At 66.4% G+C, this 380,650-nt stretch carries 324 protein-coding genes and 9 pseudogenes; 162 read left to right on the top strand and 171 right to left on the bottom strand.

Annotation, left to right across the window (positions count from 1 at the left end):
- A partial coding sequence (locus C438_RS07095; RefSeq protein ID WP_004968660.1) for an enolase C-terminal domain-like protein occupies positions 1-288 on the top strand: 288 nt, incomplete at its 5' end.
- Positions 289-1,041: 753 nt separating this feature from the next.
- On the opposite strand, the gene C438_RS07090 is transcribed toward C438_RS07095, so the two are convergent.
- The 3 genes from C438_RS07090 to C438_RS19500 all read right to left on the bottom strand — a co-directional run bounded on the left by C438_RS07090 (position 1,042) and on the right by C438_RS19500 (position 4,198).
- Positions 1,042-1,503: a nucleoside deaminase gene (locus C438_RS07090; RefSeq protein WP_004968659.1), complete on the bottom strand. Its 462-nt coding sequence runs from the start codon at positions 1,501-1,503 to the stop codon at positions 1,042-1,044.
- A 784-nt stretch (positions 1,504-2,287) separates the two neighbouring features.
- Positions 2,288-3,853 carry a PAS domain-containing sensor histidine kinase gene (locus C438_RS07085; RefSeq protein WP_049917831.1) on the bottom strand — a complete coding sequence of 522 codons (1,566 nt, stop codon included), beginning with the start codon at positions 3,851-3,853 and terminating at the stop codon, positions 2,288-2,290.
- Between the two features lie 87 nt (positions 3,854-3,940).
- Positions 3,941-4,198, bottom strand: coding sequence for a hypothetical protein (locus C438_RS19500; RefSeq protein ID WP_160166863.1), 258 nt, complete (start codon positions 4,196-4,198; stop codon positions 3,941-3,943).
- A gap of 185 nt (positions 4,199-4,383) precedes the next feature.
- Between C438_RS19500 and C438_RS07080 the strand changes: the two genes are divergently transcribed.
- The 3 genes from C438_RS07080 to C438_RS07070 all read left to right on the top strand — a co-directional run bounded on the left by C438_RS07080 (position 4,384) and on the right by C438_RS07070 (position 6,593).
- Positions 4,384-5,568 (top strand): LolA family protein, encoded by a 1,185-nt coding sequence (locus C438_RS07080; RefSeq protein ID WP_049917829.1) that lies wholly within the window; start codon positions 4,384-4,386, stop codon positions 5,566-5,568.
- A gap of 340 nt (positions 5,569-5,908) precedes the next feature.
- Positions 5,909-6,280, top strand: coding sequence for an ArsR/SmtB family transcription factor (locus C438_RS07075; protein ID WP_004968656.1), 372 nt, complete (start codon positions 5,909-5,911; stop codon positions 6,278-6,280).
- Between the two features lies 1 nt (position 6,281).
- Positions 6,282-6,593 carry a DUF7521 family protein gene (locus C438_RS07070; protein WP_004968655.1) on the top strand — a complete coding sequence of 104 codons (312 nt, stop codon included), beginning with the start codon at positions 6,282-6,284 and terminating at the stop codon, positions 6,591-6,593.
- Between the two features lie 107 nt (positions 6,594-6,700).
- On the opposite strand, the gene C438_RS07065 is transcribed toward C438_RS07070, so the two are convergent.
- Together C438_RS07065 and C438_RS07060 are read right to left on the bottom strand one after the other, a co-directional pair.
- On the bottom strand, positions 6,701-8,128 hold the full coding sequence (locus C438_RS07065) for a DUF6498-containing protein (RefSeq protein WP_004968654.1): 1,428 nt from the start codon (positions 8,126-8,128) through the stop codon (positions 6,701-6,703).
- A gap of 73 nt (positions 8,129-8,201) precedes the next feature.
- Positions 8,202-8,549, bottom strand: a complete 348-nt coding sequence (locus C438_RS07060; RefSeq protein WP_004968653.1) for a hypothetical protein — start codon at positions 8,547-8,549, stop codon at positions 8,202-8,204.
- A 122-nt stretch (positions 8,550-8,671) separates the two neighbouring features.
- On the opposite strand from C438_RS07060, the gene C438_RS07055 reads away from it, so the two are divergent.
- Complete coding sequence (locus tag C438_RS07055; protein WP_239640663.1) at positions 8,672-9,922, top strand: DUF6498-containing protein; 1,251 nt, start codon at positions 8,672-8,674, stop codon at positions 9,920-9,922.
- A gap of 38 nt (positions 9,923-9,960) precedes the next feature.
- Here the strand turns inward: C438_RS07055 and C438_RS07050 are convergent, their stop codons facing one another.
- The 5 genes from C438_RS07050 to C438_RS07030 all read right to left on the bottom strand — a co-directional run bounded on the left by C438_RS07050 (position 9,961) and on the right by C438_RS07030 (position 14,272).
- Positions 9,961-10,701: an ABC transporter ATP-binding protein gene (locus C438_RS07050; protein ID WP_004968651.1), complete on the bottom strand. Its 741-nt coding sequence runs from the start codon at positions 10,699-10,701 to the stop codon at positions 9,961-9,963.
- Positions 10,701-11,582, bottom strand: a complete 882-nt coding sequence (locus C438_RS07045) for an ABC transporter permease (RefSeq protein WP_004968650.1) — start codon at positions 11,580-11,582, stop codon at positions 10,701-10,703. The genes C438_RS07050 and C438_RS07045 overlap by 1 nt, the downstream gene beginning before the upstream one ends.
- Entirely contained in the window at positions 11,579-12,517 is a 939-nt protein-coding gene (locus C438_RS07040) for an ABC transporter permease (RefSeq protein ID WP_004968649.1), read from the bottom strand. The genes C438_RS07045 and C438_RS07040 overlap by 4 nt, the downstream gene beginning before the upstream one ends.
- Before the next feature lie 2 nt (positions 12,518-12,519).
- The gene (locus tag C438_RS07035) at positions 12,520-13,623 is read right to left on the bottom strand and encodes an extracellular solute-binding protein (RefSeq protein ID WP_004968647.1); all 1,104 of its coding nucleotides are present in this window, start codon (positions 13,621-13,623) and stop codon (positions 12,520-12,522) included.
- Between the two features lie 208 nt (positions 13,624-13,831).
- Positions 13,832-14,272: a DoxX family protein gene (locus tag C438_RS07030; RefSeq protein WP_004968644.1), complete on the bottom strand. Its 441-nt coding sequence runs from the start codon at positions 14,270-14,272 to the stop codon at positions 13,832-13,834.
- A gap of 534 nt (positions 14,273-14,806) precedes the next feature.
- Here C438_RS07030 and C438_RS20170 point away from each other — a divergent pair.
- Positions 14,807-15,025: pseudogene (locus C438_RS20170) on the top strand (2-phosphosulfolactate phosphatase); the annotation flags it as partial.
- Between the two features lie 32 nt (positions 15,026-15,057).
- Here the strand turns inward: C438_RS20170 and C438_RS07025 are convergent.
- Positions 15,058-16,398 carry an AI-2E family transporter gene (locus tag C438_RS07025; protein WP_004968643.1) on the bottom strand — a complete coding sequence of 447 codons (1,341 nt, stop codon included), beginning with the start codon at positions 16,396-16,398 and terminating at the stop codon, positions 15,058-15,060.
- Between the two features lie 754 nt (positions 16,399-17,152).
- Between C438_RS07025 and C438_RS07020 the strand changes: the two genes are divergently transcribed.
- On the top strand, positions 17,153-17,398 hold the full coding sequence (locus tag C438_RS07020; protein ID WP_004968642.1) for a hypothetical protein: 246 nt from the start codon (positions 17,153-17,155) through the stop codon (positions 17,396-17,398).
- Positions 17,399-18,313: 915 nt separating this feature from the next.
- Positions 18,314-18,925 carry a molybdenum cofactor guanylyltransferase gene (locus tag C438_RS07015; RefSeq protein WP_004968641.1) on the top strand — a complete coding sequence of 204 codons (612 nt, stop codon included), beginning with the start codon at positions 18,314-18,316 and terminating at the stop codon, positions 18,923-18,925.
- Here C438_RS07015 and yqeC read toward each other — a convergent pair.
- Positions 18,922-19,653: a selenium cofactor biosynthesis protein YqeC gene (gene yqeC, locus C438_RS07010; protein ID WP_004968640.1), complete on the bottom strand. Its 732-nt coding sequence runs from the start codon at positions 19,651-19,653 to the stop codon at positions 18,922-18,924. The genes C438_RS07015 and yqeC overlap by 4 nt on opposite strands.
- 51 nt (positions 19,654-19,704) lie before the next feature.
- A complete protein-coding gene (locus C438_RS07005) occupies positions 19,705-21,459 on the bottom strand; it encodes an aldehyde ferredoxin oxidoreductase family protein (RefSeq protein ID WP_004968639.1) in 1,755 nt (584 codons plus the stop codon).
- A gap of 229 nt (positions 21,460-21,688) precedes the next feature.
- Here C438_RS07005 and C438_RS07000 point away from each other — a divergent pair, with 229 nt between their 5' ends.
- A complete protein-coding gene (locus C438_RS07000) occupies positions 21,689-22,822 on the top strand; it encodes a CobW family GTP-binding protein (RefSeq protein ID WP_049917826.1) in 1,134 nt (377 codons plus the stop codon).
- Here the strand turns inward: C438_RS07000 and C438_RS19655 are convergent, their stop codons facing one another.
- Together C438_RS19655 and C438_RS06995 are read right to left on the bottom strand one after the other, a co-directional pair.
- Entirely contained in the window at positions 22,823-22,984 is a 162-nt protein-coding gene (locus C438_RS19655; RefSeq protein ID WP_167321095.1) for a hypothetical protein, read from the bottom strand.
- Between the two features lie 69 nt (positions 22,985-23,053).
- Positions 23,054-24,211, bottom strand: coding sequence for a glutathione-independent formaldehyde dehydrogenase (locus C438_RS06995; protein WP_004968636.1), 1,158 nt, complete (start codon positions 24,209-24,211; stop codon positions 23,054-23,056).
- Between the two features lie 273 nt (positions 24,212-24,484).
- Between C438_RS06995 and C438_RS06990 the strand changes: the two genes are divergently transcribed.
- Positions 24,485-24,865 (top strand): Rid family detoxifying hydrolase, encoded by a 381-nt coding sequence (locus C438_RS06990; protein ID WP_004968635.1) that lies wholly within the window; start codon positions 24,485-24,487, stop codon positions 24,863-24,865.
- A gap of 107 nt (positions 24,866-24,972) precedes the next feature.
- On the opposite strand, the gene C438_RS06985 is transcribed toward C438_RS06990, so the two are convergent.
- Entirely contained in the window at positions 24,973-25,248 is a 276-nt protein-coding gene (locus tag C438_RS06985; RefSeq protein WP_004968634.1) for a hypothetical protein, read from the bottom strand.
- 136 nt (positions 25,249-25,384) lie between these two features.
- Here C438_RS06985 and C438_RS06980 point away from each other — a divergent pair, with 136 nt between their 5' ends.
- Positions 25,385-26,905 carry an NADH-ubiquinone oxidoreductase-F iron-sulfur binding region domain-containing protein gene (locus tag C438_RS06980; RefSeq protein ID WP_049917825.1) on the top strand — a complete coding sequence of 507 codons (1,521 nt, stop codon included), beginning with the start codon at positions 25,385-25,387 and terminating at the stop codon, positions 26,903-26,905.
- The gene (gene fdhF / locus C438_RS06975) at positions 26,902-30,228 is read left to right on the top strand and encodes a formate dehydrogenase subunit alpha (RefSeq protein ID WP_004968632.1); all 3,327 of its coding nucleotides are present in this window, start codon (positions 26,902-26,904) and stop codon (positions 30,226-30,228) included. The genes C438_RS06980 and fdhF overlap by 4 nt, the downstream gene beginning before the upstream one ends.
- Before the next feature lie 905 nt (positions 30,229-31,133).
- Here fdhF and C438_RS06970 read toward each other — a convergent pair.
- Positions 31,134-32,453: a hypothetical protein gene (locus C438_RS06970; protein WP_004968631.1), complete on the bottom strand. Its 1,320-nt coding sequence runs from the start codon at positions 32,451-32,453 to the stop codon at positions 31,134-31,136.
- Between the two features lie 19 nt (positions 32,454-32,472).
- A complete protein-coding gene (locus C438_RS06965) occupies positions 32,473-32,901 on the bottom strand; it encodes a universal stress protein (RefSeq protein WP_004968630.1) in 429 nt (142 codons plus the stop codon).
- A 92-nt stretch (positions 32,902-32,993) separates the two neighbouring features.
- On the opposite strand from C438_RS06965, the gene C438_RS06960 reads away from it, so the two are divergent.
- Complete coding sequence (locus C438_RS06960; protein ID WP_004968629.1) at positions 32,994-33,896, top strand: dihydrodipicolinate synthase family protein; 903 nt, start codon at positions 32,994-32,996, stop codon at positions 33,894-33,896.
- Between the two features lie 149 nt (positions 33,897-34,045).
- On the opposite strand, the gene C438_RS06955 is transcribed toward C438_RS06960, so the two are convergent.
- The 9 genes from C438_RS06955 to C438_RS06915 all read right to left on the bottom strand — a co-directional run bounded on the left by C438_RS06955 (position 34,046) and on the right by C438_RS06915 (position 43,248).
- A complete protein-coding gene (locus C438_RS06955; protein ID WP_004968628.1) occupies positions 34,046-34,822 on the bottom strand; it encodes an HpcH/HpaI aldolase family protein in 777 nt (258 codons plus the stop codon).
- A 64-nt stretch (positions 34,823-34,886) separates the two neighbouring features.
- Positions 34,887-35,960 (bottom strand): hypothetical protein, encoded by a 1,074-nt coding sequence (locus C438_RS06950; RefSeq protein ID WP_004968627.1) that lies wholly within the window; start codon positions 35,958-35,960, stop codon positions 34,887-34,889.
- Between the two features lie 4 nt (positions 35,961-35,964).
- Positions 35,965-36,249 (bottom strand): hypothetical protein, encoded by a 285-nt coding sequence (locus C438_RS06945; RefSeq protein WP_049917846.1) that lies wholly within the window; start codon positions 36,247-36,249, stop codon positions 35,965-35,967.
- A gap of 34 nt (positions 36,250-36,283) precedes the next feature.
- Positions 36,284-37,420 carry a hypothetical protein gene (locus tag C438_RS06940; protein ID WP_004968625.1) on the bottom strand — a complete coding sequence of 379 codons (1,137 nt, stop codon included), beginning with the start codon at positions 37,418-37,420 and terminating at the stop codon, positions 36,284-36,286.
- A 7-nt stretch (positions 37,421-37,427) separates the two neighbouring features.
- Complete coding sequence (locus tag C438_RS06935; RefSeq protein ID WP_004968624.1) at positions 37,428-38,483, bottom strand: isocitrate/isopropylmalate dehydrogenase family protein; 1,056 nt, start codon at positions 38,481-38,483, stop codon at positions 37,428-37,430.
- A gap of 92 nt (positions 38,484-38,575) precedes the next feature.
- Complete coding sequence (locus tag C438_RS06930; protein WP_004968623.1) at positions 38,576-39,730, bottom strand: ABC transporter ATP-binding protein; 1,155 nt, start codon at positions 39,728-39,730, stop codon at positions 38,576-38,578.
- 89 nt (positions 39,731-39,819) lie between these two features.
- On the bottom strand, positions 39,820-40,653 hold the full coding sequence (locus C438_RS06925) for a carbohydrate ABC transporter permease (RefSeq protein ID WP_004968622.1): 834 nt from the start codon (positions 40,651-40,653) through the stop codon (positions 39,820-39,822).
- A gap of 2 nt (positions 40,654-40,655) precedes the next feature.
- Positions 40,656-41,597 (bottom strand): carbohydrate ABC transporter permease, encoded by a 942-nt coding sequence (locus C438_RS06920; RefSeq protein WP_239640662.1) that lies wholly within the window; start codon positions 41,595-41,597, stop codon positions 40,656-40,658.
- Between the two features lie 67 nt (positions 41,598-41,664).
- Positions 41,665-43,248 (bottom strand): ABC transporter substrate-binding protein, encoded by a 1,584-nt coding sequence (locus C438_RS06915; RefSeq protein WP_229722648.1) that lies wholly within the window; start codon positions 43,246-43,248, stop codon positions 41,665-41,667.
- Positions 43,249-43,379: 131 nt separating this feature from the next.
- Here C438_RS06915 and C438_RS06910 point away from each other — a divergent pair, with 131 nt between their 5' ends.
- Positions 43,380-44,936, top strand: a complete 1,557-nt coding sequence (locus tag C438_RS06910) for a TCP-1/cpn60 chaperonin family protein (protein ID WP_004968619.1) — start codon at positions 43,380-43,382, stop codon at positions 44,934-44,936.
- A 57-nt stretch (positions 44,937-44,993) separates the two neighbouring features.
- On the opposite strand, the gene C438_RS06905 is transcribed toward C438_RS06910, so the two are convergent.
- Positions 44,994-46,676, bottom strand: coding sequence for a TCP-1/cpn60 chaperonin family protein (locus C438_RS06905; RefSeq protein ID WP_004968618.1), 1,683 nt, complete (start codon positions 46,674-46,676; stop codon positions 44,994-44,996).
- A 937-nt stretch (positions 46,677-47,613) separates the two neighbouring features.
- Between C438_RS06905 and C438_RS06900 the strand changes: the two genes are divergently transcribed.
- Together C438_RS06900 and C438_RS06895 are read left to right on the top strand one after the other, a co-directional pair.
- Positions 47,614-48,789, top strand: coding sequence for an enolase C-terminal domain-like protein (locus C438_RS06900; RefSeq protein WP_004968617.1), 1,176 nt, complete (start codon positions 47,614-47,616; stop codon positions 48,787-48,789).
- A 2-nt stretch (positions 48,790-48,791) separates the two neighbouring features.
- Complete coding sequence (locus C438_RS06895) at positions 48,792-49,889, top strand: Gfo/Idh/MocA family protein (protein ID WP_049917822.1); 1,098 nt, start codon at positions 48,792-48,794, stop codon at positions 49,887-49,889.
- Between the two features lie 53 nt (positions 49,890-49,942).
- Here the strand turns inward: C438_RS06895 and pdxA are convergent, their stop codons facing one another.
- The gene (gene pdxA / locus C438_RS06890) at positions 49,943-50,944 is read right to left on the bottom strand and encodes a 4-hydroxythreonine-4-phosphate dehydrogenase PdxA (protein ID WP_049917820.1); all 1,002 of its coding nucleotides are present in this window, start codon (positions 50,942-50,944) and stop codon (positions 49,943-49,945) included.
- Complete coding sequence (locus tag C438_RS06885; RefSeq protein ID WP_004968614.1) at positions 50,931-52,220, bottom strand: four-carbon acid sugar kinase family protein; 1,290 nt, start codon at positions 52,218-52,220, stop codon at positions 50,931-50,933. Before C438_RS06885 ends, pdxA begins: the two co-directional genes overlap by 14 nt.
- Positions 52,221-52,304: 84 nt before the next feature.
- On the opposite strand from C438_RS06885, the gene C438_RS06880 reads away from it, so the two are divergent.
- Genes C438_RS06880 through C438_RS19995 form a run of 4 tightly spaced genes read left to right on the top strand, consistent with a single transcriptional unit; the run spans position 52,305 to position 54,911 of the window.
- Positions 52,305-53,492, top strand: coding sequence for a UxaA family hydrolase (locus C438_RS06880; protein ID WP_004968613.1), 1,188 nt, complete (start codon positions 52,305-52,307; stop codon positions 53,490-53,492).
- Positions 53,489-53,803: a UxaA family hydrolase gene (locus tag C438_RS06875; RefSeq protein ID WP_004968612.1), complete on the top strand. Its 315-nt coding sequence runs from the start codon at positions 53,489-53,491 to the stop codon at positions 53,801-53,803. Before C438_RS06880 ends, C438_RS06875 begins: the two co-directional genes overlap by 4 nt.
- Positions 53,800-54,735, top strand: a complete 936-nt coding sequence (locus tag C438_RS06870; protein WP_239640661.1) for a UxaA family hydrolase — start codon at positions 53,800-53,802, stop codon at positions 54,733-54,735. Before C438_RS06875 ends, C438_RS06870 begins: the two co-directional genes overlap by 4 nt.
- Positions 54,675-54,911 carry a UxaA family hydrolase gene (locus tag C438_RS19995; RefSeq protein ID WP_239640660.1) on the top strand — a complete coding sequence of 79 codons (237 nt, stop codon included), beginning with the start codon at positions 54,675-54,677 and terminating at the stop codon, positions 54,909-54,911. Before C438_RS06870 ends, C438_RS19995 begins: the two co-directional genes overlap by 61 nt.
- 138 nt (positions 54,912-55,049) lie before the next feature.
- On the opposite strand, the gene C438_RS06865 is transcribed toward C438_RS19995, so the two are convergent.
- Complete coding sequence (locus C438_RS06865) at positions 55,050-55,814, bottom strand: IclR family transcriptional regulator (protein WP_049917819.1); 765 nt, start codon at positions 55,812-55,814, stop codon at positions 55,050-55,052.
- A 137-nt stretch (positions 55,815-55,951) separates the two neighbouring features.
- Here C438_RS06865 and C438_RS06860 point away from each other — a divergent pair, with 137 nt between their 5' ends.
- The 5 genes from C438_RS06860 to C438_RS06840 all read left to right on the top strand — a co-directional run bounded on the left by C438_RS06860 (position 55,952) and on the right by C438_RS06840 (position 61,859).
- On the top strand, positions 55,952-56,683 hold the full coding sequence (locus tag C438_RS06860) for a fumarylacetoacetate hydrolase family protein (protein ID WP_004968610.1): 732 nt from the start codon (positions 55,952-55,954) through the stop codon (positions 56,681-56,683).
- Between the two features lie 254 nt (positions 56,684-56,937).
- Positions 56,938-57,807, top strand: coding sequence for a fumarylacetoacetate hydrolase family protein (locus tag C438_RS06855; RefSeq protein WP_049917817.1), 870 nt, complete (start codon positions 56,938-56,940; stop codon positions 57,805-57,807).
- 467 nt (positions 57,808-58,274) lie between these two features.
- Entirely contained in the window at positions 58,275-59,273 is a 999-nt protein-coding gene (gene fba / locus C438_RS06850) for a class II fructose-bisphosphate aldolase (RefSeq protein ID WP_004968608.1), read from the top strand.
- A gap of 5 nt (positions 59,274-59,278) precedes the next feature.
- Positions 59,279-60,829, top strand: coding sequence for an FGGY-family carbohydrate kinase (locus C438_RS06845; RefSeq protein ID WP_004968607.1), 1,551 nt, complete (start codon positions 59,279-59,281; stop codon positions 60,827-60,829).
- Positions 60,819-61,859, top strand: a complete 1,041-nt coding sequence (locus tag C438_RS06840; RefSeq protein WP_049917815.1) for a 2-hydroxyacid dehydrogenase — start codon at positions 60,819-60,821, stop codon at positions 61,857-61,859. Before C438_RS06845 ends, C438_RS06840 begins: the two co-directional genes overlap by 11 nt.
- A gap of 114 nt (positions 61,860-61,973) precedes the next feature.
- Here C438_RS06840 and C438_RS06835 read toward each other — a convergent pair whose 3' ends face one another.
- The 7 genes from C438_RS06835 to C438_RS06805 all read right to left on the bottom strand — a co-directional run bounded on the left by C438_RS06835 (position 61,974) and on the right by C438_RS06805 (position 70,434).
- Positions 61,974-62,927, bottom strand: a complete 954-nt coding sequence (locus C438_RS06835; protein WP_004968605.1) for a mannonate dehydratase — start codon at positions 62,925-62,927, stop codon at positions 61,974-61,976.
- Between the two features lie 50 nt (positions 62,928-62,977).
- The gene (locus C438_RS06830) at positions 62,978-64,330 is read right to left on the bottom strand and encodes a DUF362 domain-containing protein (protein ID WP_004968604.1); all 1,353 of its coding nucleotides are present in this window, start codon (positions 64,328-64,330) and stop codon (positions 62,978-62,980) included.
- A 40-nt stretch (positions 64,331-64,370) separates the two neighbouring features.
- Positions 64,371-65,633, bottom strand: a complete 1,263-nt coding sequence (locus C438_RS06825) for a mandelate racemase/muconate lactonizing enzyme family protein (RefSeq protein ID WP_004968603.1) — start codon at positions 65,631-65,633, stop codon at positions 64,371-64,373.
- Positions 65,634-65,744: 111 nt separating this feature from the next.
- Positions 65,745-67,937, bottom strand: coding sequence for an LUD domain-containing protein (locus C438_RS06820; protein ID WP_004968602.1), 2,193 nt, complete (start codon positions 67,935-67,937; stop codon positions 65,745-65,747).
- Positions 67,934-68,440, bottom strand: coding sequence for an LUD domain-containing protein (locus tag C438_RS06815; protein WP_004968601.1), 507 nt, complete (start codon positions 68,438-68,440; stop codon positions 67,934-67,936). Before C438_RS06815 ends, C438_RS06820 begins: the two co-directional genes overlap by 4 nt.
- 332 nt (positions 68,441-68,772) lie before the next feature.
- Positions 68,773-68,958, bottom strand: coding sequence for a hypothetical protein (locus C438_RS19990; RefSeq protein ID WP_004968600.1), 186 nt, complete (start codon positions 68,956-68,958; stop codon positions 68,773-68,775).
- A 669-nt stretch (positions 68,959-69,627) separates the two neighbouring features.
- Positions 69,628-70,434, bottom strand: a complete 807-nt coding sequence (locus C438_RS06805; protein ID WP_004968599.1) for an aldo/keto reductase — start codon at positions 70,432-70,434, stop codon at positions 69,628-69,630.
- A 143-nt stretch (positions 70,435-70,577) separates the two neighbouring features.
- On the opposite strand from C438_RS06805, the gene C438_RS06800 reads away from it, so the two are divergent.
- Positions 70,578-71,417, top strand: a complete 840-nt coding sequence (locus C438_RS06800) for an aldo/keto reductase (protein ID WP_049917814.1) — start codon at positions 70,578-70,580, stop codon at positions 71,415-71,417.
- Between the two features lie 84 nt (positions 71,418-71,501).
- On the opposite strand, the gene C438_RS06795 is transcribed toward C438_RS06800, so the two are convergent.
- Positions 71,502-72,563 carry a zinc-binding dehydrogenase gene (locus tag C438_RS06795; RefSeq protein WP_049917812.1) on the bottom strand — a complete coding sequence of 354 codons (1,062 nt, stop codon included), beginning with the start codon at positions 72,561-72,563 and terminating at the stop codon, positions 71,502-71,504.
- A gap of 670 nt (positions 72,564-73,233) precedes the next feature.
- Here C438_RS06795 and C438_RS06790 point away from each other — a divergent pair.
- Both C438_RS06790 and C438_RS06785 read left to right on the top strand, forming a co-directional pair.
- Positions 73,234-73,431, top strand: a complete 198-nt coding sequence (locus C438_RS06790; RefSeq protein WP_004968596.1) for a hypothetical protein — start codon at positions 73,234-73,236, stop codon at positions 73,429-73,431.
- Positions 73,428-75,602, top strand: a complete 2,175-nt coding sequence (locus C438_RS06785; protein WP_004968595.1) for a hybrid sensor histidine kinase/response regulator — start codon at positions 73,428-73,430, stop codon at positions 75,600-75,602. Before C438_RS06790 ends, C438_RS06785 begins: the two co-directional genes overlap by 4 nt.
- Before the next feature lie 30 nt (positions 75,603-75,632).
- On the opposite strand, the gene C438_RS06780 is transcribed toward C438_RS06785, so the two are convergent.
- The 3 genes from C438_RS06780 to C438_RS06770 form a co-directional block, all read right to left on the bottom strand.
- Entirely contained in the window at positions 75,633-76,649 is a 1,017-nt protein-coding gene (locus tag C438_RS06780; RefSeq protein ID WP_004968594.1) for a HEAT repeat domain-containing protein, read from the bottom strand.
- A gap of 93 nt (positions 76,650-76,742) precedes the next feature.
- Entirely contained in the window at positions 76,743-77,999 is a 1,257-nt protein-coding gene (locus C438_RS06775) for an outer membrane protein assembly factor BamB family protein (protein ID WP_049917810.1), read from the bottom strand.
- A complete protein-coding gene (locus C438_RS06770; protein WP_004968592.1) occupies positions 77,989-79,179 on the bottom strand; it encodes a PQQ-binding-like beta-propeller repeat protein in 1,191 nt (396 codons plus the stop codon). The genes C438_RS06775 and C438_RS06770 overlap by 11 nt, the downstream gene beginning before the upstream one ends.
- Before the next feature lie 127 nt (positions 79,180-79,306).
- Between C438_RS06770 and C438_RS06765 the strand changes: the two genes are divergently transcribed.
- Together C438_RS06765 and C438_RS06760 are read left to right on the top strand one after the other, a co-directional pair.
- Positions 79,307-80,596 carry an outer membrane protein assembly factor BamB family protein gene (locus C438_RS06765; RefSeq protein WP_004968591.1) on the top strand — a complete coding sequence of 430 codons (1,290 nt, stop codon included), beginning with the start codon at positions 79,307-79,309 and terminating at the stop codon, positions 80,594-80,596.
- Positions 80,593-81,816, top strand: a complete 1,224-nt coding sequence (locus C438_RS06760) for an outer membrane protein assembly factor BamB family protein (protein WP_049917808.1) — start codon at positions 80,593-80,595, stop codon at positions 81,814-81,816. Before C438_RS06765 ends, C438_RS06760 begins: the two co-directional genes overlap by 4 nt.
- Positions 81,817-81,893: 77 nt before the next feature.
- On the opposite strand, the gene C438_RS06755 is transcribed toward C438_RS06760, so the two are convergent.
- Entirely contained in the window at positions 81,894-82,652 is a 759-nt protein-coding gene (locus C438_RS06755) for a helix-turn-helix domain-containing protein (protein WP_004968589.1), read from the bottom strand.
- Between the two features lie 60 nt (positions 82,653-82,712).
- Between C438_RS06755 and C438_RS06750 the strand changes: the two genes are divergently transcribed.
- The 4 genes from C438_RS06750 to C438_RS06735 all read left to right on the top strand — a co-directional run bounded on the left by C438_RS06750 (position 82,713) and on the right by C438_RS06735 (position 87,068).
- Complete coding sequence (locus tag C438_RS06750) at positions 82,713-83,531, top strand: alpha/beta fold hydrolase (RefSeq protein WP_004968588.1); 819 nt, start codon at positions 82,713-82,715, stop codon at positions 83,529-83,531.
- Between the two features lie 153 nt (positions 83,532-83,684).
- On the top strand, positions 83,685-84,551 hold the full coding sequence (locus tag C438_RS06745) for a DUF7847 domain-containing protein (RefSeq protein WP_049917807.1): 867 nt from the start codon (positions 83,685-83,687) through the stop codon (positions 84,549-84,551).
- A gap of 118 nt (positions 84,552-84,669) precedes the next feature.
- Positions 84,670-85,446: an ABC transporter ATP-binding protein gene (locus tag C438_RS06740; protein ID WP_004968586.1), complete on the top strand. Its 777-nt coding sequence runs from the start codon at positions 84,670-84,672 to the stop codon at positions 85,444-85,446.
- Positions 85,443-87,068 carry a hypothetical protein gene (locus C438_RS06735; RefSeq protein WP_004968585.1) on the top strand — a complete coding sequence of 542 codons (1,626 nt, stop codon included), beginning with the start codon at positions 85,443-85,445 and terminating at the stop codon, positions 87,066-87,068. Before C438_RS06740 ends, C438_RS06735 begins: the two co-directional genes overlap by 4 nt.
- Positions 87,069-87,129: 61 nt before the next feature.
- Here the strand turns inward: C438_RS06735 and C438_RS06730 are convergent, their stop codons facing one another.
- The 4 genes from C438_RS06730 to C438_RS06710 form a co-directional block, all read right to left on the bottom strand.
- Positions 87,130-88,359, bottom strand: a complete 1,230-nt coding sequence (locus C438_RS06730; RefSeq protein ID WP_049917805.1) for a PQQ-binding-like beta-propeller repeat protein — start codon at positions 88,357-88,359, stop codon at positions 87,130-87,132.
- 105 nt (positions 88,360-88,464) lie between these two features.
- Complete coding sequence (locus C438_RS06725) at positions 88,465-89,328, bottom strand: HFX_2341 family transcriptional regulator domain-containing protein (RefSeq protein WP_004968583.1); 864 nt, start codon at positions 89,326-89,328, stop codon at positions 88,465-88,467.
- Between the two features lie 597 nt (positions 89,329-89,925).
- Positions 89,926-90,333 (bottom strand): PPC domain-containing DNA-binding protein, encoded by a 408-nt coding sequence (locus tag C438_RS06720; RefSeq protein WP_004968582.1) that lies wholly within the window; start codon positions 90,331-90,333, stop codon positions 89,926-89,928.
- A 621-nt stretch (positions 90,334-90,954) separates the two neighbouring features.
- A complete protein-coding gene (locus C438_RS06710) occupies positions 90,955-91,680 on the bottom strand; it encodes an SDR family NAD(P)-dependent oxidoreductase (RefSeq protein WP_004968580.1) in 726 nt (241 codons plus the stop codon).
- 122 nt (positions 91,681-91,802) lie between these two features.
- Here C438_RS06710 and C438_RS06705 point away from each other — a divergent pair, with 122 nt between their 5' ends.
- Together C438_RS06705 and C438_RS06700 are read left to right on the top strand one after the other, a co-directional pair.
- Positions 91,803-92,756 (top strand): LLM class flavin-dependent oxidoreductase, encoded by a 954-nt coding sequence (locus C438_RS06705; protein WP_004968579.1) that lies wholly within the window; start codon positions 91,803-91,805, stop codon positions 92,754-92,756.
- A gap of 83 nt (positions 92,757-92,839) precedes the next feature.
- Complete coding sequence (locus C438_RS06700) at positions 92,840-93,664, top strand: polysaccharide deacetylase family protein (protein ID WP_004968578.1); 825 nt, start codon at positions 92,840-92,842, stop codon at positions 93,662-93,664.
- Between the two features lie 27 nt (positions 93,665-93,691).
- On the opposite strand, the gene C438_RS06695 is transcribed toward C438_RS06700, so the two are convergent.
- The 4 genes from C438_RS06695 to C438_RS06680 form a co-directional block, all read right to left on the bottom strand.
- Positions 93,692-96,172 (bottom strand): dipeptide ABC transporter ATP-binding protein, encoded by a 2,481-nt coding sequence (locus C438_RS06695; protein ID WP_004968577.1) that lies wholly within the window; start codon positions 96,170-96,172, stop codon positions 93,692-93,694.
- A 180-nt stretch (positions 96,173-96,352) separates the two neighbouring features.
- Positions 96,353-97,333, bottom strand: coding sequence for an ABC transporter permease (locus C438_RS06690; protein ID WP_004968576.1), 981 nt, complete (start codon positions 97,331-97,333; stop codon positions 96,353-96,355).
- Entirely contained in the window at positions 97,326-98,333 is a 1,008-nt protein-coding gene (locus tag C438_RS06685) for an ABC transporter permease (RefSeq protein ID WP_004968575.1), read from the bottom strand. Before C438_RS06685 ends, C438_RS06690 begins: the two co-directional genes overlap by 8 nt.
- Before the next feature lie 60 nt (positions 98,334-98,393).
- Positions 98,394-99,977 (bottom strand): ABC transporter substrate-binding protein, encoded by a 1,584-nt coding sequence (locus C438_RS06680; RefSeq protein ID WP_004968574.1) that lies wholly within the window; start codon positions 99,975-99,977, stop codon positions 98,394-98,396.
- 221 nt (positions 99,978-100,198) lie between these two features.
- Here C438_RS06680 and C438_RS06675 point away from each other — a divergent pair, with 221 nt between their 5' ends.
- Positions 100,199-100,903, top strand: a complete 705-nt coding sequence (locus C438_RS06675) for a creatininase family protein (RefSeq protein ID WP_004968573.1) — start codon at positions 100,199-100,201, stop codon at positions 100,901-100,903.
- A gap of 102 nt (positions 100,904-101,005) precedes the next feature.
- Here the strand turns inward: C438_RS06675 and C438_RS06670 are convergent, their stop codons facing one another.
- Positions 101,006-102,418, bottom strand: coding sequence for an amidohydrolase (locus C438_RS06670; protein ID WP_004968572.1), 1,413 nt, complete (start codon positions 102,416-102,418; stop codon positions 101,006-101,008).
- Between the two features lie 363 nt (positions 102,419-102,781).
- Here C438_RS06670 and C438_RS06665 point away from each other — a divergent pair, with 363 nt between their 5' ends.
- The gene (locus C438_RS06665) at positions 102,782-103,546 is read left to right on the top strand and encodes an IclR family transcriptional regulator (RefSeq protein ID WP_004968571.1); all 765 of its coding nucleotides are present in this window, start codon (positions 102,782-102,784) and stop codon (positions 103,544-103,546) included.
- Positions 103,547-103,686: 140 nt separating this feature from the next.
- Here C438_RS06665 and C438_RS06660 read toward each other — a convergent pair whose 3' ends face one another.
- The 13 genes from C438_RS06660 to rhcC form a co-directional block, all read right to left on the bottom strand.
- Entirely contained in the window at positions 103,687-105,636 is a 1,950-nt protein-coding gene (locus tag C438_RS06660; RefSeq protein ID WP_049917803.1) for an archaea-specific SMC-related protein, read from the bottom strand.
- Positions 105,637-105,715: 79 nt separating this feature from the next.
- Positions 105,716-106,339 (bottom strand): rod-determining factor RdfA, encoded by a 624-nt coding sequence (rdfA, locus tag C438_RS06655; protein WP_004968569.1) that lies wholly within the window; start codon positions 106,337-106,339, stop codon positions 105,716-105,718.
- 768 nt (positions 106,340-107,107) lie between these two features.
- Positions 107,108-107,905, bottom strand: coding sequence for an L-rhamnose 1-dehydrogenase (gene rhcB / locus C438_RS06650; protein WP_004968568.1), 798 nt, complete (start codon positions 107,903-107,905; stop codon positions 107,108-107,110).
- Positions 107,906-107,956: 51 nt separating this feature from the next.
- The gene (rhcF, locus tag C438_RS06645) at positions 107,957-108,808 is read right to left on the bottom strand and encodes a 2,4-diketo-3-deoxy-L-rhamnonate hydrolase (RefSeq protein WP_004968567.1); all 852 of its coding nucleotides are present in this window, start codon (positions 108,806-108,808) and stop codon (positions 107,957-107,959) included.
- Between the two features lie 84 nt (positions 108,809-108,892).
- The gene (locus C438_RS06640; protein ID WP_004968565.1) at positions 108,893-109,651 is read right to left on the bottom strand and encodes an IclR family transcriptional regulator; all 759 of its coding nucleotides are present in this window, start codon (positions 109,649-109,651) and stop codon (positions 108,893-108,895) included.
- Positions 109,652-109,880: 229 nt separating this feature from the next.
- Positions 109,881-110,909 (bottom strand): TIGR03560 family F420-dependent LLM class oxidoreductase, encoded by a 1,029-nt coding sequence (locus C438_RS06635; RefSeq protein ID WP_004968564.1) that lies wholly within the window; start codon positions 110,907-110,909, stop codon positions 109,881-109,883.
- A gap of 2 nt (positions 110,910-110,911) precedes the next feature.
- The gene (rhcD, locus tag C438_RS06630) at positions 110,912-112,117 is read right to left on the bottom strand and encodes an L-rhamnonate dehydratase (RefSeq protein ID WP_004968563.1); all 1,206 of its coding nucleotides are present in this window, start codon (positions 112,115-112,117) and stop codon (positions 110,912-110,914) included.
- Between the two features lie 87 nt (positions 112,118-112,204).
- Positions 112,205-113,239, bottom strand: a complete 1,035-nt coding sequence (rhcE, locus tag C438_RS06625) for a 2-keto-3-deoxy-L-rhamnonate dehydrogenase (protein ID WP_004968562.1) — start codon at positions 113,237-113,239, stop codon at positions 112,205-112,207.
- A 168-nt stretch (positions 113,240-113,407) separates the two neighbouring features.
- Positions 113,408-114,589: an ABC transporter ATP-binding protein gene (locus C438_RS06620; RefSeq protein WP_004968561.1), complete on the bottom strand. Its 1,182-nt coding sequence runs from the start codon at positions 114,587-114,589 to the stop codon at positions 113,408-113,410.
- A gap of 95 nt (positions 114,590-114,684) precedes the next feature.
- The gene (locus C438_RS06615; RefSeq protein ID WP_004968560.1) at positions 114,685-115,650 is read right to left on the bottom strand and encodes a carbohydrate ABC transporter permease; all 966 of its coding nucleotides are present in this window, start codon (positions 115,648-115,650) and stop codon (positions 114,685-114,687) included.
- Complete coding sequence (locus C438_RS06610; RefSeq protein ID WP_004968559.1) at positions 115,650-116,576, bottom strand: carbohydrate ABC transporter permease; 927 nt, start codon at positions 116,574-116,576, stop codon at positions 115,650-115,652. Before C438_RS06610 ends, C438_RS06615 begins: the two co-directional genes overlap by 1 nt.
- Before the next feature lie 58 nt (positions 116,577-116,634).
- Positions 116,635-118,011 (bottom strand): ABC transporter substrate-binding protein, encoded by a 1,377-nt coding sequence (locus C438_RS06605; RefSeq protein ID WP_004968558.1) that lies wholly within the window; start codon positions 118,009-118,011, stop codon positions 116,635-116,637.
- A gap of 214 nt (positions 118,012-118,225) precedes the next feature.
- Positions 118,226-119,095, bottom strand: coding sequence for an L-rhamnono-1,4-lactonase (gene rhcC, locus C438_RS06600; protein WP_004968557.1), 870 nt, complete (start codon positions 119,093-119,095; stop codon positions 118,226-118,228).
- A gap of 79 nt (positions 119,096-119,174) precedes the next feature.
- On the opposite strand from rhcC, the gene C438_RS06595 reads away from it, so the two are divergent.
- The gene (locus C438_RS06595; protein WP_004968556.1) at positions 119,175-119,477 is read left to right on the top strand and encodes an L-rhamnose mutarotase; all 303 of its coding nucleotides are present in this window, start codon (positions 119,175-119,177) and stop codon (positions 119,475-119,477) included.
- Positions 119,478-120,021: 544 nt separating this feature from the next.
- On the opposite strand, the gene C438_RS06590 is transcribed toward C438_RS06595, so the two are convergent.
- Positions 120,022-121,119, bottom strand: a complete 1,098-nt coding sequence (locus C438_RS06590) for a Gfo/Idh/MocA family protein (protein WP_049917801.1) — start codon at positions 121,117-121,119, stop codon at positions 120,022-120,024.
- A gap of 72 nt (positions 121,120-121,191) precedes the next feature.
- Positions 121,192-122,259 carry a glycoside hydrolase family 88/105 protein gene (locus tag C438_RS06585; RefSeq protein ID WP_004968553.1) on the bottom strand — a complete coding sequence of 356 codons (1,068 nt, stop codon included), beginning with the start codon at positions 122,257-122,259 and terminating at the stop codon, positions 121,192-121,194.
- Between the two features lie 185 nt (positions 122,260-122,444).
- On the opposite strand from C438_RS06585, the gene C438_RS06580 reads away from it, so the two are divergent.
- Positions 122,445-123,218: an IclR family transcriptional regulator gene (locus C438_RS06580; protein ID WP_004968552.1), complete on the top strand. Its 774-nt coding sequence runs from the start codon at positions 122,445-122,447 to the stop codon at positions 123,216-123,218.
- Between the two features lie 24 nt (positions 123,219-123,242).
- Here C438_RS06580 and xacF (C438_RS06575) read toward each other — a convergent pair whose 3' ends face one another.
- From xacF (C438_RS06575) to C438_RS06560, 4 genes are all read right to left on the bottom strand, one after another.
- Positions 123,243-124,694 carry a 2,5-dioxovalerate dehydrogenase gene (gene xacF / locus C438_RS06575; RefSeq protein ID WP_004968551.1) on the bottom strand — a complete coding sequence of 484 codons (1,452 nt, stop codon included), beginning with the start codon at positions 124,692-124,694 and terminating at the stop codon, positions 123,243-123,245.
- Between the two features lie 140 nt (positions 124,695-124,834).
- A complete protein-coding gene (locus tag C438_RS06570; RefSeq protein WP_004968550.1) occupies positions 124,835-125,743 on the bottom strand; it encodes an AEC family transporter in 909 nt (302 codons plus the stop codon).
- Positions 125,744-125,841: 98 nt separating this feature from the next.
- Complete coding sequence (locus C438_RS06565) at positions 125,842-126,876, bottom strand: SGNH/GDSL hydrolase family protein (RefSeq protein ID WP_004968549.1); 1,035 nt, start codon at positions 126,874-126,876, stop codon at positions 125,842-125,844.
- A gap of 680 nt (positions 126,877-127,556) precedes the next feature.
- The gene (locus tag C438_RS06560; RefSeq protein ID WP_083899972.1) at positions 127,557-128,495 is read right to left on the bottom strand and encodes a dihydrodipicolinate synthase family protein; all 939 of its coding nucleotides are present in this window, start codon (positions 128,493-128,495) and stop codon (positions 127,557-127,559) included.
- A gap of 217 nt (positions 128,496-128,712) precedes the next feature.
- Here C438_RS06560 and C438_RS06555 point away from each other — a divergent pair, with 217 nt between their 5' ends.
- Complete coding sequence (locus C438_RS06555; RefSeq protein WP_004968545.1) at positions 128,713-129,552, top strand: NAD-dependent epimerase/dehydratase family protein; 840 nt, start codon at positions 128,713-128,715, stop codon at positions 129,550-129,552.
- Positions 129,553-129,633: 81 nt separating this feature from the next.
- Here C438_RS06555 and C438_RS06550 read toward each other — a convergent pair whose 3' ends face one another.
- Positions 129,634-130,095, bottom strand: coding sequence for a universal stress protein (locus tag C438_RS06550; protein WP_004968544.1), 462 nt, complete (start codon positions 130,093-130,095; stop codon positions 129,634-129,636).
- A 107-nt stretch (positions 130,096-130,202) separates the two neighbouring features.
- Between C438_RS06550 and C438_RS06545 the strand changes: the two genes are divergently transcribed.
- The 7 genes from C438_RS06545 (at position 130,203) to C438_RS06515 (ending at position 137,022) form a co-directional block, all read left to right on the top strand.
- Positions 130,203-130,424, top strand: coding sequence for a hypothetical protein (locus C438_RS06545; RefSeq protein WP_004968543.1), 222 nt, complete (start codon positions 130,203-130,205; stop codon positions 130,422-130,424).
- A 172-nt stretch (positions 130,425-130,596) separates the two neighbouring features.
- The gene (locus C438_RS06540) at positions 130,597-132,396 is read left to right on the top strand and encodes an ABC transporter substrate-binding protein (RefSeq protein ID WP_004968542.1); all 1,800 of its coding nucleotides are present in this window, start codon (positions 130,597-130,599) and stop codon (positions 132,394-132,396) included.
- A 73-nt stretch (positions 132,397-132,469) separates the two neighbouring features.
- Positions 132,470-133,471: an ABC transporter permease gene (locus tag C438_RS06535; RefSeq protein WP_239640658.1), complete on the top strand. Its 1,002-nt coding sequence runs from the start codon at positions 132,470-132,472 to the stop codon at positions 133,469-133,471.
- A 2-nt stretch (positions 133,472-133,473) separates the two neighbouring features.
- Positions 133,474-134,496 (top strand): ABC transporter permease, encoded by a 1,023-nt coding sequence (locus C438_RS06530; RefSeq protein ID WP_004968538.1) that lies wholly within the window; start codon positions 133,474-133,476, stop codon positions 134,494-134,496.
- Positions 134,497-134,541: 45 nt separating this feature from the next.
- Positions 134,542-135,612 (top strand): ABC transporter ATP-binding protein, encoded by a 1,071-nt coding sequence (locus C438_RS06525; protein ID WP_004968537.1) that lies wholly within the window; start codon positions 134,542-134,544, stop codon positions 135,610-135,612.
- Complete coding sequence (locus C438_RS06520) at positions 135,609-136,670, top strand: ABC transporter ATP-binding protein (RefSeq protein WP_004968535.1); 1,062 nt, start codon at positions 135,609-135,611, stop codon at positions 136,668-136,670. Before C438_RS06525 ends, C438_RS06520 begins: the two co-directional genes overlap by 4 nt.
- 133 nt (positions 136,671-136,803) lie before the next feature.
- Positions 136,804-137,022 carry a hypothetical protein gene (locus C438_RS06515; protein ID WP_049917800.1) on the top strand — a complete coding sequence of 73 codons (219 nt, stop codon included), beginning with the start codon at positions 136,804-136,806 and terminating at the stop codon, positions 137,020-137,022.
- Between the two features lie 144 nt (positions 137,023-137,166).
- Here C438_RS06515 and C438_RS06510 read toward each other — a convergent pair whose 3' ends face one another.
- Both C438_RS06510 and C438_RS06505 read right to left on the bottom strand, forming a co-directional pair.
- Complete coding sequence (locus C438_RS06510) at positions 137,167-138,297, bottom strand: enolase C-terminal domain-like protein (RefSeq protein WP_004968533.1); 1,131 nt, start codon at positions 138,295-138,297, stop codon at positions 137,167-137,169.
- Between the two features lie 107 nt (positions 138,298-138,404).
- Positions 138,405-139,832 (bottom strand): sulfatase family protein, encoded by a 1,428-nt coding sequence (locus C438_RS06505; RefSeq protein WP_083899970.1) that lies wholly within the window; start codon positions 139,830-139,832, stop codon positions 138,405-138,407.
- 56 nt (positions 139,833-139,888) lie between these two features.
- Here C438_RS06505 and C438_RS06500 point away from each other — a divergent pair, with 56 nt between their 5' ends.
- Entirely contained in the window at positions 139,889-141,505 is a 1,617-nt protein-coding gene (locus C438_RS06500) for a glycosyl hydrolase family 28 protein (protein ID WP_004968529.1), read from the top strand.
- 175 nt (positions 141,506-141,680) lie between these two features.
- Positions 141,681-142,097: a GlcG/HbpS family heme-binding protein gene (locus C438_RS06495; RefSeq protein WP_004968528.1), complete on the top strand. Its 417-nt coding sequence runs from the start codon at positions 141,681-141,683 to the stop codon at positions 142,095-142,097.
- A gap of 84 nt (positions 142,098-142,181) precedes the next feature.
- Here C438_RS06495 and C438_RS06490 read toward each other — a convergent pair whose 3' ends face one another.
- Positions 142,182-143,057 (bottom strand): SMP-30/gluconolactonase/LRE family protein, encoded by an 876-nt coding sequence (locus tag C438_RS06490; RefSeq protein ID WP_004968527.1) that lies wholly within the window; start codon positions 143,055-143,057, stop codon positions 142,182-142,184.
- Positions 143,058-143,814: 757 nt separating this feature from the next.
- On the opposite strand from C438_RS06490, the gene C438_RS06485 reads away from it, so the two are divergent.
- The 13 genes from C438_RS06485 to C438_RS06425 all read left to right on the top strand — a co-directional run bounded on the left by C438_RS06485 (position 143,815) and on the right by C438_RS06425 (position 157,716).
- Positions 143,815-145,536: an ABC transporter substrate-binding protein gene (locus tag C438_RS06485; protein ID WP_049917840.1), complete on the top strand. Its 1,722-nt coding sequence runs from the start codon at positions 143,815-143,817 to the stop codon at positions 145,534-145,536.
- On the top strand, positions 145,533-146,564 hold the full coding sequence (locus C438_RS06480; protein ID WP_004968525.1) for an ABC transporter permease: 1,032 nt from the start codon (positions 145,533-145,535) through the stop codon (positions 146,562-146,564). Before C438_RS06485 ends, C438_RS06480 begins: the two co-directional genes overlap by 4 nt.
- Complete coding sequence (locus C438_RS06475; RefSeq protein ID WP_004968524.1) at positions 146,561-147,460, top strand: ABC transporter permease; 900 nt, start codon at positions 146,561-146,563, stop codon at positions 147,458-147,460. Before C438_RS06480 ends, C438_RS06475 begins: the two co-directional genes overlap by 4 nt.
- Positions 147,457-148,569, top strand: a complete 1,113-nt coding sequence (locus C438_RS06470; RefSeq protein WP_004968523.1) for an ABC transporter ATP-binding protein — start codon at positions 147,457-147,459, stop codon at positions 148,567-148,569. Before C438_RS06475 ends, C438_RS06470 begins: the two co-directional genes overlap by 4 nt.
- Positions 148,562-149,632, top strand: coding sequence for an ABC transporter ATP-binding protein (locus tag C438_RS06465; protein ID WP_004968522.1), 1,071 nt, complete (start codon positions 148,562-148,564; stop codon positions 149,630-149,632). Before C438_RS06470 ends, C438_RS06465 begins: the two co-directional genes overlap by 8 nt.
- Positions 149,629-150,720, top strand: coding sequence for a DUF917 domain-containing protein (locus C438_RS06460; RefSeq protein ID WP_004968521.1), 1,092 nt, complete (start codon positions 149,629-149,631; stop codon positions 150,718-150,720). The genes C438_RS06465 and C438_RS06460 overlap by 4 nt, the downstream gene beginning before the upstream one ends.
- The gene (locus C438_RS06455; RefSeq protein ID WP_004968520.1) at positions 150,713-152,257 is read left to right on the top strand and encodes a hydantoinase/oxoprolinase N-terminal domain-containing protein; all 1,545 of its coding nucleotides are present in this window, start codon (positions 150,713-150,715) and stop codon (positions 152,255-152,257) included. The genes C438_RS06460 and C438_RS06455 overlap by 8 nt, the downstream gene beginning before the upstream one ends.
- Positions 152,257-153,345: a DUF917 domain-containing protein gene (locus C438_RS06450; protein ID WP_004968519.1), complete on the top strand. Its 1,089-nt coding sequence runs from the start codon at positions 152,257-152,259 to the stop codon at positions 153,343-153,345. Before C438_RS06455 ends, C438_RS06450 begins: the two co-directional genes overlap by 1 nt.
- On the top strand, positions 153,342-154,463 hold the full coding sequence (locus tag C438_RS06445) for a DUF917 domain-containing protein (protein ID WP_004968518.1): 1,122 nt from the start codon (positions 153,342-153,344) through the stop codon (positions 154,461-154,463). Before C438_RS06450 ends, C438_RS06445 begins: the two co-directional genes overlap by 4 nt.
- 138 nt (positions 154,464-154,601) lie before the next feature.
- Positions 154,602-155,132 (top strand): Lrp/AsnC family transcriptional regulator, encoded by a 531-nt coding sequence (locus C438_RS06440; protein ID WP_004968517.1) that lies wholly within the window; start codon positions 154,602-154,604, stop codon positions 155,130-155,132.
- A gap of 119 nt (positions 155,133-155,251) precedes the next feature.
- The gene (locus C438_RS06435; protein WP_004968516.1) at positions 155,252-155,923 is read left to right on the top strand and encodes a helix-turn-helix domain-containing protein; all 672 of its coding nucleotides are present in this window, start codon (positions 155,252-155,254) and stop codon (positions 155,921-155,923) included.
- 136 nt (positions 155,924-156,059) lie between these two features.
- A complete protein-coding gene (locus tag C438_RS06430; RefSeq protein WP_004968515.1) occupies positions 156,060-157,109 on the top strand; it encodes a zinc-dependent alcohol dehydrogenase family protein in 1,050 nt (349 codons plus the stop codon).
- Between the two features lie 232 nt (positions 157,110-157,341).
- On the top strand, positions 157,342-157,716 hold the full coding sequence (locus C438_RS06425) for a cupin domain-containing protein (RefSeq protein WP_004968514.1): 375 nt from the start codon (positions 157,342-157,344) through the stop codon (positions 157,714-157,716).
- Positions 157,717-157,776: 60 nt separating this feature from the next.
- Here C438_RS06425 and C438_RS06420 read toward each other — a convergent pair whose 3' ends face one another.
- Positions 157,777-159,087 carry an aspartate aminotransferase family protein gene (locus tag C438_RS06420; protein ID WP_004968513.1) on the bottom strand — a complete coding sequence of 437 codons (1,311 nt, stop codon included), beginning with the start codon at positions 159,085-159,087 and terminating at the stop codon, positions 157,777-157,779.
- A 258-nt stretch (positions 159,088-159,345) separates the two neighbouring features.
- Between C438_RS06420 and C438_RS06415 the strand changes: the two genes are divergently transcribed.
- Both C438_RS06415 and C438_RS06410 read left to right on the top strand, forming a co-directional pair.
- Entirely contained in the window at positions 159,346-160,725 is a 1,380-nt protein-coding gene (locus C438_RS06415; RefSeq protein ID WP_004968512.1) for an NAD-dependent succinate-semialdehyde dehydrogenase, read from the top strand.
- 264 nt (positions 160,726-160,989) lie between these two features.
- The gene (locus tag C438_RS06410; protein ID WP_004968511.1) at positions 160,990-162,402 is read left to right on the top strand and encodes an APC family permease; all 1,413 of its coding nucleotides are present in this window, start codon (positions 160,990-160,992) and stop codon (positions 162,400-162,402) included.
- Positions 162,403-162,528: 126 nt separating this feature from the next.
- On the opposite strand, the gene C438_RS06405 is transcribed toward C438_RS06410, so the two are convergent.
- The 4 genes from C438_RS06405 to C438_RS06390 all read right to left on the bottom strand — a co-directional run bounded on the left by C438_RS06405 (position 162,529) and on the right by C438_RS06390 (position 164,538).
- Positions 162,529-163,023 carry an Lrp/AsnC family transcriptional regulator gene (locus C438_RS06405; RefSeq protein ID WP_004968510.1) on the bottom strand — a complete coding sequence of 165 codons (495 nt, stop codon included), beginning with the start codon at positions 163,021-163,023 and terminating at the stop codon, positions 162,529-162,531.
- A gap of 125 nt (positions 163,024-163,148) precedes the next feature.
- The gene (locus C438_RS06400; protein ID WP_004968509.1) at positions 163,149-163,490 is read right to left on the bottom strand and encodes a (2Fe-2S) ferredoxin domain-containing protein; all 342 of its coding nucleotides are present in this window, start codon (positions 163,488-163,490) and stop codon (positions 163,149-163,151) included.
- Positions 163,490-164,350, bottom strand: a complete 861-nt coding sequence (locus C438_RS06395; protein ID WP_004968508.1) for a CbtA family protein — start codon at positions 164,348-164,350, stop codon at positions 163,490-163,492. Before C438_RS06395 ends, C438_RS06400 begins: the two co-directional genes overlap by 1 nt.
- A gap of 2 nt (positions 164,351-164,352) precedes the next feature.
- Positions 164,353-164,538, bottom strand: coding sequence for a CbtB domain-containing protein (locus tag C438_RS06390; RefSeq protein ID WP_049917797.1), 186 nt, complete (start codon positions 164,536-164,538; stop codon positions 164,353-164,355).
- Between the two features lie 170 nt (positions 164,539-164,708).
- Between C438_RS06390 and cbiT the strand changes: the two genes are divergently transcribed.
- Genes cbiT through C438_RS06335 form a run of 11 tightly spaced genes read left to right on the top strand, consistent with a single transcriptional unit; the run spans position 164,709 to position 173,450 of the window.
- Entirely contained in the window at positions 164,709-165,263 is a 555-nt protein-coding gene (gene cbiT, locus C438_RS06385) for a precorrin-6Y C5,15-methyltransferase (decarboxylating) subunit CbiT (protein WP_004968506.1), read from the top strand.
- On the top strand, positions 165,260-165,967 hold the full coding sequence (locus tag C438_RS06380; RefSeq protein WP_004968505.1) for a cobalt-factor II C(20)-methyltransferase: 708 nt from the start codon (positions 165,260-165,262) through the stop codon (positions 165,965-165,967). The genes cbiT and C438_RS06380 overlap by 4 nt, the downstream gene beginning before the upstream one ends.
- Positions 165,964-166,809, top strand: a complete 846-nt coding sequence (gene cobM, locus C438_RS06375; RefSeq protein WP_004968504.1) for a precorrin-4 C(11)-methyltransferase — start codon at positions 165,964-165,966, stop codon at positions 166,807-166,809. The genes C438_RS06380 and cobM overlap by 4 nt, the downstream gene beginning before the upstream one ends.
- A complete protein-coding gene (gene cbiG / locus C438_RS06370) occupies positions 166,806-167,792 on the top strand; it encodes a cobalt-precorrin 5A hydrolase (RefSeq protein WP_004968503.1) in 987 nt (328 codons plus the stop codon). The genes cobM and cbiG overlap by 4 nt, the downstream gene beginning before the upstream one ends.
- Entirely contained in the window at positions 167,789-168,685 is an 897-nt protein-coding gene (locus C438_RS06365; RefSeq protein WP_004968502.1) for a precorrin-3B C(17)-methyltransferase, read from the top strand. The genes cbiG and C438_RS06365 overlap by 4 nt, the downstream gene beginning before the upstream one ends.
- 3 nt (positions 168,686-168,688) lie before the next feature.
- Positions 168,689-169,675, top strand: coding sequence for a precorrin-3B C(17)-methyltransferase (gene cobJ / locus C438_RS06360; protein WP_004968501.1), 987 nt, complete (start codon positions 168,689-168,691; stop codon positions 169,673-169,675).
- Position 169,676: 1 nt separating this feature from the next.
- Entirely contained in the window at positions 169,677-169,934 is a 258-nt protein-coding gene (locus C438_RS06355; protein ID WP_004968500.1) for a ferredoxin, read from the top strand.
- Positions 169,931-170,596, top strand: a complete 666-nt coding sequence (locus tag C438_RS06350; protein WP_004968499.1) for a hypothetical protein — start codon at positions 169,931-169,933, stop codon at positions 170,594-170,596. The genes C438_RS06355 and C438_RS06350 overlap by 4 nt, the downstream gene beginning before the upstream one ends.
- Positions 170,593-171,813, top strand: a complete 1,221-nt coding sequence (locus C438_RS06345) for a CbiX/SirB N-terminal domain-containing protein (RefSeq protein WP_004968498.1) — start codon at positions 170,593-170,595, stop codon at positions 171,811-171,813. Before C438_RS06350 ends, C438_RS06345 begins: the two co-directional genes overlap by 4 nt.
- A gap of 2 nt (positions 171,814-171,815) precedes the next feature.
- The gene (locus C438_RS06340; protein WP_004968497.1) at positions 171,816-172,199 is read left to right on the top strand and encodes a DUF3209 family protein; all 384 of its coding nucleotides are present in this window, start codon (positions 171,816-171,818) and stop codon (positions 172,197-172,199) included.
- A gap of 6 nt (positions 172,200-172,205) precedes the next feature.
- Positions 172,206-173,450: an outer membrane protein assembly factor BamB family protein gene (locus C438_RS06335; protein ID WP_004968496.1), complete on the top strand. Its 1,245-nt coding sequence runs from the start codon at positions 172,206-172,208 to the stop codon at positions 173,448-173,450.
- 42 nt (positions 173,451-173,492) lie between these two features.
- On the opposite strand, the gene C438_RS06330 is transcribed toward C438_RS06335, so the two are convergent.
- Positions 173,493-175,649 (bottom strand): VWA domain-containing protein, encoded by a 2,157-nt coding sequence (locus tag C438_RS06330; protein ID WP_004968494.1) that lies wholly within the window; start codon positions 175,647-175,649, stop codon positions 173,493-173,495.
- A gap of 44 nt (positions 175,650-175,693) precedes the next feature.
- Between C438_RS06330 and cobN the strand changes: the two are divergent.
- The 11 genes and pseudogenes from cobN to xacR all read left to right on the top strand — a co-directional run bounded on the left by cobN (position 175,694) and on the right by xacR (position 192,666).
- A pseudogene (cobN, locus tag C438_RS06325) lies at positions 175,694-179,553 on the top strand (cobaltochelatase subunit CobN).
- Positions 179,546-180,226 (top strand): precorrin-8X methylmutase, encoded by a 681-nt coding sequence (locus tag C438_RS06320; RefSeq protein ID WP_004968493.1) that lies wholly within the window; start codon positions 179,546-179,548, stop codon positions 180,224-180,226. The pseudogene cobN and the gene C438_RS06320 overlap by 8 nt, the downstream one beginning before the upstream one ends.
- Complete coding sequence (locus C438_RS06315; RefSeq protein ID WP_004968492.1) at positions 180,219-181,007, top strand: cobalt-precorrin-7 (C(5))-methyltransferase; 789 nt, start codon at positions 180,219-180,221, stop codon at positions 181,005-181,007. The genes C438_RS06320 and C438_RS06315 overlap by 8 nt, the downstream gene beginning before the upstream one ends.
- A gap of 87 nt (positions 181,008-181,094) precedes the next feature.
- Positions 181,095-182,297 carry an ABC transporter substrate-binding protein gene (locus C438_RS06310; protein WP_004968491.1) on the top strand — a complete coding sequence of 401 codons (1,203 nt, stop codon included), beginning with the start codon at positions 181,095-181,097 and terminating at the stop codon, positions 182,295-182,297.
- A 434-nt stretch (positions 182,298-182,731) separates the two neighbouring features.
- Positions 182,732-184,135 (top strand): annotated as a pseudogene (locus tag C438_RS06305) (diaminobutyrate--2-oxoglutarate transaminase); the annotation flags it as partial.
- Positions 184,132-185,715, top strand: coding sequence for a pyridoxal phosphate-dependent decarboxylase family protein (locus C438_RS06300; protein ID WP_004968487.1), 1,584 nt, complete (start codon positions 184,132-184,134; stop codon positions 185,713-185,715). The pseudogene C438_RS06305 and the gene C438_RS06300, both read left to right, overlap by 4 nt.
- Positions 185,712-187,493: an IucA/IucC family protein gene (locus C438_RS06295; protein ID WP_004968486.1), complete on the top strand. Its 1,782-nt coding sequence runs from the start codon at positions 185,712-185,714 to the stop codon at positions 187,491-187,493. The genes C438_RS06300 and C438_RS06295 overlap by 4 nt, the downstream gene beginning before the upstream one ends.
- The gene (locus C438_RS06290; RefSeq protein WP_004968485.1) at positions 187,490-188,131 is read left to right on the top strand and encodes a GNAT family N-acetyltransferase; all 642 of its coding nucleotides are present in this window, start codon (positions 187,490-187,492) and stop codon (positions 188,129-188,131) included. The genes C438_RS06295 and C438_RS06290 overlap by 4 nt, the downstream gene beginning before the upstream one ends.
- Entirely contained in the window at positions 188,128-189,501 is a 1,374-nt protein-coding gene (locus C438_RS06285) for a lysine N(6)-hydroxylase/L-ornithine N(5)-oxygenase family protein (RefSeq protein WP_004968484.1), read from the top strand. The genes C438_RS06290 and C438_RS06285 overlap by 4 nt, the downstream gene beginning before the upstream one ends.
- A gap of 8 nt (positions 189,502-189,509) precedes the next feature.
- Positions 189,510-191,348: an IucA/IucC family protein gene (locus tag C438_RS06280; RefSeq protein WP_004968483.1), complete on the top strand. Its 1,839-nt coding sequence runs from the start codon at positions 189,510-189,512 to the stop codon at positions 191,346-191,348.
- Positions 191,349-191,910: 562 nt separating this feature from the next.
- Positions 191,911-192,666, top strand: coding sequence for an HTH-type transcriptional regulator XacR (xacR, locus tag C438_RS06275; RefSeq protein WP_004968482.1), 756 nt, complete (start codon positions 191,911-191,913; stop codon positions 192,664-192,666).
- A 346-nt stretch (positions 192,667-193,012) separates the two neighbouring features.
- Here the strand turns inward: xacR and xacF (C438_RS06270) are convergent, their stop codons facing one another.
- Positions 193,013-194,461, bottom strand: coding sequence for a 2,5-dioxovalerate dehydrogenase (xacF, locus tag C438_RS06270; protein ID WP_004968481.1), 1,449 nt, complete (start codon positions 194,459-194,461; stop codon positions 193,013-193,015).
- A gap of 157 nt (positions 194,462-194,618) precedes the next feature.
- Between xacF (C438_RS06270) and C438_RS06265 the strand changes: the two genes are divergently transcribed.
- Entirely contained in the window at positions 194,619-195,857 is a 1,239-nt protein-coding gene (locus C438_RS06265) for a xylonate dehydratase (RefSeq protein WP_049917794.1), read from the top strand.
- A gap of 257 nt (positions 195,858-196,114) precedes the next feature.
- On the opposite strand, the gene xacK is transcribed toward C438_RS06265, so the two are convergent.
- The 6 genes from xacK to C438_RS06235 form a co-directional block, all read right to left on the bottom strand.
- Positions 196,115-197,266 carry a xylose/arabinose ABC transporter ATP-binding protein XacK gene (gene xacK, locus C438_RS06260; RefSeq protein WP_049917793.1) on the bottom strand — a complete coding sequence of 384 codons (1,152 nt, stop codon included), beginning with the start codon at positions 197,264-197,266 and terminating at the stop codon, positions 196,115-196,117.
- Between the two features lie 2 nt (positions 197,267-197,268).
- Positions 197,269-198,435 (bottom strand): xylose/arabinose ABC transporter ATP-binding protein XacJ, encoded by a 1,167-nt coding sequence (xacJ, locus tag C438_RS06255; RefSeq protein WP_004968478.1) that lies wholly within the window; start codon positions 198,433-198,435, stop codon positions 197,269-197,271.
- Between the two features lie 3 nt (positions 198,436-198,438).
- Complete coding sequence (gene xacI / locus C438_RS06250) at positions 198,439-199,368, bottom strand: xylose/arabinose ABC transporter permease XacI (protein ID WP_049917792.1); 930 nt, start codon at positions 199,366-199,368, stop codon at positions 198,439-198,441.
- 2 nt (positions 199,369-199,370) lie between these two features.
- Positions 199,371-200,324: a xylose/arabinose ABC transporter permease XacH gene (gene xacH, locus C438_RS06245; RefSeq protein WP_004968476.1), complete on the bottom strand. Its 954-nt coding sequence runs from the start codon at positions 200,322-200,324 to the stop codon at positions 199,371-199,373.
- Positions 200,325-200,378: 54 nt separating this feature from the next.
- Positions 200,379-201,695, bottom strand: a complete 1,317-nt coding sequence (locus tag C438_RS06240) for an ABC transporter substrate-binding protein (RefSeq protein ID WP_004968475.1) — start codon at positions 201,693-201,695, stop codon at positions 200,379-200,381.
- 341 nt (positions 201,696-202,036) lie between these two features.
- Entirely contained in the window at positions 202,037-202,801 is a 765-nt protein-coding gene (locus tag C438_RS06235) for an NAD-dependent epimerase/dehydratase family protein (RefSeq protein ID WP_004968474.1), read from the bottom strand.
- Between the two features lie 121 nt (positions 202,802-202,922).
- Between C438_RS06235 and C438_RS06230 the strand changes: the two genes are divergently transcribed.
- Positions 202,923-203,663 carry an SDR family oxidoreductase gene (locus C438_RS06230; RefSeq protein ID WP_004968473.1) on the top strand — a complete coding sequence of 247 codons (741 nt, stop codon included), beginning with the start codon at positions 202,923-202,925 and terminating at the stop codon, positions 203,661-203,663.
- Between the two features lie 73 nt (positions 203,664-203,736).
- Positions 203,737-204,597, top strand: coding sequence for a pentonolactonase XacC (gene xacC, locus C438_RS06225; protein WP_004968472.1), 861 nt, complete (start codon positions 203,737-203,739; stop codon positions 204,595-204,597).
- A 43-nt stretch (positions 204,598-204,640) separates the two neighbouring features.
- Here the strand turns inward: xacC and C438_RS06220 are convergent, their stop codons facing one another.
- From C438_RS06220 to C438_RS06205, 4 genes are all read right to left on the bottom strand, one after another.
- Positions 204,641-205,618 (bottom strand): D-xylose 1-dehydrogenase, encoded by a 978-nt coding sequence (locus C438_RS06220; protein ID WP_004968471.1) that lies wholly within the window; start codon positions 205,616-205,618, stop codon positions 204,641-204,643.
- 60 nt (positions 205,619-205,678) lie between these two features.
- The gene (locus C438_RS06215) at positions 205,679-206,803 is read right to left on the bottom strand and encodes a D-xylose 1-dehydrogenase (protein ID WP_004968470.1); all 1,125 of its coding nucleotides are present in this window, start codon (positions 206,801-206,803) and stop codon (positions 205,679-205,681) included.
- Entirely contained in the window at positions 206,800-207,669 is an 870-nt protein-coding gene (locus C438_RS06210; RefSeq protein ID WP_049917790.1) for a fumarylacetoacetate hydrolase family protein, read from the bottom strand. Before C438_RS06210 ends, C438_RS06215 begins: the two co-directional genes overlap by 4 nt.
- Before the next feature lie 697 nt (positions 207,670-208,366).
- Positions 208,367-209,140 carry an SDR family NAD(P)-dependent oxidoreductase gene (locus tag C438_RS06205; RefSeq protein WP_004968468.1) on the bottom strand — a complete coding sequence of 258 codons (774 nt, stop codon included), beginning with the start codon at positions 209,138-209,140 and terminating at the stop codon, positions 208,367-208,369.
- A 98-nt stretch (positions 209,141-209,238) separates the two neighbouring features.
- Between C438_RS06205 and C438_RS06200 the strand changes: the two genes are divergently transcribed.
- Positions 209,239-210,279, top strand: a complete 1,041-nt coding sequence (locus C438_RS06200; protein WP_004968467.1) for a zinc-dependent alcohol dehydrogenase — start codon at positions 209,239-209,241, stop codon at positions 210,277-210,279.
- Positions 210,280-210,662: 383 nt separating this feature from the next.
- On the opposite strand, the gene C438_RS06195 is transcribed toward C438_RS06200, so the two are convergent.
- From C438_RS06195 to C438_RS06170, 6 genes are all read right to left on the bottom strand, one after another.
- The gene (locus tag C438_RS06195; protein ID WP_004968466.1) at positions 210,663-212,780 is read right to left on the bottom strand and encodes a dipeptide ABC transporter ATP-binding protein; all 2,118 of its coding nucleotides are present in this window, start codon (positions 212,778-212,780) and stop codon (positions 210,663-210,665) included.
- Complete coding sequence (locus C438_RS06190; protein ID WP_004968465.1) at positions 212,777-213,697, bottom strand: ABC transporter permease; 921 nt, start codon at positions 213,695-213,697, stop codon at positions 212,777-212,779. Before C438_RS06190 ends, C438_RS06195 begins: the two co-directional genes overlap by 4 nt.
- Positions 213,694-214,689 (bottom strand): ABC transporter permease, encoded by a 996-nt coding sequence (locus C438_RS06185; RefSeq protein WP_004968464.1) that lies wholly within the window; start codon positions 214,687-214,689, stop codon positions 213,694-213,696. The genes C438_RS06190 and C438_RS06185 overlap by 4 nt, the downstream gene beginning before the upstream one ends.
- Before the next feature lie 51 nt (positions 214,690-214,740).
- On the bottom strand, positions 214,741-216,609 hold the full coding sequence (locus C438_RS06180) for an ABC transporter substrate-binding protein (protein ID WP_004968463.1): 1,869 nt from the start codon (positions 216,607-216,609) through the stop codon (positions 214,741-214,743).
- 183 nt (positions 216,610-216,792) lie between these two features.
- Positions 216,793-217,446, bottom strand: coding sequence for a helix-turn-helix domain-containing protein (locus C438_RS06175; protein ID WP_004968462.1), 654 nt, complete (start codon positions 217,444-217,446; stop codon positions 216,793-216,795).
- Between the two features lie 178 nt (positions 217,447-217,624).
- Complete coding sequence (locus C438_RS06170; RefSeq protein ID WP_004968461.1) at positions 217,625-219,001, bottom strand: SLC13 family permease; 1,377 nt, start codon at positions 218,999-219,001, stop codon at positions 217,625-217,627.
- Between the two features lie 270 nt (positions 219,002-219,271).
- On the opposite strand from C438_RS06170, the gene C438_RS06165 reads away from it, so the two are divergent.
- From C438_RS06165 to C438_RS06150, 4 genes are all read left to right on the top strand, one after another.
- The gene (locus tag C438_RS06165) at positions 219,272-220,135 is read left to right on the top strand and encodes a ParA family protein (RefSeq protein WP_004968460.1); all 864 of its coding nucleotides are present in this window, start codon (positions 219,272-219,274) and stop codon (positions 220,133-220,135) included.
- Complete coding sequence (locus C438_RS06160; protein WP_004968459.1) at positions 220,132-220,554, top strand: hypothetical protein; 423 nt, start codon at positions 220,132-220,134, stop codon at positions 220,552-220,554. Before C438_RS06165 ends, C438_RS06160 begins: the two co-directional genes overlap by 4 nt.
- 155 nt (positions 220,555-220,709) lie before the next feature.
- Positions 220,710-220,940 (top strand): AbrB/MazE/SpoVT family DNA-binding domain-containing protein, encoded by a 231-nt coding sequence (locus C438_RS06155; protein WP_004968458.1) that lies wholly within the window; start codon positions 220,710-220,712, stop codon positions 220,938-220,940.
- Positions 220,941-221,315: a type II toxin-antitoxin system VapC family toxin gene (locus tag C438_RS06150; protein WP_004968457.1), complete on the top strand. Its 375-nt coding sequence runs from the start codon at positions 220,941-220,943 to the stop codon at positions 221,313-221,315. It begins immediately after the preceding gene.
- Positions 221,316-221,478: 163 nt separating this feature from the next.
- Here C438_RS06150 and C438_RS06145 read toward each other — a convergent pair whose 3' ends face one another.
- From C438_RS06145 to solA, 4 genes are all read right to left on the bottom strand, one after another.
- Positions 221,479-223,992 (bottom strand): GcvT family protein, encoded by a 2,514-nt coding sequence (locus C438_RS06145; RefSeq protein ID WP_004968456.1) that lies wholly within the window; start codon positions 223,990-223,992, stop codon positions 221,479-221,481.
- Positions 223,993-224,200: 208 nt separating this feature from the next.
- Positions 224,201-224,398 (bottom strand): hypothetical protein, encoded by a 198-nt coding sequence (locus tag C438_RS19495; RefSeq protein ID WP_007274173.1) that lies wholly within the window; start codon positions 224,396-224,398, stop codon positions 224,201-224,203.
- Positions 224,395-226,149: a BCCT family transporter gene (locus tag C438_RS06140; RefSeq protein WP_004968454.1), complete on the bottom strand. Its 1,755-nt coding sequence runs from the start codon at positions 226,147-226,149 to the stop codon at positions 224,395-224,397. Before C438_RS06140 ends, C438_RS19495 begins: the two co-directional genes overlap by 4 nt.
- Positions 226,150-226,438: 289 nt before the next feature.
- On the bottom strand, positions 226,439-227,581 hold the full coding sequence (gene solA, locus C438_RS06135; protein WP_004968453.1) for an N-methyl-L-tryptophan oxidase: 1,143 nt from the start codon (positions 227,579-227,581) through the stop codon (positions 226,439-226,441).
- A 199-nt stretch (positions 227,582-227,780) separates the two neighbouring features.
- On the opposite strand from solA, the gene C438_RS06130 reads away from it, so the two are divergent.
- Positions 227,781-228,923, top strand: coding sequence for an aromatic ring-hydroxylating oxygenase subunit alpha (locus C438_RS06130; protein WP_004968452.1), 1,143 nt, complete (start codon positions 227,781-227,783; stop codon positions 228,921-228,923).
- Positions 228,916-229,290 carry a hypothetical protein gene (locus C438_RS06125; RefSeq protein ID WP_004968451.1) on the top strand — a complete coding sequence of 125 codons (375 nt, stop codon included), beginning with the start codon at positions 228,916-228,918 and terminating at the stop codon, positions 229,288-229,290. Before C438_RS06130 ends, C438_RS06125 begins: the two co-directional genes overlap by 8 nt.
- Positions 229,291-229,311: 21 nt before the next feature.
- On the opposite strand, the gene C438_RS06120 is transcribed toward C438_RS06125, so the two are convergent.
- A complete protein-coding gene (locus C438_RS06120; protein ID WP_004968450.1) occupies positions 229,312-229,962 on the bottom strand; it encodes a helix-turn-helix domain-containing protein in 651 nt (216 codons plus the stop codon).
- A 242-nt stretch (positions 229,963-230,204) separates the two neighbouring features.
- Here C438_RS06120 and C438_RS06115 point away from each other — a divergent pair, with 242 nt between their 5' ends.
- Positions 230,205-231,074, top strand: coding sequence for a hypothetical protein (locus C438_RS06115; RefSeq protein ID WP_004968449.1), 870 nt, complete (start codon positions 230,205-230,207; stop codon positions 231,072-231,074).
- A gap of 66 nt (positions 231,075-231,140) precedes the next feature.
- On the opposite strand, the gene ilvA (C438_RS06110) is transcribed toward C438_RS06115, so the two are convergent.
- Positions 231,141-232,382 carry a threonine ammonia-lyase gene (ilvA, locus tag C438_RS06110; protein WP_004968448.1) on the bottom strand — a complete coding sequence of 414 codons (1,242 nt, stop codon included), beginning with the start codon at positions 232,380-232,382 and terminating at the stop codon, positions 231,141-231,143.
- 378 nt (positions 232,383-232,760) lie between these two features.
- On the opposite strand from ilvA (C438_RS06110), the gene glyA reads away from it, so the two are divergent.
- The gene (gene glyA / locus C438_RS06105) at positions 232,761-234,008 is read left to right on the top strand and encodes a serine hydroxymethyltransferase (RefSeq protein WP_004968447.1); all 1,248 of its coding nucleotides are present in this window, start codon (positions 232,761-232,763) and stop codon (positions 234,006-234,008) included.
- Between the two features lie 223 nt (positions 234,009-234,231).
- Complete coding sequence (locus C438_RS06100) at positions 234,232-234,651, top strand: GlcG/HbpS family heme-binding protein (RefSeq protein ID WP_004968446.1); 420 nt, start codon at positions 234,232-234,234, stop codon at positions 234,649-234,651.
- Positions 234,652-234,701: 50 nt separating this feature from the next.
- Here the strand turns inward: C438_RS06100 and C438_RS06095 are convergent, their stop codons facing one another.
- The 3 genes from C438_RS06095 to C438_RS06085 all read right to left on the bottom strand — a co-directional run bounded on the left by C438_RS06095 (position 234,702) and on the right by C438_RS06085 (position 238,538).
- Positions 234,702-235,859 (bottom strand): M20 family metallopeptidase, encoded by a 1,158-nt coding sequence (locus C438_RS06095; RefSeq protein WP_004968445.1) that lies wholly within the window; start codon positions 235,857-235,859, stop codon positions 234,702-234,704.
- Between the two features lie 115 nt (positions 235,860-235,974).
- Complete coding sequence (locus tag C438_RS06090) at positions 235,975-237,207, bottom strand: Cdc6/Cdc18 family protein (protein ID WP_004041152.1); 1,233 nt, start codon at positions 237,205-237,207, stop codon at positions 235,975-235,977.
- A 764-nt stretch (positions 237,208-237,971) separates the two neighbouring features.
- Complete coding sequence (locus C438_RS06085) at positions 237,972-238,538, bottom strand: TATA-box-binding protein (RefSeq protein WP_004968444.1); 567 nt, start codon at positions 238,536-238,538, stop codon at positions 237,972-237,974.
- A 212-nt stretch (positions 238,539-238,750) separates the two neighbouring features.
- Between C438_RS06085 and tenA the strand changes: the two genes are divergently transcribed.
- Genes tenA through C438_RS06070 form a run of 3 tightly spaced genes read left to right on the top strand, consistent with a single transcriptional unit; the run spans position 238,751 to position 241,760 of the window.
- Positions 238,751-239,416: a thiaminase II gene (tenA, locus tag C438_RS06080; RefSeq protein WP_004968443.1), complete on the top strand. Its 666-nt coding sequence runs from the start codon at positions 238,751-238,753 to the stop codon at positions 239,414-239,416.
- The gene (locus C438_RS06075; RefSeq protein WP_239640656.1) at positions 239,413-240,237 is read left to right on the top strand and encodes a TenA family protein; all 825 of its coding nucleotides are present in this window, start codon (positions 239,413-239,415) and stop codon (positions 240,235-240,237) included. The genes tenA and C438_RS06075 overlap by 4 nt, the downstream gene beginning before the upstream one ends.
- Entirely contained in the window at positions 240,231-241,760 is a 1,530-nt protein-coding gene (locus tag C438_RS06070) for a sodium:solute symporter family transporter (protein WP_004968441.1), read from the top strand. Before C438_RS06075 ends, C438_RS06070 begins: the two co-directional genes overlap by 7 nt.
- Positions 241,761-241,812: 52 nt before the next feature.
- Here C438_RS06070 and C438_RS06065 read toward each other — a convergent pair whose 3' ends face one another.
- The gene (locus tag C438_RS06065; protein WP_004968440.1) at positions 241,813-242,205 is read right to left on the bottom strand and encodes a pyridoxamine 5'-phosphate oxidase family protein; all 393 of its coding nucleotides are present in this window, start codon (positions 242,203-242,205) and stop codon (positions 241,813-241,815) included.
- 258 nt (positions 242,206-242,463) lie between these two features.
- Between C438_RS06065 and C438_RS06060 the strand changes: the two genes are divergently transcribed.
- On the top strand, positions 242,464-243,483 hold the full coding sequence (locus tag C438_RS06060; RefSeq protein WP_004968439.1) for a lipid II:glycine glycyltransferase FemX: 1,020 nt from the start codon (positions 242,464-242,466) through the stop codon (positions 243,481-243,483).
- 19 nt (positions 243,484-243,502) lie between these two features.
- On the opposite strand, the gene C438_RS06055 is transcribed toward C438_RS06060, so the two are convergent.
- Complete coding sequence (locus tag C438_RS06055; protein ID WP_004968438.1) at positions 243,503-244,513, bottom strand: aldo/keto reductase; 1,011 nt, start codon at positions 244,511-244,513, stop codon at positions 243,503-243,505.
- Positions 244,514-244,881: 368 nt separating this feature from the next.
- The gene (locus tag C438_RS06050; RefSeq protein WP_049917787.1) at positions 244,882-245,097 is read right to left on the bottom strand and encodes a hypothetical protein; all 216 of its coding nucleotides are present in this window, start codon (positions 245,095-245,097) and stop codon (positions 244,882-244,884) included.
- 260 nt (positions 245,098-245,357) lie between these two features.
- Here C438_RS06050 and C438_RS06045 point away from each other — a divergent pair, with 260 nt between their 5' ends.
- The 3 genes from C438_RS06045 to C438_RS06035 all read left to right on the top strand — a co-directional run bounded on the left by C438_RS06045 (position 245,358) and on the right by C438_RS06035 (position 247,976).
- Complete coding sequence (locus C438_RS06045) at positions 245,358-246,848, top strand: aldehyde dehydrogenase family protein (protein WP_004968436.1); 1,491 nt, start codon at positions 245,358-245,360, stop codon at positions 246,846-246,848.
- Between the two features lie 190 nt (positions 246,849-247,038).
- The gene (locus C438_RS06040) at positions 247,039-247,404 is read left to right on the top strand and encodes a hypothetical protein (RefSeq protein WP_004968435.1); all 366 of its coding nucleotides are present in this window, start codon (positions 247,039-247,041) and stop codon (positions 247,402-247,404) included.
- The gene (locus C438_RS06035) at positions 247,404-247,976 is read left to right on the top strand and encodes a hypothetical protein (RefSeq protein ID WP_004968434.1); all 573 of its coding nucleotides are present in this window, start codon (positions 247,404-247,406) and stop codon (positions 247,974-247,976) included. The genes C438_RS06040 and C438_RS06035 overlap by 1 nt, the downstream gene beginning before the upstream one ends.
- On the opposite strand, the gene C438_RS06030 is transcribed toward C438_RS06035, so the two are convergent.
- The 11 genes from C438_RS06030 to C438_RS05980 form a co-directional block, all read right to left on the bottom strand.
- Complete coding sequence (locus tag C438_RS06030) at positions 247,977-248,402, bottom strand: MaoC/PaaZ C-terminal domain-containing protein (RefSeq protein WP_004968433.1); 426 nt, start codon at positions 248,400-248,402, stop codon at positions 247,977-247,979.
- A 75-nt stretch (positions 248,403-248,477) separates the two neighbouring features.
- A complete protein-coding gene (locus tag C438_RS06025) occupies positions 248,478-249,287 on the bottom strand; it encodes a molybdate ABC transporter permease subunit (protein ID WP_049917785.1) in 810 nt (269 codons plus the stop codon).
- Positions 249,268-250,185, bottom strand: a complete 918-nt coding sequence (locus C438_RS06020) for an extracellular solute-binding protein (protein ID WP_004968431.1) — start codon at positions 250,183-250,185, stop codon at positions 249,268-249,270. Before C438_RS06020 ends, C438_RS06025 begins: the two co-directional genes overlap by 20 nt.
- Positions 250,182-250,967, bottom strand: a complete 786-nt coding sequence (gene mobA, locus C438_RS06015; RefSeq protein ID WP_004968430.1) for a molybdenum cofactor guanylyltransferase — start codon at positions 250,965-250,967, stop codon at positions 250,182-250,184. Before mobA ends, C438_RS06020 begins: the two co-directional genes overlap by 4 nt.
- A 4-nt stretch (positions 250,968-250,971) precedes the next feature.
- Entirely contained in the window at positions 250,972-251,445 is a 474-nt protein-coding gene (locus C438_RS06010) for a molybdopterin-dependent oxidoreductase (protein ID WP_004968429.1), read from the bottom strand.
- A 152-nt stretch (positions 251,446-251,597) separates the two neighbouring features.
- The gene (locus tag C438_RS06005) at positions 251,598-252,173 is read right to left on the bottom strand and encodes a TorD/DmsD family molecular chaperone (RefSeq protein WP_004968428.1); all 576 of its coding nucleotides are present in this window, start codon (positions 252,171-252,173) and stop codon (positions 251,598-251,600) included.
- Positions 252,170-253,483: an NrfD/PsrC family molybdoenzyme membrane anchor subunit gene (gene nrfD / locus C438_RS06000; RefSeq protein ID WP_004968427.1), complete on the bottom strand. Its 1,314-nt coding sequence runs from the start codon at positions 253,481-253,483 to the stop codon at positions 252,170-252,172. Before nrfD ends, C438_RS06005 begins: the two co-directional genes overlap by 4 nt.
- Positions 253,483-254,304 carry a sulfate reduction electron transfer complex DsrMKJOP subunit DsrO gene (dsrO, locus tag C438_RS05995; RefSeq protein WP_004968426.1) on the bottom strand — a complete coding sequence of 274 codons (822 nt, stop codon included), beginning with the start codon at positions 254,302-254,304 and terminating at the stop codon, positions 253,483-253,485. The genes nrfD and dsrO overlap by 1 nt, the downstream gene beginning before the upstream one ends.
- A 2-nt stretch (positions 254,305-254,306) precedes the next feature.
- Positions 254,307-256,826 carry a molybdopterin-containing oxidoreductase family protein gene (locus tag C438_RS05990; RefSeq protein ID WP_004968425.1) on the bottom strand — a complete coding sequence of 840 codons (2,520 nt, stop codon included), beginning with the start codon at positions 256,824-256,826 and terminating at the stop codon, positions 254,307-254,309.
- The gene (locus tag C438_RS05985) at positions 256,819-257,058 is read right to left on the bottom strand and encodes a 4Fe-4S ferredoxin N-terminal domain-containing protein (RefSeq protein WP_004968424.1); all 240 of its coding nucleotides are present in this window, start codon (positions 257,056-257,058) and stop codon (positions 256,819-256,821) included. Before C438_RS05985 ends, C438_RS05990 begins: the two co-directional genes overlap by 8 nt.
- 133 nt (positions 257,059-257,191) lie before the next feature.
- On the bottom strand, positions 257,192-257,833 hold the full coding sequence (locus C438_RS05980) for a helix-turn-helix domain-containing protein (protein WP_004968423.1): 642 nt from the start codon (positions 257,831-257,833) through the stop codon (positions 257,192-257,194).
- Between the two features lie 58 nt (positions 257,834-257,891).
- Between C438_RS05980 and C438_RS19985 the strand changes: the two are divergent.
- The 8 genes and pseudogenes from C438_RS19985 to C438_RS05945 all read left to right on the top strand — a co-directional run.
- Positions 257,892-258,088: pseudogene (locus C438_RS19985) on the top strand (glycosyltransferase family 2 protein); the annotation flags it as partial.
- Positions 258,089-258,338: 250 nt separating this feature from the next.
- Positions 258,339-259,505: an aspartate-alanine antiporter-like transporter gene (locus tag C438_RS05975; protein WP_004968422.1), complete on the top strand. Its 1,167-nt coding sequence runs from the start codon at positions 258,339-258,341 to the stop codon at positions 259,503-259,505.
- 183 nt (positions 259,506-259,688) lie between these two features.
- Positions 259,689-260,279: a hypothetical protein gene (locus tag C438_RS05970; protein WP_239640655.1), complete on the top strand. Its 591-nt coding sequence runs from the start codon at positions 259,689-259,691 to the stop codon at positions 260,277-260,279.
- 94 nt (positions 260,280-260,373) lie between these two features.
- A complete protein-coding gene (locus C438_RS05965) occupies positions 260,374-261,099 on the top strand; it encodes a twin-arginine translocation signal domain-containing protein (RefSeq protein WP_004968420.1) in 726 nt (241 codons plus the stop codon).
- A gap of 55 nt (positions 261,100-261,154) precedes the next feature.
- Positions 261,155-262,981: a spermidine synthase gene (locus tag C438_RS05960; protein ID WP_004968419.1), complete on the top strand. Its 1,827-nt coding sequence runs from the start codon at positions 261,155-261,157 to the stop codon at positions 262,979-262,981.
- Between the two features lie 6 nt (positions 262,982-262,987).
- Positions 262,988-263,554: a hypothetical protein gene (locus C438_RS05955; protein ID WP_004968418.1), complete on the top strand. Its 567-nt coding sequence runs from the start codon at positions 262,988-262,990 to the stop codon at positions 263,552-263,554.
- Between the two features lie 48 nt (positions 263,555-263,602).
- Positions 263,603-264,559, top strand: coding sequence for a hypothetical protein (locus C438_RS05950; protein WP_004968416.1), 957 nt, complete (start codon positions 263,603-263,605; stop codon positions 264,557-264,559).
- A 216-nt stretch (positions 264,560-264,775) separates the two neighbouring features.
- A complete protein-coding gene (locus tag C438_RS05945; protein WP_004968414.1) occupies positions 264,776-267,079 on the top strand; it encodes a pentapeptide repeat-containing protein in 2,304 nt (767 codons plus the stop codon).
- A gap of 27 nt (positions 267,080-267,106) precedes the next feature.
- On the opposite strand, the gene C438_RS05940 is transcribed toward C438_RS05945, so the two are convergent.
- Together C438_RS05940 and C438_RS05935 are read right to left on the bottom strand one after the other, a co-directional pair.
- Positions 267,107-267,937, bottom strand: coding sequence for a carbon-nitrogen hydrolase family protein (locus C438_RS05940; RefSeq protein WP_004968413.1), 831 nt, complete (start codon positions 267,935-267,937; stop codon positions 267,107-267,109).
- 42 nt (positions 267,938-267,979) lie between these two features.
- The gene (locus tag C438_RS05935; protein ID WP_004968412.1) at positions 267,980-268,333 is read right to left on the bottom strand and encodes a hypothetical protein; all 354 of its coding nucleotides are present in this window, start codon (positions 268,331-268,333) and stop codon (positions 267,980-267,982) included.
- A 251-nt stretch (positions 268,334-268,584) separates the two neighbouring features.
- On the opposite strand from C438_RS05935, the gene C438_RS05930 reads away from it, so the two are divergent.
- Complete coding sequence (locus tag C438_RS05930) at positions 268,585-269,010, top strand: DUF5518 domain-containing protein (protein ID WP_049917780.1); 426 nt, start codon at positions 268,585-268,587, stop codon at positions 269,008-269,010.
- Positions 269,011-269,204: 194 nt separating this feature from the next.
- Here C438_RS05930 and C438_RS05925 read toward each other — a convergent pair whose 3' ends face one another.
- The 3 genes from C438_RS05925 to C438_RS05915 all read right to left on the bottom strand — a co-directional run bounded on the left by C438_RS05925 (position 269,205) and on the right by C438_RS05915 (position 273,530).
- Positions 269,205-269,927, bottom strand: a complete 723-nt coding sequence (locus C438_RS05925) for a ThuA domain-containing protein (protein WP_004968409.1) — start codon at positions 269,925-269,927, stop codon at positions 269,205-269,207.
- Between the two features lie 495 nt (positions 269,928-270,422).
- Positions 270,423-272,363: a hypothetical protein gene (locus C438_RS05920; protein WP_004968408.1), complete on the bottom strand. Its 1,941-nt coding sequence runs from the start codon at positions 272,361-272,363 to the stop codon at positions 270,423-270,425.
- A gap of 228 nt (positions 272,364-272,591) precedes the next feature.
- A complete protein-coding gene (locus C438_RS05915) occupies positions 272,592-273,530 on the bottom strand; it encodes a dihydrodipicolinate synthase family protein (protein ID WP_004968406.1) in 939 nt (312 codons plus the stop codon).
- A 113-nt stretch (positions 273,531-273,643) separates the two neighbouring features.
- On the opposite strand from C438_RS05915, the gene C438_RS05910 reads away from it, so the two are divergent.
- The 5 genes from C438_RS05910 to C438_RS05890 all read left to right on the top strand — a co-directional run bounded on the left by C438_RS05910 (position 273,644) and on the right by C438_RS05890 (position 279,343).
- On the top strand, positions 273,644-274,696 hold the full coding sequence (locus C438_RS05910) for a Gfo/Idh/MocA family protein (RefSeq protein WP_004968404.1): 1,053 nt from the start codon (positions 273,644-273,646) through the stop codon (positions 274,694-274,696).
- A gap of 99 nt (positions 274,697-274,795) precedes the next feature.
- The gene (locus C438_RS05905; protein ID WP_004968403.1) at positions 274,796-276,037 is read left to right on the top strand and encodes a mandelate racemase/muconate lactonizing enzyme family protein; all 1,242 of its coding nucleotides are present in this window, start codon (positions 274,796-274,798) and stop codon (positions 276,035-276,037) included.
- 102 nt (positions 276,038-276,139) lie between these two features.
- On the top strand, positions 276,140-277,276 hold the full coding sequence (locus tag C438_RS05900) for a mandelate racemase/muconate lactonizing enzyme family protein (protein WP_004968402.1): 1,137 nt from the start codon (positions 276,140-276,142) through the stop codon (positions 277,274-277,276).
- 105 nt (positions 277,277-277,381) lie between these two features.
- The gene (locus C438_RS05895) at positions 277,382-277,846 is read left to right on the top strand and encodes a universal stress protein (protein WP_004968400.1); all 465 of its coding nucleotides are present in this window, start codon (positions 277,382-277,384) and stop codon (positions 277,844-277,846) included.
- A 63-nt stretch (positions 277,847-277,909) separates the two neighbouring features.
- Entirely contained in the window at positions 277,910-279,343 is a 1,434-nt protein-coding gene (locus C438_RS05890) for a family 4 glycosyl hydrolase (RefSeq protein WP_004968398.1), read from the top strand.
- Positions 279,344-279,439: 96 nt separating this feature from the next.
- Here the strand turns inward: C438_RS05890 and C438_RS05885 are convergent, their stop codons facing one another.
- From C438_RS05885 to C438_RS05875, 3 genes are all read right to left on the bottom strand, one after another.
- A complete protein-coding gene (locus C438_RS05885; protein ID WP_004968396.1) occupies positions 279,440-279,682 on the bottom strand; it encodes a hypothetical protein in 243 nt (80 codons plus the stop codon).
- A gap of 82 nt (positions 279,683-279,764) precedes the next feature.
- On the bottom strand, positions 279,765-280,418 hold the full coding sequence (locus tag C438_RS05880; protein WP_004968395.1) for a ThuA domain-containing protein: 654 nt from the start codon (positions 280,416-280,418) through the stop codon (positions 279,765-279,767).
- A gap of 80 nt (positions 280,419-280,498) precedes the next feature.
- A complete protein-coding gene (locus C438_RS05875; RefSeq protein ID WP_004968394.1) occupies positions 280,499-281,182 on the bottom strand; it encodes a carbohydrate-binding family 9-like protein in 684 nt (227 codons plus the stop codon).
- 191 nt (positions 281,183-281,373) lie between these two features.
- Here C438_RS05875 and C438_RS05870 point away from each other — a divergent pair, with 191 nt between their 5' ends.
- The 3 genes from C438_RS05870 (at position 281,374) to C438_RS05860 (ending at position 284,911) form a co-directional block, all read left to right on the top strand.
- Positions 281,374-282,558: an MFS transporter gene (locus tag C438_RS05870; RefSeq protein WP_394295248.1), complete on the top strand. Its 1,185-nt coding sequence runs from the start codon at positions 281,374-281,376 to the stop codon at positions 282,556-282,558.
- 126 nt (positions 282,559-282,684) lie between these two features.
- Complete coding sequence (locus C438_RS05865) at positions 282,685-283,719, top strand: Gfo/Idh/MocA family protein (protein ID WP_004968392.1); 1,035 nt, start codon at positions 282,685-282,687, stop codon at positions 283,717-283,719.
- 70 nt (positions 283,720-283,789) lie between these two features.
- Positions 283,790-284,911, top strand: a complete 1,122-nt coding sequence (locus C438_RS05860) for a Gfo/Idh/MocA family protein (protein ID WP_004968391.1) — start codon at positions 283,790-283,792, stop codon at positions 284,909-284,911.
- A gap of 89 nt (positions 284,912-285,000) precedes the next feature.
- On the opposite strand, the gene C438_RS05855 is transcribed toward C438_RS05860, so the two are convergent.
- Together C438_RS05855 and C438_RS05850 are read right to left on the bottom strand one after the other, a co-directional pair.
- Positions 285,001-286,116: an ABC transporter ATP-binding protein gene (locus C438_RS05855; RefSeq protein ID WP_004968390.1), complete on the bottom strand. Its 1,116-nt coding sequence runs from the start codon at positions 286,114-286,116 to the stop codon at positions 285,001-285,003.
- A complete protein-coding gene (locus C438_RS05850; RefSeq protein WP_004968389.1) occupies positions 286,113-287,174 on the bottom strand; it encodes an ABC transporter ATP-binding protein in 1,062 nt (353 codons plus the stop codon). The genes C438_RS05855 and C438_RS05850 overlap by 4 nt, the downstream gene beginning before the upstream one ends.
- A 215-nt stretch (positions 287,175-287,389) precedes the next feature.
- On the opposite strand from C438_RS05850, the gene C438_RS05845 reads away from it, so the two are divergent.
- Positions 287,390-287,608, top strand: coding sequence for a hypothetical protein (locus C438_RS05845; RefSeq protein WP_004968388.1), 219 nt, complete (start codon positions 287,390-287,392; stop codon positions 287,606-287,608).
- 233 nt (positions 287,609-287,841) lie between these two features.
- On the opposite strand, the gene C438_RS05840 is transcribed toward C438_RS05845, so the two are convergent.
- Together C438_RS05840 and C438_RS05835 are read right to left on the bottom strand one after the other, a co-directional pair.
- Positions 287,842-289,965, bottom strand: a complete 2,124-nt coding sequence (locus tag C438_RS05840; RefSeq protein WP_004968387.1) for an ABC transporter permease subunit — start codon at positions 289,963-289,965, stop codon at positions 287,842-287,844.
- 205 nt (positions 289,966-290,170) lie between these two features.
- On the bottom strand, positions 290,171-292,261 hold the full coding sequence (locus C438_RS05835) for an ABC transporter substrate-binding protein (RefSeq protein WP_004968386.1): 2,091 nt from the start codon (positions 292,259-292,261) through the stop codon (positions 290,171-290,173).
- 186 nt (positions 292,262-292,447) lie between these two features.
- Between C438_RS05835 and C438_RS05830 the strand changes: the two genes are divergently transcribed.
- From C438_RS05830 to C438_RS05820, 3 genes are all read left to right on the top strand, one after another.
- Complete coding sequence (locus tag C438_RS05830) at positions 292,448-292,690, top strand: hypothetical protein (protein WP_229722663.1); 243 nt, start codon at positions 292,448-292,450, stop codon at positions 292,688-292,690.
- A gap of 495 nt (positions 292,691-293,185) precedes the next feature.
- The gene (locus tag C438_RS05825; RefSeq protein WP_004968385.1) at positions 293,186-294,250 is read left to right on the top strand and encodes an alpha/beta hydrolase family protein; all 1,065 of its coding nucleotides are present in this window, start codon (positions 293,186-293,188) and stop codon (positions 294,248-294,250) included.
- Positions 294,251-294,368: 118 nt separating this feature from the next.
- Positions 294,369-295,928 (top strand): glycoside hydrolase family 28 protein, encoded by a 1,560-nt coding sequence (locus C438_RS05820; protein ID WP_049917779.1) that lies wholly within the window; start codon positions 294,369-294,371, stop codon positions 295,926-295,928.
- Positions 295,929-295,976: 48 nt separating this feature from the next.
- Here C438_RS05820 and C438_RS05815 read toward each other — a convergent pair whose 3' ends face one another.
- Complete coding sequence (locus C438_RS05815; RefSeq protein ID WP_004968381.1) at positions 295,977-297,353, bottom strand: DUF362 domain-containing protein; 1,377 nt, start codon at positions 297,351-297,353, stop codon at positions 295,977-295,979.
- Positions 297,354-297,377: 24 nt separating this feature from the next.
- Entirely contained in the window at positions 297,378-298,526 is a 1,149-nt protein-coding gene (locus C438_RS05810) for a Gfo/Idh/MocA family protein (protein ID WP_004968380.1), read from the bottom strand.
- A 379-nt stretch (positions 298,527-298,905) separates the two neighbouring features.
- On the opposite strand from C438_RS05810, the gene C438_RS05805 reads away from it, so the two are divergent.
- The 3 genes from C438_RS05805 to C438_RS05795 all read left to right on the top strand — a co-directional run bounded on the left by C438_RS05805 (position 298,906) and on the right by C438_RS05795 (position 303,080).
- On the top strand, positions 298,906-301,011 hold the full coding sequence (locus tag C438_RS05805) for a pectate lyase (protein WP_193363626.1): 2,106 nt from the start codon (positions 298,906-298,908) through the stop codon (positions 301,009-301,011).
- 81 nt (positions 301,012-301,092) lie between these two features.
- Entirely contained in the window at positions 301,093-302,199 is a 1,107-nt protein-coding gene (locus C438_RS05800; protein WP_004968378.1) for a Gfo/Idh/MocA family protein, read from the top strand.
- Positions 302,200-302,312: 113 nt separating this feature from the next.
- Positions 302,313-303,080, top strand: coding sequence for an IclR family transcriptional regulator (locus C438_RS05795; protein ID WP_004968376.1), 768 nt, complete (start codon positions 302,313-302,315; stop codon positions 303,078-303,080).
- A gap of 403 nt (positions 303,081-303,483) precedes the next feature.
- On the opposite strand, the pseudogene C438_RS05790 reads toward C438_RS05795, so the two are convergent.
- Positions 303,484-303,816, bottom strand: a pseudogene (locus C438_RS05790) (IclR family transcriptional regulator); the annotation flags it as partial.
- Here C438_RS05790 and C438_RS05785 point away from each other — a divergent pair.
- The 3 genes and pseudogenes from C438_RS05785 to C438_RS05775 form a co-directional block, all read left to right on the top strand.
- Positions 303,806-303,997: pseudogene (locus tag C438_RS05785) on the top strand (hydroxyisourate hydrolase); the annotation flags it as partial. The pseudogenes C438_RS05790 and C438_RS05785 overlap by 11 nt on opposite strands.
- 484 nt (positions 303,998-304,481) lie before the next feature.
- Positions 304,482-304,793, top strand: coding sequence for a hypothetical protein (locus C438_RS19980; protein WP_239640654.1), 312 nt, complete (start codon positions 304,482-304,484; stop codon positions 304,791-304,793).
- A 123-nt stretch (positions 304,794-304,916) separates the two neighbouring features.
- A complete protein-coding gene (locus C438_RS05775; RefSeq protein ID WP_004968371.1) occupies positions 304,917-305,318 on the top strand; it encodes a hypothetical protein in 402 nt (133 codons plus the stop codon).
- A gap of 19 nt (positions 305,319-305,337) precedes the next feature.
- Here the strand turns inward: C438_RS05775 and C438_RS05770 are convergent, their stop codons facing one another.
- The 4 genes from C438_RS05770 to C438_RS05755 form a co-directional block, all read right to left on the bottom strand.
- Positions 305,338-306,510, bottom strand: a complete 1,173-nt coding sequence (locus C438_RS05770) for an ABC transporter ATP-binding protein (protein WP_004968370.1) — start codon at positions 306,508-306,510, stop codon at positions 305,338-305,340.
- A gap of 3 nt (positions 306,511-306,513) precedes the next feature.
- Complete coding sequence (locus C438_RS05765) at positions 306,514-307,398, bottom strand: carbohydrate ABC transporter permease (protein WP_004968369.1); 885 nt, start codon at positions 307,396-307,398, stop codon at positions 306,514-306,516.
- Between the two features lies 1 nt (position 307,399).
- The gene (locus C438_RS05760; protein ID WP_004968366.1) at positions 307,400-308,293 is read right to left on the bottom strand and encodes a carbohydrate ABC transporter permease; all 894 of its coding nucleotides are present in this window, start codon (positions 308,291-308,293) and stop codon (positions 307,400-307,402) included.
- Positions 308,294-308,369: 76 nt separating this feature from the next.
- Positions 308,370-309,785, bottom strand: a complete 1,416-nt coding sequence (locus tag C438_RS05755) for an ABC transporter substrate-binding protein (RefSeq protein ID WP_049917778.1) — start codon at positions 309,783-309,785, stop codon at positions 308,370-308,372.
- A 310-nt stretch (positions 309,786-310,095) separates the two neighbouring features.
- On the opposite strand from C438_RS05755, the gene C438_RS05750 reads away from it, so the two are divergent.
- The gene (locus C438_RS05750) at positions 310,096-312,240 is read left to right on the top strand and encodes a beta-glucosidase family protein (RefSeq protein WP_004968363.1); all 2,145 of its coding nucleotides are present in this window, start codon (positions 310,096-310,098) and stop codon (positions 312,238-312,240) included.
- Positions 312,241-312,252: 12 nt separating this feature from the next.
- On the opposite strand, the gene C438_RS05745 is transcribed toward C438_RS05750, so the two are convergent.
- The 3 genes from C438_RS05745 to C438_RS05735 all read right to left on the bottom strand — a co-directional run bounded on the left by C438_RS05745 (position 312,253) and on the right by C438_RS05735 (position 313,844).
- Complete coding sequence (locus tag C438_RS05745; protein ID WP_004968362.1) at positions 312,253-312,555, bottom strand: SHOCT domain-containing protein; 303 nt, start codon at positions 312,553-312,555, stop codon at positions 312,253-312,255.
- A gap of 106 nt (positions 312,556-312,661) precedes the next feature.
- Positions 312,662-313,018: a hypothetical protein gene (locus C438_RS05740; protein ID WP_004968361.1), complete on the bottom strand. Its 357-nt coding sequence runs from the start codon at positions 313,016-313,018 to the stop codon at positions 312,662-312,664.
- Between the two features lie 226 nt (positions 313,019-313,244).
- Positions 313,245-313,844: a helix-turn-helix transcriptional regulator gene (locus C438_RS05735; RefSeq protein ID WP_004968360.1), complete on the bottom strand. Its 600-nt coding sequence runs from the start codon at positions 313,842-313,844 to the stop codon at positions 313,245-313,247.
- Between the two features lie 339 nt (positions 313,845-314,183).
- On the opposite strand from C438_RS05735, the gene C438_RS05730 reads away from it, so the two are divergent.
- From C438_RS05730 to C438_RS05720, 3 genes are all read left to right on the top strand, one after another.
- The gene (locus C438_RS05730) at positions 314,184-316,289 is read left to right on the top strand and encodes a heavy metal translocating P-type ATPase (protein WP_004968359.1); all 2,106 of its coding nucleotides are present in this window, start codon (positions 314,184-314,186) and stop codon (positions 316,287-316,289) included.
- A gap of 159 nt (positions 316,290-316,448) precedes the next feature.
- Positions 316,449-317,081, top strand: coding sequence for a phage tail protein (locus C438_RS05725; protein ID WP_004968358.1), 633 nt, complete (start codon positions 316,449-316,451; stop codon positions 317,079-317,081).
- Positions 317,078-317,608 carry a phage tail protein gene (locus C438_RS05720; RefSeq protein WP_004968357.1) on the top strand — a complete coding sequence of 177 codons (531 nt, stop codon included), beginning with the start codon at positions 317,078-317,080 and terminating at the stop codon, positions 317,606-317,608. Before C438_RS05725 ends, C438_RS05720 begins: the two co-directional genes overlap by 4 nt.
- A gap of 24 nt (positions 317,609-317,632) precedes the next feature.
- On the opposite strand, the gene C438_RS05715 is transcribed toward C438_RS05720, so the two are convergent.
- Complete coding sequence (locus tag C438_RS05715) at positions 317,633-317,830, bottom strand: hypothetical protein (RefSeq protein ID WP_004968356.1); 198 nt, start codon at positions 317,828-317,830, stop codon at positions 317,633-317,635.
- A 150-nt stretch (positions 317,831-317,980) separates the two neighbouring features.
- On the opposite strand from C438_RS05715, the gene C438_RS05710 reads away from it, so the two are divergent.
- Positions 317,981-318,487 carry a TRAM domain-containing protein gene (locus tag C438_RS05710; protein ID WP_004968355.1) on the top strand — a complete coding sequence of 169 codons (507 nt, stop codon included), beginning with the start codon at positions 317,981-317,983 and terminating at the stop codon, positions 318,485-318,487.
- A 96-nt stretch (positions 318,488-318,583) separates the two neighbouring features.
- Entirely contained in the window at positions 318,584-319,132 is a 549-nt protein-coding gene (locus tag C438_RS19975) for a hypothetical protein (RefSeq protein ID WP_004968354.1), read from the top strand.
- 129 nt (positions 319,133-319,261) lie between these two features.
- Here C438_RS19975 and C438_RS05700 read toward each other — a convergent pair whose 3' ends face one another.
- The 4 genes and pseudogenes from C438_RS05700 to C438_RS20165 all read right to left on the bottom strand — a co-directional run bounded on the left by C438_RS05700 (position 319,262) and on the right by C438_RS20165 (position 323,322).
- Positions 319,262-320,296 (bottom strand): transcription initiation factor IIB, encoded by a 1,035-nt coding sequence (locus tag C438_RS05700; RefSeq protein WP_004968353.1) that lies wholly within the window; start codon positions 320,294-320,296, stop codon positions 319,262-319,264.
- A gap of 172 nt (positions 320,297-320,468) precedes the next feature.
- Positions 320,469-320,771, bottom strand: coding sequence for a stress response translation initiation inhibitor YciH (gene yciH / locus C438_RS05695; protein ID WP_004041255.1), 303 nt, complete (start codon positions 320,769-320,771; stop codon positions 320,469-320,471).
- A 98-nt stretch (positions 320,772-320,869) separates the two neighbouring features.
- Positions 320,870-321,643 (bottom strand): helix-turn-helix domain-containing protein, encoded by a 774-nt coding sequence (locus tag C438_RS05690; RefSeq protein ID WP_004968352.1) that lies wholly within the window; start codon positions 321,641-321,643, stop codon positions 320,870-320,872.
- 108 nt (positions 321,644-321,751) lie between these two features.
- Positions 321,752-323,322, bottom strand: a pseudogene (locus C438_RS20165) (DUF7343 domain-containing protein).
- 453 nt (positions 323,323-323,775) lie between these two features.
- On the opposite strand from C438_RS20165, the gene C438_RS05680 reads away from it, so the two are divergent.
- From C438_RS05680 to C438_RS19650, 3 genes are all read left to right on the top strand, one after another.
- The gene (locus tag C438_RS05680) at positions 323,776-324,171 is read left to right on the top strand and encodes a hypothetical protein (protein WP_004968351.1); all 396 of its coding nucleotides are present in this window, start codon (positions 323,776-323,778) and stop codon (positions 324,169-324,171) included.
- Between the two features lie 340 nt (positions 324,172-324,511).
- Positions 324,512-325,129 (top strand): class I SAM-dependent methyltransferase, encoded by a 618-nt coding sequence (locus C438_RS05675; RefSeq protein WP_004968350.1) that lies wholly within the window; start codon positions 324,512-324,514, stop codon positions 325,127-325,129.
- A gap of 67 nt (positions 325,130-325,196) precedes the next feature.
- On the top strand, positions 325,197-325,358 hold the full coding sequence (locus C438_RS19650) for a hypothetical protein (RefSeq protein ID WP_004968349.1): 162 nt from the start codon (positions 325,197-325,199) through the stop codon (positions 325,356-325,358).
- Between the two features lie 113 nt (positions 325,359-325,471).
- Here the strand turns inward: C438_RS19650 and C438_RS05670 are convergent, their stop codons facing one another.
- Positions 325,472-326,473, bottom strand: a complete 1,002-nt coding sequence (locus tag C438_RS05670) for an outer membrane protein assembly factor BamB family protein (RefSeq protein ID WP_049917834.1) — start codon at positions 326,471-326,473, stop codon at positions 325,472-325,474.
- A gap of 273 nt (positions 326,474-326,746) precedes the next feature.
- Positions 326,747-327,535 (bottom strand): helix-turn-helix transcriptional regulator, encoded by a 789-nt coding sequence (locus C438_RS05665; protein WP_004968347.1) that lies wholly within the window; start codon positions 327,533-327,535, stop codon positions 326,747-326,749.
- A gap of 196 nt (positions 327,536-327,731) precedes the next feature.
- Here C438_RS05665 and C438_RS05660 point away from each other — a divergent pair, with 196 nt between their 5' ends.
- Entirely contained in the window at positions 327,732-328,706 is a 975-nt protein-coding gene (locus C438_RS05660) for a DMT family transporter (RefSeq protein WP_004968346.1), read from the top strand.
- Between the two features lie 268 nt (positions 328,707-328,974).
- Here the strand turns inward: C438_RS05660 and C438_RS05655 are convergent, their stop codons facing one another.
- The 3 genes from C438_RS05655 to C438_RS05650 are packed head-to-tail and all read right to left on the bottom strand — an operon-like array spanning position 328,975 to position 331,281.
- Positions 328,975-329,373 (bottom strand): hypothetical protein, encoded by a 399-nt coding sequence (locus C438_RS05655; protein WP_004968345.1) that lies wholly within the window; start codon positions 329,371-329,373, stop codon positions 328,975-328,977.
- Complete coding sequence (locus C438_RS19645; RefSeq protein WP_004968344.1) at positions 329,370-329,519, bottom strand: hypothetical protein; 150 nt, start codon at positions 329,517-329,519, stop codon at positions 329,370-329,372. The genes C438_RS05655 and C438_RS19645 overlap by 4 nt, the downstream gene beginning before the upstream one ends.
- A 55-nt stretch (positions 329,520-329,574) precedes the next feature.
- Positions 329,575-331,281 (bottom strand): histidine kinase N-terminal 7TM domain-containing protein, encoded by a 1,707-nt coding sequence (locus C438_RS05650; protein ID WP_004968343.1) that lies wholly within the window; start codon positions 331,279-331,281, stop codon positions 329,575-329,577.
- A 199-nt stretch (positions 331,282-331,480) separates the two neighbouring features.
- On the opposite strand from C438_RS05650, the gene C438_RS05645 reads away from it, so the two are divergent.
- From C438_RS05645 to C438_RS20160, 5 genes and pseudogenes are all read left to right on the top strand, one after another.
- Positions 331,481-333,523, top strand: a complete 2,043-nt coding sequence (locus tag C438_RS05645) for a helix-turn-helix domain-containing protein (RefSeq protein ID WP_004968342.1) — start codon at positions 331,481-331,483, stop codon at positions 333,521-333,523.
- Between the two features lie 211 nt (positions 333,524-333,734).
- Positions 333,735-334,358 carry a TasA family protein gene (locus tag C438_RS05640; RefSeq protein ID WP_049917776.1) on the top strand — a complete coding sequence of 208 codons (624 nt, stop codon included), beginning with the start codon at positions 333,735-333,737 and terminating at the stop codon, positions 334,356-334,358.
- A 156-nt stretch (positions 334,359-334,514) separates the two neighbouring features.
- The gene (locus tag C438_RS05635; protein WP_004968340.1) at positions 334,515-336,188 is read left to right on the top strand and encodes a TasA family protein; all 1,674 of its coding nucleotides are present in this window, start codon (positions 334,515-334,517) and stop codon (positions 336,186-336,188) included.
- A 3-nt stretch (positions 336,189-336,191) separates the two neighbouring features.
- Positions 336,192-337,001: a signal peptidase I gene (locus C438_RS05630; RefSeq protein WP_004968339.1), complete on the top strand. Its 810-nt coding sequence runs from the start codon at positions 336,192-336,194 to the stop codon at positions 336,999-337,001.
- Between the two features lie 7 nt (positions 337,002-337,008).
- Positions 337,009-338,896 (top strand): annotated as a pseudogene (locus C438_RS20160) (hypothetical protein).
- A gap of 27 nt (positions 338,897-338,923) precedes the next feature.
- On the opposite strand, the gene C438_RS05620 reads toward C438_RS20160, so the two are convergent.
- On the bottom strand, positions 338,924-339,280 hold the full coding sequence (locus C438_RS05620; RefSeq protein WP_004968336.1) for a hypothetical protein: 357 nt from the start codon (positions 339,278-339,280) through the stop codon (positions 338,924-338,926).
- 66 nt (positions 339,281-339,346) lie between these two features.
- Positions 339,347-340,369, bottom strand: a complete 1,023-nt coding sequence (locus C438_RS05615) for an LLM class flavin-dependent oxidoreductase (protein ID WP_004968335.1) — start codon at positions 340,367-340,369, stop codon at positions 339,347-339,349.
- A 339-nt stretch (positions 340,370-340,708) separates the two neighbouring features.
- Between C438_RS05615 and C438_RS05610 the strand changes: the two genes are divergently transcribed.
- Both C438_RS05610 and gdhB read left to right on the top strand, forming a co-directional pair.
- Positions 340,709-341,887, top strand: a complete 1,179-nt coding sequence (locus tag C438_RS05610; RefSeq protein WP_004968334.1) for a M24 family metallopeptidase — start codon at positions 340,709-340,711, stop codon at positions 341,885-341,887.
- 29 nt (positions 341,888-341,916) lie between these two features.
- Entirely contained in the window at positions 341,917-343,221 is a 1,305-nt protein-coding gene (gene gdhB, locus C438_RS05605) for a glutamate dehydrogenase GdhB (protein WP_004968333.1), read from the top strand.
- 57 nt (positions 343,222-343,278) lie between these two features.
- Here gdhB and C438_RS05600 read toward each other — a convergent pair whose 3' ends face one another.
- Together C438_RS05600 and C438_RS05595 are read right to left on the bottom strand one after the other, a co-directional pair.
- Positions 343,279-346,437: an FAD-binding and (Fe-S)-binding domain-containing protein gene (locus tag C438_RS05600; protein ID WP_004968332.1), complete on the bottom strand. Its 3,159-nt coding sequence runs from the start codon at positions 346,435-346,437 to the stop codon at positions 343,279-343,281.
- Positions 346,438-346,443: 6 nt separating this feature from the next.
- On the bottom strand, positions 346,444-347,412 hold the full coding sequence (locus tag C438_RS05595) for a D-2-hydroxyacid dehydrogenase (RefSeq protein ID WP_004968331.1): 969 nt from the start codon (positions 347,410-347,412) through the stop codon (positions 346,444-346,446).
- A 129-nt stretch (positions 347,413-347,541) separates the two neighbouring features.
- Here C438_RS05595 and C438_RS05590 point away from each other — a divergent pair, with 129 nt between their 5' ends.
- Together C438_RS05590 and ilvA (C438_RS05585) are read left to right on the top strand one after the other, a co-directional pair.
- Positions 347,542-348,849: an amidohydrolase gene (locus tag C438_RS05590; protein WP_004968330.1), complete on the top strand. Its 1,308-nt coding sequence runs from the start codon at positions 347,542-347,544 to the stop codon at positions 348,847-348,849.
- A complete protein-coding gene (ilvA, locus tag C438_RS05585; protein WP_004968329.1) occupies positions 348,846-350,153 on the top strand; it encodes a threonine ammonia-lyase in 1,308 nt (435 codons plus the stop codon). Before C438_RS05590 ends, ilvA (C438_RS05585) begins: the two co-directional genes overlap by 4 nt.
- Before the next feature lie 75 nt (positions 350,154-350,228).
- Here ilvA (C438_RS05585) and C438_RS05580 read toward each other — a convergent pair whose 3' ends face one another.
- Positions 350,229-351,587, bottom strand: coding sequence for an aminotransferase class III-fold pyridoxal phosphate-dependent enzyme (locus C438_RS05580; RefSeq protein ID WP_004968328.1), 1,359 nt, complete (start codon positions 351,585-351,587; stop codon positions 350,229-350,231).
- Between the two features lie 207 nt (positions 351,588-351,794).
- Positions 351,795-353,429, bottom strand: a complete 1,635-nt coding sequence (locus tag C438_RS05575) for a BCCT family transporter (protein WP_004968327.1) — start codon at positions 353,427-353,429, stop codon at positions 351,795-351,797.
- 456 nt (positions 353,430-353,885) lie between these two features.
- On the opposite strand from C438_RS05575, the gene C438_RS05570 reads away from it, so the two are divergent.
- Positions 353,886-354,539: a hypothetical protein gene (locus tag C438_RS05570; RefSeq protein WP_004041279.1), complete on the top strand. Its 654-nt coding sequence runs from the start codon at positions 353,886-353,888 to the stop codon at positions 354,537-354,539.
- Positions 354,540-354,611: 72 nt separating this feature from the next.
- Here C438_RS05570 and C438_RS05565 read toward each other — a convergent pair whose 3' ends face one another.
- Positions 354,612-354,998 (bottom strand): Rid family detoxifying hydrolase, encoded by a 387-nt coding sequence (locus C438_RS05565; protein ID WP_004968326.1) that lies wholly within the window; start codon positions 354,996-354,998, stop codon positions 354,612-354,614.
- A 60-nt stretch (positions 354,999-355,058) separates the two neighbouring features.
- Complete coding sequence (locus tag C438_RS05560; protein ID WP_004968325.1) at positions 355,059-356,438, bottom strand: aspartate aminotransferase family protein; 1,380 nt, start codon at positions 356,436-356,438, stop codon at positions 355,059-355,061.
- A gap of 158 nt (positions 356,439-356,596) precedes the next feature.
- Here C438_RS05560 and C438_RS05555 point away from each other — a divergent pair, with 158 nt between their 5' ends.
- Entirely contained in the window at positions 356,597-358,264 is a 1,668-nt protein-coding gene (locus C438_RS05555) for an aldehyde ferredoxin oxidoreductase family protein (RefSeq protein WP_004968324.1), read from the top strand.
- A 53-nt stretch (positions 358,265-358,317) separates the two neighbouring features.
- On the opposite strand, the gene C438_RS05550 is transcribed toward C438_RS05555, so the two are convergent.
- From C438_RS05550 to C438_RS05520, 7 genes are all read right to left on the bottom strand, one after another.
- Positions 358,318-359,115, bottom strand: a complete 798-nt coding sequence (locus C438_RS05550; RefSeq protein ID WP_049917774.1) for an IclR family transcriptional regulator — start codon at positions 359,113-359,115, stop codon at positions 358,318-358,320.
- Between the two features lie 688 nt (positions 359,116-359,803).
- A complete protein-coding gene (locus tag C438_RS05545) occupies positions 359,804-360,607 on the bottom strand; it encodes an inositol monophosphatase family protein (protein ID WP_004968322.1) in 804 nt (267 codons plus the stop codon).
- Between the two features lie 422 nt (positions 360,608-361,029).
- Positions 361,030-362,382: a sulfatase gene (locus C438_RS05540; RefSeq protein WP_004968321.1), complete on the bottom strand. Its 1,353-nt coding sequence runs from the start codon at positions 362,380-362,382 to the stop codon at positions 361,030-361,032.
- Positions 362,379-365,129 carry a GtrA family protein gene (locus C438_RS05535; protein WP_004968320.1) on the bottom strand — a complete coding sequence of 917 codons (2,751 nt, stop codon included), beginning with the start codon at positions 365,127-365,129 and terminating at the stop codon, positions 362,379-362,381. Before C438_RS05535 ends, C438_RS05540 begins: the two co-directional genes overlap by 4 nt.
- Complete coding sequence (locus C438_RS05530) at positions 365,126-366,247, bottom strand: glycosyltransferase family 4 protein (RefSeq protein ID WP_004968319.1); 1,122 nt, start codon at positions 366,245-366,247, stop codon at positions 365,126-365,128. Before C438_RS05530 ends, C438_RS05535 begins: the two co-directional genes overlap by 4 nt.
- On the bottom strand, positions 366,244-366,945 hold the full coding sequence (locus C438_RS05525) for a polyprenol monophosphomannose synthase (protein WP_004968318.1): 702 nt from the start codon (positions 366,943-366,945) through the stop codon (positions 366,244-366,246). Before C438_RS05525 ends, C438_RS05530 begins: the two co-directional genes overlap by 4 nt.
- A 460-nt stretch (positions 366,946-367,405) precedes the next feature.
- The gene (locus C438_RS05520; protein ID WP_239640651.1) at positions 367,406-368,431 is read right to left on the bottom strand and encodes a sensor histidine kinase; all 1,026 of its coding nucleotides are present in this window, start codon (positions 368,429-368,431) and stop codon (positions 367,406-367,408) included.
- Positions 368,432-368,598: 167 nt separating this feature from the next.
- Between C438_RS05520 and C438_RS05515 the strand changes: the two genes are divergently transcribed.
- Positions 368,599-368,859 carry a ubiquitin-like small modifier protein 1 gene (locus tag C438_RS05515; RefSeq protein ID WP_004968316.1) on the top strand — a complete coding sequence of 87 codons (261 nt, stop codon included), beginning with the start codon at positions 368,599-368,601 and terminating at the stop codon, positions 368,857-368,859.
- Here C438_RS05515 and C438_RS05510 read toward each other — a convergent pair whose 3' ends face one another.
- The 3 genes from C438_RS05510 to C438_RS05500 all read right to left on the bottom strand — a co-directional run bounded on the left by C438_RS05510 (position 368,860) and on the right by C438_RS05500 (position 374,550).
- Positions 368,860-370,164 carry an acetamidase/formamidase family protein gene (locus C438_RS05510; protein ID WP_004968315.1) on the bottom strand — a complete coding sequence of 435 codons (1,305 nt, stop codon included), beginning with the start codon at positions 370,162-370,164 and terminating at the stop codon, positions 368,860-368,862.
- Between the two features lie 2,526 nt (positions 370,165-372,690).
- Positions 372,691-373,473 carry an IclR family transcriptional regulator gene (locus C438_RS05505; RefSeq protein ID WP_049917771.1) on the bottom strand — a complete coding sequence of 261 codons (783 nt, stop codon included), beginning with the start codon at positions 373,471-373,473 and terminating at the stop codon, positions 372,691-372,693.
- 114 nt (positions 373,474-373,587) lie between these two features.
- Positions 373,588-374,550, bottom strand: coding sequence for a D-2-hydroxyacid dehydrogenase (locus C438_RS05500; RefSeq protein WP_004968313.1), 963 nt, complete (start codon positions 374,548-374,550; stop codon positions 373,588-373,590).
- A gap of 191 nt (positions 374,551-374,741) precedes the next feature.
- Here C438_RS05500 and C438_RS05495 point away from each other — a divergent pair, with 191 nt between their 5' ends.
- From C438_RS05495 to C438_RS05470, 6 genes and pseudogenes are all read left to right on the top strand, one after another.
- Positions 374,742-376,145, top strand: coding sequence for an ABC transporter substrate-binding protein (locus C438_RS05495; protein WP_049917770.1), 1,404 nt, complete (start codon positions 374,742-374,744; stop codon positions 376,143-376,145).
- 5 nt (positions 376,146-376,150) lie between these two features.
- Positions 376,151-377,077, top strand: a complete 927-nt coding sequence (locus tag C438_RS05490; protein WP_004968311.1) for a carbohydrate ABC transporter permease — start codon at positions 376,151-376,153, stop codon at positions 377,075-377,077.
- Positions 377,074-377,907 (top strand): carbohydrate ABC transporter permease, encoded by an 834-nt coding sequence (locus C438_RS05485; RefSeq protein WP_004968310.1) that lies wholly within the window; start codon positions 377,074-377,076, stop codon positions 377,905-377,907. The genes C438_RS05490 and C438_RS05485 overlap by 4 nt, the downstream gene beginning before the upstream one ends.
- A gap of 10 nt (positions 377,908-377,917) precedes the next feature.
- Complete coding sequence (locus C438_RS05480; protein ID WP_004968309.1) at positions 377,918-379,099, top strand: ABC transporter ATP-binding protein; 1,182 nt, start codon at positions 377,918-377,920, stop codon at positions 379,097-379,099.
- Positions 379,100-379,210: 111 nt separating this feature from the next.
- On the top strand, positions 379,211-379,990 hold the full coding sequence (locus C438_RS05475) for an inositol monophosphatase family protein (RefSeq protein ID WP_049917832.1): 780 nt from the start codon (positions 379,211-379,213) through the stop codon (positions 379,988-379,990).
- Positions 379,991-380,095: 105 nt separating this feature from the next.
- A pseudogene (locus C438_RS05470) lies at positions 380,096-380,650 on the top strand (mandelate racemase/muconate lactonizing enzyme family protein); the annotation flags it as partial.

Here is a 380,650-nt window from a genome sequence, read left to right as displayed (position 1 = left end):
AAAATCGCGGACGTGGCGAACCAGTACTACGTGCCGGTCGCGATGCACAACGTGTCGTCGCCGGTGGCGACGATGGCGTCGGCGCACGTCGGCACGGCGATTCCGAACTCGCTGGCGGTCGAGTACCACTCCTACGAGCTGGGCTGGTGGGGCGACCTCGTCGAGGAGACGGTCATCGAGGACGGCTACATCGAGATTCCGGAGAAGCCGGGTCTCGGCGTGACGCTGGACATGGACACCGTCGAAGAACACATGGTCGACGGCGAGACGCTGTTCGACGAGGAGTGAACCGACTCGTCGAGCCGGCGAATCTCCGATTCGTCTCGTTCGACGAGGCGTAAACCGACTCGGCGAGCTATTCGTTATTGAGTGTGTTTCGTGGACTCAGGGTTTCTGCCGCGTCGAACGAGAGTTCATTATACAGATATATGGAATTGTACCGTTACAAGCATGTGTAATCTCTATCGTTACTATCCCCCGAGGAGGGCCAGCGTTCGAATTATGTAAATGAGTTCGCTACCTCTCGGTCTGAGTGAGACATCTCGATACTAGCCGACTACGGGTAGGTCCGTAATTCGACACCAACCCCACCGAGACAACCCCCATCATATCAATTTCAAATACTACTAAGAGACAAGTCAAATAGCGACCACAGACTTCCGAACGACTACTATTGTCGAACGTATCTCGTCCACCGTCGAACTGGCAAGACACCCCACAATAGCTCTCAAACGCCTGTTTAAGGCACAAGAAGAGCGATTCGGAGATAGATGTGAGAAAACGGCCCGTTCAGTTCAAACACGGTCTCGTCGGTCCTACGTGTGCCTTTAGGGATAAACAGGGCCGCTATCGGTGCTACTGACTCGGAAAGTGGACTCGAACGTCCGTCAATCTATAATCGCCTGTGAGTGAAGCAAAAACAGGTTATTGAACAATACATTCGAAAGTAATATCGAATTTTTTACTGTTCGAACATCCGGATTGTGGGCGTTCGCGCTCCGGTCGAGTCGGCTTCAGTCGCAGTGGAAGACAGGCAGATTCCTACCACTCGTACGCTTGGTGAACTCGCCGGGCTTCCTCGTTCAACACGGGACCGACGACCTCGGTGACGCCGTCGAGAACTGCGGCCGACCGAACGCCCGGAGTCGACCCGACGAACTCTCCGATTTCGTCGCCGCCGACGCCGTACACGACGCGAGCGAACCCGGCGGTCGCCATTCCGCCGGCACACATGGGACAGGGCTCCGTGCTGGTGTACATCACCATCGCCGCCCGCTCGTCGGCGTCGTACTCCCGGCACGCCCGATAGGCGAGGTGTAACTCGGGATGGCGTCGGATATCGGACTCCGTCACGATGCGGTTCGACTCGCGCATGATGACTTCGTCGTCGCGGACGAGTACGGACCCGAACGGCTCGTCGCCGCGTGCGGCGGACTCCCGGGCGAGTTCGAAACTCTCGCGCATGTGTGTCTCGTGGTCGAAGTCGTCGAACTGTGTCGTCATAGTCGTCTACGACTTCTCACGAGGCCGGGTTAAACCGGACGACATCCGGACAATGTACATAATTTGAATTATCTAGAAAGCGTGGATTTAGTGGATTTTCTCGATTGTTCGGAGTATTTGGCTTCTATGGGAATCGACAGTCGTTGGATTCCTCGACTATGAGCAGTCTTTGAGTTATCTACTCACTTGCGATAATCTGAATAATCTACGACATCCAGATGTGGCGCGTTATTCGAGTTCCGTGGCTCGCGTGATCTGTCATTGCTGTGTGGAGTATCCGCATTCGACGAATAATTTGAATTATGTGTGATGTCCAGACTCCGTTCATAATCTCTCGGGGAAATTTTTCGGCGATAGCGGACGAGTTGCGCAACGCCGATAAGCGATAGCATCTGGATAATTCGGATACTCTGAAGAATTGATCGACTCACCGGGGTTCGGCCTCGGACACCGTGATTCGACGCGGTTGAATCGGTGGCTATGAGGATAGCTCGGATTCTGTGAGTATTACAGATTATCTGACTTATCTAGATAATGGGTCCCGTCTGGGCTACGTACCCTCTCAACCATAGGAACCGTATCTACAGTACCGACGCTATCGAGATACTACGAGATATCCACATAACTCACATAATTAGAAAATTCAGAGAATTCAAATAATCTAAATAATTGGAGTATCTTGGGAAATGTCGTCTGCCTTATCACCCCACCAGAATTCAGAACGTCGTCGTTGCCGAACCGAGTTCTCGTCCCTGCAGAGAGACGCGCGGTCTGAATCGGTACGTCAGTTCTCCGGCGTGGGGAGTCGCACTTCGACCGTCGACCCCCCTTCCTCGCGGTCCGCGATGGAAACCTCGCCGTCGAACTGCGTGACGAACCAGTGGACGGTCCACAGCCCCATCCCGCTCCCGTGTGCCAGCGGGGTCTCTTTCCCGCGTTTCAGAATCTCGCGTTCGGTCCGCGGGATGCCGGGGCCGTTGTCCTCGACCGTGATGGCGACCCGCTCGCCGGAGAGGCGGCGCGACGAGACAGCGACGATAGGACAGTCCTCGTCGTTGTGGACGATGGCGTTCTGTACGAGTTCGTCGAGCGCGAGGAACAGCGAGTGTTCGCCCGCGAGTACGGTCTGTTCGCCCGGTTCGAGTCGAATCTCTACCTCGGGGTATTTCTGCTCGTAGGTCTGCTTGAGGTCGGTGAACACGTCGTCGACGCGAACCGGGCGTCTGTCGGCGCCCTCCTTGACGACGCTCTCGAACCGACGAGCCTTCTCGCCGGTCGACATGAGCCCGTCGGCGTTCTCGATGATTCGGTTCGTCTTCGACACCATCGCCTCCGCCGAGAACCGGCTCGCCGCGTCGACCAACTTGTCGAGCGTCCGCAGTTCCGTGTCGATGCCCCTTGTCGTCTCGCTGATGTTCTCCAGCGTCTCGTGTAACCGTTCGTGGTCGCCGTCGCCCAGCGCCGGGATATCGACCCCGTCGAGGTCCCGACGGAGCTCCCGCGCGTAGCCGCTGACGATGTTGAGGTTGTTCCGGAGATTGTGACGAAGCACGCGGTTCAGCACCATGAGCCGCTCTTCGCGCTCCTTCCTGTCCGAGATATCGCGCACCGCGCCGCGGACGTTCGTCCGGTCGCCCGTCGGCTCGCCGCGGACTTGGACCCACCGCGTTCGCCCCGTCGCCGTTATCACTCGCATCTCGATGTCGAACGGCTCGCCGTCGGTTCGCGCGCCCTCGATAGCCTCGTCGATAATCGCGCGGTCGTCCTCGTGAAAGTGGTCTCTGAGTTCGTCGAGCGTCAGGTTCGTGTCGGGCGGGATATCCGCCAGCCGTTTGGTTCCATCGGTCAACTGGAGGTCGCCGGTCTCGTAGTCGACTTCCCACCCGCCGATATCGGCCAGTTGCTCGGTGCGTTCGAGTCGGTCTCGGCTTCGTTCCAGCTCTTGTCGGTACTCGTAGGTCTCCGTGACGTCTCGGACGATTTTCGTGAAGCCCTTGAGTTCACCGGCGTCGTCGTTCAGCGCGCGGACGGTCACGTGCGCGAGGATGTGCGACCCGTCTTTCCGGACGCGCCACCCCTTCTCCTCGTAACTCCCCTCGGATTCGGCGATTGAGAGCACCGTCTCGGGGGACGTACCGTCGCCGTCGTCTGGGTAGAACACGGATAGATGGCGGCCGATAATCTCGTCGTGCTCGTAACCTTTGATGCGTCTCGCGCCCTCGTTCCACGTCGCTACGAACCCGTCCGCGTCGAGGAGAAATATCGCGTACTCGGTGACTTCCTGAAAGAATTCCCGAAGAATGAGGTCGGCTTCGACGTGTTCGAACAACTCCATCCGCTCGCTTGACATTATTGGTTGAATACCATCCCCACGCGCATAAACTCCCCGGCGGTTCGAGGCGTGTACGGGTGGAAGCGTCGTCGACCAGTCGTCGAGTCACCCGTCAGCGATTCGAGAAACGAGCGTCGTCTCGGCGACGAACGCCAGATACCCCGAAATCGCGAGCGACCCGACGATGGGAACGGCGGGCACGACGACCGACGAGCCGACGAACACCGAGACGCCGACGAGCGCGAGCGTCACAAGTCCAACCGCGAGCAACACGCCGGTACAGCCGCCCGCGGCCCCGCCGATGAGTCGGTCCGAAGGAACCGACCCAACGTGTCGAGGACGAACGCCTGAACGAGACCCCACTGGAGGGCGCAGACCCACGCTCGCGTTCGCGTCGAGGGAGTCGTGGAGCGCGACATATCCGACCGGTCTCGCGGTTGAGGGTGTAGCTGTCGGTCCGGGGGGCGCCCGGAACGACCGGCGTCCAGAAGTATTTAGCCGTCGGCTCCCAGACACGCAGTCGAACTCCCTGTCAGGGTGTACACAGCATGACTCGCCCTCCACTCCGACTCAACCGACGCACGCTCGCCGCGTTCGTGCTCGTCGCCGTCGCGCTCTCTACGGTCCTCTGGACGACGGGGGGCGCGATAGGCGACGCGAGCCCCGCGGTCGACGCGAACGTGACCGAGCGCTACCGCGGCATCGACGCGCTCACCGGGACGCAGACGGTCGAGATTCGAACCAACGACACCGTCAGCTCTCGGACAGTCGCCGACGTGGCGCTCGTCCCGGAAACGGAACGGAAGCGCGTGAACTTCCGGAACGCGGCGAATCGACAGTACGACCGGCAGGTCTCGAACGGGTCGACGCTCTGGCTTCACGACACAGACGCGGACGAGGTGACCGTCATCGAACTGACGGGGCCACCGACCGAGTCGCGGACGGCCGAACGGCTCCAACTGCTCGTCGCGGCCGCGGGGCTGACCGACGGCGACGGTCGCCCGCAGTCCATCGGCGTGTCGCCGCTTCCCGTCGTGCCGCGACACGCCGGTGTCGCGCCGGGTGCGGATGCGAACCGTAGCTACGCGGTCGAGTTCGTCGAGACCGACGCCGTCGGCGGGCGCGAGGCGTACGTCCTCGAAATAGCGCCCGAGACGAACCGGAGCGAGGCGGGCTACCACCAGCGGCTGTGGCTCGACGCAGAGCGGTTCTACCCGCTCCGCAAACAGACGGCGTGGACGACCGACGGGACCCGGCGGTCGGTGACGACGACGTACACGAACGTGACGTTCGACGCGGCCGTGTCGGCGGACGCGTTCCAGCCGGAGATAGACGCGAACACGACCGTCGAGCGACCGAACACGCCGAGCACCGAGTGGTTCCGGAGCAGGGCCGACTTGGAAGCGCGGAGCTCGATTTCGGTCCCCGAGCCGACGGTTCCGCCCGCGTACGAACTGGTCTACGCCACGCGGACCACCGGCCGCATCGACGGGGTCGGCCTCCGCTACGCCGCCGGCGGCCGCGAGCTCACGATGGCGAAGTTCAACTACACTCTCGACATCGACGCCGACGAGCGCGACGCGACGGTTGGCGACCGGCCGGCGACTATCGACTACGGGCCGACCACGTCGCTGTCGTGGAACTGCGACGGCTACGGCCACACCGTCCGCGGGACTGGCGTCGAGACGGACCGACTCATCGAAGTCGGCCGCTCGGTCGGCTGTCCCGCCTGAAAACGCGCGAGTTTCTGGGTCAGAAACTGGCCCCCGTTTTATATGCTATCCCGGCGCGTCGGTCGAACTGCGATGGGCCCCGCCGCACTGACATCGGACTGCCCTCCCGAGCAGTACCGTACTGTGCCCTCTGACAGCACTCCGGCACCCATCGCGGCCATCGCTGACGCGACAGCCCCTCCACAGCATCGCCGTACGTTCCCGCAGTATCGTCGCACTACCCCGAACCACCGTGCTATCCCGACACCCCCACCGAACCCCCGTCCCGAGTCGGTCGCCGCGACCAGCGGGGGTGGAAACCCGTGGGCCTATTAATCCGCCGAGCAGTCATCCGACCACCGTGAGTGAGGATCCGGCGCTGGGTGACGTTCTCGACCTCCTCAGCGACGAGTACGCCCGCGATATCCTCGAAGCGACGAGTACCAGACCAATGTCCGCACAAGAGCTTGCCGACGAGTGTGAGATGTCCAAACCGACGGTCTACCGCCGGGTGGAACGATTACAGGCGTACGGACTCCTCGACGAACAGACCGAGATTCGAACCAGTAACAACCACTACAGCGTCTACACCGCCGCGCTCGCCGAGTTCTCCGTAGCGCTGGACGACGGGTCGTTCGAGTCGTCCCTGACGCGCACCGACGACGAGTCGTTCCCCGGCGAGGGGGAGACAGACACCGCAGACCGCTTCAAACGGATGTGGGAGGACCTCTGAGATGGCGACCCTGTCGGCCGTCCTCGACTGGCTCATCGTCTCGCTCGCCCTCGGGTCGACGCTCGTCGGGAGCTACGTCGGCTATCAGGCCTATCGCGGCTACCGTCGTCACGACAGCCGGGCGATGCGGGCACTCTCCGCGGGCCTGTTCCTCCTCACGGCCGTCGCGTTCGGCGTCGCCTTCGTCGGCTCGGTACTCTTGCGACAGGGCTACATCGGCCTCCAGTACCAACAGCCGCTCACGTTCGTCACGCGGCTGTTCCAGTTCTGTGGCGTCGTGCTCATCGCCTACTCGTTACATTCGCGAGGGTAGTCCGTCCGCGGGCCGTCCCATCGGGCGCTCCCTCCTCACGTTTGCTCGCTCTCCTCGAATTCGCTCACACGAACTCACTCGCCAAATCGACAGTCCCGACTCTCGCCTCACGGGTGCGCGAGCGACCAGAACCCCTTGGGAACGATGGCGAACACCGGGAACAGGAACAACGCGAATAGCCAACTCGTGGACGGGCCGAGCGGGGTGACCAGCACGGTGACGACGCCGACCGCCGTGAGGACGACCGAGGCGACGGCGGCCCCGACGAAGCGCCGGTCGAGCGGCGAAAGGGCCACCGATTCGACCGGCAGGTCGAACGCCTCGACGAACGCCTCGGCGTCCGCGACCGGCCCGAGCGTGCGTTCCGCCTCCTCGTCGCCCCAGCCGACCGTCGCCGCGACGGTTCGCGTGCCGAGATAGCGGTCGGTGGGGCGGGTCGCCACGACCTCGGCGTCGCGGAGGTCGCCGACCGCCGCCACCCACTGTGGCTCGCCGGTCAGGCGGTCGTGAGCGACGAGTCGGTCGCCGAACCGGCGGTAGGTCAGCCACCCGCTCGCGAGGGTGTCCTCGACCACGTCGCCGACGAGCATGAACGCGAGGAGAGCGAGTCCGAACAGGCCGAACCCGACCCAGACAGCGAGCGAGGGAGTCCCCTCGACGACGAACGCGGTCCCCCCGAGCCAGACCATCGCGGCCATGGTGACGTAAAACGGCCCTGTCGTCGTGACCGCACGCCAGACCGCGGCCGCGACGACCGCGCGGCGGTCCACGTCGATTGCGTCCGCCGGTCGGCCATCGGGAACGTCGAGGGAGTCCCGGGCCGCGTCGCCGTCGGGGCCGGAGAGCCAGTCCGTCAGCCGGCCGCCGCCCTGCTCTGCGCGGAACCCGGACCACTCGAAGAGCAGTTTCACGAACACGAACCCCGTGAGCGCGACCGTCGCGCCGCCGAGGACGACGACGAACAGGAAGCACGCGAGGAACATCGCTTGCCGGGCGGGGATTTCGACGAGGGCGTAGGGCGAGCGCTCCGCGTATCGGTCGCCGCGGAGGAACGTGGCCGCCGTCTCACCGATTTGGCCGACGACGAGCGCGGCGACGCTGACGACCGCCTCCGGGCGGGCGAGCACGTCGAGCACCGAGACGACCTCCGAGAGCGGTGCGAGGAGGAAGACGCCGACCCACGCGCCGCCGCTGACGACGGCGGTCGCGAAGGGCACGTTCCGCGGATACACTGGCGGGAGTCGGTCGTGGAGGGTGACGCCCCCGCGCTTGTCCACGAGGTCGCTTTCGGACAGGCTGAGCACGCCGCCGTCGCGGGACGAGGTCGGCGGCCGGCCGGCGAACAGCGCTTTCACGCCCGAAAGCGGGAACAGCAACAGCAGTTCGAGGACGTAGACCGCGAGGAGGGTTTCCGGGTCCCAGTCGAACCACAGCACGCCGGCGAGGGGGAGGAGATTCGCGGAGAGCACCGGGAGGAACCCGAGTCCGGCGGGGAGAGACGAGGACGAGGCGTCGCCGTACCGTGGAGGGGCCATCGAATGCGTCGTTTCGCACATCCGGTGATATAGCTGATGAAACCCGCGCTCGAATCGCCCCGGCGGCGGGCGACTACTCGGGGAGCGACTCGTAGTCTGCGACCGTGAGCGCCTGGCCGAAAAGCATCAGCCCGATTCCGACGAGGCCGGCCGGAATCGAGACGTTGAGCAATAGCGAGAAACTGAGCGCGCCGATGCCGCCCCCGAGCGCTCCCCGCTTTCGGTCGCTCCAGCGTTGGTTTCCGAATCGGAAGAGTCGCTTCCACCCGTCGCGGTGGTGGAGGACGAGCGCGGTGGTCGCCGCGTACAACGGGGCGATTGCCACGGGAAGGAACCCCGGCGTGTTGGTGGCCGAGACGGCCACACCGGCGACGACGAGACCGACGACGAGCGAGACGAGATATCGGAGCGAGGGACGCACGTAAGATAGATAATAATCTGACAGTATCAACGCTTGGTTTTCGGTCGTGGAGGTGCGGTTCCGACCGCCCGCCGTGAGTCAGACCACCTAACTGTTCCGAGCGAAATGTCTCTGTAGCAACAATGCTCACACCCAGCGAGAGGCGGCGAGCGAAAGTGGCGGTGTTGATGGCGGTCAACGCCGTGCCGCTCGTCGGCGTGCTCGCGCTCGACTGGTCGCTCGTGGCGCTGTTGTCTGTCTACTGGGTCGAACTCGGCGCGTGCCTCGTCGGTGCCGCGGTGAAGGCGCTGTTCGCGGAGGGCAAACCGACCTACGACGCGAACGGCTTCTCGTGGCTCGTGTTCGGTGCCCTGTCGGAAAAGCGCGGGCGCATCAATCTGCCCGTCCTGCCGCTATCGATTCAGGTCGCGAACCTCCCAGTCATCTTGGTGACCCTCGCCGTCGGAAGCGTGGGGTGGCTCCTCTTCGGCGCAATCGGAGTCGGCGGCGTCGGAGAGACGACGGGCGCGACGATGACCGACGCGGAATCGCTCTCCGTCGGCTTGGGCGTGCTCGCCGTCGTCGTCGGCCGAGCCGTCGACGTGGGTCGGTACTTGCTCGGCGGAACCTACGCGTCGGTCCCGCCCCAACAGCCGCTTCGGTCGGCGCTCACGTCCATGGCGGGGACCGGTTCGGCGCTCCTCGTCGGCGGGGGGTTCGTCATCGCGGGTGCTCCCGCGCCGTTCGTGCTGGCGTTCGTCCTCGCGGTGAAACTGCTCGCCGACATCGTCGACGTCTACCGCGACCGACTGGAGGCGTTCGACGAGCGCACGTCGGTCGACCTCGGATTCGCTCCCGACACCCCCGAGTGGGAGCGAATCGAGAGCTCGCGGGAGGTGTCCGAAATCGTCCGCCCGAAGCCGTCGGCGGTCGTCGTGGGCGGAGTCGTCCGCGGGCTCCGGTCCCCGCTCGCAGTCGTCGTGGGCGCGGGGCTGACGCTGATTGGCCTGCTCAGCACCGCGACGACCCCTGGCGTCGCGGTCGAACTGCTCGGGGGAGCGGTGGTCGTCGCTGGAGGGTTCACCGCGCTGGGCGTCTTCGACTGGTCGTTCCGGTATCTGGCGATGGAGTTCCGCGTCTGCGACGGGGCCGACGGGGCGTCCGGAGACGGGCGACTCGTCGGCTACGACCGGCTGTTCGGGCCGCAGTGGCGACTCGCCTCTGAGTCGCGCGCCGAACTAGAGCGCGTCCGGAGCGTCACCGACCGACTGTTCGGAACCGAGACGCTCCGACTCGAACGCGATGGCCGCGTCTATCGCCTTCCGCATCTCCCGCCGGACGCGGTCGCCGCCGGCGGTCGGTCGGCGGTCGCGGGCGGTCCGGCAAGCGCGTGAGTCGATTCCAGTTGACTCATCAGCGAACCACCAGCGAATCACCAGCGGACGAACGGGAGGTCGGGCGCGTCGAGCGCGACGAACTCCGAGACGAACTCGCTCGCCGGCGATTCGTAGATTTCGCGGGGCGTGCCGACCTGTTCGACGCGACCCTCGTTCAACACGGCGACGCGGTCGCACATCACCATCGCCTCCTCCTGGTCGTGGGTGACGTAGAGGCCGGTGACGTCCAACTCGGCGAGAAGCGCGCCGATTTCGGTCCGCAGGCGCGCCTTCAGTTGGGCGTCGAGTCCCGTCATCGGCTCGTCCAAGAGGAGGATGTTCGGCTCGATGGCGAGCGCGCGCGCCAGCCCGACGCGCTGTTGTTGGCCGCCGGAGAGCGTCGTCGGGTCGCGGTCGCCCATCTCGCCGATGTCGAGCAGTTCGAGCAGTTCCTCGGCCCGAGTTCGTCGCTCGCGCTTTCCGACGCCCCGCATCCTCAGCCCGAACGCGACGTTCTCGGCGACGGTCATGTTGTCGAACAGGGCGTACTCTTGGAAGACCAACCCGACGTTGCGGTTCTCCGGGGGGACGTTCGTCACGTCCTCGCCGTCGAACCTGACCGTTCCGTCGGTCGGCGTCTCGAAGCCGGCGACGGTTCGTAACGTCGTCGTCTTCCCGCACCCCGAGGGGCCGAGCACGCCCAGAATCTCGCCGTCCGAGACGGTGATCGAAACGCCGTCGAGCGCCGTCGTGCCGCCGTACTCCTTCCGAACCGCGTCTAGTGTCACGTCTGCCATTAGCTACCTCTGGTGTCGAATCCGCGGCGACCGACCCGCTGTAAGAGGAGCGTGACCGCGACGATGATGAAAAAGAACATCGACACGGCGGCCGCCGCTTTGGTGAACGAGCTGTTCGAGATGTGTCGTTGCAAGAAGAGCGCGAGCGGCTGGGTTCCCTTCGCCCAGACGATGTACGAGAAGTTGAACTCCGCGGCCGCGAGCGCCCAACAGATGATGGCCCCCGAGACGATTCCCGAGCGGGCGTTCGGCACGATGACCGTCAGGAACGTCCGCGGCCACGACGCGCCCAGCGAGCGGGCGGACTCCTCCAGTTGTCGGAGCGGCATCGACTCGAACTCGCTTTGCACGGCCATCACCATGAACGGCGCTTTCAGGAGCGAGTAGCCGACGATAAGGCCGAAGCTCGTCGCCGAGAGGTCCGGGTAGGCCCGGAGGAACGCGACGCCCAAGATAACACCCGGAACGAGCGGGAGGACGGAAACGGCGTTGACCCACTCTCTGCCCGGGAACTCGTACCGAGCGACCGCGTACGCGATGGGCACGCCGACGACGAGGTTGATGAGAACGCCGCCGAGCGCCAGCCCGATACTGAACGCCAGTTCCGCGGGGACTAACACCGAAAGCGTCTCGCCGCCGAGCGGGAGACTGAACAGGGGGTCCCATCCCATACTGCGCTGTGAGCCAATCGTGTCAGCGAGCCCCAGCACCGCCCGCCAGTTCTCGAAGGTGACGAACCCCGAGGGGAGGACGCCGGTCCAACTCGCGGCGAACGACGCGACGACGGTGAGAACGATGGGCGCAATGAGGAACGCGACCGTCGAAAACAGGGTCAGCGTCACGGCCGACCGCCCGAACCGACGCGAGAGGGACGGCCTCATATGCCGACCTCCGCGCTCGTGTACCGAAGTCCGAGGACGGTGAACAGGAACGTGAACGCGAAGTAGACGGTCGCCATCGCGCCGGCGACCTGCACGTCGTAGCCGACGCCGAGTTCCCGCGAGAGTTGGAGCGTCCAGACGACGAGCGTCTGGATGACGACGAGCGTCCCGAATATCGCCAGCCCCGTCCGGAACGTGAGAATCAGCGCGCCGGTGATTCCCGGCCGAATCTGCGGGAGCGTGACGTACCGAAACGTCTCGAACGGCGTCGCGCCGAGGGCTTGCGCGGCCTCCTCGGCGGCCGAGTCGACCTCGGCGTACGTCCCGCGGAGGATGAGCGTCGCGCGCGGCACCATCGAGTAGACGAAGGCGACGAACAGCCCCGGGACGCTGACCGCAAAGGCGAGGTCGGTGGGGCGGCTCCCGGTGAGGGCGGCCGCGACCGCGGTGACGACGCCGTTGTTCCCGAACAGCACCAGAATCATGAACGCGGCGACGATACCGGGGAGACTGATGGGGAACGAGACGAGCGTGACGAGGAGGTCCTCGCCGGGCAGGTCGTACTTTTCGAGGGCGTGCGCGATGGGGACGGCGAGCCCGACCGAGACGAGCGTCGTTCCGGTGGTCAGCCACAGAGAGTCGAACGCCACTCGGCGGTAGTAGGGGTCGCCGAACAGCGTCGCGTAGGCGTCGAGGGAGAAGCCGACCGACCGGTACTGGGCCGTCGAGACGCTGATGCGAACGACTTCAGAAAGCGGATACAGCCCCGCGACGAGCAACAGCACCGAAAACGGCGCGCACAGCGCGACGATGCGGCGGTACTCGCGCTCTCGTTCGGTGACGGGGTTCGCGACGGTCTCGACCGCGCCGACGACTCGCGCCGCGAGCGCCCGGAGCGTCGAGAGCGGACTGTTCTCGGCGTGTCGGTCGGACATCCTCAGATGTTCGCGCCGCGCGTTATCTCTCGGATGATGTCCTCCTGCCGGTCGACCAACCGACCGTAGTCGACTTGGAACTCCGTTCGGTCGTACTCGGCCGGGTCGATGAACTCGTCGGGAAGCTCCAGCTCCGAGGAGCGAATCGGCCTGACGTAGGCGTCGAGGAACTGCTGTTGGCCCTCCAGCGAGAGGACGTAGTCCATGAACAGCTTCCCCGCCTCGGGGTTCGGCGCGCCCTCCAAGAGCGCGTAGCCGTACGGCATGTTGAGCGCGCCCTTGTTCCCGTTTTCGCCGCCCAAAAGCGCGACGCCGACGTTCTCCTCCGCGACCTCGTCGTTGTTGTACTTGAGGTCGAGCCCGGAGTAGTCGTACCGGATGAACGTCGCGTACTCGCCGCGGGAGAACTGCGCGAGGAAGTTGTCGGTGAACTCCGCGCCGCCCTCCTGAATCCGCTCGTAGTAGTCGATAACGGGCTGGAGGTCGTCCATACTGCCGCCGCGGGCGTTGTTGACCGACAGCGCCGCCGCGAGCCCGACCGCCGCCTGCGGGGTCTGGAGCGCGAGGTCCTGCATGATTTCGGGCTGGAGCAGGTCCTCCCACGTGGTCGGCTCGTCGAGGCCGCGTTCCTCGTAGATGTCCTTCCGGTAGGTCACGGCCGTCGTCACTCGGCGGGTCGCCGTGACGTGGCCGTCGCCGGTCTTGAGCGAGTCAGGCACCTTGTCCCATCCCTCCGGCTTGTACGCCTGCGTGAAGCCCTCGTTCCGGGCGACGATACCGTAGGTGTAGCCGCCGTTGTACCCGGAGTGGGTCATGTTGTTCGAGTGCGAGCGCATGTGCTGGAGCGCCTCGCCCGACGAGCGGTCGTCGTCGTGGACGGCCACACCGTAGGCGTCCTCGAACGACTGCATCAGTGACGGCCAGTTCATCCACCCGGACTGCACGCAGTAGAAGTACAGCATATCGGGGAACGCGGTGGCCTCGACGTTCGTCTGGAAGTCCTGATAGCCTACCTCGTACGTCTCCGCGTCGCCGCCACCGGAACCCGTCGAGGCGGCGTCACTCTCGGAACTGCTCGTGGTCAGACAGCCGGCGAGACCCGCCACCGCCGCGGCAGAACCCCCGATGAAACTCCGTCTGGTTGATACCATCACTCGGGAAACACGACCGGCCGCTAAAGGGGATTGCTATGAACCTAACGTAGCCGTTTCGACGGTTGGGCGGGCCATATAGCGCTATTTTGGGAACAATAGAGACGGGCGTTCGAGGGCGTAGCGGCGACTACCGGGTGACCACGCCAGTTCGTCCTGACCGTCACGCCGAAGACGTCTCATCGGCGTCGGCGGGCGCCGGTCGGGTGTACCACCACGCCCACGCGACGAGCACGCCCTGAAGCGGCAGGCGGAGCCACAGCGCGGCGTCCGAGGGCTCCCGAAGCGCCGCCGGGACGCCTTCGAGTACGATGTCGCTCGTCGCCATGTAGACGTTCGCGGGGAAGACCGCGACCAACAGCGCGACGAGTCCCCACGCGGCGGCGCGCTGAGTGCGGCGGAAGACGACGCCGACGCCGAGGGCGATTTCGGCGACGCCCGAGACGTAGACGAGCGCGAGCGCCGCCGGGAAGACGGGCGGGACGACCTGCGCGTACGCGTTCGGCACGACGAAGTGCATCACTCCAGCGAGGACGTAGAGTGCGCCCATCACGTACCGGAGCGGCGTCTTGAATCGGCGGAGTCGTTCGTCGGCGAGAGCCATCTCGAATCGACGTTGGCCCGGCGGTCAAAGACGCTGTCGGCGACAGCGACGCAGTAGTCGCGGGCGAGTTCGAAAGTCACTATCTAGACAGTAATGACGTTTGTAATCTGGTAGTTACTGTCTCGAACTGCAGGAGTCGGCAGAGAGGCCCGACCTCGGTGTAGACGGCCCCATTCGGGAGCGTCGAACTCAGAATTCCCACATAGAACGTTAATAACGGCGATACGAGCGTTCGCGAGTGGGTTCCGCTCGGAGACTGGCTCCCCCCGTTCAGCCACAGCACTCAGACACGTCGATATCAGTGCTACACGTGGTTTTGGTGGGGATTCAGAAAACACGGAGCGCCGTCGGGCGAGTCGCCGCCTTCACCCGCGTTCGAGACGGAATTCACGGGGTAAAATCATATCTTAGTTCAGAAACGAAACTCATTACGTTTCTGACTATTAGGTGGAGTCGATGCGACCGCGGACGGTGCGTCCCCGGCTATCAGAGTCTCGCTCGTGCGACCGACCGAAGTGAGAGAGTCGCGTCGCCGGCGCGGAGTACGTCCACGTGACCGACGAGCGCGGCGACGAACCGGCGTATCAGGAGGACCACCCCGAGTGTCTCATCGGCGGCGGCAAGACCGACGACTACGAGCCGAACCCCGGCTACGACTTCTTCGACTCGCCGAGCTACGTCCAGCGGCTGGGCCTCGACGGGCGGCCGACCGCGGTGACCTCCACGAACGGCGGTCGCGCCGTCTCGAACCTAACCGCGGTCGCGAGACACCACCGCCACGTCGTCTACTGGTCGCTGTTCGTCCCGCTACTCTCGGCGGGTCCGGGGAGACGTTGGTCGTCCCCGGCGTCTGTCAGACTATCGCCGACGGGGTCGTCCGAGAGGAGCGACTCGGTCGTCGCTTCCGTTTCCGGTCCCCCCTCGGGCGGCTCTTCGGAGAGCCCCGGTGTCGCGACGAGGGGCCGTTCCGGGTGGAGTAGCCACGGGAAGACCATCCGTCCGAACTCGAACGTCACGACGAACAGCAACGGGGCCAAGAAGATGCCGTACCAGCCGAAAAGCAGTGGACCGACGGTGTACGCGAGCATCACCGCGCCGACGTGGAGGGTCCGCCCGCTGACGTACGGACGGAGCACCTGGTCCGGGATGTAGTCCACGACGACGAACGAGACGAGGAGGAAGACGACGGGGAACCAGAGCGCCTCCGGGTCCAGCCAGAGCGCGCGCCCGAGGAGGTAGGCGGCGACCGGCCAAGTGACGAGTTTGATGCCGATGACCGGAACGAGGCTCGCGATACCGACGAGCAGACCGAGGAAGGCCGCCTGGGGAACCCCGACGCCGGGGGGTGCAAAGAGGTTGAGAAGCGTGTACACCACCGCCGCGAGGACCCCGGTCAACAGCGCGTTCAGGATGTTGCCGAAGTAGACGTTGTGGAGGTCGCTGTCGACCGCCGTGAAGTACGCGTCCAGCACCCCGCCGTCTTCGATGAAGTTGGCGCGCGCCCAGCGGGCGAGGCGATAGTCGTCCCGCAGGAGATAGAAGACGAAGATGAGGACGATGAAGCCGTGAATGCCGGCGTTGAACGCCACTCCAAGCCAAGAGAGCGCGGAGCCGACTACCTCACCGAGAGCCGGTCCGAGCTGGAGGTCCGCGAGTCGGCTCGGGTCCGCGAGAACCTCGTCGACGAACCGCCCCGCCTCGGCGACGAGCGCGGTGAAGTCGAAGTAGGGCTGGAGGAACACCTCGAGGTCGCCGAAGGCGTCCGATTCGAGCAGTTCGTTCAGCGACCCCACCAGAATCGCAAACGCCCAGCCGACCACGAACAGTAGTGGGAGCGCCACCGTCACCAACGTCACGGCGACGGCGACGGTCCGCGACTCGATGCGGCTGTTGATGCGTCTGAACATCGGACGCGTGACGTAGTACACGAACAGGCCGATGACGACGGTTCCGACGAACCGCCAGCCGAGATACAGGAGCTGTACGATGAGGGCGAAGGCGACGAGCCAGAGAGCCACGCGCGCCCGTTCGAGCGAGAGCGACCGGAGCGTCGCCGCGAGTCGCTCCAGCGGTGAGCCGTCCGTCGGTACCGACGCCGCCGAGTCGCTGGTGGGTTCGTCTGGCATGAGTGGGTGGTCGGGCGCGTACCCGCGGAGTACACGTCATACGACGCGAGTTCGACAGATAGCTCTTTCCGCGGCGATGAATCGAGTGTCGTTGGTTCGAGGCGGGGCGGTGTGGGTCGGGGCGGCGAGGACGCGCCGTATCAGCCCGCACGCGGCCGCTCACGGTTGTTCGGAACGTCACCCGTTACAGAAATAAGCATGTAATTGAAAGTGCGCTTTCGAGTACATTTATTCCGTGACACCGGACCGCACCGCTTCGGAAACGACCGGAGGGAGTCGCGGCGGACAGCGCCAACTGACGAGAGAGCGCGGAAGGTGGAGAGACAAACAAATCGAGCGCCGCGGGCGGGTTCAGACACCCGTATCGGGGCGCGTCACCGACGGCGACGACGCGACACCGGCCGTTTGGCACCGTTCCCGACGACGACCATAGACAGACCGGTCACGAGGAGGTTGACGCCGAACAGCAGTCCGAGCGCCCACGCGGCGGTCGCGGGGAACCCGACGAAGAGGAGTCCGGCGAGGACCAGCGAGACTGCACCGCTCGCCGCGGACCAGACCCACCCGCGCTCGCTCCGGAGCGACCACGCGAAGTACAGGAGGACGACGCCCTCGACCGCGAAGCGTGTGTGACGTGAGCGAACCCGGCGACATCGCCCGGGTGACCGTCGACGTCAGGGGGGACGCGTTCGTTCGCCCCGAGGCCGAGATGGACCGCATCATGGCACAGGAGTGACTCGGGGGACCACCGACGGTGACCGTCGTCCTCGAATCGCTCGCAACGCTGTCGGTGTTGGCGCTGGGGACGGCACAGCGGAACATCTCCGCCGCGTTAGTCGTCGTCGCGCAGAACTTCCAAGACCCCGACGTGCTGACCACCCTCCTCGTCGGGGCGCTCGTGATGCTCGCGGCGCTGATGGTCGCGGGCGGCGAACTCGGCAAGCGAACTGCGCGGGAACAGAGCCGACCGGTTCAGAGCGCGGAGTCCGCCAACGACTGAGACGACGACGCCCACCGAGACACACCTCAGTGCGGCGGCCCAGGAGCGTCCACTGCGTCGCGGTATCTCCCGCCGCCCTCGCGTCGCTCGTCCCCCGACGCCGAGCACACGTCCCGGGTGATTCCGATAACTGAAGTCCGTCTAACACGCCGGGACCGTCACCGACGGAGTCATCTCAAACCCGACCATAGACACTAAGTAATATTGAACATATAATACACGATTAACTGTGGCACTCGTGATTACCGATGTCGCGGTGTTCGCGCACTGCGGGCCCGAACCGGCGATTGTGTTACGCTTCTGAGTGAATGAAAAACAGGACTCTGCGGTGGAGACGTTCCGCACCTTTCAGTCTCGATTAGACTTCGGTTTCGCGATTCACTCTGCGCCGTTCCCGATTAACGCGACTGAACATCGCCGGCGTGCATTCGAACAGTCGTGTACTTCGAGTCGACCGGTTCGCGGATTCGCGGGTGGAATCTCGAGGGTACCCTGCCGAGAATAATACGTGATATGAACAATACTATTGCGTTCAACGTCCGATTGAATATCTTCTTAGTACGATTGGGTAGTGCTGAGATATCGAGACGTACCCAGGCACTCGTGGTCGGAGTACATCCCCCCGGGGGACGGCGATGTTCCCATCGTTCCCGTTACCCTGTAGTTCAATCCCTTCATATCCGATTACTGCGTTACCGCTACGGAGTGTCAGAATGTCATAACACGGCTAGCTGTGTCATAATTGCGACTCGCTTTCGCCCTCTCACGCCCTATACTCGGAGTATCAGAACCCCTCGCCGTTCTTGTGGAGACGCGCTCGCCCGGACGCGTCGGCACCGACGGCGTAGTCGCCCGTCGATTGGCGGGTGGTTCGGAGCACAACTGCTTTCCACGACGAAGGTGAACACGTCCAGTATGCGAACTGGTGTCATCATCGCCGGGGGATACTCGACGCGGTTCGGCGAGGAGGACAAGGCGGTCGCCTCGCTGGCGGGGACTCCTCTCGTTCGCCGCGTCGCCGATCGGATGTCCGGCGTCATCGACGCCCTCGTCGTCAACTGCCGACCGGAACAGACGGATGCACTCCGGGCCGCGCTCGACGGCTACGACCGCCCGATGACGATTGCGGAAGACACGGACCGCGACGAGGGGCCGATGGCTGGAATCATGACGGGCCTGCGGGCCGCGGAGACGGAGTACGCGTTCGTCGCCGCCTGCGACATGCCCTTTCTCGACCCCGCGCTCGTCGACCGACTGTTCGAGCGGGCGGGCGGCCGCGACGCCGCCGTGCCGCGGGTCGGTGACGGCTGGTTCCAACCGACCCACGCGGTGTACCGGGCCTCGGCGATGGCCGACGCTTGCGAGGCCGCGCTGGCCGAGGGAAGCCACAAAATCATCGACCCGCTGTTCACGCTCGACTACGTCGTCGTCGATGAAGACGAGGTGCGCGAGTACGCGAGTCTCGACACCTTCGAGAACATCAACACCCCCGAAGAGTTCGCCCGCGCGGCGGAGCAGTTGGGCTAGCGCTCCACGACGGCCACGACGGGCTCTGAAGCCGTCAACCGCGTCAGGGCGACGCGCGGAACGTCGGACCGAGCGAGAACCTCCGAAGCGATTTCGCGCGCGACCGCTTCGAGCGCGGAGTCGTCGACCTTGTTCAGCACGGGGACCGCTGTCGCGCCGTCGGGGACGTCCGCGAGGCCGCCGCGCTCGCTCGTGAGCACGGTCGCAATGTCGGACGGGCGAATCGTGTCGCCGAGGTCGAGGCCGGTGAGGTCGGCGACTCGTTCCGGCCGGTGGACGGCGTCGTCAGTGAGCGGCTCGCCGACCGCGTGGACGCTAGCGATGGGGAGGACGGTGTCGGCGGTCGCCGGGAGCTGTGGTTCGCGGTCGCCCGGGGCCTTGAACTCGCGCATCCGCGCGCCGTCGGCCTTCACTAACACGGCGTCGGCAACGTCCGAATCCCCGATGGCGTCGACCACGTCGGGGTCGTACCCCCGGTAGCGGTCGTCGCGGTCGCGGTCGGGGACGACGCCCACCGGCCAGTCGGTCGCCCGTTCGAGCGCGGCGACCGGAGCGTCGGTTACGACCACGTCGGCGACGTGCTGGTCGAAGATGGGAATGCGGACCGTCGCCGTCACGACGGCGCGGTCGAGTCGCCGCGCCAGCGCGTACAGCGTGGACTTTTTGCCTCCCGCGCCGACGACGCAGACCACGCCGCTTCGAGCGCAGAGGGCATCGGCGAGCGTCATGTTCGTTCCACGGGGTGTGCGCGGTTCGTCGTCCAGGCGTTCGTGCGGTGTTCAATCATCGAGGGTGTCGAAGTCATCGGTGAGTTCAGTAAGGTCGAGACGGTCGATAGTCCGGGTCGTCGGCACGCCGTTTTCGTTCCAGCCGCGGCGGCGGTAGTACGCGTCGAGCATCGAGTCGAAGCCGTCGCGGTCGACGGCGGCACCAGCGCGCGGCCCCGTCTCGAGCGGCTCTCGGAGCGCGGCCGGGAGCGAATCGTCCTCGCGCGAGATGCCTTCGCGGACGTTGAACAGCCGCGTCAGGTTCCAAATCCGCTCGCCGACTGTCGCGAGTCCTCCTGCGGGGTCGAGGCCGACCGATTCGAGCCACGCTCGCCCGAGGTCGTCGAGCGCGTCGCCGAAAAAGTCGTCGGCGACGAGGCTCCAGAGCACCGACCGCCGGTCCTGTTCGCGGATGACCTCCGCCGCGGTCCGGTCGGCTCCCCAGCCCCCGTCGAACGCCTCGCGTTCGATGGGTCGCGCCCGTCGGTGGCACGCACCCCGGTCGCTGGTCGCGTAGGCGAGTGCCATACTCTGCGCGCCGCGCGGGTCGTAGGCCGGTAGCTCCATCGACTTCACCGTGGGAACGAGGTCCCGTCCGCCGAACCGCGTCGCCGCCGCCTCGACCCCGTCCGCGAGCGCGTCGCCGAGGGCTGACTCGCGCTCCGCAATCTCTCCTAAGAGGGCCCGTGCCCCGTCGGCGTCGCCGAACGACAGTGGGCGGTCGAGGACGCCGACGGCGTTGGCCTTGACCGTCCACGCGACCGCATTACCGGCGCTGATGAGGTCCATTCCGAGCCGGTCGCAGGTCTGTCCCAGTTCGGCGACGGCGTCGAAGTCGTGGATGTCGAGGCCGGCTCCGAGCGTCATCGCGGTCGCGCCGCGTGGGACGTGGTCTCCGTCGTCAGTCGCCACGCGAAACCCACCCGGTTCTGTCGTGTCATCGTGTTCGCGGCCGACCGCCCGGTTTTCGACTGTCGTGATGCCTAACTCGTCCGCCGCTTCGAACTGTCCGTCACTCCAGCCTCGCGTCGAGAGCGCACCGATTTCGTTCGCGAAATCGATGGTTTCGACGGTTCCACTGGTCCGGAGCCACCGCCCCGTGGCTGTCTCTCGGTACTTTTCGGCGTAGGCCTCCCGCAGGTCGTCCAACCCGTCCGGAGGGTCTCCCCGCGCGACGATTGCCTTCAGCCGCTTCGAACCCATGACCGCTCCCGCACCACCTCGACCCGCGTGGTGCTCGCCGGCGTCGGAGGCGATAGTGGCGTAGGCGACCTGCCGTTCGCCCGCGGGGCCGATACACGCGACCGACGCGTCGGGGAACGCTCCCGCCGTTTCGACCGTGTCGGCCCCCCACGTCTCGGACGGCGTAATCGTCGCGTCCCCGTCTTCGATGACGAGGTGGACGGGCTCGGACGCGACGCCCGTCACGAGCAGGCCCATGTGCGACCCGAGCGCACCGGCCAGCGAATCGGGAAACTCGCCGCCCGCATACGAGTCGAGGAAACACCCCGTCAGCGGGGATTTCGTGATGGCGGCGTATCTCGATTCCTCCGGGAGATACCCCGAAAGCGGGCCGAGCATGAACAGCATCGCGTTCTCCTCGCCGAGCGGGTCGACGCCGGCGTCGAGTTCGTCGTAGAGATAGCGGGCACCCAGCCCTTTCCCGCCGACGTATCGCCGTCGCCACTCGGCCGGAATCGGCCGACTCTCGACCGAGCCGGAAGACAGGTCGACCGCGAGGAGTCGTTCGGGGACGGAGGGTGCCATCTGGTCGTTCGTCAGTACCGGCGACCAAAAAGATGATGCCAATCGTTTCGCCCGAACGGGCGAGTTCGCGAGCGCGACCGGCGCGAACCGCCGCGAAGCTCGACCTATCAGTAATGGAAAATGACGTGTTTTCGAACCGAGGGCCGCGGCGTGAGGGTTCGACACCCAGTTTGCGCGGGGTGGCCCAGCATTGATTACAGCCCCCCGCGAGGCGTCACACACTATCGATATGTCCACAGCCGAAATACCGATTACGGTCGTTAGCGGTCCACTCGGCGCGGGTAAAACGACGTTGGTCAATCGACTCCTGGACGACCCCGGCGGGAGGGAGATAGCCGTCGTCGTCAACGACATGGGCGAACTGAACGTCGACGCGGAGTTAGTCGCCTCCGAGTCGGACGACGGGGTAATCGACCTCTCGAACGGCTGTATCTGCTGTCGGCTACAGGACGACCTCGTGACCGAGGTGACGCGGCTGGCGGAGACCCGTTCGTTCGACTATCTTCTCGTCGAAGCCTCTGGCATCAGCGAACCGCTCCCGATTGCACGCACGCTGACGGGGGAGTCGAACGAGGGTAATCTGCCGGAACGACTCCGGTTGGACACCACGGTCTCGGTCATCGACGCCTACGGGTTTTGGAAGGCGTTCGACCCGGCGGAATCGCTTCCGGACGCCGCCCCCGACCCGGAACGACCGCTGACGGACGTGCTCGTCGAGCAGGTCGAGTTCTGTGACGTGCTGTTGCTGAACAAGTGCGACATGGTTCCCGGCGATGCGCTGGACGCCGTCGAAGCCGAGATTCGGGAACTCCAGCCGCGCGCGAGCCTCCACCGGACGACGTACAGCGAAGTCGACCCGACGCGGGTTCTCGATACGGGGCGCTTCGATTTCGAGGCGGCGAAACGCCACCAAGGCTGGAAACGGGCGCTCACGAGCGACGGAGCCGAGGCGAACCACGGCCACGGCCACGACCACGGAAACGAGCATGCACACGACGGGGGCGTCTCGGCCGCGACGGCTCACGGTGTCGAGTCCTTCGTCTACCGTCGAGACCGCCCGTTCCACCCGAACCGACTCGACGCGTGGCTCGACGACTGGCGGGGGAACGTCGTCCGCGCGAAGGGGTTCGCGTGGGTCGCGAGTCGTCCCGAGGCGGTTCTCGGCGTGAGTCAGGCGGGACCGTCGGTACAGGCCGGCCCCATCGGTCGGTGGGAAGACGACGACCCCGCGACGCGACTCGTGTTCATCGGCCGCGACCTCGACGAGGCGGCACTGTGCGGAGAACTCGACGACTGTCTGGCGACGACGGACGAGCGGGCGGCGGCGTATCCCGACGACCCGTTTCCCCGTGAATCCCCTTGATTAGGTCGCGTCGAAGTCGACTTCGTCTCGGAGTTCGTCCCACGACTCGTGGAAGCCGTAGGTCGACTCCGACTCACCGCCGACTGCCGTCTGGTACGTCTCGTCGTACTCCAACAGCTGGGTCCAGCCATCGTGGTACCGGTAGCTACAGTACTGGCACATAGACCGGAATAGCGGGGTGACCGTCAAAGGCGTATCGGTGAAAATCAGAGCGGGAAGCGACGGTTACCGTTAGGGTTCCAGCAGGACCTTCGTGACGCCCTCCTCGCGGTTGTCGAACTTCTCGTACATCTCGGGCGCGTCTTCGAGGTCGACGCGGTGGGAGACGACCCAGCTCGGGTCGGCGCGGCCCTCGATTATCATGTCGCGGATCTGTCTGTTGTACTCCTTGACGTTACACTGGCCGGTGCCGAGTGCCTGCCCTTTCTCGAAGAGCAGGCCGAAGTCGATGCCGAGGCGGCCCTGCGCGGCCATCTCGTCGGGAGCGCCGGGGTCGTCGGGGACGTAGAGACCGGGAATCCCGAGTTCTCCGGTCGGCCGGACCGTCCGAATGAGGTTGTTGATGACGACGGCCGGGTTCTCGCGGGCGGGGTCGTACGCGCTGTCGGCTTCCTTGTCCGGGTCGATGGCCTGATAGCCCACCGCGTCGACGCCCTTGTCGACACCGCCGCCGTGAAGCTCCTTAATCTGTTCGACGGGGTCGCCCTCCTCGAAGTTGATGGGCGTGGCGTCACAGTGTTCCTCGGCGAGCGCGAGGCGACTGGGCACGCGGTCGACGACGTAAATCTCGGCCGCACCCTTGAGTTTGGCGCTGTAGGCGGCCATCAGGCCGACCGGACCGGCACCGTAAATCGCCACAGAATCGCCCGCTTCGAGGTTGGCGAGCTCCGTACCGTGCCACCCCGTCGGGAAGATGTCCGCGAGGAGCGCGAACGAGTCCTCGTGCTCCCGCCCGTCCGGGAGCTTGAGCGCGTTGAAATCGGCGTACGGAATGCGGAGCTTCTCGGCCTGCCCTCCCTGATAGGGGCCCATGGCGACGTATCCGTACGCTCCCCCGGCGAACCCCGGATTGACGTTCGTACAGAACCCGGTGTAGCCGTTCTCACAGTTCTCACAGAAGCCGCAGGCGACGTTGAACGGGGCGACGACGCGGTCGCCGACTTCGAGGCCGCTGACGGCCTCGCCGGCTTCCTCGACGATACCCATGTTCTCGTGGCCGAACACGATTCCGGGTTCCGCGGCCGTCCGACCCTCGTACATGTGTAGGTCGGACCCGCAGATGCAGGTCGTCGTGATGTCGATGACGACGTCGTTCGGGTGTTGAATCTGGGGCTCTTCGACTGCTTCGACCGCGACCTCTCGTTCGCCTTTGTAGACGACTGCGTTCATTGACATCGTTCTGACTCCGCTCGCTCTCTGCGAACGGATGGCATATATAGCTCCGGTGCGAGCGCGTTTCGCGGATTCTGATACGTCGTTGGTTTAAGTAGTCCCAGTGTTCCGTTTTCAAATTGTCAGTTCGATTGTGATCTGTGTTCGAGGGGCGAGTAAGTGAAGCGTACAAGCCGAGAGATAACCACAAACTGACTGGGTTCTCACACATCGTGCGATGCGTCTCGTCCCGGACGTGGATTTAATACGGGCCGTTCAAAACTGCCGGCCATGAAGCGCACCATTAGTACTTCGGACGCACCGGCGGCCGTTGGCGCGTACAGTCAGGCGACGACGAACGGCGACCTCATCCTCACCGCGGGCCAACTGCCGCTCACGCCCGACGGGGAGCTACTCGACGACGCCCCGGTCGGCGACCAGACGACGCAGTGTCTCGAAAACGTGGAAGCGATTCTCGTCTCGGAAGGCGGCTCCCTCGACGACGTGCTCAAAACGACCGTCTTCCTCGACGACATCGACGATTTCGAGGAGTTCAACGAGGCGTACAGCGAGTTCTTCGACGAGGAGCCGCCGGCGCGTAGCGCGGTCGAGGTCGGAAACGTGCCGAAAGGCGCCGCCATAGAAATCGAAGCGGTCGCGGTGACCAAGTAGGGTCGGCGGTTTCGAGCGGACGCAACTGCGCCCGACCCGCGTGAGGGTTTTTGACGGCACTCACCGACGAGAACGCGTGTCCGAGCGCCCGGTGTCGGCACGTGCGACTACTTCAACCGCATGTTCTCGGCTCGCTCCGCCGCGAGGTCGGTGATTTCGTCGACGTCGCTATCGGAGCGGTCTGCGAGAACCCGAACCAGCATCCCGAGTTGGACGGCCGCCGTCTCGCGCAACTCCGACGCCTCTTCGGTGTCGTTGGCGAAGTAGTACTCGTGCCGACCGTCGTCGTGGACGAGTCCGGTGTACACGGACTGGACGTCGTCTTCGCGAGTCGCGTCGGCCGCCTTTGCTCGAACGTCGTCGAACCGTGGGTTCGTCATCATCACGGTAGACGACGCGTCGCCGCCTTAGCTCTTTGCTCCGCTCGCTGTCCGGTCGGAAACGGTCACTTTTCACCCACTCCGACGCGAGTGGGTGGGGTGATTTTTTTAACCCCGCCGTGTCTCTTCAGCAGTGAGAATGAATCGCACAGGAGACGAGGTCCGGTCGCCGATAGTCCGGGTCTCGGGAGCCGGACGAACGGAGCACGGCGAGCGCGTCTTGAGCACCGCACGCGCCGCCGCCGACTCCGTTCCGGTCCTCCGAACGGGACCCACCGGAATCAGCGAGTACGACCCGTTGGTTCTCGCGACCGAGTCGGGGCGGACCGCGTTCTTCCCGGCCCCGGAGACATCGAGGGTCCGAGATATCGTCGCCGACGTGGAAGCGGGAGCGTTACCGACGGACGGTGCCGCGGCGGTCGTCGACCACGACGCCGAGACGACGACCTTACCGGTCCCGTCGGGTGGACCGCTCGCAGTGGGTCAGCGACGCGCCCTCGGTCCCTGCGGGTGGGTCGACCCGCTGGACCCGGCGGCGTGTCAGTTTCGCTCGCTCGACAGAGACGCGGGCGCTATCGCGGACGCCGGCCTCGTCGGTCGAGGCAGGGGCGACGCCAGCGTCGACGAACCGGTCGCAGATGCCTGGCGACGCGCGCGAGAGATCGACGGCGACCCAGTCGTCGTCGTGAACGCGAACGACGCGGACGACCGCCAGCGGGCGGACCGAACGCTCCTCGCCGGGTCGCCGATGTCGGTGCTCGACGGGGTGGCGGCCGTCGCCGAGTACCTCGACACGACCGATGCGGTCATCCACGTCGCCGAGACCGACACCGAACTTCGAGCGCGTCTCCAGCAGGCCATTGACGCCGCCGCGGACGAACTCCCGGTCGCTCCGGTGGTCGTCGCAGGCCCGGACGAGTACCGCGCCGGCGCGCCGACGGCGGCGCTGGAAGCCATCGAGGGCGCGGACAGAATCGAGCCGCGTCTCCAGCCACCGTCGCCGGCCGAGTACGGACTCTACGGTCGCCCGACGGTTATCCACACGCCGCGGACGTTCGCCCGGGTACATCTCGCGCTCTCGGACACGACGGAGTCCGACGCAGACGGCTCCGCCTCGACGACGCGACTGCTGACTGTCACCGGCGACGTGGCCGCACCCGCGACGATAGAGTTGGACACTGACGCCCGCCTCTCGACGGCTCGGGACGCCGTCGAACTGGAGGGCTCGTTCAAGATGGCCTGCGTCGGCGGGGTGTTCGGCGGGGTCACTCGGACGTTGGACGTGACGCCGACCACAGCTGAACTGACCGCGGCCGGCCTCGGAACCGAAGGCGTCGTCGAACTGTTGAACGACGAGCGGTGTGCGGTCGCCACTGCCGGAGAGCGAGCGCGCTTTGCGTCGGAAGCCAACAGCGGGCGGTGCGTGCCGGGACGGGAGGGAACCGTCCAACTCACCGAACTGGTGCGAGCGGTCTACCGTGGCTCGCTCGACCGGGAGAAGATACGCGAACTCGGTCGGGTCATGACCCGGTCGAGCAACTGTCGAATCGGGGCTCGTGCCCCGCGCCCGGTGCTGACTGCGATGGACGAGTTCGAATCGAGTTTCGAAGCACACGCGAACGGCCGCTGTCCGAGCGGCGCCTGCGCTGACAAACTATGAGCACTGACGACCCACTTCCGGGCGTTCCGGAGATAGACGACCCACAGCACGAGACGCCGGTCACGGCGGAGTTCGAGACCGGGACCGCGAACGACCCGCCCGTCGGAACCGACGGCGAGCGCCCGACGACGGTCACCGTCAACGGGACTCCGGTCACCGTCCCGCCGGGTTCGACCGTCATCGACGCCATGCAAGCCGTCGACGACGAGGTTGTGAGCGTGGACCCCGGTGCCGACAGTCTCGACGAGGACGCCGACGTTCCGGCGCTCTGCTACTACGACCGCGAGGGCGACGCGAGCGACGAAATCGGCCCTCGGAGCGAGTGTCGAACCTGCATGGTCGAGACGGACGAACACGGGGTCGTCCCCTCCTGTTCGTTCCCGGCGACGGACGGCCTGACCGTCGAGACCGACACGTCGGCCGCAGAGGAGTGCCGGAGCGTCAACCTCGACCTCGTCCTCTCCAACCACAACCTGCGCTGTACGACCTGCAACGGGAACGGCCGGTGCGAGCTACAGGAGACGGCCATCAGCGAGGGGGTCGACCACCCGCGCTACGGCGTCTTCGACGACCGTAGCGAGTACGAACCGCTCGACGACAGCTCCTCGTTCATCCAGATCGACCGCAACAAGTGTATCCTCTGTAACCGGTGCGTCGAGGGCTGTAACGACGTGCAGGTCGAAGGAGTCCTCCGTATCGAGGGGTCCGGCGAGGACACCCGAATCGGCTTCCAGTCCGACGCCGAGACGATGGCCGACTCCGACTGCGTCTCCTGCGGGCACTGTGCCACGGTCTGTCCGACCGGTGCCCTGACCGAGAAGGACATCGGTGGCGCGGGGACCCTCCCGCTCCCGGGATTCACACAGCGGAACTCCGTGGGGCGAGTCATCGAACACGAGGACGTAGAGACCCTCGACGACACGACGGCACCGAACCGCTCGCCCGTCCCCGGGAGCGCGGGGAGCGCCGGTGTCGAAGCCGAGGCGGGACAGGACGGACGGAGCGGCGTCGCCCGATACATGGCCCAGAGCAAGCGCCGAGCGTCCGACTTCCTCGGGGAGTACGGTCGGAAGGCCATGCTCGCGGGCGAACACACCGCCGAGAACATCGCGGCCCGAACGTTGCCGGAGGGTCGGCTGTTCCAGGTCGCGTCGCTCGTCAGCGACTACCGGCTGGGCAACCTCGACAAAGCGGAGACGACCTGTGGGTTCTGCGCGGTCGGCTGTCGGTTCGAGATGTGGGGGAAAGACGGGAACGCCCTCGGCGTCCAGCCCGTCGAGGACCCGAACACGGCCCCGGCCAACAACTTCTCGACGTGCGTGAAGGGGAAGTTCGGACACGAGTTCGCCAACAGCGAAAAGCGGCTCACGAGGCCGCTGATTCGAAACGAGAACGGCGAGTTCGAGACGGCGTCGTGGGACGAGGCGCTCGACTACGTCGCCGGCGAACTCCGCGATATTCAGGACGAACACGGCGTCGACGCGGTCAGTTGCCTCGCGTCGTCGAAGGGGAGCAACGAGGAGGCGTATCTCGTCCAGAAGTTCGCGCGGCAGGTGCTCGGCACGAAGAACATCGACAACTGCGCCCGGCTCTGTCACTCGTCGACGGTGGCGGCGCTCCAACAGACGCTCGGGTACGGCGCGATGACGAACCGCATCAACGAGGACATCGGCGAGGCCGACGCCTACCTCATCAGCGGGTCGAACACGACCGAGTCGCATCCGGTGTTGGCGACTCGCATCAAGCAGAACGTCCGCGACGGGGCCGACCTCGTGGTGTTCGACCCCCGGAAAATCGGCATCGCCGAACACGCCGATCAGTACACGAGAACGACGCCCGGCTACGACGTGGCGTGGCTCAACGGCCTCATCCGCTACCTCGTCGAGCACGACCTGCACGACGAGGCGTTCATCGAACGGCATACGAAAGGGTTCGAGGAGGTCAAACGGAAAGTTCAGGCGTTCACTCCCGAGAAAGTCGAGGAACTGGCCGGCGTCTCGCCCGACGAACTGAGGTCGGCCGCCGAGACGCTCGCCGACGCCGAGAACGTCGTCTTCGGCTGGGCGATGGGCATGACCCAGTCCAGTCACGGCACGGAGAACCTGCTGGCGATGGCCGACCTCGCGCTCACGCTCGGGCAGGTCGGGAAACCGGGTGCCGGGCTGTCGCCCTTCCGCGGCCAGAACAACGTGCAGGGCGGCGGCGGCGACATGGGAACCCTGCCCGGGAGCCTGCCCGGGTATCAGGACCCGGCCGACGACGAGGTCGGCGAGAAGTTCGCCGAGGCGTGGGGCGAGCGCCCGCCGACAGAACCCGGCCTCAAGGTGCCGGAGATGCTCTCCGAGGCCCACGAGGGCAACCTCCGCGGGATGTACATCGTCGGGGAGAACCCCGCGCTCTCGGAACCCGATATCCAGCACGCCGGCGAGGCGCTCGACAGCTTGGACTTCCTCGTCGTACAGGACATCTTCATGACCGAGACCGCAGAGCACGCCGACGTGGTGTTGCCGGCGGCGACCTCGCCCGAGAAACACGGCACGTTCACCAACACCGAGCGTCGCGTCCAGCGGGTTCGAGCGTCCGCGAAACCGCCCGGAAAGGCGCGTCAAGACTGGGATATAACCCAGGAACTGGCGGCCAGACTCGGTTACGACTGGGGCTACGACCACCCGCGGGAAGTGATGGACGAGATTAGCGAACTGGTCCCCATCTACGGCGGCGTCAGCTACGACCGTCTCGAATCGGGCGACGAGCACGGACTCCAGTGGCCGTGCTGGGACGAAGACCACCCCGGGACGCCGTACCTCTACGACTACGAGGAGGGGAACTTCAACTTCGACGACGGGCTGGCCCGGTTCGTGCCGGCGGACGGCGGCCACCCCGGCGAACTGCCAGACGAGGAGTACCCCCTCACGCTCACGTCCGGGCGGGTCCTCTACCACTGGCACACCGGACAGATAACCCGACGCGTCGAGGGCCTCATGAGCCACGTCGGCGAGAGCTTCATCGAGGTCAGTCCGACGACGGCCGCGGAACTCGGCGTTTCGGACGGCGAGTACGTCAGGGTTGAGTCCCGCCGCGGCGACATCGTCGTCAAGGCGACCGTGACCGACCGCGTCGGCGATGGAACGCTGTTCATCCCGATGCACTTCGCGGCCGGCGCGGTCAACAAACTCACGCAGGAGACCTTCGACCCGCAGGCCGGCATTCCGGAGTACAAAGTGTCGAGCGTGCGCGTCGAACCGCTCGGACCGGACGCCGACCCGGACGTGCTTCGGACTCCGGACGCGGGCGCTGGGAGCGCCCCACGCGGCGACGACTGATTGCCGCGAGCGTTTCGCCGCTTGGTGCGTCTTCAAATCGGTGCGTGAACGGGTGCGACCGACTCCGCGAACGACGACTCGTTCTTCACGAGAGCACGGCGCGTACGGTTGTCCTCGACTGCCGAGTCAGGTGCTTCTCATTACCCGTTCGAAGTTGTGTCAACACACGTATTTGATGGACAGGTCACGATGGAGAAGTCGAATCGGAGGTTCTCGACTCTCAGCGTCGCTCATCGCCCGTCCAGCCCCTGTGTGTATCGATTATCTCCGTGCAACAGACTGCTAGCTTCGACCCCGGGTGGTGTCGAGGTCGACGTGCCTGCCGTCCAAGCTGTCGACCTCCGCTTTGAGAGAATAGCGCAAGACAATTCAGATGACTGCACCCCTTGCCACCACACGGTCCGGGGCCTCCAGAACTGTCCTCGTCGCTCGGTTCACCGCAGGGGGTGTTCGAAACGGGAGAAGTACAGACCGTGAATCGGATGAATACGTGGTTCTCATACGGGGTGAATCACCATCGACAACGGGTTTCGGACACCCAAGAAAAGTCGAATGAGTCCGAAATCCGCGGGTTGTCGCACCCAAATGGCCGGGGGAGTATTGTGTAGTAGAAGCTATTCGAATGCACTTACCGAACGGGATACCCGCTCGATGGACGAACACAACTGCTTTGTGCTAATTAAGGTATGACAGAGATAAGTACATCTATTCATTTTGTTATGTGTCGCGAGTGACTCGAAGCGTCGGACGTACTCGCTCGACAGTTAAGACTAACAATCGAGTCGGGTTGACTGCCGACGACGAGCGAAATCGAGTTTATCCGGCCCGTGGCCTGTCGCGGAACGTGCCGCGTCGACGCGACTCGTGGCCGGAGTGCCGTTCGCCCGGACCGACGCGCGTCGTGACTACTCTTCGATAGCCGAGACGAGCGTGCCGTCGGCGTCGAATTCGAGGCGTCGACGGTCGCCAATCTCGACGTCGTCTCGTCCCGATAGTTCTTCGAGGACGGGCTCAGAAGCCAGCATCGTCCCGGGTTCGAGGGTGTTTGTGATGCGGCCGATGCGCATCTCACTCAGGTCGGGAACGCCGGTCATCGATGCCGCGAGGATAAGGGCCGTCGCGTCGCAGGGGACGACGAACGGAATCTTCGAGCGCTCGGGCTCGCCGCTCGTGGTGATGTTGACGTACATGTCCTCGAAATTGATCGTTTCGACGAGGGATTGGTTGACGTAGTCGGCGAGGCCGATGCCGATTGCGTTACCGTGTGACTCCGGTGTGACCGACCGAACGTAGATTCGCGTTATCTCCGGCGAGTTCACTTCGGGCTGGTTGTGGAACCAGACCCGGCCGACGACGTTCGTGTCCATCCCCGTCCCGCTGATGTTCTTCCCCAGTTCGTCGACCATCAGGAAGTCCAACTGGTCGACGGGGAGCGAAGGGAACAGCTCTTTCGACCGTTCGAGCAGTTCCGTCTCGCGTTCTGGGAGTTCCTCTGCGGGGACGCCTTCGATGAAGGCGGCGCGCTCGTGGTCGTTTTCGACGACGGCGATGCCGCCGACGATATCGGTCTCGTCGAGCAGTATCCGCGCGCGTTCGGGGATGACCTCGTCGAAGCCGCGAGCGATTGCGGCGTTGTGCATGTTCTCGGCACCGCGGTGCTTCCCGAGCCCGACGACGGCCATCTTACAGAGCCCGGATTCGATTGGACCGCGGTAGTCGGTGTGGAGTTTCACGCGGTTCGCGAGGAGGATGGCGTCGGCTTCGAGCGCGTCTTTCGCCGCGTATATCGGCTCGCCGTTCGGGTCTTCGGCGACTCGCTCGACGGCCATCGACGAGCGGACCTCACAGCCCATCGACGCCTCGGTGACGCCGAGCGAGGCCAGCGTCTGAACCTGACCGTCCGCGGTCGCGCCGCCGTGGCTCCCCATCGCGGGCATGATAAACGGGTCGAGGTCCCGGGTTTGGAGTTCCTCGACCACCGCCGCGAGGACGGCCGACATGTCGTGAATCCCGCGACTTCCCGCCGTAATCGCCACCGACGACCCCGATGGAAGCGTCTCGAACGCCGGTATGTCGTCGACTGCCTCGACGGCGCTCGCTCGGACGTCGTCTACCTCCGGTGGGTCCGAAACCGAGCGGACGGTCGCGAAGGCTGGAAGGTCGTCGAGCGTGGCGTCGTTCACCGCTTCGAGTCGCTCTCGGCTGGGGAGGTCGAGTGTCACCATCTGTGCCTGAGTCCCGTGTTCACTTTTCGTCCATGACCGCGACGACGGGGACGTCCGCGCTCAGGAGGACCGACTGGGTCGTACTGCCGAACAGCGCCTTCCCCACCGCCGTTCGCTTTCTCCCGCCGATGACGAGATACGACGCGTCTAGCCGCTCCGTCTCGCCCAGCAGTTCGTCGACGACTTCACCGACGAGGCCGCGCGTCTCGACGTGTCCCGGTCGGTCAGTCGTCGCTTTGACCACGGACCGAGCCACCGATTCGGCGTCTTTCTGGCCGTCCTCGACCGTATACCCCGCTTGGTGGACGTCGTCTCGCTCTTCGAACTCTTTCTGGTTGAGGACGTTGACGACGACGAGTTGGTCGTCGTACGCGTTCGCGAGGTCTTCGCCAATCGTCACGACGCGGTCCGGTTTCTGCTCGCCATCGACTGCTGCCAGTATCGTCATCGTGTGCCATGTCTTCTCATATGTACATAAATCTTGACGCCTCGCGCCGAGTCGTGAGAACATATAACTGCCACCGGCGGGAGTACGAGACGATGACAGACGGAGCACGACGGTTCGATGGTGTACACTGCCCGCTCGTCACGCCGTTCGACGGGGGTACGGTCGACCACGAAGCGCTCGGAGCGCTCGTCGACCACGTCGTCGATGGCGGCGTCGACGGACTCGTCCCGTGCGGGACGACAGGCGAGTTCGCGAGTCTCGACGACGCCGAGTTCCGGGCGGTCCTCGAAACCACGGTCGAACGGGCCGCCGGCAGGCCTGTGATGGCGGGCACCGCGGCGACGAGCGTCGCGGCGACCGTCGACCGAATCGACGCCGCGGCCGAGGTCGGCGCAGACGCCGCGCTCATCACGCTCCCGTATTTCCACGGGTCGAACGACCCCTCCGGTGACGTCGCGTTCGTCGAGTCGGTCGCCGACGAGAGCGCACTCCCGCTGTACCTCTACAACATCCCCGCCTGTGTCGGCCGGTCGCTCGGCGCGGACGCCGTCGTCGACCTCGCCGAGCACGGCGCTATCCGCGGTCTGAAGGATTCGAGCGGCGATTTGAACTACTTCTCGGAGCTCCTTCGACGGACTCCAGACGCGTTCCAACTGTTCGAGGGGTTCGACAGCCACCTCGTCCCGGGGCTCGTGCTGGGCGCGACCGGGGGCGTCAACGCGCTCTCGAACGTCGTCCCCGAAGCGTTCGTCGCCGCCGCGACCGCGGCCGACCGCGGCGACGTCGCCGAGGCGCGACGAATCCACGAGCGACACATCGCGCCGCTGTTCCAACAGTGCGTCGAACACGGCTTCGCGCCGGCGACGAAGGCGGCCCTCCGCGCCCGCGGCGTCCTCGAAACGGCCGAGGTCAGACCCCCGCTCGTCGCCCTCGACGGGACCGCCCGCGACGAGATTTCGTCGCTCGTCGAGACGACCGTCGCCGCGTATCGCTGACGGCGTTCGCACCCTCACATTCTCCGGTCACCGTGGGCTCGACAGCGACTCGGAGGCGATGCGAAATCCGTCCGAGGAGCTACGCGACAGCGTCGCAGACCGAGGGGAGAGTGTCGGGGCGACCGAACGGCGGGCGCGCCGTCGCAGTGTCACTCGCTCAGAGTGGTACTGTGGTCCAAAGCCTCGACGGCACCGTCGGAGAGGTGGAGCGCGTCGACGCCGGCGACCAGGTAGTCGACACCCCAGTCGAGTCGGGTCTCCCGCTCGGCGGCGTCGGTCGCGAGAGTTCCGACCGCCACCTCTGCGTCGGACGCGGCCTCGACAACGCGGTCGACCGCTTCGAGGAAGTCTCCGTCGTCCCACTCTCCGAAGCGGTCCATCGACATCGAGAGGTCGACCGGTCCGATGAACACGCCGTCGATTCCCTCGACCGCCGCGATGGCTTCGGCGTTCGCGACCGCGCGCTCGGACTCCAGTTGAACGTACCTCACGACGGTCTCCTCGGCGGACTCGACGTGCTCGCCGAGCGCGCGTCCGTACCCCGTCGCGCGGCCGAGGCCGAGCCCTCGCGTTCCCGCCGGCGGATAGCGACTGGCGTCGACGACGGCCGCGGCCTGTTCCGCCGTCTCGACCATGGGAACGAGCACCCCGGTCGGGTCGAGGTCGAGCGTCCGTTTCAGCGTCGCGGGGTCGTCGTCCGGCACCCGGACGAGAGTTTCCGTCTCACCCGGTGCCGCGTCGACCGCGCGGACCATGTTCTCCATCGTCTCGTACGACATCGGCGTGTGTTCCGCGTCCAAGACGACGAAGTCGTATCCGACGCCGGCGAGTAGCTCCGCGGTGCTTGGGTGGGGAATCACGGCCCACGTTCCAACCAACTGGTCCGGCGACTGGCCGGCGCGTTTCAGCCCATCGTGTTCGACCATGTGAGCACTCTCGGATTTCGAGTAGGTATAGCTTCGCAATACTCGGGGGGGGCAAGCGGTCGCCTCACGCCTCAGTCGCACAGGCGTAGCCGGCGTCTGCCGCGCTCGCGCGGAGCGACTCGCCCGCACTGACGAGGGCGCTCGCGTCTCCCGCGACGTTCCCCGATTCGACGCGGCTGGTTATCCGCGCGGCGACCCGACACTCCGCGGCGTGCAGGTCGGCTTCGAGTGCGGCGACGCGTTCGCGCTCGCCCGTCGCCGACGCGTCTTCCCGGACCGCGCCGAGCTGTGTCGATACCGTCTCGGAGAGGAAGACCGCCTGTCGCCCGTGGGTGGTGAGCTTGTCCGCGTCGTCGCGGTCCCAACCGATTTCGACCGCCTCTTCGCCGAGTGAGTCGACGAGGAACGCGGCCTTGTCGAGCGTGGCGTCGGTCGCGTCGTATCCGGGGGTTGCCACCGCGCGCGTGTCGTAGCCGACGAGGACGACCCGTTCGGGTGCGCTGTACGCGTCGGCCGGATAGGCCGCACCCACGACGCCGCCGGCACCGAAGACGAACACCACGACGAGCGCGAGCCCAAGGAACGCCCGCGGCGCGCCTCGAACTGGCTTGCGGGCGAAGAAGGGGTGACTGCGGGTTCGTTCCATCGTCAGCGACGCGACGCGCTCGACGAGCGACGCCAGCGAGTGCGTGTTCTGCGACGCCCCCGTCACGACGAGGCGGCCGTCGCTGGCGACGCGAACGAACGAGTTGTGGAACCCGGTGTGGCGAACGTTGAGGCCGCGCCCCTCACCGAATCTGTCGCGGCGACACTCGTCGTACTCGTCCGCCGCCTCGACGGCCGCTTCGATGTCGCTGAGTGCCCGCTCGGCGTCGCCCACCGTATCGGCCGAGACGAAGATGGAGTCGCGCTCGAAACTGAGTCCTGAGCCGTTTCGTCGGTACTCGGCGAGCCGTCGGAGCGCGAACTTCGCGTGTGCGGCTACCAGCGGAATCGTCGGGAGGAGGGCGACGGCGACGAGCGCCGTGACGTACCCGTCTCTCGAAGCGGGGCCGAGGCCGTAGTGGAGGCCAACGAAGGCGAGCGCGACAGAGAGCGTCAGACAGCCACCGACGACGAACCCGCGGAGTTTGTTCATCTCGTCACCCCCCGAGGAACGTCTGTTTGAGGCGACCGAAGAGCCCGACTTTCCGCCGCTTACTCTCGGCTTCGAACACCGGTCCGAGTTTGGTGACGAGGTCCTCGTAACTCTCGAATCGGTCCACCTCGGCGTCTCCGAGTAGCTCTGCGAGCATGATGGAGTTCCCGTCCGCGTCCACCTGCACGTTCGCCAACGCGTGCTCGCGCTCCATCCGGCGAACTGAGACGGGGTACTCCCAGCCCGACTCCTCGACGAGAGCGTGAACCGCGTCCGGTCCGTGTGTCATGTTCGTTCGTCTCGTTTCTTCGACCATAAACCTTTCATGGGGTGGTCGGGGGTCGCGGCCGTCGACGGGTGGCCTCGTCGAGCAACGCGTCGACACACCGGTACCCGAGCCGACTCCCCGACGGGGACCGCACCTCCGAGAGGAGCGGTCGAGACCAGACGGTCGTCCGGTCTCTCGCGAGGGGGTCGCCGTCCGGCGTGGTCCCACTGACGATGAGCGTGTACTGACCCCACCGTGCGACCGTCTCGTCGCGCGGTGCAAACGTCGATGCGACCGACTGCGCGGCTTGCCGAGACGGCCACAGGCTGATTCCGAGTGTCAGCCTGTGGCCGGACGGTGGCACGTACATCGCCGCGTGCCGCGCAGTCGGGGCGGGAGGCCGGTCCATCTCGGCGGTCGGGTCGGACGCCGCCGAAGTCCGTTGCCACCCGTCGAGTCCGCCGGCGCTCGCTCCCGGCACGACGGCCGGGGCGAGTGCCGACGGGTGAACGTTTCTCGGTGGAGAGGGACATCCGAAGGCCGAGTACGAGACCGTCTCGGCGTCGGAAAACGCGGTTTCGGTACCGTTCGCACCCGCTCGAACGACGCTCTCGGACTGCGGTCGCGCCGTCGTCGCGGCTTCCGCCTCGCGCTGGTCGGCCGTCGCAGTGGCGGGGACATCCGCGACCGATGGCAACCCGCCGTGGGCGAGGACCACGCCGAGGCCCGCAAAGAGCAGTACCACCACGACAGCGACGACGGTGCCACCCGTTGGCGTCGCCCGCCAGTCGACGCCGCGCGCGTCGTCGTCGGGGCCGAATCGCGGCGAGCAAAACCGGTCCGCCGAGGGGTCGAGATAGCTCACGAGTATCTCGGCCGACCGCTCTCTGTCGACCGCGTACCGAACGATATCGAGTAACTCGGCCGCGTCGACGACGCCCGGGTCGTCGGACAGTCGGGACGTGACGACGACATCGCCGGCGACCGTCGGCGGAGGGCGGTGACACACCACGAGGCGACGCGTGGTGCGCCCGTCGTCGACAGCGACGGTGGTCCCCTCCCGCGTCACGGACCGACCGCGTTCGACCCAGAGGTCAGACACGAGTCGGGCGAACGTCTCCGCGTCGAGACGGCGCAGTCGCGCCGAGAACCGACGCGCGTCGCCATCGCGGTTCCCGGTGAGGCGGCGCATCGGACGATTAGAGGCGCGCTCTGATGTCTTCGACGACCGCTTCGGTGGTGGCTGACCCACCGAGGTCGGGGGTTCGCGGTGCGTCGGCGTCGGCGAGTTGCGACTCGACCGCGCGCCAGATGTCACGGGCGACCTCGCTCTCGCCGAGGTGGTCGAAGAGCATCGAAACCGAGAGGACAGTCGCGAGTGGGTTGGCGATTCCCCGCCCCGCGATGTCCGGGGCGCTCCCGTGGACCGGCTCGAACATCGACGGGGAGTGACCCTCGACGTTGATGTTCGCCGAGGGGGCCATCCCCATGCTCCCGCTGACGATAGCGCCGATGTCGGTGAGTATGTCGCCGAAGAGATTCGACGCCACGAGCACGTCGAACTCGTCCGGTCGACGGACGAGGTCCATCGACGCCGCGTCGACGAGCAGGCGTTCGACGGTCACGTCGGGATAGTCGGCCGAGACCTCCTCGACGACTTCGTCCCAGAACACCATCCCGTGTGCCTGTGCGTTCGACTTCGTCACGTTCGTCAGCCGGCCCTCGCGCGACCGGGCCGCCTCGAACGCCGCACGGACGATTGTCTCGGTCCCTTGGCGGGTGTAGACGGCCGTCTGCACCGCGACTTCGTGCGGGTAGCCCCGATGTTCGTGACCACCCGCATCGGCGTACTCGCCTTCGGTGTTCTCCCGGTAGACGACGAAGTCGATATCGCCCCCGTCGTATCCGCGGAGCGGGCTCTCGACGCCGTCGAAGAGCACCGAGGGGCGCTTGCAGACCTGCTGGTCGAACGCCTTTCTAATCGGGAGCATCATCCCGCGGAGCGTCACGTGGTCCGGGATGTCCGGGTGTCCGACGGCACCGAGGAGAATCGCGTCGTACGGTTCGAGCGTCTCGATGGCGTCGTCCGGCATCATCGACCCCGCTTCGAGGTAGCGTTCGCTCCCCCAGTCGTATCGCGTCGTTTCGAGTTCGAACCCGCCCGCGTGTGCGGCGTCGTCGAGGAGCGGCCGCGTCGCATCGATGACTTCGACGCCGATACCGTCCCCCGGAAGAATCGAGATGGAGTATGTCACACACGAACGTCGCCGAGTGAGAGCAAAAGCGTTCCCCCGCGGAGGGAAATCCGACGGCGTCGCTCCGGCGTGAGGCGGGTGGTCGCGGTCCGTTAGGCTTCCGATTCGATCATCTTCGGCGACGATTCCGCTCGTTCGTGCCCGTGGATCAGCGCTTCTTCGGTGTTGCGGTCGAACAGGTGGAGGTCGGCTTCGTCGAAGCTCACCGTGATGACGTCGCCCTCTTCGGGTTCGACTTCGGACGGGGCGCGGAGGCGACACTCTTTGCCCGCGACGTCGAGGTAGATGAAGTTGTCAGAGCCGATGACCTCGACGACGTCGACGGTCGCCTCGAAGGACCGTTCGTCGGGGGCCGACGGGTCGACGTTGAGGTTCTCCGGTCGGACGCTGAGGATGTATTCGCCCTCGCCGCCGACGAGGTCGACGAGCGAATCCGAGACGCTGTAGGTGAACCCGTTGCCGACGAGCGTTCCGGTCCCGTCGCTTGCGACTTCGAGGTCGACGTCGAAGAAGTTCATGCTCGGACTCCCGATGAAGTCGGCGACGAACGTGTTCGCCGGGCGGTAGTACACCTCCTTCGGCGAGCCGACCTGCTGAAGCTGTCCGTCGTTGAGGATGACGATTCGGTCGGCCATCGTCATCGCCTCTTCCTGGTCGTGGGTGACGTATATCGTCGTGATGCCGAGTTCGGAGTGGATGCGCGACAGCTCCGTCCGCATGTGTTTGCGGAGTTGGGCGTCGAGGTTGGAGAGGGGTTCGTCGAACAGGAACACCGCCGGTTCGCGGACGATAGCGCGACCGGTCGCGACGCGCTGTTGCTGGCCGCCCGAGAGGCTACCGGGCTTTTTGTCCAGCAGGTCCTCGATACCCATCATCTCCGCGGCCTCGACGACTCGCCGGTCGACCTCCTCGTCGTTGAGGTCGGTGCTCAGGCTGAGGCCGTACCCCATGTTGCCGCGAACGGTCTTGTGGGGGTACAGCGCGTACGACTGGAACACCATCGCGATGTCGCGGTCGCGGGGTGAGACGTTGTTTACCGGTTCGCCGTTGAGGCGAAGCTCCCCGTCGGTAATCGATTCGAGTCCGGCGAGCATTCGCAACGTCGTCGACTTCCCGCACCCCGACGGGCCGACGAAGACGACGAACTCGCCGTCGGGGATGTCGAGCGACAGCTCCTCGACGGCGATGATTGGGCCGGACGTGTCTTCGAATACTTTCGTAATGTTGTCAAATTCAACGCGTGCCATGGTAACGTACTGTGTGATTGGTTTGTCGGTCTGTTATTTATGCGTGTCCCCGAAGTGGCGGACGGTGGCCGCCACTGAACCCCGCCGCTTCAGGCACCTCCGAGGCCTTCTCCGACGTACCGCTGTGAGAGGCCGTAGAAGACGACCGGCGGTGCGACCAGTAGCACCACGGCCGCCATGAGGATGTTCCACTCGCGGAGCACGTCGCTCCCGAGGATGAAGTGAATCGCCACGGTTGCGGTTCGGACGTCTTCGTCGCTCGTGAGGACGAACACCCACAGGAAGTTGTTCCACGCCGTGAGGAACGAAAAGAGGGCGGCCGCGCCCACCGCGGGTGCCGAAAGCGGGAGGACGATGCGGAGGAACGCACCGATTTCCGTGTGCCCGTCGATGAGCGCCGCCTCCTCGATGTTCTCCGGGATGCCCTGTCTGAAAAAGCCCTGTAACAGCCAGATGGTCTGCGGCAGGACGAAGATAGACAGCGCGATGATGATGCCCGGCAGGGTGTTTATCAGTCCGAAGACGTAGAACACCTCGTACACCGGGATGGTGATGACGATCCAGGGGAACATAATCGTGAACACGGCGGTGTAGAACAGGAGCTTCCGCCCGGGGAAGTCCAGCCGTGCGAACGCGTAGGCGCCCGGAATCGAGAACACCAACGAGATGAGCGTCGCCGATACCGACACGATGACGCTGTTCTGGAAGAACGTCACGAAGTCGAACTGGTTCCAGATGTCGGTGTACGCTGTGAGCGTCAGGGCGTCCAGCGCCGGGAGGTAGCCCGTCTCGGGGTTAATCGCGGCGAAGTTCGTCAAAAGCGACGTTCGGACGACCCAGAAGTACGGCGTCAACGCGAAGAGCGCGAAGACTCCGAGAGCGGCGTACAGCAGGTATCGACTGCGGCGAGTTTCGTTAATCATGGTTAGACGTACAGCTCCTCTTCGTCCTTGATGACGGTCACGTAGAAGATGGCCGCCGTCATGGAGACGAGAATCATGGCCATCCCGAGCGTGTACGCCCGCGAGAACTGCAGGTTGACGTACGCGGTCTCGTACGTGAGGATACTCATCAACATCGTCCGAGTCCCCGGTCCACCGCCGGTCAGCTCGAACGGCTGTGCGAACTCCGCGACGTTCCACGCGGTGCGGAGCGCGAGGATGATAATCGTCGGCGTGACGAGGTGGGGTAGCGTCACGTCACGGAAGCGTCGGAGACGCCCCGCACCGGCCAGCGCCGCCGCCTCGTACTGCTCGCGGGGAATACCCACGATGGCGGCGGCGTAGATGATGCCGGCGTACCCGTAGTCGTGCCACGACTGGGCGACGATGAGGGAGACGTACGGCCAAATCCCGTCGGCGAGGAACGACGGCGCCTGAACGCCGAGGAAGTCCGAGATTATCATGGGAAGCATCCCGAAGTCGCTGTTCAGGAACCACATCCAGATGACACCTCCCGCGAGCGGCGCGGAGAAGTACGGGGACATGATAATCGCGCTCGTCCAGTCTCGCCACCGGCTTCGAAGTTCGCTCAACAGCAGGGCCGCGACGAGGCCGATGACCAGTTGCAGGAGCGTCGTCCCGAAGACGAAGGCCAACGTCCAGCCGAACGCGAAGTGAAACAGGTCGTTCGTCAACAGCCACGAGTAGTTTTCGAGACCGACGAAGCTACCGGCCTCGCCGAGTCGGGTGTTCGTGAACGTCAGGAAGACACCTCTGACGATGGGGTAGTAAAACAGGATTGTGAACATCACGAACGTCGGGACGATGAACAGGTAGCCAATCCAGTTCTCCCGGACCCGGTCCATGAGCGTGGTCTCCTCTAGCCCATACTTCTGTCTGATGTGTTGTGCGGTCTCTTGTGACATGGTATCGTTGTATTATAATATCGTATAAAACCGTTTGGGGTGCCCTGTCGAGGAGTCTCCCTCCGGCCTACTGCGCCAGGCGGTCCTGAATGCGCGAGCGGACGAGCGACGGCGTCTCCTCGATGGAGTGCTGTCCGGCGATGGCCTCGCTTATCGTCTCGTTGATGTCGGTCCACCGAATCGGGTCGGTGTCTCTGACGTCCCAGGACGCACCCGTCGTCGAGTACTGCTTGCCGTAGGTGTCGGCGTTCTTGTAGGCCTGCTCGGTGCTCTGTGCGAGTTCGTACTCGTCGAGAATCTTCTGCAGTTTGGGCTGGAGTCCGGGGAGCGACTCGTAGTGTTCGCCCCACGCGGGCAGGACGAACTCGTCGTCGCCGAGGAGGAACATGTTGAGGTCCCACGCGGCGTTCTGTTCCGCGTCGCTCGCGTTGAACAGCGTCTGTTGCTGTTCGAGCGCCCACATGTGGCCGCCGTGTTCGCCCTCGACGCCCTCCAGTTCGCTGATGCCGAAGTTGCTACCGAACTCGGCGTCGACCTTCGGGTGCGGAAGGAGCATGAAGTCGCCCTCGCCGTCGTTCCAGCCGAACTGGACGTCCTCTTTGATGGCGCGCCAGCGGTTCGCCGTCGGGACGGCGTAGTTGAACGACGCGACCTTGCCGGTCAGCATGAGAGACGGAATCTCCTCGTCACCGCGCTGGGCGGACTCCGAACTGCTGAACTCGTGGGCCATCTTGACGCAGGTCTTGATCATGCCGTCGGTCTTGCCCTGGTCTTCGTGGTCCTCGTTGGCGACGACGATAGTCGGGTTCTCCGGGTCGTCGCTCTGACGCATCCACGGGTCGGTACCGCCGGTGTACGCGGTCCGCGCGTACCCCCAGTAGGATTCGAGGTCGCCGGGGACGCCGGTTTCCTCGTAGGCGATGGCGTCGGTCTGCTCGTCGATTCGACGGACTGCGTCGAGGAAGCCGCTCCACGTCGAGAGCTCCGAGGCCGGGTCGCTGACGCCGACTTGGCTGAACAGCTTCGGACTGATTCCGAGGTTACTGTTCGTGTGGCGCATCCCGCCCGCGGACCAGTACTCACCGCGGTACTTCGCGGAGTCGAGGTTCGCCGCCGTGTAGTCGCCGGGGAGTCGGTCCGTCCCCTCGATGAACGGGGAATGGTCGGGCACCTTCCCGTCGAGGTAGAACTGGAGACCGCCACCGCCGGACTCGGCCATCGTCGGCGGGTTCCCGCTCGACACCGTCGAGGCGAGCTTCGACCGGATGTCCCCGTAGGACGCCGTCTGCATCTTCACCGTCACGTTACCCTGCTGTTCTTCGAAGGTGCTGAGCGACTCCTGGAAGTGCGACTTAATCGAAGAGTTCTCGGCCGCCTGTGCGTTCAGGTAGTCGATGGTAATGCTCTCGGAACCGCTGGAGTCGGACCCCGAATCCGTGTTCGAGTCTGACCCAGAGTCCGTGTTCGAGTCGGACCCGCTATCGTCGGTGTTCTCTCCGCCGCCACCAGTACAACCCGCGAGCGCACCGAGTGCCCCGACAGTCGACGCGGCCGCCGCCGACTGCATGAATCGTCGTCTCGATGGCTGGTTGTCGGTCTCGTTGCTGGCGTCTTCACTACGTTCACCACTGCCCGTGCCACTACGTGACATTGTGGTAAGGTCAACATACAGGAGGGGCTTAAATGTTTCCCCATTATTGCCGAATTATCATATACAATCCGAGAATGCCATTGTGTGGCAGTCCCGTACACTTATGATGAGTGACCGTCGACAGGACGATTATGGACTCCGACGCACGGCACGCGCTCCTCGCCGACGTCGACCGCGTGTGCGACCTCGTGGGGACGACGCTGGGGCCGTTCGGGACGAACAAACTCGTCGTCGAATCGGGCGGGCGTGTGACCACGACCGCTTCGAGTACCCTGCTCCTCGAACGCCTCGAACTCGACGACCCCGCGACGACCCTTCTCCGGGACGCGGCGACCGACTTCCGTGACGAGTGGGGAGACGGCTCGACTCGGATGGTGCTGTTGACGGGTGCACTGCTCAGCCAAGCGGACGACCTCATCGAACGGGGACTTCACCCGACGACCGTCGCACGCGGGTTCAGAGACGCGTTCGACATCGCCAGCGAACGACTCGACGCGCGTGCCCGCCCGCTCTCACTCGTCGGTGCCGAGCGGGTCGCGGAGACCGCACTCACGGGGACGCGGAACCCGGCCACTCGCCGACGTGTGAGCGAAGCCATCGCGAGCGCCGTCACGAACGCGGCGGCCGACGACTCCGTCGACGGCGGTCGGACGAACGTCGACGTGGTCGCGCGAATCGGCGGCGTCGGCGACACCGAACTCGTCGACGGCGTCGTCATCGAGACGCCACCGGTCTCGGATGCGATGCCCCGTCGACAACGAGACGCGGGCGTCGCGCTCCTCTCGTCGACGGTGGACGTCCCCCGACTGGGCGGGGCCACCGACTCGTCCAAACAGTCGATTTCCCTCGACGTGGAGTCGTTCGAAGACCGGGCGGACGTCGGTGCGTACGAGCGCGACGAGTTCCGACGGATGCTGTCGAACGCCGCCGACGCCGGGTGTCGGTTCATCGCGACGCAGGGCGCAGTCAACGACCGCGTGAAGACGCGGGTGGCGGACGCGGGACTCACCGCTATCGAGCGCGTCGACGACGACGACATGCGGCGTCTCGTTCGCAACACCGGTGGGCGGGTCGTCCCCACGCTCGAAGACGTGACTCCCGAGACGATGGGAGCCGCCGACGTGGGGTTCGAGCGACTCGCCGGACGGGAGTTCGTCACCGTCGAAGGGACCGCCGAGCGGATGTACACGCTCCTGTGTCGGGCACCCGACCCGCGGTCGGTCTCGGCGTTCGAAGCCAGTGCAACGAGCGCGATTAGCGCGACGTTTCAGGCGCTCGCCGACGAGCGGGTCGTCCCCGGCGGCGGGGCGACGGAAATCGACCTCGAACGGTCGGTTCGGGAGGCCGCACGCGGGACCGCGAGCCGCGAACAGCTCGCGATGGAGGGGTTCGCTCGCGCGCTCACGGAAATCCCGCGAGGGTTGGCCGCCAGCGCGGGACTCGACGGCTGGACGAGCGTGCTCCGCCTGCGCGTCGCCCACACGGAGGACCGCTCGTCGATGGGCGTCGACGCGCTCTCGGGCGAGATTCGGGACGTTCTCGACGCCGACCCGGTCGTCGAACCCCGTCGCCTCCAGCGTGCTATCCTCGGCGCGGCGACCGACCTCGCGGTCCAACTCATCCGAATCGACGGCCAGCTTTCCGCGTCGAACCTCGCGGACGACGAACCGTCGCCGCCGGTGCAGTAACCGAACGGTCGGTCGTCACTATCTCTGTTCTGCGGGGGTTTGAAAATCGCGTTCGAGCTAGTCGTGTTCTATCTGCGGGTCGAGTTCGTCTAAATCGAGACCGGGCGAGACGACGGCATCGATGGTCGAGAGCTGTTCCGACGTCGCCACGGCGCTGTCGAGCGCCTGTGAGAAGACTCGACGAGGCTCGACGACGCCGAGTTCCCACGCGTCGGCCGGTTCACCTCGTGTAACGTCGAGGCCGACCGGTGCCGGGTCGGCCGCCGCGTCGGCGTGTGCGGTTCGAACGGCCGCGACGACTTCGAGCGGGTCGTAGCCGGCGTTACGGGCGAGCGTCCGCACGAGCGATTCGCACACGTCGGCGAACGCCTCGATTGCGAGTTGCTCTTTCCCCCGGACGCCGCCCGCGAACCGTCGAAGGTCCCGAGCGACCGCGAGCGGTGCCGCGCCAGCGCCCGGGAGGACCTGTCCGTCCAGCGCCGCAATCGCCGTCGTCTCGACGGCGTCTTCGACGAGTCGCTCGTGAGCCGTCCGCCCCTGTTCGGTCGGCGTCCCGACGACGACGGTGAACACCGACCCCTCGCACTCCCCGATGGTCGTCCACTTCTCGTCACCGACTCGTCGCTCGGTCACGCGCCCCGCTCGGCCGAGCTTCGACTCGTCGAGGTCGGAGACGTGGCCGACGACCTGTGCGCCCGTCGCACGGGCGACGCGGTGGATATCCGATTTCGGGTACTGCGCCCGGTCGACGACCGCGACGCCCCGCGATTCGAGCGCGGTCTTGACCGCATCGTCGAGTTCGGCGCGCACGACGAGCACGTCGACACCGAGGTCGGCCACGCTCGCCGCAACGTCGTCTATCGCGTCGGTACGCGCCGCCGTGTAGGCCGCCACCGACCCCGCAGAGCCGAGCGAGACGGCCGCGCCGCCGCTTCCGAAGTTTGTCGCCGTCGCTTCGACATCGATGTCGCGTTCGAGGACGGCGATTCTGGCGTCCGACAGAACACCCTCGACTGACGGTGTCCAGTCGAACGAGAGCCGGCTCTTCTCGCTCGTCTCGTGTGCACCCGGTCGCCGCCGAATGACGTGACCGCGGACGAGTTCGACCCCGTCACCTGCGCGCGTTCGCACGCTGACGTCGTCGGTGTCGAACCACTGTCCCTCTGTCGACCCCGCGAGTTCGGCGACCGCCGTCGAGACGACGTCCGCGTACGCGTCTCGACGGGACGGCGAGAGGTCGGTCGTCATCGACGTCTCGGCGACCTCGCGAAGGCGGTCGCGGTCGGTGGGGGATATCGGGCGGGCGAGGTCGTCGAGCACCTCGCCCGCACGGTTCGCCGCCATCGCGTATCCGACAGTCAGCGTGCCCTCGTGAAGGCCCGTTTCGGCGAGTCGCGCGCCCTCGTCGACGAGGCCGGCGGCGAGGAGTGCGGCGGTCGTGGTCCCGTCGTGGAGTCCGCGCCGGACGGAGTCGAGTCCGTCGACGAACAGCGCGGCAATCGGGTGAACGAACCCGTCACCGCGTTCGATTGCGTCGAGGAGTCGACCCGCGTCGGCCGTCACGACGGTCTCGGGCACCTGTTGCCCGTCGACCGTCTGCACGAGCGATGTGGACCCCCGGGGGCCGTAGGTCGAAGCGAGGAGAGACTCGACCGCACGGGTCGCCCCGACGACGTACGCTCGTGCCGCCTCGTCGCGGGCGAGCCAGTCGCCCGTCTCCGCGTTCGTATCGTGAGCCATAGTGTGCCGCAACGTACCACAGTATATAAATCTATGTCCTGTTCTCCGGCTCTCACCTCGACAACCAAGTGACCGAGAGGTGAGTCGAGGGGGGCGAGACCACACGCTGTCCGGTTCGTCGGCGTCGGAAACGCGAGAATCTCCCGCACCACCCGCCGTCCTTCTAGAGGACCCGGTTGACGAAACGGCGGGCACCACACGGAGTCAAATCCGCACCCATACCCGTTCGCGAAATTCGTGCGACAGTATCGAACAGGGGGCGGCCGTGGAATCGAACGTCGTTGATTCGGTCAGTCGACGGCCCGTCGAAAACCGCCGGACGGCTCCGCTAGTCGTTACTCGAAAAGACGCGTTGGACGCGGTCGAACGGCGATTCGGAGTCGCCTCCACGGAACCGTCTTCATCGGTCCTGCCAACGGCCGTTTATCCATGGTGAACGTGAGAATCGTCGACGTCTGAGTGAGATTGACGGCGACGCGCCGATTGCGAGACCAAAATATGTGTACGTTCAGTGGGTTTCTTCGCGCCTCGACCATGAACTATGATTATAAACTCACGACACACAGTACAATCGTTCATGGACTTGAACTGCTGTCGCAATAATTGTCTCCGAATCATAGATTACACCCATAGAACTGTAAAGAGATTTTTGAAACACCGCTCAAGCCACGTAGAACCGCCTCAGAAGAACGAATCGTGATTCTGTGCGACGATAGTAAACGAGGACCGTGAGACGGATTCGACAGGGCGGGCGCTGGGACCATCTGATTCCGCGGTCGCGGGGGCGGTCATCGACCGCCGACCGGTGTCGACGGCTCACCGAGGTCGTGCGGTTCGAGCGTCGCTTCTCTCAGAAGGCGAACGCACGGTGCATTTCGGGAGACCGGGTGCCGGTGGCGTGAGAGCATTTATTAGGAGCCCCTGTGTGAGCCGACGTATGGCACCGACTATCACGAAGATAGAGTCGACAGAGTTCAGTTACACGCTCGACGACGTCGGGACGGACGGACACGGGTTCAATCTCGTCTACGACCCCGGAGAGACGACCGAGCGGAAACTGTTCGCGTTGCAGATTCACACCGACGAGGGAATCACCGGAGAGTACATCGGTGGGAACTCGCCGGGCGCGGCGCAGATTAACACGTTCGCGGACTACCTCGTCGGGAAGAACCCCCTCGAACGAGAGCGCCACTGGAGCGAGATAAAGCGGGCGCTCCGGAAGTACGACCGGATGGGAATCGGCCCGGTCGACATCGCGCTGTGGGACTTCGCCGGGAAGTACTACGACGCGCCAATCCACGAACTCCTCGGGACGTACCGAACGCGGCTTCCCACGTACGCGTCGACGTATCACGGCGACGATGCTGGCGGTCTCGACTCCCCCGAGGCCTACGCCGACTTCGCCGAGGAGTGTCGCGACGCCGGGTTCCCCGGGTTCAAGATTCACGGCTGGGGCGGGGGCGACGACGCGCGAGACGTGCGCCGAGAGGTCGAGACGGTCCGGGCGGTGGGCGAACGCGTCGGCGACGAGATGGACCTGATGGTCGACCCCGCGTGCGAACTGGCGACGTTCGCCGACGCGTTGAAAGTCGGTCGCGCGTGCGACGAGTACGACTACCTCTGGCTCGAAGACCCCTATCGGGACGGCGGCATCTCTCAGCACGGCCACCAGAAGCTCCGCGAACTCATCGACACGCCGCTCCTCCAGACCGAGCACGTCCGCGGGCTCGAACCGCACACCGACTTCGTCGCCAGCGGGGCGACCGACTTCGTCCGCGCGGACCCCGAGTACGACGGCGGTATCACCGGCGCGATGAAAATCGTCCGCGTCGCCGAGGGCTTCGGCCTCGACGTGGAGTTCCACGCGCCCGGCCCCGCGCAGAGACACTGCATGGCGGCCGCCCGGAACGCGAACTACTACGAACTCGCGCTCGTCCACCCGCTCGCAAACAACACCCAGCCCCCTGTCTACCGCGGTGACTACTCGGATATGTTCGATACCATCGACGAACGCGGGACCGTTCCCGTCCCGGACGGGCCGGGCCTCGGCGTCGACTACGACTGGGAGTACGTCGAAGCGAACGCGACCGGCAGTGTCCACAGCTACGAGTAATCATGACCTACAGGGCCGGAATCATCGGAACGGGAGGCATCGCTGGCATGGGAATCCTCGGGATGCACGACGAGTCGCAAATCGGGAAGGCGAAGGTGCGTGCGAGCCACGCCGGGGGGTACGACGAGACCGAGGACATCGAACTCGTCGCGGTGGCCGACGTCGACGAGACGAAACTCGACCGCTTCGGCGAGGCGTGGGACATCCCCGAAGCGGGGCGGTACATCGGTCACGAAGCCATGCTGGCGAACGAAGACCTCGACGTCGTCTCGGTCTGTACGCCCTCGTACCTCCACGCCGACCACGTCATCGACGCGGCCCGCTCGGCGGCCGACCCTGACGTCATCTGGTGTGAGAAACCGATTGCTTCCGCCGTCTCCGACGCGGAGGAGATGGTCGCCGTCTGCGACGAGACGGACACAGAGCTCGTCGTGAACCACTCGTTTCGGTTCACCGACAAACTGCGTCGCCTCCGCGACCACCTCGTCGAAGACGGGCTTCTCGGCGACGTTCGCTCGGTGGCGACGCAGTTCCGTATGGAGCTCATGCGTAACTCCACCCACCTCCTCGACACGCTGGTCTACCTGCTCGACGCCCGTGCCGACCGGGTCGCCGGCTACATCAACGGGGAGAACGAAGCCGTCGACTCGCTCGACGCGGCGGCCGAGGTCGACGACGCCGGCGGTGGGGGGTTCGTCGTCATGGACGACGACACGTTCGTCACCGTCGACTGTACCATCCCGCGCGAGATTTCGTCGATGACGCTCCAGTTCATCGGCACCGAGGGGAAACTGTACATGAACAACGACGACGGGGAGTGGCGGTACTGGCGCCTCGAAGACGGGGAGCACGTCGAGACCGACCTCCCCGGTATCGACGGTGCGTGGACGTGGGACGAAGACTACCGCAACGCGTTCCCGAACGCGGCGAGACACATCGAGGCGATGCTCCGCGGCGACGCGGAGAACCCATCGACGGGCGAGGAGGCGACGCGGTCGCTGGAGATTATCGTCGCGCTGTACGTCTCCGAGTACACGGGCGGGCAAGTGAGCGTTCCCCTCGAACGACCCCTGCGCGACGTCGAAATCACGTCGTGGTGAGCATCGGTTCGGCAGGTTCGTCGTCGTCGCCGTCGCCGTCGCCGTCGTCGATATCAGCGGTGACGGCTGACGTCGGCGGCCACCCGAATCGCATCGACCATACTCGTCTCGCTTGCGATTCCCTCCCCCGCGATGTCGAAGGCGGTCCCGTGGTCCACGCTCGTTCGGACGATGGGGAGCCCGATAGTCATGTTGACGCCGCTTACGCCCCCCGCCGCGTCGAAGCCGAGCATCTTCAGCGGGATGTGACCCTGGTCGTGATACATCGAGACGACGCAGTCGAACTCGCCTCGGGCGGCGCGGACGTAGACGGTGTCGGGGCTTATCGGTCCGGTCGCGTCGATGCCGTCTGCGACGGCACGCTCGACTGCGGGCGCGATTTCGTCGTCGTCCTCGTCGCCGAGGAGGCCGCCGTCGCCGGCGTGGGGGTTCAGCCCGGCGACGGCGACGCTGGGGTCGTCGATGCCGAGTTGCCTCAGCGCGTCGTCGGTCACGCGGACGGTTTCGAGGACGTTCTCGGTCGTCACGAGTTCGCACGCCTCGCGGAGTGGGACGTGCGTGCTGACGTGGGTCACGCGCAGGTCGTCTTCGATGAGCATCATCGAGAAGTTCTCCGTGCCGGTCCGCGCGGCGAGGAGCCCGGTATGACCCGCGTGTTCGCTTCCCGCCATCCGCGTCGCCTGCTTGTTGATGGGGGCGGTGACGATTGCGTCTATCTCCCCTTCGACCGCGAGGTCGATGGCGCGTTCGACGTATTCGAGACTCGCGGCACCGTATTCCTCGCGGAGTTCGCCGTGGACGAGGTCGTCGACGTTGTCGCAATCGAGGACAGACAGCGTGGTCGGGTCGTCGTCGACGGCGTCGACGGAATCGACCGCGCGCATCTCGAACTCCGCGCCGCAGGCGTCCGCCGCGCGTCGCATCACGCCGAGGTCGCCGACGACGACCACGCGAGCGAACTCCGTCACGGACGGGAACGCCTTGACGGCGACTTCCGAACCGATACCCGCGGGGTCGCCCATCGTCACGGCAATCAGGGGTTTACTCGTACGCATCGTCCCCACCCAAACGGGCGATGCACTTACGTATTGCCCCGGGAGTCCCGAACGCGCCGGCCTTCGTCACGACCGGGGTGCCGTCGGCGACGCCGCCAGACAGACGGCCGAGCGGAATGCCCTCCTCGACGGCCGTCCCGGAGAGGACCACGCCGGCCGCGTCCAGCGATTCGAAGACGTCGGCGGCGACCGCACCGCCGGTCACGAACACCGACTCCGGTGCCGGGGCTCCCCCGACCCAGAGCCGTTCGACGGTCGAACCCAGCGTCTCGGCCACCCGAGCGCGGACCGTCTGGTCGTCGATGCCGAGCCGTCGGCCCGCGTCGAGCGCGCGGCGCGGGGCGTCTTCGTCAGGCGCGGAGACCAGCACCGCGACGCCGCGGTCCGCGAGGCGTGACGAACAGGCCGCCGCGGCCTCGGCACTCGCACCGGCCGGGTCTTCAACGGCCGCATCGAGGTCCAGCGAGACGACCGACTCCGCGGGGAGTGCGTCGAGTTGGTCGAGCGTGGTCGGGTTCGTGCTCCCGACGACACACAGGACCGTTCGGTCTCGCGTGGGGACCGACGCCGGCCCGGCACCGCGGGGGGGCGGCGTCTCGACGTACCTCGCGAGCCCCGCGCTCCCGACGTAGACGACGTTCAACCCCGAGCGCGCCGCGCCGTCAGCGAGGGCTTCGAGATGCCGTTCGTGCGACGCGTCGGCGACGACGATTCCGCGACCCGTCCGAGCCTGTTCCCGTAACGCGTCCGCGACGGCCGCCGGCCCCGTTGCCACGCGGTTCACCGGCAGACGAGAGACGGAGTAGGACGACGCGGCGTACCGCGTGGGGAGGTGCGACGTCTCGACGGGCTTGTCCGGGTCGTTGCCGGCGGCGGTCTCCGCGACCGGGACGCCGTCGACGAGATGGTAGCCCTCGACGGTCGTCCGCCCGTTTCTCGGGGAGGCGGGTGCGACGAGCGCGAGGTCGGCCGCCGTCGCGTCGAGGACGGCGTCGGTCTCTCCCACGAGGTTCCCCCTGAGCGTCGAATCGACCTTCTTGTAGACGAACGAGTGGTCGTCGGTTCCGACGACGTCGTGGACTGCCGCCGCCGCGCTCGACGGGTCGGCGTATCGACTGTCCGTATCGACGACCCGGACGTCCGTGTCGGCACTCGGCGTGTCCGACGGCGCGGTCGACGCCGAGACGAGCGTTCGGAGCCCGCGAGCGGCGAACTCGTGGCCCGTGTCCGTCGCCCCGGTGAGGTCGTCTGCGATGACGAGTCCGGACGAAAGCATATACGGGGAGACGGAAAGACTACTACTAAAATCCCACCCCCATCGGCGAAAAGACTAACACGGTACTTGCCATGAACTGTGAACATGGGACATTCGTTCGAAGGATACCGACGGTCGAACGGCCGGGTCGGTGTCCGAAATCACGTCGCCGTCATCCCAACGTCAGTCGCGGCGTCTTCGGTCGCTTCCGCGGTCGCAGACGAGGCGGGGGCGTGGGCACGGGCGACGCCGCACCAACTCGGAACGAGCCAGCCCGACCCGGCACGGCGACAGACCGAGCGCGTCCTCGTCGGAACCGGTCGAAACCCGAACGTCGGCGCGGCGCTCGTCGTCGAACTCGGGACCGAAGACATCGACGCCGAAACGGTTGCGGACGACATCGCGGCCACGGGCAAGGCGACGGAGACGCTCACCATCAGAGAGTCCGGCGGAACCGCGAACGCGCTTTCGGAAGGCGCGGACCGCCTCGACCGACTGAAAGCGGAAGCGGACCGCGCGAGGCGCGAAGACGCCGACGTCTCCGAACTCGTCTTCGGGGTCGAATGCGGCGGGAGCGACGCGACGAGCGGAATCGCCGCCAACCCCGCCGTCGGCGCCGCGTGCGACCGCCTCGTCGAGGCGGGCGGGACCGCCTCGTTCAGCGAGACGCCGGAGTTCATCGGCGCGGAGCACATCCTCGCCGACCGATGCGTCTCCGAGGAGACGCGGGAGCGCATCCTCGAACGTGTCGAGGCGCGCGAGGGGATGGCCGAGTTGATGGGCGTCGACCTCCGCGGTGCACAGCCGACGCCCGGAAATCAGGAGGGCGGACTCACCACTATCGAAGAAAAGAGCCTCGGAGCCATCTCCAAAGGGGGGACGACGCCGATTCGCGGCATCGTCGACTACGGCGACGAACTGCCGACGAACGGCGGGCTCGTCCTCATGGACACGCCGGGGTACGACGTCGAGAGCGTCGTCGGGAAGGTCGCTGGCGGGGCGCAGGTCGTCGCGTTCACGACCGGTCGGGGAAGCACGACCGGAAACCCGCTCGCGCCCGTCATCAAGGTGACCGGAAACCCCAAGACGTGGGACCGGATGTCGAACAACATCGACGTGAACGCGGGGACGGTGTTCGACGGCGAGTCGATAGACTCGGTCGGTGCCCGCATCTTCGAGACGCTCGTCGAGGTGGCGAACGGCCGCCGCACGGAGGCCGAGCACCGCCGGTTGGAGGAGTTCGCGATAAACGAGATTCAACCCGAGGAGCTGACCGTGGAGGTGGACGGATGAAGGGCCGCGTCTTGGACGACGCGCTCCTTCGACTGAGCACGTCCGACAACGTCGGAACGACGGTCGACGACCTCGAATCGGGAACCGAAATCGACGCCGACGGCCGAACCGTCGTCCTCGCGGAGGACGTCCCGTTCGGGCACAAGGTCGCGCTCGAACCGGTTGACTCGGGCGGCGAAGTCCGAAAGTACGGCGAGGTCATCGGAACGGCGACGCAGGCGATAGAGGTCGGCGAGTGGGTCCACACCCACAACTGCGAGAGTACGCGCGGTCGCGGTGACCGGGCGGCCGCGAGAGGTGAGTCCGCATGAGCACGCCGAGCGCGTCCGGTCGGACGTTCGAGGGGACGCCACGAGCGGACGGAACGGTCGGCGTCCGAGACAACGTCTTGGTCCTCCCGTCGGTCATCTGTTCACACTTCGTCGCCGAACGAATCGCCGAGCGCGTCGACGACGCCGTGGCGACCCCGCACGACCACGGCTGTGCCCAGCTCGGGGCCGACAACGAGCAGACCCGGCGGACGTTCCTCTCGATGGCGCAGAACCCGAACGTCGCCGGAACGGTCGTGGTCGGACTCGGCTGTGAGGAAGTCCAGAGCGCCGAGGTGGCGACCGCGCTCGAATCCCGTGACGTCGCCGTCCGCGAACTGTCCATTCAGGGTGTCGGCGGGACCGACGAGTGCATCGAACGGGGCGTCGAAGCCGCGACCGAGCTCGTCCAGTCGCGGCGCACGTCGCAGACGGTCGCCGACCTCAGCGACCTGACGCTCGGCGTCGTGTCGAGCGACCTCGACGCGTCCACGGTCGCGTCGGCCGACCCGCTCGTCGGCCGCGTCGCCGACGAAATCGTCGACGCCGGGGGTCGCGTGGTCGCCGCCGGCAACGAGCGGTTAGTCGCCAACCCGGACGGGGCGCGCGACGCCGCGACGGACGAGGCGCGGGATGCGATGGAGGCCCTTCTCGACAGACACGAGGGACACCCGGCCCGGGCGACCCGCGTCGGCCAGTTCGCGCGTGACCGCCCGTTCGAGGAGGTCACGCGAGCGTGGGGGAGAAACACCGTCTCAGAAGTGCTCCCGTACGGCGAGCGTGCGACCCTCTCGTCGGGCCTCGCCGCCGTCGACGCCCCGTCTCGGTTCGGCGAGGCGACGACTGCGCTCGCCGCGGCGGGGCGAACGTCGTCGTGCACGTCACTGGCGACGGAATCCTCTCCGGGCACCCGCTCGTCCCGGTCGTCAAAGTGACCGGCGACCCGGGGACCGCGGCGGCGCTCCCGAACGACATCAGCCTCTCCGCGCGGCGTGCCGACCCGGACGACGTACTGGAGCGACTGGTCGACGTGGCGAACGGAACGGCGTGTCTCGCCGAAGAACACGGCTTGACGGAGTTCGCAATCACCCGCGTCGGCCCGTCGATGTGAACGGCGCGGCGGCTCGGGTGCGTTCGACGGGCCGACGCGCTCGCGAGAGAAAGCCGGCGGGCACGGCGGCCGGACGGGAGGGGAAACGAAGGGCGGTCGTGCGACGTTCGGTGAGAGGTGCCTGTCGGCGCGCGGCCGCTATGAGTACGTCAGGTTGAGTTCGATGACGTTCGCGGCGCTCATGACCTGTTCCGGGATTTCCGATTCGAACCGTTCGCCCTTCATCCGACTCGTCGGGCCGGAGACGCTCACGGCACCGATGGCGTGGCCGTCGGGGTTCTTGATGGGCGCCGCGATACACCGAAGCCCAGAGAGGCGTTCTCCCTTGTCGTAGGCGTACCCCCGCTCGCGAACCGCCGCGAGCTCTTCTTCGAGCGCCTCGCGCGAGGTGATGGTCGTCGCCGTCTGTGCGGGGAGACCCCAGCGCTCGATGATTTTGTCGACTCGCTCCTCGGGGAGGTACGCGAGAATCGCCTTCCCGAGCGACGTACAGTGAAGCTTGACGCGCATCCCGGCGTGCGTGTCGAGCGAGACGGCCTGTTCGCCCTTCGAGCGGAAGAGGTAGACGCCCTCGCCGTGCTCTTCGACGAGCAGGTTCGCGAGCTCTCCCGTCTGTTCGGCGAGTCCTTTCACTTCGGGCTTCGCCACCTCGTACAGGGGCATCCGGTCGCGGGTGTGCTCGCCCAGACTGAGGAACTTGAGTCCGATGCAGTAACGCTCGTCGCGCTGGACGACGTATCCGTGTTCTCGGAGCGTCCGAAGGTGACTGTAGACCGTACTCTTCGGGAGGCCGAGTTCGGTGGCTAACTCTGTGACACCCGCCGACCCTCGTTCTTTCAACGCTTCGAGAATCTCGAGCGAGGTTCCCAACGCCCCGATCGTGTTTGCCATGTTCGTTCCCATGCTACCCACCTGTTGACATTCATCGTTAATAATTGTTGTTCACGATTGTCGTATGTCTGTTCGTCATCGCTAGGCGGTCGCGCCCGAAGTTGTCGAAGGCGAAACCGTTTTGCCGGGTGCGCGTGTCGCCGTTAGACATGCAACGCGTTAGATTTCGCGACCCAGCGGGGAGTGTCAGAACCGGCGAATGGACCGACGACGGTATCTCGTTCGGCGGCGAAACGTTCGACCCGGCGACCGTTGACGTCCTCCCGCCGTGCGAACCGTCGAAAATCGTCTGCGTCGGCCTGAACTACGAAAAGCACGCCGAGGAGTCGGGGATGGACATCCCGGAGCGGCCCCTGCTGTTTCTCAAGCCGCCGAACGCGCTCGCTGCGCACGGAGACACGGTCACCCTCCCCGCCGGGAAACAGCGCGTCGATTACGAAGCCGAACTGGGCGTCGTCATCGGAGAGCAGTGCCGGAACGTCGAACCGGACGACGCGATGGACGTGATTGCCGGCTTCACGTGTCTGAACGACATCTCGAACCGAGACGACCAAGAGGTCGAACAGAACTGGATTCGCGGCAAGGCGTTCGACAACAGCGCGCCGCTCGGACCCGTCGTCTCGACGCCCGACGAGGTCCCTGCCGACGCGCGCATCGAACTCAGAGTCAACGGCGAGACGAGACAGGACTCCTCGCGGGCAGACTTCATCTTCACGATTCCAGAACTCGTCGCGGAGATTACGTCGTACATGACGCTCGAACCGGGAGACGTCATCTCCACGGGGACCCCCGAAGGCGTCGGCCCGCTCTCCGACGGCGACCGTGTCGAAGTCGATATCGAGGGGATTCGGACGCTGGAACACACCGTCCGGGCCGACTGACCGAGCGGTCGGTTTCAGCCCAAAGATTCATGTGCAACGGTAACACACAGTATGTCGTACGGGAAGGAGAGGCGACTCGTCAGACAATCAACCATCAACCGCGTGACTAATTGCGATACCGCCGCAACCAGCCCGTCTCTTCTTTCCGTATTTCCACCCATCCATAGCGTGAGCGAGGCCCTCGTCCACTCGCGGCGGTGCGGGAATCTCGTTCCTCAATAACAATTATGTAGTAGTGGCCGTTCCGTCTTTTCATGCGATACCACGCACTCGCGGGGACAGAGCGGTCAGCACTCGCTGTGTCCGAGGGCGGCGACGTCTACGACCTCACGAGCGCCAATTCCAACGTAGAGACCTTCTGTGACCTCGCTCGGGCGGCGGACATCACTGGGCGGACTATCGACGACGTGGCCGCGGGACTCCTCGACGACGCGGAGCGACTCTCTTCTGAGTACGTCGACGAGCGACTCGAGCGTCCGGTAGTTCCCGACGAGGTGTGGGCCGCGGGCGTCACGTACCACATCAGCGAGCAGGCGCGAGAGGCCGAAAGCGAGACGCCGGACGTCTACCTCGACGTCTACGATGGGGAGCGTCCAGAAATATTCTTCAAGGCGACGGAGAGCCGGACGGTCGGTCCGAACGAGGCTGTGGGCGTCCGGGGCGACTCCACGTGGGACGTCCCGGAGCCCGAACTCGCGGTGGTCCTCCATCAGGGTGCGATAGTCGGCTACACTGTCGGCAACGACGTGAGCAGTCGTTCCATCGAGGGCGAAAACCCGCTGTACCTGCCGCAGGCGAAGGTGTACGACCGCTGTTGTGCTATCGGACCGTGTGTCGCGTCCGCCGAGTCGGTGAGCGACCCGCACGGACTCGAAATGTCGATGCGCATCGAACGCGACGGGACCGTCCTCTACGAGGGGTCGACCTCGACATCCGAGATGGTGAAGTCGTGCGAGGAACTCGTGTCGTACTTCACCCGACACAACGCCGTCCCGGAGATGGTTGTGTTGCTGACCGGGACGGCACTCGTCCCCGAAGAGGGGTTCACCCTGAAACCCGGTGACGACGTCAGCATCGAAATCGACGACATCGGCGTCCTCGAAAACACGGTCACGGCCGTCTGACGAACGGGTGGTTCGGGAACAGCCTCCCGTCCGAACCGTTCGTACCGTTCTCGACTTCGACTCGCCCCGCCCCCCGAACCCCGTTTCCCATCACCGGACGATCCTGCCCCACGTCCGAGACTGATTGAGTTCGAGGCGACGCGATTTCACGCGCCCACCCCGCGTTTTTCGACGAACGTTATCGGTGAGACGGCCCGCACACAGTTCGGGCGTTCAGTATCGTCGCACGGATGTCTACAGAGTCAGAGGCGGCCGAATTACAGCTCTACGTCCGTAATGAGATTGGGGCGGCCGAGCCGAATCGACCGAGGGTGACGAGATGCGATGTGACACAGTGACGCGGGGAGACCGTAGTCGTGTTCACCATCGCTGAACGGGCCGTCGCCACTCGGTTCGGGCGCAGTGACCGTCGGGACGTTCGAACAGTATCCGACACGTATTTCAGCATACCGTGAGATTGACACCCAATGCCATATTCACGCGGGTCGGAGCTATCTACGGTCTACGAACGGGCGCGAACGAGCGGGTACGGGTTCGTCGCGAGCAACATCACCGAGACGAACATCCTGACCGGACTCGTCCGCGGCGCGGAGCGCGTCGATTCGGACCTCGTCGTGCAGGTGAAACGTGACACCGCCGCGTTCGCCGGGAACGGCGACCCCCACACGGGGTTAGATATCTTAGCGACGCACGTCGAGAAACTCGGCGAAGACGCCGACGTCGGCGTGTTCCTCAACGTCGACCACGTCCCCGCAGACGACCGCGCGTTCCTCGAATCCTGCGTCGCTTCCGGGGTTCCCTCCTCGCTGATGGTCGACGCGTCGCACGAGCCGTTCGAGGAGAACGTCTCGCGCACCCGCGACGTGGTCGAGACGGTTCGAAACCGCGAACAGGACATGCTCGTCGAGGCCGAACTCGGGATGATTAAGGGCCTCGAAGGCGGCGTCGAGACGACCGAGGCGTACTACACCGACCCCGAACAGGCCGTCGAGTTCGTCGACAGGACAGGGGTTGACCTCCTCGCGATTTCCATCGGGACGGAACACGGCGTTTCGAAGGGCCGCGACCTCGAACTCCGCCCGGACATCGCACGCGACGTGGGGCAGGCGCTGGCGGACCACGGCCTCGATACGCCGCTGGTCGTCCACGGGTCGTCGGGACTGTCCGATAGGCAGGTCCAAGACCTCCTCTCGACCGGGGTGTGTAAGCTGAACAAGAACACCAGATACCAGTACGAGTTCGCCAGAACGGCCTGTGAGTTCTATCGGGAACACGAGTCGAGTATCCTCCCACCCGAGGGCGTCGACGACGACCGACAGGGGTTCTTCGGCGACACGGAGTGGTCGCCGAACAAACGCGACTTCACGCCTCACCGGGTCTGTCGAGAGGTTCAGGACCGAATCGCCGACGTGATGACCGAGGTCGCCGCGCTCTCCGGAAGCGCCGGCGAGAGCCTGTACGTGTGAGTGCCATGGAAACGACAACGGCCGACGAACCGCTCCTCCTCGGAGTCGACGCGGGGTTGACGAACGTCAAAGCCGCGGTGTTCGATACCGACGGGAGAGAGCGGGCAGTCGCGGTTCGACCGACCCCGAACGAGCGCCCCCGCGCCGGCCGCGTCGAGCGCGACCTCTCGGCGTTCTGGGACGTGACGTGTGAGACGATTCGCGAGGTTCTCGGGGAGTCCACCGTCGAGGCGGGGGCCATCGCCGGGGTCGGCGTCGCCGGCCACGGACACGGACTGTACGCGCTCGACGACCGCGGACAGCCGGTCAGAGACGGCATCACGTCGTTGGACAGCCGCGCGAGTGACGTCGTCAAGTCGTGGGACGAAAGCGGCCGCTCGGAGGCGGTTCGCGCGATTACGGGGTACGAGCCCTTCGTCGCCGACCCGTTGAGCATCCTCGGATGGATTCGGCAGGAAGAACCGGAAGTCTACGACGCTATCGACCGACTCCTGTTCTGCAAGGACTACCTCAAATACCGACTCACGGACGTCGTCTGTACGGACGAGATGGAGGCGAGCGTTTTCTACGACATCGAAGACGAGGCGTACTCGTCGGAGCTGTTCGACACGCTCGGCCTCGGCGACTGCGCTGACGCACTGCCACCCGTCGTTCGAAGCACGGCAGTCTGTGGCGAGGTGACGGCGGCGGCGGCCGACGAGACCGGACTCGAAGCCGGCACGCCCGTCGCGTCCGGACTTCACGACGTCGGCGCTGTCGCGCTCGGGTCGGGTGCGTTCCGACCGGGGCAGGGGTCGCTCATCGTCGGCACCTGGGGGCAGAGTATCTACGTCTCCGCCGAGCCGAACAGCGCCGGCGGCGGAGGGCTGAGTCGGCGGTACCTCGGCGACGCGTGGCTCCGGTACCGCGGAAGCAGGTCCGCCGCGGCCGCGGTCGACTGGTTTACCCGAGAGTGCTGTCGCGATTGGCACGACGAGGCGGCGTCCGACGACGCGTTCTACGCCAGACTGAACGAGACGGTCGCGGAGGTCCCAATCGGCTCGAACGGGGTCGTGTTCCTCCCGAACCTGCAGGGGTCGACCGACGACCCGAACGAGCGCGGCGCGTTCGTCGGTCTGACTATCGAACACGACCGAGGCGAGATGTTACGGTCGATATACGAAGGCGTCGCCCTCTCGTTGAGCGACCGGTTGCTCGAACTCGCGTCCGAAGACGGACTCACCGACGTCCGTCTCGGTGGAGGCGGTGCAAAGAGCGCGGTGTGGTCCCAGATGTTCGCCGACGTTCTCGACGAACGGGTCGTCGTCCCGACGGGTGAAGAAGCGGGTGCCCGAGGTGTCGCTATCTGCGCCGGTCTCGCCGTCGGCCTGTACGACGACGTCGAATCCGCCGTCGAACACGTCGTCGGGGTCGAACGTCGACACGACCCGACGCCCGCGCACACCGACGCCTACCGGGAGGTCCACGAGGCATACCGACTGGCCGCCGAGGGTGTCGCCCCGGCCTGGGAAAAATTAACGTCGATTGAGCGGGAGACCCAAACGAATGACGATTGAAACCGTGCTCCTCTGTGGAGACCCACAACAGCCGAGCGAGTACATGTACGAGGCGGCCTCGTTCCTCGAATCCGAAGGCGTGTCGTTTTCCCGCATCGACTGGAAAGGCGACGTCTCCGCGGAACGGTTCCGAGAGGTCACGATGGAGATGGAGTCGCGAGGCCCGTCCGCTTACGACACGTCGATAATCGAGGAGCACCTCGACGGCGTGGACGCCCTCGTCGTGCACAAAGCGCCCGTCTCCGCGTCAGTAATCGAGGCGGGCGACTCGTTGCAGGTCGTCGGGGCCGCTCGGGGAGGCGTCGAGAACGTCGATATCGAGGCGGCCGAGGCGAACGACGTCGCCGTCCTCCACGCGCCCGGACGGAACAAGAACGCGGTCTCCGACTACGCCGTCAGCCTCTTGCTCACGACGGTCCGCGAGATTCCGCACCACACGAGGGCGCTCCACGCCGGCGAGTGGAGCCAAGAGTTCGACCCGAGCCGGTTACCCCGCGACATCGAGGCGATGACCATCGGTATCGTCGGGTTCGGAAACATCGGCCAACAGGTCGCCCGACGCCTCTCCGGGTTCGGCCCCGAACTCCTCGCGTACGACCCCTATCAGGACGACGCGGCGTTCGACGACGCCGGTGTCGAACGCGCGACGCTCGACGGCCTGCTCGAACGCGCGGACGCCGTGACGCTTCACGCGCGACTGACCGAGGAGACGCGGGGACTGCTCGGCGAAGACGAGTTGGCTCGGATGAACCAGTCCGCGATACTCGTCAACTCCGCCCGCGGAGGGCTCGTAGACGAAGCCGCGCTCGTCGACGCGTTGCGAACGGGGTCGATTGCGGGGGCGGCGCTCGACGTCTTCGAGACCGAACCCCTCCCGGAGGACCACCCGTTCCTCGAAATGGACAACGTCGTCCTCTCACCGCACACCGCGGGGTCGACGCGCGACGCCGTGACGAACGGACCCCGCATGATCGCCGAGGGAATCGAGAGCCTCATCGGTGGCGTGGACCCCGACAACCGAATCGCCTGATCGAACCCGGAACTTCGTTCGGCGTACCGGCGGCCGATATTCTCCTGTACGCACCCGTGTCGGGCGCGCCGTCTCACATCGGGCGAGAGGACTCACGCCGCGGGCGTCCGGTCGTTACTCGACCGCCTCTAGCAGGCCTTTCAGATACCCCGTCGCGTACAGTCGCCCGAGCGTCATGTACCCCGGGTTCGAGTTCTCCTCGCCGGCCATCGTCGGGACGTGGTCGGGTCGAACCGGCCCGTCGAACCCGATGTCGCGGTACGCCTGGATGCAGGCGTGCATATCGGTCGGCCCCTCGTCGTGCCACGTCTCGACGAACCGCTCGTTCGTTCCCTCGACGTCGCGGAAATGCACGAAGTTGATTCGGTCGCCGAAGCGTCGAATCGTCTCCGGGATGTCCGCGCCCATCGCGGCGAAGTTGCCCTGACAGAGGGTGATTCCGTTGTGTTCGCTGTCGTACATCTCCATCACGCGCTCGTAGTGCTCCGGCGACGTGACGATTCGGTCGACGCCGCGGAGGTTCTCAATCGGCGGGTCGTCGGGGTGCAAGGCGAGTTTCACGCCCGCTTCCTCGGCGACTGGGACGACCTCGTTGAGGAAGTGTTCGAGAGCGTCCCACAACTCGTCTGCGTGTACGGGGGCGAGTTCCTGTTCGGGCGCGTCTTCCATGAACTCGTTACTGTACGCCGTCGTCAGCGACCCGCCGCGGGCGGGAAGCGCCGTGGAGGTCCGCGCCCACCGCTTGCCCGCCATCCAGTCGTAGGCGACGACCGGCACGTCGAGCGAACCGAGATTCCGGAGGTACTGCTTGAACCGCTCTATCTCCTCGTCGCGACCGTCGCGACCGAGTCGAGTGTCGTCGGAAATCGGAACACAGCCTTCGATAACCCCGACGTCGAGGCCGTAGTCGCGAAACTCCCGAGTCAACGCGAGCAGTTCGTCGTACTTCCACGGGCGCGACCCGTCACCGATTTCGAGCGTGTGGACGACGGCGGTCTCGACGCCGACCTGTTTCGCGAGGTCCCACCGTTCGTCGCGCTCCGGCGGTAGTATGAGTGATGGCTCCATACCACACGATTTCGTTCGAGTGTTATCAGTGTTTCTCGTCTTCCGCCCCGTCAGCGGTCGCCCGATTCGAGGACGTCGTCGACGAACTGCCCGTCTTCGAACGCGACGGGTGCGGGCTCTTCGACGACGCGCAGGTCGTCGCGGTCGCGCGCTTCCTCGATGAGCGATGCCGAAACGGCGACGCGGCCGAGACGCATCGTGTCGCGAATGCGAACGACGCGCGGGGCTTCGAGGGCCCCCACGCCGATGGTAGACAGCGAGGCGATGAGGCCGCCCCGGTCGGTTTCGACGGCCGGCGGAATCCGGGCGGCCCGCGGGGTGCTCGCGGTGAGGACGTTGACCAGCGTGTCGCCCCAGTTCAGTTCCTCGAACAGGTCCGCGTGGACGAAGTCCGCCGACCCGAGTCCCGAACCGTTCCCGTGGGAGGCCGGCGTCAATCCGCGAACGAATATCCGAGTGATGTCCGGTTTCGGCGGGTCCGGTTCGAACCCGTACACGATTCGTCCGATGACGTTCGTGTCCATGCCCGCCCCGGAGATGTCCTTTCCCATCCGGTCTACCACGAGCACGTCGACCTCGTCGAACGGGATGGTCGGGAGGTGCTCGTAGGCGAGTTCGAGGAGTTCCGCCTCTCGGTCCAAAAAGCCCGACGGCGGCACCCCCTCGATGAATGCGGTGTCGTCGTGTTCGTCCTCGACGATGGCGATGCCGCCGGCAATCGGGAGGTTCTCGACGTGCAGGCGCGTGATTTCGGGGAGCATCTCCCGGAAACTCCAGTCGGCGGCCCAGTCGTGTGCCGTTTTCGCGCCGCGCTGTTTGCCCATCCCGATGACGAGCATCTTCGAGAGCCCAGACTCCACGTCGCCCTGAAAGTCCGTGTGGGGCTTCACGCGGTTGACCGGGATTATCGCGTCCGCGGCCGCCGCGTTCGCGTCCGCGTGGACCTCGACGTCCCGCTCCGGCGTCTTCCCGATGACGACCGTATCCATCGTCGCTCGAATCTCACAGCCGAGCCTCGCTTCGGTTATCCCGAGCGCTTCGAGCATCTCGCGTTGGCCGTCGCCGGTGGCACCTCCGTGGCTCCCCATCGCCGGGAACACGAACGGCTCGTACCCGAGGTCGTCGAGCGCGTCGACGACGGCGCTCACGATGGTCGGGAGGTTCGCGATACCGCGGCTCCCCGCCCCGACGGCGACTTCGCCGCCGTCCGGAACCCCGTCGAATTCGAGCTGTTCGACGGCATCGAACACGCTGTCTCGAAGCTCCCCTTTCGGAATCGGGTCCGTCTCCCACACCTGTTCGATGATTCCCATCTCCGGGACCGAGTCCATGCCGCTCACTTCGAGGACGGCCTCCTCGGAAATCGGGACTGGTCCGTCCCCTCGGTCGTCACTGCCTGACATATGCCACATATTCGCACATTCGAAGAAAAACCTGCCGCCGTCAGCCCTCGGCTTCCAGCGGTTCTTCTCCGGCGGCGAGTCGGTCGTTTACTTCCCCGATGTCGAGGTCGATGCCGAGGCCCGGCCGCTCGGGAACCGTAATCTCACCGTCTTCGATGAGTGGACCGCCCGCGTGCAGGTCGTCCCACCAGTCGACGTCGCGAGCGTGGTATTCGAGCGCGAACGCGTTGGGAACCGTCGCACAGGCGTGGACGGACGCCATGGTCCCAAGCGGGCTCGCGACGTTGTGCGGGGTGATTGGCACGTCGTACGCGTCGGCGACGGTCGCAATCTTCCGGAACTCGCTCAACCCGCCGCACTTCTGGATGTCCGGGGCGGCGATATCGATTGCCCCCGCCTCGAAAAACGGAAGAAAACCCTCCGTGCGAACGAGGTTCTCCCCGGCGAGGATTGGGGTGGTCGTCCCCGCCATGACTCGCCGGTGCGCGTCGGCGCTCTCCGGCGGGACGGGGTCTTCTATCCACGCGAGGTCGTACGGTTCGAGCTTGCGCGCGAGTCGAAGGGCCGTCTCGACGGTGAAACTCCAGTGGAAGTCGAACGCGAGCGTCGGCTCCCCCCCGATTCGCTCCCGAATCGCGTCCACGATATCGACCTTGTGTTGGACGGCGGCGTTCGTGAGGCGACGCGTCGCCGTGTCGGTGTCCCCCGGCGCGACATCGAGGTCGAACTTCAGCGCGTCGAACCCCTCGCCGACGACTGCTTCGGCGACGTCGGCGTACACGGCCGGGTCGTACGTTTCGTGGGGGTCGTCGCCGCCTTCGCCGAGGTGTTCGCCCGCGTGGCAGTCACAGTAGATGGCGACCGAGTCGCGGAACTTCCCGCCGAGCAACTGATAGACTGGGAGGCCGGTGAGCTTCCCGACGGCGTCCCAGAGGGCGGTTTCGATACCGGACACCGCCGCCTGCGAGTAGCCTTCGCCCCCGGCGAGTCCGGACAGCATCTGGGTCATGTGCTCGGTGAGGCGCTCGACGTCGTAGGGGTTCTCGCCGACGAGGCCGTTTTCGAGGAACTCGACGTGTTCGCTGACCGGTCCGGCGAACGCTTCACCGTATCCGCGGACGCCGGCGTCCGTCTCGACGGTCACGAGGTTCCACGGGAAGTTCCCGCCGAGCACTCGGCAGTCGACGGCCGTAATCTCGACGTCCCGTGTCGGGTCGCGGGACAGTCCGTCGTCCGCGAGGTTCCGCCATCCGACTCCTGCGTTCATCTCCGTTACGAGATGCTCGTACTTCGAGTGCGGCATCGTCGTGATGGTCGCGGGCCACCGTCAATAATCTTCCCCGCGGAAGCCGCCACGGACAGCCCTGAGAGCGTGCGGGAAACCGCTCCACTGAGAGAGCCTCCGACCCGTCTCTTACTCCGGTGCGATGAGTTCGACCGGGTGGACGACGTCCCGTTCGAACAGGTCGCCGAGCTGTTCGGTACAGGAGGTCCCGCTCGCGACGAGCGTGCGGTCGGTCGCGTCTGCGAACTGCGCTTCGAGGTCGCTCCCCACGTCCATGCTGAGTTCGTAGTACTCGCTTTTGTAGCCGAAGCTCCCCGCCATCCCACAGCACTCGACGTCCGACGTGAGGAGGTCGAAGCCGAGGTCCGTCAGGACCGCCTCGGTGTACGTCTCGACGCCGATGGTGCGTTGCTGACAGTGGCTGTGGTACGCCAGCGGCTCCGACGGCTCGGCGAGAACGCCCGCGTCGGCACCGGTGTTGAGTAAGCCGTAGACGTACTCCATGACGTCGTAGGAGTTCCCTGCGAGTCGCTCGTGTGTCTCCTCGTCGAGGAGCTTCCCGTACTCTCGGCGGAACGCGGCGAGGTCGGAGGGCTCGATGACCACGACGTCGAACCCGTCGTCGATGTACGTCGTCAGGTCGGCACTCACCGCTGACGCCCGCCGGGTTGCGGTCCGTATCATCCCCTGCGAGAGCGGTGCCCGGCCACTCTCCTGCGGCGTCGCGAGTTCGACCTGCGCGCCCAGCGCTTCGAGCACCCTCACCGCCGCCTTCCCCCGGTTCACGAGCACGTAGTTGGTGTACGCGTCGGGGTAGACGACCACCTCGCGCCCGTCGTTGTCCGGCGACTCGCGGGCGTCGAACCAGTCGGCGAACGTCTCCCGCTCGAACGTCGGGAGGTCGCGCCGGGCGTCGACGCCGAAGAACCGCTCCATCGCCGACCGCACCGCCCCGAGTTCCGCGAGTCGGTTCGAGAGCGGTGCCGTCGCCGACCCGACCCGTGCCAGCGTCCCGAAGTTCCCGAAGAGACGCTTCTGAACGTCGAGGCCCCCGGGCTCCGCATCGGGAGTCAACCCCTCGACGAGGAAGTCGAAGGCGGCCCCGTCCGACTCGTGGTTGATTCTGTCGCGGACGACCGTGTTTATCCACGGAATGTCGATTTTCACGGGGCAGGCGTCAGCACAGCGCGAACACCCCGTACAGAAGTCGTTGAACGTCGCCGCCGAGTCCTGCCCGTGAACGCCGGCTTCCCACCCGGTCGCGATACCGCCGGTGTAGGTCTCGCCGCCGAACGCGTGCCCGCCGACGTGCTGGAAGTTCGCACAGGAGTTCGCGCACGCCCCGCACCGAATGCAGTAGAGCGTCTCTTCGAGATGGTCGTCGTCTCGCATCGCCATCCGACCGTTGTCCACGAGGACGAGGTGGAACGCTCTGTCGTCGTCGCCCGAACCGAGCGGTTCGGTCGGCCGAGAGAAGTCGATAGTCGGCGAGTCCACGGGCGGGGTGAGCATCGTGACGTACTGGGAGATAGGTTGCCCCGTCGCCGCCTTCGCGATGAGTTCAATGAACGGTTGGAGTTCGTCGGCGCTCGGGATGACTTTCTCGACGCCCGCGACCGCGATGTGCGTGTTCGGGGTCACCGCCGTCTTGCGGGCGTTCCCCTCGTTCGTGACGAGCGTAATCGTGCCCGAATCAGCGAGGACGAAGTTCGCACCGGTCATTCCCACGTCTGCGGAACGAATGCGGGCACCGAGATAGTCACGCGCGAACGCCGTGAGCTCTTCTGCCGTCTCGAACGGCTCATCGGGGTCGAACCGTTCGTTGAACAGTCGAGCGACGTCTTCCTGTGAGCGGTGGAGCGAGGGGCCGACGAGATGCGACGGCGACTCGTCTGCGACCTGGAGGACGAACTCGCCGAGGTCGGTCTCCCAGACGTCGACGCCGGCGGCTTCGAGGTGGTCGTTGACGTCCAACTCCTCGGTCGTCATCGACTTCGATTTCACCACGGTGTCCGCGTCCTCGCCGTCGACGACGGCTTCGATGTACCGGTTGGCGTCCGCCGCGTCGTCGGCGACGTAGAGCTCGCCGCCGTTGGCCTCGACGCTCTCGCGGAGCCGGTCGATGAGCTCCGGAAGGCGGTCGATTGCGTCTTCCTTGATTCGGCGCGCCCGACTGCGGAGCCCCTCGTAGCCGTCGAAGCTCTCGGAGACTTCGTAGCGGTCTTCGTTGAACACGGTCGTGTTCTCGCGAATCGCGCGGCCTTCGGTCTCCAGTAAGTGACGGATGTGTCTCGCTTTCGCCCGGCGCTCTTCGAGGCTCATAGTCCCTCCACGAGGACCACGCGAACCGTCTTCGGCCCGTGGACCCCTTTCACGAGTGCGCCCATATCGCCGGTCGCGCTCGCTCCCGTGGCGAAGACGACCGACCCGCCGTCGGAGAACTGCTCGGCGAGCTTCGGCATCGCCTCGGTCACGTCCTCGATGACGTCGCTCTCGCGGACGACGCCGACGTGTGTCGGCGGGTAAAGCGAGACGGGTTCGTTCCCGGCGGCGTTCGACTCGACGACGAGCGTCCCGTACTGTGCGATGGCGCGCCCGATTGGCGTGACGCCGGTCTGTGCCTCGGTGAGGTCTCTCGGCGTGAGTTCCGTCGTTACGGGGGTGTCCTTCAGCGAGACGCCGTCGAAGCCGAGCGGGGTTCCGACGGCCGGTTCGTCGACGACGCTCGCGAGCGTCTCGGAGAACGTCGCAGGGGTCGCGCGCGTCAACTCCACGCCGACGTCTGTGAGCGACTGCTCGAACGCCCCGATAGTACCAGTAGCCATAGCAGTACCATACGGGACGAAAATGATAATTGTTGGCATGGGACTCGGAGGTGCTCATATGATGCCGGACGGCCGCGGTGGGTGCGGCGGGTGCGGCGGGTCGGCGGTCAGTACGCGCGACTGGTATCGCCGACTGCTGTCGCCGCCGCGCCCGTCGTTGGGGGCGCACGCCGAGGGTGAGGCTGTCGAGGGAGCCGTTCCACTCGTCGACCGCACCTCGACGCTCGGAGGAGGCCGAACTCGAAGAACTCCCCCGTAGTCCGGCGTCGAACCTCAGCTCACGCGGTTTCGTCCGCAAGGGCTGGTGAGTCAGTTTCGGGTGTGAATCCCGTTTATTCGTCGTCACCCTCCCACGGCGGTGTCACCCGCGGCGGTGAGAACACTTCGATACCGACGGCGTCGACCTCGCCGCGGTTCTCGGCAGAGCGGGGGACCGCTCCCGGAATGACGGAGGAGGTGTTCGGTCCGACGAGGTACTCTTCGTCGTCGACCGTGAACAGCAACTCCCCCGACGACACCCATCCGTTCTGTTCGTGTTCGTGGCTGTGCGTTCCGACGAGCCGCCCGACTCGATACGGGAGTGTTGAACACTGCCCTGCCGCCCCGCCGCGAGCTGTGCGGGGTGGACCCCGTCGAGTATCTCCTCGCCGTCGCCCGTCATCGGTTGAACGTCCGTACGGGCGCCTCGCGCGCGACCGACTTAACCGGTCCCCCGTGTCGGGACGTTTGAGTCGCGTTCGACACGACTGAACGTTCGCACGGAGTGACGCGACGGCGTCGATAACGCCGTGTCCCGAATTACCAGAGCGAACCGTAGCTGTGAACGCTCCGCGTGGTCGCCGCTCGCCGCACCGCGGTTTACTATCATCGAACACGGAGGGCGCCAGTCCTCGAACAATTACACATGTACGCCTGTAATGTGTCGCTCGACGTGCTCGCGGTGAACAGCGAGTACGTTCGCTCTCGTCGCACACCGACCAGCCGGCTCGCCACTACCCCCGCAGGAGTGGAGTTTCGAACAGTCGTTCCACGTTCCTCCCTCGGAGGCAGACGGGTCTCAGAGATGGCGTACGGGGGAGTCGGCCGATTGGCGTCGCCGCTAATCGGAGGAGTCGACGCTCCCGACGACGAAGCCGGTGGCTCCGATGCAACCGTCTCTCAGTATCTCTGCGGGACCGCCGGAGGGGTCACTGCCACGGCGCACCGTCGCGCTCGACGAAGCGCGTGCGCCGTTCGATGTCGTCGATGCGGGCGATGTCTTCGTCGTCCAGTTCGAGCGCGGCGGCACCGAGGTTGTCTTCGAGGTGGGCGCTGGAGGTTGCTTTCGGAATCGCGACGACGTTCTCGTGGCTCGTCACCCACGCGAGACACACCTGCGCGGGCGACGTCTCGTACTGTTCGGCGATGTCGTAGATGGTCTCGTTCGTGAGGGCCTCGCCGCGTGCGAGCGGCGAGTACGCGACGAGCGTGTACTCGTGCCGCTGGGCGTCTTCGACGAGTTCGCGTTGCGGCAAAAACGGGTGTAGCTCGACCTGGTGTGCGAAAAGCGGTGAGTCGAGGACCTCGCGGGCCTCGTCGAGGAGGTCGACGTCGAAGTTCGACACGCCGACGTGTCGGACGCGGTCCGCCTCGACGAGATGTTCGAACGCGCCGAGGGTCTCGGCGGCCTCGTACTCCCCGACCGGCCAGTGAACGTACAGGAGGTCGAGGTAGTCGACGCCGAGCCGCTCCATGCTCGCGTCGGCCTCTTCGAGGACTTCGTCGTGGGTCATCCCACCGCTTATCGGGTGGACTTTCGTGGCGAGAAACAGCTCGTCGCGAGGCGCGTCGGCTTCCTCGATGCCGTCGCCGACGGCCGATTCGTTCCCGTAGTGCTCTGCGGTGTCGACGTGTCTGTACCCCAGTTCGATGGCGGTCCGGACCGACCGGGCGCACTGCGTCGGGTCGTCGTTTTCCCACGTTCCGAGCCCGATTGGTGGCAGAGGTGATACCATACGACGTATCACCCGTATCTGCAAGTAAACTCTTTCGCCGTCGGCGTGCCCCCCGCCGGCCCACCGGGACGAATCCGGAGCGGGGAGTCTCGTCTCCGCGCGCTGGGGTAGATTGATACGACGGCGGACGAATGTACGGTCCGATGACGAGTTTGACTGTCAGACTTCCAAGCGGAGACGACCTTCCGAAGGTCGGCCTCGGAACGTGGGATATCGATGGCGCGACCGTTCGCGCGTCTGTACGCGCCGCGCTCGACGGTGACTACACCCACGTCGACACGGCTGAGGGATATCAAAACGAGGGCGAAATCGGTGAGACGCTCGCGGACTACGACCGCGAAGACCTGTTTCTCACGTCGAAGGTACTGCCGGCGAACCTCAACTACGGTAGCGTCATCGAGTCGTGCGAGAACTCACTCGACAGACTCGGAACCGACTATCTCGATTTGTATCTGATTCACTGGCCGAACCCGGCGATTTCGCTCCGAGAGACGCTCGATGCGATGAAGACGCTCGCCGACGACGGGAAGGTGCGCAACGTCGGCGTCTCCAACTTCAGCGGCTATCAGCTGAGTAACGCGTTACACATCACGGACGTCCCCATCGCCGTCAATCAAATCGAGTTCCATCCCTGGTTCCAGCGGCGCGACTTGGTCGACTACTGCCAGTCGAACGGGGTGGCCGTCGAAGCCGCGGCACCGCTCGGGCGGACGGAGGTACTGCAAGACGCGACGATTCAGGCTATCGCAGAGACGTACGACAAATCTCCCGCGCAAATCGTCCTCAAATGGGCCGTCGAGAAGGACGTCGTCGTCCTGCCGAAGTCGAGTTCCGCGACGCACATCGCCGAAAACGGTGCGTTGTTCGACTGGGAACTCGACGCGGAAGACCAACGGCGTATCGACGAACTGGACCGGAACCAGCCGGTCTACGATACGCTCGAACAGGACTGGTCTCGAGAGGTGTACGGGGTTCCAGAGTAGTCGGTTCGACCTGACGAAGGTGGTTCCGTTGTCTGTGTGGCGCACGGAGCGCGGTTTGCCAGCACCTCGGTTCGATCTCCGCCGTCAGAACGTGTCAATCACTGGGATGCCGACGGTGTCGAAGTCCGTCATCGAGGCTAGCAGTTCGGGTGTCTGGTCGAGAGACACCGTTTCGGATATCACTGCCGCCGGTTCGAGCGCGCCGCGGTCCATCATTCTGAAGATTTCGTCGTAGCGTGGTCGAGGCATCCCGACCGCACCGATGAACTGGAGTTCGTCGAGTACCATCCGGTCTGTCGGGAGCGCGACCTCTCCGCCCTCCTCGTTCGACGTGAGTCCGACTTGCACGTGCTGACCTCTCTTTCGGAGGCTCTTGACCGCGTTTTGGCACGTTTCGGCGATTCCGAGGGCGTCGACCGAGACGTGAGCGCCGCCGTCTGTCAGCCCTCGCACCTCCGACGGAACGTCAGCGAGGTCGTTTGCGTTGAGCGTTTCGACAGCGCCTAGTTCGCGCGCAAACGACAGTTTCTCGTCGAAGAGGTCGACGGCGACGGCGTTGGCCCCCAGCGCGTCGGCGATGTGAACGGCGGACAGGCCGACGCCACCACAGCCGTAGACGACCACCCAGTCTCCCGCGGTGACGTCTGCACGGTGGACGAGAGCGTGAAACGAGGTCATGAACCGACAGCCGAGACCGGCCATCTCGACCGACGCGACGCTGTCCGGGAGCTGGACGACGTTGTAATCCGCCCACGGCACGTGGAATCGTTCGGCGAAGGCCCCGTTGGCCTCGGGTGCGAGTCCGAGCGGGACCCGGTTATCGCAGACGTTCGAGCGACCCAACCGACAGGACGGACACGTCCCGTCGCCGAGGTTGAAGGGGACTGTCACTCGGTCGCCTTCGCGGACGTGTTCAACCTCGTCGCCGACCTCGACGACGACGCCGGCCGGTTCGTGACCGAAGACGTGTCCGTCGTCGAAATCCCGAGACTCCCAGAGCGGGTCGCCCTGCCACGCGTGCCAGTCGCTTCGGCAGATTCCGCACGCCTCCGTCTCCACGATGACACCCGCCTCGTCTAGTGCCGGTTCGTCGACCTCCCGAATTTCGAGCGGCTCACCGGGAGTTGTGAAAGTTACTGCGCGCATCGTACCATGGTGATTGCTGGCAATTAGTATAGTTGTACGGGGATGTCACCCCAGTATCGCGGACGCCAGACCACAGGCGGAGCGAATCGCGGGGCGAGTACGCGACGAATGAGCGAGAACAGTTGGGGTGACGCCCGCGCCGTTCCACTTGCTCGCTCGTCGCGTTTCGGGCCGAAACAGACAGACACATATATAATACTGTTATCTGATAGTATCGGCGACAAGCGCCGTCTCGTCAACCGTGCGTCGTCGGAGACGAGCGACACTCAACCGGGCGTGGTTCGGAGGGGGTGCGTCGGTGAGACCCGATTCGTCTCGATGGGTACCACCCGACCGTCCGCCGCGACAGAGACCGTCACGACTCCCGTTCACCCACGGTTCTGGTCGAGAGGTGGTCCACGCGCCAATCTGAGTCGAGATAAACTATCCCGTGAAAGTCGTCTCGTCGGCCTCACGCAACCCCGAAAGTGAGTTCGACCCGCACAGGCCTCTGTCGTAACGCGGGTATCACGAAACGTGAACCAGCGCCGAACACGTCGAGGAAAACCAAGCTGAAGAATAGTCATGTTTCTTATATTTCACCATATATAATATTATACATATAATATTGGTTCGACGTCGAACGCCGTCGCTACGTCGCCCGTCCGGCGGTGAAAGTTCGACCGCATGCGTGAGCGAAACGACCATCTACCGCGACCGTCGGGGCGACGAGTCCGAGACGCCGGTGGTGGAACTCGTCCGGATATCCGGGACCGCCCGCGAGTCGAGCGAACAGTTCACCGAGTCGAAACGTCGGCGTCTCCGACTGAGCGGCCGGCCAGTCACGGTTAAGTATCTCCCGTCGAACTTTCACGGAGAACAGCTATGAGTGAGACGGTGAACGAGGTGGCCGTCCTGCACGTCGACGACGACGAGGCCTTCGCGGAGTTGGCGGCCGCGTTCCTCGAACGGATGCACGACCGGTTCCGGGTCGAGACCGAAACGTCGGTGGCGGCGGGACTCGACAGACTTGCCGACGAGGAGTTCGACTGCGTCGTCTCCGACTACGACATGCCAAGCCTCGACGGTCTCGACTTCCTCGAAGCCCTCCGCGAGGACGCCCCAGACCTCCCGTTCATCCTCTTTACTGGCAAAGGAAGCGAGGAGGTCGCGAGCGACGCCATCTCCGCGGGCGTCACCGACTACCTCCAGAAGGAACACGGGACCAGTCAGTACACCGTCCTCGCCAACCGCATCGAGAACGCGGTCGAGCAGTACCGCTCACAGCGCGCGCTCGAGGCGAGCGAACAGCGTCTCTCGCTTTTCATCGAACAGTCGCCCCTCGGCGTCCTGGAGTACGACAGCGACTTCCGCATCGTCGGCCTCAACGAGCGTGCGGAAGACATTCTCGGCTACTCCGAGGCGGAACTGCGCGGCCACACCTGGGAGGCCATCGTCACGGAGGGCAGTTACGACAACGTCGACACCGTCACGGACCAGCTCGCCACGGACACCGGAGGCTACCACAGCGTCGACGAGAACGTCCGAAAGGACGGTGAACACATCCACTGCGAGTGGCACAACCGCGTCGTCACCGACGACGGCGGCGAGGTCGTCGCGGTCTTCTCGCTGTTTCAGGACGTGACCGAGCGCATCGAGCGCGAGGCGCGACTCCGGGAGACGACGGCGCGGCTCACCGCGCTCTTCGAGGAGTCGCCCGACATGGTCAACGTTCACAACGTCGACGGCGACATCCTCGACCCGAACCCCCAACTGTGCGAGGCGACCGGCTACAGCGCCGCGGAACTCACCGAGATGAAGGTCTGGGACCTGGACCGAACGCTGGGCGCCGAGCGAGCCACGGACATCTGGAACGACATGGAGCAAGGCGACAGGCGGCGGATCGAGGGCGCCTACACCCGCAAGGACGGCTCGACGTTCCCGGTCGAGGTCCACGTCCGCCGGCTCGACCTCGCCGGCGAGGACCGCTTCGTCGCCATCAGCCGCGACATCTCCAAGCGCGTCGACCACGAAGACGAACTCGAACGGACCAAAGTCCTGCTCTCGACGCTCGTCGGGGCGCTCCCGGTCGGGGTCCTCGCCGAGAACAGCGACCGGACCGTCCTCGCGGTCAACGACCGACTGCTCGAACTGTTCGACATCCAGGAGTCGCCCGCGGAGCTCGTCGACGCGGACTGTCTGAAACTGGCGCGAGAGGCCGGCGAACTCACCACCGACCCCGAGGGCTTCGTCGAGCGCGTCGACGAGCTGATATCCGGGTCCGAATCCGTCTACTCCGAGTCGGTCGAACTGGCGCGCGGCCGGACGCTCGCCCGAAGCTACGAACCCATCGAACTGCCCGAGGGGACCGGCCACCTCTGGATGTACCGCGACACGACCGAACAACGCGAGCGCGAACGACAGCTCCAGCGGCAGAACGAGCGGCTGAGCGAGTTCGCCAGCGTCGTCAGCCACGACCTGCGGAACCCGCTGAACGTCGCCACCGGCAACGTTCAGCTGGCGCGCGAGGAACACGACAGCGACCGGCTCGCCACCGCCGCGGAGGCGCTCGACCGCATCGGTGACCTCATCGACGACCTGCTGACGCTCGCCCGCGAGGGCGACGACGTCGGCGACTGCGAAACCGTGGCGCTGTCGTCGCTCGTCGACGACTGCTGGCGGACCGTCGAGACGGCGGACGCCGACCTCCGAAACGACCTGACGACGACCGTCGTCGCCGACCGAAGCCGGCTCCAGCAACTCATCGAGAACCTCGTCCGTAACTCGGTCGAGCACGGCGGCCCGGGCGTGACGGTGACGGTCGGCGACCTCCCGAACGGCTTCTACGTCGCCGACGACGGCGACGGCATCTCGGCCGACCACCGCGACACGGTCTTCGAGGCCGGGTACACCACCTCGCGCTCGGGGACCGGCTTCGGTCTCGCCATCGTCAAGCAGGTGGCGGAAGCCCACGGCTGGGAGGTCCGCGTCACCGAGTCCGCCGAGGGAGGCACCCGCTTCGAAATCACGGGCGTCGACTTCGCCGACGGCCGGGCGTGAACACGGCGCACGGAGGGCGAGACGGCCGACTCAGTACGGAACGCCGCAACTCGGACACATCGGCGGCGCGCCCTCGGGGAGCTCGACACCGCAATGGGGACACTCCCCGTCCGCGTCGGTCGACGTAATCTCGGCGACCGCGTCCGCGGTCGTGTCTCGAACGCCGGCGAGCGTCCCGACGCCGTCGGCCGGCGAGTCACTGTCACTGTCATCGCCGTCACCCGACGCCCGGAGAAAGCGGACTCGCTCGGCGACGAACGCGGTCGCCTCGTCGGACTCCGCACCGAGCTCCGAGTCCGGAGCCATCACCGATTCGCCGCGCTCGCGGGCCAACAGCCCGAGCGCCTCGGCGGCGCGGCCCCGGACGAAGGCGTTCTCGTCGGCGAGCCGAGCGGAGAGCGCCGACCGACCCGCGCCGAGCGAGTCCGGGGCGTCACAGCCGACGGCCGCTATCGCCGTACAGAGGTGGTATCGGACGAGTTCGTCTCGGTCGTCGAGGTGTTCGACGAGCGCCGAGACGCGGTGGCGAAGCCGGCCGGGGTCGCCGAGCGCGACGCATTCGAGCGCCTTCGCCAGCTTCTGTTTCACCTCGGGTTCGTCGAACGAGAGGCCGACGCGGAGGTCCGCGAGCACGTCCGGCGAGGCGACCGCGTCGGGGTGTTCGAGCGCGACGTAGCCCAGCGCCTCGGCCGACCGGGCGCGGACGTAGTAGAACTCCTCCTCGTCGGCGAGGCGGTCGGCGAGCGCCGGAATCGCGGGAGTGACCGCGTCGGGAGCGGCCGCCGCGACCGCGACGAGCGCCTTCGCGGTCAGCAGTCGGACGGCGCGGTCGTCGTCGGTGAGAAACGGCGTGACGGCGGGAAGAAACGACTCGAACGCGGTCGGCCGGTCGTCCGCGAGGCCTCGAAGCTCTCGGAGCGCCTGTTTACGGTCCTCGTCCGACGCCGTCCGGAGCGCCCCGAGAGAGTCGCTCACCTCCTCGTCGGCCCGGGTCTCGACTGCTTCGACGAGGCGCTCCAGCGGAGACGCGCGGCGTGTGTCGTCCATCGGTTCGTGTCCCTCGTTGGCGGAGTATCCCCTCGGCACGGCAATAAGTTGGTGGGGAGCGCGTCGTCGAATCGAGGGGTCGGGGACGCGGCGTCAGTCCAGCGGGAACCGCGCGACTGCGCCGTCGTCGACGTACGAGACGAACACCGACGCAGACTCGACGCGGGACGAGAGCCGACTGTACGAGTCCGGTTCGTACGACCACCGCGACGCGCCGGTCTCGCGGGCCAGCACCTCGAAGCCGCGGTCCCAGACGGCGACGACGCGGGAGTCCGTGACGCCGAGCGAGTCGAGCGACGGGAGTCCGGTCACGGTCCGCCACCGCCGCGTGCCGTCGAGGCCGAAGCAGTCGACCCGGCCGAGAATCCCGCCGTCGGGGTCGTCGACGCGGCTCCCGACGAACACCGCGTCGTCCGTGGGCTCGACCGCCCGAATCTGGTAGCCCGTGGGGTTCGCCCACAGGCGCTCGCCGGTCTCCCGGTCGAACGCGAGCAGTTCCTGCCGCCCGCCGTCCCGGTCGCGGGTGAGGTACGCCTGCGACCCGAGCACCGTCGTCCGTCCCACGTCGCCGACGGGGACGCGCCACCGAACGCTCCCGTCGGAGGGTTCGTAAGCCACCAGCGTCCCGTCCCTCGCGGCGACGGCGAGTCGGGAGTCCGCGGCGACGTTGGGATACCACCGCCGGGGCTCGGTCCGCCATCGAACGCTTCCGTCCGCCGGCGAGAGCGAGACGACGCGCGATTCGCTCCCCCCCGCCGGCACGGGAACCACGAGCGAGTCGTCGGTGACGCCGTTGAGGAAGTACGACGAGACAGCCCGGTCGAAGCGTCGGTCGCCGGTTTGGGAGTCGTAGCCGGTGAGCGTGTCCTCGGAGCCCGCGAAGTCGAGTTCGGCGACGAGCGAGCCGGTGCGGACGAGTCGCGCCCGGCGCGCCGTGCCCTCGTCGCGCCACAGTTCCTCGCCCGACGAATCGACGGCGTAGAGGTCGCCGTCGGTGCTGTGGACGTGGTACGGGCCGCCGGACGGCGGGGCGACGGGTCGCGCCTCTATCGGGCCGCCCGTCTCGAACCGGAGGGCGGTCGACCCGTCCTCGCGCCGCAGGCCGTACAGCGCCTTGTCCTGCATCCCGGCGAGGACGAGGTCGTCGGTGACGGCGAGCGGGCCGGCCATGTACGCTCCGTCGATATCACGTCGCCAGACGGGTCGTCGCCCGTTGAGCCCGGGAATCGAGCTACAGCCGGCGACCGCGAGCGAGCCGACTGCCGCGAGGCCGCCGAGCATTTCGCGGCGGGTGACGTTTCGGTGCCGATTCCCGGTAGAGTCAGACTGCTCCGAGCGCTCACTCGGCATCGAGCACCTCCGCGTCGAGGCGGGCGAGTTGCCACTCCTGTCCGACGTAGACGCCGTCGCCGGCGGCGACGGCCCAGTTCACCCTGCCGCCGTCGGGAGTTCGCTCAAGCCGATATTCGTCGACGAGCGTCCCGTCGGTCGCGTGGACGTACAGCGCGGTCGGGTCGAACGGGACGGTTCCGCTGTGCCCCCGGACGAGGATGTCCGACCCCACGACGGTCACCAGTCGGTCGCCGACGCGGGTCGGCCCGCAGGTCACGGGGCCGGCCAGTTCGTCCCGCCACAGCCGGGTTCCCGTCTCGGCGTCGAAGGCGTACACGAAGTAGTCCGCGCCGCCGACGTACACGCGGCCGTCGGCGACGAGCGGCCGGGCGAACACGGTGTTTCGGAGCGGCGCGCGCCACCGAACCTCGCCGGTCGCCGCGTCGAGCGCCAGCAGTTCCTCGGTCGCGCTCCCGACGAACACGGTGTCGCCGGCGACCGCCACCGACGACGGCGACGGGCCCACGTCGACGCGCCACGACTCGGAGCCGTCAGTTGCGAACCGGCGAAGCGTTCCGTCGAGGACGGGCGCGACGACGCCGGCATCGGAGCCGTCGCCGGCGGGTGCGGCGGCGGGCGCACCGGCGAGCGACGCCGGAAGTTCGGCGCGGAAGCGTCGCTCGCCCTCCTCGCGGGACAGCCCGAGCAGTCGGTCCACCACGTCGTTTTCCGTGCCCGAGATGGGGAAGACGACGGTGTCGCCGGCGACGACCGGCGGATATTGGACGACGCCCGGGTCGGCTCTGTCCACACCCGTCAACCCGGTGGTCCACGATTTCTCGCCCGTCTCGTAATCGACCGCCGTGGCCCGCTCCGCCTTCGAGAACAGGTAGGCGTGGCGGTCGTCGAGGGCGAGGGGCGACCGGTGTCCTTTTCGACCGGTCACCGCCCAGCGCTCCTCGCCGGTTTCGGGGTCGAGCGCGGACACCATCGGGTCGGCGTGAAACGGGCTCCCAGTCCCGACGAGCAAGGGGCCGGACGACGGTCGCAGGGCGCGGGTCGGAGTTCGCACGTCCGCCGTCCACGCGGTCGGCATCGGGAGCGAATCGTCGCGGCCCGTGAGACTCGCACAGCCGGCGAGGCCGGCGGCGAGCGCGGGAATCGCCTTCAGCGCGTCGCGTCTCGAATAGGAGGGCATCGCGGGAACGTGTGACCCGGTTGATAATACTCCTGTTGGTTTCGACGGCGGCGCGACCGGCCTCGGCCGGCGGGTCTCCGAGCGGAAAGCCACGAAGCCTTTTACCCCGCGCCGAGACGGCGGGCGTATGCTCTCCAGACGCGAGGTGCTGGCCGCGGGCGGAGCCGCGCTCGCGGTCGGTCTCGCCGGCTGTGGCGGTTCCCCGCCGACCCCGGACGCGACGTTCGACGCGCCGACGACGGCGTGGCCGACCGCCGGCTACGACCCGGGGGCGACGGGTCACGCGCCCGCCGGCCCGACCGAGGGAACCGTCTCGTGGAGCGTCTCGCGGAGTTCCGCCGACCCACCGCTCTACGGCGCGCTCTCCCCGCCGGTCGTCGCCGACGGCACCGTCTACGTCGCCGGGCTCGCCACCCACTATTACAGGCCGGACGACTTCGTGAGCCCGCTGGCCGCAATCGACGCCGCGTCCGGGTCGGTCCGGTGGGTCGAAGGCTTCGCGGGGGGACTCGGCGGCGGCCCCGCGGTCGTCGGCGACGACTCCGAAACCGTCGTCGTCGGCGGGTACGACGGCGCGCTCCACGCCGTCGGGAGCGACGGGTCGAGCGAGTGGACCGCGGACCTCGGCGGCCGGCTCGGCACGCCGACGGCGTACGGAAACCGACTGTACGTCGAAAGCGGGAGCGGTCGCCTGCACGCCGTCGGGAGCGGTGGAGACCGGCTGTGGGCCGCCGACCGACCGGGTCCGTCGGAACTCCTCGTCGGCCCGGACGAGCCGGTCGAGACGACGATGCCCGTCGCCGACGACCGCGGCGTCTACGCCGCCTTCACGCCGTTCGAGCGGGAGCGCGAGGCGGTCGTCGTCCTCGGCTACGACCACGGCGGTGGGCGGCGCTGGCGGGCGGTGCTCGACGGGCGGTACGGCCGATCGCCTAACGGCCTCGCCGTCACCGACGACGCGCTGTACGCGACCGTCGGCGGGACCGTCTACGCGCTGGACGCCGACACCGGCGAGGAGCGGTGGCGGTTCGTGACCGGCTCGACGGTGGCAGGCCCGCCGACGGTCGACGACGAGCGAGTGTACGTCGGCGCGAAGAACCTCTACGCGCTCTCCCGGAGCGAGGGCGTCGAACAATGGCGCGTGGTGAACGAAGCGCCGCCGAGCCACCACCGCGACCCGACGGCGCTCCCGTATCTCGCTCGTCCGCCCGTCGCCGACGGCCGGGTCTACCTCCGGACCGGAGCGGTCTCTGCCACCGACGGAACGCGGCTGTGGGGCGGCGACGCCGACGAGTGGCTCCAGTCGGGGAACTACTTCGCCGAACCGTACTACAGGCGACCGATGGCGTCGCCGGTCGTCACCGGAGACGCGATGTATCTGACTCACCCACACCGCGGGGTGGTGAAGGTCGCATGACCGACGCCGACCGGCGACCGACTCGGCGACGGCTCTTGGCGAGTCTCGGAAGCGCCGCCGCCGTCGGCGCGGCGGGCTGTCTCGGAACGCGGTCGGAACACAACCCGACGAGCGGTGAGTGCCCCGAGTACGACCCCGTCGAACCGGCGACGACGGACTGGCGCGGCGTGCTGGGGCCGACGACGAACACCGGGGCCGTCGCGGCCGAGGCGGTCCCCGAGGGCGACCTCGCGATAGACTGGACGGTGCCCGTCGAGACCTACGTGGGCCACCACGTCCCGGTCGTCGCCGACGGCACCGTCTACGTCCACGACATGGACGACGAACTCTCCGCGGTCGACGCCGAGACCGGCGAGCGGATGTGGACCAGACCGCTCACCGACCCCGAACCCGCGCCCGCAGTCGGCGGCGGGACGCTCGTCGTCGTGACCGGCGAGGAGACCCACGCGTTCGACGCGGCGACGGGAGACCGGCGCTGGAAGCGAGACGACCTCGGCGGCGGCATCTTCGGCGCGAGCCCCATCGTCGCGGGCGACACCGTCTACGTCCAGTCGGGCGTGGCGACCCACGCGCTGTCGCGTTCGACCGGTGAGACGCGCTGGCGGACCGCGACCGGGTTCCCCTCCGACTCGACGCCCGCGGTCGACGGCGACACGGTCTACACCGCCGGCGACGACACCTACGTCCGGGCGCTGGCCGCGGCCGACGGGGCGGAGCGCTGGCGCGCGAAGACGAGCGCCCGAATCGCGTGTAACGTCTCGGTCGTCGCGGGAACCGTCCTCGTCGGGACCGGGGCCGGGAACGTGCTCGGGTTCGACGCCGAGACCGGCGAGGAACGCTGGCGCTACCGACTCGAACCGCGGCGGGCGAGGGGTGAACGTCGACCGAGGCGGCCCGAGACCATCGCGACCGACGGGAGCCGGGTGTACGTCGCGACCGACGACCGACTGGTCGCGCTCGCGCTGGCTGACGGGACCCGCTGTTGGGACAACCGGAACTACGCCGGGGGCTACGCGAGCGGCATCGCCGTCGGCGCGGGAAAGGTGTTCGTCCCGACGCACGACGACAGCGGCGGCGCGATGACCGTCCTCGACGCCGCCACCGGGAATACGCAACAGGAACTGGCCGGAGACGAACGCCAGCGCTTCGATATCGGGCCGAGCGTCGCCGGGGGCGGCGTCTACTTCGCCGGGCGGAACGCCGTCGTCCGACTCAGTTAGGGCGTCCGTCGCCGGCCGTCACTCGACTGGTCGGGCCGCCGGCTCGTCTGGTGGTCGGGCCGTCGGCTCGTTGTTCTTCAGTTCGGAAGCGGCGGCCACGTCGTCGCCACCGTCTCGGCGATGAGCCGGGTCTGCGCGCGCCGGAGTCGCTCGGAGGCCGAGGAGGCGGTGATGCCGAGTTCGTCGGCGACCTCCCGCAGGGTGGCCCCGCGGGGGATGTCGAAGTAGCCCAGTTCGTACGCCGTCCGGAGCGCCTCGTCCTGCCGGTCAGTGAGTCCCTCGCCCGGCGGTTCGGGGTCGCCGTCGCGGGCGAGGCGTCGGAGGTCGAAGCCGGCGTTCCGCCGCCAGAACGACGCGAACCGCCCGAACGCGTCGCGGTCCGCGAACCAGCCGGTCTGTCGCCAGCCCGCCGGTCGGACCTCGATGCGCTCGATGATGGCGTCGGCGGTGGCGAGGGCCTCCAATCCGGCGAGGTCGTCGAGGCTGTCCCCGAGCTGTTCTTCGAAGCTCAACCCCGGGACGGCCTGATACCGGCGCGTCTCGCCCGACTCGCCGATTCGGGTCCAGTCGGCCACGTCTGAGGCGTCGTCCATGGCGCGTTCGAGCGCCCGCGTCGAACCCCCCGTGACCGTGACGACGAACATCGGCCGCTCGCCGTGGTTGTACTGGAGTTCCAGCGCGAGCGTCGCCTCCGGGACCGCCGCCGCGACCCCGGTCAGCGGGAGCGCGTCGCAGTCGATGTCGAACTCGGCGATGAGCCCCATACGTCCGCCCTCTCGGCGGTCGGTCAAGGGCGTGTCGGAGCGGCCGAGACAGTCGCCGTCTTCCGCCCCCATGTAAACGGCCGCACGGCTGAGAGTGCGACTTAGCCGCCGCCGGCGACAAGCGAGAGTGCGATGCAACCGATTCGATTCGAACCCGGAGTCGAACTGTCCGACGAGCGATTCGGGAGCGGCACGCCGCTTCTGTGCTGTCACGGCGGGATGGCACCACCGGCGTTCTGGGACCCAATCGTCCCGCACTTCGATGGGTACGAGGTCGTCGTCCCGGAGCGACCCGGCTTCGGCACCTGTCTGGACGACGCCGAGACGACGCCCCCCGAGGCGGTGCTGGAGCGCGAGGCCGAGTACGTCCGTGAACTCGTCGACGAGATTCGCGCGGCGACCGGGCGCGACCCGGCGCTGTTCGGTCACTCCTACGGCGCGCTCACCGCCCTCGAAGCGGCGACCGACGCGCGGGTGGCCGCCGTCGCCGCCTACGAACCGGCGGTGCTCCCGGAAGCGTACCGAGCCGAGGCGGACCTCTCGGAGCGCATGGCCGCGCTCGTGGAGGCGGGGGAGCGACGCGAGGCGGTCAAACGCTACGTCGAGCAGGTGCTCCACCCCGACGGCATCGACGACCTCGACGCGTGGCTCGACGAGTGGCCCGTCTGGCCCGACTGCGTCGCCCTCGCCGAGGAGGTCGTCCGGATGAATCGCGCCGTCGAGCAGTACCGGCTTCCGGCCCGCTTGGACGTGGACGCGCCCGCCGTGGTCTTGGCCGGCACCGACGGCCCCGATTTCCTCCGCGAGAGCGCCCGAAACGTCCACGACGCCCTCCCGACCAGTCGGTTCGTCGAGTTCGACGCGCTCGGCCACGGCGGCCCCGGCGACGACCCCGAACGCGTCGCGGCCGCGGTCGATTCGTTCATTCGTGACCGGGTCGCTCACCCGTGAAAACGCCGACCACGCCGGTACTCGTGTGACGACAATTGCGGAAGCACGAGCCGTTTCGCAGTCGTCTCCGGGCGGCTCGCGGTTCGAGGCGCGGACCACACGCGACGACCAGTCAACCAAACATTCTTTGCTCGATGCGGAGACGTGGTCAGTATGTCAGCCCTCCAATCCATCGGTACAGCCGCCGGGTCCCTCAGACGGAACCCGATACTGTTCGTCGTCGCCATGGCGTTCAGCCTGATTCAACTCCCGTCGGTGTTCGCGCAGGCGGTCAGCCCGTTCATCGGGAGCATCATCTCGCTGGGGTTCAGCGGACTCACGATATTCATCGTCCCGTTCTTCCTCGGCGGCGTTCTCGGTATGGCCAACGAGGCCATCGACGGTCGCACCTCGCTCGGCACGTTCGTCAGCGAGGGGAAGACGCACTACGTCTCACTGCTCGTGGTGTACTTCTCCCTGCTCGTCGTCAACTTCGTGTTGTCGTTCGTCGGCGTCTTCGCCTCGGTGTTCGTCGGCATCGCCGTCCTCGGAAGCAACGGCGAGATGAGTACCGTCGCGCTCGCGGTTCTGGGCGTCGTCGTCCTCGCCGTGGCTCTCACCTACCTCGCCGTGGTGTTCGTCGTGCAGTTCTTCGGCCACGCCATCGTCATCGACGACCTCGGCGCGGTCGACGGCATCAAGCGGAGCGTCTCCTGCGTCAGGAACAACATCGTGTCGGTCCTCGGCTACTCGGTCATCACCGGCCTCGGCGGCGTCCTCGCCGGCGCGTTCGCCGTCGTCATCTCGCTCCTGCTCACCCCGTCGCTCCGACATCAGGGGGCCGCGGTGGCCGGGGCGGGTTCCGGCGCTCCCGCCGCGTCGGCGTTTTCGAGTCTCCCGACGGTCGGCGTCGTCGGCATGGTCGTCGTCGCGGTCGGACTCGTGCTCGTCAGCGGTCTCGTCGGCGGCTTCTTCGCCGCCTACTCGACGGCGTTCTACCGGTCGATTCGTCCGGCGAATCCCGAGACGACGGCACCCTGAGGCGGCGACACCCTGAGACGACGACTCCCTGAGACGACGGCCGAGTCGCCGCAGGTTCTGTCGCTCACGTGTCATTCGCAACCGTTAGGCGTCAGGGGGGTGAATCGGGGGTCGTCCCATGCCCTCCACGAACGCGGACGCCGCGATTGAAGCGGTCGACCTCAGGAAGTCCTACGGCTCCGAGGTCGCGCTCGACGGCGTCTCGCTGTCGATTCCGAGCGGAACGGTGTACGGCTTTCTCGGGCCGAACGGCGCGGGAAAGACGACGACGATGCGCATCCTGACGGGGCTTTCACAGCCCACCTCGGGGTCGGTCCGCATCTGCGGACTCGACGTGAGCGACCGCGGAAAACTCGCGCCGCACGTCGGCTACCTCCCGGAGACGCCGCCGCTGTACGACGAGTTCAGCGCCCGCGAGCAACTCGACTACGTCGCCGACCTCCGGGACATCCCGGCGGAGACCGCCGAGGCGCGCATCGACGACCTGCTCGACCGGTTCGGCCTCGTCGGCGACGCGAACAAGCGCATCGGCACGTACTCGAAGGGGATGAAACAGAAGACCGCGTTCATCCAGAGCGTGCTCCACGAGCCGGACGTGCTGTTTCTCGACGAGCCGACCTCGGGGCTCGACCCCCGCGCGGCGAGACAGATTCGAACGTCCATCGGCGACGTGGCCGCCTCGGGGTCGACCGTCTTCCTCTCGACGCACATCCTCCCCGTGGTCGAGGCCGTCGCCGACGAGGTCGGCGTCCTGTTCGACGGCCGCGTCGTCGCCGAGGGGACGCCCGACGAGGTGAAATCGCGCGCCCAGACGGGCGGCGAGGGCTCGCTCGAAGACGCGTTCCTCGCGGTCACGAGCGACGAGACGCGACTGACGGGTGTCGCCGACGAATGAGCCTGCGACGAGACGTTCGCCACGGCCTGCGAATCGGGCGCGCCGAGTTCGTTCGGAGCGTCCGGGGATACGCCTCCGAGACGCGCCGAGTCGTCGGCCTCCTGCTTCTCGCGTTGGTCTTCGGCGGCAACCTCCTGTTTTCGCTCCCGGTCGTCTACGTCGCCGGCCGGCGCGCGCAGTCCGTGACCGAGATTCCACTCTTCGGCCTCGTCGCCACCGCGGTCCCCGTGGTGCTCACCCTCCTCGCGACGTTCCGGACGCTCGAACGCATCGGCCGCGTCGAACACGAGTCGCTCGTGCTGACGACGGTCCACCCGCGGGCCGTCGTCGTCGGACTCATCGCGGCCGAAGTCGGCCGCATCGGCCTCTGGTTCGGACTCCCGTTCGCTGTCGTCGCCGCAACGTTCACGGCCGGCCTCGGCGCGCCGTCGCTTTTGGTGACGGCGGTCGCCGTCGTCGCCCCGCTCGCGTGCTGTACGACCGTCTGGGGCTACGCGGCCGGCGTCGCCGTGCTCCGCGGATTCGAGCGCCTGCCCGGCGTCCGGCGCACGCTCAAGGTCGTCGGCTTCGTCGCGATGGCGGGGCTCGTCCTCGTCTCGCAGTCGTTCGGCCGGTCGCTGGCCGACGGCTCGCTCCCGGTCGACACGCTGGCGGCGACGCTGACGTTCGACCCGCTCGCCGACTACCTCGCGCTCGCGTTCGTCGGAACGCCGCTGGCTCGACCGTTCTCGGCGCCCGCCGTCGCCACCCTCGCGGCCATCGTCGCGCTCACACCCGTCGGCCTCGTCGTCGCCACCCGGCAGGCCAGCGCGCTCTGGTTCACCGACCACGCGACCGGAGGCGACCGAGGCTCGGCGGCGAGCGCGAAGGCTGACGGGTCTCACGGAGGCTTCTCGACGCCGAGACCCCTCGCGGCGACGAAAGGCGGCCACGTCGCGTGGGGCCTGCTCGTCCGCGGCGTGCGCCACCCCCAGAAGTTCACGCACCTCGTCATGCTGGTGTTCTTCCTCGGCCCGCTCGGCACGACCATCGTCCAGTCCTCGGCCGACGGACTCGGCCCGATACTCGCCGCGAGCGGGGCCGGCCTCGGGACCTACCTCGCGGGCGCGACGTTCGGCCTCAACCCCATCGGCGACGACCGCCCGCAGTTCCCGCTGTTGCTGTTGACCGCGACCGCGCCGCGAACGCTGGTCCGTGGACGCGTCCTCGCCGGCGCGATTCTCGGCGTTCCGGTCGCGGCGGCGCTCCCGCTGGCGACGGTCGCCCTCGGTACGCCGCCGCTGTCGGCGGTCGCGTTCGCGCTCGTCGGCGTGTTCATGTGCCTCGCCGCGGCGGCCTTCGCGGTCGGCCTCGGCGCGGCCTACCCGATATACGAGGAACGCGAGTTCTGGGGCGCGACGACGGTCGTCCCCTCGACGCTCGTGCTGATGGCGTTCATGTTCGTCGTCGGCCCCGGCACCGTCATCGGCCTCGTCGCCACGTGGTTCGGCGTCACCGGCCACCTCGCTCCGACGCCGCTTCTCGCCGCCGGACTCGGACTGTACCTCCTCCTCACCGTCGGCGTCTCCTACGGCTCGTACCGCTACGCGATTCGGCGGTACCGGACGTACACGTTCGACTGACGGGGGCTGGCGTCGTCGGTCGGGGCGGAACGCAATCGCGACGGACGACGACTCGCGGGCGTCAGTCCGCCACGCGGAACACGCCGGGGTCCCGTCCCATTCCGGCGAAGTAAATCTCGGAGCCGCGGACCGATAGACCGCCCGTCGGTCGGGCGTCGAGCGCCTTCGACCACAGTTCATCGCCGGACGCCGCCGAGACGGCGTAGAGTCGGTCGTCGCTCGCCACGAATCGGGTGTCGTCGGCGACGACCGGCGGCCGGGCGAACGTATCCGCATCGAGCGACAGCGACCACTTCGTCGCGCCGTCGGCGGCGTCGAACGCGGCGAGGCTCCCCCGCGAAGTCTGGGCGTGGAGCGTGTCGCCCGCGACGGCGGTCCGCGGGCTACCGTTCTCCGGGAGCGGAATCGACGCCTGCCACTGCGTCGACCCGTCTTCGAGGGCGAGGGCGAACACGTTCCCGCGGTGGGCGTTGTAGTAGAGATGGGAATCGCCCACTGCGAGCGGGACGCCGCTCTGCGGGAGGTCATCGCGCCGCCACCGCTCCTCGCCGGTCGCGGCGTCGAGCGCGGCGACGCCGGTCTGCTCGTGGTCGACGCCGATTGGCGTGTAGACGACGCCGTCGCGGGCGACGAGTCCGGGAGACGCCTCGCCGGCGTCGTAGCTCCATTGCTCCTTCCCAGTCGCCGGGTCGCGCCCGAAGACGGTCGACCCGCCGCCGTCGACGAGCGTCCCCGCCGCGAGCACCGGCGCGTTCGCGGGGGTCCCGTACCCGCCGTTACTCGTCCGCCAGCACCGCTCGCCGGTCCGAGCGTCGTAGGCCGCGACGAACTCGGCGGTCGAGACGAACATCGCGTCGCCGGCCAGCGTGGGCGTGGACTTGCCGTGCGCGTAATCGACGGTCCATGCGTCGTCGGATTCGGCGGGGGCGGTCTCGGAATCGAGGTCGAGAGCGCGATAGACGCCGTCTTCCCCGTCGCCGTCGCTGTGGCCGAGTACGCCCCGCCCGTCGGCGAGCGCGACCGAGGTGGCGAGCGCCGCGTCGCCGGACGCGATTCGCTCGACGCTCGCGTCCGCCGAGGGGCCGGAGTCGGTCGTGTAACCGGTGTTGGCGAAGTCGCGCTGGTAGGTCGGCCACGCGCCCGTCACGTCGCCGACGGGCGCGTCGCGGCGGTAGTCTCGCTCGACGTCGAGGGCACCGAGCGCGCGGGCGACACAGCCAGAGAGCGACGCGAGGGCGGTCGCGCCACCAGCCGCGAGGACGGCTCTGCGCGTGTGCATGTTGGAGGGCATACATGTTCGTGTCCCGCCGCGACCGTACTAACAGTTTCCCTCGAAGCGGCAGGGACGAGGGAGGGGGCCCGGCGGAGGCAGTAACCGCGGGGATGGCACCTCGTCCTACCGGTTCTCCACGAGCGCGTCGACCGGGTTGTCGAGGGCGAAATCGACGTTCTCGGAGGGGTCGTCGGTCCGGGCTTCGAGGTCCGAGACGACCGATTCGGCCCGGTGGCGGAACGCGCGGAGCGTCTGTCTCCCCTCCTCCGTGAGTTCGAGGTACCGGCGGGTTCCGCGCTGGGTGACCGTGACGTAGCCCTGATGTTCGAGCGTCGCGGTGACGCGGTTGTCGAGGACGTTGTAGTCGCCGGTGACGGGGTCGTAGTCCTCGGCGTCGCCGTCGACGCGGCCGCGCATGAAATCGAGGCCGTAGCGGGCCGCCTCGGTGATGAGCGTCTTCTTTTTCGCGCGTTTGGCGTCGGTGTCGTGGGCCTCGATGAAGGCGAGCGCGGCGACCTGGTCGGGGGACGGCGAGTCGATTTGGTAGGTCGTCAGGAGCGACGCCCGCGCGAAGCCCTCCGTGACCGGCGCGTCGAGGCCGTGCGGCCGGACCTCGGGGTCGACGACGTACGGTTCGGCGTCGGTGTGTTCGTCCATGCAGGCCATCGTCGCGCCGACGGCCGCGCGCTTGGTGCCGGCGGTGACGTTGACGCGGACGAAGTCGTCGGGGTGCCAGTCGGCGATGGTCGTAATCGCGCCCATCACCTCGTACATGTCGAAGAGGTCCAAGTACTCGACGTCCGGCGGGGAGCCGACCACGTCGGCGATGCGGTCGACGACCGCCTCGTGGTAGGTCGGCCGCTCGACCGCGGGGTCCTCGTGTTCGAGGAGGTAGACCTTGTCCGGCCGGTCGTCCTCGATGGGGCCGACGATGCGGTCGTGTTCGCGCCACAGGGGGACGATGTGAACGCGGAGATGTCGTTTCATCTGTCACTCTCGGCCACGACCCCCCGCGTCGAAAGTCATTCGATTGGGAGATTCATCCGCAGACGACCGATACTGCGCCCGTACACCCGAGACTCCGAGAAACACACGCTATTCACGCTACTCACGTAACTAACGGTAGTAAGCGAGGAACCGACAATGTGGGTTACCGACTACGAATAGTTGCCGCCGGCCGCGCTCCAACGGACCGGCGGTTGCGACCCGCCGACGGCGGCGCGACCAGCGGTCCCCGGTCGCGTCCCCGCGGCGGAACCCGCGTCGGCGGACGACCCCCCGGAACCTTCGCCCGGTGCGCTCGGGGCGTCGGCCAGTCCGCCGACACGCGCCCTCCAGCCCCCACGCTTCGGCCCTCCACCACCGGCCGACGCTCCGACAGCACCGCCTTTTCTTGCTCCGAATCGCCTCACATCAGCCGACGAGCGCGGCGCTCTCGACCCACAGCGGACGCACGAAAAAGCGAACGAGTGTCCGCACCGCGGCTCGCTCGATTCAGTTCAGTTCGGTTTAGTTCGGTCCGGTTTGGTTCGGTCCGATTCGATTCGGCTCAGTGCGGCTCGGCCCGAGCTGGGCCGGGCCAGTTCAGATGTCGAACACGTCGAGGCCGGTCCGCTCGTCGAGGTGGTGGGTCAGCGGCGTCTCGCCGAGATGGATGACGACCTCGAACGTCCCGGAGACGCGCGCGCCGGAACAGTGGCCGCCGAGCGTCTCGAACTCGCGCGTGCCGACCTGAATGTGCGTGTGAATCTTGTCGGGGCCGATGTTGCCGAGGAAGCTCGTCACCTCGAACTGGCCCGTGAACTCCTCTTCGAGGTACTCCTGGTCGTCCACGTCGTAGTGGCCGAGCGTGACGGAGTCGACCGCGCCGATACCCGTGAGAAAGCCGTGTTCGATGTCGAACTCGTCGCGAACCGTCGCGAGCGAGTCGAGGACCTGTTCGCCGGGGTCCAGCCTGACGACGACCGTATCGTCTTCTTTGACGTAGTCCATGGTTGTGCCCGAGCGTCCGGTACAGCGCCGGCGGCGTAATATGTTTTGAAAGGCTCAACGTTGCGGGACGAACGGGGAGATAAATATTGGCTTCCCGACTATTAAGCAGACAGTACTGTATTTTGAGTAATCACAACGGGTCGTGTCTTTGAGAGCCAACTGACCCCCACATCGGCGCGAAACCGTCGTCTCAGTCGCTTCGAACGCTCGGTTCGCCAGTTTCGGAGAATAACCCCAGTCACGACGAAATCCGTCTCGAATAAGACGACCACCAGTCATCAGGTTCGTCGTCGAAAACGGGGGAATCACGGGGCAAATGAACTATATCGGGCGCTCGCAGTCGGTCCTTACTCGAACGCCCGCGGAGAGGAGAGACTGGAGTCACCACGGAAACGTGAACGTCGAGACGAGACCGACGTCGACGCTCGAAACGGGCGAATCGGTCGAAACAGAACCGAGAGCGAGACTCGAAGCGACCGCAGACGACGACGTGTCCGAAGTCGACCGACCGTTCGACAAAAGTATAAGAAATAGAGTATAGCCAGATATTTTATATTATTGAGATGTCCGCTCGGTCCGGGCGATGGGCCAGACCGACCGCGGCCGCAATCACTCAACGCGTCACCGGAGCATCGACCCGCCGTCGACGGTCAACACCGTACCCGTCATGTAGCCCGCGCCGTCGCAGAGGAACGCGACCACGTCGGCGACTTCCTCGGGCGTTCCGATGCGTTCGAGCGGGAGGTCGGCGGCGTACTCGGCGAGCGCCGCCTCGGTCCAGAGGTTCGACTCGGTGAGAAGCGGCGTCTCGACGAGTCCCGGCGCGACGCAGTTGACGCGCACCTCGGGACCGAGCTGTTTCGCCAGACCCTTCGTCAGCCCGAAGACGCCCGCCTTCGACGAGGAGTAGTGGACGCCGCCGGTCGCGCTCCCTCGGAGGCCGGCGACGCTCGACACGTTGACGATGGCACCCTCGCCGCGGTCGACCATGCCCGGCGCGACGGCGCGGGCGACGACGTACTGGCCCTTGAGGTTCACGTCGAGGACGCGGTCCCACTCGTCGGGGTCGAGGTCCGCGAGGGAGACCGCCCGCGAGATGCCCGCGTTGTTCACGAGCGCCGCCACGTCGGCGACCGATTCGACCGCCGCCACCGCGTCCGCGACCGCGTCGGGGTCGCGAACGTCGACCGCGAACTCGCGAACGCTTTCGTCGTCCCAGTCGGCCTCGCCGGTCTCGATATCGAAGCAGGCGACGTAGTCGTAGTCCGCTCGGAGTCGCTCGACGACCGCCCGTCCGATACCGCTGGACGCGCCGGTCACGATTGCCGCGCGCTGGTGGTCCGTCATGTGGTTCGAGACGGCTCGGACCGTAGTACGTGTTGGGGTGGCGGCGAGTGAGGAAGCGAGTGGGACAGTGAAGAAGCGAGTGAAGTGGTAACTGTTTTCGTGGTCGCGCGTGAGCCGTTCGTATGCAGTTCGCAGTCAACGTTCCGACCAGCGCCGGCGACTCCGTTCACTCTCAGTTGGCGTTCTGCGACGAGATTTCGTGGGACGCGCAGGCGGAGTTCGCCGTGGCGATGGAGGGCCTCGGCTTCGACGGCGTCGCCGTCCCCGACCACGTCATGACCGGGAGCGGCCCGACGACGGAGTGTTTCGTCACGCTGGCCGCCATCGCCCGCGAGACGGAAGACGTGTACCTCTACCCGAAGACGGTGAACAACCACTTCCGGAACCCGGCGCTCCTCGCCAAGCAGGCCGCCACGCTCGACGCCGTGAGCGACGGGCGACTGAAACTCGGCATGGGAGCCGGCTGGAAGGAGAGCGAGGCGCGGGCCTACGGCTACGACTGGCCGGACGCGCCGACCCGCCTTCGGATGCTGGAGGAGTCGATTCGGATGCTCAAGCGCCTGTGGACCGAGGAGACGGTCAGCTTCGACGGCGACTACTACAGCCTCGACGAGGCGATGTGCCGGCCGCATCCCGTTTCCGACCCGCACCCGCCAATCATGGTCGGGGGCGGCGGCGAGTCGTTCACGCTCCGAATCACCGCCCAACTCGCCGACTCGTGGAACTTCTGGGGACCGCCGGAGGTGATGCAACACAAACTGGACGTGCTCGAACGCCACTGCGAGGGCTACGGCCGGCCGTTCGAGGAGATAGAGCGCTCGTGGTTCGCGCGGTGTCTGCTACGCGAGGACGAGGCGGAACTCGACGCCCTCCTCGACGAGCACTTCCCGCGGTTCAAGCCCGAGAACGTCGCCGACAGCGAGTATCCGCTCGTCGGCACGCCCGAACAGGTCCGCGAGCGACTGGAGACGTTCGCCGACATGGGCTTCGGCGAAGTCGTCGTCGAGTTCGTCGACTTCCCCGAGACGACGAGCGCCGAACTGTTCGCCGAGCACGTCGCGCCGGCGTTTCGGTAGCTCGCGGGACGAGAGACGATAGGCCGCCAGCGTTTGGGTGCGGCATGGAAACAGCTATCACATCGATTTTCGTACGTCGAAACGTGACTCACCACAGCGTCTGCCTCACGTTCGACTTCGACGGCGTCTCCTCGTGGATACACTCCTTCGAGTCGCCGGACAGCCCGACGAAACTGTCGAGAGGACTCTTCGGCGTCGACGTGGGCGCACCCCGCGTCCTCGACCTCTTGGACGAGGTCGGCGTCGAGACCACGTGGTTCACGCCGGGCCACACCATCGACAGCTTTCCCGAGGCCGCCGAGGAGGTGTGGAGCCGCGGCCACGATATCCAGCACCACGGCTGGTCGCACACCCGCCCGGGACAGTACGAGTCGAGAGAGGCGGAGTACGACGACGTGAAACGCGGCGTCGAGAGCATCGTGGACCTCACGGGCCGGCGGCCGACCGGCTACCGCTCGCCCTCGTGGGACTTCTCGACCCACACGCTCGGCATCCTCGACGAACTCGGCTTCGAGTGGGACTCCAGCCAGATGGCGACCGACTTCGAGCCGTACCGCGTCCGCGAGGGGTGGGCCGCGCCCGCCGACGCCCCCTTCGAGCGCGGCACCGAGACCGACATCGTCGAGGTGCCCGTCTCGTGGCAACGCGACGACTTCCCGGCGTTCGCGTTCAACCGCAAGCGGGGCTACGCGAACGAGAAAGCGGTGTTCCGCCAGTGGCGCGAGCAGTTCGACTGGATGGTCGACAACGTCGACGGCGGCGTGTTCGTCCTCACGATGCACCCGCAGGTCATCGGGCAGTCACACCGGCTCGCCCGGCTCGAATCGTTCGTCGAACACGTCGCCGACGCGCCGGGAATCGCCTTCGAAACCGTGGCCGAAGTCGCCGACCGGTTCGGGTCGGCGTGAGGGCGAACTAAAGCCGGCGGCGCTTTTTCAGGAGTAGTGGTGACAGCTGACGATACGGTCGAGTCCGTCGGGCGACTCCAGCGTCGGCACCTCGGAGGTGCAGACGCTCGGCTCGACGAACGTCTCCGTCAGGAGCGACGCGGCGTCGCGCCACGCGCCGTCGGATGCGAGCGAGAGCGCGCGCTCCACGGTCGCGCCCGCGTCGCCGGCGGGGAGGCCGTCGGGAAAGTAGGTCGTCTGTGCGTCGGCGGCGGCGACGTCCGGGGACTCGCGCTGGACGGCTCTGACGAACCGGCGTACGCGGTCCCACTCGTCGTCGCCGAGGTCGAGTCCGTCCGGGGCGACGAGGCTCGGACACCGGGTGTGGAACCGACAGCCGCTCGGCGGGTGAATCGGCGACGGCACGTCGCCGGACAGCGGGACGGTCTCGCGGGACACCCGCGGGTCGGGAACCGGAATCGACGAGAGTAACGCCCGGGTGTAGGGGTGCTTCGGCGACTCGAACAGGTCGTCCTTGTCGGCGAGTTCGACCAGTTCGCCGAGGTACATCACGGCCACGCGGTCGCAGACGTGGCGGATGACGCTCAGGTCGTGGCTGATAAAGAGGTACGTCAGCCCGAACTCGTCTTGGAGCTCCTTCATCGTGTTGAGCACCTGCGCCTGCACCGACGCGTCGAGCGCCGAGGTCGGCTCGTCGCAGACGATGAAGTCGGGGTCGACCGAGAGCGCCCGCGCGAGGTTGACCCGCTGGCGCTGGCCGCCGGAGAACTGGTGCGGGTAGCGGTTGTAGTGGTCGGCGTCGAGGCCGACCGTCTCCAGCAGTTCGCGCGCCCGCCCCTCGCGGTCGTCCTCGTAGAGCCCGTGGGCCTGCATCGGCTCCTCGACGATTTCGCCGACGGTCATCCGCGGGTCGAGCGACGCCTGCGGGTCCTGAAAGACGAACTGCATGCGCTTGCGGCGCTTCCGAAGCTCCTCTTTCGACAGGTCGGCGAGGTTCTCCCCGTCGAAGACGATGTCGCCGGAGGTCGGGTCGACCAACCGGAGGAGCGTCCGCGCGAGCGTGGACTTCCCACAGCCGGACTCGCCGACGAGGCCGAGCGTCTCGCCCGGCAGGATGTCGAACGAGACGCCGTCGACCGCGCGGACGTACTCGCGGTCGGCAGAGAAGGGGAGCAGTCCCGCGTCGCGGTCGAACCGGAGGCGGTCGAGGAAGCCGTCGCTCGCGTCGAAGTACTTCCGCAGGTCGCGGACGCTGAGGAGCGGGTCGGCGTCGGGGTCGAAGGTGGACCCGGTGGAGGTGTCGGCATCGGCGGTGTCACCTGCGGAGGCGGAAGCTGACTCTGCGGCGTTCGAGGCCGACTCCGACTCGGCGTCGTCGAGCGGGGCGCTCTCCCAGTAGCCCGCCTCGGCGAACGAGTCGTTTCGCAGGCACGCCGCCCGGTGGGACGAGGCCGCGGCGACTTCGGTGACGGTGGTGCCGTCGGCGGTCGGCATCGCCACGTCACCGTCTTCGTCGCCGCCGCCGTCGACGCGCCGGGCGTCGGGGTGGGCGTGCAGACACGCCTCTCGGGCGTGCGGGCACCGCGTGTGGAAGCGACAGCCCTGCGGGGGGTTGATGGCTTCCGGCATGATGCCCTCGATGGGCGACAGGCCGTCCACGTCGCGATCGGGCCGGGGAATCGACCCGAGGAGCGCCTCGGTGTATGGGTGTTTCGTGTCGTGAAAGAGGTCGTCGACGGTCGCCTGCTCGACGATTTCGCCGAGGTACATCACGGCCACGCGGTCGCATATCTCGGCGACGACGCCCATGTCGTGGGTGACCCAGACGAACGACGTGTCGTAGCGCGCCGCGAGGTCCTTCACGAGGTCGAGAATCTGCGCCTCGACGGTCACGTCGAGCGCGGTGGTCGGCTCGTCGGCGATGACGAGGCTCGGTTCGCACGCGAACGCCATCGCGATGAGGACGCGCTGGCGCATCCCGCCGGAGAACTCGTGGGGGTAGTCGTCCATCCGGCGTTCGGCCTCGGGGATTCCGACCTCGCGGAGGCGCTCGACGGCGATGGCCTCGGCCTCTGCCGCCGACACGTCGCGGTTGAGCCCGATAATCTCGCTCAACTGCTCGCCGACGGTGAACACCGGGTTGAGGCTCTCCGTGGGGTCCTGAAATATCATCGCGATTTCGCGGCCCCGGATGCGCTCGCGAATCTCGCGGCTGGACAGCATCTCGGGGTCCTGCCGGGGTTCGTCGTCGGGGCCGTCGCCGCGCTCGACGCCGACGAGCAGGTCGTCTTCGAAGCGGACCTCGCCGTTGACGATGACGCCCGGCGAGTCGATGAGGCGCATGACGCTCCGCGCCGCGACGCTCTTTCCCGCGCCGCTTTCGCCGACGATACCGAGCACTTCGCCGCGCTGTACCTCGAACGAGATACCATCGACGGCCCGGACGGTCCCCGCGTCGGTGCGGAAGTGGGTGTGCAGGTCGCGGACGGTGAGTAGCGTATCAGACATTGGTCGTGGAATCGTGGGGGGCGTCGGTGCGTGAGATGGGTGCCTCTGCAGAACCGCGAGAGCGAGTTCCGACGCCGCCCCGAGTAGGGAGCGATAGTTCGGCGGGCGAGCGACTGGCGGGGGCCGGGCGACTCCCGGCCCCGCGGCGAACGGTCGGTGAGTGGTGTCGTCCGTTCATCGTCAGTCGTTCGACCGCGGGTCGATTGCGTCGCGCAGGCCGTCGCCCAGCAGGTTGAAGCCGACGACCGTCGCGAGAATCGCGAGGCCGGGCCAGAGACTGAACCACGGGTTGACGATCATGTACTGCCGCGAGTGGGCGAGCATCTGCCCCCACGACGGCGTCGGGGGTTGGACCCCGAACCCGAGGAACGACAGCGACGCGACGATGAGGATGTTCACGCCGACCTGAAGCGTCGACTGGACGAGCACCGGCGCGAAGCTGTTGGGGATGATGTGGCGGAAGATGATGTGGCGGTCGCGGACGCCGGCGGCCTTCGCGGCCTCGACGTACTCCATCTCCCGGACGCTCAGCACCTGCGAGCGAATCAGCCGCGTGAACACCGGAATCGTCGTGATGGAGACGCCGATGATGGCGATGCCGAGCTCGCGGCCGAACGCGGACATGATGGCGATGACGAGGATGAGGAACGGAATCGCGTACAGCGATTCGACGAAGCGCTGGAGCACGTCGTCGACCCACCCGCCGTAGTAGCCGGAGACCGCGCCGACGACCGTCCCGATGGTCATCCCGATGCCCGTCGCGATGAGACCCACCTGAACGGCGATTCGCGTTCCGTACACCAGCCTGACGAGGACGTCGCGGCCGCGGTGGTCCGTCCCGAGCGGATGCGCCCACGTCCCCGTCCCGAAGCTGTTTTCGATGCCGACCGGCGGGAGCAGGATGGTGCTCCCGGCCGGGTCGTTCTCCGGGTGGTACCAGAACGTCGCCGCGAACTGGTAGTCGAACAGGTCGGCGTCGATGGTCGTCACCAGCGCGACGAGCGTCACGAGCCCGATGACGTAGAGGCCGACGCGCGACGCCGAGTTGCGCCTGAGCTGTCGGACGACCTGCGACGTGCGCGAGACGGCGGAGCGCTCGTCGGCGTCCGCGACGCCGCCCGTGTGAGCCGAGTCGCCGACGGCGGCCGTCGAATCACTCACCGGCACCGCCCCCGTAGGAGATGCGCGGGTCGATGACCGCGTACAGCACGTCCACGACGAGCACGCCGAGGACGAACACGATGGCGAAGAATATCGTCGTGCCCATGATGAGCTGGTAGTCCTGCGCCCGGACCGCGGTGATGATGAGGTTCCCCATCCCGTTGATGTTGAAGACCGTCTCGGTCAGCACCGCGCCGCCGAGGGCCGTCGTCATCTGGATGCCGATGACGGTGAGCACCGGCAGTTGCGCGTTCTTGAACGCCTGCCGCCGGAGAATCGTCCGCTCGGAGACGCCGTAGGCGCGGGCGAGATGGACGTAGTCCTTGTTGAGCACTTCGAGCATCGACGACCGCTCGATGCGCGTGATGGCCGCCATCTGGAGCGTCCCCAGCGTGATAGAGGGGAGTATCAGATGCGACGCCGCGGTCGCGAGTACGTCCAGTCTCGACGTCGCGCCGTCGACCGACGCGGGGTCGGCCCACGGCATGACGAGTCCGCTCGGCGGCAGGAGGTCGCCGTAGTACGCGAACACGATGATGAGCAACAGCCCGACCCAGAAGCTGGGCGTGCTGACGCCGATGAGCGACGTGATGCGAGCGAGGTGGTCGTAGCCGTTGTTACGGTTCTTGGCGGCGAAGATGCCCAGCGGAATCGCGGAGCCGATGGCGAGGGTGAAACTCGACGCGAGGAGCAGAAGCGTCACCGGAAGCCGCTCGAAGATTTTCTCCGTGACCGGGACTCCCCCGTAGTGGATGCTCGTCCCGAAGTCGCCCGTGGCGACGGCCGCGACGTACCTGATGTACCTGATGTACAACGGTTGGTCGAGACCGTATCTCGCGCGAGCGGCCTCGATGGCCGCCGCGTCGGCGGCCGGCCCGACGAGGATGCGAACCGGGTCGCCGGGTATCGAGTTGATGAGGACGAACGTGACCGTAACGACGAACAGCAAGACCGGAACGATTTGGAGTAATCGCCGTCCGATGTAGCCGGTTGTCGTCATTGATTGGGTGGATGGGGAGTGAGCATATAACGTTTGGTAACTGTTACCGACTGTGAGCGTTTATCTGTCGACCGAGACGTTGTTGTAGTCGGTGAGGAGCCGCGGGTTCTGCGGCGAGACCGGGTGGACTTGGAAGTCGCTGACGGCGGATTTCACGCCGTAGGAGTTCTTGTAGTTGAACGCGGGGAGGTGGACCTTCTCCTCTAAGAGCGTCGAGATGGCCGACTGGTAGAGCTGTTGGCGCTCGTCGCGGTCGGTCGATTCGCGCGCGCCCTGAATCTGCTCCATGACCTCGTCGTTCCGGTAGTAGACGCCCTGGTTCACGCCCTCTGAGTCCTCGTGGAACAGGTTGTAGATGAAGTCGTCCGGGTCGGGGTAGCGGACCCACCCGAGGACGTAGATGTTGTAGTCCGAGGCGTTGCCGGTGTACGCGCGGCTGAGCATCGCGCCCCAGTCGAGCCGTTCGACGTGGGCCTCGTAGCCGGCCTCCTTGATGCCGTTGGCGATGGAGAGGCCGATGTTCTCGCGGTTGTCGTCCGGCGGGACGATAATTTTCGCGTCCCAGTCGGCGGGGACGCCGGCCTCCTCGAACAGCGCCGTCGCCTGCTCGACGTCCTTGTCGTTCGGAATCTCCATCCACTCTTCGAGCGGCATGTCCCACTCTTCGACCATCGGGCCCGGAAGCGGGCCGTACTGGCGGAGTCCGGCCGGGTCGATGTAGCGGTCGACCGCGTCGTCCATCGAGAAGCTGTAGTCGATGGCCTCGCGGACGCGCTTGTCGGCGGTCGGCCCCTCGTTGCAGTTGAACGCGACGTAGAAGTACCCGACGCTCTCGATTTCGGAGATGCTCGTGTCCTCGGTGCTCTCGACGGTGTCCCAGAGTCGGGGCGGAATGGTCTCGATGACGTCCACGTCGCCCGTCCGGAGGTTGGTGACGCGCGTCGTCGACTCCGTAATCGGCGTGAACTCCACGCCCGCGACGTTGGGCAGTTCGTCCCCCCAGTAGTCGTCCCAGCGTTCGAGCGTGACGTAGTTGCTCTCTTCCCACTCGACGAACTTGAACGGCCCCGACCCGATGGGCTGTTGGGTGCTGAACGCCTCTTTGTCCTCCTCGCGGACGGCCTCCGGCACGACCTGGTGGGTGAGGACGTGCTGGAACATCGCGTAGGGGTTCGAGAGGTCGAACTGGACCGTCGTCTCGTCGATTGCCTCGACGGAGTCGATGACGCTGAAGATGCCCAGGAGGGGCGTCTCCTCCTCGATGGGCGCACGGAACGAGTAGGCCACGTCCTCGGCGGTGACCGGGTCGCCGTTGTGGAACATCGCGTTATCGACGATTTCGACGACGTAGCGGGTGTTGTCCCGCTCGATGGTCGGCATGCTCGTCGCGAGGTTCGGGACCACGTCGGTCCCCTCCCCGTAGGTGTACAGCTGGCTGAACACCCGGTTCGCGACGAGCGCGTCGGGGTTCGAAAGCTGTGTTATCGGGTCGAATCGGACGGGGTTCAGCGACTGTCCGATGTTTATGGTCGCGTCGGAGCTACCGGAGGACGTCCCCGTTCCGCCGCTCGTGGTTGTGCCGCCGCCGCCGTCGCCCTCGGTCGTCGTTTCGGACCCGGAATCGGACGTACAGCCGGCGAGCAAGACGGGTATCGACGCACCCGTCGTTTTCAGTATATCTCTACGTGAGACACTCTCTCTCATCATTGACGCCGAATCATTTCGGCATCACCAACATAAGTGTTTGCATACTGTGCGTTTGTTTCCTCTTACCCACCTATACTGCCGGATAGTGAATTATTATATACGACAACTGTGCGTATCTCCCTATGGACTCAACGGAGTCACAGTCACTCCTAGCGGAGATGACGTGGCAGGAAGCCGAAACCGCGTTCGACGAGGCGGACTTCGTCGTGCTCCCCTGTGGGGCAACCGAACAGCACTCGACGCACCTCCCGACCTCGGTCGACTCCATCCGGGCGGAGAACCTGACCGCGGAACTCGCCGCGGCGGCCCCGGAACACGACCTGAATCTCCTCGTTCTCCCGGTCCTCCCGTACGGCTACTCGGAGCACCACATCAACTACGCGGGGACGATTTCGCTCGGAGCCGACACGTACCAGGAGATAATCATCGACGTGGGGCGGTCGGTCCAGCGCCACGGCGGGACCCGGTTTCTCGTCGCCAACTTCCACGGGGGCAACATCGAGCCGCACAAACTCGCTCTCGACCGACTCCAGCGCGACCACGGACTCGACTCGTACTACGCCCACTGGACCAACTTCGCCCGCGACCAGTTGGAAGCGCGGTTCGGCACCGAGTGGGGCCACGCCGGCGAGTACGAGACGAGCGTCATCGAGCACTACCGGCCCGACCTCGTCCGCGGCGACCGCAAGACGCCGCAGACGAAGAAGAACCGCTACGAGGTCCGCCAGTACGCCCACTTCGACGACCTGACCGTCGAGGGCGGCCTCGGCGACCCGACGCAGTCCGACCCCGAGTTCCTCGAAGAAGTCATCGAGGCGACGACCGACCGCATCCTGACGCATCTCCGGTCGGAACTGGAGTAACGCGAGCCTCGGCGACGGAGTGACAGACAGAAGCGAACGAACCCGCGACCCGAAACCGGAACCGGAACCGAAACGAGAGCTGATTTTCCCGACGCTCGACGCCTACAGCGTGAGGTGGAACGGCGGTTCCGTCCCCTCCGGGAGGGCGCACTCGTACTCGCCGGGGACCGACGCCTCGAACTCCTCGCGGGCCGCCGCCACCAACTCGTCGTCCGAAAAGAGGTCGAGCGTCGTCGCCGCGAGGACCTTCGCGGCGTACACCGCGGCCTTCGACCCGAAGCTCCCGTTGGCGGCGACCGCCTGCCACGTGTGCGAGGGCGTCCCCACCGGCCACGACGCCGCCCAGAACTGCGCGGTCGGCGTAATCCAACTCACGTCGCCGACGTCCGTTGAACCGTTGAGCACGGTCCCCACGTCGTAGGAGGGCTGGGCGTCCGGATACAGCACCGACGAGCGGGCCGCCTCGCGTCGCTCCTCGGAGAGCTGTGCGGTCCGCGCCTCGATGGTCTCCGCCGAGAGCGTCTCCTGAAGCTCCGCGGCGAACTCGCGGTCCTCGTCGGTGTACGGGATGGGGCCGGCGAGCCGCATGTTCTCCAGCAGTTTGTCGGACAGCGCGTGGTTCGCCACGTAGTCGTAACAGCCGGTGTGGAACCGCCGCGACACCGTCGTCTGGGTCATGAGCGCCGCGCCCTCGGCCACGTCGTCGAGCCAGTCGGTGATGCGGTCGACCTCGTCGCGGGTCGGCGCGCGGACGTAGAACCACGCCGTCGCCTCCGCGGGGACGACGTTCGGCGCGCCGCCGCCGTCGGGGATGGTGTAGTGGATGCGGGCGTCGTCGGAGACGTGCTCGCGCATGAACTCCGACCCGGTGTTCAGCAGTTCGACGGCGTCGAGCGCGCTCCGCCCGGACTGTGGGCTGTCGGCGGCGTGGGCCGACTCGCCGTGGAACGTGTACTCGACGGAGTTCATCGCGAGCGTCTGCGCCATGAACGGCGCGCTGAGGTGGCTCGGGTGCCACGTGAGCGCGGCGTCGAGGTCGTCGAACGCCCCGTCTCGGGCCATGAACACCTTGCCGACGAGTATCTCCTCGGCGGGACAGCCGAAGAACGTGACCGTCCCCTCGGCCCGCCCGTCGTCGATGGCGCGCTTCGCGGCGAGGGCGGCCCCGACGCCGGCGACGCCGAACAGGTTGTGGCCACAGCCGTGGCCCGGCGCGCCGGGCTCGACGGGTTCCCTGCCCGACGACACCGTCTGCGACAGTCCGGGCAGGGCGTCGTACTCGCCGAGGATGCCGACGTGCGGTTCGCCCTCGCCGTAGGTCGCGCTGAACGCCGTCGGCATCCCGCCGATGCCCTCGGTGATGTCGAATCCCGCGTCGCGGAGGACCGACGAGAGCAACTCGGCGGATTCGGTCTCGTGAAGGCCGAGTTCCGGCTCCTCCCAGAGCGACTCGGTGAGTGAGACGAGTTCCGCCTCCAGCGACTCGACCGCCTCGAACGTCTCGTTGTGGTTCATTGCGTCTCGTGCGATTGGACTGGAGAAACGATAATAACACTTCCGGAGCGATGGACGTTCGGGCTCTAAATTCGGAACAAGGGTTGAGATTCACGAGGAGCGAATGGAAACACCGGGAGACGCCGAAATCGAGATCGCGACCGAATCCCGGCGATTCGACGGTTCTCGAACCGCTCTCCGCCGATTTCGGTCGACGATTTCGCCGTGTCTGGGGCGGGGATTCGCACCCCAACCCAGCCGCGAATCATGCGTATCGTTCACAAACGACTCGTTTCGGCGTCAGCGTGGCCCGCATTCGCTATCTGACAACTGGTATTCGGGAGAGGCGAAACGACTATGTGCGATGGTGACGACCCGCAGGTAATGACCGAAACCGCGAACGACCGCTCGCTCAAAACGACGGTCACGACCCTCAGAATCGTCGAATTGCTCAGGGAACGCGACGGGGCGGGCGTGACCGAAATCGCCCGCGAACTCGACATCGCGCCGAGCACCGCACACACTCACGTGACGACTCTCGAAGCGCAGGAATACGTGGTTAAAGAGGGCGATACCTACCATCTCGGGCTTCGCTTCCTCGGTCTCGGGAACTTCGTTCGGACGCGGAAACGCAAATTCGGGAAGGCCGAACACTACACCAACGTCCTCTCCGAGGAGTCGGAGCGGCGCTCGATTTTCACCGTCGAAGAGCACGGACGGGGCGTGTACGTCCACACCGCACCCGGAAAACACGGCGTCTGGACGCAGTCGACCGTGGGGAAGCGCGTCTACCTCCACTCGACGGCGAGCGGGAAGGCCATCCTCGCCCACATGCCGACAGCGCGGGTCCGCGAAATCATCGACCGGGTCGGCCTCCCCAAGGAGACGGAACAGACGATTCACGACGAGGAGGCGCTGTTCGACGAACTCGCCGAAATCAGAGAGCGCGGCTACGCGCTCAACGTCGAAGAGCAGATTAGCGGGGTCCGCGCGGTCGGAGCCCCCGTCATGGGACCGGACGGCGACGTGTTCGGCGCGCTGAGCGTCGCCGGCCCCTCCAATCGGATGAAAGGCGAGCAGTTCGACCGCCTCACCGAGGTCCTCCTCGGCATCGCCGAGGAACTCGAACTGAGCATCGCGCTCTCCTGAACGCGCCGCCCCGTCGCTGTCGCCGTCAGTCCCCCATCTCGTGACACTCCTAATAGTGTAACTCGAAACGGGACGTGCTGGTCGCGACACGGTTCGTCGCGGGTGCGAAAAAACGAGAAAAGCAGACGCTGTCTGCGACGTTACGCCGGCGAGTAGCGCGGGTACGCGCTGTCGACGGCCTGCGCGTCCTCTTCGAGGAGGGCGACGACGAGGTAGTCGGCGTAGTCGGCGAAGTAGTCCACGAGCCGCGAGATGCGGTTCGAGTCGATGGCTTCGAGCGAGTCGAGGACCATGAACGGCACCGTCTCGTAGACGTCGTGGATGAGGTAGCCCGCGAGCGCGAACACGAGGCCGGTCACCTCGCGCTCGGACTCCGAGAGGTGCGCCACGGAGTCCTCGTAGCTCACGCCGTCTTCGTTCGTCCGGATAACGTGGAGGTCGAAGACGGACTTCGTGACCTTCCTTCGGCCCTCCCGAACCCGCTTTTCGGTGCGCTCGATCCAGATGCGGTCGAGGTTGTCGTATTCGAGCACGTCGAGCACGTCGTCCATGTGCGTGTTGAACTCCTCGACGGCCTCGGATTCGAGGCGCTTGATGCGCGTCCGAAGCTCTTCGAGTTCGTCTTCGATGTCCTCGCGGGCCGCTTCGAGTTCGTCGCGCTCGTCGAGTTTGCGCTCGATGTCGTCGATTTCGTCTTCGACGTCTTCGAGGTCACTGCGGAGGCGTCCGAGGTCGTATTCGAGCTGGTTCGCCTCGCGGTGGAGGTCGAGCAGGTCGCCGTGTTCCTCGCTTTCGAGTTCGTCGACGGTCTGTTCGAGCGAGTCGATTTCGGCTTCGAGGTCCGAGCGCTCGGATTTGAGCTCCTCGATGCGCTCTTGGCGCGTCTCGCGCTCGCTTTCGATTTCCGACAGGCGGCGCTCGATGCGGTCGCGCTCGCGCTGGCGACGCTCGTAGGTGGACTTCTCGTCTTCGAGTTCGGAGAGCTGTTCGCGGTGTTCGCGGTTGGCTTCGAGTTTCTCCTCGCGGAGCGTCCGGAGACGTTCGAGCGTCCCCTCGATTTCCGATTTGTCGACCTCGGAGCCGCACGTCCAGCAGACGACCTGGTCGTCGCCGAGGAGCTGGTCTGTAACGCTCCCGCCGGAATCGTCGGCGTCACGGAGCGCGTCGACGACGTCCGAGGAGGTTCCCGAGAGCATCTCCTCGTTGAACTGAATCACGGACTGAAGCTCGTTGACGGTCGACTGAATCTCCTGCCGGCGCGTCCGGAGCCGGCTGATTTCGGACTCGATTTCGTCGATTTTGCCGCCGGCGACCTCCGGGAGGTCCTCGGCGTCGTCCGCCAGTTCGTCTTCCTCGGATTCGAGCGCGTCGAGGCTCTGTTTCTCCGTCTCGATGCGGCGGTCGACGTCGTTGATGTCGCGGCGCTTGCTCCGGAGGTCGCCGAGCTTCGATTCGAGTTCGCTCTCGACTTCCTGACGCTCGCTGACGCTGGCGTCGTACTCCTCGACCTCCTGTTCTTTCTCCGCGAGTTCGTCTTCTTTCTCCTCGATTTGGCCTTCGAGCTTCGTCCGCCGGCGTTCGAGTTGCGGCAGGCGGTCAGAGAGGTTGCTGAGCGTCGAGAGCTCGTCGGCGATGTCGCGTTTCTCCTGTTGGAGCGACTCGATCTGCTCGTTGATGGACTCGACGTCGACCGGACGCATGATGAGGTCGCGGAGGTCGTCGCCGCGGGCGACCGCCTGTCGGGCGTCGTTCGTCTCGAGCAGGAACGAAAAGAGGTCCGCGAGGTCCGGGTCGTCGAGGACGGGCTCTCCGCCGGAGATGACGGCGTCACCCTGCCGCTCGAACGTCCGAGTGTACGTCTCGTCGCCGATGGTGAGTTCCACCGACCCCTCGTCGGCGTCGCCCTTGAGCGCGACGTCGTCGCTTCCGTGTGCGGCCATGATGGACCGCAAGAGCGACGTTCGGTTCGTTGCGTTGCGACCCGCCAACACCGTTACGCCCGGCTCGAACGACGTTGACAGATTGTCGATGCCACCGATGTTCTCGACCGAAAGGTGGACTTTGGATTTTGACACTTGTTCTGAGCTCATACCTTGACTCAACAGGTACACCAATATAAAATCACCCGTTGACTTAGAGAGAATGTGACAGGACTAAGTATGTAATCGTCTAGTTCGATGCGCTCTCGTCGCAGTCGCACCCGCCGCGCTGGAGCAGTTCGATGACCTCGTACTGCGTCCCGCAGTCGCGGCAGTACACCTGCGTGTCCACGAGGACGTCGAAGTCGCCGAGCCGGAGTTTGCTCGTGTTGCGGAGCGAGCTCAGGCTCTGTTCGATGACCGCGACCAGTCGGCCGCGGAGTCGCTGGATGGACTCGATGACGTTGTCGATTCTGTTTCCGGACGAGGAGTCCTTCGAGACGCCGCGAATCTCCGTCAGATAGGTGTAGACCGCCTGATGAGAGACGAAATCCGAGAGCAGTTGGTCGACGTCGACGCCGCGGGACTGGAGCGTGTTCTTCGCCTGCACGCGCATCCCCTCCGTGGTCTCGTCGCCGGTGAGAAGCGTGTACAGGTTCTCGACCTCGCCTTCGAGGACGTCCTCGCCCGCCTCCCGGAGCGCGGCGTCGAGCACCTTCTCGTTCATCAGGTCCGCGAGGTCCCGGAGGCTGTCGCTGTCCTCGGGAGCCGTCCACCGCTCGGCGAGTCGCTCGCCGAAGCCGTCTAAATCGTACGTTTCGATAACCCGTTCGACCTTGCTTAGGCGACGGTTCGTGCTTTGGTCGGTACCCATTACCCGCTTTTCACACGGTGGCGTGAAATATCTTCAGGTTCGGGGCCCGAGTCGACGGCCCGAGCGCCCGGGAGTCATCCGACGATGCCGGATGGTGAGGTAGACACGGAGAGAGCCCGAACGAGAACCGAGCGGGCGCTGACGGGCGGACTCCGAAACGATTAGACAGTCACAACTCACCGCGAAGCAGTCGAAAAAATAGAGCATCAATGGGACGTTGTGCTCAATCGGTAGCGCGCCACGTGTTCATGAGTACTCGTTGGCAGGCGTACTCGTGGAGGCTACGCGCGTACAGTTTGACTGACGTACTGATGGCTATCGTGCTGGTCGCACGGGATGCTGATTGCGCATGGGTCAGATTGCTCCGACCATGTGCTACTGTGCGACACACCAGTATCCATGTTTTGACTGTGACCATTATTGCCGAACGGGCGAGAGTTGGGGTTCAACGCCGCGAGCCCGCCACTGAGTCTCTGAAACGACTCGTGCGTGTCGCGGAGTCGACGACAGACCACCAAGTGCGCTGGTGCGAGGCGATGTAGGCGTCTCCGAGCCGCTCCGACATCGCATCACCGCGGCAGTCGCGTGCGCCGCGACGGTCACACGGCGCTTTCAGTCCGTCCGGCTACCGGAGTTCTACACAATCGATATCCGGCAATTCCGGACAGCGAGTGAGTGACTGTGGCCGAGAGCGCGGTCCACAGATGAGCGATTGAAAGCACCGGTTCGGGGCGCTTCGGACGGCTCTCGAAGCCGTCGCGGCGAACGCTAGTGTTTGAGGTAGCCGCCGTCGACCGCGATGGACTCGCCGGTTATCCAGTCGCCCTCCTCGGAGAGGAGCAGGACTGCGACGTGGCCGACTTCCTCGGGCTGACCGATGCGGTCGAGGATGTGGACGTCGAGCGTCTCCGCGAGGATTTCGTCCGGGGACTTGCCGGACTGCTCGGCGTGTTCGTCGAGCCATTCCTCGACCATCGGCGTCTCGACGGTGCCCGGTTTGAGCGCGTTGACGGTGATGCCGTGGTCGCTCAGTTCCTTCGCCAGCACGGTCGTGAAGGCGAGGACGGCCGCCTTGGACGCGCCGTACGCGCCCTGTCCGGCGAACGGTCGCTCCGCGCCGACCGACGAGATGTTGACGATGCTCCCCCCGATGTCACCGTCGACCATCCGGGCGGCGACGGCCTTGGAGACGAGGAACGTCCCCTTGGCGTTCACCTCGAAGTGGAGGTCCCAGTCGTCTTCGGTCGTTTCGAGGAGCGGGATTGCCTGCTGGACGCCCGCGTTGTTCACGAGGCCGTGGATAGGTCCGAGCGCCTCGATTGCGGCGTCGACGGCGGTTTCGACGCCCGCGGCGTCGGTCACGTCGACCTCGTACACCTCGGCCCCGCCGCCCTCCTCGCGGACGAGGTCGGCCGTCTCGGCGGCCACTTCGGGTTTCGTGTCGAAAATCGATACGTCGGCACCGGCGCGGGCGCACCGAACCGCGATGCCGCGGCCGATGCCGCGCGCGCCGCCGGTGACGACGATATGCCTGTCTCTCAGTCGGGTGTCTGTGTGCGTGCTCATAGTCGGTAGTACCGCGATATCCTATAAATAAGTGTGTTGTACTGCGGCCGGTTACTCGTCGCGCTCGGCGACGACGGGGTTGGTGAGCGTGCCGATACCCTCGATTTCCACGTCGACGCTGTCACCTGGTTCGAGCAGTTCCGGCGGGTCGCGGAAGATGCCGACGCCGCCGGGCGTGCCGGTGGAGATGACGTCGCCCGGTCGGAGCGTCGTGATGCCGCTGATGTACTCGACGACCTCGTCGACGCCGAAGATGAACTCGGCGGTGTTGGACTCCTGTTTCGTCTCGCCGTTGACGCGGCAGGCGACGTCGAGGTCGTGCGGGTCGAGGTCGTCCTCGGGGACGAACGTCGGCCCCATCGGGGCGAACGTGTCGTAGCTCTTGCCGCGGAAGAACTGCCCGTCGTCGAACTGCGCGTCGCGGCCGCTCACGTCGTTGATGGCGGTGTAGCCCGCGACGTAGTCGAAGGCGTCCTCGGCGTCCACGTTCTTTGCCGTCTGCCCGATGACGACGCCGAGTTCGACCTCGTAGTCGACCTCGTCGATGGCCGCCGGGTGGACGATGGGGTCGCCGGGGTTCGTGACGGACGTGCCGGCCTTGCCGAACAGGAGCGGGCGCTCGGGGACTTCCTCGTCCTGCTCTTCGGCGTGGTCGTGGTAGTTGAGTCCGACGCAGACGATTTTGCCGGGGCGCGGCACGGGCGCGAGGAGTTTCACGTCCTCGACGGGGACCGACTGGTCCTCGGCGGCGTCCGCGGCGTCCTCGACCACGGTGAGGAAGCCGGGGCTGTTGAGGTTCTGGACGGTGACGTCCTCGCGGAGGCCGGAAAGCGGGACGACGTCGTCGTCGCGGCGGACGCCCCACTCGGGGGCACCGCCCGCGGTGTATCGAACGAGTTGCATCGTTACACTCTGCCACAGCGTGATACGTAACTGTTGCGCTCTACGCAGGATTGCGACGACGGGGATGAGTCCGCGGCCCGTCGACTACGAGTACGTCAGGTTCACCTCGATGACGTTCGCGCTCTTGAGAATCTGGTTCGGCAGTTCCTCGGTGAAGCGCTCCTCGCGCATCCGGCTTTTCGGTCCCGAGACGCTGACGGCGGCGATGGCGTAGTCGTCCTCGTTGAGTATCGGCGCGGCCACACAGCGCATGCCCTTGACGCGCTCTTCGTCGTCGTACGAGTAGCCGCGCTCGCGGACCTGCTCCAACACGTCGAACAGCTCCTCGCGGTCCGTGATAGAGCGGTCGGTCACCGACTCCAAGCCGTGGCGGTCGAGGATTCGCTCGACTTCCTCCCGCGGCCGGTTCGCCATGATGGACTTCCCGAGCGCCGTCGTCTGCAACGGGACGCGCATCCCAGCGTGGGTATCCAGGCGGACGGCGTCGGGGCCCCGCGAACGGTACAGAAAGACGCCGACGCCGTGTTCCTCTATCATCAGGTTCGCGTGCTCCCCGGTCACCTGCGCGAGTTCGTTTATCTCGGGGCGAGCGATGTTGAACACCTTCTGTCGCGACCGCGCGTGAGCGCCCAACTGGAGGAACCGCGTGCTGACGTAGTAGGTGTCGCCCTCCTTGACGAGGTACTCCTGTTTCTCCAGCGTCCGCAGGTGGTCGTGAATCGTGCTGGTCGGCTTGTCCAGCCGCTTGGCTACCTCCGAGACGCCCGCCCCGTCGAGTTCCCGCAGGAGGTCGACGAGTTCGAGCGAGATTTTGACCGCGTTGACCGGAACGTCCTTCGCCATAGTTGGTTATGAATCCTCATCCCTCAAATGTCTTTCCGCTATCGCCGGAAATGTTCCGTGGGTCGTGCGTCGAGTCGGAACCCCCACGTGTGGGAGAATCTGGACGGTTCGGTCCCCGCGAGGGCTCGAATAGACGAATGACAGAAACGGCGAAACCAAGACGGAAACGAAAACGAGAGCGCGAGTGCGAGCGCGAACCGAGCGCGGCGCGCTCGACTCGCGGGACGCCTCAGTTGAACTGCGGGATGACTTCGTCCGCGAACAGTTCCATCCCGTCGGTATCGGGGAAGTCGATGAACCAGCCTTGGAACTTCGTCACGCCCGCGTCGATGCGGCGCTCGATGGCCTCCGCGCACTCCTCGGGCGTCCCCATGATGAAGTACTCGCGGGCGTCTTCCTCCGTCACGATGGGCGCTTGGTCCTGATACTCTTCTTCGAACTGGATGGGCGTCATCAGGTCGAGCAGGCGGTCGAACTTCCCCTCGTCGCGGGTACAGATGACGTGGCCGTCCCACGAGTACTCGATTTCGTCGGGGTCGCGGCCGACGGTCTCGCAGTGGTCTTCGATGACGTCGATTTTGTGTTCGAGCGTCTCCACGTCGCCGTTGAACACGTCGGTGTTCCACACGTCGGCGTGCTTGGCGACGAGTTTGAGCGTGACCTCCTCGCCCTGCCCGCCGACGAGAATCGGCGGGTGCGGGTCCTGCACGGGACCGGGAACGCAGTAGGCGTCCTCGATTTGGTAGTGCTTCCCGTCGAAGCTCGCGCCGTCCGTGCCGGCGGCCCACATGCGCTTCATCAGGCGGATGGACTCGTCGAGGCGCATCAGGCGCTCGAAGCCGTCGCGGTACTCCCAGCCGTAGGCGTCGTACTCCGGCTCGTGCCAGCCCGCGCCGAGGCCGAGTTCGAGTCGACCGTCGGAAATCACGTCGAGCGTGGCCGCCATCTTGGCGACGAGCGCCGGGTTGCGGTAGTCGTTACAGAGGACGAGCGAGCCGAGGTTGATGTCCTCGGTGAAGCCGGCGATGGCCGACAACAGCGTCCAGCACTCGTACTCGGCGTGGTCGCGGCCCAAAAGCAGGTGGTCGGGTGCCCACACCGCGTCGAAGCCGAGTTCCTCCGCCTTCTGGACGCCCATCTTGGTCGCCTCCCAGTCGAGCGACTCGTACGCCGGGGTGTCGCGGTGCGTCGGCTCGGTCCCCTCGTCGGGCGCGCCGGCGAAGACGGGGACGTTGTACTCGAAGCTGATGTCAGACATCGTTACTCGATGGCGAAGTGTTCGAGCGCCTCGCGGTTCAGTTGGGTGCTGACGCCGGGCTCGTCGGGGAGCGGAATCGACCCGTTCTCGGGCGACGGCGGGTTCTGGAAGATGGCGTCGGCGTAGGTGGACTCGCGTTTCTCCTGGCGCTCCTCGAACCACTCGGGGGTCGGGAAGTACTCCGCCATCGGCATGTTCGTGTGCCCGGCGATGGCGTGGAGCGTCGGGTTCGTGCCGGCGTGCGGGATGACGGGCACGTCGTGGACCTCGGCCATGTCGGCGACCTTCTGGAGCTCCGTGATACCGCCGACGCGGCCCACGTCGGGCTGGAGGATGTCGACCGCGCCCTCTTCGAGGAGGTCCTCGTGGCCCCAGCGGGTGAACTCGTGTTCGCCGCCCGAAATCGGCATCGGCGCGGCCTCGCGGACCTCGGCGTAGCCGGAGATGTCGTCGGCGATGACCGGCTCCTCGACCCACGCCATGTCGTACTTGCCGAGCCGTTGGGTCATCTCCTTCGCGTACTTGACCGACCAGCCCATGTAGGCGTCGCCCGCGATTTCGATGTCGTCGCCGACGGCATCGCGGACCGTCGCGACGATTTCCTCGTTTTTCTTCATGCCCGCGCGGCCGTCCTCGGGACCGTGGAGGAAGCGGAGCTTCATCGCGTCGAAGCCCTCCTCGACGTACTGGATGGCCTCGCGTTCGAGCTTCTCCATGTCGACGGGGTGGAGGTTCGACGCGTAGGCGGGAATCTCGTCTTTGGTGGGGCCGCCGAGCAGTTCGTACACCGGCTTGCCGGCTTCCTTCCCGGCGATGTCCCACAGCGCCTGGTCGACCGCGCTGATGGCCATGATGGCGACGCCCTTCCGGCCGAACGGGAGCGTCGCGCGGTACATCTGCTCCCAGAGAAGCTCGCGCTGTGTCGGATCTTCACCGACGACGATTTTCGAGAGCGTCTCCTCGACGACGGTGGCGATGGCCCCGGAACCCCAGTTGCCGACGCCGACGCCGGTGATGCCCGCGTCCGTCTCGACTTCGACCACCACGTCACCCACGGGACCCATCCACTTGCGGCGGGCCTGCGGGTTCTCACCGTCGACGTTGCGGTACTCGTCGTACTTCGACATGATGGTGACGAGCGGGAACTCGATGAACTCGCCCCACGATTCGTTGCTGATTTTCGTCGCTGAGATGTCTGTAATCTCCATGATTTGTTTGGTACGACCTCACATCCAATCGGCACGGGTAAAATAGTTTCTGTCGTCGAGCGGTTCGCGGCCGGAAAGCGGAGTCGTTCAGCCGTCGAACTGGAAGACCGGCTTGCAGGTCTCGGAGTTGAGGAACGCCTCGAACGCCTCGGCCGGTTCGTCGACGCTGTAGGAGGTGTCGAGAATCTTGTCGACCGCGATTTCGCCGCGCTCCATGAGCCGAAGCGCCTGCTCGAAGTTGGTCCACGTCGAGCCGTAGGAGGTGTTGATGTCGACTTCACCGCGAACGGTCGAGGTGAGGCTGAGTTCGCTCGGCGAGTTCGGGATGCCGACGACGACGATTTGGCCGCCCTTGCGGACGACGTCGTTCCCGGAGACGACGCCGCTTCGGTGGCCCGTCGCGTCGAAGACCACGTCGAAGCCGATGCCGTCGGTCTGCGACTCCACCCGCTCGTCGAGACCGCCTTCTTCTTCGAGGTTCACCGTGTCGATGCCGAGGTCTTCGAGGAGTGGGAGGCGATACGACGCGTCCTGACCGAGCCCGGAGACGACGACGTTCGCGCCGAGGGAGTCGGCGACGGCGGCGACGAGGACGCCGATCGGACCCGGCCCCTCGACGAGGACGTTGTCGCCCGGCGTCGTCACCGACTGGTCGAGGACCGCGCGCGTGGCGATGCTCGTCGGCTCGGTGATGGCGGCGTGTCGGAGGGGCACGTCCTCGGGGACCGCGTGGACGTGTTCGGGGGTGACGGTGACGTACTCGGTGTACGCGCCGTCGCGGTGCATACCCGTGATGGAGAAGTTCTGGCAGACGTTCGGCTGGCCGTTCTTGCACTGGAAGCAGTGACCGCAGTCGTGAATCGGTTCCTCGATGACCTTGTCGCCGACCTCGAACGTCTCGACGCTCTCGCCGACCTCCGCGACCGTCCCCGAGTACTCGTGGCCCATGATACGGGGGATGGGAATCCACTCGTAGCCGCCGTCGTACTTGTAGGCGTGGGCGTCACTGCCGCAGAGTCCCGCGGAGTGGACCTTGATGAGCAGTTCGTCTGCGTCGGGAGTGGGTACCTCCCGCTCTTGTGTCTCTACCGAGCGCGGCCCGGTCTGAATGATGGCTTTCATAGTTGCGAATAACCGTGTGAGTTCGTCTCATTCACATCATGAGGGTACACCGATTAATATGTTTGGGTGCGGGCGGGGAATTTCGGCGGTAGCGCGGCTGAAGCCGCGGCTCTGGGTGGCGCGAGACACCACGCCCGCTGACGTTCGATGGGCGACAGTCGCGCCGAGTTATATTTCGACGCCGTCCGACTCCGACGACTGGGACTGCGATTGGACGGACGCCCGGTTCTCGATACGCCGGCCCTTGCGCAGTGCCTCCGTCTCGGCGTCGAACAGGTAGACGTGTTCGGGCGCGATAGAAAGCGACAGCGTGTCGCCGGCCGACAGCCCGTGGAACTCGCCGATTTCGGCGGTGACGTCGCCCATGGGGCCGTCGCCGTGAACGATGGCTTTCGTTCCGACCGGCTCGATGACGCGGATATCGACGTCGAAGGTCAGTCCGTCGGCGCGCCGCTTGCCCGTCTGGTAGAAGTCCTGCGGCCGGAAGCCGACGTTGACGCCGCCGGGCGGGACCTCCGAGTCGAGGGCATCGCTCGGCAGTTCGAAGCTCACGCCGTCGAGTTCGACGCGAACGCCGTCGGCGGCCTCCTCGACGACGCCGTCGTAGATGTTCATGTCCGGACTGCCGACGAACTGCGCGACGAAGAGGTTCGCGGGCTCGTTGAACACCTCCTCCGGGCGACCCAGTTGCTGGAGCGCGCCGTCGTTGAGGACGGCGATTTTGTCGGCGATGGTCATCGCCTCCTCCTGGTTGTGGGTGACGTACGCGGAGGTGATGCCGACCTCGGACTGCAGTTCGTCGATTTCGGTCCGCATCGTCTTGCGGAGCTTCGCGTCGAGGTTCGCAAGCGGCTCGTCGAACAGGAACAGCCGCGGCTCGCGGATGATAGCCCGGCCGAGCGCGACGCGCTGTTTCTGTCCGCCCGAGAGCTGTGCGGGCTTGTTGTTCAGGAGCTGTTCGATTTCGAGCATCGTCGCCACCTCCTCGACCCGCTCGTTGACGTCCGCCGTCGACATGCCGTTGTCCTCCCGCTTGAGGCCGAACCCGAGGTTCTCCCGGACGGTCATATGCGGGTAGAGCGCGAAGTCCTGGAACACCATCGCCACGTCGCGGTTTCGGGCTTTGATGTCGTTGACGACGACGTCGTCGAAGCGAATTTCACCGGAGGTCGGCGTCTCCAGTCCGCCGATCATCCGGAGCGTCGTCGTCTTCCCGCACCCGCTCGGGCCGAGCAAAACGAGAAACTCCCCGTCTTCGACGTCGATGTCGAGGTCGTCGACTGCGACGACACCGTCCTTGTCGGGGTCGCCGAAAATCTTCGTGACACCGTCTACTGTTAGGTGTGTCATTGTAAAACATTACCGTAGAACACCCCTTAAACCTAGCGACTGACGACGAAAATTGACCGCGACGTGCGGCACCGAGAGACGGCGGGCGAAGGGTGTTATCCCTTAATCGCGCCGCCGGTGAGCCCCTGCACGAAGTAGCGCTGGATGTAGGCCAGTCCGAGCAGGACGGGAAGCGAGATGATGATGGAGGCCGCGGCGACGACGTTCCACTGGGTGTTGAACCCCTGCACGAACGTCAGGAGTCCCGGCGGAACCGTGTACCGCGAGTTGTCGAGGAGCGTCAGCGCGAACACCAGCTCGTTCCACGCGAGGAGGAACGCGAAGATGAACGACGCGATGAGCGAGTTCCGCGCCATCGGGACGATGACGTACCAGAACGTCTCTATCGAGCTACACTGGTCGATTCGGGAGGCCTCGATAATCGAGTCCGGGAAGTCGTCGAAGAAGCCCTTCATCAGCCAGACGACGAACGGCGCGGTCATCGCGCCGTAGATGAAAATCAACACGAGGTGCGTGTTGAACAGGCCGAGCGCCGAGACGAGTTCCCACTCGGGGACCATGATGGCGGTCCCGGGGAACATCAGCGACGCGAGGAAGATGCTCATGAGCGCGTTCTTCCCGGCGAAGTCGCGGCGCGAGAGCACGTACGACGCGGCCGTCCCGAAGACGAGCGCGATTGCGCCCGCGCCGATGGCGACTTTCAGGCTGTTCAGCACGAGCGACAGGATGTCGATGTCGATGGCCGACGACGCCTGCCAGCCGAACAGGTTAGCGAACAGCGAGGTGTAGCCGCCCGCCTGAATCGACGACTCGACGACGAGCCGGAAGCCCTCCAACGAGAAATCGTTCGGGAACACCGTCGGCGGAATCTGCTGAATCTCCGCGGTGGTCTTGAACGCCGTCACGACCATCCAGTACAGCGGGAAGAGGACGAACGCGAAGACGACGAGCGTCAGGAGCGCGACCGCCGTCTTGCGGACGTACGCGCCCGCCGTGGTGTCGAACAGCCACGACTCGTTCCGCCGGAACTCGGCGGTCGGGTCGGGGTCTTGCGCCGCCATCAGACGTCACCCCGCACTTGGTCGTACACCTGTATGTAGTAGTACGAGAACACGAGCAGGACGATGAACAGGATGAGCGAGAGCGCCGACGCCAGCCCCACGTCGAAATCGACGAACGCCGTCCGGTAGATCATGACCGGGAGCGTGCTACTGGAGACGCCGGGGCCGCCCTTCGTCATCACCCAAATCATCGAGAAGTTCCTGATGTTGTAGATGAGCATCAGGAGGAACCCGATGGCGAGGTTGTACCGCATCATCGGGATGGTGATGAAGCGGAACTGCTCCCACGGCGTCGCGCCGTCCATGCGCGCGGCCTCGTAGAGATGCTCGTCGATGCCCTGCAGGGACGTGAGCGTCAACAGCGCGAAAAGCGGTGCGAGCCGCCAAATCATCCCGATGATGGGCGGCCACAGCGAGAGCTCCGTCGAGCCGAGCATGACGATGTACTCGTCGATGACGCCGAGCTGGACGAGCAGTTCGTTGATGATGCCCTGCGACCCGCCGAACATGAACTGCCAGATGGACGCGCCGACGACCCGCGGGAGGACCCACGGGATGAGCACGATTGCGCTCGCGACGCTCGTGTACGGCAGTTTCTCGTGGAGGAGCCAGCCCATCAGGAAGCCGAGGACGATGGCGGCGGAACTGCCGACGACGACCCAGATGAGCGTGTTCCACAGCACCTGATGGATAGTCGGATTCGACCAGATTTCGGCGTAGTTCGCCAGTCCGATAAACTCGGCCTCGCTGGGCGCGAGCAGGTCCTTGTTGAAGAAGCTCGAATAGATCGCCTGCGCGATGGGGTAGAGGATGAACAGCCCGACGAGCGCCGTCACCGGCAGAATCGGGAGGTACACCTTGACACCCTCGGGAATCCGCTCGGAGACGCTCTCGAACGAGCCTCTCGCCTGCTTCGAGTAACTCATGGCCTCGGCTCACCACCGCGGGCCCGTGGTCGTTCGAGCGACGGTCCGAGTCGCATCGTCAGGCCAACTCCTCGTCGATGACTTCCTGAACCGATTCGTTGGCGGTGCTACAGGCCTCCTCGGCCGTCGCGTTGCCGAGGACGACCGGCTGGATGACCTCGGTGTTGATGATGCTCTGGACCGACGCGATGCCCGAGAACGACGGGAACCGCGAGGTGCGCGTGAACAGGTCGTCGTTCTCGTACAGCGTCACGAGGTCGCCGAACTGGCTCCGGAAGAGGTCGCTCGGGTCCTCGAAGGCGCTTTCGAGCGTCGGGACGCGCCCGCGGATGCCCACGTCGTTCTCGGCGTCGTAGGTCCACGGCGCGAGCTGTTCTTCGGAGTTCCACCACTCGGTGAAGTCGAAGGCGGCCTGCAGTTCGGCCTCCGAGTCGGTGCCGTTGCCGAGCATGAAGCCCTGCGCGTTCTGCAGGAGCAGGTCGCGGGGTTCGAAGCTCCCCGACGGGCTGTCCGGAAGCGGCGCGCGGGTGACGGTGTGGCCCTCGCCGTCGAGCCACGCCTGCGGCGCGCCGGTCGTCTGGTAGACCGCGTTCGCGTGGGAGTACGTGATGAAGATGCCGGACTCGCCCTCGCGGAGGAGCCGTCCCGCGCCGATGTGGTCGTTCTCGGCCATCGAGTCGGGGAACAGGCCGGCCTCGGCGATGTCCTGATAGAGCCTGACGGCGTCGACGAAGCCGGGTTGGTCGACCGTCGCCTCCAGCGTCTCGGGGTCGAAGTACCGACCGCCGTTGGCGTAGACGAAGCCGATGAAGTAGCCGGTCGTCAGGCCGAAGTCGGTCCCCGGCGCGGTAATCGCCGCCGACACCTCGTCGAGCTCCTGCATCTCCTCGCCGAGTTGGATAAGTTCCTCCCAGTTGCGCGGCGGGCTGTCGAAGCTCGTCTGTTCGAGGTAGTCGGTTCGGATGTCCACGAACGGACCGAGGTCGGCGTAGCCGCCGGGAAGCCCCCACTGCCGCTCTCCTTCGGTGTCGCCGAGGCTGTCGTAAATCTGCGTGTCGACGTTCGCCTGGATGAACCGGCTGTTTATCTCCTCTAACTGGTCGGCGAACTGCTCTTGGTCGAGCGGTTGGATGGCGCTCGCGCCGACGTAGTCCGGAATCTGCTGGGTCTGGCCGGCCATCACGTCCGGGAGGTTGTTGTTCGCCGCCGCGGACGCGATAATCTGGTACTTCTGCCCCCACTCTTGGTGCTGGTAGGTGACGTCGTGGTCGCTGTAACTGCTGTAGTGGTTACTGATGTACTCTCGTTCGGCGGGGATGCCGCCGAACAGCCAGAAGTCGAGGGACTGCGACCCGGAGTCGCCGCCACCGCCGCCGGAGCCTCCCCCGTCGGAACCGCCATCGGAACCACTGCCGCCGCCGTTCCCGCCACCCATACAACCCGCTAGTGCCGCTGTGAGACCTGCTCCGAGTCCGGTCACGTACCGCCGCCTACTGAGCCGGTTCTGTGAACCACTATCAGTCATGATGTGCTATTACAAACCACTATAGTTCATTATAATAAATATACCGGTGTCATTCGGAGATGGAGAGTTCAGCCACCGGATCGACGACGGTGCGAGCGAGGCACGCGATGACGACCGGTTACGCTCACCCGAGGTCGACGTGCCGGCGGAACGACTTCCCGGTCAGCCACGACCGGTCGGCCGCCGACAGCGAGTCGACCTGTTTGAGCCAGTTGCACGCCTCCGCGTAGCTGGCGACGTCGCTGACGTTCGGGTAGTCGGAGCCCCAGACGACCCGCTCGCGACCGAAGGTGTCGAGGAGCCACCGGACGTGGTCGTGCATGTCGGCGTAGGGGAACGCCGAGTCGGACATGTGGACGATTTCCGAGACCTTCACCGCGACCGAGTCGTGTTCCGCGAGGTCGGCGAACCGACCGAACGTCCCCTCGTCGGTGGGGGTTTCGGGGCCGGCGTGGGCGAAGTGGTCGAACAGGTAGGTGAGTTCGGGATACGCCTCGACGAGTTCGAGCGCCTGGTCGAGCTGGCCGTGGTCGCAGAGAATCTGGACGGTCGCGTCGTGGTCGACCGCGGCCTCCCAGAACGCGGTCTCCTCGACGCTCTCTCGGAGCCACGTCACGCTCGGGTCGAACGTCTCCCACATGCGGTCGTACGGGCAGGCCGCGCCGAGGCGGAAGCCGAGGACGCCGTCGGTCTCCATACAGCGGTCGAGACGCTCGACCGCGTCGTCGGCGAAGGGGTCGAGCATCACGATGCCGTGGAGTCGGTCGTACTCGCCGGCGGCCCGGCGGGTGTACCAGTTGTCCGTCCAGTCGCAGATGGGATAGCCCACGACGACGGCCTCGTCCACGCCGTTTCGGTCCATGTCGGCGAGCAGGCGCTCGGCGGTGTAGACGGTGTGTACGTCGAAGCTGTCCACGAGGTCCAAGATGGGGCCGTTGGTCCACGGGTGTTCCGGGCTCGCGGCACCCCACGCGTGGGTGTGGGCGTCTATCATTACAATCGACGACGGCCGTCCCCGTACTAAATCTTACCCGCCGAAAAGCTAAGACGGGTGCCGCCGAATCGGAGGCCGCATGGCGCGAATCGCGTTCCACTTAGAGATAGAAGACGGCAAGCGAGAGGAGTACCGAACGAAACACGAGAACGTCCCCGAGGCGCTCGAATCGGCCTACTTGGACTCCGACGCCGGCCTGCAGACCTACAGCGTCTTCGAGAAAGACGGCCACGTCTTCGGCTTCATGGAAGTCGACGACCCCGAGGCCATCCAAGACGTGATGGACAACAGCGAGGCGCAGGCCGACTGGGCCGAGGAGATGAGCGGCATCACCGTCGAAACCGACGACAGTTGGATGGACGAAGTCTATCGGATGGTCTGACAGTCGAAACCCCCGAGAAACGTCCGGGCATGGCGGACGAAACGCCGTGCCGACCGAATTTATCAACACCACCACCATCGAATAAATCCCCATAGACTCTCGTTTTCGACCGCATCAGCCCGTATATCGGGACGATTCTCGGAAGTCTCTGTGAGTCCGGTCTTACCGGATACCTATCCGGTGGTGTCGGAAATTTATTCGGGACTGAATCGACCAGCGGTGGTCGTCCGTCGAGGTGAGGTCGACGGCGATAATTGCACGTTTCCGTCCTCGAGGCGGGCCATACGCCCGAAAGATTACGCTCATAGAACTGTAATTCAGAGCTAACTCCGGTCAGTCGACTTCTGAGAGACAGTTCGCGGTCAGTCTCGAATCGATGGCGACACCGACCACCGTGGTCGCGTGTCACGAAACGGCGCGTTTCCGTACTGACGCCGCATCTATCGCGGATATTCGCGGTATCTCCGAAGAGTTCCGACCGCGGATTCGCGTCCGGTGATGCCGGACACCGTTCCGGAGTGAGCGGCTAATCACCCGACCGCACTCACCACGACGTGATGGGCACCTCGCGGAGCGGCCCCGGAAGCGGAACGTCGACCGTCGAGTCGGTGTAGTGCGAGAGGTAGAACCCGACGATGATTTCGAGCGAGCGCGTCGCCGCGACGCCGGGCGAGTAGTTTTCGGCGTCGCCGTCGAGGAGGTCCTGCACGTGGGCCGCCGCGTTGGCGAACGACCCCTTGTAGTCGTCCTCCCACGTCCACGCGCCCTCGATACCCGGGAGCGGTCGCTCGACGTGCTCGCCGTCTTCGAGCGACCAGTAGCGCCACTCGCCGTCGTCGTTGTTCATGTAGAGTTTGCCCTCGGTTCCGATGAAGCTCAGCGTCATCGACGAGACCTCGCGCGGAATCGTGCAGTCCACGGTGACGAACGTGCCGTCGTCCATGACGACGTGCCCGCCGCCGCCGGCGTCGTCGACCGAACCCGTGGCGTCCAGCGCGTCGAGCGCCTCGTTCTCGCCGGTGATGTGACCGCTCACCCGCGAGGCCCGCGCGTCGAGGAGGTAAACGAGCGTGTCGAGGACGTGCGTGGAGTTCCGCATGAGTTCCATGCGGTACTGCGCGCTCACGGACTTCACGTCGCCGAGGATACCCTCCTCGCGGACGAGGTCGCGGAGTCGGCGAAGCTTGTCCGTGAACCGAAAGGAGTGGTTGACGACGAGTTCCGTGTCGGTCTCGTCGCAGACTTCGACCATCTCCTCGGCGTCGCTGACGGAGGACGCGATGGGTTTCTCGCACCAGACGACCGAGGGGTCGGCCGCGGAGCGCGCGGCGTCGACGACGTGGTCGCGGTGGAGGAACGACGGGGTGCAGACTGACACCGCGTCGAGGTCCTCGGCTTCGAGCATCGCCTCGTGGCCGACGTAGCGGCGGTCCGCGGGGATGTCCCACGCCTCGCCGAAGGTGTCCAGTTTCGACTCGTCCACGTCGGCGACGGCGACGAGTTCGATGTCGTCGGTCGCGGCGTAGCCGCCCGCGTGGCTCGCGTCGATTTTCTCTCTGCCGATGGCGTCCTCGTCGTGCATGCCGAGGATGCCCATCCCTGCGATTCCGCCCGTGCCGATGATGCCTGCGTGGTAAGTCATAGTGTCTCCTGTCGCCCGAGTTCGTTCGTCAATGTGCGCCGGGGCGCATAACTGTGGTGCCGGTCCGGAACCTCAGTCGAGCGCGTTCGCGGCCATCAGGAACCAGCCCTGTCCGTAGGGCGTGTCCGTCAGCGGGGCCTCGGGGCCGCCCGGCGGGCCGGCGACGCGGTTGACCGCGCCCGCTTCGCCGACGACGCGGGAGACGGCCGCGAGCCCGTCTTCGGCGGGTCGGCGGTAGGTCTCCGCGTCGAGGATGCCGAGGTCGATGCCGCGGGCGAAGGCGTAGGCGAACATGAGCGTCCCCGACGACTCAAGCGGCGTGTGCGGGTCGTCGACGAGGTTGTGCCAGAAGCCACTGCCGTCCTGAAGCGGGAGGAGCGCCTCGCAGTGCGACCGGAACAGGTCGAGGAGGTCGTCGCGCTTCGGGTGGTCCTCGGGGAGCCGTTCGAGCACGTCCGCCGACGCGGCGGCGGCCCAGCCGTTTCCGCGCGCCCAGAACGCGCCCTGCGGGTAGTGGTTCGGCTGTTCGACCCAGATGTGTCGGAACAGCCCCGTGTGGCCGTCGCGGAGGTGTTTGGCGTGAATCAGAATCTGCTCGACCGCCTCGTCGAAGGCGTCGGCGTCGCCCGCGGCCTCGCCGTAGCGGGCGAGGAAGGGACACATCATGTAGACGGAGTCTATCCACAGCGACTTGATGCCCGCGAGGTCGGGGTCGTGGTGGGGGATGCCGCCGTCTTCGGTCCGGTCGAAGGACAGAAGCGACTCGTAGGCGCGTTCGGCCGCGTCGAGGTAGCGGTCCTCGCCCGTCCGGTCGTAGAAGTCGAGGACGCCGTGACCGATGGCGGTGCTGTTGTTCGTGTTCATGCACTTCTTGACGGTCAGCTCCCAGCTCGCCTCGTACTCGCGGCCGTGGCTGAAGACCTCTATCGGGTAGCTCGGGCCGTAGCTCAACTGCCCGGCGTCGTTCTGGGTCGCCACCGCGGTGTCGACGAGGTGCTTCGCGCGCTCGACCGACTCGTCTCCCCCCTCGGCGAGCAGGCCGTTGATGGCGACGCCGGTAATCCACGACTGACCGTCGATGTCCAGCGACCGGAGATACGAGGCGGCGCGCTGGACTGGTGTAAGCTCGTCTGCTGGCATGAGTACGGTACCCACACGAAGACGTGCGGGGATGAAAAATGTATCCCATGGCGACGCGCCGCCGCGGGACGGCGGCCGGAGCGCGCCGGTCTATCGGTCCGGGCACCTCGGTCGCTCGTTCGCCGCGACAGCCACGTTCCCGAGGCGGGAACAGATATATACGGCTCTGGTTCGACTGTCACACCATGAGCCCCCAACCGAACAAACGCCCCGGCCGGACCATCCGCTCGGTCCAGATAGCGTTCAATATCATCGACCTCCTCCAGGAGGAGGCTGGCATCGGCGTGACGCGAATCGCCGACGAGCTCGGTCACTCGAAGAGCACCGTCCACAGCCACCTCCGAACGCTCGAAGAGCGGCGCGTCATCGTGCGCGAGGGCGACGGCTACCGGCTCGGACTGCGATTCCTCGACGTCGCCTCGCACGTCCGCGACCAGATAGGCAACTTCGACATCGTCCAGAAGGAGGTCGACTCGCTGGCCGAGGAGACGGGCGAAATCGTCCAGTTCGGCGTCGAGGAGTACGGTAAGGTGTCGTATCTACACAAGGCGCAGGGGGAACACGCCGTCGAGACGCTGTCGCGGGTGGGGACTCAACAGCCGATGTACTCCACGTCGCTCGGCAAGACGATTCTCGCGTACCTGCCGCCCGAGCGCATCGAGGAAATCGCGGCGGCGATGGAGTACGAACCCAAGACGGCAAACACCATCACCGGGCCCGAAGAGCTGTTCGCGGAGCTCGAAACGATTCGCGAGCAGGGGTACGGCATCGACGACGAGGAGAACATCGACGGCCTGCGGTGCGTCTCCGCGCCCGTCAAGAACGACGAGACGATTCTCGGCGCGATAAGCATCACCGGTCCGTCGAGTCGGTTCACCGAAGACCGCCTCCACGGCGAACTCGCGGACTACGTCCGGAGCGCCGCGAACGTCATCGAACTGAATACGAAGTTCTCCTGAGCGCGGGGCGACGCGGGGCGGCGCTCAGTAGTTCTCGTAGATGGTCTTCACCGACGAGAAGAAGTCGAGGCCGGCGTCGCCCTGCTCGCGGTACGTGTTGGTCGACGAGTCCTTGTAGCCGCCGAAGGGGACGTGGAGTTCGAGGCCGGTCGTCTTCTCGTTGATTTTCGCGACGCCCGCTTCGACCTCGTTGACGAAGCGCTTGCCCTCGCTGAGGTCCTGCGTGACGATGCTGGCCGACAGGCCGTAGTCCACGTCGTTAGCGAGGGCGAGCGCGTCCTCGAACGACTCGGCTTCGACGACCGCGAGCACGGGGCCGAAAATCTCCTCTTGGGCGATGCGAGCGTCGTTTTCGACGCCGGAGAACACCGTCGGCTCGACGAAGTAGCCGTCGTCGTAGTCGTCGCCGGAGAGCCTGCCCCCGCCGGCTTCGAGCGTCGCGCCCTCGGCGGAGCCGATGTCGATGTATTCGAGCGTCGAGGAGAGTTCGTTCTCGGAGACGTGCGGGCCCATGTCGGGGTCGTCGAGGCCGTCGCCGACGACGAGCGACTCGGCGTAGTCGGAGACGGCCGCGACGAACTCGTCGTACACGTCCTCGTGGACGATGGCGCGCGAGGTGGCCGTACACGACTGGCCGGTCGTGCCGAACGCGCCGACGCCGACGGTCTCGGCGGCGTCTTCGATGTCCGCGCTGGGCATCACGACGGTCGGGTTCTTCCCGCCCATCTCACACTGGACGCGCGTGAGGTCGACCGCGGCCGTCTCGGCGACCATCGTCCCCACGGCGGTGCTCCCGGTAAAGGAGACGCCGTCGATGCGCTCGCTCTCGATGAGCGGGCCGCCGACCTCGCTCCCGGACCCGGTGATGACGTTCGCCACGCCGGCCGGGAGGCCCGCGTCGTCGAGACATTCGAGGACGATAGAGACGACGCCCGGTGCCTCGGACGCCGGCTTGAGGACCGCGGTGTTGCCGGTGGCGAGCGCCGGGGCGAGCTTCCAGACCGGGATGGCGATGGGGTAGTTCCACGGCGTGATGAGCGCGACCGTGCCGAGGGGTTCGTGCTTCGTGTAGAGGTCCTTTCCGGGGGCGCTCGCGGACTTGACGGTGCCGCCGACGTCCCGCGCCTTCGCGCCGTAGTAGTGGAAGATATCGATTGCGCGCTGTACTTCGCCGCCCGCCTCGGAGCGCGTCTTGCCCTCCTCGCGGACGAGCACCTCGGTCGCCTCGTCCTTCCGCGCTTCGAGGTTGTTACCTGCCTCGCGGAGAATCGCGCCGCGGGACGGGCCGGGCGTCGACGCCCACTCGTCCTGCGCGGCGACCGCCGCGTCGAGCGCCGCCTCGACGTCTTCTTTGGAGGACGCCGGGTGGACGCTGACGACCTCGCCGGCCGCCGCGGGGTTCGTCACTTCGAACGTCTCTCCGGAGTGGGAGTCTGTCCATTCGCCGTCGATGAAGTTACCGTACGTTCTCGACATTCGACCTAGCTATGTGCATCCATCACTAAGTAAGCTTCTCATGGCGAACGTGGATGCCGGCCGTTCGCTCGAGACCGACACGGGGCGTGAGACACGCGAATTCGGGCCGTTCAAAGGAAGAGCGACGGGCCGCCGTCGACTCAGAGCAGGAACTGGAGGACGACGAAGAGCGTCGCGACCGAGACGGCGGTGGTGGCGAACACGTTCATCGACGCGAGGTCGGCGTCGCCGCCGAGTTCGTTCGCGTAGACGAACGACGAGACGGCGGTCGGCGTCGCGAGCATCGTCACGCCGGCTTGGACCGTCGACCAACTCGACGCGAACGTCGAGAACACCGCGAAGGCGAGAAGCGGCATCAGGACGACCTTGCTCCCGACGACGGCGCCGACGGTGCGGAAGTCGAACGACTCGGTGGAGACGGTGAGTGACGCCCCGATGGAGAGCAGTGCCACGGGGAGCGCGAGCGAGGCGAGCGCGTCGAGGCCCGTCAGGAGGACGCCGGGGACGCCGAGGCCGAGCCCGGAGAAGACGAGGCCCAACACGAGCGCCGGGATGACCGGCGTCTTGAGCACGCCGACGAACTCCTCTTTGAACGACACGTCAGCGCCGTTGACGAGCACGAGGACGCTGATAGTGAGCGGGACGTGAGTGAGCGCGCCGACGCCGAGGATGACGGCCGCCTTCGCCGACGCCAGCGAGCCGAACGTCGAACTGACGAGCGGGAGGCCGAGGAAGCCGAGGTTCGAGTAGTACGACTGGACGATGGCGACGCTCCGAACCGAGTCCGGCGACACCCGGCGGTGGACGACCCAGCCGACGGCGAGCATGGTGAAGAGGACGAGCCAGAAGCCAAAGAGGAGCGTCGGCTCGATGACCTCGCGAATCGGCTGGTCGTACGTCGAGGTGAACACGAGCGCGGGGAGCGCGAAGGCGAACGCGAAGAACGTGAGTTTGTCGCGACGGCCGCTGTCGAGGAGGCCGAGGCGCTTCGCTAGCGCCCCGAGGCAGAGCACCCCGAGCATGTAGCCCAGATTTGCGGCGACGGTCATACCCTTCCATCGAACAGGGGGGTCCTTCCGTGTTACGCTCGCGGAGATTTCGTTCGGATAATTCGAGCACGAGAGCGCCTGAATCGCACGGATTCTAGTTAATCGTCCATGAGGGATTCGAGCTCGCGCGCGAGGCGCTCGCCGATGCGAATCATCGCGTCGTCGCCGGGGTGGACGAGGTCGGTCGTCATCCCGCTGGCGGTCGGCAGGAGGTCCGGTCCCTCCACGAGGTGGACGTTGTCGTAGCCGCAGTCGGCGACCACGTCGCGGAGGTGGTCGCGGAACGTCTCGGACAGCGTCGCCTCCTCGTGGTCCCGTTTGTACTCGCGCACGTGCGGGAACAGCGTGATACAAGCGACGGGTTTGGACGGGTTCGCCGCGGCGACGGTCTCGACCATGTCGGCGGCCCGCTCGCGGAACTCGTCGGGCGAGAATCGACCGACCATGTTCACCGACAGCGAGAGCGTCGCCACGTCCCAGTCGTCGCGGGCGGCGATGTGGTCGGCCATCGCGGGGTCGCAGTAGGCGGTCCCGCAGGATCCGAGGTTTATCGGGTCCGCGCCGAGTCGCCGCGCCGTCTGGTTGACGTACGTGAGCATCTCCGCCGACGGGGCCTCGCCCTCGGTAATCGACGTGCCGTACGCGAGGTACCGGAGGCTCGGCACCTCGTCGGCGGTCGGCGGCCGGCACGCGCCCTCGACGTCGTGATAGTAGATGTGGCCGCCGCGGTGGTCGCCGGGGAAGACGAGTCGGCACACCTCGGGCGCGTAGCGCATCTCGCCGGTCGCCGCCGGGTCGAGGTCGGAAAGCGACTCCGGGGGAGACAGTTCCACCGTCTTCGGCTCCGAGCCGAGCGTGAACTCCTCGCCGCTGGCCTGAAAATCCCCCCAGAACGGGCGAACGAGGCTGTTTCGCTCCTCGGAGGAGAGCGTGATTCGAACCGTCTCCTCGGGGACGAACCGAATCTCGGTCCCAGCCGGGTGGGACATCCGCGTCTGCGCGCCGGCGTTCAGGCCGCTCCTGACGGCCTCCGGGACGCGGAGCAGTCGAAGTCCCTCGTGCGGTCTGACCCGCTGGAGCGCCCTGACGTTGTGGAACTGAACGTCGTCGTGCTGGATATCGTCGTGCTGCATGCCGTGTGAGTCACGCACACGCCGCACCTACTTATCCCTACCTCCGACCGCCGACGCGCGGCGACGAGCGCCGCGGGACTCGGGGCGAAAGAAGCCCGATTCGGCAGTCGGGTTCCCGAGGCGGGAAAATTACAGACATATGCTTGTAATAGTCCGGCGACTGTGGCTCCGAATTCGCGCGTTGGGCGTCGACGACAGACGGCTGTCCGGAAGCGATAAATCACCAGATCGCTCGGATTCCGACGTTACAGGCCCCGAACAAGCACGTTCGCAAGAAGGGAACAGGAAAACCATTGCAGATGAACAATCGGGCACAATTCGCCGGAAGTCCGTTCCCCACCCGCGAACGCCGCGCGAGAATACGACGACGCCGCGACGGTCGTGTCAGCCGGCTCACCCAGCTCACCCGCTCCGCTGTCGGAAGCAAGCGAGCAGGCGAGCGCGGCTGACCATCGCGGCCGGGAGAACGGAGCGATGTCGAAGGGGACAGAGATGCGAAGGACAGCGGCCCGGAAGCGACTCGGCGGTGAGACGGCAGAAGGCGGTGGTGGGTGCCCCCGACCGATGCAGTCGGGAGGCGTCAGGCAGTGTGGGTGGTGGTCAGTCGGTTTCGGTGGGGTCCGAGTCGTCGGTTTCGGTGCGGTTCGGGCATCGGGCGCGGTCCGGTCGAGGTCGCCGAGTCAGTCGATGACGCGGGCGATACCGTCGTCGAGTTCCTCGTACAACTCCTCGGCGCGGCGCTCGTCTTCGGCCGACAGCGACCGAATCGGCTCGCGGACCGACCCGCCGTGCAGGCCGGCCAGTTCGAGCCCTTTCTTCACCACCGGGACGCTTATCGCGCCGGGGAGGTCGTTGTCCTGGCCCGTCTCGCCGCGGAGGGCTTGGAACGGAAGCGTCAGGTCGCGAATCTCGCGGGCGCGTTCCCAGTTCTCCGCGGCGAGCGCGTCGAACAGCGCGAGGCCGATTTCGGGGCGGAAGTTACTGACGCCCGCCGAGAAGCCCTCGATACCCTCGTTCCAAAACGAGACGGCGAACGGTTCCGCGAGGCCGTCCACCCAGACCACGTCGTCGTCCGCGGCGGCGACGGCCGAGCCGAGTTTGACCGGGTCCTCGATAGCGTATTTGACGCCGACGACGCCCTCGATGCGAGAGAGGTCGCGGAGGAAAGAGACCGAGGGGTCGAAGCCGCGGACGTAGGGAACCAGCGGCGTGTCGGTCGCGGCGTCGAGTTTCTCGTAGTAGCGAATGAGTCCCCGCTCGTGGACGTAGGTGTGGTCCGGCGGCATGACCATCATGGCGTCCACGCCGACGCGGTCGTAGGCGTCCATCAACTCCGTCGCGGCCTTCGTCGACCCGCCGACGCCGGCGAGGACGCAGGCGCTGTCGGGGAGGGCTTCGACGCTCGTCTCCGTCACGTCGACGCGCTCCTGTTGGGTGAGGGAGTGATATTCGCTGATGTTCGCGGCCGCGAGGAACGACGAGATACCGTCGCCGGAAAGCGACTTCGCGTTCGCTTCGAGTTTGTCGTGTTGAATCTCCAGGTCGTCGTCGAACGGCGTGAGCAAGCCGACGGCGACGCCACGGAGACGACTACGTACACGGTCGTCTGCGAGTGGCATGGTACAGTCAATCTGAGTCAACCGTGATAAACCCATCGTCAACCCCTGCATCCGGCGTTCGCGCGCGAGAGGGCCCGCGAATCGTCCATCTGGGACGCGACGTTCCGCGACGTTCAGGCTTTGTGAACCGAACCAGCGGGCCGGCGCGGCACCCGAGGCGAAGTCGGATTTCGCGGTCACCCATCAATTTATTACGATTTGGTCAGAGTGGATTCGTATGGACGTCTTGATGACCGGCGTCTATGGCCGGTGCGGCACCGCAGTCATAGACCACCTGCACGACGACGACGCCTACGACTTCACGTACTTCAACCGCTCCGACCGACCCGACGACCACCCCTACGGCGGCTACGACACCGTCGTCGGCGACGTGTCCGACTACGACGCCCTCGACGACGCCGCTGAGGGACAGGACGCCATGGTCCACATGGCGGCGTACCCCTACACCGACGGCACGTGGGAGGACATCTTCGAGCCCAACATCATCGGGATGTACAACGCGCTCGAAGTCGCCCGCGAGAACGAAATCGAATCGTTCGTCTTCCTCTCGACCAACCACGTGATGGGCGGCTACGAAGACGAGTTCGCCCCCGAGATTTACGAGCCGGGTCACGGGCTCGTCATCGGCCACGACGACCCCGTCCGCCCCGACTCGTTTTACGGCGCGTCGAAGGCCTACGGCGAGGACATGGGCCGGTACTACGTCGAGAACTACGAATACCCCAAGCAGTTCTACGCCCTCCGGGTGTGCAGTGTCCGGATGCCCGAGTACGACCACCCCTACGGCGACGCCGAGGCCGCCGTCGAGAACGGCGAGTTCGAGCGCGGGAGCGCCGAGTACCAAGAGACCGTCGGTCGCATGAAGGCGATGTGGCAGTCCCGCCGCGACTTCGCCCACGAAATCGACTGCTGTCTGCAGGACGACAACGTCGAGTTCGGCATCTTCAGCGGCGTGAGTGACAACCAGCGCCGGTGGTACGACCTCGAACACGCCCGCTCGCAAATCGGCTACCACCCGCAGGACGACGGCGAGGAGTGGGACAGCCCGCCGGAGTAGTCTCGGACGACTGAGTACAGGCGGCTACGCGGTCGCGGGGGCAGAAAAAACGAGAATCGGGTCAGTCCGCCGCGGCGACGCTCACTCGGTGTGAAGCGTCACGTAGCCGTCGAAGTTGAGAATCACGAACTGCGCGAGGTCGCCGAACAGCGCTTTCCCGGTCGGCGACCGGTTCCGACCGAGGATGAACACGTGGTCTGCGCCCTCCGCTTCTGCGACCTCGATGACGGTCTCGGCGCGCTCTTTCTCGCTGGCGATTCGCGGGACGATGTCGTAGGACACCTCGTCGTCGGTCGAAAAGACCTCGCGGGCGACTTCCTCGGCGTCGTTCATCGCGCCCCGGAAGGCGTCCTGTTCCGTGTACGACGTGTGTTCGACGTCGCCGATGGTGTCGAGGACCTCCTGGGTCTCCTCGAACTCGTCTTCGGTGAGCGTGACGAGGAGGACGAGGTCGGCGTCCGCGCCCAGCGCGTGTTCTCTGGCCTCCCGCAGGAGGTCGGCGTGCGAGTCGGTGTTCTCGATGAGTACTAAGCCTCTGTCCATGCACCTCCATTCCGCCTCGTCTTATCTAAGTCTACCGCAGGAACGGACGGCGCGAGGGCGACGGGCGGGGCAGTATACTGAAATACACCGCGGTACTCTACGCAGACATGCCCGAAACGAGTCTCGCCGACGTGCTCCGCGATTACGAGACCCGGATGAAGTTCGTCCTCGTCATCTCGCTCGCCTCCATCGCCCTGCTTCTCGTCTCGCTTCCGTCTATCGAGCCGGGGACGACGACTCACGCGCTTGTCTATCTCCAGCTGACGACGTTCGGCGGGTTAGCGGTCCTGATGCTCGGACTGTTGCTGTGGACGGCGAGGAGCGCGTGACGGGGACGCCGACGCGACCGTCGTGACCGAGAGAACAGGTATTTTCTCTATCATGGTCAGTATGGGTAAATCCAGTATCTATATTAACCGGGAGTATCATGATAGATGATACCGCATGGCTGGAAAGCGTTCAACCAACTGGAGTAGACGAGACCTTATCAAGTACGGGGCGGTGGCCGGGACGGCTGGACTGGCCGGCTGTTTCGATAGTTCGGGGCAGACGACCGAAGACGGCGGCACCGAAGACGGCACGGACGGCGGCACGAACACCGAATCCGGGGCGGGCCTCGCCGACGACACCCTCGATTACCCCGCGGGCCGACCCGCGACCGACGTGCAGTTCAACCGTTACAGCCTCGGCAACTACGCGCACACCCTGCAGGACCAACTGTTCGAGGAAGTCGCGCGCGGCTACGCCGACGGGACGGTCCGACCCGACCTGCTTGACGACATGAGCGTCGACGGGCGGACGCTCACGCTGACGTTCCCCGAGGGGTTCAAGTGGTGGAACGGCGACGACCTGACGGCCGAAGACTACTACATCGGCCTCGAAATCGACCGCCTGCAGTCGCCCGAGCAGTCGCCCATCGAGAGCAACACGCTGGTGGACGACTACACCATCGAGCGGACGTTCAAGACGGCCGTCTCGCCCAACCTCATGAAGGCGAACGTCGCCGAGACGTTCGTCAACACCCCGCGGTCGATTTACCGCGAGTACCTCACCCGCTACGAGGAAGCGTCGAACGAGAGCGAGCGCGAGAGCGTGACGAGCGACCTCCTCGACATGAGCATCACCACCCAACAGCTCATCGACGAGGGGCTCGGCAACGCGCTGTACCGCGTCACCGGCTTCAACTCCTCGGAGACCGTCCTCGAGAAGTTCGAAGACCACCCGTACGCGAGCCGGACGGACATCCCGAAGGTGCGCATCATCCCCGAGACGACCGCCGACGTGGAGTCGCTGTCGGTGAACGACCAGCTCGACATGAACCCCGACGTGCTCATGTCGGAGTCCCAGCAGTCACGGTACCCGGACAACATCGAGAACGTCTACCGGCTCAACTGGTTCCGCACGCAGAAGTTCACGTTCAACTTCAAAAACGAGCACATCGCGCGGCTTCCCGTCCGACGCGCCATCGTCAACGCGGTCGACTTCGAGTCGATGGTCGCCGCGATGCGACAGGCCGGAACCGTCGGCGCGCCCGCCGAGAACCAGACGGCACTGCGCTCGACGATTCACGAGGAGTACCTCGGCGAGGACTTCGTCGACCAGCTCATCGACTACCCGGTGGGCAAGGACCTCGACGCCGCGACGCAACTGCTCGAAGACGCCGGCTACACCAAGGAAAACGGCACGTGGGTCGACCCGGACGGCGAGTCGTTCACCTTCACCGTCCTCACGCAGAACAACAACACCCAGGTGCAGGCGACGAAGGTCTTCAACGACCAGCTCAACGCGTTCGGCCTCCAGACCGAGATTAGCACGGTCAGCTCGACCGACTACTACCAGCGCCTCCAGACCTACGAGGCTGACATCTTCTGGATATGGCACGTCGCGAAGGCGCTGTGGCACCCGACGGCGTACTTCTCGAACAACTTCTACGGCATCGAGGTCGGCGACCCCTCCAGCGGGAACGAGACCGGCCCGACGGGCAAGCCGTTTACGACGACCATCCCGAGCGAGGTCGGCGCGACCGAAATCTCGGGGAGCGGCAAGGAGATTCAGCCCGCACAGCTGATGAACGACCTGCCGAACTCCGAGTCGGCAGAACAGGTCAAAGAGCGGACCCGCGACCTCGTCCAGTGGTTCAACTACGCGCTTCCCGACTTCGTCTTCGTCGAGGAAGACTCCGGCTACTGGGGCGACACGCAGGACTTCTCCATGCCGACGGGCGACGACTACGAACTCAACACGAACCGACCGGGCGAGTTCTCCTTCAAGAACGGATGGATTAGCTCCAACTCGCAGTGAGGTGAGACGGCACCCCCAACGGGCTTAACCACCACAATTAAGCTCTCTCACGCTAGAAGCCAAACTATTAATAATGACACCAAAGTATTTGTTGAAGCGTCTCGGGCAAGCGATACTGACGTTTTTCGTCACGATGACGGTCTCGTTTCTGCTGTATCAGGCCATGCCCGGTGGCCCGACGGAAGCGATGCGGAGCGTTATCCTCTCGCAGAGCGGCGGGAGCGTCGACATCGACCGACTGAACAGGATGATACAGCTCTACACGAACGTGAACCCGGACCAGCCGATGCACGTACAGTATTTCAACTACGCGTCTGACGTGATTCTCCGGCAGGACCTCGGCACCTCGTTCTTCAAGAACGAGGAGGTCACGACGCTCATCATGCAGCGCATCCCGTGGTCGATGTTCATCAGCGTCTACGCGCTCGCGCTGGGCTACTCGCTGAGCATCTTCCTCGGCGTGATGACGGCCTACCGCGAGAAGTCGCGGTTCGACTCCACGGTGTCATCGCTCATCATCGGGCTCAACTCGATTCCGTACTACATCGTCGGCGTCGTGCTCATCTACTTCCTCGCCATCCAGAACAACTACTTCCCGACGGGCGGCCGAATCGGCTCGGGCATCGCGGCGGGGTACAACCCCGAGTTCATGCTCAGTCTCGTGCAACACGCGGCGCTCCCGGCGATTTCGATGGGCGCGCTCGCGACCTCCGGCGCGCTCGCCATGCGCGGCAACGCGATTCGCGTCCTCGGCGAGGACTACATCCGCGTGGCACAGCTCCGCGGGCTCCGCGAGACCCGCATCGCCACGCAGTACCTCGGGCACAACTCCATCCTCCCGATGTACACGCAGTTCATGATCGGCATCGCCGGCGTCTTCAGTAGCGCCGTCATCGTCGAGGAGGTGTTCGCGTACCCGGGCATGGGCCTCCTGATGTTCGAGGCGGTCAAGACGCAGGACTACCCGCTTTTGATGGGCACGCTCCTCGTGTTCACGGCGATTTCGCTGACCGCCATCTTCATCGCCGACCTCACGTACACGCTCATCGACCCGCGCATCTCGGTGGGTGAATAACGATGAGCGAGGCACACTCCGACTCGTTCGACCTGAAGGACCTCTACGACGAGGACATCGACCCGGACCCCGAATCGCGGGCCGACCGCACGAAGCGGTTCCTCGAGATGAACGTCGTCGCCCCCGCGCGCATCGCGGTCGCCGACTGGCGCGCGCTCGTCGGCGGCGCGATTCTCGCCTTTTTCCTCCTCATGGGAACCGTCGGCGTCTGGCTCGTCGAGCGGCCGACGAGCGGTGACGCGCCCGTCCTCGCCGCGCCGTTCGAATCGCTCGCGTACCCGCTCGGCACCGACGTGTTCGGCCAGCCGATTCACGCCCAACTCATCCACGCGACGCCGGGCATGTTCAAGATGATATTCGCGGGCGCGGTCGTGAGCGTCGGGTTCGCCGCCCTCGTGGGCGTCGTCGCCGGCTTCGAACACGGCACGCGCATCGACTCCATCCTGATGACCATCACCGACGTGGTCATCACGATTCCGGGCCTGCCGCTCATCATCGTCATCACGGCCATCTTCCAGCCCGAGAACCCCTACATCGTCGGGGTCTTCCTCGGTATCGACAACTGGCCGGGGCTGGCGCGGACCGTCCGCTCGCAGGTGCTGAGCATCCGCGAGGAGTCCTACGTCGAGGCGTCCGAAATCATGGGCATCCCGCTGTCGTCGATTCTCCGGCGGGACATCCTCTCGCAACTCATGCCGTACGTGATGATAAACGGGGCGCTCACCTCCCGGCGCATCATCTTCGAGTCCGTGGGGCTGTACTTCCTCGGCATCCTGCCGTTCACCACGTTCAACTGGGGCGTGATGATGAACCTCGCGTACGAGGGCAACGCGCTCACCCGCCCGGACATGCTCCCGTGGATGGTCGCGCCCATGGTCTGCATCTTCCTGCTTTCGTTCGGGCTCGTCCTCCTGTCGCAGGGGCTCGACAGCCTGTTCAACGTCCGCCTCCGGGCGCGCCACGCGAAAACCTCGAAGAAAGGCACCTCGAAGAACAACCAATCGCAGGCGACCGGCGGGGACTGACCCCGTGCCAACACCTATTACCAGACGATGACTACCAACCAAGCAATGCGAACGTCGAATCAGAACGACTCGGACCCGGACCAAGACGTCGTGTTCGAAGTCCGCGACCTCGAAGTCACCTTCGGGACGAACCGAGGCGAATCGAGAGTCGTCCGCAACGTCGATTTCGACATCTACCGCAACGAGACGCTCGGGATGGTCGGCGAAAGCGGGAGCGGCAAGTCCATGACCTCGTCCGCGTTGATGAACGCGGTCGTCAGCCCGGGAGAGACCTCCGGCGAGGTCACCTACTACCCGCCCGACGGCGGCGAGCCGATTTCCGTGCTCGACCTCGACGAAGAGGAGCTTCGGAAGTTCCGCTGGGGCGAAGTCGCCATGGTCTTCCAGGGCGCGATGAGTTCGTTCAACCCCGTCAAGAAGGTCCGCGGCCACTTCCGGGAGACCCTCGAAGACCACAACCGCGACGTGGAGGCGGGGCTCGAACGCGCCCACCAGATTCTGGGCGACCTCTACTTAGACCCCGACCGCGTCCTCGACTCGTACCCCTACGAGCTCTCGGGCGGGATGAAACAGCGCGCGCTCGTCGCGCTCGCGCTCATCCTCGAACCGGAGGTGCTCGTGATGGACGAGCCGACCGCCGCGCTCGACCTCCTGATGCAACGCTCTATCGTCTCCCTGCTCAAGGAACTCAAAGAGGAGTACGAGCTGACGATTATCTTCATCACGCACGACCTGCCGCTTCTCACCAAGCTCGCCGACCGGCTCGTCGTGATGTACGCGTTCGACATCGTCGAGGTCGGCTCGACCGAGGAGATACTGTACGACGCGGCGCACCCCTACACGCGGTCGCTCCTCAACGCGACGCCGGACCTGAACGCGCCCATCGAGGAGATGCAGTCCATCTCGGGGTCGAAGCCCGACCCGGTGACCAACATCCCCGGCTGTTCGTACCGGCCGCGGTGCCCGATGGCCGACGAGTCCTGCGCGGAGGCGGAGCCGCCGATGGCAGACCGCGGCGACGGCCACCGAACCGCGTGTTTCTACCACGACGACGTGTCCGACGAGATTCCGATTCCCGCGATGGAAGCGGCCGAAAAGGGCGGTGAGTCGGAATGAGCGTCGACAACTCCATCCTCTCGGTTGACGACGTGTCGGTCCACTTCACGGACAGTAGCGGCTTCCTCGGCCTGTTCGGCGAGCGGCAGACGGTCCGCGCCGTCGACGGCATCTCGCTCGACATCGGCGAGAACGACGTGGTCACGCTCATCGGCGAGTCCGGCTGTGGCAAATCGACGTTGGGCAAGACAATCATCGGCGCACAAGAGCCGACCCACGGCTCGATTACCTACCGCGGACAGGACATCTGGGAGGCGAAAAACGGCCGCGACCCGGACATTCCGTTCTCGGAGATTCGGCGCTCGCTCCAGATAATCCACCAGGACCCCGGGAGCGCGCTGAACCCGAACCAGCGCATCCTCACCTCGCTGATGCTCCCCCTGAAGAAGTGGAATCCGAACCTCGGCGAAGAAGAGCGCCGAAAGCGCATCTACGCGCTCCTCGAACGCGTCGGACTCACGCCCGCCGAGGACTTCGTCGAGCGGTTCCCCCACCAGCTCTCGGGCGGCGAGAAACAGCGCGTCGTGCTGGTCCGGTCGCTGTTGTTGAACCCGGACGTCATCCTCGCCGACGAGGCCATCAGCGCCCTCGACGTGAGTCTCCGGGTGGAGATGATGGACCTGATGCTCGAACTGCAGGACCTGTTCAACACCTCCTACGTCTTCATCAGCCACGACCTCTCGAACGCCCGGTACATCGCCGAGAAGTCCGGCGGCCGCATCGCCGTCATGTACCTCGGTCGCATCGTCGAGGTCGGGCCGATAGAGCAGGTCATCGGCGACCCTCAGCACCCCTACACGCAGGCGCTGAAGTGGGCGACGCCGAACCTCTACGAGGGAGAGGGGGACGACGGCCTCCCGATTCGGAAAATCGACATCCCCGACCCGACGAACCGCCCCAGCGGCTGTCACTTCCACCCGCGGTGTCCGAAGGCGCGGGAGGTCTGTGAGACGAACGACCCGGGCGCGTTCGAAGACGGGAGCGGTCGCGCCGCGCGGTGCTTCCGCGCCGACGACACCCACGAGTACTGGGACAGTCCGAGCATCGTCGACGACTGAACCGGTCGTTTCGACCCCTGACTCCCATTCGCCAGCCGACCGTTTTCACCCCGAAGAGCCGTGCAAGCCGGCCGAACCCCGCCCTGCGCGAACAGTATCTATTTGTGTGCGGAGGGTGACCGTGTGGGTACGTATGTCAGTCAACGCATCGCGCGTGCCTTCGCTCCGGAAGGCCGCGTCGTCGAACCGGAACTTCATCATGACCGTGCTCTCGGGCGTCTTCATGATTCTCCTCGCTCGCTTCGTTCTCGACGGGACGCTCGCGGGGATGTTCGGCGTCTGGGGCATCTCGCTCGTCGGCGTCGGCGTCGGCGGCTACCTGTTGCTCCGACTCTGGGGCGCGTACAATTGACCCCGAAGTTCCGTCACCGACGCCGAACGTCGAACTGAACCGCCGACCCGAAAAACAGCGTATAGCGTTCCGCGAGCGACCGCCGTCGCGTCGTCGTTCGCTCTCGTCGCGTCCGAGGTCGCTCCGTCCCGCCTGCCGAGGCAGTTACTCGACGCGGTTGGCGTCGATGTAGTCCCAGTCGAACGCGTAGCCGAGGCCGGGCGTCTGCGGCAGTTCGACCACGCCGTTGTCGTCGATTTCGTCCGGCGGGTGTTCGAGGCCGGGGAAGTACGTCTCGTAGTCGTGGTTCGGGTGCAGGAGGCCGCGCTCGTAGTACCGGCCGGGGAACGCCATCGTCCCGAGCAGTTGGAGGTTGGGCGCGTCGCGCCCGTGAATCTCGCACTCGATGTTGAACGACTCGCAGAGGCCGACCGCCTTCAGCGCGGGCGTGATGCCGCCCACGTCGTAGACGCCGACCCGGATGATATCGGCGATGTCCCGCTTTATCCACTCCGCGCGGGTGTGCATCCGACCCTCGGCGGTCTCGGGGCCGACGACGGCGATATCGAGTTCGTTCGAGAGCCACTCGTAGGAGGACATCGAGTGTTCGTCCATCGGCTCCTCTATCCAGCGGAAGTCGAGGTCTTCGAGCGCCTTCCCGATTTTCTTGGCCTCGCTTCGGCTGTAGAAGTGGTGGGCGTCGAGCATGAGGTCGATGTCGTCGCCGACGCGCTCGCGGACCGCCCGGCAGGCGGCGATGTCCCGTTCTGGGTCGTCGCCGAACGGCGGCATCCACGTGTGGAGCTTGACGGCCTGATAGCCCTCCTCGACGAGTTCCTCGGCGAAGTCGGCGTACGCCTCGGGCGAGCCGAGTCCGTCGGGGTCGTCGTCGCCGACCATCGTACTGCCGTAGGCCGGGACCGAGTCCCGCGCCGCGCCGATGAGCTGGTAGACCGGGAGGCCGGCGTCCTTGCCGGCGATGTCCCAGAGCGCGCAGTCGATGGGCGCGACGCGCTTGTCCGTGAGCGTTCCCTTGTTCAGTCGCTCGGCCCGGCAGAGCAGTTGCCAGAGCTTCTCGCGATACAGCGGGTTCTCGCCGACGAGGTGCTTCTTGGCGAACTCGTTGGCCGCCTCGTGGCCGCCGCGGCAGTAGCCGTCGGGGCCGCCGTCGACGACGACGTGGGTGATGGTCCGCGTCGACTCCCTCGGCTCGCCGGGGTGGCCGTGGCCCTTCTCGTCGGGGTCGATGTGGGACGCACAGCTGAACCGGATGGTACGGATGTCACGTATCTCCATTCGTGGTAGTCGGTTACGCGGAACGGTGATAAAAGTACGGCGGGACCGGCGATTTCGGGGACTGGACAGCAGGGAGTCGGGGGAGAGAACCCGGCGACGCCGGTCGGTCAGTCCAGTACGTCCGCCGGCTCCTCGGGATACGGCTCGCGGACGAGCCGACCCATGTCGATTTCCTGGTACGGCGCGCGCCGGAGCGTCTCGTTCTCGACGAACTCGTCCGCGCCCGCGTCGGTCAGCTTTTCCGCCAGCGCGTCGCGGAGTTCGGCGACGACCTCGGGGTGGTCGGCGGCGCACTCGTCGAGTTCGTTCGGGTCGGCCGCGAGGTCGAACAGCTGTTCGCGGCCGCCGTTGCGCATGAACACGTACTTCCAGCGGCCCTCGCGGACCATCCCGGTGAAGTTCGGCGGGAGCCGCGGCGTCCGGTGGTAGCCGAACAGACGCTCCCTCGGCTCCGCGTCGCCCCGAATCGTCCCGAGCACGTCGACGCCGTCGCGGAGTTCCGGGTCGCCCGCGGCGGTCGTGGCGATACCGAACAGGTCGGTCAGGGCCACGAGGTCGTCGCGGCGCTCCCCGGCCGGTAGCTCCGCGGGCCAACTCACGAGGAACGGGACGCGACACGACGACTCGAAGAACGACGACTTCTCCCAGCCGCGGTGGTCGCCGAGCAGTTCGCCGTGGTCCGAGAAGAAACAGATGAGCGTGTTGTCGGCGTCGTCGCGGGCCTCGACCGCGTCGAGCAGGCGACCGATGCGGCGGTCGACCTCCGAAATCATCCCGTAGTAGTACGCCTTGATGACCCGGACGGTGGTGTCGTCGATGCCGCCCTCGCGGGTCGTCCAGAAGTGGTGGTTCTGGGCGGGAATCTTCTCGTCCATATGGTCGGTTTCGCGGTCGCCTTTCACCGGGTTTTCGAGCCGTTCGGGGTCGTACATCCGGTCGAAGGGCGGCGACGGCGCGAACGGCGGGTGCGGCGGTTCGTACGAGACGAGGCCGAAAAACGGCTCGTCGGTGTCGCGGCCGACGAGGTCGACCGCGCGGTCGGTCATCCACGCCTCGTAGTTGTCGTCCGGCGGGAGTCGGTTCTGCTGGGGGAGGTGGACCACCGCGCCCTGCCGGGCGGTCGTCTTGACCTCGTGGCCCGTCTCCTCGCGGAACGCCGCGAAGCTCAGGTGGTCGTCGTAGCCGAGGTCGATGTCGCGGGGGTGGGCGTGGTACTTCCCGACGAGGAACGTCCGGTAACCCCGCTCGCGCATGCTTCGGGCGAGGAAGGGACCACACCGCCCTTCGAGGTGTCGCGCGTCGCGCTTTTCGTTCCCGAGGTAGCCCGTCGAGACGGCCTCACAGCCGGTTCGAATCGTGTGTCGCGCCGGGATGCAGATGGGGTCCGGCGAGTAGGCGTTGGTGAAGGAGACGCCGCGGTCGACCAGTCGGTCGATGTTCGGGGTGTGGATTCGACTGTTTCCGAGCGCCCGAATCGTGTCCGACCGTTGCTGGTCAGTCATCACGAACAGGACGTTTGGGCGAGCATCACTCACGGCCGAACTCCGAGCACCAGTAGTATAAAGATAGGCCACCGCGACGGTACGCGTACATGCCGCCCACAGCGAGTGCCTTCGACGTGACAGCCTACGCCGACGAGACCGACGACCTCCAGACCGAGGCGTTCCAGACGGCCATCGACGACTGCTCGGAGTCCGGCGGCGGGACCGTCACCGTCCCCAGCGGGACGTACACCGTCGGAACCGTCCACCTCCGAAGCGACGTGACGCTCTATCTGGAAGCCGGCGCGGTCGTCAGCCCCGCGAAAGACGAGTCCGAGTACACGGACAAGTTCATCGGCCCCGACAACGAGCGCATCTTCTTCCTCGCCGAGGGCGTCGAGAACGTCACCATCGCCGGCGAGGGCGAGTTCGACGGCCTCGGGACCGAGTTCATGCGGATGGACACGCCCATTCAGGGCCACTCCAACGAGAGCGCGTCGCACCCGCTCATCTCGAACGGACCCCACGAGGCGCGGCAGGGCGACGCCTACCTCTCGCGGACGGGAGGGACGGACGGCTGGCCGGTCGCCAAGCCCGATTTCCGCCCCGGCCCGATGTTTCGGTTCAACAACTGCACGAACGTCCGCGTCCGCGACGTGACCATCCGCGACATGCCCGCGTGGACGCTGTCGTTCCACGGGACAGAGGAGGTCGACATCCGCGGCGTCGACATCCTCAACCACCTGCTCATCCCGAACTGCGACGGCATCGCGCTCGGCGACACGCGAAACGTCCACATCTCCGACTGCACCATCCAGTCGTGCGACGACAGCATCACCTTCGGCGCGCGGCCCGACGAGTCGACGACCTGCGAGGGCATCGTCGTGACGAACTGTACGCTCCGGTCGAGCGCCTGCGCCATCAAGTTCGGCTCGGGGACCGACGACACGATTCGCGACTGCCTGTTCCAGAACATCGTCGTGCAGGAATCGAACCGCGGCCTCGGCATCCAGCACCGCGATTCGGGCGTCGTCGAGAACGTGCTTTTCACCGACATCGTCGTCAACTCCAACATGCTCCCCGGCCCGTGGTGGGGCAAAGGCGAGCCAATCTACGTCACGTCGGTCCCGCGGGACGACGACACCGACCTCGGCGGGATTCGGAACGTCCGCTTTTCGAACATCGTCGCGCGAAGCGAGAACGGCGCGCTCGTCTACGGCTCCGAGGGTTCCGATATCGAGACTATCGAGTTCGACAACGTCCGCATCGAACTCACCGGGAGCGACCACGCCGACGAGGTGGGCGGCAACTTCGACCTCCAGCCGAGTTCGGTCGTCACGCCCATCTTCGCCAACGACATCGCCGGCGTCCACGTCGAGAACGCCCGCGACGTGACGATGCGCGACGTGACCGTCGAGTGGGGCGACGACGGCGACCTGCCCGACTACTACCGGAGCGGGCTGGCCTGCGAAGGCGTGGACGGCCTGCTCGTCGACGGCTTCGTCGGGAGACAGGCCCACCGCGACGACGACGCGGCGGCGGTTTCGCTCGCCGACACGACGGACATCACGGTTCGGAACTCCCGGGCGACCGAGGGGACGGGGACGTTCCTCTCGCTGTCGAACACGGCCGACGAGCGCCTGTTCGTCAACAACGACCTCATCGACGCCGCCGACGCCGGCGACGTGGAGTCGTTCGAGCGGTCGGGGAACGCCCTCCCGCGGTAATCCGTACGTTCAAGCCGACGCGACGGGACGGGGAAACGCGAACACGCGCAGTCGAGACAGCGGTGCGCGGTGTACGATTCGGTTCGGATAGCCGTATCGCCGTCTGTGGCCGTTCCAGCGGCGGTTCTCCCCGTGAACGGTGGGTTTTTGCTCCGAGCCGCCGACGGTCGAGTCGATGGTACAAGAGCTAACGCTAGCCGAAGCCAAGACGATTCTCAACGCGATGGAGGAGAAAGCCGAGGAACTCGGCGTGCCGCTGAACCTCGCGGTGACCAACAGCGAGGGCAACCTCCTCGGCTTCCGCCGGATGGACGGCGCGAAGCTCGTCGCGAGCAACATCGCACAGAACAAGGCCTACACCGCGGCCGCGGTGAAGAAGCCGACCCACGAACTGAAGGAAGGTGCCGAACCCGGCGGCGACGTGTACGGCCTCCACACCACCGACAACGGTCGCGTCGTCGTCTTCGGCGGCGGGTTCCCGGTCGAACACGACGGCGTCGTCGTCGGCGCGGTCGGCGCGAGCGGCGGCGCGGTGGCCGAGGACATGGAGGCGTCACAAGCGGGGCTCGACGCGTTCGAACCGCTCCGCTGAGACGCCCGCGTCGGAGTCGCCGAGTCCGGTTTCGGTTCCGACGACACCCAATCCAGCGTATCTGTCCTCACGGTCCCTTTTCGGTCAGAACCGAGCGTACGCCGAGCGGTCGGTCTCGGCCGCGTAGAGACTGCCCGTCATGTCTGCGACGTAGAGCGTCGAGCCATCGGGTCCGCCGAGCGTGCAGTTCGTCGGGCGACTCTCGGGGAACGGGTGGCGTTCGAGCACCTCGCCAGACGGGGCGAACACGTATATCGACGGTCCCGGTCCGCTTTTTTCCCAGCCGGCGCAGGCGACGATTTCGCCGGACGCCGTGAGCGTCATGCCGTCGATGCCGCGGTGGTCGCCGAAGTCGTGCAGTATCTCGCGGGGGCCGAGCGACCCGTCGTCGCGAATCGGGTAGGCCCGCAAATCCGTCGCTTGGTCCGGGCCGTAGGTGCATTCTGCAACGTACAGTCGCGATTCGTCCGGCGAGAGGAGGATGCCGTTCGGGCGGTCCATCTCGTCTGTGAGGTGGACGAGTCGCCAGTCGTCGCCCGCGTCGGCGTCCGCATCCGGCCGCTCGGCGCGGAAGACGGAGGTGTGGCCGAGCAGGCCCCGGTCCTTGTCGTCCGGGTCGGTGAACCAGATATCCCCGTCGCGGTCGATTTCGAGGTCGTTCGGCCCGTTGAGCGGCGTCCCCTCGAACTCGTCGACGACGACCGTCGCGGGTTCGTCCGGGGCCAGTGCGGCGGTGCGGTGGCCCTCGGCCTCGCAGGCGTACAACTCGCCGCCGCGTCCCTCGTGGAGGCCGACCGCGCCGGCGGTCGAGTCGATGTAGACGCTCGTCTCTCCCGTGTCCGGGTCGTATTCGAGGACCTGATACTCCTGTATCTCCGTGAATCGAACCGCGTCGCCGGTCCAAATCGGACCCTCGGTGGCCCGGAACGGACCCGCGACTCGCTCGAACTCCCATGCCATCGCGTGGTCGTTCCTCCCACGAGACCTTAAACATCGTCCGTCACTCCATACGTGCCAATGTGTCAATCGTATTTCCGATTAGAGAATCAGCTTCGGGCGTGGGACCACGCGAGTACGTCAATTCGGTCGTGGCCGGAAAAGACGTGGCACGCGAAAGCATCAGCACGACGGTTAGAAAACATATAAAGATACAAATGAAATGTTGGTCCTATCTTTTAAATTGAAATTCATTGGCACTGGTGAATATTCAAATAATTCAAATAACTCAATTATAAATCATAGTTTACAGATGTATAAGCGATTTTCGAATCTATATCGAGGTAATTACTTCGAAGTAGCGAGTATACCCGTGCTGTCTGAATAGTCGATTTCAAAATAATCAGATTCGAATACAAAGTTGTATTCTGACAGGTATCGTATTCGGGCGACCGATAACGGTATAGCCGGGAACGGACTCTCGTCGCAGTAACGGGAGAAATACGGTCGAGAGTGGCGCACGAGCGCCAGCGGGCGGGAAACTAATCCGCCAGTCGGCCACGACAGTCGGCGGAGTTCTGCGGACGGTCGTGCAGTCTGCCGATTACGGAGACGCGACCAGCCGTGTGGCAGGCGACAGACAACCACATTGTTCCATATTGTTCACAGAGCATTTCGTTTTGAACCGAGAATATTGTTTTAGGTTACTATACGGTACCTTTATGTTCCATTGCAATCGTGTGAGAATGAGTAACGCATGTCGAGAAAGGACATCACACAGATGCGGTCGCAGGCGGGGTCGGCGTCGGAGTCGGTCCGCGCTCGGTTCGGAGACGCGGCGAGTCGGCGGAACTTCCTCAAGGCGCTCGGGACTGCCGGCATCGCCGGTCTCGCCGGCTGTTCCGGCGGCGGCGAGAGCTACGACGGCCAAGAACAGACCACGGCCTCGGGCGGCGACGACGAGGAGACAGAGACGGAGTCGTCGTCCGGCGGCGACGGCGGCGGTTCGACGCTCCGCATGAGCGCGACCCAGCGCTTCGGGACCGTCGACCCCGCGAAGGGGACCGACTACACGCAGGTGCTCGCGTTGGTCAACCTCTACGACCCGCTCGTGTTCCCCGACACGGAGGGGAACCTACAGGGGCACCTCGCCGAGGACTGGACCGTCTCGGACGACAACCAGACCTACACGTTCACGCTCCGCGAGGGCGCGACGTTCCACAGCGGCAACCCCGTCACGGCGGAGGACGTGCAGTTCTCGGCCGAGCGCTTCCTCGATATCAATCAGGGCTACTCGTCGCTACTCGGGAACGTGCTCTCGAAGGAGAACGTGACCGTCGAGGACGAGCGGACGGTGTCGTTCACGCTCGACCGCGTCCACTCGCCGTTCCTCGCGACGCTCGTGCTCCTGTTCGTCGTGGACAAGCAGTTGGTCCTCGACAACGCCGAAGACGGCGACTTCGGCGACCGCGGCGACTACGGCCAGTCGTTCCTCAACGACAACGACGCCGGCTCCGGCCCGTACGAACTCGCGGGCTTCGAGCGGCAGGCGCAGATTTCGTTCAGCCGCTACGCCGACTACTGGGGCTCGTTCAAAGACGGCGCGTACGACAACGTCACCGTCCAAATCATCACCAACGACCCGACGGTTCGCTCGCTGATGAAGACGGGCGAACTCGATATGTCGAGCCAGTACCAAAGCGAGGAGACCTACGAGGCGCTCGCGGCCGAAGACGACATCCGCGTCGAGTCGGTGCCGACGGTGACGACGTTCTACTTCAAAATCAACACCCAGAAGGCCCCGACCGACGACCCCGCCGTCCGCGAGGCGATGGCCTACGGCTTCGACTACGAGACGGCGCGCAACGAAATCGCGCCGGGGTCGCTCCCCGCGCAGGGCCCGCTCCCGTCGTCGTTCGGCGTCCACAACGACGACATCGTCCAGCCGACCTACGACCCCGAAAAGGCGCGGCAGATTCTCGCCGACGCCGGCTACGAGGAGGGTGACATCACCGTCCAGAACACCTACGTGAAAGATTACGGCCTCGAAGAGAAGATGGGGCTTCTGTTCCAGCAGAACATGGACGAAATCGGCATCGACGTCGAGTTGAACCCCCAGACGTGGGGGACGATGACCGAACTCGCCACGAGCGTCGAGGACACGCCGCACATCAATCAGGTGTTCTACGGGCCGGTGTACCCCTCGCCCGACACGGTGTTCTACAACCAGTACCACTCCGAGGCCGCCTCGACGTGGATGAGCATGGAACACCTCGAAGACGAGAACGTCGACTCCCTCATCGACGAGGCTCGCTCGACGGTCGACGCCGACACTCGCGCCGAACTGTACGCCGAAGTGCAGGAACGCATCGCGAATCAGTACCCCGACCTGTTCATCTTCGTCCAGTCGAAGAAACACGCCTTCGCCGACGACGTGCGGGGCTACACCTTCCGCCCGTCGATGAGCTTCGACTACTGGTTCCCCGACTTCTACCAAGAATGAAGTACTGGCAGTATCTCGTGCGCCGGCTCGCGGGCATCCTCGTGAGTCTCATCGGCCTGTCGATAATCATCTTCACCACGTCACGAGTGCTCCCCGGGAACCCCGCGCGAATGGCCCTCGGCGCGCTCGCGTCGGAAGAACAGGTGCAGGCGCTCGCGGCCGAGATGGGCCTGAACAAGCCGATTCCCCTGCAGTATCTCGACTACATGCGGGGCCTGCTTGTCGGCGACCTCGGCACGAGCCTCGAAACGAAGCGCGCGGTCAGCACCGACATCGTCTACTACCTGCCGGCGACGCTCGAACTCATCACCGTGTCGATGTTCCTCACCGTCGTCATCGGCATCCCGCTGGGCGTCATCGCCGCGCAGAACAAAGACGGCCTCGCCGACAACGCGACGCGGCTCGTCGCGTTCTTCAGCGTGAGCGTGCCCGGCTTCTTCATCGCAATCATGTTCCAGCTGATATTCGGCTACCTGCTCGAATGGCTCCCCATCACGGGGCGACTCGGCTCGGAGTTCGGGTCTGGCGTCTCGCGGTTCACGGGCTTCCTGCTCGTGGACACCCTGCTGTCGGGGAACCTCGCGGCCCACGTCGACGCGTGGGCGCACATCATCCTCCCGGCGCTCGCGCTCTCGCTCGCCGGCATCGGACAGGTGATGCGCATCACCCGGTCGAGCATGATTGACGTGAAAGACCAGGACTACGTCGAGGCCGAACGCGGCTTCGGCCTCCCCTCGTGGCTCGTCACGTACAAGTACACGCTCAAGAACGCGTTCATCCCGACGCTCACGATTCTGGGGCTCCTGTACGCCTCGCTTCTGGGCAACGCGTTCCTCATCGAACTCGTCTACTCGTGGCCCGGTCTCGCGTCCTACGGCGTCACCGCGGTGCTGAACAACGACTTCAACGCCGTCGTCGGCGTCACGATGACCATCGGCGTCGCGTTCGTGAGCATCAACTTCCTCGTCGACGTGCTACTGGGTCGCGTCGACCCGCGCATCAGATTGGCGATGGAGGAGGCGACATGAGCACCGAGTCGGCGAGCGTCCTCGACCGGGTCGTCTCGGCCGAGCGCCGCGAGCTCTGGCAACGGTCGTGGAAGCGCTTTACGAGCAGGCCGATGAGCGTCATCGGTCTCGGCATCATCATCGCCATCGTCCTGCTCGCCGTCTTCGCGCCCGTCGTCGCGCCGTACCCCGAACACGCCGGGAAGTTCACCGACTTCTCGAACACGCTCCAGCCGCCGAGCGTCGACCACCCGCTGGGGACCGACCACGTCGGCCGCGACGTGCTCTCGCGCATCCTCTTCGGCTACCGGCTGTCGCTCATGCTCGTGGCCGTCGTCCTCGGCTTCGGCGTCCCCGTGGGCGTGCTCCTCGGCCTCGTCGCCGGCTACTACGGCGGCTGGACCGAGACGATTATCATGCGGGCGACCGACACGGCGCTCGCCTTACCGCCGCTCGTGATGGCGCTGGCAATCACGTCGGCCCTGGAGCCGACGCTGACGAACGCGATGATAGCCATCGCGGCGCTGTGGTGGACGTGGCACGCCCGCCTCGTCCAGAGCATCGTCTCCAGCGAGCGAAGCGAGGAGTACGTGCAGGCCGCGAAGCTCGCCGGCGCGAGCACGCCGCACATCCTCTTTCGGGAGATTCTCCCGAACACGCTGTCGCCGATTCTGGTCAAGGTGACCCTCGACGCGGGCTTCGTCATCCTCATCGGCGCGGGCCTGTCGTTCATCGGCGTCGGCGTCCAGCCGCCCCAGCCCGGCCTCGGGACGATGGTCAGCCAAGGGACCTCTTACCTGCCCGACTCGTGGTGGGTGAGCGTCTTCTCCGGGCTCGCCATCTTCGTCCTCGTGATGGGGTTCAACATGCTCGGCGACGGCCTGCGTGACCTCTTCGACGTGGAGGTGAACCGATGAGACTCGACGAGCCGGTCGCCGAGAACCCGCTTTTGACCGTCGAAGACCTCGAAGTCGGCTTCGAGTCGTTCGACGGCCTCGCGGAGGTCATCGACGGCGTCAACCTCTCTATCGGCAAAGGCGAGGTTGTCACCATCGCCGGCGAGACCGGCTGTGGCAAGTCGGTGACGATGAAGTCCATCCTCCGCCTGCTGAATCAGCCGCCCGCCCGCGTCAGCGGCGAAATCACGTTCGACGGGACGGAACTGCTGTCGCTTTCGGACCGCGAGTTCGAGCGCGTCAAAGGCCAGCGGATGAGCCTCGTCTTCCAGGACCCGATGTCGAGTCTGAACCCGACGTTCACCATCGGCGAACAGCTCACCGACACCGCGCAGTTCGGCGGCGACAGCGACACGGGCGTCGTGGAGTTCTTCCGCCGCCGCTTCAGCGGCGAGCGCGACGAGGCCCGCGAGCGCGTCTTGGAGATGCTCCGCGAGGTCCAGATGCCGGACCCCGAGAACATCATGGACTCGTACCCGTCGCAACTGTCCGGGGGGATGCGCCAGCGCGCGCTCATCGCGCAGGCCCTGCTGAACGAGCCGGACCTGCTCATCGCCGACGAAATCGGCACCGCGCTGGACGTGACGATTCACGACCAGATTCTCGACCTGCTGAAGGACCTCATCGAGAACCACGACCTGAGCGTCCTGATGATCACCCACAACCTCGGCGTCGCCCGACAGGTGAGCGACCGCGTGTACGTCATGTACGGCGGCCGCATCGTCGAGACCGCGCCGACAGAAGAGCTGTTCGAGAACCCGAAACACCCCTACACGCAGGGGCTCATCGCGTCGATTCCGCGCCTGACGGGCGACGAGATGGCGACCGGCATCGACGGCTCGATTCCCGAGTACCTCGACCCGCCGCCGGGCTGTCGGTTCGCGCCGCGGTGTCCCTACGCCACCGCCGAGTGCGAGGAGGCCCGCCCGGAGATGTACGAGCGCGGCCCGCAGACGGGCGTCGAGTGCGTCCTCTACGACGAAGCCGTGCCGGCGTCCGAGCGGCCGACGGTCGAAGAGACCCGGAGCCACATGACCCGGCGACCGGGCAAGCAGACGGGGGGTGACTGACGTGTCCGAACCCCTGCTCGTGGTCGACGACCTCGAGAAGTACTTCCCCGTGAAAAGCGGCATCATCAAGCGCACGTCCGACCACGTGAAAGCGGTCGACGGCGTCTCGTTCGACATCGAGCGCGGGGAGACCCTCGCGCTCATCGGCGAGTCCGGCAGTGGGAAAAGCACCGTCGCCCGGACGATTATCGGCCTGACCGGCGCGACCGGCGGGACGGTCAGATTCGACGGCGAGGACATCACGAACGCGACCGACGAGCAACTGGCTCGCCTCCGGTCGCGCGTCCAGATGGTGTTTCAGGACCCCACGTCGAGTCTGAACCCCCGGCGGACCATCGGCAAGTCGCTCGCGGTCCCGCTCAAAGCGCGTGGCGTGCCGAAGTCCGACCTCCGGGAGCGCGTGGTCGACCTGCTCGAACGCGTCGAGCTGAACGACGAGTACTGGAACAAGTACCCCCACGAACTCTCCGGCGGGCAGAAACAGCGGGTGAACATCGCCCGCGCGCTCGCGGTCGAGCCGGAACTGCTGTTGCTCGACGAGCCGACGAGCGCCCTCGACGTGAGCGTGCAGGCGAAGATTATCGCGCTCCTCGAAGACTTACAGGCGGAGTTCGGACTCACCTACCTGTTTATCACCCACGACCTCTCTTTGGTCCGCAACTTCGCCGACGAGACAGCCGTGATGTACCTCGGCGAGATTCAGGAACGCGGCCCCACGCAGGAGGTCTTCCAGCGGCCGCGACACCCCTACTCGCGGGCGCTTCTCTCCGCGATTCCCGTCACGACCGACGAGGAAGAGGCGTACAAGCCGCGGCACGAACCGCTCCGGGGCGAAATTCCGAGTCCGCGGGACGTGCCCACGGGCTGTCGGTTCCACACGCGGTGTCCCTACGCGACCGACGCGTGTTCGGCCGACGAACCGCAGTTCGTCGCGGTCGACGCCGGACCCAGCGTCCGGTGTCACATCTACGACGAGGCGTACGCCGACGCGTTCGACGACGTGCCCGAGGTGGCCGTCGCGGCGGTCGCCGACGAGACGGTCGCATCGAACCAAGAGCCATGAAGATAACCACAGACAACATCGACGACTTCGCCACCGGCGCGACCGTCCTCGGGACGGGCGGCGGCGGCGACCCCTACATCGGGAAGCTGATGGCACAGCAGGCTATCGAAGAGCACGGACCCGTCGACCTCATCGACCCGCGAGACGTGCCCGACGACGCGCTCGTCATCCCGAGCGCGATGCTCGGCGCGCCGACCGTGATGGTCGAGAAGATGCCGAAGGGAACCGAGGCGCTCTCCGCCTTCGAGGCGCTCGAAACGCACCTCGGACAGGAGGCCTACGCGACGATGAGCATCGAGGCGGGCGGGCTGAACAGCACCGTCCCCATCGCCGTCGCCGCCGCGCTCGGGCTTCCCCTCGTGGACGCCGACGGCATGGGCCGGGCATTCCCCGAGGTGCAGATGGTGACGCTCACGATGGGCGGCGTCAGCGCCACACCGATGAGCATCGCCGACGAGAAGGGCAACTCGCTTCTCGTGAACACCGTCAGCAACGAGTACGCCGAGGCGTTCGCCCGCGTGACGAGCATCGAGATGGGCGGCGCGTGCATGATAGGCACCTACGCGCTGTCCGGCGCAGAAGTCCGCGAACACGCGATTCTGGACTCGATGTCCCTCGCCCACGACATCGGCGAGGCGATTCGCACCGCCAAGCACCGCTCGCGGGACCCCGTCGAGTCGGTCCTCGAACTCACGGACGGCTACGAGCTGTTCGCGGGGAAGATAACCGACGTGGAGCGCCGGACCGAAGGCGGCTTCGCGGTCGGCGAGGCGACCCTCGACGGCATCGACGACTGCGAGGGCCGGACGTTCACCCTCGACTTCCAGAACGAGAACCTCGTCGCCCGCGACTCCGAGCGCGGCGTCGTGGCGAGCACGCCCGACCTGATTACGGTCGTGGACGCCGAGACGGGCGACCCCGTCACCACCGAGCGACTCGCCTACGGCCACCGGGTGCGGGTCATCGGCATGCCGTGTTCGCCGAAGTGGCGGACCGAGGAGGGACTCGACCTCGTCGGCCCGGCGTACTTCGACTACAGCATCGACTACGAACCAATCGAAACTCTCCAGCAACCCACGAATGACTGACTACCGAATCGGAATCGACGTCGGCGGCACCAACACGGACGCCGTCGTCATGGACGGCGACGACAACCTCCTCGCGAAGACGAAGACCCCCACGACCGAAGACATCACCTCGGGCATCCTCAGCGCCCTCGACGTGGTCCTCGACGACAGCGGCGTCTCCGAGGACGAACTCGACTACGTGATGCTCGGCACGACCCACGCGACGAACGCCATCACGGAGCGACGCGGCCTCAACGAGGTCGGCGTCATCCGCATCGGCGCGCCCGCGACCCAGAGCATCCGCCCGCTTCTCGAATGGCCCGACGACCTCGCCGAGGCCATCGGCAACAACGTCGCCATCCTCGACGGCGGCCACGAGTTCGACGGCCGACTCCTCAACGACCTCGACGAAGAACAGGTCAGAGCGCAGATTCGCGAGTTCGCCGACGTGGACGCCTTCGCCGTGACGAGCGTCTTCTCGCCCGTCCGCGACGACCACGAGACGCGGGTCGCAGAACTCATCCGCGAGGAGGTCGGCGACGACGTGCCCATCTCCGTCTCGAACGAAATCGGGAGCGTCGGCCTGCTCGAACGCGAGAACGCGACGGCGCTCAACGCCGCGCTCACGAGCGTCGCCTCGGAGGCCGCGAACGCCTTCGTCGAGGCGATGGACGAACGCGGCATCGACGCGAACCTCTACTTCGGCCAGAACGACGGGACGCTGATGAGCGTCGACTACGCCATCCGTTACCCCATCTTCACCGTCGCCAGCGGTCCCTCGAACTCGGTCCGCGGCGCGGCGTACCTTTCTGCGGTCGAAAACGGCATCATCGTCGACGTCGGCGGCACGACGACCGACGTGGGCGCGGTCACCGAGGGCTTCCCCCGCGAGAGCAGTGTCGCCGTCGAAATCGGCGAGGTGAAGACCAACTTCCGCATGCCAGACATCATCGCCATCGGCATCGGCGGCGGCTCCATCGTCTCGACCGACGACGGCGTCACCGTCGGCCCCCAGAGCGTCGGCTACAAGCTGACCGAGGAGGCGAGGTGTTTCGGCGGCGAGACGCTGACCGCGACCGACCTCGAAGTCGCCGCGGGCACCATCGACATCGGCTCCGTGACGCCGGACGTGGACGCGGACATCGTCGAGGCCGCCCGCGAGTACGTCAGAGAGCGCGTCGAGCGCGAGGTCGACCGCATGAAGACGAGCGCCGAGCCCGTCCCCGTGGTCATCGTCGGCGGCGGGAGCATCCTCGTCCCCGACGACATCGCGGGCGCGAGCGAGGTCCACAAGCCCGACCACTACGAGGTCGCAAACGCCGTCGGCGTCGCCATCGCGCAGGTCTCCGGCGAGGTCGACCGCATCTACAGCCTCGACGAGATGGACCGCGAGGAGGCAATCCAGCACGCGAAAGACGAGGCCACGGACAACGCGCTCGCGGCCGGCGCGGACCCCGACAGCGTGGACATCGTCGACGTCGAGGAGGTCCCGCTTTCGTACCTGCCCGGCAACGCGGTGCGAATCAAGGTGAAGGCCGCCGGGGCGCTCGAGCACTGATGACGATCGAAATCGGCGTCGAGGAGATAGAGGACATCGCGCTCGGCGCGACCGTTCTCGGCACCGGCGGCGGGGGCGATCCCCACGTCGGCAAACTCGTGGCGAAGCAAGCCATCGAGGAGTTCGGTCCCGTCGAACTCCTTCCCCCGGACGAACTGGACGCCGAGGACTTCGTCGTCCCGACCGCCCAGATGGGCGCGCCGACCGTCTCGGTCGAGAAGCTCCCGAGCGGGCGGGAGGCCGTCACCTCGATGGAGCGCGTCGAGCGCGAAGTCGGGAAGACCGCCGACGCGACGATGCCCATCGAATGCGGCGGCATCAACTCCACGTTCCCCTTCGCCGTCGCGGCCCGCCGCGGGCTTCCCGTGGTCGACGCCGACGGCATGGGTCGGGCGTTCCCCGAACTCCAACACGAGACGTTCAACATCTACGGCGTCAGCGGGACGCCCGCCGCCGTCAGCGACGAGCGGGGGAACACCTGCCTCATCGAGACGGACGACAACGACCAGTTGGAGTGGCTGGCCCGCGGCGTCACGGTCAGGATGGGCGGCGTCGGCTACGTCTCCGACTACCCGATGACCGGCGCGCAGGTCAAAGAGACGGCCATCCCCGGGACGATGTCGCTCGCCCGCGACCTCGGTCGCGCGCTCCGACTCGCCGAGGACGACGCGATGGACGCCGTGCGCGAGGTGACCCGCGAGTCGATTTACGGCGAGGCGCGGTCGCTGTTCGAGGGGAAAATCGTCGACGTCCAGCGCCGCACCGAGCGCGGGTTCGTCTTCGGGCACGTCGATATCGACGGCCTCGACGCCGACGAGGGGTCGGCGATGCGCATCGAGTTCCAAAACGAGAACCTCGGCGCGGCGGTCGACGGAAGCTACGTGGCGACCGTCCCCGACCTCATCACCGTCCTCGACCGCGAGACGGGCGGCCCGATTCCGACCGAGAGCCTCCGGTACGGGGCGCGGGTCCGCGTCCTCGGCATTCGGACGCCCGAGATAATGCGGACGCCCGCCGCGCTCGACGTGTGGGGGCCGGCGTCGTTCGGCCTCGACGCGACCTACGAACCACTCGCGGACCACCCATGAGTTTCGACATCCCACACCTGACGGAGGTAACGCTCGACGACCTCGAAGCGCTCGGCACCGGCGCGGGCATCCTCGGCACCGGCGGCGGCGGCAACCCCCGCCTCGGCCGCCTGCGCCTGCAGACGCTCCTCGAAGACGACGCCTACCCCGATTCGGTCGAACTGGTCGACCCGCGGGACCTCCCCGCGGACGCCACCGTGGCGAGCGTCGGCGGGATGGGCGCGCCCACCATCAGCGTCGAGAAGTTCGCCGGCGGCGACGAGGAGGTACAGTCGCTTCGGGCCATCGAAGACCTCTCCGGCGAGACGGTCGACGCGCTCATCCCCGGCGAAATCGGCGGCGCGAACAGCATGGCCCCGCTGTGCGTGGGGGCGATGACCGACCTCCCCGTGGTCGACGCCGACGGCATGGGCCGGGCGTTCCCCGAGCTCCAGATGGACACGTTCTTCATCTACGGGACGCCCGTGAACTACGCGGCGACGACCGACGAGCGCGGCAATCAGGTCGTCTACCGGGACATCGACTCGGCCAAGCGCCTCGAAGACCTCGCGCGGGCCATCACCGTCCAGATGGGCGGTCGCTCGGGCTACGCCTTCCCGCTCATGACCGGCGCGTTCGTCTCGGAGTACGCGATTCCGCACACCGTCTCGCTCGCCACCGAACTCGGGCGGGCGGTCGAGCGCGCCCGCGACGCCGGCACCGACCCCGTCGACGCCGGCCGCGAACTCCTCGGCGGCGAGGAGCTGTTCGCCGGGAAAATCGTGGACGTACATCGTCGCAACCGCGACGGCTTCGCGCTCGGGAGCGTCACGCTCGCCGGGATAGACGAGAACGAGGACGCGACCCTCGAAATCGAGTTCCAAAACGAGTTCCTCGTCGCGCGAGACGACGACGGCGACCTCCGCACGACCGTCCCCGACCTCATCTGCCTCGTCGACACCGACACCGGCGCGCCGGTCACGACCGACGCCCTGCGGTACGGCCAGCGCGTCCGCGTCCTCGGGGTGCCCGCGCCCGAACTCCTCACGACGCCCGAGGCGCTCGACGTCATCGGCCCCGAAGCGTTCGGGTACGAGGTTCCGTACGACCCGCTTCCGCGGGACGAGACGGGGTGGTGACCCGCCGGACGCGCGGACGCGCCGGACCGGTCCCCGCGATGCGACCCACAGACTAGCCGATTCGGAACGACTCCCGTGTCGTTTTGATACGGTTGCGCCATCAGCAGTTTCAAATCGAACCCCGAAATACATCCGATCATGGAAAACCCCGACCTCACGTCCGCCGACGCGCCGCCCGACCCGAACACGCCGGAAGCCGTCCTCGAAAACTACCTCGACGAGCACGACTACGAGATATTCCGCGCGCTCAACGAGAACGGCCGCATCTCCGACACCGAACTCGCCGAGCGCGTCGGGCTCTCCCGGACCGCGGTCCGTCGCCGCCGCGAGAAGCTCCAGGAGAGCGACGTGCTCGAAATCCTCGCGGTCATCGTCCTCCAGGAGGCCGACCTCGCCGACGCGCAGATACTCGTCTCGTTCGACCAGCACGTCTCCTCGGAGGTTCGGACCGAGTTCATCACGATGCTCATCGAAGAGGGGCTCGTCTACAACGCGAGCTCCTGTCTCGGCGAGTACGACCTCGTGTTCAGCGCGTGGCACACCGACCTGAACGCGCTGAAAGAGTACGTCTGGGACCTCTTCGACGGCGAGGACATCGTCGACGACTACACCATCGTCCCGCTTCTGAAGACGTGGAAGGCGTGGGACAAAGAGCTGGACCGGCCCTAGTCGGGGTGGAGGGTCGAATCCGCCGCCCGACCGCCGACCGCGAGACCGGCGGCCCGGCCGCGCCGCCCAGATTAGGGAGACCCGGAACGTTAACTCTCCGGACGGCGTGGGAGTGTCTAATGGCAATCACCACCGAGTTCGTCCTTCGGTCTCCTTCGCTCCCGCTCGTCAGCGTCGCGGACGCCCTCCAGCCCGACGGGGTCGAGTGCGCTCACGCCCTCTGCCTCCGGCCGGACGTTCAGGTGTTCACCGCGCGGTTCGACAGCGACGACGGCATCACCGAAAGCGACCTCCTGGCGTTCGACGAGGTCGTCGAAATCGACGCGCTCGGAGAGACGGGCGACAAGTCGGTCTACAAACTCACCGTCGAACTGGCGGAGTCGGTCTCGAAGGCGTTCGAACCCGACTTCGAGGGCGCACAGCTCGAGCCCACGGTCGTCACCGCCGACGGCTGGTACGAGACGAAAGTGTTCAAGGAGTACGAGGGGTTCAACAGGTTCCGAGAGAGCTGTGAGGCCAACGGCATCTCGCTGGACCTCGTGTCCATCACGTCGGAGGCGTCCGCGTCCGACGAGTCGTCGGACAACCTCACCGACCGCCAGCGGGAGGCGCTGACGCTCGCCGTCTCCCGCGGCTACTACGAGAGTCCGCGGCAGGTCACGTCCGAGGAGCTGGCCGCCGAGCTCGGCATCTCGCAACCGTCGCTGTCGAGTCTCCTCCGGCGCGGCGAGCGGCAACTGATTACCTCCTCGCTGGGCATGCAGGCGCGGATGCAACCGCCCACGCAGTGAACCGCCGCGGGGTCACGTCCCCACGCGGTCGGCTCGCTTCCCCGTGGTCGAGCGGGACGGTCACCCGCCAGCAGTTAAATGGACTTTCCATATAGCATCGAATCTATGCCCCTTAGGTCCGTACCTCACATCGTACATGAAATCAGCAGTCTATCGAGGTCCGGGCGACATTCGCATCGAGGAGAAACCCGAACCCGAGATTCAGGACCCGACCGACGCGGTCATCCGCGTCACCCACACCGCAATCTGCGGGTCCGACCTCTGGTTCTACCGCGGCCACGAGGAACACGAGGCCGGTTCCCCCGTCGGGCACGAGCCGATGGGAATCGTCGAGGAAGTCGGCGAGGACGTCACGAGCGTCCAGCCGGGCGACCGCGTGCTCGTCCCGTTCGCGTACAGTTGCGGGGAGTGCGAGTTCTGTCGCAAGGGCATCCACACCGCGTGTGTGGAAGGCGGGTTCTTCGGTCCCCACGGTAGCGAGGCCGGCGGCGCGCAGGCCGAGAAGGTCCGCGTCCCCCACGCCGACGGCACGGTCGTTCGGGTTCCCGAACGGTACGCCGACGACGAGGAGACGCTCAAATCGCTCCTCCCGCTGACGGACGTGATGTCGACCGGTCACCACGCCGCCGTCTTGGCGGACCTCGAAGCCGGTGACACCGCGGTCGTCATCGGCGACGGCGCGGTCGGGCTGTGCGGCGTCCTCGCGGCCAAGCGCATCGGCGCAGAGCGCATCATCGCGGTCGGCCACCACGAAGACCGCTTGGAAGTCGCCCGCGAACTCGGCGCGACCGACACCGTCTCGTCCCGCGGGCAGGAGGCCGTCGAGGAAGTCCTCGAACTCACCCACGGCGGCGCGAACCACGTCCTCGAATGCGTCGGCGCGGCGTCGGCGCTCGAAACCGCCGCGCAGGTCGCCCGCCCCGGCGGCTCCATCGGTGCCGTCGGCGTCCCGCACGTCGAGTCCGCCGACTTCCTCCAACCGATATTCTTCAAGAACCTCTCGTTCTCCGCCGGCGGCGCGCCCGTCCGGAACTACATCGAGGAACTCATGGACGACGTACTGCAGGGCACCCTCGACCCGTCGCCCATCCTGACGAAGACCGTCGACCTCGACGGCGTCCCGGAGGGCTATCAGGCGATGGACGACCGCGAGGCCATCAAGGTCATGGTGAAAATCGACGAGTAAGACGCGCCACTCGCCCACACGAAAGCCGGGACGCGCCCCGGCGTAGACGGCCGTTTCAGCGGGGCCCCCCTCCCCAACCCCAATCCACCACCCACCACGCCGTCAGAGGCACCCAACTGGGTCCCGCTTCCCTTTTCGAAGCCGCTCTGTCGAGCATCCATCGCCCCGAGAGTACTTAAATAGGCTTTGGGTATAGCATCACGACCAAGCGAGGGAGGACCGAAGAGCAAACATGGACGTGACACACATCCCATCGGCCGAGACCGAAGTACTGGAGCATCCGGTTCAGGAGTCGACGGTGCTCCTGACCAAAGGCGTCGCGAGCGCGTTCGACGGTACGAGCGTGAGCGCCTCTGAAGTGACGTTCCGCGCCGGCGAGCGGACCAAGTGGCACACGCACGACGGCGTGCAAATTCTGTACGTCACCCACGGCACGGGCGTGGTGGGGACGCGCGACGAAGAGCGGACGGTGTCGGAGGGCGACCTGATAGCGTTCGACCCTGACGAGGAACACTGGCACGGAAACGAGTCGGGCGCAAACGCGCCGTTCAGCCACCTCTCGGTAATCGCCCAACCGGAAGGGGCCGGGCCGACAGTCGTCGAGTGACCGGAACGGCGACAGGTGAGGCAGTCCGACAGTTCACATACTGCGTGCGTCGTCGTCGAATCAGGTCAGGTCGTCCAGCGCGGCGCGAAGCGCGTCGACGGCCTCGCCGAGTTGCGCCTGCGAAATCGTCAGCGGGGGCTGGAAGCGCATGACGTTCTTGTAGTAGCCGCCGACGCCCATGACGACGTTGGACTCCTCGCGGAGGTGTTCGCCGACCGCGGCCGCGAGCTCCTTGTCCGGGGCGGGCGCGACGTGTTGCGGGCCGGTCGTCTCCGGGTCGACGAGTTCGATGCCCTGCATCAGTCCGAGGCCGCGGGCCTCGCCGACCACGTCGTAGTCGGATTCGAGCGTGGCGAGTTCGGCAGAGAGCCACTCGCCGTTCTCGCGGGCGTTGTCGATGATGCCGTTCTGGAGTTCCTCGATGGTCGCCAGCGCGGCGGCGCAGGCGACGGGGTTGCCGCCGAACGTCGAGAGATGGTCGCCGGAGCCGAAGGCGTCCGCGATGTCCGCGGGGGCCGTGAACGCGCCGAGGGGCAGGCCGTTGGCGATGCCCTTCGCCTGCGTCAGGATGTCGGGTTCGACGCCGAAGTGCTCTGTGGCGAACAGTTCGCCGGTGCGGCCGTAGCCGGTCTGGACCTCGTCGGCGATGAGGAGCGCGCCGTGGTCGTGGGCGATGTCCCGCACTCGCTTGAGCCACGCCTCCGAGGGGACGACGATGCCGGCCTCGCCCATGACGGGTTCGACGACGACCGCCGCGAGGTCGCCGCTGGTGTGCGAGCCGATGACCCGTTCGAGCGCGTCGGCGCAGTCCGCGCCGCAGGTGTCGCCCTCACAGCGGGGACACCGGTAGGCGTACGGCGGCGCGGTGTGAGCCACGTCGTTGATGGTCGGGGCCATGTCCTGCTTGTAGGCCCTGTTGCCGGTGAGCGCGAGGCTCCCGAGGGTGCGGCCGTGGAAGCCCATCTCCAGCGAGATGACCTCCTTCGAGCCGGTGTACTTCCGGGCGAGTTTGATAGCTCCCTCGACGGCCTCGGTGCCGGAGTTACAGAAGAACGTCTTCTGGAGGTCGCCCGGCGTCACCTCGGCGATGGTCTCCGCGAGGTCGGCCACCGGCCGGTTCGGGTGGACGTACGAACAGCCGTGGACGAACTCCTCTAACTGCTCGGTCGCGGCCTCTACGACGGCCTCGTTGTTGTGTCCGACGTTCGTCACCGAGATACCCGAGAACACGTCGAGGTACTCGTTGCCGTCGAAGTCTTCGAGGGTACAGCCGGACGCCCGCTCGACCGGGACGTTCAGCGATTTCCAAATCGGCATGAGATAGTCGTCGTACGCCGCCTCGACCGACGAATTCGTCGTCTGTTCTCTCATAGAAACACAGTCTAAACTGAATCCTAATAAATTGTTCTGTGTGGGACAAAGTTCAGAATATATCGATTGTGTCGGGGCGGAATCCGTCGCTCTACGCTCGGACGTAGCTGGTGGCCCCGCACTCGACTGCGTTCGTCACCGACGCGTTTTGAACACAGTTCGAATAATCGGAGCCCACTGGAACATTTATCAATATATGGGGCGACGGTGGAGCCAAGCGGGAGCCGCGAGCGACCGCCGCGCTCCCGAGAGCCGACCATGAAATCCATCAACCCCGCGACCGAGGAGGTCATCGAGACGCACGAGGAGCACGACGAAACGACGGTCGACGCGCGCTTGGACGCCGCGTGGGACCGGTTCGAATCGTGGCGCGAGACGCCGATTTCGCGGCGCGAGAAACTGCTCGCGGCCGCGGCCGACGTGCTACGCGAGAACAGCGATGAGTACGCGAGACTGATGACCGAGGAGATGGGAAAGCCCGTCGAGCAGGCGGTCTCCGAGGTCGAAAAGTGCGCGTGGGTCTGCGATTACTACGCCGAACACGCCGCCGAGTTCCTGCAGGACGAGCACATCGGCACCGTGCCGGGGTCGAAGACCTACGTCTCCTACGAGCCCATCGGCCCGGTGCTCGCGGTGATGCCGTGGAACTTCCCGTTCTGGCAGGTGTTCCGGTTCGCGGCCCCGCACATCACCGCCGGAAACGTCGCCGTGCTCAAGCACGCGCCGAACGTCTTCGGGTGCGCCGACGCCATCGCCTCCGTCTTCGAGCGGGCGGGCTATCCCGACGACGTGTTCACCTCCCTCCAGATTCCCGCCGAGCGCGTCGCCGGCGTCATCGAAGACGACCGGATTCGCGGCGTCAGCCTGACGGGAAGCACCCGCGCCGGGCGGGCCGTCGCGGAGACGAGCGGGCGCGAACTCAAGCCGACGGTGCTCGAACTCGGCGGGAGCGACCCCTTCGTCGTCCTCGACGACGCGCCGCTCGACGCGACCGCGAAGCGGGCCGCACGGGCGCGGACCCAGAACAACGGCCAGTCGTGTATCGCCGCGAAGCGATTCCTCGTCCACGAGGCCGTCTACGACGAGTTCGTCGAGCGCTTCACCGAGGAGATGCGCGCGCTGACCGTCGGCGACCCCACCGACCCCGAGACCGACGTGGGGCCGCAGGCCCGGGCGGACCTCATGGAGACGCTCCACGAGCAGGTCGCGGCGTCCGTCGAGGCCGGCGCGACGCTCCGCCTCGGCGGCGAACCGCTCGACCGACCGGGCCACTACTACCCGCCGACGGTGCTGACCGACGTGCCCGACGACGCGCCCGCGAGGACCGAGGAGCTGTTCGGCCCCGTCGCCACCGTCATCGAGGTCGAAGACGAATCGGAGGCGGTCCGCGTGGCGAACGACACGCCCTACGGCCTCGGCGCGAGCGTCTGGACGGCCGACGCCGAGCGCGGCGAGGCGCTCACGACGAAGCTCACCGCGGGCAACGTCGCCGTCAACCACGTCGTCGCGTCGGACCCGCGGGTCCCGTTCAGCGGGACGAAGGACTCGGGCTACGGCACCGAGCTCTCCCGACACGGGATTCGGGAGTTCGTCAACACGAAGACGGTCTGGGTCGAGGACGCGCCCGCCGACGAGTAACCGAGTCGGCACCCGACTCGACGCTCGGAGCGACACCCCACGCGACGCCCGCGACGACGCCCGGAAGGTGAATCGAGCGTTCCCAGCGTTTCTTTCTGCACGACGAGTTGACTACCATTCGAACCGCCGCCCGTTTGGCGATTTTTCGGTGAATCGCCGCCCGGTTTGTCGTCCCAGACGACACGCAACTATTGGACTGTGTTCTTAATATCTACCAAAAATTGAACACAGTAAGATATATAGTGGGTAAGTTAGAATGTGGTGATGTCACTCATAACCATGACAGGAGAACTCTCACGCGTCCTCTCGAAGCGCGACGTGTTCGTGCTCGCGCTCGGCGCGATGATCGGATGGGGTTGGATCGTGCAGACCGGGTACTTTATCGACCAGAGCGGCGTCACCGGCGCCATCTCGGCGTTCGTCCTCGGCGGGTTCATGGTGTCCGTCGTCTCGCTCATCTACGGCGAACTCGCCTCGGCGATGCCCTTCGTCGGCGGCGAACACGTCTACAGCATGCGGGCGTTGGGGCCGGCCGGCTCGTTCGCCTGCACGTGGGCGATAATCTTCGGCTACATCAGCGTCGTCGCGTTCGAGGCGGTGGCGCTCCCGAGCGCCCTCGCGTACATCGTCCCCGGCTTCAACGTGTTCGAACTCTGGACGGTCGCCGGCCAGCCGGTCTACGGCACGTGGGTCGCGACGGGCGTCATCGGCTCCGTGGTCATCACGTACCTCAATTACCGGGGTGTCCGCCCGGCCGCGCAGTTCCAGGCGATTCTCGCGCTCGTCATCACGCTGTCCGGCCTGACGCTCCTCCTCGGCGCGCTGTTCAACGGCACGTCGCCGTCGTCGCCGCCGCTCGCGGGAGCCGGCATCGGCGGCGTGTTCACGGTCGCCATCATGACGCCGTTCATGTTCGTCGGCTTCGACGTGATTCCGCAGGCCGCGGGCGAGGCCGACGTGTCTCCGAAGCTCCTCGGCGGGCTCATCGGCCTCTCTGTCGCCTGCGCCGCCGCGTTCTACATCGCCGTCATCTGGGCGGCCGGGCAGGTCGCCACGGGCGCGACGCTCGTCGAGAGTTCGCTCCCCGCGGCGACGGCGATGGAAATCGCGTTCGACAGCGTGACCATCGGCCGCATCATGGCGCTGGCGGGCCTCGCTGGCATCCTCACGAGCTGGAACGGCTTCGTCCTCGGAGCCAGTCGCGCCATCTACGCCATGGCCGACTCGAACATGCTCCCCGAGAGGCTCGCGACGATTCACGACGACCACGACACGCCGTCGACCGCAATCGTGCTCGTCGGCGGGCTCGCGGCGCTCGCGCCCCTGTTCGGCGAGCAGATGCTCGTGTGGGTCGTCAACGCCGGCGGCCTCGGCATGGTGACGGCGTGGCTCCTCGTCGTCGTCTCGTTCCTCGTGCTCCGCTACCGCGACCCCGACTTCGACCGGCCGTTCAAGCTCCCCGCGGGCTACGCGGTCGGCGCGCTCGGACTGCTGTTGACGGTGTTCTTCGTCGGCCTCTACCTCCCCGGCTCGCCCTCGGCGCTGGCGTGGCCCTACGAGTGGGCGATGGTCGGCGGCTGGTGTCTGCTCGGCGTCGTCCTGCTGGCCGTCGCCGGCGGGCTCCCGACCCGGACGGAGGCCAAGGCGCACCTGAGCGCCCAGCAACTCGAAGACTGATTCGCTTCCGGCGGTCGAAACGCGGTGTCGGTGCGGGTTCAGCCGCGATGCGGACGCGGACGCGGATGCGGGTCGAACGCATCGCGGGTGCGAGTCGTCGCCCTCGCGGAGTCGGCGCGGACCGCGTTACGACACGTCGGGGAGGAGCGCCGCTTTCAGTTCTTCGAGCTCGTAGTCGTTCAGCGGGTTCGGCTCGTCTTTGATGGTCGTGATGACGAACGTCGAACTCGTCCGCGAAATCTCGTCTATCTCCTCGAACTCGGAGATGAGGTCTTCGACCATCGCGCGCGAGGCGAGGTGCGAAATCAGGACGAAGTCGGTGTCGCCGAGCGTGAAGTAGACCTGATTGACGCCGGGCACCTCGCCGAGCTTGTCGCCGACCTCCTTGTGGTACTCCGAGCCGTACTCGGCCCAGACCTCGGTGATGAGCGTGAGGTTCAGCCCGGCCTTCTCGAAGTCGATGTCGAAGATGTCGTTTTTGATGATGCCCTGTTCTTGGAGCCGTTCGAGGCGATAGTGAACGGTCGACTTCGGGATGCCCGTCTCCTCGGTTATCCGGTCGGGGCTCCCCGATTCGAGCGTCCCGATGGCTTTGAGGATTCGAAGGTCCTTCTCGTCCATGAACCGTAATCAGAAGTGCAACGATATTATTGTTCTGTGTCCAACCCCGTCCGCGTCGGGGAGAAACCGGCAAAACGGTGGTGAGACGGGCGCGGCGCAGACGCCGACGGTTGTCCACGAGACGGTCAGCGAGTGGGCTGAACGCCGAGGTTCGACGCGTCGGGACCGAACTCGTCGGCCAACAGCGCCGGCACGTCCTCGGGGCGAACGTCCGAGTACCACCGGTTCCGCGGGTGGATAGCGACCGCGGCCCCGTCCGCGCTACAGAGTCCGAGACAGCTCGTTTCGGCGACCTGAACCCGCGACCAGAGGACGCCCCGGTCGCGGAGCCACGCCGTCACCGCGTCGTACACCGCCGGGCCGTCGGCCTCGGCGCAGTCGGCGTACTCGGAGTCCCGGCTGTTCGTACAGACCAACACGTGGTCGGTAAAGCCGTGCTCGCGAACCTCGTCGGTTCGGTCGCGCATCAGTCGGCCGCGGGAGCCGAGTCCCGGCCGGCGGTCGGAATCGCCGATTCGGACTCGGACGCACTCGACGGACGGAACCGCGCGTGCGCCGCCGCGAGGACGAGCCACAGGAGGACTTGACCGAACGCGAACAGTCCGGTGAGTCCGGTTTCGAGCGTCGGCGACAGCGCCCCGTGAACCGCGTTTTCGGGGGCGACGACGGCAAGGGCCGCGAGCAGGGCGAACGGGACGGCCGCGCCGACGAGGGCCGCGACGGAGCCGCTCGACTCGCGCAGGCGGGTGTAGACGTAGCCGGCCGAGAGACAGGCGAGCGCGCCGGCGAGCATCATCCCGGCGTAGAGCGGGAGCCGCGTCGCCACCGAAAGCGACTGCTCCGCGCCCGGCGCGGCCGGCGGGAGGACCAGCCACGGCGCGCCCGAGACGGTGATGAACCCCGCGAGGCCCATCAGGTAACTCTTTGCGGCGTCGGGACCCGGAATCGCCGGTTCGAGGAAGAAGAACGCGACCCCGAAGAACGCGCCGCCGAGCACGACGCCCCACAGGCCGCCGGCCGCGACGCTCACGACCTTCGTGACCGCCATCGACACCGCGGTGTCGTGGTGGCCGCCGCCTTCACCGGCGTGGGTGCCTTCGGCCTCGTGGGTGTGAGTTCCCTCGGTTTCGTGGCTGTGAGTTCCCTCGGTTTCGTGGCTGTGGGCGCTCTCCGCCTCGTGGCTGTGACCGCTCTCCTCAACCGTGGCGTGGTTCAGTTCGTCCGTGTAGGCGACGAGGGGGTTGGCGACGACGGCCATGAACAGCCCGAACACCAGTCCGGCGACGACCCCCGCCTTCACCCCCCGAGTCAGGTACTCGGCGAACATCGTCAGTGGCAGGCGACGCCGGCCGCGTGGCGGAAGTTGTGGAGCGAGTCGTGGACGAGCGGGTCCTGCACGAACAGGAGCGTAAAGCCCAGCGCGGCGATAAAGAGGGCTCCCGCGGCCATCTGCGTGGGTGACAGCTCGGTTCGAGCGCGTTCGATACGACCGTTGACGGTGTTCGCCGTAGCCATGGTAAACTCAGGTTGATGAAAACCAAGTCTGATTGTAAAACTTTCGAAGACAACCAAGATTGTAATTCAGCAACTTAGATTTAATAACTCGGCGGGGCCATTTTATGAAAGTTGAGTTGCTATACTCCAAGCACAATTGTTTTCAAACCGCGCCCGGATTGTCGAGTCGAATGTCACAGGTAACGCTCCCGCACGACGCCAAGGCGGGACCCACGAAACCGGAGGTGAGAGCGGTCACGCTCGACAAACTCGACCTGCGGCCGACGGACCACTTCGTCGACGTCGGCTCCTGTACCGGCTCGGTCACCATCGAGGCGGCCCGGCGGGTCGAGCGCGTGACCGCCGTCGAGCGCAAACCGGACCGACTGGACGTGACGCGGAAGAACCTCGCGGCGAACGACTACGACGCCGACGTGACGCTCCGCGAGGCGGAGGCTCCCGACGGCCTCCCGGCCGACGCCGACGCGATGTTCGTCGGCGGCAGTCGGAACTTCGAGGCCGTGTTGGACCACGCCGTCGACACCGGCGTCGACCGAATCGTCATGAACGTCTCGCGGGTCGAGCCCGCCGGCGACGCCATCGAAGCGTTCCGCGAGCGCGGCATGCTCTCGGCGGTCGTCCAGATGCAGGTGAGCCACGGCTACGAACTCGCCGGCGCGACGAGTTTCCGGTCGAACAACCCGGTGTACGTCGTCGTCGGCCGACGCGACGCGGAGGGGCTATGACCGTCTACGGCATCGGTCTCGGTCCCGGCGACGCCGACCTCGTGACCGTCAAGGGGAAACGCCTGCTCGAATCGGCGGCGGTGGTCTACTCGCCCGGCCGACTCTCGCGGACGGTCGCGCTGAACCACGTCCCCGAGAAGCGCATCGGCGACCTCGACTTCCCGATGACGCGCGACCCCGACGAACTCCGCCGCGCGTGGAAGGAGGCCGCCGCCGAGGTTGCCGCCCGCGCCGAGTCCGAGGACGTGGCGTTCGTGACGCTCGGCGACCCCAACGTCTACTCGACGTTCGGCCACCTCCGCCGGACACTCGACGCGTTCCACCCCGAAATCGACCTCGAAGTCGTCCCCGGCGTGAGCGCGATGACGGCCTTCGCGACCGCGCTCGGCGTCGAAATCGAGTCCGGAACCGGGCTCGCGCTCCGCGAGGCCGCCAACGGCTCCGCGCCGACCGGCCCCGACCGCATGGTGCTGTTCAAGGTCACCGACGCGCCGGCGACCCACGAGAAGCTGACCGACGCGGGCTACGACGTTCGCTTCGGCCGCCGGCTGTTCATGGAGCAGGGCGAGACGGTCGTCACCGACGACCCCGACGAACTCGCCGAGCGCGACTACTACACGCTGGCCTACGCCGAGCGCGAGGGCGTCGAACGCGACGTGGCGACCGCCGAGTTCGACGGCGTCGAATCGGGGGGGTCGGCGTGAGCGCAGGCGGCGAGGCGGACACCGGCTTCACCGACGACGAGGGAATCCCCTTCGTCGGCGCGGGACCGGGCGACCCGGACCTGCTCACCGTCGCCGGGAGAAAGCTCGTCGCGGACGCCGACCTCGTGGTTCACGCGGGGTCGCTCGTCAACAGCGAACTCCTCGACGAGTTCTGCGCCGACGCCGAGCGGGTCAACAGCGTCGGCAAGGACCTCGAAGAGTTGATTCCGCTGATGGCCGACGCCTACGAGTCGGGCCGGACCGTCGTCAGACTCCACAGCGGCGACCCGGCGATTTACGGGGCCGCCTTGGAGCAGATGGACGCGCTCGCCGAGGCGGGCGTTCCGAGCTACCTCGTCCCCGGCGTCACCTCGGCGTTCGCCGCGAGCGCGACGCTCCGCACCCAGTTGACGCTGAACGAGGTGTCGAACCACGTCGTGTTCACCCGGCCGCAGGGCCGGACGCTCTCGCCCGAGGAAGACCACATCAGCGACTTCGTCGGCTTCGGCGACACCACGGTCTGTATCTACCTCGGCACCCACGCCGTCTCGGAGACGATGGACCGCCTGCTGGACGAGGGCCACGACCCCGACACGCCCGTCGCGGTCGTCTACCACGCCTCGTGGCCGGACGAAGACGTCATCGAGGGCACCATCGAGACCATCGGCGAGAAAGTCGAGGACGCGGGCTACCGCGCCTCGGCGCTCGTCATCGTCGGCGAGGCGGTGGACGGCTCGGCGTACGAGCGGTCGTTCCTCTACGGCGACTGGGCCCGCGGCGGCGACGCGCCGCACGACGAACCGGATTCTGATTCCGAACCGCAGGAGCGTGATACCCAATGAGCGACACCGACTCCAACTCCAACACCGACACCGACTCCGGAAGCGGCCACTGTCGTACCCCCGACAGCGACGGCGAGGTCGCCGACGAAATCGCCATCGTCAGCTTCGAGCGAAAGCTCGACACGGCCGAGAAAATCAAGCGCGACCTCGCGGACGACTACGACCGGATAGACGTCCTCACCTACCACGGCGACGTGTTCGCCGACCACTGGGGCGAGTACGACTGCTTCGTCGGCCTCATGGCCAGCGGCATCGCCATGCGGAAGACCGCCGGCCTCCTCGACGACAAGTGGGAGGACCCGGCGGTCGTCGTCGTCGACGAGGAACTGACGTGGGCGATTCCGCTCACCGGCGGCCACCACGGCGCGAATCAGGTCGCCCACGACCTCTCGAAACTCGGGGCCGTCCCGGCGATGACGACCGCCTCGGAGGCCGCGGGCAAGCAGGGCGTCGAGAGCAAGGCGAAGGCGCTCGACTCCCACGTCGTCAACGGCGATTCGACCGTGGCGACGAACCTCGCCGTCCTCAACGACGAACTCGGTCCCGTCGCCCGACTCGACGGGCCGAAGGCGGTCCTCGTCGGCGACGACGTGACCGTCCTGAAGCGCAACGGCGACGACGGCGTCGTCCTCGGGACCGGGAGCGTCTCCGGCGCGAAGAAAGCACAGTTCCTGACGGCGTGGGAGCGCGCGCTCGACGACGCCGACTGCGACTGGGACGACGTCGACTTCGTCGCCACCGGCACGCGGAAGGCGGACGAACCCGGTATGCTCGACGCCGCCGAGGAAATCGGCGCGGGCGTCGTCTACTTCGAAAAGGAGACGCTGTCCGAGTTCGAGGGGCCGACGCCCTCGCGGTCGAAGGAACTCATCGGCTGGCCGGGTATCGCCGAGGCGAGCGCCATCGCCGGCGGCCGCGACCACGAACTCGTCGTCGAAAAGCGGCGCTACGACGACGCCGTGACCGTGGCGGTGGGACGATGAGCGACGGGAGCGAGCCGACCGAACCGGCGACCGAACCGGCGACCGAACCGGCGTCCGGCACCAGCGACCGCGACCGCGACGAGGTACCCGACGACTACGGTACCCTCTACGTCGTCGGCATCGGTCCCGGCCTCCCCGACCACATGACGAAGCGGGCGACGGAACTCGTTTCCACCTCGGACTGCGTGGTCGCCTCGAACCTCTATCAGGAGTTCCTCCGGGACGACGGGACCCTCCCACCCGAAGAACGCGACGACGGGCCGGAGGTCGTCCGTTCCTCGATGGGAAAACAGGTCGAACTGACCCGCGAGGCGTTCGAGCGCGTCCGAAACGGCGAGGACGTGGTCCACGTCTCCGGCGGCGACCCCAACGTCTACGGGAAGTCCGACCTCGTGTTCACGATGGCGGAGACGGACGCGGCGACGGACGTGCCAATCGAAATCGTCCCCGGCGTCACCGCGGCGCTCGGCGGCGCGGCCATGATGGGCGCGCCGCTGTCGAACGACTTCTGTACGGTGTCGCTGTCCGACAAGTGGCGCGGCTGGGACGAAATCGAGGAGAAACTGCGCGCGGCCGCCATCAGCGGCTTCGTCATCGTCCTGTACAACTGCTGGCGCAACTACGAACGCGCCGTCGACGTGGTCCGCGAGGAGCGGGCCGACGACGTTCCGGTCGGCATCTTCAACGACGCCGGCCGCGGCGAGGCCGGCCGGAATCTGGACGACGAGACGTTCTCGATTACGACCCTCGGCGACGCGAAAGCCCACGACGACGACGTGGGCGGGATGGGAACCTCGATTCTCATCGGCACCCACGAGACCGAACCCTGGAGCAACGACTACCAAACGTACCTCGTCACGCCCCGCGGCGGGCGCGACGTCGACGACTTCTAACCCATGAGCGACTCAGACACGACAACCGAATCGAAGTGTGGCGGCGCGACGACCGAATCGACTGAACCGACCGACGCGAAATCGGAATCGAAGTGCGGCGCGTCGGCCTCGAAGTCAGACGGCGGCTCGGCTTCGAAGTGCGGCGGCAGTTCGGGCGGATCGAAAAAAGAACAGACCGCCGAGAAGGTCGAAGCGACCATCGAGGACTTCGACGGCGAGCCGGGACAACTGGTCGCCGTCGGCCTCGGTCCCGGTCGCGCGAGCGAGATGACGACGCTGGCGAAAGACACGCTCCGCGAGGCCGACCACATCGTCGGCTACACGACCTACATCGAACTCCTTCCCGACGACGTCGTCGAGGGCGCCGATGACATCTACTCGACGCCGATGTGCGGCGAGGTCTCCCGGACCGAGGAGGCCGTCGACCGGGCCCTCGCCGGCAACGACGTGGCCATCGTCGGGAGCGGCGACCCCAACGTGTACGCGCTGGCCGGACTCGCGCTCGAAATCCTCGAATCGAAGGGCGCGACCGCGAGCATGGTCGAGTTCGACGTGGTCGCGGGCGTCCCGGCGGCGCAGTCCTGCGCGGCCCGACTGGGCGCGCCGCTCGTCAACGACACCGTGACCATCAGCCTCTCGGACCACCTGACCTCGATGCCGACCATCGAGTCGCGGCTCCACGCGGCCGCCAAGGAGGGCTTCACCATCGCCATCTACAACCCGTGGAGCCGCAAGCGCCGGTCGAACTACGAGAAGTGTTGCGAGATTCTCCTCGAACACCGCGCGCCCGACACGCCGGTCGGCATCGTCCACGGCGCGGGCCGCGACGACGAGGAAGTCGAAATCGTCGAACTCCGCGAACTCCCCGACCTCGGCGAGACCGACCTCGTGGACATGACGACGACGCTCCTCGTCGGCAACGAGGAGACGTACGTCTGGGACGACCGGATGGTGACCCCGCGGGGCTACGAGCAGAAGTACGAGTACTGAGATGTTCGAAATCGCAATCGACCGAGACGCCTGCGACGGCATCTTCGCCTGTCTCGCCCGCGACGACCGGTTCGTCGAGGACGACGACGGACTCGCCGCAATCGACCCCGACGCGGCCGGCGTCGTGCGCGTCGAGCAGACGGACGAGCGCGTCGTCGCCCTCCTCGAAGGCGACGCGGAGGCGGACGACGACGACGCGACGCTCGCGGCCCGAGCCTGTCCGCCGGGCGCGATTTCGGTCCGGGAGGTGGACGCGTGAGCGACGTTCCGCAAGCGACGAATCTGCTTGAGAGCGCGCCCGAGACGGCCTATCTCTGGGGCCACGTCGCCGGCGGCGGAACGGTCGAGCCGGGACAGTTCACGGCGCTGACGAACGACCAGACCTGCGCGAACCGCCTCGCGGCCATCGCCGGCGGCGGCGACATCGACCGGCGAGAGACGGAACGAGAGTACGCCCACAACACCGCCGTCACCCGCGTCAAAGACGAGTACCACGTCATGGTCGAAGGCGACGTGGTCAGAAGCGCGAGCGCCGCGTTCGGGCTCCCCGTCGGCGACGACGCCGGCGGCTACCGCTTCGACGTGTTCGAAAACCGGCGAAAACAGCTCCTCCGCGGTCTGCTCGAATCCTGCGGGACGGTCTGTTTCAAGTCCTCGTCGGGCACGGTCGGCATCTCGTTCGTCCACGACGACCGGGCGCTCCTCGAAACCGTGGGCCGACTGCTCGACGCCTGCCCCGTTGACGCGCCGACCGGCGAGATTGGCGAGACTTCGTCGGGCGGCTACTGGTTCGGCATCGACGACGACGCGGCCGCCGGCTTCGGCGAGTGGGTCTACGAGGGGAGCGACGAGACGAGCCTGTTCGCGCCGACGCGGCGTCGAAAGCTCGTCAGAAGCCTCGAAGAGGCGGAGAACGCATGAGTCTCGAACGGCCCGACCCGGCACTGGACGACGACGCGGTGCTCCTCGTGGGCCACGGCTCGCGCCGCGAGGAGTCAAACGAGCAGGTGCGGACGCTCGCCGCGAAGCTGGAATCGCGGCTGTCGGTCCCGGTGGACGCGGCGTACATCGAACTCGCCGAGCCGTCGATAGACGACGCAATCGAGTCGATGGCCCCGACCTGCCGGACGATGACCGTCGTCCCCCTCTCGCTCTTCGCCGCGAGCCACGTGAAAAACGACGTGCCGCTGGCGGTCCAGCGGGCCCGCGCGACCCACGACGACACCGAGTTCCGGTTCGGCTCGCACCTCGGCATCCACCCGTCGCTCGTCGACCTGTTAGACGAGCGGGCGCGGGCGGTCGAATCCGACCTCGGCGTCGACCGCGAGACCGACGACGTGGCGGTCGTCCTCTGCGCCCGCGGGTCGAGCGACCCCGACTCGAACGGCGACGTGCACAAACTGGCGCGTCTGCTGTACGAGGGCCGCGAGTTCACCCGCGTCGAGTCGGCGTTCATCGGCGTCACGACGCCTCGACTTGAGGAGACGCTTCACACCGTCGCCAAGGACCGGCCGGACGCCGTCGTCGTCCTCCCGTACATGCTCGGCGACGGCGTGTTGACGGAACGAATCGTGGACAAAGCCGAGACGTTCGACGAGGAGTACCCCTACGTCGACGCCGGCGCGTCGGGACCGCTCGGCACGGACGACCGAGTGGTCGAGACGCTCGCGGACCGCTACCGAGAGGCCCGCACGGGAAGCGTCGAGATGTCCTGCGACACCTGCAAGTACAAGGTCGAACTCGCCGGCTACGAGGACGACGAGGGGGGCGCTCGCGCGATGCTTCGCTCGCTCGTCCATCAGGCGGAACACGCCGACCGGAGCGACGTGGACGACGACCCGCACGTCCACGACGCCCCCGAGAAACACGTCGCGGTCTGCACGAACCAGACCTGCGCCGCGAGCGGCGCGGCGACCGTCCTCGAACGACTCAGACAGGGCGTGCGCGACGCCGACGACTGCGACGTGCACGTCTCGCGGAGTTCGTGTCTCGGCCAGTGCGGCGACGGCCCAATCGTCGCCGTCTACCCCGACAGCGTCTGGTACGGCGGCGTGACGCCCGACGACACGGACCGCATCGTCTCGTCCCACCTCGAACGGGACCGCATCGTCTCGAACCTCGTCCACCAATCACTCTAACCATGGCCTGCGCAGAACTCGAAGCGCTCCGACTGGCGCTGTTGAACATCACCGGAACGACCGACGAACACGCGACGCGACACGCCGAAGCCGAACTCGAAGACTACCTCGGCGACGCCGACCCCGGCCCGATTCAGGCGCTCGCGAACGCGACCACGCTCGACGAGGCCCAGCGACATCTCGACGCCGCGCTCGTCGACCTCGAATCGGAGGCGACGCGAATCGACGACGACGACCCGCGGGCCGGCTACCTCCGGGGGCGACTCGTCGCCGTCCGCGACGCCGAGCGGTCGCTTCGCCGCCTCCGGGAGGGCACGGACGCGTTCCTCGACGACCTCGGAGAAGCCCACCACACGCTCCACGACGCCTTCCCCGTCGAGGACTGAGTCCCGATGGCACCGACCCAACTCACCGTCCGCCGCGACCTCGGCGAAGTCGAGCCCGCGAGCAGTCGCCAGAACTGGACGCGCTCGGCGGTCGCCGCGACCGAAGACGCCGTCTTCGTCGGAACCGCGGCCGGCCGCGTCATCGCGCTGGAGACTGCTACCGACGCCACACCCGACGGCGGCGAGCGCTGGGAGACGCGCGGCGACAACCCCGTCGTGTCGATGGCCGCGAGCGAGGACGCGCTCGTCGTCGGTGAGCGCGGCGGCGACGGGCTGGTCCGCGTCCTCGACACCGAAACGGGCGACGTGCGCTGGACGTACGCGACGGCCGACGACGTGGGCACGGCGACGAGAGATTCGCTTTTCTTCCGCCCCTACGTCGTCGACCTCGCGGTGACCGGCGACAGGGTCGTCGTCGCCGCCCGGCGGTACGAACGCGACGGCGAGGAGCGACGCTGGCGGAGCGCCGTCCTCGGATTCGACCGCGGCGGTCGGCTCGCGTGGCGCAGACGCGTCCACGCGTCGCCCATCGCGGTCGACGCCGACGGGGACCGCGTCGCCGTCGCGTACAACCGGTGTCCGAACCCCGAGCAGGACGGCCTCGTCCTCCTCGACGCCCACACCGGGGCGCGAGTCGCGTCGTGGGACCCCGAAACCGACGGGGACCGACGGGTCGGCGACGTGGCCTTCGCGGGCGACGGCGACGCGCTGGCCGTCGCCAGCCACGGCGACAAACGCGGCTACCTCATCGATTTCGAGGGGAGCGAGCGGTGGCGACTCGACCTCGCCACCGAGCGCCGCGTCGACGGGGAGACCGTCTACGCCTATCCGACCCACGTCTGCGTCGCCGACGGAGCCGCCGTCTTCGTCACGGGGAACACGTTCGCCGAGTCGACCCGCGACCCGAACGCGCGACACCCCGACGAACACACCGCGGTCGGCGTCGACCTCGACGGGGGCGAGCGCCTGTGGACCCGCGACACCGGCGGATTCGCGCGCTCGGCCGTCGCAACCGGCTCGCGGGTCTTCGTGCCGTCCGCCCAGCACTTCCGAGAGCGAGAGGCCGAGCGCCACGGGGTCCACACGTTCGATGCGACGGCGGGGCACCTCCGGACCGACGACCTCCCCGGTATTCCGACCGCGGTCGCCGCGGGCGGGGGCGTCCTCGCGGTGGTCGAAGAACCGGTCGAGTACCACGACGAGGGCGTCACACGCGGGGCGTACCGACTCCGAACACGACCGATTCGATAGGAACGTACCATGCAAAAGGAGACGAAGACGACCGACCCCCGGCTACTGCCCGTCCGCGGAGCGCGCGGCCTCGGCGACTCGCTCGGCCGACAGGTCGGAAAGCGGGATGCGCCGCGCGCCCGTCTCGGAGACGAGGATGTCGGTCACGCCGATGCCGTCGTCGCCCGCGTCGACGACGACGACCGAGGCGTCGGCGGTGGCGAGGCCCCGCGCCGCCGACCGGGTCTGTCCGGTCGGACTGCCGTCCGCGACGTTGGCCCGGCCGTCGGTGACGACGACGACGAGCGCGGCGTCGGCGTCCGAGCGGTCGACGAGCCGGCGAGCGGCGTCGAGTCCCGAGGGAAGCGGCGTCCGGTCGCCCGTCGGAAGCTCCTTCAGATGCCGCGCCGCCAGCGTGACGCTGTCGGTCGGCGGGAGCAACACCTCGGCGTCGTCGCCGGCGACCGCGACGAACGCGACCTCGTCGCGCTTCTCGTAGGCGTCTTCGAGGAGCGACAGCACGGTTCCCTTCGCCTGCCGCATCGCGGCGCGCATCGACGCGCTCGCGTCCACGACGAACACGACGAGCGTCGCGGCCGACCCGCGGGCGACCGCGGTTCTGAGGTCCGACCGAGTGGGGGAAGTCCGCCCGGCCGAGGCCGCGGCCCGGACCGACGCCGGAACGTCGATGTCGTCGGTCTCCGTCGCCGGTTCGGTTCGCACCCGCGATCCTCGCCCCTGCCGCGACTCCCGAACCGCGGCGCGGCTTCCGTCGCCCGGCGTCTCCGCGTCGAAGGCCGCGTCCTCGACCGGCGGGCGCTCGGCGTCACCGACGGCGGCCCGGCGCTGACCGGGGAGAAGCGGGGTCACTTCGTCGGGGTCGTCGCCGTCGTCGTCGGGGGCATCCGAGTCGTCGGTATCGCCGTCTTCGGAAGCTCCGTCTTCCGAATCGCCGCTCTCGGCTCCACTCTCGTCGGCTCGGTCGCCACCACCGGCGTCGTCATCCCCGGCGTCAGAGTCGGGAGTCTCTCCCGGGGCGTCGGAGTCGGGGTCGGCGTCGAAACCGGCTTCCTCGCTGTTGTCCCCATCGTCGCCGCCGTCTCCACCGTCGTCGCCGCCGCCGGAGTCGGTGCCGTCACTGTCACTGTCGGCGGCATCGTCACCGTCACTGTCGCCGTCATCGCCCTCGTTCTCCCCCCGGTCCGCCTCCTCGTCGAAGTGGTCGTCGAGCACGTCGTCGAGGTCGGGGTCGTCGTCGAACGGGCGGCTCTGAAGTCGGTGCGGGAGCGCGAGGGCGGCCGCCTCGCGCACGTCGCTTTCGAGGACCTTCGTCCGGCCGTCGAGCGCCGCGAGGGTGCGGGCCGCACGGGCGATGGCGATGTCGGCGCGGTGGCCCTCGACGCCGGCGTCGACGCAGAGTTCGGCGATGTCGCGTTTGAACTCGGTCGGGAGGGCGACCGTGTCGAGGCGGGCCGTCGCCTCGCGGAGCGCGGCTTCGAGCGCCGCGGTCTCCTCGCGGCGGGCGTCGCCGGCCGCTTCGGCGTCGTCGCCGCCCCCCAGCGCCCGGTCGATAATCGCCACGCGGTCGTCGATGTCGCGGCTCCCGACGACGGTCGCCTGAAGGGCGAAGCGGTCCCGGAGCTGAGGGCGGAGGTCGCCCTCCTCGGGGTTCATCGTCCCGACGAGGGTGAATTCGGCGGGGTGTTCGACGCTCATCCCGTCGCGCTCGACGCGGTTGACGCCGCTCGCGGCCGCGTCCAAAAGCAGGTCGACGAGGTGGTCGTCGAGGAGGTTCACCTCGTCCACGTAGAGGATGCCGCGGTTCGCGCGGGCCAAGAGCCCGGGGTCGAACGACGCCTCGCCGTCGAGCGCGTCGGCGACGGAGAGCGTGCCCGCGACCCGGTCGCGGGTCGCGCCGAGCGGGAGCGTCACGAGCGGGACCGGCCGGTGTTCGACCGCCGGGTCGTCGCGGGCGCGACACGACTCGCACTGGCGGGCCGGGTCGTCCGGGTCCGGCGGACAGCCGTACGGACAGCCCGCGACGACCGTCTGTTCGGGCAGGAGGTCGGCGAGCGCGCGGACCGCGGTCGACTTCGCGGTGCCCTTCTCGCCGCGGACGAGCAGGCCGTCGAGGTCGTCGTTGGCCCCGACGGCCAACAGCGCCCGTTTCAGTTCGTCTTGCCCGACGATAGCCGAGAACGGAAGCGTCTGAGTCGTCATCGAATGCGAAACCGTAGTTGCAGTAAGACAATAACACTTTATCAATGACACCGACAATCGGACTGTACACAGCGACCGAAAACGAGTTGGGCGCGGTCCAGCGGGCCGCGCGCCGACTCGACGGAATCGACCTCGTCGTCCGCTCCGCGAGCGACTTGGACGACGTGACCGACGCGGACGCCTTCGTCGACGAGTTGGAGTCGGCGACGGCGGCCGTTTTCTGGCTCCACGGGGCCGAAGACAGCATGCCCGGCTACGACCACGCGGTCGAACGGCTCGAAGCGGCGGGCGTCCCGCTCGTCGTCAAGGCCACGGGCGACGCCTTCGCGCGGCAGGACACGACCGTCGCCGGCGCGGACCGCGAGCGCGTCTGCGAGTACCTCGACCGCGGCGGCGCGGTGAACGTCGAGAACCTCTGTCGGTTCCTCGCCGCCGAGTACGCCGGCGTCGAGACCGAGGTCGACGACCCGGTCGAACTCCCGACCGAGGGCGTCTATCACCCGGATTATCCCGGCGTCGAGTACGACGAACTGCTCGATACGCACGACCCCGACAAGCCGACCGTCGGCGTCTGGTTCTACGAGTCCCACTGGACGCACGCGAACACCCGGTACGTGGACGCGCTCGTGGAGCGCCTCGAATCGCTCGGCGCGAACGTCCTCCCGGCGTTCTGCAACCCCGCGACCGACGAGGAGGGACAGGAGAACGCCGAGTGGGTCGCCCGGAACTGGTTTTCCGACGAGGACGGCCCCGTCGTGGACGCCGTCGTCAGCTCCTTCATGTTCTCGCTGTCGATGAGCGAGCGCGGCCGCGACGCCGACGACGAGGGCGCTGACGCCGAGGACGTGTTCCTCACCGAACTCGGCGTCCCCGTGTTGCAGGCGATTACGACCATGCGCTCTCGAAGCCGGTACGAGTCGAGCGACACGGGCGTGATGGGCTTCGAACTCGCGCTGTCGGTCGCGCTCCCGGAGTTCGACGGCAACGTCATCACCCACCCGATAAGCGGGAAAGAGCGGATGGAAGACGAGGCGGGCGTCGGGAGCGCGCCGAAACAGCACTTCCCCATCGAGGACCGCGTCGACCACGTCGCCCGGCTCGCGGTCAACTGGGCGCGACTCCGCCACCTGCCGAACGACGAGAAGAACGTCGCGGTCGTCCTCCACAACTACCCGCCGAGCGACGACGGCATCGGGACGGCCTTCGGGATGGACAGCCCCGAGAGCACGGTCAACCTCCTGTCCGAACTCCGGGAACGGGGCTACGCCGTCGGCGACCTCCCCGCGGACGGGCAGGCGCTCATCGACGACCTCACCTCGCAGTTAACCCTCGACGACCGCTGGGTCGCCCCCGAGGACGTGCGGGACCTGAGCGTCGACGTGGTGTCTCCCGACCAGTACGCCGACTGGTTCGCCGACGCCGACGACCGCTTCCGCGACGACGTCGTCGAGGAGTGGGGCGACCCGCCGGAGCGACCGTTCGCGATTCCGGGCGTCGAGTTCGAGAACGTCCTCGTGACCGTCCAGCCCCCGCGCGGCTTCGGGATGGACCCCTCGAAGGTGTACCACGATTCGGACCTCCAGCCCCCGCACGACTACGTGGCGTTCTACGCGTGGCTCCGCGAGGCGTTCGAGGCCGACGCCGTGGTCCACCTCGGCACCCACGGGAGCCTCGAATGGCTCCCCGGCAAGACCGTCGGCCTGAACGGCGAGAGCGCGCCGGACCAGCTGGTCTCTGACCTCCCGAACGTCTACCCGTACATCGTCAACAACCCCGGCGAGGGGACGCAGGCCAAGCGCCGGTCGTACGCGGCCATCGTGGACTACCTCACCCCGGTCATGCGCACCGCGGGAACCTACGACGACCTCGCGGACCTCGAAGAACTCGCCCGCGAGTACCGCGAGGCGGGCATGGACGAGGCCCGCCCCGAGCGCGGCGACCAACTCCGCGAACTCCTCGTTGACGCGGTCGACGACCTCGACCTCGCGGTCGAACTCGGGTTCGAAGACGCCGACGCAATCGGCGACGCAACCGGTGACGCGGATGCCGATGACGGCACCGAACCCGTCGATTTCGACGAACTCGTCGAGCGCGTCCACGAGTACCTGACCGACGTGAAGACGACGCAGATTCGGATGGGTCTCCACACGATGGGCGAACCGCCCGAAAGCGACCGGCTCGTGGAGTACCTCGTCGCGCTCACCCGACTCCCGAACGCCGACACGCCGAGCCTCCGCGAGAGCGTCGCGGGCGTCATGGGCGTGGACTACGACCGGATGCGGGACGAGCCGGGGACGTACGACGACGACCTCGGGATGTATCTCTCGGAGGCCGCGGACCGCGTCTACGACCAGTGCGTCGAACTGGTCTCCGAACTCGCGGAACGCGACTTCGACGTGCCCGAATCGGAGGTCGACGCCGGCCCCGACGACGAGGTGAACATGAACCTGCTCGTGGTCGATATCGACCAACTCGGCGACGCGCGGGCCAAGCGCGGCGCACACGACGACCTGCGCGAAGTGCTGGCGTTCATCTGCGACGAGGCCGCCCCGCGAGTCGCGGCCGCGGAAGCCGAGATTCCGCAGACTGCGGACGCGCTGGCCGGCGAGTACGTCCGGCCCGGCGGCTCCGGCGCACCGACCCGCGGCGGGGTGGACCTGCTTCCGACCGGCGGAACTTCTACACGCTCGACCCGCGGAAAATCCCGGCCAAGCCGGCGTGGAGCGTCGGCGAGCGCGTCGCCGAGGGCGTTCTGGACCGCCACTACGACGACCACGGCGAGTACCCCGAGGAGTTCGGGGTCGTCGCGTGGGGGACGCCGACGGTCCGGACCCGCGGCGAGACCATCGCGCAGGTGCTCGCGTTCATGGGCGTCGAGCCGGTGTGGACCGACGCGGGCCGCGTCGACGACGTGGAGCCGATTCCGCTGGACGAACTCGACCGGCCGCGAATCGACGTGACGACCCGCGTCTCGGGGCTGTTCCGCGACGCGTTCCCGCAGGCCGCGAGCGTCGTCAACGACGCCGTCGACGCGGTAGTCGAACTCGACGAACCCCACGAGCTGAACTACGTGAAAAAGCACGTCGAGGAGGACGCCGCCGAGTTCGAGGCCGACGGCGTGGACGCCGACGAGGCCGAGAAACTGGCCAAACACCGCGTGTTCACCACGACGCCCGGCGGCTACGGCGCGGGGACGAACAAGGCCGTCGACGAGGGCGAGTGGGACGACCGGAGCGACCTCGCGGACGTGTTCGTCCAGTGGGGCGGCTACGCCCTCGGGAGTCGCGGCAAGGTGACCGAGGCCCACGACGCCTTCGAACGCCGTTTGAGCGGCGTCGAAGCCACGGTAAAAATCGAAGACACCGCCGAGCAAGACGAGTTCGACTCCTCCGACTGGTACGCCTTCCACGGCGGGTTCGTCTCCGCCGTCGGCGAGATTTCCGGGAGCGACCCGGCCTCGTACGTCGGCGACTCCAGCGACCCCGACAACGTCAGTATCTACACGAACGAGGAGAAGGTCCGCAAGGCGATGCGGGCGCGCGTCCTCAACCCCGACTGGCTCGACAGCATGGAGGACCACGGCTACAAGGGCGCGGGCGACCTCTCGACCACGGTCGACGTCGCGCTCGGCTGGGACGCGACGACGGGCGTCGTCAGCGACACCCTCTGGGAGCACCTCGCGGACGCCTACGCCTTCGACGCGGACCGACAGGAGTGGATGCGCGACGTGAACCCGTGGGCGCTCGAAAGCATCACCGCGACGTTCCTCGAAGCCATCGACCGCGACCTGTGGGACGCCGACGACGACGTGCGAGAGCGGTTGCAGGACATCAACCTCTCCGTCGAAGGCGACCTCGAAGCGAACACGACGAACGCGATGACGCAGACCCAATCCGATGACTGAACGAGACGCCTACGCCGACCTCGGCGCGACGACGCAGGAAGCGATGGACATCGCGGAGACGAGCATGGACATCGTCCGGACGTTCGTCCCCGACGAGACGCTGACCGACCGACTCCGACAGAAAGCCGTCCACTCGACCGGCGACATCGAGTTCCAACATCTCATCCGGTGTCAGAACGACCCGGTCGTCGCGGGCGCGAGGGCCGTCCTCGACGAGCGCCCCATCGTGACCGACATCACGATGGCGAAAGCAGGCATCACCGGCCGCGGCCACGACTGCCCGGTGCGGAAGGCAATCGGCAACGGAGCCGAACTCGCCGCCGAGACCGGCATGACCCGGACCGCGGCCGCGGTGCTCGAACTCGACAAGGAGGGCGTCTACGACGGCGCAATCGCGGTCGTCGGCAACGCGCCGACCGCCGCGTTGGCGCTCTGCGACTGCATCGAAAACGGGACTCGGCCGGCGGCCGTCGTCGCGACGCCCGTCGGCTTCGTCAAGGCCGAAGAGAGCCGGAAGCGCGTCCGCGAAATCGCCGACGAGTACGACGTGCCCGCGGTGACGAACGTCGGAAAGCGGGGTGGGAGCGGCCTCGCGGCCGCGCTCACGAACGAGTTAATTCACGTCGCGAGCGACGTTCGAAACGGCGACGTAGACCTCGCAAATCATGAGTGAGGACGACCCGTACGACCTCGATTCGGGGCCTGACCCGGCGACGTTCGCCGCGGCCGCGCCCGAGGCGAGCATGGATAAAGACACTGACGCGCCGGTCTACGCGGTCGGCGTCGGCCCCGGCAACCCCGAGTACCTGACGCCCCGCGGGCGGCGGGCGGTTCGGGAGGCCGACGTGGTCGTCGGCTTCGAGACGGTCGTCGAGTTCGTCGCCGACGAGACCGACGCCGACCTGCTCACCTGCGGCTACGCCGACGAGGCCGACGCGCTGGCCGAGTTCGGGCGGCGCGTCGCGGCCGGCGACCGGGGAACGGCGGTGCTCATGGGCGACCCGAACCACTCGGGCTACCAGTTCCTCGGGAAGGTCCAGCGGGCCGTCGAGCGGCCGGTGCGGGTGATTCCGGGCATCTCGTCGCTCCAGATAGCCGCGAGTCGCGCCCGAACGCCGATGGAGGACACGCGGTTCGTCACGCTCCACAAAAGCGGGTCGCTCGACGCCGACCTCGACCGACTGGCCGCGGCGGTCGGCGAGCGCCACCTGCTCGTCCTGCCGCGGCCGTTCGACTGGATGCCGGGCGACATCGCCGAGTTCCTCGTCGAGTCGGGCGCTGACCCCTCGCTGGACGCGCTCGTGCTCGAACGACTGACCCACGACGACGAGCGAATCACCCGGACCACGCTCGGCGACCTGCGCGACTCGGCCGGCGGGAGCGGCCCCGAGTCGACGCCGTACTCGGACCTCTCGGTGCTCGCCGTCAGAGCGCCCGTCGACGCGGCGGACTGAGCCTCCCTTCCCCCTTCCCTACGCGGAGGTGATTAGGCACGCCTAAATTTCGAAGACGTTTTAACCATTTAGGCACGCCTAAAAGACATGGCAAACGACGGACAAAGCGGTCGGGAATCGACGCGGCGCGAGTATCTCCAGTACGGCGGCGCGGTCGTCGCCGGCGGCCTGCTCGCCGGCTGTACCGGCGGCGGGTCGGAGACGACGACGGAGTCCGAGGCCGAGACGACCGCGGCCGCGACGACCGAGGCGGCGACGGAGACCGAGACCGAAACCGAGACCACGACCGAGGCGGCGGAGTCCTACTCGGTGTCGATGGAGCCGGTCGGCGAGGTCACGTTCGACTCGGTCCCGGAGACGTGGGTCGCAAACAACGGCAGTTGGGCCGACATGGGCGTCGCGCTCGGGCTCGACGCGCCGATGGGCGTCTGGCTCCCCGGCCGGTACCACACGCAGTACTACGACGAGATTCCGGGCGTGAGCGTCGACAAGTCGTCCATCCGCCAGCTGTGGGGCGACAGCGGCGTCGGTAAAGAACAGTTCTACGAACTGAACGCGGACGTGCACATCGCCGACCCGAACTTCCTCCTGAACCGCGGCCAGTGGTCGGAAGCCGACATCGAGGAAATCAGCACGCAGGTCGGACCGTTCTTCGGCAATAGCATCTTCTCGCGCGGCTACGCGTGGCACGAGGACTACCGCTACTACAGCCTCTACGAGGCGTTCGAGAAGCTCGCGCAGGTGTTCCAGCGCGAGGACCGCTTCGAGGCGTTCGAGGGGGTCCACGAGGAGTTCCAAGCGAATCTCGCGCCGGTCGTCCCCGCGCAGGGCGAGCGACCCTCGGCCGCCGTCGTCTGGGCCGGCGGCGACGAGCCGGAGAAGTTCTACCCCTACATCATCGACGAGGGGACGAGCTTCAAGCACCTCAACGACCTGCAGGTCAACGACGCGCTCGCGACGACCGACGTGCGGGACTTCTACAGCAACCGCGGCGAGGTCGACTTCGAGACGCTCCTGGAGGTCGACCCCGAAGTGCTTCTCGTGCGCGGACAGGAGGCCAAGACCCGCGAGGAGTTCCAGAACACCGTGGTCTCGTTCATGGAGAGCCACGAGGTGGCGAGCGAACTCACCGCCGTCCAGAACGGCGACGTCTACCGCGCCGGCGCGCTCTATCAGGGCCCCATCACGAACCTCGTCGTGACGGACCGCCTCGCACGGACGCTGTACGACGCCGACGAGCGCCTGTTCGACGCCCAGCGCGTCGCAGACATCGTCAACGGCGACCTGTAGTCCGGTCCCGCTTCGCGGCCCCGCTTTTCCCGTTTTCCTTCGGCGGCCAGCGACGCATTCCGCCAGAACGCTTATGTAATTTTAGGCAAGCCTAAAATTATGGCAGTCAGCCGAGGTATGGGCGGGCACCCGGTGGCAACCGCGCCGCGGTTCGCCGAGGGTGAACCCCCGCTCATGGAGGTGTTCGGCCGAGCGGAAGCGGGGTAAGTCCGCGGCAGAGCGGACCCCGGCACGCGCCCGACTGCAGGCCGCGCCCCGAGGAAGCGACCCGCCGGACCGTGGACCGGTCGCCGCGAGTCGGTCGCCGCGAGTCGGTCGCCACGGCCGACGAGCGACCGCACCACCCAGATATTTTCACTAAAAATATGATTGTAGTAAAACTTTTGTATTTTTAGGCCAACCTAAAATCTGATGCTCGACAGCGACAGACCGACGACGAATCAACGGAGGGAAGCGCGATGACCGACCCGACGGCCGGCAACGAGGCGTTGCTCGAACAGCAGGCCGCCCGCGAGTCGAGTGCACGGACCTATCCCCGACACCTCCCGCACGCGATACGGGAGGCCTCGGGCGTCACCGTCACCGACATGGACGGCGAGGAGTACTACGACTGTCTCGCAGGGGCCGGCACGCTCGCGCTCGGCCACAACCACCCGAGGGTGGTCGAGGCGATGGAGCGCGTCCTCGCGGAGGACCGCCCACTCCACACACTCGACATCACGACCCCCGTCAAGGAGCGGTTCGTCGACACGCTGTTCGACAGCCTCCCCGACGAGTTCGCCGAGAACGCGCGGGTGCAGTTCTGTAGCCCCGCCGGGACCGACGCCGTCGAAGCCGCGCTCAAGCTCGTCAAAACCGCGACGGGCAACCGGAGCGTCCTCGGGTTTCAGGGCGGCTACCACGGGATGACCAACGGCGCGCTGAGCCTGATGGGCGACACCGACCCGAAGGAGAACGTCCCCGGCCTGATGCCCGACGTACACCACCTGCCGTATCCGTACGAGTACCGGTGTCCGTTCGGCGTCGGCGGCGACGAGTGCCGCGAACTCGCCGCCCGCTACGTCGAGCGCACCCTCGACGACCCCGAAAGCGGCATCACCGAGCCCGCGGGGATGGTGGTCGAACTCGTGCAGGGCGAGGGCGGCGCGATTCCCGCGCCCGACGACTGGACCCGTGAGATTCGGCGGATGACCCGCGAGCGCGACATCCCGCTCGTCGTCGACGAGATTCAGACCGGCCTCGGGCGGACCGGCGAGCTGTACGCCTTCGAACACGCCGACATCGTCCCCGACGCGGTCACGCTCTCGAAGGCCATCGGCGGGTCGCTCCCGCTTTCGGTCGTCGTCTACGACGAGTCGCTCGACGTCTGGGAGCCGGGCGCGCACGCCGGCACCTTCCGGGGGAACCAACTCGCCATGGCCGCCGGCATCGCCACCATCGAACACGTGCTCGAACACGACCTCGACGACCACGCCGCGCGCATGGGCGACCGACTCCGCGGCCACCTCGACGCGACGAAGCGCGCTCACGACGCCGTCGGTGACGTGCGCGGTCGCGGGCTGATGCTCGGCGTCGAACTCGTCGACCCCGCGGGCGAGCCCGACACCTGCGGGCGCTTCCCGGCGCATCCGGACCTCGCCGACGCCGTCCGCGCGGCGTGTTTCGACCGCGGCCTCATCGTCGAGCTCGGCGGCCGCCACGGGAGCGTCGTGCGGTTCCTCCCGCCGCTCGTCGTCACCCCGAGCGACGTGGACGCCATCGGGAGCATCTTCGCGGACGCCGTGGAGGCCGCAATCGAGGAAGTCGACGCCGGCGGTCGCCGGGAGGTCGCCGCATGAACGGCGTCGGCGGCGTCGACGGCGTCGGCGAGCGCCGCGACCCGCGACCGGACGCCGCGAAGTGGTTCCTGAGCGGCGACGACGACGACCGGGCGCGCTACCGCGACGCGATTCGGCGAGCGCGCGACCTCGTCCTCGACGAGTTCGCCGAGGAGGCGACGCCGTACTCGGGGGCGACGCCCGAGGAACTCGACGACGCGCTCGCCCGGTTCGAGATGTTGCCCCACGAGGGCGACGGCGTGGCCGCGGCGCTCGACCGCACCGAGCCGATTCTGCGGAACTCGGTCGGCGTCTCGGACCCGACCTGCGTCGCGCACCTCCAGTGCCCGCCGACGATTCCGGCGCTCGCGGCCGAGGTGCTTTTGACCGCGATGAACCAGTCGATGGACTCGTGGGACCAGAGCCCCGCCGCGACGCAACTCGAACGGCGGTTCGTCGGGGAACTGTGCGACCTGTTCGGCTACGAGGACGGCGACGGCGTGTTCACGAGCGGCGGCACGCAGTCGAACTTCGTCGGCCTGCTCCTCGCGCGCAACAGGGTCGTCCTTGAGGAGTACGGCGTCGACGTACAACAGGCGGGCCTCCCGCCGGAAGCGCGGGACCTGCGCATCCTCTGTTCGGCCGACGCCCACTTCACCGCCACGCAGGCGGCCTCGCACCTCGGTCTCGGCGAGAACGCCGTCGTCACCGTCCCGACCGACGACGACCGCCGCCTGTCGATGGAAGCGTTCGACGGGGCGGTCGCGGACCTCCGCGAGCGCGGGAAACGCCCGTTCGCAATCGTCGCCACCGCGGGGACGACGGACTTCGGAAGCATCGACCCGTTAGGCCCGCTGGCCGACCGCGCGGCCGAACTCGACTGCTGGTACCACGTCGACGCCGCGTGGGGCGGCGCGCTCGCCCTGAGCGACGACCACGCCGACAAACTCGCCGGTATCGAGGCCGCGGACTCCGTCGCGGTCGACTTCCACAAGCTGTTCTACCAGCCGATTAGCTGTGGCGCGGTCCTCGTCCGCGACGCGTCGGCGTACGACCTCATCGACCGCAACGCGGCCTACCTGAACCCCGAGCGCGACGACGACGCGGGCGTGCCGAACCTCGTCTCGAAGTCGGTCCAGACCACCCGGCGGTTCGACGCGCTCAAACCCTTCGTGACGATGCAGGCGCTCGGCCGCGAGGGGCTGGCGTCGATGGTCGAGTACACCATCGACCTCGCCGACGACGCCGCGAGGCTCGTCGAGGCCGACCCCGACCTCCGACTCGTCCACGACTCCGACCTGAACGTCGTCGTCTTCCGGTACGTCCCCGACCGCGGACGAGACGGCGACGATCCGGCCGACGGCCCGGCCGACGAACCGAGTGCCGACCCGAACGCCGACGACCTGAACGAGGCCATCCGCGATTCCCTCCTCGACGACGGCGAGGCCGTGGTCGCCCGGACCACCGTCGACGGCGAGACGTGCCTGAAGCTGACCCTCCTGAACCCCCGAACGACGCGCGAGGACCTCCGAGCCCTCCTGCGCGAGGTCTCGACTCGCGGAACCGAACTCGAAACGACGACCGACGACCGACACGCATGAATCCGAACGACACAGCCGAGTCAGCGACGATACACAGCTTCCTGAACTGCTACCTCCGGGAGACCGGCGACTACGCCGTCGTTCCAGCCGGGGACGCGCCGGTCGAGACGGACGCCGAGGAAGTCGTCCACGCGCCGCTTTCCCGGCAGGGCGTGGACCTCTACGTCCCGCTTTCGTACCGGTCGCCGACGGACCGCCACCTGTTCGACCTGCCCGGCGTCTACCGACTCCCCGACGGCGAGACGTTCCCCCTCGACTACACGGTGCTCGTGACCCTCGTCACGACCGAACTCAGGCTCGACCGCGACGACACCGGCGCGGCCGACGAACTCCTCCTGCGGGTCGTCAAGAGCTGTCAGAACATCGAGCGGTTCGTCGAGGGCCGCCGCGGCGACGAGGAGCGACTGTACGGCTTCGACACCTCCTTCCGCGACGCCGAGCAGTCGCTCGTCTTCGGCCACCCGCTCCACCCGACGCCCAAGAGCAGACAGGGCATCCCGGCCCACGAGTCGCGGACCTACGCGCCCGAACTCCGCGGGTCGTTCCCGCTGGCGTACTTCAGCGCCGACCCCGAGCTCGTCTCGCAGGACTCCACTCGCGGGGAGTCGGCGGCCGAGTGGGTCGCGTCGGCCCTCCGCGCGGACGGCTCGGTCCCCGAGTCGTTCGTCGCCGAACGCGTCGATAGCGACAGGGTGCTGATTCCCGTCCACCCGTGGCAGGCGGACTACCTCCGCGGGCAACCAGAGGTGCGGGAGCACCTCGGCGACGGTCTCGAATACGTCGGCCAAGTCGGCCGGGAGTTCTACCCGACCTCGTCGGTGCGGACCCTGTACGCCCCCGACTCGCCGTTCATGGTCAAGGCGTCGCTGAACGTCAAAATCACCAACTCCGAGCGGACGAACAAACTGCCCGAACTGGAGCGCGGCGTCGCCGTCACCGAACTGCTGGACACCGAACTCGGCGACGACCTCGAAGCGCGGTTCCCGGCGTTCGACGTCGTCCGCGACCCGGCGTACCTGACGGTCGACCTCGGAAACGGCGAGTCCGGCTTCGAGACCGTCCTCCGCGAGAACCCCTTCCGCGGCAACGCGGCGGCGAACGCGACGCCCGTGGTCGGCCTCTGTCAGGACCACCTCGGCGACGGGTCGTCCCGGCTGGCGACGCTCGTGGAGGGCATCGCCGACCACGAGGGGCGGCCGACCGACGCGGTCGCAGAAGACTGGTTCCGCCAGTACCTCGAACTGTCGGTTCGGCCGGTGCTGTGGCTGTATCTCGAACGCGGACTGGGCGTCGAGGCCCACCAGCAGAACAGCGTGCTGACGCTCGACGGCGGCTATCCCGAGACGTTCCGCTACCGCGACAATCAGGGCTACTACCTCCCCGAGTCGATGTACGACGAGGTGGACGCGCTCCTTCCCGGCATCGGCGAGCGCGCCGACACCGTCTGCCCGGACGCCGTCGCCGACGAGCGCATCCGGTACTACGTCGTCATCAACAACGCCTTCGGCCTCGTCAACGCCTTCGGCACGGCCGGACTGGTCGACGAGCGACGCCTCTTGGGCGTCCTCCGCGAGGAGCTCGAATCGCTCCGCCGGTACGACCGGCCGTCGTCGTCGCTTCTCGACGACCTCCTCACCCAAGCGACGATTCCCTGCAAGGCGAACCTGCTCACGCGGTTCCACGACATGGACGAACTGGAGGGGTCGCTGGCGAACCAGTCGGTGTACGCCGACATCGACAATCCGCTGGTCACGGAACTGGAGGTGCCAGCGCCATGACCGACGCGTCGGCAAACGCCGCGGCGGACTCGGCGACCGACGACGGGGGCCGCGAGTACGCCTACCGCGTCCGCGACGAGCCCATCGACCGGACCATCGCCTTCGCGGAAGTCGACCCGGCGCTGGACTCCGACCGGCTTCACGCGTGGCTCGGCTCCGACCACGTGAAGCCGTACTGGCAACTCGACCTCCCGAAGCCGGCGTTTCGGGCGAAAATCGACGAGAAGCTGGCCGACGACCATCTGACGCCGTACGTCGGCCTGCTCGACCACACGCCGATGAGCTACTGGGAGGCGTACCGGGCGGCCGACGACGTCGTCGCCGAGTGCTACGACGCCGCCCCCGAAGACCGGGGCGTCCACCTGCTCATCGGGCCGCCGGAGTATCTCGGCCACGGCTACTCGATACCGCTCTTGCGGGCGATGACGGCGTTTCAGTTCCGCGCGACCGACGCGACCCGCGTCGTCAGCGAACCCGACGTGCGAAACGAGCGGGTCATCCACGTCTTCGAGCGGTGCGGCTACGAGGCGCAGAAACGTATCGACCTCCCGGACAAGGAGGCCGTGTTGATGCACTGCGAGCGCGACCGCTTCTTCGACGCGGTGGCCGAGAACGCGGAGGCGGAGGTGAGCCGATGAGCGAGTCGCACGTCCACGACGTGGTCGGAATCGGTCTCGGCCCGTTCAACCTCGGACTGGCCGCCCTGCTCGACGGCGCGCCCGAGGACGTTGACGCGGCGTTCCTCGAACGGGACGCCGAGTTCGCGTGGCACGAGGGGATGCTCATCGAGGGGACGACGCTGGAGGTCCCGTTCCTCGCGGACCTCGTGACGCTCGCCGACCCGACGAGTCCCCACAGCTACCTCAACTACCTGCGGGAGACCGGCCGCATCTACGAGTTCTACTTCTACGAGACGTTCCAGATTCCCCGGCGGGAGTACAACGACTACCTCCGATGGGTGGTCGGCCGACTCGACGCCTGCCGGTTCAGCCGCGAGGTCACCGACGTTCGCTGGGACGAACGCGAGGAGTGCTACGCGGTCACCGCGCGGAACCCGGAGACCGGCGAGCGCTCCGAGTACCGCGCCGAGAACCTCGCGCTCGGAATCGGCTCTCGGCCGCACGTCCCCGAACACCTCCGCGGGCACCCGGACGATGACGTGTTCCACACGGCGCGGTATCGGCACAACCGCGAGCGCGTCGTGGACGCGGACACGGTCACCGTCGTCGGGTCCGGACAGAGCGCCGCCGAGGTGTTCCAAGACCTCTTGGAGCGCCAGCCCGACCACGGCTACCGGCTGGATTGGCTGACTCGCTCGGACGGCTTTTTCCCCATGGAGTACTCGAAGCTCGGCCTCCAGCACTTCACGCCCGAGTACGAGCGGTACGTCTACGACCTCCCGCAGGCGGTGAAAGACGACCTCATCCCGAATCAGGACCTGCTGTACAAGGGCATCGACCCGGAGACGAGCGCCGAGATATACGACCTGCTCTACCGGCGCTCCATCGGCGGGCGCGACCCCGACGTCGGCCTCTTCGCGATGACCGAGGTCCGCGATATCGAGACCGTCGGCGACGCGTACGCCCTCGACTGTCACCAGTGGCAGGCCGAGGAGTCGTTCGTCCACGAGAGCGAGGTCGTGATTCTCGGCACGGGCTACGAGCGGCCGATGCCCGAGTTCCTCGACCCGATGGAAGACGCCATCGAGTGGGACGAGAAGGGCCGGTTCGAAGTGACCGAAGACCACCGACTCGCAGTCGACGTGCCGGGAGACGTGTTCCTCCAGAACGCCGAGGTCCACACCCACGGCGTCGGGGTTCCGGACCTCGGCCTCGGGTGCTACCGGAACGCGAAGTTCGTCAACCGACTCGTCGGGCGCGAGGTCTACCCCGACGACGTCGACACGGTCTTTCAGGACTTCTCGGTGGCGCAGTTCCTCGAACGCGCACCGAACGCGACCCGCGCGGGCGGAAGCGAAACGCGACTCACGCCGACGCAGAACGACTGACGATACCCATGAATCCGAACGACACCACGCTACGGGACGCACTGGACGCAGACGTCTGGGAGACGGTCGAACGCCGCCTCCTGACGAAGATGCTCGAAGAGTTCGCCTACGAAGAAATCGTCGAACCGCGAAAGGTCGACGCCGGCGACGACCGTCACGTCTACCGGTTCGACCTCGGCGAGACGAGCTACCGGTTCGAGGCCGCCGACCGACTGATGGACAGCCTCCACGTCTACGGCGACACGGTCGAGCGGCGGACCGACGGGCCGTGGAAACCGCTCGGCGACCCCCTTCGACTCCTGCGCGACCTCGGTGAGACGACGGCCCTCGACGGCCTCACCGAGGGGAACCTCGTCCGCGAGTACAAGCGGACGCTACTCGCGGACGCCCACATCGAGTCGCGGGAGCGGGACCGAGAGGGGTTCGACCCGACGGACCTCGATTACGCCCGTCTCGAAGGCGAGATGGAGGGCCACCCGTGGATTACGTACAACAAGGGGCGGCTCGGCTGGGGGTACGACGATTACAAGCAGTACGCGCCGGAGCGCAAATCGCCCGTGACGCTCTCGTGGGCGGCGGTCCGCAAGGAACGCGCGACGTTCGTCGGGACCGAGGGGGTCGACCACGACTCGCTCGTCCGCGGCGAACTCGGCGACTACTACGGGCGCTTCCGAAGTCGCCTCGACGCGAAGGGGTACGACCCGGACGCCTACTTCTTCATGCCGGTCCACGACTGGCAGTGGGAACACAGCGTCGTCCCGCTGTTTCCCGACCACATCGCGGCCGGCGACATCGTCCCGCTCGGCGAGGGGCCGGACGAGTACCTCCCGCAACAGTCGGTCCGGACCTTCGTCAACGTCGACGACGCGGAGAAACACCACGTGAAGGTGCCGATGCGGATTCTCAACACGCTGGTCTGGCGGGGGCTTCCCGGCGAGCGGACCGAACTCGCGCCGACGGTCACCGAGTACATCAAGGGCATCTACGAGCGGGACGACTTCCTGCAGGAACAGGGGTTGATTCTCCCCGGCGAAATTGCGGGCCTCAACTACGACCACGCGGACTTCACCGACATCGACGGCTCGCCGTACCAGTATCACGAACTGCTGGGCGCGGTCTGGCGGGAGTCCATCTACACGTTCCTCGAAGACGACGAGCGGGCGATTACGCTCTCGTCGCTGATGCACGTCGACGGCGCGGGCGAACCCTTCGTCTCGCGGCTGGTCGAACAGTCGGGACTCGCGCTCGACGAGTGGCTGGCCGAGTTCTTCGACACCGTCTTGCCGCCGCTGTTGCACTTCCTCTACCGCTACGGAACCGTGTTCTCCCCGCACGGCCAGAACACCATCCTCGTCGTCGAAGACGGCGTTCCCACCCGACTCGCGGTCAAGGACTTCGCGGACGACGTGAACGTGAGCGACCAGTCGCTCCCGGAGTTGGAGGCGCTTCCCGACGAAGTGCACGACGTGCTCCGAAAGGAACCGCCTGAGGGCCTCTGTCAGTTCATCTTCTCCGGGCTGTTCGTCTGCGTCCTCCGGTACGTCGCCGACGTGCTCGAAGAACACGAAGGCTACGCCGAACGAGAGTTCTGGGCGCACGCACGACGCGCGATTCTCGATTATCAGGCGCAGTTCCCCGAACTCCAAGCGCGGTTCGACCTGTTCGACATGCTCCGACCGGAGTTCACGAAGCTCAGTCTCAACCGGAACCGCATCTTCGACTACGGCTACGACGACTCCCCCGGTCGTCCGCACGCCGCCGAACACGGAACGGTGACGAACGCCCTCGCCGAAGTCGCGGGCGACAGAGCTGACGACGCGAGTCAGACGGGGACGGCGGACGACTGAACCGAGAGGCGGGAGGCCGGACCGTGGACTCCGCCGGCGGTTCGTCACCGACGCCGGCCCGTTGTGGACCCTCCTCTCCTCTCTTCCTCACCCGTCATCCGCGTCCCCGTTCGTCCCACGCCGTGAGACACGACGAGTGCGAACCGTGGGACTGAGCCGCGAGGAAACGGGAGCCATATTGTACACATCGAACAACTATCCGAAGAAGGCGGGGCGTCGGCGTCCGCCAGTCACGACCGGTCGTCGAGACGAAAACAGCGGCCACAGAGACGAGCGAGATTGACGAGCTTCTGGACGCCTCGGAAGCGTTAACAAAAATCCCAAGTTAGAGAAACCGAACACACCGTCGTTTCGGGCGAGAGATAGAGAACAGACGACGAGTACGTAAGATAGGGAAAACCGAATGAGCACCGCACATAGTATTGCTCGGTTGCAGAACAACAGCCAGAAAGCAGAACAGTCGCTTGACAGACGGGGAGTCCCGCCGAAACGACGTTCCACGTTCACGGCCCCCCGTTCTCCCGACCAGAACACTTATTCAGATACTTGATAACGAATAATCATGGACGCCAAACATCCGGTCCGGACCACGGAGAAGACGCTGGCGCTCGTCGAGGAACTGATGGAGAAAGGACCCTGTGGGGTCACGGAGTTAGCCAGCGACCTCCAGATGGGAAAAAGCGCGGTGCACAACCACCTGACGACGCTCCAGAAACACGGGTACGTCCTCAAGGACGGCGACGACTACCGAGTCGGCTTGAAGTTCCTCGAAGTCGGCGGCCACAGTCGGAAGTCGATGGAGGTGTATCAAATCGCCGAACCCGAGGTCAAGTCGCTCGCCGCCGACACGGGCGAACTCGCCAACCTCCTCGTCGAAGAACAGGGGATGGGCGTCTACCTGATGCGGGCGAAAGGCGACGACGCCGTGGACCTCGACACCTACGCGGGTCTGCGGACGAACCTGCACACGACGGCGCTCGGGAAGGCGATTCTCGCGAACCTCCCGGAGTCTCGGGTCGACGAGATAATCGAGCGCCACGGGCTCGAACAGAAGACGCCGAAGAGCATCGGCACGCGGCAGGAGCTGTTCGAGGTGCTCGAAGCGGTCCGCGAGCGCGGCTACGCCATCGACGACGGCGAGCGTCTCGAAGGCCTGCGCTGTATCGCCGCACCCATCAAATCGTCGTCCGGCGAGGTGCTCGGGGCCATCAGCGTCTCCGCGCCCGCCAGCCGAGTCAGCGACGAAGACCTCCACGGGGCGCTCCCCGAGCGCGTCCTGAGCGCGGCGAACGTCGTCGAACTCAACATCAACTACTAACGCGCTCGTTCGCTATCTCGGAACGGGGCGCGAGCCCCTCAGATTCTCGATTCGGAGCCGTGTTAACAGAGCTCTCGTCGTGTGACCGCCGCCGTACATTACACAGCTACGGGTGTAATCTCGATTGCGGTCGTCCGCGGAATGTCGTTCTGTTATAGAGAATTGGGTTTGGATGGGCTGAGACGACAGTATCGACAGGGTGAGAGCGCGGGTGACGGGTGATAGGTGATGGTGACGGGAGGCAGATGAGGAGAGGAGAGGAGAGGAGAGGAGAGGAGAGGAGAGGAGAGGAGAGAAAAGAACGAGACGATGGCAGACGGTCGCCGTCGGCGACCGGGTGGGAGGCTCAGTAGTTGTCGTAGACGGTCTTCTCGATGGTGTAGAAGTCGAGGCCGGCGTCGCCCTGTTCGCGCCACGTCTCCGACGAGGAACGCTTGAACCCGCCGAAGGGGACGTGGAGTTCGAGGCCGGTCGTCTTGTCGTTGACCTTCACCACGCCGGCTTCGACCTCGTCGACGAAGCGGTTCGCCTCGGTGTGGTCGTCGGTGACGACGCTGGCCGACAGGCCGTAGTCGACGCCGTTCGCGACCGCAAGCCCCTCGTCGAAGTCGCTCACTTCGATGACGGCGATGACCGGGCCGAAGACCTCCTCCTGTGCGATGCGCATGTCGGGGTCGACGTCGGTGAACACCGTCGGCTCCACGAAGTGACCCGTTTCGACTGCCTCGCCCTCGGGGACGCCGCCGCCGGCTTCGAGCGTCGCGCCCTCGCCCTCGGCGATGTCGATGTATTCGAGCGTCGAGGCGAGTTCGGACTCGCTGACCTGCGGGCCCATCTCGTGGTCGGTGCCGGGACCGACGTCGAGGGACTCAGCGCGGTCGACGAGCTCGGCGACGAAGTCGTCGTACACGTCCTCGTGGACGATGGCGCGGGAGCAGGCCGTACACGACTGGCCGGTGGTTCCGAACCCGCCGTTGGCGACGATGTCGGCGGCTTCGGCGGGGTCCGCGGAGTCGGCGACGAGCGTCGGGTTCTTCCCGCCGAGTTCGGTCTGGACGCGCTTGCCGGCGTCTGTGGCCTGCTCGTACACCATCTCGCCGACCTGACTGCTCCCGGTGAAGGAGACGAGGTCCGTGCCCTCGTTGGCGATGAACTCGCTACCGACCGAGCTACCGGGGCCGGTGACGACGTTGAGGACGCCGTCGGGGAGGCCGGCCTCGTCGAGCGCGCGGGCGATTTCGACGACGACGCCGGGCGCGATGGAGGCGGGCTTGAGGACGACGGTGTTGCCGGCGGCGAGCGCCGGAGCGAGCTTCCACGCCGGGATGGCGATGGGGTAGTTCCACGGCGTGATGAGCGCCGCGACGCCCACCGGCTCCTGCCGCGTGTAGAGGTTCGTGTTCGGCCCGCTCGCGCCCTTCCTCGCGCCGCCGAGGTCGGCGGCCTTCGTCGAGAAGTAGTGGAAGATGTCGATTGCGCGCTGTACCTCGCCCGCCGCTTCGGGCCGCGCCTTCCCCTCCTCGGCGATGAGAATCTCCGTCAGTTCGTCCTTGCGCTGGGCGAGGAGCGTCCCCGCCTCGCGGAGGATGCGTCCGCGCTCGGGACCGGGCGTGTTTCGCCACTCGTCTTCGGCCGCGACGGCGGCGTCGACGGCCGCGGCGGCGTCGTTCTCATTGGAGTGCTGATACGTCGCGACCACCTCGCTCGGGTTCGCGGGGTTCGTCACCTCGGCCGTCTCGCCGGTCTCCGAGGTCACCCACTCGCCGTTGACATAGTTTTTACTGGGTTCCGTCATCGGTCGTGTGTTCTCTCTTCCGACATACAATTCTTGCGAAGTTGTCACCATTTGTTGGCTGTCGTCGACGGGGGGGAGTTCGGGAGCGTGCATCGGGGTGAGCGACGAACTACCGACCCACACACTTTTGTAGTGGCTTTCGAGATATACGTGCGCAATGGTTGAGCAAGCGAAGCTTAGCGACCCGAACGCGGAGTACACGATGCGCGACCTGTCCGCGGAGACGATGGATATCACGAATCCGCGAGGCGGCGTCCGCGACGCCGAAATCACGGACGTACAGACGACGATGGTCGACGGGAACTACCCGTGGATTCTCGTCCGCGTCTACACCGACGCGGGCGTCGTCGGCACCGGCGAGGCCTACTGGGGCGGCGGTGACACCGCCATCATCGAGCGGATGAAACCGTTCCTCGTCGGCGAGAACCCCCTCGACATCGACCGCCTGTACGAGCACCTCGTCCAGAAGATGTCCGGCGAGGGCTCGGTTTCGGGCAAGGTCATCTCCGCCATCTCGGGCATCGAAATCGCGCTTCACGACGCGGCCGGGAAGCTCCTCGACGTGCCCGCCTATCAGCTCGTCGGCGGGAAGTACCGCGACGAGGTGCGCGTCTACTGCGACCTCCACACCGAAGACGAGGCCAATCCGCAGGCCTGCGCCGAGGAGGGCGTCCGCGTGGTCGAGGAGCTCGGCTACGACGCCATCAAGTTCGACCTCGACGTGCCCTCGGGCCACGAGAAGGACCGCGCGAACCGCCACCTCCGCAACCCCGAAATCGACCACAAGGTCGAAATCGTCGAGGCGGTCACCGAGGCCGTCGGCGACCGCGCGGACGTGGCGTTCGACTGCCACTGGTCCTTTACCGGCGGGAGCGCAAAGCGCCTCGCCGCCGAGTTGGAAGACTACGACGTGTGGTGGCTCGAAGACCCCGTCCCGCCGGAGAACCACGACGTGCAGAAGCTCGTGACCCAGTCCACGACGACGCCCATCGCGGTCGGCGAGAACGTCTACCGGAAGTTCGGCCAGCGGACCCTGCTCGAACCGCAGGCGGTGGACATCATCGCGCCCGACCTGCCCCGCGTCGGCGGCATGCGCGAGACGCGGAAGATTGCCGACCTCGCGGACATGTACTACATCCCCGTGGCGATGCACAACGTCTCGTCGCCCATCGGGACGATGGCGTCCGCGCAGGTCGCCGCGGCCATCCCGAACTCGCTTGCCCTCGAATACCACTCCTACCAGCTCGGCTGGTGGGAGGACCTCGTCGAGGAGGACGACCTGATTCAGAACGGTCGCATGGAGATTCCCGAAAAACCCGGCCTCGGGCTGACGCTCGACCTCGACGCCGTCGGAGAACACATGGTCGAAGGGGAGACGCTCTTCGACGAGGAGTAACCCGCCACCGAGAGCGAGACTGTCCCACAGCGGCCGCGACCGCCTGACATGCACCCATAACCCGGACGCACCACCGCGAGCGAGAAACGCGAACGTCTCTCGGCACGCGGCGCGTCCCCCGCGGCCGCTTTTTCACTCGCTGAAGTTCGATACCGGAGCGACGCGACTCGCGGACGCAGTCGCTACGCTGACACAGATAGCTCGACGGCTGAGAGCGGCGCGCGAACCGCGGACGAAAAGCAGAAAGCAGTGACCGGTCAGTTCGAGACGAACGCGTCGATGGCGCGGTTCGACGGGAGCTCTCGGTTCTTCAGCGCGTCGCCGGTCTCCCCGTCGAACAGGTGAATCGCGTCTTCGGGGAACGTGACGGTCGTCCGGTCGCCCGCTTCGACTCTCGACCGCCCGGTGGTGGTGGCGGTGAACTGGGGCCCCTCGTCCCCGTCGGCGAACCGCAGGTGGACGGTGTTCTCGTTCCCCTGCGGCTCGACGACGACGACCTCGGCGTCGAAGGTCCGCTCGCCGGAGCGCCGCTCGCCGACCGCGACGTCCTCGGGTCGGATGCCGAGCGTGAGGCCGCCCGCGTCGCCGAGTTGGTCTCTGGTCGCGCCCGAAAGCGGGTAGTCGAAGCCGTCGCCGCTGAAGGTGTCGCCCGAAAGCGACCCGGGGAAGAAGTTCATCGACGGCTCGCCGATGAAGCCGGCGACGAACAGGTTGCTCGGCCGGTGGTAGCAGTCAAGCGGCGTGCCGACCTGCTGGAGTTCGCCGTCGTCGAGGACGGCGACGCGGTCGCCCATCGTCATCGCCTCCGTCTGGTCGTGGGTGACGTAGACGGTCGTGACGCCGAGTTCCTCCTGCAGTCGCTGGAGTTCGGTGCGCATCTCCGCCCGGAGCTTGGCGTCCAAGTTGGACAGCGGCTCGTCCATCAGGAACACCTCGGGGTCGCGCACGATTGCGCGCCCGAGGGCGACCCGCTGTTGCTGGCCGCCCGAAAGCTGTCCGGGCTTGCGGTCGAGCAGGTCGGAGATACCGAGCATGTCGGTCGTCGTTTCGACCTGCTGGCGTATCTCGTCGTCCGGCAAGTCGGTCGATTCTTCGAGCCCGAACGACATGTTCCCGCGGACGCTCTTGTGCGGGTACAGCGCGTACGACTGGAACACCATCGCGATGTCCCGGTCCTGCGCGGACACGTCGTTGAGGACGCGCTCTTCGAGTCGGAGTTCGCCCTCGGTGACGGTTTCGAGCCCCGCCATCATCCGGAGCGTCGTCGATTTGCCACACCCCGAGGGACCGACGAGCACGAGGAACTCCCCGTCGTCGATGTCGAGCGATATCTCTTCGACGGCGACGATGTCGTCGCCGCCGTCGTCGGTGTACACCTTCGTTACGTCGTCGAGTGTCAATCGTGCCATGGCTACTGTTCGAGTTGCGTGCGGTCGGCTTCCTGGTCGTGGCGGCGGTTGTGTACCGCGGTTCCGGTCTCCGCGTCGAACACGTGAATCTTGTCCGGCGGAATCGTCACCGTGACGCGGTCGCCCCGCGTGACGAGGTGCATCCCCTCCGTGACAGCCTGCAATGCGTCGTCGGCAGAGGGTTGGTCCGGGTGCGAGAGGTGGAGGACGTTCTGGTCGCCGTGGGGCTCCACGACGGTCACGTCCATCCGGAGTTCGTGGTCGCCGAGTGCGGCGTCGTCGGCGGGAGTGTCGTCGGTCGTCGCGTCGACGACCGCGATGTCTTCGGGGCGAATCCCCAAGACGAGGTCCTCGCGGTCGCCGACGGACTCCATCACGTCCGCGTCGAGCGGGTACGAGAAGTGCTCGCCGACGAACGCCGTCTCCGAGCGCGTCCCGCGGACGAGGTTTATCATCGGCTCGCCGATGAACTCCGCGACGAACAGGTTGTTCGGCTCGTGGTAGCACTCGAAGGGTGAGGCCACCTGCTGGAGTTCGCCGCCGTCCATGACGGCGATGCGGTCCGCCATCGTCATCGCCTCGGTCTGGTTGTGGGTGACGTAGACGGTCGTGACCGCGAGCTGGTCCTGCAGGTTCTGGAGTTCGGTCCGCATCTCCGCCCGGAGTTTGGCGTCCAGGTTGGACAGCGGCTCGTCCATCAGGAACACCTCGGGGTCGCGCACGATAGCACGCCCGAGGGCGACCCGCTGTTGCTGGCCGCCGGAGAGTTCGTCGGGCTTGCGGTCGAGCAGGTCGGCGATGCCGAGCGTCTCGGCGACTTCGACGACGCGCTCGTCGCGCTCCGCAGACGTGTATCCCTCCTCTTCTTCGAGTCCGAACCGGATGTTCTGCCGGACGGTCATGTGGGGGTACAGCGCGTAGTCCTGGAACACCATCGCGATGTCGCGGTTCTGCGGGACGCGGTAGTTCATGTGGTCCCCGCCGATGTAGATGTCCCCGCTGGTCGGGGTCTCCAAGCCGGCGAGCATCCGGAGCGTCGTCGATTTGCCGCACCCCGAGGGACCGACGAGCACGAGGAACTCCTCGTCGTCGATGTCGAGCGAGAGGTCGTCGACGGCGACCGTGTCGCCGAAGCGCTTCGTCAGGCCGGTGAGTTGAATCTGTCCCATGGGTTAGGCCTCCGTGCGAAGTCCCTTCGCGAACTGCTCGGCGAACGCGACGTACAGGATGAGCGTCGGAACCGCCGCGAGGAACGCCGCGGACATCCTGATACCGAAGTCGATGCCGGAGGTCGACGCCCCGATTGCGGGAAGCACCAGCGTGACCGGTGCCGCCGGCGCGTCGGACCCGGTGACGAGCGTGAACGCGAAGAGGAACTCGTTGTAAATCTGCGTGAACTGGTAGATGAACACGACGCCGAACATCGGCTTCGAGATGGGCAGGATGACGCGCCGGTAAATCTTCGTGATGCTCGCGCCGTCGATTTTCCCGGCCTCAACGAGCGAGTTCGGGAGGCTCTGGTAGTACGACCGGAACAGTATCGTACAGATGGGAATCCCGTAGGCGATGTGGGTGATGACGAGCGGCACGAGTTCGGCGTGGTACCCCTGGAAGAAGGGTATCGACGCCACCATCGGCTCTAGCATCCGCGCGAGCGGGAAGATGTTGTTCCAGAAGCGCGCGAGCGGGACCAACACGGCCTGGTAGGGGACGAAGACGCCGACGACGAACAGCATCAGCATGCCCATCTGCGCCCGCCAGTTGACCATCGTGAGGCCGTAGGCGGCCATACTCCCGAACAGGACGCTCCCGATGGTCGCCGGAATCGACATGATGAGCGAGTTGAAGAACGACCCCGAGAGCTGTTCGAGGGCGAACTGGATGTTCCCGAGGGTGAAGCCCTCGCCGACCGGCGGCGCGAAGGGGAGCGAGCGCGCGACCGACTCGTTCGTCTTGATGGCGGTCATGATTCCCGTCTCCAGCGGGACGAGGAAAAAGCCGAGGAAGAACACGACGAGCGCGTACTGGGCGACGCGCCGGAGGTTCACGTCCTCGACGAGCGATGCGACGTCGAAACTGCCTGTGGATGACGGCTGTGACATGGTCAGAGACTCCCCTGTTTGTACTGGTAGTAGAGGTACGGTCCGATGACGCCGAGCGCCATGATGAGAAGCATGGTGGCGATGGCGGCCGAGTAGGCCCACTCACCGAACTTGAACGCGCGGCGCACCATGAGCGTCGCCAGGATGTCCGTCCCGTTCGGCGGGCGGTACCGGCCGACGAGCGCATACAGGAACGTGAACGCCTTCAGCGCGAACACCATCAGCACGACGGCCGCGCTGACGGACGCTTCCTTGAGTTGCGGGACGATGATGCGGAGGTAGGTCCGGATGATGCTCGCGCCGTCGACGCGGGCGGCCTCGAACTGGTCGTCGGGAATCGACTGGAGCCCCGCGAGGTAGACGACCATCGTGTACCCGCTGAACTGCCAGATGAGGGCGAATATCACCGCGCCGAGCGCGATGGATGGGTTCCCGAGCCAGTCTACCGGGTTGAACCCGAGGGTCGTCACGACGAGGTTGAGGATGCCGCTTTCGACGTTGAACATCCAGAGCCACAGTTGCGCGGTGACGACGAACGAGAGGCTCATCGGGAGGAGATAGACCGTCTGGAACTTCTCGGAAAACCGGATGCCGTGGTCCAACAGGACCGCGAGGAACAGGCCGAGTACCAGACAGATAGTCGTGAAGCCGACGAGGAGAACCAGATTGTTCTGCGCGGCGGAGATGAACGCGTCGCTCGACAGCGCCTGTGTGTACATCTCCAAGTCGAGCGTGGAGTAATCGGGGGTCCCGAGGCCCTCGTAGTCCGTAAACGAGATGGCGAAGTTGTAGCCGATGCCACCGTAGACGGCGATGCTCATGAGGACGAACGGGATTCCCCAGTACGGCGCGGAGCGAACGAAGTCGCTGTTGAGGAAATACCGGAGCTTCGACTCCCACCCGACCGCCTCGTCGGTCGTGTCGGTGACCTGCTCCGTGTTATCGTGTGTAGCCATCGATATACCTATATTTTATTTGTGTATGATAAAGGTGTAGTTTCGACCGAAGCGTTACTCGGAGACCGCTTCGACGAGCGCGTCGGCGGTGGCTTCGACCTTGAACGGCCCCATGAAGTTATCGCCGAAGGCGGTCTTACACGCGCCCATCGTCTTGGGCGTGACGGCGAGACCGTGGGCGATGGTCGGCGGGTACGCCTCCGAGTCGGTGAGGTCCTCGTAGGTCATCGCGAGGAAGTCGGTCAGTTCGCTCGGGTCGATGTCGGTGCGAAGCGGGACCGACCCCTTGGGGTTGTTGAAGGCGATTTGGGCCTTCTTCGTGCCGACGAACTTCTGCCACGCGATGGTCTCCTCGCGGCTCGGGTTGTTGCTCGGCGCGACGATGGAGTCAACGTGGTAGAAGTAGATGCCTTCCGTGCCCGGGAACGGTATCCAGTCCCACTGCTCTTTGTAGTTGAAGCTGTCGTCGGCGCGGAACATCCCGTACACCCAGTTCCCCTGATGGATGGTCGCCGCGTTGCCCGAGATGACCTTCTGCCCCGCCGTCGTGAAGCTGATGGACGAGGCGTCGGCGGTGATGTAGTTCTCGTTGATGGTCTTCAGCGCTTCGAGCGCCTCGACGACGGCCGCCCTGTCGGGGTTGCCCTCGATGAAGTTCGTGTACGCCTCGACACCGCTCTGGCTCGTCAGAATCTGCGCCCAGAGTTGGAGGTTCGTCCACGGCGCGACCATCGCCTGCGCCATCGGCGTCACGTCCGTGTTCTGGTCGATGGCTTCGAGCGCGTCGAGGAGCGCGTCGACGCTGTCGAGGCTCGACGCGTCGATGCCGGCCTCCTCGAACACCGCGGTGTTGTAAAACAGGTTGTTCATCCGGTGAGAGCCGATTGGGACCGCCGGCATCTTGTCGTTGAACTTACACAGTTCGACCGCGCGGGACTGCATGGTGTCTTTGAACCCTTCGGCGTCCCACACGTCCGCTTCGAGGTCCATCAGCGCGCCCGAGTACCGTTCGAGGTTCTTCCCCGGCCAGTTGGCGAACGAACTCATCGGGTTGTTGTTCGCGAGTCGCCGGAGAATCGTCGCGTTGAGGTTCACGTTCGCGCTCGCGCCGACCGCCTGGAAGTTCGTATCCATCTCGGGATACTCCTCCTCGAACGCCTCGATGAGCGCGGTGACCGCCGCCTCGCCGTCGCCGCCGGCCCAGCCGTGAAGCACTTCGAGTTGCGAGTCCCACGTACTGCCCGAACTGCTCCCGCCGGTCTCGGTGTCGTCGCCGGAACTGCCAGAACTGTCCCCGCTTCCGCTCTCGGTGCCCTCCGTCTCGGCTCCGCCACCGCCGGTACACCCCGCGATGCCAGCGGCCGCACCCACGGTCAGGGCCTTCAGGTATTTTCGACGATTCACACGTTCATCGCTACTATCATGCTCGACCATGTATTACCCATGTTATATACCCGCATATATAAGTTGTGGATGCTAGATGATGATATAAAAGTGGACGGGGTCTCGTCAACACGTTTCGCGAGGGTTTCGCCCCGAGAACCACCGAGCGAGCATCTGGACGCACTTTCGAGAGTCGAACTAGACGCCGCGCGAGGTCGCTCGTCGTCGCCCGCGACACCGTCCGTCTCGCAGTCGCAGTACGTCGGTATCGCCGGGCGTCACCCCACAGTCGCTCAGCCAACGACCCCGTCCTCAGCCAACTCTGCCGCTCACTCCACGACGGTCGCCGAGTTGTCTCGCGGGCGATAGCCGATGGTTCGCATCGTCTCTGTGAGCGAGAGATACCGGTCGTCGTTCGCCGAGACGAGGTTGACAGCGAGCGGTGAGTCGGGAAGCGGCGCTTCGACGGCCCGCCGCATCCCCTGCTCGCAGTCGCGGGGACTAAGCCACATCGCGCGGACGTAGCGCGCGACGGACTCCTCTTCGTCCATCTTCTCGCGGACCTCGTCGGCCGACAGGAGCCACCCGATGCGGAGATTGAGCACTTCCAACCCGTGTCGGTCCGCGTAGTAGTTGCCCAGCGCCTCGCCGAACACCTTGCTCACGCCGTAGTACGAGTCGGGGCGCGGCGGGTCAGACACCCGAACCGCCTCGGCGTCGGCGGCCAGCGTCTCCGGCCGGGTCGCGTCCGCGATGTTGTACATCTGGTGGACGTGGTTCGTGCTGGCGAAGACGAGTCGGTCGATATCGGCCGCCAACGCCGCCTCGTAGACGTTGTACGTGCCGCCGATGTTGACCTCGTAGACGCTGTCCCACGCCGCGTCGGGGTTCGGGTTGGCCGCGAGATGGACGACGATGTCGTGGCCCTCGAACGCCTCCGTCAGCGCGTCTTCGTCGCGCACGTCGAGGATGACGCTGTCGAGTCCCTCGCGCTCGCGGTGCGTGATGGGCGTCACGTCGTGGTCCGAAGCCAGCGCTTCGACCGTGACTCTCCCGACGTTGCCAGCCGCTCCGGTGACCGCAATGCGTGCCATACGATGACAATCGATGGGAGTCTAATAAACGTGTTCCAAGCGCCCGCCGCCGGATTGCCACGGGGAAAACACGTATGAAACAGGGTCACAATCACGGCGTATGGTCGACCGACCAACCGCCATGGAAGACCCACTCGACGGACGCACGGCGCTCGTCACGGGTGCGAGTTCGGGAATCGGCGCGGCGACGGCGCGCGTGCTCGCCGAGGACGGCGCGGACGTCTGTCTCGCCGCCCGCAGAGTCGAACGACTGGAATCGCTCGCTGACGAGATTCGCGAGGCGACGGACGCCGTCGTGAGCGTCGTGCCGACGGACGTGACCGACTCCGACGCGGTCCGGGCGCTCGTCGACGCGACCGTCGAGCGGTTCGGCTCGCTCGATATCGTCGTCTGCAACGCCGGCCTCGGCATCGACAAGTCGGTCGCGGAGTTGACCGACGAGGAGTACCGCCTGATGACCGGCGTCAACGTCGACGGGATGTTCTACACGGCCAGAGAGTCGATTCCGCATCTCGTGGAGTCCGAGGGGAACCTCGTCTTCCTCGGGAGCATGTCCGGGAACCACCCGCGACCGCACAACCCGGTGTACGCCGCGACGAAGTGGTGGGTCCGCGGGTTCGCGTCGAGCCTGCAGGGGTCCATCGGCGAGGAGAACGTCGGCGTGACCTGCGTCAACCCGACCGAGGTTCGGACCGAGTTCGGCTCCGAGAGCGGCGAGACGCTCGAAGAGTCGTTCGAGGAGGGCGAAGTGACGGAGGCGATAGAGGTCGCCGACGCCATCGCCTACGCGGTCCGCCAGCGGTCGCCGAACACGGTGCTGTCGCTCGACCTCTACCGGCGCGACAAGCTCTCGCACTTCTGAGCGGCCGCGGGCGCGACGGTACTGCCAACAATCGAGGGAAGCGTATTTTGCGGTCGGTTCCGAACGGACGCCCATGACCGTCACGAGAGTGGTCGACACGTCGTGCCGACTCGGCGAGGGGCCGGTCTGGCACCCCGACGAAAAGCGGCTGTACTGGGTAGACATCGAATCCGGGCGACTCCATCGCTACGACCCCGAGACGGGGGCGCACGACTGTCCGGTCGAAACGTCGGTCATCGCCGGGGTGACGATTCAGCGCGACGGGTCGCTCCTGGCGTTCATGGACCGCGGCCGCGTCGGGCGCGTCGTCGACGGCGAACTCACAGGAGTGACCGAAATCGTCGACTCGCCGACCCGGTTCAACGACGTCATCGCCGACCCCGCCGGGCGGGTGTTCTGCGGGACGATGCCCGCCGAATCCGCGGGCGGGCGGCTGTTCCGCCTCGACACGGACGGGACGGTGACGACGGTCGAGACCGGCGTCGGAATCCCGAACGGGATGGGGTTCACCCGCGACCGCGAGCGGTTCTACTTCACGGAGACCGAGGCGCACACCATCTATCGGTACGCCTACGAGGAGAAGACGGGAGCCGTCTCGGACCGCGAGCGGTTCGTCGAATCGCCGGAGACGCCGGGACTGCCGGACGGGATGACGGTCGATTCGGCGGGTCACATCTGGTCGGCCCGCTGGGAGGGGGGCCGCGTGGTCAAGTACGACGCCGACGGAACCGAACTCGACCGGTTCGACGTGCCGACGGAGAAAGTGACGAGCGTCGCCTTCGGCGGGCCTGACCTCGATTCGCTCTACGTGACGACCGCCGGCGGCGACGAGGACGGGGACGGCGGAGCAGACGACGATGCGGGCGCGCTGTTCCGCCTCGACGTGGCGGCGACCGGGCGGCCCGAGTTCCGCTCGGACGTTCGGTTGTACTGAATCGGGACGGACAGCGGCCGCGCGCGGCCAGTTCAGCGCGCAGTCAGTTCAACTCGACCGCGCGCCCGGTGTCGGCGCTCTCGTAAATCGCGTCGATAGTCCGCATGACCGCCACGGATTCCTCGCGGTCGACGCGCGGCGTCTCGCCGGTCTCGACGGCGCGGGCGAACGCCTCGACCTCGCGGCGGTAGCTGTCGGTCGGGTCGAACGTCTCCGTGACGACGCGGCCGTCGGTGGCGTAGGTGAGTTCGGCCGAGGCCGTCGACCCGACGTTGAACGCGGGCGTCGCCTCCAGCCAGCCGTCGGTGGTCTGGACGCGGTAGTACTGCGTCTCGGGCGTGTCGAACGACGATTCGACGCGGGCGGTCGCGCCGGAGTCGTACTCCAAGACGCCCGACATCCGCGTGTCGACGCCGCAGTCGCGCGTGTCGGTCGTGGTCGCGTACACCCGGTCGGGCGTCCCGAGGAAGAGCCGCGCCGCGCTGACGGCGTAACAGCCCACGTCCATGACGCTCCCGCCGGCGAGGTCGGGGTCGATGCGGATGTCCTCGGCCCCGTCGGGCAGGCGGAACGAGAAGTGCGACGTGACCGAGACGACCTCGCCGAGCTCCGACGCGACGAGTTCAGCGGCCCGCTCCGTCCGCGGGTGGAAGCGGTACATGAACGCCTCCATCAGCGTGACGCCCGCGTCCTCGCAGTAGTCGAAGAGGGCGGCGGTCTCGTCGGCGCTGGCGGTCAGCGGCTTCTCACAGAGCACGTGGAGACCGCGGTCGGCGGCCGCCCGAGCCCAGTCGGCGTGGAGGCCGTTGGGGAGCGGGATGTAGACCGCGTCGAGAGAGTCGTCGGCCAAAAGCGCCTCGTAACTGCCGTAGGCGGTGGGGATGCCGAGCTCGTCGGCGACCGCGCTCGCCCGCGCCTCGTCGCGGGACGCGATGGCGGCCGCCGTGTGCTCGCTCGCCTGCACCGCGGGGATGACCGATTTGACGCCGATGCCTGCCGTACTGAGGATACCGAACTTCATACGGGGAACTGCGGCGACCCGGCAAATAAAACTGCGGGCGACGGTGCGCCGAATCGGTTCCTACGTCCCGTCGGCGTCGGCGTCGGTGCCGGCGTCGACGTCAACAGCGACGTCGGTGCCGCGCTCCGCCGCGGCGTAAATCGCGTCCATCGCGCGCATGTCCACGAGCGCGTGCTGGCCGTCGGGCGCGGGGTCGGTCCCCGTCAGGAGCCGGGACGCGAAGTAGTCGAACTCCTCTGTCATCTGATTCACCTGCTCGAAGTCGTAGTCGGCGGACTGGTCTCCCCACGACAGCCGGAAGCCCCGCTTCTGGCGGTTGTAGAACGCGGGCTCGATTTCGAGTTCGCCCTCGGTGCCGGTCACCCGGAGGTGGCTCGACTGGTAGGCCGACTGGCTGGCGGTGCAGACCGCGAGCGTGCCGTCGTCGAAATCGACGCCGAAACTGACGTGCTCGTCGCCGACGGCCGCGAACGCCTCGTCGTCGACGCGGGCGGTCGCCCTGACGCGGACGGGGTCGGCGTCGAGGACGAACCGCGCGGTGTTCAGCGGGTAGAGTCCGATGTCCATGACGGTCGCGCCGCCGGAGAGTTCGGGATCGAGCCGCCACTGGTCGGGGTCGGGGACGACCTCGTCGAGCAGGCGCTGGGACATGTGGCCGTGGACGAACACCGGGTCACCGATGACGCCGGCTTCGACGAGTTCGCGGGCGCGCCGGACGGCCGGCTCGGTCTGCATCCGATAGGCGACCATCAGGGGCACGTCGGCGCGGTCGCAGGCGGCGACGAGCTTCTCGGCCCGCTCGACCGACGCCTCCAGCGGTTTCTCGCAGAGAACCGCCTTCCCCAACTCGGCCGCGGTCTCGACGTACGGGAGATGTAACCCGTTCGGCGTGACGACGTACACCGCGTCGTAGGCGTCGGCGGCGACCCCCTCGTGGAACTCGTCGTAGGTGAGCCCGTGGGTTATCGAGTCGGCCAACGCCGTCGCGCCCTCGGCTTTCTCCTTCGAACTGCTGACGACGACCGTGGTCTCGCAGAACTCGGACGCCTCGACGGCGGGAATCGCCTCGTCGCGGGTCCACCAGCCGAGGCCGATCATGGCGACCCTGACGGTGCCCGCCACGTCGTCACCCTGCCAGTCGCGGCGCGTGAAGTCTTCGACGACGTCGGTGGGTGTGGAACTCATACGGTGGTGACGGAGTTCGAGAGGGTGCCGATTCCCTCGATGGTGATGTCGACGCGGTCGCCCGCTTGAAGGTCGAACGGGTGGTCGGGCACGAGCGAGGTGCCCGTGAGGATGACCGCCAGTTCGGGCACTGTGTTATGGCGCGTGAAGTACGACACGAGTTCGTCGCAACTGCGAACCATCTCGCTGGTGTTCGTGGCGTCGTCGTAGACGACCTCGCCGTCGCGTTCGATGGTCATGCGCATCTCTAACTCGTGGGGGTCATCGACGTCTTCGGGCGTGACCACGCACGGGCCGATAGAACAACAGCGGTCGTACACTTTCGCCTGCGGGAGGTACAGCGGGTTTTCGCCCTCTATCGACCGACTGCTCACGTCGTTGCCGACGGTGTAGCCGACGATTTCGCCGCGACGGAGGACGATACCGAGTTCGGGCTCGGGCACGTCCCACTCGGAGTCGTCTCTGACACCGATGGCGTCGCCCGGTTCGACGGTCCGCGAGGGCGTGGCCTTGAAGAAGATTTCCGGCCGGTCGGCGTCGTAGACGTCGAAATACATGTCCGGCATCGAACTCTCCTCCTCGCGGGCCTGCTCGCTGATTTGGTAGGTGACGCCGGCGGCCCAGACCTCCTCGGCGTCGACGGGGACGGTCGCGTGCTGGTCGACGAGGGCGTCGTCGACCACGTCGGCGTCCTCAGTCAGCTCCGACGCGAGTCGGTCGATAGAAGTCCGGGCGATACTGGCCACCCGAGCCAAGTCGCCGAAGGTCCGAAGGTCCGCGTCGGCGCTCGTCAGGTCGTAGGTCGTGGAGTCGTGCCTCACCGTGAGGCGGCGCTCTCCCGACACCTCAAGCTGGTGGTAATGCATTCAGTATTCTCATTACCATCGATTGTTATAAAAGTACGTCCCGACCCGAACGGGGTGCCGCGGGGTGAGACACAAAACCGCGAGACTGCGGCGGGGTCGACCTCAAACCGCCGAGCGGGGGAAGTCAGCCGTCGACCGGCGAACGAACCCCGACGGTCGCGAGACAGCGGTGCCGGATCGCAGGCGCGGCACGGACGGGGCGTGGACGGTACCGTCGACGTAACACGGAACCACCGTGCTGGAGGACGACATAGACATTCTGAGTAACAGAACACTTCGAGTCGGCGAGTCGAATCGAACGAGCGACGGGGATGCGGTGGATTCAGCGTATTTCAACGAGAACGGACGCACGGGTTCGTCGATATCGACCCGCCAAGTAGAAGACAGTTCGACAGCTTTGACGCCCCTCCGGCGACGTTCGGGAACAGCCGAGTCCAGACGTTTATCAACCGATTGTATTTTCTATTACAGAACGGAGTCGGGCAGATATCGAAGGACGAGCACGGCGACGGCTCGCTCGATTCGTGGCGATTCGACGCTGTATTACACGCGTACGCTTGTAATTCAGAATGGCCAACACCGAGTGATAGGGGCGAGACTGCCGAGTTCTCGGGACGAAGAACGGAGACAGGTGGTCGAGAGTTCGGTCCCCGGAGTTTCGTTCCCTATTACAGAATCGTCGCTCGGTGGTGCCGGGTTAGAACGCGCTGTCCGCGAACCCTCCGTCGACGGTGACGACCTCGCCCGTCACGAACGAGGCGGCGTCGCTCGCGAGGAAGACCGCCGCGCCGACGATTTCCTCTCGCTCCGCGACCCGGCCGAGCGGCGTTCGCTCGTCGATTCGCTCGCGCTTTTCGGTCCCCTCGGCGTAGGTGTCGGCGTTCTGCGGCGTGATGACGAAGCCCGGAGCGATGGCGTTGACGCGTATCTCGGGCGCGAGTTCCTTCGCGGACGCGCGGGTGAACGCCTCGACGCCGCCCTTCGCCGCCGAGTAGGCGGGGAGGTTCGCCATCGAGAGCCGCGCGGCCAAAGAGGAGATGTTGATAATCGACCCGCCGTCGGCGACGGCCGGTGCCAACTCCTGCGTCACGCGCCGGACGCCCCCGAGCGCGATGTCGGTGACGTGGTTCCACGCGTCGTCGTCGATGCCGAGGACCGACTCGCGCGAAATCGCGCCCTGCGAGGCGACGACCACGTCGACGCCGCCGAACTCCTCGACGGCGCGCTCGCGGACGCGTTCGAGCGAGGCCGGGTCGGTCACGTCGCAGGTCACCCGAACCGCGTTCGCTCCCAGTTCCTCGATTGCGTCGGCCGTCTCGTCGACCGCCGACTCGCGTCGGCTGGTTGCGAGGACGTCCGCGCCCTCGCTGGCGAATCCGAGGGCGATTGCCTGTCCGATACCGCTCGTCCCGCCGACGACGACGACGCGCTTGTCACTGACGGAGACTGGCGTGTGCTCGTATGCGACCATGGTTGGAGTCCACACGGTACCGACATGATAGTTGCGGAACGCGCGATGGAAGTGCCGCATGCAGTACGTTTTTACGGGCCCGTCTCACATGTGCTGTCATGCGAGGACTTGCCAAAGTGGAGCGTAGCTCCGGCGCTATGGAGTTCGTCGAGCGACCGAAACCGGAGCCGGGCGCGGGAGAGGTGCTGGTGGAGGTCGACTACGCCGGTCTCTGCGGGAGCGACGCGGGAATCTACGAGTTCGAATCCGCCTTCGAGCGGATGGAGCTTCCGACGGTCATCGGCCACGAGTACGCCGGTCGGGTGGTCGAAGTCGGCGACGGCGTGACCGAGTTCGGCGTCGGCGACCGCGTGGTCGAGCGCCCGATTCGGGGTTGCGGCGAGTGTTACCAGTGTCGCATCGGCGAGGAGAACGTCTGCCAGGACGCGGTCATCACCGGCGTGGACCACGACGGCGCTTACGAGCGGTTCATCGCCGTCCCGGAGCGCGCCCTCCACCCGATTCCCGACGACGTGGAACAGCGGCACGCCGCTGTCGCGGAGCCGACGAGTATCGCCGCGCGCGCCGTCATCGAGAACTCCCGGGTCGGCGCGGGCGACCGCGTGCTGGTCGAGGGGCCCGGCCCCATCGGCCTGCTCACGGCCCAAATCGCGGCCGCGCAGGGCGGCACCGTCGTCGTCTCCGGCGTGGGACAGGACGCCGACTACCGGCTCCCGCTCGCGGAGGAACTCGGCTTCGAGACGGTCAACGTCGCCGACGACGACACCGAGGCACGCCGCGAGCGCCACACCGGCGGCGTCGGCTACGACGTGGTGTTCGACACGACCGGCCACCCCTCGGGGCTCACGACGGCCGTCGACGAGGTCCGCAAGGGCGGCCAAATCGTCCTCGTCGGCCAGACCGGCGAGACTACGATGCCGTACTCCCCGCTCGTCCGGGCCGAAATCGACCTGCAGTGTTCGTACGCCTCGATGTACGAGGACTTCGAGCGCTCGTTCCGGCTGATTCGCGACGGCGACGTGGACTGCGAGACGTTCGTCGACACCCGGTTTTCGCTGTTCGAGGCCGACGAGGCCTTCGAGACGTTCATCGAGGGCGGGACGTGCAAGCCGGTGTTCGATATCTCGGAGTTGGCGTAAGGGGAGGTTCGGACGAGAGCAGTTCAACCCGCAGTAGTAAATCAAATTTAAAGCAATACTGTGGACAGGCGAAGACGTCGATTCAACCAGTAACCAACGTCTACGCCACATAATACGCATTTGAACCCATTCTTAGAGAGTAGAAAGCAGATATCCCCCATATTCTACGAATTAATAGCAGTTTCCCGAGTTTGAAAGCTTGCAATAAGAGCATATATAGGAGATCAACCCAATAATTCAAAAACTGTTCGAGGATTTTACTCAGTAGAAGTTACTATTTCAGACAATACTAATGCGTCGAGTCGAACCTCGAATCCGAATCGGGACGCGGCGCTACCGGGAGGTCGCCGAAGAGACGAAGCGAGGAGAGTCGAAGGGCGGCGTCAGTCGCTGGCCGAATCGCCGCTGGCCGGCGACGAGAACTCGGGGTCTCCGTACGTAGAGTCCGAGCGGTCGTCGGCGAGGCCGTCCGCGCCGGGAGTTTCGCCGTCCGGGAAGTAACACGCCGCGCGGTGCTCGCCGTCACGGACGGTGTCGAGTCCGGGTTCGCTCTCCCGGCACTCGTCTTCGGCTTTCGGACACCGGGGGGCGAAGACGCACCCGGACGGGAGATTCACCGGGTCCGGAGGTTCACCGTCGAGCAGGACGCGGTCGCGGTCGACCGTCGGGTCCTTCTCGGGGGCGGCCGCGAGGAGCGAAGTCGTGTACGGGTGTTTCGGCTCGGCCGCGATGGACTCGACGTCGCCCTCCTCGATGACCCGCCCGAGGTACATAATCGCGAGGCGGTCCGACACCTGCACCAGACTGGCGAGGTCGTGAGAGATGTAGACGATGCCGATGTCCTCGGTGTCCGCGAGCTCTCGCAGGAGGTTCAGCAGGTTCACCTTCAGCGACACGTCGAGCATCGACGCCGGCTCGTCGCAGATGAGGAAGTCGGGGTCGAGAACGAGCGCCTTCGCCACCGCGACGCGCTGGCGTTGGCCCCCCGAGAGCTGGTGTGGGTACTGGTCGAGGAACTTCCGGGCGGGCGTGAGCCCGACTTTCTCCAGCGTCTCGACGACGGCCCGTTCGCCCTCCTCGGTCCGGTAGTCGTGGATGGTCAGCGGTTCGCCGACCAACTGCCGCACCGTCTGTCTCGGGTTGAGCGAGTCGAAGGGGTCTTGGAAGATTATCTGGACTTTCCGGCGGAACTCGCGCATGTTCCCGTCCGCGTAGTGCTCGTAGGGCTCGCCGTCGAAGACGAACTCGCCGCCGGTCGGCTGTTTGAGGAGCGCGATGGTCTCGCCGAGCGTCGACTTCCCACAGCCCGACTCCCCGGCGATGCCGAGGATTTCGGACCGCCTGACGCGCAGGGAGACGCCGTCGACGGCGCGGACGTAGTTCGGGTCGTTGCCCCTGAGTTTCTCCAAGAGCGGCTGGCTCTGCTCGTAGTACTTCTCGAGGCCGTCGGTTTCGAGGAGCACCTCGCCGCGGCCCGATTCGTCGTGGCTGTCGGGGATGCCCCACGTCTCCGGGTCGGTGGCGTCGCGCCGCATCTGGGCGGCTTTGGTGACGTGGTGGCACGCCGAGCGGTGGTTGCGGTTCGGCAGGTCGACGAGGTCCGGATGGGACGCCTCGCATTCCTCGGTCGCGAACGGACACCGGTCCTTGAAGACGCAGGCGCTGGGTGCCTCGCTCAGGTTCGGCGGCGACCCCGGAATCGAGACGGGGTCCTGGTCGCCCTCCTCTATCTCGGGGAAGGAGTTCTTCAGCCCCATCGTGTACGGGTTCGTGGGGTTCACGAGGACGTTGTCGACGCTTCCCTGCTCCATGGCTTTCCCGCCGTAGAGTATCGAAAGCTCGTCGCACGTCTCGGCGATGACGCCGATTTCGTGGGTGATGAGAAGCAACGAGCTGTCCATCCGGTCCTGTATCTCCAGAATCTTGTCGATAATCTTGTCCTGGACGATGACGTCGAGCCCCGTGGTCGGCTCGTCGGCGATGATGAGGTCGGGTTCGAGCGCGAGCGCCATGGCGATGGTCACGCGCTGGCGCATCCCCCCGGAGAACTCGTGGGGGTAGTCGTCGATGCGGTCGGGGTCGAGCCCGACGATTTCGAACAGCTCTCGGACCCGCGCGCGGGCCTTGTCGTCGGTGACGTTCCGATGGGTCTGAATCGCCTGCCGAATCTGCGCGCCGGTGGACATCACCGGGTCGAGCGAGTCCATCGCGCTCTGGGGGATGTACGCGATGTCCTCCCAGAGCACGTCGCGGCGCTCGCGCTCGCTGAGGGCCGTCAGGTCGCGGCCGTTGAATTCGATGCTACCGGATTCGACGGAGCCGTTGCCCGGGAGGAGACCGAGAACCGCCTCGGCCAGCGTCGATTTCCCCGAGCCGGACTCGCCGGCGAGGCCGTAGTTGACGCCCTCGTCGATGCTGAACGACACGTCGTTGACGGCGTGGACGGTTCCGCTGTCGGTCGAGTAGGTGACCGTGAGGTCTGTGATGTCGAGGAGGCTCATTGTTCGGTCTGGATTTCCGGGTTGATGACTTCTTCGTAGGCGCGGCCGATGAGGAACACCGAGGTGGTGATGGCCGCGATGCCGAGCGCGGGCGGGAGCACCCACCACCAGGCGACGCGCATGTTGCCCGATTCGAACACCTGTCGGAGCATCCGGCCCCAGCTCGTGACGGTCGGGTCGCCGAACCCGAGGAACGCCAGGCTGGCCTGCGCGGCGATGGCCCACGCGATGCCGTAGGCCGTGTAGAGAAAGCCGATGGGGAGCACGTTCGGCGCGACGTGGTAGAGCATCGTCCGCAGGTCGCTCGCGCCGCTCGCGCGCGCCGACTTCACGAAGGTGCGCTCCCTGACGGAGAGGACCTCGGAGCGGACGACGCGCGCGGGCATCTTCCAGAGGAACGCGACGATGATGCCCGTCATGAGCCAGACGCTCGGCGTCACGAACGTCAGGAGCAACAGCGCCATCGGCGTGAACGGCAGGGAGAACGTGAGGTCCGTGAGGCGCATGAGGACCTCGTCGACCCAGCCGCCGTAGTAGCCGCTGACGAGCCCCACGAGAAAGCCGAGCGCGCCGGTCCCGATGCCGCCGAACAGGCCGACGATGAACGTCGGTTGCGCGCCGGCGAGGAACTGACTCAGGACGTCTTTCCCGTACGCGGTCGTCCCGAACGGGGCCGCACCGGTCGGTTCGGACAGCCGTAGCATCGACCCGGCGTCGTCGCGGACGGTGTACTCTATCGGGTCGTGCGGAGCGAGCGCGGGCCCGAGGAGGCCGAGGAAGACGAACGCGGCGACGATGACGACGCCGGCGAACGCGAGGCGGTCGCGCCGCAGGAACGTGAACTGGTCGCGGAGCGTCTCCGCGACACCCTCGACGCGCTTTTTCAGTTCGGCCTCGGGCTTCGTCTCGGTGCTCACGCGGCACCACCTCCGCTGGTCGAGACGGTCGGGTCGAAGTAGGCGTACAGCACGTCGGCGACGAGGTTCGCCACGATGACCGCGAGCGCCATGATGAACACGGCCGCCTGCACCAGCGGGTAGTCCTGCTGTTGGATGGCGAGCACGAGTTCGCGGCCGATGCCGGGCCAGCCGAAGACGACTTCGAGCAGGATGAGCCCCTGGAATATCATCCCGAGACGGAGCGCGAAGTAGGTCAGAATCGGAAGCATGGAGTTCCGACCCGCCCGCGCGAGCTGTTGCATCTCGGAGAGCCCCTTGGCGCGGTGGAGCTTGAGGAACTCCGAGCCCCGCTTTTCGACGACGCCGTTGCGCGCCAACAGCAGGAAGTCGCCGCTGTAGTACAGCACCGACACGGTAAACGGCAGGACGTAGTGGTGCAGGAAGTCGAGCGAGGCGAACGTCTCGACGTAGCCCTCCGGCGAGGCGCTGATAGAGCGCATCCCGAAGGCGGGCACCAGTTCGAGGTTGTACGCGAAGACGATGACGAACAGGATGCCCGTGATGAACACCGGCGTCGACCGGAGGAACGTCGTGGCGATGATGCTGAGCTTCTCCAGTTTGCTCCCGCGGTTCCAACCGACGTACATCCCGAGCAGGGAGCTCAGAACCGCCGTCGTCACTAACGCGGGGACGAGCAGGATGAGCGTGTTGACGAGCCGCGGGGCCAACACACCCCAGACGGGCTGGCTCCGCAGGATGGAGTAGCCGAACTGGAACAGCAGGATGCTCTGGAGGTAGCTGAGGTACTGCCGCCACATCGGCTGGTCGAGGCCGTACATCGCCCGAATCTCGGCGATTTGCTGTTGGCTCAGGTTGCCCGCGGTGACGAGCGACTCGAACGGGCTCCCGGGAAGCAACCGCAGGACGACGAAGATGACCGAGACGGCCACGAGAGTGAGCCCGATAGAGATGGCGAGCCGCTTCGCGAGGAAGCGCTGGAACTCGCTCATGGTCGGGCCCCCCGACGGCGCGAGTGGGTAGTGTTCGACATGTTCGTCACCTTATGAGAAGTCCGCCTGTCCGAGTTCGTCGCGGCGTTGGTGCATGTTCCCGGGCTGGATGCGCTCGACGAAGGCGGCCCACGCGTCCCCGTTGGGGAACCGGAGATTCCCGTCGTCGTCCCACGTGTAGCCGGCCCGTTCGAGGCTCGATTTCGCCCCGTCGATATCGAACTCGTAGTTAGTCGTGTCCGACGTGTGCCACGGCGTGAGGTCCGAAATCGGGTTCTCCCCGCTCGGGACGGTCGCGCGGTCCTGTAACACGTCGGCGGCGAAGCTCTCGGTGTCGACCGACTTCGCGAGGGCGACGCGGAACTCCTTGTCGCGAACGAGCGGACAGGAGAACATCAGCTTCGTGTCGAGCGGCGCGAAGTTGCCCGAGGTCATCTTCTCGACGCCGGCGGTGCTCGCGGCGCGGTCGGCCTGCGAGTTCGAGAGCGTCGTCCCGATAGCGTCGATTTCGCCGCCCTGTAGCGAGCCGATCATCGAGTCGATGTTGCCGACGTTGATCCAGATGACGCGGTCGACGCCCTCGCCGGTCGTGGCCTGATCGCCGAGCACGTCGGCCCGCCAGTCGTCGTCGAACATCCAGTGGCCCTCGTTTTTGGACACTTCGAAGCGGGTCCCCTGCTCCCAGTTTTCGTACGCGAACGGCCCGGTGCCGACGGGCGACTCGGGGTTGTGTTGGGACGGGTTCTCCACGTCCTCCCACTTGTGTTTGGGGATGATGACACTGCGAACGACGCGCTGTGTCATGAACGCCGCGTCGGGGCCGGTCAGATTGAACCGGACCTCGTGGTCGCCGAGCACCTCGACCGACTCGATCGGCTCGTAGAACGGCGTCTGGCTGGTCGAGGAGTGTTCCTTGTACAGTTCGACGGTGAACTTCACGTCCTCGGCGGTGAACGGCTCGCCGTCGTGCCACTCGACGCCCTCGCGGAGGGTGAGTTCGACGGTGGTGTCGTCGACGAACCCGCCGCCGGTCGCCAGCGCGGGGACGACTTCGAGGTCCGGCGTGGCGTCGAAGAGGCCGTCGTAGATGAACGTCAGTCGCTTCGCCTCCGCGCCCCCGGCGGCCCACGGGAGGTTCAGCGAGTTCATCGAGGTCGTCACGCCCTTGATGTAGGTGCGGTCGTCGGTCTGGGGTTGGAGGTTCACCTCCGACCAGACGAACGAGTCCTTCGTCGGCCCGTTACCCGGCGTCTGGACGTAGCCGCTCCAGCGCTCCGTGTTGACCGCGGTGATGACGTCGGGGAACAGCGTGATGAGCGCGCCCACGTCCTCGCTGAAGATGCGCTGGGCCTCGGCGACGAGCTCCTCGCGCTCGGTTCGGTCGGTCGTCCGACTCTGTTCGGTCAGCACCTCCTGCAGGTCGGGGTGGTAGTAGTTGTCGTAGTTCGAGAGACTCGTCTCGCTCCGCCGCATCAAAAGCGGGTTCGGGTCCAGCCCGCGTTGCGGGTCCGGGCCGTGGGTGCTCATCGAGAGGATGGCTTCGAGCCCCTTCGTCTCCCAGCTCTGGGCGTACAGTTGGTTCAGCGGTCGGTCGTTGAGTTGCGTCTCGATACCGAGCGCGTCCAGCCCGCGTTGGACCATGAGCGCGTGTTCCCGCATCCACGGGTCGTCCTCGCTCGAAAATTCGAGCGGGACGGGGTCCAACACCGCACCCGCGGTCGCGCTGTAGTCGAGCGGCGGTTCGTCGGCGTCGATGGTCTCCCACTCGCGCCAGTACTTCGTCTCGACCGTCTCCGGGGTCCCGGACGGAACGTCGGGAGTGAGACTCGACCCGCCGTCGCTCCCGCCGCTCCCGTTGCCGCCGCCACCGGAACACCCCGCGAGTCCGGTCACGCCGAGGGCGGTCGCCGTCGCCGCCACGTAGTCGCGTCGCGTAAGGCCAGTTCCACGTTCGACACCCGAACTATCACGATTTTTCTCCGACATTGCGACCGCTTGTTATGGAGTATCTTCCATGGTGCTGTTCCCGATACGGCCCGATATCTATCGTTCTTTATATACTCGGTCGTCGAAAAGCGGCAACATTCTCCAGCGGGTGTACTGCTACTCCTGTCGCGGGCCGTAGATGAGTTCGAGCAGATTTCGCTCCGCGGTCCGGAGTCGTTCGCTCAGCGTGGACTGGGCGATGCCCAGTTCGTCGGCGAGTTCGGTCTCCGACGTCTCCCGCGGGATGTGGAAGTAGCCGTGATTGAACGCCGTCTCCAGGACCGCGAGTTGGTCGTCGGTCAGTTTGGAGATTAACACCTCCTTTAACCGGCCGCTGTCGAGCGGTTCGCCGGGGGCTTCGTCCTGCGTGACCGAGCGGAGTTCGAACTCCCCGAGCGTCTCTTGAATCTCGTCGGCGAGTTCCCTGAAGTGGTCCCAGTCCTGCGCGGTGGCGACGACCTCGAAGACGCCGTCTTGGAGCACGATGCGGTTCGGAATCGTCTCCTGTCTGAGCACCAGTCCGAGGATGAACGGGTACGACTCGTTGGCGAGAATCGTCACTCGGCGTATCTGCACGTCGGTCGAGGCGGTCGGAATCTCCTCGTCGTAGAAGACGGTCACGCCCGAGATATCGGCGAGAAGGGACTCCACGTCGAAGGGGCCGTTCGAGGCGATGGTGAGCGACTCGATCCACGTCCCGTCTTCGACGTAAAACGCGTTGTCCAACTCGATGCTCCGGGCGTCTCGCAGACGGCGGTCTATCTTCGACATGACGCCGGTCGGGGCCGTCGTGAACTCAACCCGTAAGATGCGAACTCACCCGTACCGGGCAGATACCGTTCACCTACAAATAGCCCGGTGGTTGTCGCAACGGGCGGCGACACCGAAAGCCGAGGTCGCCCGGATGGGACGGGACGGGACGGGACGGGACGAGAGACCGGTCGCCGGTTCAGGCGACGAGCGGCCAGTAGAAGAGCCACGAGAGGGTCACGACGACGAGCGACAGGCCCATCGTCACGAGTCCGAACAGCGTCACGTCCCGGTTCGTCAGCGGGCCGCGGTCCAGCGAGACGAGGACGGCGGTCGTGTTGAACGGGAGAATCGTCGTCGACCCGACAACGAGGAGGACCGCGAGTCCGAGGTAGAGCCGCGTCACGCCGAACGTCTCCGCGAACCGGAGCACGATGGGGAGAATCACCACGATGGCGGCCGACCCGGTCGAAAAGAGCACGCGAACGGCGACCGCGAACCCGAGGAGCAGTCCGACGAGTTGCCAGTGGCTGAACGCCTCGAACGGGACGAACCGCGCGAGGAGGTCGACGACGAGCGCGATGGTTCGGGTCGCTTCGAGCGCGTCCAGAATCGACAGCGTCGCGCCGATGAGAAAGAGGACGCCCCAACTGAGTCCCTTGACGTCGTCGGCGTCGATGACGTCGACGCCCGGAAGCGCGAGGACGGTGACCGCGGCGACCGCCGGGAGAATCTCGGGAAGCCCGACGAACGACCCGACGACCCACGCGAGGACGGTCCCAGCCATCACCGCCGCGACGAGTCCCTGCTCGCGGGTCAACTCACCGCTCCCGGCGGGGGACGAGTCCGCGATTTCCGACCCTCCGGAGTCGATGGTCGAGTCGCCATCGACGGCGTTGAGGAGACCGGCGGCCGCGGCGGCCAGCGCGTAGAGCGCCACCGTCGGCGGGACCATCAAGACCGCCCACTCGACCCACGAGAGCGGTCGAACGCTCGTCGCGAGGATGCCCGAGGTGACGAGCGCCATCCCGCCGCCGGTCATGAGCGCCATCGACGCGATGGGGTTGACGTGGCCCAAGAGGAGGTACGTCGCGCGCTCGAACCCGCTTCCCGCCGGGAGGTCGAACTCCGCCGTCACCTCCTCGACGATGGGGATGAACGCGACCGCACGGGCCATCGCCGACGGCATGAACAGCGCCAGCACGAGGACGTTCCGCGCGATGGAGCGAAACGTCCCGCGAGGCGTGCTGTCCGGGGACAGCAGTCGGTTCGCTAACCGGGTGTCCAGCCCCACCGACCGGACCGCGTTGCCGAGGAGTAACAACACGAGGAGGAAGTACACGAGCGAGGAGGTGAAGCCGCTGACCGCGGCCTCGAAGGAGTCCACGACGCCGAGGGCGTACAACAGCGAGACGCAGGCCAGACTCGAAATCGCGTACGGAACCGGCTTCGTCAGCCAAAGCAGGAGCGCGACGACGAAAACCGAAAGCGCGTACTGCGACCGAACCGGAAGAACGGAGACGGGGTGGAGGCCGACGACCGCGAGGAGCAGGGCGGCGGCGGCCGCGAGCGTCACCGTCTGCGACGAGAGTTCGGGGGTGCGCAGACCCCGGTCGGGCAACCAATCTGTCACGAATTTACCTGCACACAACGGCCCCAAATAGCTACTGCCGGCGACAATTCGGGCCGCCAGTCGGGCGAGAGCGAACCGAGTCGACACAGCTCGCCGACTGTAGATTATTTGGATTGCTCGAATTATTTAGAATAGGTGGGTTTCCCAAAGAGCGGAGGTAACCATAATTATTTCAACTGTGCCGAGAATCTCGCTAGCACGGATATCCCCATCATGTCACGTGCAGTCAGCGTCTGTCTCCTCAAAGGCGGTATCGGCAAGTCGACGACCTCCATCAACCTCGCCCGCGAACTCGCACACCGGGGAAGCGACGTCCTGCTCGTGGACCTCGACCCGAACGGACACACCACGACGGGCCTCGGGTTCGGCGAGGAGTTCTACTCGGAAGCGCACCTCGGCGACGTGCTCCTCGACGACGCCGAGTTGGAGCCGCGTGAGCTCATCTTGGAGACCGACTTCGAAATCGACCTCCTCCCGTCGAACGACCGCATCGAACAGGTCGAGTCCGACCTCGGCGGCGTGATGATGGGGTCGGCGCGCCTCAAACAGCGCGTCATCGATCCGCTCCTCGGCGACGACTACGACTACGTCGTCGTGGACTGCCCCGCGGCGCGCGGGAAGCTCAACGACAACGCGCTGTACGCCACGCAGAACCTCGTCTTGCCGATGCGCCCCGAGTCGGGGGCGCTCTCGGGACTCGAAAAGACCGTCAAACGACTCATCACGCCCGCGCGCGAACACTTCGACCTCGAAATCCTCGCGGTCGTGCCGACCGACCTCCGGGACCGAATCGACCACGACCGCCCGACGAGACGCCTCGTGGAGGCGCTCGTCTCGAAGCCGAACATCGCCTCGAAGCTCCCGAACTTCGCGTACACCGACCCGGACGTGTTCGAGGCCATCGACGACGGCGAGTGGGACGGCGACCTGCCGAAGCCGGGGATTCGGCACCGGTCGGCCATCGACGCGTCGATTCGCGAGCACATGCCCCTGCGGGACTACGACAGCACCTGCGACCAGTTGGCGTGCTACGACGAACTCGCCCAAATCGTCGAAGCAGGCGAGGTGGCCCGATGAGCGAAGACCCCTTCGGCGACCTCGACGCCGCGATGGGAAGCGGGGAGGCCGCCTCCGAGCCAGCGCCGGAACCCGAACCGGAACCCGAAGACGCCGAGCCCGACGACGCGGTCGAATCGGAAGCCGAGTCAGCGTCGGAATCGGCGTCCACAGAGCCGCTCGACCCCCGCGAGCGCCCCGCCTTCGAGTTCGACGAGACCGTCCACAAAGCGCTGTACGTGCTCGAAGCGGTCGCCGACGAGTTCGACGACATCATCACCTACGACGTGGAGCGCGAACTGACCCGCGACCACGGACTCAAGGGCGTCACGAAGAGCGAACTCCACAACGCCGCGCTCGCCGTGGCGACCGAACACCCCGAAGAAATCGTCGAACGCGTCCTCGAACAGCGCGGCGTCGACGACGAGGACACCGAATAATTCGGATAATCTGCCTCCGTCAAAACTCGGAGCGCCGGACAGAAGCCGAGTGACACCGACAGCGGGAGCGTTCGGGAGCGGGAGGGTTCTATCCGAGTGGGTCGTGAATCGAGATATGGGGAAAACTCTTGTTTCTACCCATCATAGTAGAACGTATGTCCGAAGCGACGCTGGACGGTCGCGGACGCCTCACGCTCCCCAAAGAGGTCAGAGAGCGGTACGGCGAACACTACCGCATCGTCCAACTGCACGACGGTATCAAGCTGATACCAATCGAGGACGACCCGCTCGATGCGCTCCGCACCGAGTTCGCGGACGTCGAGAAGACGGCCGAAGAACTCCGCCACGGAGCCCGGAACGCGGCGATAGACGAGGCCGGGCGCTGAATGTACGCCGAGACGGACTTCCTGCTGGCGCTCATCAAGGACGAGGACTGGCTCGGCGACGCCGCAGAGGCGGTCTACCGAAACCACCGAGACGAGCTGTGGACGTCGCAGTTCACGCTCATCGAACTCCTCATGGTCGCGTATCGAGAAGAGCGGGACACGGAGCGGGTCGTCGCGAACGTCGCCGCGCTGTTGGAAGTGCGCGGGGACGTGGACACGGTTCTCACGGCCGCGACCTACGTGGAAGACCACGGGTTCACGCCCTTCGACGCGCTCCATCTCGTCGAGTCCGATGGCGACACTATCGTGTCGAGCGACGAGACGTACGAGTCGTTTGCCCCGCGGCTCGACCTGAAGGCCGTCGAAGACGAGTGACAGCGGTAGGGCAGTTATTCTTCAGACAGTCCTGATTCCCAACAGATCTGCCGAGTTCAGCACGGTCTCGGCAGACTATCAGCGACTGCGGTTCGACACCGCCGATAAACTGAGGCGGAGGCAGAGGCGGAGACGGAGGCGGTGACGCGTCGAAATCCGGCAGTCACCGAATCATCTTGTCTCGGTCGGGGTCGAAAAGCGGCCCGGACCGGACCGTCGCGGGGTGGGCGTCGCCCTCGTACCGGATTTCGATGTCCTGCCCCGAACTGGCGTACTGCTCGGGGAGGTACGCGTACGCGATTCCGGCGTCGATGGTGTAGCCGTAGTCCGCCCGACAGCAGTAGCCGACGACGTCGCCGTCGGCGACCACCGGATGGCCCGCGTCGACGACGGTCTCCTCCTCGTCGAGCGTTATCGGGACGATTCGGTCGCTCGGACCGTCGCCCTCCTTGTCCTCCACCAGCGCCGCCTTCCCGACGAAGTCGGTGTCGAGGTCGACCGCGAAGCCGATGCCGGCCTCGTACGGATTGTGCTCGGGCGTGAGGTCCGTCCCCCAGAGTCGGAATCCCTTCTCCATGCTCGTCGAGTCGAGCGCGGCCCAGCCGACCGGCGCGATGTCGTACTCCTCGCCGGCCTCTCGAATCGCGTCCCAGAGCTGGCTTCCGTACTCGGTCGGGGCGTAGATTTCCCAGCCGAGTTCGCCGGCGTACGAGAGTCGAAGCATCGTCACGGGGATGCTTCCGAGGTAGGTCTCCTGTGCGGAGTAGAACGGGAACTCGTCGTTCGAGAGGTCGGCCTCGACGAGGTCGGAAAGCACCTTCCGGGAGTCGGGTCCGAAGACGCCGATACCGGTCCGACTGGAGACGTGTGCGGTCACGTCGACGGAGCCGTCGTCGGGCGCGTGCTCCGTGACCCACCGCGAGTGGAGCGTCGCCGAGCTTCCGCCGCCGGTGAACAGCACGAACCGGTCGTCGCCGAGGCGGGCGACGGTCAGGTCGGCGAGCACGCCGCCGTCCTCGTTGAGCATCGCGGAGTAGCGCATCCGGCCCGGCGTGACGTCCATATCGTTCGTCAGGAGCCCTTGCAGGAACTCAAGCGCGCCCGGCCCCGTCACTTCGATGGGCGTGAACGTCGTCATGTCGACCATGCCGACCTTCTCGCGGAGATGCTGGTGTTCCGCGCCCTGGACCTTCGACCAGTTCTGCGAGAGCCAGTCGGGGCGGTCCGGCACGTCGTACGTTTCGAGGAGCGTCTCGTTGGACTCGTACCACTGCGGGACCTCCCAGCCGTCGCTGTCGTAGAACTCCGCACCGAGGTCGGCCTGCCGGTCGTAAAACGGGCTCCGGCGGAGGGCGCGCTGTCCGCTCGGTTGCTCGCGCGGGTGGATGAGCTGGTACACCTCGCGGTACTGCTGTGCGCCGCGCCCGTAGGTGTACTCTCGACTGCCCGTGTGCGACTGGAACCGAGAGACGTGCGCGCCGGAAGCGTTGACGCGGGAGCCGTCGAGCCGCGGCGTCCCGTCTTCCATCCAGCTGGCGACGATGTCGCCCGCGCCGCCGGACTGCGTGACCCAAATGGCGAGCGCCCACCAGAGTCCCTCGGTGTCCTCGTCCGGTCCGAGGATGGGCATGCCGTCGGGCGTGAACGAGAACATCCCGTTGATGGCGGAGGTCCACTCGCAGTCCTCGAAGCCGGGGACGAGTTCGCTCGCGGCGTCGAACGCCGACCGGTCGTGGTCCGGGTGGGTGTTCTCGTAGAAGTGCTCCTCCGTGAACTCCCGGAGCGACGGGTATTCGAGTCCGAGGTCGTCGAGCTTGTCGGGACCGTAGATGTCCGCCGGGTCGACGAGAAGCGACTCGTGGTTGTACGAGCCGATACCGTAGCGCTCGCCGTGCTGGCGGTAGTACAGCGAGTGGTCCTGATGCCGGAGGAGCGGCTGTTCGATTTCGCGCTCTGCGCCGTCGAGTTCGTCCAGTTCGTCGGAGACGAGATACTGGTGCGCGCAGGGAACGAGCGGGATGTCCGTGCCGACCATCTCGCCGAACAGCGGCCCCCAGATGTTCGTGGCGACGAGCACCTCGTCGGCCTCGATGCGGCCGTGTTCGGTGTCGACGGCGTCGATACTGCCGTCGGTGACGTCGATGTCCGTGACCTCGGTGTGGCCGTAGAACTCGACGCCGGCCTCGCGCGCCTCCTCCGCCATCGACTCGGCGGCGCTGACGGCGTCAGCCTTCCCGTCCGAGGGGACGTAGTACCCGCCGTAGATGACGTCGGGGTTTATCTGCGGGACGCGCGCTTCGACCTCCTCGGGCGTGAGGAGTTCGCCCTCGTCGATGCCGTAGGACTGTCCCCACTCGCGCTTGCGCTTGAGGAAGTCCCAGCGCGCTTCGGAGTAGGCGACTTCGATGCCGCCGCACGTCCGGAAGTCGCCGAACCCGTCGTAGAGGTCGCGCGTGTACGACGCCATCTCCGTCATCAGCTTGTTCCCGGCCGTCTGGAACACGAGTCCGGGAGCGTGAGACGTCGAACCCCCCGTCTCGAACAGCGGTCCGCGGTCGAGGACGACGACGTCTTCGCGGCCCGACTCGGCGAGGTGATACGCCGCGCTACAGCCGACACAGCCGGCCCCGACGACGACCGTTCCGGCGCGTTCGGGAAACGTAGACCATGTGTTCATGTACCAAACAGTAGTGACTGCGGCCCCCGGATATCTCTCCGGGTCCACTATCTGAGGTGTATACGTACCGGGGGGTGACGAGAGCCGGGTCTCGTCGCGGACGAACGCCGGTCTCGGCAAGAGTTGTGCGCCGGTGAGAATGGTGCGCCAGCGAGAATTGTGCGCCGGTGAGAATCGCGTGACGACGAGTCGCGTTCGCCGGCGCGCGTCAGTCGCCGACGAGGTACTTCTCTCTGAGGTAGATGACGAGGCTGGCGCTCAGGAACGCGAGCCCCGCGCCCCGTAGCTCACCGACGGTCATCGCAAACAGCGCAACGACGAAAAGAGAGACCGCGAACGCCGCCGAACCGACAGCGAGCGCGTTCATCGAGAGCGTCGAGTCATCGTTCGGTGATTCGGTCGTCAATCGTCCGACGCGCCGGGGTTCTCCCGGACGTTCGTCACGACCGACGTCCGAGAGCGACCGACGTCGATGTCGATGTCCTCGTCCGCCAAGTCCTCGATTCGCTCGGCGAACTCCTCGGACTGCAGGAGTTCGTACTCCTTGTCGAGACCGAGATACACCGTGTAGCACATGACGACGAGGACGACGGCGAACGGGAACCCCGTGGCGATGGCCGCCGTCTGGAGCGCGCCGAGGCCGCCGCCGTAGAGGAGAAGCGACGCGACGAGGCCCTCGGTGACCGCCCAGAAGATGCGTTGAGTCCGCGGCACGTTGTGCTTGCCGCCCGACGTGAGGTGGTCGACGACGAGCGACCCCGAATCGGAGGAGGTCACGAAGAACGTCACCACGAGCGTCACGGCGAGCAGTCCCGAGACGGCGCTGAACGGGAACTGTTGGAGAAGCGCGAACATCGCCACCGTCTGTCCGGCCTCGCCGTAGGTGGCGAGGACCGCGCCGTTACCCTGAAGCGAGTTGAACAGCGCGCTCCCGCCGAACGCCGAGAGCCAGAGCGTCGAGAACAGCGACGGAAGGACGAACACGCCGAGGACGAACTCGCGGACCGTCCGCCCCTTCGAGATGCGCGCGACGAACATACCGACGAACGGCGACCAGGCGATCCACCACGCCCAGTAGAACACCGTCCAGCCGTTGACCGTGGACGCGCCGTCGCCGAGCGTCCCGGTGAAGAACGCGAGCGAGAGGAAGTCGCTGAAGTAGTTCCCGAGGCCCTGCACCCACGCGCCGAAGATGCTCATCGTCGAGCCGGCGACGAGCACGAACGCCAACAGGAGGAACATCAAACTGACGTTCACCGTGCTCAGACGCCGGATACCGTCTTCGAGGCCGGCCGCGACGGAGGCGGTGGCGATGAGGGTAATCGCGGCGATGAGCGCGATTTGCATCCCGGTGTTGTTCGGAACGCTCACGAGACCGAGCATGCTCTCGCCGAGGATGTACGACAGGCCCGTGTTTATCTGTGCGACGCCGAGGCCGAGCGACGTGGCGAGGCCGAACAGCGTCGCGAACACCGACACGAGGTCGATGAGGTGGCCCGGCCAGCCGTAGATTCGCTCGCCGAGGAGCGGCCAGAAAATCGACCGGAACGTGAGCGGGAGCCCCCTGTTGAACGAGAAGAACGCGAGCCCCAGTCCGACGAGGCCGTAGATGGCCCACGGGTGGAACCCCCAGTGGAAGAACGTCTGCGTCATCGCGGCGATGCCCGCGCCACCGGTCCCGGCCTCGGCGTCGAAGAAGCCGGGGACGTTAGTGAAGTAGTACAGCGGCTCCGAGACGCTGTAGAACATGAGCCCGATGCCCATGCCCGCGCTGAACAGCATCGCCATCCACGAGAAGTCGCTGAACTCCGTTTCGGCCTCGACGCCGCCGAGGGTTATCTCGCCGAACTTACTCAGCGCGAAGTACGCCAAGACGACGATAAAGAGGTTCACCGACAGGAGATAGAACCACCCGAAGTTGCCCTCGAAAAAGCCCCTGACGGCCGAGTAGACGCTCGCCGCCTGCTCGCCGAGAACGAGCGTCGCCGCGACGAAGACGCCGATTATCAAGAGCGCGACCGGGAAGACGACGGGATGGATGTCGAACCCCCACCGCTGGATGTTCCCGTCGCCGGGTTCGCGCTCCGTCTCGGGGTAGAACACGTCCGCCTGTAGGTCGCTCGTCGATTGGTCGGCCGAGTCGTTGCTATTCGCCATACGATACACCCTCCGTGGATGACCGCCACTGCAGTTCGTGTACGTTCATGTCGTTGTCCCCGCTTCGGGGCCACCCGTCGTCACCGCCGAGGACGGCCGATGTCGACTTCGACGCGGCCACCCGTCCCGTGACACGAGTCCACACCCCTCACGATTCAACCAACCCATTGGGATTACACATCTTAACGAGTGGTCTTCGATAATAGTGGCATTTATACGCAAATGAAGAAAAGTTACGAAGGTTAAATCGCCGAATCAGTTGACGAGCGACAAGCTCGACCGCCCGTCGTCACTCGAACCGGTCGAGCGAGAACATGTCGAGCGGCAGGTCGCTGTCGCCGTCGACGGCGAGGTCGGCGAGGATTTCGCCGATGACGCTTGCGAACTTGAAGCCGTGTCCCGAGAAGCCGGCACCCACGGCGACTTGCGGGTGGTCGGGGAGCGTGTCGAGGATGAAATGCTCGTCCGGCGAGTTCGTGAACATACACGTCGAAAGCGACATCGTCGGCCCCGCGGCCTCCGGGAAGTACTTCTCCGTGACGTCCCGGAGTATCGCCTCGTCGGCGCGGTTCGGCTCGCGGTCGAAGTCGTCGGGGTCGACCTCCTCGTCGCGGTGGTGGTACTTGCCGAGTTTGAACCCCGGCACGTCGTGGACCGGGAACCCGTAGAACCGCCCCTCGGGGACGCTGAGGTTCCAGACGGGGAACTCCTCGGGCGCGAACGTCGCCGGCGACTCGGGCTGGAACCACGCGAGCGCCTGTCGCTCGGGGACCGCGAGGCCGTCCAGCGCGTCGGCGAGCTTGTAGTTCCACGCGCCCGCGGCGAGCACGAGCGCGTCCGCGACGTACACGCCCCGGTCGGTGCGGACGCGCACGCCGCCGTCGTTCGTCTCCGCCCAGTCTTCGACCCGCTCGCGCGCGCGAATCTCGGCACCCCGGGCCTGTGCGGCCTCGGTGTGGGCGATGATGGCCTGCTCGGGGACGACGAACCCGCCGTCTTCCTGGTAGACCGCGCGGTAGTCCTCGGGGAGTTCGTAGCCGGGGAACCGCCCGTTGACCTCCGCCCCGGTCAGCACCTCGTGGGGGATGTCGTGTTCCTCACAGGAGCGTTTCGAGCCGGCGAACACGTCGTTGTCCTCCGGGCCGGCGTCGATAGAGCCGGTTCGGTGGATGACCTCGCGGCCGGTCTCGTCGGCGAGGTCGTCCCAGAGGTCGTACGCCCGCTCGATGAGCGGGACGTACGAGGGGTGTTCGTAGTACGCGCGACGGATGATGCGCGTGATACCGTGGGACGACCCCTGCGAGTGAGGGATGTCGTAGCGTTCGAGACCGACGACGTCGAGGCCGCGGTCGGCGAGGTGGTACGCGGTCGCGCTTCCCATCCCGCCGACCCCGACGACGGCGACGTCGTATCGGTTGTCACGGACACTCATGGTGTCCGGCGGTTCGGAACGTCCCCCCTTCACTCTTGACCTGTATCACGGAGCCCCTTTTTCAGGGAGACGGCTCCCGTTCGGCCGACAGCGGCGGTCACGGGCGGCTGTCGTCCTCGCGGCCGACTATCCACTGCCACTTATACGGGTCCACTATTTCCGACGAATCCTTTTCCTCGGATGTGTGTTTCTTCCTCCCATGACACGGTGGAACAACGGTCGTGACGAAATCGGTGCGGTAAGTGCCGACATCACCGCGGAAACGAACGCGTTACCGGCGAAGTACTTCACGGACCCCGAAGTCCACGAGATGGAAAAGGAGAAAGTGTTCGGTCAGTACTGGGTCTACGCGGGTCACGAGACCCACATCCCGGACGCGGGCGACTACTTCACGCGGACCATCGGGGACAAGCAGATTATCGTCACCCGCGACGGCGACGGCGACGTGCGGGCGTTCTACAACGTCTGTGCCCACCGCGGGTCGAAGATGCTCGACGAGACGCCGATGACCGACCCCGGAAGCCTCAGTCGAATCACCTGCCCGTACCACCTCTGGGCGTACGAACTCGACGGGTCGCTCCAGAGCACTCCGAAGAGCTTCGAGGAGGCGAGTCTGAACCCCGACCTCGACGACGACGCCGTCAGCGAACTCGACCCCGAGGAAAACGGCCTCATGGAAGTCAACACCGACGCCATCGGGCCGCTCGTGTTCGTCAACTTCGAGGACGAACCGAGCCTCTCGCTTGCCGAGCAGGCCGGGTCGATGAAGACGGAACTCGAAGACCTGCCGCTCGGCGAGTACGAACACGCCCGGCGCTACGTCTCCGAGGTCGAGTGCAACTGGAAGACGTTCAGCGGGAACTACTCGGAGTGCGACCACTGTCAGGCGAACCACCAAGACTGGGTGCGGGGGCTCGAACTCATGGAGTCCGAACTCGAAGTCAACGACTACCACTGGGTGCTCCACTACAAGCACAGAGAGGACGTCGACGACGAGATGCGCATCCACCCCGAACACGAGGCCAAGTTCTACTACTTCTGGCCGAACTTCACGGTCAACATGTACGGCACCGCCGACGGCTACGGCACGTACATCATCGACCCCATCGACGAGGGGCGCTTCCAGCTCATCGCGGACTACTACTTCCGCGACGCCGACCTGTCGGACGAAGAAGAGAACTTCGTCCAGACGAGCCGACAGCTTCAGGAGGAGGACTTCGAACTCGTCGAACGACAGTACGAGGGACTCAAATCCGGCGCGCTCGGGCAGGCACAGCTCGGGCCGAACGAACACACCGTCCACAAGCTCCACCGGCTCGCGCAGGACGCCTACAATGCCTGACGACGGGGACGCCGAACTGGCGGAAAAGCCCCGCGCCGGGGTCGTCACCTGCCCGTCGTGCGACCTCCACGTCGCGGTCGCAGAGCCGAACGACGCCGTCGAACTGTACCGGCGACACGCGAACGTCACCGGCCACGACGTCGAGTGGGAGCGCGTCGCGTTCGACGCCGACGTCGAGACCGACGACGTGAAACAGGCCCTCGTCGAACTCGGCGAGAACCACCCCGACGGGGTCGAACTCGGCCGACTCGCCGCGGCGCTCGCGGACGCCGGCGTCGCCATCGGCGACACGCTCGACGCCGTCCGCGACCTGCGGATGAGCGGCGAAATCTACGAACCGCGGGACGACCACGTGCTCGCGGTCTGACTCCCGTACCCCTTTTGGCGGTCACTCCTCGACGAGAATCGATTCGACCAGCTCCGAGGTCCCCCTCCTGATACGCCCGCTGACCGCCGTCGGCGAGATGCCCAGCACGTCCGAGAGGTCGTCTAGCGCCGCCTCTCGCGGCTCCTCGAAGTAGCCGTGCTCGTAGGCGGCCACGAGCGCGTCGCGCTGTGCGTCGGTCAGCTTACTCGGCTCGCCGTTCATCCAGCCGTCCTGCTGGAACATCCGATTCAGGTCGAAGGAGATGTCGTTCGCCTCGCAGTACTCCCAGAGCTCCGACAGCGCCTCGCGGTCCGACAACTGGAGACGGACCCGCCACCCGGACGTCTCGTTACTGCACGCGTCGAGCATGAGTCCGCCGAGTTCCGTGACCATCGGCGACAGCAGTATCGCGTCGTTCGTGTGGCCGATGCGATAGACGACGGAGTCCTCCCGTTCGGAGACGAGCCACCAGTCGCGGACCGTGTGGTCGGCCTCCAACGCCTCTTCGAACGCGGCGACGTTCGCGTTCTTCACGGCGAAGAAGAACTGGCCCGTTTCGGGGTCGGTCCCGGACTGAGAGACGACATCGATTTCCCCCGCGGCCTCCGACTGAATCGTCGGCGTCAGTGCGAGGTCGTCGTGAGCGATGTCGGCGACGGTTATCAGGCTCATCGTACGTACACCTCAGTCTCGGGGAGATTCGACTGCCGACAGTCCGGTCGAGCGGTTCGGTCGGGTCACTCGCGGCGAGCGTGGTCTTTGTAAAAGAATCGATTTCCGATGGCGCATTACAGTAATCGAAATGGCAGATTCTCGTTTATAATTTTCGCCGCATATTCTGTGGGACTATATAAACCGACTCAGTATTCCACACCCCTTTACAGGGGCCTTCAGGACGTCTGCAGAACCGTACAATGAGCGTGGGCACATCGCTTCGGCGACTGGGGGAATTCCTCGAAGAGTGCGAACGGACGGGAGCCGCGAGCGTCCGGGACTCGTCCGTGGCGGTCACGGAGACGAGGGTATCGGCGGACGTCGAGTTCGCACTCTCGTCGAGCGACGGAGTCGGGTCGCCCGTGCGGACCCGGAGACCCGCAATCGAGTCCGACGGGACCATCGGGCTCACGGTCGAAATCGACGACGTCGTTCCGAGCGACCACGAACACGTCGACGTCGACGCCGCGGACCTCTCGCTCGACGCCGAGCCGACGGTCGTCGTGACGGTCGCGACGGACGCGTCCCCGACGGGGGGTTCCACCGGGGGCGACGACGCCGAATCGCTCGAAAGCGTGCGGAGTCCGAACGTGCCGGCGTTCGAGGACACGCCGTACCTCGAAGCGGTGTACGCCAAGTACGAGACGTTCGAACGGATGGCCGAAGCGTTCGAGATGGACGTGTCGGACGAGACGGTCCGCAGGTACATGATCGCACAGGGAGTCCACGAACCGGACTCCTACGAGACGTCGCTCGCCGACGAGTCGCCGGTGGAAACTCCGGGACCGGCGGCCGCGGACGACACAGGCGGGTCGCCCGAGGCGCTCGCCGACGGAATCGGCCTGCCCGAGTCCGTGACGATAGACCGACTCGCCGACGCCGCCAACGACGCGAAGACGATTCGCGAGTTCGGGAAAGCCATCGACCTCGACCGAACCGAGGCGCTCGAACTGCTCCAGACCCTCGACTTGCTGGAGTTCGTGATGGGACGCCTCACGACCGACGACGACCCCGACGTGGGTCGTGACGACGTCGTCGCGCGAATCAGACAGTCGGCCGGCGAGAACTAGCGGCGCTGGTTTCCCCCGCCGCGGCGACGACGACCGGCAACGACCGAGACGTGAAAGCGGCCGGAATCAGCGTTCCGCGGAGACGTCGTCGACCGCGTAGCCCGCGTCTTCGATGGTGTCCACGATTGCCGCCGCGTGTTCGGCCCCCTTGGTCTCGATACGGAACAGGAGGTGCGCCTCGCCGACGTCGAGGGCGTCGACGGCGCGGACGTGGCGAACGTCGTGGATGTTCGCGTCGCGGTCGGCGATGAGCCGGGAGAGCCGCGCCATCTCGCCGGGTTCGTCCCGGATTCGGACGCGCAGTCGGAGCGTCTGGCGACGGCCCGTGAGCGCGTGGACGAGCACCGTCTGGAGCATCGTCATGTCGAGGTTCCCCCCGCAGAGAAGCGGCATGACGGTCTCGCCCTCGACGTCGAGGTCGTCGCTCAGCACGGCGGCGACGGAGGCGGCACCGGCCCCTTCGACAACCTGCTTGGCGCGTTCGAGCAACAGGAGAATCGCCTCCGCGATTTCCCCGTCCGAGACCGTGACGACCTCGTCGACGCGTTCCTCGATGGTTCGGAGCGTCAGCTCGGAGATGCCGCCGGTGGCGATGCCGTCCGCGATGGTGTTTGTGTCGTCGAGCGTCACGGGGACGCCCTTGTCGAGGCTCTCGTGGACCGTCTCCGCGCCCGCGGCCTGCACGCCGACGACGCGAATCTCGGGGTCGTGGTGCTTGATGGCGGTGGCGATGCCCGAGATGAGCCCGCCCCCGCCGATGGGGACGACCACGGTGTCCATCTCGGGGAGGTCGCGGTACATCTCGACGCCGAGGGTCCCCTGTCCGGCGACGATGTCGCGGTCGTCGTAGGCGTGGACGAACTCGGCGTCCGATTCCTCGGCGAGCGACTGGGCGTACGCCATCGTCTCCTGGAAGTCCTCGCCGACGAGTTCGACCGACGCACCGTAGTCGCGCGTCGCGTCGATTTTCGTCTGCGGGGCGTTCTCCGGCATCGCAACCGTGGAGTCGGCCCCGCACTCGGTCGCCGCGAGCGCGACCCCCTGCGCGTGGTTGCCGGCGCTCGCGGCCACGAACTCGTCGATTCCGCGGTCGGCGTCCTGTCGAATCTTGTTGTACGCGCCCCGCGTCTTGAACGACCCCGTCCACTGGAGGTGCTCCATCTTCAGGTAGACGTCCGCGCCGACGAGGTCGCCGAGCGAGGTGCTCTGCTCTATCGGCGTCCGCTTGACGACGCGGTCGTTTTCGAGTCGCTCGCGCGCGCGCTCGATGTCGGCGTACGAGACCGGCAGGGATTCTGACTCACTCATCGGCGCTCACCTCGGCGGTCGGCCGACCGGCGCGACGGGACGGACGGGACGGCACGCGCGCGTCGCCTCGGGTTCGGGACTGCTCGCAGACTGTGATAGTTCTTAGCACGGTGTGTGAGAGACGTGACGAAGTTCCAATATAGAGCTATCGACGGTCGGCGAAGAGTCCGATATGACCTGTGTGCCGAATCAACCGCTTTGACCCGTTAGAAACCCGATTCGGACAGTTCGACGTCAGGTGAGAGGAGCCACCACCGCGCCCGTGGCACCCGACCACAGATGGTATTGATTCTGTCACGTTGTGATTCCGTTCGGTCGGTTCCCACTCGTCCCGGGGGTCGGCGAAGCGTTATACCGCAGAGTCGAGATGCATCCACGATGCCTTACGACACCGTTCGAGAGACCGACCCGGCCGTCGCCGACGCGCTGACGGGCGAACGCGAGCGACAGAACGACACGCTCGCCATGATAGCGAGCGAGAACCACGTCAGCGAGGCGGTCATGGAGGCCCAGAGCTCGGAGCTGACGAACAACTACGCCGAGGGCTACCCGGGGAGCCGGTACTACGGCGGCTGTGCGTACGCCGACGAGGTCGAACAGCTCGCCATCGACCGCGCCAAGGAACTCTGGGGTGCCGACCACGTCAACGTGCAACCGCACTCGGGGTCGCAGGCGAACATGGGCGTGTTCCTCGCCGTGCTCGACCCCGGCGACAAGATTCTCTCGCTCGATTTGACCCACGGCGGCCACCTGAGCCACGGCCACCCGGTGAACGTCGCGGGGAAGACGTACGAGGTCGAGCAGTACGAGGTCGACGCCGAGACCGGCTACGTCGACTACGAGCAACTCGCCGAGAAAGCCGAGGCGTTCGACCCGGACATCATCATCTCGGGGTACTCCGCGTACCCGCGGGAGGTCGAGTGGGAGCGCGTGCAGGCCGCGGCCGAGGCGGTCGACGCCTACCACCTTGCCGACATCGCCCACATCACGGGGCTCGTCGCCGCGGGCGAACACTCGTCTCCCGTCGGTATCGCGGACTTCGTCACCGGTTCGACCCACAAGACGATTCGGTCGGGTCGCGGCGGCATCATCATGTGCGACGAGGAACACGCCGACGACGTCGATTCCGCGGTCTTCCCCGGCCTCCAAGGCGGGCCGATACTGCACAACGTCGCCGGCAAGGCTGTCGGCTTCGGCGAGGCGCTTTCCCCCGAGTTCGAGGAGTACGCCTCGCAGGTCGTCGATAACGCCGCGGCCCTCGGCGAGCGGCTACAGGAGCGCGGTCTCGAACTCGTCTCCGGCGGAACTGACACGCACTTAGTCCTTGTCGACCTCCGCCCGTCGCATCCGGACACGACCGGCAAGGACGTGGAAGCGGCGCTCGAAGAGGTCGGCATCGTCCTCAACGCCAACACGGTCCCCGGCGAGAGTCGCTCGGCGTTCAACCCCAGCGGGATTCGCGCCGGCACGCCCGCGCTGACGACCCGCGGCTTCGACGAGGAGGCCTGCCGGACCGTCGCGGACCTCATCTACGAGGTCGTCGAGGCGCCGCACGACGAGTCGGTCAAGGGATTCGTCGACGAGAAGGTCGACGAACTGACCGAGGAGTACCCGCTGTACGACTGAGTCGGTCCAAGCGACTCACCTCGACGCGACAGGTCCCCGGGTCGCTCCCGTCGTCGCCGACACGAAATATCACAATTCAGAACACTATTGTTTTGCCGGGGAGATACGTTCGAGAAGCCTCAGACGCCCGAAATCGTCGGATAGAAGCGGATTCGGTCGCCGAGTCCGGGACCCGCGGCGCACGTATAAGTAGGGTCGTCGAGACCGGTTTCGACGAAGCGATATGTCCGATGCAATCAATCTCGAGACTGCGAAGGTACTCATCGAGGCGGCCGAGGCGGAGGCCGAGTCGATGGGACTGCGAATGGTGATTACGGTCGCGAACCCGGAGGGTAACCTCATCGCACAGCACCGAATGGACGATGCGTGGCTCGCGAGCGTCGATATCTCTCGGAACAAGGCGTACACGGCGGCCGCGCTCCAGACGCCCACGCACGAACTCGCGGAGCCGACCACCCCCGGCGAATCGCTCTGGGGCCTCCAGACGACAGACGAGAACCGACTCGTCGTCTTCGGCGGCGGCTATCCCCTCGAAGTCGACGGCGAAATCGTCGGAACCGTCGGCGTCAGCGGCGGCGAGGTGTCCGAAGACATGGCGGTCGCGAGCGCCGCAGTCGAGCGGTTCGAAGAACTCATCGAATAGTCGGCGTCGCCGTCAGCCGCTTTTTTCAGCCCATCGACCGACAGTCGGCATCAGTCTCCGCCGTCTTCGAACAGCTCGCGGAGCGCCGTGCAGAGGATGTCGTAGCCGGCTTCGACTTCCGACAGTTCGATGTACTCGTCGTAGGCGTGGGCCTGCGCCATCGACCCCGGCCCCCACGTAACCGCGTCCATCCCGGCGTCGTTGACGAGGTTTCGAACGTCGGTCGCCGCCCGGATCCCCCACGGTTCGGGGTCGATATCTGCCCGCTCGGCGGCCGCGTCCCGAAAGCGCGCCGCGATGTCGCTGTCGGTCGGAACCGCCGCGGATTCGTAGACCCGCGTTCGCGTCCACTCGACGCGCAGGTCGTGTTCGGCCGCGACGTCGGAGAGTAGCGCGTCGATTTCGGCGTCGACCGCCTCGACGGATTCCGCGGGGACGAACCGCCTGTCGACGGTTATCGTCGCGCTCTCCGGGACGATGTTCTCCTTCGTCCCCGCCTCGAACCGCGTGACCGTCGCGGTCGGGTGACCGACGAGCGAGTCGGAGCGCGCTCGAATCTCCTCGTCGTACGCTTCGAGCGCGTCGAGAACGGGCCGGGCGTTCCCAATCGCGTTGTCACCCTCGTTCGGCCGGCTGGCGTGCGACGGGTCCCCGCCGACCGAGATTTCGTACCAACCGAGGCCCTTCGCGCTCGTGGCGGTCCGCAACGACGTGGGTTCGAGCACGACGCCGTAGGTGCCGTCGTAGCCGCGTTCGAGGAGCGTCTTCGTCCCCGGTTCGGCCGTCTCCTCGCCGACGGCGGCGTGGAACACGAGCGAGCCGTCGAGGTCGCCTGCGTCGAGCGCGTCGGCGAACTCGACCGTCGCGAGCATCGCGAGGGCGACACCGCACTTCATGTCCGCGCTTCCGCGGCCGTACAGTCTGCCGTCTCTGACGGTCGGTTCGTACGGCGGGTGCGTCCACTTGTCACGGTCGCCCGCCGGGACCACGTCGAGATGGCCGTTGAGGACGACCGAGGGCTCGCCGTCGCCGACGCGCGCCGCGACCTGCGGTCGGTCGGGATACGGTTCCTCGACGAGCGTCGCCGAGACGCCTCGGGATTCGAGCCAGTCGTACACGAAGTTCGCCGCCGCCGCCTCGTCTCCCGGCGGGTTCTCCGTCTCGATTTCGACGAGACTCGTGAGCAACGAGCGTAACTCCTCGTCCATGGTTTCGGTCGTCTATCGACAGAGACGGGCGCGGGATAATGGTTCGTGCGGTAGCTTTTTTCCGACGCGGCCGACAGCGTCCGAGAGCCTGCGCGGACCTGCGGGTCGCGCGTCGCTATTCGAGCGTAGAGATACGGCTGTCCCGGAGGAGCACTCGCTTGACGATGTCCGGGTCTTCGAGGAGGCGGTGGGTCCCGTGGACGCCCTGCCCGCGGCCGCGGCCCCGGACCTCCGACTGGATGACGTTGAGGAAGTCGAGTTCCTGCAGGAGTTCCTGCACGCGACGCTCGGAGAGCTGGTCCATGTCGAGGTCGTCGGCGACGGTGAGATACTGGCGGTAAATCTTGTTCGTCGTGATTTCGGCGGTCTTTCGGCCGCCGGTCTGGAGGACCAGCGAGTAGAGGACGGCCTTCGACTGCGTGGCGGTCCCTTCGAGGAGTTCGCTGAAGCGGTCGGCCTCGCTTTTCTCTTTGGCCGCCCGCACGTGGTCGTCGGTGACGGTCTCGGCGCTCTCGTTGCGCGCGATGCGGCCGGCGTTCCGGAGGATGTCGATGGCCTTCCGGGCGTCGCCGTGTTCCTGGGCGGCGAGCGCGCTGGCGAGGGGAATCACGTCGTCGGTGAGGACGCCGGGTTTGAACGCGTCCTTCCGGTTTTCGAGGATTTCGCGGAGTTGGTTCGCGTCGTACGACGGGAAGACGAGTTCGTCGTGGGCGAAGCTCGATTTGACGCGCTCCGTGAGTTCCTCGGGGTAGTCGATTTTGTTCGAGATGCCGATGATGCCGATGCGCGAGTCCACAATCTTTTGATTCTCGCCCGCGCGCGAGAGTTTACGAAGCACCTCGTCGTCGCGGAGCATGTCGATTTCGTCGAGGATGACGATGGTCACGTCGGAGCAGGTGTCGAGCACCTGCCACAGTCGGTTGTAGTAGTCGCCGGTCGACAGCCCGCGCTCGGGAATCGTCATCCCGCTTTTCGACGGGTCGTTGACCTGCGAGGCGAGCGTCTTGATGACCGACGCCTCGGTGTGCTGTTCGCCGCAGTCGATGACGGCGATGCGGACGTCGACGTCCTCGCGGACCGCCTCGTGTTGGAGTCGCTCGCTTACGAGGCGGGCGGTGAGCGTCTTTCCCGACCCCGTCTTCCCGAAGATGAACAGGTGGGTCGGTTCGCGTCCGAAGATGGCGGGGTTGAGCGCCTGTGCGACTTTCGACATGTGCTCGTCGCGGCCGACAATCTTGTCGGGACCGGGGAGATGAGAGATTTTGAGGATATCCTCGTTCGCGAAGATGGGTTGGTCGTACCGGAACAGCGGGTCGCGAGTCCCACCCTCGCTCTCGTCCGATGTCATGTGAGTTCGGTATTCATACTCACCCCTAATAAAGGTGAAGGGGTGGACTCGCGTTTGTAACAGCGACAAATACGGGCGTTTGAGCGGTATTTCGGTCCTGATTTTGTATTCGACGATCAACGAGTAGTATCGCGCAAGTAAGACCGTCAGACACCACCCTCGCGTTTGTAACGGGCGAGACAGCCACGAGGAACACGCGGTGGGTGGGGGTACACTCGCGTTTGTAACTCGGTCTTCGAGAGACCACCCTCGCGTTTGTAATTGAGCGGGGGAGTACCGTCGCGTTTGTAACGTTGAGCGACGGAAGCGGCCGTGCAGACACACCACCCTCGCGAATGTAACGCGAATCGGTGTGGGGGGAGGTCGGAGAGCGGGGGATTGTCGGTTGATTTTGCCCCTAGATTTACAAACGCGAGGGGGGTGTGTCGAATTCCCCTAGGGACTGGCGTAGCCGTTACAAACGCGAGGGGGGTGTGTGTGTGCTCCCGAGCGCAGACGGGCAAATCGTGAGAATACACGTCTCTCGAAGAACAGCCATGGTTCTCGACACCAAGCTATCACTAGTAGCTAGACTAGTAGTGTAGCTAGACTACTAGTTCTACTACTCAACACAACACAACACAACAACAAACAACGAATCAGAGACTAGTTTCCCGGGTTCCAGACCGCCACCTACCCAGCCACGCCACCACGTCAGTACGGCACTCCGTCCCGCAACATCTCCCGAGTACCTACCGAGTACCCACCGAGTGCCTGCCGAGCGCTCACCCGAGTAGTCCGAGTTCGCGGACGTCCTCGTCGACGGTTTCGAGGGCCGCTTCAGCGTCGGCGACCTGCTTCGCCCCCGTAATCACGATTTTCCCGCTTCCGAACATCAGGACGACGACGCTCGGTTCGTCGAGGCGGTAGACGAGTCCCGGGAACTGCTCGGGTTCGTACTCGACGGCTTCGAGACCGAGACCGATAGCTAACGCGTTCAGGTTGAGCGCCGCCCCGAGGTCGGCGCTCGACACGATGTTTTGAACCGTGATATCCGGCTCGTCGGGAATCGGAACACCGAGGTCGGCGAACTCGCCGAACAGCGTTTCGATGGCCGTGCTCACGTCGCCCACGCTGTTCGCGCCGGTACAGACGATTTTCCCCGACCGGAAGACGAGACACGCCGACTTCGGGTCACGGGTTCGGTACACGAGTCCGGGGAAGTTCTCCGGGTCGTAGTCGGTTCCGTCCATATCGAGTGAGAGGCGTTCGAGGTCGAGTTCGAGCGGCACTTCCGTCGAAGCGACGACGTTCTGAATCTCGATTGACCCGACGGCGTTCACGTGCGACATATTGTGAACTCGTTGACACTCTGTCGTGTTAAACTACCAGGGTCGTTCACCCGCGTTACTCACCGGACAACTGCGAAACAATCGAAACGCACGACGAAGTCGATGGCTGGCCCGCGATACGAAAACCGGGAAGTCGGGTTTCTTGCGCACTGAACAACCAATGAATACCACCTCATCATAATTCTTTTCAGCGTCTTCACCGATTACTCGCTATGGCGTTCACAGACACGATTCGCGACGAGGCCGACGGGTTCTGGTCGGCCATCTTCGACCATCCGATGGTCGCCCGACTCGGGGAGGGGAGCCTCGGCGAGGAGCCGTTCCGCTACTGGGTGCGGCAGGACTACGTCTACCTCGTCGAGTACAGCCGCCTCTTCGCGCTCGGTGCCGCGAAGGCCCCGACGCTCGACTCGATGGGGACGTTCGCGAGCCTCCTCGAATCGACCGTCAACGAGGAGATGGACCTCCACCGGAGCTACGCCGCCGAGTTCGGCATCGACACCGCAGACCTCGAAGCGACGACGCCGTCGCCGACGACCCGCGCCTACACGGACTTCCTCGTTCGCACCGCGACGCTCGGCTCGTTCGGCGATATCGTCGCCGCCCTGCTCCCCTGTATGTGGGGGTTCAACGAGACGGGCCGCCGACTCGCCGACGCGGGCGTTCCGGACCACGACCAGTACGCCGCGTGGGTCGAGATGTACGCCGGTGACGAGTTCACCGAACTCACCGACTGGTGTAAGTCGCTCATGGACGACGTGGCCGCGAGCGCCACCGAATCGGACCGCGAGCGCTTCCGCGACCTGTTCCGCACGTCGGCGCAGTACGAGTACCTGTTTTGGGACGCCGCGTGGCGGCGAGAGGAGTGGCCGCTATGACCGGCGCGGATTCGCCCAAATCGACTGGTTTGCCCAACTCGGCTGGCTCGTCCGATTCACCCGACACCGACCCGTCGGCCCCCGAGACGTACGACGAGTTCGCCGCGTCGCGGTCGGACCCGCGCTTTACCGACTGGCTCCGCGAGCGCGCGGGCGACTCGTGGGACGACGCGACCGCACACCGACTGACGCGCGAACTCGCCGCCGACGAACTCGCGGACGACGTGTTCAGGCAGTATCTCGTACAGGACTACGCCTTCGTGGAGACGCTCGTCGGCGTCTTCGGTCACGCCGTCGGCACCGCGCCGACCATGGAGTCGAAGTCGGAACTCGTCTCGTTCCTCGGCGTCCTCGCCGACGACGAAGACGACTACTTCCTGCGGGCGTTCGACGCGCTCGACGTGCCCGAGTCCGTCTACTCGGACCCGAAGACCACGCCCGCGACGCGCGCCTTCATCGACCTCCTCGAACGCGCCGCGGGGCAGGGCGGGTACGCCGAGACGCTGGCGGTGCTCGTCCCCGCCGAGTGGGTCTACCTGTCGTGGGCGACCGACGCGGCCGACGCCGGCAGTCACCCCGACGAATCGCCCTCGCGGTTCTACCTCTCCGAGTGGGTCGAACTCCACGCCGTCGACGACTTCGCGGCGTTCGTCGAGTGGCTCCGGACCGAACTCGACCGCGAGGGTGCGGCCGCCTCGCCGCGCCGACAACGGCGGCTCGAACAGCTGTTCCGCCGCACGGTCGAACTGGAGGTCGCGTTCTTCGACGAGGCGTACGAACTGGGTCGCGGTTCCTCGCGACCGGGTGACGGCCGATGGTGAGTTCGACCGTCGCGCTCGGGCTGACCGTCGCGACGCTCGTCGCCTTTACGGGCGTCGGCGTGTGGTTCTCCCGCGGCCGCGTCGGCTCCGTCGAGGACCTCATCAGCGCTCGCGACTCCACGGGGAGCCGGCGAACGACGGCGACGCTCGTCGCGTCCGTCATGGGCGTCTGGGTGCTGTTTTCGGCCCCCGAAGCGGGCGCGAGTTTCGGTATCGCCGCCGTCGTCGGCTACGCGGTCGGCGAGGCCGTTCCGATGCTCGTCTACGCCCGCCTCGGCCCGCGAATTCGGGACCTCATCCCCGAGGGCCACTCGCTGACCGAGTACGCCCACGCCCGCTACGGCACCGCGATGTACGCCTTCGTCCTCCTCGTGAGCGCGCTCTACATGTTCATCTTCCTCGCCGCCGAACTGACCGGCATCGCGGGCGCGCTCTCGCTCGTCGCCGGCGTCCCGCAGTGGCAGACCGCGCTCCTCGTCGGCGGCTTCGTCCTGCTGTACACGAGTTACGGTGGCCTCCGAGCCAGCATCGCCACCGACGCGGTCCAAGCGGTCGTCGTCATTCCACTCCTCTTGCTCGCGTTCGTCGGCGCGCTCGTCGCGCTCGGCGGTCCCGCCGCGACCATCGACGGCATCACGGCGACGAACCCCGCGCTCCTCGACCTCGGTGCGGTCGCCGGCCTGCAGTTCGGGCTCGCGCTCGCCTTCGCAATTCTCGGCGCGGAACTCATCAACCAGACGTGGTGGCAACGCATCTACGCGGCCGACTCCTCGGAGACGGTCGGGCGGAGCTTCCGGACCGCGGCGCTCGCCAACGGTGCCATCGTGTTCATCACCGCCTTCTTCGGCGTCGTCGCGGTCGGCAACGCCGCCGTCGTCACCGACCCCGCGAGCGCGGGCTACAACGCCGACGCCGCCTTCTTCGTCCTCCTCGGCGAGGCGTTCCCCGAGTGGCTCGTCCTCGCGGCGGTCCTCCTCGCGCTCCTGCTCGTGATGAGCTCCATCGACACGCTGTTCAACGCGCTTTCGAGCCTCGTGACCGCGGACCTCGCCCGCCTGCTCGCGGAACCGAGCGACCGCCGTCTCGCGTTCGGGTCGCGGGCGCTCACAATCGCCGTCGCTGTCGCCGCGATTTACGTCAGCCTCCGGGCTCAGAGCGTCCTCCGGCTGTTCTTCTTCGCCGACCTGCTCGGCGCGGCCGTCGCCTTCCCGCTCGTCTACGGGCTGTACTCGACGCGAATCACCGGGCTCGGCGCGCTCGCGAGCAGTCTCACCGGGCTCGCGGTCGGCCTCGCGTTCTTCCCCGACCTCCGCGGCGTCATCACGTCGATTCCGGTCGTCGGCGGCCTGCTCCCCGCGGCCGACCCGCTGTATCTCACCTCCTTCGGCGGGGCGTTCGTGGTGTCGACGGCGGCGTCGCTCGTCGCCGCCCGACTCGCAGACGCCGGGTTCGACCTCAATCGACTCTCGCGGGAGATTCGGCGGTTCGACGACGGCCGAACCGACGCGCCGTCGTCCGACTGAGACACCGTCGTCCGACTGACTCGGTGCCTTCCGGCTGTCCGTCTGAAAGAGTTCAGTACTCGCTGACAGTCGCGGTCCCCACCGAGATTCGGACCAACTCGTTTTCGGGCCACGCCGACTCCTCGGCCCCGTACTTCCGGTTGATTCGCCGCGTGGCGTCTCGCACGGCGTCGTCGTCGGCGACGACGGTGGCCGTCCCGAGAACCGTCACCTTCCATTGCGCCTGTCCCCGCTTGTCTTTCTGTATGGAGAGCGCGACGCGCGGGTTCTCGCGGACGTTGTCGAGCTTTCGACCCGAAGTGAGCACCTCGAATACCCCGCGGTCGGCCGCGTAGTCGAACCAGACGGGGGCGACGTGAGGGCGGTCGTCGACGCTGGTCGCGAGGTGCGCCATGAGCGGTTCGCTCGTGACGAGCGCCGCGGCGCGTTCGGAGAGGCCGGTCATGGTTAGATATGGCTCTCTCGGGGTAAAACGGTGGCTCCGACCTAGATTTACAAACGCGAGGGTAGTCCCTGCTCCGACGGTTTCCTCCCGCCCCGCCGACTCTCGACTCGTGAACGCTCGCCTTCTTCGCTTTCTTATCAGAAATATTCCATTAACGCCCGCCGTGACGCGGTTGTGACGCGTTCAAATCGGGTGCAATCACCCGTATAATGGGTGCATAACAAAGCGGTCAGACGCGACAGTTCAGGCACCTTACTCATGAGTATCGAGGTTCGGCGGGCGACTGGAGACGACGTCCACGGCTGGGACGCGTTCGTCGAACAGTCCCCGCATGGCAACGCGTTCCATCAGTACGACGCGCTGGAGATTCAGGCGGCACACGCCGGCGCGGAGTTGGTTCCGCTCGTCGGACGAAAAGGCGAGGAAGTCGTCGGGCTGTTCCCGCTGTTTCGCATCAACAAGGGACCGATAGCGACGGTGTTCTCACCGCCGCCGGAGCTTCGAGTCGCGTACCTCGGTCCGGTCCTCCTGAACATGGACCACATGAAACAGCGAAAGCGCGAGGGCCGACACCACGAGTTCATCGACGACTGTCTCGACTGGGTCCGCGAGGAGATTCGACCGCGCTACACTCACATCCGCCTCGACGGCCGATACGACGACCTCAGAGCGTTCTCGTGGAACGACTACGCGATAACGCCGCAGTACACCTACCACGTCGACCTCTCGCCCGGCGTCGACGACGTGTTCATGAGCTTCAGCAGTGACGCCCGGTCGAACATCCGGAACGCGCCCGACGACGCGTACACCATCGAGGAGGGCGGACTCGAAGAAATCGAGCAAATCGTCGAACAGGTCGCCTCGCGCTACGAGTCTCAAGGCATCTCCTATCGGTCGACATCGGAGTTCGTCAGGGACCTTTACACCACTCTCCCGGAGGGGCAGGTTCGCCCCTACGTCCTCCGTATCGACGGCGAGTTCGCCGGCGGAATCCTCGTCATCGACTACAAGGAGACGGTCTCGCGGTGGCAAGGCGGCGTCCGGACGGACGTCGATTCCGACCTCGCCATCAACGACCTGCTGGACTGGCGCATCATGCGCGACGCGATGGACCGCGGGCGGACGACCTACGACCTCGTCGGCGCGAACAACCGCCGCATCAACCGATACAAGGCGAAGTTCAACCCCGAGCTCCACCCCTTCTACAGCCTCGAACGGAACGCGGCGGGGATGAAGACGCTCGCGCACCTCTACAAGGCGATTCGCGAGGGGGTGTGACTACCCAGCCAGCCCCGAGTTAGAGCCCCGCGTAGGGGTCGGGCTTCGCTTCGGTCAGGCGGTCGACCTGCTCGTCGGTGAGGTCGATAGCGGCGGCTTCGAGGTTCTCGGTCAGTTGTTCCACCGTGCGCGCGCCGACGATGGGGGCCGTGACGCCGTCGCGGTGCATGAGCCACGCGAGCGCCGTCTGGGCGGGCGTCGCGTCGACTTCTTCGGCGACGGCGTCGAGTTCGTCGTGCACGTCGAAGTTCTCCTCGGTCAGGTAGGAGTCCTCGAACCGACTGGACTCCGCGGCGCGAGACTCGCCGGTGAGGCCGTCCTCGCGGGTGTACTTCCCGGTGAGAAAGCCCTGTCCGAGCGGGCTCCACGGACAGACCGCGATGCCGTACGAGCGGGTCATCTCCAAGTAGTCTCCCTCGATTTCCCGGTCGACGAGGTTGTACCGCGGCTGTGCGACGGTGAACGGCTCCCAGCCCTCGGCGCGGGCGATCTCGTTCGCCTTCGCCACCTTCCACGCGTTCGGTCGGAGCGTCGACGCGCCGAGGTAGTGGACCTTCCCGTCCTCGACGAGGCCGTTGAGCGTCTTCATCATCTCGCGCGTGGGCGTCTCGTCGTCCCAGCGGTGGATGTAGAGCACGTCCACGTAGTCGGTGTCGAGGCGGTCGAGCAGGGCGTCGATGCGGTGGCGGATGTTCTTCCGGTTCGTCCCGCGGCTGTTCGGGTCGCCGCTTCGAATCTGCCAGTAGATTTTGGACGCGATGGTGAACCGCTCTCGGTCTCGGTCTTCGAGCCAGTCGCCGATCCAGCGCTCGCTCGCGCCGCCGCCGTACACGTCGGCGGTGTCGATGAAGCGCCCGCCGGCCGCCTCGTAGGCGTCGAGGAGCTCGTGTGCGCGCTCCTCGTCGATTTCGACGTTCCCCTGTTCGGTCTCCTTGCCGAACCGCCACGTCCCTAACTGGAGTTCGCTCGTCTGGAGGCCCGTCTCCCCGAACGGGACGAAGTCCAGGTCGATGTCTTCGAGTGTCGTCATGCCCGCACAGATACGCCGAATCGACGCAAAAACGTTGGGTAGCCGGAAGTGAGCCGGGGTGATTCGCCCCGCGTTCCGCCGTCAGCGTTGGTGCGAATCAGCGGTTGGCGCGACCAGTTCGTCGCTCTTCACGATACACGTCGCGGGTCTCGCTCTCGGTGCGCGTCTCTCGTGGCACCCCGCGGTTCTCATGCCGAATACGTGGGTCTCACGAGTCGAACGGGAGCTATATAGTCGAAAATGCTCGCGTGTCGCAGGGTATCCGCCCCCCGTAATCGAGTCACGGGGCGGTCGGGCTCGCACTCCTTCGCGTCCGGGCCGGTTCGGTGGCCCGCCGCCGGGTTCCGGTCAGGCCGGTGCGCTGGCCGTCACGTCACGTACACGTCGCCTTCGACTTCGTAGAGATACCCCTTGTTCAGGAGTTCGTCGACGGCCTCGGGGTCTTCGCCCGCCGAGCGCACCCGGCGGCGCGCGTCGGTCACGGGCATCCCGGCGTCGCGGTCGGCGACGAGGGGCCGAAGGTGCTCGAACGCTCGCGTCGCGCGAGGAGAAAGCGGTGTGTGTCCACCCTGTTTCGATGTCATCGAGTCCTCTGTTCGCGACCACGGAACGCTCGGTAAAGAAGGTGGTGTCGGTTCGGGTGTTTCGTTTACCCACCTTTTTCGTACGCTGTTATCCTCCTTTTTTGTACGCTGTCACCCGCCTTTTTCGTACGCTGTTACTGTGGAACCCCGCACCGTCGGTCGGGCGTCATAGGGACAGACGCTTTTGAGGTTGTTGCAACCCAAGCCCTTCTCCCCATTACGGCCCCATTTATCCCGCAGTCACCAACGCACGACTGCACATGGTCGACGACATCGCCACCGACGCCGACTGGAACGCGCTGTACATCGACGGCGAGTGGACCGACAGTGAGAGCGGTGAGAGCATCGCGGTCGAAGACCCGTCGACCCGCGAGACGATTGCGCACGTCCCTCGCGGGACGGAGGCCGACGTCGACGCCGCCTACGAGGCGGCCGCCGAAGCCCAGGAGTCGTGGGCCGAAGCGCCGCCCGCGCGACGTCAGGAGGTCGTCGAGCAGTTCCTCCAGAAACTGCGCGAGTACGAACAGGAGATTGTCGACCTCCTCGCACACGAGGTCGGCGGCTCGCGCATCATGGGCGAGACGTCCATCCAGATTGCCACCGACCACGCGAGCGAGGCCGCGACGCTTCCCCGTCGGATGCGGGGCGAGTACGTCGACTCCAACATCCCCGGGAAGGAAAACATCGTTCAGAAGAACCCGAAGGGCGTGGTGACGGTCATCTCGCCGTGGAACTTCCCGCTGAACCTGTCGATGCGGGCGGTCGCGCCCGCGGTCGCCGCGGGCAACGCGGTCGTGCTGAAGCCGTCGACCAACTCGCCAATCACGGGCGGGTTGCTGTTCGCCAAGCTGTTCGAGGAGACCGACCTCCCCGAGGGCGTCGTCAACGTCGTCACCGGCCGCGGCTCCGAAATCGGCGACCGCGTCGCCGGCCACCCCGAGAGCGACGTGGTGGCGTTCACCGGGTCGACCGAGGTCGGCAAGCGCGTCTCCGGTATCGCCGGCGAGAACCTCGCCGTGCCCGCGATGGAGCTCGGCGGAAACAACGCCCACATCGTGACCGAGGACGCGGACGTCGACCGCGCGGTCGACGCCGCGGTCTTCGGGAGCTTCGTCCACCAGGGGCAGGTCTGTATCTCCATCAACCGCCACATCGTCCACGAGTCGGTCTACGACGAGTACGTCGAGAAGCTGACCGAGCGGGCCGCGGAGCTACCCGTCGGCTCCGCCCACGAGGACGACACGGTCGTCGGTCCCATCATCGACGAGTCCCAGCGCGACGAGATGCTGGGCTACGTCGAGGAGACGGTCGACGCCGGCGCGACGCTGGAAACCGGCGGCTCGACGGCCGACCTCGACGGCGTCGACGACTCGCTGGTCGTCGAACCGACCGTCCTCTCGGGCGTGACGAACGACATGGCCGCGGCCTGCAACGAGCACTTCGGTCCCATCGCGCCCGTCATTCCGTTCTCGGACGTCGACGAGGCGGTCGAACTCGCCAACGCGACCGAGTACGGCCTCTCCGGGTCGGTCCACGCCGGCGACCTCGCCGCGGGCAAGGAAATCGCCCTCCGCATGGAGACCGGCAACGTCCACGTCAACGACCAGCCCATCAACGACGAGGCGCACGTCCCGTTCAGCGGTATCGGAGCCTCCGGCGTCGGCACCTACAACAGCGACGCCTTCCTCGACGAAATCACCGAGGACAAATGGATTTCCCTCCAGCACGAACCCCGCGACTACCCGCTGTGAGCCGGACGACGCCGGCCTGAGAGCGAACCGCGGTCGGTGACCCACGACTGAAGTCGTGGACCTTCTCCTTGCGTCTCTCTGTTTGAACGGGACTGGGTCCCCTGAGCCCCCTCCGCGCCGAACCACATGTGCAAGCCGTGTGCAACGCGACGAAACCGTTATTCGTCTGTGTGCAGAACTTGCACACGAGATGAGCGCGAGCGACGACCCCCGTCGAGTCCACTTTCAGTCGCCCGAGTACCTCGTCGAGCGTCTCGACGCGCTCGCGGACCTCTTCGACAAGGACCGGACCGACCTCCTCGTAGAGGCCATCCGCGACTACATCGAGGACACCGCCCACAGCGAAGCCGTCCAAGAGTTGGTCGCGACGAAGTACTACGACGACCAGCTCGACTTCGAGACGGTCAAACAGCTCGTCGGAGCCGAGACGGCCCAGCGGCTCCGACTGCTCAAAGCGGACCTCGAAGGCGAGCCGCTGGACCTGGCCGCACCCGAGAACGTCGATATCTACGGCGGCGAGGCGACGACGGCCGATTCGAGCGATACCGACGAGTGATGAGCGGCCCACGTCTCCGGACGGCGGTCGCCGACACGAGCGCGCTCGTGAGCCTCGCGGTTCCCCGTGCGGACCCCGACTACGACAGCTCCGCCGCTCCGGACCCGCTTCAGTACGTGCTCACGTCGTGTGAGGTGTCCGTGCCGCCCGAAGTGGTCGCGGAACTGCGTGACATCGCGCAGTACCGTGACATCCACGGTGCGGCGGCGACGAACGTGCTGGCCGCGCGAGACTACTACGCGGTCGAAGATCCGTACGGACGAGCGGACACGCCCGACGAGCGCCCGACGTTCGGCCTCGACGACGGCGAGACCGACGGCATCGTTCTCGCGAACGCGCTCGCCGTCGACGGCTTTCTCACCGACGAGTTCGGGGGAACGAACTTCGCGCTCGTTCACGCCGTCCTGCGCGGGCCGCGAATCGTCCCGACGCCGCGGCTCGTCTGCGACTACGCCCGCAACGGCCACATGACGCGCGCCGAGGCGCGGACGCTTCTCACGGCGATTTCCCCGCACCGAAGCTGGGGGAACAGCCCCTACGTCGCGCAGTTGTTGCGGTCCTTGGAGTCGTAACTACCCACCGCAGTCATCCGTTTCTCCCGTCCCGTCGTGCGCCAGCGACAACACGACGGCCTCGCCGGAGACGACCGTCTCGTCGCCGACGCTCGCGGTCGTCTCGACGGCGAGTCGGTCGCCGCGGACCTCCTCGACCACGGCCACCTCGGCGACCACCGTGTCACCGGGCCGGACCGGCCGCTCGAAAGACAGGTCCTGCGAGAGGTAGACGATGTCGCCCGGAAGCCGCGCGAGCGCGGCGCTGACGACCGACGCGGCGAGCATCCCGTGGGCGATGCGCCCGCCGAACGTCGTCTCGGCGGCGTACTCCGCGTCGAGGTGAATCGGGTTCTCGTCGCCCGACACCTCGGCGAACCGGTCGATAGTCTCCTCGGTCACGGCGCGCTCCGATACCGCGCGGTCGCCGACGGTCGCGACTGGCATACGGTCGCTTCGGCGGCCGCCGAACTCAATCCTCGGGTGCGACGCGGTTTTGTAATGCCGCGGTCTCGCCCGCCCTCACTCCCACGGGTTCGTCCCCAGCGCGTGGACCAGCAGAATCGCCCCGACGGCGATGCCGACGAGGACGAGCGCGACGGGGAACGCGGCGTCGAGACCGGTCGAGAGATACGACACCCAGATTTGCACCGGGAGCGTCCGCGGGTAGTACGCCAGCATGAGCGTCGCGCCGAACTCGCCCATCGCCCGCGCGAACGTCAGGGTCACGCCGGCGAGGATGCCCTGTTTCGCCAGCGGGAGCGTCACGCGCCGGACGCTTCCGATTCGGTCCTCGCCGAGCGAGCGGGCCGCCGCTTCGAGTTGCCTGTCCACGCCGTCGAAGGCCGTCTTCGCGGTCACGACCAGAAACGGCGAGGCGACGTAGGTCTGCGCGAGGACGACCCCGGCGAGCGAGCGCGTCAGCGGGACGCTCGTCAGTTGGCCGAGCCCCGCGGGACCGACGAGTCTGAGGAGTAACATCCCGCTGACGACCGGCGGGAGCACGAGCGGGAGCATCACCAGCGCCAGAATCACGTCCCGGCCGCGGAACGACGTGCGCGAGAGCCAGTAGGCCAAGGGGACGCCGAAGGCGACGGCGACAAGCGTGCTGAGCGCCGCCGCGACGACGGAGTTGGTCGCGGCGGTCAGGACGACCTCGCTCGTCACGTCGGCGGCCAGCGACGCCGGCGACTGCGCGAGGACGAGCGCGCCGATGGGAAGCAGGTAGTACACGAGGAGCATCCCGGCGAGAACCAGCGTCAGGCCTCGCCACGTCTCGGGCAGGAGTCGCGTGACGCCGCGCTCGCGGCGATTAGGCTGTCGGTGGGACATCTCCGAAGTAGTGTGGGTGGCTCTCGCGAACCGTGAACCCTGAGGGTTCGAGGAGGTCGCCGGCGGTCCCGACGAGCGCCTCGAACACGGACTTCGCCGCCGCCGTGTCGGTGCGGCGCGTCGCGGCGTACCGAATCGGGCCGCCGCGGACGGTGACGCCGTCCGGGAGCGTGTAGGACGCCGTCTCGTACGCAGACGCGTGTTCGGGGTCGCTCAGATTGATTGCGGCCGGGAGTTCGAGGTACGGGTAGTCGCGTTCGACGGCCATGCTCCGGTAGACGAACGCCGCGTCGACGCCGCCGGCGTCGAACTGCGCGAGCAGTTGCGTCTCGGGGTAAATCTGGTCGCGGCGGAGCAGGTCGTCGGCGAGCGCCGGTCGGTCGTAGTGGTCGGCCGCGAGCGAGAGCGCGAACAGCGTCCGGTAGCCGAGCGGGTCGAGGTCGGGGTCGGTCCGGCCGAGGCTGACCGCGTCGTCGAGGAGGGCGTCGGGCCACGACGCGGCCTCGGCGACTCGCGTTCCGCCGTCGGTCTGCGGGTTGTACGCGATGACGAGCGCGTTGTTGGCGAACGTGGCGTACCACGGGACCGAAAGCGGCGCGTCGAACAGCGTCGGGTCCGCGAGCGCGACGATGTCGGGGTCGCGTTGGCCGTCGGCGACCATCCGAGCCACGCGCGCGGAGCCGTGTGCCTCGACCTCGACGCGGGTCCCTTCCGGCGCTTCGAACTCGGTGGTGAGCGCCCGCTGGAGGCTTCCGGCGGCGAGAATCGACACGGTCGGTGTCGACCCCGCCCGACCGAGACAGCCCGCCGTCGCGGCGAGGCCGGTCGCCGCGACTCCGCCGACGCCCGCGAGGAACGCTCGTCTGCTCGACCGCCCTGCGGACGCGCCGCGTTTCATCGCCGCACCTCGCACCCGGCGGCGACCCGCGCCAACTCCGTGCGCGTGTTCACGTTCGTCACCGACCGGTCGACGCTCTCGGGAAGCGCGTCGAACCCGACGTGCTCGACGCCGTCGAGGCGGTCCAAAAGCGCCCCGAGGCCGTCGTCGGGAGCGAGTTCGGAGACGTTCTCTCGGACCGCGGCACGACGATACAGGGCGTGAAGCGGTTCGCGGCCGTGCCCGGAGACGGGGACGACGGCCGGCGGTTTGAGACGGCCACGGTCGTCGTTCGAGGAGACCGAACGGGCGTGTTCGCCGTCTCCGCGGTCGCCGTCTCGACTGGCGGCGCGCTCGAACAGCGCGGCCACCGCGTGCGGTTCGAGAAGCGGCATATCACAGCCGGCGACGAACAGCCACGGAGTGGTGACCGCGTCGGCGGCCGCGGCGACGCCGGCGAGCGGCCCCGACAGACTCGGGTCGTCGCGGACGAACCGAACGTCCCACGTCGTTGGGAGCGCCGCGGCGAGGCGCTCGCGCTGGTCTGCGGTCCGAACCGCGACTATCGGTGGGCGGCCCGTCACGGCTCGGAGCGTCCCGACGACGCGCCGAATCAGCGGCTCCCCGTCGAGCGTCGCGAGGGCCTTGTGTCCGTGTCCGAAGCGGGTGCTCTCGCCGCCGGCGAGGACGACGGCTGTCGCATCCGGCGCGTCCGACGCGTCCGTCGTGTCCGACACGGTCGACACACTCGCCGCGGTCGGCGGGTCCGTCCGGCTCGGTCGGTCCTGTCTCTCTCGCGTCATCTGGTCAGGGTTTCTTGAAGATGTCTTCGAGCGATTCGGGGTCGGTGGTGGGGTCGAGCGCGCGCGCTTCGACGGCGCGAACGCCTTTCACCGTCCGCGACCCGTCGACGTCGGGCGCGATAAAGCGCGTCTCGTAGTCGTGTTCCTCGCCGATGGGCGTCCCGTCGCGGGCGTAGGCGACGACGGCGTCGAACGCGGCGTACACGTCGATACAGACCCGGTAGCCGTCGGCGCTCTCGACTACGAGGTGCGTCGTCTCGTCGTCGAGGCCGGCGTCGGCAAAGAGGTCGAAGACCGGAACTCCGGTCCACGTCGCGGTGTGCCGCGTCCCCGACGCGCACGCGACCGTCACCGTTCGGTCCTCGGCGGGCAACCCACGTAGCTCCGCCCCGGACAACGAGACTCTGCTGTCGCCGCGGACGAGAATCGACTCGGAGAGGGGGGTCGCCGGCCGCGACCGGTCGTGGTGTGCGTGCATGCGTACTCACTAGTTCGATATTGGTTGACTCTGACGGTGTATGTAACCTCTGATAATTAAGGCCTTTAAAGAGGCCGGAAAAGTCGGGTCGACTCGGTTCGGGAGCGAACTGGCGGTTGTGTTCGGTTCGGCGGTTTCAACTCGGCTGTGAGTCAGTCGGCGACCACCTCCCGCGTCGTCCGGGCGAGCGCCGCGTAGAACGGCGACCGGGTCTCGGCTTCGACCCGGTCGCAGAGGTCGCCGACCCACCGCGTGAGGTGTTCGTCGCGGAACTGGTCGAGGCGGTCGTCGCGGCCGTGTTCGGCGAGGTACGCGCAGAACTCCAGTTCCGTCGCCACGTGGTCCGGCAGGTCGCGCTGTTCGGGTCGGTGCTCGACGCCGAACGCCTGATACCAGCGCTCGACGGCCATCGTCGCCGGCCCCAGCACCTCGCCGAACTCGTCGTCGTCCTCCCTGTCGCGGTAGACGCTCTCGTAGGGCGGACACGGCGGGCCGGCCGGGCCGATGAACAGCCGGGCGTACTCGCTCCGAAGCCCGTGGAGTTCGAGCGACTCCAGCGGCCCGAACAGCGCCGACAGTTCGCCGCCGTTGGCGACTTCGACCAGCCGCTCGGTCGGCTCGCGCCAGCAGGCCGCGAGGACCGCGTACGTCGCCGTCCGGGCCGACTCGAAGGCGTCGCCGGTCGCGTCGTTCCCCTCGGTCGGGGTTCGCGCGGCGGGTTCGCTCATCGGCCTTCCCCCCGGGTTTCGCCGCCGTCGGTCGCCACCGCTGTCGATTCGTTCTCAGCTTGAATCGGGATGTACCGGAGTCCGAAGGTGACGATGAGCGCGCCGATGGCGATGACGCCCGCGGTGACCGCCAGCTCGACGAGCGTGGGGGTGTACGACCCAGCGCTCGCCCAGATGTCGGTCGTCACGCCGGCGTACTCGCCGCCGACGGAGATGCCGGGCGCGGCGTCGATGTTGGCCGCGTCGTAGCCCGTGAAGACCAGTCGGACCCCCTCGAACGTCGTCCCGAACACCGCGAGGGCGCTGGCGGTGAAGATGACCGACACGCGCTCGCGGAACGACGGGAGCGCGAGCATCACCAGCGGGACCGCCCCGCCGACGACCGTCCAGAGCCAGAAGTACGCCGACTCGCCGATGAGGAAGCTCCCGGTGATGGCCCAGAACCCGAAATGGTCGGCCCACGCGTGCGGGAGTCGCTCGGCGGCGAGCAGGTAGACGACGTGGAACGCGAGGAAGATGCCGAGCACCTTCCCGAGGCTCGTGAGCTCCTCGCGGTCGACGCTGAAGCGGGTGAACCGCGAGACGAGGACGGAGACGACCAACAGCAGGCCGAGGCCGGAGACGAGCGCCTTGGCGATGAACACCGGCGCGACCAGCGGGCTGAACCAGTCGCCGCGGCCGATTTGCGTCGCGAAAATCCACCCGGTGACCGAGTGGAGCGCGACCGCGGTCGGCAGTGCGACGGCGGCGGTCCAGAACATGAGCGTCCGGTCGCGTTCGCGGCCGGCCTCCGTGTCCTCGACGCCGAGCGCCAGCCGCGACCCGCGGGCCGCGAGGTCGCGGCGGGTCAGGAGCCAGAGGTACCAGAGGTTCAGCGCGCCGTAGAGGATGACGATACCGAAGTCCCACACCATCGGCGACCGGAAGTCCGGCGAGGTGAAAAACTGGTAGAGGCGCTCGGGGCGGCCGATGTCGGGCAGGATGAGGAGCCCGGCGACGGTGATACACGCGAGGCTCACCAGCACGCCGAGGCGGGCGAACCCCTCGTAGCGGTGCGAGTGGAAGAACTTCGGCGCGCTGGAGATGATGAGCCCGCCGGCCGACAGCCCGACGAACAGGACGAACATCATGATGTACAGCCCCCACGAGAACACGTTGCGCATCCCCGTGACGACGAGGCCGGTGGTGAGCTGATAGGCCCACGCGGCGACGCCGACTACGACGAGCGCGGCGAGAAAGCCCACCCAGAGCTTCCCGGCGCTCCCGAACTCGGGGACGACGAACCGCGAGGAGGCGGTCTCTCTCGACATCAGTCGTCACCCCCCTCGAACGCGGGCACGTGCGGAAGCGCGTCGTTCGACAGCGAACTGTGCGACCCGCCGCCGCCGCTTCCGCCGCTTTCCTCGACCGGACCGTTGTCCTTCGGCTCCGACCAGACCGACACGTCGTCGAGTTCGCTCTCCATCTTGTCGGAGGTCTGCGGGCGACCCGGACTCATCTCGCCGCGGATGTAGTACGTCTTCGGGTCGGTGCCGCGGTCTTCGAGCAGTCGCGTCGTCTGGTACTTCTTGATGTACTTCGAGACGGTGCTTTCCTCGTTGTCGAGGTCGCCGAAGATGCGGGCGTCCGCCGGGCAGTTCACGACGCAGGCGGGGTCGAGCCCCTCCTCGACGCGGTGGGAACAGAACGTACACTTCTCGACGACGCCCTGCGGGCGGGCCGGCACGTCGCCGGTCCCGTCTTCGGGGACCGTCTGCGGTTCGTCCCAGTTGAACACGCGGGCGTTGTACGGGCAGGCGGCCATGCAGTAGCGACAGCCGATACACTTGTCGTAGTCGATTTCGACGATGCCGTCCTCGCGGGTGTAGGTCGCGTTGACCGGACACACCTTCACGCACGGCGCGTTCTCGCAGTGCTGGCAGGCCGTCGGCTGGTAGGACATCTCCAGCGTGCCGTCCTCGCCGTTCTCCGGGTACGTCCCGGCCGGCGTGTCCATCTTGTCGCCGCCCTCGGTGAGCACGCGGTTCCAGTACTGGCCGAGGCCGACGTTGTTCTCCTGTTTACACGTCACGGCGCAGGCGTGACAGCCGATACACCGCTCTTGGTCGATTACTAAGCCGTAGTTAGTCATGTTCAGTCACCTCCCGCCCCGGCGCTGGTCGCGCCCGAACCGGTCGGCTGATTGCTCGTGTACTTGCTCGTGTCGACGTCGCTCGGGGCCGGTTCGACCTCGACTCTGGTGTCGTAGAACGCGAAGTTCCCGGTCACCTCACACACGTCGGTGTGCGTCAGGTCGTTGTGGTGGCCGCGGACGTAGTCGCTTCCCCACCAGCCCTGGTCGGTGTTCACCAGCCCGGGTTGCATGCCGTCGTTCACCTTGGCCTTCACGACCATCTCGCCGCGGTCGTTGTGGACGCGGACGTAGTCGCCGTCTTCGATGCCGCGGGCGGCCGCGTCCTTCGGGTTGATGTCCAACTGCGGTTCGTTGTTTATCTCGCGGAGCCAGTTTTGGTACTCGTACTGCGAGTGGATGCGCCACTTCGAGTGCTTCTGGATGAACATCAGCGGATAGTCCTCCGCCGTGTCCCAGTCGTCTGCCGTCCGGCTCTCTATGTGCTTCGGCAGTTCTAGCGTGATGCCGCCTTCGGTCGGTGCGTCCTCGTCGTACAGTTCCAGCCGGCCCGACGGGGTGTTGAACGGCCCCGTGAACTTGACGACCGGCGTGCTCACCTTCACCGTCCCCTGTTCTTTCAGCGTCTCGTAGTCCACCTCGTCGTCGTGGGCGAGCAGTTCCCGAAGCGTCGCCGACTTGTCGCGATTGAAGTAGTCGCCGAAGCCGAGGCGCTCGGCCAGCCTGACCAGCATCCAGTGGTCGGACTTCGACTCCCACAGCGGGTCGTGGGCCGGCTGGCGGTACATGATGTGCGGGTGGCCGCCCCACGTGTCCACGACGTCCTCGCGTTCGAACCAGTGGGACGCGGGCAGGATGATGTCCGCGTGCTGGACCGACGGCGTGTGGTGCATGTCGGCGACGGCGATGAGGTCGAGGCTCTTCGACGCCTCCAGCCACCGCTGTCTGTCCGGCATCTGATTGGCGATGAAGTTCGACTCCTGGGAGTACATCACCTTCAGCTGGTAGGGGTCGCCGGACTCCATCGCGGTGAGGATGTCCGTCTGCGCGAGGGAGGTCGTTCCGGGTCCGTCCTCGGGCGCGTCATACCCGCCGTTGTCGTACGACCCGCCGAGCGGGTGGCTCCCCTGAATGCTCCCGTGGCGACCGAAGTCGCCGGTCAGTCCGAGCAGGATGGCGTACGCCTGCCCGAAGGTGTGGCCGTACTTGTAGCGGTCGACGCCGTAGCCCGAGGCGATACCGCCGGGGCCGCGCGTCGCCAGCCAGCGCACCGCGGTGCGGATGTTGTCGGCGTTGATGCCGACCTCGGCCGCGACGGCGTCGGCGTCGTAGTCGGCGACGTGCTCTTCGAGGAGCGAAAGCGCCGTGTGGCAGGCGACGCCGGCGACGGTGTACTCGCCGAACAGCGCGTACTCGCCGTACGTCTCGGGTTCGAGCGCGACCGGCTCGCCCGTCGATTCGTCGACCGCGACCGGCAGGTCCTCGGTCACGTCGTCGAACACGTCGCTCGCGTCGAGCAGTTCGCCCGTGTCGTCGCGGACGAGCGCCGGCCCGAGCGTCCGCTTCCGGAGGAACTCGGTGTCGTAGGTCCCGTCGTCGAGGACCGTCTTAATCATCGACAGGGTCAGGAGCGTGTCCTTGCCCGGCTTGATCGGGAGCCAGAGATCGGCCTTCGCGGCGGTGTTCGTGAACACCGGGTCCACGCAGACGAGCTTCGCGCCGTTTTCGACCGCGTCGAGGAGCTTCGAGGCGTCCTGTTGGAGGTTGCTGGCGAAGATGTCCGACCCCCAGACGATGACCGTGTTCGCGTTCCGCCAGTCGACGACCTCGTTGGTCGGCACGTTGAAGAAGCCGGCCCCGGCGAGCCGACGGAAGCCGAGCCCGACGTTGATGTCGATGGACCACGACTTCTGGGTCCCGCCGAACAGCGACGACAGCCGGCTCTGGATGGTGCCGCTGACGCCGTTGTTCCCCGACCCCGTCTCGAAGTAGACGCTCTCGGGGCCGTAGTCGTCGCGGACGCGCTCCATCTCGCCGGCGATGTAGTCGAGCGCCTCGTCCCACGTGACGCGCTCGAACTCGGCGTCTTCGCCGCGGCCCTCGGGGTTCGGACTGCCCGGCTCCCAGCCGACGCGCTTCATCGGGTACTTGAGCCGCGTGGCGTTGTAGATGCGCTGGGTGTGCGACAGCCCGAGGGTACAGGCGCGCTTGTACCGCTCGTCGGCCGGAATCTGCGGCTCGATTTTCCTGACGCGCCCGTCGCGGACGTGCGCTTCGAGCGGACACTTCCCGCGGCAGTTCGGCGCGCACGCCGTCCTGATAACCTCGTCCTGTCCGACGTAGCTCTCGATACCGGGGTTCTGCCTCGACGCCGGCTCGGTGGCGGTCTCGGCCAGCGAGGAGGCGTAGCCGCCGCCCCCGAGTCCGAGCGCGACGGCCGCGGCCCCGCTGGCCTTCAGCACGTCGCGTCTGAACACGCCGTCGCCGTCACCTCCTTTCGAGCCGCGCCGGTCGTCACTCATCGAACCCCTCCGGTTCGGTCGGTCGGCGGTCCTCGCCGAACTCCGCGACGACCACCTCGTGATACTTCTCGTGGAACGCCGCGTCGGAGAGCTCGCCGTTCGAGACCCGAATCGCGTCGCGGGCCATCCGCAGTCCCAACTCGGCGTCGTAGTCGCCCCCGTCGAGGATGGTGGCCGCTTCCGACTCCCACTCGTCGAGCGGAGTCAGTCGCGGCTGTTGTGGGTCGGTCATAAGTACACACGTACTGTGGAGGCCTCCCCCGGTAGGCCGCCCGCTGGATAATGAAGCAGTTTATGTACTCACCGGCGCGCGGACCGGCTCGAACGTCAGCTGTCTACCGATTTTCGCTCGGCCGGCTCGGCGGTCATTCGGCGTCGAACACCGCCGTTGCGAGCTTGGCTTCCACCGCGTTCAGCCGCTGGGAGAGCGCCGACTTCGAGATGCCGAGCGCCTCCGCGAGCGCCGCTAGCTCCGTCCGCCGCGGCGTCTCGTAGTAGCCGTGGTGGACGGCGATGAGCGCCGCCTCGCGCTGTTTCGCCGTGAGCGACGAGAGGTCGATGGTCGCCGTCTTCGACTCGGCCGAATCGCCGCGCCCGTCGGAGGTGAGCCGCCTGAGACAGACGCGCTCGGCCACCTCGTCGAGCCGCCCCACGAGGGTCGAAATCGTCTCGCGGTCCGAGAGATACGTCTCGACGACGATGTGCCGCCCGTCGGCGCGGCGGATACGCGGCACGCATCCGAACTCCCCGAACGCCCGACAGAGACAGTCGTCGCCGACGCTCGTCGTCGTGTGAACCACCTTCGAGTCGGTCCCGTCGTCGACGGTCACCTCGGCGTGACAGGTGTCGCCGTCGAGGTGCGTGTGGACGTCCTCGACCGCCGAGTCGGGGCCGGCTAACGGGCACGAACAGCGCTTCGCGGGCTCGATTTCCAGTCGGAGCTGGAGGTGTTGTTCCCGCGGTGTGTCGGCTCCCGCCTCCGCGACGCCGCTCGTGGAATCAGCCATCGGTAGTCAGTCGGTCAACACCGGGGAAGTGGGTTGTGCTGGTTCTCACATTTCGGCACCGCTCTGGGGGTTCGTCTCCCCGGTCGAACACTTCGCCGTCACGACCACCCCCTGGAGACGGTCGAAGAGCGCAACCCCGCGTTCGAACCCGGTTCGCTCACGCAACACGACGGGCGGAACGACCTGCCGGAACAGTTGGACGTGAATCGGTTCACGAGCGAACTTCGGGAATCATTTCACATCCCTGATGATTGATTGTGGGCCGTTCGACCCGTCTCGCAGTGGTGGCTGATAATATCCCGTAGAATACAGTGCGTGCGTTGCAGTACAGCGATTTTCCGGCGTCGCCATCCCGTGAGAATCGAATCAAGCCTTATCCGTCGCATCCGCGAACTCCCACTTGTATGTCACCGAGAAAACAAGTCTGTCATCATCGTTCACGCCGCTCGGTCGGGGGCGGCCCGACCCCTCGCGTGCACCGTCTCGGTACCGGGGGTGAACGCCCGTGGCGATAGTCGAGTCGCTCGTCGGCAACGGGCTGTTCGTCCTGTTCCTCGCGGTGCTCGTCGGGATGGGGCTCGGCAAAATCAGCGTCCGCGGCGTCAAGTTCGGCGTCGCGGGCCCGCTCTTTGCGGGGCTGGTGCTCGGCCACTTCGGCTTCACCGTCCCCGACGCGTACAGCGGGCTCACGCTGGCGCTTTTCGTCGCCGCCGTCGGCCTCATCGCGGCCCACGAAATCGAGGGGACCGTCAAGGCGTACGGCCTCAACTTCGTCGCCGTCGCGGTGCTGATGCCGACCGTCGCGCTGGCGCTCACCTACGTCTGGACGCAGTTCGTCTTCCCCAACGCGTCGACGCCGCTCATCATGGGGTCGTTCTCGGGCGCGCTGACGAGCAGTCCGGGGCTGGGGTCGGCCATCGAGGCCCTCCCTGCGGCCGCCCGGCAGGACTACCAAATCGGTCACTCCGTCGGCTACGTCGTCGGCGTGCTCGTCATCGTCGTCTTCCAGCAGTTGTACCCCGTCATCGCCCGGCTGGACCTCGATGAGGAAAAACGCCGCTTCGACGAGGCTATCGGCGGCACCGACGACGACGAATCGGGCTCGTCGGTCACCGAGGTGACGTTCAGCGTGATGGGCTACGCGCTCGTCATCGTCGCCGGCGCGGTCGTCGGGTCGATTCCGATTCCGATGGGTCCGTTCGGCACGCCCTCGCTCGGCACGACCGGCGGCGTCCTCGTCGCGGCGCTCGTCTTCGGCTACTTCGGCCGGGTCGGCCCCGTGCCGACGCGCATGGACACCGGCATCCTCTCGGAGATTCGGGCGTTCACGCTCGCGATGTTCCTCGCGGTCGTCGGCATCGGTGCCGGCGGCGGCTTCCTCGCGACCATCGCCGAGTACGGCCTCCAAATCGTGGCGGCCTCGGCGCTGACGAGCTTTATCGCCATCCTCGCCGGGCTCGCGCTCACGCGATACGTCTGGGGCATGGACTGGATTAGCGCCGCCGGCGGCATCACCGGCGGTCACACCGACACGAAGGGACTCGCGGCCGCCGTCGACGCCACCGGGGCCGACGAAGTCGCGGCGGGCTACGGCAACACCTACCCCTTCGCGCTCCTGTTCATGGTCGTCTACGCGAAGCTCCTCGTCCTCGTCATCCCGCTCGCCGCGTAGCGCTGAGGATGTCGCTGTACGGGGCGACACGGCCGCAAACCCACCGCAGTCGGGCGCTCTCTCTCTCGCGTCGCGTCCGCACTCGACCCCCGGTCTGGGTCGCCGACGACCCGGCGGGGGCTGGCTCCCGCACGGTGACAATCGAACCGCCGATTGATGCGCTCACGGCGCGTCTTCTCGCGCATGAGCGCGCACGCGAACACCGGTCCCGACCGCACCCGGCGACGCGAGCCCTTCCCGGCGTACGGGCCCGTGGACGCGGCGCTCGGGTTCGCCGTCTTCTACCTGTTCGTCGAGCGCGCCACGCCGACCATCGTCGAAATCGCGACGAGCGTCGTCCCCGGGCTCTCGGCGTCGGCGGTCGGCTTCGGTCTCGCGGCGATGCTGTGGTTCGTCTTCGCGCTGACGACGCTCGACCAACTCCGCCGGCAACTCGCGGTTCTCGGGGTCGTAACGGGCGACAGCGGCCGAACCGACGGCGCGTGGTCGGGTCGGGCTGTTCCGTCCGTCCCGTGGCTCCTCGTCTCCGCTGTCGTCGCCGTCGTCGGCGGGTTCATCGCCTCGGTCACGTTCGACCGCGCCGTCGACGCGGGCATCGCACTTATCCGACTCGTCGCGGGCCTCGGCGTCGGCGCGTTTCCAGCCGGCGCGTTCCCGCTCGTCGAGTTCCTCGCGATGGTCGTCTTCTTCGTCGCGTTCGGCGCGGCATCGCGCTCGCTCGACAGGCTCGTCGTCGGGAGCGTCAGGGTCGCGTTCCGAGTGGTCCTCCCGTAGGACGCGTCAGGAGACGAGATTTTCTTTCCCGCGAGACGTATCGAACCACAAGACTGTTATCCTAGTTTTCTGATTGACAGAGACGAGAGTCCCCATGAAGCGTCGCACGTTCCTCCGACTGACCGGCCTCGGGGCCGCCGTCGGACTCGCCGGCTGTCTCGGTTCGAACTCCCCTCCCCCGCGAAAGTCGAGCGTCGTCTCCGACTTCGAGGCGTCCGACGGCTCGCTCGTCGTCGACCTCGCCGACCAGACGTGGGTGATGTCACGCTACGAAGCCACAGACCAGTCGTCGCTGTCAGGGTTCGACCCGCAGTCGCTCGCCGCGCTCAGCCCCGTCGGGGTCGCGAGCGCGAAAGGCAAGAGCGGCGGCGGTGGCGGCCGCGGTGCGACCGGCCGCGGCACGGGCGGCTACGCCTCCGCCCCGCGGACGGTCCACGGCCACGCGTGGTACCACGGCGGCGACTACGCCGACGACTGGTACGAGAACAACGCCAACCAGGTGAGTCGGTTCCCCGTCGGCGTCGCCGCGCTCGGCATCGCCTACCTCGGGTCGACCGCGGCGATGCGCGACGACGCGCCCGACGCCGGCCCGGTGCCGTGGGACCGCGAGATTCAGGACCCGAACGACACCGTCGAGTACGACCTGTCGGACGGGAGCCAACTCGGCCGGGACGGCTGGTACCGCGTCGGCGCGCACGTCGTCGGCGACGACGTGAACCACGACTTCCGCTGGGAGTGTTACGACCTCGAAGTCACCGACGGCGTCGGCGACGCGGGGTACTCCATCGAAGAAGAGTGGAAAGTCTCCCCGCGCATCTGAGCGCGGCTGGCGCGCGCCCTCCGCCCTCCATCACGCACCCACTCGCCCGCAATCGATGTCTCACGAACGAACTGACACGGCGACGCTCCTGACGCTCACCTTCGTGGTGTCGTTTTGTAGCTTCGCCTACGAGTTCGTCTACTCGGAGCTTCTGACGGTGATGTACGGCGGGACGGTCACCCAGTACGTCATCACGGTCGGGCTGTACTTCTTCAGCCTCGGCATCGGCGCGGCCCTCTCCGACGACCTCGACGGCGCGACCCTCGGCGGGAACTTCTTCCGCACCGAGGTGTTGCTCGCGGCCGCCGCGCCCGCGGGCTTCCTGCTCATCGTCGGCCTCAACAGCGTCCGCATCCCGCAGGCGGTGCCCGCGGAACTCGTCTGGACCGTCGCCCGCCTGCCGGTCGTCGCCGTCGGGTTCCTCTCAGGGTTCGAACTCCCGCTTTTGACCCGTATGTTCGACGACCTCGACGACGACGGGTCGGCGACGCCCTCGTGGCTCCGAACCGCCGGCGATCGAATCCACGACTCCGTCGTGGCCGCTGTCGGCACCCTTTGGACCGTCAAGCGGACTGAGGGCCGCAGAAGCGGGCTGTCGGTCATCCTCGCGATGGACTACGTCGGCGGCCTCGCCGGTGCCGTCGTCTACGCTCGCGTCCTCTATCCCGGCCTCGGCCTCATCCCGACGATATTCGTGCTGGCGCTCCTCAACGGAGTCGCCGCGCTCGTCTTCGTCGCCCACTTCGGCGAGTGGTCGTGGTGGCCCCTCGGCGGCGGCGAGTACGCCGATTCACCCGACAGCGTTGCCACCGCCGGGAACGCGGCCGCCAGCGCTCGGGCCGACCGCTCGCTCTCGGCCGCTCGCGTCTCGAAGACGCTCCTCGTCGTCTGTCTGCTCCTGACGGCGACCTACGCCGGCGTCGTCGCCAAACACGACGTCGCCGACGAGCGCCTGTCGCAACTCTACCTCGAACAGCAGATAGAAAACGAGTACTCGCCGGGCGCGATGCGCGCGACGGTCACCTCCCAAGAGACGACCGCCTACCAGCACGTCATCCGGTACGACCGCACGTGGACCGGAACCGGGCCGAACCCGTACTTCGACGGGCGGACCGAGCAGTGTCTCCGCCTCGGCGCGGCCGTCCAACTCTGCGAGAGTTGGGCCGACAGCTACCATCAGGGGCTGGTCGACGTGCCGATGTCGCTCGTCGACCCCGGTCCCGAGACGAAGGTGCTCGTCGTCGGCGGCGGCGACTGGATTGCCATCGACCACCTGCGGGAGTACGGCGTCACCGTCGACCACGTCGACCTCGACGGCGAGTTCATGCGCGACGCGAAGACGGACCCGTTCTTCCGCCGCTGGCACGACGACGCCTACGAGTACGACCGACTGAACACGACGGTCGCCGACGGCTACCACTACCTCCAGGAGACGAACGAGACGTACGACCTCGTGTTGCTCGATATCCCCGGAGCGACCGACGACGACCTGCTCACGCTCTACTCGACGGAGTTCTACCGCTCGGTCCGGACCCACCTCTCCGAGGACGGCGTCGCGGTGACGTGGGGCTACTCGCCCGACGCCTACCCCGAACATCACAAGGCGTTCGTCAACACCGTCGGGGCCGCGGGTTTCACCCGAGAGCTGTCTTACTGGGTGCGCGAGGACCTCGACGACGACGGCGAGACCGAACGCGTCGAGCAGTTCTACGTGCTCGCCGCCGGTGAGCGCCCGCGACTCACCGGCGACGGCGCGACCCGGTACGTCCGCGCCCGCGAGGAGCACTACGACTCGGTCGAGTGGCACGCGGTCCCGCACTACCGCGGCGTCCGCGAGAACTCCATCTTCCACCCGAACTACGACATCCTCGTCGATACCTGACCACCCATGCCCTCTCACTCATCCCCGACGACCGAATCGCCCGCTGGCACCGAATCGCCCGCCGGAACCGAACCGCCAGCCGGCACCGACCCGTCTCAGCCGGACGAGACACCGACGGAACTGTACTTCGGCTACAGCGCCGACGCGCCGGACCTGACGACCGTGGACGTGAAGACGGTCGCCCCGGCGACGCTCGCGGGCGAACCCGCGGTTCTCACCGTTATCGGCGAGTCCCACTACGTCGGCCTGCCGGCGCTCGGCTTCCACGAACTGTGTTCGTGCAAGCCGTTGCCGCACGAGCGGACGCACCGGACGCCGCTTTCGGCCGGCGCGGAACGCGAGTTCCGCTTCGAGAGCGACCGACTCGACGCCCGAACGGTCGTCGAAGGTCGGCCGCTCGACGCCTTCCCCGGTCCGGAGGCGGCGACGGTCGCCTACCGGTTCGACCCGGAGGCGTGGACCACCATCCGCGTCGGCGACGGCGGCTACGAGACGTACCACACCTATCCGGAGTACGACCTCGCGCTGTACACCGAGACGACGATGACCCCCAGACGAGGGGCTCAGCGATGACTCCCGAACGAACTCCCCAGCGATGACTCCCGAACGACAGACCCACCGATGACCCGAAACGCTTCCACCTACGACGGCGACGTGACGCTCAACGGCTCCGAACGACCCCCGGTCGAACTCCGCGACCCCGCGGACGTGTTCGTCGGCGGCGCGAGCGTCGCCGGCGACCTCACCGTACAGAACGCAGAGTACGTCTTCACCCACGCGCCGGTGACCGACGACGCGGCCGTCGGCGACGCGGCCGTCGAGACCGAGATTCGCGGCAGTCTCGAAGACGGCTACGTCCAGTCGGTCGACGGCGACGTGCTTCTGGGCGACGCCGAAGACGTGTTCGTTGCGGCGGACGCCGCCGACGGCGCGGTCTCCGCGCCCGGCGCTGAGAACGTCTACGCGGGCGACGCGACGCCCGCCGCCGCCCCCGACGACTACGACGTGTCCACCTTCGGCTGGAAGCAGTCGGGGAGCGCGACCGACCCCGACACCGGCGTCTACGCGGTCGGCATGGCCCACGACATCGACCTCACGAAGGTCTCCTCCGACGTGGAACTCTACCTCGTCGGCCACGGCCACGAGGTGCGGGTCGAGGGTCGGGGCGCGGCGGTCTCGGTTCACTTCGTCGGCTACGACAACACCGTCAGCGTCGGCCCGTACCTCGCGTCGAGCGTCGAGACCGACACCGGCTTCGACAACGCCGTCGACGCCGACCCCTATCCCGCCGAGGACCTCGTCGAGATGTCCAGAAGCGAGGCCTACTCGAACGCCGGGTTCGGCCGTCGGAAGGTGACGTTCCAAGAGCCGGCCGACGGCGACGAGTGGTGTCCGAACTGCGGCAAGCCCGCCGAGGCCATCATCGAGCGCCACCAGATGGAGGCGTTTTTCCTCTTCGGGTGGCCGCTTTGGACCTTCGAGCGGAGCACCAACCCCGCCCGCGAGTGCGAACACTGCTCGCCCAACGCGATTCACGCCGAGCTCTCGGCGTCCGAGCGCCGCGAGATATTCGACTGACGCCGGCGGTCGTCCGAAGATATATATCAAATCACCAGACACTGTTGCATACACGACTGTCCGCGGGGTCGAGCGTCGCCCCGACGCCCGAGCGCGCTCGCCGACTCCGACCCCGACCCGCCCGTCTCACTCGCAGTTCCCGCCACACCCGCTGTCCACAGCGTATCCGTCCGCCCCTCCCCAGCCATGTCGAGAAATGAGTCCACGCCGGCGCTGATGTCCTCTTCGTCGTGCCGGTACACGTTCGACCCGTCGGTCCAGACCGACGCCCACCTCCAGACGACGTGGGAGTGTCCGCACGAAGCCCACCCCGAAAGCGAGTTCTGCGTGTTCCACATGAGCCGCGACGAGCGCGCCTCGCTCGACGTGACCGGCGACGACATCGTCGACGAACTCCGGGCGAACCTCCAGTCGCCCGACACCCGCGTCAACGAGTACGTCGGCGCGGACCTCCCGCACCTCTCGCTCACCTACCAGGACGTCAACGGCGCGACGAACCACGTCCTCAACTTCCAGCACGCCGATATCGAGGGGTTAGACCTCACTCACGGCCACCTCGACCAGGGGCTGATTCTCCGCGAGGCGACGGTCGGTCGCCTCAAGCTCGACGAGGCGGTCGTCACCGGCGACGTTGACGCCCGGGAAGTCACCGTGACCGGCGCGGTGACGGCCGACGAGGCGACGTTCGAACAGGACGTTCGCTTTTCGGCGGCGACCTTCCGCGGCGAGGTCAGATGCGACGAGACGGCGTTCCAGGGCGACACGAGCTTCGCGGACGCGACGTTCCACGGCACGGCGCGCTTCCGCGACGCCGAGACCAGCGGGAGCAGTCACGTCCTCGACGACAACATCACCTTCGCGGACGCGACGTTCCGCGACGACGCGAGTTTCAGGCAGGCCATCTTCGACTACGTGACGTTCGAGGGCGCGCGGTTCACCGCCGGTTCGGACTTCGAACACGTCGAGTTCGAGGGCGACGCGCGGTTCGACGGCGTCCGCTTCGACGAGATGGCCGATTTCGACGAGGCGCGGTTCCACGACGACGCGAGTTTCGCGGACGCCCGGTTCATGCAGTTGGCCGAGTTCCGCGGCGTCGAGTTCAACGGAGGGAGTCGGACGACCCACGACGACGTGACGTTCGAGGGCGCGACGTTCGAGGGCGAAGCCGACTACAAACTCGCGCGGTTCCGCTATTCGGACTTCAAAGACGCCGTGTTCAAGGGCGAACTCAACTTCGACCGCGCGACGTTCACCGCCCGCACCGACTGCTATCGGCTCCGCGTCGACGGCGCGTTCGACCTCTCTTTGGCGTCGTTCGGCGGGCAGGCGAACTTCGACGAGAGCGAGTTCCGCGACGCCGTCGTCGCCGAGGAGGCGTCGTTCGGTTGTGACGCCTCGTTCGAGGCGGTCGAGTTCCACTCTAACGCTCGGTTCGGCGAGGCGCGGTTCGAAGAGGACGTGACGTTCAAGACCGCCACGTTCCACGGCCTCGCCTCCTTCCGCGGGACGTTCTTTGAGGGCGAACTACAGCACCTCGAAGCCAACGCCTCGTTCAACGAGGCGACCTTCGAAGCCGGCGCGGAGTTCGAGGCGGCGAACTTCACGAGCGCGTCGTTCTGGGAGACGACGTTCCGCGACCGCGCGGACTTCCGGCAGTCGGACTTCGAAACGGCCCGCTTCCGCGTGCTCGTCGGCGACCGCGACACCTACCTCGACTTCACCGACGCGACGCTCGACGGCGGCACGATTTCGCAGGGCTCCGGCGAGCCGACGCCGTACGACCTCACCCGCGCGACCATCGGCGACCTGACGCTGGAGGGCGACGGCAACGAACACGAGCTTCTCGACCACTTCCGCTTCTGTCTCACCGAGTTCGACCGCTTCGACTTCAGCGACCACCACGGCTATCTCGAACGCAACGACTGGACCATCCACGACTTCGTCGGCAACGGCGCGACCGGTCAGTTCGCCGTCGAACTGACGCCCGATATCATCGAAGAAACGTACCGAAAGGCCCAGGACAGCGCCAACGCCGTCGGCGACACCCCCGCGAGCCGCGAGTTCGAGTTCAAGCGCTACTACTACAACCGACAGAAGAACTTCGACATCATCCTCAACGAGTACTCGCTGAACACGTGGGCCCGCGGCAAGAAGGTCGCCAGCGTGGGGCTGAACACGCTCATGCAGGTCACCTGCGGCTACGGCAACCGACTCCCCCGAATCGCGGCGTTCACGTTCCTCCTCCCAGCGCTGTTCGGACTGTGTTACGCCCTCGGCGGGCCGTTTCTGACGCAGGCCGGGAGCGTCTTCGACCCCGCCGCGGTCGACAAGACGACGATGGAAGTGCTCTTCGACAACGTCTACTACAGCTACATCAGCTTCAGCACGGTCGGCTACGGCGACGTCAACCCGCTCGGCCCGGCGGCGCGCGTGCTCGCGGCGAGTCAGGGGATGTTGAACGGGCTGTTTTTCACCCTGCTCACGTTCACGCTGTTCAAGCGCGTCCTCGGCGGGAGCTAATCGAGCCGAGTCGCCCGCGTCCTGTCCTCACTCGTCCGACCGCTCGTACACGTCCGGGCGCGCGTGCTGGAGTGTCTGCATGTCGCGGCGGACCTCGTCCAGATGCGACAGGTCGATAGTGGCGGTGACGACTTCCTCGCGGTCCCGCGCCTTCGAAATCACGTTCCCCCACGGGTCGACGACGAGCGTGCGGCCGTACGTCTCGACCCACGACGGCTTGTCGCCGATTTGGCCGGGCGCGATGACGTACGCCTGATTCTCGATGGCGCGGGCGCGAAGGAGCGGTTCCCAGTGGTCTTTTCCGGTGTGCATCGTGAACGCCGACGGGACGAGAAGGACGTTCGCGCCGGACTGCGCCATCGTCCGGTAGAGCCCCGGAAACCGGAGGTCGTAACAGATAGAGAGGCCGAACGTCGCGAGGTCGGTGTCCACCGTCACCGCCCGGTCGCCGGGCGCGACGTACTCCGATTCCCGGTGTTCGACGCTCCCGTCGAGTTCGATGTCGAACAGGTGGACCTTCCGGTAGGTGTCGAGCACCTCGCCGCTCGGGCCGATGAGCGCCGACGTGTTGTACACCCGGTCGTCGTCGGGGATCCGCTCGAAGAAACTGCCCGTGTGGACGAAGACGCCGTGTTCGCGGGCCTTTTCCGAGAACCGCTGTATCGTCGGTCCGTCGAGCGACTCCGCGACCTCGGCGAACCGCTCCTCCGGGCCGATGAAGGTCGTCATCTCCGGGAACGCCACGAAGTCAGCGCCGTCGGCCGCGGCCTCGTCGAGGAGTTCGAGCGCCCGCTCGACGTTCGCCGCCTTGTCGTCTCGCGAGTCTAGCTGGCACGCGGCCGCCACGAATCGGGACATCTCGTCGGAACGCTACGCGGACCGACGGTATGGTAGTCACGGTTACTCCCTCGGGTCGAACTCCAGGTAGACGAGCCGTTCGTCTCCGACCGTCCAGCCGTGGTGCCCCGGCGGGACGGTCGCGGCACAGCCGGCGGCAATCTCCGTCCGCGTCCCGTCGTCCAGTTCGAGGCCGAGCGTCCCGGAGACGACGTAGATGTCGTGTGCGTTCTGACAGTAGTCCGGCTCCGCGCTCCCGCGGTCGTCGTCGGTTCCCCACTCCGGTTCCAGCGTCGCTCGCGTGACCGCCACGCCGCTCAGTTCGACGGACTCCGTGTGGCAGGCTTCGGACGCCGCGGATTTCGCGGCGGTAAGCTCCGTGACGACTAGCTCGTCGGCCCCGGTACTGTCTGTCATAGGACACGTACCCCGGGCGTGGTAGTATCACTTTCGTCGGTACCGAAATCCGCTCACAAAGTGTAAGAGAGTTTTATGAACCGAGTTAATGTAGTAATTCAGATAGCTACCGATTACCGGAAGCCCGCCGACCTGACAGCTCCACAGTCTGCGAACATATCACGAACTGCTCAGACGCGGAGTACAGTTCGAAGTCCGCCGTCAACTCCCGCCAAAGTATATGACTCCTCAGCCGTTTTACATACGCGAGTATGGTCTCGATTCCCCGTTTCAGAGCTCTCTCCCCGGTATGGAACGCCGCGCTCATCGGAGTGCTTGCCTCGATACCCGTCAGTATCCTCGTAAACTGGCTCCCGAACTCGGAGGCGACTCTCGGTGCTGGCATGATGATATTCGGGGCGTTCGTCGCGGGGGCTGTCGCCGCGGTTCGCTCGGCGGATTCGGGCGCCGCCGGACTCCGTGCCGGACTTCTCGGTGGCGTTCTCGAACTCCTCGTATTTGTGGTGACGGCGGGCACGACGGCGGCGTGGCCGCTGTCCAGACTCGCGTTCTTCGCATTCGCCGCCGGAGCAGTCCTGTGTCTCGCCCCACTCTTCGGTCTGGGATGTGGTCGAGTCGGCGGGTGGGTAGTACGAACCGTTGCCTCGCGGTGGAACCCCACCGCGAGTACGTCGTAGCACCCTGTGGTAGTCCACGCAGAAGTATCATATTATAAATATATGTGTGGAACTGATATACTGAGCATCGATACTCGATTTGGGTTCGAACGCCACCAGTTCTCACAGCGAGACATTGCGAACTCGTTCAGCAACAGTTGTGCGGTTCGTTCCTCAGCGGGGAACCGCCTCCGCGATGACGCGCGCCGCTCCGCTCACTCGTCGACGGGTTCGAGCGGGTCGGTCTTTCCCCACCGCGCCGACGCGCCCTCCGTCGGTGTCGCCCACTCGACGGCGTTGTCGATGACCCGTTTGACCTCGTCTTGGTGGAAGATGGGGTACTCCTCGTGGCCCGGCCGGAAGGCGAAGATTCGCCCGCGGCCGCGGCGATAGCAGACGCCGGAGCGGAACACGTCGCCGCCTTCGAACCACGAGATGAAGACGGTTCTGTCGGGTTCCGGGATGTCGTAGGGCTCACCGTAGGTCTCCGTCGCCGGGATGACGAACTGCTCGTCGAGGCCGTCGGCGATGGGGTGGCCGGGGTCCGCGACCCAGACGCGCTCGCGCTCGCCACCGTGGCGGTACTTGATGTTGCAGGTCGTGCCCATCAGCCGCGTGAACGGCTTCGAGTTCTTCCCCGAGTGGAGCGGGACGAAGCCCATCCCCTCGTGGACGCGGTCGACGACGCGCTCCGCGACGGCGTCTGTCACCTCGTCGTTGGCGCAGTGAGACCACCAGACCAACACGTCCGTCGCGTCCAGCGTCTCCGCGTCTAACCCGTGTTCGGGCTCCTGTAGCGTCGCCGTTCGCACCTCGCGGTCCGGTCCCTCCAGATGCTCCGCGATGGTCCCGTGGATTCCCTTCGGATACCGCTCCGCGACGGCCGGCTCCTCCCGTTCGTGGACGTTCTCGTTCCAGACGGTGACTCGTGTCGGCATGCGCCATACTGTTCGCCCCCGTTGATAAATTCTCTCACCCCGAGCGTGACGGCGGTCCTCGTTCACTCGCAAAATACGTTCCCCAATCGGGAACAACGTGTAATAAGAAAGAAGACCGGCTATCGCCGACGAATATCGAATTTCAGCTATCATAGCTGACGAACTACGAGCTGTCGCCCCGATATTTTCGACCCGATTTCGTTACAGGATTAGGTATGTAATGTCGGTCTGGTGGGCTTCTCTCACGGCCCTTGTCCCGCACTCACATGATACTCTCTGATTAATAATTCCCAACACGGGAACAGCGTTCGGCTCGGAGTTCCCGGCTCGAAACGGTCTGATAGCTAATCACTGGTTTCGAGGCTTCTCAGTCGCTCTCTCGAATAGCGAGAGTTCACACGCCGAATACTGTCGTTCCCTTGATGGGAACGAATCCGCGGTTTTCGAATCCTTGTACTCGTCTTCCGAACACCGCGCGACCGGCCGGTGTCCCGCTTACGACCCCGTCTCCGACCACGGATGGTCGTAACTCGGGTCGTCGACGAAGCGGTCGAGGCCGGCGCGAATCGACATCCGGCTTCCGGCGGGGAGTCGCACCCGGAGCGCGTCCGTACCTTCGTCGTCGGCCGTATCGGCGTCTGCTCCGCCTTCGCCGACACCACGCTCCACCCCGTCGGTCTCGACCGTAGTAAATCGGTGTTCGCCGTACGCACCCGCTTGGACGACGACCTCTTCCTCCCTTGCTCCGGTGTTGACGAGCGTCAGTTCGAGTCCGTCGCTCGTCACCGACTTGACGAGCGCGGCGACGCCCGCCGGCAGTCCCGGCCGCTCTCTTCGGGCGTCGAAGTGCCGCACTTGGGCCATGACGAGGCCGCCGTAGTAGACCGGCTGTGGCGCACCCATCGTGAGTTGGAGCAGGGCCTTGTGGAACGCCGGATTTCGGTCTCGAAGGTAGTCTTCGTCCACAGTCGTCGGCTCGTTCTCCTCGGCGTCGAACAGTCGCAGTCGCTCGTCGACGTGTTCGCGCGTCGCGTCGAGGATTCGGTCCGGGTAGTCCGGGAACTCACCGTCGAGGTAGGCGAGCCACGCGTACTCGTGGCCGTCGCCGTGTTTCGTCTTCGCGCGCGGGTCGACCCGCCGCCAGTCCTGCTTCCCCCAGTCGCGGAGCCGACGCACCCGAGTTCGGTCCGCGTCGCGCATCGACATGTACCAGAGGTGGACCGCGTAGGGGTCGTCGGTGTGCGGCTGGAACTCGTACCAGCCGTCCCGCCACAGCACTTCCCCGTCGTCCTCCGTGAGGACGCCCGAGGCGTCGTAGTGGTAGTCGCCCTCGCCGCCGTACTTGTGCGGGATGTAGAGGGTGCTGTGTACGTCGTCTTCGGCGACTTCGATGCCGTTCTCGATGAGGACGTCGAGTTGCGACCGCGGAAAGTCGAGATACTCCCGGTCGCCTTCGAGCAGGACCGCGTTCTCCGCGGCGACGGTCGGTCCGATTCCGACGTAGTGCCAGCCACCCCACGACCAGCCGTAGTAGCCGCCGTACCACGAGCCGTCTGTGTACTCGCCGATCTCGCCGGAGCACCCGACGTTGTCGGGGATGATGCCGCCGTTTTCGGCCGTCCGCTCCCGCCACGCGTCGAGGTAGTCGGTGACCCACTCGCGGTAGCGGTCGTCGCCCGTGTGGAGATAGGCGTTCGTCATCAGGCTCGTGACGTTGAGGTTCAGCGGGATGTCGCCCTTCGCACAGCGCTCGTTCAGCACCTCGAACAGCCGCTCTTCGTTCGCCGGGTCGAGGAGGTCGGCGGCCTCGTCGAACTCCAAATCCCGCCACGGGAGGCCGTGTCTGGCCCAGCGGTAGTCCGCGCCGTAGGGGTGGTGTTCGTAGGCGGAGAAGTCGCAGAACTCCGGGCCCATGCTCCCGTTCATCGGCCCGCGGACCACCCGCTTTTCGGCGTCGTAGTTCCCCGTCTCCGAGTCGGCGGTGTAGAGGTCCGCGAACCTCGTTGCCCGCTCGACGACCGCGTCGTCGTCGGGCGCGGCGAGGCCCATGTTGTACGTGTAGAGATTGCCCTCGCCGAGGTGGAACCAGTCGCGGCACTGTTCGAACTCGTCGACGACCATCGGGTGGCCAAACGGCGTCTCCGTCGCCGCGCCGCGTTCGAGCGCCGCCTCGTACACGCGGCGGGCGTGGTCGAGCAGGCGTTCGTCGCCGCCCATCGCGTACAACAGCGGCCAGTTGTAGAACCCCTCGACCACGTCGTCGAAGCCGTCGACGCCCACGTGGTCGTCCGGCGGCCAGAACGGTTCCCCGTCGGGACCGGTGTAGTCGGCGACGAACCGGTCGACTGCGTCGGCCATCAGGTCGAACAGCGCTCTCTGTTTGTGCGCCCACGTCGGCGGTCGCGTCGCCTCCGCGGTCGCTTCGAACTCGCGCATGCCCACATACCCCGCGTCTCGGGTGATGAATATTCGGGTCGCGCGAGGCGCGGCGGCCGAGCACGGCCGGCCGCGGCGCTCTCAGTGGTGGGCCGTCGCCGTCGCCGTCGCCGTCGCCGTCGCCGTCGCCGTCGCTCTCGCGGTCCTCGGTCGGTCGTTGGTCGTCTGCCGGCCGTCCGCGGTTCGCGGCTTCCGTCGGTCGCGCGTCTCGTCTTCCGTCGGTCGCGCTCAGTCGATGAGGCGCTCGATGTCGTCGTCGAGTTGGTCGTACAGTTCTTCGGCGCGGCGCTCGTCGTCGGCCGACAGCGACCGAATCGGCTCGCGGACCGACCCGCCGCGCAGGCCGGCCAGTTCGAGACCCTTCTTCACCGCCGGGACGCTGATGGCCCCGTCGAGGCTGTTGTCCTGTCCGGTCTCGGAGCGGAAGTTCTGATAGGGCAGGCAGATGTTCCGAAGCTCGCGGGCGCGCTCCCAGTCTCCCTCGGTGAGCGCGTCGAACAGCGCGAGACCGACTTCCGGGCGGAAGTTGCTCACGCCGGCGGAGAAGCCCTCGATGCCCTCGTTCCAGAACGAGACGGCGAACGGTTCCGCGAGGCCGTCCACCCAGACCACGTCGTCGCCGGTGGTGCTGGCGGCCGCGCCGAGTTTCACGGCGTCTTCGATGGCGTACTTGATGCCGACCACGCCGTCGAGCGCCGCGAGGTCGCGGAGGTAGGTGATTGACGGGTCGAACCCCTTGACGTACGGCACCAGCGGGGCCGTCGAGGCCTCGGCGAGCTTCTCGTAGTAGCGAAGCAGGCCGCGCTCGTGGACGTAGGTGTGGTCCGGCGGCATAATCATCATCCCGTCGACGCCGATGCGGTCGTAGGCGTCGATGAGTTCGCGCGCGCTAGCGGTGCTCCCGCCGACGCCGGCGAGGACGCACACGTCGGACGGGAGCGCGTCGACCGCCGTCTCGGTCACGTCGACGCGTTCCTGCTGGGACAGCGAGTGGTACTCGCTGATGTTCGCCGACGCGAGGAATGTTCGGATTCCCTCGTCGTAGAGCGTCGTCGCGTTCGTTGCCAGTTCGTCGTGTTCGATGTCGAGGTCGTCGTCGAACGGGGTGAGGAGCCCGGCGGCGACGCCGCGCAGGTGCTCGCGCACACCGCTCTCTGCGAGTGGCATACCCGAACCACCGGGCACTCGCGCATAAAATCTTCGGACAGGGGGGTCGCCGCGACGCCGAACGCCCGGGAGTCGGCAAAACAGTTATCCGCTCCATCTCTGTAGTCGAACTCATGCCGCGTCAGACAGACTCGTCTCCAATCGCCGTCGGCGTCGTCGGCCTCGGTAGCCTCGGTCGCCGGCTCTGTCAACAGTTCGTCGAACTCCCCCGGTCGGAACTCGTCGCCATCTCCGACGTGGACCCCGACGGCCTCGCCGAGGTCGGCGACTCATTCGACGTTCCCGAGGCGCACCGCTACCGGTCGTTCGAGGCGTTCCTCGACTCGGCCCCGATGGACGCCGTCGCGGTCGCGACGCCCAACGGACTGCACTACGAACAGACATCGGCCGTGTTGGACCGCGGCCTGCACGTCCTCTGCGAGAAGCCGCTCGCGACCGACGCCGAGGAGGCCTACGAACTCACGACCCGCGCCGAGGCGAGCGACCAAACCGTGATGGTCGGCTACCAGCGACACTTCAACCCGGCCTACAAGCGCGCCCGCGACGAGTGGGCCGACGGCGACCGCGTCCCGCGGTTTATCACCGGCGAGGTGACCCACGACTGGCAGTCCTACTACGAGAGGGAAGACGACTGGCGGATGAACCCCGAGTTGAGCGGCGGCGGCCATCTCCTGAACGTCGGCACGCACGTCATCGACGCCATCCTCTGGACGACCGGCCTCACCCCGACCCACGTCAACGCCTACGTCGACTTCCACGACGACGAGCAGGTGTTCGACCGCCAGTCCTCCATCATCATCGAGTTCGCGGAGGGCGCGGTGGCGAACGTCTCGGACACGGGCGTCGTCGCGCGGACCCGCGAGCACGTCCACATCTGGGACGACGAGGGCGCGATATACCTCGAAGGCCACGAGTGGGACGACCGCACCGGCTACGTCATCGACGACGAGGGGACCGAACACCACCCCTACGACGGCTACGAGCGCTGGCTGAGCAAGGGCACCGCGTTCCTCGACGCGATAGAGACCGGAGAGACGCCGCCCGCGACCGCCCGCGATGGCCTCAAGGCGGTGCTCATCACGATGGCCGCCTACGAGTCGGGCCGGCGGAACGAGCGCGTCGCCCTCGACGAACTCTACCCGTTCGCGTCCGACGCCTTCCAGTAGCGCGCTCGTTTTCCCTCTCCTCTCCGCTCTCGGCTGTCTCCTCCCCGCGTCTCCTGTTGCGAAGCGGAGTTTTATCGTGGTGGCCGAGTCTGTAGAGGTATGCGAATTGCGACTGTCAGCGGCTACGCTCTCTCGTCACCCATCGAACCGCCGCAGGACCGCCCCTTCCACGGCGGCGTCCGACGTCTCCTCAAACGCGACGTGGTGCTCGTCGTCGTCGAATCGGCCGACGGCACCCGCGGCATCGCCACCGCCGGCGCGAGCAGTTCCGCGATGCGGGAGTACTTCGAGGGCGACTCGCAGGGGACCTTCGCCGACGTGGTAAACGGCGCGGTCGCCGACGCGCTCGAAGGCGAGTCGTTCGAGGAAGTCGAAGACGCCCACGCGGTACTCCGCGACACCGACCTCCCCGACCGACTCCGCCACGAGGCCATCTCGGCGCTCGACGTGGCGCTGTACGACATCCGCGGGAAGGAGGTCGGCGCGCCCATCTACGAACTGCTCGCCGACGACTACGGCGCCGACCCGACGACGGAGATGCCCCTGTACGCGAGCGCCGGGATGTACATGGAACCCGAGGGCTACGCCGAACAGGCCGCGACCATCCGCGACCTCGGCTTCTTCGGCTACAAATACCGACCGGGTATCGGCCCCGACGGGGACCGCCGCACCATCGAACTCCTCGCCGATGTCGCGGGCGACATGGAGGTGATGCTCGACGTGCACACGTGGTGGAAGATACGCGACGGCTACGACCGCGAGACGGTCGAGGACATCGTCACCTTCGCCGCCGAGCGGGACTGCTACTGGGTCGAAGAGCCGGTCTCGCCGGACGACCACGCGGGCTACGTCGACCTCGCGGAGACGGGCGCGCCGCTGGCCGGCGGCGAGAGCGAACCGACGCCCGAAGGACTCGTCGCGCTCGGCGAGACGGGCGCGGTCGACTTCCTGCAGGGCGACGTTCGCCACCACTGCGGCTACACCGGCTGTCGCCCCGCGGTCGAGTCCTGCGTCGGCCGCGACGTGGAGTTCGTCCCGCACAACTTCGGGACGTGGGTCGGCCTGCTCGCCAACGCGCACCTCGTCGCGGCCGCCCCCGAGGTGTCGCTCCTCGAATACCCGGTCTTCGAGGACGACCCGCTCCTCGACGCCGAGACCGACCCCGGCATGTACCCCTTCGACCTCGCGTTCGACATCATCGAGGGACGCCCGGCCGTCGAAGACGGCGTCCTCTCGCTGTCAGACGCGCCGGGACTCGGTGTCGAGGTGAACCTCGACGTGCTCGACGACTACCCCTTCGAGGAGGGGCCGTGGACCGAGTTCCACTACGACGAGGACTAAGCCGGCGATTCGAAGCGCCTCGTCTGCTTCGCCGCCCTCGTTTGCCTCGCCGCGTTCGCCGTCTGCACAAGCTATAATGCGTCTCTCCGTGGTACACTTTCCATGCACGTAACCGACATCGAAGTCATCCCGATATCGCACCGCCTCCCCGACGGGCAGGGCCTCGGCGACGCCCGCGGGTTCGGCCACGACAGGGCGACGACGCTCATCCGCGTCGACACCGACACCGGCGAGGTCGGCTGGGGCGAGGCGTTCGCGCCGGGGAGCGTCGTCGCGCCCGTCGTCGACGAGTTCTTCCGCGACGACGTGGTCGGCATGGACCCCTTCGACGTGCGACGGCTCGCCGAGGAGTCGTACACCGACCCGTACCACTTCGGCGGGAGCGTTTTCGTCCAGAGCGCCCTCAGCGGCATCGACGTGGCCCTGTGGGACCTCGTCGGCAAGGCGACCGGCAAGCCCGTCCACCGGCTCCTCGGCGGCACGCCCCGCGAGACGCTCACCGCCTACGCCTCGACGATGTACTTCACCGAGGCGGACCGCGACATCGCCGAGCCGATTCGGGACGCCGTCGACGAGGGCTTCTCGGCGGCCAAGATAAAAATCGGCACCGGCACGGACTCCGACGTGGAGCGGGTTCGAACCGCCCGCCAACTCCTCGGCGACGACGCGCGGCTGATGGTCGACATCAACGGCAACTACCGGCCGCGGCAGGCGATTCGCACCGCGAAGGCCATCGAGGAGTTCGACATCACGTGGATGGAAGAGCCGGTCCCGCCGGAGAACCTCTCGGGCTACCGCGAGGTCAAACGCGGCGTCGACGTGCCGCTGGCGGCCGGCGAGGCGCACTACGGCCGCTTCGAGTTCAAGCGCCTCGTGGACGACCGGACGGTCGACGTGGTCCAGCCGAACCTCGGTCGGTGCGGCGGGCTCTCGGAGGCGAGCCGCATCGCCGACCTCGCCAGCACGGAGAACGTGGCGGTCCGACCCCACATCTGGAACAGCGCGGTCGGCCTCGCCGCGGCGGTCCAGTTCGCGGCGTCCGTCTCGGACTACCCGCACACGCGGCACGTCCCGGAGCCGATGATGGTCGAGTTCGACCGGAGCGAGAACCCGCTCCGCGACGAGATTCTGCAGACCCCGTTCGACCCGACCGGCGGCGAGGTTGACGTGCCGCAGGCCCCCGGTCTGGGCGTCGAAATCGACGAGGACGCGGTCGAGCGGTACCGGGCCGACCGCTGAGTTCGGGTCGCTGACTCGCTTCTCGGCTCATTGCGCCGTCGAACCGACCCCGCTCTGTCCCGCCTCGCGGGATAGTTTTATGCGCCGGAGCACCGTTGCACCGGTATGCAGTCATCGTTAGTCGTAGTCGACAGTGCGGACTCCAACGAACGCCTCCTCGCCGAGGCGGGACAAATCGCGGCCGGCACGGACACGCCGCTCGTGCTCCTCACGCGCGTCACCGAGGACGAACTCGTCGAGAACGCCGAGACGTTGCAGGCGATGAGCGACGCCGCCAACACGTCGCTGGAGTCGAACTCCGCGCGGGAGGTCGCAAACCGGTTCGCGTCGCAGGCCGCAGACGAGGCGTTCGAATCGCTCGACGGGACCGTCGAGTACGACGCCGTCAGCGTCGTCGCCGAGGAGAGCGAGTTCGCCGACGAGGTGATTCGCGTCGCCGACGAGCGCGGCTGTGACCACGTCTACGTCGCCGGGCGACAGCGCTCGCCGACCGGCAAGGCGCTGTTCGGCGACACCGCACAGCGCGTCGTCCTCAACTTCGACGGGCCGGTCACCGTCCTGACCGAGTGACGGCGCGACCGGTCCCCCCGAAACGACAGCTATTTGCGACCTCGTCTCGTCACGTGTTATCACATGTATCAGCTGTCGGAGCAAGCGGAGCCTGTACCGTCGGGTCCGTCCCGAACCATCGACATCGGCTACATCGGCGGCGGGAGTCAGGGGTGGGCACACACGCTCATCAACGACCTCGCGCAGTGTCCGGACCTCGCGGGGAGCGTCACGCTGTACGACGTCGACTACGAGATGGCCTCGAAGAACGCCCTCCTCGGCAACCGCGTGATGGACCGCGAGGAGGCGGTCGGCGACTGGTCGTTCGAGGCGACCCGGAGCATGGACAAGGCGCTCGACGGGGCCGACTTCGTCATCTGTTCGATTCAGGACCCGCCCGGTGAGACGTTCGTCCACGACATCGACGTGCCGCAGGAGTACGGCATCTACCAGACGGTCGCCGACACCGTCGGTCCCGGCGGAGCGATTCGCTCCCTGCGAGCGATTCCGCAGTACCGCGATATCGCGGCGACGGTCCGCGAGCGCTGTCCCGACGCGTGGGTCATCAACTACACGAACCCGATGACGGTCTGCACGCGGGCGCTCTACGAGGAGTTCCCGGACATCAACGCCATCGGGCTCTGCCACGAGGTGTTCAAGACGCAGGAGCTGTTCGCCGAGCTGGCGGAGCGCCACATCGACGAGGCCGAGGGCGTCGCCCGCGACGAGGTCCGGGTCAACGTCAAGGGCGTCAACCACTTCACGTGGGTCGACGAGGCGCGCTGGCGCGACCGTGACCTGTTCCAGTACCTCGACGAGGAACTCGAACGCCGGAAGCCGCTTTTCGACCGCGAGCCGGGCGACCTCGACGCCGAGTCCTACTGGGTGAACAACGGGGAGGTCGCCTTCGACCTCTACGACCGGTTCGGCGTCCTCGGCGCGGCGGGTGACCGCCACCTCGTGGAGTTCGTCCCGTGGTATCTGAGCATCGACGACCCCGAGGAGGTCCAGCGCTACGGAATTCGGACCACACCGAGTTCGGCCCGCGTCTCCGACGACGAGGGCCCCGACGAGATGGAGCGCTACCTCGAAGGCGACGCCGAGTTCGAGTTCCGCGAGTCGGGCGAGGAGGCGGTCGACATCATGCGGGCGCTCGCCGGCGAGGGGACGTTCGTCACGCACCTCAACTACCCCAACGAGGGGCAGGTCGACGGCCTTCCAGACGGGGCGGTCGTCGAGACGAACGCGCTCCTCTCCGGCGACGACGTGACGCCCCTCTGTGCGGGCGGCCTGCCCGACGAGGTCGAGAGCATGGTCGAAACCCACGTCACGAACCAGGAGACGCTGGTGCGCGCGGGCTTCGAGGGCGACCTCGACCTCGCGTTTCAGGCGTTCCTCAACGAACCGCTCGTCACCGTCTCGCGCGACGAGGCCCAAGAGCTGTTCGCGAAACTCATCGAACTGGAGCGGGAGTACTTCGCCGATTACGACCTCGACGCGTCTGTCTTGCGGGCGTGAGCGGCCGGCTCGGACTCACACTGCCTCCCACCGGCCGGCCGGTGCCACCTATTCGTTCGCCGCTCCGGACCGCCTGTTTCGCCCGTCCGACTCGAGTTACTCCCCCGCGCCGTCGCTGACCCCCGTCTCGTTTCGGGCGTTTTCGTCCGCTCTGCTCGCGTCGATTCGCGGCTCCACGCCGAACCGGTAGTACACCGTCCAGACGGCCGCTACGACCGCGACGATGGCCAACAGCGTCGGCGACCACTCCATGCCGAACTGCTGGGCCAGCCACATTCCCGAGAGCATGACGCCGAGGACGAACACGAACACGGTCAGGTCGGCGGCTCGAAGGTTCATGTCCCGACGTTCGGAACCGACCGGGATAAACGTTCACACGCCCCGGCCGTCGACGCCGCTGGCGATGCCGCGGCCGACCCGCTCAGTCGCGGACCAGCCAGCCGACGGCGTTGCGGAGCAGTCGGCGGTAGTCGTCGTTCTCGAAGGCCTCGGCGGTGTGGCCGAGCGACGCGTAACAGACTCGCCCCGCGCCGTACCCGCGGACCCACGCGACCGGGTAGTCGGTGAGGTCGGGGTGGTCCATGCGCGCGAGCACGGTCACGTCGTCGTCCACGTCGACCTGATACGGCTCGTCGAACACCTCGAAGTCGTCGACGCCGTCGGTCACGTCGTGGTCCGCGACGATTTCGACGCCGAACGTCGACCGCTCGGGGTGTGTGAGGAAGTGGCCGCCGAGGAGGTCGCGGAGGTCGGGAAACGGCTCGTCGCGTTTGTCGAGGCCGCCGTTTCCGTCGTGGACGTTGACGAGGTCGGCGGCGCAGTGGAGGCCGAGATAGGCCCCGCCGTCGCGGACGAACCCGAGGAGGCCGTCGGACTGCTCGTCGGTCAGGGTGGCGTCCGTCAGGTAGTCCACGACGAGGTCGTAGCCCCCGAGGTCGGCGAGGGCGTCCCTGTCGGTCGTCGCGGTCAGCTTCGCGGCGTCGCCGATGGCGGCCTCGATGTGCGGTCGCATCTCCTCGAAGTCGTGGAACGGGAAGGTCGTCTCTCCGATGACTAACGCTGACGGCTGTTGCATGAACTGCCGTTCACGACCCGCGCGAAAAGCCGTTTCGGTGCGACCAGCGTCCACTCGTTGAACCCGACCGGGGCGACCGCTCACTCGAACTCGATGCGCCCGAAGAACTCGGGGGAGTGGTACGTCGGCTCCGGCAGGTCGATTCGGTTCCACGTCCCCTTCTGCGCGTCGGGGAGACCGCTCCGGTAGAAGTTCCCGCGCCAGACCGTGCCCGAGTCGAGTTCGATTGGGAGGCCGGTCAGCGACCGGAGCGTCGAGAGTGGGAGCCGCGCCGCGAGCCACCACGAGTCGTCGTCCGGGGACGCGGTCTTCGTGGGGCCGGGAACTGACGTCTCGACCTCGACGGCCGCCGCGTCGGTCGGCGTGACGAGGTCGCGGCCGACGTCGCGCTCGCGCCAGTTCGGCTCCTGCCACGCGAGTTTGAACGCGCCGCAACAGTTCGCCTCGAAGTTGAAGTACCGGGCCGTCGAGCCGTCGTCTGGGGGGGCCGGCGTGGCGAACAGTTCGACTGAGCTGTCCTCGAACGTCGGCCCGTTCAGCTCCGTCACGTCGGCGGTTATCTCGCCGTCCTCGACGTGGAACTGGAGGGAGAGCGCCTCCGTGTCGTACAGCGCCCTGACCGTCGTCTCCGGGCCGGGGTCGTCGCCCCACGCGTACTCGTCCAGCCGGGCGACGTTCGCCCGCTCCCACACCGTTCCGCCGACCGCGCCGGTCAGCGGGACCGCTCTGGCCGCGTCGATGCGGCTGACCTCGTAGGTTCGCATACGACTCACTCACTCGACCCGCCCGCAAGAGCGTTCCGCCCGCGCCGGACCGCCGCCGTCGCTCGTAGCGAGTCCGCGCCGTCGCACGTCTCGCCAATCTTTATTGGGTGGTAGTGCCACACCGAGTCGTAGTGGTAGTCAATCAGCAGGCTCGACCAGCGAGTCGAGGACAGCGGAGCGCACTCGCGCTCATCGGTCTCTCGCGCGTCGCGTGCGGGTCGCTCTTCGGGACGGCGATGGCGCTCTACATCGGTGAACAGGGGTCGCCGTTCGCGGTGAGCCTCGCGTACGCGGCGTTCTCCTTCGGACTGTTCGTGTTCGCCCCGGTCTGGGGCGCAATCGCAGATATCACGGGTCGCCGGCGGGCGATACTCATCGGGACCGCGTTCCTCTCGACGCTCGCTGTCGTCCCGCTGACCGTCACCGCGTCGGTCCCGCTCCAAATCGCCTGTCGGGGCCTCTTCGCGGTGTTCACCGCCGGGTTCCAGTCGGTGATTCTCACAATCGTGAGCGAGTCTGGCGGCGAGTCCGGCCGCGGGCGCTCCATCGGCTTTTACAGTAGCGCCCGCTCCTCCGGAGCCATCAGCGGTCGGCTGTTCGTCGGCTATCTCGTCGGCCTGCTCGTGCCGACGGACCTCTATCTCGTCGTCGTCGGGCTCGGCCTCGTGGCGACGCTCCTCACGCTCCGCGTCAGAGACCCGACGCCGCCGTCGGGGGCCACGCTGACCGCGGGCCGACTCCTGCGGGAAGTCCGGAGTCGACTCCTCCCCGGCGGCGCGCGGCGCGAACTGTTCGAGCGGACCGGCCTCGGCTGGCTGTACGTCGGCATCGTCCTCCGGAACATGACCGAGAAGGGGTTCATCTCGGTCGTTCCGGTGTTCCTCGTCGCCGACGTGGGTCTCTCGAACGTCGTCATGGGTGCCGTCCTCGCGGTCAGTCCCGCGGTTCGAGTCGTCTCGATGTACGGGTTCGGCCGCCTGAGCGACAGCATCGGCCGGAAGAAGCTCATCGTCGGCGGCCTCGCCGGAAGCGGCGTGCAGGCGCTCGTGGCCGTTCTCGCGCTCGTCCCCGATGGGCGACTCGCCCGCATCGGTATCAGTAGCACCGCCTTCGTCGTCCACGCGGTCACGTTCTCGATGCTCACCGTGGGAACCATCGCCTTCGTCGCCGACGTGGCCCCCGTCGACCGCGAGTCCGAGCTGATGGGCCTCCGCTCGACCGCCCGCGGCCTCGGCGGCGTCCTCGGCCCGCTCGTCGTCGGCGTGCTCGCCACCCGGTTCGACTACGCGACGGCGTTCGTCTGCACCAGCGTCCTCGCGTTCGTCGCCGCCGGGCTGGTCGGACGGACGCTCACCGAGAGCTTCTCGCCCGACTGAGGCCGCGCGACCGCACAACTTCGCGACCCCACCCGCCGCCCGTAAACGCTTATCACGCCGCCCGCTGACGTTCGAGTCGATGACGCCTACAGTCACAGTCACTCCCTCGTCCGACGGTGAGCGCCGATGACCGAGACGCCGGTCCGCGTCGGCATCGTCGGCTGTTCGAGCATGGGTCGGTCCCACGCCGAGGCGCTCGCCGACGTCGACGGCGCGGTACTCGTCGGCTGTGCGGACCACACCGCAGAGACCGCTCGCTCGTTCGGCGAGACGCACGGCTGTCCGTCGTACACCGACCACGCCGACCTGTTCGCCGACGCCGCGCTCGACGCCGTCTGCGTCTGCACGCCCAACGGGGCCCACCGCGACATCGTCGTCGACGCCGCGGCAGACGGCATCGACGTGCTCTGCGAGAAACCGCTGGAAATCACGCCCGACCGCGTCGACGACATGGTTGACGCCTGCCGCGACGCCGGCGTCACCCTCGCGTGTATCCTCCAGCGGCGGCTGTTCCCCACGATGCAGTTCGCCCGCGAGGCGGTCCGAGACGGCCGGCTCGGACGACTCGTGTTCGCCGACGTGCGGGTGAAGTGGCACCGCGACCGGTCGTACTACGACGACTCGTCGTGGCACGGGAGCGCCGCCCTCGACGGCGGCGTCCTGTTCACGCAGGCGCTCCACGGCATCGACCTGCTCCAGTGGGTCGCCGGCGACGTGTCGCGGGTCGCCGGCACCGGCGACGCGCTGTACCACGACATCGACGCGCCCGACACCGCCGCGCTCTCGCTTCGGTTCGAGGACGGCGCGCTCGGGCAGGTGTCGGCGACGACGGCGACGCGGCCCCAACAGCCCATCAGCCTCGAATTCAACGGGACGGAGGGAACGCTCCGCGTCACCGAGACGGGCGTCGAACTGTTCGAGGTGAACGGGGAGACACAGCCCGTCGAACTCCCCGACCCCCGCCCCGACGGGCCGCACGTCGCCCAGATACGCGACTTCGTCGAGGCCGTCTCCGAGGGGCGACCGCCGATGGTGCCGCCGGACGAGGCCCGAAAGGGACTGGACATCATTTTCGCCGCCGAGGCCTCGGACAGCCGCGGCGAGTGGGTGTCGGTGTCCCCTCTCGGCGACCTCGGCGACGCGGGCGACCGAGCGCGCTGACTCGCCCGACGACTCCCCCGCGCCCGCGGCCGTCAACAGCTATTTGATTCTCTCTCGCGTCCCCCACGGTATGGAGCGCGTGACTCTCGGTATCATCGGTTGTGGAGCCATCAGCGACGTGTACTTCGAGGCGGGGAACCGCTTCGACGCCCTCGATATCGTCGCCTGCGCCGACCTCGACGCGGACCGCGCGGAATCGAAGGCGGACGAGTACGGCGTCCCCCGCGTCCTCCCGACCGAGGACCTGCTCGCGGACCCCGAAATCGACGTGGCGGTCGTGCTCACGCCGGCGGGCACCCACGGCGACCTCGTGTCGGCCGCGCTTCGGGCCGGCAAACACGTCTACACGGAAAAGCCGCTCGCGGCGACGAAAGCCGAAGGCGAGGCGATTCTGGAGACCGCCGCCGAGCGGGGACTGACCGTCGGCGTCGCGCCCGACACCGTTCTCGGAACCGGCATCCAGACCTGCCGCGACCTCATCGACGAGGGGCGCATCGGCGACCCCGTCGGCGCGACGGCGTTCTGGTCGAACCACGGCCACGAGCACTGGCACCCGAACCCGGACGGCTTCTACGCGGAGGGCGGCGGCCCACTTTTCGACATGGGGCCGTACTACCTCACGTCGCTCGTGACGCTCCTCGGCCCGATTCAGTCGGTCGCCGGCACCGCGAACACGCCGTTCGCAGAGCGCGAGATAACGAGCGAACCGCGCCGTGGCGAGCGGATTCCGGTGTCGGTGCCGACCCACGAGACGGCCGTCGTGACCTTCGAGAACGGCGCGACGGGGACGCTCCTCACGAGTTTCGACGTCTGGGAGTCGGAACTGCCGGGGTTCGAGATTTACGGCACCGAGGGGACGCTGAGCGTCACCAACCCCAATCGGTTCGACGGGACGCCCCGCGTCCACCTCAGCGACGACGACGACGGCGAGTGGCGCGAGGTTCCCGTCGAGCGCGACCACCCCGGCCAACAGCGCGGCCTCGGCCTCGTCGACCTCGCGTACTCGCTCGACGCCGACTGGGACCACCGGACCAGCGGCGACCTCGGGTTCCACGTCCTCGAAGCGATGGACGGCATCCGCGAGTCAGCCGAGAAGGGCGCGTACGTCCGACTCTCGGCGCAGTGCGAGCGCCCGCCGTCGGTCCCCGACGGTTTCCCGCGTGACGTCGGCCCGGCGGATGACGCGGAGTGAACTCGGGAGCGAACGCAGGTGTCGGTGTCCGTACCGGTTTCGGCGTCGGCGACGGCGTCTGAACGACAGTTCCAATCGAGGCGTTTCTCTCAGTCGGCCGGCTGTTCCGCGTCGTCCGCGACGTCGATGTCGAAGTCGTCGGCGATGGGGTCGCTGTTCCGGTAATCGATTCTGTCGTGCGCGTCGAAGCAGGCCGCCTCGTGGCGGTCCGACGGGCCGCTCATGCCCGAGAGGTCCGGCGTGTTCGACGTGCAGTACTCCCGCGCCTCGGGACAGCGGGTGTGGAACCGACAGCCGCTCGGCGGGTTCTCCGGGTCCGGAATGTCGATTTTCCGCACCGGCGGCGTCTCGATGGGGTCGTTTATCTCCGAGAGGCCGGAGGTCGCCCACAGGAGGCTCTTGGTGTACGGGTGCTGGGGGTTCTTGATAATCTCGTCCGCCGGGCCGATTTCGACGATGCGACCGAGGTACATGACGGCGATGCGGCCGTCGGCGCGGCCGGCGAGGTACCGGGCGTTCGCCATGTTGTGCGAGATGAAGACGAACGAGGTGCTGAACATCTCCTGCAGTTCGAGAAGCAGGTCCATCAGGTTCACCCGAAGCGACACGTCGAGGGCGCTCACGGCCTCGTCGGCGAGGATGAGGTCCGGTTCGAGGAGCATCGACCGGACGATGACGGTCCGCTGGGCCTCCCCGCCGCTCAGTTGGTGGGGGTACCGAGACGCGTAGTCGTCCGCGGGCGTGAGTCCGACCGTGTCGAGCATCTGGTGGACGAGTTCGCGGCGCTCGACGAGGTTGAGTTCCGGCCGCCACTTCTTCAGCGCCGGATTGAGGTTCTTGAATATCGTCCGGTTGGGGTCGAGCGAGTTCCCGGCGTCCTGGTGGACCATCTGGAGCGACTTCCGAATCTCCTTGTACGGGATGTCGCCGGGTTCGAGGTCGGACTTCCAGATGTCCTGCCCGCGGAAGCGGACCGTCCCCGAGGTGGGGCGCTGAAGGCCTATCATGGCCTTTCCGAGCGTCGTCTTGCCACAGCCGGACTCGCCGACGAGCGCGACCACGTCGTTCTCGCCGATATCGAGCGAGACGTCGTCGACGGCGCGGACGACGCCCTTGTCGTCGCCGAGGAGGCGGTCGAGGATGCCCTCGTTGCCACCGAAGTGGACGCTCAGGTCGTCGACGCGGAGCAGGGGGTCGTCGCTCATTTCGAGACCTCCTTCTTGAGGGGAATCGTCTCGCGGGCTTCGTCGGTGTAGAAGCACGCGGCCCCGTGACCGTCGGACACCTCGATGAGGTCCGGGTTCGTCGCCCGACACTGCTCGTCGGCGAGCGGGCACCGGGTGTGGTACGAACAGCCCTTCGGGACGTTCAGCGGGTCGGGGCTCGTCCCCTCGATGGACGCCATCTCGTCGAGGTCGGCGTCGATGTCGGGTATCGAGTTGAGTAGCTCCCGCGTGTAGGGATGGGCGGGGTCCATGACGATGTCCTGCACCGGGCCGAGTTCGAGCAGTTCGAAGGCGTACATCACCGCGAGGCGGTCGGAGATGCGCGCGACGTGGCTCAGGTCGTGCGTCACGATGACGATGGTGAGGTCGTACTCGGCTTTCAGCTCCGAGAGGAGCTTCAGAATCGACTGTTGCATCAGCAGGTCGAGCGCGGCGGTCGGCTCGTCCATCACGAGCACGTCGGGGTCGAGGATGAGGCTCAGCGCGATGAGCGCCCGCTGTTTCATCCCGCCCGAGAGCTCGTGGGGGTACGCGTCGAGGACGCGGTCCGGTTCGAGGTGCACGTCGGAGATGAGCTGTCGGGCGCGCTCCATCCCCGCTTGGATGTCGTAGTCGTGCGCGCGGAGCGTCTCGACGAAGTGGTCGCCGATGCTGAGCGTCGGGTTGAACGAGTCGAGCGCTCCCTGTACGACCATCGAGACGCGCTCCCAGCGGAACCGGCGAAGCTCCTCTTTGCTCAGGTCGTTGACCTTGATGGGTTCGCCGCCCTCCGGCGGGTTGAACACCACGTCGCCGGTGAGCGTCCCCGGGGAGTCGATGGCGTCGAGCATGGAGTCCGCAAGCATCGACTTGCCCGAGCCGGACTCGCCGACGACGCCGAGCACCTCGCCGCGGCGGACGTTTATCGACACGTCGTCGAGGACCCGCGCGTCCCCCCGTTCCATCGCGAACGCGACGCTCGCGTTCGTTATCTCTAAGACGTTGTGCTCGGCCGACGGCTCGTCTGGCATCTGCTGTTTGGTGTGTTGTGTCGCCATGGTCAGTCTCTCTCGTCGGTTCGTGCGGCGGGCGAGCGGCCCCGCCCGTTACGCGTGCGTATCGTCAACATGTGACCGTAGTAGGAAACTATCACGTTCAATCCTACTTAATACTTTCCGCCGGTGCAAGCGGGTTCGACCAATTTCGGCCACTTCGGACGGTTCAGCCAGCGATACCGGCAAACTATAAGTTCGTCCGCGATGTCCGTGCTGACATGGCGCAAGCGCAAACGCGACAGAACGTACTGCGGACAGTTCGCTCCAAAATCGGCGGCATCACCTCGACGGTGATTCTCCTCGGCGCGCTGTTGATTCTCTTTGGTGCCGCCCTTCAGACCGGTGTCTGGGCGGGGATGTTCGGAATAATCGGTGGGTTACTGGTGTTCGTCGCCGTCGCGTTCCGGGTGGTTCTGTGGGCGTACCGACTGGTCTGATCACATCATGGTAAATCCGTAGTACACCCCGACGAGCAGGATAACGAGTATCACGAGGCCGAGCAGGTACCGCGTCGTATTTCCTTCTTTCTCCACTTTCATGGTTGAAGTCCGTTTGGTAGGTCGATAGCGCGTGTGTTAACCTTTTCCCCGAGACGGCGTAGCACGGCCGCTCTCGGGTCGAGACAACGGAAAAAACGGCGACGCGAAATCGACCGTCCGGGTCGAGTTGGTCAGTCTGCGGCGGACGCGGCACCGTCGCCGCCTTCCGAGCCGCCGCGACCGCCTTCCATGTCTTCGGTCGAGACGGTGGCCGCGTGGCGGGCGCGCAGACGGGGGTTGAACAGTCGGTCCGTCCCCTGCGCGAACAGTTGGAGGCCGTACGTCATCGTGACGATGAACAGTATCGGCGCGAGCAACCAGTGGAAGCGGTCCATGCCCGACAGCGCGCCGCCGTTGCGGGCGATGTTGAGGACGACGCCCCAGTTGCTCGTCGTGAACGGCAGTACGCCGATGAAGTACAGGCCGACGGACTCCATCAGGATGTTCCGCATGGAGCCGACGGTCCCCATCGTCAGCATCGGCATGAGCCGGGACATGACGTTCTTCGAGAGGATGCTCGACGTGGGCAGTCCGAGCACGCGCGAGGCCTCGACGTGGGACTCACCGCGGATGGTGAGCACCTGCGAGCGGAGCTGTCGGGCCAACCGTGGCCAGTTGTCGATGGCCAGCACGAACCCGACGAACACCGGACTCTTCGGTTCGAGAATCACGGCGAGGACGATGACGAGCGCCAGCCCGGGGATGTTCATCATCACGTCCGTCACCGTCATGAGCACCTTGTCGATGACGCCGCCGAGGTAGCCGGACGTGACGCCGAAGAAGATGGCGAGTCCGAGCGTGACGATGGCCCCCGACAGCATCATGACGAGCATCGGACGAGTCGCGAGCACCTGCTGTGCGAGGAGGTCGCGACCGATGTCGTCGGTGCCGAGCGGGTAGCGCATGCTCTCCAGCGGTTGCAGGAGAATCGGGCCCTGCATCGGCCTGACCTCGGGGACGAGGTACGGCCCGAACAGCCCGAGGAAGCCGAAGATGCTGAGGATTATCGCGCCGACCCGCGCCCGCGGCGAGGTCCAGATGATGCGGAACGGCGTCAGGAGGCTCTGGTCGATTCGCTCCTTGATGTACTCGCCGCGCGAGAAGTCGGAGCTATCGACGTCGAAGCTCATCGCGCCGCTCGCCGAGATGCGGTTCCCTTCGATGCGGTCGTCGATGGTCTCGGATTCGTCCGCGCCCCCCCGAAGGCGGTTGAGGAACCGCTGGAGGCGCTCGCGGTACGACCGCGAGTAGGACTCGCGCTGAGTGTGGCCGGCGCGCGGGTCGATGAAGCCGTAGGTGAAGTCGGCGATGAGGAGTCCGACGACGGTGACGAGGGTAAAGAGGATGACCGCCGCCATGACCGTCGTGTAGTCCCGCGCCATCGTGGCTTCGTAGAAGTAAAAGCCCATGCCGCGGTAGCGGAATATCTGCTCCATGATGACCGACCCGCCGAAGAGGCTGGCGAGGCCGGCCATGAGACCGGTGTACATCGGGAGCATCGAGTTCCAGCCGATGTAGCGCAGTTGAATCCGGCTGTCGGGCAGTCCCCTGAGTTCCGCCACGTCGACGTAGTCCTCGCCGATGATGCGAGTACAGTGGGCCCGGAATTCGAGACCCCCCCACGAGGTCAGCGCGAACGACATGATGGGGAGCGCCGCGTGTCGCAACACGCTGGCCATGAACTCGATGTTGAAGCCGGGCGTGAGCGCGTTGTCGTAGCGCCCGCCGTTGGGGAAGAACTCGGTGCCGAACCCGAGCGTGAACAGCAGTACGAGGCCGACGATGTAGTACGGGACGGCGTCGGAGAAGATGACGAAGTAACTCCCGACCACGTCCCAGGTGTCGCCCTCGTGGACGGCGAGGAAGCCGCCGATGAGAAACACCATGATGGTGCCGATGACGAGGGCGAAAAGCGAGACGAACATCGTCCACGGGATCGCCGGTCCGAGCACGTTCCAGACCGGGTCCGCGTAGAAGATCGACCGTCCGAAGTCCAGTTGCGCGACCGATACGATGTACTCGACGTACGCTTGGAGCATCGGCTTGTCCGGGTTGACGTTCGAGTACATCTCGACCATCTGATTGAGGCGGGTCGACGAAACCGCCCCTCCGGACCGCTGTCTAATCTGCGCGGCGATGTAATCCATCGGCCCGCCGGGTATGAGCCGAACCGTCACGAACGAGAACGTGATCGCCGCCCAGACCGTTATCAGGGCCTGCGCTATCCGGCGCACGTAGTAGTTTTTCTCGACCATCCTTGCTAGTTCTTACCTCTCATGTGTGCACTTAATCATTATGAATAGGGCTACTTTCGACCGCACTCGACCGACCCGACTCGCCGTCGTCTCGTCCGGAGGCGTTCGCGCCGGCCTCCGGACGGGGAGTTCACCGCATGGTTGGTACGTATGGCTGTTTCGGTGAGACGACGGAATCGCGTTCAGGCGGCGGCGCTCGGTCCGATTACTGCCCTCCCGCCGGGTGGAAGTACTCGGTTCCCATCTTGGCCATGTACTGGCAGTAGGAGTACTGGCCGATTTCGACGATTTCGTAGCGGTACGCCGGGTTCAGGTTGTCGTTCGGCGGCTTCGTCGCCCAGTTGTCGTGATTCAGCCAGTAGCCGCCCGTGCCGCCCTCCTCGTTGATGAGCATCATCGGGAGCGACTGGTTGAATATCCACGAGACCTCGGCGACCTTCTGTTTGCGCTCTTCTTCCGACATCTGCGTCCGGAGCTCGTTGAGCTTGTCGATGACGTCGACTTCCCGGAGGTCGCCGGTCGGGTCGCCGATGGGGTACGGCACCTCGACGACGCGGTCCATCGCCCAGCTGTCGTTGCTCGGAAGCGGCTGTCCGGACAGCGACTCCTGAACCCGGAAGGAGTTCGTGAAGCCGAGGAACGGCGGCCCGGACTTCGCGCCGCCCCAGTTGTCGAACAGCAACTCCCAGTCGCCGGACTCCATCGTCTTCCCGGCGCGGATAGTCGCCTCCTGTGCGGTCACTTCCGTCTGGAGACCGAAGCTGTCCAAGTAGGACTTCGCGATTTGGGCGAACCGCAGGGCCATCGGCTCCTCGTCGGAGGTCGCCGTGTAGAACCGTAGGGTGACGTTCTCGCCGTTGGGGTCCTTCCAGCGGTTCCCCGGCTTCGAGAAGCCGGCGGCTTCGAGGAGCTCGGTCGCCCGCTGTTCGTCCACGTCGCTTTCGGTGTGGGCGTACCGTTCGAGGCTCGCGAGGTCGCCGCTCGGCCAGTTCGCGTTCCCGCCGAACCACGGCACTTCCTTGTCCTGTCCGATGCCGGACGGAATGCGGTCTTCGACCCAGTAGGTGCCGTAGTCCGGCACCCACTCGACGAGCGGCTTCCGGGGGACGATGTGGTGAATCGCCTTCCGGACGCGCGGGTCGCCGGTGATGTCGCTCTGACAGTTGAGCAGGACGCCCATCGCCCCACTGCGCATCTGCGGCGTGATTTGGTCCTCGGAGAGGCTGTCGGCCGGCCCCCACCCGTTTTCTTTGAGTTGGTCCCGGGCGGACTGCGACTCCGGCGGGTAGCTCACGTCGATGACGCCCTCCTGCATCGCCTTGGTCCGCTGTTGCTGGTTCGGGTAGCGGTGCCAGTCGAGGCTGTAGTCTATCATGTCGCCCGTGATTTCGCCGTTCGACCACTCGGCGTCGCTGAAGGGGCTGACGTAGTCGTCGTAGGGCTCGAAATGCGCGACGTTCTCCTCCCCGCTGACGAACTCCCAGACGGAGTTCCCCGGGACGTTCGCGTTGTCCCAGACGTCCTGCTGAACCGCCTGCATCATCTCCTGTTGGGCGGCGGTCCGCTCCGATTCGGTGGTGGCGTCGTCGAACATCTCGGCGTACTGCCCCCAGATGTCTCGGTGCGCCCAGAGCCACGCCCGGCGCTTCATGTGGCCGAACTCGAATATCTCCCGACTGATGTCGGGTTCGACGAGGTCGAACGTGAGCTCGTACTTCCCGGTCGTCTCCACGTTCTCGTACAGCGGCTGTGCGCCGTAGCCCTTGTGGACCGTCTGCATCAGCTGGCCGATTTTGAGCTGGGTCGCCACGTCCTCCGCGGTCAGGTCGTCGCCGTTGTGCCACGTGTAGGTGTCGCGGATGTTCCACGCGACCTGCCCGCTGTCGGCGTACTCCCAGTCCTCGATGACCATGCCCTTCGTCTTGTTCGACACCTTGTCGTGGACGGCCAACTGGTCGAACATCGCCCAGTACCACCGGAACGAGAAGTTCGCGGCGTTGCCGTAGGGGTTGAACCGGGCGTTCGTCGGCGCGAGCGAGATGATGTGGTCGAGCGTCTGTCCCGACGACTGGCCCGACTCGCCGTCGGTCGTCGTGCTCCCGCCGCCACCGCCCTCGTTTTCGAGGGGCGTCGGCGTGTCCTCGTTCCCGCCACTACTGCATCCGGCCAGCGCGGCGGCGCCGGCCGTGGCACCGAACGCGTTTCGAAGTAGACGACGTCGCGTCTGTGGCGACACGGCTTCCCACTCGTCGTCGCTGATCCACTTGTCGGACTCAGCACTGCTTTGCGAATCCATCACACAGTACCCATTACGACTATTCTATATATACCCATCGATAATGCTGATTATTTAATGACACTTGTTTGATTGCGCGACCGTCTACGCGACCGCCCCCGCGACCCGCGATGGGCGACCCGCGCGGGCGAAACGCGAGGCGGCAGCCCCAAAGGACTATTATGTCGTTTTGCGAAATCGTCGGTAATGGGAACCTCAGAACGGTCGTACTTCAAATGTTGGATCTGCCGAAAGAAGATGCTGTGGACCAGCGTGCTCTCGTTCACGCTTCTCATCGTCGTGCTCGGACTGCTCGCGATGACGGGCATCGAGCGCGGGACCGCCTCCTACGTCGTTCTCATGATGGACTTCGCCCTCGCCGGCGTGCTCCTCGCGACCGTCGGCGTCGTCTTCTGGCGCTGTGGCTACCTGAGTGACGCCCTCGACTGACCGGCTGTCGGTCCGCCCCGCTTCCGTTCTCGCCGCCGCTCTCGATTCGGCTCCCCCGCGTTCTTCATATCGTGGTGTCACTTTCGCCGCCAACACGCCACAGTCCGTCGATTTCAGCGCCGAGTCCACATCCAAGACGGCCGTTTTCGTTCGCGTACGGGGAACTCCGACGCGTCGACCGAGCGGGCGTCCTCACCGGACGGACGCTCTGTCAGCGCCCCGTGTCGTCGAATGTCTGTTTTCAGGACTTCTATCGGTCGAATTGCGGCAGGTGGGAATCAGACAGTTGCCGTGACGCCGCTACAACCGTAATGCTCGTCTCCCCGCGTTCTACTCGTTTCGTCAGTCCCCGAGACGACCGAAAACGGGTCGTAGACGGCCTTAGATTCGATTTATCTATCCCTCCAGTTCTGTTCGCCTACGGGGAACGAACACCCCGGTCTGCGGCGTCGACACGCACTTGTGAACCCGTCGCGTTCGTCGGAACGACACCGAATGACTGGCTTCGACTACGACGACTGGTTCGACGGCGTCCTCCGAGCGAGCGACGAGAGCGACAGTCCGGTCGCGTCTCCGGGGAACCCCGGCCGGGCGTTCGCGGCGTGGCAGGCGTCGTTCCGCGGCGAACTGCGCGACGTCCTCGGGTTTCCGGCGATGCGTGACCGCGCCGTCGAGGACATCGACCCGAGGCGGCGGGAGCGCCCGGGAGCGACGGTTCGACACCGGCGGTACGAGCGACAGACGTGGAGCGTCCGCACGGAACGGGGGTTCCGCGTCCCGTTCTACCTGCTCGTCCCCGACTCGGTGGACCCGCCGTATCCCGTCGTCGTCGCGCTTCACGGCCACACCGAACACGGCAAGGACCTCGCCGCCGGGGTCGCCGATGGCGAGGCGGCCGGCCGTCACATCACCGACGACCGACGGGACATCGCGCGGCAGGCGGTCCGCCGCGGCTTCGCCGTCGTCGCTCCCGACATGCGCGCCTTCGGTGAGCTATCTCCCGACGCGGCCGACGAATCGAACGCGTCCGACGCCGTCAGCGCGTGTACGTACTGGCAGAAGCGCGCCCAACTCGTCGGCCGGTCGCTCGTCGGCGAGCGCGTCTGGGACGTGTGCCGGCTGGTCGATTTCGCCGCGGACCACCCCGTCCTCGACGCGGACCGACTGGCCGTCTGCGGCCACTCCGGCGGCGGGACCGTCGCGCTCCTCGCGGGCGCGCTCGACGAGCGACTCGGGGCCGTCGTCGCCTGCGCGTCGGTCTGCCCGTTCGAGGACTCCATCGTCCCCATCGACCACTGCCTGTGCAACTACGTCCCCGGCCTCCGACGCCTCGGCGAGGTGTGGGACGTCGCCGGCCTCGTCGCCCCGCGGCCGCTCCGCGTCGTCGCGGGCGACGCCGACCCGATTTTCCCGATAGCCGGGACGAGGCGGGCGTTCGACCGCATTCGCGGGCGGTACTGCGCCGCGGACGCCGAGGGCGAGTGCAGTCTCTTCGTCGGCGACGGCGGCCACCGCTTCTTCGAGGCCGGCGCGTGGCCCTTCCTGCGCGACCGACTCTGAGCCGCCGCGTTGGTCCTGCTTTCGTCTCGCCTCTCGTCTCTCGTCTCGCGTCGTCGGCTTCGGTGCGTCGTGGTACCCCGGCACAACGTTTATCAATTCGCTCGCGGATGCTTGAGTCGTGACTCTCGAACAGCGGAACGTGCGCGACTACGGGACCGACGACGACGATTCGCTCGACACGGCGGCGATTCAGGCGGCGCTCGACGACTGCGCCGGCGAGGGCGGCGAGGTGTACCTCCCGCCGGGGACGTACCGAAGCGCCCCGCTCCGCGTCGGCGACGACACGACCCTCAGGCTGGCGAACGGCGCGGAACTCCGGTTCGTCCAGGACTTCACCGAGTTCCCGACGGTCGAGAGCCGCTGGGAGGGGTGGAACCAGGACGGCTTCCACCCGTGTCTCCACGTGGCCGACGCCGCGAACGTCACCATCACCGGCGAGGGCGTCATCGACGGCGGCGGCTCCTACTGGTGGGAGTTCGTGTCGGTACCGCCCGAGGAGTACCCACCCGCACTCGCCGAGCGACTCGCAGAGATTCGGAGCGGCAACAAACAGGACGCGGTGAGCACGTTCACGGTGCGCCCGCCGCTACTCCAAATCGACGGCTGTGAGAACGTGACCGTCTCGGGCGTGACGCTCCGGAACTCCCCGTTCTGGAACACGCACGTCGTCTACTCCGAGGACGTGACGGTTCACGACGTGTCGATTCAGAACCCGCCGGACGCCCCGAACGGCGACGGTATCGACATCGACTCCTCGCGCTTCGTCAGGGTCAGCGACACCCACATCGACGCCGGCGACGACGCCATCTGCCTGAAGTCCGGCAAGGACGAGGAGGGCCGCGAGGTCGGTCGCCCGACGGAGAACGTCGTCGTGACGAACTGCACGGTCGAACACGGCCACGGCGGCGTCGTCATCGGGAGCGAGACGGCCGGCGACGTGCGGCACGTCACCGTCACGAACTGCACCTTCACCGACACCGACCGCGGCATCCGCATCAAGTCCAAGCGCGGCCGCGGCGGGACGGTCGAAGACCTCCGATTCGACACCATCGTCATGCGCCGCGTCGCCTGCCCGTTCGTCATCAACGGCTACTACCAGACGGACATCGACAGCGACCCCGAGCCCGTCACCGAGGCGACGCCGAACGTCCGCAACGTCGACTTCCACCACATCACCGCCGAGGAGGTCGAGTCGGCGGCGTTCCTCGCCGGCCTCCCCGAACGGCGCTTCGAGGGAATCTCCTTTACCGACGTGGACATCGACGCGACTCGCCCCTTCGACGCCTCGGACCTCTCGCCCGCGATGGCGAAGGGCTACGACCAGCGGCACGGCGTCTTCTGTAAGTCGCTCGGGACGGTCTCGTTCCGAGACGTTCGCGTGACGGTCCCCGAGGGGAGCGGGACCCCGCTGACCGCGGAAGCGAGTTCGACGGTCGTCCTCGACGGCTTCGAGGCCCAGGCCGACGAGGGCCCGGCCGTCGAGGCGAACGGCGTCGAACACCTCCGCATCGGCGGCTGTGTCGCCCCCGAGGACGGCGAACCGTTCGCCCGCGTCCGCGACGGTGCGGATGGCGCGGATGACGCGAATGACGGCGAGTCGTCGGTGCTCCTCGCGGGCAACTACGGCGACATGGCCGAGGCCGTCGTCTCGGCACAGTCCGAACCGGTCGAGCGGTAGGCGACGCCCGACAACCTCGTTTTTTCGAAAAAGACGCTCCTGCGCGCTTCAGTCCCGGAGCGACGGCGCGGCGAACCGCCCGTCTTCGAACGCTATCGCCGAGGGTTCCTCGACCACGCGCAGGTCGTCGCGGTCGCGGGCCTCCTCGACGAGCGCCGGCGAGGCGTACAGCCGGTGGAGGTGCATGGTGTCGGCGGCGCGGACGACCCGGACCGTGTCGAGGTCGACGACGCCGATGGTCGACAGCGCCGCGACCACGCCCGCCCGGTCGGTCTCGACGACGGGCGGGAGCTTCACGCCGCGGATGGTGCTCGCGGTGAGCGCGTTGATGAGCGTCGTCCCCGCGTCCAACTCGGCGACGACGTCCTCGTGAATCACGTCCGCCGACCCGACGCCCATCGCGTTGCCGTGGGTCTTCTCGGTCAGTCCGCGGGTGTAGATGCGCTTGACGTTCGGCTTCTCGGGAGCCGGCTCGTTGATGGAGAACGGTCGGCGGCCGATGACGTTCGTGTCCATCCCCTGCCCGCTAATCTCCTTGCCTTGCCGGTCGAACACGACCAAATCGAGCTCCTCGAACGGGAGTTTCGGCATCAGTTCGTAGGCGGTTTCGAGCAGTTCGCGCTCGCGGTCGAGGAAGCCCGACGGGGGAACGCCCTCGACCAGCGTGGTGTCGTCGTGCTGGTCTTCCACGATGGCGACGCCCCCGACGATGGGAAGCGAGTCCAACAGTTGCTCGGTTATCTCGGGAATCATCCGCCGGAACGACCAGTCGACCGCCCACTTGTGGGCGATTTGCGCGCCGCGCTGTTTGCCCATCCCGATGACGAGCATCTTCGACAGCCCGCTTTCGACCTCGCCGTCGAAGTCGGTGTGGGGCTTGACGCGGTTGATGGGGACGATGGCGTCCGCGCCCGCCGCGTTGGCGTCGGCGACGACGGGCACGTCGCGGTCCGGCGTGCGCCCGACCTCCACGACCTCCATGCTGGACCGAATCTCACAGCCGATTCGTTCTTCGGTGACGCCGAGTTCGTTCAGCATCTCCCGCTGTCCCTCGCCGGTCGCGCCGCCGTGGCTCCCCATCGCGGGGAAGACGAACGGTTCGTAGCCCGCCTCGGAAACGGCGTCGACGACGCCCGCGACGATAGCGGGAAGGTTCGCGATACCGCGGCTTCCGACGCCGAGCGCGACTTCGCCGCCGTCGGGCACGTCCGCGAACGACAGCGCCGCGACGGCGCTCGCGGCCGCCTTCGGAACCTCGGCTTCCGGAATGGGGTCCGTCTCCCAGACCTGTTCGATGATACCTAACTCGGGGAGCGGGGGATTACCGCACGCTTCGAGGATAACGTCTTCCGGGACTGAGAGCCAGTCCGTGGGGTTCTCGTCGCCGTCTGTGTGCATGCGACACTCGACGGCCGAGTTCGACATAAAACTGTTCGTCGGGGGGCTTTTCTACACGCTGAAGTCGTCGAGGACGACCCGGCGGCCCTCTTCGGAGGACCGATAGCTCGCCTCGGTGAGTTGGACGCCCCGCGCCCCGGCGGTGAAGTCCCACGGGAACGGCTCGTCGGCGACGACGTGGCGGATGAACTTCTCCCACTGGAGCTTGAACGCGTTCTCGAACACCCGGTTGTTCGGGACGCCCGTCCAGTCCTCGTAGAAGTCGTGTTCCTTGGGCGTGTCCGGGTTCCACTCCGGTTTCGGCGTGTTGGCGTGGCCCTGCGTCTTGCAGTCGCGCAGGCCGGCGACCGCGCTTCCCTCGGTCCCGTCGACCTGAATTTCGAGGAGGTCGTCGCGGTTGACGCGGACGGTCCACGAGGAGTTGAGCTGGGCGACGACGTCGTCTTCCAGTTCCATGATGGCGTAGGCGGCGTCGTCGGCGGTCGCCTCGTACGGCTCGCCGTCCTCGTCGATTCGCTCGTCGATGTGCGTCTTCTGGAGACAGCGGACGGACTCCACCTCGCCGAAGAGGTTCTCCAGCACGTAGCTCCAGTGGGAGAACATGTCGTCGACGATGCCGCCGCCGTCCTCGGCCCGGTAGTTCCACGAGGGGCGCTGTGCCTCCTGTCCGTGCCCGGTGAACACCCAGTAGCCGAACTCGACGCGCACCGAGAGGATGTCGCCGAAGAAGTCCTGTTCGATGAGTCGCCGGAGCTTCAACAGTCCCGGGAGCCAGAGTTTGTCCTGGACGATGCCGTGTTTCACGTCGCTCTCCTCGGCCATCCCGGCCACGTCGAGCGCGGCGCTGAGGTCGCTCGCCAGCGGCTTCTCGCAGTAGACGTGCTTCCCGGCGTCGATTGCCTTCATCACGCTGTCCGGCCGACGGGGGGTTATCTGCGAGTCGAAGTACACCTCGTCGTCGCCGTCGAGACACGTTTCGAGGTCGGGGTCGACGGTCCAGCGGTCGATGCCGTGTTCCTCGCTCAGTTCGCGGAGTTTACGCTCGTTGCGGCCGACGAGAATCGGGTCCGGCATGACTCGCTCCCCGCTGGGGAGTTCCACGCCGCCCTTCTCGCGTAGCGCGACGATAGAGCGGATGAGATGCTGATTCGTCCCCATCCGGCCGGTCACGCCGTTCATGATGATACCTAGCTCTTGCATGGGCTGACTCGCTGCACCAATCTGCTGGTCGGAGTGTAATAACCTTTTGCATGGTTCCGGGTTCCACGGTCGAACGGTTCGCGCGCCTGACGGTCGTCTGAACCCGTGACCCACCGATTCGACTCCGAACGAGGGCGCGGAACCGACGACGTACGTGGCGGAACGCTCCTAATTCGAACATACCGAACTTTATGTATATCTGCCAGCAAATTACAAACATATGCTTGTAATATATCGGGTTTCACCTCGTCATCTCGTCTCCGACTTCGTCTCAGACGTTCGCTTCTCTCGAACTTTATATACTCTCGCCGGGCCCAGTTCGGGGTTGCCGTAAAATATAACAATCGTTGAATATGTTATCTGTTCGAGTGATACGCTCATGAGACCCGATAGGCGGACGTTCCTCCGCGTGCTCGGTGCCGGAAGTATCGGCGCGACGGCGACTGGCCTCTTCAGTAGCGGCGTTGCGGCCGCGACAGTGATTTCGATGCGAGGCGGCGGCGACGACATCTGGGGGACGGCCGACGCGTTCCACTACTACTACACGGAACTGAGCGGCGACTTCGATGTCGCCGTCCAGAACACCGGCATCGACAACGTCGAAAGCTGGACGAAGGCGGGCCCGATGCTCCGCGGGTCGCTCGACCCCGACTCGAAGAACGTCATGGTCCGCCGCCGTCCCAACGGCGAGGCGTCGATGCAGTACCGCCCCGAAGACGGCGCTGAGACCGATAGCGTCGGCGGCACGTCGGCCGACTGGCTCCGTCTCACGCGACGCGGCGACACGATAGAGACGTACCGCTCCACGGACGGCGAGACGTGGACCTCGATTAACGCGCTCGACGGCGACGACATCTCGCTGGGCGACAGCGTCTACGTCGGACTGGCCGTCACCAGCCACCGCTCGGGGACGCTCGCGGCGGCGACGTTCCAGAGCCTCTCGGGGGTCGACCTCGACCGGAACCGAGACGTCGGCGACGTCGAAGTCGCGGGGAGCGTGGAGAACACGACGGGCGTCCCGCTCGTCTCGACCGGCGACGTGGCCGACCTCGACGCCGACGCCGCGACGCTCACCGGCGAACTGAGCGACCTCGGCGGTGCCGATTCCGCGGCGTGTTACTTCGAGTACCGGGAGGTGCCCACCGAGTCGTGGCGGACCACGGACGCGACGGAACGCACCTCGACGGGCGCGTTCAGCGTCGAGGCGGCCGGCCTGACGGAACGCCGCTACTACGAGGTGCGCGCGGTGGCCGACACGGCCGACGGAGACACCGCGCGGGGCGCGGTCTCCACGTTCAGCACGCCGAACCCGTCGAACAGCGAGGTGCCGGCCCACGCCGGCCCGGACAGCGCGTCGCAGTTCGGGCCGAGCGACGGGTTCGCGGACGCGGCACCGTGGCTCGACGACGACACCCCGGTCATCGTGATAACCGAGCCGACGCGCCGCCAACTCGAAAAGGCGGTCACCGTCGATGGCGAGCGACTGGTCGTCTTCGAGACGAGCGGGACGGTCGACCTCGGCGTGCGCGACCTCCCGATTCCGTACGACAAGTGCTACATCGCGGGGCAGACCGCGCCCTCGCCGGGCGTCACGCTGGTCAAAGGTCGCGTGAACGTCGCGGCGAGCGACTGCGTCCTCCAGCACGTCCGGGTTCGTCTCGGCGACGCGGGAATCGAGGAGCCGACCGAGGACTGGGCGCTCGACACGGTCAACACGGCCGACGAGACGGAGAACAACGTCATCGACCACGTCTCCGCCTCGTGGAGCGTCGACGAGTGTCTCTCGGTCGGCTACGAGACCGCGGACACGACCGTCTCGAACTGCCTCGTCGCCGAGGCGCTCGACGACTCGGTCCACCCGAAGGGCGAACACGGCTACGGTTCCCTCATCGGCAACGACGCGAAGAACGTCGCCATGCTGGGGAACGTCTGGGCGTTCAACACCGACCGCCACCCCAGACTCAAGGAGGGGACCGAGAGCGTCGTCGTCAACAACGTGATGTACGACTTCGAGGACGGCACGTGGTTGGACCCCGACACCGAGGCGAGCATCGTCGGCAACGCCTACCTCCGGCCCAACTCGGAGAAGGCGAACGTCTTCGCCGAGGACGGCGTGGACACGGCCGTGGCGTACCTCGAAGACAACGTCACTGACGACGACGACGTCGCGATGGTCGACGACGACGACGTGACCGTCGTCGAGGAACGCCCACTCTGGCCCGACGGACTGGCCGCGATGCCGTCCGACCGGACGCTCGAACACGGCCTCGCCAACGTCGGCGCGCGCCCGGCCGACCGGACGGCGACCGACGAGCGCATCCTCGAACACGTCGAACTCGGCGCGAGCTATCTCGTCGACAGCCAAACACAGGTCGGCGGCTACCCGGACCTCCCGGTCAACAGCCACGAACTGAACGTCCCGAACGGCGGGACTCGGCCGTGGCTTCGGTCGTGGGCTCGGCGGGTCGAGACGCCGCGACACTGACCGCGCGGGACCGACGCACCGTCCGCCGACTATATTGCTTGTACCCGCATCTTTTTACATCATTTTCGGTGAACTACGTGTATGGGTGCGAACATCGGATACATCGGTATCGACCACCACCACCGGGACCCCTACTTCGCCGTCGCGAGCGAGTTGGACGCGACGATTACCGCGGTCTGCGAACCGGGACGACGGGTCGACGTGGGGAACATCGCGGCGATGGACGACCGGCCCGACGAAATCACGACCGAGGGACAGGACATGGCGGACCTCGTCGGCGGCGCGGCGGTCTACGAGGACCCCCACGAACTCGTCTCCGACGCCGACGTCGACGTGGCGTGGATAACTTACCGGAGCGACGAGACGCCGGCAATCATCGAGAGCGCCGTCGAGAACGGCGTCCACGTCATCAGCGAGAAACCCATCGGTCGGACCGCGGACGACCTCGAAGCCATCGCCGAGCGGGCCAACGAGAGGGGCGTGACCGTCTCGCCGACGATGTACTACCGGCGCAATCCCGTGGCGATGACGCTCCGCGACCGGGTCTCGGAGGGCTTCTTCGGCGACGTGTGGACGCTCGACGGCCGCTTCAACGCCAGCCAACTCTCCTACCGGGACACCGACCACTACCTCTACGACCGGGAGACGAGCCGCGGCGGCGCGCTCCAGTGGATAGGCCCGCACTGGGTCGACGTGATGCCGTGGATTCTCGACGACCCCATCGCGCGGGTGAACGCCCGGTTCCACGACGCGGTCGAGACGGACGTGGAGGCCGGGGCCGTCCTCCAGTTCGAGACCGAAAGCGGGACGCTCGGCACGTACCACACCGGCTACTACCTGAGCGACCGCGGCAAGGACACGCACCTCGGTCTCTACGGCACCGACGCGCAGGCGCTGACGCCGCTCCACCACGACTCGCTACAGCACGAGCCGACGGTCCCGCTCGACATCACCTCGGAGCATCCCGACTGGACCGCCGCGCCGAAGCGGACCGTCGAGTTCGAGTTCACTTACGACCGGTTCCCGGCGTGGGGTGACTTCGTGCAGGACTACTTCGAGGACTACTTCGCGGGCTACGAAACCGGCGACGTGCCCGCGACGGTCGACGACGCCGTGCAACTCCTCCGCGTCCTCGACGCGGCCTACGAGTCCGGCGAGCGCGGCGGCTGGGTCGACGTCGAGGGATGACTCCGGTCGCCGCCCCCCGGTCGCCGCCTCCCGGTCGCCGTCTCGCCGAGCCCGCGTCCGCCCAGCCGTTCGACCATCATGAACTTTAAATATATAGACGGAAATATTGGTGTATGGCAACGGATGACTCGCCCAAGACGCTCCGGACGACCGCCACCTCGATAGAGATTCTGAAGCAACTCGAGGAGATAGACGGCGCGCGAGTCTCCGAAATCGCCGAGCGGATGGACAAGCCCAAGAGCACGATTCACGGCCACCTCGCGACGCTCAAACAGAAGCAGTTCGTCATCAAGGAGGGCGATTTCTACTTCATCGGGCCGGAACTCCTCCGACTGGGCAATCAGGTCAGAACGCGGGAGCCGGCGTTCGTGCTCGCGCGGCAGTTCACCGAACGCCTGTTCGAAGAGACTCGCCTCCGCTCGATTTTCACCGTCGAGATGGGCGGGAAGGCCGTCTTCCTGCACACCGCGTCGGGGAGCAAGATGGGCTGGGCTCACGAGCAACTCGGCAACCGGTTGTTCCTGCACAACACCGCCGTCGGGAAGGCGATTCTCGCGGAACTCCCGGAACCGCGCATCGAACAGATACTCGACCGATGGGGCCTCCCGCAGGAGACGGAAAACACCACCACCGACCGCGGGGACCTGTTCGAGGAGTTAGAACGCGTCCGCGAGCAGGGCTACGCCGTCAACCGCGCCGAGAACTTCAACGAACTCTACGCCATCGGTGTCGCCGCGACGCGCCGCTCGGGCGACGTTATCGGCGGGTTCAGCGTCACGGGACCGGCCCACTCGGTGACCGGCGAAGACCGGAAATCCGAACTCGCACACACGGTCAAGGACATCGTCAGCGAGTTCGAACTGGAACTCGCGCTGGCGTGAGCGCGGTCGACGCGGACCGGCTGATACGCCTCGCTCGCGGAACCGACCCGGTCGACTGCGGCGTTCGTCATGCTCGAACCTTATACCAAAGCCGATACCGTCCGTCCGGTCTCGCCAACTTCGCCAATCTCCTCGCGGTCCCACAGCGGATTACGGCCGTAAGGGTGTAAACGACGGGCCGTCCGCCGCGTACCGTGTCGATGCCCGCCGAGTCGTGATTCAGTGGTGGGTTTCCGCGGATGCGCGGACGACACGGAAGACGTTGCTGTCGTGGAATCTGTGACTGTTCGATTCGGTCTGTTCGACGCAACGAGGGCGCGCTATTGTACGGTTCGTTCTATTCTCCCCGTCCACGCTCCGGGCGAGAGGGCGTTCGGACATTACAAACAATCGATTTCGACGACTACGACTGCGTGTTCATGTTGATGTTGACCTCGATGACGTTCGCCGACTGCGTGACCAGTTTCGGAACGTGTTCTTGGAACTGCTCGCCTTGCAGGAGGCTGGTCGGCCCCGACACGCTCACCGAGCCGAGCACCTCCCCGCTCGGGTCTTCGATTGGCGCGGCGATCGCGCGAAACCCTCTGATCTCCTCTTCGTCGTTGTACGCGTAGCCCCGCTCGCGTATCTGTTCGAGTTCCTCGAACAGCGCGTCCCGGTCGGTGACGGTGTTTTTCGTCTGTGCCGGAAGCCCGCGTTGCTCGATAATCTCGTCGACCCGCGCGTCGGGCGACGCGATGGAGACCGGAACCTATCAGCTCCTGTTCGAAGTCGGTCCGTACTACCGCGACGGCCCCACGGAATCGTCGTTCTTGGAGGCGGTTCCCGTCCGCTTCGTCGTCGACGACGCCAGCGAGCACTACCACGTTCCCCTGTTGCTGTCGCCGGGGAGCTACACGACGTACCGGGGAAGCTGAGAACGCCGACTGGGGCGATGGTTCGATGCCCCGACACGAACGCCAGAACGAACTACCAAAATATTTAGAGTATAACGAACATACTAGGTTAAATACCCATTTCGCGGCTGGACAACGGACGCACGCGTCGCTGAGAGCGTCGGTGGACTCCCACCGGTGCCGAGACTGCGCTATTCGGACACAAACGGCTCTCAACCGTCGTACTCGACGAAAACGACCGCACTGACGCGACCGATTCGAACACCACTGAGGTGTCGTCACTCGTGCCGCCGTTCGTACCGACGACGCGAGAATCGCTTCGAACGCATACGTATCTGACACTCCGGCTCTCACGGTCTCGAACACTGATTCTGAGTTCTTCCTCGCCTGCTGGTCCCGTCGAGTCGGGCGTATCGACCGACCCGTTCACTCTCATCCTGCGTGGAGACATATGACGGAATCCCGCGCATATTTATCAGAATTTTATTATATACTGGATTCATAAGTGAACCGCGTCGAACGACTGTTGGTTCGCCGCCTACTCGAAGCCGGCCGCCGTCTCCTCTCCGGTGTCGGTTCCCCGGTACGCGGCCACCACCTTTTCGTCCGAGGAGTCGCTATCGCCGACGCCATGGGCGTGATGAGCAAGCTTCGACGGTTGCTCGGACTCGTAGCGGGCCACGAAGACGAAGTCGCCAAACAGGTCGGAAAGCGAACGAAGGTGAGCGAAGAGAAGGCCAAGAAAGGCATCGAAAAGGCGACTGACGCAGTCAAAAACGGCTCTGACTCCGGTTCGGGAGACCGGAGTAGCTACTGATTGGTGGTGGTAGTGGTGGTAGTGGTGGTGTGTGACGGGTCGTGACGGGCGGTCGACTGGGAGACAATCGGTCGCTCGCAGTTCTCGCGGACCACTCATAACGGTCGGGCCCGCACGTCGAGTATGTCCGAATCTCACGCGCCGTCGCTCGACGGACGAGTCTTCAAATCGGTCGCCAACGACGAGGGCGGCGACGTCGGCGGCGACACCTACTTCTGGTTCGACCAGTCCGACGACCTGCTTCACGCGACGTACCGCGGCGGGACCGTCAGGCTGGGCCACCTCGTCGGCCGCCACCTCGGCGACACGCTCGACTTCCGGTACTCCCACGTCACCGAAGACGGGACCACCGCGACCGGCCACTCGACGGACCGTATCGAGCGACTGGAAGACGGTCGCCTCCGCCTCCACGAGGACTGGTCGTGGGACTCGAAGCCGGGTTCCGGGACGAGCGTCCTCGAAGAACTCACCGATGAGGAACGGGCGGAACTCGCCCCGTCGCCGGCGTTGTTCGGCGAGCGGTAGCACGGGCGCGCGCTGGGCCCTACTGCGACCCGGTGGCTTCGACTGGCTCGTGCGGGTTCGAGTCGCCGCGGTCGTCGTCCGGTGGGTGAGACGAGTGATAGACCGCGTTCCCGTCGTCGTCGAACAGGTGCAGGCGTTCCTCGTCGAACGCGAGTGCCACCGTTTCGCCCGGCTCGACCGCGCTCCGGGGTTCGGCCTTCACTTTGAGTTCGGCCCCGCCGAGCGTGCAGTGGACGAGTAGCGCGTCGCCCAACGGCTCGGTCACGTTGACCTCCGCTTCGATAGCCGGGGCGTCGCGGGCGCGCCCCGAGACGATGGAGACGTCCTCGGGCCGGACGCCGAACGTGCCGCTGGAGCCGACTGCGCCCCCGGTGGGAACGTCGTTCCCGTCAGCGTCCGGGAGCGCGAGTTCGAACCCCTCGCGCTCCACGACGAGGGCGTCCCCTCGGTCGCGGATTTCGACGGGCAGGACGTTCATCGCCGGCGTTCCGATGAACTCGGCGACGAACCGGGTCTCCGGGTAGTCGTAGAGCCGTTGCGGCGGGTCGACCTGTTCGATTCGGCCGTCGTTGAGGACGGCGACGCGGTCGCCGAGCGTCATCGCCTCGGTCTGGTCGTGGGTGACGTAGACGGTGGTCGTCCGGAGCGTTCGGTGGAGTTCGAGCAGTTCGGTCCGCATCTCCACGCGCAGTTTCGCGTCGAGGTTCGAAAGCGGCTCGTCGAGGAGGAACACCTCGGGTTCGCGCAGTAGTGCGCGGCCGATTGCGACCCGCTGGCGCTCGCCGCCGGAGAGTTCCTTTGGCTTGCGGTCGAGGAGGTCGGTGATGCCGAGCGTCTCGGCGACTTCCGCGACCGCTTCGTCGTGGTTCGACCGGTCGAAGAGCCCCGAGTCGAGGCCGAACGTCATGTTCTCCGCGGCCGTCATGTGCGGGTACAGCGCGTAGTTCTGGAACACCATCGCCACGTCGCGCTCGTCGGGCGGGTGGTCGTTGACGACGGTGCCGCCGATAGAGAGCGTGCCGTCGGTGATCGATTCGAGCCCGGCGAGCATTCGGAGCGTCGTCGACTTGCCGCACCCCGAGGGGCCGACGAAGACGAGAAACTCGCCGTCGTCGACCGCGAGGTCGATACCGTTGACGGCCTTCACGTCGCCGAAGTGCTTCGTGAGAGAGTCGAGTCTGAGGTGTGTCATGGATTACTTCTGTTGTATTGCGAACGTTTCGAGGAGCGGGCGATGCAACGCGACGAGGACGGCGAGCGGCGGGAGGAGCGCGATGACGGCTCCGGCCATGATGAGCCCCCATTGGGTGAGGCCGGACTGGCTCGCGCCTTGGAGGAACTTGATACCGACCTGCACCACCTGCTTGGACTGGTCGCTGACGACGATGAGGGGCCAGAGATACTGGTTCCACGCGTAGATGAACGTGATGACGGAGACGCCGGCAATCATCCCTCTCGACATGGGTATCAGCACGCGGACGAGGAACGAAAGCGGGCCGACGCCGTCGAGGCGAGCGTTCTCCACAAGCGACTCCGGAATCGACATGAAGTGCTGACGGAAGAGAAACACCGCCGTCGCGCTGGCGATGTACGGGCCGGTGATGGACAGAAGCGAGTTCGCCCACCCGAGGTCGGCCATGAGTTGGAACAGCGGTACGATGCGGACCGGGACCGGGACCAAGAGCGTCAGCAGGATGAACGTGAAGACGGCGCGCTCGAACGGGAAGCGGTAGTAGACGAGCGCGAGCGCGGCGAGAAGCGACAACGAGACCTTGCCCACGACGATGACGACCGACATGACCGCCGAGTTAATCATGTACCGCGTGAGGTTGTACTCCGTGAGCGCGGTCTCGTAGTTCGACAGTCCGGCGCTTCCGAGTCCGAGGTTCGTCACCTCGTACACCTCCGTGGTGGACTGCGTGCTCATGATGACCGCGAGGACGAGCGGGAGCGCGACCAGCGCGATAGCGCCCGCGAGCGCGACGTGGACGAACAGGTCGCCGTTGAAGGCGCGTTCGAGCCGGGTTCGAAGCCGACGCGACGGTGCTGTCTCTGTCGCCGTGTCTGTGTTCGTCGCCATGTCAGGCCCCGTAGTGCGCGTGCCGGTCGGAGAACCGGAGTTGGACGTACATCAAAATCGACACGATGCCGAACAGCACCGTCGACTCCGCGGAGGCCAACCCGAGGCTGTTGAACGAGAAGGCGTCGCGGTAGAGTTTGAAGATGAGCAGGTTCGTCGCGTTGTTCGGGCCGCCGCTCGTCATGAGGTCAACGAGCGGGAACGCCCCGAAGAAGGCGTAGATGGTGTTCATGACGACGAGGAACGTCAGCGTCGGCGAGATGAGCGGGAGGTAGACGCGGACGAGCATCCGCAGTCGGCCGACGCCGTCGAGTCGCGCCGACTCGGTCAGCGTCTCGGGGACGTTGTTCAGCGCGGCCACGAGGAAGATGATGTTGTAGCCGAGTTGCTTCCAGACCGCGACGGCCACGAGGACGCCGAACGCGAGCGGACCGCTCGTGAACCAGTCGAGGGTGAGCCCCGTCAGGGCCTCGAGGTAGTGCGTGACGATGCCCAGCGTCGGGTGAAGCATGAACAGGAGGATGGTCGCCGCGACCGCCGTCGGGAGCGCGTACGGCCAGATGGCCGCGAGCAGGTAGCCGGACGCGCCCGCGCGGACCTCGAACAGCAGGTACGAGATGAAAAGCGAGACGGCGAGCGTGCCGACGACGACGGCGGCGGCGAAGAGCACGGAGACGAAGAGGCTCTGTCGGTATTCGGCGGACGTTGCGAGCGCGACGTAGTTGTCGATGCCGACGAACTGCTGGCCGGTTCCCAAGAGGAGCGTCTGGAAGAAACTGAGCCGGAACGTCTCGACGGCCGGGTAGTACAGGAAGGCCACGAGAACGACCAGCGTCGGGACCAGAAGCAGGCCGGCCTGCGTCGTCGAACGGTACGGTTTGGTGAAATCGCTCATAGTGAGTGGTGTGTGATGAGTGTTGACGGGCGGTGTCGGGACGCGGTTTCGCGCGGGCGAGGCCTCGCTTCGCCGCTCAGTTCACCTTCTGGTTGTAGCCCGCGAGGGCGTCTTCGACCTGCGCGTCGATGTCGCCGAGCACGTCGTCGACGCTCCGGTCGTCGTTCTGAATCATGCTGACGTAGCCCTCCTCGACGATGGTTCGGGCTTTCGTGAACGTCCCCATGAGCGCGCCGCGGGTCGCCGGCGAGTCCTCCGTCTCGCGGAGCTGGTCGATGGCCGTGCGGAAGTTCGGGTTCTCGTCGTAGAACCCCTCGTCTTCGAGCTGGGTAATCGCCTCCTCGCGGACGGGGAAGTAGCCCGTGTTGGTGTGCCAGCGCTTCTGCTGGGCGGGTTCCGTGAGCCACGCGAGGAACTCCCCGGCGGCGTCCTGCTTGGCAGAATCGAGGCTTTTCGGGGTCCACAGCGACGCCCCGCCGATGACGACGCCCTGTCGCTGTCCCCCGGGCGTCGGGAGTCGCATCGTCCCCAGTTCGAAGCCGTTGTTCCGCGCGCCCTCGGTCATGGGGGCGATGCTCGACGTGGAGTAGCCGAGGAGCCCCGTCTTCTGGGTGAGAAACGCCTGCTGGGCCTCTGACCACGCTTCGATGCCGGGGTTGAGGTACTGTCCCTCTCCGTGGAGGTTCGCCCACCAGTCGAAGACGGTCTTCGAGGCCTCGCTCTCGAAGTGGGCCTCGGTCGCGCGCCCTGCCCGACCGTTCTCGTTGTTCACGAGCGTCTGGTTCTGCTCTGCGAGCCACTGTTCGACGAACCACGAGTGGTTCGGCCACGTCGTTCCCGTGTCGACTGCGCCCGCGTCCGTGAGTTCCGTCGAGGCGTCCAACACGCCTTGGAAGGTCGTCGGTGGGGCCTCGGGGTCGAGGCCGGCGCTCTCGAAGGCGTCCTTGTTGTAGTAGAAGATGGCGTTCGAGGAGTTGAACGGCATCGAGTGGAGCGTGCCGTCGATGCGGTAGTAGTTCAGCACGGAGTCGAGGTAGTTGTCGAAGTTCACCCGGTCTTCCGGGATGATGTCCTCGACTGGCGCGAAGACGCCGCTGTCGATGGCGAGTTGCGTCCCGATTTCGAAAATCTGCGCGATGGCGGGCGGGTTCCCGGCCTGCACCGCGGACGTCGTGGCGTTCAGCGTCTCGCGGTAACTCCCCTTCTGGGTCGCTTCGACCCGGATGCCGTCCGCCTGCTGTTCGAACTCGCTCGCCAGCGAGTCGATGAGTTTGCCGATGTCGCCGCCCATCGCGTGCCAGAACTTGATGGTCGTCGTTTCCGTCCCGGACGACCCGGTTGTCTCACCGGCCGTCGTCGTCTCGGCCGAGTCACCTCCCGCGCCTTCGTCCGGTGACTGCCCTCCGTCCTGTCCACCCGTGCATCCTGCCAGCCCCGCGATTCCGGCGGCACCGACGGTCTTGACGAACCTGCGTCGCGTGTTTCGTGTCATTCGACATCGGCCGGTTATCGGCTCCAAATTTAATTCTTTTGAACATATAACTAAATTGAAATTTTGTGTTCACAATAGTATCACGTAGCCGTTCATAGCGGGCGGCAGTCCGGTCACAGCCGCGGACATCACCTCGGTCGCTCCGACTCGGCCGACCTCAGTCGTCTCTCGCTTCCCGGCGCTTGACGGCGTCCACGTCGAAGTCGTTGACCGCGCGGCTCGGTTCGAGGCCCGCCCGCTCCGAGAAGGAGTCTGCCCTGCTGGCATCACAACACTATTCGAGCTACTGGCGAAACCCGTAGCCAGTCCTATGGCTTCCCCGGACACCGACGTCTCCGATTTGGTCGACTCGCTCTCCCTCGACGAGAAGTGCTCGCTCGTGCGCGGGGCGGCCGACCCCGAGGGGACGGCGACGGGCTACGTCCCCGGCGTCCCCCGACTCGACATCCCCGAGTTCCGACTCGCCGACGGGCCGCTCGGGATTCGCATCCCCGACCGCTCGTCGACCGCCTTTCCCGCTTCCATCGCCGTGGCGGCGACGTTCGACCCCGAACTCGCGCGGCGACAGGGCGTCGCGATGGCCCGCGAGGCCAAAGCCAGCGGTCAGCACGCGGTCCTCGGCCCCGGGCTGAACCTCATTCGCGTCCCCAACTGCGGGCGCAACTTCGAGTACTACGCCGAGGACCCCGTGGTGACGGCCGATTTCGCCGCCGCGGTCGTGGAAGGTCTCCAGTCCGAGGACGTCCTCGCCACGCCGAAGCACTACGTCGCCAACAACCAGGAGACGAAGCGACTCGTCGTCAGCGCCGAAGTCGGCGAGCGGGCGCTCCGAGAGCTCTATCTCCCCGGGTTCGAGGCGGCCGTCGAGGCGGGCGCGGGGTCGGTCATGACCGCGTACAACCGCGTCAACGGGACGCACATGAGCGACCACCGGCGGCTCGTCACCGAGGTACTGAAAGACGAGTGGGGCTTCGACGGCTACGTCGTCTCCGACTGGTTCGGCACCGAAAGCGCCGTCGGCGCGGCCACCGCCGGCCTCGACCTCGAAATGCCGGGCATCTCGCTCGAAGCGCTCCACGAGGCGTTCGGGCTCGACCCCGACGCCGAGATGCTAGAGGAGGGCGACGACGAGAGCATCCCGGCCGGCGAGACGACGACGCCCAAGTTCGCGACCGAACTGAAATCCGCGGTCGAGTCCGGCGCGGTCCCGGCCGACCGCCTCGACGACATGGTCGCGCGAATCCTCGGGCAGATGGCCCGCATCGGCCTCCTTGACGGCGACTGGGGTGACGGCGGCGCGCTCGACGCGCCCGAACACCGCGACCTCGCCGAGACGCTCGCCGCCCGCGGCACCGTCCTCCTGAAGAACGACGGCGGGGCGCTCCCGCTGTCTGACGACGCCGACGTCGCGCTCGTCGGCCCCGGCGTCGCGGAGGCGATGCTCGGCGGCGGCGGCTCCTCCGAAGTCACCCCCGCCCGCGAGGTCTCGGCGCTCGCGGGCATCCGCGCCCGAACCGACGGCTCGGTCGCGTTCGAACCCGGCGTCGCCCGCGTCGTCACGCCCTCGTTCTTCGACGACGAGAGCGAGGACGCCGCGGGCGACGACGAGGACGCTGGTGACGATTTCCCCGGCGGGAAGACGCCCGACATCGACGCGGCGGTCGACTGCGCCCGCGAGGCCGACGTCGCGGTCGTCGTCGTCAGGGACGCGACCACGGAGGGCGCGGACCGCGAGACGCTCCGCCTGCCCGGCGAGCAGGACGAGCTCGTCGAGGCCGTCGCCGACGCCGCCGACCGGACCGTCGTCGTCGTCCAGTCCGGCGGCCCGGTCGAACTGCCGTGGCGCGACTCGGTCGACGCCGTCGTCGAGTCGTGGTACCCCGGACAGGCCGACGGCGACGCGCTCGCGTCGGTCCTCTACGGCGACGCCGACCCCTCCGGCCGTCTCCCGGTCACGTTCGCGCCCGAGGAGTCGTATCCCACGGCGTCCGAGGAGCGATTCCCCGGCGTCGACGACGAGGCGCAGTACGACGAGGGCGTCTTCGTCGGCTACCGTCACTTCGACGCCGCCGACGCGGACGACGAGCCGACCTACCCCTTCGGCCACGGCCTCTCGTATGCGACCTTCGAGTACGGCGAGGCGGAGGCGCGCGGCGACGACGCGGTCGCGGTCGAGGTGACGAACGCGTCCGACCGCGCCGGCAGAGAGGTCGTGCAGGCGTACGTCCGCCCGCCGGCCGTCGCGGGCGTCGAGCGCCCGACGCGAGAACTCGCCGGCTACGCGGCCGTCGAAGTCGCCGCCGGCGAGACCGAGACGGTCGAACTCTCGCTGTCCGAACACGCGTTCCGCAGATACGACGACTCCGAGGGCTGGACCGTCGACGCCGGTGACTACGCCGTCGAGGTCGGCCGCTCGTCCCGCGACGTCCGAGCCGAGACGACGGTGTCGAGATAGCCCTCGACCGAGCTATTCGGAGCGCTTCAACCGTTCGCGCCGCCGTTCGAACTCCTCGTCGGAGAACTCGCCGCGCGCGTAACGGGTTCGGAGGACCGACAGCGGCCGTTCGTCGGGTTCGCTCTCCCGCCGCTTCCCGAGGGCGAAGACGAGGTACAGCGGAACCGCGAGCAGTAGCCCCATCCAGAGGAGTCCCCAGAGGCCCATCCCGCCGCCGAAGAGTCCCCAGCCACCGCCCATCGTGCCGCCGCCGTATCCGCCGCCCATGGCGGCGGCCGTGCCGGTCGCCGCGACCAGTAGCGGGACCGCAAGCATCGCGAGTCGGCGAGCAGTACGTCCGAGGTGCGTGTCACGTTGTGTTATCATTTCGAAGTAGTGAGTTGCGGTGTTCTGTCGAGGCGATTCGGCCGGTCAGGGCCGTTCAGCAGTGGCCCTGTCCGTACGGCCCGCCGCTCTGTCCGTACACCCATCCATCCTGTCCGTACATTCCGCCGCCCGGGCCGTACGTCCCGTCGTCGTGGTTGTCAGCCATGTACCGGGCCATCCCGTCGACGGTCACGCCCGTGTGCGATTCCATCCACTCGACGCTATCGGACCCCATGTGTTCCGCCATCTGCGATTCCATCCACGCCGCCCACTCGGCGGCGGTTCCGCCGGACGGGGCCGCGTCGTCTGCAGTCGTTTCGTCGCCGTGTGCACTGACGACGGGCGCGGCGACCGCGAGTCCGACGATTGCGAGCGCCACGAGTAGCCAGCGGCCGAGTTCGAAGTTGGTCATTGTCTTTCTCCTCGGTTGGTCGTAGGGCCGCTCTGGGGTTATCTCGCTGGGTGTGAACCCTGCTCTGAGAGCGTTCGAGAACGTTTATACATCGTTCTAATCGTTTTTCAGAAACGAGACCGTTCATCCGCGCCGAATTCGTCGGTGTCGGTGTCGAGCTTTCCCGCGTACTCGCAATCCGTCTCGCTTGGGCAACCCGTGGGCGAGGAGACGCCGCGGCAGTCGGCTACGGCGCTTGGTTCTGCTGTAGCTCGTCACTCGGATAGATTCGATACGTCCGGCCCTGGCGCTCGCGGTACAGCAACCCGCGTTTTTCGAGGGCGCTCACCGTCTGGCTCACCTTGCTCTTCGAGAAGTCCGAGCGGTCCCGGAGTTCGATTTGCGTGATGCCGGGCGAGGTGAGAACCGGTTCGAGCACCCGACGCTCGTCTTCCGGCAGGAGGTCCAGCACGCGAGTCCGCGGGTGTGACGCCGAGGGACTCGTCTCCACCGATTGGCCGACTTCAGCCGGTGGTTCGGACTGTTCGCGGTCGGTCGGATTTGCCGTCTGGTCCTGAACGCGCTCGCCCGCGTCCGCACCGTTGAGCGCGTCTCGAACCGCGAGGTAGCCGCCGCCGATGACGGCCGCGGCGAGGGCTGTCCCGAGGACGTACCACAGCGGGTCCGCTCCGTGAACGGCTCCCATCGACGTTCCCATATCCATCATCGACCCCATCTGCTCGAACGCCCGCTGTCGCTGGTACGCCTGCCAACTGAGCGCCCCGCCGATGAGAACGGTGCCAGCGACGAGCGCGCCGACGACCGCGTCGGCTCGTCGCCGATTCATCCATCCCACCTCGGTTTGCCGTGGTGCTCGTTCATGCTCGGTGATTGGAGCGACACCGGTGTACCAGTTGTGATTGCTGAGTCCACACCCGCGTGCGCCCGGTGGGGTTTGGGATGCACCGTGCTGTTTCGATTCCAAGCTATCGACCGTCTCGGAGCCGCTGATTCGAAGGGAAAATCCGCATAAGGTCGGGGAGCGTATATCTCCGTGTCCGTCGGCGACTGTCTCCGTCTGGGGGATAGCCCGCTGACCGTGAACAGATAACCGAAGTCGCCTGACCGTGACGCACCGTGTCAGCCGCCGGACAGAATAATGGGGAAACGGCACCACTATCCATCCATGAGCACCCACCCAGACCACGACGGCCACGACCACGACCACGACGCTTCGTCGAATCACCATCACGGGGCCCACACGGACCACACGGGTCACGAACAGATGTTTCGGCGGCGGTTCTGGGTGTCGCTCGCGCTCTCGTTACCGGTCGTCTTCTTCAGCGAGTTCGTCCAAGGCGTCTTCGGCTACGCGGCGCCGACGTTCCCCGGAAGCGTCTGGATTACGCCCGTCCTCTCAGTCGTGGTCTTCGCCTACGGCGGTGTGCCGTTCCTCTCGATGGCTCGGACCGAACTGGGGAACCGCGAACCGGGGATGATGATGCTCATCTCGCTGGCGATTACCGTCGCGTTCGGCTACTCGATTGCGAGCCTGTTCATCGAGGGGACGACGCCGTTCTTCTGGGAACTCGTCACGCTCATCGACATCATGCTCCTTGGCCACTGGATGGAGATGCGGTCGGTCCGGCAGGCCTCCGGGGCGCTCGACGAACTGGCCGAACTCATGCCCGACACCGCCGAACGAATCACCGAGAGCGGGGATACTGAGGAGGTCCCCGTCTCCGAACTGTCGGAAGGCGACGTCGTGCTCGTCCGTCCCGGTGTGTCGGTTCCCGCCGACGGCGAGGTCGTCGAGGGCGAGTCGTCGGTCGACGAGTCGATGATTACGGGCGAGTCGCGGCCCGTCGACAAGGACTCCGGTTCGGAGGTCATCGCCGGCACGGTCAATCAGGACGGGAGCCTTCGCGTGAGGGTCACGAAGACGGGAGACGAGACGGCGCTGGCGGGAATCATGCGGCTGGTCGAGGACGCCCAGCAGTCCAAATCCCGCACGCAACTCCTCGCGGACCGCGCGGCGGGGTGGCTGTTCTACGCCGCGCTCGCCGTCGCGGGCGTCACGGCCGTCGCGTGGGTCCTCGCGGTCGGATTCAGCGTCGGCGTCCTCGAACGCGTCGTGACGGTCCTCGTCATCGCGTGTCCGCACGCGCTCGGCCTCGCCGTCCCGCTCGTAGTCGCAATCAACACGTCCACTGCCGCCCAGAACGGAATGCTCGTCCGCGACCGAATCGCCATGGAAGAGGCCAGAAAGCTTGACACCGTCATCTTCGACAAGACGGGCACGCTCACGAAGGGCGAACAGGGGGTCGTCGCCGTCGAGACCGCGGGCGAGTGGGACGAAACGCGGGCGTTCGAGGTCGCCGCGGGCGTCGAGGGCGATTCCGAGCACATGATTGCTCGCGCCATTCGGAACGCCGCCGCCGAACGCGACGTTCGACCGACCCCGGTCTCGGACTTCGAGAACCTCCGCGGGCTCGGCGTCCGGGCGACCGTCGACGTTCGACAGAGCGGCGCTCTGTCGAGCCAACCAGAACCCGACTCGGGGTCGGGTGACGGTGAGACGGTTCACCTCGGCGGCCCCAACCTGATTGAGAGACTCGGTATCGAGCGTCCCGACGAAATCGCGTCGTTCGCCGACGAGGCCGGCTCGAACGCGCAGACGGTCATCTATCTGATTCGCGGCGACTCCGAGGTCGTCGCGGCGTTCGCGCTCGCCGACGTCGTCCGCGAGGAGAGCCGGCGGGCCATCGAGGCGCTCCACGCGATGGGCATCGAGGTGGCGATGCTGACCGGCGACTCCGAGGACGTCGCGCGCGCCGTCTCTGCGGAACTCGGCATCGACCAGTACTTCGCGGAGGTCCTGCCCGAGGAGAAAGACACCAAAGTAGCGCAACTTCAGTCCGAGGGGAAACGGGTCGCGATGGTCGGCGACGGCGTCAACGACGCGCCGGCGCTCGCGCGGGCGGACGTCGGCATCGCCATCGGCTCCGGCACCGACGTCGCCATCGAATCGGGCGATATCATCCTCGTCGACAACGACCCCGTAGACGTCGTCCGGCTCGTCAAGCTCTCGAAGGCGAGCTACCGGAAGATGCAGGAGAACCTCGTCTGGGCGACCGGCTACAACGTGTTCGCGCTCCCGCTCGCCGCCGGCGTCCTCGCGCCCGTCGGTATCCTCCTGTCGCCGGCGGTCGGCGCCGTGTTCATGTCCCTGTCGACGATTATCGTCGCCGTCAACGCCCGCCGGCTCCGGGGCGTCGACCTCTCGGCGTGACGACGCCGCGTACTTCGAAGCCCCGCGCGCTTTCGCACGTAGGGTACACGCTCATTAGCCGCCGCCGCGAGTCTCGATTGCTATGCTCTCACGTGACACTGCCGCACCGACGGTCGCGCCCCGGCCACCGGCGCTCGTTCCCCTCGGAGGTCGCTGACGATGGCCGCCCGGACAGACCCGTACCGACAGCTACGGTTCATCCTCGAAATCGAGGGACTCGTGACCGCCGGCTTCAGCCGCTGTGACCTCCCGTCGGCGACCTCGGCGGTCGTCGAGTACCGCGAGGGCGCGGACCCGCCGACGCCGCGGAAGCTCCCCGGGCTGAACGAGTACGGGCCGCTCGTGCTCGAAGTCGGCGTGACCGACCGCTCGCTCGAACTGTCCGAGTGGCGAACGCTCGTCGAACAGGGCCGGATGGACGAGGCACGGCGCGACGCCGCGGTCGTGTTGCTGGACGCGACGGGCACCCCCGCCGCTCGCTGGGTGTTCCGCGAGGCGTGGCCCTCGCGGTACGACGCGCCCCGGTTGGACGCGATGGCCTCCGAAGTCGCCGTCGAGCGCCTCGTCGTCGTCCACGAGGGGTTCGCGCGAATCGCGGTCCAGACGGGCGAGGACGAGGACGAGGAAGGCGAGACCGACGACGCCGACGACCCCGAGAGCGAGCGCGACGGCGGTTCGACCCCGTCGCTTCCGGACCTCGACTTCCCGGTCGGCGAGGGACTGCCGCAGGGCATCGACGAACCGCGACTGAAGGCGACCCGCGCCGGCGACGAGGCGTCGGACGAGACGTGACCGCCGCCGAGTCTGACCCCTACGGCGCACACCGGTTTCGGGTGCGGTGCGACGTGCTCCCGAAGCTCGGCTTCTCCGAGGTCCGCGGGCTCTCCGTGGCGGTCGAGTCCGCGAACGACGACGAGTCGGGGTCCGAGCCGCGCCCGCCTGATACCGACGGCCGGGGCCGCCGCGCACGGAAGCGACCGGGGCCGCGACGTCGACCGCGACCACGCCCGCCATCGCCGCCGCGTCGAGAAACCAGTTCGCCGCCGCTCGAACTCCGCCGGGGCGTCACCGACGACCGGTCGCTGTGGGCGTGGTTCCGGGCGTGGGCCGACGGCGAGACGACTCCGCAGGACGTTCGAATCTGCCTGCTCGACGCGACCGGCGAACCGGTTTGGGGATGGGTGTGCCGGGCGGCGACGCCGGTCAGGTGGACCGGCCCGCACCTCGTCGCCGACGCGGCCGCCGTGGCGACGGAGTCGCTCGAACTGACCCACGAGGGAATCCACGCCGTGACCGACCTCGACGAGTGCGCCGACTGAGTTCGCCCCCGGGGATGCGTCGCCTCACGGGGCCGAGCCGGTCGAGTTCACATCCGTCTGCTCGTCGTCGGACTCCAGTTCCGCCTCGTACTTGCCGCGGTAGTACAGCCATCCGAAGACGAGCAACGTCACGGGAAAGAACACGAGCGCGACGAGCGCCGCCGGCGGAAACAGGACGAACAGCGCGAACGTCTGCCACGAAACGAGCGTGTCGCGTGCCATGCCGGAAAGAGAAACCGAGCTGTCATGTGTCTTCGGGTGCGCCCGCGGTCCGACGGAACCGGTGTTCGGCGGGTTCTGTCGGTCGTTGTCGGCCGAGACGGGTGTGTCGGTTTCACCACCTTTTATTTGGTCCGAGACGAAGTAGCGGGAGTGACTGATATTTCAGATTCTCTTCGGCTCCTTTTCGAGACTTCGGTCGAGCGAGACGGCGACCGCTACGTGGTGTCGATTCCGAGCGAACTCGTCGAAAGCGGGTCGATTTCGGCGGGGGAGCTGTACCGCGTCGCACTGCTTTCGAGTCCGGGCACCGCGTCGGTGGCCGAGCCCCCGGTCGAATCGACGCCGGCGACGACGACTTCGGCGACTTCGGCGGACGACCGCGACATCGGCTCCGACGACCGGGACTCGGACGACTCGCCGTCGAACCCTCGCGACGCGCGCTCACAGCCGCGAGAACCCCCCGTCGCGGAGGGCGACGTTCGGACCGTCATCATCGACACCCTCGGCGACCAGGGCGACGGCATCGCGAAGGTCGAACGCGGCTTCGTCATCATCGTCCCCGGCACGGACCCCGGCGACCGCGTCGAGGTCGAAGTCACCGACGTGAAACAGACCGTCGCGTTCGCGGAACCGGTCGACGGCGCGAGCGGTAACTGAGTTCCCGCGGCCGACCGCCGCGCTCTGCTTTCCTCGGTTGGCACATTCCAACCGTGTTCCCATTAGGCTCGGAGTCGTAGCCGCCGACACCACTCTATGTCCGAACAAAGGTCCCGTCACGCCGCTTCTCCACGTGACGACACGCGGACCGAGCCCCGCCGAGTCGACCGCTCGGCGTCCGACTCGGGCGATGACGCCGACACCGACGCCGACATCGATATCGACGCCGACGCCGACATCGATATCGACGCCGACGCCGACATCGATATCGACGCCGACGCCGACATCGATATCGACGCCGACGCCGTCGACGTTGACCCCAGCCTCGACGTGCAGGCGCAGTCGGCGCGAACGAACCGATGGCGTCCGACCGTTCGACAGGGAATCGGGCTGTGGGCGCTCATCGCGGTCGGGTGGGCGGTCGTCCCCGCCGACCACCCGGTGCAGATTGCCGTCGCCGTCAGCGGCGTGTACGCCTCGCTTCTCCTGCCGACGGCGCTCTACCTCGACTACCGAGAGCGACGCCCCGAATCGAGCGCCCGACGCGCCGTTCGCGAGACCGCGAGCGAACTCCTCGACTGCGTCCGCGACGCTCGGCCGGGACGCGACGGTGCGACCCGCTCGACGTGTTCGTGCAACCGCTGACGGCCGTGAGACCGTCGCCGCGTCGCTTGGGCACCGAGTCGCTCGCGACACTGACGGGGCGACTGAAAACGAAAACAAAAACGAACCGAATCGAAGAGAAAAACTGCTTCTTGCGCCCGAAACGCCGGCTTAGGCGGTCGACCCGACGGTCCGTTCGCCCGGCTTCTGGGTCGCTTCGAGGAGTTCGCGGTAGCGGTTCCTGATAGTCACTTCGCTGATGTCGGTCACGTTGCTCACCTCGGACTGCGTCAGTTCCTCGTCGGCGAGGAGCGCGCCGGCGTAGATGGCCGCCGCCGCGAGCCCGACCGGGCTTTTCCCGCTGTGGATGCCCTGCCGCTTCGCGTTGTCGAGAAGCGACCGGGCGCGGCGCTCCACGTCGTCGCTCACGTCGAGTTCGGAGACGAACCGCGGGAGGTACTGCGCCGGGTCGGCCGGCTTCATGTCCAGCCCCAGCTCGCGGGAGACGTAGCGGTACGTCCGGGTGAGTTCCATCTTGTCGACGCGGGAGACGCGCCGCACCTCGTCGAGGGAACGGGGGACGCCGGCCTGTCGAGCGGCGGCGTAGATGGCGGCCGTGGCGACGCCCTCGATAGAGCGACCGGGCAGTAGGTCCTCGTTGAGCGCGCGACGGTAGATGACCGAGGCCGTCTCGCGGACCGTGTCCGGCAGGCCGAGCGCGGAGCCCATCCGCTCGACTTCGCCGAGCGCCTGCTTGAGGTTGCGCTCTTTCGAGTCGCGGGTGCGGAACCGCTCGTTCCACGTCCGGAGTCGTTGCATCTTCTGGCGCTGGCCCGTCGACAGGGAGTTGCCGTAGGCGTCTTTGTTCTGCCAGCCGATGTTGGTCGACAGCCCCTTGTCGTGCATCATGGTCGTCGTCGGCGCGCCGACGCGGGACTTCTGGTCGCGCTCCGCGGCGTCGAACGCGCGCCACTCGGGACCGTGGTCGATTTCGTCCTCGCGGAGAATCTCGCCCGTCTCGGGGTCGACCCACTCGCCGTGTTGCTCGTCGTAGACGAGGTCGGTCCGCTCCGCGACCGCCGCCTCGGACGCCTCGGCCTCGGCCTCGTCCTCGACGCGCTCGTCGCCGGACTGTCGGGACTCGGGCCCCGCCGTCGGTGCCGACTCCTCTCGCATCGAACGCCAGTCGACGTGTTTCGTGTCCATTGAGTACCAGTGTATTCCGGACACAGGGTAATGGGACCTCGTTTGGAATATGCCAAACGCGTCCGCCACCGGGGCGCGCGACCGGGAGACACCGGCCGCTCGCTCGTCGGTCGCCGCGTCAGTTATCCGCCTCTTTCGGCCGCGAGAGCTATCGGGCGGACGAAAAACGAGGTCAGCGCTCGACGCCGAAGCCCTCGTCGCGGAGCGCGGCTTCGAGGCGCTCGCCGTGTTCGCCCTGCAGTTCGATGCGCCCGTCGGTCACGGTCCCGCCGACCGCGAGCCGTCGCTTCAGGGTCGACGCGAGGGCGTCCAGTTCGTCGGCCGGGAGGTCGAGGCCGTCGACCACCGTCACGGGCTTGCCGTACCGTCGGGTATCGACGCGAATCGACGCGCGCTGGTCCGCCCGCGCGAGGTCGTCGCCGATTCCGAGGTCGTCCGGGAGGCCGGTGATGTCGCTGAAAGTGTCCTTTCCCACGTCGTTGCGTACGCTTCCACGGCATATCAGGGTGTGGTTGGAATATTCCAACCCGGATTTGGACGCGTCCTCTCGGGCTTTCGGCCGCGGTTCGCGGGTCAGGCGCTCGCTTCGAGCTTTTCGGGGTCGACGCGCTCTTCGACTTCGGTGCCGAGCGTCTCGGTGACGAACTGCCGGGCCAGCCACGCCTCGGCGCGGGTCAGGCGGTACTGGAGCGTCGAGTTCGGGATGTCGAGCTCCTCCGAAATCTCTTGGACGGTGTGTTGCCGCGGCGTCTCGTAGTAGCCGAACTCGACGGCGGCTTCGAGCGCGGCCTGCTGTTCCGGCGGAAGCCCGTCGGCCGAAACGCCCTCTTCGAGCCAGCACTCGGGTTCGCTGATGCGCTGGACGCTCAGCGAGAGGCCCTCACTGAGGCTGTCTTTGACTTCCTCGTAAATCTCGCTCACCGTGTCGTCGTCGGAGATGAGCAGTCGCCACTGGTTCTGTGCGCCCCGGCGTTCGGCCTGCATCAGGAGGCCGTCGCCGATGTGCTTCGCGGCGACGTGGGGAATCGACTGAATCCCGTCGCCCTCCTCGCGGCAGGAGTAGACGATGCGCCCGTTCGGCGTCTCCGAGAGCACCTCGTAGTCCCACTCGACGACCGGCGCGCCGCACATCCCGAGGACGCCGTTGCACCGGGTGGCCTGCTCTATGACCTCGTCGAACGCTTCGAGCGCCTCCGTCGGTCCGGTGAGGCGGTCGAGCCGCCACATCGACTCGCTCGTGGCGTGTATCGCCATCGTCTTGGAGTGCAGGTCCGGGTTCTCGATGAAGAGGTCCATCACCTCGTCGACGCCCCGCTCGTACTCGACCGTGAAGACGAACTCTCGCATGGCTCTCACCTAGTCGCCCGAGGCCTATAGCCTTGGTTGGTATGTTCCAACTCCGACCGCGGTTCGGGATTCAGACTCGCGGGCCGCGTCGGCCGCGCCGCGACCCGCTCAGGACTCGTCGAACGGCGACCGGGCGTGTTCGGGCACGTCCTCGGGGCGGGCGATGAGGTTCTCCCGGCCGAGGTTTATCTTCGTGACGGTGCCCTCCTCGGCCATCCGCGAGAGGACGCGGCTCACCTTCGACTTCGACCACCCCGTGCCCTCGACGACCTTCGACTGCCGGAGTTGGCCGCCGTTGTCGTCGAGGAGCCTGAGGACGCGCGTCTCGTCGTCGAGGAGTTCTTCGGCGTCGGGGTAGCCGTCGGCGGCCGACTCCGGGCGCGCCGCGCCGCCGCTCCCGCCGGTCCGAACCCCGTCCGCCGACTCCCCGTTGGCGGCGGCCTCGTCGACGCGGTCGGTCGCGAGCGAGCGAACGTCAGATAGTCGCGCTCTCGCGTCGGTCCTCCGGACTCGCGCGCCGACGACGAGCAGGGCGACCGCGACGGCCGCGACCGCGAGCACGAGCAACCAGCCGTCGTCGCCGAGTTCCAGCGACCCGACGACCGACCCCGGCGCGGCGCTCGGGTCGGTCCCCGCTTCGACCTCCGCGCCGTCCCCGCGCCCGTCGCCGTCGGTGTCGCCGCGGTTCGGGTCGGTCCCGATGACGTTGACCTCGCGCCCGTCGTCGAGACCGTCGCCGTCGGTGTCGGCCTCGGTTGGGTTCGTCTCGTAGCGGTTGACTTCCGCGCCGTCGTCGAGGCCGTCGCCGTCGGTGTCGGCGGCGGTGGGATTCGTCTCGTGGACGTTGACCTCCGGCCCGTCGTCGAGACCGTCGCCGTCGGTGTCGGTGGCGGTCGGGTTGGTCTCGTAGTCGTTGACTTCCGCGCCGTCGTCGAGACCGTCGCCGTCGGTGTCGGCGGTCGTCGGGTCCGTGCCGTGGGTCGTCACCTCCGCACCGTCGTCGAGGCCGTCGCCGTCGGTGTCCGTCTCGGTCGGGTTGCTCCCTGCTCGTTGATTTCGACGCCGTCGCTGAGGTCGTCGCCGTCGGTGTCAGTGCTCGTCGGGTCGGTCTCGTAGCGGTTGACTTCCTCGCCGTCGGGCACGCCATCGGTGTCGGTGTCGGCGACGAGCACGTCCGTGCCGCGGTCGAGTTCGTCACGGTTGCCGAGACCGTCGCCGTCGGCGTCCCCGGCCGGCGCGAGCACCGTGACGCCGTGACTCGCCTGCGCGACCGGCTCGCCGCCGCCGGGTCTGACGACGGCTGTTACGGTGCGGTCGCCGGTCGCGTTCGCCGGCCACGTTTCGAACTCGAAGTCGACGCGCTGGTCGCCGGTCGCGTTCGCCCCCGCCCCGAGCGGCTCGCACCCCAACTGCATCGTCGAGCCGTCGTCGAGGTCGGTCCGGAGACAGACCTCGTAGTCGCCGCCGTCCGCCGCGACGGCCACCGAAACCGTCGAGGGCCGCCACGAGGCGACGTACGTCCGGCCGTTCTCGGTGGCGACGACGCCCGAGCCGGTGTGGTCGACCGCACGCACCTCGACGCCGTCCGCGGCGACGACGACCGGCGAGACGCCGCCCGCGACGACGAGTAGCGTCGCGACGAGCGCCCACACGAACGGAGAGATGCGTTTGACAGGCATTGTTCGTTCTCTATTTGTCGACTCTGCTAGTGTATAATGTTTTGTTTATCTGTTCGTTAGACATTTTTACAACTCTTTTGACTGTCAATATGCGGAGAATGTTTCAAAATTAGAAATTTTATTCGCTCATCCGGCGCGCGCGAGCTCGACGTCACCTCCGGTCGTCGACGCCGCGGTTCGCGGCGGGTACGTCGCGTCTCGACGTCTTCGAACGGCGCTGGTCGCCGCTCGTGACTGCCCGCTGTTGCTTCTCGTCGGTCCCCGCCGTAGATGCGTGATAATCGCCGTACTGTGCCGTACCGTGCCGTCTTCGCCGGCCCGCGAACGACCGGCAAACGTTCCGTTAATCCGACTGAAACGGTCGAAACAGTCGGTCGAAACGGTTGTTCACGGGGAGAACGGTCGGGACGACTCTCCCCCATTATCATCCGCCGAGCGAGACTGCTGACTGCGATGCGCGAAACGCTCACTCGACGGCAGTTCGGTGTCGGAGTCGCGGTAGCGACCGTCGCACTCGCCGGCTGTACGGACACGGGCGGTGGTGGTGGTCCCGTGAACGGCACGAACGGTACGGACGGCGAACCCGCGGTCGGCGACACCGAGACGACGGCGGAGTCCGGTGGTATCGAGGCGACGACCGAGGACGAGACAACGACGGAAGACGAGACGACAGAAGAAACGACTGAAGAAGACGAGACGACGACCGAGATGGAGACGATAGAAGACGAGACGTCGGAAGACGAGACGACGACTGAGATGGAGACGACAGAAGAAGAGACGACGACAGCGAACGAAACGACAGCGAACGAGACGACCGAGAACGAGACGACGACCGACGACTCGATGTGAGGCCGCGGTCGACGACCCGCTGACGCACGCGCCGCGAGCGAGGCACCGGCACGCTCGACTGGTACACCCGACTGCTCGTGCCCGCGGCGGCGCTCCCCCTCCAGCCCTCCACGGCACATTCGCACCCTGTCCCCTCGCGGGACGCCGAATCCCCCTGACGCACCCTCCAGTTCGGTCCCCCTGACGCACACCTCCCCGACGTGCCCTCCAGCACGTCCCCATCGCGCCCTCCAGCGCACTCGAGCCCCGCGCAGTCGCCGGATGTTCCGACTCTCCTCGCGCGTCGCCCCGGCGGCGCGCACTCCGCGGAACATTTACCCGCCCGTTCGCTACTCCGGGTATGGACGCAGACGACAACCACCGCGGGTGGGCCGAGCGCTCCGGCGACTTCTCGCCGGAGTACTACGCCCAAATCGGCCCGAACGAGGTCAGCGAGACGCTCGCGACCGTGTTCGAGCACTACGCGGCGGAAGACGCGTCGATTCTCGAACTCGGCTGTAGCTCCGGTCGCCACCTCGCGCACCTCCACGACCGCGGCTACGAGGACATCACCGGCATCGACATCAACGACGACTCCTTCGAGGTGATGGCCGAGTACTTCCCCGAACTCGTCGACACCGGCACGTTCCTCACCGGCGCAATCGAGGACCTGCTCCCCGACTTCCCCGACGACAAGTTCGACGTGGTCTACTCCGTCGAGACGCTCCAGCACGTCCACCCCGACGACACGTGGGTGTTCGAAGAGATCGCGCGCGTCTCGTCGGACCTCGTGATAACCGCCGAAAACGAGGGCAACGGGCCGACGCGCGGGCGCTCCGGCTCCGAGGTGAGCTACGTCAACGACGACTTCCCGCTGTATCACCGCAACTGGAAAGACGAGTTCTCCGACCTCGGTCTCGCGCAACTGCTCTGCGAACCGGGCAAGCGCGACACGGTTCGCGTCTTCCGGGTTCTCTGACGCCCCGCGCTCGCTTGTCGCACTCACAAACTGTTTCAATGAAGCCGGCGAACAGCGTGTGCTGACCATGTACACGATGTCCAGCGACGACTTCAGCGTTCATCAGCGGGACTGCGACGAGGCCGGCTCCGGGATTCCAATCACGAGCCTCCCGGACGAAGTCACCTCTCTGGACGACCTGCCGTGTTCCTGCTGGGACGAGGTCGACTCGTTCGACGACCTCGAGTGACGGGCGGGGAGCGAGGGCATCGCTCGGTCGCGGTTTCTGACGCCGGCGCACCGCGCGCACGGCGCGGCTCGTTCTGACGAGCGTTTTCACGGCGACAGCTCTGAGCTCTGCTTCTACCGGTCCGGCGAGAGCGCCCAGAGCGTCCCCTCGCCCGTCTGTGCGAACGCCTGCGTCCCGGCCGCGCCGAGGAGATAGCCGTCGGCCGAGAGCGTCGTCTCGAACGGCTCGAAAAACGACGCGCCGCGGGACCACCGAATCCGCCCCGCGCGAGTCCCGACGACGAACGCCTCGTCGGTCGAGGCGGTTCGCTCGACCGGGCTGTCGAAGCGGACTTCGTACCGCTCCGACCCGTCTCGAACCGCGAGTTCGTACAGCGTTCCGAAGGTGTCCGACGGCGACTCGTCGGTCCCCTCCGCGACCAGAACCGTCGAGCCCCGCTCGTGGACACCGACGACCTGCGCGTCGTCCCCGAACGAGGTGCGCCACCGGAGCGACCCGTCGTCCGCGTCGAGCATGGCGATATCGCCTGCGCTCCCGGCGTAGACGCTATCGCCGGCCGGAACCGGGCCCACGTCGGCCCAGTCCCAGCGGTCCGGCCGCCACGCCCACCGGAGGCTCCCGTCGCCGGGCGACATGGCGAAGACGCCCTCGTCGTCGCCGTAGTAGACCGCTCGCTCGTCGGCGAACAGCTGGTCCTGCGGGGCGACGGCGACGGTAAACCCGACGCCGTCGACTTCGGATTGTTCCCAGCGGACCGCGCCGTCGTCGGTCGAAAGCGCCGCGAGCGTCCCGTTCGCCGTGTAGAGAGTGTCGCCCGCGATGGCCATCGAAGAGCCGATGTTGCCGACGGTCTGGGTCCATCGTTGATTCCCGTCGGCCGCGTCGAACGCGTAGATTCGACCGCGACCCGACCCGAGTCTCTCGCCCGCGTACACCGAGCCGCCGTCGGCGAGCAGGCCTGTCGCCCGGCCGAAGTCGTGGCTCCACAGGCGCTCGCCGCTCTCGTGGTCGAACGCGACGACGCGCCCGTCGTCGATGTCGTCGCTCCGGTGGCCGATGACGGCGACGACCCCGTCGGTGGCCGACGGCGGCGAGAGGACGCTCGGTTCGGGCACGGAGGCGGACCAGTCCGTCCCGTCGGGTGACTGGAACCGCCGAAGCGACGAACAGCCGGCGAGCCCGCCGACGAGGGCGGTGCCGGCGGTGGCAAGAAACGCGCGACGCGACGGGGAGTCGGAGCCGGCGTCGGGATTCGCGGGAGAGTCAGTAGAATCGTTGGAGGGAGGGAACGAAGGCGAGGGCATACGTCGGCTTCTCGCAGGTCGCCGATATGTATTGTGGGTCGGCTGACGGGTGGCAACGGGGGTACTCTCGGCGACGCCCGCCCGTTACAGCCGGTCGAGGTCGAGCGGCTCCGCCGCCTCCCAGTAGCGCTCGAACAGTTCGTCGGCCCACGCGAGCACCTCCGGTTCGGTCACGTCGATGGAGGCCTGAAGGATACCGGTGTCGTCGCGGAGGAACAGATGAACGGTCGAGTCGGCAATGGTCGCCGCCATCGGAATCGGCTCGTCGGTGATGCGGACGGCGGCCGCGTCGGCGTCGAGGAGGTCGCGGAGCTGTTCGCGCAGTTGGGAGTCGTGGGCGAGCGCGTCGATGGCGGCCGACGAGAAGACGCCCTCGAACCGCTGGTCGCCGGCGGCGGTCCGCTCCCTGACGATGTCGAGGTTCTGCTCGTTGAAGGCGTAGGAGAAGATTCGCACGTCTTCGGCCTCGCTCAGAAGGGTCACGGCGCGCTTGACCGGCGCGTTCGGTCGGACCTGACTCGGCGTGGTAATCGTCGCCTCGGTCAGGTGTTCGAGGTCGAACGTGATGGCGTCGGTCGGGAGCCACTCGACGACCGGCCGGAGCTTGGCGTCGGTGTCGAGGATGTCGACGAGGTCGTCGAAGCCCCGAGAGACGAGTTCGCCCGTCACCGTCGCCCGGTACGCGCCGTCCTCGCGGACCAGCCACGACCGGTCTTCGAAATCGCTGAGAATCCGGCCCATCGTCGGCTGTGACGCCCCGGTCCGCTCGACCAGTTCGCGTCTGGAGTGCGGCCGCTCGGCGAGGTATCTGAGCGCGTCGACGCGGTTCTGCGAGAGCGCGAGGAACTCTATCTCGTCTAATGCCGACTCCATGCATCGGGGTTGTGCGTGCCCCGGTAAACGTCTTTCGCGTCGTGAAAGAATTTCACATAATGAATCATGCTCGCCGCGCACGCCTTTTTCTTACCCTGAATTAATTTCTGAATCAAACTATACGTGGGGGAGTCGTACGTGTATCCAAGATGCGTTCACTTCACTCTGCGTTCGGTCTCTCGGTCGGAGGTGCGGTATGGTGACGGCGGCGCGCCGGCGGTTCGTCCTGTTCGCCCTGACGGCGTTCTTCTTCGGCGGGACGTTCGTCGCCGCGAAAGCGGGTCTCGACTACCTGCCGCCGCTCCTGTTCGTCGCGCTCCGGTTCGACATCGCGGCGGTGCTCCTCGTCGGCTACGTCGTCGCCACCCGCCCCCGCGCCGAACTGCTCCCGCGGTCGGTCCGCGACGTGGTCGGCATCCTCGCCACCGGCGTGTTCGTCATCGGCCTCGCCAACGCCCTCCTGTTCGTCGGACAGGAGCACGTCTCCAGCGGCGTCGGGTCGATTATCTTCAGTCTCAACCCGATTCTGACGCCCGTGTTCGCCATGGCGCTCCTCGCCGACGAACGACTCTCCACCCGTGGCGCGCTCGGGATGCTCATCGGTCTCCTCGGCGTCGGCCTCGTCGTCGGCGTCGACCCCGCGAACCTGCTCGGCGGCGAGGCGCTCTGGAAGGGCGTCGTCTTCCTCGGCGCGGTCAGCGGCGCGCTCGGGACCGTCCTCATCCGCTGGGCCGACACGTCGCTTTCGAGCACCGTCCGCACGGCGTGGGCGCTCCCCGTCAGCGCGGCGCTCACCCACGGGATGAGCGTCGCTTCCGGCGAGTCGCTCGCCGCGGCCACGTGGTCGCCGACGGCGCTCCTCGCGCTCGCCTACGTCGGCGTCTTCGCCGGCGCGGTGGCCTACCTCACCTACTTCGGCTTCCTCGACGACGTGGGCCCGATTCGCGGCAACCTCGTCTTCTACGCCGTGCCCATCGTCGCGACGCTCGGGGGAACGGCGCTCCTCGGCGAGTCGATTTCGACGCTCACCGTCGTCGGCTTCGCGACTATCTTCACCGGCTTCGCCGTCCTCGCGACGGAGTCGCTCCGCGGCACGGTCGCCCGAGCCTACGGCAAAATCGAGTCCCGCGTGGCCGGTCTCGACGGGGCCGGCGCTCCGGGGCGCGACTGAGTCGCGGACCGGTCGCGGACCGGTCGCTCGCGGAACACGCGGTGAGAGGGTAGAAATGTAGGGGCGGACCATCGGGCGGCAGTCCGAGGGGGCAGGGTCGGAGTACCGGTGGCACGGGATGGGCCGCCTGCCTGCGATGTTATGTCACAAGTCCGCCGACCAGACAGTATCGAGCGGACACCTGGAGATTGTCAGCCCCCTAAGTAGTCTTTTTGGCCCGGTTCTCAAAAAACAGCGGACGGCGGCGCGGTCGTTCCGTTTGTTCGCACTATCTCTCGGCGAGCGCGACCGCCCCGAGCGCGGCAATCAGACAGAAGTGTCCGACGCCGACGAGGAACAACGCGTTCGAGTCGGACGTGTCGACGACGAGGAGCGACGCGAACGCCCCGACACCGAGGAGGAACAGGGCGACCCCGAGATAGCGGTCGTATCGCGGGTCGTAGTCGAGTTCGGCCAGACGCACGAGCGGCCCCGGTTCGGGCGGCTCGTCGCTCCGAGCCTCGCGGACCCATCCGCGAACCCGCAGGAGGACCATGCCGGTCGCGCCGGTCCAGACGACGCCGGCCGCGAGGTCGACCTGCGGGCCGTCGACGGCGACGACGAGTCCCACGATGAGCGACGCGGCGGCTATCGCCCCGACGACGGCGGTGTCGCTCACCCCCGTCATCCGACACCGAACCGGAGATAGCTCGTTCCGTGCCGGTAGTTGTACGCCTCGACGACGACACCGAGCGCCGAGATGACGGCCGCGAGGGCCGCGAACACGGCCACTCGCCACCGGCTGACGCCGGCGGGCAGAACGGTGGAGGGCATCGCTCGACGTGTTTGTGTGTTGATGACTTGAGTGCTCGGGCGCTCGGTCGTCCCGTCAGGCTCTCCGCAGGCGGACCACGAAGACCGCGCCGCGGGGGTCGTTGTCTTCGACCCACACGTCGCCGCCGTAGCCGCTGACGATGGTGTCGACGAGGTAGAGCCCGAGGCCGGTCCCGGGGCTTTCGAGGCCCTTCTCGCCGCGGCCGAACACCTCCTCTTTGCGCTCGTCGGGGACGCCCGGTCCGTTGTCGGCGATGCGGACGAGCGCGTCGTCGTCTCGCACCCCGACCGACACGTCGATTTCGGCCCGGCCGGCGTCGTTGTGTCGCACCGCGTTCGTGAGGAGGTTGCGGAAGACGGTCCCCAGCATGTCGTCGGCGACGACGGTCACCTCCGGCGGCTCGTCGGGGAGCGAAACCGCGGCGTCGGACGCGCCGTCGCGGACCGCGCTCGCCTCCGCCCAGAGCGGCCCGGCGAGCGCCGTCGGCCGGGTCGTCTCCTCGTCGTCGAGCATCGTCGCCATGAGGTTCCGGACGTTCACCGTGAGCTCGGAGGCGTGTTCCCCGTTTCTGAGTATCGTGTTGAGACGCTTGCGGACCACCTCGTCTTCGACCGACTCCTCGATAAGCCGGGCGTTGCCGAGGATGACGGCCACGTCGTTTCGGATGTCGTGGCGGATTATCTGGTTGAGGAGCGTGAGCTTCTCGTTTCGGGAGAGGATGGTCTGTTTTTGACGGTGCAACTCGGTCACGTCGCGGAGGACGATGACCCACCCGACGGTCTGGTCGCCCCGTTCGAGCCGCTGGGACCGGGCGCTGAGATACACCGTCTCGCCGTCCGCTCGCGTGGTTCTGACGCTGTCGTTGCTCTCGGTCGTCAGGTCGAGGTCCGACGAGACGGCCGTGACCGGGTCGCCGACGGCCGCGCCGAAGCGCTCTAAGAGCTCCGCGCCGCGGGTGTTGACGTGGACGATTCGCTCGTCGGCGTCGAGGACGAACACGCCGTCGGGCGACTCCTCCATCGCGGTCGTGTAGGCGATGGGCGGCAGGTCGAGAAACCGGTAGCGAAAGAGCGCGACGCCGATGGCGGCCGACGTGATCGCGGCCGAGGTCGGCACGAGATTCACGCCGTCGCTCCCGAACGGTGGGATTCCGAGCGCGGTGCAGGCCGTGAAGACGAACGGGGCGACGAGGCCGACGCTCACCAAAACCGCCTGCGGAATGTACGGTCGTCCCAGTCGACCCGCCTCGGTGAGGATGAGCGCGACGGCCAGCGCGCAGAGCACCGCGTTGTAGAGCAACTCCAACACCACGTGGCCGAGGCCGACGTCGACCCGCATGACGACGAGTCCGCCCGTCTCGACGAGGCGCGTCGCCTCGATGGCGAGGCCGCTCGGGTTCGTAAACAGGAGCGCCAGAAAGGTGACCGGGACGGCCATGACCGCCGCGACCAGCCCGGGCGTGATTCGGCTGACTCGGTCGGTGTGGAGGAGCGTAAAGAGGAACGCGAGCGCGCCGAGCGGGGCGACGCCGAAGTAGAGAAACCGGTAGAACAGGAGCTTCAGCGACGGGTCCGTCTGCAGTAGCTTGAGGGTCGAAAAGCCGGTCCAGAGGACGAGCCCGACGTTCACGGCGAAGAACGCCACGAGTTCGGACGACCGGCCGTGGGCCCGCATGTACCGCAGGCTGTACACGCCGAGGAGAGCCGCGGTAATCATCGCAAAGAGCGTCGGAAGCGCGAAGACGGTGTACTGCCAGCCCATCGCTCACTGCACCCGACCGCTGTTCGCGTCCATCGGTGCGTGTTCTGTGCTCACTCTTGTATTTAAACTATATGTTCGAGCGCTCTCACCGCCCCGCTGTCGGCGTAACTGGACCGGCGTTCCGGGTTCCTTGAGCGCCCCCGATGTTCGCACCCGAACAGTTTATGCCGGTCGATGCGCCACGGACGGCCGAACTGCCGTGACCGAGACGACAGACCGAACGAGCGCGGACCCCGTCACGGTTCTCCTCGTCGACGACGACCGCGACTGGCTGACGCTCGTGGTGCATCGACTCCGCGAGGTGGCTCCCGACTTCGACGTGTACGAGGCCAACAGCCCCGAGGGCGCGCTCGCCCGCCTCACCGACGACGTGGAGTGCGTCGTCAGCGATTACTACATGCCCGGCCGGACGGGAATCGAACTGCTGGCGGCGGTCCGCGACGTCCGACCCGACATCCCGTTTCTCCTCTTTACGGGTGCCGGAAACGAGGGGCTCGCCAGTAGCGCGCTGTCGGCCGGCGCTGACGACTACATCGTCAAGACGAGCGTCGACGACAGCGCCGCGGCGCTCGCCACCCGCGTTCGGACGGCGGTCGACAAACACCGAACGGAGCGCGCGCTCGCCGAGAGCGAGGCGCGCTACCGGACGCTGGTCGAGAACGTCCGCGACGCCATCTTCGTCGCCCGCGACGGCGGCGTCGTCCTCGTCAACGAGGCGGCGACGACGCTCACCGGGTACGACCGCGCGGCGCTCACCGACGGCGACATCGTCGAGACGGTCGTCCACCCCGACGACCGGGGGCGCGTCCGCGACGCGCTCGACCTGTCGGTCCCGCAGTCGCTCGACATCCGCATCCGCGACCGCGGCGGCGAGACGCGACACTGCATCCTCGATATCGACCACGTCGTCGACGACGGACTGCCGGGAACCATCGGCGTCCTCCGGGACATCACGGCGCAGGTCAACCACCAGCGCCGACTCGAACGCGAGCGCGACACGAAGGAGGCGATTCGGGAGATTCTCGTCCGACAGTCGTCGCGCGTCGAAGTCGCGGAGTCGTTCTGTCGGTACATCGGGAGCGACCCCGACACCGTCGCGGCGTGGGTGGGCGAGCGCACCGCGGGCGGCGGACTCGACCCGCTCGCCGTCGTCGGCGACGAGTCGTACCTCCGGGCGGCGGGCGTCTTCGACGCCGACGCGGCGGTCCGGCGCGGCTCGACCGAACCGAGCCTGACCGCCTTCCGCGAGGGGACGACGGTCGTCCGCGCCGTCGGAGACGCGGGCGGCCTCGATGCCGACACTGACGTCGATGCCGACGCCGACACCGACGCTGATACCGCCGACGATGCCGATATCGACTCCGACGCGCCGACGACCGCTCCCGACGCCGGGTGGATGGCGGCCGCGGCCGCCGACGGTATCGAAACCGCGGTCGCCGTCGCGCTCCGGCACGGCGGCGTCGACTACGGCGTCCTCGGCGTGTACCGCCGCGGTGCCGACGACGACCGCGAGCGCCGCCGGTTCGAAGAGCTGGCGGAGACGCTCGGCTACGCCCTCAGCACCGCCGAGAGCCGCGAGGCGCTCGTGGCAGACGAGGTCGTCCGTGTCCGCCTCAGCGTCCGCGACGCCGACGCGGGGCTTCTGGCGGTCGGCGACGCGCTCGGCCGCGACGCGGAAGTCGTCGTCCACACGGTGTTGCCCCGCGGCGACAGGGAGCGCTACTTCGTGACGGTCCGCGGCGCGTCCGAGGCCGCGGTGACAGACGCGCTGGCCGGTCTCGATGGCGTGACTCCCGGAGCCGTGACCGCCGGCGACGGGGTCGTCCGGGCGCAGTTCGACACGGCCGCGCCCTCGCTGGGGACGACCATCGCCGACGCGGGCGGCGTCCTCCACCGCGTCGTCGTGGCGGACGGCGAGGCGACCGTCGTCGTCGACCTCCCCCGGCGGCGACCGGCCGGCCCGTTCGTCGAGGCGCTCGCGGCGGCCTTCGACAGCGTCGTCATGACCGCGCGGAGCCACCGCACCGTCGAGTCCGATATCGGTGCCAGCGTGTTGGACGGACTGACCGACCGCCAGCGCGAGTCGCTCGAAGTCGCGTACCGGACGGGCTACTTCGAGCGGCCGAAGCGCCACAGCGCCGCCGAGGTGGCCGAGGCCATCGGCGTCTCGCGGTCGACGTTCACCCAACACCTCCGGGCGGCCCAGCGCAAGGTCTTCGCCGAACTGTTCGACGCCGAGTGAGACGGCGCGTCGCCGACCCGAGGCGGTCCGGGTGGCGCTCGTCCCGCTGAGTTCGTGCCGAGCGCTACCACGTCGCTCGGTTTTTGCCGGATACCGCATAATGGTGGTATCGGGTTATTCCCGCGTAATCGAGTAGAGATATCTGAAGGTCACCCCACCCAGAATATCACGGAAGGGAGTGGGTGTACGGTGGGCCGCACGGAGAAATCAAATGGCAGACAAAGTATTCAAACTCACACGACGCCGCGCCCTCGGAGGCCTCCTCACGATTGGTGCGGGAAGCGCCGCCGCCGGGGTGGGCACGTTCGCCCTGTTCAACGACACCGAATCGAGCACCGAGAACACGCTTCAGGCGGGGACGCTGAGCCTCGCCGACGGAGCCAGTTCCGCGAGCTTCAGCGCCACGGGCCTCGCGCCCGGCGACGAGACCGACACCTTCGAGGTCGACCTCGAAAACGACGGCACGCTCGACGGGAGCCTCGATATCGACCTCACGCTGACCGAAAACGACAGCGACGCCACGGCCGGCGACGACGGCGACGCGGACGCCTCGGTGGCGGACCTCGCGGGCGTCCTCGACGTGACGACGTTCGAAGTCGGGAGCCTCGACGTGCTCGCCGACCGATTCGGTGGCTCGGCCACGCTGGCCGACGTGGTCGACAACAACGACGGCGAGGACGACGATTCCAACGTCCGGGACATCGCCCTCGCGTCTGGCGAGACGAAGACGTTCTCCTTCGCGCTGGAGATGCAGGAGAGCGCCGGAAACGAGTTCCAAGCCGACGGGCTCGACATCCAGTTCGACTTCGAACTGAACCAGCGGGACAGCCAGTAGAACCAGCGGGACAGCCAGTACTTACACCTCGCGTTCGCGGGCGACGCAGACGACGCGACCCGGCCGACTCGACCCGGAACCAACCCGGTCGAACCGACCGCGTCCAGCTCTTTCGTTCCGCCCCTCCGAACGCGCACGACGACTTCACGCCTCTCGATGCCGAAACAGACACCAACGCTGACGCTCACCCGACGCCGATTCCTCGGCGGGCTCTTCACGATTAGCGCCGGAAGCGCCGCCGCGGGCGTCGGCACCTACTCCGCGTTTTCAGACGCCGAGCGCGCCGACGCGTCGTTCGGCGTCGGCACGCTCGACCTGACGGTCGACGGCGACGACGAGCAACTCACGTTCCTCGAAGAGTCGGCCCTCGCGCCCGGCGACAGCGGCACCGCGTCGCTGACGCTTCGCAACCGCGGGTCGCTCACCGGCTTCCTCGACATCGACGTGCTCGGCGTCACTGACGACGAAAACGGGCAGTCGGAGCCTCCGTCGCAGAACGACCCCCGCGTCGGCGACGGCGAACTCGCGCAGGTGCTCGAAGTCCGCGCGTGGCTCGAAGCCCCCGACGGGTCGAAGACGTACCTCTGCGGGAGTTCCGACTACGCGACCCTCGACTCGATTTTCGTCGCGGACGAGACGTTCGACCTCGATTACGAACTCGCGTCCGGCGAGTCGGTCGACTTCGTCATCGCGTGGCGGCTCCCGTCGAGCGCCGGCAACGAAGTCGCCTCGGATATCGCGGGCGTCGACCTCCGGTTCGCGCTCGACCAGCGGGCCGACGACGACGGCGGCGCGACCTGCGAGGCCGACGACGACGGAGACGACGAGGATTCGTCGTCCGGCTCCGGCAACGCCCGCGACGCGATGGGCGGCTGGGACTGGGCGACGCTCGCCCGCTATGGCGAGCCCTACGACGGCTTCGTTCACGGCAACTCGGAGCCGGAGAACTACGAAGTCGCGGTCCTGAAGCGCTCCGGAAGCTCCGAGACGCGCCTCCACAAGCAGAACAACGACTGGCAACACGCGTGGAGGTCGGGCCGAACCGAGTCGTTCCGCGTCGACTTCGACGGCAGTAAGGTGACGATGACCGTCGGCGGCACCGAGTACCCGGACAAACACGGGCGGAAGGGACAGGGCGTCGGCGCGAACGACGTGGTCGCGCTCGGCGTCACGGTCTCCGCCTCGGCCGCCTGGACGTCGGTCGCGGTCTCGGACCTCGAACTCACCGCCGACGGCCGGACGAGCGCCCTCGCCGACGTTTCGGTCGACGCGACCGGCACGAACCACGTCCGCATCGCCCGCGAGATAGACGGGTCGTTCTCGCTCACCGGCAAGCTCCGGTTCTCGTGGCACCACCACGCGCACGTCGACCCCGACGACCTCGTGATGCGCATCGACGTCAAGACGAGCAACGCAGTCAGAACGAACGAAGTCGAGACGACCGAGGAAGACGGCGAATCCGAGGACGGAGAAGACGACGGCGTCGAGAAAGCGGATGTCGAGGACGATGCCGGAGAGAACGACCAAGACACCGAATCCGATTCCGAGCAAGACGCCGAAGCCGAATCCGAGCAAGACGGCGGAGACGGTGATGACGACGAAGCTGAATCCAAGCAAGACGATGGTGACGGTGAAGCCGTCCAAGACGATGACGTCGGGAGAAGCGACGAAACGACCGATTCCGACGCCGACTCTGAAACCGATGTGGCTGACCCCGGCTCCGAAACCGAATCGGTTGACTCCGACTCCGACTCCGAAACCGAACCGGCCGCCCCCGAGAACGCCAGCGGTGACGACGGGACCGGAGACGACGCCGACGGGGGCGCCTGACCGATGAACTGGTCTCGCCTCGCCGCGGCGGCCCGCGTCCTCGGCGGCGTCGTGCTCCTCGTCGCCGTCGCGCTCGTCGTCGTGCTCGCCGCGCCGCAGGCCTTCGGTGCCGACGCCAGTTATACCGTCCTCTCCGGGAGCATGTCGCCGACCTTCGACGCCGGCGACGTGGTGGTCGTCCGCGACGTGCCGCCAGCGGACATCTCGGAGGGCGACATTATCACCTACCGGGAAGCCGGGAGCGCCATCACCGACGAGCGGACCGACCGCGTGACCCACCGGGTCGTCGCGGTGGACCGAAGCGGCGACAGTCCGGTGTTCCGCACGAAGGGCGACGCCAACGAGGACGTCGACTCGGACCCCGTCACCGCCGACCGCGTCGTCGGTCGCGTCTGGTTCCACGTGCCGTATCTCGGGCTCGCCGCGCAGTTCGTCCAGTCGGGACTCGGGTTGGTCCTGTTCGTCATCCTCCCCGGCGCGCTCCTCGTCGTGACCGAGCTCTACTCGCTGTACACCGACGCGCTCGTCGAGGTCGACCCCGACGAGTCCGACGGGAGCGCCGGACGCGACGGTTCGCCCGACGTGGGGTCCGAGACCGGAACTGGCTACGTCAGCGCCTCGGACGGTGGCGTCACGCTCTACCCGGAGCGAACGGGCGTCCGCCTCTCGGACCCCGTCGCCGTCGTCGACCCATCTCCCTCGCCGTCCGACGCCGCGCCCTCCGGCTCGGCCGACGGCATGGAATGGGTGACCGACCCCGTCGACTGCCCTTCTGACGCGCCGACCGACGAGACCTCCGGGGACGGGCGGTGAATCCCTCGTGACCGCCCCGGACGACGCGAACGCGCCCGACTGGACGCCCGAGCAGTCGCCCGAACTGGCGCTCGCCGACGCGACCCGGTGTCGACGCCTCGTTGACGTCGACGCGGACGACAGCGACGCGAACGACAACAATGCAGACGACTTCGAGGAGGTCGACTTCGAGCGTCTCGAACGGGGCGACCGCGTCCTCTGTCTTCCCGGCGAGCGCCTGCCCGTCAACGGGGTCGTCCGGGCGGTCCGGCGCTGGGACGCCCAGTCGGCGTCGTTCGTCGGCACCGGCACCGAAGCTGACGCCGCACCCGCGCTCGTCGAACGCGAGCGACCCTCACCCGACGAGGACGGCGAACCCCGTACCGACGAGTACTCGGTCGCTGTCGGCGACGAGGTCGAACCCGGCGACCGGCCGACCGAGACGGCGCTGGTGGTCGAGTACCGCCCGCCGCGGGCGGGGCTGTTCCCGATTCCGCTGTCGCTCGCCTCGCTCTTTTCGGCGAAGCTCCTCGGCACGCTCTCGCCGCGGCTCTCGCAGATTGCCGGTCGGGTGTTCGTCGTCTTCGTGGTCGTCGGCATCGTGCTGGTCGGAACCGGCTTCGCCGCTCCCGGAAGCATCGACCGTTTCCTCGACGACAGCGGCATCAACGACGCGATTTCGGACCTCCGGGGCGGCGACCCCGAGCCGTCGCCGCCGGACGTCACCGTGACGCCGCCCTCGCCGACGCCGGATGCCCCGCCCGAGGAAACGAACCAGTTCGAGGACCCGGACACACCGACGCCCGCGTCGACGCCGACCGAGACCACGACGCCGAACCCGACCCCGTCGTCGACGCCCACGTCGACACCAGCGCCGACGAGCAGTCCCGAGCCGACCACCACGGCGCGCTCGGGCACTGGCGGTGGCGTTGGGGGCGGTGGAGGAGGTGGCGGCGGGGGTGGCGGGGGCGGTGGGGGCGGCAGTCAAACGACGACCACGGCCGCATCGTCGGCGTCGCCCGACCCGACGCTCTCGGTCGAGGCCGCCGACCCGCCGACGGTCCGAAGCGCCGACGGGACCGTCGGGTCGCTCAGCGGCCCCGTGACCGGGACGCTCTCGTGGACCGGCACGGTCGACAGCGTCGTGCTCGTGGTGAACACGTGGGTCCCCGACGACGGCTGGCAGGAGGAGCGCCGCGTCACGCTCCGGGAGCCGTAGCCCCGTGGATATCGCCGCCGCGCTCGGCTCCGACGTGACCTACGCCGACGGCAATCGAACCGCCGGCTTCGCCGCCACCGACGACGGCGAGACGACCGTCACGACGGGCTACGTCTCCGTGACTGCGGTGTTGTTCCGCGACTCGACCGAAGTCGCCCGAATCGAGGAGACCGCGTCGTTCGACGCGACCGTCGAGAACACCGCCGGGAGCGCCCCGGCGGGCGTCGACCTCGAACTCGGCTCCGGCGGGGCGGGCGTCTCGCTTCTCGACACGCAGTCGGTCGCGCCCGGCTCCGCGGGCAACTCGACGGGGACGCTCGCCAATCGCGGGCGCGACCCCGGCGTGTTGACGTTGGATTCGATGCCGTTCGAGTCCGCCGAGAACGGTCGCTCCGGTCCCGAACTATCGGTCGATTCGACCGGTGGAGCCGACGAGGGCGAACTCCACGAGGCGCTCGCTGTCCGACTCCGCGTCGAGCGGGCGAACGGGACGAGCACCTACGTGCTCGGAAACGAGACGACGTATCTCGACTTCGCCGACGTGTGGAACGAGTCCGTCTCGCTCGGCAGACTCGACGGCGGGGAGTCCCTGTCGCTCGTCGTCGAGTGGCAGATTCGGGAGTCGGCCGGCAACGAGATACAGACCGACAGCGTCGACGTGGAGTTCGTCTTCACGCTCGAACAGGCGACCGACTGAGCGCGCTCCGCCCCGATTTTCCGCCGTTCACCCGACGAAGAGCCGGAGGTTGAACGCCGTTGCAAACGCCCCAATGACCGAGAGCGCGACCGGCGGCAGGTAGTACAGCACCTTGTCGCCGACGCGAGCGCCGTAGACGCAGATTCCGAGACAGAGGAGGAAGACGGCGAGCTTCGGGAGGACGAGCCCCCATCGCCCGAGGGCGTCCGTGCTCGCCACGAGGAGGGCGTTCGCCTCGTCGAACCGACGCTCGTAGTAGAGGAGGGTGAGCGTCGTGACGATGTCGCCGACGCCGTAGGTGGCGAGCGCGATGAGCCAGAGCAGTGAGAACTCTCTGGCCTCGAAGGGCGTGTCCCTGAGCCGAAGATACCGTAAGCGTGACACACTCCCTATTCCGGGGACTGCAATATGAATTATCCGGGCAGACAGACTGTCGCGGAAACGGACGCGTCAGACGAGGCCGACGCCCTCGGCGAGCAGTTCGTGCGAGCGGAGGCCGTCTTCGTGGTCGCCGACGACGTGCTGAATCATCATCTCGTCGGCCCCGACGCGCTCCGCGAGCTGGTCCAACAGCCCCGAAATCGTCTCGGGACTGCCGGAAATCGCGCGCGGCCACTCGTTCGCTCCGAGGGTCGCGGGCGTGGGCTCGGGGACGCCGCCGAGTTCGTCTATCGCCTCCTCGACGGTCGGCCTCGTGCCGACCTCGCCGCGTCGCATCCGCTTGTACGTCGCCTCGGCCACCGCGCGGAGTCGCGCCGCCTCCTCGTCGGTCTCGGCGCAGACGGCGTTCACCGCGACCATGCCGTGGGGCTCGTCGATGCCGCCGGCCAGCGGCGACGACTGGAAGCTCTCGCGGTACTCCTCGAAGGAGTGGACGGCGAACTGCGGTCTGATGAAGCCCGCGAAGCAGTAGGGCAACCCGAGCTCGCCCGCGATGGTCGCGCTCGACGGGCTCGACCCGAGCACCCACGGGACCGGCGGGTCGCCGCTCCCCCGCGGGATTTCGAGGTCGGCGTAGGGGTGTTCGTCGGGGTAGTCGTCGTAGAGGTGGTTGACGACGGCCTCGACCTTCTCGGCGTGGTCGCCGTCGGGGTCCTCGACGTGCCGGTCCGTTCCGAGCGCCTGGTCCGACGCGGGCGACCCGTTCGCCCGCCCGAGGCCGGCGTCGATGCGACCGGGCGCGAGTCCGTCGAGCGCGCCGAACTGTTCTGCGACCTTGAACGGGCTGTAGTGGTTGAGTAGCACCGCACCCGAACCGAGTCGAATCGAGTCCGTCTCGGCGGCGAGGTGGCCGAGCAACACCTCGGGCGTCGTCCCCGCGAGGGTGCTCGCCATGCCGTGGTGCTCGGCGACCCAGAAGCGCGAGTAGCCCAGTCGCTCGGCCTGCGCGGCGGTTTCGACGGTGTTCGCGTACGCGTCGGTCGCGGTCCCACCCTCTGGGACCGGCGAGAGGTCGACGATAGAGAGGTCCATACCCCCGCTCCGAGACTGCGAGGAATAACGATTGGGCTCCCAGCAGACGCGTACTGTTCTCGGTGAGCCGCGGACACCGAGATTGTCTATAAACAACATCACTATAATTTGAAAAATCTAGATTACGTGAATTATTCAAATACTCCGGACGGTTCGAGTGTTAGAACAACTCTATTGGCGATACCGAGCAGAGATCTCTTTGATAATCCGATCTGGGATATGCTCTTGCACATATTATACAACTATGTCTTCTTCCACGCTGTCTGCTACACAGAATCCGTGTCCGAGGTCCACAAAAAATTTTTACGGGACCTATCCGATGGTTCGATAGAGGTTCCCATGCCAAGAGCCGTGTTCGACAGCGCCGAGTACGACAGACGCATCGCCCGGACGAAAGAGCGGATGGCCGAGCGGGGGCTGGACGCGCTCTTCGTGAGCGACCCCGCGAACATGAACTACCTCACCGGCTACGACGGGTGGTCCTTTTACGTCCATCAGGGCGTCGTGGTGACGCGGGACCGCGACGAACCCGTGTGGGTCGGCCGCGACATGGACGCCAACGGCGCGCGCGCGACGACCACGCTGAGCGACGAGAGCATCCGACCGTACAGCGACGACCACGTCCAGTCGCCGCACGACCTCCACCCGATGGACTTCGTCGCGGCCGTCTTGGAGGACCTCGGCGTCGACGACGCCCGCGTCGGCCTCGAAATGGACGCCTACTACTTCACCGCGAAGTCCTACACGCGCCTGCAGAAGAATCTCCCCGAAGCGAGTTTCGAGGACACCACGCTCCTCGTCAACTGGGTGCGCGTCAAGAAGTCCGACGCCGAACTCGACTACATGCGCGAGGCCGCCCGCATCTCCGAGAACGCGATGCAGGCCGGTCTCGACGTCATCGACGAGGGCGTCCCCGAGTACGAGGCCGCCGAGGCCATCTACTCGGCGCTCATCGAGGGCACCGACGACTACGGCGGCGACTACCCGTCTATCGTCCCGCTGATGCCCTCGGGCGACCACACGGGCACGCCGCACCTCACGTGGACCGACCGCGAGTTCGAGGACGGCGACCCGGTCATCATCGAACTCTCCGGCTGTCGCCACCGCTACCACTCGCCGCTCGCGCGGACGACGTTCGTCGGCGACCCGCCCAAAGAGCTGTCCCGGCGGGCCGACATCGTCGTCGAGGGGATGGAGGCCGCCCTCGACGCGGTCGAACCCGGCGTGACCTGCGAGGCCGTCGAGAAGGCGTGGCGCGACACCATCGCCGAGTACGGCATCGAGAAGAAAGACCGCATCGGCTACTCGATGGGGCTGGGCTACCCGCCGGACTGGGGCGAGCACACGGCGAGCCTCCGCCCCGGCGACGAGACGGTCCTCGAAGAGAACATGACGTTCCACACCATCCCCGGCCTCTGGTTCGACGACTTCGGCGTCGAACTCAGCGAGACGTTCGTCGTCACGTCCGACGGGGCGGAGCCGCTGGCCGACTTCCCCCGGCGACTATTCACAACCTAATTATGACTCCGGGTCACAGCCCTAATAGAATGAACGAAGATGGCAAAAATCGAAACGGCGAGGCGGTCGCCGACGGCGGCGCGGAGTCCGAACCCGAAACGGCGCTGGCGACGGCGCGCAGACAGCTCGAACGCGCGGCGAGCCACGCCGACGTGGACGACGGCGTCGTCGCGCGACTGAAGCACCCGACCCGAGTCCAGCAGGTGTCGGTCCCGCTCCGCCGCGACGACGGCTCCCTCGACGTGTTCACGGGCTTCCGCGCCCAGCACGACGACGTGCGCGGGCCGTACAAGGGCGGCCTCCGTTACCACCCGGAAGTGACCGCCGACGAGTGCATCGGCCTCTCGATGTGGATGACGTGGAAGTGCGCCGTGATGGACCTGCCCTTCGGCGGCGGCAAGGGCGGCGTCGCGGTCGACCCGAAGACGCTCTCCGACGAGGAGCGCGAGCGACTCACGCGCCGCTTCGCCGAGGAGATTCGGAACGTCGTCGGGCCGAAGAAGGACGTTCCCGCGCCCGACATGGGCACCGGCCCGCAGGAGATGGCGTGGTTCATGGACGCCTACTCGATGCAACAGGGCGAGACGACGCCCGGCGTCGTGACGGGTAAGCCGCCGGTCATCGGCGGGTCGTACGGCCGCGAGGAGGCCCCCGGTCGCTCCGTCGCCATCGTCACCCGCGAGGCCATCGACTTCTACGACTGGGACATCGAAGACACCACCGTCGCGGTCCAAGGGTTCGGTTCCGTCGGCGCGAACGCCGCCCGCCTCCTCGACGAGTGGGGCGCGAAGGTCGTCGCCGTCTCCGACGTTGACGGGGCTATCTACGACCCCGACGGCCTCGACACGCAGGACGTCGAGGGCCACGACGAGCGCCCCGGCATGGTGTCGGGCTACGACGCCCCCGAGTCGCTCTCGAACGAGGACCTGCTCGAACTCGACGTGGACGTGCTCATCCCGGCGGCCATCGGGAACGTCATCACGACCGAGAACGTCGACGCCATCTCGGCGGACATGGTCGTCGAAGGCGCGAACGGGCCGACGACGTTCGCGGCCGACGCCGTCCTCGAAGAGCGCGGGATTCCGGTCCTCCCCGACATCCTCGCCAACGCCGGCGGCGTGACGGTCTCGTACTTCGAGTGGCTCCAGGACATCAACCGCCGCCAGTGGTCGCTCGAACGCGTCCACGAGGAACTCGAAGCGGAGATGCTCAAGGCGTGGAACGCGGTCCGCGAACACGTCGAAGAACGCGACCTGACGTGGCGCGACGCGGCGTACGTCGTCGCGCTCTCTCGCATCGGCGGCGCGAAGGAGACGCGGGGCCTCTGGCCCTGAGCGCCCGCGCGGCGAGCGAAACCTGAAGCGACTCGCGGTTCTTTTTCGGCGCGCTTCTCAGTCAGCGACCGCGTCGGCGACTTTCTCTATCGGGTGCGGCGGGTCGTCGGCCGCGCCGTCCATGTCTTCGAGTTGCGTCCGACACGACGCGCCGGGGGCGACGACGGTGTCGCCGCGGCTCTCGCCGAGTTGGTCGGCGAGGATTTCGCCGATGGCCTCCGACAGCGAGTGGTGTTCGGCCTCGTAGCCGAAGCTCCCGGCCATGCCGCAACAGCCCGAATCGAGCGGGTCCACGTCGTAACCGGCGCGCCTGAGCACGCCCACCGCGTGGTGGTCCTTCCGCATCGCCTTCTGGTGGCAGTGGCCGTGGTACGTCAGCGTCTCGTCGTCCGCGCCCGCCGCCGCGTCGCGGTCGAGGCTCTCTACGAGACGCTTCGCGTCGAGGTACTCCATGATGCCGTAGGTCTCGGCGGCGACGGTCTCGGCCGCCTCGCTCGAAAGCAGGTCGAGGTAGTCCGACTGGAGCATGACTGCGTCCGAGGGTTCGACGAGCACGACGCTCCAGCCGGCTTCGACGCGGGGCGCGAGCGCGGCGACGTTCGTCTCGGCGCGCGCCCGCGAGCGGTCGAGAAAGCCCTTCGAGTGGGCCGGGCGGCCGGTCGCGGTCACGTCGTCCGGAATCGAGACGTGGACGCCGGCGGCTTCGAGGACGCGAACCGCGGCCTTCCCCGCGTCGGGGTGGTTGTAGTTGGTGTAGCTGTCCGGGAACAGAAGCACCCTGTCGGTCGCCTCGGCCTCGGGGACGCGAGCGCCGCCGCGCGCTTCGAACCAGTCTTCCAGCGACTCGCGGTGGAACGTCGGAAGCGACCGCTCCTTGGCGATGCCGACAGTCTTCTCCATAATCGTCCGCGCGCCCGGCACCTTCGCCGCCCAGTTCGAAAGCGGGGCGAGCCGCGACCCCAGCGCGTTCAGGCGGTCCACCTCGGCGAACAGGCGGTCCCGAAGGCTCGCGCCGTGAGACTCGTGGTGGGCGTGTTCGACCTCGGCTTTGAGCTTCGCCATGTCGACCTCGCTCGGGCAGTCGCGGGCACAGCCCTTACAGCCGACACAGAGGTCCAGCACCTCGCGCATGAACTCGGTGTCCGTCGCGTCGGCGTCGAGGTCGCCGCTCATCGCCTGTCTGAGCATGTTCGCCCGGCCGCGGGTCGACAGCCCTTCCTCTTCGGTGGCGCGATAAGTCGGACACATCACGCCGCCGGTGGTCGACTGGTCGCCCCGACAGCCGCCACAGCCGTGGCAGAGCTCCGCCATCCCCTGAAAGCCGTTTTCGGTGTCCCAGTTCAGTTCGGGGTCGAAGCCGGCGTCGAACTCGTAGTCGGGGGAAAAGCGGAGGTTCTCGGTCATCGACACGTCGCCGCAGACCTGCCCCGGGTTCAGGAGCCAGTCGGGGTCGAACGCCGTCTTGAGGTCGCGGAAGGCGTTCCAGAGGCGGTCGCCGTACAGTTTGCGGTTCCACTGGGTCCGCGCGCGGCCGTCGCCGTGTTCGCCCGACACCGACCCGCCGGCCTCGACGACGAAGTCGGTCACCTCGTCGGCGATGGTCTCGAACGAGTCGAGGCCGTCGAGCGTCTTCGTGTTGACGAGCGGACGGACGTGGAGCACGCCCGGCCCCGCGTGGGCGTAGAAACTCGTGTTGGCGTCGTGGTCGTCGATGACCTCGCGGAACCGCTCGACGTACCCCGGTAGCTCGTCGGCCGGCACGGCGCAGTCCTCGATGAACGAGATGTGCTTTTCGTCGGTCGTCCGCGAGAGCAGGATGGGCGCGGCGGCCTTGCGCATCTCCCAGAGCCCCGCGCGGGCCGCCTCGTCGTGGGCTTCGAGCGCGTCGAACGCGCGGGCGTCGGCGGCAATGCCGACGCCGTCGGATGGTGTCGCCTCCGGCGTCACCGAGGGGGCGCGAGCCGTCAGCAGGTCGGCGACTTTCCGCCGGCCCTCGGCGTCGGAGTCGGCGTAGAACTCGACCAGCAGGGCCGCACGGGTGCCGTCGGGGAGCGACGCGGCCACGTCGTGGAACTCCGCGGTGTCGAGCGCGAGGTCGATGAGCACGTCGTCGATGAGTTCGACCGCCGCCGGGTCGTGGTCGAGGATGGGAGCCACGTCGGCGGCGGCGTCGAACACGTCCTCGTAGGTGAGGAGCGCGACGGCCTTCGTCTCCGGGAGCGGTTCGAGCGAGACGGTCGCCTCGGTCACGACGGCGAGGGTCCCCTCGCTCCCGGCGAGCAGGCGCGCGAGGTTCACGGTCCCCGCCTCGCAGTCCGGGTCGGTGCCCGTCCCGTCGGCAAGCGGGCGCTCTCCGCGGGCCTCCTCGACCAGCGCGTCGAGGTTGTAGCCCGAGACGTTGCGCTTGAGGTCCGGGTAGCGGGCGTCTATCTCCTCGCGCTCCTCGTCGAGCACGCGGACGACTTCGGCGTAGATTCGGGGGAGAAGCGGACTCTCCGGGCCGTCGGCTCCCCACGCGTCGCTCTCGGGGTCGGCTCTCTCCCGGAGGTCGTCAACGCGCACCTCGCCGAACCGGTGGACGCTCCCGTCGGCGAGGACGACTTCGCACTCCTCGACGTAGTAGTCGGTCTTGCCGTACTTCAGCGAGTGCGCGCCGGTGGAGTTGTTGCCGATAGCGCCGCCGAGGACGCTCCGGTCGCCCGCCGCGGGGTCAGGGCCGAACGTGAGACCATGGTCGGCCGCGGAGTTATTGAGGTCCGCGAGCGTGACCCCGGCCTGCGCGGTCGCCGTCGCCGCCTCGGCGTCCACCGATTCGACTCCGTCCATGTGTCGCGAGAGGTCGAGGACGACCGCCTCGTTGACGGCCTGTCCGGCGAGGCTCGTGCCGCCGCCGCGCGGGAGGACGGGAATCTCGCGGTCGGCGCAGTACTCCACGACGGCCGCCACGTCGGCGGTCGAGGTCGGCATGACGACGCCGACGGGGAGCACCTCGTACGCCGAGGCGTCGGTCGCGTACAGCTGTCGGGTGTACTCGTCGAACCGCACGTCGCCGTCGACGAGGCGTTCGAGGTCGGAGACGAGCGCCTCGCGGTCGGTGTCGCCGCCGACGTAGTCGTAGTCGGCGCGGGGGTCGTCGCTGGGGTCAGCACGCTGGTCGCCGCGCGTGTCGGCCTGCCGGTCGCCGCGAGAGCCGTCGGGGCGTTCCTGCGTCGCCATCGGGGGTCAGTTCGACTCGGCGGCCAGCACTTGGTTCTCCAACTCCTCGCCCTCGTCGAGCCGCCCGAGGTTCCCGGCGACGATGTCGGCGAGGCGGTCCCAGTGTTTGGGCGTGTGGCCCCCCGTGTGAGGCGTGATGAGGCAGTTCTCCAGCCCCCACAACGGGTGGTCCGAGGGCAGGGGTTCGGGGTCGGTCACGTCGAGGGCGGCCCCGCGAATCTTGTTCGACCGGAGCGCCGACACGAGCGCGTCGGTGTCGACGATGCCGCCGCGGGCGGCGTTGACGAGCACCGCGTCGGTCGGCATCGTGGCGAACTCCGCCTCGCCGATGAGTCCGCGAGTCAGGTCGTTCAGCGGGCACGCGACCACGACGTACTCGCTCCGGGAGAGCGCGTCGTGAATCGCGTCCGGTTCGAAGCCGGCGACTTCGTCCGTCGGGCCGCCTTTCGACGGGGTGTAGCGGATGCCGATAGTCTCGACTTCGAAGCCCTGCAACCGCTGGGCGACGGCCTGCCCGATGGAGCCGAGGCCGATAATCGTCACCGTGCTGTCGGTGAACTCGCCGGACTGGAAATGTCGCCACTCGGCGCGCTCCTTGCGCCGCCAGCCCTCGTGGAGGCGACGGGCGAACACGAGCATGTTGCCGATGGCCTGCTCGGCGATGCCGGGCGCGTGGATGCCGCCGGCGTTGGTGACCGCGACGCCGTGTTCCGCGAGCGCGTCCATCGGGACGTGGTCGGTTCCGGCGAACGTGCAGGCGAACAGTTCGAGTCTGTCGGCGCGGTCGAGCAGGTCCTCGTCTATCGTGATGCCCGTGACGACGCGGGCGTCGGCGACGAGTTCGCGTTCCTGTTTCGGCGTCCGGGCGAGCGTCACGGTCCGGTCCGGGAGGCGCTCGCGGAGCGCGTTCGCGTACGATTCCATCGAAAGGCCCTCGGTCCCCTCGCGGAGGACGACGATGTCTGTCTCGGTCATGATGTGAGTCGCGCGCGTCGCGGGCGCGGTTGCTTCACCGATTGGGTGACGCTCCCTTAGTCTTTTTGTGTAGCCGGTGTCCACGGATACCGTTTATACTTAAGTGGGTGGCGGATGGTACGTGTACGCATGGCTGACGCCGTTCGAGCGCGATTAGCGGAGCTTCGCAGAGACCTCCACCGCCACCCCGAACCGGGCTGGTGCGAGTTCCGGACGACCGCGCGGCTCGTCGAGGAACTCCGCGCCATCGGCGTGGACGAACTCGCCGTCGGCGCGGACGCCTACGACCCCGCAGACCGGATGGCCGTCCCGAGCGACGACCGACTCGACGAGTGGTACGAGCGGGCGCTCGACCGCGGGGTCGACCCGGACCTCCTCGAACCCCTCCGCGGCGGGACGACTGGCTGTGTCGCCGTCCTCGACCGCGGCGAGGGGCCGACGGTCGGCCTCCGGGTCGACATCGACGGGCTGTTCATCGAGGAGTCGGACGACGCGGGCCACGACCCCGCCGCCGAGGGCTTCCGCTCGGAGACGGGCGAGACGATGCACGCCTGCGGCCACGACACCCACATGACGTGGGGGCTGGCGACGCTCGAAGCCGTCAAGGACAGCGAGTTCTCGGGTCGGCTCGTCGTGTTCTTCCAGCCGGCAGAGGAGATTTCGGGGGGCGGCGCGCCCATGGCGAAAAGCGAGTACGCCGCCGGCATCGACTACTTCTTCGCGGTCCACGTCGGCCTCGACCACCCGACGGGCGAGGTCGTCGCCGGCATCGAGAAACCGCTCGCGATGTGCCACATCGACGCGGAAATAGAGGGGACGACCGCCCACGCCGGCAAGGAGCCGGAGGCCGGCGCGAACGCCATCCACGCGCTCGGCACCGCCATAGAGAGCGTCTACGGGGTCCCGCGGCACTCCGACGGGATGACCCGCGTCAACGTCGGTCGGGTCGAAGGCGGCACCGCGAGTAACGTCATCGCCGACGAGGTCGAGGCCGTCGCCGAGGCGCGCGGCGAGACGACCGAACTCATGGAGTACGCGAAGTCCGAACTCCGCCGGCGGTTCGAGAAGGCGGCCGAACTGCACGGGTGCGAGGCGACGGTCGACGTGGTCAGCGAGAGCCCCCGCGCCGACAGCGACCCCGAACTCGTGGAGACGGTCGCGGACGCCGCCGAGGGCGTCCCCGGCGTCGACCGCGTCGTCCAGACCGCCGACTTCGGCGCGAGCGAGGACGCGACGTTTCTCATGGAGCGCGTCCAGCGCGACGGCGGCCTCGCGTGTTACTCCATCGTCGGCACCGACCACCCGACGAGCCACCACACCGCGACGTTCGACGTGGACGAGCGGAGCCTCGAAACCGGCGTCGAAGTGCTCACGCGGTCGATTCTGTCGGTCGCCGGCGTCGAGTCGGTCCCCGAACTCGCGGGCGCGAACCGATGAGCGACGGGCGCGTCACCGGCGAGTCGGCTCCCCCGGCGTCGGACGTCGTCACCGCCGACGACGTGGCGGACGCCCACGAGCGACTCGACGGCGTGGTCCACCGGACGCCGCTCGATAGCTCGCGGACGATAGCCGACCGCTGTGGGGCCGAGCGGGTCGACCTCAAACTGGAGAACGTCCAGCGGACGGGGTCGTTCAAGATTCGCGGCGCGTACAACGCGATGGCGCAACTCCCCGAGTCGGTGCGCGAGCGGGGCGTCGTCGCCTCCAGCGCCGGCAACCACGCGCAGGGCGTCGCGCTCGCGGGCGACCTGCTCGGCATCGACACGACCATCGTCGTGCCCGAAATCACGCCGGCGGTCAAAATCGACGCCACCCGCGGCTACGGCGCGGACGTGGTCGTCGAGGGCGACCTGTACGAGGAGTCGTACGAACACGCCCTGCGACTCGCCGACGAGGAGGGGCTGGAGTTCGTCCACCCCTTCGACGACGCGGCCGTCATCGCCGGGCAGGGAACCGTCGGACGAGAAATCGCGGCGGACGCGCCCGACGCGGACACGGTTCTCGTCTCCATCGGCGGCGGCGGCCTCATCTCCGGTATCGCCACCGCGATGAAGGCGCGGGACCCCGACGTGCGCGTCGTTGGCGTCCAACCCGAGGGCGCGGCCCACGCAAAGCCCTCGCTGGAGGCCGACGAGATTCGAATGCTCTCGGAGGTCGATACCGTCGCCGAAGGCATCGCCGACGCGCGGCTGTTAGAGCGGACGTTCGCGGTCGTCCGCGACCGCGTCGACGACGTGGTCTCGGTCGACGATACGGACCTCGCGGTCGCCGCGACGGTCCTCGCCGAGCGGGCGAAGACGGTCGCCGAACCGGCCGGCGCGGCCCCGGTCGCCGCGCTCCTCTCCGGCGCGGTCGACGTCGAGGGCGAGCGCGTCGCGGCCGTCGTCTCCGGCGGCAACGTCGGCCTCTCAGAACACGCCGAACTGACTCGCGTCGGGATGCAGGTGCTCGGGCGCGCCGTCGAAGCGCGCCTCGAACTCGACGGCTGGCCGGCGGTGCTGGGCGACCTCTCCGAGGCCGTCGCCGACGCGGGAGCCGAACTCGACAGCGTCGAGCGCGCCGCCCGAACCGCCGCGGACGCGCCGAACCGGGTTCCGGTCGAGATTCGACTCGACGGGAGCGGCCCGGACCACCTCGCGGAGGCGCTCGACTCGCTTTCGGCGCTCGACGGCGTCGACGTCGTCTCGCACTCGCTGGACAAGCCTGCCGGCGAGTCTACTGAGTCGTTCGAGTCATCCTGACGGGTCCAGAAAAACGGGAACGGCCCGTCTCGGGTCTGTGTCTTTTCTGTGCTGTCCGTCTTCGGCCTCCGACGCTCACGCGACCGCTTCGGTCGCCACGGCGTCCATCGCCTCGCAGAAGATGCCCACGCCCAGTTCGATTTCGCGCTCGGTGGAGTCGAGCGGGGGGAGCAAGCGAATCGTCTTCTTCCCACAGCCGAGGGTGAGCAGGCCGCGGTCGAGCGCCGCCTCGACGACGGCGTCGCGGCGCTGTTTGGTGTCGAACTCGACGGCGAGCATGAGGCCCTTGCCGCGCACGTCGACCACGTGGTCGGGCGCGTCGTCGGCGAGGAGTTCCTTCGCCTGCCGGCCGCGCTCGGTCGCGTTGTCGAGCAGGTCGTGCTCCTCGATGGCGTCGAGGGTGAGTGCGCCCTGCATCGACGCGAGCAGGTCGCCGCCGCCGAACGTCGACCCGAGGCGGTTCTTCTCGGCCGGGAAGACGTCGGACCGCGAGACGGTCGCGCCGACGCGGAGGCCCTTCGCGCTGGCGATGACGTCGGGTTCGATGGGGTAGTGGTCGGCCGCCCACATCTCGCCGGTACGACCGACGCCCGACTGAATCTCGTCCACGACGAGCGGGATGTCGTAGGTGTCGCAGACGTCGCCCACCTCGGCCATGAACTCCTCGCTCGGGAAGCGGTAGCCGCCGACGCCCTGAATCGGTTCGAGAATCGCGAACGCGACCTCGTCGGGGTTGACGTGGCCGCCCTCCGGCGACAGGGAGTTCCGCAACTGCGAGCCGCCGCCGGCGAAGAAGCCGCAGTCGCAGGCGTCCGCCGAACAGCCCGAGTCCGCGCAGAACGGAACCGTCTCGATGCCCGCGACCTCCGGGTAGTGGCGGGTGTAGACCTCCTTCGACTTCGTGAGCGAGAGCGTCCCGAGCGTCCGCCCGTGGAAGCTCCCCTCGAAGGCGTAGCCGTACTTCGCGGGGGCCTTGCGGTCGTGGGTTATCTTCATCGCGTTCTCGACGGCCTCGGCCCCGGAGTTCGACAGGAACACCGTGTCCATCCCGTAGTGTGAGGACACGTCGGTGAGCTTGTCCATCAGGTGGCTCGACCCGGGGAACTCGGCGGTCTCGGGGTCTGGGCCGGCTCCGAAGTACATGTCTTGCCCGGCGATTTTCATCGGCTCGACGAGGTCGAACTCCCGGAGCTTCGACAGCACCTTCTCGTTGTTGTAGCCGAGCGGGGCGGCCCCGATGTGACAGGTGAAGTCCAAGAGGACGTTGCCGTCCACGTCGGTGACGAACGGGCCGTCGGCCTCGGCGGTCACGTCCCAGACGAACTCGTGGGAGTACTCGCTGGGCGCGGCGTGCTCGTGGTGGAACTCGACCCACTTCTCGGCGTTTGGCCCGGGAAGCGCTGCTGCGTCCGGCTCTGCGGTATCCCTATCCATACACAGGATTTGTTAATGGTGTACATTAAAACTTGGTATCTCAGGAACGACCGTGTGGGTCCGTTCGCAACGGTTACGTCGGCCGCATCGGCCGCATCGGCCGCGACGGCGACGCTCGCGGTCGGACGGAACCGGGCCGCAGAGAACGGAGACGGACGGCGACGGGGACAGAGACGGGGACGGAACGACGTTCGGCTGGATTCGGCGTCAGTCGTCGTCGTGGCTGGAGACGTTCGCGGCCGGCGACTGCCCGCCGGTCGACTCCGACCTCCCCCAGAGGCTCGTCTCGTCTTGGAGGAGGAGGCTCCCGTAGTCGTCTTGGAAGGTCCGGATGAGTCCGAGCGTCGCTATCACGCAGATAACGGCGAACGGCGCGCCCGTGATAATCGCCGCGGACTGCAGGGCGTTCACGCCCCCGACGACCATCAGGATGGACGCCACCGCGCCCTGGAGGACGGCCCAGAAGACGCGGTTGAGCGCGGACGGCTCTTCTTTACCGCCGGTCGTCATCATCGACACCGCGAGGGTGGATGAGTCGGCGGAGGTGACGAAGAACGTCGTCACGAGCACGAGGAACGCGAACAGGAGGAGCGGCCCGGCGATGGGGAGGTTGCCGAAGAGGACGTACCCCGAGACCGCCTCGCCGTACTCCGAGACCGGCCCGAGCACGTTCGCCGCGCCGCTGTGTTGCATGATGACGCCCGCGCCGCCGACGATGGCGAACCACGGGACCGTCGCGAGCGAGGTCGCACCGATACCGGCGAACGCGACCTCACGGACGCTCCGACCGCGCGAGATGCGGGCGATGAACAGCCCCGCGAAGGGCGACCACGCGAGCGGCCAGAGCCAGTAGAAGACGGTCCACGCGTTGACCCACTTGCTGGCGCTGGTCGCGGTGGCCTGCGTGAACAGGCTCATCTGGAAGAAGTCGCCGATGAAGCCGCCGGTCGCCTGCGTGCCGAGTTCGAGGATGCGGAAGGTCGGCCCGAATATCAGCGTCGCGAGCATCAGCAGGCCGAACACGACCATGTTGAAGTTCGAGAGCCGGCGAATCCCCTTGTCGACGCCCAACACCAGCGAGACGGTGAAGATGACCACCATGCCGGTGATGACGAGGATGGTCCCCACGTCGCCGAGTTGGATGCCCCACTGGAAGTTCAGGCCGGTGATGAACTGGCTCCCGATGAAGCCCAGCGAGGTGGCGACGCCGCCGAGAGTCGCGAACACGGCGAGGATATCGACGACTTTCCCGATTGCGCCGTCGACGTTGTCCGCGCCGAGAATCGGCGTCAGGACCGCCGACACGCGAAGCGGCGCGTCGTAGTTGTAGACGAAGTAGCCGATGGCGAGGCCCATCACGGTGAAACACGACCACTGGGTCAGACTCCAGTGGAAGATGGAGTACTGGACCGCGAGCGGCATCGCCGCCGCGGACTGCGCCTCGGCCCCGTACAGCGGCGGGACCGTCGAGTAGTGGAACAGCGCCTCGGCGGGCCCCCAGAAGACGATGCCCGCCGCGAGTCCGGCGGAGTACATCATCGCGAAGTACGAGAGGAAGCTGTACTCGGGGTCCTCGTCGCCGAGCTTCAGGTTCCCCCACGGCCCGAATATCACGAAGCCCAAGAACAGGACGAACCCGAGCATCGCTATCAGGAAGAACCAGTTGAACGTGGCGAGAATCCACCGGCGAATGCCGAGGACGAACTCGTAGGAGGCATCGGGGTTGAGGCTGAACGCGCCGACGAAGAGCAGGGTTATCGCCGCGCCGAACGCGAATATCACCGGCTCGATCTCGTCGAGGAACTCGCTGACCGCGCCGTTCGAGGAACTCACCGCCGCCACCCCCCGTGCGTAATCGCCCCGTTCGACTCCGTCCGAACGGGACCGCCACCTCCCGACTGACTGGTCGAGGCCCGCGCCCCGAACTGTGCGCCACGATGACCGTTGCACCCGCGTGCTGTAATGTGGTCTGTCATGCTATCGCTCCGACGGACACCATGCTACGTGATGTCTCACATCACGACAAGTGCAAACATTACCATAAAATTTGTGGTTATCGGTGACGCCGAGAACGAAATCCGTTTACAAACGGTCGAAAAATCTGCCGGCTTCGCCTTCGGCGGATTGTCACGTCGCAGTCGGGCGCTTCGCTCCTCCGTGGCCTCCTCGCTTGCGTTCTCCCGGCGCGCTCACACGAACTGTAGACGAACTCCGAGAATTTCCGGATTTTCGGCCCGTTTCGCCCGAACTTTCGGTCCGTTCGTAACGCTTAATCGAATTCGTACACGCGTTCTGTATATGGCAAACGACGCCGACGGAACGGACGGCACCGATGACCTCGCCTACGCCGCCGACCGCGGCCGCGGCATCCTCACCCCGAGCGACCGCGAGTTCCTGCTCGGCCGGAAGACCGACTACACCGACCACTCGAAGAAACAGAAGCGAAACCGGATTCGACGCCGCCTCCGCAACGCGATTCTCGATTTCACCATCCTGTTCGAGTCGCTCGAAGACCGCGACCGCGAGACGGTGTTCAACCCCGACGCCGCCGACCGCGAGGCGTACACGCGGGGCATCACCGACATGCTCGCCTTCCTCCACCTCGGGACGATGGGCTACTACACCCCGTTCAAGGACATGCTCGCCGAGGGCGTCAACAAGGCCGAACAGGAGCTGGCCGGCTCCGACTACCGGATGGTCACGGTCGATTTCAACGTCGAACCCGTCGGCCAAATCGACGTGGACGCCGTCATCGACAAGCTCGAACGCGGCGCGTTCGACCAGCTCACCGACGAGGAGCTACAGGCGTTCGTCAGGCTCCTCGCCGAGTCCGACGACTTCTCGGCGACCGACCTGCGCGCCGACATGAAAGCGCAGATGTCCGAGTTCGTCGAGCGAATCGACGCCGCGAACGAGCGGCGCGACCGCAGAGTCGACGACCTGAACGACTGAACGGCGGTTCGTCGGCCACCATGGGACGGCGGCCGTGCGGCCGGGACGCGGCGGGGGTGCGCCCGTCGCGACCTACCCGAGGTACGCTATCGCGTCCATCTCGACCCGCACGTCGCCGGGCAGTCGCGCGACCTCGACGCAGACGCGGGCCGGCGGCACCTCGTCGAACCGCGCGCCGTACGCCTCGTTCACCCGCTCGTAGTCGTCGAGGTCGGCGACGTACACCGTCAGTTTCACCGCGTCGTCGAGGCCGTCGCCGCCGGCCTCGGAGACGACGGCCGCGATGTTGTCGAGCACGCGGTCGGTCTGTGCCTCGATATCGCCGTCGACCTCCTCGCCCGTCTCGGGGTCGACCGGGCCGTAGCCCGAGACGTAGAGCGTGTCGCCGGCGACGACGCCCTGCGAGTAGGGGTTGTCCGTGCGCGGGGCGTCGTCCGTGATGACTCGTTCCGGTGGCATCGTTGGTGAGTGTGATTGTATCGGGTGTGAGTCGCGTGGTGTGCGCTCGGCGCGCGCGACTCAGAGCCGCTGTTTCTCGGCCGTGACCGCCTCGATACCGTCGGTGATGACGTCGAGCGCCGTCTCCGCGAGGTCGCGGGTGAGCACGAGCGGCGGGAGCAGGCGAAGGATGTTGCCGTGCCGGCCGGCCTTCCAGACCAGCACGCCGCGCTCGAAGCAGTACTGCTGGAGCGCGTCGGCCGCCTCGCCGTCGGGTTCGCCCTCGGCGTCGGCGAACTCCGCGGCGATGAACAGCCCCTTCCCGCGAACGTCCACGACTCGGGGGTTGTCCTCCGCGGCCTCCGAGAGCCGACCGCGGATGTACTGGCCGAGGTCGCGGGCGTGCGCGAGGAGGTCGTGTTCCTGGATGTACTCGATGGCGCGAGTGCCGGCGCGCATCCCGACGACGTGACCGCGGTAGGTGCCCGCGTGGTCGCCCGACCCCCACGTGTCGAGGTCCTCGTGATAGATGGTCGCCGACAGCGGGAAGCCGGTCCCGCCGAGCGCCTTCGCCGAGGTCATCACGTCCGGCGTGACGCCGTACCACTCGTTGGCCCACCACTCGCCGGTGCGGCCGAGACCGCTCTGAATCTCGTCGAACACGAGCGGCACGTCGTTGTCGTCGGCGATGTCGCGGAGGCCCTTCAGGAAGCCCTTCGGCGGGGTGACGACGCCGCCTTCGCCCTGAATCGGCTCGACGAAGATGCCCGCCGGGTTGGCGAGGCCGCCGTAGGGGTCCTCGAAGATGGCCTTGACCTCTTCGAGACAGTGGTCCACCGCCTCCTGCGGTCCCTTGCCCATCTCGACGGTGTTCGGATAGGGCGCGTGGACCACGTCGGGGAGGAGCGGCGAGTAGTCGCCCTTGAACTTCTTGTTGCCGGTGAGGCTCATCGCGCCGCTCGTCGCGCCGTGGTACGCGCCGCGGAAGGCGACGAGACCGGTCCCCCCGGTGTTGTACTTGGCGAGTTTGATGGAAGCCTCGATGGCGTCGCTCCCGGTCGGGCCGCCGAAGACGACGCGGTTGTTCCCGCGCAGTCCCTCGGGCGCGATTTCGTCCAGTTTCTCGATGAGGTCGAGCCGGGCCTCCGTCGGGAAGTCGACCGTGTGGACGAACTTGTCGGTCTGCTCGTGAACCGCGTCGAGGACGTACGGGTTCGAGTGCCCGACGTTCAGCACGCCGATACCGGCGAACATGTCGATGAAGGTGTTGCCGTCGGCGTCGCGCACCGTCGCGCCCTTCCCGCTGTCGAACGCGATGGGGATGTCTTCGGGGTACGAGACGGCGCTACTATCGATTCGCCGTTGCTTTTCGAGGAGTCGCGTCGACTTCGGCCCCGGAACGTCGTCCACGCTCGGCGCGTCGTCGAAGTGCAACTCGTGAATCGGTGGACCTGCGACCATGCCTCAACCCATGCAGAACAGTCATAAATAATTTGTCCACGATTCCTATTGATAACGTACACAGTATCCGGTTTCGGAACCGACCTCCCGTGGTGATTTGGTTAGCGACGCAACAGTAACCACAATGGATTTGTGCGAGGCAACTCCTTCTTTTTCCAATGTTACACTCGAAAGGTCCGCTTCTCACGGTCGACTTGGGAGACGAGACGAGTCGGACGGAAGACATCGACGGGATTCTCGAATCCTACGTCGGCGGGCGCGGGGTCGCCACCCGACTCGCCCACGACCGCGTTCCCTTCGACGTGGACCCGTTTAGCCCGGAAAACCGGGTCTACTTCAGCACCGGTCCGATGCAGGCGTCGAACATGAGCTTCACCGGCCGGACGAACTGCACCAGCGTCTCGCCTTTGACCGGCGGTCTCTGCTCGTCGAACGCCGGCGGGTTCGTCTCGCGGAACTTCGCGGACGCGGGCTACTCGGCGGTCGAACTCGCGGGCGCGAGCGACGAGTTGGTCGTCCTCCACGTCACCGACGAGGGCGTCGAGTTCGAGGCCGTCCCGGACCTCGCCGGCGCGACGGTCCCCGAGACGGTCGCGTACCTCGACGACGAACACGGCATCGAGGCCGACCGGACGATGGTCGTCGGCCCCGCCGGCGAGAACCTCGTGCGTTTCGCCTCCATCATGACGAGCGAGGAGCGCGCGTTCGGCCGCGGCGGCCTCGGCGCGGTCCTCGGGTCGAAGAACGTGAAGGCGCTCACCTTCGGCGGCGACTCCGCGCCCGACATCGAGATTCCGGCGTCGCAGATGGAGATTCACCGCGAGGCCGCCACCGACGACCACATCATGAAGCGACAGGGGACGGTCGCCGTCCTCGACCTCGCAAACGAGATGGACGGCCTCCCGTCGTACTACTTCTCCGAGCGCCACTTCGAGGGCGCGGAGGGCATCAACGGCGACGCCATCGAGAAAAAGAAGTACAAGAAGGGCACCTGTTCGGCTTGCGCGTTCGCGTGCAAACTCCCCACGAGAGACGAGGAGGCGGGCGTCGAGACAGAGGGACCCGAGTTCGAGGTCACCATGGCGTTCGGGTCGAACTCCGGCGTCGACGACATCGTCGAGGTGATGAAGTCGAACGAGCTGTGCGACCGCTACGGCCTCGACGCCATCTCGGCCGGCAACACCGTCGCGGCCTACCTCGCCAGCGAAGACGAGTTCGGCAACACCGACCTCATCCACGACCTCGTGGAGAAAATCGCCCTCCGGGAGGGCGTCGGCGACGACCTCGCCGAGGGCATCGCCCGCGTCCACGACGACCTCGGCGTGGAGAACTGGACGGTCAAGGGGATGGACTTCGCCGCCCACGAGGGCCGCGTCCTCCACGGGCAGGGCCTGTCGTACGCCGTCGCCAACCGCGGCGCGGACCACATGTACGCGGTGTTCTACTCGCAGGAGTACCCGCTCGTCGGCAAGGACGACGCCTACCCGCCGGAGGGCTTCGAGGGCAAGCCCAAGCGCCTCATCGAGAAGGAAAACCAGATGGCGCTCAACGACAGCGGCATCGTCTGTAAGTTCTCGCGGGACTTCATGACCCCCGAGCGCTACGAGATGCTGTTCGGTGCCGACTTCGAGGACCTGCTGGCCGTCGGCGACCGCATCGTCACGCTCGAACGGCACTTCAACAACCAGCGCGGCTTCGACCGCGGCGACGACACGCTCCCGTACGCCGACGAGTTAGACGGGTTCGAGGCGGCGCTCGAAGCCTACTACGAGCGTCGCGGCTGGACCGACGACGGGGTCGTCCCGTCCGGAAACGTCCCGGCGTAACGCGTCTGACGACCGTTCCTCGCTTTTCATTTCTCACGTCTCATCCCCGATTCTCACTCTTCGCTCGTTTCGCTCGCTTGGGTCTGATACAGTTCCGCGACGCCCTGTTCGAACCGCTCGGCGGCGCGTTCGAGCAGTTCGACCTGCGTCGCCCGCGTCTCCTCGTCGACGACGTACGCCGGACCGCTCAGGTTCAGCGACCCGTACACCTCGCCGCGCGGCGACTTCACGGCCTTCCCGATGGCCCAAAACCCCTCGACCGCCTCGCCGCTGTTCTCGGCGTAGCCCCGCTCGCGGACGGTCGCTAACTCCGCGAACAGCTCCTCTTCGGTCGTGATGGAGTCGTCCGTCGCCGCCGGCAGTCCCCAGCGGTCGATGATGTCCCGCACTCGCGTCTCCGGGTACTCGGCGATAATCGCCTTGCCGGAACACGTCGTGTGGACGTGGAACGGACTGCCGTCGATGAGGAAGCGCGGCGAGTTCGCGAACTCGAGGTCGCCGTACAGCGAGACGATGCGACCGTGTTCTTCGACCGCGAAGTCCGCGTCCATCGAGGACTCGCTGTCGAGCCACGAGACGGTCTCCTGTGCGACGCGGTAGTAGTCCTTTCGCGTTCTGACGTAGTCGCCGAGGTGACAGAACTTCGCTCCCAGCTGGTACTCGTTGTCGACGTTCACGACGTAGCCGTACTCCGCGAGCGTCTTGAGGTGGGCGTGGACCGTGCTCTTCGCGAGGTCCGTCGCCTCGACCAGCTCGCTCATCGTCGCCCCCTCCAGTTCGAGGATGTGGTCGACGAGCGCCAACGAGGCGGCGGTCGTCTTGAGCACGCCGGACGGGTCGTGTCTATTCATGGAGAGGAATCCACGGTCCGAGGTTAAAGATGTACCTCCGTTTGTTGGTGCGGCCGTGCCGGCCGGCGACCGCAACTGCGACGCCGGTCGCTCGACTGGAAGCGACCACCCGACGAACGGGCGTTCCAACCGTTCCGCAGAGTCGAACCTTTATGTTAAACACTCGAATTTGGCAATAGTTAACATGGCTCTCTAAGCTGGTTACGGAGCCCCCTCGTTGGAATTATCCGTTCTTCGGCGGGGTGAACGCCGCATCTCTTTATACGTATTCGGAAGCGAGGAACGCCGACTCTCTCCGAGGCGCGTGAGGTTCGGTCTCACGGGCGAACGAGGGTCTGAAACGTCCGCTTTCGACTCGATTTTCGGAGGCGCGAACGTTTAAATAGGCTCGTCGGAGCGGGGGAAGCGACCGATTCGCTCGCCGTACCGCCCGATGGCGTGCCGGAGTCGTGATACCCGTTTGTCGTCGGTCCGCCGTGCGGCCCCAACGCCCTATACATCTTCAAACTGACATATGTTCGTGTCGCTGACTGTTTCCCGCTGTCGCCGTCCGCCCGTCGCTGTGGTCTCGCTGTCGTCGGTGTCGCACGCGCCTTCTCATTACAGGCATAACTGTGTAATTTTGAGGGTCACAGTCACAGTCACGCCACTGCAAGTCGTCTCGGCAGACACCGGGCCGGCGACGCCGCTATCGCGTCGCCTCGAACGCCGCCTGCGCCGCGTCGAGCACCTCGTCGTGTGCGCGCCCGTTGGACGCGACGAGGCCGGGCTGTCCCGGCCCCCACTCGTTTCCGTGAATATCGGTCACCGTTCCGCCCGCGCGCTCGACGAGGTAGGCTCCGGCGACGGTGTCCCACGCGTTCGGGTGCTCGTCGAGTCCGACGACGGCGTCTATCGACCCGTCGGCGAGCCGCGAGAGCGTCAGTTGCGTCGTCCCGAGCTTTCGCATCTCGCCGAACCTGCCGAAGATGTCTCCCGCGAGCCGTTCGATTCCCGGTCTGTCGCCCTCCCGGTACCGGAGCGTCGAGGAGACGAGAAACGCGCTGGTGTTCGGTTCGTCGTTGACCGAGATGGGCCGTCCGTTCCGCTCGACTCGCGCCTCCGTGGCGACGTACGTGTCGCCCGTCTCGGGGGAGACGTTCACCGCCGCAATCGGCGTCTGGTCTTCGACGACGGCGACGCTCGTCACCCACTCGCGGGCCCCCCGCGTGTAGTTCTGCGTCCCGTCGATGGGGTCGATAATCCACGCGTAGCCCGACTCGGGGACGGTCTTCAGCTCGTCGTCCTCCTCGCCGACGACCGCGTCGTCGGGGAACCGCTCTCGAATCGCCGCGATGACGCGCCGTTGTGTCTCGCGGTCGACCTCGGTCACGAGGTCGATTGCGTCGCTTTTCTGTTCGATGTCCAGTTGGGTCCGGAACCGCGCCGACGCGTGCTCGGCTCCCTCTTCCGCGGCGGCGACTGCGACTGCTTCGCGGGGGTCTGCGTCCATGACGGCTATGCACTACACGGCGAGAAAAAGCCTCGGACAGCGGACAGCGCTTCTGTCTCTCCGTTGGATCGCTGTCCACGGTCGTTTGAGTAGAACCGCTCTCACCTTCACAAACTGCCAATAATACTGTCTTTACTCCTGACGTTCCGACTAGTGTTTTATAAAATTTCGACGTTCGAGATTCGTATCCGACATTATTCCTTAGCATCAATCCAACAACTGAGTGCTCGTGATGCAACTCATATTCACAGCATAAATTTAATGTTAATACTCTCAGTGGTGGCTAAATGCCACATTTCGTGTAGTCCACGAGTGACCGTCGTTTTCGCACGATATGGAGACGGTGAATTCGCACGGGATAGGGTCGGCGAACGTGGACCGCGCCACGCGCTCGCCGGGCGACGCCGAGGACACACAGCGGCCTAATCGAGATAGCCGAGTTCGCGGAGTCGCTCCTCGACGGTCGCGTCGCGCTCGGCGGCGACCGCCCCGGTGAAGTCGATGGCGTCGCGGCGCTCCCGTAGCTGACGGTATAGCGGCCGCCAGTCGGCACCCTCGGGGTTCGGAACCGGGGCGAGTTCACCCGGGTCGGTCCGCAGGTCGAACCCGTACAGCTCGTCTCCCCGCGAAACGAGTTTGTGCGTGGGCAGTCTGACGCCGATCTGTAACGCGGACTCGTCGATGCGACCCGGCGTCTGCCGGGTCGACGCGACTTCCGTCACGGCCGGCAGTTCCGGAATCGCTCTCCCCTCGATTGCGGGTCGGAGCGACTGCCCCCTGAACGACGGCGGGGCGTCGACGCCGGCGTAATCGAGGACGGTTGGCGCGATGTCGACGTGCCTGACCTGCGTGTCGACGACGAGCGGGCCGGCGAGTTCGCTCGCGGGCGGCCGAACCAAAAGCGGGACGTGAACCAACTCGTCGTACAGCGCGGGTTCGTGACCGACCTGTCCGTGCTCGAAGAGCGCCTCGCCGTGGTCGGCCGTGACGACGACGAGCGCGTCGTCGCCGACCGCCGAGAGAATCGCTCCGACGCGCTCGTCCGCGTGCCGGACCGAGGCGTCGTAGAGTCTGTGTACCGACTCGCGTTCGCGTTCGCTGAGGCCGTCCGGGCTGTGTTGCGCCCGCGTCGTCAACTGGGTCGCCGACGACCGACCCAACCGGACGCCGACGGCCTCGCGGTGTCGCTTCGGCGGCGCGTAGGGAGCGTGCGGGTCGAGGAGATGGACCCAGACGAAACTGTCCGCCGGCGCATCGGTGAGCGCCCGCCGGGCCAGCGACACCTCGTCGGCCCCGCCGCGAAGGCGATACAGCGGGGCACTGCCGAACCGGAACAGGTACTGTGCCGCCCGGTACACCGGGTGGTCGAGGCCGAATCGGTCGATAAGGAACTCCCGGGCGCTATCGAGCGTCGGGGAGCTGAACGCCCCGACATCGCGGTAGGTCTCGTAGCCGCGCGCGTAGCCGTATCTCTCGCCGAGCCACGGGTTCGCGTGAATCCCCGTACAGGAGTATCCGGCGTCGGCGAGCCGTTCGCTCAGGAGCGTCCGGTCCTCCCGAATCCGTTCGTACCCCCCGAAATCGAGCGGATACGTCGATGTCAACAGCGCCGGAAACGCGTACGGCGTCGCCGGGCCGTGACTGACGGCCTGCGTGAAGACCGCGCCGCGTTCGGCGAGCGATTCCAACGCCGGCGTTCGTGACGCTGTGCTGTTCGGCATGAACGACGCGTGGCTGGCGCGCCACGCGTCGACGGTGATGAGGAGCGTTTTCATTCGGTGGTCACCTCGGCGGACGGTGCGTGGTCGCCGTCGATTCGTGACGGCCGAGTGGTAGCGGCGACCGGCGGACCGATAGTCAGGTCCGCCGGAAACGCCGCCAGTCGCGCCACGCCGAACCCGCCTGTCTCGGCGGGGTCGGCACCGTCGGTGTCGGCGTCGCTTTCGTTCGCGTCGATAGGGGTGTCCCGCTCGGTCGAGTCGGCAGGCGTGTCGCTTTCGTTCGAGCCGACAGCGGGGTCGTCCTCGGTCGGGACCGAGTTCAGTTCCATCCACAGTTCGGGGGGGACCGCGCCCCCCGCGGCGGTCGTTCCGTTCTCCGAGCCGCCGGCGTCGGCGTCGGCCGACTGATACACGACGCGGACGGCGTCGAACCGAACCGTCCCGTTGCCGCCCGCCCCCGCCCCGCGGAACTCGACGCCCGTGGTGGGTTGGTCGAGCGTGAACGGGAGGGTCACGTTCTCCCAGCCGTCGGTCGCGCCGACGGTCCGCTCGGCGACGACTCGGCTGTTGTGGCCCGCACCGACGTTCAGCCGCAACACGGGGTCGTCGCCGGCGCTCTCGACGTTCACGCGGTACGTCGCGGTGTAGTTCCCCGGCGGGAGTTCGATATAGGGACCGAACCAGAAGTTGCCCTCGCCGCCGCCCTCGCCGACGATGTCGTCGTCGACGACCCGCGCGTTCTCCTGACTGAGTTCGAACTCGCCGGCGTCGAACCGCTCGTCGAACTCGTAGGCGTCGTCGATGAGAGCAACCCGCCCGCTGTACCCCCGTTTGTAGACGTAGATGCCGTCTTGGTACTGATAGAGACCGTACTCGGTTCCGAGGCGGTCGCCGAACGCCGTTTGGACGGCCTGCGACCAGTCGTACGGCCGGCCGGTGAGGCGGGTATCGTAGAGGACGTACTCCGGCGTGATAGCCCCGTACTCCCGTTGGTACTGGTGGAACATGTCCGGCCGAACGACGTAGGTCGCGTTCGGTCGCATCGCGATGTGGGGGTAGATGTCGTTCTGCGTGAGCAACGACGCGTCGGCGGGAATGCCGTCGATGGCCCGTTCGAGCGTCTCCGTGTGTTCGTTCTGCGTCGGCACCGGGACGACGTTCAGGTCGAACCCGACGACGGCCCCCGTGACGATGTTGATGGCGATGACGGTCGCGAACAACCGAAACAGGAGTTCCTGAGACGGTATCGAAACCGCGCCCCGGCCCGCGACGCGGACGGCTCCGATGTAGAGAAACGGCAGGAGGTAAAGCGGGTAGTGCGCGCCGAACATGTAGTAAATCGACCGCCCCGCGAAGAACCACGAAAACAGGAGGTACGGAGCGAGCGCACCGAGCGACACCTCGTCGTTCAGCGAGAGGAAGACGACGGGGACGAGAAAGACGACGAAGTAGAGCAACTTGTCGGAGAGGTTCACGCCGAACGCGCTGACGATGAGCGTCGGGTCGCTCACGCCGAGCGCGAGTAGCTCGCCGACGCCCACCCGCGGACCGACGTACGGCTTGAGCGGGCCGGCGATGGACGCCATCGGGATACCGCCGTAGAGGCTGAATCGGTCCATGACCGCCCCGGAGAGGACGTGCGCGAACAGGACGAACAGGAAGCCGGCGAGGAGCACCCAGCGCTCGTCGTCGAGTCGGCCGCCGCGGTACGCCGCGACAGCGAGGCCGGAGAGCGCGCCGATGACGATGAATATGACGAACTCGTTCGTGAGGAGCACGAGCGCGAGCAGGCCCAAGAACGCGACGTATCGGCGGCGGGCGTACGCGTAGTACGCGCCGAAGATGAACACCGGGAGCAACGACTGCTCTTGGAAGTCGAACAACCACGCCGACCAGAGGAACGGGTTGAGCACGTACGAGAGGACGACCACCCCGGCGAGACGGTCGCTCTTGATATGCGTTCGGGCGACGAACCAGAGAACCAGCACGCTGGACGCGAGGAGGAACGACTTCGCGACGAGGAGCGTCATCGGCGACCGAACGACCGCGAAAAGCGGGAGGAAAAACAGGAGCGTCAACGAGAAGTGCGCACCCCAGTAGGAGCCTTCCGGGTGACTCACGCGGTACTTCCCGTGGATGAGAAACCCCTGTCCGTCGAGGGTCGTCGAGAGCATGTGGACGTACGAGCCGAAGTCGGACCCCGTCGTCCAGTACCCCCGATAGAGTTGGACCGTGAGGAGGCTGAACACGACGAACACCCCGGCCGAGACGGCCACGACGGACCACGTCGGTCTGTCGACTTTCGCCAGTCGGTCCTGTAGCGCGGGCCAATCGAAGTCGCTCACGACCGCGCCGTCCCGATTCGCCTGCCAGACGAACCGGTCGCTGGCGGTGAAGCCCCAGAGCGCGCCGACGCCGATAGCGGCGACGTTGGCCACGAGGTAGTGCAGTCCGAGGAGTTCGACGAACGCGACGAGCGCGACGACGCCGATGGCGATACCGACGACCCGCGTCATCCCGTATTTCGTCGCCCGCCACGCCCACGGCCGGTGTCCGATGCCCCCGTAGGACCGCCACGTCCAGCGGTCGTTGATGACGAAGTTGGCGAACGTGCTCACGACCCGACCGACCGTGCCCCCAATCACGTACGAGAGGCCGCCGACACCGCTCACGAGGAACAGTAACCCCTCGTTGATACTGATGCCGACGAGGCCGACGATGAGGTACTGAACGAACCGCCTGTTACGCCCGGTGAGCGGGAGCGACCGGAGCCGGTCGGCGACCGATTGGTCGCCGCTCATCCGACCACCTCCGCGCGCGACGCCGGGACCGACTCCCCGAGCAGTAAGCCCTTGAGTTGCGGGTAGACGACGTCGAACCCGTGCGTCTCGCCCTCGCGGCGCGCGACGCGACACCGCTCGTCGTAGCCGTCGCCGCGTTCCCACTCGTCGTACAGCATCGCTATCGCGCCGAGCATCTCGTCGGGTGTGTCCCGGTGGAGAACCGCCTCGTTTTCGACGTCGTGGGTCGGTAGCGACGTGGTGACGACCGGCGTTCCGGAGGCGCACGCCTCGTTTATCACCATGCTATCGGTGTCGACGCGGGCCGCGTGGAGGACGACGTGCGCTCGGGCGTACGCGTCCGCGAGTTCGTCCTCCGTCAGGAATCCGAGGTCCGTGACGTGCGGGTCGCTCCCCGTTCCGGTCGCCAGTAACCGAACGTTCGGCGGGAGGCGACGGGCGACTGCTCGCACCGTGTCCCATCCCTTCTCGCGGATGCGCGCGGCGGTGACGAGCACGGTGAACTCGTCGTCGAGCGGGGCCCGCCCGGGACAGAAGCGGTCGGTGTCGACGAAGTTGGGGATGTACACCGTGTTCGGGTGCGGCGACCTGAACGCGGGCGTCACGGTGTGAACGGCGGCGTACCGTCTGAGGTCGGTCGCACCGATGGTTCGGTAGAGCGCTTTCACGACCGTCGGCACCAGTCCGTAATGCGACTCGAACAGCCGCGGCGAGACGTAAACCCACGAGTGAATGCCGGCGATGGCCCGACTCGCTCCGGTGAAGAACAGTTCGGAAAGCGGCGCGTAGAACACGTACGCGGTGTCGTACGCCGAGAGGTCGTGTCGCCACGCTTCGCGGTACGGGACGGCCGCGTCGAGAACGTCTCTGACGGCGACGCGGCGCGTGTTCCCGGGCGCGTACGGGAGCGCGTGAACGGCGACGTTCACGCCGTCGGCGGCGAGCCGGTTCGCGAGGGTGGCGGTCCACTTCTCGCCGCCGCGGTAGTGTTCGAGCGAGAGGTGCGGACAGAGCGCAACGCGCTTCTCGGAGGGGTTCGCGTGAGCGGGGTGAGTGTGGGGTGCCGCGTGCGACGCACGGTGGGCGTCACCGAACGGGACGGGTCGGAAGTCAGTCATACGAGCGCTCGCCGGCGACTGTGGTACGACAGCTTCGCGAGGTGCAACAGATATTCGAGGTACTCCCGAGACGAGAGCTTCGAGTCGCCGTTTCGCCGGTCCTCGAAGACGTACGGGACCTCTCGGACCTCCGCCCCGTCACAGCGCGTGAGCAGTTCTAAGAGGATTTTGTACCCGGTCGGGCTGAGCGTCGCCTCCCGGAGCAGGTCGCGGCGGACGACGAAGTAGCCGCTGAGCGGGTCCGCGACGCCCCTCGCCGACGGGATACAGAGCCGAGCGAGAACTGTCGCGCCGCGACTGACGACCCGGCGGTGCCACGGCCAGTAGGCGACGCCGCCGCGGGAGACGTACCGACTGGCGATGGCGATGTCGACGTCGTTGGCGACCGTATCGACGAGGTCGGGTAGCAACTCGGGTGGGTGCTGTAGGTCCGCGTCGATGACCGCACAGGAGTCGGCGGTGGCGTGAGCGAACCCGTAGGCGACAGCGGTCGCCAGCCCGCGCGCCCCCTCGCGCCGGAGGACGCGAACGTTGTCAGTCGCGTCGTACCGCCGTTCGACGAGTCGCCACGTCCCGTCCGGGGAGTCGTCGTCGACGACGATAATCTCGGAGGTGTGGTCGGCGAGGGCGTCGTGACAGCGGTCGATTGCGTCCAGGATGTTCTCGGCTTCGTTGTACGTCGGAATAATGACAGACACCCGTGGAACGGCGGACGTCGCTTCCTCCCGCCCAACCGAGCGAGCGGCCGTATGGGTGCCGAGAGATGGCTCTCTGTAGTGTGGTTCGGGCTGGCTCATGATTGCTATGCGTTACCATGACAATATGAGTTGAGATGACATATACTCTCTCCACAACAGTTATATTCTAGTAGTTTATTCTAAAATTAGATACAATTTTACAAGTATTATTTAAATGCGTGACAGAATCTATCCCCTGAATCACACGAGAACGCGTAGGTGGGACCGGGCGAAACGTGCGACTCCCGTGAGTTTCGCGTCGGCGGGGCGCTCTGCTCTGCATCTCGTTCGCGCGCCACCAGAATCGTCCGTCGGGTACCCGCGGTCGAGACATCCGACCACCCGATACAAAGCACTTGGCGCCGCGTCCGGGGAGCTCAGCGGGCCCCGTCGCCGCCACAGACGTCCGTCGAGACGACCGTCACTCCGTGCGAATCTCGAACCTCGCCCCGCCGTCCTCGGCGTTCTCGATCGCCAGTTCCCACCCGTGGGCCGCCACGAACTCGCTGACGATAGTGAGACCGACCCCGGTCCCGCCGCGTGCGGTCGAATAGCCGTATTCGAGGACGTCGTCGGCTTTCTCGGGCGGGATTCCGTCCCCGTCGTCTGCCACGTAGAAGCCGGCCCGACCCTCAAGCGCCCCCACGGTCACCGTCACCGGGGTTTGGTTGTGGGCGACCGCGTTCCGAAACAGGTTCTCGAAAATGTGGTCGAGGAGGCCGATGTCCGCCTCGTACTCGACCGCCGGGTCTATCTCCACCCGTAGCTCGCTGTCCCCCGTCTCGGTCACCATCCACGACGTCTTCGCGTGCGACGCTATCGAGACCGGCATCGTCTTCGCGTCTTGGCGCCGGCCCATCGTGAGCGTTCGAAGTTCGGTTATCATCCGCGACATCCGATTGAGCGGCTCGACCATCGCGTCGAGCTCCTCGCTTTCGAACTCTCTACGCGCTCGTTTGAGCCGCCCGATCGCGACGCTGAGCGGGTTTCGGAGGTCGTGGGTGACGATGTCCGCGAACTCCTTGAGGCGCTCGTTGGCGCGTTCGAGCTCCTTTTGTTTCTGCTTTCGCTCGGAGATGTCGCGCGTGTTGATGACGTAGTAGCCGCCGGAGGTCGGCTCCGAGGACGTGACCGATTCGACCCACGTGTAGGTGTCGTCGCCCTGTCGATGGCGGTACTCGATGGCCTCGACGACGTACTCGTCACGCGAGACGACGTTTTTGAACGCGTCGTACACTCTCTCGCGGTCGTCTGGATGGAAGCAGTCGGTACACGAAACGCCAACCAGTTCGTCTTGGTCGAACCCGAGCAAGCGCTCGACTGAGGGACTCTGATAGCGGATAACGCCGTCTTCGTCGAGTAGCGAGAGGAGGTTCGTCGAGTGAAGCGGAATATCTTCGAGTGAGACTACCCTGCCGGGTTCCCCGGGTTGTATTGATTTATCCACGTGCGTTCGCCCACGAGGATACAGTCTCCGTGAGAATAATATCTCTTCGCACGGACGTTGAACATTCTTCAGGCCGCTCGCAACCGGCTTCTGCGAGTCGCTGTGGCAGATTCAGGCCGTGTTCTGTGCATCCGTAGTGATTTGTGCGTTGCCTCCCTGCACTCGGTATGCAGGTTACCGTTTACGGGCCGCTTCGGTCCGCGGCAGGTGGAAAGACGGTCGACGTAGCACCGAGCGGGGCGACGGTTCGAGACCTGCTCGACGCGTTCGTGGCACGCCATCCGAACGCGGAAACACACCTCTACGACGAGAGCGGCGGCGTCCGCCCGAGTGTCCGAGTGATGGTCGGAGCGCGCAAGGCGGCGTTGGACGACGCGATACCGGACGGGGAAACGGTGAAGCTCTTTCCGGCGATGCGGGGCGGCTGACTACGCCCCGTACTGCTCGCGGACCGTCTCTGTGAGGCCAACTTCGTCGAGGAGTTCTATCGGAACGAGCATCGACAGCTGGACGACGCCCGGCAGGCGAGCGATTTCGACGCCGCCGGTGAACGTACAGCGAGACCGAACTTCTCCCTCGCTGATACCGAACAGCGAACTCGCCCTCGCGAACGCGTTCTCCGTCGCGTCGTTGATGGTCGCGCCCGACCCGATAACCTGAAGCGGCAGGGCGTCGTGAAGCGTCTCGACGTCGTACTCGTCCGCGAGTGCCGCCCCGGCGTCACGCTCGGCGTCGGTGTAGGGTTTCGCGATGTGCGGGAGGTCCGCTTCGTTCGGGAGCAAGAGCGGCCCCGGGAGGTCGAGGCCCTTGATGACCTCCACTTCGAGTTCGGTCCGTCCGCTCACGTCCGTCGTGTGGAGCGAGAGTTCGCCGTCTCCTTGGTTGGCGTGGAGGTCGCCGACGTACAGCCCGGCACCGTCGACCCGAACGGGACAGATGAGCACCGCACCGGGCCGCACCTCGTTCGAGTCGAGGTGGCCGTCGGTCCGCGCTTCGAGCGCCGCTTCGTCCGGGAGCCCCCAGTCGTGTTCGGCACCGATGAGGAACTGCCCGAAGTCCCCCGCGTTATGCGAGTCGGGGAGTTCGACCGCCGGCGTCGTCCCGATGTTTCCGATAAACGGGCGCAGGCGACCGAGCGCTCCGGGCATCTCGTCGGGCTCGTACAGCAAAATCGGGTGTTGCCGCGAGTTCTCGGGGAGCGCCATCGCCTCGTCGGCGCGCTCGGCCAACTGGTGGGCACCGTCGGCGCCGACGGTGATGCCGACGGTTCGGTCGTCGTCGAAGACGACGGTGTAACCGTACTCGAACCCGAACGACGACGCGTTAGCGCCACACTCCGCACAGCGAATCGACTCCGGTCCCGTCCCTTCGACGACGGTCTCGGGCCACGGTGTCCCGCACTCCGGACAGCGGTGGTCGACGAACGGGTCGTCGCCGAACGCGCCCTCTCGCTCCGCCATGCTCCCGGTGCTCGTCGCGACGCTCGTCACCTCGACGTCCTTGATTCGGACGACGAGCGCGTCGCCCGGCTCGGCGTTTTCGACGCGAATCGGTCGCGTGACCTCGTGTCCGCCGCGGAACGACGGTGTGATCATCGGCCCCCAGCAACCGGCGGGCGTGTGCGTCTTGACCGTCCCCCCGTCGCGGACCGTTCCCGCCCACTCCTGTTCGGGCCCGACGAGTCCGAGCGTGAACTCGTCTACCTCGAGTGTTTCAGCTGGTTTTTCAGACATGTGTCGTGACGTTCGACCTGTTACATGTTATCTATTGTGTATGCGGAAGTCAGTCTCTCACGTCTCGTGCGCAGAACGGATGCGTTCACGGTTCTCATCGACGATACGCGAGTTGCCCCACGCTTGTCGGAACGCACATTTAGTAGCAGGACTCGCGTACCGCCTGTTCTCGGTGTTTAGCTCAGCGCTCCAGTCACTCTCTGAGCGCTGTGCGTGGTTCGCTCTGAAGCGAATTTTATATCGCGGCATATGATTCATCTCATTGATTCGAGTATAGTGTGGCTTTTTGCTAATACTCATTGTCTGTAGTAGACAACGACACAAGTGGTATACTTAGGCATTCAATATATTTGGTTACGCTCGTCAAAATCGGGTATTCAGATTTGAGGCGATCCGCAGAGGTTGGGGAGTTCAACCCCCGGTTTCACGACTCGAAGACTCACTGCTTCGGGGTCGCTCCGCTCGCATCGTGAACTCGGTCCAACTCGGGAGTGGTCGAACGATCTCTTTCGGCTTCAAATCCGACGCTTGATTCCGCCTCGGCTGTGCCCGAGTCCACCGATACTGCCGTTTGAGCATCTATGCGGTGTTTCTACGCACTCGGCTCATCGGTTTGCGTTCGCTTCCTCTGCTTACTCACAATCGAACGGGCCCCACGAATCTGATAAATCATATACTGCGATATCCATCTCTTGGTCGGTCACAAAGTCTCGGAGTGTGGTTTTTAATGCGTTCCTTACTTTAACCTTGGATCCAGATGGATAGGCTCTCATCTGGTGATTAGTGGACCACCACAGTTATACCGCTCAGAAAACATTTTTGAGTGATAGAAATTAGAACCGCAAGACAACTCCTCGTCATAGCGACTTCGGAAGAACAGAAGGCACGCATCAAATCCATCCTCCGAAACAGTGGGACCACTCGCCGTCCGAGGGTGTGACTCCTCTCCCGGCGCTTTGGTCCGCGACCGTGATTCAGCTAACAGGCGTGGTTGACCAGCTGTCGGTTCAGCTGTCTGTTCAATCTGCTCCCCGCGGAAGGACGTGTCCACACGAGTCGCAGACGAAGGCGACGTCGTAAAACGAATCGTAGATAGCGAGGCTGTGATCGCACTTTGGGCAACGCATGCGTTTCGTCAACTATTCGATAGTCACTTAACCCTTATCACGACGGTTGTCGAAACACCCGGTGAGTCGTCGTGTTTCGTTCCGGTGTAAAGATTTGCAGAGAACACAAAGATAATACGGAATTCAACCGTCGGCCCAAATGGTCGATCGCGTAACCGACCAACGTGAGACAATCGTGTCAGTCATGTCATAGACGTGGCGTTACGCGAAGAGTAGGTCTGTCCCGACCGAAACTCATGAACACCTGACAGCACCCCACGTCGAGCTCAGCACACCGCTGCCATCATTTTTGTCCTCACTTAGTGAGCCACCGCAAACTTTGGTGCCGAGTTAGAACTCCTGAACGGCGTTTTGATACCCTCCGTCGGCCGGTGTCCAGTCGTGCCGCAAACCAGCCGTGAGTCTACTGGCGTCTATCGGGTCTCCGTGATATTCGCTCTGTCCGTTCCCTCTGGCCACGATGTTGTTCTCGATACCGGAACCGAGGACAACGCGCGCCATGGTGTCTGAGCCGGGATACGGGCGTCCGCTCGTCCGAGTTTATCACCAACTCCGACAGAGGGCGGACGTGCGGCGAACGTTCCGACGCACTCTGACTGTTCTGTGGACGGTTCGTCTCTCGACTCTGGGTAGTCGCGACGGCGGCGACGAACTTCGATGGAGACCCTCGGAATGGCCCCGAGTGCGGCCAACGCTGTCCAATTCACTTTCACCAACTTAGCCCCCGACTCTTGGCACGATTCACTATGCCGGAACAACATATCGAATGCCTCGAAACCGACCGCAACGACCGCTCTCGCGGCGCATTCGTCGGCGAGGACGTGTGGATTACACGGGTACGTTTGTAATCATACGGCGCAAGTCAGTCCATCTCGTTCTGAAATAGAAAACCACTGAAATAGAAAACCGACCGAGACCGAAACGACACATCGACGTCTGGTTCGCGGCCGCGGCTTCTCGCGGAGTCGACGCTCTCGGCACAGATTGTCCCCCGTCGACAGGCTCGTCCCTACCACCGCAATCCGAGGGCGACGCGAGCCGTGTTCGACATCTTTCCACTCGCCCGCGCGCCGAAGTCGGTACCGAGACGGCAATCGAGATGGTCGACGTACTCCGCCGCGGCGGGGTCGGACTGGACAACGTCGACGAGTCTTCGACGCAGGCGCGACGACCTGGCGAAGTCGACCGAATGCGACCCGCTCTGGATTTCGCCGAAGTAGAATTACAAAGATAAGATTGTAATTTGAAACCCTCCAACGAGAGGTCGCACGTCGAGGTGGGTGAGTGGCCGCGTGGCTGTCTGTGAGGTGAAATTGGTAATCGAGGAACCGTTCAACAGTATTGAACAAAAACGCGGTCGATTTCTGTCACGTATCTGAACTTGAAGTCGGATTCGGGTTCAGTAGTGGGCGTATCGCAGTTCGATGACGTTGGCGGTGCTCTTCACGGCGTCGGCCAGTTCTGCCATCGTTTCAGGAGAGCGCACGCGGCTTACCGGTCCGGACACCGAGACTGCGCTTATCACTTCGTTCGTACGCTGATCCATAATCGGGACGCCAATGGTGAGCACGCCCTGACGGCGGTCTTGGTCCTCTATCGAGTAGCCGCGGTCTCGCGTCTCTTCGAGTTCTTCGTAGAGTTCCTCGCGCGTGGTTATCGTGTGCTCGTTTGCTTCTGGGAGCCCGTGTTGGTCGATGATTTCTTCGACTCGCTCAGGGGGGTAGTGCGCCAGCATCGCCTTGCCGAGGGCGGTCCAGTGCATATTGGTGTACTCACCGATGGGTGCGTTATCGTGGATTGCGTCCGCTTCCTCGGACTTGTATAGGAGGACGCGCAGGCCGTTTTCCTCGATGCCGAGGTTGGCCACTTCACCCGTTTCTCGCGCGAGTTTGTCGACTTCCAGTTTCGCCGTTCGGTAGAGCCTCGACCGGTTCCGGACACCGCCGCCGTACTTCAGGAACCGGAACCCCAGCCGGTAGCTGTCTCCGTCCCGGACGACGAGGTTGAGCGATTCGAGCGTCTTCAGGTACACGTGAACTGTACTTTTCGGGGTGTCGAGCGCAGTAGCGGTCTCTGTCACCGTCGCGCCTCGCTCACTCTCGAGAAAGTCAACTATCTTGAACGCGCGTTCAATAGAATTAATCCTGTTTTCCGACCCGTTTTCGCCGCGGTTTCCAGCCATACGATTCCGTCTCTGACCCATCGTAATAAGCGTACGGCCATCTTCAGAGACGCAACTATTCGATACTGTTGAACAAGTGTCCCCGAAAATTCGCAACGGCTCGTACGACGTCGGTTACGGGACGACCTGATTTTCGAGCTCGTCGTCGCCTTCTTCGAGAGCCGCTACGTTTCTGGCGACGATGTCCGCGAGGCGGCTCCAATGAGCCGGCGTGTGACCCGCGTTGTGCGGCGTGATTGTCACGTTTTCGAACTGCCAGAGGGGGTGGTCCGACGGGAGCGGTTCGGGGTCTGTCACGTCGAGCGAGACGTCGCCGATATCGTTCGACTGAATCGCCCGCACGAGTGCGTCGGTGTCGATAATCTGTCCACGGCCAACGTTGGTAACAGTCGCGTGTTGCGGGAGCGTCTCCAGTTCGGCCGCGCCGACGAGCCCGCGAGTGGTGTCCGTGAGCGGCGACGCGATGACGAGATGGTCCGTTCGAGCGAGCGCGTCGTGGAAGTCACGCTCGTCGTAGCCGATGACCTCGTCGGTCGGCCCGCCCTTCTCGGGGGTGTACCTGACACCGATAGTGTCCACCTCGAAGCCCGATAATCGGTCGACGACTGCAGTCCCGATGGAGCCGAGACCGACGACTGTGACAGTACTCCCGCGTAGTTCACCCGCCTGATAGTGCCGCCATTCGTGGCGCTGTTCGCGGCGCCACCCCTCTTTGAAACGTCGCGTGGACGCGAGGATGTAGCCGACGACTTGTTCGGCGATGTTCGGCGCGTGGATGCCCGAGGCGGTCGTGACGGCGACGCCCATGTCGGAGAACACGTCGAGCGGTAGGTGCCCGTACCCGGCGGCGATTCCAGCGAACAGTTCGAGGTTCTCCGCCTCTGATAGGAGGTCTTCGTCGATTTCGACGCTGGAAGCAACGGTCGCGTTACTGATGAGTTCGCGCTCCTCAGCGGGAGTCCGGGCGAGTGCGACCGTGCGGTCGGGCAACCGTTCGCGGAGTTCCTCGACGTACGCTTCCGCTGGGAGTCCGTGTGTTCCTTGCCGTAAGACGACCACGTCTGGATTTCCGATCATGACTGTAATTTCCTCTCGACCCGAGGGCTGAGAGTCTCCTCAAGCGCTCGGTTGCCTATAGCTTCCGAGGGAGATATATACGTGGTCCTTTTGAGGATTATATTACCGACTGTCTCCCCCGGCTGACGACACCGCAACATTCCTAATGGACCTAAATTATATATGCCGCGCCTCCATTCCCACGACTGGGGATGCCTACCAACCACACTAGACGGCAGTTTGTCAAAGCAGCGGCGCTCGGTGGCGTTGCGGCATCGGCCGGATGTCTCAGCAGTGTCACCGGGAGTAACAGCGGCTCCGGTGGCTCGGGCGAGGCCGCGAACACGCTCGAATACTGGGAGTACTTCCACTCGCAGTCTCAGGTCGCAGAGGAGCTGATGAAGTCGACCGTCGAGGAGTTCCAACAGGGACGCGACGTCCAGATGAAGATGAACTGGGCGAGTTGGGACGATATCAACGGCGGCAAGTGGAAGAATAATATCCAAAACGGGAACCGACCGGTCATCTACGACTCGACCAACTCCCTCAACGGGCAGTTCATCGACCCCTCGTGGGTGAAACCGGTCAGCGAGTATCGAGACCGTCTCGACGACGAAGCGCTCTCGAACATCGAGTGGGCGCTGGAACTCTCACAGAGCTGTTACCGCGGCTTCGAGAAGGACCTCTACGAGATTCCTGTCGGGATGGAAGTCGGCGCACCGTTCATCGCGCGCGCTGACCACTTCGAGGAGGCGGGGCTCTCTATCGAAGAGGACTTCCCCCCGAAGGACTACGACCACCTCGTCGAAATTGCGACCCAGTTACAGGATGACGGTCCCGGCGACTACGGCTTCCAGATTTACGGCGCACAGGGTGACGTGACCGACGAGGCGCTCGTGACTTGGGCCGCGTCCGAGGGCGGCTACGACGGGATGTACATGAACGAGGACTGGTCCGACGTGAACTACGATTCCGAGGCCTGGAAGACGGCCACGAAACAGTACGTCGACCTCTACCAGAAACACGGCCTCTCGTCGGACAAGGCTCCGACGGCCTCCAACGAGGGCGTCGCACAGATGCTCATTCAGGGCAAGGTGAGCATGTATCAAGGCAGTACGAAAGACCTCGGCCTGTTCCGAAGCCGGGCCTCGGAGATGCTCGAAGACGGGACTATCGTGTTCGGACCTCCGTGGGAGGGTGCGGCGGGGAACCGCGGCGAGTTCTTCACGCAGTGTGTCGCTCTCATGCGCAAACCAGATGGCGTCTCGCAGGACGCGTGGGACCAGCGGGAGGAACTGGCGATTCAGTGGATAAACAAGCTCCTCTCATCGGAGTTTCAAAAAGAGGTCCCTCGTTCGTTGGCGACCCTTCCCGTCCGACGCGACGTGTGGGACGGTCTGAGTGAAGACCCGGCACTGGGCACGAGTAACTACATCTCCAGCCTTCGAACGACGGTCGACGGCATGGAACACGGTTGGTCGAGTCACCCGAAGATGAACGCCATCCAGTACAACATCGCTGGCCCGCTGTTCCAAGAGGCCGTTCGCGGGGAACTCGCACCCGAAGAGGCCTGCACGCGCGCCGCAGAACAGATACGCAACCAGATAGAGCTCTGAGAAGGATGTCAACTCAGAACCGCTTCGACCTCGGGGGCTGGGCGTCGAGCTACCGCGAAACTCTCTCTGAGAACTGGTTCGCGTATCTGCTCATCCTTCCGGTCCTCGCTTTCCTGGTGCTTCTCATGTGGCTCCCGTTCGCGCAGGGGTTCTACATGAGCTTCAACGACTGGCCATTCGGCGGCGAACCCGCCTGGGTCGGTCTGGAGAACTACCGGTTCCTCTTCGACTGGGAGCCGTTTTACACCTCGTTGAGAGCCACGCTCGTCTTCTCGCTCACGACGGTCCTCCAACTTGGCGTCGCTCTCGTGGCGGCGCTCGCGGTGCGCGAGATTCGCCGCGGCAAGAGCTTCGTCACCGGCGTGTTCCTCATCTCGTATACGGTTCCGCCACTTGTCACGGGGACTATCTGGGCGTACCTCCTCCAGCCGGACCTCGGCCCGATATTCGGCTACCTGACGCAATGGGGGCTCCTCGAAGAGACCATATACTGGGGAAGCGACGGCGGTGCGTCACTCGGCGTCATCCTCTTCGTGACGACGTGGACGTTCTGGCCGTTCATGTTCCTCATCATATCGGCGAGCCTCGAAAGCATTCCCGAAGAACTGTACGAGAGCGCGCGGATGTACGGCGCGGGCCGCGTCCAGACGTTCCTCAGAGTGACGCTCCCGCAACTGAAAAGCGCCATCCTCGTCGCCTTGAGTATCCGCATCATCTGGAACATGACCAAGATTTCGCAGGTTCTGCAACTGACGAACGGCGGCCCCGGCTACGACACTTCCATACTGGCGGTGTTGTTGTACCGGTTCGCCTACGGACAAGGACGGATGGGTGTCGCCTACGCGGTCGGCGTCATCCTACTGGTCATGACTATCGGATTCGTCTTCATATTCATCCGCGAGTTCGAGCGGACAAGTGAGGACCCACAATGAGTACCGACGACTTCGACGTGACGGCGGTGACGCTCAAGGCGACGACTTACGGGGTCATCTCGTTCCTCGTCCTGTTCAACCTCGTCGTGTTGGCGTTCATCTTCTCGGTGTCGTTCATGCCCCCGAGCGAGTTCTTCGGTGCCCCGCACATCATCCCGCAGAACCCGACGCTCGATGCGTGGACGAGCGGGTTCGAAGAGCTACAGGACAACCTCGTCAACAGCTTCCTCATCGGGCTCGGCACGACTGTCGTCGCGCTGGCAATCTCTATTCCCGGCGCGTACGCGTTCGCCCGAAAGGAGTTCTACGGCAAGCGGGCTGGGTTCTACGCCATCATCTCGGCGATGATGTTCCCGTATATCCTGCTCGTCATCCCTATCATGGACCTCTGGAACGACCTGGGGCTGTACAACACCATCCCGGGGATGATCATCGCTTACCAGGTGTTCGTGACGCCGTTCGCCATCTGGATTCTCCGGGACTTCTTCGCAAAGCTCCCGACAGACATTGAGGAGGCCGCGCAGGTGTACGGATGCACCCAGTTCACGGCGTTCCTGCGAGTCATCCTCCCCCTCGCGACACCCGGTATTGTCGCGGTCGGCTTCCTCGCGTTCCTCACCGGGTGGAACGATTTCTTGTTCGCCAATCTGCTGACGACTGGGACCGGTCCGGTCCCAGCGGTGCCGGTCCTGTACGGCACCATCGGTGGTGGCTCTGGCGAGCGGGTCTACTGGGGCAAACTGATGGCTGAGACGCTCATCATCGGGACGCCGCCGACGATACTGTACCTCGTCGCGCGCAACTACCTCGAAAACGCATTCACGGTATGATACAAACACCATGACAGCACTCGAAGACGCGACCACGGAAGAGACGGATCAGACGGCAGACGCGACCGATAGCGTCGCCTCGTCTGAGACTGACAGCTCGGACAGCTCGGGCGGCCACATCCGCCTCGAAGGAGTCAGAAAGACGTTCGACGGCGGCGATATCGTCGCCTGCGACGATGTGAACATCTCCATGGACGGCGGTGAGTTCGTCGTCCTCGTCGGACCGTCGGGGTGCGGCAAGACGACGACGCTCCGCTGTATCGCTGGCCTCGAAGAGCCGGACGGGGGCCGAATCGTCGTCGACGGCGAGGATATCACCGGCCTGAAGTCGAAAGACCGGGACTTGGCGTTCGTATTCCAAAGTATCGCGCTGTTCCCCCACATGAGCGTTCGGAAGAACATCCGGTTCGGCCTCGACATGAAGACCGACCTCTCCAAAGCTGAAAAGCGTGAGCGCGTCGAATCGGCGGCCGAGACACTCGGTCTCGAAGAGACGTTGGACCGCAAGCCTGCGGCGCTCTCGGGCGGCCAGCAACAGCGCGTTTCCCTCGGTCGCGCGATGGTGATGGAGCCCGCCGCCTTCCTCCTCGACGAGCCGTTCTCGGCGCTCGACGCCAACCTTCGCGACCACATGCGCGTCGAGGTAAAAAAGATTCAGCGCCGCCTTGAAACGGCGATGGTGTTCGTCACGCACGACCAGGAGGAGGCGATGACGCTCGGCGACAAAATCGTCGTGATGAACGACGGTTACGTCCAGCAGATCGGAACGCCCTACGAGATTTACAACGAACCAGCGAACCGGTTCGTCGCCGACTTCATCGGGTCGCCGTCGCCGAATCTCGTGGAGTGTACCGTCGAGCGAACGGCCTCTGGTGTCACGTTCGCGAGTGACTTCTGCCGGATTCCCGCAACCGACGAACAGGCCGCCGCAGTACAGGACGGGCAGACTGTCGTTTACGGTATCCGACCGGAGTATCTGAGTATGCGCGACGACGGCGGACAGTTCACCGCTCGGCTGGACGTCGTCGAACCGCTCGGTGATCGGGACGCCATCCATCTGACCTCCGGTGATACGTCTCTGTCGGCGGTGACGCCGCAAGGGGAGGTCTCCCGTGACCGAAACGAGGTTAGTGTGGCCATGCAGACCGACGAGGCGTGGCTGTTCGACGAGCACGGCGAGCGAATCGTCTGACCGCCGCGTACCACGTCAGCGCCCGAATACCACTCCCTCTTCGAATCCCTCGCGCGCACACAAACAGCTATGTCAGTCGAAGCCAAATCAAGGCCGCTGGTGTACTCTGAAATGACACGATACGAAACCGTACGACGCGCAGCGACTGAGGGTTCCGAAGTCGCACACGAACTGTTTAGAACCGACCTTGCCGTCGACACTAAACAGTCGACGTTAGACCTCGTGACGAAGGCAGATACGGAGACACAGCGTCGGACTATCTCGGTCATCCGGGAGTCGTTCCCTGACGCGACCATCGTCGGTGAGGAGGAAGACGAGCGCAAATCCGTCCCCGAAGACGGCGACGCATGGGTCATCGACCCCATCGACGGGACAACCAACTTCGTCCACGGCTCACAGCTGTGGACGACGACTGTCGCTAGTGTTCGAGACCACCAGACTGTGGCGGCTGCGACCGTCGCCCCAGCACTCGGAGACATCTATGCGGCGACCCCAGACGGTACGACCCGGAACGATAACCCGATTACAGTTAGTTCGAAGACTGACCTCGATGAGTTCGTTGTCGCTCCCATCCTGCGCTACGGCCCCGACCGCGACGCCGAATTCGGCGACCTCCTCAAGCGACTTATCGTTCGATTCGGGGACCTGCGCCGACTGGGGTGTGCGCAGGTGACGTTAGCGATGGTCGCCTGTGGAACGCTAGATGTCGCCGCCTCGGAGCAACCCGACCCCAATCCGTGGGACACCATCGCTGGTGTCTCTCTGGTCAGGCGGGCTGGCGGTACTGTGACGGATATCCGTGGTAACCAATGGGTGCCCGGGTGTGAGGGCCTCGTCGCGTCCAACGGCGAGGCGCATGACGAAGTTCTCGACCGCGTGACGACCGACTGATACGGGCAGTCTGCTTCTGGGTGTCTTTTGAGATAGCGTCTGCAACGAGGCCATGAAATTACGCCGATAGAAGGACTTACTACGCATGCGTAGCACGAATTGACTATGCCGGTAAACTACGCGGATTTACACGATCCGAACGCGGAGTACACGATGCGAGAGCTGTCGGCGGAGACGATGGGCGTGACGGCCAAGCGCGGCGGCGGCCGCGACGTCGAAATCACCGACGTGCAGACGACGATGGTCGACGGCAACTTCCCGTGGACGCTCGTCCGAATCTACACTGACGCGGGCGTCGTCGGCACCGGCGAGGCCTACTGGGGTGCGGGCGTGCCCGAACTCATCGAGCGGATGAAGCCGTTCGTCATCGGCGAGAACCCCCTCGACATCGACCGCCTGTACGAACATCTCATCCAAAAAATGTCCGGCGAGGGCTCCGTCGAGGGCGTCACCGTCACTGCCATCGCGGGCATCGAAATCGCGCTGCACGACCTCGCGGGCAAGATTCTCGACATCCCCGCGTATCAGCTTCTCGGCGGGAAGTACCGCGACAAGGTGCGAGTCTACTGCGACTGCCACACCGAAGAGGAGGCCGACCCCGAAGCGTGCGCCGACGAGGCAGAGCGCGTGGTCGACGAACTCGGCTACGACGCCCTCAAA

This window comes from Haloferax denitrificans ATCC 35960, from assembly GCF_000337795.1.
Classification (GTDB): Archaea; Halobacteriota; Halobacteria; order Halobacteriales; family Haloferacaceae; genus Haloferax; species Haloferax denitrificans.
The sequence above is the reverse complement of the archived record's forward strand: the minus strand, read 5'-3'. Positions and strand labels throughout refer to the sequence as shown.

What these genes read in the sequence shown, in the direction of transcription:
- C438_RS06010 (WP_004968429.1), bottom strand. Translation starts at nt 251,445, where the DNA reads ATGCACGCACACCACGACCGGTCGCGGCCGGCGACCCCCCTCTCCGAG.
- C438_RS06140 (WP_004968454.1), bottom strand. Translation starts at nt 226,149, where the DNA reads ATGGCGAATAGCAACGACTCGGCCGACCAATCGACGAGCGACCTACAG.
- C438_RS05980 (WP_004968423.1), bottom strand. Translation starts at nt 257,833, where the DNA reads ATGGCTGATTCCACGAGCGGCGTCGCGGAGGCGGGAGCCGACACACCG.
- ilvA (WP_004968329.1), top strand. Translation starts at nt 348,846, where the DNA reads ATGAGCGACGGGCGCGTCACCGGCGAGTCGGCTCCCCCGGCGTCGGAC.
- C438_RS06300 (WP_004968487.1), top strand. Translation starts at nt 184,132, where the DNA reads ATGAACGGCGTCGGCGGCGTCGACGGCGTCGGCGAGCGCCGCGACCCG.
- C438_RS06675 (WP_004968573.1), top strand. Translation starts at nt 100,199, where the DNA reads ATGACGTGGCAGGAAGCCGAAACCGCGTTCGACGAGGCGGACTTCGTC.
- C438_RS05615 (WP_004968335.1), bottom strand. Translation starts at nt 340,369, where the DNA reads ATGGACCTCTCTATCGTCGACCTCTCGCCGGTCCCAGAGGGTGGGACC.
- C438_RS05660 (WP_004968346.1), top strand. Translation starts at nt 327,732, where the DNA reads ATGGTGACGGCGGCGCGCCGGCGGTTCGTCCTGTTCGCCCTGACGGCG.
- C438_RS05725 (WP_004968358.1), top strand. Translation starts at nt 316,449, where the DNA reads ATGGCCGCCCGGACAGACCCGTACCGACAGCTACGGTTCATCCTCGAA.
- C438_RS05815 (WP_004968381.1), bottom strand. Translation starts at nt 297,353, where the DNA reads ATGTCGAACTCGGCCGTCGAGTGTCGCATGCACACAGACGGCGACGAG.
- C438_RS06315 (WP_004968492.1), top strand. Translation starts at nt 180,219, where the DNA reads ATGAGTGAGGACGACCCGTACGACCTCGATTCGGGGCCTGACCCGGCG.
- C438_RS19655 (WP_167321095.1), bottom strand. Translation starts at nt 22,984, where the DNA reads ATGTGCCAGTACTGTAGCTACCGGTACCACGATGGCTGGACCCAGCTG.
- C438_RS06795 (WP_049917812.1), bottom strand. Translation starts at nt 72,563, where the DNA reads ATGCGCGCAGTAACTTTCACAACTCCCGGTGAGCCGCTCGAAATTCGG.
- C438_RS05475 (WP_049917832.1), top strand. Translation starts at nt 379,211, where the DNA reads ATGACACGATACGAAACCGTACGACGCGCAGCGACTGAGGGTTCCGAA.
- C438_RS06495 (WP_004968528.1), top strand. Translation starts at nt 141,681, where the DNA reads ATGGTACAAGAGCTAACGCTAGCCGAAGCCAAGACGATTCTCAACGCG.
- C438_RS06280 (WP_004968483.1), top strand. Translation starts at nt 189,510, where the DNA reads ATGAATCCGAACGACACCACGCTACGGGACGCACTGGACGCAGACGTC.
- C438_RS05745 (WP_004968362.1), bottom strand. Translation starts at nt 312,555, where the DNA reads ATGCTTGCGGTCCCGCTACTGGTCGCGGCGACCGGCACGGCCGCCGCC.
- C438_RS06450 (WP_004968519.1), top strand. Translation starts at nt 152,257, where the DNA reads ATGACGATCGAAATCGGCGTCGAGGAGATAGAGGACATCGCGCTCGGC.
- C438_RS05740 (WP_004968361.1), bottom strand. Translation starts at nt 313,018, where the DNA reads ATGACCAACTTCGAACTCGGCCGCTGGCTACTCGTGGCGCTCGCAATC.
- rhcB (WP_004968568.1), bottom strand. Translation starts at nt 107,905, where the DNA reads ATGAGCACGCACACAGACACCCGACTGAGAGACAGGCATATCGTCGTC.
- C438_RS06780 (WP_004968594.1), bottom strand. Translation starts at nt 76,649, where the DNA reads ATGGACGACACACGCCGCGCGTCTCCGCTGGAGCGCCTCGTCGAAGCA.
- C438_RS05700 (WP_004968353.1), bottom strand. Translation starts at nt 320,296, where the DNA reads ATGGACACGAAACACGTCGACTGGCGTTCGATGCGAGAGGAGTCGGCA.
- fdhF (WP_004968632.1), top strand. Translation starts at nt 26,902, where the DNA reads ATGAGCACTGACGACCCACTTCCGGGCGTTCCGGAGATAGACGACCCA.
- C438_RS06440 (WP_004968517.1), top strand. Translation starts at nt 154,602, where the DNA reads ATGGAAAACCCCGACCTCACGTCCGCCGACGCGCCGCCCGACCCGAAC.
- C438_RS06760 (WP_049917808.1), top strand. Translation starts at nt 80,593, where the DNA reads ATGACCGACGCCGACCGGCGACCGACTCGGCGACGGCTCTTGGCGAGT.
- C438_RS06565 (WP_004968549.1), bottom strand. Translation starts at nt 126,876, where the DNA reads ATGCAGCACGACGATATCCAGCACGACGACGTTCAGTTCCACAACGTC.
- C438_RS07025 (WP_004968643.1), bottom strand. Translation starts at nt 16,398, where the DNA reads ATGCCAGACGAACCCACCAGCGACTCGGCGGCGTCGGTACCGACGGAC.
- C438_RS05800 (WP_004968378.1), top strand. Translation starts at nt 301,093, where the DNA reads ATGGGTGCGAACATCGGATACATCGGTATCGACCACCACCACCGGGAC.
- C438_RS06660 (WP_049917803.1), bottom strand. Translation starts at nt 105,636, where the DNA reads ATGAGCTCAGAACAAGTGTCAAAATCCAAAGTCCACCTTTCGGTCGAG.
- C438_RS06945 (WP_049917846.1), bottom strand. Translation starts at nt 36,249, where the DNA reads ATGACACACGGACCGGACGCGGTTCACGCTCTCGTCGAGGAGTCGGGC.
- C438_RS06160 (WP_004968459.1), top strand. Translation starts at nt 220,132, where the DNA reads ATGAGCGAAGACCCCTTCGGCGACCTCGACGCCGCGATGGGAAGCGGG.
- C438_RS05715 (WP_004968356.1), bottom strand. Translation starts at nt 317,830, where the DNA reads ATGGCACGCGACACGCTCGTTTCGTGGCAGACGTTCGCGCTGTTCGTC.
- C438_RS07085 (WP_049917831.1), bottom strand. Translation starts at nt 3,853, where the DNA reads ATGTCAAGCGAGCGGATGGAGTTGTTCGAACACGTCGAAGCCGACCTC.
- C438_RS06020 (WP_004968431.1), bottom strand. Translation starts at nt 250,185, where the DNA reads ATGAAACGCGGCGCGTCCGCAGGGCGGTCGAGCAGACGAGCGTTCCTC.
- C438_RS06530 (WP_004968538.1), top strand. Translation starts at nt 133,474, where the DNA reads ATGAGCGAGGCACACTCCGACTCGTTCGACCTGAAGGACCTCTACGAC.
- C438_RS06445 (WP_004968518.1), top strand. Translation starts at nt 153,342, where the DNA reads ATGAGTTTCGACATCCCACACCTGACGGAGGTAACGCTCGACGACCTC.
- C438_RS06875 (WP_004968612.1), top strand. Translation starts at nt 53,489, where the DNA reads ATGAAGGGCCGCGTCTTGGACGACGCGCTCCTTCGACTGAGCACGTCC.
- C438_RS06755 (WP_004968589.1), bottom strand. Translation starts at nt 82,652, where the DNA reads ATGGGGGCGGAAGACGGCGACTGTCTCGGCCGCTCCGACACGCCCTTG.
- rdfA (WP_004968569.1), bottom strand. Translation starts at nt 106,339, where the DNA reads ATGGGTACCGACCAAAGCACGAACCGTCGCCTAAGCAAGGTCGAACGG.
- C438_RS06510 (WP_004968533.1), bottom strand. Translation starts at nt 138,297, where the DNA reads ATGGAGATACGTGACATCCGTACCATCCGGTTCAGCTGTGCGTCCCAC.
- dsrO (WP_004968426.1), bottom strand. Translation starts at nt 254,304, where the DNA reads ATGACTAACTACGGCTTAGTAATCGACCAAGAGCGGTGTATCGGCTGT.
- cobJ (WP_004968501.1), top strand. Translation starts at nt 168,689, where the DNA reads ATGAGCGACTCAGACACGACAACCGAATCGAAGTGTGGCGGCGCGACG.
- C438_RS06710 (WP_004968580.1), bottom strand. Translation starts at nt 91,680, where the DNA reads ATGACGGACCACCAGCGCGCGGCAATCGTGACCGGCGCGTCCAGCGGT.
- C438_RS06330 (WP_004968494.1), bottom strand. Translation starts at nt 175,649, where the DNA reads ATGACGACTCAGACGCTTCCGTTCTCGGCTATCGTCGGGCAAGACGAA.
- C438_RS06045 (WP_004968436.1), top strand. Translation starts at nt 245,358, where the DNA reads ATGGTCGACGACATCGCCACCGACGCCGACTGGAACGCGCTGTACATC.
- C438_RS05485 (WP_004968310.1), top strand. Translation starts at nt 377,074, where the DNA reads ATGAGTACCGACGACTTCGACGTGACGGCGGTGACGCTCAAGGCGACG.
- C438_RS06220 (WP_004968471.1), bottom strand. Translation starts at nt 205,618, where the DNA reads ATGAAGTTCGGTATCCTCAGTACGGCAGGCATCGGCGTCAAATCGGTC.
- C438_RS06525 (WP_004968537.1), top strand. Translation starts at nt 134,542, where the DNA reads ATGCGAACGTCGAATCAGAACGACTCGGACCCGGACCAAGACGTCGTG.
- C438_RS06065 (WP_004968440.1), bottom strand. Translation starts at nt 242,205, where the DNA reads ATGACCGGCCTCTCCGAACGCGCCGCGGCGCTCGTCACGAGCGAACCG.
- C438_RS05915 (WP_004968406.1), bottom strand. Translation starts at nt 273,530, where the DNA reads ATGCCACTCGCAGAGAGCGGTGTGCGCGAGCACCTGCGCGGCGTCGCC.
- C438_RS06410 (WP_004968511.1), top strand. Translation starts at nt 160,990, where the DNA reads ATGTCACTCATAACCATGACAGGAGAACTCTCACGCGTCCTCTCGAAG.
- C438_RS06310 (WP_004968491.1), top strand. Translation starts at nt 181,095, where the DNA reads ATGGCAAACGACGGACAAAGCGGTCGGGAATCGACGCGGCGCGAGTAT.
- C438_RS06150 (WP_004968457.1), top strand. Translation starts at nt 220,941, where the DNA reads ATGTACGCCGAGACGGACTTCCTGCTGGCGCTCATCAAGGACGAGGAC.
- C438_RS06950 (WP_004968627.1), bottom strand. Translation starts at nt 35,960, where the DNA reads ATGAACAAACTCCGCGGGTTCGTCGTCGGTGGCTGTCTGACGCTCTCT.
- C438_RS06420 (WP_004968513.1), bottom strand. Translation starts at nt 159,087, where the DNA reads ATGAGAGAACAGACGACGAATTCGTCGGTCGAGGCGGCGTACGACGAC.
- xacK (WP_049917793.1), bottom strand. Translation starts at nt 197,266, where the DNA reads ATGGCACGATTGACACTCGACGACGTAACGAAGGTGTACACCGACGAC.
- C438_RS06895 (WP_049917822.1), top strand. Translation starts at nt 48,792, where the DNA reads ATGACCTACAGGGCCGGAATCATCGGAACGGGAGGCATCGCTGGCATG.
- C438_RS06840 (WP_049917815.1), top strand. Translation starts at nt 60,819, where the DNA reads ATGACGATTGAAACCGTGCTCCTCTGTGGAGACCCACAACAGCCGAGC.
- C438_RS06380 (WP_004968505.1), top strand. Translation starts at nt 165,260, where the DNA reads ATGACCGTCTACGGCATCGGTCTCGGTCCCGGCGACGCCGACCTCGTG.
- C438_RS05775 (WP_004968371.1), top strand. Translation starts at nt 304,917, where the DNA reads ATGTCCGAATCTCACGCGCCGTCGCTCGACGGACGAGTCTTCAAATCG.
- C438_RS05920 (WP_004968408.1), bottom strand. Translation starts at nt 272,363, where the DNA reads ATGCGCGAGTTCGAAGCGACCGCGGAGGCGACGCGACCGCCGACGTGG.
- C438_RS06555 (WP_004968545.1), top strand. Translation starts at nt 128,713, where the DNA reads ATGGACGTCTTGATGACCGGCGTCTATGGCCGGTGCGGCACCGCAGTC.
- C438_RS06980 (WP_049917825.1), top strand. Translation starts at nt 25,385, where the DNA reads ATGAATCGCACAGGAGACGAGGTCCGGTCGCCGATAGTCCGGGTCTCG.
- C438_RS05835 (WP_004968386.1), bottom strand. Translation starts at nt 292,261, where the DNA reads ATGGATTCGCAAAGCAGTGCTGAGTCCGACAAGTGGATCAGCGACGAC.
- C438_RS05795 (WP_004968376.1), top strand. Translation starts at nt 302,313, where the DNA reads ATGGCAACGGATGACTCGCCCAAGACGCTCCGGACGACCGCCACCTCG.
- C438_RS06705 (WP_004968579.1), top strand. Translation starts at nt 91,803, where the DNA reads ATGCAGTTCGCAGTCAACGTTCCGACCAGCGCCGGCGACTCCGTTCAC.
- C438_RS06055 (WP_004968438.1), bottom strand. Translation starts at nt 244,513, where the DNA reads ATGACGACACTCGAAGACATCGACCTGGACTTCGTCCCGTTCGGGGAG.
- C438_RS05970 (WP_239640655.1), top strand. Translation starts at nt 259,689, where the DNA reads ATGAGCGCGCACGCGAACACCGGTCCCGACCGCACCCGGCGACGCGAG.
- C438_RS06400 (WP_004968509.1), bottom strand. Translation starts at nt 163,490, where the DNA reads ATGCGCGACCGAACCGACGAGGTTCGCGAGCACGGCTTTACCGACCAC.
- C438_RS06905 (WP_004968618.1), bottom strand. Translation starts at nt 46,676, where the DNA reads ATGGCTCACGATACGAACGCGGAGACGGGCGACTGGCTCGCCCGCGAC.
- C438_RS07080 (WP_049917829.1), top strand. Translation starts at nt 4,384, where the DNA reads ATGACTCGCCCTCCACTCCGACTCAACCGACGCACGCTCGCCGCGTTC.
- C438_RS05675 (WP_004968350.1), top strand. Translation starts at nt 324,512, where the DNA reads ATGGACGCAGACGACAACCACCGCGGGTGGGCCGAGCGCTCCGGCGAC.
- C438_RS05515 (WP_004968316.1), top strand. Translation starts at nt 368,599, where the DNA reads ATGCAGGTTACCGTTTACGGGCCGCTTCGGTCCGCGGCAGGTGGAAAG.
- C438_RS05990 (WP_004968425.1), bottom strand. Translation starts at nt 256,826, where the DNA reads ATGAGTGACGACCGGCGCGGCTCGAAAGGAGGTGACGGCGACGGCGTG.
- C438_RS06955 (WP_004968628.1), bottom strand. Translation starts at nt 34,822, where the DNA reads ATGGTCGAACACGATGGGCTGAAACGCGCCGGCCAGTCGCCGGACCAG.
- cbiT (WP_004968506.1), top strand. Translation starts at nt 164,709, where the DNA reads ATGTCACAGGTAACGCTCCCGCACGACGCCAAGGCGGGACCCACGAAA.
- mobA (WP_004968430.1), bottom strand. Translation starts at nt 250,967, where the DNA reads ATGACGCGAGAGAGACAGGACCGACCGAGCCGGACGGACCCGCCGACC.
- C438_RS05895 (WP_004968400.1), top strand. Translation starts at nt 277,382, where the DNA reads ATGCAGTCATCGTTAGTCGTAGTCGACAGTGCGGACTCCAACGAACGC.
- C438_RS05610 (WP_004968334.1), top strand. Translation starts at nt 340,709, where the DNA reads ATGCCAAGAGCCGTGTTCGACAGCGCCGAGTACGACAGACGCATCGCC.
- C438_RS05640 (WP_049917776.1), top strand. Translation starts at nt 333,735, where the DNA reads ATGGCAGACAAAGTATTCAAACTCACACGACGCCGCGCCCTCGGAGGC.
- C438_RS06590 (WP_049917801.1), bottom strand. Translation starts at nt 121,119, where the DNA reads ATGACTTACCACGCAGGCATCATCGGCACGGGCGGAATCGCAGGGATG.
- C438_RS05490 (WP_004968311.1), top strand. Translation starts at nt 376,151, where the DNA reads ATGTCAACTCAGAACCGCTTCGACCTCGGGGGCTGGGCGTCGAGCTAC.
- C438_RS06930 (WP_004968623.1), bottom strand. Translation starts at nt 39,730, where the DNA reads ATGGCACGCGTTGAATTTGACAACATTACGAAAGTATTCGAAGACACG.
- C438_RS19645 (WP_004968344.1), bottom strand. Translation starts at nt 329,519, where the DNA reads ATGCCCTCCACCGTTCTGCCCGCCGGCGTCAGCCGGTGGCGAGTGGCC.
- C438_RS06165 (WP_004968460.1), top strand. Translation starts at nt 219,272, where the DNA reads ATGTCACGTGCAGTCAGCGTCTGTCTCCTCAAAGGCGGTATCGGCAAG.
- C438_RS05890 (WP_004968398.1), top strand. Translation starts at nt 277,910, where the DNA reads ATGTATCAGCTGTCGGAGCAAGCGGAGCCTGTACCGTCGGGTCCGTCC.
- C438_RS05845 (WP_004968388.1), top strand. Translation starts at nt 287,390, where the DNA reads ATGGCGCAAGCGCAAACGCGACAGAACGTACTGCGGACAGTTCGCTCC.
- C438_RS05510 (WP_004968315.1), bottom strand. Translation starts at nt 370,164, where the DNA reads ATGTCTGAAAAACCAGCTGAAACACTCGAGGTAGACGAGTTCACGCTC.
- C438_RS07015 (WP_004968641.1), top strand. Translation starts at nt 18,314, where the DNA reads ATGCGAACTGGTGTCATCATCGCCGGGGGATACTCGACGCGGTTCGGC.
- C438_RS05955 (WP_004968418.1), top strand. Translation starts at nt 262,988, where the DNA reads ATGCCCTCTCACTCATCCCCGACGACCGAATCGCCCGCTGGCACCGAA.
- tenA (WP_004968443.1), top strand. Translation starts at nt 238,751, where the DNA reads ATGGCGTTCACAGACACGATTCGCGACGAGGCCGACGGGTTCTGGTCG.
- C438_RS06610 (WP_004968559.1), bottom strand. Translation starts at nt 116,576, where the DNA reads ATGAGTTACTCGAAGCAGGCGAGAGGCTCGTTCGAGAGCGTCTCCGAG.
- C438_RS06335 (WP_004968496.1), top strand. Translation starts at nt 172,206, where the DNA reads ATGGCACCGACCCAACTCACCGTCCGCCGCGACCTCGGCGAAGTCGAG.
- C438_RS06185 (WP_004968464.1), bottom strand. Translation starts at nt 214,689, where the DNA reads ATGAGCGAGTTCCAGCGCTTCCTCGCGAAGCGGCTCGCCATCTCTATC.
- xacJ (WP_004968478.1), bottom strand. Translation starts at nt 198,435, where the DNA reads ATGGGACAGATTCAACTCACCGGCCTGACGAAGCGCTTCGGCGACACG.
- C438_RS06085 (WP_004968444.1), bottom strand. Translation starts at nt 238,538, where the DNA reads ATGTCGCACGTGAACGCCGTCGGGTCAATCGAGATTCAGAACGTCGTC.
- C438_RS07000 (WP_049917826.1), top strand. Translation starts at nt 21,689, where the DNA reads ATGTCCACAGCCGAAATACCGATTACGGTCGTTAGCGGTCCACTCGGC.
- C438_RS06605 (WP_004968558.1), bottom strand. Translation starts at nt 118,011, where the DNA reads ATGGGTGGCGGGAACGGCGGCGGCAGTGGTTCCGATGGCGGTTCCGAC.
- C438_RS07045 (WP_004968650.1), bottom strand. Translation starts at nt 11,582, where the DNA reads ATGAGGCCGTCCCTCTCGCGTCGGTTCGGGCGGTCGGCCGTGACGCTG.
- C438_RS06640 (WP_004968565.1), bottom strand. Translation starts at nt 109,651, where the DNA reads ATGGCGAAGGACGTTCCGGTCAACGCGGTCAAAATCTCGCTCGAACTC.
- C438_RS06395 (WP_004968508.1), bottom strand. Translation starts at nt 164,350, where the DNA reads ATGTTCGCCGAGTACCTGACTCGGGGGGTGAAGGCGGGGGTCGTCGCC.
- C438_RS05910 (WP_004968404.1), top strand. Translation starts at nt 273,644, where the DNA reads ATGCCGCGTCAGACAGACTCGTCTCCAATCGCCGTCGGCGTCGTCGGC.
- C438_RS05635 (WP_004968340.1), top strand. Translation starts at nt 334,515, where the DNA reads ATGCCGAAACAGACACCAACGCTGACGCTCACCCGACGCCGATTCCTC.
- C438_RS05600 (WP_004968332.1), bottom strand. Translation starts at nt 346,437, where the DNA reads ATGGCGACGCAGGAACGCCCCGACGGCTCTCGCGGCGACCGGCAGGCC.
- C438_RS05505 (WP_049917771.1), bottom strand. Translation starts at nt 373,473, where the DNA reads ATGGCTGGAAACCGCGGCGAAAACGGGTCGGAAAACAGGATTAATTCT.
- C438_RS06825 (WP_004968603.1), bottom strand. Translation starts at nt 65,633, where the DNA reads ATGCCGCACTCGAAGTACGAGCATCTCGTAACGGAGATGAACGCAGGA.
- rhcE (WP_004968562.1), bottom strand. Translation starts at nt 113,239, where the DNA reads ATGAAAGCCATCATTCAGACCGGGCCGCGCTCGGTAGAGACACAAGAG.
- C438_RS06855 (WP_049917817.1), top strand. Translation starts at nt 56,938, where the DNA reads ATGCGATACCACGCACTCGCGGGGACAGAGCGGTCAGCACTCGCTGTG.
- C438_RS05865 (WP_004968392.1), top strand. Translation starts at nt 282,685, where the DNA reads ATGACCGAGACGCCGGTCCGCGTCGGCATCGTCGGCTGTTCGAGCATG.
- C438_RS06720 (WP_004968582.1), bottom strand. Translation starts at nt 90,333, where the DNA reads ATGGACTACGTCAAAGAAGACGATACGGTCGTCGTCAGGCTGGACCCC.
- C438_RS05590 (WP_004968330.1), top strand. Translation starts at nt 347,542, where the DNA reads ATGGCTGACGCCGTTCGAGCGCGATTAGCGGAGCTTCGCAGAGACCTC.
- C438_RS06470 (WP_004968523.1), top strand. Translation starts at nt 147,457, where the DNA reads ATGAGACTCGACGAGCCGGTCGCCGAGAACCCGCTTTTGACCGTCGAA.
- C438_RS06880 (WP_004968613.1), top strand. Translation starts at nt 52,305, where the DNA reads ATGGGACATTCGTTCGAAGGATACCGACGGTCGAACGGCCGGGTCGGT.
- C438_RS06195 (WP_004968466.1), bottom strand. Translation starts at nt 212,780, where the DNA reads ATGAGCCTCCTCGACATCACAGACCTCACGGTCACCTACTCGACCGAC.
- C438_RS05580 (WP_004968328.1), bottom strand. Translation starts at nt 351,587, where the DNA reads ATGGATAGGGATACCGCAGAGCCGGACGCAGCAGCGCTTCCCGGGCCA.
- C438_RS05905 (WP_004968403.1), top strand. Translation starts at nt 274,796, where the DNA reads ATGCGAATTGCGACTGTCAGCGGCTACGCTCTCTCGTCACCCATCGAA.
- C438_RS06910 (WP_004968619.1), top strand. Translation starts at nt 43,380, where the DNA reads ATGGACTCCGACGCACGGCACGCGCTCCTCGCCGACGTCGACCGCGTG.
- C438_RS05630 (WP_004968339.1), top strand. Translation starts at nt 336,192, where the DNA reads ATGAACTGGTCTCGCCTCGCCGCGGCGGCCCGCGTCCTCGGCGGCGTC.
- C438_RS06230 (WP_004968473.1), top strand. Translation starts at nt 202,923, where the DNA reads ATGGAAGACCCACTCGACGGACGCACGGCGCTCGTCACGGGTGCGAGT.
- C438_RS05595 (WP_004968331.1), bottom strand. Translation starts at nt 347,412, where the DNA reads ATGACCGAGACAGACATCGTCGTCCTCCGCGAGGGGACCGAGGGCCTT.
- C438_RS06290 (WP_004968485.1), top strand. Translation starts at nt 187,490, where the DNA reads ATGACCGACGCGTCGGCAAACGCCGCGGCGGACTCGGCGACCGACGAC.
- C438_RS06285 (WP_004968484.1), top strand. Translation starts at nt 188,128, where the DNA reads ATGAGCGAGTCGCACGTCCACGACGTGGTCGGAATCGGTCTCGGCCCG.
- C438_RS06130 (WP_004968452.1), top strand. Translation starts at nt 227,781, where the DNA reads ATGACACGGTGGAACAACGGTCGTGACGAAATCGGTGCGGTAAGTGCC.
- C438_RS06920 (WP_239640662.1), bottom strand. Translation starts at nt 41,597, where the DNA reads ATGTCACAAGAGACCGCACAACACATCAGACAGAAGTATGGGCTAGAG.
- C438_RS06205 (WP_004968468.1), bottom strand. Translation starts at nt 209,140, where the DNA reads ATGGTCGCATACGAGCACACGCCAGTCTCCGTCAGTGACAAGCGCGTC.
- C438_RS06940 (WP_004968625.1), bottom strand. Translation starts at nt 37,420, where the DNA reads ATGCGCCGCCTCACCGGGAACCGCGATGGCGACGCGCGTCGGTTCTCG.
- glyA (WP_004968447.1), top strand. Translation starts at nt 232,761, where the DNA reads ATGCCTTACGACACCGTTCGAGAGACCGACCCGGCCGTCGCCGACGCG.
- C438_RS19975 (WP_004968354.1), top strand. Translation starts at nt 318,584, where the DNA reads ATGTCCGAACAAAGGTCCCGTCACGCCGCTTCTCCACGTGACGACACG.
- C438_RS06210 (WP_049917790.1), bottom strand. Translation starts at nt 207,669, where the DNA reads ATGCATTACCACCAGCTTGAGGTGTCGGGAGAGCGCCGCCTCACGGTG.
- C438_RS06750 (WP_004968588.1), top strand. Translation starts at nt 82,713, where the DNA reads ATGCAACCGATTCGATTCGAACCCGGAGTCGAACTGTCCGACGAGCGA.
- C438_RS06860 (WP_004968610.1), top strand. Translation starts at nt 55,952, where the DNA reads ATGCAACGCGTTAGATTTCGCGACCCAGCGGGGAGTGTCAGAACCGGC.
- C438_RS06435 (WP_004968516.1), top strand. Translation starts at nt 155,252, where the DNA reads ATGGCAATCACCACCGAGTTCGTCCTTCGGTCTCCTTCGCTCCCGCTC.
- C438_RS06390 (WP_049917797.1), bottom strand. Translation starts at nt 164,538, where the DNA reads ATGGCTACGGCGAACACCGTCAACGGTCGTATCGAACGCGCTCGAACC.
- C438_RS05960 (WP_004968419.1), top strand. Translation starts at nt 261,155, where the DNA reads ATGTCTCACGAACGAACTGACACGGCGACGCTCCTGACGCTCACCTTC.
- C438_RS06070 (WP_004968441.1), top strand. Translation starts at nt 240,231, where the DNA reads ATGGTGAGTTCGACCGTCGCGCTCGGGCTGACCGTCGCGACGCTCGTC.
- C438_RS06345 (WP_004968498.1), top strand. Translation starts at nt 170,593, where the DNA reads ATGAGTCTCGAACGGCCCGACCCGGCACTGGACGACGACGCGGTGCTC.
- C438_RS05735 (WP_004968360.1), bottom strand. Translation starts at nt 313,844, where the DNA reads ATGAATCGGCGACGAGCCGACGCGGTCGTCGGCGCGCTCGTCGCTGGC.
- rhcF (WP_004968567.1), bottom strand. Translation starts at nt 108,808, where the DNA reads ATGCAACTCGTTCGATACACCGCGGGCGGTGCCCCCGAGTGGGGCGTC.
- rhcC (WP_004968557.1), bottom strand. Translation starts at nt 119,095, where the DNA reads ATGATAGACGCCCACACCCACGCGTGGGGTGCCGCGAGCCCGGAACAC.
- C438_RS05680 (WP_004968351.1), top strand. Translation starts at nt 323,776, where the DNA reads ATGCGCGAAACGCTCACTCGACGGCAGTTCGGTGTCGGAGTCGCGGTA.
- C438_RS06560 (WP_083899972.1), bottom strand. Translation starts at nt 128,495, where the DNA reads ATGCCACTCGCAGACGACCGTGTACGTAGTCGTCTCCGTGGCGTCGCC.
- C438_RS06970 (WP_004968631.1), bottom strand. Translation starts at nt 32,453, where the DNA reads ATGGTGACACTCGACCTCCCCAGCCGAGAGCGACTCGAAGCGGTGAAC.
- C438_RS05545 (WP_004968322.1), bottom strand. Translation starts at nt 360,607, where the DNA reads ATGGACGCAGACCCCCGCGAAGCAGTCGCAGTCGCCGCCGCGGAAGAG.
- C438_RS06475 (WP_004968524.1), top strand. Translation starts at nt 146,561, where the DNA reads ATGAGCACCGAGTCGGCGAGCGTCCTCGACCGGGTCGTCTCGGCCGAG.
- xacI (WP_049917792.1), bottom strand. Translation starts at nt 199,368, where the DNA reads ATGTCACAGCCGTCATCCACAGGCAGTTTCGACGTCGCATCGCTCGTC.
- C438_RS06545 (WP_004968543.1), top strand. Translation starts at nt 130,203, where the DNA reads ATGCCCGAAACGAGTCTCGCCGACGTGCTCCGCGATTACGAGACCCGG.
- C438_RS05540 (WP_004968321.1), bottom strand. Translation starts at nt 362,382, where the DNA reads ATGAAAACGCTCCTCATCACCGTCGACGCGTGGCGCGCCAGCCACGCG.
- C438_RS06405 (WP_004968510.1), bottom strand. Translation starts at nt 163,023, where the DNA reads ATGGACGAGAAGGACCTTCGAATCCTCAAAGCCATCGGGACGCTCGAA.
- C438_RS05840 (WP_004968387.1), bottom strand. Translation starts at nt 289,965, where the DNA reads ATGGTCGAGAAAAACTACTACGTGCGCCGGATAGCGCAGGCCCTGATA.
- C438_RS05480 (WP_004968309.1), top strand. Translation starts at nt 377,918, where the DNA reads ATGACAGCACTCGAAGACGCGACCACGGAAGAGACGGATCAGACGGCA.
- C438_RS06365 (WP_004968502.1), top strand. Translation starts at nt 167,789, where the DNA reads ATGAGCGACGGGAGCGAGCCGACCGAACCGGCGACCGAACCGGCGACC.
- C438_RS06925 (WP_004968622.1), bottom strand. Translation starts at nt 40,653, where the DNA reads ATGATTAACGAAACTCGCCGCAGTCGATACCTGCTGTACGCCGCTCTC.
- C438_RS06595 (WP_004968556.1), top strand. Translation starts at nt 119,175, where the DNA reads ATGGCGCGAATCGCGTTCCACTTAGAGATAGAAGACGGCAAGCGAGAG.
- xacC (WP_004968472.1), top strand. Translation starts at nt 203,737, where the DNA reads ATGACCGTCACGAGAGTGGTCGACACGTCGTGCCGACTCGGCGAGGGG.
- C438_RS06175 (WP_004968462.1), bottom strand. Translation starts at nt 217,446, where the DNA reads ATGTCGAAGATAGACCGCCGTCTGCGAGACGCCCGGAGCATCGAGTTG.
- C438_RS05945 (WP_004968414.1), top strand. Translation starts at nt 264,776, where the DNA reads ATGTCCTCTTCGTCGTGCCGGTACACGTTCGACCCGTCGGTCCAGACC.
- C438_RS06820 (WP_004968602.1), bottom strand. Translation starts at nt 67,937, where the DNA reads ATGAGCCTCGAAGAGCGCCGGGCGAAAGCGAGACACATCCGTCACTTA.
- C438_RS05550 (WP_049917774.1), bottom strand. Translation starts at nt 359,115, where the DNA reads ATGAATAGACACGACCCGTCCGGCGTGCTCAAGACGACCGCCGCCTCG.
- C438_RS06685 (WP_004968575.1), bottom strand. Translation starts at nt 98,333, where the DNA reads ATGACGACAACCGGCTACATCGGACGGCGATTACTCCAAATCGTTCCG.
- C438_RS06040 (WP_004968435.1), top strand. Translation starts at nt 247,039, where the DNA reads ATGAGCGCGAGCGACGACCCCCGTCGAGTCCACTTTCAGTCGCCCGAG.
- C438_RS06845 (WP_004968607.1), top strand. Translation starts at nt 59,279, where the DNA reads ATGGAAACGACAACGGCCGACGAACCGCTCCTCCTCGGAGTCGACGCG.
- C438_RS06500 (WP_004968529.1), top strand. Translation starts at nt 139,889, where the DNA reads ATGCCGCCCACAGCGAGTGCCTTCGACGTGACAGCCTACGCCGACGAG.
- C438_RS06725 (WP_004968583.1), bottom strand. Translation starts at nt 89,328, where the DNA reads ATGAAACGACATCTCCGCGTTCACATCGTCCCCCTGTGGCGCGAACAC.
- C438_RS06770 (WP_004968592.1), bottom strand. Translation starts at nt 79,179, where the DNA reads ATGCCCTCCTATTCGAGACGCGACGCGCTGAAGGCGATTCCCGCGCTC.
- C438_RS05925 (WP_004968409.1), bottom strand. Translation starts at nt 269,927, where the DNA reads ATGCCGACACGAGTCACCGTCTGGAACGAGAACGTCCACGAACGGGAG.
- C438_RS06915 (WP_229722648.1), bottom strand. Translation starts at nt 43,248, where the DNA reads ATGTCACGTAGTGGCACGGGCAGTGGTGAACGTAGTGAAGACGCCAGC.
- C438_RS07050 (WP_004968651.1), bottom strand. Translation starts at nt 10,701, where the DNA reads ATGGCAGACGTGACACTAGACGCGGTTCGGAAGGAGTACGGCGGCACG.
- C438_RS06120 (WP_004968450.1), bottom strand. Translation starts at nt 229,962, where the DNA reads ATGAGCCTGATAACCGTCGCCGACATCGCTCACGACGACCTCGCACTG.
- C438_RS05495 (WP_049917770.1), top strand. Translation starts at nt 374,742, where the DNA reads ATGCCTACCAACCACACTAGACGGCAGTTTGTCAAAGCAGCGGCGCTC.
- C438_RS06430 (WP_004968515.1), top strand. Translation starts at nt 156,060, where the DNA reads ATGAAATCAGCAGTCTATCGAGGTCCGGGCGACATTCGCATCGAGGAG.
- C438_RS06090 (WP_004041152.1), bottom strand. Translation starts at nt 237,207, where the DNA reads ATGACATCGGACGAGAGCGAGGGTGGGACTCGCGACCCGCTGTTCCGG.
- C438_RS05765 (WP_004968369.1), bottom strand. Translation starts at nt 307,398, where the DNA reads ATGGCGACGAACACAGACACGGCGACAGAGACAGCACCGTCGCGTCGG.
- C438_RS06550 (WP_004968544.1), bottom strand. Translation starts at nt 130,095, where the DNA reads ATGGACAGAGGCTTAGTACTCATCGAGAACACCGACTCGCACGCCGAC.
- C438_RS06145 (WP_004968456.1), bottom strand. Translation starts at nt 223,992, where the DNA reads ATGAACACATGGTCTACGTTTCCCGAACGCGCCGGAACGGTCGTCGTC.
- C438_RS07070 (WP_004968655.1), top strand. Translation starts at nt 6,282, where the DNA reads ATGGCGACCCTGTCGGCCGTCCTCGACTGGCTCATCGTCTCGCTCGCC.
- C438_RS06215 (WP_004968470.1), bottom strand. Translation starts at nt 206,803, where the DNA reads ATGAGTTCCACACCCACCGACGTCGTCGAAGACTTCACGCGCCGCGAC.
- C438_RS06355 (WP_004968500.1), top strand. Translation starts at nt 169,677, where the DNA reads ATGTTCGAAATCGCAATCGACCGAGACGCCTGCGACGGCATCTTCGCC.
- C438_RS06320 (WP_004968493.1), top strand. Translation starts at nt 179,546, where the DNA reads ATGACTGAACGAGACGCCTACGCCGACCTCGGCGCGACGACGCAGGAA.
- C438_RS06765 (WP_004968591.1), top strand. Translation starts at nt 79,307, where the DNA reads ATGCTCTCCAGACGCGAGGTGCTGGCCGCGGGCGGAGCCGCGCTCGCG.
- C438_RS06870 (WP_239640661.1), top strand. Translation starts at nt 53,800, where the DNA reads ATGAGCACGCCGAGCGCGTCCGGTCGGACGTTCGAGGGGACGCCACGA.
- yqeC (WP_004968640.1), bottom strand. Translation starts at nt 19,653, where the DNA reads ATGACGCTCGCCGATGCCCTCTGCGCTCGAAGCGGCGTGGTCTGCGTC.
- nrfD (WP_004968427.1), bottom strand. Translation starts at nt 253,483, where the DNA reads ATGTCGAGAGAGACCGCCTCCTCGCGGTTCGTCGTCCCCGAGTTCGGG.
- C438_RS06990 (WP_004968635.1), top strand. Translation starts at nt 24,485, where the DNA reads ATGAAGCGCACCATTAGTACTTCGGACGCACCGGCGGCCGTTGGCGCG.
- C438_RS05985 (WP_004968424.1), bottom strand. Translation starts at nt 257,058, where the DNA reads ATGACCGACCCACAACAGCCGCGACTGACTCCGCTCGACGAGTGGGAG.
- C438_RS06100 (WP_004968446.1), top strand. Translation starts at nt 234,232, where the DNA reads ATGTCCGATGCAATCAATCTCGAGACTGCGAAGGTACTCATCGAGGCG.
- C438_RS06800 (WP_049917814.1), top strand. Translation starts at nt 70,578, where the DNA reads ATGACGAGTTTGACTGTCAGACTTCCAAGCGGAGACGACCTTCCGAAG.
- C438_RS05860 (WP_004968391.1), top strand. Translation starts at nt 283,790, where the DNA reads ATGGAGCGCGTGACTCTCGGTATCATCGGTTGTGGAGCCATCAGCGAC.
- C438_RS05555 (WP_004968324.1), top strand. Translation starts at nt 356,597, where the DNA reads ATGTTACACTCGAAAGGTCCGCTTCTCACGGTCGACTTGGGAGACGAG.
- C438_RS06035 (WP_004968434.1), top strand. Translation starts at nt 247,404, where the DNA reads ATGAGCGGCCCACGTCTCCGGACGGCGGTCGCCGACACGAGCGCGCTC.
- C438_RS06695 (WP_004968577.1), bottom strand. Translation starts at nt 96,172, where the DNA reads ATGTCTGATACGCTACTCACCGTCCGCGACCTGCACACCCACTTCCGC.
- C438_RS06570 (WP_004968550.1), bottom strand. Translation starts at nt 125,743, where the DNA reads ATGACCGTCGCCGCAAATCTGGGCTACATGCTCGGGGTGCTCTGCCTC.
- C438_RS06670 (WP_004968572.1), bottom strand. Translation starts at nt 102,418, where the DNA reads ATGAACCACAACGAGACGTTCGAGGCGGTCGAGTCGCTGGAGGCGGAA.
- xacR (WP_004968482.1), top strand. Translation starts at nt 191,911, where the DNA reads ATGGACGCCAAACATCCGGTCCGGACCACGGAGAAGACGCTGGCGCTC.
- C438_RS06730 (WP_049917805.1), bottom strand. Translation starts at nt 88,359, where the DNA reads ATGCCCTCCAACATGCACACGCGCAGAGCCGTCCTCGCGGCTGGTGGC.
- C438_RS05965 (WP_004968420.1), top strand. Translation starts at nt 260,374, where the DNA reads ATGAAGCGTCGCACGTTCCTCCGACTGACCGGCCTCGGGGCCGCCGTC.
- C438_RS06425 (WP_004968514.1), top strand. Translation starts at nt 157,342, where the DNA reads ATGGACGTGACACACATCCCATCGGCCGAGACCGAAGTACTGGAGCAT.
- C438_RS19650 (WP_004968349.1), top strand. Translation starts at nt 325,197, where the DNA reads ATGTACACGATGTCCAGCGACGACTTCAGCGTTCATCAGCGGGACTGC.
- C438_RS06125 (WP_004968451.1), top strand. Translation starts at nt 228,916, where the DNA reads ATGCCTGACGACGGGGACGCCGAACTGGCGGAAAAGCCCCGCGCCGGG.
- C438_RS06830 (WP_004968604.1), bottom strand. Translation starts at nt 64,330, where the DNA reads ATGTCAGGCAGTGACGACCGAGGGGACGGACCAGTCCCGATTTCCGAG.
- C438_RS05565 (WP_004968326.1), bottom strand. Translation starts at nt 354,998, where the DNA reads ATGCCACCGGAACGAGTCATCACGGACGACGCCCCGCGCACGGACAAC.
- C438_RS05690 (WP_004968352.1), bottom strand. Translation starts at nt 321,643, where the DNA reads ATGCGAGAGTTCGTCTTCACGGTCGAGTACGAGCGGGGCGTCGACGAG.
- C438_RS06060 (WP_004968439.1), top strand. Translation starts at nt 242,464, where the DNA reads ATGAGTATCGAGGTTCGGCGGGCGACTGGAGACGACGTCCACGGCTGG.
- C438_RS06455 (WP_004968520.1), top strand. Translation starts at nt 150,713, where the DNA reads ATGACTGACTACCGAATCGGAATCGACGTCGGCGGCACCAACACGGAC.
- C438_RS05570 (WP_004041279.1), top strand. Translation starts at nt 353,886, where the DNA reads ATGGCAAACGACGCCGACGGAACGGACGGCACCGATGACCTCGCCTAC.
- C438_RS06515 (WP_049917800.1), top strand. Translation starts at nt 136,804, where the DNA reads ATGTCAGTCAACGCATCGCGCGTGCCTTCGCTCCGGAAGGCCGCGTCG.
- C438_RS06485 (WP_049917840.1), top strand. Translation starts at nt 143,815, where the DNA reads ATGCGGTCGCAGGCGGGGTCGGCGTCGGAGTCGGTCCGCGCTCGGTTC.
- ilvA (WP_004968448.1), bottom strand. Translation starts at nt 232,382, where the DNA reads ATGAGTGAGTCAGAATCCCTGCCGGTCTCGTACGCCGACATCGAGCGC.
- C438_RS05755 (WP_049917778.1), bottom strand. Translation starts at nt 309,785, where the DNA reads ATGACACGAAACACGCGACGCAGGTTCGTCAAGACCGTCGGTGCCGCC.
- C438_RS06745 (WP_049917807.1), top strand. Translation starts at nt 83,685, where the DNA reads ATGTCAGCCCTCCAATCCATCGGTACAGCCGCCGGGTCCCTCAGACGG.
- C438_RS06965 (WP_004968630.1), bottom strand. Translation starts at nt 32,901, where the DNA reads ATGACGATACTGGCAGCAGTCGATGGCGAGCAGAAACCGGACCGCGTC.
- C438_RS06480 (WP_004968525.1), top strand. Translation starts at nt 145,533, where the DNA reads ATGAAGTACTGGCAGTATCTCGTGCGCCGGCTCGCGGGCATCCTCGTG.
- C438_RS06620 (WP_004968561.1), bottom strand. Translation starts at nt 114,589, where the DNA reads ATGACACACCTAACAGTAGACGGTGTCACGAAGATTTTCGGCGACCCC.
- gdhB (WP_004968333.1), top strand. Translation starts at nt 341,917, where the DNA reads ATGAACGAAGATGGCAAAAATCGAAACGGCGAGGCGGTCGCCGACGGC.
- C438_RS07005 (WP_004968639.1), bottom strand. Translation starts at nt 21,459, where the DNA reads ATGGCACCCTCCGTCCCCGAACGACTCCTCGCGGTCGACCTGTCTTCC.
- C438_RS06785 (WP_004968595.1), top strand. Translation starts at nt 73,428, where the DNA reads ATGAGTGAGACGGTGAACGAGGTGGCCGTCCTGCACGTCGACGACGAC.
- C438_RS06200 (WP_004968467.1), top strand. Translation starts at nt 209,239, where the DNA reads ATGCGAGGACTTGCCAAAGTGGAGCGTAGCTCCGGCGCTATGGAGTTC.
- C438_RS06235 (WP_004968474.1), bottom strand. Translation starts at nt 202,801, where the DNA reads ATGGCACGCATTGCGGTCACCGGAGCGGCTGGCAACGTCGGGAGAGTC.
- C438_RS06155 (WP_004968458.1), top strand. Translation starts at nt 220,710, where the DNA reads ATGTCCGAAGCGACGCTGGACGGTCGCGGACGCCTCACGCTCCCCAAA.
- C438_RS06095 (WP_004968445.1), bottom strand. Translation starts at nt 235,859, where the DNA reads ATGGACGAGGAGTTACGCTCGTTGCTCACGAGTCTCGTCGAAATCGAG.
- C438_RS05730 (WP_004968359.1), top strand. Translation starts at nt 314,184, where the DNA reads ATGAGCACCCACCCAGACCACGACGGCCACGACCACGACCACGACGCT.
- C438_RS05665 (WP_004968347.1), bottom strand. Translation starts at nt 327,535, where the DNA reads ATGGAGTCGGCATTAGACGAGATAGAGTTCCTCGCGCTCTCGCAGAAC.
- C438_RS05940 (WP_004968413.1), bottom strand. Translation starts at nt 267,937, where the DNA reads ATGTCCCGATTCGTGGCGGCCGCGTGCCAGCTAGACTCGCGAGACGAC.
- C438_RS06900 (WP_004968617.1), top strand. Translation starts at nt 47,614, where the DNA reads ATGGCACCGACTATCACGAAGATAGAGTCGACAGAGTTCAGTTACACG.
- C438_RS06885 (WP_004968614.1), bottom strand. Translation starts at nt 52,220, where the DNA reads ATGCTTTCGTCCGGACTCGTCATCGCAGACGACCTCACCGGGGCGACG.
- C438_RS06815 (WP_004968601.1), bottom strand. Translation starts at nt 68,440, where the DNA reads ATGGCTACTGGTACTATCGGGGCGTTCGAGCAGTCGCTCACAGACGTC.
- C438_RS06340 (WP_004968497.1), top strand. Translation starts at nt 171,816, where the DNA reads ATGGCCTGCGCAGAACTCGAAGCGCTCCGACTGGCGCTGTTGAACATC.
- C438_RS06995 (WP_004968636.1), bottom strand. Translation starts at nt 24,211, where the DNA reads ATGAACGCAGTCGTCTACAAAGGCGAACGAGAGGTCGCGGTCGAAGCA.
- C438_RS06265 (WP_049917794.1), top strand. Translation starts at nt 194,619, where the DNA reads ATGGTTGAGCAAGCGAAGCTTAGCGACCCGAACGCGGAGTACACGATG.
- C438_RS06115 (WP_004968449.1), top strand. Translation starts at nt 230,205, where the DNA reads ATGAGCGTGGGCACATCGCTTCGGCGACTGGGGGAATTCCTCGAAGAG.
- C438_RS06585 (WP_004968553.1), bottom strand. Translation starts at nt 122,259, where the DNA reads ATGCCAGCAGACGAGCTTACACCAGTCCAGCGCGCCGCCTCGTATCTC.
- C438_RS05885 (WP_004968396.1), bottom strand. Translation starts at nt 279,682, where the DNA reads ATGAACCTTCGAGCCGCCGACCTGACCGTGTTCGTGTTCGTCCTCGGC.
- C438_RS05650 (WP_004968343.1), bottom strand. Translation starts at nt 331,281, where the DNA reads ATGGGCTGGCAGTACACCGTCTTCGCGCTTCCGACGCTCTTTGCGATG.
- xacF (WP_004968481.1), bottom strand. Translation starts at nt 194,461, where the DNA reads ATGACGGAACCCAGTAAAAACTATGTCAACGGCGAGTGGGTGACCTCG.
- C438_RS05655 (WP_004968345.1), bottom strand. Translation starts at nt 329,373, where the DNA reads ATGACGGGGGTGAGCGACACCGCCGTCGTCGGGGCGATAGCCGCCGCG.
- C438_RS05855 (WP_004968390.1), bottom strand. Translation starts at nt 286,116, where the DNA reads ATGAGCGACGACCCCCTGCTCCGCGTCGACGACCTGAGCGTCCACTTC.
- C438_RS07040 (WP_004968649.1), bottom strand. Translation starts at nt 12,517, where the DNA reads ATGTCCGACCGACACGCCGAGAACAGTCCGCTCTCGACGCTCCGGGCG.
- C438_RS06985 (WP_004968634.1), bottom strand. Translation starts at nt 25,248, where the DNA reads ATGATGACGAACCCACGGTTCGACGACGTTCGAGCAAAGGCGGCCGAC.
- fba (WP_004968608.1), top strand. Translation starts at nt 58,275, where the DNA reads ATGCCATATTCACGCGGGTCGGAGCTATCTACGGTCTACGAACGGGCG.
- C438_RS05810 (WP_004968380.1), bottom strand. Translation starts at nt 298,526, where the DNA reads ATGCAAGAGCTAGGTATCATCATGAACGGCGTGACCGGCCGGATGGGG.
- C438_RS06775 (WP_049917810.1), bottom strand. Translation starts at nt 77,999, where the DNA reads ATGCCGAGTGAGCGCTCGGAGCAGTCTGACTCTACCGGGAATCGGCAC.
- solA (WP_004968453.1), bottom strand. Translation starts at nt 227,581, where the DNA reads ATGAGTGTCCGTGACAACCGATACGACGTCGCCGTCGTCGGGGTCGGC.
- C438_RS05900 (WP_004968402.1), top strand. Translation starts at nt 276,140, where the DNA reads ATGCACGTAACCGACATCGAAGTCATCCCGATATCGCACCGCCTCCCC.
- C438_RS05560 (WP_004968325.1), bottom strand. Translation starts at nt 356,438, where the DNA reads ATGGTCGCAGGTCCACCGATTCACGAGTTGCACTTCGACGACGCGCCG.
- C438_RS05875 (WP_004968394.1), bottom strand. Translation starts at nt 281,182, where the DNA reads ATGCGAACCTACGAGGTCAGCCGCATCGACGCGGCCAGAGCGGTCCCG.
- C438_RS05950 (WP_004968416.1), top strand. Translation starts at nt 263,603, where the DNA reads ATGACCCGAAACGCTTCCACCTACGACGGCGACGTGACGCTCAACGGC.
- C438_RS06415 (WP_004968512.1), top strand. Translation starts at nt 159,346, where the DNA reads ATGAAATCCATCAACCCCGCGACCGAGGAGGTCATCGAGACGCACGAG.
- C438_RS06460 (WP_004968521.1), top strand. Translation starts at nt 149,629, where the DNA reads ATGAAGATAACCACAGACAACATCGACGACTTCGCCACCGGCGCGACC.
- C438_RS06960 (WP_004968629.1), top strand. Translation starts at nt 32,994, where the DNA reads ATGACAGACGGAGCACGACGGTTCGATGGTGTACACTGCCCGCTCGTC.
- C438_RS06520 (WP_004968535.1), top strand. Translation starts at nt 135,609, where the DNA reads ATGAGCGTCGACAACTCCATCCTCTCGGTTGACGACGTGTCGGTCCAC.
- xacH (WP_004968476.1), bottom strand. Translation starts at nt 200,324, where the DNA reads ATGGCTACACACGATAACACGGAGCAGGTCACCGACACGACCGACGAG.
- C438_RS06005 (WP_004968428.1), bottom strand. Translation starts at nt 252,173, where the DNA reads ATGAGCGAACCCGCCGCGCGAACCCCGACCGAGGGGAACGACGCGACC.
- C438_RS06030 (WP_004968433.1), bottom strand. Translation starts at nt 248,402, where the DNA reads ATGCCAGTCGCGACCGTCGGCGACCGCGCGGTATCGGAGCGCGCCGTG.
- C438_RS05850 (WP_004968389.1), bottom strand. Translation starts at nt 287,174, where the DNA reads ATGGCGACACAACACACCAAACAGCAGATGCCAGACGAGCCGTCGGCC.
- C438_RS05535 (WP_004968320.1), bottom strand. Translation starts at nt 365,129, where the DNA reads ATGAGCGGCGACCAATCGGTCGCCGACCGGCTCCGGTCGCTCCCGCTC.
- cbiG (WP_004968503.1), top strand. Translation starts at nt 166,806, where the DNA reads ATGAGCGACACCGACTCCAACTCCAACACCGACACCGACTCCGGAAGC.
- C438_RS06050 (WP_049917787.1), bottom strand. Translation starts at nt 245,097, where the DNA reads ATGACATCGAAACAGGGTGGACACACACCGCTTTCTCCTCGCGCGACG.
- C438_RS06735 (WP_004968585.1), top strand. Translation starts at nt 85,443, where the DNA reads ATGAGCCTGCGACGAGACGTTCGCCACGGCCTGCGAATCGGGCGCGCC.
- C438_RS06295 (WP_004968486.1), top strand. Translation starts at nt 185,712, where the DNA reads ATGAATCCGAACGACACAGCCGAGTCAGCGACGATACACAGCTTCCTG.
- C438_RS05825 (WP_004968385.1), top strand. Translation starts at nt 293,186, where the DNA reads ATGACTGGCTTCGACTACGACGACTGGTTCGACGGCGTCCTCCGAGCG.
- C438_RS06665 (WP_004968571.1), top strand. Translation starts at nt 102,782, where the DNA reads ATGACCGAAACCGCGAACGACCGCTCGCTCAAAACGACGGTCACGACC.
- C438_RS06615 (WP_004968560.1), bottom strand. Translation starts at nt 115,650, where the DNA reads ATGGCGGCGCAAGACCCCGACCCGACCGCCGAGTTCCGGCGGAACGAG.
- C438_RS05750 (WP_004968363.1), top strand. Translation starts at nt 310,096, where the DNA reads ATGGCTTCCCCGGACACCGACGTCTCCGATTTGGTCGACTCGCTCTCC.
- C438_RS06075 (WP_239640656.1), top strand. Translation starts at nt 239,413, where the DNA reads ATGACCGGCGCGGATTCGCCCAAATCGACTGGTTTGCCCAACTCGGCT.
- C438_RS06535 (WP_239640658.1), top strand. Translation starts at nt 132,470, where the DNA reads ATGACACCAAAGTATTTGTTGAAGCGTCTCGGGCAAGCGATACTGACG.
- C438_RS07065 (WP_004968654.1), bottom strand. Translation starts at nt 8,128, where the DNA reads ATGGCCCCTCCACGGTACGGCGACGCCTCGTCCTCGTCTCTCCCCGCC.
- C438_RS06805 (WP_004968599.1), bottom strand. Translation starts at nt 70,434, where the DNA reads ATGGTATCACCTCTGCCACCAATCGGGCTCGGAACGTGGGAAAACGAC.
- C438_RS06025 (WP_049917785.1), bottom strand. Translation starts at nt 249,287, where the DNA reads ATGTCCCACCGACAGCCTAATCGCCGCGAGCGCGGCGTCACGCGACTC.
- C438_RS06835 (WP_004968605.1), bottom strand. Translation starts at nt 62,927, where the DNA reads ATGGAGCCATCACTCATACTACCGCCGGAGCGCGACGAACGGTGGGAC.
- C438_RS06740 (WP_004968586.1), top strand. Translation starts at nt 84,670, where the DNA reads ATGCCCTCCACGAACGCGGACGCCGCGATTGAAGCGGTCGACCTCAGG.
- rhcD (WP_004968563.1), bottom strand. Translation starts at nt 112,117, where the DNA reads ATGGAGATTACAGACATCTCAGCGACGAAAATCAGCAACGAATCGTGG.
- xacF (WP_004968551.1), bottom strand. Translation starts at nt 124,694, where the DNA reads ATGTCGAGAACGTACGGTAACTTCATCGACGGCGAATGGACAGACTCC.
- C438_RS06635 (WP_004968564.1), bottom strand. Translation starts at nt 110,909, where the DNA reads ATGTCTGACATCAGCTTCGAGTACAACGTCCCCGTCTTCGCCGGCGCG.
- C438_RS05930 (WP_049917780.1), top strand. Translation starts at nt 268,585, where the DNA reads ATGGTCTCGATTCCCCGTTTCAGAGCTCTCTCCCCGGTATGGAACGCC.
- C438_RS06580 (WP_004968552.1), top strand. Translation starts at nt 122,445, where the DNA reads ATGAGCCCCCAACCGAACAAACGCCCCGGCCGGACCATCCGCTCGGTC.
- C438_RS05880 (WP_004968395.1), bottom strand. Translation starts at nt 280,418, where the DNA reads ATGCAACAGCCGTCAGCGTTAGTCATCGGAGAGACGACCTTCCCGTTC.
- C438_RS05500 (WP_004968313.1), bottom strand. Translation starts at nt 374,550, where the DNA reads ATGATCGGAAATCCAGACGTGGTCGTCTTACGGCAAGGAACACACGGA.
- C438_RS05530 (WP_004968319.1), bottom strand. Translation starts at nt 366,247, where the DNA reads ATGACTGACTTCCGACCCGTCCCGTTCGGTGACGCCCACCGTGCGTCG.
- C438_RS05935 (WP_004968412.1), bottom strand. Translation starts at nt 268,333, where the DNA reads ATGACAGACAGTACCGGGGCCGACGAGCTAGTCGTCACGGAGCTTACC.
- C438_RS07030 (WP_004968644.1), bottom strand. Translation starts at nt 14,272, where the DNA reads ATGGCTCTCGCCGACGAACGACTCCGCCGATTCAAGACGCCGCTCCGG.
- pdxA (WP_049917820.1), bottom strand. Translation starts at nt 50,944, where the DNA reads ATGCGTACGAGTAAACCCCTGATTGCCGTGACGATGGGCGACCCCGCG.
- C438_RS05805 (WP_193363626.1), top strand. Translation starts at nt 298,906, where the DNA reads ATGAGACCCGATAGGCGGACGTTCCTCCGCGTGCTCGGTGCCGGAAGT.
- C438_RS05830 (WP_229722663.1), top strand. Translation starts at nt 292,448, where the DNA reads ATGGGAACCTCAGAACGGTCGTACTTCAAATGTTGGATCTGCCGAAAG.
- C438_RS05760 (WP_004968366.1), bottom strand. Translation starts at nt 308,293, where the DNA reads ATGAGCGATTTCACCAAACCGTACCGTTCGACGACGCAGGCCGGCCTG.
- C438_RS05770 (WP_004968370.1), bottom strand. Translation starts at nt 306,510, where the DNA reads ATGACACACCTCAGACTCGACTCTCTCACGAAGCACTTCGGCGACGTG.
- C438_RS06865 (WP_049917819.1), bottom strand. Translation starts at nt 55,814, where the DNA reads ATGGGAACGAACATGGCAAACACGATCGGGGCGTTGGGAACCTCGCTC.
- C438_RS07090 (WP_004968659.1), bottom strand. Translation starts at nt 1,503, where the DNA reads ATGACGACACAGTTCGACGACTTCGACCACGAGACACACATGCGCGAG.
- C438_RS07055 (WP_239640663.1), top strand. Translation starts at nt 8,672, where the DNA reads ATGCTCACACCCAGCGAGAGGCGGCGAGCGAAAGTGGCGGTGTTGATG.
- C438_RS06490 (WP_004968527.1), bottom strand. Translation starts at nt 143,057, where the DNA reads ATGGCATGGGAGTTCGAGCGAGTCGCGGGTCCGTTCCGGGCCACCGAG.